The 367,400-nt window shown below is 34.7% G+C and carries 349 protein-coding genes, 6 tRNA genes, 1 rRNA gene, 1 other RNA gene and 1 other annotated feature (1 of these 358 only partly in view); of the genes, 211 read left to right on the top strand and 146 right to left on the bottom strand.

Translation table 11 applies throughout. From position 1 onward, the window contains the following. The first annotated feature begins 89 nt into the window (after nucleotides 1-89). Both NPX36_RS14325 and NPX36_RS14320 read left to right on the top strand, forming a co-directional pair. Nucleotides 90-488 (top strand): acyl-CoA thioesterase, encoded by a 399-nt coding sequence (locus NPX36_RS14325; protein ID WP_257499400.1) that lies wholly within the window; start codon nucleotides 90-92, stop codon nucleotides 486-488. A 72-nt stretch (nucleotides 489-560) separates the two neighbouring features. Beyond that, nucleotides 561-1,265 (top strand): hypothetical protein, encoded by a 705-nt coding sequence (locus tag NPX36_RS14320; protein WP_257499399.1) that lies wholly within the window; start codon nucleotides 561-563, stop codon nucleotides 1,263-1,265. Nucleotides 1,266-1,361: 96 nt separating this feature from the next. On the opposite strand, the gene NPX36_RS14315 is transcribed toward NPX36_RS14320, so the two are convergent. Together NPX36_RS14315 and ribD are read right to left on the bottom strand one after the other, a co-directional pair. Further along, entirely contained in the window at nucleotides 1,362-1,970 is a 609-nt protein-coding gene (locus tag NPX36_RS14315; protein WP_257499398.1) for an IMPACT family protein, read from the bottom strand. Continuing rightward, nucleotides 1,970-3,013 (bottom strand): bifunctional diaminohydroxyphosphoribosylaminopyrimidine deaminase/5-amino-6-(5-phosphoribosylamino)uracil reductase RibD, encoded by a 1,044-nt coding sequence (ribD, locus tag NPX36_RS14310; protein WP_257499397.1) that lies wholly within the window; start codon nucleotides 3,011-3,013, stop codon nucleotides 1,970-1,972. Before ribD ends, NPX36_RS14315 begins: the two co-directional genes overlap by 1 nt. A 28-nt stretch (nucleotides 3,014-3,041) precedes the next feature. On the opposite strand from ribD, the gene prmC reads away from it, so the two are divergent. Together prmC and hisS are read left to right on the top strand one after the other, a co-directional pair. Then, the gene (gene prmC / locus NPX36_RS14305; RefSeq protein WP_257499396.1) at nucleotides 3,042-3,896 is read left to right on the top strand and encodes a peptide chain release factor N(5)-glutamine methyltransferase; all 855 of its coding nucleotides are present in this window, start codon (nucleotides 3,042-3,044) and stop codon (nucleotides 3,894-3,896) included. Between the two features lie 158 nt (nucleotides 3,897-4,054). After that, the gene (hisS, locus tag NPX36_RS14300; RefSeq protein ID WP_257499395.1) at nucleotides 4,055-5,428 is read left to right on the top strand and encodes a histidine--tRNA ligase; all 1,374 of its coding nucleotides are present in this window, start codon (nucleotides 4,055-4,057) and stop codon (nucleotides 5,426-5,428) included. Nucleotides 5,429-5,439: 11 nt separating this feature from the next. Here hisS and NPX36_RS14295 read toward each other — a convergent pair whose 3' ends face one another. From NPX36_RS14295 to recF, 4 genes are read right to left on the bottom strand one after another with little or no spacing between them, the layout of a single operon-like run. Continuing rightward, nucleotides 5,440-5,964, bottom strand: coding sequence for an RNA polymerase sigma factor (locus tag NPX36_RS14295; RefSeq protein ID WP_257500763.1), 525 nt, complete (start codon nucleotides 5,962-5,964; stop codon nucleotides 5,440-5,442). A 52-nt stretch (nucleotides 5,965-6,016) separates the two neighbouring features. Beyond that, nucleotides 6,017-7,111 (bottom strand): glycosyltransferase, encoded by a 1,095-nt coding sequence (locus NPX36_RS14290; protein WP_257499394.1) that lies wholly within the window; start codon nucleotides 7,109-7,111, stop codon nucleotides 6,017-6,019. A gap of 59 nt (nucleotides 7,112-7,170) precedes the next feature. Continuing rightward, nucleotides 7,171-8,181, bottom strand: a complete 1,011-nt coding sequence (gene murB / locus NPX36_RS14285; protein WP_257499393.1) for a UDP-N-acetylmuramate dehydrogenase — start codon at nucleotides 8,179-8,181, stop codon at nucleotides 7,171-7,173. A 39-nt stretch (nucleotides 8,182-8,220) separates the two neighbouring features. After that, nucleotides 8,221-9,306, bottom strand: coding sequence for a DNA replication/repair protein RecF (gene recF, locus NPX36_RS14280; RefSeq protein WP_257499392.1), 1,086 nt, complete (start codon nucleotides 9,304-9,306; stop codon nucleotides 8,221-8,223). Between the two features lie 116 nt (nucleotides 9,307-9,422). Between recF and NPX36_RS14275 the strand changes: the two genes are divergently transcribed. Both NPX36_RS14275 and ribH read left to right on the top strand, forming a co-directional pair. After that, complete coding sequence (locus NPX36_RS14275) at nucleotides 9,423-10,196, top strand: tetratricopeptide repeat protein (RefSeq protein ID WP_257499391.1); 774 nt, start codon at nucleotides 9,423-9,425, stop codon at nucleotides 10,194-10,196. Nucleotides 10,197-10,202: 6 nt separating this feature from the next. Further along, on the top strand, nucleotides 10,203-10,691 hold the full coding sequence (gene ribH, locus NPX36_RS14270; RefSeq protein WP_257499390.1) for a 6,7-dimethyl-8-ribityllumazine synthase: 489 nt from the start codon (nucleotides 10,203-10,205) through the stop codon (nucleotides 10,689-10,691). Nucleotides 10,692-11,019: 328 nt separating this feature from the next. Here ribH and mtaB read toward each other — a convergent pair whose 3' ends face one another. Next, nucleotides 11,020-12,348, bottom strand: coding sequence for a tRNA (N(6)-L-threonylcarbamoyladenosine(37)-C(2))-methylthiotransferase MtaB (gene mtaB / locus NPX36_RS14265; protein WP_257499389.1), 1,329 nt, complete (start codon nucleotides 12,346-12,348; stop codon nucleotides 11,020-11,022). A gap of 98 nt (nucleotides 12,349-12,446) precedes the next feature. Between mtaB and NPX36_RS14260 the strand changes: the two genes are divergently transcribed. Continuing rightward, nucleotides 12,447-14,042: an ABC transporter substrate-binding protein gene (locus NPX36_RS14260; RefSeq protein ID WP_257499388.1), complete on the top strand. Its 1,596-nt coding sequence runs from the start codon at nucleotides 12,447-12,449 to the stop codon at nucleotides 14,040-14,042. Between the two features lie 46 nt (nucleotides 14,043-14,088). Here NPX36_RS14260 and NPX36_RS14255 read toward each other — a convergent pair whose 3' ends face one another. The 4 genes from NPX36_RS14255 to NPX36_RS14240 all read right to left on the bottom strand — a co-directional run bounded on the left by NPX36_RS14255 (nucleotide 14,089) and on the right by NPX36_RS14240 (nucleotide 18,277). Then, nucleotides 14,089-16,233: a M3 family metallopeptidase gene (locus tag NPX36_RS14255; RefSeq protein ID WP_257499387.1), complete on the bottom strand. Its 2,145-nt coding sequence runs from the start codon at nucleotides 16,231-16,233 to the stop codon at nucleotides 14,089-14,091. A 97-nt stretch (nucleotides 16,234-16,330) separates the two neighbouring features. Further along, on the bottom strand, nucleotides 16,331-16,858 hold the full coding sequence (locus NPX36_RS14250) for a YceI family protein (protein ID WP_257500762.1): 528 nt from the start codon (nucleotides 16,856-16,858) through the stop codon (nucleotides 16,331-16,333). An 11-nt stretch (nucleotides 16,859-16,869) separates the two neighbouring features. Beyond that, entirely contained in the window at nucleotides 16,870-17,586 is a 717-nt protein-coding gene (locus NPX36_RS14245) for a pirin family protein (RefSeq protein ID WP_257499386.1), read from the bottom strand. A gap of 109 nt (nucleotides 17,587-17,695) precedes the next feature. Next, entirely contained in the window at nucleotides 17,696-18,277 is a 582-nt protein-coding gene (locus NPX36_RS14240) for a Crp/Fnr family transcriptional regulator (RefSeq protein WP_257499385.1), read from the bottom strand. Between the two features lie 98 nt (nucleotides 18,278-18,375). Between NPX36_RS14240 and NPX36_RS14235 the strand changes: the two genes are divergently transcribed. After that, entirely contained in the window at nucleotides 18,376-18,825 is a 450-nt protein-coding gene (locus tag NPX36_RS14235) for a GNAT family N-acetyltransferase (RefSeq protein ID WP_257499384.1), read from the top strand. Between the two features lie 13 nt (nucleotides 18,826-18,838). Further along, the gene (locus NPX36_RS14230; RefSeq protein WP_257499383.1) at nucleotides 18,839-20,182 is read left to right on the top strand and encodes a L,D-transpeptidase scaffold domain-containing protein; all 1,344 of its coding nucleotides are present in this window, start codon (nucleotides 18,839-18,841) and stop codon (nucleotides 20,180-20,182) included. On the opposite strand, the gene NPX36_RS14225 is transcribed toward NPX36_RS14230, so the two are convergent. Next, entirely contained in the window at nucleotides 20,171-20,992 is an 822-nt protein-coding gene (locus NPX36_RS14225; RefSeq protein ID WP_257499382.1) for a murein L,D-transpeptidase catalytic domain family protein, read from the bottom strand. The genes NPX36_RS14230 and NPX36_RS14225 overlap by 12 nt on opposite strands. 181 nt (nucleotides 20,993-21,173) lie before the next feature. On the opposite strand from NPX36_RS14225, the gene gpmI reads away from it, so the two are divergent. From gpmI to NPX36_RS14210, 3 genes are all read left to right on the top strand, one after another. Continuing rightward, the gene (gene gpmI / locus NPX36_RS14220; RefSeq protein ID WP_257499381.1) at nucleotides 21,174-22,697 is read left to right on the top strand and encodes a 2,3-bisphosphoglycerate-independent phosphoglycerate mutase; all 1,524 of its coding nucleotides are present in this window, start codon (nucleotides 21,174-21,176) and stop codon (nucleotides 22,695-22,697) included. 61 nt (nucleotides 22,698-22,758) lie between these two features. Beyond that, nucleotides 22,759-23,580 (top strand): type I methionyl aminopeptidase, encoded by an 822-nt coding sequence (gene map, locus NPX36_RS14215; RefSeq protein WP_257499380.1) that lies wholly within the window; start codon nucleotides 22,759-22,761, stop codon nucleotides 23,578-23,580. A 3-nt stretch (nucleotides 23,581-23,583) separates the two neighbouring features. Further along, nucleotides 23,584-24,348: a class I SAM-dependent methyltransferase gene (locus tag NPX36_RS14210; RefSeq protein WP_257500761.1), complete on the top strand. Its 765-nt coding sequence runs from the start codon at nucleotides 23,584-23,586 to the stop codon at nucleotides 24,346-24,348. 86 nt (nucleotides 24,349-24,434) lie between these two features. Here the strand turns inward: NPX36_RS14210 and NPX36_RS14205 are convergent, their stop codons facing one another. The 6 genes from NPX36_RS14205 to NPX36_RS14180 form a co-directional block, all read right to left on the bottom strand. Then, entirely contained in the window at nucleotides 24,435-26,753 is a 2,319-nt protein-coding gene (locus tag NPX36_RS14205) for a GumC family protein (protein WP_257499379.1), read from the bottom strand. After that, complete coding sequence (locus tag NPX36_RS14200) at nucleotides 26,753-27,529, bottom strand: polysaccharide biosynthesis/export family protein (protein ID WP_257499378.1); 777 nt, start codon at nucleotides 27,527-27,529, stop codon at nucleotides 26,753-26,755. Before NPX36_RS14200 ends, NPX36_RS14205 begins: the two co-directional genes overlap by 1 nt. A gap of 5 nt (nucleotides 27,530-27,534) precedes the next feature. Further along, a complete protein-coding gene (locus tag NPX36_RS14195) occupies nucleotides 27,535-29,040 on the bottom strand; it encodes a polysaccharide biosynthesis protein (RefSeq protein ID WP_317618265.1) in 1,506 nt (501 codons plus the stop codon). A gap of 480 nt (nucleotides 29,041-29,520) precedes the next feature. Further along, nucleotides 29,521-30,261 (bottom strand): LPS export ABC transporter ATP-binding protein, encoded by a 741-nt coding sequence (gene lptB / locus NPX36_RS14190; RefSeq protein WP_257499376.1) that lies wholly within the window; start codon nucleotides 30,259-30,261, stop codon nucleotides 29,521-29,523. Between the two features lie 10 nt (nucleotides 30,262-30,271). Continuing rightward, nucleotides 30,272-31,072 (bottom strand): twin-arginine translocase subunit TatC, encoded by an 801-nt coding sequence (gene tatC, locus NPX36_RS14185; protein ID WP_257500760.1) that lies wholly within the window; start codon nucleotides 31,070-31,072, stop codon nucleotides 30,272-30,274. A gap of 23 nt (nucleotides 31,073-31,095) precedes the next feature. Then, nucleotides 31,096-32,064 (bottom strand): KpsF/GutQ family sugar-phosphate isomerase, encoded by a 969-nt coding sequence (locus NPX36_RS14180; RefSeq protein WP_257499375.1) that lies wholly within the window; start codon nucleotides 32,062-32,064, stop codon nucleotides 31,096-31,098. A 91-nt stretch (nucleotides 32,065-32,155) separates the two neighbouring features. Between NPX36_RS14180 and NPX36_RS14175 the strand changes: the two genes are divergently transcribed. Together NPX36_RS14175 and NPX36_RS14170 are read left to right on the top strand one after the other, a co-directional pair. Then, entirely contained in the window at nucleotides 32,156-34,351 is a 2,196-nt protein-coding gene (locus tag NPX36_RS14175; protein WP_257499374.1) for a RecQ family ATP-dependent DNA helicase, read from the top strand. Between the two features lie 10 nt (nucleotides 34,352-34,361). After that, nucleotides 34,362-34,922 carry a rhodanese-like domain-containing protein gene (locus NPX36_RS14170; protein WP_257499373.1) on the top strand — a complete coding sequence of 187 codons (561 nt, stop codon included), beginning with the start codon at nucleotides 34,362-34,364 and terminating at the stop codon, nucleotides 34,920-34,922. 14 nt (nucleotides 34,923-34,936) lie between these two features. On the opposite strand, the gene NPX36_RS14165 is transcribed toward NPX36_RS14170, so the two are convergent. Next, nucleotides 34,937-35,182 (bottom strand): hypothetical protein, encoded by a 246-nt coding sequence (locus tag NPX36_RS14165; RefSeq protein WP_257499372.1) that lies wholly within the window; start codon nucleotides 35,180-35,182, stop codon nucleotides 34,937-34,939. 92 nt (nucleotides 35,183-35,274) lie between these two features. Between NPX36_RS14165 and NPX36_RS14160 the strand changes: the two genes are divergently transcribed. The 18 genes from NPX36_RS14160 to NPX36_RS14075 all read left to right on the top strand — a co-directional run bounded on the left by NPX36_RS14160 (nucleotide 35,275) and on the right by NPX36_RS14075 (nucleotide 46,248). Beyond that, the gene (locus tag NPX36_RS14160; protein WP_257499371.1) at nucleotides 35,275-36,846 is read left to right on the top strand and encodes an NAD(P)/FAD-dependent oxidoreductase; all 1,572 of its coding nucleotides are present in this window, start codon (nucleotides 35,275-35,277) and stop codon (nucleotides 36,844-36,846) included. Nucleotides 36,847-36,912: 66 nt separating this feature from the next. After that, nucleotides 36,913-37,686 (top strand): 3'-5' exonuclease, encoded by a 774-nt coding sequence (locus NPX36_RS14155; RefSeq protein ID WP_257499370.1) that lies wholly within the window; start codon nucleotides 36,913-36,915, stop codon nucleotides 37,684-37,686. Nucleotide 37,687: 1 nt separating this feature from the next. Next, on the top strand, nucleotides 37,688-38,299 hold the full coding sequence (locus NPX36_RS14150; RefSeq protein ID WP_257499369.1) for a fumarylacetoacetate hydrolase family protein: 612 nt from the start codon (nucleotides 37,688-37,690) through the stop codon (nucleotides 38,297-38,299). After that, a complete protein-coding gene (locus tag NPX36_RS14145; RefSeq protein ID WP_257499368.1) occupies nucleotides 38,300-39,562 on the top strand; it encodes a CinA family nicotinamide mononucleotide deamidase-related protein in 1,263 nt (420 codons plus the stop codon). Between the two features lie 104 nt (nucleotides 39,563-39,666). Next, the gene (rpmB, locus tag NPX36_RS14140) at nucleotides 39,667-39,903 is read left to right on the top strand and encodes a 50S ribosomal protein L28 (protein WP_257499367.1); all 237 of its coding nucleotides are present in this window, start codon (nucleotides 39,667-39,669) and stop codon (nucleotides 39,901-39,903) included. 28 nt (nucleotides 39,904-39,931) lie between these two features. Continuing rightward, nucleotides 39,932-40,120 (top strand): 50S ribosomal protein L33, encoded by a 189-nt coding sequence (gene rpmG, locus NPX36_RS14135; RefSeq protein WP_091521250.1) that lies wholly within the window; start codon nucleotides 39,932-39,934, stop codon nucleotides 40,118-40,120. Nucleotides 40,121-40,131: 11 nt separating this feature from the next. Then, the gene (locus NPX36_RS14130; RefSeq protein WP_257499366.1) at nucleotides 40,132-40,284 is read left to right on the top strand and encodes a DUF4295 domain-containing protein; all 153 of its coding nucleotides are present in this window, start codon (nucleotides 40,132-40,134) and stop codon (nucleotides 40,282-40,284) included. Between the two features lie 127 nt (nucleotides 40,285-40,411). Next, entirely contained in the window at nucleotides 40,412-41,365 is a 954-nt protein-coding gene (gene ftsY, locus NPX36_RS14125) for a signal recognition particle-docking protein FtsY (protein WP_257499365.1), read from the top strand. After that, nucleotides 41,365-41,787 (top strand): hypothetical protein, encoded by a 423-nt coding sequence (locus NPX36_RS14120; RefSeq protein WP_257499364.1) that lies wholly within the window; start codon nucleotides 41,365-41,367, stop codon nucleotides 41,785-41,787. The genes ftsY and NPX36_RS14120 overlap by 1 nt, the downstream gene beginning before the upstream one ends. Continuing rightward, nucleotides 41,780-42,097 carry a DUF721 domain-containing protein gene (locus tag NPX36_RS14115; RefSeq protein ID WP_257499363.1) on the top strand — a complete coding sequence of 106 codons (318 nt, stop codon included), beginning with the start codon at nucleotides 41,780-41,782 and terminating at the stop codon, nucleotides 42,095-42,097. The genes NPX36_RS14120 and NPX36_RS14115 overlap by 8 nt, the downstream gene beginning before the upstream one ends. A gap of 73 nt (nucleotides 42,098-42,170) precedes the next feature. Continuing rightward, nucleotides 42,171-43,481, top strand: coding sequence for a T9SS type A sorting domain-containing protein (locus NPX36_RS14110; RefSeq protein ID WP_257499362.1), 1,311 nt, complete (start codon nucleotides 42,171-42,173; stop codon nucleotides 43,479-43,481). 97 nt (nucleotides 43,482-43,578) lie between these two features. Beyond that, the gene (gene idi / locus NPX36_RS14105) at nucleotides 43,579-44,109 is read left to right on the top strand and encodes an isopentenyl-diphosphate Delta-isomerase (RefSeq protein ID WP_257500759.1); all 531 of its coding nucleotides are present in this window, start codon (nucleotides 43,579-43,581) and stop codon (nucleotides 44,107-44,109) included. A 3-nt stretch (nucleotides 44,110-44,112) separates the two neighbouring features. Then, nucleotides 44,113-44,523: a 6-pyruvoyl trahydropterin synthase family protein gene (locus NPX36_RS14100; RefSeq protein WP_257499361.1), complete on the top strand. Its 411-nt coding sequence runs from the start codon at nucleotides 44,113-44,115 to the stop codon at nucleotides 44,521-44,523. A 68-nt stretch (nucleotides 44,524-44,591) separates the two neighbouring features. Continuing rightward, nucleotides 44,592-45,605, top strand: coding sequence for a type I phosphomannose isomerase catalytic subunit (locus NPX36_RS14095; RefSeq protein WP_257499360.1), 1,014 nt, complete (start codon nucleotides 44,592-44,594; stop codon nucleotides 45,603-45,605). A gap of 9 nt (nucleotides 45,606-45,614) precedes the next feature. After that, nucleotides 45,615-45,881 (top strand): hypothetical protein, encoded by a 267-nt coding sequence (locus NPX36_RS14090; protein WP_257499359.1) that lies wholly within the window; start codon nucleotides 45,615-45,617, stop codon nucleotides 45,879-45,881. A gap of 79 nt (nucleotides 45,882-45,960) precedes the next feature. Beyond that, a tRNA-Thr gene (locus NPX36_RS14085) sits at nucleotides 45,961-46,034 on the top strand. A 32-nt stretch (nucleotides 46,035-46,066) separates the two neighbouring features. Beyond that, a tRNA-Thr gene (locus NPX36_RS14080) sits at nucleotides 46,067-46,140 on the top strand. Nucleotides 46,141-46,174: 34 nt separating this feature from the next. Next, nucleotides 46,175-46,248, top strand: a tRNA-Thr gene (locus NPX36_RS14075). 44 nt (nucleotides 46,249-46,292) lie between these two features. Here the strand turns inward: NPX36_RS14075 and NPX36_RS14070 are convergent. Both NPX36_RS14070 and NPX36_RS14065 read right to left on the bottom strand, forming a co-directional pair. Continuing rightward, nucleotides 46,293-46,892, bottom strand: a complete 600-nt coding sequence (locus NPX36_RS14070) for a CDP-alcohol phosphatidyltransferase family protein (protein WP_257499358.1) — start codon at nucleotides 46,890-46,892, stop codon at nucleotides 46,293-46,295. Nucleotides 46,893-46,904: 12 nt separating this feature from the next. Then, entirely contained in the window at nucleotides 46,905-47,489 is a 585-nt protein-coding gene (locus NPX36_RS14065; RefSeq protein ID WP_257499357.1) for a hypothetical protein, read from the bottom strand. 68 nt (nucleotides 47,490-47,557) lie between these two features. Here NPX36_RS14065 and NPX36_RS14060 point away from each other — a divergent pair, with 68 nt between their 5' ends. After that, on the top strand, nucleotides 47,558-47,770 hold the full coding sequence (locus tag NPX36_RS14060; RefSeq protein ID WP_257499356.1) for a hypothetical protein: 213 nt from the start codon (nucleotides 47,558-47,560) through the stop codon (nucleotides 47,768-47,770). A gap of 16 nt (nucleotides 47,771-47,786) precedes the next feature. On the opposite strand, the gene NPX36_RS14055 is transcribed toward NPX36_RS14060, so the two are convergent. Next, nucleotides 47,787-49,061: a DEAD/DEAH box helicase gene (locus NPX36_RS14055; RefSeq protein ID WP_257499355.1), complete on the bottom strand. Its 1,275-nt coding sequence runs from the start codon at nucleotides 49,059-49,061 to the stop codon at nucleotides 47,787-47,789. 81 nt (nucleotides 49,062-49,142) lie between these two features. Between NPX36_RS14055 and NPX36_RS14050 the strand changes: the two genes are divergently transcribed. The 6 genes from NPX36_RS14050 (at nucleotide 49,143) to NPX36_RS14025 (ending at nucleotide 55,266) form a co-directional block, all read left to right on the top strand. Continuing rightward, nucleotides 49,143-51,227 (top strand): M1 family metallopeptidase, encoded by a 2,085-nt coding sequence (locus NPX36_RS14050; RefSeq protein ID WP_257499354.1) that lies wholly within the window; start codon nucleotides 49,143-49,145, stop codon nucleotides 51,225-51,227. A gap of 226 nt (nucleotides 51,228-51,453) precedes the next feature. After that, a complete protein-coding gene (gene ychF / locus NPX36_RS14045) occupies nucleotides 51,454-52,548 on the top strand; it encodes a redox-regulated ATPase YchF (RefSeq protein ID WP_257499353.1) in 1,095 nt (364 codons plus the stop codon). Nucleotides 52,549-52,651: 103 nt separating this feature from the next. Further along, nucleotides 52,652-53,185 (top strand): hypothetical protein, encoded by a 534-nt coding sequence (locus NPX36_RS14040; RefSeq protein WP_257499352.1) that lies wholly within the window; start codon nucleotides 52,652-52,654, stop codon nucleotides 53,183-53,185. 51 nt (nucleotides 53,186-53,236) lie between these two features. Then, nucleotides 53,237-53,914 carry a TIGR02117 family protein gene (locus NPX36_RS14035; RefSeq protein WP_257499351.1) on the top strand — a complete coding sequence of 226 codons (678 nt, stop codon included), beginning with the start codon at nucleotides 53,237-53,239 and terminating at the stop codon, nucleotides 53,912-53,914. Between the two features lie 139 nt (nucleotides 53,915-54,053). Continuing rightward, nucleotides 54,054-54,263, top strand: coding sequence for a hypothetical protein (locus NPX36_RS14030; RefSeq protein ID WP_257499350.1), 210 nt, complete (start codon nucleotides 54,054-54,056; stop codon nucleotides 54,261-54,263). 40 nt (nucleotides 54,264-54,303) lie between these two features. Continuing rightward, nucleotides 54,304-55,266: a YihY/virulence factor BrkB family protein gene (locus NPX36_RS14025; RefSeq protein ID WP_397376453.1), complete on the top strand. Its 963-nt coding sequence runs from the start codon at nucleotides 54,304-54,306 to the stop codon at nucleotides 55,264-55,266. A 70-nt stretch (nucleotides 55,267-55,336) separates the two neighbouring features. Here the strand turns inward: NPX36_RS14025 and NPX36_RS14020 are convergent, their stop codons facing one another. Then, nucleotides 55,337-55,693 carry a DUF2200 domain-containing protein gene (locus NPX36_RS14020; RefSeq protein WP_257499349.1) on the bottom strand — a complete coding sequence of 119 codons (357 nt, stop codon included), beginning with the start codon at nucleotides 55,691-55,693 and terminating at the stop codon, nucleotides 55,337-55,339. A gap of 221 nt (nucleotides 55,694-55,914) precedes the next feature. On the opposite strand from NPX36_RS14020, the gene NPX36_RS14015 reads away from it, so the two are divergent. The 13 genes from NPX36_RS14015 to NPX36_RS13955 all read left to right on the top strand — a co-directional run bounded on the left by NPX36_RS14015 (nucleotide 55,915) and on the right by NPX36_RS13955 (nucleotide 70,341). Continuing rightward, on the top strand, nucleotides 55,915-58,743 hold the full coding sequence (locus tag NPX36_RS14015) for a type I restriction endonuclease subunit R (RefSeq protein WP_257499348.1): 2,829 nt from the start codon (nucleotides 55,915-55,917) through the stop codon (nucleotides 58,741-58,743). A 34-nt stretch (nucleotides 58,744-58,777) separates the two neighbouring features. Continuing rightward, nucleotides 58,778-59,449 (top strand): DUF433 domain-containing protein, encoded by a 672-nt coding sequence (locus NPX36_RS14010; RefSeq protein WP_257499347.1) that lies wholly within the window; start codon nucleotides 58,778-58,780, stop codon nucleotides 59,447-59,449. Continuing rightward, complete coding sequence (locus tag NPX36_RS14005) at nucleotides 59,449-59,874, top strand: PIN-like domain-containing protein (protein ID WP_257499346.1); 426 nt, start codon at nucleotides 59,449-59,451, stop codon at nucleotides 59,872-59,874. The genes NPX36_RS14010 and NPX36_RS14005 overlap by 1 nt, the downstream gene beginning before the upstream one ends. Before the next feature lie 2 nt (nucleotides 59,875-59,876). Next, nucleotides 59,877-61,112 carry a restriction endonuclease subunit S gene (locus tag NPX36_RS14000; RefSeq protein ID WP_257499345.1) on the top strand — a complete coding sequence of 412 codons (1,236 nt, stop codon included), beginning with the start codon at nucleotides 59,877-59,879 and terminating at the stop codon, nucleotides 61,110-61,112. Nucleotides 61,113-61,924: 812 nt separating this feature from the next. Further along, nucleotides 61,925-62,386: an IS200/IS605 family transposase gene (gene tnpA, locus NPX36_RS13995; protein WP_257499344.1), complete on the top strand. Its 462-nt coding sequence runs from the start codon at nucleotides 61,925-61,927 to the stop codon at nucleotides 62,384-62,386. Between the two features lie 80 nt (nucleotides 62,387-62,466). Then, nucleotides 62,467-63,945, top strand: coding sequence for a class I SAM-dependent DNA methyltransferase (locus tag NPX36_RS13990; protein WP_257499343.1), 1,479 nt, complete (start codon nucleotides 62,467-62,469; stop codon nucleotides 63,943-63,945). Nucleotides 63,946-64,105: 160 nt separating this feature from the next. Further along, nucleotides 64,106-64,288, top strand: a complete 183-nt coding sequence (gene ccoS / locus NPX36_RS13985; protein ID WP_257499342.1) for a cbb3-type cytochrome oxidase assembly protein CcoS — start codon at nucleotides 64,106-64,108, stop codon at nucleotides 64,286-64,288. A gap of 9 nt (nucleotides 64,289-64,297) precedes the next feature. Beyond that, on the top strand, nucleotides 64,298-66,481 hold the full coding sequence (gene ccoN, locus NPX36_RS13980) for a cytochrome-c oxidase, cbb3-type subunit I (RefSeq protein WP_257499341.1): 2,184 nt from the start codon (nucleotides 64,298-64,300) through the stop codon (nucleotides 66,479-66,481). Between the two features lie 5 nt (nucleotides 66,482-66,486). Further along, nucleotides 66,487-66,696, top strand: a complete 210-nt coding sequence (locus NPX36_RS13975; RefSeq protein WP_257499340.1) for a cbb3-type cytochrome oxidase subunit 3 — start codon at nucleotides 66,487-66,489, stop codon at nucleotides 66,694-66,696. Continuing rightward, complete coding sequence (locus NPX36_RS13970; protein ID WP_257499339.1) at nucleotides 66,693-67,649, top strand: cbb3-type cytochrome c oxidase N-terminal domain-containing protein; 957 nt, start codon at nucleotides 66,693-66,695, stop codon at nucleotides 67,647-67,649. The genes NPX36_RS13975 and NPX36_RS13970 overlap by 4 nt, the downstream gene beginning before the upstream one ends. 102 nt (nucleotides 67,650-67,751) lie before the next feature. Continuing rightward, nucleotides 67,752-69,167, top strand: coding sequence for a cytochrome c oxidase accessory protein CcoG (ccoG, locus tag NPX36_RS13965; protein WP_257499338.1), 1,416 nt, complete (start codon nucleotides 67,752-67,754; stop codon nucleotides 69,165-69,167). Nucleotides 69,168-69,196: 29 nt separating this feature from the next. Next, nucleotides 69,197-69,643, top strand: a complete 447-nt coding sequence (locus NPX36_RS13960; RefSeq protein ID WP_257499337.1) for a FixH family protein — start codon at nucleotides 69,197-69,199, stop codon at nucleotides 69,641-69,643. Further along, on the top strand, nucleotides 69,643-70,341 hold the full coding sequence (locus NPX36_RS13955; RefSeq protein WP_257499336.1) for a sulfite exporter TauE/SafE family protein: 699 nt from the start codon (nucleotides 69,643-69,645) through the stop codon (nucleotides 70,339-70,341). Before NPX36_RS13960 ends, NPX36_RS13955 begins: the two co-directional genes overlap by 1 nt. Before the next feature lie 80 nt (nucleotides 70,342-70,421). Here NPX36_RS13955 and NPX36_RS13950 read toward each other — a convergent pair whose 3' ends face one another. From NPX36_RS13950 to NPX36_RS13925, 6 genes are all read right to left on the bottom strand, one after another. Continuing rightward, nucleotides 70,422-70,994, bottom strand: coding sequence for a hypothetical protein (locus NPX36_RS13950; RefSeq protein ID WP_257499335.1), 573 nt, complete (start codon nucleotides 70,992-70,994; stop codon nucleotides 70,422-70,424). A gap of 60 nt (nucleotides 70,995-71,054) precedes the next feature. Further along, nucleotides 71,055-71,927, bottom strand: coding sequence for an ACP S-malonyltransferase (gene fabD, locus NPX36_RS13945; protein ID WP_257499334.1), 873 nt, complete (start codon nucleotides 71,925-71,927; stop codon nucleotides 71,055-71,057). Between the two features lie 93 nt (nucleotides 71,928-72,020). Continuing rightward, complete coding sequence (locus NPX36_RS13940) at nucleotides 72,021-74,138, bottom strand: peptidylprolyl isomerase (protein ID WP_257499333.1); 2,118 nt, start codon at nucleotides 74,136-74,138, stop codon at nucleotides 72,021-72,023. 399 nt (nucleotides 74,139-74,537) lie between these two features. Further along, nucleotides 74,538-75,089, bottom strand: coding sequence for an LPS export ABC transporter periplasmic protein LptC (gene lptC, locus NPX36_RS13935; protein WP_257499332.1), 552 nt, complete (start codon nucleotides 75,087-75,089; stop codon nucleotides 74,538-74,540). Then, nucleotides 75,090-76,361, bottom strand: coding sequence for a hypothetical protein (locus NPX36_RS13930; protein WP_257499331.1), 1,272 nt, complete (start codon nucleotides 76,359-76,361; stop codon nucleotides 75,090-75,092). Next, the gene (locus tag NPX36_RS13925; protein WP_257499330.1) at nucleotides 76,354-77,088 is read right to left on the bottom strand and encodes a type III pantothenate kinase; all 735 of its coding nucleotides are present in this window, start codon (nucleotides 77,086-77,088) and stop codon (nucleotides 76,354-76,356) included. The genes NPX36_RS13930 and NPX36_RS13925 overlap by 8 nt, the downstream gene beginning before the upstream one ends. A 119-nt stretch (nucleotides 77,089-77,207) precedes the next feature. Between NPX36_RS13925 and NPX36_RS13920 the strand changes: the two genes are divergently transcribed. From NPX36_RS13920 to NPX36_RS13910, 3 genes are all read left to right on the top strand, one after another. Beyond that, nucleotides 77,208-77,280 (top strand) — tRNA-Phe (locus tag NPX36_RS13920). A gap of 23 nt (nucleotides 77,281-77,303) precedes the next feature. Beyond that, a tRNA-Phe gene (locus NPX36_RS13915) sits at nucleotides 77,304-77,376 on the top strand. A 23-nt stretch (nucleotides 77,377-77,399) separates the two neighbouring features. Next, nucleotides 77,400-77,472 (top strand) — tRNA-Phe (locus NPX36_RS13910). A 36-nt stretch (nucleotides 77,473-77,508) separates the two neighbouring features. Here NPX36_RS13910 and NPX36_RS13905 read toward each other — a convergent pair. The 9 genes from NPX36_RS13905 to NPX36_RS13865 form a co-directional block, all read right to left on the bottom strand. Continuing rightward, nucleotides 77,509-78,189: a hypothetical protein gene (locus tag NPX36_RS13905; protein WP_257499329.1), complete on the bottom strand. Its 681-nt coding sequence runs from the start codon at nucleotides 78,187-78,189 to the stop codon at nucleotides 77,509-77,511. A 53-nt stretch (nucleotides 78,190-78,242) separates the two neighbouring features. After that, nucleotides 78,243-79,520, bottom strand: a complete 1,278-nt coding sequence (gene rodA / locus NPX36_RS13900) for a rod shape-determining protein RodA (protein WP_257499328.1) — start codon at nucleotides 79,518-79,520, stop codon at nucleotides 78,243-78,245. After that, a complete protein-coding gene (gene mrdA, locus NPX36_RS13895) occupies nucleotides 79,507-81,423 on the bottom strand; it encodes a penicillin-binding protein 2 (protein ID WP_257499327.1) in 1,917 nt (638 codons plus the stop codon). Before mrdA ends, rodA begins: the two co-directional genes overlap by 14 nt. Continuing rightward, complete coding sequence (locus NPX36_RS13890) at nucleotides 81,420-81,926, bottom strand: rod shape-determining protein MreD (protein WP_257499326.1); 507 nt, start codon at nucleotides 81,924-81,926, stop codon at nucleotides 81,420-81,422. The genes mrdA and NPX36_RS13890 overlap by 4 nt, the downstream gene beginning before the upstream one ends. Continuing rightward, nucleotides 81,919-82,752, bottom strand: coding sequence for a rod shape-determining protein MreC (gene mreC, locus NPX36_RS13885; RefSeq protein WP_257499325.1), 834 nt, complete (start codon nucleotides 82,750-82,752; stop codon nucleotides 81,919-81,921). Before mreC ends, NPX36_RS13890 begins: the two co-directional genes overlap by 8 nt. A gap of 16 nt (nucleotides 82,753-82,768) precedes the next feature. Next, nucleotides 82,769-83,797: a rod shape-determining protein gene (locus NPX36_RS13880; RefSeq protein WP_150011300.1), complete on the bottom strand. Its 1,029-nt coding sequence runs from the start codon at nucleotides 83,795-83,797 to the stop codon at nucleotides 82,769-82,771. A 45-nt stretch (nucleotides 83,798-83,842) separates the two neighbouring features. Beyond that, nucleotides 83,843-85,375, bottom strand: coding sequence for a bifunctional phosphoribosylaminoimidazolecarboxamide formyltransferase/IMP cyclohydrolase (gene purH / locus NPX36_RS13875; RefSeq protein WP_257499324.1), 1,533 nt, complete (start codon nucleotides 85,373-85,375; stop codon nucleotides 83,843-83,845). Nucleotides 85,376-85,581: 206 nt separating this feature from the next. Continuing rightward, a complete protein-coding gene (gene mutS, locus NPX36_RS13870; RefSeq protein ID WP_257499323.1) occupies nucleotides 85,582-88,185 on the bottom strand; it encodes a DNA mismatch repair protein MutS in 2,604 nt (867 codons plus the stop codon). Between the two features lie 322 nt (nucleotides 88,186-88,507). Further along, nucleotides 88,508-88,894 (bottom strand): hypothetical protein, encoded by a 387-nt coding sequence (locus NPX36_RS13865; protein WP_257499322.1) that lies wholly within the window; start codon nucleotides 88,892-88,894, stop codon nucleotides 88,508-88,510. Between the two features lie 483 nt (nucleotides 88,895-89,377). Next, nucleotides 89,378-89,625: a sequence feature (23S ribosomal RNA rRNA prediction is too short), on the top strand. Nucleotides 89,626-89,837: 212 nt separating this feature from the next. Between NPX36_RS13865 and rrf the strand changes: the two genes are divergently transcribed. The 3 genes from rrf (at nucleotide 89,838) to ligA (ending at nucleotide 92,974) form a co-directional block, all read left to right on the top strand. Beyond that, nucleotides 89,838-89,949, top strand: a 5S ribosomal RNA gene (gene rrf / locus NPX36_RS13860). A gap of 533 nt (nucleotides 89,950-90,482) precedes the next feature. Next, on the top strand, nucleotides 90,483-90,956 hold the full coding sequence (locus NPX36_RS13855; protein ID WP_257499321.1) for a DUF6495 family protein: 474 nt from the start codon (nucleotides 90,483-90,485) through the stop codon (nucleotides 90,954-90,956). 8 nt (nucleotides 90,957-90,964) lie between these two features. Continuing rightward, nucleotides 90,965-92,974 carry an NAD-dependent DNA ligase LigA gene (gene ligA, locus NPX36_RS13850; protein WP_257499320.1) on the top strand — a complete coding sequence of 670 codons (2,010 nt, stop codon included), beginning with the start codon at nucleotides 90,965-90,967 and terminating at the stop codon, nucleotides 92,972-92,974. A 278-nt stretch (nucleotides 92,975-93,252) separates the two neighbouring features. Here the strand turns inward: ligA and NPX36_RS13845 are convergent, their stop codons facing one another. Then, the gene (locus tag NPX36_RS13845; protein WP_257499319.1) at nucleotides 93,253-94,164 is read right to left on the bottom strand and encodes a bifunctional metallophosphatase/5'-nucleotidase; all 912 of its coding nucleotides are present in this window, start codon (nucleotides 94,162-94,164) and stop codon (nucleotides 93,253-93,255) included. Continuing rightward, on the bottom strand, nucleotides 94,164-94,943 hold the full coding sequence (locus tag NPX36_RS13840) for a 5'-nucleotidase C-terminal domain-containing protein (protein ID WP_257499318.1): 780 nt from the start codon (nucleotides 94,941-94,943) through the stop codon (nucleotides 94,164-94,166). Before NPX36_RS13840 ends, NPX36_RS13845 begins: the two co-directional genes overlap by 1 nt. A gap of 103 nt (nucleotides 94,944-95,046) precedes the next feature. On the opposite strand from NPX36_RS13840, the gene dapA reads away from it, so the two are divergent. The 8 genes from dapA to NPX36_RS13800 all read left to right on the top strand — a co-directional run bounded on the left by dapA (nucleotide 95,047) and on the right by NPX36_RS13800 (nucleotide 102,121). Beyond that, nucleotides 95,047-95,922, top strand: coding sequence for a 4-hydroxy-tetrahydrodipicolinate synthase (gene dapA, locus NPX36_RS13835; RefSeq protein WP_257499317.1), 876 nt, complete (start codon nucleotides 95,047-95,049; stop codon nucleotides 95,920-95,922). A 17-nt stretch (nucleotides 95,923-95,939) separates the two neighbouring features. Then, entirely contained in the window at nucleotides 95,940-96,449 is a 510-nt protein-coding gene (locus NPX36_RS13830) for a ferritin (protein WP_257499316.1), read from the top strand. 154 nt (nucleotides 96,450-96,603) lie between these two features. Beyond that, entirely contained in the window at nucleotides 96,604-97,413 is an 810-nt protein-coding gene (locus NPX36_RS13825) for an outer membrane protein assembly factor BamD (protein WP_257499315.1), read from the top strand. 4 nt (nucleotides 97,414-97,417) lie between these two features. Then, on the top strand, nucleotides 97,418-97,726 hold the full coding sequence (locus NPX36_RS13820; RefSeq protein WP_257499314.1) for a DNA-directed RNA polymerase subunit omega: 309 nt from the start codon (nucleotides 97,418-97,420) through the stop codon (nucleotides 97,724-97,726). Nucleotides 97,727-97,733: 7 nt separating this feature from the next. Continuing rightward, complete coding sequence (coaBC, locus tag NPX36_RS13815) at nucleotides 97,734-98,942, top strand: bifunctional phosphopantothenoylcysteine decarboxylase/phosphopantothenate--cysteine ligase CoaBC (RefSeq protein WP_257499313.1); 1,209 nt, start codon at nucleotides 97,734-97,736, stop codon at nucleotides 98,940-98,942. Continuing rightward, nucleotides 98,932-99,819 (top strand): type IX secretion system protein PorD, encoded by an 888-nt coding sequence (gene porD / locus NPX36_RS13810; protein WP_257499312.1) that lies wholly within the window; start codon nucleotides 98,932-98,934, stop codon nucleotides 99,817-99,819. Before coaBC ends, porD begins: the two co-directional genes overlap by 11 nt. Before the next feature lie 11 nt (nucleotides 99,820-99,830). Further along, nucleotides 99,831-101,483, top strand: coding sequence for a DNA repair protein RecN (gene recN, locus NPX36_RS13805; RefSeq protein ID WP_257499311.1), 1,653 nt, complete (start codon nucleotides 99,831-99,833; stop codon nucleotides 101,481-101,483). A 5-nt stretch (nucleotides 101,484-101,488) separates the two neighbouring features. Continuing rightward, nucleotides 101,489-102,121 (top strand): matrixin family metalloprotease, encoded by a 633-nt coding sequence (locus NPX36_RS13800; protein ID WP_257499310.1) that lies wholly within the window; start codon nucleotides 101,489-101,491, stop codon nucleotides 102,119-102,121. An 83-nt stretch (nucleotides 102,122-102,204) separates the two neighbouring features. On the opposite strand, the gene NPX36_RS13795 is transcribed toward NPX36_RS13800, so the two are convergent. The 16 genes from NPX36_RS13795 to NPX36_RS13720 all read right to left on the bottom strand — a co-directional run bounded on the left by NPX36_RS13795 (nucleotide 102,205) and on the right by NPX36_RS13720 (nucleotide 119,582). Next, on the bottom strand, nucleotides 102,205-102,954 hold the full coding sequence (locus NPX36_RS13795) for a maleate cis-trans isomerase family protein (RefSeq protein WP_317618264.1): 750 nt from the start codon (nucleotides 102,952-102,954) through the stop codon (nucleotides 102,205-102,207). 135 nt (nucleotides 102,955-103,089) lie between these two features. Then, nucleotides 103,090-104,004 carry a fumarylacetoacetate hydrolase family protein gene (locus NPX36_RS13790; RefSeq protein WP_257499309.1) on the bottom strand — a complete coding sequence of 305 codons (915 nt, stop codon included), beginning with the start codon at nucleotides 104,002-104,004 and terminating at the stop codon, nucleotides 103,090-103,092. Between the two features lie 69 nt (nucleotides 104,005-104,073). Next, complete coding sequence (locus tag NPX36_RS13785; protein ID WP_257499308.1) at nucleotides 104,074-105,186, bottom strand: cupin domain-containing protein; 1,113 nt, start codon at nucleotides 105,184-105,186, stop codon at nucleotides 104,074-104,076. A gap of 427 nt (nucleotides 105,187-105,613) precedes the next feature. Further along, nucleotides 105,614-106,579, bottom strand: coding sequence for a carbon-nitrogen hydrolase family protein (locus NPX36_RS13780; RefSeq protein ID WP_257499307.1), 966 nt, complete (start codon nucleotides 106,577-106,579; stop codon nucleotides 105,614-105,616). A gap of 10 nt (nucleotides 106,580-106,589) precedes the next feature. Further along, nucleotides 106,590-106,958, bottom strand: a complete 369-nt coding sequence (locus tag NPX36_RS13775) for a DUF1304 domain-containing protein (RefSeq protein ID WP_257499306.1) — start codon at nucleotides 106,956-106,958, stop codon at nucleotides 106,590-106,592. Between the two features lie 63 nt (nucleotides 106,959-107,021). After that, on the bottom strand, nucleotides 107,022-107,492 hold the full coding sequence (locus NPX36_RS13770) for a DUF1572 domain-containing protein (protein ID WP_257499305.1): 471 nt from the start codon (nucleotides 107,490-107,492) through the stop codon (nucleotides 107,022-107,024). Nucleotides 107,493-107,495: 3 nt separating this feature from the next. Further along, on the bottom strand, nucleotides 107,496-108,062 hold the full coding sequence (locus NPX36_RS13765; RefSeq protein ID WP_257499304.1) for a hypothetical protein: 567 nt from the start codon (nucleotides 108,060-108,062) through the stop codon (nucleotides 107,496-107,498). 5 nt (nucleotides 108,063-108,067) lie between these two features. Next, complete coding sequence (locus NPX36_RS13760; RefSeq protein WP_257499303.1) at nucleotides 108,068-108,487, bottom strand: acyl-CoA thioesterase; 420 nt, start codon at nucleotides 108,485-108,487, stop codon at nucleotides 108,068-108,070. After that, the gene (locus tag NPX36_RS13755) at nucleotides 108,484-108,981 is read right to left on the bottom strand and encodes a hypothetical protein (protein WP_257499302.1); all 498 of its coding nucleotides are present in this window, start codon (nucleotides 108,979-108,981) and stop codon (nucleotides 108,484-108,486) included. The genes NPX36_RS13760 and NPX36_RS13755 overlap by 4 nt, the downstream gene beginning before the upstream one ends. Nucleotides 108,982-109,013: 32 nt before the next feature. Further along, on the bottom strand, nucleotides 109,014-110,594 hold the full coding sequence (locus NPX36_RS13750) for an AMP-binding protein (RefSeq protein ID WP_257499301.1): 1,581 nt from the start codon (nucleotides 110,592-110,594) through the stop codon (nucleotides 109,014-109,016). A gap of 66 nt (nucleotides 110,595-110,660) precedes the next feature. After that, complete coding sequence (locus NPX36_RS13745; protein WP_257499300.1) at nucleotides 110,661-112,952, bottom strand: oxidoreductase; 2,292 nt, start codon at nucleotides 112,950-112,952, stop codon at nucleotides 110,661-110,663. Continuing rightward, nucleotides 112,949-113,557 carry a flavin reductase family protein gene (locus NPX36_RS13740; protein ID WP_257499299.1) on the bottom strand — a complete coding sequence of 203 codons (609 nt, stop codon included), beginning with the start codon at nucleotides 113,555-113,557 and terminating at the stop codon, nucleotides 112,949-112,951. Before NPX36_RS13740 ends, NPX36_RS13745 begins: the two co-directional genes overlap by 4 nt. 69 nt (nucleotides 113,558-113,626) lie before the next feature. Further along, complete coding sequence (locus NPX36_RS13735) at nucleotides 113,627-114,436, bottom strand: DUF4249 domain-containing protein (RefSeq protein ID WP_257499298.1); 810 nt, start codon at nucleotides 114,434-114,436, stop codon at nucleotides 113,627-113,629. A gap of 2 nt (nucleotides 114,437-114,438) precedes the next feature. Continuing rightward, nucleotides 114,439-116,811, bottom strand: coding sequence for a TonB-dependent receptor (locus tag NPX36_RS13730; protein WP_257499297.1), 2,373 nt, complete (start codon nucleotides 116,809-116,811; stop codon nucleotides 114,439-114,441). 78 nt (nucleotides 116,812-116,889) lie between these two features. After that, the gene (locus tag NPX36_RS13725; protein ID WP_257499296.1) at nucleotides 116,890-117,288 is read right to left on the bottom strand and encodes an NUDIX hydrolase; all 399 of its coding nucleotides are present in this window, start codon (nucleotides 117,286-117,288) and stop codon (nucleotides 116,890-116,892) included. A 71-nt stretch (nucleotides 117,289-117,359) separates the two neighbouring features. Continuing rightward, the gene (locus NPX36_RS13720) at nucleotides 117,360-119,582 is read right to left on the bottom strand and encodes an NADP-dependent isocitrate dehydrogenase (protein WP_257500756.1); all 2,223 of its coding nucleotides are present in this window, start codon (nucleotides 119,580-119,582) and stop codon (nucleotides 117,360-117,362) included. Between the two features lie 210 nt (nucleotides 119,583-119,792). On the opposite strand from NPX36_RS13720, the gene NPX36_RS13715 reads away from it, so the two are divergent. Further along, nucleotides 119,793-120,431 (top strand): peptidylprolyl isomerase, encoded by a 639-nt coding sequence (locus NPX36_RS13715; protein ID WP_257499295.1) that lies wholly within the window; start codon nucleotides 119,793-119,795, stop codon nucleotides 120,429-120,431. A gap of 7 nt (nucleotides 120,432-120,438) precedes the next feature. Here NPX36_RS13715 and NPX36_RS13710 read toward each other — a convergent pair whose 3' ends face one another. Together NPX36_RS13710 and glyA are read right to left on the bottom strand one after the other, a co-directional pair. Further along, nucleotides 120,439-121,605 (bottom strand): carboxypeptidase-like regulatory domain-containing protein, encoded by a 1,167-nt coding sequence (locus NPX36_RS13710; protein WP_257499294.1) that lies wholly within the window; start codon nucleotides 121,603-121,605, stop codon nucleotides 120,439-120,441. 105 nt (nucleotides 121,606-121,710) lie between these two features. Continuing rightward, nucleotides 121,711-122,985 (bottom strand): serine hydroxymethyltransferase, encoded by a 1,275-nt coding sequence (glyA, locus tag NPX36_RS13705; protein ID WP_257499293.1) that lies wholly within the window; start codon nucleotides 122,983-122,985, stop codon nucleotides 121,711-121,713. 92 nt (nucleotides 122,986-123,077) lie between these two features. Here glyA and fahA point away from each other — a divergent pair, with 92 nt between their 5' ends. From fahA to dnaB, 8 genes are all read left to right on the top strand, one after another. After that, nucleotides 123,078-124,367: a fumarylacetoacetase gene (gene fahA, locus NPX36_RS13700; protein ID WP_257499292.1), complete on the top strand. Its 1,290-nt coding sequence runs from the start codon at nucleotides 123,078-123,080 to the stop codon at nucleotides 124,365-124,367. 184 nt (nucleotides 124,368-124,551) lie between these two features. Then, nucleotides 124,552-125,106 carry a DUF6646 family protein gene (locus NPX36_RS13695; protein WP_257499291.1) on the top strand — a complete coding sequence of 185 codons (555 nt, stop codon included), beginning with the start codon at nucleotides 124,552-124,554 and terminating at the stop codon, nucleotides 125,104-125,106. 78 nt (nucleotides 125,107-125,184) lie between these two features. Further along, nucleotides 125,185-125,940 (top strand): hypothetical protein, encoded by a 756-nt coding sequence (locus tag NPX36_RS13690; protein WP_257499290.1) that lies wholly within the window; start codon nucleotides 125,185-125,187, stop codon nucleotides 125,938-125,940. 115 nt (nucleotides 125,941-126,055) lie between these two features. Next, entirely contained in the window at nucleotides 126,056-127,186 is a 1,131-nt protein-coding gene (gene tgt / locus NPX36_RS13685) for a tRNA guanosine(34) transglycosylase Tgt (RefSeq protein WP_257499289.1), read from the top strand. 9 nt (nucleotides 127,187-127,195) lie between these two features. Continuing rightward, complete coding sequence (locus NPX36_RS13680) at nucleotides 127,196-128,269, top strand: LptF/LptG family permease (protein ID WP_257499288.1); 1,074 nt, start codon at nucleotides 127,196-127,198, stop codon at nucleotides 128,267-128,269. After that, nucleotides 128,256-129,140: a DMT family transporter gene (locus tag NPX36_RS13675; protein ID WP_257499287.1), complete on the top strand. Its 885-nt coding sequence runs from the start codon at nucleotides 128,256-128,258 to the stop codon at nucleotides 129,138-129,140. The genes NPX36_RS13680 and NPX36_RS13675 overlap by 14 nt, the downstream gene beginning before the upstream one ends. Before the next feature lie 53 nt (nucleotides 129,141-129,193). Next, nucleotides 129,194-130,147: an acetyl-CoA carboxylase carboxyltransferase subunit alpha gene (locus tag NPX36_RS13670; protein ID WP_257499286.1), complete on the top strand. Its 954-nt coding sequence runs from the start codon at nucleotides 129,194-129,196 to the stop codon at nucleotides 130,145-130,147. A 150-nt stretch (nucleotides 130,148-130,297) separates the two neighbouring features. Continuing rightward, complete coding sequence (dnaB, locus tag NPX36_RS13665) at nucleotides 130,298-131,824, top strand: replicative DNA helicase (RefSeq protein WP_257499285.1); 1,527 nt, start codon at nucleotides 130,298-130,300, stop codon at nucleotides 131,822-131,824. 69 nt (nucleotides 131,825-131,893) lie between these two features. Here the strand turns inward: dnaB and NPX36_RS13660 are convergent, their stop codons facing one another. Next, complete coding sequence (locus NPX36_RS13660) at nucleotides 131,894-132,919, bottom strand: peptide-N-glycosidase F-related protein (RefSeq protein ID WP_257499284.1); 1,026 nt, start codon at nucleotides 132,917-132,919, stop codon at nucleotides 131,894-131,896. A 115-nt stretch (nucleotides 132,920-133,034) separates the two neighbouring features. On the opposite strand from NPX36_RS13660, the gene recG reads away from it, so the two are divergent. The 4 genes from recG to NPX36_RS13640 all read left to right on the top strand — a co-directional run bounded on the left by recG (nucleotide 133,035) and on the right by NPX36_RS13640 (nucleotide 138,409). Then, on the top strand, nucleotides 133,035-135,143 hold the full coding sequence (recG, locus tag NPX36_RS13655) for an ATP-dependent DNA helicase RecG (RefSeq protein WP_257499283.1): 2,109 nt from the start codon (nucleotides 133,035-133,037) through the stop codon (nucleotides 135,141-135,143). 3 nt (nucleotides 135,144-135,146) lie between these two features. Next, entirely contained in the window at nucleotides 135,147-135,728 is a 582-nt protein-coding gene (locus NPX36_RS13650) for a non-canonical purine NTP diphosphatase (protein ID WP_257499282.1), read from the top strand. Nucleotides 135,729-135,799: 71 nt separating this feature from the next. Beyond that, nucleotides 135,800-137,614: a DEAD/DEAH box helicase gene (locus NPX36_RS13645; RefSeq protein ID WP_257499281.1), complete on the top strand. Its 1,815-nt coding sequence runs from the start codon at nucleotides 135,800-135,802 to the stop codon at nucleotides 137,612-137,614. 78 nt (nucleotides 137,615-137,692) lie between these two features. Continuing rightward, a complete protein-coding gene (locus tag NPX36_RS13640) occupies nucleotides 137,693-138,409 on the top strand; it encodes a carboxypeptidase-like regulatory domain-containing protein (protein ID WP_257499280.1) in 717 nt (238 codons plus the stop codon). Between the two features lie 69 nt (nucleotides 138,410-138,478). On the opposite strand, the gene NPX36_RS13635 is transcribed toward NPX36_RS13640, so the two are convergent. The 9 genes from NPX36_RS13635 to NPX36_RS13595 all read right to left on the bottom strand — a co-directional run bounded on the left by NPX36_RS13635 (nucleotide 138,479) and on the right by NPX36_RS13595 (nucleotide 149,077). After that, complete coding sequence (locus NPX36_RS13635; protein ID WP_257499279.1) at nucleotides 138,479-140,275, bottom strand: acyl-CoA dehydrogenase family protein; 1,797 nt, start codon at nucleotides 140,273-140,275, stop codon at nucleotides 138,479-138,481. Between the two features lie 29 nt (nucleotides 140,276-140,304). Next, entirely contained in the window at nucleotides 140,305-141,489 is a 1,185-nt protein-coding gene (locus NPX36_RS13630) for an acetyl-CoA C-acyltransferase (RefSeq protein WP_257499278.1), read from the bottom strand. Between the two features lie 111 nt (nucleotides 141,490-141,600). Next, nucleotides 141,601-141,957, bottom strand: a complete 357-nt coding sequence (locus NPX36_RS13625) for a four helix bundle protein (protein WP_257499277.1) — start codon at nucleotides 141,955-141,957, stop codon at nucleotides 141,601-141,603. A 104-nt stretch (nucleotides 141,958-142,061) separates the two neighbouring features. Then, nucleotides 142,062-144,452 (bottom strand): 3-hydroxyacyl-CoA dehydrogenase/enoyl-CoA hydratase family protein, encoded by a 2,391-nt coding sequence (locus tag NPX36_RS13620; RefSeq protein WP_257499276.1) that lies wholly within the window; start codon nucleotides 144,450-144,452, stop codon nucleotides 142,062-142,064. Between the two features lie 21 nt (nucleotides 144,453-144,473). Then, the gene (locus NPX36_RS13615; protein WP_257499275.1) at nucleotides 144,474-144,902 is read right to left on the bottom strand and encodes a MarR family winged helix-turn-helix transcriptional regulator; all 429 of its coding nucleotides are present in this window, start codon (nucleotides 144,900-144,902) and stop codon (nucleotides 144,474-144,476) included. A gap of 132 nt (nucleotides 144,903-145,034) precedes the next feature. Then, a complete protein-coding gene (locus NPX36_RS13610) occupies nucleotides 145,035-145,751 on the bottom strand; it encodes a carboxypeptidase-like regulatory domain-containing protein (RefSeq protein WP_257499274.1) in 717 nt (238 codons plus the stop codon). 10 nt (nucleotides 145,752-145,761) lie between these two features. Further along, nucleotides 145,762-147,534 carry an AMP-dependent synthetase/ligase gene (locus NPX36_RS13605; RefSeq protein ID WP_257499273.1) on the bottom strand — a complete coding sequence of 591 codons (1,773 nt, stop codon included), beginning with the start codon at nucleotides 147,532-147,534 and terminating at the stop codon, nucleotides 145,762-145,764. A 69-nt stretch (nucleotides 147,535-147,603) separates the two neighbouring features. Continuing rightward, entirely contained in the window at nucleotides 147,604-148,062 is a 459-nt protein-coding gene (locus NPX36_RS13600) for a hypothetical protein (protein WP_257499272.1), read from the bottom strand. A 1-nt stretch (nucleotide 148,063) separates the two neighbouring features. Then, a complete protein-coding gene (locus NPX36_RS13595; RefSeq protein ID WP_257499271.1) occupies nucleotides 148,064-149,077 on the bottom strand; it encodes a M28 family metallopeptidase in 1,014 nt (337 codons plus the stop codon). A gap of 78 nt (nucleotides 149,078-149,155) precedes the next feature. Between NPX36_RS13595 and NPX36_RS13590 the strand changes: the two genes are divergently transcribed. The 3 genes from NPX36_RS13590 to NPX36_RS13580 all read left to right on the top strand — a co-directional run bounded on the left by NPX36_RS13590 (nucleotide 149,156) and on the right by NPX36_RS13580 (nucleotide 155,965). Beyond that, nucleotides 149,156-149,962 (top strand): SDR family oxidoreductase, encoded by an 807-nt coding sequence (locus NPX36_RS13590; protein WP_257499270.1) that lies wholly within the window; start codon nucleotides 149,156-149,158, stop codon nucleotides 149,960-149,962. A gap of 126 nt (nucleotides 149,963-150,088) precedes the next feature. Beyond that, nucleotides 150,089-150,745: a fructose-6-phosphate aldolase gene (gene fsa / locus NPX36_RS13585; RefSeq protein ID WP_257499269.1), complete on the top strand. Its 657-nt coding sequence runs from the start codon at nucleotides 150,089-150,091 to the stop codon at nucleotides 150,743-150,745. A gap of 216 nt (nucleotides 150,746-150,961) precedes the next feature. Continuing rightward, the gene (locus NPX36_RS13580; protein ID WP_257499268.1) at nucleotides 150,962-155,965 is read left to right on the top strand and encodes a choice-of-anchor L domain-containing protein; all 5,004 of its coding nucleotides are present in this window, start codon (nucleotides 150,962-150,964) and stop codon (nucleotides 155,963-155,965) included. 71 nt (nucleotides 155,966-156,036) lie between these two features. On the opposite strand, the gene carB is transcribed toward NPX36_RS13580, so the two are convergent. Both carB and rpmH read right to left on the bottom strand, forming a co-directional pair. Next, nucleotides 156,037-158,886, bottom strand: a complete 2,850-nt coding sequence (gene carB, locus NPX36_RS13575; RefSeq protein WP_257499267.1) for a carbamoyl-phosphate synthase large subunit — start codon at nucleotides 158,884-158,886, stop codon at nucleotides 156,037-156,039. 138 nt (nucleotides 158,887-159,024) lie between these two features. Further along, nucleotides 159,025-159,186 (bottom strand): 50S ribosomal protein L34, encoded by a 162-nt coding sequence (rpmH, locus tag NPX36_RS13570; protein ID WP_008464848.1) that lies wholly within the window; start codon nucleotides 159,184-159,186, stop codon nucleotides 159,025-159,027. Between the two features lie 211 nt (nucleotides 159,187-159,397). On the opposite strand from rpmH, the gene NPX36_RS13565 reads away from it, so the two are divergent. Further along, complete coding sequence (locus NPX36_RS13565) at nucleotides 159,398-159,961, top strand: DUF2892 domain-containing protein (protein WP_257499266.1); 564 nt, start codon at nucleotides 159,398-159,400, stop codon at nucleotides 159,959-159,961. 165 nt (nucleotides 159,962-160,126) lie between these two features. Here NPX36_RS13565 and ssrA read toward each other — a convergent pair. From ssrA to NPX36_RS13535, 6 genes are all read right to left on the bottom strand, one after another. Then, nucleotides 160,127-160,528, bottom strand: a transfer-messenger RNA (tmRNA) gene (gene ssrA, locus NPX36_RS13560). 280 nt (nucleotides 160,529-160,808) lie between these two features. Continuing rightward, entirely contained in the window at nucleotides 160,809-161,453 is a 645-nt protein-coding gene (locus NPX36_RS13555) for a response regulator (RefSeq protein ID WP_257499265.1), read from the bottom strand. Between the two features lie 32 nt (nucleotides 161,454-161,485). Then, nucleotides 161,486-164,131: a DNA gyrase/topoisomerase IV subunit A gene (locus NPX36_RS13550; protein ID WP_257499264.1), complete on the bottom strand. Its 2,646-nt coding sequence runs from the start codon at nucleotides 164,129-164,131 to the stop codon at nucleotides 161,486-161,488. A gap of 49 nt (nucleotides 164,132-164,180) precedes the next feature. Beyond that, nucleotides 164,181-165,155 (bottom strand): virulence protein RhuM/Fic/DOC family protein, encoded by a 975-nt coding sequence (rhuM, locus tag NPX36_RS13545; protein ID WP_257499263.1) that lies wholly within the window; start codon nucleotides 165,153-165,155, stop codon nucleotides 164,181-164,183. A gap of 3 nt (nucleotides 165,156-165,158) precedes the next feature. After that, nucleotides 165,159-165,707 carry a protein adenylyltransferase Fic gene (gene fic, locus NPX36_RS13540; protein ID WP_257499262.1) on the bottom strand — a complete coding sequence of 183 codons (549 nt, stop codon included), beginning with the start codon at nucleotides 165,705-165,707 and terminating at the stop codon, nucleotides 165,159-165,161. A gap of 20 nt (nucleotides 165,708-165,727) precedes the next feature. Continuing rightward, the gene (locus NPX36_RS13535) at nucleotides 165,728-167,578 is read right to left on the bottom strand and encodes a DNA topoisomerase IV subunit B (protein WP_257499261.1); all 1,851 of its coding nucleotides are present in this window, start codon (nucleotides 167,576-167,578) and stop codon (nucleotides 165,728-165,730) included. A 367-nt stretch (nucleotides 167,579-167,945) separates the two neighbouring features. Between NPX36_RS13535 and NPX36_RS13530 the strand changes: the two genes are divergently transcribed. Next, nucleotides 167,946-168,944 carry a cation diffusion facilitator family transporter gene (locus NPX36_RS13530; RefSeq protein WP_257499260.1) on the top strand — a complete coding sequence of 333 codons (999 nt, stop codon included), beginning with the start codon at nucleotides 167,946-167,948 and terminating at the stop codon, nucleotides 168,942-168,944. On the opposite strand, the gene NPX36_RS13525 is transcribed toward NPX36_RS13530, so the two are convergent. Both NPX36_RS13525 and NPX36_RS13520 read right to left on the bottom strand, forming a co-directional pair. After that, nucleotides 168,934-169,695 (bottom strand): ABC transporter ATP-binding protein, encoded by a 762-nt coding sequence (locus tag NPX36_RS13525; protein WP_257499259.1) that lies wholly within the window; start codon nucleotides 169,693-169,695, stop codon nucleotides 168,934-168,936. The genes NPX36_RS13530 and NPX36_RS13525 overlap by 11 nt on opposite strands. Before the next feature lie 3 nt (nucleotides 169,696-169,698). Then, nucleotides 169,699-170,910 carry an MFS transporter gene (locus tag NPX36_RS13520; protein ID WP_257499258.1) on the bottom strand — a complete coding sequence of 404 codons (1,212 nt, stop codon included), beginning with the start codon at nucleotides 170,908-170,910 and terminating at the stop codon, nucleotides 169,699-169,701. Nucleotides 170,911-171,023: 113 nt separating this feature from the next. On the opposite strand from NPX36_RS13520, the gene NPX36_RS13515 reads away from it, so the two are divergent. The 4 genes from NPX36_RS13515 to NPX36_RS13500 all read left to right on the top strand — a co-directional run bounded on the left by NPX36_RS13515 (nucleotide 171,024) and on the right by NPX36_RS13500 (nucleotide 174,952). Continuing rightward, nucleotides 171,024-171,872 carry a transketolase gene (locus NPX36_RS13515; protein ID WP_257499257.1) on the top strand — a complete coding sequence of 283 codons (849 nt, stop codon included), beginning with the start codon at nucleotides 171,024-171,026 and terminating at the stop codon, nucleotides 171,870-171,872. Between the two features lie 16 nt (nucleotides 171,873-171,888). Then, a complete protein-coding gene (locus tag NPX36_RS13510) occupies nucleotides 171,889-173,349 on the top strand; it encodes a hypothetical protein (protein WP_257499256.1) in 1,461 nt (486 codons plus the stop codon). Further along, nucleotides 173,350-174,303 carry a transketolase family protein gene (locus NPX36_RS13505; protein WP_257499255.1) on the top strand — a complete coding sequence of 318 codons (954 nt, stop codon included), beginning with the start codon at nucleotides 173,350-173,352 and terminating at the stop codon, nucleotides 174,301-174,303. Nucleotides 174,304-174,364: 61 nt separating this feature from the next. Further along, nucleotides 174,365-174,952: a hypothetical protein gene (locus NPX36_RS13500; protein WP_257499254.1), complete on the top strand. Its 588-nt coding sequence runs from the start codon at nucleotides 174,365-174,367 to the stop codon at nucleotides 174,950-174,952. Nucleotides 174,953-175,054: 102 nt separating this feature from the next. Here NPX36_RS13500 and NPX36_RS13495 read toward each other — a convergent pair whose 3' ends face one another. Continuing rightward, entirely contained in the window at nucleotides 175,055-176,845 is a 1,791-nt protein-coding gene (locus NPX36_RS13495) for a cytochrome-c peroxidase (protein WP_257499253.1), read from the bottom strand. A gap of 51 nt (nucleotides 176,846-176,896) precedes the next feature. Beyond that, on the bottom strand, nucleotides 176,897-178,402 hold the full coding sequence (locus tag NPX36_RS13490) for a PhoX family protein (protein WP_257499252.1): 1,506 nt from the start codon (nucleotides 178,400-178,402) through the stop codon (nucleotides 176,897-176,899). Nucleotides 178,403-178,691: 289 nt separating this feature from the next. Between NPX36_RS13490 and NPX36_RS13485 the strand changes: the two genes are divergently transcribed. From NPX36_RS13485 to NPX36_RS13460, 6 genes are all read left to right on the top strand, one after another. Further along, the gene (locus NPX36_RS13485) at nucleotides 178,692-181,700 is read left to right on the top strand and encodes a tetratricopeptide repeat protein (RefSeq protein WP_257499251.1); all 3,009 of its coding nucleotides are present in this window, start codon (nucleotides 178,692-178,694) and stop codon (nucleotides 181,698-181,700) included. 6 nt (nucleotides 181,701-181,706) lie between these two features. Then, nucleotides 181,707-183,455, top strand: a complete 1,749-nt coding sequence (locus NPX36_RS13480; protein ID WP_257499250.1) for a TonB-dependent receptor — start codon at nucleotides 181,707-181,709, stop codon at nucleotides 183,453-183,455. 219 nt (nucleotides 183,456-183,674) lie between these two features. Next, entirely contained in the window at nucleotides 183,675-184,121 is a 447-nt protein-coding gene (locus tag NPX36_RS13475) for a hypothetical protein (protein ID WP_257499249.1), read from the top strand. 115 nt (nucleotides 184,122-184,236) lie between these two features. Beyond that, nucleotides 184,237-186,177, top strand: coding sequence for a DNA topoisomerase (ATP-hydrolyzing) subunit B (gyrB, locus tag NPX36_RS13470; RefSeq protein ID WP_257499248.1), 1,941 nt, complete (start codon nucleotides 184,237-184,239; stop codon nucleotides 186,175-186,177). Between the two features lie 202 nt (nucleotides 186,178-186,379). Then, nucleotides 186,380-189,367 carry a protein translocase subunit SecDF gene (gene secDF, locus NPX36_RS13465; RefSeq protein ID WP_257499247.1) on the top strand — a complete coding sequence of 996 codons (2,988 nt, stop codon included), beginning with the start codon at nucleotides 186,380-186,382 and terminating at the stop codon, nucleotides 189,365-189,367. 194 nt (nucleotides 189,368-189,561) lie between these two features. After that, on the top strand, nucleotides 189,562-191,967 hold the full coding sequence (locus NPX36_RS13460; RefSeq protein ID WP_257499246.1) for an alpha-ketoacid dehydrogenase subunit alpha/beta: 2,406 nt from the start codon (nucleotides 189,562-189,564) through the stop codon (nucleotides 191,965-191,967). Nucleotides 191,968-192,028: 61 nt separating this feature from the next. On the opposite strand, the gene NPX36_RS13455 is transcribed toward NPX36_RS13460, so the two are convergent. Both NPX36_RS13455 and msrA read right to left on the bottom strand, forming a co-directional pair. Further along, the gene (locus NPX36_RS13455) at nucleotides 192,029-192,331 is read right to left on the bottom strand and encodes a hypothetical protein (RefSeq protein WP_257499245.1); all 303 of its coding nucleotides are present in this window, start codon (nucleotides 192,329-192,331) and stop codon (nucleotides 192,029-192,031) included. A gap of 48 nt (nucleotides 192,332-192,379) precedes the next feature. After that, nucleotides 192,380-192,925 (bottom strand): peptide-methionine (S)-S-oxide reductase MsrA, encoded by a 546-nt coding sequence (gene msrA, locus NPX36_RS13450; protein WP_257499244.1) that lies wholly within the window; start codon nucleotides 192,923-192,925, stop codon nucleotides 192,380-192,382. A 104-nt stretch (nucleotides 192,926-193,029) separates the two neighbouring features. Between msrA and NPX36_RS13445 the strand changes: the two genes are divergently transcribed. The 5 genes from NPX36_RS13445 (at nucleotide 193,030) to NPX36_RS13425 (ending at nucleotide 197,603) form a co-directional block, all read left to right on the top strand. After that, nucleotides 193,030-193,692: an ABC transporter ATP-binding protein gene (locus NPX36_RS13445; RefSeq protein ID WP_257499243.1), complete on the top strand. Its 663-nt coding sequence runs from the start codon at nucleotides 193,030-193,032 to the stop codon at nucleotides 193,690-193,692. Beyond that, a complete protein-coding gene (locus tag NPX36_RS13440) occupies nucleotides 193,692-194,126 on the top strand; it encodes a DUF2750 domain-containing protein (RefSeq protein WP_257499242.1) in 435 nt (144 codons plus the stop codon). The genes NPX36_RS13445 and NPX36_RS13440 overlap by 1 nt, the downstream gene beginning before the upstream one ends. A gap of 59 nt (nucleotides 194,127-194,185) precedes the next feature. Next, nucleotides 194,186-196,342 carry a S9 family peptidase gene (locus NPX36_RS13435; RefSeq protein ID WP_257499241.1) on the top strand — a complete coding sequence of 719 codons (2,157 nt, stop codon included), beginning with the start codon at nucleotides 194,186-194,188 and terminating at the stop codon, nucleotides 196,340-196,342. 50 nt (nucleotides 196,343-196,392) lie between these two features. Continuing rightward, nucleotides 196,393-196,881: a glutathione peroxidase gene (locus tag NPX36_RS13430; RefSeq protein WP_257499240.1), complete on the top strand. Its 489-nt coding sequence runs from the start codon at nucleotides 196,393-196,395 to the stop codon at nucleotides 196,879-196,881. 110 nt (nucleotides 196,882-196,991) lie between these two features. Then, nucleotides 196,992-197,603 carry a hypothetical protein gene (locus NPX36_RS13425; protein ID WP_257499239.1) on the top strand — a complete coding sequence of 204 codons (612 nt, stop codon included), beginning with the start codon at nucleotides 196,992-196,994 and terminating at the stop codon, nucleotides 197,601-197,603. A 16-nt stretch (nucleotides 197,604-197,619) separates the two neighbouring features. Here the strand turns inward: NPX36_RS13425 and NPX36_RS13420 are convergent, their stop codons facing one another. After that, nucleotides 197,620-198,471, bottom strand: coding sequence for a DUF6929 family protein (locus tag NPX36_RS13420; RefSeq protein ID WP_257499238.1), 852 nt, complete (start codon nucleotides 198,469-198,471; stop codon nucleotides 197,620-197,622). Nucleotides 198,472-198,512: 41 nt separating this feature from the next. Between NPX36_RS13420 and NPX36_RS13415 the strand changes: the two genes are divergently transcribed. Continuing rightward, nucleotides 198,513-199,376 (top strand): PPK2 family polyphosphate kinase, encoded by an 864-nt coding sequence (locus NPX36_RS13415; protein ID WP_257499237.1) that lies wholly within the window; start codon nucleotides 198,513-198,515, stop codon nucleotides 199,374-199,376. A gap of 117 nt (nucleotides 199,377-199,493) precedes the next feature. Here the strand turns inward: NPX36_RS13415 and NPX36_RS13410 are convergent, their stop codons facing one another. Both NPX36_RS13410 and NPX36_RS13405 read right to left on the bottom strand, forming a co-directional pair. Continuing rightward, nucleotides 199,494-200,462: an electron transfer flavoprotein subunit alpha/FixB family protein gene (locus NPX36_RS13410; protein WP_257499236.1), complete on the bottom strand. Its 969-nt coding sequence runs from the start codon at nucleotides 200,460-200,462 to the stop codon at nucleotides 199,494-199,496. Nucleotides 200,463-200,492: 30 nt separating this feature from the next. After that, the gene (locus NPX36_RS13405) at nucleotides 200,493-201,239 is read right to left on the bottom strand and encodes an electron transfer flavoprotein subunit beta/FixA family protein (protein ID WP_257499235.1); all 747 of its coding nucleotides are present in this window, start codon (nucleotides 201,237-201,239) and stop codon (nucleotides 200,493-200,495) included. 187 nt (nucleotides 201,240-201,426) lie between these two features. Between NPX36_RS13405 and NPX36_RS13400 the strand changes: the two genes are divergently transcribed. From NPX36_RS13400 to NPX36_RS13350, 11 genes are all read left to right on the top strand, one after another. Then, nucleotides 201,427-202,257 carry a hypothetical protein gene (locus NPX36_RS13400; RefSeq protein WP_257499234.1) on the top strand — a complete coding sequence of 277 codons (831 nt, stop codon included), beginning with the start codon at nucleotides 201,427-201,429 and terminating at the stop codon, nucleotides 202,255-202,257. A gap of 135 nt (nucleotides 202,258-202,392) precedes the next feature. Then, a complete protein-coding gene (locus NPX36_RS13395; RefSeq protein WP_257499233.1) occupies nucleotides 202,393-203,061 on the top strand; it encodes a bifunctional nuclease family protein in 669 nt (222 codons plus the stop codon). 2 nt (nucleotides 203,062-203,063) lie between these two features. Continuing rightward, a complete protein-coding gene (locus NPX36_RS13390; RefSeq protein WP_257499232.1) occupies nucleotides 203,064-203,888 on the top strand; it encodes a thymidylate synthase in 825 nt (274 codons plus the stop codon). A 34-nt stretch (nucleotides 203,889-203,922) separates the two neighbouring features. Then, complete coding sequence (locus NPX36_RS13385) at nucleotides 203,923-204,414, top strand: dihydrofolate reductase (RefSeq protein WP_257499231.1); 492 nt, start codon at nucleotides 203,923-203,925, stop codon at nucleotides 204,412-204,414. A gap of 12 nt (nucleotides 204,415-204,426) precedes the next feature. After that, nucleotides 204,427-204,966, top strand: a complete 540-nt coding sequence (locus NPX36_RS13380; RefSeq protein ID WP_257499229.1) for a GNAT family N-acetyltransferase — start codon at nucleotides 204,427-204,429, stop codon at nucleotides 204,964-204,966. Between the two features lie 4 nt (nucleotides 204,967-204,970). After that, nucleotides 204,971-205,744, top strand: a complete 774-nt coding sequence (locus NPX36_RS13375; protein WP_257499228.1) for a hypothetical protein — start codon at nucleotides 204,971-204,973, stop codon at nucleotides 205,742-205,744. A gap of 6 nt (nucleotides 205,745-205,750) precedes the next feature. After that, nucleotides 205,751-206,365 (top strand): deoxynucleoside kinase, encoded by a 615-nt coding sequence (locus tag NPX36_RS13370; protein ID WP_257499227.1) that lies wholly within the window; start codon nucleotides 205,751-205,753, stop codon nucleotides 206,363-206,365. Nucleotide 206,366: 1 nt separating this feature from the next. Then, complete coding sequence (locus NPX36_RS13365) at nucleotides 206,367-207,467, top strand: acyloxyacyl hydrolase (RefSeq protein WP_257499226.1); 1,101 nt, start codon at nucleotides 206,367-206,369, stop codon at nucleotides 207,465-207,467. Between the two features lie 100 nt (nucleotides 207,468-207,567). After that, on the top strand, nucleotides 207,568-208,299 hold the full coding sequence (locus NPX36_RS13360) for a DUF2807 domain-containing protein (RefSeq protein WP_257499225.1): 732 nt from the start codon (nucleotides 207,568-207,570) through the stop codon (nucleotides 208,297-208,299). Nucleotides 208,300-208,400: 101 nt separating this feature from the next. Next, nucleotides 208,401-210,668, top strand: a complete 2,268-nt coding sequence (locus NPX36_RS13355) for an inorganic phosphate transporter (protein ID WP_257499224.1) — start codon at nucleotides 208,401-208,403, stop codon at nucleotides 210,666-210,668. 194 nt (nucleotides 210,669-210,862) lie between these two features. After that, nucleotides 210,863-211,702 (top strand): hypothetical protein, encoded by an 840-nt coding sequence (locus tag NPX36_RS13350; protein WP_257499223.1) that lies wholly within the window; start codon nucleotides 210,863-210,865, stop codon nucleotides 211,700-211,702. A 23-nt stretch (nucleotides 211,703-211,725) separates the two neighbouring features. On the opposite strand, the gene gldA is transcribed toward NPX36_RS13350, so the two are convergent. Then, entirely contained in the window at nucleotides 211,726-212,622 is an 897-nt protein-coding gene (gldA, locus tag NPX36_RS13345) for a gliding motility-associated ABC transporter ATP-binding subunit GldA (protein WP_257499222.1), read from the bottom strand. A 146-nt stretch (nucleotides 212,623-212,768) separates the two neighbouring features. Between gldA and NPX36_RS13340 the strand changes: the two genes are divergently transcribed. The 8 genes from NPX36_RS13340 to queA all read left to right on the top strand — a co-directional run bounded on the left by NPX36_RS13340 (nucleotide 212,769) and on the right by queA (nucleotide 220,011). Then, nucleotides 212,769-213,851 (top strand): chorismate mutase, encoded by a 1,083-nt coding sequence (locus tag NPX36_RS13340; RefSeq protein WP_257499221.1) that lies wholly within the window; start codon nucleotides 212,769-212,771, stop codon nucleotides 213,849-213,851. Between the two features lie 54 nt (nucleotides 213,852-213,905). Continuing rightward, nucleotides 213,906-214,427 carry a hypothetical protein gene (locus NPX36_RS13335; protein ID WP_257499220.1) on the top strand — a complete coding sequence of 174 codons (522 nt, stop codon included), beginning with the start codon at nucleotides 213,906-213,908 and terminating at the stop codon, nucleotides 214,425-214,427. Between the two features lie 213 nt (nucleotides 214,428-214,640). After that, the gene (gene rsgA / locus NPX36_RS13330) at nucleotides 214,641-215,606 is read left to right on the top strand and encodes a ribosome small subunit-dependent GTPase A (RefSeq protein WP_257499219.1); all 966 of its coding nucleotides are present in this window, start codon (nucleotides 214,641-214,643) and stop codon (nucleotides 215,604-215,606) included. Beyond that, on the top strand, nucleotides 215,607-216,059 hold the full coding sequence (gene dtd, locus NPX36_RS13325; RefSeq protein WP_257499218.1) for a D-aminoacyl-tRNA deacylase: 453 nt from the start codon (nucleotides 215,607-215,609) through the stop codon (nucleotides 216,057-216,059). A gap of 381 nt (nucleotides 216,060-216,440) precedes the next feature. After that, nucleotides 216,441-216,767 carry a nucleotide pyrophosphohydrolase gene (locus NPX36_RS13320; RefSeq protein ID WP_257499217.1) on the top strand — a complete coding sequence of 109 codons (327 nt, stop codon included), beginning with the start codon at nucleotides 216,441-216,443 and terminating at the stop codon, nucleotides 216,765-216,767. Nucleotides 216,768-216,909: 142 nt separating this feature from the next. Beyond that, nucleotides 216,910-217,506: a porin family protein gene (locus tag NPX36_RS13315; RefSeq protein ID WP_257499216.1), complete on the top strand. Its 597-nt coding sequence runs from the start codon at nucleotides 216,910-216,912 to the stop codon at nucleotides 217,504-217,506. A 104-nt stretch (nucleotides 217,507-217,610) separates the two neighbouring features. Further along, a complete protein-coding gene (locus tag NPX36_RS13310) occupies nucleotides 217,611-218,837 on the top strand; it encodes a 3-phosphoshikimate 1-carboxyvinyltransferase (protein WP_257499215.1) in 1,227 nt (408 codons plus the stop codon). A gap of 124 nt (nucleotides 218,838-218,961) precedes the next feature. Then, complete coding sequence (queA, locus tag NPX36_RS13305; RefSeq protein ID WP_257499214.1) at nucleotides 218,962-220,011, top strand: tRNA preQ1(34) S-adenosylmethionine ribosyltransferase-isomerase QueA; 1,050 nt, start codon at nucleotides 218,962-218,964, stop codon at nucleotides 220,009-220,011. A 378-nt stretch (nucleotides 220,012-220,389) separates the two neighbouring features. Here queA and NPX36_RS13300 read toward each other — a convergent pair whose 3' ends face one another. Then, a complete protein-coding gene (locus NPX36_RS13300; protein ID WP_257499213.1) occupies nucleotides 220,390-221,013 on the bottom strand; it encodes an HD domain-containing protein in 624 nt (207 codons plus the stop codon). Between the two features lie 1,507 nt (nucleotides 221,014-222,520). On the opposite strand from NPX36_RS13300, the gene NPX36_RS13295 reads away from it, so the two are divergent. After that, nucleotides 222,521-223,726, top strand: coding sequence for an ATP-binding protein (locus tag NPX36_RS13295; protein WP_257499212.1), 1,206 nt, complete (start codon nucleotides 222,521-222,523; stop codon nucleotides 223,724-223,726). Nucleotides 223,727-225,860: 2,134 nt separating this feature from the next. On the opposite strand, the gene NPX36_RS13290 is transcribed toward NPX36_RS13295, so the two are convergent. Both NPX36_RS13290 and NPX36_RS13285 read right to left on the bottom strand, forming a co-directional pair. Further along, complete coding sequence (locus tag NPX36_RS13290; RefSeq protein ID WP_257499211.1) at nucleotides 225,861-226,919, bottom strand: AI-2E family transporter; 1,059 nt, start codon at nucleotides 226,917-226,919, stop codon at nucleotides 225,861-225,863. Nucleotides 226,920-227,280: 361 nt separating this feature from the next. Continuing rightward, nucleotides 227,281-227,649, bottom strand: coding sequence for a hypothetical protein (locus tag NPX36_RS13285; protein WP_257499210.1), 369 nt, complete (start codon nucleotides 227,647-227,649; stop codon nucleotides 227,281-227,283). Between the two features lie 957 nt (nucleotides 227,650-228,606). Between NPX36_RS13285 and NPX36_RS13280 the strand changes: the two genes are divergently transcribed. The 18 genes from NPX36_RS13280 to NPX36_RS13195 all read left to right on the top strand — a co-directional run bounded on the left by NPX36_RS13280 (nucleotide 228,607) and on the right by NPX36_RS13195 (nucleotide 244,837). Continuing rightward, complete coding sequence (locus NPX36_RS13280; RefSeq protein WP_397376473.1) at nucleotides 228,607-229,215, top strand: putative polyvalent protein kinase domain-containing protein; 609 nt, start codon at nucleotides 228,607-228,609, stop codon at nucleotides 229,213-229,215. A 548-nt stretch (nucleotides 229,216-229,763) separates the two neighbouring features. Then, the gene (locus NPX36_RS13275) at nucleotides 229,764-230,282 is read left to right on the top strand and encodes an ArsR family transcriptional regulator (RefSeq protein WP_257499208.1); all 519 of its coding nucleotides are present in this window, start codon (nucleotides 229,764-229,766) and stop codon (nucleotides 230,280-230,282) included. A gap of 243 nt (nucleotides 230,283-230,525) precedes the next feature. After that, complete coding sequence (gene rfbA / locus NPX36_RS13270; RefSeq protein ID WP_257499207.1) at nucleotides 230,526-231,383, top strand: glucose-1-phosphate thymidylyltransferase RfbA; 858 nt, start codon at nucleotides 230,526-230,528, stop codon at nucleotides 231,381-231,383. Between the two features lie 39 nt (nucleotides 231,384-231,422). Continuing rightward, entirely contained in the window at nucleotides 231,423-232,433 is a 1,011-nt protein-coding gene (gene pseB, locus NPX36_RS13265) for a UDP-N-acetylglucosamine 4,6-dehydratase (inverting) (protein WP_257499206.1), read from the top strand. A gap of 2 nt (nucleotides 232,434-232,435) precedes the next feature. Next, nucleotides 232,436-233,623: a UDP-4-amino-4,6-dideoxy-N-acetyl-beta-L-altrosamine transaminase gene (gene pseC, locus NPX36_RS13260; protein WP_257499205.1), complete on the top strand. Its 1,188-nt coding sequence runs from the start codon at nucleotides 232,436-232,438 to the stop codon at nucleotides 233,621-233,623. Further along, nucleotides 233,604-234,308, top strand: coding sequence for a pseudaminic acid cytidylyltransferase (gene pseF, locus NPX36_RS13255; protein WP_257499204.1), 705 nt, complete (start codon nucleotides 233,604-233,606; stop codon nucleotides 234,306-234,308). The genes pseC and pseF overlap by 20 nt, the downstream gene beginning before the upstream one ends. Then, nucleotides 234,283-235,284, top strand: a complete 1,002-nt coding sequence (locus NPX36_RS13250) for a GNAT family N-acetyltransferase (RefSeq protein WP_257499203.1) — start codon at nucleotides 234,283-234,285, stop codon at nucleotides 235,282-235,284. The genes pseF and NPX36_RS13250 overlap by 26 nt, the downstream gene beginning before the upstream one ends. Next, the gene (pseI, locus tag NPX36_RS13245) at nucleotides 235,281-236,318 is read left to right on the top strand and encodes a pseudaminic acid synthase (RefSeq protein WP_257499202.1); all 1,038 of its coding nucleotides are present in this window, start codon (nucleotides 235,281-235,283) and stop codon (nucleotides 236,316-236,318) included. The genes NPX36_RS13250 and pseI overlap by 4 nt, the downstream gene beginning before the upstream one ends. Next, a complete protein-coding gene (locus NPX36_RS13240) occupies nucleotides 236,318-237,784 on the top strand; it encodes a lipopolysaccharide biosynthesis protein (protein WP_257499201.1) in 1,467 nt (488 codons plus the stop codon). The genes pseI and NPX36_RS13240 overlap by 1 nt, the downstream gene beginning before the upstream one ends. Nucleotides 237,785-237,787: 3 nt before the next feature. Then, nucleotides 237,788-238,654, top strand: a complete 867-nt coding sequence (locus NPX36_RS13235) for a hypothetical protein (RefSeq protein WP_257499200.1) — start codon at nucleotides 237,788-237,790, stop codon at nucleotides 238,652-238,654. Beyond that, nucleotides 238,655-239,971 carry an O-antigen polymerase gene (locus NPX36_RS13230; protein WP_257499199.1) on the top strand — a complete coding sequence of 439 codons (1,317 nt, stop codon included), beginning with the start codon at nucleotides 238,655-238,657 and terminating at the stop codon, nucleotides 239,969-239,971. Continuing rightward, nucleotides 239,968-241,113, top strand: coding sequence for a glycosyltransferase (locus NPX36_RS13225; RefSeq protein ID WP_257499198.1), 1,146 nt, complete (start codon nucleotides 239,968-239,970; stop codon nucleotides 241,111-241,113). Before NPX36_RS13230 ends, NPX36_RS13225 begins: the two co-directional genes overlap by 4 nt. 1 nt (nucleotide 241,114) lies before the next feature. After that, on the top strand, nucleotides 241,115-241,924 hold the full coding sequence (locus tag NPX36_RS13220) for a glycosyltransferase (protein ID WP_257499197.1): 810 nt from the start codon (nucleotides 241,115-241,117) through the stop codon (nucleotides 241,922-241,924). Further along, entirely contained in the window at nucleotides 241,921-242,820 is a 900-nt protein-coding gene (locus NPX36_RS13215) for an NAD-dependent epimerase/dehydratase family protein (RefSeq protein WP_257499196.1), read from the top strand. Before NPX36_RS13220 ends, NPX36_RS13215 begins: the two co-directional genes overlap by 4 nt. A 35-nt stretch (nucleotides 242,821-242,855) precedes the next feature. After that, complete coding sequence (locus NPX36_RS13210) at nucleotides 242,856-243,392, top strand: hypothetical protein (protein ID WP_257499195.1); 537 nt, start codon at nucleotides 242,856-242,858, stop codon at nucleotides 243,390-243,392. Beyond that, the gene (locus tag NPX36_RS13205) at nucleotides 243,385-243,819 is read left to right on the top strand and encodes a helix-turn-helix transcriptional regulator (RefSeq protein WP_257499194.1); all 435 of its coding nucleotides are present in this window, start codon (nucleotides 243,385-243,387) and stop codon (nucleotides 243,817-243,819) included. Before NPX36_RS13210 ends, NPX36_RS13205 begins: the two co-directional genes overlap by 8 nt. Before the next feature lie 2 nt (nucleotides 243,820-243,821). Further along, nucleotides 243,822-244,265: a hypothetical protein gene (locus NPX36_RS13200; protein WP_257499193.1), complete on the top strand. Its 444-nt coding sequence runs from the start codon at nucleotides 243,822-243,824 to the stop codon at nucleotides 244,263-244,265. Nucleotides 244,266-244,285: 20 nt separating this feature from the next. Continuing rightward, nucleotides 244,286-244,837 carry a sugar transferase gene (locus tag NPX36_RS13195; RefSeq protein WP_257499192.1) on the top strand — a complete coding sequence of 184 codons (552 nt, stop codon included), beginning with the start codon at nucleotides 244,286-244,288 and terminating at the stop codon, nucleotides 244,835-244,837. Between the two features lie 333 nt (nucleotides 244,838-245,170). On the opposite strand, the gene NPX36_RS13190 is transcribed toward NPX36_RS13195, so the two are convergent. After that, nucleotides 245,171-245,440 carry a hypothetical protein gene (locus NPX36_RS13190; RefSeq protein ID WP_257499191.1) on the bottom strand — a complete coding sequence of 90 codons (270 nt, stop codon included), beginning with the start codon at nucleotides 245,438-245,440 and terminating at the stop codon, nucleotides 245,171-245,173. A gap of 793 nt (nucleotides 245,441-246,233) precedes the next feature. Between NPX36_RS13190 and NPX36_RS13185 the strand changes: the two genes are divergently transcribed. After that, nucleotides 246,234-247,403, top strand: a complete 1,170-nt coding sequence (locus NPX36_RS13185; RefSeq protein ID WP_257499189.1) for an ATP-binding protein — start codon at nucleotides 246,234-246,236, stop codon at nucleotides 247,401-247,403. A gap of 519 nt (nucleotides 247,404-247,922) precedes the next feature. Next, nucleotides 247,923-249,116: an ATP-binding protein gene (locus NPX36_RS13180; protein WP_257499188.1), complete on the top strand. Its 1,194-nt coding sequence runs from the start codon at nucleotides 247,923-247,925 to the stop codon at nucleotides 249,114-249,116. A 327-nt stretch (nucleotides 249,117-249,443) separates the two neighbouring features. On the opposite strand, the gene NPX36_RS13175 is transcribed toward NPX36_RS13180, so the two are convergent. Then, nucleotides 249,444-250,616, bottom strand: a complete 1,173-nt coding sequence (locus NPX36_RS13175; RefSeq protein ID WP_257499187.1) for a proline dehydrogenase family protein — start codon at nucleotides 250,614-250,616, stop codon at nucleotides 249,444-249,446. A 75-nt stretch (nucleotides 250,617-250,691) separates the two neighbouring features. Here NPX36_RS13175 and aroB point away from each other — a divergent pair, with 75 nt between their 5' ends. The 9 genes from aroB to pdxH all read left to right on the top strand — a co-directional run bounded on the left by aroB (nucleotide 250,692) and on the right by pdxH (nucleotide 258,677). Next, nucleotides 250,692-251,759, top strand: coding sequence for a 3-dehydroquinate synthase (aroB, locus tag NPX36_RS13170; protein WP_257499186.1), 1,068 nt, complete (start codon nucleotides 250,692-250,694; stop codon nucleotides 251,757-251,759). Between the two features lie 266 nt (nucleotides 251,760-252,025). Beyond that, a complete protein-coding gene (locus tag NPX36_RS13165; protein ID WP_257499185.1) occupies nucleotides 252,026-253,423 on the top strand; it encodes a type III PLP-dependent enzyme domain-containing protein in 1,398 nt (465 codons plus the stop codon). Between the two features lie 110 nt (nucleotides 253,424-253,533). Next, entirely contained in the window at nucleotides 253,534-254,505 is a 972-nt protein-coding gene (locus NPX36_RS13160) for a deoxyhypusine synthase family protein (RefSeq protein WP_257499184.1), read from the top strand. An 81-nt stretch (nucleotides 254,506-254,586) separates the two neighbouring features. After that, nucleotides 254,587-255,018: a DNA primase gene (locus tag NPX36_RS13155; protein ID WP_257499183.1), complete on the top strand. Its 432-nt coding sequence runs from the start codon at nucleotides 254,587-254,589 to the stop codon at nucleotides 255,016-255,018. Nucleotides 255,019-255,150: 132 nt separating this feature from the next. Further along, complete coding sequence (gene pyrR / locus NPX36_RS13150; RefSeq protein WP_257499182.1) at nucleotides 255,151-255,699, top strand: bifunctional pyr operon transcriptional regulator/uracil phosphoribosyltransferase PyrR; 549 nt, start codon at nucleotides 255,151-255,153, stop codon at nucleotides 255,697-255,699. Nucleotides 255,700-255,730: 31 nt separating this feature from the next. After that, the gene (locus NPX36_RS13145; RefSeq protein ID WP_257499181.1) at nucleotides 255,731-256,657 is read left to right on the top strand and encodes an aspartate carbamoyltransferase catalytic subunit; all 927 of its coding nucleotides are present in this window, start codon (nucleotides 255,731-255,733) and stop codon (nucleotides 256,655-256,657) included. Between the two features lie 114 nt (nucleotides 256,658-256,771). Next, on the top strand, nucleotides 256,772-257,098 hold the full coding sequence (locus tag NPX36_RS13140) for a ribonuclease Z (RefSeq protein WP_257499180.1): 327 nt from the start codon (nucleotides 256,772-256,774) through the stop codon (nucleotides 257,096-257,098). A gap of 23 nt (nucleotides 257,099-257,121) precedes the next feature. Continuing rightward, complete coding sequence (locus NPX36_RS13135; RefSeq protein ID WP_257499179.1) at nucleotides 257,122-258,027, top strand: ribonuclease Z; 906 nt, start codon at nucleotides 257,122-257,124, stop codon at nucleotides 258,025-258,027. A 5-nt stretch (nucleotides 258,028-258,032) separates the two neighbouring features. Next, nucleotides 258,033-258,677, top strand: a complete 645-nt coding sequence (pdxH, locus tag NPX36_RS13130) for a pyridoxamine 5'-phosphate oxidase (RefSeq protein ID WP_257499178.1) — start codon at nucleotides 258,033-258,035, stop codon at nucleotides 258,675-258,677. A gap of 10 nt (nucleotides 258,678-258,687) precedes the next feature. Here the strand turns inward: pdxH and NPX36_RS13125 are convergent, their stop codons facing one another. After that, a complete protein-coding gene (locus tag NPX36_RS13125) occupies nucleotides 258,688-259,275 on the bottom strand; it encodes a hypothetical protein (RefSeq protein ID WP_257499177.1) in 588 nt (195 codons plus the stop codon). A 115-nt stretch (nucleotides 259,276-259,390) separates the two neighbouring features. Here NPX36_RS13125 and NPX36_RS13120 point away from each other — a divergent pair, with 115 nt between their 5' ends. The 12 genes from NPX36_RS13120 to NPX36_RS13065 all read left to right on the top strand — a co-directional run bounded on the left by NPX36_RS13120 (nucleotide 259,391) and on the right by NPX36_RS13065 (nucleotide 269,967). Beyond that, nucleotides 259,391-260,086 carry a carboxylesterase family protein gene (locus tag NPX36_RS13120; RefSeq protein ID WP_257499175.1) on the top strand — a complete coding sequence of 232 codons (696 nt, stop codon included), beginning with the start codon at nucleotides 259,391-259,393 and terminating at the stop codon, nucleotides 260,084-260,086. A gap of 221 nt (nucleotides 260,087-260,307) precedes the next feature. After that, a complete protein-coding gene (locus tag NPX36_RS13115) occupies nucleotides 260,308-261,408 on the top strand; it encodes an SMI1/KNR4 family protein (RefSeq protein ID WP_257499174.1) in 1,101 nt (366 codons plus the stop codon). A 21-nt stretch (nucleotides 261,409-261,429) separates the two neighbouring features. Next, on the top strand, nucleotides 261,430-262,029 hold the full coding sequence (locus tag NPX36_RS13110; RefSeq protein ID WP_257499173.1) for a hypothetical protein: 600 nt from the start codon (nucleotides 261,430-261,432) through the stop codon (nucleotides 262,027-262,029). Further along, nucleotides 262,019-262,609: a hypothetical protein gene (locus NPX36_RS13105; RefSeq protein ID WP_257499172.1), complete on the top strand. Its 591-nt coding sequence runs from the start codon at nucleotides 262,019-262,021 to the stop codon at nucleotides 262,607-262,609. Before NPX36_RS13110 ends, NPX36_RS13105 begins: the two co-directional genes overlap by 11 nt. A gap of 340 nt (nucleotides 262,610-262,949) precedes the next feature. Next, nucleotides 262,950-263,360 (top strand): GxxExxY protein, encoded by a 411-nt coding sequence (locus NPX36_RS13100; protein ID WP_257499171.1) that lies wholly within the window; start codon nucleotides 262,950-262,952, stop codon nucleotides 263,358-263,360. 621 nt (nucleotides 263,361-263,981) lie between these two features. Continuing rightward, nucleotides 263,982-264,500, top strand: a complete 519-nt coding sequence (locus NPX36_RS13095) for a hypothetical protein (RefSeq protein ID WP_257499170.1) — start codon at nucleotides 263,982-263,984, stop codon at nucleotides 264,498-264,500. 209 nt (nucleotides 264,501-264,709) lie between these two features. Continuing rightward, a complete protein-coding gene (locus NPX36_RS13090) occupies nucleotides 264,710-266,722 on the top strand; it encodes a BCCT family transporter (protein ID WP_257499169.1) in 2,013 nt (670 codons plus the stop codon). A 501-nt stretch (nucleotides 266,723-267,223) separates the two neighbouring features. Further along, nucleotides 267,224-267,565 (top strand): 30S ribosomal protein S6, encoded by a 342-nt coding sequence (rpsF, locus tag NPX36_RS13085; protein WP_129758677.1) that lies wholly within the window; start codon nucleotides 267,224-267,226, stop codon nucleotides 267,563-267,565. A 5-nt stretch (nucleotides 267,566-267,570) separates the two neighbouring features. Continuing rightward, complete coding sequence (rpsR, locus tag NPX36_RS13080; RefSeq protein WP_002987043.1) at nucleotides 267,571-267,867, top strand: 30S ribosomal protein S18; 297 nt, start codon at nucleotides 267,571-267,573, stop codon at nucleotides 267,865-267,867. A gap of 63 nt (nucleotides 267,868-267,930) precedes the next feature. Further along, nucleotides 267,931-268,371 carry a 50S ribosomal protein L9 gene (rplI, locus tag NPX36_RS13075; RefSeq protein ID WP_257499167.1) on the top strand — a complete coding sequence of 147 codons (441 nt, stop codon included), beginning with the start codon at nucleotides 267,931-267,933 and terminating at the stop codon, nucleotides 268,369-268,371. Between the two features lie 66 nt (nucleotides 268,372-268,437). Next, nucleotides 268,438-269,007, top strand: coding sequence for a methylated-DNA--[protein]-cysteine S-methyltransferase (locus NPX36_RS13070; RefSeq protein ID WP_317618263.1), 570 nt, complete (start codon nucleotides 268,438-268,440; stop codon nucleotides 269,005-269,007). A gap of 3 nt (nucleotides 269,008-269,010) precedes the next feature. After that, nucleotides 269,011-269,967, top strand: a complete 957-nt coding sequence (locus tag NPX36_RS13065; protein ID WP_257499166.1) for a helix-turn-helix transcriptional regulator — start codon at nucleotides 269,011-269,013, stop codon at nucleotides 269,965-269,967. A 26-nt stretch (nucleotides 269,968-269,993) separates the two neighbouring features. Here NPX36_RS13065 and NPX36_RS13060 read toward each other — a convergent pair whose 3' ends face one another. The 5 genes from NPX36_RS13060 to NPX36_RS13040 all read right to left on the bottom strand — a co-directional run bounded on the left by NPX36_RS13060 (nucleotide 269,994) and on the right by NPX36_RS13040 (nucleotide 272,588). Beyond that, nucleotides 269,994-270,464: a DinB family protein gene (locus tag NPX36_RS13060; RefSeq protein ID WP_257499165.1), complete on the bottom strand. Its 471-nt coding sequence runs from the start codon at nucleotides 270,462-270,464 to the stop codon at nucleotides 269,994-269,996. A gap of 376 nt (nucleotides 270,465-270,840) precedes the next feature. Continuing rightward, a complete protein-coding gene (locus NPX36_RS13055; RefSeq protein ID WP_257499164.1) occupies nucleotides 270,841-271,080 on the bottom strand; it encodes a hypothetical protein in 240 nt (79 codons plus the stop codon). 31 nt (nucleotides 271,081-271,111) lie between these two features. Further along, complete coding sequence (locus NPX36_RS13050) at nucleotides 271,112-271,957, bottom strand: hypothetical protein (RefSeq protein WP_257499163.1); 846 nt, start codon at nucleotides 271,955-271,957, stop codon at nucleotides 271,112-271,114. After that, entirely contained in the window at nucleotides 271,957-272,151 is a 195-nt protein-coding gene (locus NPX36_RS13045) for a hypothetical protein (RefSeq protein ID WP_257499162.1), read from the bottom strand. The genes NPX36_RS13050 and NPX36_RS13045 overlap by 1 nt, the downstream gene beginning before the upstream one ends. A gap of 8 nt (nucleotides 272,152-272,159) precedes the next feature. After that, nucleotides 272,160-272,588, bottom strand: coding sequence for a hypothetical protein (locus tag NPX36_RS13040; protein ID WP_257499161.1), 429 nt, complete (start codon nucleotides 272,586-272,588; stop codon nucleotides 272,160-272,162). A 373-nt stretch (nucleotides 272,589-272,961) separates the two neighbouring features. On the opposite strand from NPX36_RS13040, the gene NPX36_RS13035 reads away from it, so the two are divergent. Further along, a complete protein-coding gene (locus tag NPX36_RS13035; protein WP_257499160.1) occupies nucleotides 272,962-273,855 on the top strand; it encodes a lysophospholipid acyltransferase family protein in 894 nt (297 codons plus the stop codon). A 43-nt stretch (nucleotides 273,856-273,898) separates the two neighbouring features. Here NPX36_RS13035 and NPX36_RS13030 read toward each other — a convergent pair whose 3' ends face one another. From NPX36_RS13030 to NPX36_RS13010, 5 genes are all read right to left on the bottom strand, one after another. Then, nucleotides 273,899-274,660, bottom strand: coding sequence for an META domain-containing protein (locus NPX36_RS13030; RefSeq protein ID WP_257499159.1), 762 nt, complete (start codon nucleotides 274,658-274,660; stop codon nucleotides 273,899-273,901). A gap of 87 nt (nucleotides 274,661-274,747) precedes the next feature. Then, nucleotides 274,748-275,494, bottom strand: a complete 747-nt coding sequence (gene fabG / locus NPX36_RS13025) for a 3-oxoacyl-[acyl-carrier-protein] reductase (protein WP_257499158.1) — start codon at nucleotides 275,492-275,494, stop codon at nucleotides 274,748-274,750. 44 nt (nucleotides 275,495-275,538) lie between these two features. Continuing rightward, nucleotides 275,539-276,432, bottom strand: coding sequence for a transporter (locus tag NPX36_RS13020; protein ID WP_257499157.1), 894 nt, complete (start codon nucleotides 276,430-276,432; stop codon nucleotides 275,539-275,541). Further along, nucleotides 276,429-277,097, bottom strand: coding sequence for a spermidine synthase (locus NPX36_RS13015; protein ID WP_257499156.1), 669 nt, complete (start codon nucleotides 277,095-277,097; stop codon nucleotides 276,429-276,431). Before NPX36_RS13015 ends, NPX36_RS13020 begins: the two co-directional genes overlap by 4 nt. Beyond that, the gene (locus NPX36_RS13010; RefSeq protein WP_257499155.1) at nucleotides 277,098-277,616 is read right to left on the bottom strand and encodes a helix-turn-helix domain-containing protein; all 519 of its coding nucleotides are present in this window, start codon (nucleotides 277,614-277,616) and stop codon (nucleotides 277,098-277,100) included. A 209-nt stretch (nucleotides 277,617-277,825) separates the two neighbouring features. Here NPX36_RS13010 and NPX36_RS13005 point away from each other — a divergent pair, with 209 nt between their 5' ends. The 4 genes from NPX36_RS13005 (at nucleotide 277,826) to yaaA (ending at nucleotide 281,417) form a co-directional block, all read left to right on the top strand. After that, a complete protein-coding gene (locus NPX36_RS13005) occupies nucleotides 277,826-278,914 on the top strand; it encodes a M14 family zinc carboxypeptidase (protein WP_257499154.1) in 1,089 nt (362 codons plus the stop codon). 129 nt (nucleotides 278,915-279,043) lie between these two features. Further along, the gene (locus NPX36_RS13000; RefSeq protein WP_257499153.1) at nucleotides 279,044-279,523 is read left to right on the top strand and encodes an Lrp/AsnC family transcriptional regulator; all 480 of its coding nucleotides are present in this window, start codon (nucleotides 279,044-279,046) and stop codon (nucleotides 279,521-279,523) included. Nucleotides 279,524-279,579: 56 nt separating this feature from the next. Then, nucleotides 279,580-280,566, top strand: coding sequence for a metal-dependent hydrolase (locus NPX36_RS12995; protein ID WP_257499152.1), 987 nt, complete (start codon nucleotides 279,580-279,582; stop codon nucleotides 280,564-280,566). 86 nt (nucleotides 280,567-280,652) lie between these two features. Next, entirely contained in the window at nucleotides 280,653-281,417 is a 765-nt protein-coding gene (yaaA, locus tag NPX36_RS12990) for a peroxide stress protein YaaA (protein ID WP_257499151.1), read from the top strand. 40 nt (nucleotides 281,418-281,457) lie between these two features. On the opposite strand, the gene NPX36_RS12985 is transcribed toward yaaA, so the two are convergent. After that, a complete protein-coding gene (locus tag NPX36_RS12985) occupies nucleotides 281,458-281,874 on the bottom strand; it encodes a lipocalin-like domain-containing protein (RefSeq protein ID WP_257499150.1) in 417 nt (138 codons plus the stop codon). 241 nt (nucleotides 281,875-282,115) lie between these two features. On the opposite strand from NPX36_RS12985, the gene hutH reads away from it, so the two are divergent. The 9 genes from hutH (at nucleotide 282,116) to sucD (ending at nucleotide 291,040) form a co-directional block, all read left to right on the top strand. Next, nucleotides 282,116-283,609 carry a histidine ammonia-lyase gene (gene hutH, locus NPX36_RS12980; RefSeq protein ID WP_257499149.1) on the top strand — a complete coding sequence of 498 codons (1,494 nt, stop codon included), beginning with the start codon at nucleotides 282,116-282,118 and terminating at the stop codon, nucleotides 283,607-283,609. Nucleotides 283,610-283,697: 88 nt separating this feature from the next. Further along, nucleotides 283,698-284,936, top strand: a complete 1,239-nt coding sequence (locus tag NPX36_RS12975; RefSeq protein WP_257500754.1) for an HD domain-containing protein — start codon at nucleotides 283,698-283,700, stop codon at nucleotides 284,934-284,936. 21 nt (nucleotides 284,937-284,957) lie between these two features. Continuing rightward, entirely contained in the window at nucleotides 284,958-285,992 is a 1,035-nt protein-coding gene (lpxD, locus tag NPX36_RS12970) for a UDP-3-O-(3-hydroxymyristoyl)glucosamine N-acyltransferase (RefSeq protein WP_257499148.1), read from the top strand. 6 nt (nucleotides 285,993-285,998) lie between these two features. Next, nucleotides 285,999-287,387 (top strand): bifunctional UDP-3-O-[3-hydroxymyristoyl] N-acetylglucosamine deacetylase/3-hydroxyacyl-ACP dehydratase, encoded by a 1,389-nt coding sequence (locus NPX36_RS12965; RefSeq protein WP_257499147.1) that lies wholly within the window; start codon nucleotides 285,999-286,001, stop codon nucleotides 287,385-287,387. An 18-nt stretch (nucleotides 287,388-287,405) separates the two neighbouring features. After that, nucleotides 287,406-288,191, top strand: a complete 786-nt coding sequence (gene lpxA / locus NPX36_RS12960) for an acyl-ACP--UDP-N-acetylglucosamine O-acyltransferase (protein ID WP_257499146.1) — start codon at nucleotides 287,406-287,408, stop codon at nucleotides 288,189-288,191. A 23-nt stretch (nucleotides 288,192-288,214) separates the two neighbouring features. Continuing rightward, entirely contained in the window at nucleotides 288,215-288,781 is a 567-nt protein-coding gene (gene efp / locus NPX36_RS12955; RefSeq protein WP_257499145.1) for an elongation factor P, read from the top strand. Between the two features lie 9 nt (nucleotides 288,782-288,790). Continuing rightward, on the top strand, nucleotides 288,791-289,702 hold the full coding sequence (locus NPX36_RS12950) for a UDP-3-O-(3-hydroxymyristoyl)glucosamine N-acyltransferase (protein ID WP_257499144.1): 912 nt from the start codon (nucleotides 288,791-288,793) through the stop codon (nucleotides 289,700-289,702). A 6-nt stretch (nucleotides 289,703-289,708) separates the two neighbouring features. Further along, nucleotides 289,709-290,080: a nuclear transport factor 2 family protein gene (locus NPX36_RS12945; protein ID WP_257499143.1), complete on the top strand. Its 372-nt coding sequence runs from the start codon at nucleotides 289,709-289,711 to the stop codon at nucleotides 290,078-290,080. Nucleotides 290,081-290,164: 84 nt separating this feature from the next. Further along, a complete protein-coding gene (gene sucD / locus NPX36_RS12940) occupies nucleotides 290,165-291,040 on the top strand; it encodes a succinate--CoA ligase subunit alpha (protein WP_257499142.1) in 876 nt (291 codons plus the stop codon). A 64-nt stretch (nucleotides 291,041-291,104) separates the two neighbouring features. Here sucD and NPX36_RS12935 read toward each other — a convergent pair whose 3' ends face one another. From NPX36_RS12935 to NPX36_RS12925, 3 genes are read right to left on the bottom strand one after another with little or no spacing between them, the layout of a single operon-like run. Beyond that, nucleotides 291,105-291,371 (bottom strand): hypothetical protein, encoded by a 267-nt coding sequence (locus NPX36_RS12935; protein ID WP_257499141.1) that lies wholly within the window; start codon nucleotides 291,369-291,371, stop codon nucleotides 291,105-291,107. Nucleotides 291,372-291,401: 30 nt separating this feature from the next. Then, on the bottom strand, nucleotides 291,402-291,854 hold the full coding sequence (coaD, locus tag NPX36_RS12930) for a pantetheine-phosphate adenylyltransferase (RefSeq protein ID WP_257499140.1): 453 nt from the start codon (nucleotides 291,852-291,854) through the stop codon (nucleotides 291,402-291,404). Beyond that, the gene (locus NPX36_RS12925) at nucleotides 291,854-292,837 is read right to left on the bottom strand and encodes a D-alanine--D-alanine ligase (RefSeq protein ID WP_257499139.1); all 984 of its coding nucleotides are present in this window, start codon (nucleotides 292,835-292,837) and stop codon (nucleotides 291,854-291,856) included. The genes coaD and NPX36_RS12925 overlap by 1 nt, the downstream gene beginning before the upstream one ends. A 113-nt stretch (nucleotides 292,838-292,950) precedes the next feature. Between NPX36_RS12925 and NPX36_RS12920 the strand changes: the two genes are divergently transcribed. The 10 genes from NPX36_RS12920 (at nucleotide 292,951) to NPX36_RS12875 (ending at nucleotide 302,956) form a co-directional block, all read left to right on the top strand. Next, complete coding sequence (locus tag NPX36_RS12920) at nucleotides 292,951-293,574, top strand: PASTA domain-containing protein (RefSeq protein WP_257499138.1); 624 nt, start codon at nucleotides 292,951-292,953, stop codon at nucleotides 293,572-293,574. A gap of 3 nt (nucleotides 293,575-293,577) precedes the next feature. After that, a complete protein-coding gene (locus tag NPX36_RS12915; protein ID WP_257499137.1) occupies nucleotides 293,578-294,618 on the top strand; it encodes an RluA family pseudouridine synthase in 1,041 nt (346 codons plus the stop codon). Next, a complete protein-coding gene (locus NPX36_RS12910; protein ID WP_257499136.1) occupies nucleotides 294,618-295,079 on the top strand; it encodes a hypothetical protein in 462 nt (153 codons plus the stop codon). The genes NPX36_RS12915 and NPX36_RS12910 overlap by 1 nt, the downstream gene beginning before the upstream one ends. Before the next feature lie 11 nt (nucleotides 295,080-295,090). After that, the gene (locus tag NPX36_RS12905) at nucleotides 295,091-295,612 is read left to right on the top strand and encodes an NADPH-dependent FMN reductase (protein WP_257499135.1); all 522 of its coding nucleotides are present in this window, start codon (nucleotides 295,091-295,093) and stop codon (nucleotides 295,610-295,612) included. After that, complete coding sequence (locus NPX36_RS12900; protein WP_257499134.1) at nucleotides 295,612-296,919, top strand: anthranilate synthase component I family protein; 1,308 nt, start codon at nucleotides 295,612-295,614, stop codon at nucleotides 296,917-296,919. The genes NPX36_RS12905 and NPX36_RS12900 overlap by 1 nt, the downstream gene beginning before the upstream one ends. Continuing rightward, the gene (gene tilS, locus NPX36_RS12895; protein WP_257499133.1) at nucleotides 296,913-298,226 is read left to right on the top strand and encodes a tRNA lysidine(34) synthetase TilS; all 1,314 of its coding nucleotides are present in this window, start codon (nucleotides 296,913-296,915) and stop codon (nucleotides 298,224-298,226) included. The genes NPX36_RS12900 and tilS overlap by 7 nt, the downstream gene beginning before the upstream one ends. Beyond that, nucleotides 298,223-300,202, top strand: a complete 1,980-nt coding sequence (locus NPX36_RS12890; RefSeq protein WP_257499132.1) for a protein-disulfide reductase DsbD family protein — start codon at nucleotides 298,223-298,225, stop codon at nucleotides 300,200-300,202. The genes tilS and NPX36_RS12890 overlap by 4 nt, the downstream gene beginning before the upstream one ends. A gap of 7 nt (nucleotides 300,203-300,209) precedes the next feature. After that, nucleotides 300,210-301,058, top strand: a complete 849-nt coding sequence (locus tag NPX36_RS12885; RefSeq protein ID WP_257499131.1) for a DUF2911 domain-containing protein — start codon at nucleotides 300,210-300,212, stop codon at nucleotides 301,056-301,058. Between the two features lie 111 nt (nucleotides 301,059-301,169). Then, nucleotides 301,170-302,516, top strand: a complete 1,347-nt coding sequence (gene purB, locus NPX36_RS12880; protein WP_257499130.1) for an adenylosuccinate lyase — start codon at nucleotides 301,170-301,172, stop codon at nucleotides 302,514-302,516. Between the two features lie 5 nt (nucleotides 302,517-302,521). After that, nucleotides 302,522-302,956: a hypothetical protein gene (locus NPX36_RS12875; RefSeq protein ID WP_257499129.1), complete on the top strand. Its 435-nt coding sequence runs from the start codon at nucleotides 302,522-302,524 to the stop codon at nucleotides 302,954-302,956. A gap of 33 nt (nucleotides 302,957-302,989) precedes the next feature. Here NPX36_RS12875 and NPX36_RS12870 read toward each other — a convergent pair whose 3' ends face one another. Continuing rightward, nucleotides 302,990-303,424, bottom strand: coding sequence for an acyl-CoA thioesterase (locus tag NPX36_RS12870; protein WP_257499128.1), 435 nt, complete (start codon nucleotides 303,422-303,424; stop codon nucleotides 302,990-302,992). Nucleotides 303,425-303,542: 118 nt separating this feature from the next. On the opposite strand from NPX36_RS12870, the gene NPX36_RS12865 reads away from it, so the two are divergent. Both NPX36_RS12865 and NPX36_RS12860 read left to right on the top strand, forming a co-directional pair. Continuing rightward, nucleotides 303,543-304,061: a hypothetical protein gene (locus NPX36_RS12865; RefSeq protein WP_257499127.1), complete on the top strand. Its 519-nt coding sequence runs from the start codon at nucleotides 303,543-303,545 to the stop codon at nucleotides 304,059-304,061. A 103-nt stretch (nucleotides 304,062-304,164) separates the two neighbouring features. Next, nucleotides 304,165-306,354, top strand: a complete 2,190-nt coding sequence (locus NPX36_RS12860) for a glutamine synthetase III family protein (RefSeq protein ID WP_257499126.1) — start codon at nucleotides 304,165-304,167, stop codon at nucleotides 306,352-306,354. An 88-nt stretch (nucleotides 306,355-306,442) separates the two neighbouring features. Here the strand turns inward: NPX36_RS12860 and NPX36_RS12855 are convergent, their stop codons facing one another. The 5 genes from NPX36_RS12855 to lipA all read right to left on the bottom strand — a co-directional run bounded on the left by NPX36_RS12855 (nucleotide 306,443) and on the right by lipA (nucleotide 309,784). Then, a complete protein-coding gene (locus tag NPX36_RS12855; RefSeq protein ID WP_257499125.1) occupies nucleotides 306,443-306,877 on the bottom strand; it encodes a hypothetical protein in 435 nt (144 codons plus the stop codon). Nucleotides 306,878-307,005: 128 nt separating this feature from the next. After that, on the bottom strand, nucleotides 307,006-307,587 hold the full coding sequence (locus NPX36_RS12850; protein WP_257499124.1) for a PhnA domain-containing protein: 582 nt from the start codon (nucleotides 307,585-307,587) through the stop codon (nucleotides 307,006-307,008). 30 nt (nucleotides 307,588-307,617) lie between these two features. Next, nucleotides 307,618-308,637 (bottom strand): type I glyceraldehyde-3-phosphate dehydrogenase, encoded by a 1,020-nt coding sequence (gene gap / locus NPX36_RS12845; RefSeq protein ID WP_257499123.1) that lies wholly within the window; start codon nucleotides 308,635-308,637, stop codon nucleotides 307,618-307,620. A gap of 14 nt (nucleotides 308,638-308,651) precedes the next feature. Next, on the bottom strand, nucleotides 308,652-308,861 hold the full coding sequence (locus NPX36_RS12840) for a GldL-related protein (protein WP_257499122.1): 210 nt from the start codon (nucleotides 308,859-308,861) through the stop codon (nucleotides 308,652-308,654). 50 nt (nucleotides 308,862-308,911) lie between these two features. Continuing rightward, the gene (gene lipA / locus NPX36_RS12835; RefSeq protein ID WP_257500753.1) at nucleotides 308,912-309,784 is read right to left on the bottom strand and encodes a lipoyl synthase; all 873 of its coding nucleotides are present in this window, start codon (nucleotides 309,782-309,784) and stop codon (nucleotides 308,912-308,914) included. Between the two features lie 208 nt (nucleotides 309,785-309,992). Between lipA and NPX36_RS12830 the strand changes: the two genes are divergently transcribed. Continuing rightward, nucleotides 309,993-311,627 carry an ABC-F family ATP-binding cassette domain-containing protein gene (locus tag NPX36_RS12830; protein WP_257499121.1) on the top strand — a complete coding sequence of 545 codons (1,635 nt, stop codon included), beginning with the start codon at nucleotides 309,993-309,995 and terminating at the stop codon, nucleotides 311,625-311,627. Nucleotides 311,628-311,669: 42 nt separating this feature from the next. On the opposite strand, the gene NPX36_RS12825 is transcribed toward NPX36_RS12830, so the two are convergent. The 3 genes from NPX36_RS12825 to NPX36_RS12815 are packed head-to-tail and all read right to left on the bottom strand — an operon-like array spanning nucleotide 311,670 to nucleotide 314,838. Then, a complete protein-coding gene (locus NPX36_RS12825; protein WP_257499120.1) occupies nucleotides 311,670-312,224 on the bottom strand; it encodes a pseudouridine synthase in 555 nt (184 codons plus the stop codon). Next, nucleotides 312,224-313,630 (bottom strand): FAD-binding oxidoreductase, encoded by a 1,407-nt coding sequence (locus tag NPX36_RS12820; protein WP_257499119.1) that lies wholly within the window; start codon nucleotides 313,628-313,630, stop codon nucleotides 312,224-312,226. Before NPX36_RS12820 ends, NPX36_RS12825 begins: the two co-directional genes overlap by 1 nt. Next, nucleotides 313,630-314,838: an MFS transporter gene (locus tag NPX36_RS12815; protein ID WP_257499118.1), complete on the bottom strand. Its 1,209-nt coding sequence runs from the start codon at nucleotides 314,836-314,838 to the stop codon at nucleotides 313,630-313,632. The genes NPX36_RS12820 and NPX36_RS12815 overlap by 1 nt, the downstream gene beginning before the upstream one ends. A 103-nt stretch (nucleotides 314,839-314,941) precedes the next feature. Here NPX36_RS12815 and meaB point away from each other — a divergent pair, with 103 nt between their 5' ends. From meaB to NPX36_RS12790, 5 genes are all read left to right on the top strand, one after another. After that, nucleotides 314,942-316,054: a methylmalonyl Co-A mutase-associated GTPase MeaB gene (gene meaB / locus NPX36_RS12810; RefSeq protein WP_257499117.1), complete on the top strand. Its 1,113-nt coding sequence runs from the start codon at nucleotides 314,942-314,944 to the stop codon at nucleotides 316,052-316,054. A gap of 48 nt (nucleotides 316,055-316,102) precedes the next feature. After that, nucleotides 316,103-316,435, top strand: coding sequence for a hypothetical protein (locus NPX36_RS12805; RefSeq protein WP_257499116.1), 333 nt, complete (start codon nucleotides 316,103-316,105; stop codon nucleotides 316,433-316,435). 161 nt (nucleotides 316,436-316,596) lie between these two features. Next, nucleotides 316,597-317,733: an amidohydrolase gene (locus NPX36_RS12800; protein ID WP_257499115.1), complete on the top strand. Its 1,137-nt coding sequence runs from the start codon at nucleotides 316,597-316,599 to the stop codon at nucleotides 317,731-317,733. Then, a complete protein-coding gene (gene alr / locus NPX36_RS12795; protein WP_257499114.1) occupies nucleotides 317,723-318,883 on the top strand; it encodes an alanine racemase in 1,161 nt (386 codons plus the stop codon). The genes NPX36_RS12800 and alr overlap by 11 nt, the downstream gene beginning before the upstream one ends. Before the next feature lie 65 nt (nucleotides 318,884-318,948). Further along, nucleotides 318,949-319,830 (top strand): hypothetical protein, encoded by an 882-nt coding sequence (locus NPX36_RS12790; protein WP_257499113.1) that lies wholly within the window; start codon nucleotides 318,949-318,951, stop codon nucleotides 319,828-319,830. Between the two features lie 61 nt (nucleotides 319,831-319,891). Here the strand turns inward: NPX36_RS12790 and NPX36_RS12785 are convergent, their stop codons facing one another. The 4 genes from NPX36_RS12785 to NPX36_RS12770 all read right to left on the bottom strand — a co-directional run bounded on the left by NPX36_RS12785 (nucleotide 319,892) and on the right by NPX36_RS12770 (nucleotide 324,548). Beyond that, nucleotides 319,892-321,763 carry a hypothetical protein gene (locus NPX36_RS12785; RefSeq protein WP_257499112.1) on the bottom strand — a complete coding sequence of 624 codons (1,872 nt, stop codon included), beginning with the start codon at nucleotides 321,761-321,763 and terminating at the stop codon, nucleotides 319,892-319,894. Between the two features lie 12 nt (nucleotides 321,764-321,775). Further along, the gene (locus NPX36_RS12780) at nucleotides 321,776-322,927 is read right to left on the bottom strand and encodes an ABC transporter ATP-binding protein (protein WP_257499111.1); all 1,152 of its coding nucleotides are present in this window, start codon (nucleotides 322,925-322,927) and stop codon (nucleotides 321,776-321,778) included. Between the two features lie 75 nt (nucleotides 322,928-323,002). Next, a complete protein-coding gene (locus tag NPX36_RS12775; RefSeq protein ID WP_257499110.1) occupies nucleotides 323,003-323,893 on the bottom strand; it encodes a lytic transglycosylase domain-containing protein in 891 nt (296 codons plus the stop codon). 1 nt (nucleotide 323,894) lies between these two features. Next, the gene (locus tag NPX36_RS12770) at nucleotides 323,895-324,548 is read right to left on the bottom strand and encodes an alpha/beta hydrolase (protein ID WP_257499109.1); all 654 of its coding nucleotides are present in this window, start codon (nucleotides 324,546-324,548) and stop codon (nucleotides 323,895-323,897) included. A gap of 176 nt (nucleotides 324,549-324,724) precedes the next feature. Between NPX36_RS12770 and NPX36_RS12765 the strand changes: the two genes are divergently transcribed. After that, a complete protein-coding gene (locus NPX36_RS12765; protein WP_257499108.1) occupies nucleotides 324,725-325,006 on the top strand; it encodes a GNAT family N-acetyltransferase in 282 nt (93 codons plus the stop codon). A gap of 49 nt (nucleotides 325,007-325,055) precedes the next feature. Here the strand turns inward: NPX36_RS12765 and NPX36_RS12760 are convergent, their stop codons facing one another. The 11 genes from NPX36_RS12760 to NPX36_RS12710 all read right to left on the bottom strand — a co-directional run bounded on the left by NPX36_RS12760 (nucleotide 325,056) and on the right by NPX36_RS12710 (nucleotide 335,641). Further along, a complete protein-coding gene (locus NPX36_RS12760) occupies nucleotides 325,056-325,331 on the bottom strand; it encodes an ATP-dependent Clp protease adaptor ClpS (RefSeq protein ID WP_257499107.1) in 276 nt (91 codons plus the stop codon). Nucleotides 325,332-325,335: 4 nt separating this feature from the next. Beyond that, nucleotides 325,336-326,178, bottom strand: coding sequence for a 50S ribosomal protein L11 methyltransferase (gene prmA / locus NPX36_RS12755; RefSeq protein ID WP_257499106.1), 843 nt, complete (start codon nucleotides 326,176-326,178; stop codon nucleotides 325,336-325,338). 76 nt (nucleotides 326,179-326,254) lie between these two features. Continuing rightward, a complete protein-coding gene (locus NPX36_RS12750; protein ID WP_257499105.1) occupies nucleotides 326,255-327,472 on the bottom strand; it encodes an OprO/OprP family phosphate-selective porin in 1,218 nt (405 codons plus the stop codon). Between the two features lie 122 nt (nucleotides 327,473-327,594). Continuing rightward, complete coding sequence (locus NPX36_RS12745; RefSeq protein ID WP_257499104.1) at nucleotides 327,595-329,301, bottom strand: sodium:solute symporter; 1,707 nt, start codon at nucleotides 329,299-329,301, stop codon at nucleotides 327,595-327,597. A 101-nt stretch (nucleotides 329,302-329,402) separates the two neighbouring features. After that, entirely contained in the window at nucleotides 329,403-331,856 is a 2,454-nt protein-coding gene (locus NPX36_RS12740) for a PIG-L family deacetylase (RefSeq protein ID WP_257499103.1), read from the bottom strand. A gap of 57 nt (nucleotides 331,857-331,913) precedes the next feature. Then, entirely contained in the window at nucleotides 331,914-332,087 is a 174-nt protein-coding gene (locus tag NPX36_RS12735; RefSeq protein ID WP_257499102.1) for a GxxExxY protein, read from the bottom strand. A gap of 84 nt (nucleotides 332,088-332,171) precedes the next feature. Continuing rightward, entirely contained in the window at nucleotides 332,172-332,678 is a 507-nt protein-coding gene (locus NPX36_RS12730) for a mechanosensitive ion channel family protein (protein WP_257499101.1), read from the bottom strand. Further along, the gene (locus tag NPX36_RS12725; protein WP_317618262.1) at nucleotides 332,678-333,259 is read right to left on the bottom strand and encodes a Maf family nucleotide pyrophosphatase; all 582 of its coding nucleotides are present in this window, start codon (nucleotides 333,257-333,259) and stop codon (nucleotides 332,678-332,680) included. Before NPX36_RS12725 ends, NPX36_RS12730 begins: the two co-directional genes overlap by 1 nt. Before the next feature lie 199 nt (nucleotides 333,260-333,458). Beyond that, nucleotides 333,459-334,352 carry a UbiA prenyltransferase family protein gene (locus NPX36_RS12720; RefSeq protein WP_257499100.1) on the bottom strand — a complete coding sequence of 298 codons (894 nt, stop codon included), beginning with the start codon at nucleotides 334,350-334,352 and terminating at the stop codon, nucleotides 333,459-333,461. Nucleotides 334,353-334,371: 19 nt separating this feature from the next. Continuing rightward, nucleotides 334,372-334,899, bottom strand: coding sequence for a KdsC family phosphatase (locus NPX36_RS12715; protein WP_257499099.1), 528 nt, complete (start codon nucleotides 334,897-334,899; stop codon nucleotides 334,372-334,374). Further along, nucleotides 334,892-335,641 carry a Rossmann-like and DUF2520 domain-containing protein gene (locus NPX36_RS12710; RefSeq protein WP_257499098.1) on the bottom strand — a complete coding sequence of 250 codons (750 nt, stop codon included), beginning with the start codon at nucleotides 335,639-335,641 and terminating at the stop codon, nucleotides 334,892-334,894. The genes NPX36_RS12715 and NPX36_RS12710 overlap by 8 nt, the downstream gene beginning before the upstream one ends. A 202-nt stretch (nucleotides 335,642-335,843) precedes the next feature. Between NPX36_RS12710 and NPX36_RS12705 the strand changes: the two genes are divergently transcribed. Further along, nucleotides 335,844-337,460 (top strand): ABC-F family ATP-binding cassette domain-containing protein, encoded by a 1,617-nt coding sequence (locus NPX36_RS12705; RefSeq protein WP_257499096.1) that lies wholly within the window; start codon nucleotides 335,844-335,846, stop codon nucleotides 337,458-337,460. An 89-nt stretch (nucleotides 337,461-337,549) separates the two neighbouring features. Further along, nucleotides 337,550-337,972 carry a (4Fe-4S)-binding protein gene (locus tag NPX36_RS12700; protein WP_257499095.1) on the top strand — a complete coding sequence of 141 codons (423 nt, stop codon included), beginning with the start codon at nucleotides 337,550-337,552 and terminating at the stop codon, nucleotides 337,970-337,972. 19 nt (nucleotides 337,973-337,991) lie between these two features. Here the strand turns inward: NPX36_RS12700 and NPX36_RS12695 are convergent, their stop codons facing one another. Beyond that, nucleotides 337,992-340,190, bottom strand: a complete 2,199-nt coding sequence (locus NPX36_RS12695; protein ID WP_257499094.1) for an FUSC family protein — start codon at nucleotides 340,188-340,190, stop codon at nucleotides 337,992-337,994. Between the two features lie 104 nt (nucleotides 340,191-340,294). Here NPX36_RS12695 and def point away from each other — a divergent pair, with 104 nt between their 5' ends. Genes def through mazG form a run of 3 tightly spaced genes read left to right on the top strand, consistent with a single transcriptional unit; the run spans nucleotide 340,295 to nucleotide 342,285 of the window. Further along, nucleotides 340,295-340,882 carry a peptide deformylase gene (gene def, locus NPX36_RS12690; RefSeq protein WP_257499093.1) on the top strand — a complete coding sequence of 196 codons (588 nt, stop codon included), beginning with the start codon at nucleotides 340,295-340,297 and terminating at the stop codon, nucleotides 340,880-340,882. A 54-nt stretch (nucleotides 340,883-340,936) separates the two neighbouring features. Further along, nucleotides 340,937-341,461, top strand: a complete 525-nt coding sequence (locus tag NPX36_RS12685) for a DUF5606 family protein (protein WP_257499092.1) — start codon at nucleotides 340,937-340,939, stop codon at nucleotides 341,459-341,461. A gap of 47 nt (nucleotides 341,462-341,508) precedes the next feature. Continuing rightward, entirely contained in the window at nucleotides 341,509-342,285 is a 777-nt protein-coding gene (gene mazG / locus NPX36_RS12680) for a nucleoside triphosphate pyrophosphohydrolase (protein WP_257499091.1), read from the top strand. Between the two features lie 196 nt (nucleotides 342,286-342,481). Here mazG and NPX36_RS12675 read toward each other — a convergent pair whose 3' ends face one another. Then, nucleotides 342,482-343,087 carry a hypothetical protein gene (locus NPX36_RS12675; RefSeq protein WP_257499090.1) on the bottom strand — a complete coding sequence of 202 codons (606 nt, stop codon included), beginning with the start codon at nucleotides 343,085-343,087 and terminating at the stop codon, nucleotides 342,482-342,484. A 127-nt stretch (nucleotides 343,088-343,214) separates the two neighbouring features. Here NPX36_RS12675 and NPX36_RS12670 point away from each other — a divergent pair, with 127 nt between their 5' ends. Beyond that, entirely contained in the window at nucleotides 343,215-344,510 is a 1,296-nt protein-coding gene (locus tag NPX36_RS12670; protein WP_257499089.1) for an NAD(P)/FAD-dependent oxidoreductase, read from the top strand. Here the strand turns inward: NPX36_RS12670 and NPX36_RS12665 are convergent. Then, nucleotides 344,507-345,571, bottom strand: coding sequence for a DUF3810 domain-containing protein (locus NPX36_RS12665; RefSeq protein ID WP_257499088.1), 1,065 nt, complete (start codon nucleotides 345,569-345,571; stop codon nucleotides 344,507-344,509). The genes NPX36_RS12670 and NPX36_RS12665 overlap by 4 nt on opposite strands. 66 nt (nucleotides 345,572-345,637) lie before the next feature. On the opposite strand from NPX36_RS12665, the gene NPX36_RS12660 reads away from it, so the two are divergent. Next, nucleotides 345,638-345,901 (top strand): (2Fe-2S) ferredoxin domain-containing protein, encoded by a 264-nt coding sequence (locus tag NPX36_RS12660; RefSeq protein ID WP_257499087.1) that lies wholly within the window; start codon nucleotides 345,638-345,640, stop codon nucleotides 345,899-345,901. Nucleotides 345,902-346,008: 107 nt separating this feature from the next. Next, nucleotides 346,009-347,475: an aminoacyl-histidine dipeptidase gene (locus NPX36_RS12655; RefSeq protein WP_257499086.1), complete on the top strand. Its 1,467-nt coding sequence runs from the start codon at nucleotides 346,009-346,011 to the stop codon at nucleotides 347,473-347,475. Nucleotides 347,476-347,541: 66 nt separating this feature from the next. Here NPX36_RS12655 and kdsA read toward each other — a convergent pair whose 3' ends face one another. Both kdsA and NPX36_RS12645 read right to left on the bottom strand, forming a co-directional pair. Continuing rightward, nucleotides 347,542-348,360 carry a 3-deoxy-8-phosphooctulonate synthase gene (gene kdsA, locus NPX36_RS12650; protein WP_257499085.1) on the bottom strand — a complete coding sequence of 273 codons (819 nt, stop codon included), beginning with the start codon at nucleotides 348,358-348,360 and terminating at the stop codon, nucleotides 347,542-347,544. Continuing rightward, nucleotides 348,360-348,890, bottom strand: coding sequence for a DUF4199 domain-containing protein (locus NPX36_RS12645; RefSeq protein WP_257499084.1), 531 nt, complete (start codon nucleotides 348,888-348,890; stop codon nucleotides 348,360-348,362). The genes kdsA and NPX36_RS12645 overlap by 1 nt, the downstream gene beginning before the upstream one ends. Nucleotides 348,891-349,022: 132 nt before the next feature. Here NPX36_RS12645 and NPX36_RS12640 point away from each other — a divergent pair, with 132 nt between their 5' ends. From NPX36_RS12640 to NPX36_RS12625, 4 genes are read left to right on the top strand one after another with little or no spacing between them, the layout of a single operon-like run. After that, entirely contained in the window at nucleotides 349,023-349,517 is a 495-nt protein-coding gene (locus tag NPX36_RS12640; protein ID WP_257499083.1) for a SixA phosphatase family protein, read from the top strand. Continuing rightward, nucleotides 349,507-351,594: a polyphosphate kinase 1 gene (gene ppk1, locus NPX36_RS12635; protein ID WP_257499082.1), complete on the top strand. Its 2,088-nt coding sequence runs from the start codon at nucleotides 349,507-349,509 to the stop codon at nucleotides 351,592-351,594. The genes NPX36_RS12640 and ppk1 overlap by 11 nt, the downstream gene beginning before the upstream one ends. Then, a complete protein-coding gene (locus tag NPX36_RS12630) occupies nucleotides 351,594-352,511 on the top strand; it encodes a Ppx/GppA phosphatase family protein (RefSeq protein WP_257499081.1) in 918 nt (305 codons plus the stop codon). The genes ppk1 and NPX36_RS12630 overlap by 1 nt, the downstream gene beginning before the upstream one ends. Before the next feature lie 9 nt (nucleotides 352,512-352,520). Beyond that, nucleotides 352,521-353,285 (top strand): TIGR02757 family protein, encoded by a 765-nt coding sequence (locus NPX36_RS12625; RefSeq protein ID WP_257499080.1) that lies wholly within the window; start codon nucleotides 352,521-352,523, stop codon nucleotides 353,283-353,285. Here NPX36_RS12625 and NPX36_RS12620 read toward each other — a convergent pair whose 3' ends face one another. Genes NPX36_RS12620 through NPX36_RS12610 form a run of 3 tightly spaced genes read right to left on the bottom strand, consistent with a single transcriptional unit; the run spans nucleotide 353,286 to nucleotide 355,625 of the window. Continuing rightward, nucleotides 353,286-354,275: a glycosyltransferase family 2 protein gene (locus tag NPX36_RS12620; protein ID WP_257499079.1), complete on the bottom strand. Its 990-nt coding sequence runs from the start codon at nucleotides 354,273-354,275 to the stop codon at nucleotides 353,286-353,288. Continuing rightward, nucleotides 354,276-355,181 (bottom strand): hypothetical protein, encoded by a 906-nt coding sequence (locus NPX36_RS12615; protein ID WP_257499078.1) that lies wholly within the window; start codon nucleotides 355,179-355,181, stop codon nucleotides 354,276-354,278. Between the two features lie 9 nt (nucleotides 355,182-355,190). Continuing rightward, nucleotides 355,191-355,625 carry a type I restriction enzyme HsdR N-terminal domain-containing protein gene (locus NPX36_RS12610; protein WP_257499077.1) on the bottom strand — a complete coding sequence of 145 codons (435 nt, stop codon included), beginning with the start codon at nucleotides 355,623-355,625 and terminating at the stop codon, nucleotides 355,191-355,193. 53 nt (nucleotides 355,626-355,678) lie between these two features. On the opposite strand from NPX36_RS12610, the gene holA reads away from it, so the two are divergent. The 3 genes from holA to serC are packed head-to-tail and all read left to right on the top strand — an operon-like array spanning nucleotide 355,679 to nucleotide 357,977. Then, a complete protein-coding gene (holA, locus tag NPX36_RS12605; protein ID WP_257499076.1) occupies nucleotides 355,679-356,698 on the top strand; it encodes a DNA polymerase III subunit delta in 1,020 nt (339 codons plus the stop codon). 9 nt (nucleotides 356,699-356,707) lie between these two features. After that, a complete protein-coding gene (locus NPX36_RS12600) occupies nucleotides 356,708-356,890 on the top strand; it encodes a CAL67264 family membrane protein (protein ID WP_257499075.1) in 183 nt (60 codons plus the stop codon). Nucleotides 356,891-356,912: 22 nt separating this feature from the next. After that, nucleotides 356,913-357,977 (top strand): 3-phosphoserine/phosphohydroxythreonine transaminase, encoded by a 1,065-nt coding sequence (gene serC / locus NPX36_RS12595; protein WP_257499074.1) that lies wholly within the window; start codon nucleotides 356,913-356,915, stop codon nucleotides 357,975-357,977. Between the two features lie 28 nt (nucleotides 357,978-358,005). On the opposite strand, the gene NPX36_RS12590 is transcribed toward serC, so the two are convergent. Both NPX36_RS12590 and NPX36_RS12585 read right to left on the bottom strand, forming a co-directional pair. Then, complete coding sequence (locus NPX36_RS12590) at nucleotides 358,006-358,452, bottom strand: hypothetical protein (protein WP_257499073.1); 447 nt, start codon at nucleotides 358,450-358,452, stop codon at nucleotides 358,006-358,008. A gap of 176 nt (nucleotides 358,453-358,628) precedes the next feature. After that, entirely contained in the window at nucleotides 358,629-359,396 is a 768-nt protein-coding gene (locus NPX36_RS12585; protein ID WP_257499072.1) for an MBL fold metallo-hydrolase, read from the bottom strand. Between the two features lie 72 nt (nucleotides 359,397-359,468). Between NPX36_RS12585 and NPX36_RS12580 the strand changes: the two genes are divergently transcribed. After that, nucleotides 359,469-360,917 (top strand): TonB-dependent receptor, encoded by a 1,449-nt coding sequence (locus tag NPX36_RS12580; RefSeq protein WP_257499071.1) that lies wholly within the window; start codon nucleotides 359,469-359,471, stop codon nucleotides 360,915-360,917. A 37-nt stretch (nucleotides 360,918-360,954) separates the two neighbouring features. Here the strand turns inward: NPX36_RS12580 and chrA are convergent, their stop codons facing one another. The 6 genes from chrA to NPX36_RS12550 all read right to left on the bottom strand — a co-directional run bounded on the left by chrA (nucleotide 360,955) and on the right by NPX36_RS12550 (nucleotide 366,257). Continuing rightward, nucleotides 360,955-362,085, bottom strand: a complete 1,131-nt coding sequence (gene chrA / locus NPX36_RS12575; protein WP_257499070.1) for a chromate efflux transporter — start codon at nucleotides 362,083-362,085, stop codon at nucleotides 360,955-360,957. A gap of 13 nt (nucleotides 362,086-362,098) precedes the next feature. Continuing rightward, nucleotides 362,099-363,130, bottom strand: a complete 1,032-nt coding sequence (arsB, locus tag NPX36_RS12570; RefSeq protein WP_257499069.1) for an ACR3 family arsenite efflux transporter — start codon at nucleotides 363,128-363,130, stop codon at nucleotides 362,099-362,101. Nucleotide 363,131: 1 nt separating this feature from the next. Then, complete coding sequence (locus NPX36_RS12565; protein WP_257499068.1) at nucleotides 363,132-363,737, bottom strand: arsenate-mycothiol transferase ArsC; 606 nt, start codon at nucleotides 363,735-363,737, stop codon at nucleotides 363,132-363,134. A gap of 17 nt (nucleotides 363,738-363,754) precedes the next feature. Next, complete coding sequence (locus NPX36_RS12560) at nucleotides 363,755-364,228, bottom strand: DUF6428 family protein (protein ID WP_257499067.1); 474 nt, start codon at nucleotides 364,226-364,228, stop codon at nucleotides 363,755-363,757. Between the two features lie 60 nt (nucleotides 364,229-364,288). After that, nucleotides 364,289-364,618: an ArsR/SmtB family transcription factor gene (locus tag NPX36_RS12555; RefSeq protein WP_257499066.1), complete on the bottom strand. Its 330-nt coding sequence runs from the start codon at nucleotides 364,616-364,618 to the stop codon at nucleotides 364,289-364,291. 103 nt (nucleotides 364,619-364,721) lie between these two features. Beyond that, nucleotides 364,722-366,257, bottom strand: a complete 1,536-nt coding sequence (locus NPX36_RS12550) for a SulP family inorganic anion transporter (protein WP_257499065.1) — start codon at nucleotides 366,255-366,257, stop codon at nucleotides 364,722-364,724. A gap of 340 nt (nucleotides 366,258-366,597) precedes the next feature. On the opposite strand from NPX36_RS12550, the gene NPX36_RS12545 reads away from it, so the two are divergent. Continuing rightward, a protein-coding gene (locus tag NPX36_RS12545; protein ID WP_257499064.1) for a sterol desaturase family protein crosses the window boundary here: on the top strand, nucleotides 366,598-367,400 show its 5' portion. 103 nt of this gene lie beyond the right edge of the window; the window shows 803 of its 906 coding nt (coding positions 1-803); the start codon lies at nucleotides 366,598-366,600; its stop codon lies beyond the right edge, outside the window.

Below are 367,400 nucleotides of genomic sequence, written 5' to 3'. Positions count from 1 at the left end.
AAAAAAAATGATTTTACTATTTGATTTTTAGAAATAATATTGTAAGTGGATTTTTTATTTGAATTATAAAATTTTTGAAACATTTTTTTATGCAAGAACACAAAATTAGCATACGTGTGCGATACGCCGAGACCGACCAAATGGGTGTGGTTTACCATGGAAATTACGCCCAATATTTTGAGATGGGGCGCGTGGAATGGCTTAGAAACAAAGGGATTTCATACAAAGAGCTTGAAAAAAGCGGTGTGATGCTACCAGTGGTTTCTTTGAGTATGAATTATAAAAAACCTGCCTTTTACGATGATGATTTAACTGTGGTTACCAAGATGGTGTTTATTGGTGGCGTGAAGATTGAATTTACCTATGAGATTTACAATCAAAACCATGACTTATTAACAACTGCCCACACTGTTTTGGTCTTTGTGGACATGCAGACAAAACGCCCCATTGCTGTACCCGATTTTTTGATGGAGTTGGTGAACAATTAAATTTGTTTTTTACAGAAAAAATATTTTCTACTTTAATTTAAAATTTGTACATTTTATGAAAAATAAATAAGTATGAAAAAATTAATTTTAATTCTGTTTCTTTTTGTGTCGGCAGTGACTTTTGCACAAGTGCCTGTTAAGGTGAAAGCACGTTTGTACAAGCCTACACAAAAAAGCACGATTTCAATTCAGTTGAATAATGAACCAATTGTGCAGATGGGCGAAAATGTATATCAAACCTTTCAATTAAAACAAAGTGATCGCTTAACATTTTATATCAACAAAAATTTAGTTGAAACTATTGAAATATCTCAAAAAATTATTGATAGGCAGTCGCTAAACATTTTATTAACCGAAACTACGGTTTTGGATGAAGTGGAAATTGAATACACCAATATGAATAATAAATTGGGACTTGGAACATCTAAACAACTTACAAAGGCGGAACGAAATGTGAAAATAGACCGACAAATAACCTACAACGACAAAAGCTCGGCTACGGGAAATATTAAAATGGATGGTTTTGTAAATAAGCTTACAGGGAGAGCAAAAACGAATAAAAAAGCGCTATCGGTTGAGCGTGAAATTCAGTCAATGGAACGGTTTTTAAAAGTTTATTCACCTGATTTTTTATATGAAAATTATAGCCTTCCTAAAAATAAAGCTCCTTACTTTGCGCTGCACATGATGGATTTTATGAATGAAAGTACCCGATTAGATTCAGATGGATTTAGAATGTTGGTAGAGGAACAGTTGCTGAATTTTAAATACGATTAATTGAAATTGCCACAGATTCACGGATTATTCACATCAATAGTATGTTGACCTTGTTATATTTTCATCTGTGAATCTGTTGAAAATAGTACAATCGCTTTAATCTTCTTTTTCGGTGATTGATACCTCAAAAAATTGATGAAAAGCATTAAAAATTTCTTCTTTCTGAGTGAGTCTGCATGAAATTTCAATCAAACAATCTAATTCTAAAACTTGACGTTCGATATTTAAGTTTTTTTCTTTAATAACACGCATTACTTTATTCATGTTTTTATAATCAAACCGAATAAAAAAGTGCGTGTTTATTGTTTTTTCAACAATTTCAGACGCTTCTAAAGCCATTTGTGCTCCGGTTTTGTAAGCTGTTATCAAACCGCCCACACCCAATTTTACACCACCAAAATACCGAACCACAACTACTAGCACGTTGGTAACATCAAACGATTGTATTTGTCCGTAAATGGGCATTCCAGCACTATTATTTGGTTCCCCATCGTCATTGGCTCGATAATTTTTTGTTTTTGTACCTATTTGATAAGCATAACACCAATGCCTTGCTGCGTGGTGCTGTTTTTTGAGTTGATCTATAACTTCTTTCACCTCATTTTCAGACCGCACGGGAAAGGCATAACCGAAAAACTTGCTGTTTTTTTCTTTAAATAACACTTCATCGCTTGGTTTTTCTATGGTTTTATAGGTGTCAATCATTATTTTGAAGGGGTGTAAAACGTTAAAAAATCATTCTGAATAGTCGTGACACGTATAGAAACAGCCTTTTTTAATTCAGGTGCTTTTACACCTTCTTTCAAAACTACATCACTTTTAAAGACTCGTGCTTCGTCCCATGATGCTGCATCAATAAATTGTTGTAAAGTGTGTGTTCCACCTTCAATAATGATCGATTGAATGTTTTCTTCCACACAAATGCTATTGACTTCGGCAGGTAAATCCTTAAAATCAATCTTTTTATAAATGATTTTATCTTGTGGATGCAGAGGAAATTCGGCACACAAGCAAATGGTTTTACTAGCAGAATTAGTAATTGCAAACGAAGCATCGATTTTATGGTTGGCATCAATATAAATTCTAACCGGATTCTTTCCAATAAAATCTCGGGTAGTCAATGAAGGATTATCATCTAAAACGGTTCTGGTTCCCACCAAAATAGCCATTTCTTCACTGCGCCATTTGTGCGTTAATTGTCGCGAATAATGGTTCGAAATCCAAATAGGTTTTTGTTCGTTTTTCTCTAACGGAGCAACAAATCCATCGGCTGATGTGGCCCATTTTAAGATAATGTAAGGTCTTTTTTTCTGAATAAATGTAAAAAATCGTTGGTTGCTGTCGATGCATTTCTTTTCTAAAACGCCAACAATAACATGTACACCGGCATTTTTCAGTTTTTCGATGCCTTTACCGGCAACTTCTTTATACGGATCCACACACCCAATCACCACATTTGGAATTTGCATTTTCACGATTAAGTCAGCACAAGGCGGCGTTTTTCCGTAATGACTGCAAGGTTCTAGCGTAACGTAAAGAGTGCTTTCTTTTAACAGCTCTTTATTTTTAACAGAATTAATGGCATTTACTTCGGCATGAGATCCGCCAAAAGCACTCGTTGCACCTTCGCCAATAATTGTATCTTTGTGAACAATTACAGCACCAACCGACGGATTGGGCATGGCAGCGGGCAAACCTTTTTGTGCAATAAACAAAGCACGGTGCATAAACTGTTCGTGTGTGTGCATGGCGATTTTTTTACAAAATTAAGAAAAGATGACAGTAAACGACTATAAAAAACGATTTCTAAACCAACTTCCTGCTTTTTATGATGAAACAGAGCGTTTGAATTTGTTTTATTTATCGATGGAATTTGTGTTGAATTACAACAAAGTTGATGTTGTTTTGAACGGAAATGAATCCGTTTTAGTTGAAAATCAGCAAAAAATAGACGAAGTTTTTAATCGTTTGCAAAATAACGAACCCATACAATATATTACGCAACAGGCTAATTTTTTTGGATACGATTTTAAGGTTTCGCCGGCAACATTGATTCCCCGACCAGAAACCGAAGAATTGGTAGATTGGGTTTTAACCGAAATGAAAAAGCAACCTCAAAAGGCTTGGCGTGTGCTGGATATTGGTACAGGAACAGGTTGTATTCCCATAACCATTAAAAAAGAATTTCCGTTTGCTGAGGTTTTTGCGATCGATGTTTCGGTTGATGCTTTAAAAATTGCGCAGGAAAATGCAATCAATCTAAAAGCTGACGTAACTTTTATTCAACAAGATATTTTGCAAACAGAACAATTGGATGCTTATGATCTCATTATTTCCAATCCGCCTTATGTTCGAAATTTGGAAAAAGCAGAAATAAACGAAAACGTTTTACAGCACGAACCGCATTTGGCTTTGTTTGTAGATGATAACGATCCGTTGGTTTTTTATCGAAAAATTAGCCAATTGGCATACAAAAGTTTAACTGAAAACGGAATGTTGTTTTTTGAAATCAATCAGTATTTAGGAAATGAAATGCTAGAAATGGTTTCGGAATATTTCAAAATCATCGAACTAAAAAAAGATTTTATTCAGAACGATCGAATGATGAAAGCAAGTGCTGCAAATCAATAAACTTTTGACTTTTCATTTTACAACTTTCAGTCTATAACCACTATATTTGCATAAACTAATAATTCTGTAAGATCTTCACGGCTTTGTAGGTATCCATTCAAAAGAAAACCTATAAGGTTTCAAAACCTTGCGGATAATTGATATTAAAAAAAATTAAAATGGCACAAAAACCAAGTATTCCCAAAGGAACAAGAGATTTTTCTCCGATCGAAGTAGCAAAGCGTCAATACATCATGTCGGTTATAAAAAAACATTTTGAACGCAGCGGTTTTCAACCAATAGAAACACCTTCGTTTGAAAATTCTGAGACTTTAATGGGAAAATACGGGGAAGAAGGCGACCGTTTAATTTTTAAAATTTTAAATTCGGGTGATTTTTTGGCTAAAACCAATGAAGAGTTTTTGCAAGCAAAAAACAGCTTGAAAATTACCTCACAAATATCCGAAAAAGCGTTGCGTTATGATTTAACGGTTCCGTTTGCACGTTTTGTGGTACAACACCAAAATGAGTTGGAGTTTCCTTTTAAACGCTATCAAATTCAGCCGGTTTGGCGTGCCGATCGTCCGCAAAAAGGGCGTTATCGCGAGTTTTACCAATGCGATGCCGATGTGGTGGGCTCTACCTCTTTATGGCAAGAAGTGGAATTGGTGCAACTTTACGATGCCGTTTTTACCGATTTAAAAGTAGAAGGTGTTACCATTAAAATCAATAACCGAAAAGTATTATCAGGAATTGCCGAGGTGATTGGTGCAAGCGATAAATTGATTGATTTCACCGTGGCTTTGGATAAATTGGATAAAATTGGCGAAGACGGCGTGAAAGCAGAAATGCTGGCGAAAGGAATTTCTGAAGAAGCTTTGGTTAAAGTACAACCGTTATTTAATTTCAAAGGATCGTTAACGGAAAAACTGAATCAATTACGCGAATTGTTGGCGTCATCGGTTGAAGGAACCAAAGGCGTTGATGAGTTGACATTTATTTGCGAAACCGTGGAAGAATTAGGCTTAAAATCGGCTACATTGAATCTAGATGTTACATTGGCGCGTGGATTGAATTATTACACCGGAGCTATTTTTGAAGTAGCTGCACCAGAAACCGTGAAGTTGGGATCAATTGGAGGCGGTGGTCGTTACGATGATTTAACCGGAATTTTTGGTTTGAAAAACATGAGCGGTGTTGGTATTTCGTTTGGTTTAGATAGGATTTATCTGGTGATCGAAGAATTGAATGCTTTCCCAGAAACGGTTTCCAACGTGACCGATGTGTTGTTCTTGAACTTTGGCGACAACGAAGCTAAATACTGTTTGAAAGTGATTCGTGGTTTGCGCGAAGCAGGAATTAATGCGGAATTGTATCCTGATAAAACCAAAATGGCAAAACAGTTTCAGTTTGCTGAGAAAAAAGGAATTAAATATGCAGTAATTGTAGGCGAAACCGAAATGCAGCAAAACATTTTTGCCTTGAAAAATCTTCATTCAGGCGAACAACAAAATGTTAGTTTAGAGGAATTAAAACAAGTTTTATTGAAATAAAAGAGCAGGGTTTAAAGCCCTGTTTTTTGCTTTTTAATTAATTCGGTCAGCAATTTTTTGGCGCGTAAAATCTTAATTTTTACGTTGTTCAAAGGTTCATGAATGATTTCGGCAATTTCGTTGTAAGTACGTTCCTGAAAATAGCGTAACTGAATAATCTGTTGGTAATGCGGTTTCAATTGTTTGATGCAATGCTTTAAAGTAGCCAAATTTTGTTCGTAAATCAATTGGTCTTCCAAAGAATCATCATCTTCTAAAATATCAAATAAAAACGCTTCTTCTTCATTCAAATTAATAAATTGATTGGATTTTCGCTTTCTTATTAAATCGATATGTACATTTTTGGCAATTGTGATTAGCCATGTATTAAACTGAAATTCAGTTTTATACGAAGTGATTTTATCAAACGCTTTGGCAAAAGTTTCAATGGTAATATCTTCTGCGTCGGTTTCATTTTCCGTTCTTTTCAGTATAAAATGATACACTTCTGTCCAATAAATATCAAGCAAAGTGGTGAAAGCTTTTTGGCTTCCCATTTTTGCGCTTTCGATCAATGTTTCGGTTTCTTGTTTGGGTTTCAATGCCAATTTACGATTTAGATTTACGGAATAAATTCCCTAAAAACAATTGAATTTGTATAAAGATATAAAACATATCGAACAATGGAAAGTAAAATGCCAAATCGGTGTATTTTAATTTTTTAGCTGCTTTTGCGAAAATGATCCATAAAATAAGCATGCGCAGCAATACAATTCCTAGTGTAATGTACCAAAAACTTAGTGTGGCAAAGGAAGCCAAAGCTGTGGCAAAAAACAAAAATTGCAACAAGTTGAAAAGCTTTATTTTAAAAGAAGTACTGCCTTTGAAAGATGCTAAAAGTTTAATTTGTTGATTTTTAAAAATATTGAATACTTTTCGGTTCATGGGTGCCACAGCGATCATTGCATCGGGATGTTCGCACATGATGGTGTTTTTAGAAGTGGCTGCATCGTTTACAAAATGTTCGTTCATAAACAGTGGTTTTTGTATATGCGAAATAAAACCGTTTACACTGTAAAAATCTTCTTTTTTAAAGGCGATTTGTTGCAAATTTAAGCTGTAAGGTGCACTTATTTTGGTATGGGCAGCCGCTTGTAGGTGTTGCATGGTATGAAAAAAACGGAACCATTTGTTGAACAAACCTTTCTTTTTAATGTAAGAAAAAGTTCCTAACACAATGGTTTTGTTTAAGGTGAAATGCGAGGTTAACTGCACCAGCCAATTATTAGAAAGTATTTTTTTATCGGCATCAATACACACTAAATATTCATATTTACTGGCTTTTATGCCCAATGTAGTGGCATATTTTTTATTGCCCCAGAAGGCTTCATTGTTCAAAACATCAACCACCCGAATATTTGGATACATTAAGGCATATTCTTTCATCAAGTGCAAGGTGTCATCGGTAGAAGCGTTGTTTACCAAAACTAATTCAAATTGATGGTAGTTTTGATTGAGGAGCACGGGCAATAAATTCCGCAATTCTTCCGCGTGGTTTTTAGCATATACAATTACCGAAATAGGAATGCGCTTTGCATTATTCTCGTGGGGTTTAGAAAAAACCGAACCAGAAAAAATCCCTAAATAGTAGATCAGTAAAAAAATAAATAAACCTGCTAAAATATAAAGTAATGTTAATGCCATAGGATGTTTTAAATAGCTGCAAAAATACTTTAAATGTGAACTTCCTACAAGTTTAAAAATTAAATAATATTCACTTCAGGACTGATTTCAATACCAAATTTTTCTAAAACAGTTGCTTGCACGTATTTAGCCAGATTAATCAATTCTTCACCTGTTGCATTGCCATAATTCACCAAAACCAAAGCTTGTTTCGCATGTACGCCTGCATCGCCTTTACGATAGCCTTTTAAACCGGCTTGTTCAATAAGCCAACCTGCAGGCACTTTTACCTGAGATTCGTTTACTGGATAATGCGGAATATCCGGATTTTTTTCTACTAAAGATTGATACAAACTTTTGTCAATAATCGGATTTTTAAAGAAACTGCCGCTGTTGCCAATTTCTTTTGGGTCGGGTAATTTTGATTGACGAATGGCAATTACCGCATTGCTCACATCTTTAATGGTTGGGTTTGATACGTTCATAAGCTCCAATTCATGTTGAATGGCTCCATAAGATGTATGCAGCATATGTGGTGCTTTTTTTAGTTTAAACGTAACCGATGTAATGATATATTTATCTTTCAGTTTGTTTTTAAAAACACTTTCGCGGTAACCAAATTCGCAATCGGTAGCAGAAAAAGTTTCTGTTTCCAAAGTTTCCAGATTCAAAGCAGTTAAGCTGTGAAAAGTATCTTTAATTTCCACTCCATACGCACCAATGTTTTGAATAGGAGAGGAGCCTACTTTTCCTGGAATGAGCGATAAATTTTCCAATCCGCCTAAGTTTTCAGCAAGTGTATGCAATACAAATTCGTGCCAAATTTCGCCAGCTTGCGCTTCTATCCAAACAAAACCTGCATCTTCGTTCACCACTTTTATTCCTTTATTATTAATGTTTAAAACCAAAGCATCTACATTTTTGGTAAGCAACATATTGCTGCCGCCACTTAAAATAAATAAAGGCAATTTGTTGTTGTTTTCGCAAATAACTTGTTTTAGTTGATCTACCGATGTAATGTTAACAAACGCAGTGGCTTGCACATCGATACCAAAGGTGTTGTATGTTTTTAAAGATTGATTGAACTGCATAACTGAAAATTTATACAAATAAACGAAAGGCTTTTTGTTTTAAGAAGATATTTTAAAAATTTCGTAATCTAAATCAGTCGATTTTACGATTAATTCCGTGCGTTCTTCGTGGGTATCGGTAATAAACAACTGACCAAAGGTGGCATTGTTTACCATTTGAATAATCTGTTGCACGCGGTCGGCATCTAGTTTATCAAAAATATCATCGAACAATAAAATAGGCAACACACCGCTTTGCTTTTTTATGAAATCAAATTGCGCTAGTTTTAATGCGATTAATAAAGACTTTTGCTGCCCTTGCGAGCCGTATTTTTTAATAGAATGTCCGTTTATTTCAAACAGTAAATCGTCTTTATGAATTCCTACCGATGTGTATTGCAACACCCTATCTTTCTGTAAAGAATCATCAAAAAGCGCTATCAAAGGTTTTTCGTGTAACTGACTTTCGTACTTAATTTCTACCGATTCGCTATTCCCTGTAATCTGTTGGTGGTATTTTTGAAAAATAGGATTAAACTCTTCAATAAATTCACTTCGTTTCTTGTGAATTTCCGTTCCTAAATCATGCAGTTGTTCGTTGTAAATAGTCAAAGTGTCCGTTTCGAAAACACGGTTTAAAGCAAAATATTTCAATAATGCGTTGCGCTGCGAAACAATTTTTTGGTATTGAATCAATTGTTGTAAATAAGGACTGTTTTGTTGCGAAATCACCAAATCAATGAATTTTCTGCGGGTTTCGCTGCCTTCCGAAATCAAGTCTTGGTCACTAGGCGAAATCATCACCATTGGAATCAATCCCACATGATCGGCAAATTTTTCATAGATTTTTCCGTTGCGTTTCAATACCTTCTTCTGACCTTTTTTTAAACTACAAACAATTTGTTCCTGCTTGCCGTTTTTCTTAAAAGTTCCTTCTACCACAAAAAAATCTTCATGGTGCTTAATATTTTGTAGCGCAATTGGGTTAAAATAGCTTTTTCCAAATGCCAAATAATAAATAGCATCGAGCAAGTTGGTTTTCCCCTGACCATTTTTCCCCACGAAACAATTGATTTTCTTGGTGAATTGAAGGGTTTTTTCAGAAATATTTTTAAAATTGAGAATATGTATATGCTCTAAATTCACAAAAGCAGTTTTAGTAATTGAATGAAAAAGCAAATTTCTGAAAAATATCTCACAAATAGACTTTTAAATTTAGATAAAAATCCTATTTTTGCCCAGATTAAAATTCTTACGAAATTATGGCAACATATAATAAAAGAGGTTATAAACCAGAAAAACCAAAGGCTGAGAAAGAAGAAAATGTGCACGAAGCAGTATTGAATGATACCAGTGATACGGCAGAGGTTTTTAATTCGTTAGATTCAACAGCTAATAAAGTAGGTTCTTGGTTTACACTAAACCAATCAAAAATATTTTATGCAATTGGTGGATTGGCATTGCTTGCAGTTGGATATTTGGGTTACCAAAATTTTATTATGGAACCAAATGAAGAAGAAGCAGCCAATGAAATGTTCCAAGCACAACAGTTTTATGAGCAAGCATTGAATGGCCAATCGGCGGATTCATTGTTCAATTTAGCTTTGAATGGCGGTGAAGGAAAAATGGGCTTTTTAAACATTGCTGAAACATACAGCGGAACCAATGCAGCTAACTTGGCACACTATTATGCAGGTACGGCTTATTTGAATATGGGTAAAAATAAAGAAGCAATTGCGCATTTAGAGCAATTCAATTCTAAAGATATGTTTTTAAAAGCAATGTCTTTAGGAGCAATTGGTGACGCATTTGCCGATTTAAACCAACCACAAGACGCTTTTGATTTCTACAAAAAAGCATCAGAACATACAACAAACGATTTTACAACGCCTCGATATGCATACAAAGCAGGTTTAATGGCTTTAGAATTAGGTAAAAAAGACGAAGCTTTGAAATTGTTTACAAACATTAAAGACAATTACAAAAGCTCTGTTGAAGCTGCAAATATTGATGTTTATTTAGGAATGGCACAATAATTAATTATGGCAACAGCAAACAAGAATCTTTCAGAATACAACAAAGCCGATTTAATTGATGCAAAAGAGTTGAAGATTGGTTTGGTGGTTTCGGAATGGAACGATAAAATAACCAACGGTTTGTTTCAAGGTGCATATGATGTATTGATTGATTGTGGCGCAAAACCCGAAAATATTGTGCGTTGGAACGTTCCTGGAAGTTTTGAATTGATTTTTGGAAGCAAAAAAATGCACCAGCTAGAAGAGTTTGATGCTATTATTGCAATTGGTTGCGTGATACAAGGCGAAACAAAACATTTTGACTTTGTTTGCGAAGGCGTAACACAAGGCATTAAAGATTTAAACTTAATGTATGATGTGCCAACGATTTTCTGTGTATTAACAGATAATAATGAGCAACAATCAATCGATAGAAGCGGAGGAATCCACGGAAACAAAGGAACCGAAGCTGCAGTAGCTGCTTTAAAGATGATTGCCCTTAATAACAATATCTAACACAAAATCCGAGTTTTTTTACTCGGATTTTTTTATACACTTTTGGGTGCAATGAAATAAATTGTAAATTGACTGTAAAAAATATTTTAATGAAGCCAAATCTATCATAATCATGCACAATATTGAAGAATGAAAAATAGTTGTTAAAGGTGCTTATAACTTATTAATGGCCATTAAAAGCAAAACAGAGTAGTCTTTATAAAAATTTTGGTTTAGTTTTAAAATGAATTAATTAAACTGCTCACAAAATTACAAATTTGTGCAGTTTTTTACTTTTTCCGCTTTTACTGAAGTAAAAGATTTCATCAAAAAAAACATAAATTACACCCTACACCATCGCTTCCACAAAATCAAATCGAACCAAACCGTCTTCATCAATTTTTGTAAGGGTGATATCGTGAAGAGTATTTACTAATTCAGGGTTCCAAGGTGTTTTTACTTTTACATAATTTTCGGTAAACCCGTGAATGTATCCTTCTTTATTTTCGCTTTCAAAAAGTACGGTTTGATTTGTATGCAGTTGTTTTTCATAGAACGCACGACGTTTTTTAACCGATAGTCCACGTAACATTTTGCTGCGTTTTGCACGAACATTTGCCGGCACAACTCCATCAAAACTAATAGCTTCGGTGTTATCACGTTCAGAATAGGTGAAAACGTGTAAATACGAAATGTCTAAATCGCTTAAAAAATTATAGGTTTCTAAAAACAATGCATCGGTTTCGCCGGGAAATCCAACTATAACATCAACTCCGATACAAGCATTTGGCATCACTTCGCGAATTTTAGCTACACGTTCTGCATACAATTCCCGCAAATATCGGCGTTTCATTTTCTTTAAAATAGTATTAGAACCCGATTGCAACGGAATATGAAAATGCGGTACAAAAGTTTTGCTTTTCGATACAAATTCAATGGTTTCGTTCTTTAAAAGGTTAGGTTCGATAGATGAAATACGCAAACGCTCTATTCCTTCAACTGTATCTAAAGCCTGAACCAAGTCTAAAAAAGTGTGTTCGTGTTTTTTGTTGCCAAATTCGCCTTTACCGTAATCGCCTACATTTACGCCCGTCAGCACAATTTCTTTAATGCCTTTTTGAGAAATTTCATGTGCATTTTTTAGTACATTTTCCATGGTATCAGAACGAGAAATTCCGCGTGCCAATGGAATGGTGCAATACGTGCATTTGTAATCGCAACCGTCTTGAACCTTTAAAAACGCACGGGTTCTATCGCCAATAGAGTAACTTCCCACATAAAAATCGGCTTCTTCAATCTCGCACGAGTGAATTTCGCCCATATCGTTTTTAGAAAGATCGTTTATATAATCGGTAATTTTAAACTTTTCAGTGGCTCCTAAAACCAAATCCACACCATCAACAGCAGCTAATTCTTCTGGTTTTAATTGCGCATAACAACCAACAGCTGCAACAAAGGCTTTGTCATTTACTTTTAATGCTTTTTTTACAATTTGTTTGAATTGTTTATCGGCATTTTCGGTTACAGAACAGGTGTTAATCACATAAATATCGGCAACTTCTTCAAAATCAACCCTGTCAAATCCTTCATCTTTAAAACTTCGGGCAATGGTTGATGTTTCCGAGAAATTCAGTTTACACCCTAACGTATAAAACGCTACTTTTTTTCTGTTTTCCATAATCATATCTACAAGTAGTGTAAAAAATCAATTATCTTTACTAACTATTTAGGAAATGCAGTTAGCAATTTGCAAATTTACAAACAAATTTTGGTTTGATGAAATATCTGGGGAACTACCTTTTTTTAATTTTAAGTGTTTTATTATTAGATAGTTGTGCTAAAAAAAAGCAACTGTTTACAGAGAACGATGTGTTTCGATACAATGAAAGTGCAAACATTCAAACATTAGACCCGGCTTTTGCTAGAAACATGGCAATTATTTGGCCTTGCACACAATTGTTTAACGGATTGGTTCAGTTAGATGATTCTTTGCACGTACAGCCTGATATTGCTAAAAGTTGGAACATTTCGAATGATGGTTTGCATTACGAATTCCTTCTTCGAGACGATGTGTATTTTCACAAGCATAAAAAATTTGGGAAAGACAGTACCAGAGTGGTTACTGCACACGATTTTGAATACAGTTTTAACCGAGTTTTGAGTGAAGATTTGGCATCGCCGGGAACTTGGGTTTTTCAGCATGTAAATAGTTATAAAGCCGTGAATGATTCGGTTTTTACAATTGATTTAAAAAATCCGTTTCCAGCTTTTTTGAGTTTGCTTTCCATGAAATATGCTTCGGTTGTTCCAAAAGAAATTACCGAAGATCAATCGATTGATTTTAGATCGAACCCCATTGGTACCGGGCCTTTTCAGTTTAAAATTTGGGAAGAAAATGTGAAGTTGGTTTTGCGGAAAAATCCAAATTACCACGAAAAAGATGCAACGGGAAAAAGATTACCTTATTTAGAAAGCATCGCTATATCTTTTTTACCTGATAAACAGAGCGGGTTTATGCAATTTCTTCAGGGAAAAATCGATATGATTTCGGGTTTGGATCCATCGTATAAAGATGAATTATTACAGTCAACAGGAAATCTTCAAGAAAAATACAAAGGCAAAATAAAAATGCTTACAGGGCCTTATTTGAACACCGAATATTTAGGTTTTAATATGAATGATCCATTGATGAGCGATATTCGAATTCGTCAGGCGTTGAACCATGGTTTCGATAGAACCAAACTAGTTGCTTATCTGCGAAACGGAATGGGCGATGGGAAGGTAAACGGAATGATTCCAAACGGATTACTAGGATTTCAACCGGCAAAAGACCCTTTATATAATCCAACAAAAGCAAAACAACTGATTGATCATGTTAAAAAAGATAGAAAGTCAACGGTTGAAATTACTTTAAGTACCAACAACACCTATTTGGATATTGCTGAATATTTGCAGCGCGAATGGGAAAAATTAGGTATTAAAGTAAAAATTGATGTAATGCCACCAAGCACGCTTCGCCAATCAATTGCTACGAACAAATTGGCATTTTTTAGAGGAAGTTGGATTGCCGATTATCCCGATGCAGAAAATTATTTGTCGTTGTTTTACAGCAAAAATTTTACCCCGAATGGTCCCAACTACACCCATTTTAAAAATACTACTTTCGATGATTTCTATGAGCAAGCATTAAATACGGTAGATGACGAAAAACGTACTGAATTGTATCAAAAAATGAACGAAATCATTGCAAATGAAGTGCCGGTAATTGTGCTGTTTTATGATAAAGTGGCCAGATTTACGCAGAAAAACGTGCATAATTTACAGCCTAATGCCATGAACGGTTTGAATTTGAAATATGTGAAAAAGTATTGATGGTATAACTCCCGATTATAAATCGTTACAATCGGGAGTTTTCCTATTAATTCAAACCTCGTTTTTTAAGCAGCGGTTCAATGGATGGGTCGGCACCGCGGAATTTTCTGTAAAGCTCCGCCGGATCTTCTGTACCTCCTTTTTCTAAGATATTTTTTCGGAATAGTAATGCCTTTTCCGAATTGAATAAACCGGATGTTTTAAAAGCTTCAAATGCATCGGTGTCTAAAACAGCACTCCAAATATAGCTGTAATATCCTGCAGAGTATCCACCTGAAAAAATATGGCTAAAATAGGTGCTGCGGTAGCGAGGAATAATTGCATCAACAAGTCCTATTTGCTTCATTGCATTTATTTCAAAAGTGTTCACATCGTTTTTAATTTCTTCGGTAGCCGTATGGTATTGCATGTCTAAAAGCGATGCCGCTAGATATTCTGTAGTAGCAAAACCTTGATCAAAAGTGCCGGCTTTTTTCATTTTTTCAATTAATGCATCCGGAATTACTTCGCCTGTTTTATAATGCTTCGCATACATTTTTAGCACTTCGGGTTCTGCAGCCCAGTTTTCCATAATTTGTGAGGGAAGTTCCACAAAATCTCGTGGCACATTGGTTCCTGCTAAACTTTTATAATTTACGTTTGATAACAGTCCGTGCAACGCATGACCAAACTCATGGAAAAAAGTGGTGGTTTCATCAAAAGTCAATAAAGACGGCGTTGTGGCTGTGGGTTTTGTGAAATTACAAACGATAGAAATTACAGGTTTTTTACGTTTACCGTTTTCCATTTGTTGGTCGCGATATGAAGTCATCCAGGCACCACCTCGTTTCGATTCGCGCGGATGCATATCCATATATAAAACACCTAAACTTTCTTTATTGTTGTCAAAAACCTCCCAAACGGTAACGTCTTCATGGTATTTGGGAACATCTTTTAGCTCTTTGTAAGTCAATCCCCAAAGCTTAAAGGTTACGTCGAAAATTCCTTGACGCACATTTTCTAAGCTTAAATAAGGTTTCAGTTCTTGTTCGTCTAAATCAAAACGCTCTTTGCGAATTTTTTCGGCATAATAGCGCCAATCAGCTGGCGACACATCTTCGTTTAAACCTTCTTGGCGCATTAAACTTTGAATATCGGTAGCTTCTTGTTTGGCTTTGTTTAGTGCAGGTTCCCACAATTTCATTAAAAGCTTATTTACTGCATCTGGTGTTTTTGCCATGCTTTCTGCAAGCACATACTCTGCATGGTTTTTGTAGCCAAGCAATTGTGCTTTTTGCATGCGTAAGTTGGCAATTTTTAGTACGTTTTCTTTATTGTCGTTTTCGTTGTTTTGATTTCCGCGCATTTGGTAAGCATTCCAAATGGTTTTGCGTAACTCCCGATTATCGGCATATTGCAAGAAGGGCATCACACTTGAGTTGCTCAACGTGAACACCCATTTACCTTCTTTGCCTTTTGCTTTTGCTTCCTCGGCAGCTGCTTCGATTAATTCATTGGGCAAGCCTGCTAAGTTTTCTTTTTTATCGATAACTAATTCGTAATTATTCGTTTCGTTTAACAAATTATCGCCGTATTTTAAAGATAAAACCGATAGTTCACTGTTCCATTTTTTTAGCTTTTCTTTGTTTTCCGCAGATAGATTGGCACCACTTCGCACAAAACGTTTATAGGTTTCATTCAACAACATTTGCTGTTCTGCAGTTAGTTGCAAAGTTTCAGGTTTTGCAATTTGGTATTGATTGTAAATCGTTTTTACTTTTTGAAACAAGGCATCGTTTAGATAAATATTGTCGGTATGTTCCGAAAGGGCAGGAGCCATTTCTTGTGCCAATTTTTGCAAATCGTCATTTGTATGGGCACTTGTTAGGTTATAAAGTACCGTGGTTACTTTGCTTAATGTTTTGCCTGATTGATCAATAGCCACAATCACATTTTCAAATGTGGGTTGCTCTTTGCTGTTTGCAATGGCTTGAATTTCTTTTTCGTGGTCCTTAATGCCTTCTAAAATAGCGGGTTTAAAATGGCTGTTTTCTATTTTATCAAAAGGAGGCACTTCAAATGGTGTGTTCCATTCGGCAATTAAAGGGTTTTCTTGTCCTGATGTCATTACGGTATTTTGCTTTTTATCACAAGATTGCTGTACTGCTGCACCTGCCAGCAAACACAACAAAATAATTGTTTTACGATTCATTATTATTGTTTTTTGGCAATTTACTAAATCTATCGACATAAAAAAAGTACAATCTGTTGAAAGATTGTACTTTAGATAAAAACAATTAAAATTAACTTTACTTTTGTTCTACTAGCTGAATTTCAGCGTTTAATTTTACTTCTTCACCCACTAAAACGCCACCTGTTTCTAAAGCTGCATTATAGGTTAATCCAAAATCTTTGCGGTTTATTTTTCCTTCCAAGTTTAAACCTACTTTAGTATTTCCCCAAGGATCGGTCATTAAACCACTAAATTCTGCGTTTAGCGTAATGGGGTTTGTCACATCTTTTATTGTTAAATCGCCTGTGATTTTATATTCGCTTCCGTTTCCTTCAATATTTGTTGATTTAAAATGCACTGCAGGGAAATGTTCTGCATCAAAGAAATCGGCGCTTTTTAGATGGTTATCTCTGTCTGTATTATTGGTAAAGATAGAATTTACTTTTGCTGCAAACTGTAAGTTGGCATCTTTTAAATCGTTTTCAAAATCAATTTCGGCAGTATAATCGTTAAAATATCCTTTAACGTTTGTAAACATCATGTGTTTCACTTTAAATCCAATTTCGCTGTGCGTTGGATCAATAGACCATTTTTTCATAGTTATAACATTTTAGATTAGTTGTAATTCATGGGAACTTCTATTATAAGAAATTCACTGGTTGTATTTGTTTTAATCTGGATTTTTTGAGTTTCCGAAATACCAATGGCATCGCGTGTTTCCAAGGAATGACCATCCACTTCAATAGATCCATTTAATAGAAATAAATAAATTCCGTTGTTTGCTGGATCTTCCACAGCTACTTCAATAGATTGGTTTTCATGGAATTTACCCATTTTAAACCATGCATTTTGTTGCAACCTCAAGGTGCCTTCTGCAGTTGTGGGTTGTATCAACGTTTTGAGCTCATTGTGGTTTACCACATATTCCATTTGACCATAACGCGGAGTTATGTTTATTTTGTTTGGAATGATCCAAATTTGGAGAAACTTTACATCTTCGGTTTTGCTGGCGTTCATTTCGCTGTGTGTAACTCCTGTTCCGGCACTCATAAACTGAATTTCGCCTTTTTGAATAACACCTTCCGATCCGGTACTGTCTTTATGGGCTAATTTTCCTTCTAAAGGAATAGAAACAATTTCCATGTTTTCGTGTGGGTGTGCACCAAAACCGTTTCCTGCCGCTACAAAATCGTCGTTTAAAACGCGCAATGCTCCAAAGTTTATCCGCTCTGGATTAAAGTATCCGGCAAATGAAAATGTGTGATACGATTTTAACCATCCATGATCGGCAAAACCTCTTGTATTTGATGGATGTAAAATATATTTTGCCATCTTTTATCCTTTCTTTTTATTGATAATGTAAAGGTATCACGGATAAATTGAATGGCGGTTAACCTATATTAAGAAATGAAAAATGATGGTTTTGTTGCAGTATAGAAATTTATTTTTTTCGCAACATATTGCTTTTCATTTTACTAAAAAATTCTGGGGTAACACCTATAAATGATGCAATATATTTTTGAGGCAAGCAGTTTACAACCGTTGGATATTTTTGTAAAAACTTCTCATAGCGTTCTTCGGCAGTCAAGGCCATTTTATCTAGAACTCGTTGCTGGTTGGCTACTAAATTATTTTCGGTTAAAATTCTAAAAAAGCGTTCTAATTTCGGCACTTTTGAATATAAATTTTCTACATCGGATTTTTGTAAAATTAAAACTTCGCATTCCTCAATCACATCCACATATAAAATCGCAGGTTTATCGGTTAAATAGCTATACATATCTGCCATCCACCAGCCCGGTGTTGCGAAACTTAAAATGTGAATCGTTCCGTTATCGTCGATTGTGTAACTGCGCAAAATGCCTTTCAAAACAAAATAAGTAAAATGAGCTTCATCGCCGGGTTTTATAAGCATTGTTTTGTTTTTGAAAGTGCTGCTACTGCATGCGTTTAAAACAATTTCTTCTTCTTTTTCTGTTAGCGATACGTGTTTTGCGATACTTTGCAATAATAGACTTTTCATAAAAACAATTTAGATTTTATTTTAGCATGATAAAAATAAGGAATAAGTATGAGATATACTTATTAATTTAGTATCTTGTTTTAAAATTTTGATTTCGTATGGTAACATTCAAACAAATAAAAGTGGACGACGTTGTGGAAATGCGTCACCGCGTATTAAAAATAGGGCAACCAGTTGAAACCTGTTATTTTGAAGGCGATTTAGATGAGGGAACCAAACATTTTGGTGCATTTTTAAACAACGAATTGGTGGGAGCTGTAACAATGATGTTAAAAAACACCAACACCTATAAAGTGCATCCAGTGTATCGGTTAACAGGATTATCGGTTTTAGCAGAAAAGCAAAACAACAATATTGGTCGCAGGTTGTTGCATTTTGCCGAAGAATATATTTCTCGAAAAGGAACAGTTATGATTTGGTGTTTTGCCCGCGATTATGCCGTGCCTTTTTACAAAAAAAACGGATATCAATTAAATGTGCAGCAGGTGGTGATTCCGCATATTGGTTCTCACAGAATAATGTTTAAATTTGTATCCAAAGAAGATTAGCCAAAAAAATAAAATGAACTGGAAAAAAATGATTATTGGGGCGTTGGTTTTTTCTGCATGTACCACAAACCAAAATAACTTGGGCTTAACAAATGCAGAAAAAACATATAAAATAGAAAAAACATTATTTTTTGGGAAAGACAACAATATGGTTGATTTCTATACAAAAAATGATTTTGAAACCATTTGGAAAGACAGCTTAAATCGCTCACAGCTTATATCTGCAATTATTGATAGCAGATACGATGCGGTTTTGCCTGAAAAATACCCATTGGCACAACTTATAAAAGCACACAACAATTATAATTATTTATCGATTGCTGAGGTTAAAAAAGCCGATATTCATTTTACAGAAACCTTTTTTAGAATTGCCAAGCAATTATCCACAGGAAAAATTAATCCAAAAAAAATGTATGGCGATTGGGAGCCTTATCATCCTGAAATTGATTACAAAAAGATACTTAAAGAGTCGCTTGAAAACAACAGTATTTATGATGGTCTAGAGGAAATTAAACCTAAAAATAAATTGTATCTTTCTTATAAAAAAGCATTTGCAAAATATGTTCCAATAACCTCTAAAGACACATTGTCAGAAGAAGGGTTGTTGCGAAAAAAAGTGTGGGTGAATTTTGAACGAACCAAATGGATTCAACCCAATTTAGGCGATCATTATGTATGGGTAAATTTACCTGAATACCAACTGCATCTAATTGAAAATGGCGCCATTGTAGATACCCACAAAGTAATAATTGGCAAAAAAAGCCGTAGAACACCTGTTCTTTCTTCTGCCTTTAACAGCATTATTCTGAATCCTAAATGGACGGTTCCACCAACCATTTTAAAGAAAGATTTAGTGCCGAAAGCAAGCGCAAATTTAGGCTATTTTGCTTCGAACCGAATGCGTATTATCGATAAAAAAACGGGCAAGCAAGTTGCTCCTGAGAATTGGAATGCCGGGAACTATAACGCATACCGATATGTGCAAGAATCGGGTAGTTCGAATTCTTTAGGGCAAATTAAATTTAATTTTCCCAACAAACACATGGTTTATATACACGACACCAACAATCGAACCCGCTTTGTAGAAAAATACCGTGCATTAAGTTCGGGTTGTGTGCGCGTAGAAGATCCTTTTCGATTAGCTGAAAAAATTTTTAAGATCGAAGGGAAAAACATATCAAAAGCCGAAATGGATACACTGGCTGTAGAAGCAAAGACCAAAAACTTTTCGTTAAATAAAAAAGTAAACGTCCATCAAGTGTATTTAACTGCGGTAATCAATGATGCAGGCGAAATACAAATCTTAAACGACGTTTACTCTTTAGATAATAAATTGTATAAACAATTAATTCAATAAGGTAGATTTAGTAAGATAATCTTTTTTATCGGCATGAAAGATAAATAAACAACTTTCATCTTTTATAGTATTAATTATTTTAAAAGCCACTTCTTCTGGCAAAGCCGGGCAACCCAAGCTTCTACCTAAATAACCTTGGTTTTTTCCTAAGTTTTCATTGGCATAATCTGCTGCATGAATTACAATATCGCGTGCACGTGCATTGCTGTTAATTCCGGCTTCTAAACCATCTAAGCGCAACGAAAGTCCGTGCTTACCCATGTATGTTTCTGCAGTGGCATAAAAACCTAAACTACTTTTGTATGATTCAGGCGTGTTTGAAAAATCAGTAGCATATTCTTTACCACTGTTTCTGCCATGAGAAACCACTGTTTGATAAAGAATTTCGTGATTTTTCATATCAATCACCCACATTCTGCGTTCGGTTGATGACTTTGTAAAGTCTAAAATTGTAAGAATTTCTTTTTTAATTTTCCCTTGTTCTTTCAGTTTATAGTAGCCTTTAAAAGCTGCTGTAAAGCTTTGCATTTCAGGTTTTTCGAAATTTTTCTCGTTTAAATCTAAATATTCTGATAAAACCATTTTATCGAAAGTACTTAGATTGCTCTCTGAAGAAGTTTTTGAATTCTTTTTTGTTACAGCTGCAAGTTCTTTCGATTTTACTGTGGAAGATTTTGTAACTACTGTAACTTTCTTTTTACCATTTCCGTTTCCATTTCCATTTCCATTGTTGTCTCCATTGGGGTTTGTGGTCATTGGTTTGAACGACAATAACCCCACCATCATTATAGGCAATAGTTTAAAATTCATTGATGATATATTATATTGTTTGTAATTTATGAACGTAAATATAAAAACTTTATTGTTAATCAAACTATTAATTGATGCTATAAACGCAATATTTAACATTTTTTTGGAGTAAAATGTTAAAGAAATACCTTCATTTCTAAATTTCTATAAGTAAATTTGACGAATAATTCGATACATAAAAATGAACAAAAAAGTCCTTTTAATGATATTAGACGGTTGGGGCAATTCACCCGATCCCAAAGTTTCTGCAATTGATCATGCAAATACACCCTTTATAGATAGTTTATACAAAAAATATCCTTGGGCGCAATTGCGAACTGACGGTTTGAATGTTGGTTTACCAGAAGGACAAATGGGAAATTCTGAAGTAGGACACATGAATCTTGGGGCAGGCAGAATTGTATATCAAGATTTAGCAAAGATAAACCTAGCCGTTCAAAACCAAACATTGAGTGCAGAACCCGTTTTGCAGGAAGCTTTTCAATATGCAAAAGTAAACAACAAACCGGTGCATTTTTTAGGATTGGTATCAAACGGAGGGGTGCATTCACATATCGATCACTTAATTGGCTTGCTAGATGCGGCAAATGATTTCGGTTTAAAAGATATTTTCGTTCACGCATTTACTGATGGGCGCGACGTGGATCCAAAATCGGGTGCTGGTCATATTGATCGTTTGGTGAAACACATTAGTAATACTTCTGCGCAATTAGCCTCTGTTGTAGGTAGGTATTATGCAATGGATCGAGATAAACGTTGGGATCGTGTAAAAAAAGCATACGATTTGGTAGTAAAAGGTATTGGAATGCCTTCTCACAATGCTGTTTTAAGCATTTCAGATAGTTATTTGAATGAAATTACCGATGAATTCATTGAGCCAATCATAATGGTTGATGCAGCAAACAAGCCAGTTGCAACCATTCATGAAGATGATGTGGTGATTTTTTTTAATTTTAGAACCGACCGCGGAAGACAGTTAACCGAGGTGCTTTCGCAAAAAAGCTTGCCAGAGATTGGGATGGAAAAATTAAATTTATACTATGTGACTCTTACCAATTATGATGAAAGCTATCAGAATGTCAAAGTGGTTTACAATAAAGACAATGTTACCAACACTTTGGGTGAAGTTTTAGAAAGCGCTGGTAAAAAGCAAATTCGCATGGCCGAAACCGAAAAATATCCCCATGTAACATTTTTCTTTTCAGGTGGGCGTGAAGAACCATTTGTAGGCGAATCCCGTATTTTATGTCCGTCGCCAAAAATAGCCACTTACGATTTAAAACCCGAAATGAGTGCCTATGATTTAAAAGATGCATTGCTTCCAGAATTAAATAAAGGCGATGCAGATTTTATTGTGATTAATTTTGCAAATGGCGATATGGTAGGACATACCGGCAGTATGAGTGCCGCTATAAAAGCTTGTGAAACCGTAGATATTTGCACACAACAAGTGGTAGAAGCAGCTGTTTTGAATAATTACACAGTTATTGTTTTGGCAGATCATGGCAATTGCGAAACCATGTTTAACGAAGACGGAAGTCCAAATACAGCCCACACCACAAATCCTGTTCCTGTAATTTTAATTGATAAAGACATTAAAGAAATTCACAACGGTGTTTTGGCAGATGTTGCCCCAACTGTGCTAAAATTAATGGGTGTTTCACAACCACCCGTAATGACCGGAAATGTTTTGATTGAAGCTTAATTGCTTTTCAAACCAATTTTCAAATGAAATTGAGTAAATTTGCACTACAAATTTTTTTTAAATGATTGTACTGAAAACAAAAGAAGAAATAGAAATTATGCGCCAAGCAGCCTTGTTGGTTTCTAAAGCTTTAGGAATGTTGGCTACAGAAATTAAACCAGGTGTCACCACCTTACATTTAGATAAATTAGCAGAACAATATATTAGAGATCACGGAGGTACACCCGGATTTTTAGGCTTGTATGGATGCCCTTGCACCTTGCTAACAAGTGTGAACGAACAAATTGTTCACGGTTTGCCAACTAATCGGGCTTTAGAAGATGGCGATGTGGTTTCTTGTGATTTAGGAGCTATTGTAAACGAATATTACGGCGACCATTGCTATACGTTTGAGGTGGGCGAAGTGGCACCCGAAACCAAAAAACTATTACAAGTTACAAAAGAATCATTATATGTAGGCATTCGTGAATTCAAATTAGGAAATAGGGTAGAAGACGTAGGTTCTGCCATTCAACGCTATGCTGAGAGTCACGGATATTCTGTAGTTCGGGAATTAGTAGGGCACGGATTGGGTAAAAAAATGCACGAAGCGCCAGAGATGCCAAACTACGGTAAAAAAGGTCGTGGAAAATTGTTTCAAGAAGGAATGACGGTTGCTATTGAACCAATGATCAACATGGGAACCAAAAATATCAAGCAACTAATAGATGGTTGGACTATCGTTACCCGCGACGGAAAACCTTCGGCACACTTTGAACACGATGTGGCTTTGGTTGACGGAAAACCCGAGTTGCTTTCAACATTCGCCTATATTTACAAGGCTCTCGGAATAGTGTCGGACGAAGAAGAAGAGTTTCGTAAACAGCCTTTAGTTTTATCGTAAATGATTAAAAAAGTTTTTAAAACGATATTGAATACCATACCTCGCCCCATTTTAATCAGGGCGAGTTATTTTGTTAGACCCATTTTGGCTGTTGCTTTAAAGGGCGATCGTTTTACAGATCCGATAGATGGCAAATCGTTTCAAACATTTCTGCCTTATGGTTACGGAACCCAACGAAACAATGTGTTATCACCAAGTACACTTTCATTGGAACGCCATCGATTGTTGTGGTTGTATCTTAAAAATGAAACAGAATTTTTTTCAAAGCAATTAAAAGTGTTGCATTTTGCTCCCGAGCAAGCGTTTTACAAACGATTTAGAGCACAAAAAAACTTGGAATATACCACCACCGATTTAGAATCGCCATTAGCAGATGTGAAAGCGGATATTTGTAATTTGCCATTTAGCGATGATTCTTATGATGTGATTTTTTGTAACCACGTTTTAGAGCATATTCCAGATGATACTAAGGCAATGCAAGAACTATTCAGAGTTTTAAAACCAGGCGGAATGGCAATTTTGCAAATTCCGCAAGACTTATCTCGGCAAGAAACTTTTGAAGATCATTCCATAACTGATAAAGCAGAACGCGCAAAAATTTTTGGACAATATGACCATGTACGCATTTACGGACGAGATTATTTTGATAAATTACGAAGCATTGGTTTTAAAGTAAATGCCGTTGATTACACTGCTAAATTATCAAATGAAGAAGTAGAAAAATACTGCTTGGCAAAAGGAGAACTGCTGCCCGTTTGTTTTAAATAAATAGATTAAATATCTTTCCTAATTGAAAAAGGATTCCATTAATTTTTCTGAAATCCTTTTTTTATGAAATAATAAGGTTTTGTACTTTATTTAAGACCTAACATTTTTTTGATGAAAGATGTATTTTCAGCTTTGGCTCCGTATCCATATCCGTACCCATAGCCATATCCTTTGGTAACATCTGAATCATTTAAAACAAATGTGAGTTTGTTTAATTTTTTGTCTTTGTATAATTCGTTCGGAATTCGAAGCATTTCTTTATCAATTTTGTTTGCTCTGACCACATAAATAGTGGCATCGGCATATTTACTAATCAATAAAGTATCGGTTACTAAACTTACAGGTGCTGTATCAACAATGATATAATCGTATTGGGATTTTAACGTATCGAAAACTTCTTTGATTTTTTTACTCATTAAAATCTCTGTGGGATTTGGAGGAATAGAACCTGAAGATAAAACATCAAAATTTTCATATCCTTCCACATTGCTTATGTATTCATTCAATGTTTTATTGTTTGAAGTTACATAATTTGAAATTCCCAAAGGATTTACTTTTAAATATTCGTATAATTTAGGGTTTCGCAAATCTAAACCTATTAATAATACTTTTTTACCCGACAGTGAGAAAGTAGCTGCTAAGTTTGCAGATACAAAAGTTTTACCTTCTCCAGAGATGGTTGAAGTTAAGAAAATAACTTTGCATTCATCTTCTGCTTTTTCAGAAAGTATAAAGTCTAAATTTGTTCGAACAATTCTTATTGCTTCAGCGGCACTCGATCGGCTGCTTATTTCCATTAACTGATCGCTAGTTTCAGACGTTGGAATATCGCCCAAGAAAGGAATATTTGAATTGTCGGTAATATCAAATCTCGTTTTAATTTTGGTGTCTAATAGGTTTCTAACATAGATAACTATAAACGGTATAATGGCACCTAAAACCAAAGCGGCCAATAAGATAATCATTGTTTTTGGTGCCACAGGTTTGTCTGTTACAATAGCTTTGTCAATCACTTTGGCATTCAAATCAGTAGCTGCTAATGTAATATTGGTTTCTTCTCGTTTTTGAAGTAAGAAAAGATACAATGCTTCTTTTACTTTTTGCTGACGATCGATAATTCTGAATTCTTTCTCTTGACGAGGTACTTGTGCAAGTTTTGCTTGCATCTCGTTTTCCTGACGTTTATAGTCGTTTTTAACAATTTGTAAAGAACTTAAATTTCTACGTAAACTTGCCAGTAAGTTTGATTTTAATGTTCTGATTTGCTCTTCTAGAAGAATGTATTTACTATTTTCAGATGTAGCACTAATCGAAATTTTTTGTTTTTCTAGGATTAATTGGTTAATTTCTTGAATAAGGCTTTCAGAACCAGCGTCATCTGTAAGTAAACCTCCAGGTACTAAGTCATCTTTTTTTGCTTTACTTACATGACTTATTAAGCTGTTTACAATATTTATTTTAGTTTCGTTTTCTAATACCGATTTTTCAAAAGTAGATAAATTGTCTAAATACAATTTTACCTCTGTTTCTATATCCGATAAATTGTTGGCGTTTTTATAACCTTCTACTTGCGACTCCACGTCACCTAATTCAGTACCAATTAGTTTTAATCGATCCGAAATGAAATTTGCCGTATTTTCAGAAATAAAACGTTTGTCTTTAATACCTCCTAGATTATAGTTGTGTACTAATGTATTCAAAAAATCAGCAGCTTTTTGTGGAGTTTGATCTACAATTGAAACATCTATAACACTTGAAGTTTTACTTGCTGGCGCCACACTTAATATGTTTCGATAATTTTCTGCTAACTGCATTTTAGGAAATACATTTACCTTAATTTCAGTTAACTTGTTTAAAGATGCCTTTTTCTTTACTACAAAAGCTCCATATTCTGTGCTTATGTTTTTATCAAATGAGGCTGTTCCTAACTTTGTATCATTCACCACAGCTTCAAAATTGTTTCCTTTGATATTATGCAGTTCAATGGTGACAGGCTTAGAAATAGCATCGTTATTCCACAATACTTCAATAGGTGATTTTTTGTATAAATCTTTCTCAATAACTTCAGAAACATCTACATATTGAATGTTTAAGTTTAAAGAGTCTAAGGTGTTGTAAATTAAGGTTCTAGATTTTAGAATCTCTACTTCGTTTTCTATGTTATTTTTTGAATTCCCTAATAAACCAGCTTCTGAAAAAGCACTTAACTGATTGGCTAAATCATTGCTTTTTTCATCTTTTATTAAGATTTTTGTAGCAATGCTATAACTTTTAGGAGTAAATTTTAGATAGGTAAACGCCAAAATAAGTGCTATAAAAACACTTAATACAAACCAACGCCAATGCGCTAAATACTTAAATAACTCTTCTTTTAAGTTAATTACGTTGTCTTTATCTTCTGTCATTATTTGTTAGAATTTGTAAGTATTAAAGCTACAGTTGTTAATAATAGAGAAAATGCCGATAAGTATATCGAAATATTTGGACCAACTGCCGATGAGTTTACGGCTACTTTGTTTGGTTCTACGTAAACTACATCGTTTTGCTTTAAATAATAAAAGTCTGAATTGATGAAATTGGCCTTGGTAAGATCTACTCGGTGTGAAGTAACCTCTCCGTTTTCTTCTCGAAGCACCAAAATATTATCACGTTTTCCATAGTTGGTAAGGTCACCTGAAAGTGCTAAAGCTTCTAATAAAGTGATTCTTTCTGAAGTGATACGATGTGTACCGGGCATTTTTACTTCACCTTGAACTGTGACTTTATAATTCATAATACGTAAATTTATGATAGGGTTTTTTACGTATTTAGAAATTTTAGTTTGTAAATTATTTACAATTTCATCTTTTGTTTTGTTGGCAACTTCTATTTTTCCTAAAGTTGGAAAATCAATATAACCTTTATCATCAACTAAATACAATTGTTGTTGTCTTTGGCCGCCACCTGCTTGATTAGAAGGATCTACCGATAAATTGGTAGTTAAATTGAAAGGTTCTACGGCTATAGGATCTTGTGCAGAAACCAAAATCATTAAAAGGTCGTCTGTTTTAATTTTGGTTTCAAATTTTTTGTTAACTATTTCTGTACCTTCGATATTTTGATAATATGCAATTTTTTCTCTCGAAACACATGATGCTAGTAAAAAACTTGTGATAATAGCTGGTAAAATAATCTTTCTCATAAATATTAATCTAGTTTATCAAATTCTGAATTTAAACTTTTAAATTCAGGAACTATTTTTTTCATCGTAGCAACTGTATCGATAACTAAGAACGAGGCTGCTAACTTCTTTAAATCTTCAATTTGGCTTGATATAAACTCATAATCTTCGTGTATATCTTGCGCAATCATTATTTTTTCATGATGAGTAGGCAAGGTCGTAGAACTGTCATTTAATAATTCTTCATACAGTTTCTCACCCGGACGCAAACCTACAACTTTTATTTCTATATCTTTTTCTGGTTCCAAACCAGCTAATTTAATCATTTTTGTGGCAAGATCTATAATTTTAACGGGTTTTCCCATGTCAAAAATATAAATTTCGCCTCCGTTGCCCATTGAACCTGCTTCAAGCACCAATTGGCACGCTTCGGGAATGGTCATGAAATAGCGAATAATATCCGGGTGGGTGATGGTAATTGGCCCGCCATTTTCGATTTGCTTTGTAAACAAAGGAACCACAGAACCATTTGAGCCTAACACATTTCCAAAACGTGTGGTAATGTATTTTGTGGTGTTGCCTGATTCATTTTTTAATTTTTGGGCTAAAGATTGCACGTATTTCTCTGCGATACGCTTGCTGGCACCCATCACATTGCTCGGGTTTACCGCCTTATCGGTTGAAACCATTACGAAACGCTCTGCTTTGTATTTCAATGACAAATCGGCCATATATTTACTTCCCAATACGTTTGTAAAAATAGCTTGCTGCGGATTCATTTCCATTAAAGGAACGTGCTTGTAAGCGGCAGCGTGATAAACAATATCAGGCGTGTAATCTGAAAATATTTTTTCTAAGCAATCATAGTTTCTCACATCGGCAATAATGCAAATGATTTCTGCGGTGGTATTTGATTTGGTAATCTCCAAGGATATTTGGTGCAAAGGTGTTTCGGCTTGATCTACCAAAATCAATTTTTTGGGATTGAAATTCGCCACTTGCCAAACAATTTCGCTGCCAATAGATCCTGCTGCTCCAGACACCAAAATCACTTTATCTTTTATTTGATGTGAAATCTGTGTGTTGTTGATTTGGATAGGCTTGCGTTCTAACAAATCTTCAATTTTTATTTTTCGAATGTTCGATGCAACTTTTTTCTGATTATTGATATCAGTTATTCCTGGAAGATTATAAACTTTAATATTGTATTTTAAGCAATCTTCAATTAAATCGATTTTTTCATCTTTAGAAAGTGTTTCATCTGCAATAATGACACTATTTGCTCCCAAAACGCGCACCAGTACAGGGATTTTTCTCGACTTTCCAATAACGGGCAGGTTTAAAATACGATTAAACGAATTTTTTGCATTGGGGTTTATAAAACCTTTTAGCTTGTATTTTTTTGGAACTTCTGCAATAATAGCATTAGCAATGGCAATTGCCCGTTCACCACTACCATAGATCACCGTGTTTATAAAATGATTTTGTTGTGAATAGTGTGAAAAAAAATCGAAAGTAGTTTTTACAAACAATCTAAAAAGTAGAAGAAGAAAAAAACTAATAGCAACAGTGATTAGCAAGCGCGTATTTAAAAACAACTTTATATCATAGATAACATAAAATAATGTGTTTATTATATAAAGTGTAACAAAACAAGATAACTCTGAAAAAAAAAGTTTTGTGGCATCATTTAAAGTGGTATGCCGAATAACTCCTGTAAATGTTTTGAATAACCAAAAATAGAAAATGTGAATACCAATAAGAAGTATTAGATTATAAGGTACAAAATGAGTATTTTGTATATTAATTCCAATTCCATCTAAAATGAAATACCCAATTAATGCCGAAAAAATTACTATAAAAATATCTATTGAAAAAATGATCCACCTTGGTAGATACTGTATCGATCGGAGATACGAAAAATTTTTCTGTAAGTTATTTGGTACGGGCATAGTAATTTTCCAAAGGTTCTGCAAAAGTACATTTTTTTAATTTTAAATTGAAATTTTAACTTAAAATTCCAGCTTCTTTTTTCGTAATTCAAAGTTCTGCCCTAAATAAACCTTTCTAACCATTTCGTCTTCAGCTAAATCTTCAGGAATACCCGCTTTCAAGATTCCGCCTTCAAACATTAAATAGGTTTTATCTGTAATGGCCAATGTTTCCTGCACATTGTGGTCGGTAATTAAAATACCAATATTTTTGTTTTTCAATTGTGCCACAATACGTTGAATATCTTCAACCGCCACGGGATCTACTCCGGCAAAAGGCTCATCTAAAAGAATAAATTTTGGATCGGTTGCCAAGGCACGAGCAATTTCAGTTCGGCGGCGTTCACCACCCGAAAGTAAATCTCCACGATTGGTACGAATATGTTGCAAACTAAACTCATCAATCAGCGATTCCATTTTTGCTTCTTGTTCTTTTTTGGAAAGCTTTGTAAGTTGTAAAACCGAAAGAATGTTGTCTTCGATACTTAACTTTCTAAAAACCGATGCTTCTTGTGCCAAATAACCAATTCCGTTTTGCGCACGTTTGTACATGGGGTAGTTTGTGATATTTAGGTTATCTAAATAGATGGTTCCGGAATTGGGTTTTACCAAGCCCACGATCATGTAGAACGAAGTTGTTTTTCCAGCACCATTTGGTCCTAATAAACCTACAATTTCTCCTTGGTTTACCTCAACCGAAATGCCTTTTACAACTTTTCTTCCTTTATATGTTTTAATTAAATTTTCTGCTCTTAATTTCATTTTTGGTTTTTTAAACTTGCTTTACCTGCTTTTGTACATTTTTTTTGGTGATGACTTTTGCTATTACTATACTTCCCTCATACAAAATAATTAAGGGAATAGAAACAATCATTTGACTAATAATGTCAGGCGGGGTAACAATTGCAGCTACAATTAGAATCAAAACGTATGCATAACGGCGGTATTCTCTTAAAAAGCTATCGGTAATAAGTCCCAGATATGCTAAAAAGAAAATGATTATGGGCAATTCAAAAATTAAACCCGTTGCAAGCGATGTGGTTTTCACAAGGCTGATGTACGAATTAATGTCAATTTGATTTTCTACAATAGAACTTATTGTAAAATTAGCTAAAAAATTGATTGATAAAGGTACTAATATGAAATATCCAAAAATCACTCCTAAAAAAAATAAAATACTCGATACAAAAATGAATAGTTTAGCATATTTGCGTTCTTTTTCATAAAGTGCCGGACTTATAAATTTCCAAAATTCCCACAAAATAAAAGGAAAAGCCATGATGAAACCGGCTGTTATACATGTCCAGATTAAAACAGAAAGTTGCCCGTCCATAGTTCGGTTTTGAATAACAAAAGGCAATTCGTTGTTGCAAAACGACTGATCCAAATCAAACTGTTGTGCAATTGTGCAAAAAAATTGATAAGTTAGAAAATCACCCCGTTTAGGACCAAAAATAATTACATCAAATATAAACTCATTAAAAATAACTGCAATTACCGACGTAATTAAAATAGCAATGGTGCTGCGTACTAAAAGCCATCTAAGTTCTTCTAAATGGTTTAAGAACGACATTTCTTTGTTGGTGTTTTTGTTTTTCACGATACAATTCCTTCTTTTAAAATGTCGTGCAAATGAATGATGCCGGCATATTGATTATTGTCTGTAACCACAAGTTGTGTAATTTCAAATGACTCCATAATGTTTAAAGCATCTTCTACTTTGGAGCTTAAATCAATTGATTTTGGATTTTTTGTCATTAAATCAACTGCAGTAATGGCCGAAAGATCGGTTGTTTTTTCTAACATTCTTCTTATATCACCATCGGTAATAATTCCCTTGATTTCATTGTTTTCTAGAACCGCAGTAACTCCCAAACGTTTATTAGATATTTCAAAGATAACCTCTTGTATGGTAGAAGTGGTTTTTACGGCTGGCTTGTTATTAGTATCTAAAATAGCGTTGATACGCAACAAAAGTTTTTTACCTAATGCACCGCCCGGATGAAACTTCGCAAAATCATTTGCTGTAAAATTTCGCATTTCAATTAAAGCTACAGCCAATGCATCGCCCAAGGCTAACTGTACCGTGGTGCTGGTGGTTGGCGCCAAATTGTTGGGGTCTGCTTCTTTTTCCACATAAGCATTAATTACAAAATCGGCGTTTTTTCCTAAAAACGAAGCGCTGTTTCCGGTCATTGCAATTAAAATATTGCCATCGCGCTTTAATAGCGGCACCAAAACTTTAATTTCTGGGCTGTTTCCGCTTTTGGAAATGCATAAAATAATATCATTTTTTGTAATCATTCCCAAATCGCCGTGAACAGCTTCGGCAGCATGCAAGAACATAGATGGTGTTCCTGTAGAGTTCAATGTAGCTACAATTTTTTGACCAATATGTGCACTTTTGCCAATTCCAGTGACAATTAAACGACCTTTTGTGTTAAAAATAGCCGTTACAGCGTTTAAAAAGTCATCATTTAAAAAGTCGATAGCCTTTGTAATTGCATCGCTTTCAGCTTTTAAAGTGCTTTTGGCAGCAGATAATATGTTAAAATTGATATTCAAAACGCAAACGTGTTAGGTAAATTTTGATAAAACTAAAAGATTTGTATATCTTTATAATTGCAAATTTAGATAAAATAGCATAATTAAAAACATGAAATCAATCGAAATTGACTTACATAAAGAATTAAAAAAATATTTTGGATTCAGTCAGTTCAAAGGATTGCAAGAACAAGTTGTAAATAGCATTATTTATGGCAATAATACTTTTGTAATCATGCCAACTGGCGGCGGAAAATCTTTATGTTACCAATTACCTGCGTTAGTGTTAGAAGGAACTGCAATTGTGGTGTCGCCCCTTATTGCTTTAATGAAAAACCAAGTCGATGCCATTCGCGGCTTATCAAACGAAATCGGCGTGGCTCACGTTTTAAATTCTTCGTTAACAAAAACAGAAATCACACAGGTTAAAGACGATATTAAAAAAGGTGTTACCAAACTTTTATATGTTGCTCCAGAATCGCTTACAAAAGAAGAATATGTTTCTTTTTTAAACTCGGTTCCGCTGTCTTTTATCGCCATAGATGAAGCACACTGTATTTCGGAATGGGGGCATGATTTCAGACCTGAATATCGAAATTTACGCAATATCATCCGCAAATTGGGCGATATTCCGATTATTGGGTTAACTGCAACTGCCACACCAAAAGTGCAAGAAGATATTCTTAAAAACCTTGAAATTCCCAATGCAAATGTGTTTAAGGCATCGTTCAACAGACCCAATTTGTATTATGAAGTACGACCAAAAACAAAAAATATCGAATCAGATATCATTAAATTTATCAATCAATTTAAAGGTAAATCGGGCGTTATTTATTGTTTAAGTAGAAAAAAAGTAGAAGAAATTACTCAAGTTTTACAAGTAAATGGTATAACGGCTGTTCCGTATCATGCAGGATTAGATGCCAAAACCCGCGCCAAACATCAAGACATGTTTTTAATGGAAGATGTAAATGTGGTGGTAGCAACGATAGCGTTTGGAATGGGAATCGACAAGCCCGATGTGCGTTTTGTAATTCATCATGATATACCCAAATCGCTTGAAAGTTATTATCAAGAAACAGGACGTGCCGGCCGTGATGGAGGCGAAGGTTATTGCTTGGCCTATTATGCTTATAAAGATATTGAGAAGCTAGAAAAATTTATGACAGGAAAGCCATTGGCTGAACAAGAAATTGGTTTTGCTTTGTTGCAAGAAGTGGTTGCTTATGCCGAAACATCTGTTTCGCGCCGTAAATTTTTACTACATTATTTTGGTGAAGAATTTGATGAAGTAAATGGGGAAGGAGCCGATATGGATGATAATTCGCGCAACCCTAAAACCAAAAAAGAAGCCCAAGACCAAGTGGTACTTCTTTTAAAAACCATAAAAGATACCAAGCAAATCTATAAATCAAAAGAAATTGTATTAACCTTATTAGGAAAAATAAACTCGATTATAAAATCCTATAAAACCGATACCCAAAGCATATTTGGCGCAGGAAAAGACTATACAGATAAATATTGGATGGCCTTGATACGCCAAGTATTAGTCGCAGGTTTTATTTCAAAAGATATTGAAAGCTATGGTGTTATTAAAATGACGCCACAAGGAGAAGATTTCTTAAAAAATCCGTCGTCTTTTATGATGACAGAAGATCATAATTACGAAGAAACAGCAGATGATAGCATTATTGTAAATAATAAATCATCAAATGTAGCCGATGAAGTATTGGTTGGTATGCTGAAAGACCTCCGTAAAAAAGTGGCAAAAAAAATGGGCGTTCCGCCGTTTGTCGTCTTTCAAGACCCCTCATTAGATGATATGGCGTTAAAATATCCAATTAGGATGGATGAATTAGCCAATGTGCATGGTGTGAGCGAAGGAAAAGCTAAAAAATACGGTAAGGAATTCTTAGAGCTAATCAATAGATATGTAGAAGAAAACGATGTAATTCGTCCTGATGACTTGGTGGTAAAATCTACAGGTGCCAATTCTGCTTTGAAATTATTTATTATTCAAAGTGTGGATCGAAAATTATCGTTGGAAGATATTGCCGCTGCAAAAAGTCTAGATATGGATTTGCTTTTGAAAGAAATGGAGCAAATTGTATATTCAGGCACGAAACTGAACATCAACTATTGGATTGATGATATTTTGGACGACGACCAGCAAGATGAAATCAAAGAATATTTTATGGAAGCTGAAAACGACTCTATTAAAGCGGCTTTAAAGGAATTCGACGGTGATTATGATATTGAAGAATTGCGTTTAATGCGTATAAAATTTATTAGTGAAGTAGCCAATTAATTTTTGTTGAATGAAACAGTTAAGCTTTGCAATTGTAGCGTTTTTCAGTGTGTGCAGTATCTTTGCTCAAAGCAACGATGCAAATCAGAATTATGCAAAAGCTTTAGTGAACTATGATGATTACAAAGGATTAATAGCGCAAGTAGAAGATCACAGAACTGAGCGTTTAATTGATTTTAATACATTTTTAAAAATGAGCAAAGAAGAAAATGTAGTTATTTTAGACACTCGTTCCACTTTTCGATACAACTTAAAACACATTGAAGGTGCGGTTCACTTAAGCTTTAGTGATTTTACACAACAAGCATTACAAGCATTAATTCCTGACCCCAAAACCAAAATTTTGATTTATTGTAACAACAATTTTGAAGGCGATCAAGTGAATTTTGCCTCTAAAGTTGCTGGCTCAAACTCTAAAGCACCAGCTGATACGCAACCTTTGACATTGGCGTTAAATATACCAACCTACGTTAATTTATATGGATATGGTTATAGAAACGTTTATGAATTAGACGAACTAGTAAATATAAATGATCCCAGATTAAAATTAGAAGGAGTTGGGGTGAGGTAGGAAAGCGCAAATGCTTATGCAATATCGCTGTACAATTCCCCTCGATGCGGCTTTAGTATATCGCGCAATTTTCGCATTAAATCGTCATTTACTACGATAAAAGCAATAGCATGCATTTCATTTATCTGTTCAAACCCGGTAATAGTAATGGGTAAACCTTCCATTTGTATGAATTGTTTCAAATGAATTTCCTGATGTTCTGCAGTTTTCAATGCATCATATCCTCTAAAATCCCAAATTAACTTGATTTGTCGTTCCATGCTTTTTAAATTTCAGTAAATTTAAAACATCCTTTTTAAATCAAAACCATAATTAATGTACTTTTGTATTTTCAAATTTGCTTTATAAAAAAATGCCTCAAGAAATACAATTACAAGTTCTTCCCCAAATAGCAGTTGACAACCAATTGCTGACAGATTATGTGGCAAAATTAACACATACATCGGTTCATGACATTCAACATATATCCATTTTAAAACGCTCTATCGATGCCCGCCAAAAACAGATAAAAATAAATTTAAAAATTCATGTTTTTTTTCAAGGCGAAGAAGTAGTGCATCGCACCATTCATTTTCCCGAGTATAAAAATATAAAAAACGCACCTGTTGCCATTGTTGTTGGTGCAGGTCCGGCTGGATATTTTGCGGCCTTGCAATTAATTGAATTAGGTGTGAAACCAATCGTTATAGAACGTGGAAAAGACGTACGTGGTCGCAGAAGAGATTTAAAAGCAATTAATGTGGATCATATTGTAAACCCTGATTCCAACTATTGTTTTGGCGAAGGAGGTGCAGGAACCTATTCAGATGGTAAACTATATACCCGCTCTAAAAAAAGAGGCGATGTAAACCGAATTTTAGAGCTTTTGGTAGCTTTTGGCGCATCGCAAGATATTTTGGTAGAAGCGCATCCCCACATTGGCACCAATAAATTGCCCAAAATCATGGAAGATATGCGCCATAAAATTATTGAATTTGGCGGCGAAGTTCTTTTTGATAAACGGGTGATCGATTTTGATATTAAAGGCAATGAAATAAATGGAGTAGTTTTGCATACGGGAGAAAAAATTCCTGCGCGCCAAGTGATTTTGGCTACCGGACATTCGGCACGAGATATTTTTGAATTATTAGATCGAAAAGAAGTGCTCATTGAAGCGAAACCTTTTGCTTTGGGAGTTCGGGCAGAACATCCGCAATCGCTTATTGACAGTATTCAATATTCTTGTGATTTTAGGGGAGAATACTTGCCACCGGCACCGTACTCCATCGTAAAGCAAGTAAACGGTCGTGGAATGTATTCTTTCTGTATGTGTCCAGGAGGAGTTATTGCACCTTGTGCCACCAATGTGGAGGAAGTGGTAACGAACGGATGGTCGCCTTCAAAGCGCGATCAAGCTACGGCGAACTCAGGAATTGTGGTAGAATTGAAATTAGAAGATTTTAAACCATTTCAAAAACATGGTGCTTTGGCAGGAATGTATTTTCAAAAAGAAATTGAAAACACCGCCTGGAAAGTAGCTGGTAAAACACAAAAAGTCCCTGCGCAGCGAATGATTGATTTTTCCAATAAAAAAATATCCGAATCCCTACCCAAAACGTCTTATGTTCCCGGCGTGGTTTCGGCTGAATTGGGGGATGTTTTCCCGAAATTTTTAACAGGTATTATGCGCCAAGGGTTTCAAGAGTTTGGAAAAACAATGAAAGGATATTTTACAAACGAAGCCATTTTGCATGCACCCGAAAGCAGAACATCATCGCCAGTGCGTATTCCAAGAAACGAGGAAACTTTAGAACATCTGCAAATAAAAGGTTTGTATCCTTGCGGAGAAGGTGCTGGATATGCCGGAGGAATTATTTCTGCAGCGATCGATGGCGAAAAATGTGCCATTAAATGTGCCGAACAAATTTTTGGTTATAGAAATTAAATTAATAAAAGTACGTGCTTTAAAGGAAAATATGTGTACTTTAAAACATTAAATCTAAAAAAAAATATGGAATTAAAATTAAATCGTCCGATATGTTTTTTCGATTTAGAAACAACAGGAATTGATGTAGCAAAAGACAGAATTGTAGAAATTTCGATATTAAAAATCTTTCCAAACGGAAACAAAGAAAGCAAAACATGGTTGGTAAACCCAACGGTTCCTATTCCGGCACACGCCACAGCTGTTCATGGAATTACCAATGAAAAAGTTGCCAATGAACCCACTTTTAAAGAATTAGCAGGTCAGGTTTATAATATGATAAAAGACGCCGATTTGGCAGGATATAATTCCGACCGATTCGATATTCCGCTTTTAGCAGAGGAGTTGCTTCGTGCCGATGTAGATTTTGATATGAAAAACCGTGTGTCTATTGACGTGCAAACAATTTTTCATAAGAAAGAAGAGCGTACATTGAGTGCAGCTTTAAAATTTTATTGCAATAAATCGCTTGATAATGCCCATTCTGCAGCAGCTGACACCGAAGCAACTTATGAAATTCTGAAGGCACAATTAGATCGATACGAAGATTTAGAAAACGATATGAAAGCCCTTTCTGTATTCACAACTCGTAAAAAATCAGTAGATTTTGCCGGATTTATCGCTTTAAATGATAAAGGAGAAGAAATTTTTACCTTTGGCAAGCATAAGGGGGCGCTGGTAGATGATGTTTTAGAGCGCGAGCCAGGTTATTTTGGTTGGATACAAAACGCGGATTTTCCTTTATACACCAAAAAAGTTCTAACAGGTATTAAATTGCGAAAACTGACTAATAAATTTTAGTATGAAAATTATTTGTGTAGGAAGAAATTATATCGATCATATCAACGAGCTTTCTAATCAAAAGCCTACTGAGCCTGTGCTTTTTATGAAACCCGATACCAGTGTGTTGAACAATGGAAATCCGTTTGTAATACCTGAATTTTCAGCCGATGTGCATCACGAAGTAGAAATTCTTGTAAAAATCAGTAAAGTGGGCAAATATATTCAGCCAAAATTTGCCGATAAATACTACAATCAAATTGGTTTAGGTATTGATTTCACCGCGCGCGACCTGCAATCGAAGTTAAAAGAAAAAGGTTTGCCTTGGGAAATTGCAAAAGGTTTTGACGGATCGGCCGTTATTGGTGATTTTGTTGATAAAACAAAGTTTGAAGACTTGCAAAATGTGTCTTTTCAGTTAAAGAAAAACAGCGAAACCGTGCAAAGCGGCAATACGAAAGATATGCTTTGGCAAATCAACGAGCTAATTGCTTATATATCGCAATTTTTTACATTGAAAACGGGCGATGTGATTTTTACCGGAACACCAAGCGGCGTTGCAAAAGTGCATCCAAATGATGAATTGGAAGGATTTATAGAAGGTGAAAAAATGTTTAGTTTTAAAGTAATCTAAATGAAAGCAGCAATTATAACCATTGGCGACGAGCTGCTGATAGGGCAGGTGGTTGATACAAACAGTGTTTTTATAGGGCAACAGTTAGAAGCAATTGGCTGTAAAGTGATTGAAAAAATAGCTGTTTCGGATACATTTCATCAAATTATTGAAACATTTGAAAAATACCAAAACAAAGTTGATTTAGTGCTTATTACGGGTGGTTTAGGTCCCACAAAAGACGATATCACAAAAAAAACTTTTGCCCACTATTTTAATGATGAATTGGTAATGAATACGGCTGTTTTAGATCATGTAACCCAACTCATTGCCAACTATTACAACCGACCGTTAAACGAAATGAACCGATTGCAGGCTTTAGTACCTTCAAAATGCGAAGTGCTTTTTAACGATGTGGGCACCGCTCCGGGTATGTTAATGGTTAAAGAACAAACGGTTTTTGTGTCATTGCCTGGCGTTCCATACGAAATGAAATATTTAATTACCGAAAAGTTGTTTCCCTATATAAAAAAGCACTTTCAGTTAGATGCTATCGTGCACAAAACCGTGCTTACAGTAGGTATTGGTGAAAGTATGTTGGCTGAAAAAATAGCGCTTTGGGAAGACAGTTTGCAGCTTCAAAACATTCATTTGGCTTATCTGCCACAGTTTGGTTTGGTGCGCTTGCGATTGAGCAAAACAGGTGATTCTGTGGAAGAAATAACTCAGGAAATTGATGAGAAGATTAAGGAGTTGCAACAATTAATTCCCGCATTTTTCATTGGTGTCACAAATACCGATACTTTGTTTGATGAGGTGGTACAATTGCTGAAAAAGAGCGGTTTAACGCTTGCAACAGCCGAAAGTTGTACCGGAGGAAGTATTGCTCAAAAACTCACTTCTATAGAAGGAGCTTCGGCTTATTTTAAAGGCAGTGCCGTTACTTATGCAACAGAATCGAAGATAGCTGTTTTAGGTGTTCAGCAGCAAACAATTGAAACTTATAGTGTTGTAAGCGAAGAAGTTGCCAAAGAAATGGCGGTTGGTGCAAAAAAAATATTTCAAACAGATCTTGCAATAGCAACTACCGGAAATGCCGGTCCGCTAAAAGGTGATGCCGATGCAGAAGTAGGAACCGTTTGTATTGCATTTGCGTATGAGGATAAAGTAGAAAGCTTTACTTACAATTTTGGAAAACCACGCCACAAAGTAATTCAAGCAGCTGTTGAAAAAACATGGTTGCTTTTGTATCAATATATAAGGTTGCAAATAAAATCGACCTAAAAAATAGAGAGGTGTTATCTATTAAATAAAAAAAAGAAAAAGAACACTTGTTTAAATAAATTTTAATTCGTTATTTTGCACACTGATTTTAAAAGTAAGAAATAATGTCAAGAGTTTGTCAAATTACAGGAAAGCGCGCGATGGTTGGAAACAACGTATCACACGCTATGAACAAAACTAAGAGAAAGTTTTCTGTTAACTTAGTTAAAAAGCGTTTCTACATCGCTGAAGAGGATAGATGGGTTACTTTAAAAGTATCAACATCTGCATTAAAAACAATTAACAAAAAAGGTATTGCTGCGGTTCTTAAAGATGCTAAAGCAAGTGGATTATTAAAATAATTCCATTCACCATTAAAATTTTATCAAGATGGCAAAGAAAGCAAAAGGAAACAGAATCCAAGTAATTTTAGAATGTACAGAGCATAAAGCAACAGGATTACCAGGTACATCGCGTTACATTACTACAAAAAACAAAAAGAATACTCCAGATAGAATGGAAATCAAAAAATTCAATCCTATCTTAAAGAAAGTAACAGTTCATAAAGAAATTAAATAATTTAGTTAGTCATGGCAAAGAAAACCGTAGCAACATTACAAGGAGGTTCAAAAAAATTAACCAAAGCTATTAAAATGGTTAAATCTCCAAAATCAGGCGCTTACACGTTTGTAGAGTCAGTTATGGCTCCTGAATTAGTGGATGAATTTTTAGCAAAAAAATAATCATTCAACAATAAATCATAAAAGCTATCTAAATTATTAGGTAGCTTTTTTTATTTTCTAACAAATGATATTTATCAAAAATTGTTAAATTAATATCTGTATATTTGTTTCATAAAAATTGTAGTATATGAGTTTTTTTAAGCGTTTATTTTCATCAGAAAAGAAAGAAACACTTGATAAAGGGCTTGAGAAATCAAAAACCTCTTTTTTTGATAAATTATCAAAAGCGGTTGCCGGTAAATCAAAAGTAGATGATGATGTTTTAGATGATTTGGAAGATGTGTTAATCACTTCAGATGTTGGTGTGAATACCACTTTAAAAATTATCAATCGAATTGAAAAGCGTGTTGCCGAAGATAAATATTTAGGAACCGATGAGCTGAACAAAATTTTGCGCGAAGAAATTTCCGGATTGCTTTCTGAAACCCAATCGGGCGAAGCTACAGAATTCGAAGTTCCAAAAGATAAAAAGCCATATGTAATAATGGTTGTTGGTGTGAATGGCGTTGGAAAAACCACCACAATTGGCAAATTGGCATATCAGTTCAAAAAAGCAGGACACAAAGTTGTTTTAGGTGCGGCAGATACGTTTCGTGCGGCGGCAATTGACCAATTACAAATTTGGGCAGATCGCGTGCAAGTACCTATCGTAAAACAGCAAATGGGGTCAGATCCGGCTTCGGTTGCTTTTGATACCTTAGAATCGGCAGTGGCGCAAAATGCCGATGTGGTAATTATTGATACCGCTGGGCGTTTGCACAACAAAGTAGGTCTAATGAACGAACTTACAAAGGTGAAACGCGTGATGCAAAAGGTTATTGGCGATGCACCACACGATGTGATGTTGGTTTTAGACGGATCAACCGGACAAAACGCGTTTGAACAAGCAAAACAATTCACGGCAGCAACAGAAGTATCTTCTTTAGCAGTCACAAAATTAGACGGTACAGCAAAAGGCGGTGTGGTGATTGGTATTTCAGATCAATTTCAAATTCCGGTAAAATACATCGGAGTGGGCGAGGGCATCGAAGATTTGCAAGTGTTTAATAAATACGAATTCGTAGATTCATTCTTTAAATAATGAGAAAAATTTTAAGTTTTATTGTATTTGCAACTGTTTTGGTATCGTGTTCAAAACCCATTTCTGCAGAACAGCTCCAACATTTGAATGGTTATTGGGAAATAAGCGAAGCAAAAACAGAAGAAGGCGATTTAAAAACGTTTCAATCAAACAACAATGTAGATTATTTTCAATTGAATGGCGATAAAGGAACGCGAAGCAAAATAGTACCTCAGCTAAATGGAAAAGCGCAATCAAACGGTATTCAAGAGCAATTTGTGGTAATCGATTCTGCCAACGCCACTTATTTGAAATATACTACGCAGTTTACAAAATGGACCGAAAAAATCGATCAATTGTCAAAAGATCAGTTGGTAATCATCAATAACAACAATGTAAAATACACCTATAAACGATATACACCCATCCAGATAAATGAATAACAAAAAATTCAATCCTCACAAAAGATTACACGAAGAATCATCTGTACAAAATGTTTTGGGAAAGATGATCGAAGGATACAATCTAGAGAAAGGTTTTGATAAATTAAACGTTCGCGAAGCATGGATCAATTTGCTAGGACCGGGAATTGCAAACTACACCCAACAGATTGAACTGCGCAAAAACACCTTATTCGTGTCGCTTTCATCCGATGTGCTTAGAGAAGAATTAAGCTACGGAATTGATAAAATAATAAAAATGATCAATGAAAGCTTGGGAAAGGAAATTGTAAAAAAAATAATTTTAAAATAACTCATAATTTTTTATGAGTTATTTTTTTGCCGAAACAAAATAATTTGTATATTCGATTAAAATACAAAACATTATGAATAGAAAAATACTTTTAGCAGCAGTTTTATTAGCGTCAATTTCCGTACATGCACAAAGTTTTAACAATCGTGCATCATTTTGGTTAAAGCCAAATAAAACAAATAACACCGCACAAATGTTCAACAAAAATGCAGCGGTAAATGGCAATAGCAATCAGTCATTAACGACCTCAATTGGTGCTGGAAATTCTAATTTCTATATGGTTTTCAAATCAGAAGACGGTATTGAAAAAGATTTGATGAACTTTACGTTTACGTGTGCACAACACGCCGTTACCACTCATAATATTAATTACCACGATGCATCTACAATCGATCAAAAAAGGCGAACAGGTGCTATTGTTAAATATGGTTTTAACTACCCAAATGCCACAGGTGATAAGAATTATGTAACCATTATTGATACTCCGAATGATTTAACCGATGTGTATGAGGTAATCTATGTAAACGATACGTTTACCGAATTAGATCATCAGCAAATTCAAACGTATCTATCTATTAAATATGGAATTTCATTGATTGATAATGCCAATTATGTAGATGCAAACGGAAAACAAATTTGGAACCACCAATTGAATCCAGCCTATAACAATACCATTACAGGTTTGGGAAGAAGCGATTATTTTGGTTTAAACAAATTGGAAACAGTAAATTCTGTTGATAAGCGCTTAGCAATCAGCAGTGATGGTTTTGCGAATAACGAGTATCTTTTTGTTGGATCAACTAACGAAAAAACAAACTTTGTTAAAGAAAACGATACAGAAATTCTAGATTCTTCATGGTTGGTTCAAACCAATAAAAAACCAGCGGTTGCAAACTTGCGTTTCAATTTAGGAACTTTAAAAACCACTGGAACGTATCAATTGGCAATTAACCCGTCAGCAACTACTTTTGAGAATGATGCGAACGTGTTGCGTGTTGAAGGAAAAGTACAAGGCAATGAATTGGTTTTTGAAAACGTAGTTTTTGATACAGATGGTAATGGTTATGATACTTTTTCAATAGTGCATACCACACAATCTAAACAAACTACAAAACCGGAAATTGTATCTAATTTAGATTCAAAAGTTAACGCGTATCCAAACCCGGCAAGCATCAACGAAACGGTAAATGTAACTTACAATTTTGGAAAACCAACCAATTTGAATATTCATGTGTTCACATTAGATGGCAAATTAGTAAGTAAAAAAGAGGTAAACAACATAGAAAGTTATGTTTTTGATACCACATTCTCGTCAAATGGAGTATATCTGATTGTATCAACCTATAACGGTGAGGTTACCACAAACCGAATCATTGTAAAATAAACAAAACATATTTCACTAAAAGCACCCTTTTGCATAGAAGGGTGTTTTTTTATTCCTATTAAAAATTGTATTTTTGATTTTTGTAATACCCGATATGATAACCGAAGAACAAGTAATTTTAGTAAACGAAAAAGATCAGCCCATTGGTTTAATGCCCAAAATGCAAGCACACCAAGAAGCATTATTGCACCGTGCGTTTTCGGTTTTTATATTGAACGATAAAAACGAAATTATGCTGCAACAACGCGCTGCTCACAAATACCATTCTCCGATGTTGTGGACCAATACTTGTTGTAGTCATCAACGCGATGGCGAAACCAATATTCAAGCCGGAACCCGCCGTTTGCAAGAAGAAATGGGATTTACCACAAGTTTAGAAGAAGTTTTTTCGTTTATCTACAAAGCTCCTTTTGACAATGGATTAACCGAACATGAATTTGATCATGTAATGGTGGGATATTACAATCAAAAACCCGAAATCAACAAAGAAGAAGTAGAAAATTGGAAATGGATGAGCGCCGAAGCAATTAAAAGCGATATGCAAGTGCATCCGGAACATTATACCGAATGGTTCAAAATTATTTTTGATAAATTTTACCATTATATTCAACAAGTTCAGAAAAAGTAAGTTATGAGAGTTACAGTTTGCAGAAAAGCACATTTTAACGCAGCACACCGTTTGTACAGAAAAGATTGGACCGACGAGAAAAACGAATTGGTATTTGGCAAATGCAATAACCCCAATTTTCACGGTCATAATTATGAACTTATAGTAGAGGTAACCGGTACGGTAAATCCAGAAACAGGCTATGTGATTGATATAAAAGAGTTAAGCGATTTGATTTATGAAGAAGTAGAGCTTCCTTTTGATCATAAAAACTTAAATGTAGATGTGCCCGATTTTAAAGATTTGAATCCAACGGCAGAACATATAGCTTATGTGATTTGGAACAAATTGCGAAAACGCCTGCCATTAAAACTAGATTTAGATGTAACGCTGTATGAAACCCCAAGAAATTTTGTAAAGTATTGTGGTTTATGATTATTTTAAAGAAAATCATTTAAGAAAATTTGTAAATTGCACCCTTAATTTATCCGAATAAGTTACAATTGAATTCGACACCCAAACATATAAATAAGCACAACCTTCAATCAAAATTTAAAAGCTATCCGCTTTATTTTCAGCCTATTCTGAAAGAACGAATTTGGGGTGGCGAAAAATTAAAGGCATTAGGCAAAAAACTTCCAAGTAAAAATATAGGAGAAAGTTGGGAAATATCTATGATAGATACCGATGTAAATGTGGTTACAAATGGTATTTACCAAGAAAAAAACCTGGCCGAATTGATTCATTTGTATCCCAATGAAATATTAGGAACAAAAGTATATCAAAAATACGGCACGCAATTTCCTTTGTTGTTTAAGTTTTTAGATGCCAAAACCGATTTATCTATTCAGTTGCATCCAAACGATGAATTGGCAAAAAAACGCCACAATTCATTTGGCAAAACAGAAATGTGGTACATTATGCAAGCCGACGATGATGCACGGATTATTTTAGGATTTAAAAAGGATAGTTCGCCCGAAGAATATATACAACATTTGCAAAACAAAACCTTACCCAATGTTTTGCAGGAATATTACGTTCAAAAAGGAGATGTGTTCTTTATTGAAACCGGAACCATTCATGCCATTGGCGGTGGTATTCTTTTAGCAGAAATCCAGCAAACCTCAGACATCACATACCGCGTTTATGATTGGGATCGGGTAGATGATCAAGGAAATGAGCGGGAATTGCATGTAGATTTGGCTTTAGAAGCAATCAATTATAAAAATAAAGATCCAAAAATTCAATACCAAAAAAAGGAAAATGAAGCAATTAATTTAGTTGATTGTCCTTTTTTTACAACAAAAATAGTTTCATTGACCTCTTTGTATGAAGTAGCCAAAAATAGTGATTGTTTTTTGGTGTATATTTGTACCGAAGGAAGCGCACAGTTAACCGCAAACAATGAAACATTTCAGGTACAGCAAGGCACAACCATTTTAGTACCTGCGCAGTTAACCAATTTTGCATTCACTGGAAATGCAACCTTATTAGAAGTATTTATTAATGAAATATAAGTGATTATTATGGCAAATGTTAGAAATTTAAAGAAAGACATTAATTTTGTTTTAGGCGATATTATAGAAGCAGTTTATATTTGGGAAATGTCCACAGCAGGAAAGCCAACCCAAGAATCAGAAGCGATTATAGATGAAGCAATAGAAAAATTTGATGTTTTAATCGAAAGAGTGAACAATAAAAAGGTAGAAAACAAAAAAGCGCACTTTAAAGCAATTTATTCAGATTTAGAAGAAACTGCAAATCAATTAGTTGAAAAAATCAATAAATTGTAATAAAAAAAAACATTAAAAAATTTACGGTAGCTCTTGCAGAATCAAAAAACAGCAGTATATTTGCAACCGTAAATGAGTCGCCTCTGTAGCTCAGCTGGCTAGAGCAGCTGATTTGTAATCAGCAGGTCGTGGGTTCGAGTCCCTCCAGAGGCTCAAGTTCTTTTAACAATTGAAAATATTATTTTGCCTCTGTAGCTCAGCTGGCTAGAGCAGCTGATTTGTAATCAGCAGGTCGTGGGTTCGAGTCCCTCTAGAGGCTCTAAATTTTCAATAAAAGTACTAATTTACATTTTGCCTCTGTAGCTCAGCTGGCTAGAGCAGCTGATTTGTAATCAGCAGGTCGTGGGTTCGAGTCCCTCCAGAGGCTCTAAAAAAACTCCTAAAGCAATTTAGGAGTTTTTCTTTTTACAATCAGTCGTTCAGCAATTTACTTTTTTTAAACGGAATACCTTTTCTGATTAAGTATGCATGATAGCTGCTTGGAATATCATTTTGCCATTTTGGTAAAATGAAAATGATGAGAATGACATCTGCTTGCGAGATAATTCCCCATATAATAGTAAGATTTAGCAACCAACCTGTATGCTGAAAAGCGAGTATCGCCACAAAAGTTGCAAATAATAACAATCCCCAAATCTTCGATAAAAAAGCATGCGTACATGTTTCTTTGCCAAATTTTATGAAGCTGGTGGCATAACACATTGCTTCCATTACAAAAAGAGAAATAATTCCAGATTTGTGTGTTGTGAAAATCTCGGGTTGCAGAATATAGCAACTATATGCAATGGATAACCAAAATAGTAAATCTACTTGGCTGTCTATTCGGCGTAATTTAACAGTTGATATATTTAGTTTTCGTGCGATGATTCCATCAAAAATATCTGATAAAAGTCCTAAAAACATCAATACAACTAGCAACAATTGCGCTTCATTGCCCAATTTATAGGCAAGTACCAAAATTAGAGGTGCTAAAAGAAACCGAAAAACTATTAATAAATGCGGAATTTTCATTTGATTATAGTTTTATTTCTTTGCCAATTTATCATGGCATTTCTGTACAAATTTTTGCTTTTCGCCCCTTAATTCTTCCGCTTTTTCATCTAAATCAGAAGCCTTTATATTTTCCAATTCTGAGTAGGTATAAAAATTATATTGCATGTTTTCCTTCAAATGATCTAAATGGAATTGGTATTCGTCTAGCAAATAATTGATTTCTTCCTTCAATTCTTTTTTAAACTCTTTCGCAACTTTCAATTCATCAAAAATTTGGTCAATCGCTTCTTCTGTTTCCAAAAAGCTGTAGGGCGTATAAATAGGGGCAAGTGATTTAAAATCAATGCTTTTTTGCAAGGATGCTAACGTTTTTATCGATTCAAAATCAAAATTAGTATATTCTTTTAGGATTGATTCATTTTCAATGATATGATTGATAAATTGCGCATACAATGTTTCGGTAGTTGTGTTAAAATCTTTCAGATCATAAAAATGATGCAACAGCACCAAAGCATCGTTGTAAAAACCAACTACATCATCTTCAATGATTTCTGCCGTGTAATTTTGTATGAATTCTGAAACAAAATCGTTGATATAAGTCGAGTTATTTTCCATAAAAAAAATATTTTGGTAAAGATATTGTTAATATATTTATCTTTAGATATTCTCTTACAAAATTAGTTATGAAAACAGTTTACGAAATAGATTTGCATGAAAGCACGGTGGTAAAAACCATCATACCCGAATACGAAAACAGATTGAAACAAATTATTTATTATCGGGTTACACGTGTTGCTGGTGGTTGGTTGTACAAAAAAATAGGGGTTGATTTTCCGGAAGTTTTTGTGCCTTATACCGATGAATTTAAAAGCAGGAAAGAAACAAACGATTTATAGAAAAAAGAGATGGTGTTTAATACCATCTCTTTTTATTTTTTTTAGAAGCATCCGATTTTCGAGATTTAGAGCTGTTAGCTGGCTTCTTTTTGTTTGTATTTGCAGTGTTTGTTTTTTTGTTGCGAAAATCTTTTTTGGCATTTGGGTTGGCTTCGCGCCACGGAAAAGGATTGTCTTTAACCACTTTTACCTGCAAACGAATTAATTTTTCAATATCGTGCCAATAGTTTTTTTCATCGCGACCAACAAATGATAGAGCCAAACCTTCTTCGCCCGCACGGCCTGTTCTTCCAATTCGGTGTACATAAATTTCGGGTATATTTGGAATATCATAATTGATCACAAACGGCAATTGCTGAATGTCAATTCCACGCGAAGCCACATCGGTAGCCACTAAAACATCTATTTGTTTGTTTTTAAAATCTTCCAAAATCTGCAATCGGGCAGCTTGGGATTTATCGCCGTGAATGGCATTGGCTTTGTATCCCTCTTTTTGTAAAAAATCAACCACATTATCGGCGCCTTGTTTGGTGCGTGTAAACAGCAGAACATTTTTTAAATGTTGCGTTTCAAGAACGTGTTTTAAAAGTTTCTTTTTATCTTCTTTTTCAACCAAATAGGTTTTTTGCGTGATATTGTCGCCTGCACTTGAATCGCGATCCACCGAAACATAAACCGCATTGCTTAGAAATTCATCGGCTAATTCGCGAACACCCATTGGCATAGTGGCCGAAAACATGAGCGTTTGGCGGTTTGGCGGCGTTAGTTTTATAATTTTTCGCACATCGTTTATAAAACCCATATCCAGCATTAAATCGGCTTCGTCAATAACCAATTGGTGCATAGCGTCGGTTTTAATAAAATTTTGTTTGTAGAGGTCAAGAAACCTGCCTGGTGTGGCAACCAACACATCCACGCCTTCTTTAAGAGCGTTAATTTGGGGCTGCATGTTTACACCGCCATAAATCACATACGTTTTAATTTGAGTGTATTTACTCAATGCTTCAAAATTTTCTGCAATTTGTATGGCTAATTCGCGAGTGGGCGATAGAACAATAGTGCGGATTTGTTTGCGCTTTTTGCCCGAGCCCACAATTCTATGAATATGATTGATGATAGGTATGGCAAAAGCAGCCGTTTTTCCGGTTCCGGTTTGCGCACAACCCACCAAATCTTTTCCATCAATTAACACCGGAATGGCTTTTTCTTGGATAGGAGTGGCGGTGGTGTATCCTAAATCGGTAATAGCTTCGGCAATATTGTTATTCAGTGGAAATTCTGTAAAATTCATATCAAAAAATTTAAACAAAATTACGTTTTTAATTTCGTACTTTTATGATTTTCTATATCTTCCTAACAAAATTTCAGATTTATGAAACAAACAATACTTGCTTTAAGCGTATTATTTTCTTTAAATAGTTGGTCGCAAACAACACCCAAAGTTGATTTTACCACAGCAAATGCTTCCATTCGGTTTGATATTGCCGAACACATGGTTATTGGCGATGTAACCTATCAATTTACAGTAAACGAAGCTACCGATACCATTAAAATCGATGCAAAAAACATGATGATTCAAGGTATGAAACTAAATGGGCAAACGCCTAAATATCAATATGATAAAAAGAAAATTGCTTTAACAAAAGGATATACTGTTGGTGAAAATACGCTTACAATTAGTTACAAAACCAATCCTAAACAAGCCTTATATTATGTGGGTTCTGGAACCGATTTACAAATATGGACACAAGGTCAGGGAAAATATACCAGCCATTGGCTGCCAAGTTTCGATGATTACAACGAAAAAGTGATTTTTAATACAAAAGTAACCTTCGAAACAGGTTATGATGTGATCAGTAATGGTGTTTTAGACGGAAAAACCGTTAGTGGAAAACAAACCACATGGAGCTATAAAATGAATCATCCAATGAGTTCGTATTTAATGATGATGGCGATTGGAAAATTTGATAAAAAAACGGAAAAAGCAGCATCGGGCATTACCATTGAGAATTATATTCGACCGGTAGATGCCTCAAAATACGCAACCACTTATCAGCACACCAAAAAGATGTTCGATTTCTTAGAAAAACAAACAAGTTTTTCTTATCCATGGCAAATTTACCGAAACATTCCGGTGCAAGATTTTATGTACGGGGGAATGGAAAACACTACATCAACCATCTTTAACAGCGATTATGTGGTGGATAATATTGGAGTGAACGATCGCGATTTTGTGAATGTAAATGCACACGAAATGGCGCATCAGTGGTTTGGAAATGTAGTTACCGCAAAAACCAATCAAGACCATTGGCTGCAAGAAGGATTTGCTACCTATTATGCACTTTTAGCGGAACGCGAGTTGTATGGAGTGGATGATTTTTATTGGAATCTATACGAAATGGCAGAATTGATTGCTAAAGATGCCAAAGAAAATAAAAACACGGCGGTTTATAGTGAAAAAGCTACCACTACCACTTACTACCAAAAAGGGGCGTGGATGTTGTTCTACTTATCCAGCCAGATTGGCGAAGCAAATTTTAATACGGTTGTTAAAAATTATTTGCACAAATATGCTTTTAAAAACGCATCAACACAAGATTTTTTGAATGAAGTAGTGGCAGTTGCACCCAATTTTAATCTGGATAATTACAAACGAAATTGGTTGGAAAACAAAGAATTCAACACAAAAGAAGCTTTATTTTTAATTCAGAATTCTCCGAAGGTGAAATCGTATTTTGAAGTTTTGGCATTGCAAGAAAAAGGGTTTGAAGTAAAAAAAGAACAATTGCTGAAATTACTGAAAGATCCCAATACCTTTACCAATGTAAAACGCGAGATTGTTTTTCAATTGCACGGAGTTCCGTATAATGATGCAAAAGAATTCTATCAAACCATAATGGCATCCAACGATTTAAAAGTTCGACAAGCATTGGCACAAATTATTAGCGAAATTCCAGCAGAATTTTTAGACGATTACACCAAATTATTAAACGATGAATCTTATATAACTCGTGAAATTGTTTTAAAAAATTTATGGTTACAAAACCAAGCCGGCAGGGCTGAATTATTAGACAAAACGGCCACATGGAAAGGTTTTAACGATTATAATTTACGCATTACCTGGCTTATGTTTGCACTAGCAACCGAAAATTACAAAAATGATAAAAAAGCTCATTGGTATTCAGAATTGGAAAATTTTGCTTACAATAAATACAACAGCAATATTCGCACAAACGCTATAAATGCCTTGTGGTATTTGAATCAGTACGACAGTAACACGTTGCCGCATTTAGTAAACGCATTGGTACATCACAACAGTCGTTTTCAAAAATTTGGTAAAGATGCCATTGTTCGCTTGTGTGAAAAGAAAGAGTTTAAAGACCACTTTATAAAACTGATTCCATATTTGCCACAGGACGAACACGAGGCGCTAAAAAAATTAATGGATAGTTTGTAGCTATTTTAAGATTTAATCAACTACAATTTAAGTAATTGACGGATGTAATAAATAAAAAACGGAGCTTCTATGTAGGCACCGTTTTTTGTAATAATATGAGCAGTAATTTGATAAAAAGCGGTAGTTAAAACAACTGCTCTGCGCATAAATTGAATATCTCTTAAAAATCCAATTAAAAACGATATATTTGCATCGTTTTAAAAATTGATATAAATAGCACAATTATATGAAAGCAGGTATTGTAGGATTACCAAATGTGGGAAAATCAACATTGTTCAACTGTTTGTCTAATGCAAAAGCACAAAGTGCAAACTTTCCCTTTTGTACCATTGAACCCAATATTGGGGTGGTAAATGTACCCGATCCTCGAATTAATAAATTAGAAGAATTGGTAAAACCAGAACGCGTGCAAATGGCAACTGTAGATATTGTTGATATCGCCGGTTTGGTAAAAGGTGCAAGTAAAGGCGAAGGTTTAGGAAACCAATTCTTAGGAAATATCCGAGAGTGTAATGCGATTATTCATGTGTTGCGTTGTTTTGATAATGATAATATAGTACATGTTGATGGCAGTGTAGATCCCATTCGCGATAAAGAAACCATAGATATTGAATTGCAGCTGAAAGATTTAGAAACAGTTGAAAAACGTTTAGAAAAAACTAAAAAAGCTGCCAAAACAGGTAATAAAGATGCACAAGCAGAAACGGCTTTGTTAGAACGTATTCGTGAAGCATTGTTACAGGCAAAATCGGCAAGAACAATTGTTCCGCAAAATCAAGACGAAGAAGCTTTGTTAAATGATTTTCAATTAATCACCTCTAAACCTGTGCTTTATGTGTGCAATGTAAACGAAGAAGCAGCTGTAAATGGCAATCAATATGTTGAAAAGGTAAAAGAGTTGGTAAAAGATGAAAATGCAGAAGTAATTGTTTTATCAGTTGGTGCCGAGGCAGATATTACAGAATTAGAAAGCTATGAAGAGCGTCAGATTTTCTTAGAAGACATGGGATTAACAGAACCAGGTTCAGCAGTATTGATTCGTGCAGCTTACAAATTATTGAATTTGCAAACCTATTTTACCGCAGGTGTGAAAGAAGTACGTGCATGGACTATTAAAGTTGGTGATACCGCTCCAAAGGCAGCAGGTGTTATTCATACCGATTTTGAAAAAGGATTTATTCGTGCCGAAGTAATTGCTTATGATGATTATGTTGCTTACGGTTCAGAAGCAAAAGTAAAAGAAGCCGGAAAACTACGTGTTGAAGGTAAAGAATATATCGTGAAAGACGGCGATGTGATGCATTTCCGTTTTAATGTATAATACGATTTAAAGCCGAATGAAAATTCGGCTTTTTATTTGGTATTTTGCATTGATAATTTTATAAATCGTTTTTAGCTTTTTCCTCCATTTTGAAATTTTAAATATGTACAACCGGTTTAATTTTTTTAAGAACACATTTGCCGTATTTAAAAAGACTGATCAGCCAAAAGATTATTCCAAACCGCACTTTATCAGTAAACACGGTAGTTGTTATTTTTTTACAAATGAAGGCGTTTTTCGCTATTCGAACCATTGGGGTAGAGTAGGGAACTGCCGCTGGCGCTTGGAATATATCGACCATAAGCAGCAAACCAATTATTGGGGGTTTTGTGTTTGGAACCAGTTTTACAGCAATGAAGATGCGCAACCTTTGTATTTTATAGAAGAAGTGTCGCCCAATCAATATACTTACAATCATAAAAGCAATTCCAATACTCAAAGCGCTGTTTATAGATCAGCCAGCGAAACCGCAAAAATTTTAAAAAAAATCAATGAAATAAACCAAAATGATGCTTGGGCAAAGCATCTATCATACAACAACTATCAAGATTTAAAAGCATATTTCATTAATCAACTCATCACCACGCCAAAATCTTTTATGAAAATAAAACAAGAATACATACAAGCAAACAAATAGTGTATATCGTAATCAATTTATTTGTATCTTGTGGTATAAAACATTATACATTTGAAAACACTAAAAAAAATTGTGGCATATTTACTGTTGATTATTGGTTTTTTTGTGATTTATCTGGCATTGGCTACTGCCGTATCTTACATTCCTGTAAATAAAGACCAATCGCAGTACAAAGATCAAAACCTATCGGTTTATATTGTAACAAATGGCGTACACACTGACATAGTTGTACCTTATTTCAATGAAGTGTACGATTGGCGCAGCTACTTGGATCCTTCACTAACACCTGGCAAAAGAACTTCTGCGCAATGGGTGGGTTTTGGATGGGGCGATAAAGGTTTTTATCTGCAAACCCCCGAATGGAAAGATTTAAAAGCATCGGTAGCCTTTAAAGCGGCCTTTTGGTTGAGTGAATCGGCAATGCATGTAACCTATCACGATCAAATGATTGCTGACCAAGATTGTATTGAAATTAAATTAAACAAAGAACAATACAAGCAATTGTGCGCATTTATTTTAAACCGATTTGATCAGGACAACGACAAACTGCAACTGATTGCAACCGATCAAAACTATGGGCAAAACGATGTTTTTTATGAAGCAAAAGGCAGATACAATTTGTTCTATACCTGCAACACTTGGGCAAACAACGCTTTAAAGTCGGCAGGTTTAAAAGCTTCCTTCTTCACCCTTTGGGACACGGGTATTTTTTATCAATACAAGCAATAACTAAAAGATAAGCTGTAGCCCATAAATTCCGCTGTTTTTTCTGAATGAATTATTTGTTTTTTGCAAAAAAAGCACTACATTTAGTATGCTATAAAACATCATATAAACAACTACTCATTAATTTTTATTAAAAAATCGTATGAAAGTAGTTGAATGGAAAAGATATCCGCAATACCAGCCTGAAGAATCGGGTTTGTATCTTGCAAATTGGAAACTAAACAATATTTATTGCATCATTTTATCATTTTTTGACAACAACACCAAAAAATGGTATGATGGAACTGATCGCGAAAAAATAATTGATGCAATAAATGCGTTCAATCCATACAAAATACTTCCTTTCGCCTAACACACTGTTCAATAAATTGCTATAAATACACAAAAAACAAATGATGATAAAAGATAAATTTAAAGGAATATTTAATCTACTAAAAGTTTCTGTAAACGAATTTTTAGAAGATAATTGTATCAAATTTAGTGCTTCGCTTTCCTATTTTACCATTTTTTCAATACCTCCTTTAGCGATATTAATCATCACTTCGGCTGGATATTTCTTTGGTGAAGAAGCTGTTCGCGGAGAGTTTTTCAGTCAAATCGAAAGTTTAGTGGGTGCCAAAGCAGCCTTTCAAATTCAAGAAGCCATAAAAAACATCAAACTATCTACCAATTTGAATGTTACGGCAATAGTGGGAGCCGTTACTTTGTTGTTTTCGGCGTCGGGTATTTTTGCTGAAATTCAAAGTTCCATCAATGAAATTTGGGAACTAAAACCTAAACCCAAAAAGGGAATTATACGGTTTGTTGTGAACCGACTGCTGTCTTTTTCAATGATTGGTGCCTTAGGATTTGTGCTATTGGTGAGTTTAATTGCCAATTCGGTAATCGATTATATGTATGATCAATTAAGCAGTTTGTTTAATAGCGACACAGTTTTTCTGGCATCAGCCATTAATACCACTTTCGTAGCAGTTATCATCACCATAATTTTTGGATTCATATTTAAAACATTGCCCGATGGCAAATTAGGCTGGAAGGAAACATTTGTAGGGTCTGCATTTACCGCTGTTTTATTTATGGTTGGAAAATGGGCGATAGGTTTATATTTAGGAAATTCCGCACAATTGGATTTATACGGAGCAGCAGGCTCGGTTTTAGTGATATTAGTTTGGGTATATTATTCAGCAATTATCTTATATTTTGGAGCTGTTTTCACTAAAAATTACTCAGAGATTTATGGCAAACCCATTCAGCCCAATAAATATTCTGTTCGAATTATTTATAAAGAAGAGGAAGTGTTGTTTGCAAAAACCGATGATGAAATCAATAAAAAATTAGAATCGTCTCAAAAATAAAACAGCAATAATAGACAATATTGTACAATTCCAAGCGAAGCACACTAAGAGGTGCTTGTTCATTTATGCCTTATTTTCTCAAGATTTTTTCCATAGCTCTGCCTTTTGCCAACTCATCAATCAGTTTGTCTAAATACCGAACTTGCTTTATGATAGGGTCTTCAATATCTTCAATACGATAGCCACAAATCACACCCGTTATTTTCGTTGCATTTGCATGAAGTTCGGGTGCATTGTTGAAAAAATCTTCAAAATTCACCTTGCTTTCTAGCACCTTCTGAAGCGCGGTTTCATCATAACCAGTAAGCCAAAAGATAATTGTATCAACTTCAGCCTTTGTTTTTCCTTTCTTTTCAGCTTTTGCAATATAATGTGGATATACCGATGCAAAAGACATTTTATAAACGCGTTCAGCAGTACTTTTCATAGATTCTCTAATCAATTTTATGAATTACACCAACCATTTGAAACAATCAGGTATCATCCTTCTGCATTTTTTAGGATAGTGTGTTTTACAAATGTACAATTAGTTTTAAAAAGAGATGATTGATAGTGTTGAAGATTAACGAAATAAATATTTGAATTTTCATTTTTTTTAATTTTTAACAATTATTATATTTACAGTATCAATAAAAAACACCACTTGTCATGCATAATCAAAACCCAGAACAAATAGCTCGTGATGAAATAGACAAGCAGTTAATTGCTTGCGGTTGGGTGATACAAAATAAGTCGCAAATTAATTTAGCGGCTACTATTGGTGTTGCGGTACGTGAGTATCAGACTAATGTTGGTCCAGCTGATTATGTCTTATTTGTAAATCAAATTCCTGTTGGAGTTATTGAAGCCAAACGTTCTGAATTAGGGCAATCGTTGTCGATGGTGGAGGAGCAGGGAGAAGATTATGCGAATGCCAAACTCAAATATTTAGATAATCAACCTTTACCATTCGTTTATATCAGTACGGGCGACATTACTAAGTTTACCAATTACAAAGATCCAAAACCGAGAGCTAGAGAAGTATTTACGTTTCACCGACCTGAAACTTTAGGATTGTGGTTGAAAAATGAAAAAAGTCTAAGAACTGGTTTATTGGATATTCCTGAATTGCCTACTGACCGTTTGCGTGATTGTCAAATTGATACGATTACCAATCTTGAAAAATCATTTAAGGATTTCAAGCCGAAGTCATTAGTACAAATGGCAACAGGTTCAGGGAAAACCTTTACTGCGATTACCTTTATTTATCGCTTACTGAAATTTGCTAAGGCAAAACGTGTTCTGTTTTTAGTGGATACCAAAAACTTAGGGGAACAAGCCGAACAAGAATTCATGGCGTATTTACCGAATGATTCTAACAGTAAGTTTACCGAATTATATCCTGTAACTCGATTAAAAAGCAGTTTCATTCCACAAGATAATCAGGTGTATATTAGTACGATTCAGCGTATGTATTCGATTTTAAAAGGTACGGAATTAGAAGAAAGTGCCGAAGAATTGAATCCGTATGAGTTTGTACCTAGTAAAGAGCCTGTGCCAGTAGTGTACAATGAAAAAATACCGATTGAGTTTTTCGATTTCATCGTAATTGACGAATGTCACCGCAGTATTTACAATTTGTGGCGACAAGTGTTGGATTACTTTGATGCGTTTCAAGTGGGCTTAACCGCTACGCCTGATAACCGTACGTTTATGTATTTCAATCAGAATGTAGTATCGGATTATGGCTATGAAAAAGCGGTGGTAGATGGTGTTTTGGTGCCGTATAATGTATTTACTATTGAAACTAAAATATCCAAAGAAGGTGCTGCTATTGGTGTAGGCGAGCAAGTAGACAAACGCGAACGCTTAACCCGTAAAAAGTTTTGGGAAACCGTAGATGAAGATATTAGTTACTCGAGCAAACAATTGGATAAAGACATTGTGAATCCTAGTACCATTCGAAGTATTGTTAAAGCCGTTCGTGATAATTTGCCGAATATGTTTCCCGACCGTTTTGACGAACATGGCAATTTCGAAGTACCCAAAATGCTAATTTTTGCCAAAAGCGACAGTCATGCCGAAGATATTATTGACATTGTTCGAGAGGAATTTGGCGAAGAAAATAAGTTTTGTAAAAAGATTACCTATCAATCTACCGAAGACCCCAAAAGCATTTTGAGTCAGTTTCGAAACGAATACTATCCTCGTGTAGCGGTTACGGTAGATATGATTGCAACAGGAACCGACATCAGACCGCTGGAAGTATTGTTGTTTATGCGTGATGTGAAGAGTAAAAGTTACTACGAACAAATGAAAGGTCGTGGTACGCGAACTTGTACGTTAGAAGAATTACGCAAAACAGGAACGCCAACTGCAAAATACAACAAAGACCATTTTGTGATTATTGATGCCATTGGAGTTGAAAAATCACAAAAAACCGATAGCCGACCTTTAGAAAAAGCCCCTGGTGTGGCGTTAAAAGATGTGTTGGGAAATATTGCCATGGGCAACCGCTCGGAAGAAATGTTAACGACTTTAGCCAATCGTTTGATTCGTTTAGACCGCCAAATTAACCCGAAAGAAAAAGAAAAATTTGCCGAGTTAGCCAATGGTTTAGAGATTAAGCAAGTGGTACAAAAGTTATTGCAAGCGTACGACCCAGATGTAATTCAGAATTTAGAATTTAGAATTCAGAATGATTTAAAAGGACAAGCGCCAGCCGTTATAGAACAAGCCATTGAAACGGAGCACCGTGCTATTATAGAACAAGCCGTTGCGGTGTTGCATAATCCTGATTTACGCAATTACATTATAGACGTACGCAAAAAATACGACCAAATAATTGATACCCTCAATATAGACGAAGTAACCAATATGGGTTGGGTAAAAGACGTTACCGAGCAAGCGCAAAGCATCGTAACCGCTTTTGAAACTTGGGTAGCCAATAACCAAGACGAAGCCTTAGCCTTGCAAATCTTTTATGGTGAACCGTACCGAAGAAGGGAATTGACCTATAAAATGATACGCGATTTGTATGAGAAATTGGTTTTGGAACAACCTACCTTGAACGCACCTAAACTTTGGGATGCTTATGCGGAATTGGAAGACAACCAAATCAATGACAAGAACAATGGCAATAACAAGAACAAAAATAGAACTGAGAAACCCAAACAAGATTTGGTACTGTTGGTTTCTGTGATTCGTAAAGCCTTACAAATAGACGAGTATTTAACGGCCTATGACAAAACGGTAGATAGAAACTTTCAAGAGTGGATATTTAAGAAAAATGCAGGGCAACACAATACCTTTACCGAAGAGCAAATGCAATGGTTGCGCATGATTAAAGACTATATTGCCAACTCCTTTCATTTAGACACCGAAGATTTTGAACTGAACCCGTTTAACGCATACGGTGGTTTAGGTAAGTTTTACCAGTTGTTTGGTAACCAGTATATGGAAATTATAGAAGAATTAAACGAAGTATTAGCGGCTTAAAATTTGTATTTTTGTAAAAACTTTAAAACCTACAATGTTCGAAAATAAATTAGAAATAGGAAACGGAATATTTACTACGCAAGAAATTGCTCAAATTCTTCAATTACCTTACAGTAAAGTAAGAACTTGGATAACCAAATATTGGGATGGAGAATTAGGGAAATTTTACGAAAAGAATTACTCTTGGTCTATTGAAAACACAAAGGCTGTGGGATTTCATACATTAATTGAGTTTTATGTAATGATGCAGTTTGCAGAAGCGGGAGTTAAAACAAAAGAAGTTTTAAAAGCGCATAAAGAACTTTCGGATATGTATAAAACAAATTTTCCATTTGCAAAAGAAGAAGTTTTAAGAAATATTAAAACAGATAAACTAAAAGTTTATTTAAAGCAAAATGGAGATACCATTTCATTAGATGGAACTAAACAATTAAACTTAGATTTAATTTCAATGTTTTTCCATAATCTTGATTTTGGAAAAGATAATTTAGCTTCAAGATTTTGGCCACTTGGAAAGAAACGTAGCGTAGTTTGTGACCCTCATCACAAATTTGGACAACCAACAATTTACGGTACAAACATTCAATCTGAAGCGATTTACAGAATGTATAAAGCTAAAGAACCAATTCGTTTTATAGCTTCTATTTACGAAGTCTCTGAAAAAGCAGTTAAAGATGCGATAGAGTTTCACAAAAAAGCTGCATAATGAGGAAATATAAAGTTTACATAGATGAAAATATGCCATCTCAGTTAGCTAGAGGGCTAAACGAATTGCAACAACCTCAAAATGCAAAAGATGGTTTTGAAATAGAAGTTTTATCTATCAAAGAAGTTTTTGGACAAGGTGCACTTGATGAAGATTGGATTCCTAAACTTGGTGAGGAAAAAGGGATTGTCATCACACAAGATTTTAACATACAAAATACTAAACATCAAAGAGAATTATATCAGCAAGCAGGAGTAGGAATATTTTTCTTAAAAACACCTTCAAAGAGTGGTTTTCAATATTGGGATTTTGTAAAGAAAATGATTGGAGAGTGGGAGTCTATTAAAAAAATAATAAAAAAGGAAAATGTTCCTTTTGCTTACAGAGGATCTTCAAATAAACCATTTGAAAAAATGGAATTTTAAATATGGTTAAAAACAACTGGCAAATAAAAAAGTTAAGGGATATTGGTAAAATTATATCTGGAGGAACTCCTTCAACAAGTATTTCAGAATATTGGAATGGAGATATAAATTGGATTTCACCTTCAGACTTAACGGGGTATGTTGAAAAGAAAATTAAGAAAGGAAAAAAGTCAATAACAGAAGAAGGTTTGAAAAAATCTTCTGCCAAATTAATGCCTAAAGGTTCTATTTTATTTTCTTCACGTGCACCTATCGGTTATGTTGTAATTGCAGATACTGAATTATGTACTAATCAAGGATTTAAGAGTATAATTCCAAATGAAAATTTAAGTAGTGACTATATATATTATTTTTTAAAAGCTTCTAAACAAAAAGCTGAAAGTATTGCAAGTGGTACTACATTTAAAGAAATTTCATTAAAAGTATTTTCTGAAATTGAAATCCCCGTTCCCCCACTTGAAACCCAACATGCCATCGTTTCCAAAATAGAAGAACTTTTTAGCGAGTTAGACCAAGGCATAGCCGATTTAAAAACCGCACAAGAACAATTAAAAGTGTACCGCCAAAGTGTTTTAAAACACGCTTTTGAAGGAAAACTAACCAATAAAAATGTAAAAGAGGGTGAGTTGCCTGAGGGGTGGGAAAAATTAAAAATTGGTGATTTCGCAAAAGTTAAAGGAGGTAAAAGATTACCTAAAGGACATTTTTATTCTGAAGAACAAACTCAGTATCCTTATATAAGAGTCACGGATTTTTGCAATCAAACTGTCAATAAATATAAGTTAAAGTATTTACATCCTGAAACACAATTTGCAATTAAAAATTACACGATTTCGAAAAATGATGTATATATATCAATTGCAGGTACAATAGGCGTTGTTGGAACTATTCCTGAACAATTAGATGGAGCAAATTTGACTGAAAATGCAGCAAAAATCACAGAATTTAATAAAGTTTATAATAAGTTTTTATCTCTATTTTTATCAAGCATAGAAGCTCAAATACAAATTAAAAGCAAGACCAAAATAACTACCCAACCAAAGTTATCACTATATAGAATTCTTGATATTGATGTTCCTATTCCATCATTAGAAGAACAACACGTTATCGTTCAAGAAATCGAAAGTCGTTTAAGTGTTGCCGATAAAATGGAGGAAAGTATTCAAGAGAGTTTACAAAAAGCAGAAGCGTTAAGGCAAAGTATATTGAAAAAGGCGTTTAGTGGGCAACTGCTTTAAAAAGCAGCTGTACAAAACAGGTCGAGCCTACGGCTCTAATACGTCAGGTTGTTTGTTATCGACTGGACTGAAGTCCATCCTTATAAAATGGGTTGAGCCGCTGGCTCTAACACGACACAAAAAATCCCGTAGGGATGACACATGTTGTAGAATGGATTTCAATCCGTTGCAAAAGAAATGTTGATAAAAAATCCCGTAGGGATGATCTATTTGTAAAAAAATATCGATATAAAATCCCTTAGGGATGATCTATATTGTAACAATTGATTTCAATCCGTTGTAAAAAAATCCCGTAGGGATGACACATGTTGTAGGAATGGATTTCAATCCGTTGCAAAAGAAATGTTGATAAAAAATCCCGTAGGGATGATCTATATTGTAACAATGGATTTCAATCCGTTGTAAAAAAATCCCGTAGGGATGACACATGTTGTAGGAATGGATTTCAATCCGTTGCAAAAGAAATGTTGATAAAAAATCCCGTAGGGATGATCTATATTGTAACAATGGATTTCAATCCGTTGTAAAAAAATCCCGTAGGGATGACACATGTTGTAGGAATGGATTTCAATCCGTTGTAAAAAAATATCGATAAAAAATCCCGTAAGGATGACACATATTTTAACAATGGATTTCAATCCGTTGTAAAAAAATCCCGTAGGGATGACACATGTTGTAACAATGGATTTCAATCCGTTGTAAAAAAATATCGATAAAAAATCCCGTAAGGATGACACATATTGTAACAATGGATTTCAATCCGATGTAAAAAAATCCCGTAGGGATGAAACATGTAATAATAAAACAAACATATGGCAAACACCTATCATCAAGTTTATATTCAGGCAGTCTTTGCAGTGAAATATAGAGAAGCGGTTCTTCATAATGAATGGAGAAAAGATGTCTTTGCGGTTATTGGTAATCTTATTAATGAAACTGGATGCAAAACCATAATTGTTAATGGTGTTGAAGATCATGTGCATTGCTTTTTTGGATTAAAACCAACGGTATCTATATCTGAATTAATGAAAACGGTTAAAGCAAAATCTTCAAAGTTTATTAATGATAATCGTTTTTTAATAAATCGATTTGAATGGCAAGAAGGATATGGTGCATTTTCATATAGTCATTCTCAAATTAACAATGTTTATAACTACGTAAAGAATCAAGAATCACATCACAAAAAAGAAAATTTTAAAGAAGAGTATCTAAATTTTTTAGAAAAATTTAATATCCCATTTGATGAACGTTATATCTTTGAGGATTTAAAATAATCTAAATCATTGGTGTTAGCACCTGAAAAAAATCCCTTACGGATATTAAAAATTTAACAAAAATCATATGTAAAACAAATATGAGCAACGCAAATTCCACAATAGTAAGCAAAGTATGGGCCTTTTGTCAAACCCTGAGAGATGATGGGGTAGGTTATGGCGATTACCTAGAGCAATTAACGTATTTACTGTTTTTAAAAATGGCACACGAGTACAGTTTGCCACCGCATAATCGTAACTTAAATATTCCAACCAATTTAAACTGGGAAAGTCTTTTGTACAAAAGCGGAGAAGAATTAGAAGTGCATTATACGAAAATGCTGCGTGAGTTGGGGCAAAGCAAAGGTATTTTAGGGCAAATTTTTACTAAAAGTCAAAATAAAATACAAGACCCAGCCAAGCTTTTCAAACTCATCAAAATGATAGATGCTGAAAACTGGGTCATGATGGGCGTAAAAGACAAAGGCGACATTTACGAAGGCTTGTTAGAGAAAAACGCAGAAGATACCAAAAGTGGTGCAGGGCAGTACTTTACCCCTAGACCATTAATCAAAGCGATGGTCACGTGTTTGAATCCGCAACCTATGAAAACCATAGGCGATCCTGCTTGTGGTACAGGAGGTTTCTTTTTAGCGGCTTACGACCATTTAACCGAGCAAAACTTAGACAAAGAGCAAAAGCAGTTTTTAAAATACCACACGTTCAGAGGTAACGAAATTGTGGCTAGTACGCGTCGATTGGCGTTAATGAACTTGTTTTTACACAACATAGGTGATATTGATTCGGATAATTTTATTTCGCCAAACGATTCCCTTGTAGCCGATAATGGCGACCGCTTTGATTATATCTTAGCCAATCCGCCTTTCGGTAAAAAAAGTAGCATGACCATTACCAACGAAGCAGGCGAACAAGAAAAAGACGATTTAACCTATAACCGTCAGGATTTCTGGGTTACTACCAGTAACAAGCAATTAAACTTCGTACAACACATTAAAACCCAATTAAAAGAAAATGGTAAAGCGGCAGTTGTCTTACCTGATAATGTATTGTTTGAAGGTGGTGCTGGGGAATCGGTTCGTAAAAAGTTATTAGAAACCACTAATTTACATACCATTTTACGTTTACCAACGGGTATTTTCTATGCCAATGGTGTAAAAGCGAATGTATTGTTCTTTGATGGTAAACCCGCTAGTAAAGAAGTTTGGACAAAAGAGATTTGGGTGTACGATTACAGAACCAATATTCATCATACCTTAAAGAAAAACCCATTAAAATATAGCGACTTACAAGAGTTCCTTGATTTGTATTTAGATGGTAATACGGCTAAAAGAAAAGAAACGTATTCAGAAACCAATCCAGAAGGCAGATGGCGTAAATTTTCTTACGATGAAGTCATTGCTAGAGACAAAACGAGTTTAGACATAACGTGGTTGAAAGACAAATCTCTAGCCGATTTAGACAACTTACCTGACCCTGATGAATTAGCAGAAGAAATTGTAGAAAACATCGAAGCAGGTTTGGAGAGTTTTAGAGCGATTATTGCGAGTTTGAAAAGTTAAAAATAGAGACTTCCGTTGATATGGAAGTTTTTTTATTTTTCAAATACTGGTATCAAGAACCCAGCTATTCTTTCCTCTCTCAACAAAAAAAAACACCAAACTGACTTTTATCATATTTTAAGAAATACGCCCAGCCTACCTTTGAACAAAGATTTTAGGTATGGGCGTAATTTATATTTTAATATGCATCAGCATATTTGTTGCAGCCGTTTTTCTGACCCTCTTCATTAAATCAGTTAAAAGCGGACAATTCGATGATCAATACACACCATCTGTAAGGATGTTGTTTGACGATGAATTGAAATCAAAAAAAGAAAATAAATCACAAAAACAATCAAATTAATTCGTATTTATGGAAGTACAACAATTTTATTATGACAACAAAATTGTTAAAAAATTCCTCTACGCTGCCATTCTTTTCGGAGTTGTAGGTATGCTGGTAGGTTTGCTTTTGGCAGTTATGTTTATCTTTCCGAATATTACCGATAATATTCCTTGGTTAAGTTTTGGTAGAATACGTCCGTTGCACACCAATGCTGTAATTTTTGCCTTTGTAGGAAACACCATTTTTGGTGGAGTGTATTATTCGCTGCAACGATTACTAAAAACCCGGATGTATAGCGATGTTTTAAGTAATATCAACTTTTGGGGATGGCAATTAATTATTGTAGCTGCGGCAATTACGTTGCCATTAGGATATACTTCTTCTAAAGAATATGCCGAGCTTGAATGGCCAATTGATATTGCAATAGCAATCGTGTGGGTGGTTTTTGGTATTAATATGATTATGACCATTTTAAACCGAAGAGAGCGCCATTTATATGTAGCTATTTGGTTCTATTTGGCAACTTTTGTTACCGTGGCCGTGTTGCATATTTTTAATAATTTAGAGATGCCTGTGAATATGTTAAAATCATATTCGGTATATGCAGGTGTGCAAGATGCGCTGGTGCAATGGTGGTATGGGCACAACGCAGTGGCGTTTTTCTTAACCACTCCTTTTTTAGGATTGATGTATTACTACTTGCCTAAAATTGCCAACCGCCCGGTATATTCGTACCGACTATCGATTATTCACTTTTGGTCGCTCATTTTCTTATATATTTGGGCAGGTCCTCACCATTTGCTATATACTGCTTTGCCAGAATGGGCACAAAATTTAGGTGTAGTATTCTCTGTAATGCTTATTGCGCCGTCATGGGGTGGTATGATCAACGGTTTGCTAACACTTCGTGGTGCTTGGGATAAGGTGCGAACAGAGCCTGTTTTAAAATTCTTTGTAGTGGCAATTACAGGTTATGGTATGGCTACTTTTGAAGGGCCTATGCTTTCTCTTAAAAACGTAAATGCAATTGCCCATTTCACCGATTGGATTATTGCCCACGTACACGTTGGGGCATTGGCTTGGAACGGATTTATGGCTTTTGCAATCATTTATTGGTTGTTGCCAAGAATTGCCAAAACACAATTATACTCTAAAAAATTGGCGAATTTCCATTTTTGGATTGGCACCTTAGGAATCATTTTATATACCATTCCGTTGTATGTGGCAGGCTTTAGCCAACACATGATGTGGAAACAATTCAACCCAGACGGCACCTTAAAATATGGTAACTTTTTAGAAACCGTTACCGCAATTATGCCTATGTATGCAATGCGCGCAATTGGAGGAACTTTATATGTTATTGGTATTTTGGTATTGGTGTATAATGTTTACAAAACAATGACTGCTGCTGCAAAAGTAGAAGATGAATTGGCCGAAGCACCTGCATTGGCTCGCATTGCTCCAAATCGTATAAAAGGGGAACGCTTCCATGCTTGGTTAGAACGCAAACCTATACAGTTAACCATTTTGGCAACTGTGGCGATATTGATTGGTGGAATCATTCAAATTGTACCTACTTTGGTAGTAGATTCAAACATCCAAACAATCGCAAGTGTAAAACCATATACTCCATTAGAATTAGAAGGTCGTGATTTATACATACGCGAAGGCTGTGTGAGCTGTCACTCGCAAATGGTTCGTCCGTTTAGAAGTGAGGTGGAACGCTATGGCGAATATTCAAAATCGGGCGAATATGTTTATGACTATCCTTTTTTATGGGGATCAAAACGCACCGGACCAGATTTGCATCGCTTAGGTGCCAAATATTCAGACAACTGGCATTTTAATCACATGTATGATCCGCAAAGCACTTCGCCAGGGTCTATCATGCCAACTTATAAATGGTTGTTCCAAAACAAACAGATGAATATTTCTGAAATCGAAACCAAAATGCGTGTGCTGCAAAAATTAGGAGTGCCTTATACCGATCAGGAAATTGAAAATGCAAAAGCATCTATGAAAGTACAAGCTGAAAAGATCGAAGAAAATCTGAAAAACGATCCCGATTTTGTGAAATCATACGAAGCTAGTAAAAAAGCAGCTTTGGCAAATGGAGAACAGTTTGTACCAATGAGCGAACGAGAAATCACCGCATTAATAGCTTATTTACAACGTTTAGGAACTGATATTAAGGTAAAAGAACAAAAATAAATCTTATGCTAAAGTTTATAAAACACAATATGGATACCATTTCGGGCATTGAAATTTATCCCATTATAGCGTTACTTATTTTCTTTCTATTTTTTGTAGGATTAATCGTATGGGTGTTCACTTACAAAAAACATACACTCAACGAATTAAGTAACTTGCCTTTGCAAAATACGGGCAATAACGAAAGTTCAATTAACACAAACACTAAATTATGAAACGTTTTTTTCCTGTATATGTTCGTGTTCCAGTACTATTTTTTACCTGCTATGGCATTCTGGAATACTTTATAGATTCGGGTGATAAGCCAATGATTATCGCATATCCGTCGGTCTTAGCACTTTTAGGTTTGATTTTGTTGGTAATAATTGCTTTAGAAATTGTTGCAAAAGCTTCAAACAATGTCATAGAGCAATTAATGACACCCGAAGAACGTGCTCAAAAAGAAGCATTAGACAATTTACCTTTTTCGGAATTGCCGTTTATAAAAAAGCTTATGAAAAAGCTTACCAAATCGCGTGCTATTGAAGAAGAAAAAGAAATTGAAATGGATCATGACTACGATGGTATCAAAGAATTAGACAACGATTTGCCACCGTGGTGGGTGTATTTATTCTATGTTACCATTATTTTCGGAGTGATCTATTTAGGGAAATACCACCTATTTGGCGGCGATAACCAAATACAAGAATTAGAAAAAGACTTGGCAATGGCGCAGAAAGAAATCGAAGAGTACAAAAAAACAGCTCCCGATTTGTTAACAGCCGATCAAGTTGTGTTGTTAACCGATCCAGCCGATTTAGCTGCCGGAAAAGCTATTTTCGATTCCAATTGTGTGGCATGTCACCGTGCCGATGGTGGTGGTGGAATTGGTCCCAACCTTACCGATGAATATTGGATTTTAGGTGGTGATGTGAAAGAAATTTTTACTACCATTATGGAAGGTGGTCGTGATGGCAAAGGAATGGTGGCTTGGAAACAACAAATAAAACCATCAGATATTCAAAAAGTGGCAAGTTATATTTTGTCATTGCAAGGAACAAATCCTGCCGATGCCAAAGCACCCGAAGGTGATAAGGTTGCAGCTGCAAGTGCCGCATCCCAAACAAGCGGAAACGTAGCAAACGACACCTTAGCAAACACAAATAATCAAGCACCTAGTGCACCATAATAACATCCATAACCATTTGGAGCGTTTTAGTTTTATTTTTCTTCCACAGCTCTTCTCATAAGGGCTGTGGTTATTTAAAACAAAATATTATTCAATATTATAATGAGTGAAGATCACAACAACTTTAGAGACCGATTAGGTACGGTTGACGAAGAAGGAAAAAGAGTTTGGGTATATCCAAAAAAACCTGCCGGAAAATTTTATAACAAACGCAAATGGGTCAGCTATTTTTTACTGCTGATTTTGCTGGCATCGCCTTTTGTAAAAATCAACGGCAATCAGTTTTTTTTGTTTAATGTTTTAGAGCGAAAATTTTCGTTTTTTGGATTCACTTTCTGGCCACAAGATTTTTATATCGTTGTGATTGGTATGATCATCGGTATTGTGTTTGTGGCACTGTTCACAGTGGTTTTTGGAAGGATTTTTTGCGGTTGGATTTGCCCGCAAACCATTTTTATGGAAATGGTTTTTAGAAGGATTGAATACTGGATAGAAGGCGACCGCGGAGCACAAATTCGCTTGAATAAACAAGAATGGAATGCTGAAAAAATCCGTAAAAAAGCATTAAAGTGGTTCGTGTTTTTTATAGTTTCTTTTCTTATAGCCAATGTTTTTCTATCGTATATTGTAGGCAGCGACCATGTTTTATCAATGATTATAAACGGGCCAGTAAACAATATTTCCACATTTGTATCACTCATTATTTTCACAGCCGTATTTTATTTTGTATTTGTATGGTTTCGCGAACAAGTGTGTATCATCGCTTGTCCGTATGGCAGGTTGCAAGGGGTTTTGTTAGATGAAAAAACCATTGTGGTTGCTTACGATTACAAACGAGGAGAAGCTGAAAACGGTCGGGCAAAATTTCGAAAAAATGAAGATCGAAACGAAAAAGGCTTAGGCGATTGTATCGATTGTGCACAATGTGTACATGTTTGCCCAACAGGAATTGATATTCGCAACGGCACCCAGTTGGAATGTGTAAACTGCACAGCGTGTATCGATGCTTGTGATTTTATGATGGAATCGGTAAATCTTCCAAAAGGATTAATCAGATACGCCTCTGAAAGCGAAATAGCAAAAAAAGAAAAATTTGTATTCACCACACGCATGAAAGGCTATACGGCTGTTTTGCTAATTCTTATTGGAATTTTAAGCGGATTGCTGTTTATGCGAAGCGATGTAGAAGCAAAAATTCTTCGCTTACCTGGTCAGTTATTTGAACATAAAGGCGATTATATCAGCAATGTATATACCTATAAAATAGCAAACAAATCAACCCGAAATTTTGATAATGTTACCATAAAACTGGCTCATCCAGAAGGGAAAATTGAATTGGTTGGGAAAAAATCAATCCAAATACCAAAAGAAGATATGGCACAAGGAACTTTGTTCATCGAAATTCCACAAGCCGTTTTAAAAAGCGACAAAACAGAAGTGCAAATAGAGGTGTATAACAATGAAGAATTAATCGATCAAACAAAAACAAACTTTATGAGTCCACGAAGTTTTAATTAAAATAGAAAAAAAAACTAAAACAAAATCAAATGAAATTTAATTGGGGAACAGGCATCGTAATTGGTATTGCGGCATTTATGATTTTTATACTGCAATACGTGATTCGTGTGCAAATGGACGCACGTTATGACAATGAATTGGTAACAGAGCAATATTACCAAAAAGAAACCGAGGTGAATAGCAATTATTCCAAACAGCAAAATGCCAACAAATTGGCTGATGCTTTTCAGATAAAAACCACATCACAAGGAATAGCAATTTATTTTCCAAAGGATTTCAATCCGCAAGAAATAAAAGGAACAGTATCCCTTTACAGGCCGTCTAATCAAGCTTTTGATCAAACAATTCCCATAGAATTGTCATCAAACTACTTGCTTATACCTAAATCTCGCTTGATAGATGGCCGTTGGGATATTAGTATTGATTTTTCTTACAAGGGCACCGATTATTTGAAACAACAAACACTCCATTTGTAATGATCATACCATTGTTACTGGGTTTGCTAAGCAGTCTGCATTGTGTGGCCATGTGCGGACCCATTGCTTTGGCATTACCTGTACACCAGTTTTCCACCACAAAAAAAACACTCTTAATTGTGTTGTATCATGTGGGTAGAATATCAGTATATACGTTGCTGGGCGTTGTTTTTGGAACGATAGGAAAAGGATTGTTTATCGCAGGTTTTCAACAACAAACATCGATTATTTTGGGGGTTTGTTTAATAATAAGTGTACTTTTTTTAAATGAAAAAAGGTTGCAACAATCACTCTTAAAATTCAATTCAAAAGGATATATGAAGTTTAAAAGTGTGTTTGGAGCATACCTTAAAAAGCGAACCGCCTTTTCTTTATATGTTTTGGGACTACTAAATGGCTTGTTGCCTTGCGCCATGATTTATATGGCATTGTTTGGAGCAACTGCCACTCAAGGTGGGGTATATGGTGGTTTGTTCATGCTTTGGTATGGTTTGGGAACCATTCCGTTGCTAACCGTTTTAATTTGGATGAGCAGTTGGATTAATAAATACTTTAAAAATAAATTGCAAAAAGCAGTACCTGTATTTTTAACTTTTACAGGAATTTTATTGATTTTAAGAGGATTAGATTTAGCAATTCCGTATGTTTCTCCATCCACCTTACAACTTTTTATAACTGCAAATCCGCAATGCTTTTGATGGTATTTTGGATGGATACAAAGTTTAAATCAAAAAGTGGATGCGTGTTTACCTTTACAATTTTCAATAGCGCTTACTATTTAATCAGTAGTTTGATAATCTTTTTCAAATTGAAACGAAAAAGATTCGATAAACTTTTTAGTATGACTGGATTTGGTGTGTTTTTTAATAATCTTTAAAAGCTCATAAATAGCACGTTGATTGTTGTAATCTATAATCAAAAAATCATCCGTAGAAAATTTAATGGTGTCTTTTGCAAAGCTAACTCTGTATCTTGTTTCTTCACCGTATTGATAACTTAAAGTATCTTTATTTTTACGGAATTCGGTGTTTATTTTTTTAATTTCAGAAGCAAAGATCTTTCCAAACAATACCTTAGCATGATTGAAATCAGAGTCATTCAAATGAATATATTCAAAATCCACAGAAGGGTTTAGGGTGTCAAAGGCACAAGCGCAATCTTCTGGGATAAGGGTCATTTGTGTTAAATCGCTAAATGAAAGAGATCTACTTTTAAAATCAAGCGTTATAGATGCTGGAATATGCTGTTGAATTGCTAAAATATCTATTTTTACAAAATCTAAACTCGTTGTATCTTCCTTAGGCACACAGCTTATAAATAGGAGCAGTGCAAGCAATTTAAAAAACTTCATCTCTATTTTTTATTAAAGATATAAAAAAACGACTTCTTTATCGGAAGTCGTTTGGAGTGTTTATGCTTTTATAGTTTCCACCTCTTTGTTTATTTTATTGATTAAGCCCATTAGCACTTTTCCTGGCCCAACTTCGGTAAAAGATGTAGCACCATCGGCAATCATTTGTTGCACCGATTGCGTCCAACGAACAGGTGCAGTAAGCTGTGTGATTAAGTTTTTCTTGATTGCTGCTGCATCTGAAACGGCACTAGCAGTTACGTTTTGATACACCGGACAGATAGGCGTGTTAAAAGTAGTGGCTTCAATAGCTGCGGCTAATTCCTCACGAGCAGGCTCCATCATTGGTGAGTGAAATGCACCGCCAACCGGTAAAATTAAAGCACGTTTTGCACCGGCTTCTTTCATTTTTACACAAGCTAATTCAACCGCTTTTGTTTCGCCCGAAATAACCAACTGTCCTGGGCAATTGTAATTTGCTGCTACCACAACACCGTCAATAGAAGCGCAAATGTCTTCAACTACTTTGTCGTCTAAATTTAAAACGGCAGCCATTGTTGATGGTGTAATTTCGCATGCTTTCTGCATAGCCATAGCACGTTTTGATACCAATTGCAAGGCATCTTCAAACGAAAGCGTTCCGTTTGCAACCAAGGCAGAAAATTCTCCTAAAGAATGCCCAGCAACCATTTCTGGTTTGAAATTGGTTAAGGTTTTTGCTAAAATCACTGAATGTAAAAACACAGCTGGTTGTGTTACTTTGGTTTGCTTTAATTCTTCATCGGTACCGTTAAACATAATTTCAGTGATATTGAACCCTAAAATTTCATTGGCTTTATCAAATAATTCTTTTGCTATTTCAGAAGATTCATATAAATCTTTTCCCATTCCTACAAATTGAGCTCCTTGCCCTGGAAATACGTATGCTTTCATTTTTAATTAGTTTGTTGGTACAAAAATAGCAAATTTACCCATAAAAAAAAGCCCGTTTTTTAAACGGACTTTTTCAAGAGTTTTTTGCTTTTATTATTGCAACAATACTTTCGCACGGTTGTCTTCTATTTTTGCATTTTGATACATAGCGCTAAACACCATGTTTTCTGCCATTTGGCGGTTGTTTGTACCTACTTTTTGTTTATAGGTTAAGTAGTTTGGCAAATCGGTAGCTTTTGTAATGTTTTTTGTTTTAATCATATAAACACCGTTGCGGCCATCGATTAATGGAGAAGTTTCGGTTGGTTTTCTTCCTAATGCATTCCCCACAACCAAAGGTTCTTGGAAACCGTTTACCATTGGGTTTGCACCTGTAACATCAATTGCATTTACCACACCTATTTTTGCATTTTTAGCAACTTCTTCTAATGTTTTGCCAGTCATTTTTTCACGGATGATTGCTGCTTTTTTCTCGTTGATTAAGATTGGTTCTACCATTTGGCGTGCATCTTCAGCCAACATTAATTCGGTATCGTTGATAGATGCCACTTTAATGATTAAAAAGCCATCTGCTGAATCAAATTTCTTAATATCGCCCACACTGGTGTTTTTGCTCGATGCCCAACGAACAGCTTCTGTTTGCGCTCCTTCAACACCTGTTAATTGATCGTCAAAAGCATCTATTTTTGTAGCTGGGAAAGATACCAAACCTTGTGCAGTTGCTTCTTTAGCAAAGTCTTTTCCATTTTGCACGCTTTCTAAGAATTTATTTGCTTGTGCATAAATAGCATCTTGTGTTTTGTTTGACGATTCAATTTTTTTAGCAATAGTTGCCAATTGAACGCCTTCTTTTTCATTGATTTTATCAACTTTTAAAACATGGTAACCAAAGTCAGATTCTACAATCCCCAATTTCCCTACTGGATTATTAAAGATGTATTGGTCAAAGGTTGGAACCATTTGTCCTTTTTGAATATTTGGATATTTTCCACCTGTAGCTTTTGAGCCTGAATCGTTGGTGTTTTCTGAAGCCAATGCAGCAAAATCAGCACCGCCTTGTACTTGTTTCAGCAAGGCTTCTGCTTTTGTTTTTGCTTCATCTTTTGTTAAAGTAACTGTTGCGTCGGCTCTTTGAGCACCTTTATATGCTATTAAAATATGCGATGCATCAACTGTTTCAGCTGTGTTTTTCTTTGCTACTACTTTAGAAACCGCATAGTAATCATTAAACACATAAGGTCCGTATATAGTACCAACTGGCGTGTTGAATATTTTTTCTGCATGTTCTACCGGCAATTGTTCTTTTGCATAATAAGTAGAATCAAAAGGTACATCCGAATTTTGGTTTACAAAAGCTTTCACATCTGTTGCTTTTGCAAATCCAGAGATGGTATCATTTTTATTGGTATTTTTATTAAACACCACAGACGGCTTCAATAAATCTTCAATGATTTGTTTTGAAGCAGCTTCATCTTCTTTAGATGGTTTGTTGGCAATAAAAACATATTCTACTTTGCGCGACGGCGTAGCTTTGAATTGTTTTGGATATTTTTTAATGTATGCTTCAATCTCCGCATCGGTAACTTTAACTTGCTCGTCGTTTACAGTAGTGTAAGGAAGTGTTACATAGTCAAAAGAAACTTTGGTAGCTTCATTTTTATAAGCCATTTTAGCTTCTGCAGTAGTAGTTACAATTGCACCTTTAATCATGTTTAAGTACATTTGTTCTTTTGCAAAAATGCCCAATTGTTTTTCGTAATCTAACCAAGCGTTCCATTGTTGAGCGCCTGCTGCTTTCATTTGAGCCAAAAAGCTGTTGAATTTGTTCATATCGAATTGACCAGCATCATTTAAAAACTGAGGGTTTTGCGAAAAACTTGGGTGGGTTTTAATTACATTGATCAATTGATCTTTGCCCAAGCGCAATCCTGCTTTTTCTAATTGCTCGGTAAACAAAATGGTGCGCACTTCGTTGGTCCAAACTTGGTTGTATAATTGTGCGCCTTTTCCTTGACCATTTTTTTCAAGGTTTGCAACCTTATTACTATATTCCATTGCAGAAATATCAACTCCGTTAACTTCTCCCACATTGCGAGAATTAAAGCTTAATCCACCTGTTAATAAATCTCCAGCAACGAATGCTAGTAAACAAAATCCGATTACGCCAATAAGCAAACCTGATCTTTCTCTAATTTTCTGTAAAACTGCCATTTTTATGAATGTGTAATTTTTTCAATGAGCGAAAATACAATTATCTGTCTAATAAAAAAAGAGAATAAAAAAAAATGCACTTTTTTTAGTGCATTATTCTATTTTTGATTGTAAAATCGTTGTAATTCGGGTGTTTGTCGGTAACAAAAAAATTTTTAGCTGCTATACTGATGATTTTTTTGCAAAAGGAATCTGCAACTGTCAACAAAATTGCTATACAAAGTGTGTTATTGTTTGTTTTGGGGCAATTTACGCATGCTTCGCAACCTAAATATAAACATAAAAATGGCCATCCCTGCTAAGGCTAATTTTAACCAATAATTTTCGTTTAGAGTATAGGATCTGTATGCATCATAGATAAAAAAAACTCCAAACAACAGATAGATATAGGCAATAAATTTATAAACTTTCATCTTTAACTTCTTTTAATTCTGCACGATTTTGCTGTGCGTTTACAATTTTAAAATTTTGATCGAAATCTACACCAATTCCTTCAAAAAAGCTTTTGTTTTGATCGGTGACTTTAAAGTAATGTTCGGTAAAAAACCAATTATTTTTTTGGTCGTAATACATTTGTTGCGTTTGCATTACTTTGCCATCGTGTGAGGTTATTTTCACATCGCCCACCAAATTAATCATTCCTGTTTTGTTGTAAACCGTGGCTTGTTTGGCGGTGATGTAGTTTTTGTTTCGATTTTTGTCGTAAACAGTCACCTTAACACCTTTAGGAAAATGATTAAAAGGGTATTTCGCTTTGCTATAATCAAGCATTTTCACGGCATACATTTCGGCTTTAATTTTGGCTGAGTCGGTATATTTCACATTGATAGAATCGGCCTCGCCCGTTGCATACAATTGTTTTTTATTTAGGTTTTGAATGTCTTTTAAATCGTTATTACATGCAACCAAAACAAAAGAAAAAGCGGCAATATGTGCAAAATATTTTTTCAATTAATCGAATTTTCTGCGTTTAAACCAAACATCGTTAAAAGAAAGCCCAATATTTACGCCGTAATAATTTTCTTTTATCAAGCCCATGTTGGTATTTCCTTTTTGACCGTATTCAAATCCTAAGTTGATATTAGAATTGTATCTTCCCACAGGAAAACCTATACCGATATTTGCATTAATACCTTTAATTTCTTCCTGATTAATAACTAACCCAGTGTTTTCGTAATTAAATCCTGCACGATAGGTCATTCGTTCTAAATAACTGGTAAACGAATTGTATTTTGGCGTGTAAAATCCACCAACACCAATTTTCATATAATCGTTATACGTGGCGTTTTCATACTTGTAAAAGGTGTTGTATTTTGAGGTTTGGTTAGCTGTATATTCTGCTCCCACAAACCATTTTAAATGATTTCCAATACCTGCACCAAAGGAATAGTTCATTGGCAAAAGCATTTCTTCATTGCTATTTTGTGTGGTGGTAGCATTAATTTCTTGTAAGCCGGTTTGTGTGCTTAATCGAACAGTTGCTAGTGTTTTGGTTTGGTCGTTTTTTAATTGCATTTCCGGGCTAAACGTGGCACTTGCATACAATTTAAGTTTGTTCTTTAAAGGTTGTTCAAAATTGAATCCTCCGGTTATCGAAAACCCACTGTAATTGTTTAAGTTTCTAATACGGCTGCCGCGGTCAAACGCTACACCTTCGCCATTGTCTGCAATAAATTTGGTAAGGCTGGTTTCGGTATCTCCAAAAATATACGCTCCATTAACACCTATACTAAAGTTTTTGCTAATTTTATAACTAAGACCTAAAAATGTACGGTTTAAGCCCCCTTCACCCACATATTGGCGCGAAATGGTCATTCCATTATCGTTAATATTTGTATTTTGTATATTGTATCCTACAAAAGAATACGGCATAATCCCCACAGCAACATTAAAATCACCAGCTGGAAAAGCAAGTGCTAAATAATCGAAAGATCCACTAGTGGTTTTTTCTTTGCTGTTTGCGTTTTGTAAGTTGTTTCCTTTGTATGAAGCACCCAATGAAAAAGTGGTGGTTTGCAATTTGGCATACGAAGCGGGGTTTAAAGTATTTATGTGCAAGCTATCGCTATAAACCGCTAAGCTACCCATTGATTTTATTTCGTTTGCCCCTTTAAATTGTTGGTCACCAAAACCATAATAAGAATAAGGAGAAGCAGTACCTTGCTGCGCAAAAGTGTGGCATGTGCTTGCCAAAGCAACTCCTAATACAATTTTTCTAATCATTTGATACAATGTGTTGATATAACAAAAATAAACTTTCTAGCAGAAAGTTTGGATTGGCAAAGATGCTATTTTTTAAACGGTTTACCAAAAATTCAGAATTTCCGCCTGTTAAAATTACTGTTAAATTCTCATCCTGATGTTTGAAGTGTTCGATAAACGCCTCAATTTCAGCCACAACGCCGTTCAAAACACCTGAATGAATAGCAGTTGCTGTTGAATTTCCTACAAACGGGTGCAGTTCCGAAATTTTTTCCAAAGGAAGATGGGCGGTATGATCGTTTAAACTTTTATAGCGAAGTCCTATACCTGGTGAAATGGCGCCTCCGTGGTATTGATCCAAACTATTAACAAAATCGTATGTGATGCAAGTTCCGGCATCAATCACCAAACGGTTTTGCTTAGGATATTTCAAAACCGCTCCGGCTGTTAGAACAATTCGGTCTATTCCCAAGGTGTTAGGAGTGGTATAAAAATTTTTAAAAGGAATAGGTGAATTATGGGTAACTGTGATTAAATTGCCTATTTTTTTTAATCCTTCAATGGTTGTTGAGGGTAAATTACCTACCGATGAAAGAATAATATCTACGCAATTTTCGATTCCTTGAATTTGTTTTGAAATATTTTTTAGCAATTTTTCATTGTTGGTAATAAGCAATTGCTGCAACGTACTGTTTTCATACACAGCTACTTTAGTTCGGGTGTTACCAACATCGATACAAATAATCATAATTTATTGGGCATATATCAACAAAGGTAGTTAAATTTTTTTTTGAAAAGATTAGGAAATGTTTAAAAAAAGCTACTATATTTGCAATCGCTTTTGAAAGGTAATACACCTTGCAAAACGGTACCTTAGCTCAGTTGGTAGAGCAACGGACTGAAAATCCGTGTGTCCCTGGTTCGATTCCTGGAGGTACCACAAATTATTGAGTTTAATTACTCGGTACCTTAGCTCAGTTGGTAGAGCAACGGACTGAAAATCCGTGTGTCCCTGGTTCGATTCCTGGAGGTACCACAAATTATTGAGTTTAATTACTCGGTACCTTAGCTCAGTTGGTAGAGCAACGGACTGAAAATCCGTGTGTCCCTGGTTCGATTCCTGGAGGTACCACAAAAAAACGACCTGAATTTCAGGTCGTTTTTTTTGTTATTTTAACTGTGCTTTTTTAAGATCTAATTCTTCTTGGTTTACTTTTAATTTCAACTCTGAAATTTTGGTTTCCATTTTAACTAATTTAGACTTCTCTTTGATTTCTTTTTCAGCGTCTAATTTGTTTTTTAGTTTTTTACGCTCAAAAGAATTTGTGGCTTCTTCATATTTCATTTCCGCCTTTCTAAGGTCGTTTTGTGCTTTCTTAAGCTTGTCTTCGGCCTTTGCAATTGCTTTAGCTTTTTTCGCTTCTTTTTTTTCTGCTTTAGCAATAGCTTTTTGTTCTTTTTCGTGTGCTTTCTGCTTTTTCTGAGCTGCTTTTGCTTCAGCTTCGGCTTTTTTCTTTGCTCTTTTTGCAGCTTGTGCTTCTTGTTTGGCTAATTTTTCTTCAGCTTTTTGTCTGGCTTTTTCTGCTTTTAAAATCTCCTCTTCGTATGATGCTTTTGCCGCTTCAGCAGTTCCGATTGCAGTTGCAGTAGCAGTAGCTACATTGGTGTTGTTTTGAACCGTATTGGTAGTGGTTGTATGAACGCTATTGGTGGTGGTGTTTAAGCTGTCGTTTGCTACTTGTGTGGCAATTGGTTGACCAGCTGGTGTTGGCTTAGGTTCGTTCACTTGAGCATTCATTGACAAACCTGCGCCCAAGATCAAAGAAGATAATAATACAATTTTTTTCATTATAATAGATTTTTATTAATAATTCAGTAAAAATAATCAAATTTTATGCCATATTACCATTCATTTACTTTATTGGCATCTAATTTTAAAAAGATAAAAAGCAGTAAAGTAAAGGCAATTAAGCTCGATCCTCCGTAAGAGAAAAACGGCAATGGCACACCGATTGTTGGGAAAATTCCAATAAGCATGGAAACATTTACAAAAAAGTGCATAAATAAAATAGCTGCCACGCAATATCCGTAGATTCGTGCAAAATTATTTTTTTGCTTTTCCGATAAGTAAACAATGCGTAGTACCAACGTAATAAAGCAAGCTACCACAAGAAGAGAACCGGCAAAACCCCATTCTTCTCCCACAGTTGTGAAAATATAATCGGTGTGTTGTTCAGGAACAAACCCCCCTTTTGTTTGTGTACCTTCTAAAAATCCTTTGCCAATCCAACCACCTGATCCAATAGCAATCATGGCTTGGTTGAGGTTGTAACCTTCTTTCTTCATGTTCACATCATCGCCACCGAGCAACACATTAATACGGTCTTTTTGATGCGATTCTAAAACATTTTCAAATACATAATCTACCGAAAAAACAAACGCGCTCATTGCAACTGCCAAGAGAACATATACAATCGGGTTTCTATGAATGCTTTTGTTGTAGAAATAGTGAATAATGCATCCTAAAAGAATAAAAATGATTAAAATAACTGGTTGCATAGTTAAAGCTAGAATAAACAGAAGTATGGCTATAAAACCAGTCCATAAGTACCAAGCGGGAAATCCTTCGCGGTATAAAACTAAAAAAAGTACAGCAAATATCATGGCTGATCCTGTATCGGGTTGCAACATAATGAAGGCAACGGGCAACAGTATGATTCCCAACGGAATGGCTTGCTCTTTTAAGGTTTCGTATAATGTTTGATTTTCGCTAATGTATTTTGATAAAAACAAAGCTGTTCCAATCTTTGCAAACTCTGATGGTTGCATACTAATACCTCCAAACTGATACCAGTTGGTTTGTCCTTTTATGGTTTTTCCAAACACAAACAACCCCATTAAGAGCAATATGCCTATGAAATAATATATGATGGAATATTTTTCATAAACTTTTGCATCTAGCGATAGAATAACAATGATTACTGGTATGGTAATTCCAATAAACAATAATTGTTTTCCGAAAATTTGGCTAAAATCGAAAACAGAGGTGGGTTCAAGCGGCAATGAGGCAGAATATATATTCATCCATCCAAAAATCACAAGCACTGCGTACAGAAATATACTCAACCAATCTACATTGGCTATTACGCTTTGATTTGCTAAGTGTTTAGTTTTTACCATTTTGCTTGGCTTTTAGTTTTAATAAGCGTTCTTTTTCTAAACGTCTTAAACGTTCTTTTTCTTCTTGCTGTTTATCTGAAATATCTTTTAGGATATAATTTGCAGATAAATCACCTTCTAACATGCGTTTTTCTAAATCGGTACGTGTAATTTCTTTTTTTATATATTTTTCGATCATTAACGATGCGATTGGTCCTGCCCACGTTGCTCCAAAACCACCATTTTCTATAAAAACGGCTATAACAATTCTGGGATTTTCTTTGGGGGCAAAAGCTAAGAAAACCGAATGATCTTGTAGTTTTACTTTTTCGCCGTCAACCGTTGCAAAGTTTTCGACCGTTCCGGTTTTACCACAAATAGTAATATCTGGAATTCGCAATCTGCTTGCTGTTCCTGACAAGTAAACCTCTTCTAAACCATCAATAACCGGACGGAAATGTTGCCTATCGATTGTGGTTTGCTTTTTCTGAATGAACGATTTGTCAATTTGTTTATTTTCTATTTTTTTGATGATATGCGGCGTGTAATAATACCCTTCGTTTGCAACGGCACACATCACATTTGCCAATTGAATAGGGGTCATCACGACTTCTCCCTGACCAATAGCATTTGAAACGATGGTTGTGCTTTTCCAGTTCCAGCCTTTATATTGCCTGTTGTAATAGTCTGATGTGGGTATGCGACCCTTTTGCCCAGAAGGTAAATCATATCCCATATAATCGTCTAAACCAAAGCTTTTTAAATGGTTATACCATGCATCAACACCTTGCGACGATGTAGGATATTTGTTAATAATTCGCATATAAGTTTGTGCAAAATAGGTGTTGCACGATTTGGCAATAGCAGGGTGAAGATTCCATGTACCGGCATCGTGACATTTCATAAAACGCCCGCCTACATAAAACCCGTGACTACATGAAAATCCCGTTTGTGTATCAATCACTTCTTCTTGCAAACCAATTAATCCGGTTAAAATTTTAAAAGGTGATCCCGGAGGAAACTGTCCTTGCAACACTTTATCGAAAAATGGTTTACCCGGAATGCTGTCTATTCGTACATAATTTTTGGAACGGTCGCGACCTACTAACAAACTAGGGTCATAAGACGGAGCTGTGACCAATGCCAGAATTTCACCGGTTTTGGGTTCAATTGCTACAATACCACCGCGTTTGCGTATCATTAATTCTTCGCCGTATTTTTGCAACTCTTTATCAATTGTGATGGTCACATCGTTTCCTTTCACGGCAACCGTATCGTAAATCCCTTCTTTAAAAGAGCCTATTTCTTTGTTGAATTTATCTTTTTGGATGTAATATACCCCACGAACACCTCGCAGATCTTCTTCATATGCTTGTTCCACACCGCGCATACCGATTAATTCACCCGATTTGTAATAAGGTCTTTTTTTCAGTTCCATTTCATTGATTTGGCGGATGTATCCAAACACATTGGCACCAAAGTCCACCTGATAATCGCGTAAGTTTCGCTTCTGTATATAAAATCCTTTAAAATGACGGATTTTTTCTTGAAAAGCAGCAAATTCGGTTTTGGTTAATTGTGCCAAAAATACCGATGGTAGGCGAGGGGAATATACTTTTGCTTTTTCTAATTTTTTAATATAATCTTCTTTGGTGATTTCTAAAATGTTGCAAATTTCTAAAGTATCAATATTTTTAGCTTCATTTGGAATCACCATGATATCATAACTGGGCTGATTGGCTACTAAAAGTTGTCCATTTCTATCATAAATATAACCGCGCTCTGGATAATCGTAAACAATCTTTAAAGCATTTATATCTGCTTTTTTTAAGAAAGAATCATCTATTACCTGTAAATAAAAAAGCCTTGCCACAATAACAATTGCAGCCAAAATGATGATGATGGGAAATAACAGTTTTCTCATTTTCGTGGCGATTTAATTAATCCTATTATAAGAAAAATTAAAAGGATTGTAAAAGCAGCTGAAGTTACAATTCGCAATAAAATCTCCAAAATAAAGCTAAAGTTAAAAACTTCTAGTGAAATAAGTACGGTATGATGTATTAAAACCGAGGTGATAACGTAAGTAACCAATTCAGAAGAAAACTTATCGGTGATATGCATCATATGGAATTCATAACTATAACCAAATGCCATTTTTAACAAATTTTCACGAACAAACGCCAATGTTATGCAGGCTGTGGTATGCACACCGCCCGAGTTGTTGAAAATGTCGAGAATTAATCCCAAAACAAAACTTAAAATCAAGAATAAATGTCGGTTGGTGTTTAAAGGATATAATAAAATAAATAAAATATAAGGGTATGGGGTTACAAATCCAAAAAAATGAATATTGTTGAATACTGTTACCTGAAAAAATACAAGAACAATAAAACGAAAAGTATTGAGAAGTGTGGTGTTATTCATCGCTTACTGTTTCTTCTTCGAGTTGTGAAATTTCTTTTATGTGCACGTGCTCGATTAAATAAACCGAACTAATATTGGTCATATCGTTAAACAAACGCACGTTGATAGTGTAAAAATTTGAATTTTTAGACGTAAACACTTTATCAACCACTCCCACAGGAATATTTTCCGGAAAAATTGTAGAAATACCGCCGGTTACAATAGAATCGCCTTTGCGCAGTGCTGCCAATTTAGGAATATCGGTAAGTTGAACAAATCCGGTGTTTTTTCCGTCCCAGGTAATGGTTCCAAAGTGGTTGGTGTTGCTCACCTTTGCACCAATTTTAGTGTGTCTGTTTAAAATGCTTTGCACGGTGGCATAATTTTTTGATACATTTTCCACAATGCCAATTACGCCTTTAGCGTTTATAACGCCCATGTCTTTTTTAATCCCGTTTAATTTTCCGCCTTTTATAGTGAGGTAATTTTCTTTTTTAAAAAAAGAATTTTTAATGATTTTTGCCTTAAACATTTTATAGTCTTGGGCAATACGCATTTCTGGATTCACCGCAAAAGTACTGTCAACAATCAATTGGCTGTTGTACAGAATTTGTTTCATTTTCACGTTTTCTTCTGCCAAACGTTCATTTTCTTCTTTTAAATGCAAATATTCGGTGATGCTATTTGTTTTTTCATAAATAGTTCCCGAAACAACATTTGCACTGTGAAGCACTTGGCTTTGGTGGTACGAATGGCTTTGTACGGTTAAGTATAATGAAACTACTAAAAGCAGCAAAAACAGTAACTTTGTACTGTTTTTTGTTATAAAATAAATGATTTGCTGCATACTAAATTGGCGTTTTTTATTTTATAAGAATGCTTTTAAACTTCTCTATGTTTTTAATAACGATTCCTGTTCCGCGAACCACAGCTCGTAAAGGATCTTCTGCAATATAAACGGGTAAATCGGTTTTTTGAGAGATGCGTTTATCCAAACCTCTTAACATTGATCCACCACCTGCTAAATAGATACCAGTATTGTAAATATCGGCAGCCAATTCTGGAGGTGTTTGTGACAAGGTTTCCATTACAGCATCTTCAATACGCTGAATAGATTTGTCTAATGCTTTGGCAATTTCTCTATATGATACATTTACTTGTTTTGGTTTCCCTGTTAACAAGTCACGCCCTTGCACCATTAAATCTTCTGGTCCTTGGTCTAAATCTTCAATAGCTGCGCCAATTTCAATTTTAATTTTTTCTGCTGTTCCTTCACCCACAAATAGATTGTGTTGGGTACGCATGTAATAAATGATGTCGTTTGTAAACACATCACCGGCAATTTTTACCGATTTGTCGCAAACAATACCGCCCAATGCCAGAACGGCAATTTCGGTAGTACCACCACCAATATCAACAATCATGTTTCCTTTGGGCTGCATAATATCCACCCCAATACCAATAGCTGCTGCCATTGGTTCGTGTATTAAATAAACTTCTTTACCGTTCACACGTTCGCATGATTCTTTCACCGCACGCATTTCCACCTCTGTAATTCCCGAAGGAATACAAACCACCATGCGCAATGCTGGTGTAAATAAGCGTTTTTTTAATGCGGGAATGCTTTTAATGAACAAACTGATCATTTTTTCAGAAGCATCAAAATCTGCAATAACACCATCTTTTAACGGACGAATAGTTTTAATGTTGTCGTGGGTTTTTCCTTGCATTAAGCTGGCTTCTTTACCCACAGCAATTATTTTTCCAGAAACACGGTCGCGGGCAACAATCGAAGGACTGTCAACCACAACTTTTCCGTTGTGTATTATTAACGTATTTGCAGTACCAAGGTCCATAGCGATTTCCTCGGTCATGAAATCAAAAAATCCCATATAATTTTTAAAATGGTGTTAAGTTAAACTATTCCGTTCTATTTTTTAATGTTTAAAGTGACGGATACCTGTGGTTACCATAACCATTTGGTTTTCGTTACAATAATCAATGCTTAAATTGTCTTTAATTGATCCGCCTGGTTGAATAACTGCTGCAATACCGGCTTTTTTTGCAATTTCCACGCAATCTGGGAATGGGAAAAATGCATCGCTTGCCATTACTGCATCGGTTAAATCAATACCAAACGCATTTGCTTTGTCAATTGCTTGTTTTAATGCATCTACGCGAGATGTTTGCCCGGTTCCCGAAGCACACAACTCTTTGTTTTTTGCTAAAACAATTGTGTTTGATTTGGTGTGTTTGCAAATTTTAGAAGCAAACAATAAATCTTCAATCTGTTTTGTATCAGCCACTAAAGTTGTAACGTTGGTTAAATGTTCTTTAGTATCTGTTACATTGTCTTTATCTTGAAACAAAATTCCGTTTAAACACGTTCTAACTTGTGTTTTTGGCAATTCAATATCTTTGATAATTAATATAATTCTATTTTTCTTTTCTTGTAAAATTGCCACTGCGTCTGCGTCATAACTAGGAGCGATTACAATTTCACAGAACAAGTTGTTAATTTCTGTTGCTGTTTCTTTATCAATATTGCCATTTGCAATTAAAACACCGCCAAAAGCAGATGTGGGATCGCCAGCCAAAGCAGCCAAATAAGCTTCTTTCATAGTTGGTTTTTGTGCCACACCACACGCATTGTTGTGTTTCAATATAGCAAAAGTAGGAGCATCGCCTTTAAATTCGTTCATTAAGTTAACGGCAGCATCCACATCTAATAAATTGTTGTAAGATAACTCTTTTCCGTGTAACTTTTCAAACATTTCATCAAAATTTCCAAAGAAAATTCCTTTTTGATGTGGGTTTTCTCCATAACGCAATGTTTGTGCTTCGCCTTGGCTTATTTTTAACACAGGTTCGTTTATTTCTTGGTTGAAATAATTGAAAATAGCACCGTCGTAATGCGATGATACATGGAATGCTTTTGCCGCCAAATATTTGCGTTGAGCCAGCGTTGTAGCTCCATTCTCTGAAGTGTAAAAATTTAAAAAGGTTTCATATTCATCAACCGATGCAACAATCACTGTGTCTTTAAAATTTTTAGCACCTGCACGAATTAACGAAATACCCCCAATATCAATCTTTTCGATAATTGCTGCTTCATCAGCACCCGATGCAACTGTTTTTTCAAACGGATACAAGTCAACAATAACTAAATCAATCTGTGGAATGGCATAATCGATCATTTGTTGCACGTCGGTTTCATTGTCCTGACGGTTCAAAATTCCACCAAAAATCTTAGGGTGCAATGTTTTTACACGTCCGCCTAAAATCGATGGATACGATGTAACGTCTTCAACCGGAACAACAGGAATGCCCAAATCTTTGATAAACGTTTCGGTACCGCCTGTTGAGTAAATAGTTACGTTGTTTTTATGCAATTCTTTTACAATCGGTTCTAATCCATTTTTGTCAAATACTGAAATTAACGCCGATTGAATTTGTTTAGATGTACTCATTATTGTTGTATGTTGTTTTTAAGGTGCAAAAATAGTATATGTAATTGATTTAATGAAAATTATTTAGTAGGTTTTTTATGCTATTTTTCAAATTGCTTTTTGCCAAATATTTTGTGTTCAACTACAACTCGTTTTATTTTGTAAAAAGATGCAGAGTTGTTGAAACTAAATTGTTTGCAAGCAGTAATTAAATAATCGATAGAATCCTATTTTTTGGAAACCATTTTTTTGATTTCGTTTAATTTCATCAAGGCTTCAACCGGAGTAAGGGTATTGATGTCTAGATGAGTTATTTCATCGCGAATTTCTTCTAAAATTGGATCATCTAATTTAAAAATTGATAATTGCAAGTCGTCTTGTTTCAACGCTTTAGTCGTATTTTCGGTTTTGTGACTTGCTTCTAATTTTTTTAATATTTTTTGTGCTTTTTGAACCACTAAATTGGGCATTCCGGCCATTTTTGCTACGTGAATACCAAAACTGTGTGCGCTACCCCCTGGGATTAACTTTCTTAAAAACAGCACGTTGTCTTTGAGTTCTTTAACCGATACATTAAAGTTTTTAATTCGGTGGAATTGCTCCTGCATATCATTTAATTCATGATAATGCGTTGCAAACAATGTTTTTGCTTTTTGCGGATGTTCGTGGATGTATTCTGCAATTGCCCAAGCAATAGAAATTCCGTCGTAGGTTGATGTTCCGCGGCCAATTTCATCTAACAAAACCAAACTGCGATTGGTTAAATTATTAAGAATTGATGCGGTTTCGTTCATTTCCACCATAAAGGTAGATTCACCCATTGAAATATTGTCTGAAGCACCCACACGCGTGAATATTTTATCAACAATCCCCATTGTTACCGCACTTGCCGGAACAAAACTTCCCATTTGCGCCAACAAAACAATGAGTGCAGTTTGTCGCAAAATAGCCGATTTACCCGACATATTGGGTCCTGTAATCATGATGATTTGCTGCGAATGCGTATCTAAATACACATCGTTTGAAATATAGGGCGTGCCCACAGGTAATTGTTTTTCAATAACTGGGTGGCGTCCTTCTTTGATATCCAACACATGATTTTCTTCAATAATTGGGCGTACATACTGATTTTCGGTAGCCAATTGAGTATATGATTGCAAGCAATCTAATTGCGCCACTAGGTGGGCATTCATTTGCACCGGCTGAATATACTGCGCACACCACATGATGAATTTTTCGTAAATTTCGGCTTCGATTTTAGAAATGCGCTCTTCGGCACCCAAAATTTTTGCTTCGTATTCTTTTAATTCTTCGGTGATGTATCTTTCGGCACTTACAAGAGTTTGTTTGCGAATCCAAGTTTCGGGAACTTTATCTTTGTGTGTGTTTCGCACTTCGATATAGTATCCAAAAACATTATTAAAAGCCACTTTTAGAGAAGGAATTCCAGTTGTCTCGATTTCGCGCTGTTCCAATGCTTCTAAAAACGACTTACCCGATTGGGAGATATTTCGCAATTCGTCGAGCTCTTCATTTACGCCATTTGCAATGGCATTTCCTTTGTTTAAAGCAACTGGGGCATCGGGAGAAATGGTTGTAGCAATTTTTTCACGAAGCAGTTCGCAGGCATGTAAATTATCGCCAATCACTTTCAACGCATCGTTTTTAGACTTCAAGGCGGTTTCTTTTAAAGGAATAATCGCATCTAAACTTTCTTTTAAAATAACGAATTCACGAGGTGAGATTTTTCCGGTAGCCAGTTTTGAAATCAATCGTTCCAAATCGGAAATCTGTTTGATTTGGTATTGAAAATTTTGTAAAATATCGGCATTTGATTTAAAATAATCCACCACATCAAAGCGTTTGTTAATGGCATCAATATCCTTTAAAGGCAGAGCCAGCCAACGTTTCAATAAACGACCGCCCATTGGCGACAAGGTTTTGTCGATTACATCTAAAAGGGTAGTGGCATTTTCGTTTGCAGAACCGTATAATTCTAAATTTCGAATGGTAAATCGATCCATCCACACATATGCATCTTCGGCAATTCGCTGAATATTAGTAATGTGTTGAATTTTATTGTGCTGTGTTTCAGATAAATAGTATAAGATAGCTCCACAAGAAATAATGCCTTCTTGCAATTCATCAATTCCAAAACCTTTCAACGAATTGGTTTTAAAGTGATTGGTTAAGCTTTCGTTGGCATAATCGTCTTTAAAAATCCAATCTTCTAAATAGAACAAGTTAAAATCGCTTCCAAAATGATGCAAAAAATGATTTTTATTCCCTTTTTGAACCAAAACTTCGCTGGGTTTAAAGTTTTGCAGTAATTTATCAATGTATTCTTCGTTTCCTTGTGAAGTTAGAAATTCGCCAGTTGAAACATCTAAAAAAGCAATTCCAATGTTTTTCTTTCCAAAATGCAAAGCCGCCAAAAAGTTGTTGCTTTTAGATTGCAACACTTCATCATTAATCGCAACGCCGGGTGTAACCAATTCTGTAACGCCACGTTTCACAATGGTTTTAGCCATTTTGGGATCTTCTAACTGATCGCAAATAGCCACCCGCAATCCCGCTTTGACCAACTTGGGCAAATATACATTTAAGGAATGATGCGGAAAACCAGCCAGTTCGGTTTCGCTCGTAGAACCAGCGCCACGTTTGGTTAAGGTAATACCCAAAACTTTTGCCGTTCGCACCGCATCTTCGCCAAAGGTTTCGTAAAAATCGCCCACTCGAAAAAGCAAACAAGCATCTGGATATTTTGCTTTTATCTGATTGTATTGTTGCATTAATGGGGTTTCTTTTTTTACTTTTTCCTTTGCTGACATGTTTTTGTATTTAATAATTTACAAATATATCATTTCTACCACAGAAAAAATAAATCTAGCAGAATGTTGTTTTGTTTTTTGGAAAGATACCTTGCTAAATCAATAATAAAAATGGATTGCACACACGTATTTACCCGATTGAACGAATAAAATAAAAGTGTTGGATTTTTTAAATCACAGTTTTTTAATTGATGAACCCGCAATAATTTAAAGACAAATTTTTTATTGCTTTAAAAGATTCAGTAAGAAAAAAAGTTGCGTAACGGTTCCTGTTGTTGCGTTTTTCAATTTCTTTGTGAAAGTAAATCAATAAGTATTTCGATTATATTTTTACCTTTTTTACGATTAATGAAGACAAGAAAACTTCTAAAATACTCAAAGGAATTGCAAAGGGTAAAATTTTAAACGGTAAAACATTCATATTGCCAATTACCAACCACATACAAACGAATCCAACAAACCACGAAATAAAAGTAGTCTGCGCCAATGTAAACTTTTGTGAAAAGATATAAATACTGATAGCAAAACATAGCGACCACAATCCCCATATTGCTCCGTTTATTGGTTCGGAGGGAAAAACCAATCCCATACTTTCATAATGTTCTATCCAATATGATTTTAGTAAAAATTCATTTCTAACAAATTCAGATATGCTTATCCAAACTGTTGCAATCAAAATTGGTAAAATGGCTTTCTTAATGGTTTTCATTATGCTACTTTATTGTAATCTTGGTAGATTGCTAATTACACAAGGTGTTTCTACACCAACCAAATATAAATTAAAAAAATGTATTTTGTGATACACAAAGAAGTAAAAATTCTACATTTTAATTCAGTTAAATTTCAAAAATTAAACACTTAAATTGTTAAATGGGGATTGTATTCTATAAAAGTTGTAAAGTATCAAACATAATATTTGTTTCGACTTCTACATTTTTTACCCCGATGTCGCGGATTTGCAATCCGTGACTTTATCTATACAATTCTACTGTTGTTATGGTTATAAAATAGGCACTGCTACTATCGGTTGCTTAATATTTTGTTGACATACTGCACTTTTATTTCAATGAACTTCTTTATTCTTTATATTTAGCGCACGGATTGCAAATCCGCGCGATCGGGTTGTTAAATCCGCGCGATCGGGGCTGGGTTCAGAACGTCGTGAGACAGTTCGGTCTCTATCTACTGTGGGCGTTAGAAATTTGAGTGGATCTGATTCTAGTACGAGAGGACCGAATTGGACCAACCTCTGGTGTATCAGTTGTGCCGCCAGGTGCATCGCTGAGTAGCTACGTTGGGAAGGGATAAGCGCTGAAAGCATATAAGCGCGAAACCCACCACAAGATGAGATTTCTTTAAAGGGTCGTTGGAGATGACAACGTTGATAGGCTATAGATGTAAAGGCAGTAATGTCATAGTCGAGTAGTACTAATAGCCCGTATGCTTATGTGCTCTGGAAGTTGCTTTGTAAAGAATAGTATTAGTATTAAGACAAAAGTATTAAGTATTAAGACTAGCATATCTACAAAAAAAGAAAAGTATCGAAAATATGTTAACAATATTGCAGCAAAGCTGCGTTTAAAGTTCGAAGTTTAACACGTTCAAGGTTAAAAACCTGAAACAAAAGAAACTTTAAACCTTAAACAAAGATTTAAGGTGGTTATAGCATCGGGGCTCACCTCTTCCCATTCCGAACAGAGAAGTTAAGCCCGATAGCGCAGATGGTACTGCATCTTCATGTGGGAGAGTATGTCGCCGCCTTTTTTTAGTAAAGCCTGTCTTTTTCAAGATAGGCTTTCTTTTTTTATTTACTACGTACCGTTCGCTTCGCTCGGGTGGTGCGGCGCAATTCGCAAGCTCGGGTCGTCGCCTTTTTTTCTACAATATACAGTAATACAATTTACATTATACATGAAGTGTGGCTAAGGCCTATTGTAAATTTACATCATAACTATCGAACTAAGGTTCGAGGCAAGTTCATCTAAAAGAACTTGAAACTTTAAATCTTAAGCAAACCACAGATCACAAAATTTGCACTTATTTTCTTCAATATACAGCAGTACAATTTACATTATACAACCATATAATCTACATAACAGACCAATCATCAGCTAACAGCAATAGGGATTGCAGCCTTGTTGGAGCTCTTTGTTTTTTGCAAAAAAACAAAAGCGACGGCGGAAAGCCCGACCTGAAACGTTAGTGGAAGGGATTGCCCAAGAAAAACATCTGGCAATAATCTTAAAAAATCTGTTTGAGTATGATTTTATACTTGTATTTTTGTAAAAATGTTTTAAATGAAATACGCACGTTTAACTAAGGAACAACTGGAAGAATTACATGTGGAATTTACTAATTTTTTGGCATCGCAACAAATTGATAAATCGGAATGGGACTTACTAAAGACTCATAAACCGGAGGTAGCGGAACAGGAAATTGATATTTTTTCGGATTTGGTTTGGGAAGGTGTTTTAAAATCGGCTCGTTATATTGAGCATTTTTCGGCTACACATATTTTTTTGTTTCAGTTTGATAATGAACAAATTGATACAATTGTTTTAAAAACTACGAATGAAACGGTTAATTTTTTAACGAAAAGTGGTCTAGAGTGGTTGGGTGAAAATATGCATTCCAACGAAGTGGAGATTCGCTACGGAGCTAAAAAATTTGGGGGCGACCGAAACGGTGAAATTTTTGAAATTATTCAGCAAGGTGGTATTTTAAGTCAGGGTGAACTGTACGAGCAAATTAAGAATATTTTAGGGAAATAATTGAAGTTATGGAAAATGCGAATGTTTTGGCACAAATCACTTTGTTGCGAGAGGAATTGAACGAACATAATTATAACTATTATGTACTGGATCAACCGGTGATTTCGGATTTAGAGTTTGATCAGAAGTTAAAGAAGTTGCAGGAACTAGAGCAGCTGTATCCTGAATTTTTTGACGAGGATTCGCCAACGCAGCGGGTGGGTGGTGCTGTTACTAAAAATTTTCCTACAATTGTTCATGAAAACCGTATGTATTCTTTGGAAAATTCGTATTCTAAGGAGGATCTTATTGATTGGGAAAATCGCATTCAGCGTGTTTTGGGCAATGTGCCTGTTGAATATGTTTGTGAGCTGAAATATGACGGTGCTTCGATATCGATTACTTATGAAAATGGTAGATTGGTTCGAGCGGTGACAAGGGGAGATGGTTTTCAGGGCGATGATGTAACCAATAATATCAAAACAATAAAATCGGTTCCTTTAAAATTAAAAGGCGACTTTCCTGAAAAATTTGATATTCGTGGGGAGATTATACTGCCTTTGGCTGGTTTTGAAAAGATGAATATGGAATTGATTGATATTGGCGAAACACCTTATTCTAATCCAAGAAACACGGCTTCGGGTAGTTTGAAATTGCAAGACAGTGCCGAAGTTGCCAAGCGCCCGTTAGAGTGTTTGCTTTATAATATTGTTGGGGCAAATAATTTTTTTAATACCCATGCACATTCGTTGGAAGCAGCGCGTTCGTATGGTTTTAAAGTTCCCAATCATTCTAAACTGGTTAAAAACTTAGACGAAGTTTTTGATTTTATTTCCTATTGGGATACGCATCGCCATGATTTACCTTATGAAACCGATGGTGTGGTTATTAAGGTTAACGATTTGTTTCAGCAGGAAGAATTGGGCTATACGGCAAAAAATCCGCGTTGGGCAATTGCTTATAAATTTAAGGCCGAACAAGCCAGCACTGTTTTGGATATGATTTCGTATCAAGTGGGACGTACAGGAGCTATTACGCCTGTAGCTAATTTGCAACCGGTGCAGTTAGCAGGAACAATTGTTAAAAGAGCTTCTTTGCACAATGCCGACCAAATTGAAAAGTTGGATGTGCGCGAAGGCGATACCGTTTTTGTGGAAAAAGGCGGAGAGATTATTCCAAAAATTGTGGGGGTTGACTTTAATCAGCGACAACCAGATAGCCAGCCTACGGAATATATTACCCACTGCCCGGAATGCCACACCGAATTGGTGCGAAAACCAGGTGAAGCTCAGCATTATTGTCCGAATTTTTACGAATGTCCGCCACAGATTATTGGTAGAATTGAACATTTTATCAGTAGAAAAGCCATGAATATTGATGGGCTAGGAGGGGAAACCGTTGCTTTGCTCTACAAAAATGGATTGGTTAAAAATTATGCTGATTTGTATGAATTGACAAAAGAACAAATTGTTCCACTAGAGCGTATGGCTGATAAATCGGCTGATAACTTACTGAAAGGTATTCAAGAGTCAAAAAAAATACCTTTTGAGCGCGTGCTTTTTGCGTTGGGAATTCGATTTGTTGGTGAAACCGTTGCTAAAAAACTGGCGAAACATTATCAATCTATCGATGCTTTAATGCAGGCAGATTATGATGCATTGGTTCATGTAGATGAAATTGGCGATAAGATTGCCTTAAGTATTCGGTCTTTTTTCAAAAATGAATCCAATTTAGAATTGATAAACCGATTGAAAAATTATGGATTGCAATTTGAAATAGAAACTAAAGAAAATACGCAAGTTTCCACAAAATTTGAAGGGATGACAATGGTTGTTTCAGGTAAGTTTGAAACATTTTCTCGTGACGAAATCAAGCAAAAAATTGAAGATTACGGCGGAAAAAATGGAAGTTCTATTACCGGGAAGACATCGGTTGTGGTGGCAGGTGCAGATATGGGACCTGCAAAACTTGAAAAAGCAACCAAGTTGGGAATTCCGATTTGGACAGAAGAGGAGTTCATTAATCAACTCGAAAATTAAATAATTCGCAAAAAAGAACATAATAATTACTTAATATTTAGAAAATACTCAAATAACTCGGTGTTTAGATCTTTGTATTGTAAAAAATAAACAATATGAAATCTATCGAAATGAAATGCGTTTTTAAAGGAATTTTAAGTTTGTGTGCTTATGTGGCTTTGATGCTGTTGGTGTGTTCTAACTTGTAAAAGCAATTAAAAAGTGTAAGAGTATTATTTGAATTAGTAAAAAAAAACACAAAACGTTCGAATTTCCGAACGTTTTTTTGTTTTGTGAAATCACACCTTTATAACCCTTGCGGTGGTTGACTTGTTTTTTAATTCATCAAAGTAAAAATCGATTTGCCCCACGCGAACGCCATAACAGCCAACTTGGTTTACAATTACTTCTTTTCCTTCGGCATTAATTACAACAGTAGGCTTTTCGAGAAAAGTGTGGGTGTGTCCGCCAATAATTAAATCGATATTTTTGGTTTGTGCGGCTAAATCCAAATCAGAAATCATTTGAGATTTACTGCTGTATTGATAGCCTAAATGCGACAAACAAATGATTAAATCGCACTTTAAATCATCTTTTAAAATTCGGGATACATCTTGCGCAATTTCTATGGGATTGTTCCAAACAGTTTCCCCATATTCGCTTTTATTCACCAAACCTTCCAATTTAATTCCCAAACCAAACACACCAATTTTAATTCCATCTTTCATGAAAATTTTGTAAGGTTTTGTAAATCCATTCATTAGTGTGTTAGTGAAGTCGTAATTGGCGTTTAAAACCGTGAAATCAGCTTTCGAAATTTGCTCGGCTAAACTGTTCACACCGTTGTCAAACTCATGATTGCCAATAGTTGCGGCATCATATTGCAACATATTCATGATTTTTATTTCCAATTCACCACCATAATAATTAAAATAGGGCGTTCCCTGAAACATATCGCCTGCATCAAAAATAAGTGTGTTGGGATTTTCGGCCTTTATCTTGTTAAAAATCGTTGCCCGCTTTGCTGCGCCACCCTGATTGGCAAATTTGGCATCGCTAGCTGGGAAAACATCCAAATGGCTGTGGGTATCGTTGGTATGCAAAATGGTGATACGTTTGGTTTTTGCCAATGAAAAGCTTCTCAATCCAAAACCGGTAAGGGTTAAAGTTGTTGCAGCTGCTGTTTGTATGATAAAATCGCGACGTTTCATTATTCAAAAATTATTCTTGGTTTTACAGAAGGATTCAATGTGTCAATCTTTGTGAAATACGCAATAAACATGTTGCGCAATTTATAATCTAATGAATGATTTTCGGTTGCTTTTAAAAGAAAATCCATTTTATCGCCGCCTTTTGCCAGATAATCATTGGTTACCACAAAATAGCTTTTGTTTTTGTCGATTGATTCATTGTTGATTTTTAGATCTTTAACCAACTGATTTTGATCAACAACGATTTCAATTCCGCTTAAAGGATGTGCTGTTTTATTGGCAATAATGAATTGTGCCATTTCAAAAACCACATCGCCTTTTAAAGCTAAAACCACTGCGCTGTTTTCAAAAGGCATAATGTCATAAGCTGTTCGAGTGGTGATATTTCCTTTGGCAATAGTTGCTCTAATTCCACCATAATTCAGTAAGCAAAAGTCGATTTTTTTATTCCATTTTTTTTCAAAAACAGGTTGTGCAATTTCAAAAATGGCATCGGCATAAAAATTAGTCATTGGGTTTTGCCATTTTCCAGCAGCTTTATCTAAATCATTTGGATTATATGCCAAAACTTTCGATAAATCATTTTGGATATGATTTCGATACGGTTTTAGAAAATTTTCAACGGTAATGTTTCCCTCAACAGTATCGTTCAATTCAATATATTTCGTAGCAATATTTGTATTTACATATTTTTTTGATGCACAGTTTGTAGCTAAAAGTGCAGCAATACTTACAAAAAACAGATAAAAATATTGTTTGGGTAAGTTTCTATATTTCATGTTTATTTTAATGAAAATGGTTAACTTTGTTGGTAAACAAAATTACAACGAATAATTTGTAACTTGTTTCATTTAGTTTATATTTAATTACTAATTTATAAAAATGAAAGCATTCATAGGTACAGGTGTTGCTTTAATTACGCCTTTTAAACAAGATTTATCGGTTGATGTTGAAGCACTAAAAAAAATTGTACAATACAATATTGATGGTGGTGTGGAGTATTTAGTGGTGTTGGGAACAACTGCCGAAACCGCTACATTAACCAAAGAAGAAAAAGCGTTGGTAAAACAAACCATTATCGATGCAAATAACGGAAAATTGCCTTTGGTTTTGGGTGTTGGTGGCAACAATACTGCAGACATTGTAAACCAATTAAATGCGGATAACTTAAAAGGATTTGATGCCATTTTATCGGTTTCGCCTTATTACAACAAACCAACGCAGGAAGGTATTTACCAGCACTTTAAAATGATTGCCGAAAAATCACCGCTACCCATCATTGTTTACAATGTACCCGGAAGAACCGGTAGCAATATGCTTCCAGCAACGGTGGTTCGCTTGGCAACCGATTTTAAAAACATTATTGGAATAAAAGAAGCAGCAGGCGATATGGTGCAAGCCATGGAATTAATCCGCAACACACCGAATGACTTTCTTGTAATTTCGGGCGATGATATCATTACCTTACCTATGGTTTTAGCAGGTGGCGCAGGTGTGATTTCTGTAATTGGCGAAGCTTTTCCAAAAGAATTTTCACAAATGGTGCGTTTAGGTTTAAATCGAAACGTGGACGAAGCTTACAAAACGCACTACAAGTTAACCGATGCCATCAATATGATTTTTGAACAAGGAAACCCAGGTGGTGTAAAAGAATTGTTCAAACATTTGAATTTATGTGAAAACTATGTACGTTTACCTTTGGTAAATGTAAACCAAGATTTATCAAATCGTTTGGCAGATTATCTTAAAAAATTTTAACCTAAAAAGTAAAAACTATGTTATCCAAAGATTTACAAACAGCTTTAAACAATCAAGTAAAAATCGAAGGCGATTCTTCGCAAATATATCTAGCAATGGCATCTTGGGCAGAAATTCAAGGTTTTGAAGGTATTGCCACTTTTATGTATGCACAGTCTGATGAAGAACGCTTACATATGCTTAAATTGATTAAATACATTAATCAACGAGGCGGCGAGGCTTTAATACCAAGGGTGGAACAACCAAGTTTAGATCATTCTTCGTTTAGAACTCTTTTTAAACAATTATTTGAACACGAAGTTTTTGTTTCAAAAAGCATCAATGAATTAGTGCACATATCTCTTCAAGAACGGGATTATGCCACGCATAATTTCTTGCAATGGTATGTGGCAGAACAAATAGAAGAAGAAGCAACCGCACGCACTATTTTAGATAAAATCAACCTAATTGGTGATGATAAAGGAGGTTTATATCTATTTGATAATGATATAAAAAACTTTCCGCAACAAAATGACCAAACGGTTTAATAATTTAACGAATCGTTAAGTTTAAATACCAAAAAAGATGCCTTATTTTAGGGTGTCTTTTTTTATTTAAAAAAGATATTGTTCATTAACAAGATAAGTAGTAACTTTGCGTTTGCTATAAAACATATAGCTTTTGTATAAACAACACCAATTTATGAGAAAAATTTCGTATATCATTTTCACAGCATTAGTATTTGCAAGCTGTTCACCGCTTCAGAAAGCTTTAAAGGTTGATGATACCGCTTATAAAAACGAAGTTGCCGACCAGTTATACGAAAAAGGAAAATACAAACAAGCTATTCGATTATACGAACAAATCGAAGCAAAAGAAAGTTGGGCTCCTAATTTTCAATCAATGTATTATAAATTTAGTAAGTCGTTTTACAATGCAAGAAAATGGGAAGCCGCTAAACCCATGTTTCAAAAGTTTAATTTGGTTTATATCACCAGTCCCAACCGTGAAGAAACAATGTACTTAGAAGCCATGTCGGCCTATCAATTGTCAGAAGTATATTCATTGGATCAACACGCAACCTATGAAGGAATAAAGAAATTTGAAACCTTTTTAGCAGCATATCCAGAATCTTCGTATAAAGAAGATGCCAATACTAAAATGCGCGAGTTGAACGAAAAAATAGAGCGTAAGGCATTTGAATCGGCACGTTTGTACAATAAAATTGGCGATTACACACGCGATTACAATGCTGCAATAGTTGCTTTAGACAACTTTTTGCTAGATTATCCCGGAACTGTGTACAAAACCGATGCATTATTTTATAAATTCGACTCGGCTTATAAATTAGCACTAAACAGTGTGTACTCTAAAATGGAAGAGCGTTTAAAAAATGCAATCAGTTTGCACGATGATTTAATTTCATACGCACCTGATACAAAATATAAAGAAGAAGCAGACCAAATGCTTGTTCGTCTAAAAAAAGAATTAAAACAATTTTCAACAAAATAAGAAAATGGACTTGAAGAAAACAAATGCTGCGGTAAATACCATTACCTATAACAAAGCCGAAATTGAAAAACCAACTGGTAATATTTACGAGGCGATTACAATTATTGCAAAAAGAGCCAACCAAATCAATACCGAAATTAAGAAAGAACTGATTGATAAGTTAGATGAATTTGCTACTTACAATGATAGTTTAGACGAAGTTTTTGAAAACAAAGAACAAATCGAAGTTTCTAAATACTACGAAAAGCTACCAAAACCACATGCATTAGCAGTAGAAGAGTGGTTAAAAGGCGATATAACTTTTAAAGAGTAAGCAAAAAATGCAACACATAAGCGGTAAAAAAATTATTCTGGGAATTTCAGGTGGTATTGCCGCTTATAAAACGGCAAGTTTTGTACGATTATTAATAAAAGCAGGTGCAGAGGTTCAAGTAATCATGTCACCTGCTTCTTGTGCTTTTATTACACCATTAACCTTAGCTACATTATCTAAACGCCCCGTATATTCTGAATTTGAAAAAGATTTTGGTGAATGGACCAACCATGTAGAATTGGGGTTATGGGCCGATTTAATGATTATAGCGCCCGCCACAGCAAATACTTTGGCGAAAATGGCAAACGGTTTGTGCGATAATTTATTGTTAGCCACTTATTTATCTGCAAAATGTCCGGTGTTTTTTGCTCCGGCGATGGATTTAGATATGTTTCAACATCCAGCTAATCAGCAAAATATCCATATATTAAAAAGTTACGGAAACATAGAGATTGAAGCCGGATTTGGCGAATTAGCCTCGGGATTGGTAGGAAAAGGAAGAATGGCCGAGCCCGAAGAAATGCTGCAAAAAATTTCCGACTTCTTTTTGAAAGATACTACTCCAGATTTAAAAGGAAAAAAAGTTTTAATTACAGCAGGTCCCACATACGAACCAATAGACCCGGTACGTTTTATAGGAAATCATTCCACTGGAAAAATGGGGTTTGATATAGCCAATGAAGCTGCCAAACGCGGAGCAGAAGTGTTATTAATCACTGGACCCACTTCGCTAAAAACTAACAATCCGGCTGTTCAAGTGAAGCACGTTGTTTCTGCAAACGATATGTATCAAGCGTGTCATGAAGCATTTCAAACTGCTGATATTGTGATTGGTGCAGCAGCAATTGCAGATTATCGTCCTAAAACCATAGCATCGCAAAAAATTAAAAAAAGCGATGAAGAAATCACCATTGTTTTAGAAAAAAACCCAGATATTTTAGCTTCGTTAGGTGCTGTAAAGAAACAGCAATTTTTAGTTGGTTTTGCATTGGAAACCGAAAACGAAATAGAATATGCAAAAGGCAAACTAAAAAAGAAAAATTTAGATTTAATTGTATTAAATTCGTTAAATGATCACGGCGCAGGCTTTGGAAAACCAACAAATAAAGTTACCTTTATAGACAAAGATTTTAATATCTTTCCTCAGGAATTAAAATCCAAAGAAGCGGTGGCAAAAGATATTATAGACCAAATTGTTAAAAATTATGCTGAATAAAATTGTTCTTTTTCTTGTATTGCTTGTTGGTACAAATGCAGCTGCACAAGAGTTAAATGCAAATGTGGTGGTAAATGCTGATCGAATTCAACAATCGAATAAGCAGGTTTTTAGTACCTTACAAAATGCTATCCGCGATTTTTTTAACAATAATAAATTCACCAATTACAACGTAAAGAGATCGGAATTAATTGATTGCAACGTGCTTTTGGTTGTAAATAGTTATGACCCCAATACCAATGCTTTCACAGGCACTTTACAAATTCAGTCATCGCGACCAGTTTATAATTCAGGCTACGGAACCACTCTTTTTAATTTTAGCGATAAATTCATCACTTTTAATTATTTAGAATTTGAACCATTGGTATATTCAGAAAATGCCATCAGTTCCAATTTGGTTGGTTTGCTAACCTATTATGCCAATTTAATCATCGGATTAGATGCTGATTCGTTTTCCTTATACGGCGGAACAGCTAATTATCAAAAGGCTTCAAATGTAGTGGCAATGCTGCAACAAACCGAAGACAAAGGCTGGACAATGGGCGAACAAAACAATCGCTATGCTTTAATAAACGATTTGCTTTCAAACTTATATGCACCTTACCGAGAAGCCTTATACGAATACCATATTAAAGGGTTGGATATCATGGCAGAAAATCCAGAACAAGGTAAAAAAGGTATTGCAAACGCTATAAATATTTTAGCAAATACGCACAAAACCCGTCCAAATGCTTTAACAACCCGAATTTTCTTTGATGCAAAAGCCGACGAGATTACAAAAGTTTTTGGCGCTGGACCTACTTTTGATACCACCCAATTAATTGAAACTTTAACACGCATAAATTCTACAAACGGAACCAAGTGGAACCGCATGTAAACCAACTATAAATGTTAACACACTTATCAATTAGAAACTACGCGTTAATCACACACGCATCGGTTCAATTTGCAAACAATCTTACCATCATCACAGGAGAAACAGGTGCCGGAAAATCTATTTTGCTTGATGCATTGGGTTTGGTGCTTGGAAAACGTGCCGATTTAAACGTTTTAAGAAATGCAGATGAAAAATGCGTCATCGAAGCACATTTTAATATCGCATCGTATCAGTTGCAAAGTTTGTTTTCAGAATTGGATTTAGATTACGAAAAAGATACTATTGTAAGACGGGAAATTCTTCCGTCGGGTAAATCAAGAGCTTTTGTAAACGATGTTCCTACCACATTACAAAACTTACAGCAATTGGGAAATGTGTTAATTGATATTCATACACAACACCAAACACAAGATCTTTTCAGTGAAAAATATCAGTTAAATTTAATTGATGTTTATGCCAATAATGGAAATCTACTAAAAGATTACCAACATCATTTGCAACATTTTAAAAAGCAACAACAACAATTACATCTTTTAAAAGAACAGCAGTCGCAGGTTACCAAAGAGCAAGATTATAATGCATTTTTACTTGATGAATTAACCCAAGCAAATTTAAAAAGTGGGGAACAAGAAGAATTAGAAAGTCAGTTTGAAGTATTGGCGAATGTAGAAAAAGTCGGCGGATTTTTAGAACAAGGTTACGCGGTTTTATCAAACGAAGAATTTGGAGTAACCAAACAGTTGTACGAAGTAAAATCGCACATACAGAAGTTGGCACAAATCAGTACCAAATACGAAAATCTGTATCAGCGTTTAGAAAGCAGTTTTATTGAGTTGGAAGATATTTCTGATGAATTACAAACGGAATTGCAACAACTTATTGCCGATCCACAACAATTAGAATTAATCAATCAAAAATTACAATTGATTTATCAATTGCAAAAAAAGCACAATGTTTCAACAATTGAAGATTTACTTAATATTCAAGACGAACTTTCACAAAAAGTAGCCGGTTTAGAAGCAATAGATGAGCAAATAAACACCTTAGAAAAATTGTTACAAGAAACCGAAATTAAGCTAAATAATTTAGCAGAACAGCTGCACCAAAACCGAACAGCCGTTTTGCCGCAATTAAGTAGCGAAATAAGTAATCTTATTGCACCATTGGGTATGCCAAATGCGCAGTTTAACATTCAATTAACGCCTGGTGAAGCTTTTCTAAGCAACGGAAAAGACGATGTGAATTGGTTGTTTTCTGCAAACAAAGGCATGCAATTTGGTTTGTTGAAAAAAACAGCATCGGGCGGTGAGCTTTCTAGAATTATGCTTGCCGTAAAATCGATATTAGCCGTAAAAAGTAACTTACCAACGATTATTTTCGATGAAATTGATACCGGAGTTTCGGGAGATGTTGCCGATAAAATGGGAAATATCATGAAGGATATGGGCAAACACATGCAAATTTTTGCCATAACGCATTTACCGCAAGTTGCATCAAAAGGAAACCAGCATTTTAAAGTTGCCAAATTCGATGAAGACCAACAAACCACGTCAACCATAAAATTGTTGAGTACCGAAGAACGTATTCATGAAATTGCACAGATGCTTTCTGGGAACACTATTACCGATGCAGCTTTGCAACACGCAAAACAATTGCTTAACTAATAGCTATGAAGTTTTGCCTTTTCGTTTTAAGCTTCTTGTTGCTTATAAGTTGTAAGAAAACTACCACTGTTACACCTGAAACAACCGTTTTACTTAAACAATATGAAGCATTTCCAAAAAGTCAAGTAGATACAGTAGCGTCGATTTTACAAAAGTTTTACGGAGTTAAAACAGTAATTTCTCATAAACAAAAATTATATCCGGAAGCATTTATAAATATAAAATCACCCCGATACCGAGCCGACAGTATTATTAAATTTCAACAGAAAGAAATTAGCAGTAATATTGATTATGTTTTAGGATTGACTTCAAAAGATATTTCAGTTACTAAAAAAGATGTATCAGGAAACATCAAAAAGCCAGAATACAAATATAAAGATTGGGGCATAATGGGTTTGGCATATTGCCCCGGAAAAAGCTGCGTTGTTTCTACATTTCGAATAAAGAGTACAAACAAAACTGTTTATTTTAACAGATTAAAAAAAGTTACAGTTCACGAATTTGGACATAACCTTGGGTTGCCACATTGCCCGAACAAAAAGTGTGTGATGACCGATGCCGTGGAAAGTGTAAAAACCATTGATAACGCAGAATTAAAACTTTGTACTGATTGCGCAAGGAAAATAAACTTTCATTAAATACCTGCAAGGTTTTAAAAACCTTGTAGGTATCAAAAAATATTGCAAACCCACAAAGTCGTTAAGACCTTGCAGGCCTAACCTTAATAATTTCCTTTCAATAAAGCACCACCAATAGTCGATTTCGCTTCAATCCCCAACTTTTTCATCATTTCATAAGTTGTGCAAACAGCAGCCGATGTTACTGGAATACCAATTTCTTGTTCAATTTGGTCAATTGCTTCTAACGACGGCATCTGCACACAAGCCGATGCTACCAAAACATCCACTCCGGTTAAATCCAATTGTTTGTAAATATCCAACAAATTCAACGGATTTTGAGCCGCAACTTCTAAATTATCAGGGATTTCCAAAGCAATGCTTTCTTTCACTTTAAACCCTTGATGTTCAATATAATCAACCACCATATCGGTCAACGGACGCATATACGGCGTAATCACCGAAACCGTTTTGGCACCCAAAACATTCAAGCCGTTAATCAATGCACCCGCAGAAGTAACAATAGGCGTAGGAAAACCATTAGCAACAGTTTCCTGATGCAGATTTACTTCAGAAACGCAATGATACCCGCGGCCCATACTCATAATCGCCACCAAACACGCATAACCCATCACATCAACTTGTGCATCCGAAAGTTCCAACGCACATTTTAAACTCATCGCATCCATAGCTTCCAACTCTTCTTTGGTCACTTTTTTCATGCGCATGCGGCTGCTGTGAAACGTAAAACGTTCAGGTAAAATAGTTTCGCGCGCCTTGAATATTGCCGGAATTTCGGTTTCCATGGTAATGTTACTTGATGGAACTATTTGTCCGATTCTATATTTTTTCATTTTTACTTTCTATATTTTGGGCGTTCCCCGCTAAGGCGGGTCGGGCTTTTCGTTTCAATCTTTAAAACGTTTGCTTTTTTACAAAAGCTAACGTTTTAAAGGATTTCCACTGCAATCCCTAACGCGGTTGACTGTTTATTTTGAAATTTCTTTAACCGTATTCACAATCGTTCCAATGCCTTCCACAGTTGCTTCAACCACATCGCCATCGTGCAACCATTCTTGTGGATTTCTACCGGCACCAACGCCTGCTGGAGTTCCTGTGGCAATGATATCGCCAGGTTCTAAAGTGAAAACAGTACTTAAATCTTCAATCAAATCGTTGATGTTGAATAACATGAATTTCGTATTTGAATTTTGTTTTTCAATGCCGTTTACTTTCAACGATAAATTCAAGTTGTGTGGATTTTCAATTTCGTCTTTTGTAACCAAAAATGGTCCCATTGGTGCAAACGTATCTTGTCCTTTTGAAACAATCCATTGTCCTTCTCGGCGACAATCGCGTGCCGAAATATCATTAATTACCGTATATCCAAAAACATAATCCAGAGCATCAGCTTTTGAAACATATTTTCCTTTTTTAGAAATAATTACACCCAATTCACATTCCCAGTCTAATTGCGAAGTCAACTTGGTGTTTTTGATGATTTCGGTATTAGTAGCTGTAACCGTGGTTGGTGGTTTAGAAAATATAATTGGTTTTGCAGGTAATTTTCCTGTAGTATCAAGGCTTCGGGCACTTTCTGCAACATGTTCGGTATAGTTTAAACCAATCCCGATAATATTTTTACGAGGTTTTTCAATCGGAGCTAATATTTGGACTTCGTTTAAGGTCAATGAAATATTTTCAAAATCAACCAATCGTGTATCCTCGATTAAATTGGAGATTTCTTCGATCACTTCGTATCCCATATCAATTAATTCCAACATATCATTTGGTAGCGGAAAATTCGAAATTCCACCAAAATCTTCCATATCAACAACCATATTGTTGTGAATAAATCCTAATCGCGATTCGCTGTCTTGTGTTTTGTATGTAAGTAGTTTCATTTTTTTATAAATTTAAACCATTAAGAAATTAAGGTTCATTAAGTTTTTTGAAATTGATTTTTGATTTTGTTATTGAATTTTTTGATGCCCATTATTTTCCTCTAATTCTCTTGATTGATACAAACCTAAACTTTCAATAACAGGTAAATCGTTAAACGAAAACAAACAAGCATCTTCGGTATCTGATAAATTATGGTGTTCATGCCATGCCCAACTTGGTACGCAGAAAATATCGCGTTCTTTCCAATCGAAACGTTTACCGTTGATAATGGTGAAGCCTTTTCCTTTGGCACATTGATAAACGAATGACCCCGTGTGTTTGTGCGCTTTTCCCTTAAAACCTTTTGGCAGCAATTGGATAGAAGCTCCCATGGTTTGCATAACGTGGCCACCTGTAAGCGGATTGCTGTATTGCATAATAATTCCATCGAAACTATTTACATTGTTTACTTTTTCTGCTTCTAAAAGTGCCGGATAAACGGTTTTCCATGAATATTTGAATAAAGGCGAATAGGATTTGTTCCATTCTTTATCGGGAGGAATTAACCCAGAACCGCTATAAGTCATTGGCGATTGATTAATTGGTGCTGTGAGTGGTTGGGTGCCGTCATAAACCGCGTAATCATTGGCTTCCAAAGCATTTACAAGAGGAATATCCAACCCATCTTGCCAAATACAGGTTTTTCCACCTTCTTCAACGCCGTGCTCGTGCCAAGTGGAATTGGGTGTAATCACAAAATCATTGACTTCTAGCATGATTTTATTTCCGTCAACAACCGTATAACCGCCTTCGCCTTCCATAATAAATCTTAATGCCGAAGCTTTGTGACGATGTGCTGAGGTAAATTCCCCGGGGCGTGTGACTTGAATTCCTGTGTAGAGCCAACCAACCGCCGCACTTACATCACGGCGTTTGTCGTTTACTAAATATACAACACGCCTTCCTGCTTGTTCTGGAGTAACTAATTCGGAAGATTTTAAAACTAAATGCCTTAAATCTTCATATTTCCAGAGCATAGGCACCGACGAACTTCGTGGTTCCCAAGGTTCAATATCATTGGCTACTGTCCATAGCGCACCAGCACCTAATGTTTCTAATTCTTTATAATAGGCTTTTAATTCGGGCGTGTCTTCCACTCGTGCTCTTCCATATTGATCGTCTGAATAGTTGTTTGTTTCCATTTTTTATATTTTAGTTGGTTTTATCATTAAATTCTTTAAATTCAAATTTTTCAATTAGCTCGATATTCTTCTTGAAAAGATTTTTTTGAATGATGAACCTCTTAATTTTTTATATAATTTCTTATTTTATCAACATTTAAGAAAAAGATTTATGTTTTTAGTACTCTAAACAAAATGTATGTAAACTTTTATAAATGGTCTTTTAACTTGGCTAAAGCCATTAATATTATATTATTTTCGTAAACCACAGGTTGAAACCTGTGTCAATTCAAAACTTGTGTTAATTTAAGCTTTGAAAATTGAAATCTATTTGTTATATCAAAAATACACATGATATTTAAAGATTAAAATTTTTAATCAGTTTTAAATTGCCTCCAGATTTATTTGGAGGAATTAAATGACTTTTAAATATAGACTTTAGTCAAAATTAGTCTTTTTTATCTACAAATGTAATCTTCCTAGTTGGAGCAATATTCACTCGTAAATCAAAAATATCAAAGCGGTTGTAATGCCCTAAAATATCGTGCATTTGTTTTGGTTGGATACATTTAGAAAGGTCAATATCTGCATAAATAATTCCTTCTTCATCAATTAAAGGATTCCCGATTACTGCTCCGTTGGGTCCAATAAAACCAGAAAAAGCCGAACTTTTTCTATCTAACAATTCATCAACATTTGGCACATCTGTTCGCAATGCGTCTTTAATTTCCTGTGAAATAGTAGAACATGAAACAATGGTAAACAATTTTCCTTCAAACGAATGCGCTGCAGCACGAATTTTAATGGCTTCTGCCATATCGTAATCAGGTGGGGCAACTGGCAATGAAATATAATTGGCTATGTGGATCAATTCGCCTTGAGAAAGCAATGTAAACCGCGCCAAAGTGTTGGTGTTTTCGCCACAAGCCAATGTTCCGATTGGTCCTACTTCGGTAGGATATACTTTTAACGAAGAGCCATCGCCCGATGTCCATGTTAATTTTTCTGCCCATGTAGGAACCAGTTTTCTGTGTCTGCCAATGAGCAATCCGTTATTATCAATAATTAAATTGGTGTTGTAAATTTCGCCAAAACTGTCTCCGCGTTCATTGATTCCGATGACAATATTCATGTCGAAATCTTTTGCTGCCTTATACAACTTCTGCATAGATGCATCGTTCACAGCAACTGAATTTTTATACAATTCTTCATACCATTTACTGCCTTGTACCGGCGTCATGATCCAATTCCAATAAGGGTATCCGGCAATAAAAACTTCGGGAAAAGCAATTAATTTCGCTCCGTTTTCATGTGCTTCTTTTACAAATGAAATGGCTTTATCAATTGTTTTATCTACATTAAGAAAAACAGGTGCGGTTTGAACCGTTGCTGCTTTAAATTTTTTAAATTCCATAATTATTGTTTTAATGTTTTTGAAAAAGTACAGCAATCAGTGCTAAAATAGCCGGTAATGCTTGTACAAAAAATATTCTTTTTGATGCAGTAATTGCTCCGTAAACCCCAGCAATAATAACGCAACACAAAAAGAAAATACTAATATTAACAGACCATTCTTTGTTGCAAATAAGCAAAGACCAAATTAACCCAGCAGCTAAAAAACCGTTGTATAAACCTTGGTTTGCCGCTAAACCTTTTGTTGGTTTAAAAAGGTTTTCGGGTATTGATTTAAAGGTTCGTTTGCCAATTGTTTCCCAAGCAAACATTTCGAAATACATAATGTATAAATGTTCTAAGGCCACCAAAGCAATGAGTATTTTTGATACTATTTCCATAATGATATTGTATTAAGATTCAAGTATTAAGAATTAAGACATCTGTAGAAGACTTCAACTTAATTAATCTTTTAATTGCATTTTCTTGATAAGGACAATTTGTCCTAAATGGTAATAACTGTGTTCAATCATGGCTTCGATGTTTCTTCGATAGCTTCCGTATTTTTCATCAACAAAAACCGAATCTAATTTTTCATCGCTCATTTTTTCTACTTTAAGAGCAAAAATTTCAGCATCATTCCAGAATTTATTCAAGAAATGATTCCACTGTTCTTGAGCAGTTATTTCAGGAAAATCAAAACTAAATTGATCTTTTATATCTAATGTTCCTCCATTAAAAACATTCAGCACGCCAGAAATATAATAATGAATATGCTGCGCCAAATCGGCAATGGTGTTTAACGAATCTACTTTTTTTGTTGCCATTTGCCAGTCTAAACCAGCCAACTGATTTTTAAAATTGGTATTCGCAATCCAAGTTCCATTGAGAATTACTTCTCGAAAACGATTGGCTATTTGAATAGAAATATTCATAATTTATTTACTTTTTATGATTAATTCATCAATCAATTCATTTTCAAAAGTCAATATTTCTTTTCTTTTATCATTAATAAAAGCAGTTGATTGGCTTTTAGGAAATCCCTTAAAGTAATAATCAAGGTAGTTAATATTGAAGCCATCTTCATTCGTAACATATTTCGTACTAAATATAATATTAATTCGCTCTAATATACTTTTTGATTGCGTGATACTTTCTATGCCTTTTATGTACTTTTCTGATTGGGAAATGTATTCTTTACCATACTTAGAATATTTATCACCATCGAAAAAAACTTCAAAGCCTTTTTGATTTACTTCGTTTTCAACAGTTTGTAAATAATTGAAATATTCTTTAGATAAACTATCACATTTTTTTATTTGATTATGATGGATTAAATCAATTGAATTTTTAATTTTATCATCTAAATTTTCGTTTAAACTTTTTATTAGTTGATTATTTTCAGTTAGTTGAAGTTTAGATAATTCAATAATTTGATCTTCTGTATTCAAATTCGAATTACAGCTTAAAAATAGTATTGGAATTATTAAAAATATTTTTTTCATTATTATTACAACTTGTATTTTTCAATTTTCGCTTTCACTTCTTCATTAAAAGCTTCGGCTTTAATCGTTTTTCTGTCTTCGGCAATAGCAACGTTTACCAAGGTTACTTCGCCTTCTAAAACCGTTTTATCTTGCTGATTGATAAATTGAAAACCGCAAACTACCGATGAACTTTTTAATTCTTTCACCCACAATTTTTTGGTTAGTATTTCGCCAATTCGGGCTGCATTTTTAAACTGAATCTTTAAATCAACCGTCGGAATTCCATTGGTTTCATGTATTTTAGAAAAAGGTCGGTCTAAAGCTTCATCAAACCAATCTTCCACTAAATCGTTCAACATTTCCAGAAATCGTGGATAAAAAACAATTCCTGCAAAATCAGTATGTCTAAAACGTATTTGTTCTTCTTTTATAAAATAGTTCATTTTATTTTATCTTTTAAATCTTTTAGTCTAATTTTATTTTTATTTATAAAACCAAGCGCTTTTTGTTTTTTTAAATCTGCTTTTAACCAATATTCACCACAAATTGAAATAGCATAATCAGTTATTTTTTCATCTTTGTGACCAAATTTTCCCGAGCCTTCTGAGCCTTTTTCAAAAGCAATTACATAGTATTTTCCTTCTTCAAAAAGTGAAAGATATGGTCTGCATAAATATCCTATATCTCCCCAAACTATGACTTTTTTTCTTTTTTCATTACCTTTATAAATGTCAATAATCTCAACTTCCATAGACATTGCTGTTTTTTTGTTGTAAATATCTTTAAAGGACAGGTATTTTTCAACTTTTACTAATGCAACAAAATCTGATTTTGGTACAACCTCTAAAAAACTTTTTTGCGAATAACAATCACACGCAAAAGCGTTATCAGAAATCATTAAAATAAAAAAGAACAATATATTTATTAAATGTTTCATTATCTTAATACTTTAATCTAAAATCTTAATTCTTACTTCAACTTAAAACGCTGAATTTTACCTGTTTCGGTTTTAGGCAAATATTCCACGAAGTTAATAATCCGCGGATATTTATAAGGTGCGGCATTTTCTTTAAACCAGTTTTGAATGCTTTTTGCTAGTTCTGTTGAAGCATTTGCCTGATTTTTTAAAACGATATTCGCGCAAACCAACATGCCACGCTCTTCATCGGGTAAGCCCACAACGGCACATTCTAAAATTTCATGGTGCATCAAAAGCACACTTTCCACTTCAATCGCTGCAATGTTGTAGCCCGATGAAATAATCATATCGTCGCCACGAGCCACAAACCAAAAATAACCATCTTCATCTTGCTTAAAAATATCGCCGGTAATATTCCAACCGTTTTCAACATATTGTTGTTGTTTTTCAAGTCGATTCAAATATTTACAGCCGGTAATTCCTCGAACAGCCAATTTGCCGGGCATATTATGCGGCACATCATTTCCGTTTTCATCGATGATTTTCGCTTCGTAACCTGTAATTGCAATTCCGGTTGCTCCGGGTTTCATATTTTCTTGATTCGATGAGATAAAGATATGAAGCATTTCGGTAGCACCAATGCCATCGATGATTTTTAAACCGGTTGTATTGTACCAATCTTCCCAAATTTTTAAAGGAAGTGTTTCACCAGCAGACACACATCTACGCAAACTGGACAAATCGTAATCTTTTGATTTTTCAGTTAAAATACGCCAAGCAGTTGGAGCCGTAAAACAAATGGTGATTTTCTCGTTTTGAATGGCCTCTAAAAGTGCATCCGGACTTGGTTTTTCGATTAAAAAAGAACTTGCACCAAAATACATCGGAAACAAAACCAAACCGCCCAAACCAAAGGTGAAACCAATGGGCGGACTTCCCGTGAAGATATCTTTTTCGGTTGGTTGCAGTGAATAATTTGGAAAAGCCTCGCAAATATTCAATAAATCTTTATGGAAATGCGCCGTCATCTTTGGATTTCCGGTTGTTCCAGATGTAAATCCGATGATAGCCACATCTTCTGCTTTGGTATTATAGTTTTGAAATGTTTTTGGTTTCGATTGCATCAATTCATCAATCGAACCATTTCTGTAAAAAGCAACCGATTTTAAAAAAGCAGATTCCACTAAATTCATTTCATCTGCCAGCGAACTGTCACAAATAGCGTGCGAAATTTCGGCACAGTCAATCAAGGTTTTTAGTTCTTTTGATCGCAATAAAGGCATGGTGGCAACTACAATTCCGCCCGCTTTTAAAATGGCAAACCAACACGCAACCATCATGGGGTTGTTACACGAACGAAGCAACACCCGATTGCCAGGTTGCAATCCTAAATCATCAACCAAAACATGCGCAATTTGGTTTGCTTTTTCAAACAAATCATTATACGTCCATGTTTCTTCAAATGTTTTTAAACATACGTTTGAACCTTTTCCGTTTGCAATGTGATCGTCTAAAAGCCTTTGAACACAATTCAACATTTGCGGTCGTTTGAATTGTGGTAAATCCAAAAACAAATAATCGGGTTGAAAATTTGGTTCAGGTAAATTATTTTGAGCAAAATTGTCTTTCATGTTTTATAATTTCTTAACTCTAACTTTGACAGAGTTTTAAACTCTGTCAAAGTTAAATATGAAATGTTACTTTTTATTACTCTTAGGCTTCAAAGCCTTCTTCATGCGTTCGGTTTGTTTTCTATCGGAAACTGTTGAACTGTATAAATTTTCTATTCCTTTTTGATATGGATTTGGAATATCGGTGACATGTATTTGCTCGTAAGCCTCTGCTTTTCTAACAAAATAAGGATCTAATAGTAAGGGTTTTCCAAGAGCAACCAAATCGGCTTTTCCATTTAAAATAATGGTGTTGATTTGATCGATATCGGTAATACTTCCAGCTGTAATTGTAGCAATTTCTGCTTCATTTCTAATCATATCAGAGAAAGGAACTTGCCACATTCTGCCTGTTTTTGGGTTCTGATTTTCAACCGTATTTCCTGTAGATACATTTATGATATCGGCACCTACTTTCTTAAATTCCGAAGCGATGCAAAGAACATCTTCTTGCGAAATGCCGTTTGCAGCCAAATCAGTTGCTGAAATACGGACAGATATTGGTTTTTCTGTAGGAAAATTCTCTCGAACAGCATTAAAAACCTGTAATGGAAATTTTAATCGATTTTCAACAGATCCGCCAAATTCATCGGTTCTGTTATTGGTTAAGGGCGATAAAAAGGATGCCAATAAAAAGCCGTGATGTGCTTGCAATTCAATCATATCAAAACCTGCTTTTTCTGCATTTTTAGCCGCATTTGCAAATTGATTGATTACGTTTTGCATATCTGTTGCATTCATTTCTTTTGGAACCGGCATTTTATCGTTAAAAGCAATTGCCGATGCCGAAAGTAATTCCCACGCATTATCAATTGGCTTGTTTGTACCTTCCCAAGGTTTTTTCACAGCACCTTTTCTGCCGGAATGCCCCAATTGAATCCCGATTTTTGTTGCTGTATGTTCATGAATAAAATCGGTTGTTTTTTTCCATGCTGCAACTTGTTCTTCATTATAAATTCCGGCACAACCGAGTGTAATTCTTCCATTTGCATCAACAGCCGTCATTTCGGTAATAATCAAACCTAAACCGCCAATTGCTCGAGAAGTGTAGTGCTGAAAATGCCAGTTATTTACTAAACCGTGGTTTGCTGAATATTGCCCCATAGAACTCATAGCAATTCTGTTTGAAAGCTCTAAACCACGCAATTCAAAAGTAGAAAATGCGGCAGCGTAGGTGTTGTTTTTATTGATTTGATTGAATTCCTGAAGAACTTTATCGGTGTATGATTGATCTCTTAATCGCAGGTTTTCATAAGTTACTTTCTTAGAACGCGTCATGCATCCGAAAGAGAATTGATAGAACGGATATTTTTTGTATCGATTCATATTTTCAAACCAATCTAAAGAAACCAATGCAGCATATTGAATCATTTCTACAGGATTTCTGCGCGTTTTCTCGTATTGCAGAAACGTATTTTGAACATTATCTGGATTTGCCATCAACGCATCAAACAAACCAATCGCACAGTCCATTGCCAATTTGGTACCCGAACCGATGGAGAAATGCGCCGTTGCTTTTGCATCACCTAACAAAACAATGTTATTGTGGTGCCAATTTTTATTGGTGACGTGCGGAAATTGTCGCCAATGCGATTTGTTGGTTATCAGCGGATGACCGTCTAACTCCTCCTTAAAAATTTCAGAAAGCTTGGAAACGGTATCCGCTTCATTTTCCACTTCGAACTGAAGCTTTTCCCACGTTTCATTAGTACATTCAAAAATCCAAGTGCTCATTCCTTCTTCGTATTGATAGGTATGGGCAACGATCATTCCATAAGGAGTTGATTTAAAAAAGTATGTAAAAGCATCAAGCGGTTTGGTGGAACCCATCCAAACAAATCGATTGGATTTTAATTGAATATTTGTTCCAAATTCATTTTGAAACTGGGTGCGAATTCCGCTGCCAATTCCGTCTGAAGCCACAATGATGTCTGAATCTTTGAACTGAGAAAGATCATCAACGTTTTGTTCAAAATGCAGTTTCACGCCTTCTTCTTCACAGCGTTGATGCAATAATTTAAGCAACGTTTTGCGCGAACAGCCACAAAATCCGTTGCCGGCAATGCTTACCTCTTTTCCGTCGCGCGCCACAATAATATCGTCCCAATAAGCAAATTTGCTGCGAATTAGTTCGTATGACTCCATATCGCGTTTCAAAAATTCGCCCAACGTTTCATCGGAAAAAACCACTCCAAAACCAAAACTGTCATCGGGTTTGTTGCGTTCATAAACATTAATTTCCCAATTGGGCATTGCCTTTTTGGTTAAAATTGAAAAGTAGAGTCCGCCTGGACCACCGCCTATAACCGTTATTTTCATAGATTTCGTTTTATAGAGAAAGTTTCGCCCAGTTTGCTGTAATTTGATCCGGCTAAACGGGCAACAGGTTGGTATTTATCTAAATTAATTCGGTAATTTTCAAGCAGAATTTCATCGGCAATGTGCATCATCAACACTTTACCAATCACTACGCATGCACCGCCATTTTTGTGATCTTCCAAAAAATAATGATGTACCATTTCGCATTCAAAATGCGCTTTGGCTTCGGCAACACGCTTTGGTTCAATCAACTCGCTCGAAATGGGTGTAAGGTTTGCTAACTGAAATTCATCAATTGTGCGATCAACTGCGTTTGAAGTAGTATTCATTTGTTCCACCAAATCTTCGGTAACTAAATTCACCACAAACTGCTTGTTTTTCAAAACATTGTTTAATGTGTCTTTGTTTTTGTTACCTGTGCGAACGGTTGAAAACATTACATGCGGCGGATCTTCACCCACTACATTAAAAAAAGAAAAAGGCGCAAGATTATTTACACCGTTTTGATCAACAGTAGAAATCCAGCCAATAGGGCGCGGAATAACCAAACCTGTGAGTAATTTGTAAAGTATTCCTGAATCGGTTTCTTTTATTGAAATTTGCATAAAATTATCGTTTACACAAATTAAACAAAAAATAATTAAAAAGTTTGTATCTTTTAGTCAGGAATTGAATTATTTTACGATATAATTATATTGATTTCTTTTAGCGATATGGAAATAACCTAGTGCAAAATTTGCTTCATCGGTTTGGTTGATAATGTTTCCTTTAATTGTTCCAACGGGGCTTGCAAATGGGTTGCCGGTTTCGCCCGAAATAGAAAACAATTTTGCTAAATAATTGTAATATTGTTTATTGATTGCTGCAATATAATGCGTTAAATCATCGCCCGGTTTAATATCTTCTTTTTCATAAAAATACAAATCACCCATGATGTTTCCGTTTGAAAACTGGTCATTAATCACACCAAAACCTTCATCTGCCGGAGAAATAATTTGCACTAAATAATAGTTTTCTTCGTTGGGATTGTCTTGAAAATTAAAGGTAATTTCATAAGAATCGCCTGTAAAACCGCCATCGTTTTTTTGATCCACGTTTAGTACTTCGGGCGAATCAATCACAGTTGATGTAGCTTTGTAGGTTTCATTGTTGTAAATCACGGTTAGCTCATAAGTTCCGCCTATTTCAGGTAAAAAAGTAGTGTTTAAAAAATCACCATTATTATTGTTTACAAATTCATACACCGTGTTATTTGACAAATCTGTAATAGAAACTTGTGCATTGTTTACTGACGGTTTAATGCTTGAATAAAAATCGGTAGTAGTAGATAGTGTAATTTTATTAAAGGCAGGTTCTCCCATAAAAATATTACCTTCTATCACCAATCTTGGAATGGTTTCATCAAAATCTAATACGATTTCTTCTTCGCAACTTATCAATAAAAAACTAAAGAGCAGACTGAATAGGTACAAATATTTTTTCATAACTAAAATTTAAAATTGTAGGTTACACTTGGCACAATACCAAAAATAGAAAGCTTGGTGGTTTCGGTTAAATTGTTTGAACCTTCCACAGTACGGAAACTGATTGATGCTGCATTTTTGCGATTATACACATTATAAATACCAAAAACCCATTCGCTTTGCCATTTGCGGTTTTCGTTTTTGGAAGGTGTATAGGTGGCCGAAAGATCCAAATGATGAAAAGCCGGCATGCTGTAATTGTTTCGTTTGTTGTAGTTTGGAACTTGAAAACCTAAGAACTCATATTTACCATCGGGATAAGTTACAGGGCGGCCAGATTGCAAAACAAAAGCTGCACTGAAACTCCATTTTTTGCTGTATTCATAATTTGCCACCACCGATAAATCATGCAAGCGGTCGTGCGGTGTGCGGTACCATTCGCCATTGTTAATTCCGGTTTCTTCGGGAGTTCTACCTACGGTTTGCTGCAAACTACGGGCAATGGTATATGCCACCCAACCGGTTAATTTTCCTGTGTTTTTTCGCAATAAAAACTCTAAACCATACGATTCGGTTTTTCCATTGAGAAGCACTTGTTCAATAGCCCGATTGCCTATTAAATCGGCTCCATCAATATAATCCAACCTGTTTTTCCCTAATTTAAAATACGATTCTATCTCTAATGAATACTCGTTCTCTTTAAAATTTTGAAAATATCCCACAGCATATTGATCCACGATTTGCGGTTTAATATACGGACCGCTTGGTTCCCAAATATCTAAAGGTGTTGCTGCGGTAGTGTTTGATATTAAGTGCACGTATTGCGACATGCGGTTGTAACTCATTTTTACCGATTGGTCTTCGGTGAGTTTTACCGAAACAGCCAAACGCGGTTCTAAATTATCAAACGTACTGATTACTTTATTTTTTCCATAAAATTGTGTTCCAATTGGAACTGCTTTTTCATATGTATCGGTCTGTGGATCATAAGCCACCGGATTATTGTCTGCGTATAAATTAATGGTTTCTGCTCCTAATCTGTGGAACATGCTGTATCGCAAACCGTAATTAATGGATAAAAACTTATTGATATCGTTTTCTGCTTCTAGGAAAACAGCATTTTCCCAAGCAAATTTATGGGGAATTTGATAGCGGTTTATTTCCGAATCGATACTGGTTGGTTCGATTAATCCAGGGTTGAAATCGTAATACAAGCTGTTTATACCATATTTCAGCGAAAGTTTTTGGTTGATGTTATGATTGAATTTATAATTAAACTCAAAATTTTTAATGCCCGAATCCCAATTAAATCCAACAAAATTCAGCGTTAAACCATAATAATAATCGGAATATCGAACCGAAGCTTCGCTGTTGATTTTATTGGATAGCACACTGTTCCATGTTAAATTGGCAACCGTATTTCCAAATTTATTGTCGAAATTATCGTTGAATTTAAAAATATCTCTACCAAAATATCCGGTAAAATAAAACTGATTTTTATCGTTCAATAAATAACTCCATTTGGTGTTTAAGTCGTAAAAATAAGCGGCACTTTCAATATCGGTCAATTTTAAAAATAAATGGGCATAAGATGCTCTCCCGGCAAACAAATACGACAATTTATCTTTAATAACAGGGCCTTCTGCCAGCAATCTGCTTGATAAAATTCCAATTCCGCCGGTGGTTTTAAAATCTTCAAAATCACCACTTTTCTGATTGATTTCTAAAACCGATGAAGCACGACCACCATAACGCGCAGGAATTCCGCCTTTGTACAATTTAATATTGCTCACTGCATCGTTATTAAAAACCGAGAAAAAACCATATAAATGCGATGAACCGTAAACCGAAGTTTGATCGAGCAACAATAAATTCTGATCAGATCCGCCCCCGCGAACGTTAAAACCAGATGTTCCTTCCCCGGAATTTACAACACCCGGCAACAACAAAATGGTTTTTAAAATATCAGTTTCGCCCAAAACAACTGGTGCTTTTTTAATTTCTGCAGCCGTGAGTTTATTAACGCTCATTTCGGGTTTGCGAATATTGATTTTGTTGGTGGCATTGATTACGATTTCGTCTAATGCTTCGGTATCTGGCGCCACATAAAAGTTGATTTTCGTGTCTTTTTTAACATTCACTTTTTGTGTGCTGTACCCATATCCATCCACATAGACAGATATTTGATAGGTTCCGCTTTCTGCTATTATCGAATAATCACCGTTTTCGTTTGTTGTGGTTGTAGTTTCTATATTGTTAACCAAAAAACTTACGTTAGTAGTAGGTATTGGTTGGCTGGTGCTTTTCTGAAAAATAGTACCTGAAATGGTATGTTTAGTTTGCGAAAAAGCCGCAACCGACATAAGAAATGATACAAGTAATAACGTTTTTTTCATAGCGGTTTTTTGTTGCAAGGGTTTGTGCTTTAGTGCAAATTTAAAAATAATTTATTCATTAAAGTTAGAAATAACAAACTATAACGCCAACCATTTGGGCTGAACCAATTCTTTAGCTAAATGTGCCCAGCTGTATTGCTGATAATTATTTTTGTTCATCCATACAAACTCCTGAATCTCGTTGGCAATTATTGGTTCAAAAAAGGGTACGTGCAACCAATAAACGCTGCCATGAACCACTGTATTGTGTTCGTTTACGGCTTTTGTTTGGTGCGATCCTAAAAATGTTAGTTGATGAGGTTCGATTTTTAAACCAATTTCTTCTTTAGCTTCGCGAATGATGGCTTCGATATCTTGCTCGCCATTTTGCATTTTACCACCGGTTAACTGATAAAATTCGGAATTTTTTTTACGAACCAAAAGCAGTTCTTTGTTTGGATTGATAATTGCAACCGATGCTATATGTAAGGTTTTCATGGGGATAAAATTAATTGATTTCATAAAAAAAACCGCCGAGAACCGACGGTTTTAGTATCTATAAATATAAATTATCCTAATTTAGAAACAATTGCATTTAACGTTGCAGACGGACGCATAGCTTTTGATGTTAACTCAAAATTGGGTTGGTAATAACCTTTAATTTCTTGCGGTTTACCTTGCGATGCGATCAATTCTTCGTTGATTTTAGCTTCGTTTGCTGTCATTTCTTGTGCAATTGGCGCGAATGAAGCTGCTAAATCAGCATCTTTAGTTTGTGCTGCCAAAGCTTCTGCCCAATACATTGCTAAATAAAAATGAGAACCACGGTTGTCTATTGTTCCTAATTTTCTACCCGGCGATTTATCGTTTGCCAAGAATTTTTCTGTTGCCACATCTAAAGCGTCTGCTAAAATCATTGCTTTCGGGTTGTTTTGTGTTTGCGATAAATGTTCTAACGAAGCACCTAATGCTAAAAATTCACCTAACGAATCCCAACGTAAATAGCCTTCTTCTATAAATTGTTCGATGTGTTTTGGAGCCGATCCACCTGCACCGGTTTCAAACAAACCACCTCCGTTCATCAAAGGCACAATTGACAACATTTTTGCCGATGTTCCTACTTCTAAAATTGGAAATAAATCGGTTAAATAATCACGCAAAACGTTTCCTGAAACCGAAATGGTATCTTGACCTTTACGAATTCTTTCTAAAGAAAATTTACACGCATCAACCGGAGCCAAAATGCGGATGTCTAATCCTGTGGTATCAAAATTGGCTAAATATTTGTTTACTTTTTTAATGATTTCACGGTCATGTGCACGGTTTTCATCTAACCAAAAAACAGCCGGCGTTTCCGACAAACGCGCACGGTTTACCGCTAATTTAACCCAGTCTTGAATAGGCGCATCTTTTGTTTGGCACATACGGAAAATATCGCCAGTTTCCACTTTTTGCTCCATAAACACGTTTCCTTCTGCATCAACCACACGAATTGTTCCTTCTGCATCAGCTTGGAATGTTTTATCGTGCGAACCGTATTCTTCTGCTTTTTGAGCCATTAAACCAACGTTTGGAACAGAACCCATTGTTTTTGGATCTAATGCGCCATTTGCTTTGCAATCTTCTATAACAGCTGTGTAAATACCTGCATATGAGCGATCTGGAATCAATGCAAAAGTATCTTGTTGCTTACCTTCTTTGTTCCACATTTGTCCAGATGTTCGAATCATTGCTGGCATTGAAGCATCAACAATTACATCAGATGGTACGTGTAAATTGGTAATTCCTTTGTCGGAATTTACCATTGCCAAATCAGGACCGTTTGCAATAGCCGCGTCAATAGCCGCTTTTACTTCAGCTTCTTGTGGCTTGCCTGCTATTTTACTGTATAGTTCGCCTAAACCATTATTTGGATTGATGTTTAATTCTGCAAATAAATCTGCAAATTGCGTGAAAACATCTTTAAAATATACTTCAACGATAGCTCCGAAAATAATAGGATCCGAAACCTTCATCATTGTCGCTTTTAAGTGTGCAGACAATAAAACGCCTGCTGCTTTTGCTTCTGCAATGGTGTTTGCAACAAAAGCTTTTAAAGCAGTAAGATTCATTACCGAACTATCGATGATTTCGCCTGCTTTTAATGGTGATAAACCTTTTAATTCTTTAACAGAACCGTTGGTTGCCACAAATTCTATTTTAAATTGAGAAGCATTTTCAACAGTCACCGATTTTTCTGTACCGTAGAAATCTCCACTTTCCATGTGAGCCACTTTTGTTTTAGAATCTGCAGACCAAGCACCCATTGAGTGAGGATTTGCTTTTGCATAATTCTTAACAGCTTTTGGTGCACGACGGTCCGAATTTCCTTCGCGAAGTACGGGGTTTACTGCCGAACCTAATACTTTTGAATAGGCTGCTTTTATTGCTTTTTCTTCATCGTTTGTTGGATCTGAAGGATAATTTGGCACTGCATATCCATGAGCTTGCAACTCAGCAATAGCTTCCGTTAACTGTGGAATCGATGCAGAAATATTTGGTAATTTAATGATGTTTGCCTCAGGAGTTTTTGCTAATTCACCCAATTCTGCCAATGCATCACCGATTTTTTGATCTTCTTTTAAAAATTCAGGGAAATTTGCTAAAATTCTTCCCGCCAAGGAAATATCGCGTGTTTCCATTTCGATACCAGCCGGTGCAGTGAACGATTTAACAATTGGTAAAAAAGAATAAGTAGCCAACATAGGCGCCTCATCTGTTAATGTGTAGATAATCTTAGATTTTGACATTATGATAAGATTTGTTTAAAGTCTGTTTTTTTGTTTACAAATATACTAAATACGGTTTTATTTTTAAGGAAGAATTTTAGAATGATTTAAGAATTAGCAATTTAATGATTTGTAGGTCTATATTTTATGCTTTTGATTATATTGTTGTTTAAAATTTGCAATTTGGTAATTGGGATTATAAATACTACTTTTAGATGCATGAATACTTTTCAAATGAAAAAAATAGTAGCGCTTTTATTTGTCACCTTTTTTTATGGTTCGTTATCGGCTCAGTCGCATAAATTGTTGTTCAAAACTTCTCAGGGAAATTTTAAAGTGTTGCTTTATGATTTCACGCCAAAACATCAAGAGTTAATTATAAATGCGGTCAGAAAGGGTGTTTACAAAGAATCTTTTTTCAATAGAATTATCGAAAATTTTGTTGTTCAAGGAGGAGAGCATGACAATAGTATTGCCGAAAGAGAAGCGTTTTTACCCGACGACCAACACAAAAGGTTGCTCCCTGAATTCAATGATCGTGCGTTTCACAAATTGGGTGCAATTGGTGCCGGCAGGGACGAAAATATTGAAAAAGCATCTTTTTTAAACCAGATTTATTTTGTTGTTGGCAAAAATGTTTCTGAAGAAGAACTGAATGCTTTAGAAATTAAAAAACAAATAAAATTCACCAAAGCACAGCGCGAAACCTATTTATCAATTGGCGGGCAACCTCGATTAGATCACGATTATACGGTTTTTGGCGAAGTGTATGAAGGCTTAGAAGTTTTGTTGGCAATTAGCAAAATGCCAACCAATGAGAACGATTTTCCGCTTCAAGATATTTCGTTTGAAATTATAGAGATTTTTGAATAAGTTACAATTATTTATTAATCAACCGAAGCACTTGCTCTTCTTTGTAGGTTAAAGGAACCACATTAAATTTTTCCCAATAGCGAGTTTTATAGTTCTTGCCAAGCGGAGTTAACTTTTCACGAGTATAAAAGGCATCAGCTGCTGGGAGAATAGGGTTTTGCTCGGTAGAATCAATCAAGAGTTCCATAAAACCGCCCACTTTTGTGAGTTGGTTTAATACTTCTGAAACTCCAAAAATACGGTAGGAAGTATATGCTAATGAATAATTTGAATTGAAAATTTTAAAAATAGTAGTTCGGTTATAAAAACTGCGCTTAAAACGATGGTTGTTTTGCTGCATGAATTCGTTGTTATTCATAAATTTGTCAGCCAAGTTGGCCTTAATCTCTCGGATTAAATAATCGTTTGAACCATAAATCATCGTTCCGGAAAGGGTGGCTTTTTTTGCATTTTCAATCGGACTAAAGTTTAAAACGTACAATTCAGTGCCGTCGCCTGCGGTTTTAGAGGTAAGGTATAAATTGTATTCTTTGTCTGAAATGATGTTTTTTAACAATTTAAAATCAAATTCATGCGAAATAATTTCTTTAAAATCGCGCCAGTAATAATGTACCCGAGATAAGGAATCAAACTTTTTGGCTTCTTCATTATTAAATTTCACACTTCTGCTTTCTTTTACAATTACGTTGCTTTCATTGATCGATTGCTGGTAATAATCGGCTTCGGCATCTTCATATTGATACATGGTTCCGTTTATATACAACAATTCCCGATAAAAAGTATTCAATTTTAAGTTTTTAGAGAAACTTTGTTGGGATGTTTTTATGGCTTTTTCTATTTCAGATTTAATGGATGTTTTTAAGATGACAATTTCTTCTAAGGATTCGGTGGAAGATTGCATTTGCACTTGAAATGATTTTTTGTTTTTTGCCGAAATTTCTTGTGTGAAATAATCTAAATGTTTAATAATTAATTTAGAATCTTCTTTTGGCAAATGAAACTGAAAGCGGCCTTCGCTGTTGGTCACCGTGCTTTTTCCTGAGATATTTCCAATAATCAGTGCGTGCTGAATGGGTTGTTGGGTTTCAGTGTCTTTAATAATTCCTTGAATCAATTGCTGTGCCTGAACAGAGATGCTTAGAAAAAGGAGAAGTGCAAGTAAAATGTTTTTCATAAAATGATTTAAATTGTTTGTTGCGAAAAGTACTATTTTGTTACAGCACCACCAAAAAAAGAGCCACATTTAGTGACTCTTTAACTTTTTTATAAAAATAACTTGTTAAAAAACAAACATAGCGCGTTCGCTCATCATTTCGTTTACTTCATCGGCAATTTGTTCAATAACTTCTTCGTTGGTATGATTCATAATTACACGGTCGATTAAATCTACAATCGTTTCCATATCGCTTTCAACCAAACCTCGTGTTGTTATTGCTGCAGTTCCCACGCGAATTCCAGAGGTAACAAACGGTGATTTATCATCAAAAGGAACCATGTTTTTGTTAACGGTGATTTCGGCTTTAACCAAAGCATTTTCAGCTTCTTTGCCCGAAATGTTTTTGTTTCGTAAATCAATCAGCATCATGTGGTTATCGGTTCCGCCCGAAATAATTTTATAATCGCGTTTTACAAATGCGCTTGCCATTGCCTGAGCATTTTTCTGAACTTGCAAAGCATAATGCATAAATTCGTCTTGTAATGCTTCGCCAAAAGCTACCGCCTTTGCAGCAATGATGTGCATTAACGGGCCACCTTGATTACCAGGAAAAACAGCAGCATCTAACAAAGCAGACATCATACGAGTTTCTCCTTTAGGTGTTTTTAAACCAAACGGATTTTCAAAATCTTGACCCATCATAATCATTCCTCCACGAGGTCCACGCAATGTTTTGTGGGTGGTGGTGGTTACGATATGGCAATGCGGAAGCGGATCAGACAATAATCCTTTTGCTATTAAACCAGCCGGATGCGAAATATCTGCCAAAAGCAAAGCACCAACTGCATCTGCAATTTCACGAAAACGTTTAAAATCCATATCTCGCGAGTAAGCCGATGCGCCTGCAATAATTAATTGCGGTTTTTCACGTTTTGCAATCTCTTCAATAGTATCATAATTAATCACTCCGGTTGCTTCATCAACTCCATAAAAAACAGGGTTGTATAATTTACCCGAAAAGTTAACAGGTGAGCCGTGCGTTAAATGACCACCGTGCGATAAATCGAAACCTAGAATTTTGTCGCCCGGTTTTAAAACTGCTGCATAAACCGCTGTATTCGCTTGCGAACCCGAGTGTGGCTGTACGTTTACATAAGCTGCATTAAACAAAGCTTTGGCTCTGTCAATGGCAATTTGTTCCACAATATCAACAACTTCACAGCCGCCGTAATATCTTTTTCCGGGATATCCTTCTGCGTATTTATTGGTTAAAACGGATCCGGCAGCTTCCATTACTTGGTCGCTTACAAAATTTTCCGAGGCAATTAATTCCAAACCATTTATTTGGCGGTCTTGCTCGTCTAATATCAAGTCAAATATTTGTTCGTCGCGTTGCATTTCTATTAATTCTTTAAAATGAAACCAAATTTATGAAAAATCATTGTTATATTCGCATAAGAAAATAAATTCAAACAAAAATAATTAAACGTATGAATATACCTGCTAACAATCCCAATCTAAAAACGTGGTTAAACGTTGCTGAAAACAGTGATTTTCCTATACAAAATATACCTTTTGGCGTTTTTTCGGTTGATGAAGATGAATTAGTAATTGGAACAAGAATTGGCGATTACGCTATAAGTATAACTGCTTTAAACGATTTAGGTTTTTTTAAAGATATTGATTTTGATGATAGTGTGCTTTATGATGAAACATTGAATGCCTTTATTAGCGAAGGACGAGAAGTTTGGCGTGCTGTACGCAATAGAATCTCAGAAATTTTTGAAGCAAACAATTCAAAATTGCGTGATGATGCAAAAGCCCGCGAATTGGTAATTTTTAATGTGAACGAAGTTACGGTAGAATTACCCGTTTTTATTGGTGATTATACCGATTTTTATTCAAGTCGTGAACACGCAACCAACGTAGGGATGATGTTTCGCGATCCAGAAAATGCTTTATTGCCAAACTGGTTGCATTTACCAGTAGGTTATCATGGTAGAAGTTCAACAATTGTTCCTTCGGGAGTGCCTGTAAATCGTCCGTTAGGCCAATCAATGCCTAAAGGAGCAGCGGAACCTGTTTTTGGTCCATCGAAACGAGTTGATTTTGAATTAGAAACCGCTTTTATCACCGGTGATGCAAATATTATGGGAGATAGAGTTTCTGTTGAAGACGCGGAAAACCACATGTTTGGAATGGTATTGTTAAACGATTGGTCTGCACGCGATTTGCAAGCATGGGAATATGTTCCATTGGGACCATTCTTAGCGAAAAACTTTGGTTCATCAATCTCGTGTTGGGTAGTAACAATGGATGCTTTAGAGCCTTTCCGTTGTGCAAGTCCTTCGCAAGAAGATCCAAAACCGTTACCATACTTGCAACAAAAAACAGATCATTCGTTTGATATTAATTTAGAAGTGATTATTCAACCAGAAGATAAAGAAGCAAAAACAGTTTGTAAATCAAACTTTAAGTATATGTACTGGACTATGGCGCAACAGTTGGCGCATCACACCGTAAATGGTTGTATGGTAACATCTGGCGATTTAATGGGATCGGGAACGATTTCAGGACCAACAAAAGACAGTTTTGGCTCTATGTTAGAACTCACATGGGGCGGACAAAATCCTATTGAAATGCCCGATGGTTCTACGCGTGCTTTCATTGAAGACTATGACACAGTAATCATGAAAGGTTATTGTGAAAAAGATGGTGTACGTATCGGATTTGGTGAAGTTTCTTCTCAATTATTACCTGCAGTTCCGTTTAAGAATTAAGAGTCTGATAATTAAAATGTTAAAAATCCATTCATTTGAATGGATTTTTTTTTGTTAAACAAATCTAAAAAAATGTTAAATAAAAATTTTGATTTTAATAGGATTAAGGTATATTTGCGTAATTATATTGATATTTTTTAAAATTATTAACGAAAATTAATTTCATCTTTTCAAAAATACATTTGTGAGAAAAATAATTACTTTAACAATTGCTTTATTAGGCGCACAATTTTCATCATATTCACAGGCATACGATGGATATAACGATTTTAAAATATTTTTAGGCTATGTCAACGTTGGTGGAAATTCTGGAATTGAGTATCAGAATGACTATGGAAGAAGCGACTTTTTTTCTTGGGGTACACAAGTAACCTATTTAATTAATACCAAAATTGATAATGATGGTGAAGGTTTCGAAAAAGGATTAAAATTTTTAGATAGTTTTGATGGTGGTGGATTTGCTAGGTTTCACTTTAGAGAAGCTTTAAATTTACGTGAAGATGTAGATACTTATTTAGGAGTCGATTTTACTGTACGTTCATTAGGTGCACATGCAGGTTTTAAATACAATATTAGTGATGTTATTGGTTTTTATGCAATGTACAAACAAAGTTTTGCGCCATTGTTGAAAGGAGACATTTCACTTTCTGAAGATAGAAATGGTGACCCAATTGAAAGTTTCTTTGCTAAAAAAGCAGCTTTATCTGTGGGTATTACTTTTAATCTTAACAGAAGATAGTAATTTTCAATTAAAATGTTAAAATCCATTCTATTGAATGGATTTTTTTTGTTATATTTAACAAAAAAATATCATCTTATGAAAAATTTAGTACTCTTATTATTTATTTTTATTATCATAGCATGTTCAAATGATGATTTTTTAAGAAGTGATTTAGACAGACAACGTACAAATGAAGTTGTTGAAACACCACCACTTGGAAAGAAAATCAAAAAAATGACGGATAGATTCGGTGAGCATCATTATTATTACAATTCTTCAGGATTTATAGATTCGATATATAGTAGATATAGAGGGCAAAATAGTTCTGGTTTTGATAGCTTTTCAATACATAAGTTTAATTATAATAAAGGCAATAAACTTATTTCAATAGTGAATATACATGCTGAAGGTAGTATTGAAAGTCCAATAAATGAATATGAGAGTAACAATCATTTTACTTATAATAAATCAAATCAAATTATTCAAGAGCATCTATATATTAAAGCCACTGGCTCAACTCAAACTACTAAATATGAATATAATAATGATGGCAGTGTAAAAAGCAATAATAAATATTATCTAAATGAGAATTTAATCGTAGAAAAAAGTAATAATGAAATTTATACTTATAGCTATAATGATAGAACAAATCCATTTTATAATATATATACAAAAGCCTATAAAGCGATAAAAAGCATTGATAAAAATGATAGAATCTTAATAGAAAGAACAGCTGATGGCGGAACTTCGTATGCTGAATACTTCATTACATATGATAACGACAACTATAAAGTTAACGAGCATTTAAAATACCCGGTTGTAGATTTCTACAGTACCTATGAATACTATTAAAGAATTATTTTATTCCCTGTTTCTAAATGCAACGTATTTTGCATAAAATTCTCTTAAACATAACCAAAAAACTATCCACCAAAAAACGTATATTTGCAGCTTGTAAACAACAAGTATGAAATTCGATTTACTGCACACAGATATCAACTCAAAAGCTAGGGCAGGGGTTATTACAACTGACCATGGCGTTATTGAAACCCCAATTTTTATGCCCGTTGGAACAGCAGCCACCGTGAAAGGTGTGCACCAACGCGAATTAAAAGAAGATATAAATCCGGATATTATTTTAGGAAATACCTATCATTTATACTTGCGTCCAAAAACTGAAATTTTAGAAAAAGCCGGTGGATTGCATAAGTTTATGAATTGGGACCGCAATATTTTGACCGACTCAGGTGGTTTTCAGGTATATTCTTTATCAGGCAGAAGAAAAATTAAAGAAGAAGGCGTGAAGTTCAAATCGCACATCGATGGATCTTACCACTTTTTTTCTCCTGAAAATGTAATGGAAATTCAGCGTACTATCGGGGCAGATATTATTATGGCGTTCGATGAATGCACCCCTTATCCGTGTGATTACCGCTATGCGCAACGCTCTATGCACATGACGCATCGCTGGTTAGACCGCTGCATCAACCATTTAGAAAAAGTTCCTACAAAGTACGGCTACGATCAGGCGTTTTTCCCAATTGTTCAAGGGTCAACTTTTAAAGACTTGCGCGCGCAATCGGCAGAATACATTGCCAATGCTGGTGCGGTGGGCAATGCAATCGGCGGACTATCAGTTGGCGAACCTGCCGAAGAAATGTATGAAATGTGCGAAATCGTTACCGATATTCTTCCAAAAGACAAACCACGTTATTTAATGGGGGTTGGTACGCCAATTAACATCCTAGAAAATATTGCCTTGGGAATTGATATGTTCGATTGTGTAATGCCCACACGAAATGCGCGAAATGGTATGCTGTTTACAAGCGAAGGTTTCATCAATATAAAGAATAAAAAATGGGCCGATGATTACAGCCCAATCGATCCAATGGGAAACACTTGGGTTGATACCGATTATTCTAAAGCTTATTTACGCCATTTATTTGTATCCGATGAATATTTAGGAAAACAAATAGCAACTATTCATAATCTTGGTTTTTATATGTGGTTGGTGCGCGAAGCCCGTCGCCAAATCATTGCAGGAACATTTTATGCATGGAAAGAAAAAATGGTAAAACAAATGGCCACCCGTTTATAATTAGGCAAAATGAAAATCATTGACTGGTACATATTAAAAAGATATTTGGGAACATTCTTTGTAATGATCTTGCTTTTTATTCCTATTGGAATTGCGGTTGATGTAGCCGATCGAATCAATAAAATTCTAGAAAACAATATTCCATTGGTTGATGTATTAGAGTATTATGGCAATTTCACCATTTATTTTGCCAACATGCTTTTTCCAATTTTTTTGTTTATATCAATCATTTGGTTCACTTCCAAATTGGCATCAAACACCGAAATTGTAGCTATTTTAAGCTCTGGAATTTCATACATCCGATTTTTGCGTCCTTACATTATTGGTGCAACATTCATCTCGATTTTTGCCTTATTAATGGGTTTTTTTATTGTTCCAAAAGCCAGTTTGGGATACAACGATTTTAGGTATAAATATCTGAAACGAAAAGAAATACGCGAAACCCAAAATGTTTTTAAGCAAATTAGTAAAGACGAGTTTATTTATGTGAGCAATTTTAGCTATACCAACAAAACCGGATATAATTTTACCTTAGAAAAATTTAAAGGATATAATTTGGTTTCAAAAATAGAAGCCGGACGTATTGTTTATAACGACAGCACAAAAGATTACACCCTGTATAATTACCAAAAAAGAACAGTAGGAGCCCTTGACGATCAAATTGAAAAAGAACGTGAAAAGAGAATGAAATTCCATTTTGAAGTTGATGAACTTACACCAGCTATATATGCGGCAGAAACCATGACACTTTCAGAATTAAATCAATTCATAGAAAAAGAAAAAATGCGTGGTTCTTCTAACATTAGCGCCTATATGGTCGTAAAATATAAAAAATACAGTGTTCCGGTTTCGGCATTTATACTGACTATTATTGCAGTGGCAGTTTCATCAATGAAGCGTCGCGGTGGAATGGGGGTAAACCTCGCCATGGGAATTGGATTGGCATTTACCTATATTTTCTTTGATAAAATTTTTGGAACACTGGCCGAAGCATCAAGCATCAACCCTCTATTTGCTGTTTGGTTTCCAAACGTAATTTTCGGAATATTAGCTGTTTATCTCTTAAACAATGCAAAACGTTAATTTAAAAAATCATCTGCATCTTCATTTAATTGTTTTTATTTGGGGATTCACCGCCTTATTGGGACAATTAATATCATTACAAGCGTTGCCGCTGGTTTTTACGCGTATAGCAATTGGTGTTGCCGTAATTTTGTTTTATTTAGTAATCAAACGAAAAAAATTAGCCATTAGCCCAAAAGATATGTTGCGTTTTTTTCTCTTTGGTTTTGTAATAGCCATTCATTGGCTCACCTTTTTTCATGCCATTAAAATAGCAAACATATCCATTACCTTAGCATGTTTGTCAACCGGCGCTTTTTTTACATCGATTCTAGAGCCTATTTTTTACAAACGCAAATTCATACTGTATGAAGTGCTGTTGGGTTGTTTGGTAGTTGCCGGTTTATTGTTGATTTTTAGATTTGAAACACAATACAAAATAGGAATTTTAGTTGCATTATTATCTGCATTTTTGTCGGCTTCGTTTTCAATTATCAACGGAAAACTTGCACATTCGTATGACAGTGTGGTGATTAGTTTTTATGAACTTTTGGGAGGATTATTTATTTTGGGATGTTTTTTAATCTATCAAAATGGTTTCACCGCTGTTAATTTTAACTTTCAACCCAATGATTATATTTGGTTAGGAATTTTAGGTTCTATTTGCACTGCCTATCCTTTTATTGCTACAATTGATATTATGAAATATTTGTCGCCTTACACGGTGATGCTTACCATTAATTTAGAACCCGTTTACGGAATTGTTCTGGCCGTATTGTTTTTTAAAGACCAAGAAAAAATGACCGCCGCTTTCTATGTAGGTGCTGTGATCATATTGTTTACTGTGTTGATGAACGCATATTTTAAAAATCGCAAAAAAGCCATCGCTTAATTAATAAAAACGCTATATTTGTAGCTACAAAAACAGACAAAATAACAAGGTTTATGGAGTATTTAGATTTCGAGTTACCTATAAAAGAGTTAAACGACCAGTTAGATAAATGCCAGATTATTGGGCAAGAGTCCGATGTGGATGTTACTGAAACTTGTAAAAATATCGAAAAAAAATTAGAAGAAACCAAAAAAGAAATATATGGCAACCTAAATGCGTGGCAACGTGTACAATTATCGCGCCATCCCAACCGCCCCTATACACTCGATTATATCAAAGCCATTTGTGGCGACACGTTTTTAGAGTTGTTTGGCGACAGAGGCGTGAAAGACGACAAAGCTATGATTGGTGGTTTGGGTAAAATTGGTGATCAATCATTTATGTTTATCGGTCAGCAAAAAGGAACCAATACCAAAACCCGTCAATACCGCAACTTTGGTATGGCAAATCCAGAAGGTTACCGCAAAGCCTTGCGTTTAATGCGTATGGCAGAAAAATTCAATATTCCAATTGTAACTTTTGTTGATACACCAGGGGCTTACCCAGGTTTGGAAGCAGAAGAACGCGGACAAGGAGAAGCCATTGCACGCAATATTTTTGAAATGTTCCGTATAAAAGTGCCCATCATCGTAATCATTGTGGGTGAAGGAGCATCAGGCGGAGCGTTGGGGATAGGAGTAGGCGACAAAGTTTTTATGCTAGAAAACACTTGGTACTCTGTGATTTCTCCTGAATCATGTTCTTCCATTCTATTCCGCAGTTGGGAATACAAAGAAATAGCTGCCGATGCTTTAAAGCTAACATCGGTTGATATGAAAAAGAACAAATTGATAGACGATGTGATACCTGAACCATTAGGCGGCGCTCATTACGACCGTGAAGCTACTTTTGAAACGGTGAAGAAAACCATTGTTAAAACCTATGCAGAATTAGCAAAGAAAAACATTGATAAACTTATTAACGAACGTATAGACAAATATTCAAACATGGGAGAATTCTCTGAATAGGTTGTAATTATATACTGTATAAAGAAGCTGAGCAATAAAGTTCAGCTTTTTTTGGCTGATAACTTATCAACAATTATTATTAAAAAACTTTAACCAAATAGTTAATAAATTTATTTAGTAAAATAGGTTTAAAAAAACTAAATTCGCTGAATGGAACAAGAGAAAGTATTAAATCCTAATTTTAAAATTAATCAGAACATTATTACCTTAGAAAAAGGTAAACTGCCACCGCAAGCCGTTGATTTAGAAGAAGCTGTGTTGGGCGCAATGATGATTGATAAAAAAGGAGTTGATGACGCAATTGACATTTTAAAACCCGACGCATTTTACAAAGAAGCTCATAAACATATTTATGAAGCTATTGAAATGCTGTTCAAAGCCAGTCAACCTATTGATATTTTAACGGTTTCCACACAGCTGCGCAAAAATGGCAAATTAGAGCTAATTGGAGGAGATTTTTATTTAATCAATCTCACACAGAAAATTGCTTCTTCTGCACATATTGAGTTTCACTCGCGCATCATTCTTCAAAAATTCATTCAACGGAGTTTAATCAAAATTTCGTCTGAAATTATTGAAGATGCATACGATGAATCGTCAGATATTTTTGAGTTATTGGATCAAGCCGAATCAAAATTATACGATGTAACCCAAGGAAACATTAAGAAAAGTACCGAAACGGCGCAATCTTTGGTTGCACAAGCAAAAAAACGTATTGAAGAAATTGGCAAACGAGAAGGACTTTCCGGATTGCCAACCGGTTTTCATAAACTAGACGGATTAACATCAGGATGGCAACCTTCCGATTTAATCATCATTGCAGCTCGTCCCGGTATGGGTAAAACGGCTTTTGTACTTTCAATGGCTCGAAACATTGCTATTGATGCCAACAAAGGTGTGGCGTTTTTTTCACTAGAAATGTCGAGTGTTCAGCTAATTACCCGTTTGATTTCATCAGAAACAGGATTATCGTCTGAAAAATTGCGTACCGGAAAATTAGAACAACACGAATGGGAGCAACTCAACGTAAAAGTAAAAGACCTTGAAAAAGCGCCTTTGTATATTGACGATACCCCATCTTTGTCTATTTTTGATTTGCGTGCAAAAGCCCGACGTTTAAAGTCGCAATACGATATTCAATTGATTATTATTGACTATTTACAATTAATGACAGCTGGCGGAAACGGAAAAGGAGGAGGAAACAGAGAGCAAGAAATTTCAACCATTTCGAGAAACTTGAAAGGTTTGGCAAAAGAATTGGATATTCCGGTTATTGCGCTTTCACAATTATCACGTGCAGTAGAAACACGTGGCTCATCAAAGCGACCATTGCTTTCAGATTTGCGTGAATCGGGAGCGATTGAGCAAGATGCCGATATCGTTTCCTTTATCTACAGACCCGAATACTATAAAATTGATGTTTGGGACGATGAAGAACAAAGCCCAACGGAAGGACAAGCAGAATTTATTGTTGCAAAGCACCGTAACGGTGGTTTAGATAACATTCGATTGAAATTCTTAGGTAAGTTTGGTAAATTCGACAATTTAGATGATGCTTTTATGCCATTTGATGAGTTTCCATCAAGTATGAACGACCGAAACTTAGCAAATGATTTGCCACCGAGCGATCAAATTTTTGGAAGCAGTTTTAGTGATGATAATGATGTTCCGTTTTAAGAACTATAAAAAAGGTGCTTTTTCTTAATAGGAAAGCACCTTTTTTTAGATTAGCAATATTCGTTGCACTTAATTGACAATAGGTTTTTCAATTGGTGCGTTACTTTTTACAACCACAAAGGTAGAAACCGCATAAAAAGCGTTACCATTACCATTGTTATTTGTCCAATCTTCAAAATCATATTCAAAGTTAAAGGCAGTGCCAAACATATTTTTTTCGATATTGTTAAAACGTACAGGAACAACCATACCCGGACACCAACCCGCACGCTCTGGTTTCCAGTTGCCTGGCGCCTGATTATTAACTGGGTTTTGTGCGCAACCAATCGCTTTTAATTCATGTGAAAAAGTGGGGTTACCATTTATGAGGATATGATGCGTACGAAAACACCATTCTGCACAGCCTCTACCGCCTGCATCGTTTGGCGTAGCGTGCCCCCAACCAGAAATAATGGTTCTAAAATAAGCAATTTCTGTATTAGTGGGTATCGTAATTTGTTTTGTTAAATCGAATACATTTGTGTCAAAATTAGTTCCATAAGGCACCCCATCAATAGATGATTTATTGTATTGAATCACAGGAACAACAGCAGAATATTTATAATCGGGTGTACCTGGTTCAAAATCAAATTCTACACTATATGTACGGCCTTTGGCGTTCCATGTTTCTGTATAAATCTTTAACTCGGTTGTTCCTGATAAAATAGATCTAAAATCAGTTACATCAACTTCATATCCGCGTTCTAACTTTTCATTTCCTACCCAATATGGATTGATAAATCTCCCCAATTCATACCATGTGCCCGTAGCTTTATCTTTTGCGTAGATATTAGCATACCTGTCCCATTCATCGCAATCTTTGTTTGGACAAATATCTTTGATATACATTTTAATGGTCTTAACATTGTCTAAATTGTCAGGAAAAGTAAAGGTTCCTTCTGCACTTTGCGATAAATTGTCACCGAAAGCAACTTTTACTTTGTCAAAAGTTTTAACGTTAATGGTTCTTGCTGGGTCATCGTTTGTTTTTTCATCATCTTTACATGCAATCAATGTAAACGCTGAAAAGAATAATAAGGTAATGATTTTTTTCATTTGAAATGTTGTTAATTATTTGTAAATATAACATAAAGATCGCTTAAACAATAATCTATTTCTACATTTTGAAAAATTCATGAAATACATTTAACTTTACAAAAAAAATTAGAAAATGCAGCAAAATGTTTTAGACACGCCCGTAGAATACTTGAAAGGAGTTGGTCCTCAACGTGCTGCTGTTTTAAAAAAAGAACTGCAAATTTTTACCTATAAAGATTTAATAAATTTTTATCCGTATAAATATTTAGATCGAACAAAATATTATAAAATCAACGAGCTGCATGCAGGTTTAAATGCAGAAGTGCAATTGGTTGGAAAGATTATCAAAATTAAAACCGTAGAACAGAAACGTGGCAGTCGCTTGGTTGCTATTTTTACTGATGGTTTGGGCGAAATGGAATTGATATGGTTTCAAGGGCATAAATGGATTAAGGAAAATTTACAGTTAAATACACCTTATGTGATTTTTGGGAAAATCAATCATTTTAACGGATTGTTTTCTATGCCACATCCAGAAATGGAAACCGTTGAAGAACATAAAAAAAGCCTACAATCTGCTTTGCAACCTGTGTATCCATCTACAGAAAAACTCCATCAGAAAAATATTTCTAACCGAAGCATTACCAAAATGATGCAGCAGGTTTTCCTGGAAACGCATCATTTGTTTAAAGAGGTTTTTCCTGAAAAAATAATTCATGAATTACGGCTGTTGCCAAAAAATGAAGCTTTTTTTAACGTTCATTTTCCCAAAAACACCGATTTATTAAACCGATCCCAATTTCGATTAAAATTTGAGGAGTTGTTTTTTATCCAATTACAATTATTGTCGAAAAATTTGGTTCGAAAACAGAAAATTAAAGGTTTTGCGTTTCAAAATGTAGGGCTTTATTTCAATACTTTTTATCATGACCATTTGCCTTTTCCTTTAACAAATGCTCAGAAACGGGTGTTGAAAGAAATCCGGCTTGATATGGCACACGAAGCACAAATGAATCGTTTGCTCCAGGGCGATGTGGGTGCTGGTAAAACCATTGTTGGTTTTATGAGTATGTTGCTTGCTTTAGATAACGGTTTTCAGGCATGTTTAATGGCACCGACTGAGATTCTTGCCAATCAACATTTTACAGGAATTAAAGAATTGGCTGATAAAATAAATGTTAAAGTGGCGCTGCTAACTGGATCCACCAAAACCAAAGAACGCAATCAAATTCACGAAGAACTAGAAAATGGAACCATTCATATTTTAATAGGAACGCACGCTTTGTTAGAAGATAAAGTACAATTTAAAAACTTGGGTTTATCAATTATTGATGAACAACATCGCTTTGGAGTGGAACAGCGTTCTAAAATGTGGAAAAAGAACATATTGCCACCGCACGTTTTGGTAATGACCGCAACCCCAATTCCGCGTACGTTGGCTATGAGTTTGTATGGCGATTTAGATGTTTCGGTGATAGATGAATTACCGCCTGGAAGAAAACCCATAAAAACACTGCATTTTTTTGAAAGCAAGCGTTTGCAAGTTTGGCATTTTATTAAGGAAGAAATTGCAAAAGGCCGACAAATTTATATTGTATATCCGTTGATTCAAGAAAGTGAAAAGTTAGATTATAAGAATTTAATGGAAGGATATGATGCCATTGCCCGCGATTTTCCTTTTCCACAATATCGGGTGAGTGTGGTGCACGGACAAATGCCCTCTAAAGATAAAGATGCCGAAATGGAGCGCTTTGTAAAAGGCGAAACCCAAATTATGATTGCTACCACAGTGATTGAAGTAGGGGTTAATGTGCCCAACGCATCGGTAATGATTATTGAAAGTGCCGAACGTTTTGGGTTGAGTCAATTGCATCAATTACGAGGCCGCGTTGGTCGTGGTGCCGAACAAAGTTTCTGCGTTTTAATGACCGGAAACAAGCTAAGTGCCGATACAAAAGTACGAATGGATGCCATGTGCCGAACAAATGATGGTTTTGAAATATCAGAAATCGATTTAAAACTTCGGGGTCCGGGCGATATTATGGGAACACAGCAAAGCGGTGTGCTGAATTTGCAAATTGCCGATTTGGTGAAAGATCAAGATATATTAAAATTGGCACGAACAAAGGCAATTGAACTTTTAAAAGAAGATATCAATCTAGAAAAACCAGAACATCAGCCACTTAAATATGTGTTTGAAACACTCGCTAAGAAAAACAATATTTGGAATTATATAAGTTAACCTATGAAAATCATATTTGCATCAAACAATAAAAACAAAGTACAAGAAATTCAAAATCAAGTACCAAAATCTATTGAAATTGTCACATTAGAAGAAATTGGCTGTACCGATGACATTGCCGAAACCGGCTCAACGTTAGAAGAAAACGCCATTATTAAAGCCAATTACATCACCGAAAAATACGGATTGCCTTGTTTTGCCGATGATACCGGTTTAGAAATTAATGCTTTAAATGGCGAACCAGGGGTTTATTCTGCCAGATATGCTGGCGAAGATAAAAATGCTGAAAAAAATATGGAATTAGTTTTACAAAAATTACAGAATATAACCAATCGAAAAGCACAGTTTAAAACGGTTATTGCTTTAAATATTAATAACGAACAACATTTGTTCACTGGTATTGTGGAAGGCGAAATTAGAAATGAAAAAAGAGGATTAAACGGTTTTGGTTACGATCCTATTTTTGAACCTGAAAACTTAGGCAGCACTTTTGCCGAAATGTCTTTAGAAGAAAAAAATAAATTAAGCCACCGTGGAAGAGCTTTTGAAAAGTTAGTGGAGTTTTTGAATGACTTTCAAAAATAAATAATTTAACCTATAATTAATACAAATATCTGCATAAAAAACACTACCTTTGCAGCTATTTTAAAAATTATATGAATAAATTCCAAGAATTAGGATTAAACGAATTGCTATTAAAAGCAATTCAAGACTTAGGTTTTGAAAACCCTTCAGAGGTTCAGGAAAAAGCTATTCCCTTATTGTTGCAACAAGATACTGATATCGTTGCACTGGCGCAAACGGGTACTGGGAAAACAGCTGCTTTCGGGTTTCCTCTGATTCAAAAAATTGATCCAGAGAACAGAAGCACACAGGCATTGATCCTATCGCCTACCAGAGAATTGTGTTTACAAATCACCAACGAAATTAAGCAATATTCAAAATATGTAAAGGGTTTACATACAGTTGCTGTTTATGGTGGAGCCAGCATTACAGAGCAGGCAAAAGAAGTGAAGCGTGGTGCACAAATTATTGTGGCAACACCAGGTCGTATGCAGGATATGATTAACAGAAACTATGTTAACATTAAAAATATCCAAACATGTATATTAGATGAAGCAGATGAAATGTTGAACATGGGATTCTATGAAGACATCACATCCATCTTATCGGATACGCCAGACGAGAAAAATACTTGGCTTTTCTCTGCAACCATGCCACAAGAGGTTGCACGAATTGCTAAAGAATTTATGAAACGTCCGCAAGAAATTACGGTGGGGCATAAAAATCAAGGTTCGGTAAACGTATCGCACGAATATTATTTAGTGGGTGCACGTGATCGTTACCCGGTTTTAAAGCGTTTGGCAGATATGAATCCGGATATTTTTTCAGTGGTTTTCTGTAGAACAAAGCGCGATACACAAGCAGTTGCAGAAAAGTTGATTGAAGACGGATACAACGCAGCAGCACTGCACGGCGATTTATCGCAAGCACAGCGCGATGGCGTGATGAAAGCTTTCCGTGGCCGCCAAATTCAAATGTTGGTCGCTACCGATGTAGCCGCTCGCGGAATTGATGTGGACGATATTACACACGTTATCAACTACCAATTACCCGATGAAATTGAAACCTATAACCACCGCTCAGGCCGTACAGGTCGTGCCGGGAAAACAGGTACATCAATCGTTATCGTAACCAAATCTGAATTCAAAAAAATTCAGATGATTGAACGAATCATTAAAACAAAGTTTGTTCAAAAGCCAATTCCAACCGGAATGGAAATTTGCGAAGTACAATTAATTCACTTAGCAAATAAAGTTAAAGGAGTTGAAGTTGATCCGGAAATTGATAAATATCTTCCAAAAATCGAAGAATTATTAGGCGATTTAACGAAAGAAGAATTAATCAAAAAAATGTTTTCTGTAGAATTTAATCGTTTTATCGAATATTACAAAAAACAAAATACAATCGATTCTCCAAAATCTCGTGAAAAAGGTGAAGCCAAAGTAAATGCAGATGGTTCTGTACGTTATTTCTTAAACCTTGGTGCGCGCGATAATTTTGATTGGATGAGTTTGAAAGATTTCTTGCGTGATACTTTAGATTTAGGCAGAGATGATTTGTTTAAAGTTGATGTGAAAGAAGGATTTTCATTCTTTAACACCGATGCTTCACACAGCGAACGCATTATGGGTATATTAAACAATATGCACCACGAAGGTCGTCAAGTAAACGTAGAAATTTCTACAAGTGGTGGTTCTTCTTCTTCATCACGAAGAGATCACAACGGACGTGGTAGAAGTGGTGGTTTCCGTGGCGAACGAGGTGGCGGTTTCCGTGGCGATCGTTCCTCATCAGAAAGAAGATCGAGTGGAGGTGAGCGTCGATTTGGTCGCAATCGGGAAGACGATAGACCGGCTCGCAATGAACGAAGATCGGTTCGTGGTGATCGTCCGCGTAGATCAAACTAAGATTTGTTGTTAATATTTACAAAATAAATAACACAAACTGCGAAATATCTTTTATTTTTGGTGCATACTAAAAACAATATGAGATATTTCGCAGTTTTATTTTTTCTACTTTTATCAATTACAATTGTTGCACAAGAAAAAAACATTCAAGGAATCGTTTTTAGCGAACTTAGCTATCAACCAGAATCCCACGCAAGCATTGTAAACCTAAACTCTTTAAAAGTAGCCCAAACCAATCCCGACGGCAGTTTTTCTATATTAGCTCAAGTAAACGATACATTGCATGTTTCATCAGAAGGATTCCGCTCGCTAAAAATAAAAGTTACGAATGATTGGTACAAAGAGGGTAAAATGAATATTTACATTAAAGATCTTTCTACTGTGTTGGATGAGGTGGTGATCAATACGCTGAAACTAACCGGAATTTTAGCTGTAGATGCCAAGCTGATCGCATTAGCTGATTATCCGTACTATCGTGATTTTGGTCCCACTGGCTTTGCAGCCAATTACAACCGGGGGTTAAATCCTATTAACGGAATTTACAATGCTATTAAACGAAATTCTAGCGAAACCAAGAAAATTAATCAAATTCGCAAAGAAGTGGAATTGATTGAATTAATGAAAAAGAAATACGATCGCGAAATGGTTTCTGCTTTGTTGAATATTTCTAAGGAAGATATCGTAAAGGTTTTACAACGTTGCAATCAATCGGAACGCTTTATTTATACTGCAAACGACTATCAAATCTTTAATGCCGTAAACGAGTGTTATGAAAATTATAAATTAGGGAAATAATACACTTTTAAAAATAATAAAAGCCGTTTCAAAATCTTGAAACGGCTTTTTAATAAACTTAACTAACTATTAAAAACTATACTTATTTTCTGCAATTACATGGCTGGCAATGGTTTCTTTCAACTGTACCACATTGGGTTGATTGGTGTATTTTGTGAAACGGCGCAAGCCCATTAGCATCATACGTTGTTCATCTTCTTCTGCAAACGAAACAATTCCTTCTTTTCCTTTGGTATAAATGATATCAACAGCTTGGTATAAATACAATTTTGCCATGGCAATTTGTACACTTGCTGCCTCTTCGCCACTATTTTTAGCTAACTTTTCGGTACGCAAAATACCTGATTCTGCCATATAAATTTCAATCAACATATCAGCCGCAGCCATTAATAATTGTTGGTGTTGATCTAATTCTGTGCCGTATTTTTGTACTGCCGAACCGGCTACCATTAAAAAGGCTTTTTTCAGTTTTGCAATTAATGCTTTTTCTTCTGCAAATAATTCGGAATAATCTGGAGTTTCAAAATCGGGTATTCCCAATAATTCTTCGCCCACTTTCATCGCCGGACCTAATAAATCAACATGACCTTTCATTGCTTTTTTAATGAGCATACCAACGGTTAACATTCGGTTGATTTCGTTAGTTCCTTCATAAATTCGAGAAATACGGGCGTCTCTCCAAGCGCTTTCCATTGGTGTATCTTCTGAAAAGCCCATTCCACCGAAAATTTGAATACCTTCATCGGCACAATGTTGTACATCTTCCGAAACGGCAACTTTTAGAATAGAACATTCAATTGCAAATTCTTCTACACCTTTTAATTCAGCTTCCTGATGCGAATTTCCATCGGCCAAACGCGCATTGATTCTGTTTTCGATGTCACCTGCAGCTCTGTACGAAGCCGATTCACCAATATAAGCATTGGTAGCTAAATCGGCAATTTTTGAACGAATGGCACCAAAGTTGGCAATAGGTGTTTTAAACTGTACGCGTTCGTTGGCGTAGTTTACCGATTGTGTAATTAAACGACGTTGCGAATCTAAACACGCAGCAGCTAATTTAATTCTACCCACATTTAAAGCGTTCATGGCAATTTTAAAGCCTTCACCACGACCTCCCAACATATTTTCTATAGGAACAATCGTATCGTTAAAAAACACTTGACGTGTTGAACTGGCGCGGATTCCCAATTTGTGTTCTTCTTCGCCCAATGTGATTCCATTTGGATTCTCTACGTCGTATTCCACAATGAAACCAGTGATATTTTTATCGTCTTCAATTCGTGCAAAAACAATCATTAAATGACAAAAACCGGCATTTGAAATCCACATTTTTTGTCCGTTTATTTTGTACGATTTTCCGTCGGCACTCAATTCCGCTTTTGTTTTCCCTGAATTTGCATCAGATCCTGCGCCAGGTTCGGTTAAGCAATACGATCCAAACCATTCGCCCGAAGCCAATTTAGGAACGTATTTTTGCTTTTGTTCTTCGGTTCCGTACAAGGTAATAGGCATGGTTCCAATACCGGTATGTGCGCCAAATGCTGTTGAAAATGAACCTGTTGCGCCTGAAATGTAATCGCAGGTAAGCATGGTTGATATAAAGCCCATTCCCAAACCGCCATAAGCTTCTGGAACTGCCACGCCTAAAAAGCCCAATTCACCAGCTTCGCGCATGCATTCTTCGGTAAATTGATAATCTTTTTTCTCGAATCGATCTTTATTAGGCCAAATTTTGCGATCAATAAATTCCTTTACTGAATCGCGCATCATTTTTTGTTCTTCCGAAAAATCTTCGGGTGTAAAAATGTTTTCTGCTAAGGTCTCTTTTACTAAAAATTGACCACCTCTTGTTATATCGCTCATATCGTTTGTATTTTAAATTTGATTAGTTATTAAAGCAATTCATAAATCCCGGCTGTTCCTTGTCCGGTTCCCACACACATGGTAACCATACCGTATTTATTGCCACGGCGTTTCATTTCATCGAACAATTGTACAGATAATTTGGCACCCGTACAGCCTAGCGGGTGACCTAATGCGATGGCTCCACCGTTTACGTTGATGATTTCGGGGTTTAGATCTAACTCGCGAATCACCGCTAATGATTGTGCGGCAAAAGCTTCATTTAGTTCAATTAATTCGATATCATTTTGTTGTAAACCTCCTTGTTTTAATGCTTTTGGAATAGCTTTTACCGGACCAATTCCCATGATTCTTGGTTCAACTCCAGCCGATGCAAAGGTTACCAGGCGGGCAATTGGTTCTAAGTTTAATTCTTTTACCATTTCTTCAGACATTACCAATACAAAGGCAGCACCATCAGACATTTGAGAGGAATTTCCTGCGGTAACAGAACCGTCGGCAGCAAAAACTGGTTTTAGTTTTGCTAGTGCTTCAATGCTTGTACCAGCGCGTGGTCCTTCATCCTTTGTAACTGTATAGGATTTTGTTTCTTTTTTACCATTATCGTTAATAAACGTATCTTCTACGGTAATAGGTACGATTTGATTGTCAAATTTGCCTTCTGCTTGTGCTTTTAAAGCTTTCATGTGCGATTCAAACGAAAATTGATCCTGATCTTCGCGCGACACATTAAATTGTTTTGCAACTGCTTCCGCTGTTAAGCCCATTCCCCAGTAATAATCTTCGTTACCGGCAGCGGTTACTTTATAATCGGGTGTGGCACGGTAGCCGCCCATGGGTATAAAACTCATTGATTCGGCACCACCTGCAATGATGCAATCAGCCATTCCCGATTGAATTTTTGCTGTTGCCATACCAATAGTTTCGATTCCCGATGCACAATAACGGTTTACTGTTACGCCAGGAACATCGGTGATTTTTAATCCCATTAACGAGATTAATCGCGCCATGTTTAAACCTTGTTCGGCCTCGGGCATGGCATTTCCAACCATCACGTCGTCAATGCGTTTTTTGTCTAATTGCGGCACTTCGTTCATCATAAACTCAATGGTTTCTGCCGCTAATTCATCGGGTCTTTTAAATCGGAACAATCCTTTTGGAGCTTTCCCAACGGCTGTTCGGTATGCTTTTACTATATATGCTGTTTTGCTCATTGTAAAATGTATTTTTATTGTATAATGTATATTGTTATTTGCTGTATAAAGTATTATTGTATGTTGTATATCGTAATTACATTATACAACTATACGATATACATTTTCTATTTACTTGTTTTCTAGAGATGATTGGAGCTTAATAATCATGTTTTGAATGTGTTGAATTTCAGACTCTAATAATATGAATTGTTCATTAGTTAAATAGCCAATATTTTTAGAAATGATAATTTGTGTTTCAAACTCAAAAGAAGAACCAAGAGCAACCCCTAAAAAGTTACTAAAATCTTTATTAGTTTTTCTTCCACAACCTTCAGCAATATTTGAAGGAATAGAAATAACACATCTTCTGATTTGAGAAACCAAACCAAAAAGCTCATCTTTTGGAAATTCTTTAGTTACTAAATAAGTTTCAGTAACTAATTCAATTGCCTTTTGCCAAACTTTTAATTCTTTAAAATAATTCATGTTTTTTGTTGTAAATTGTATTCTTGTATAATGTATATTATAAAATGTTATACTCATAGTACTTTATTATACAATATACAACACTACACTATACAGTTAACTCTCTAGTTTCTCAACGGTTTTCCCTTAGTTAACATAAACTGAATACGTTCTAACGTTTTTCGTTCGGTACATAAACTTAAGAATGCTTCGCGTTCCAGATCTAACAAATATTGTTCGGATACGAATGTAGGTTCTGATAAATCGCCACCTGCCATTACATAGGCTAACTTGTTGGCGATTTTTCTATCGTGTTCAGAAATGTATTTACCAGCCATCATGCCGTCTGTTCCTACCAAAAAAGCACCCAATGCTTGTTTACCCAAAACCAAAACATCTTTGCGAGGAACAGGTTGGGTGTAACCAGCTTCAGCCATTAGTAGCGCATGTTTTTTCGCTTCGGCAATTTGTCGGTCTTTGTTTACCACCACCACATCTTTTGTTGGTAAAAGAACACCGTTCTCAAACCCTTCGTATGCCGATGTAGCAACTTTTGCCGTACCAACTGTTAGGAAATATTCTTGCAGAATATTCAGCTTCACATCGTTCTTTTTGAATTGATCTGCTGCACGTAAGGTCATTTCTTTCGATCCGCCACCGCCAGGAATTACACCTACACCAAATTCAACCAAACCAATATAGGTTTCTGCTGCTGCAACGGCTTTGTCTGCATGCATCACCAATTCGCAACCGCCACCCAATGTCATTCCATGCGGAGCTGCAATTACAGGAATGCCTGAATAACGAACGCGCATCATGGTATCTTGGAACGATTTTATGGCGAAATTCAATTCATCGTATTCTTGCTCAACCGCCATCATGAAAATCATGCCTAAATTGGCACCGACCGAGAAGTTTGCTGCTTGATTTCCGATAACCAAACCGCTGTATTCTTTTTCGGCTACATCAATCGCTTTGTTGATTCCGCTGATCACACCGCCACCAATCGAGTTCATTTTGGAGTGAAATTCCAGATTTAAAATGCCATCGCCTAAATCAAACAATGTAGTATCGGCATTACCCCAAACTTTCTTGGTATCGCGAATGTTGTTTAAGATAATAAACGCATCTTGCCCCGGAATTTTTTGTTGCGATTTTGAATCGATATCATAATAATAAGTAGCACCTTCTTTAACTGTGTAAAATGATGTATTGCCCGATGCCAACATTTCGTTTACCCAATTGGCAACGTTTTCACCGCTTTCTTTGATCAATTCGATACCTTTCTCCACACCAATAGCATCCCAAATTTGGAAAGGTCCGTGTTCCCAACCAAAACCAGCTTTCATGGCATCGTCTATCTTATATAAATCATCGGTAATTTCGGGAACTCGGTTAGAAACATACGCAAACAAGCCCGCAAAAGATTTTCGGTAAAATGCACCGGCTTTATCTTTTCCGTTTACTAAAACTTTGAAACGATCAATAACATTGTCAATAGTTTTGGTTAATTCTAATGTTTGAAAAGATGCCTTTTTGTTGGGGCGATATTCCAATGTATTCAAATCGAGTGACAAAATATCTTTATCAACTTTTTTATAGAAACCTTGCTTGGTTTTGCTTCCCAACCATTTATTTTCCATCATGTGATTGATGAAATCGGGCAGTTTGAATAGTTCGTGTGCTTCATCGTTCGGACAATTTTCATACAAACCGTTGGCAACATGCACCAAAGTATCCAAACCAACCACATCAACCGTACGGAATGTTGCCGATTTTGGTCTGCCGATTACCGGTCCGGTTAATTTATCTACTTCTTCAATGGTTAGATCCATTTCTTTTACCAAATGAAAAAGACTCATAATGCCGTAAATACCAATTCGGTTACCAATAAACGCAGGTGTATCCTTAGCTACAACCGATGTCTTCCCTAAGAATTTTTCACCGTAATTATTTAAGAATGATAATATTTCGGGTTTGGTTTTAGGTCCGGGAATAATTTCGAATAATTTTAAGTATCGAACCGGATTAAAAAAGTGGGTTCCACAGAAATGTTCTTGAAAATCTTCGCTTCTTCCTTCGCTCATAAAATGAATCGGAATTCCGGAAGTGTTTGATGTGATTAAAGTACCAGGCTTGCGGTATTTTTCAATTTGCTCGTAAACTGCTTTTTTAATATCCAAACGTTCCACAACCACTTCAATAATCCAGTCAACATCCTTAATTTTCGGAAGATCGTCTGTTGTGTTTCCAGTTGAGATTCTGTCGGCAAATTTTTTGTCGTAAATAGGTGAGGGGCTCGATTTTAAAGCTGTTGCTAAATTTTCGTTCACGATTCGGTTTCTTACCAGTTTATCGTTAAGTGTAAGCCCTTTTTTTTCTTCGGCTTCAGTAAGCTGGTTGGGAACAATATCCAAAAGCAACACTTGAGCGCCAATGTTTGCAAAGTGACATGCAATGCCTGACCCCATGATTCCGGAACCAATAACAGCCACTTTTTTTATTAATCTATTCATATTTATATAAGGTTTGGTTTCTTAAAATTTCTTTCTCTCGATGATGATGTTTTGAATTTTTTCTGACATTTCAATAAAGCTATCAATTTCTTGTTGCGAAAAGGTTTCTAAAAGTTTATTATTAAAATTTAGAACTGTTTGTTTGGATAATCCCCGTTTTTCAACACCAAGTGGCGTTAAATAAATGTTTACACCCCGACCGTCTTTTGGGTTTTTTTTCTTAATGATTAACCCTTTTTCTTCCATTGTTTTTAAGGTGCGCGTTAAACTTGTAGGTTCCATGCCCAAGCGTGGCGCCAAAGCAGTTGACGGCGTTCCTTCTTTATCGATATTTAGCAACGCATACCCCAATGCCATTGAGGCACCGTATTTTGATGCTTCTTCGTTGTACATGCGGGCAATAGCCTGCCATGTATTTTTTATTACGGAATCAATTGTAGTGTTTTTCATTCTTGTTTTGCTTAACCTTACCAAATATAATAAAAAAATAGTATGCACGCATACTATTTTGAATTTAATTTTTCGTTAAAAGAATTGTTATAGTTAATTTTTAAGGTATATTAACGTAAATATTTAATGTATTTAGAATCTTTTCCAGAATTGCCACCATTTAGGTTTATAAGTAATCATAATGTCTCCCATTAAAACTACTTCTTCATTTAAATAGAATTTTCTTTCAATAGGTAAATCTTTTTTAAAAACTCTTATAGAATAAGTTACATAATATTCATGTTCAATATTGAGTGTAATATAATCTAAAGAAAAATTATCTGGTAGAACAATTGAAAAATTCCCTTCTTCATCACTCTTAACAGATAGGTATAATTCTTCTACATTTATAATAGCATCAGGAATAGGCTCTTCAAATTCAGTTAAAACTTGTCCTTTTATTATATCTTTTAAACTATCTTTTTTAATTTGCTTTAAATTAATTCTCTTGTAATTAGATTCATCTTTAGAAATATTAAAATTGTTTGTTGTTAACGGCAGATTTGTTGCAAACAAACTTCCTGTTGATCCAATTAAAAAGATTGCTGTTAATGCTTTGTATACTTTTGACCAGCTTTTTTTAGATGGAATTTCTATTGGATTATTTAACTGTGATATTGACATTCTACCACAAATTCTACCATTTGATTCTTTAATAATCTGAATGATTTCTTTATTATCTAACTTTGTAAAATCAATAACCTCTTTCGAACATTGCATACAAAATTTCCCTCTATCATGAGGTTGCATCTTATTCCATTTTTCATCACATGGATTTTGAATGTTTACTATGATTACATTGTTTGACATTCCAAATCAATTAAGAATACATCTTTTCATACAAATCTTTATACTTCTCTAGAATCACTTTACGTTTTAGTTTGAGCGTTGGGGTTAATTCGCCGGTATCAATGCTCCAAACATTTGGGGTGAGTGCAAACTTTTTAATTTGTTCCCATTTACCAAATTGCGGGTTGATAGTTTCAATTTCTTTTTGAATACGTTCTATAACCAATTCATTTTTCACTACTTCATCAAGTGTAAAACCAAGGTTTACTTTGTTGCGGTTGGCCCACTCTTTAATAAAATCAAAATTTGGCTGAATCAACGCTGCGGGCATTTTTTGACCTTCGCCCACCACCATAATCTGCTCAATGAAACGCGATTGTTTCATGGCATTTTCAATCATTTGTGGGGCCACGTATTTACCGCCGCTGGTTTTAAACATTTCCTTTTTACGGTCGGTAATAAATAAAAAGCCGTCGGCATCAATTACACCGATATCTCCTGTATGAAACCAACCATCAATAAAAGCTTCGTTCGTTTTTTCTTGGTCTTTATAATATCCTTCTGCAACTGATGGTGCTTGACACAAAATTTCGCCGTCTTCTGCAATTTTAACGGTCACATTGCTCAAAACTCTACCCACAGAGCCAATTTTCCAGCCATTATTTCGTTGGTCGTTTACCGAAATTACCGGAGAAGTTTCGGTTAAACCGTATCCTTCCATCACCGGAATAGCTGCTCCTCCAAAAATACGCGCCAAGCGTGGCGAAAGTGGGGCGGATCCGGATACTAACAATTCTAAGTTTCCACCCAACGCGGCCTGCCATTTAGAGAAGATCAATTTGCGGGCAATTTTCAACTTAAATTCATAAAAACCACCGTTTGCTTGGTAAGGTTTAAAGTCTTCTGCCAAGCGCAATGCCCAGAAAAACAATGCTTTTTTAATACCTGAAAGTTCAGATCCTTTGGCATAAATTTTATCGAACACTTTTTCTAAAACCCTTGGCACAACTGTCATTACTTGTGGTTTTACTTCTTGTAGGTTGTCAGATATTTTTTCAATTGATTCGGCAAAGTAAATTGATACACCCATATATTGAAATAAATACAAAATCATTCGCTCAAAAATATGACAGCACGGCAAGAAACTCAGCGCAGTGTAACTTCCTCTTTCAAAAGGAACGCGTTCAGACGAACCTAAAACGTTGCTGATGATATTGTTATGCGTAAGCATCACGCCCTTTGGAGTGCCTGTGGTGCCTGATGTATAAATGATTGAAGCTAAATCATCTGGAGTTACATTGGCTTTCGCAGCTTCTAATTCGGCATCGTTCATTGCTTCTTTTCCTGCTGTAACAACTTGTTGCCAATTGGCGCAGCCCGGAATTTCATCAAACGAATAAATACCGCGCAGTTTAGGAATGTTGAACTTTACCCGGTCTAATTTTTCTAAAATGGTTTTATCGGAAACAAACACATACACACTTTCGGAATGCTTTATAATATACTCGTAATCGTGTTCAGAAATAGTTGGATATATAGGAACGGTTGCGGCACCGGTTTGCAAAATCCCAATGTCCATAATGTTCCATTCGGTACGGTTTGTTGAGGTTATTAGTGCAATTTTATCGCCTTTTTTAACTCCCATTGCAAGCAACGCTTTGGAAACATAATTTGCTTGTTCTATATATTCTTGAATGCTTGTTGCTTTCCAAACGCCATTTTGCTTTGTTGAAAAAGCTTTTTCTAACGGATAGTGTTGCAACTGATAATAAGGAATATCGAATAATCTACCTATTTGAGACATATATTTTCTGTGTTTTAATTATTGCAATTGAAAAGTATAGTTTTTTTATGAAAAAAGCAAGTGAAAATTTTAATTAACCGGAACATTTTGCAATTTCTCCATTCCTTCTGTATAAAGTGCAGCAGCAGGAAATGCCTGTTTTTCGTCTCCAGTGTTTAAAAGTGCCCCGTCTTTAAAAAAATAATCGGCATATTGCAACAATCTATTGGCGTTGTTTGCATCGGTTTCTTCGACAATACAAGCTATTAACGCCCCTTCTTTATAATAAAAAACTTTCTGCAAGGTATGTTTTTCATAAACAGTATGAATAATGGAAAATACCGAATCGTTCGAAAGCAAATAATAAGCGGTGTCATAAGTTGCATCGTTAGAAAGACTTCCTTTTTTGTTGATGGGATCAAACCATTCGTTTTGAGAGGTTTTTTGGATATAGTTTTGAATTGTTTGAATGTCTTCGTGGCTGTTTTGTGCAAAAGTGGCTGCAATTGCAAAAAGTAAAAGGAAAGTTGTTATGATTTTTTTCATCATTTTATTTTAGTTTAATTCGTTCGTTTCTATTTGCTAGTTCCCAAGCTGTTACAAAAATAAGCTGTGTGCGTTTCAGCATTTCGTCAAAATCAATTTTATCAACTGTATCTGTGGGTTTATGATAATCGGCATGTTCCCCGCTGTAATAAAAAATTACGGGAATGTTGTATTTTGCAAAATTGTAATGATCAGAACGGTAATAAATCATTTCGGGATGCTTATCATCATTATAGGTGTAATCTAAAACCAGATTGGTATATTTTTTATTCATGGCTTCAGAAATATCGTGCAATTCGGTGCTTAATTTATCGCTTCCCACCAAATAGATGTATTCTTTTTTATTTTTTTGATACGTAAAATCTCTTCTTCCGATCATATCCACATTCAAATCTGCAACAATTTGTTCTAAAGGAATTATTTTAGAATTCACAAAAAAGCGAGAACCGTGCAAACCATATTCTTCTCCGGTGCAATGCAGAAATACCATCGAACGTTTTGGTCCGTTACCGTTTTTCTCAGCAATTTTAAACATACGTGCTAGTTCTAACAAAGCCGTTGTTCCTGTTCCATTATCATCAGCGCCATTGTATATTTCGCCATTTGCAATTCCCACATGGTCGTAATGTGCAGAAATCACCAAATATTCATCGGGTTTTTCGCTGCCTTTTATATAAGCCACCACATTTTCGCTGTCGTTCAGTTTGGGGCTAAACATCCGCTTCATGGCATCCGAAGGCACCATCTGAAAATAATCATCTGTTCCTGGCAAGGCTTCTATTTCTAAACTTTTATAAATATTCCTTATATAATTTGCCGCCATTTTCTGCCCGGCTTCGCCTGTTTTTCTACCTTCCATTTCATCGCCCGCAATTATAGAAAGATGTTTTATTAGTTCGTCTTTCGATAAGTTTTCCATCATTTCTTTTACCCGATCTTTTTGTTTTTGAGCATAAATGGTGTTTGAATTTAAAAATCCGGCAGCGATAAAAAGACAAATAATAGGTTTAAAATTCATTTTTGTGATTTTAGTTTACAGATACTAAAAATACTAATTTTACAAATAGCTATTGTATATTTGTTGAAAATATTAAAAATGAACAAAGTTGTATTGATAACTGGCGGATCTTCAGGTATTGGCAAAACAGTTGGCAATTTTTTGCAAACCCAAGGATATACCGTATATGGCAGCAGTAGAAATCCTGAAAACGTGACAGATAGTCGTTTTCCGCTGGTTGCCATTGATGTGCGAAACAAGGAATCGATACAAAGTGCGGTTGCTGAAATTATTGCAAAAGAAAGCAGAATTGATGTGTTGATTAACAATGCAGGAGTAGGAATTACCGGACCTATTGAGGAAATTCCTTTGGAAGAAATTCAAAATAATTTTCATACCAACGTGTTTGGTCCCATTGAAGTGATGAAAGCAGTTTTGCCCCAAATGCGCCAGCAAAAATCGGGATTAATTATCAACGTAACATCTATTGCAGGATATATGGGCTTGCCTTACCGCGGCATTTATTCGGCTTCGAAAGGAGCTTTGGAACTGCTAACCGAATCGATACGAATGGAAGTGAAACCCTTTAATATCCGAGTTACCAATGTGGCTCCAGGCGATTTTGCTACCGATATTGCTGCACGCCGTTTTCATGCACCGGTTTTAGAAAATTCCCCTTATAAAGCCATTTATAGTCAACAATTGGCTACAATCAACGAGCATGTCAATGATGGCGGAGATCCCATAGAAATGGCAAAAGCAATTAACGCAATTATTCAAACAAAAAAACCAAAAGTTCATTACAGAGTAGGGGCTTTCATGCAAAAGTTTTCTATCTTTCTAAAAAAGATTTTACCAGATACGGTGTATGAAAAAATGCTAATGAATCATTATAAAATAAAATAATTTATTTGCCTCAAATTCGCAGATTTTTAGTAACTTTTAATGGTTAAAAATCTTAATCAAAGAATTCCTATAAATTGAAATAATCTCCAATAAAAAGAACAAATAATAATTAAACACATCAAAACCATGAAATTTTTTATAGATACAGCAAACCTAGACCAAATTAAAGAAGCACAAGCTTTAGGCGTTTTAGACGGCGTTACGACCAATCCGTCGTTAATGGCAAAAGAAGGCATTACAGGCAAAAACAATATTTTAAAACATTATGTGGATATATGCGCTATTGTTGATGGCGATGTTTCGGCTGAAGTAATTGCTACCGATTTTGAGGGAATGATTAAAGAAGGCGAGGAGCTTGCAGAATTAAACGAGCAGATTGTTGTAAAAATCCCCATGACGAAAGACGGTATTAAAGCGTGTAAATACTTTTTTGAAAAAGGCATTAAAACCAATGTAACTTTAGTATTTTCGGCAGGTCAGGCATTGTTGGCTGCAAAGGCAGGAGCCACGTATGTGTCGCCATTTATTGGTAGATTAGATGATATTTCTACCGATGGATTAAATTTAATCGATGAAATTAGAATGATTTATGACAATTATGCCTTTGAAACGCAGATTTTAGCAGCATCGGTGCGTCATACCATGCATATTGTGAATTGTGCAAAAATTGGTGCCGATGTGATGACGGGTCCTTTAAGTTCGATTTTAGGATTGCTGAAGCATCCACTCACCGATTTAGGTTTGGAACAATTCTTAGCCGATCACGCAAAAGGGAATAAATAGAAAAAGAAAGACTGCCTAAAAAAGACAGTCTTTTTTTTGATGAATAAAAAGTTAATTTTTCAATTTGATTAAAAATTTGATGCAAAATCAATTACATTTACGGTTATTTTTAAAATGTATATTAAAAAGTTGCATTATTAGAATATAATCCATTTGGAGAAGTACTTTTAAAAATAGGAGTATCTTTTTATTAAATAACCATTTTTCTGGTAAACTATGAATCTGAAAAAAGTGAAGTTGCTTAATGATTCCACAAAAAAACGAATCAATGTTCAAAACCTTTTTTGGCTGTTTTTGTTTTCATTTGTGATTAACTATCTTAGTTTAGGACAATCCTTACCCACTCGAATCAACATTCCAAATAGCACCCCACCCGTTGTGCCTTTAGGTATTGGTGATTTTATAGAGGTTAACAATGCCTCCAGTGCGCAAAGTGCATTTACCGTTTCGCAATTGATAAATAATGTGCTCATATCTGGTGGTGGTAACTGTACAAGTGCCAATGCTACGAATGTTGTGGTTTCGCCCAATTTGCCGGCAACAAACTTAAACAGATCATGGGGGTATTTTAATAAGGCAAATGCTAACTTTCCTTTTCAATCGGGTATTGTTCTCAGCACAGGTTTTGCTCGAAAAGCAGGTAATAACTTTATTAACCCTGTGCTTTCTGATAACCTCAATTCAGGAGGTGATGTTGATTTAGCCAATGTGCTAAACATTTCACCTATGGTATTATATGATGCCACTTATATTGAATTTGATTTTGTGCCTATAACCAATCAAATTACTTTTAATTATATACTCGCATCAGAGGAGTATGGCGATGGATATGAATGCAGTTTTACTGATGCATTTGCTTTGTTGTTAAAGAAAGTAGGAGATCCTACATATACCAACTTGGCTGTTTTGCCCAATTCAGGAGGAGTTGTAAGTACATCTAATATTCATCCGGCTGTGACAGGATCAGCAGGCTCTTGCGGAGCTGTAAACCAACAATATTTTGGAGGATACAATACCACAAATTCGGATATTAATTTTCAAGGAAGAACCATTCCATTGACTGCAACAGCAACTGTTATTCCTGGAGAAACCTATCATTTTAAAATGGTAATTGCAGATTATGCAGACGATAAGTACGATACAGCTGTTTTTTTAGAAGCAGGCTCTTTTGATATTGGTGTAAAGATTACAGATACAGCAGGGAATATTTTGCCATCAAACATAAAAAAATGTGAAGCTACGCAAGTAATTAAAGCTAGTGTTTTAGCTACAAATGCAACCTATAAATGGTTTCTTAATAATGTGCAAATTCCTGGTGCAATTTCAGATTCATACACAGTAACACAAACAGGTACTTACTCAGTAGAAGTGACAGTACCTTCTAGCACCTGTGTGAGCACAGCAAGCATTACGGTTGATAACGGTACTGTACCGCCACTTGATCTTACTGATATTAATGGAACCATTTTGCCAAGTAATTTGTTGCTTTGTGAAACTGTAAACACCACATTAAAAGTTACAACTTCTGCGGCGAACCCAACTTATCAATGGTATTTTAACAATACAATTATTTCAGGAGCTACACAAAGCACCTATACTGCCACTCAAATTGGAAATTATTCCGTAAAAGTAGCATCTAGCAATTTTGATTGCCCAGCAACAGCTGCGGTAGATGTAAATATAACTACACTTGTACTAAATACGCCAGTAACTTTACAAGGCTGTTCTCCAACAAATACAGCTGTTTATAATCTTACAAATGCAGAAACATCCATCTCAACCCTTTCGGGAGTTACTTATTCTTACTACGAAAATTTAGCTGATGCACAGGCTATAAATGCCAATACTATTGCGGTACCAACAGCTTATAGCTCTGTTTCAAAAACAATATACGCCGTAGCAAGTTGGGGACCATGTTCGAAAATAGCTGCTATAGATTTACAAACGGTACTTTCACCAACAATTATTAATCAACCCGTTAATCAAATAGTTTGTTTAAATAATAATGCAACAATAAATGTAAATGCAGTAAATGGAGTAGGTTATCAATGGCAGGTAGATACTGGTAGTGGTTTTACTAATTTATCAAATAATACTGTATATTCTGGGGTTACCACAAATAGTCTTACTATTTCAAACGTTACCAATAGTTTAAATGGCTATACATATAAAGTAATAGTAAAAAGTAATTGTTTAAATGATTTGGCATCAAACGCAGTTACGCTAACAGTATCCCAAGTTAAAGGAAGTTTAACACAAACCAATGTGTTGTGCTTTGGTGAGAGCAATGGAAGTGCAACTGTTTCTGGTAATGGAGGATTAGCACCATACAGTTACTTATGGTCAAACAATGCTACAACAGCAGCAATATCTGGGTTAAGTGCCGGAACATATAGTGTTGTTATCACAGATGCAAATGGTTGTTTTGGAACAGAAACAGTTGTTATTTCGCAACCTACAGCACTTACCAATGTTGTAAACGTTAAAAACTTAAGTTGCAACAACGCCAATGATGGAACAATTGAGGTAATTCCAAGTGGTGGTACTCTACCATACACCTATACATGGTCGCACAATACCGCTACAACACCTAAAGTTACGGGTTTATCAGCAGGAACTTATACAGTCACCGTAAAGGATGCTTATAATTGTATAAAAACTGAAAACATCACCATCACTGAACCAAATGCCCTATCTGCAAGTATAACATCTAAGAATGTGGGTTGTTTTGCAACAGCAACTGGTGAAGCTGCTATTACTGTTATTGGCGGCACTGAACCATATACCTACTTGTGGAGTAATGGAGGTAACACAGCAAACATTTCTAATATAAGTAAAGGCAATTATACCGTTTTAGTTACAGATGCAAATGGCTGTTCTTTAACAAAGGCTGTGACCATAACAGAGCCTAATGTTTTAAAAGTAGCTACTACCCAAACGAAAGCTGGTTGTAACGGATCCCTAACCAACTCCGTAATAGCTATGCCAACAGGTGGTACACAACCATATACCTATTCTTGGTCAAATGGTGCAACCACTTCGACTGTTGATGATTTAGTGCCCGGCAATTATACTTTAACGGTATCAGATGCAAATGGTTGTACAGTAACCGAAAGTGTAACCGTGGTGCCAAACGTAGGATTATCTTTAAATTTTAGTAAGAAAAATGTTTCGTGTAATGGACTTGCTGATGGAAATATTACTGCAACTATCGTTGGTGGTAGAGCACCTTATACCTATAATTGGTCAAATGGAGCAACAACAGCATCAATTAGTAATCTATCGGCCGGAACCTATTCTTTAACCATAACAGATGATTATGGTTGTACGTTTAGTGAGAGCGTTACGATTGACCAACCAGATGTTTTAAATATCGCTTATCAGCAGAATAACGTACTTTGTTACGCAACTACTACAGGAAGTATTAGTTTAAATGTAACGGGCGGAACACCACCTTATACCTACCAATGGTCTAATGGCAATACATCGCAAAATATAAATCAATTACCTGCGGGTTTATACAATGTGTTAGTAATCGATAGTAAAAATTGTACCGCATCACAAAATATTTATATTACCCAACCAATAGATATTCCACAACCTGTAACCACAAATCAAGTTTTTTGTATCAATGAGAATGCAACTGTAAGTGATTTAGTCGTTACTGGAACCGATGTGAAATGGTACACAACTCCTTTTGGTGGAATACCTTTAAGCGAAACCCAACAGCTAGCTACTGGTAGTTATTACGCTTCACAAACCATTAATGGTTGCGAAAATTATACACGAGCAGCGATAAATGTAACGATAAATACAACCAATATACCAACAGGTTTAAGTGTTCAAGAATTTTGTGAACCTTATACACCTACTGTTGGGGATTTGAATGTAAACGGTCAAAATATCAAATGGTATGATAAAGCAACAAATGGTATACCTTTATCTGCAACCACAAGTTTAGTTAATGGAACAACTTATTATGCCACCCAAACAGTTAATGGTTGTGAAAGTACCAACCGCTTTGCGGTGGTAGTAAACATTTACCCGAGTAATCCTATCACAACAACAAGCCTTGTCATTTGCAACACCGCATTGATTCAAAATATCTCAATCGATAATTTCAGTAGCTTGCAATTAAAATGGTACAGCAGTTTAACAAGTACACAAGCATTACCAAGTACACATTTGCTCACAAACGGTGTGTATTATGTAAGCACATTTAATTATAACTTGTGCGAATCGGTTAGAAAACCTCTACAAATTATAACCACTGCAGGTGTAACAGTGCCAATTGTTTCTACACAACAAGTATTTTGCAACACTGCTTACGTTTCCGATTTAGTTGCAAACGGAATGCCGGGAGCAACTATTAATTGGTACAGTTCAGCACAAAGTGTTACACCTTTAGCAGCAAATACACCTTTATTAACAGGAACTTATTATATAGAGCAAGAAATATTGCCATGTAAATCACCAAGAATTGCTGTAGCTGTTCGTGTTTATCCTACTACAGCACCTATTATGACTGATTTTGTTTTGTGTGCAGGCGCAACAGTTGGCGATTTATATTTAAAAGCTTCTACTTCAACTAAATATGTATGGTATGTTGATAATTCTTCCACAACACCTTTACCCGATACGTATAGCTTAACAACGGGTTATTATTATGTAGCAATAGATTATTCTGGATGCACATCAAGCAGAAGACAAGTTCATGTAAAAGTGAATACACGCCCCAATTCACCTACAGGATTTTTAACGCAAAATTTTACGCATCAAGCCAAAGTGGCCGATTTGATAATGAATCAGCCTTATGTTACATGGTATTTAAGCTATAATGATGCAATAAATAGAATGAATCCTCTAGACGTTTCTGATTTTCTAGAAGATGGTGTCACTTATTATGGCGTAATAATTGATGAAAATGGCTGTCCAAGCTATCCAACCGCTGTAAAAGTAGGTATTACGCTTTCAGTAAATAACTTTGATTTAGCTGGTTTAAAATATTATCCAAACCCGGTAGAAAACGATTTAATAGTTAGTTACAAACACACCATTGAAAGTGTAGAAGTGTACAACATTATTGGGCAACGAGTTTTAAAACAGTCAAATGATAATGAAACCGTTAAAATCAACTTTTCGCAATTCAGTTCTGGTACCTATATGGTTAAATTGTTTTCAGAAGAACACACACAGTTTATTAAGATTATAAAAAAGTAAACCTTTAGAATCTAAAAAAAATCCGTTTCTAAAATATTAGAAACGGATTTTTTTGTGCTTTAAAAAAGCTGCTATTTACTTAAATACATTTTTCTGCGGGTGTATAAATCGTAAAAAGCGTCGTCTTTTAAACTATCGATAAACAGAATGCTTTCTCCCGTTGATTTCATTTCAGGTCCTAAAGCTTTGTTTACTTTCGGAAACTTGTTGAAAGAGAAAACAGGTTGCTTAATAGCATATCCGTTTAGTTGTGGGTTAAATTTAAAATCGGTTACTTTAGCGCCCAACATTACCTTTGTAGCATAGTTCACATAAGGTTCGCCATAAGCTTTTGCAATAAACGGAACCGTACGGGAAGCACGTGGATTGGCTTCAATGATATATACCGTATCGTCTTTCACTGCAAACTGAATGTTGATTAATCCTTTTGTTTTCAAGGCAACCGCAATCTTTTTAGTGTGATCTTTAATCTGTTGCAATACAAACTCACCTAAATTGAATGGGGGCAGTGTAGCGTTTGAATCTCCTGAATGCACACCACAAGGTTCAATATGCTCCATAATTCCAATAATGTACACATTTTCGCCATCGCAAATCGCATCAGCTTCTGCTTCCACAGCTCCAGCTAAATAATGATCTAGAAGCAATTTGTTGCCTGGAATCGATTTTAATAAATCAATTACATGCTCTTCTAATTCTTTTTTATTAATAACGATTTTCATTCCTTGACCACCCAAAACATACGATGGGCGTACTAATAAAGGAAAATCTAATTCGTCTGCCAATTTCGCTGCTTCTTCGGCAGTAGTGGCTACTCCAAATTTAGGAAAAGGAATATGTAAATCGGTTAGTAATTCAGAGAAACGTCCGCGATCTTCAGCTAAATCTAAAGCTTCAAAACTTGTTCCAATGATTTTAATTCCGTATTTATCTAATTTTTCGGCCAACTTTAAAGCGGTTTGTCCGCCTAATTGTACAATTACCCCCTCTGGTTTTTCATGACGAATAATATCGTATATATGTTCCCAATAAACGGGTTCGAAATACAATTTATCGGCCGTATCAAAATCGGTTGAAACCGTTTCCGGATTACAGTTGATCATGATGGTTTCATAACCACATTCTGATGCAGCCAAAACACCGTGCACGCAAGAATAATCAAACTCAATTCCTTGACCTATTCGGTTGGGACCTGAGCCAAGTACCACAACTTTCTTTTTATCGGTTCGAACCGATTCGTTGGCTGTGTAAACTGTGCCGTCTGCTTTTTCAATACCGGCTTCAAAAGTAGAGTAGTAGTAAGGTGTTTGTGCCACAAATTCTGCCGCACAAGTATCCACCAATTTGTACACACGGTTAATGTTCATTTTTTCGCGTAAAGTGTAAATTTCACTTTCTAAACAGCGCAACATGTGAGCAATTTGGCGGTCTGCAAACCCTTTTTGTTTGGCTTCTAACAATAAATCTTTTGGAAGAGTTGCCAAAGTGTGTTTTGATATTTCTTGCTCTAAAGCATACATTTCTTCGTATTGCTTTAAGAACCACATGTCTATTTTAGTAATTTGTTGAATGGTGCTTAGCGGAATCCCCAATGCGATGGCATCGTAAATCACAAAAACACGATCCCATGATGCATGCTCTAATTTATCTAAAATTTGATCGTAATTCGTGTATCCTTTTCCGTCTGCACCAATTCCGTTTCGTTTTATTTCTAATGATTGGGTGGCTTTTTGTAAGGCTTCTTGAAATGAACGACCAATTCCCATAACTTCACCAACCGATTTCATTTGAAGACCAAGTGTTCTGTCGGCACCTTCAAATTTATCAAAATTCCAACGAGGTATTTTTACAATAACATAATCTAAAGTTGGTTCAAACAATGCCGATGTTAATTTGGTGATTTGGTTCTGCAGCTCATCAAGAGTGTAGCCTAATGCCAATTTTGTAGCTACTTTTGCAATAGGGTAGCCAGTTGCTTTTGATGCTAATGCAGATGAACGCGACACACGAGGGTTGATTTCAATAGCGACGATATCTTCTTTTTCATCGGGTGATACTGCAAACTGCACATTACATCCACCTGCAAAATTTCCGATAGAGCGCATCATTTTTATAGCCATATCGCGCATGCGTTGAAACGTGCGGTCCGATAAGGTCATTGCTGGTGCTACGGTAATTGAATCACCGGTGTGAATGCCCATAGCATCCATGTTTTCAATAGTACAGATAATTACAACATTGTCGTTTTTATCTCTTAATAACTCTAATTCGTATTCTTTCCAGCCCAATAATGCTTTGTCAATCAAAACCTCGTGTATAGGCGATGATTCTAAGCCGTGTGTAAGAAGTTCGTCGAAATCTTCTTCTTTATGCACAAAAGCAGCTCCTGTTCCACCCAAGGTAAACGATGGACGAATTACCAACGGGAAACCAAATTCTTGGGCAACTTCTTTTCCTTCCAAAAACGATGTGGCAGTTTTTGCAGGTGCAAAAGGAATATCGATTTTTGCTAAAAGTTGTTTAAATTGTTCGCGGTCTTCAGTGACATTAATGGCGTTGATATCAACCCCAATCAATTTTACATCAAAATCTTGCCAAATACCTTTTTCATCGGCTTCTAAACACAAATTCAAGGCTGTTTGTCCGCCCATTGTTGGCAAAACAGCATCGATTTCTGGATGCGCCTTTAAAATTTCGATGATTGATTTGGTGTTTAATGGTTTTAAATACACATGATCCGCCATTGATGGATCGGTCATAATGGTTGCTGGGTTCGAATTGATCAAAATAACTTTAATTCCTTCTTCGCGCAACGAACGTGCCGATTGCGAACCAGAGTAATCGAATTCACAAGCCTGACCAATAATGATTGGACCAGAACCAATGATTAAAACTGTTTTAATTGAATGATCTTTAGGCATTATTTATAGGGTGTTGTTATAATTGTTGTATTCAAATGTACTTATTCTTAATTAAAAAGAAGAATGAAGTGTTTAAAAATAAAAGATATAAAAAAAGGCGACACTTAAAGTAACGCCTTTATTTATGATGATCCATCATTATTTTTTGTGTCTTGGTTCGCTAGAAACCGTTAACTTATGTCTTCCTTTAGCTCTTCTACGTGCCAATACTTTTCTTCCGTTAGCACTTGCCATTCTATCCATGAAACCGTGTTTGTTTCTTCTTTTTCTTTTTGATGGTTGAAACGTTCTCTTACTCATTGCTTCTTATCTTTAAATATATATTTTATAAATGTTCAGCTTTGAAATCAGTGCTTCAAAACCGAGTGCAAATATACAAATCCTTTTAATACCTACAAATTGTTTTTAAAATTTATTTTAAATTTCTGCTACTTATTGCAGGATTCTTGCCAGGTATTTTTTGTGGCTTGCAGTATTTTACTACATTTGCAAAATTAAAACAAAAACGATTATGATTCACAAGAATATAAAAATTGTTGCAGCAGCAGCGTTATTGGCAACTGCTGTTTGGCAATTTACCGAGAAAAATATTGGAAATGGTATTTTTTTATTGATACTAACACTATTAGTGGTTTTAGTTTATTTTAAAAATGAAATGCTTATTATGACCTTGTTTAAGTTTAGAAAACAAGATATGGAGGGAGCCAAACGCATTTTGTCGAAAATTAATCCAGAAACCGCTTTAATAAAAAACCAACAAGGATATTATTTTTATTTGAATGGAATTATCAACGCGCAAAATAACTTAAACCAAGCCGAAAAAGATTTTCGTAAAGCAGTTGATTTAGGACTTAATCAAAAGGAAGATTTAGCAGTGGCAAAATTGCAGTTGGCAGGTATCACGATGAGTAAAAACCGTGCTGCTGAAGCTCAAAAATTAATTGCAGAGGCTAAAAAGCTTGATACGAAAGGTATGCTGAAAGAGCAAATTAGCATGATGGAAGGGCAAATGAAACAAGCGCGCGGACAAAAAGTGCCAATGTGGTACAACCAAAGTAAAAAACGTGGGTTTTAATAATAGGTACAGAAGCTCTAATCCAATTAGGGCTTTTTTATTCTTTAGGTTTAATAAACTACGGAATATTTTGTAGTTAAAATGGAATATTTCAAACAATACCAAATTATGGTAATAATTAAAATAAAAATGCATTGACTTAAAAATCAATGCATTTTTTTATTTCAGTGGAGCCGCAGGGAATCGAACCCTGGTCCAAACAAGCAATCAAAGAGCTTTCTACACGTTTAGTTTTTGTTTAAATTTTCGTTGTATAGCTTTGCCAAAAACAACCACTACACACTTAACCTCTTTAGATTTCGAGTAACTTCCGAGGTGCTATTTACTCTAGATTTATATTTACGGTTCCTTATTACAAAACGCCATAAATCAAGGCTTTTTTAAGGAATTTAGCTTTCCTATCTTATAGGACAAGGCTTGATCTTACTATAATTCAGAATTAAGCAGCTAAAGCGTAGTTTTCTTCGCCGTGTAAAAAAAAGTTCATTCATGATATTTACGAGCTGTAAATGAGCGCTCGACGTGCTTACTTTTCAATTCCACCTGCTGTCAAAACCGATCGGCCCCCAAAAAGTGGTACAAAAATAATAAAAAAAATCCTGCTATACAAGCAGGATTGGTTTCATTTGAACTTTAAGTAATCAACAAAACAACATATACGTTCTAAACCTAATCTAACCTTATTAAAACGTGAAAACCTTAATACTCCCTAATTATTTGCCCAATAATTTTTCATATTATGTTCAAATGTTTTACAAATGTAAGGGCGTTGGTTTTATATTTACAACTATGGATTTAAAAGTTAACAAAATGTGAGCAAAACACTCATTTCATGTAGTATTTTATTCTACAAATATCCATTTTCTATGGCTGCTTTCACCAAACCTTTGTCATCTTGTGCTTTCATCACTTGCTTCATTTTGGCAATTCGCTTTTGAATGGCGCTGTATGATATCGGAATTATTTTGTCTAATTCCACGATTTTATATCCTTTTGAAAGTAAATATAATATTTGACGGTTGTAGTCGTCTATCAGTGATTTATCATTTAAAGATTCATTGAATGTTTTTTGAATAAAATCGCTGTAAAACTTACCCTGATCTAAAACAATTTGTATTAATTCTAACAAATATTCGGGTGTGAGTTCGCCTTTGGTAACGAAACCATCGGGTTTTGCGTTTTTAATAATATCTAGAATGTAGATTTTTTCGGTGTGTGCGGTTAGTAATATTACTTTGCAATATGGAATGATTTGGCGAATGAAATTAGCTGCATCAATCCCGTTTTTTAATTGTTCTTCTTCAAAACTTGGTATGTTGAAATCAACCAAAACCATGTCCGTTCGTTTTGCTTCGGCATTGTTCGAAAAATAGTCAAAAACAGCTTCGCACGAAGCCAATTTAACAATTGTGCTTTGCGGATAATTTTGCTTTATAACATTGGCATATCCTTCTAAAATAAAAGGATGATCGTCAATTATGACAAAATTCATATATTTTTTATTTGTGTTTAAAATGTATTCGTTTATTCTAGGTTAAAGCCAATTTGACCGTCTTCTTCAATCGTTAGAGAGCTTTCATCAACCGTGTCGGTAAAATTATTTTTTTCGGATGTTTCTTCTTCCAAAACCTCTTCATAGGGCAACGATTCTAAAAGATTCATCATTTTTACCTTATCGCTTGTTACTTGATTTCCTTGTGCTTTAATACCTTTTACTGCGATAAATTCTTCAAAATTTATAATTAAAGGCTCTTTTTCAACACCTTTACTTTTTGCGAATATTATTTCTGCCATTGGTCGGTAATCTGTAGAAACAATTTCTAAACGGGCATACGGATGTTCGGAAATAAAGAGTTCTTCTTTATTTACAGATTCCACTATAAATCTTTTCCCGAAATACTTATCTTTTTCTGGATCAAAATATATGCATGAAATGGGTTTTGTGGGAATCCATTTTTCCAATACAATAATATCATCGTCAAAGTGTGTGGTTAATTCAGGAATAATTGTTTTTAATTTTCCGCTTTGAGTAATAATCAACAAACGATCTTCGGGTTTAAATTCGCCTAAAAGCTCGCCTCTGCCATCCACATTTAAACGGTGAACGGTATCATCGAACCAAATTTTTCGAGGACGAAGGGTAGAAATTCCTTTCTCTTTTAGTTCAATTTTCTTTATTGGATATTTTGTGACGATGTTTCCTTTTGATGTGCGACCTTTTATAAGCAAATCGGCAAAATCTAAATCGAATTTTAGTTTTTTTACGTTGCTTAATTGTCTTAATAAAATAGTTACTACCTCTGCTTCACCATTTGGATTACTTGAAAAATAAAGTACTTGAGAACCTGGTTTTTCTTGAGTTAGATCATAGACTTTATCTCGGGTGATACTTGAAACACTGAAACGCTTCACAAACGATGAGCCTGTTTTTCCATCGCGGTATATCATGTTATAAATAGTGCGTTTATCGTTTTTGTTGAAAACCGCTGCATGAATAATATCTTTACCCACAAATTTTTTCTCTTCGATTTTTGATACCGTCATACTGCCGTCTCGCAGAAACACAATCACATCGTCAATATCTGAACAGTCTGCAATGTACTCGTCTTTGCGCAAAGCAGTTCCAATAAATCCTTCTTCTCGGTTTACATACAGTTTTTGGTTGCGCAATACCACTTTTGTTGCTTCGATATTATCAAAGTTGCGCAATTCGGTTTTGCGTTCGCGTCCTTTGCCGTATTTTTCTTTTAAGTTGGTGAAGAATGAAATGGTAAAATCAATGATATGCTCAATATTGTATTTCACTTTTTCAATATCGCCTTCCAAAGCATCTAGTTTTTCTTGCGCTTTATCTAAATCGAAACGAGAAATACGTTTAATTCGTATTTCGGTCAATCGCACTATATCTTCTGTGGTAACAGCTCGTTTTAAATGTGAGGTGAATGGTTTTAATCCTTCATCAATAGCAGCAATTACACCTTCCCAAGTTTCTTCTTCTTCAATATTTCGATAAATTCTGTTTTCGATAAAAATACGTTCCAGCGATGAAAAATGCCATTGTTCTTCCAACTCGCCCAATTCGATAATCAGTTCTTGTTTTAGCAAATCAACCGTTCGCTCGGTAGATTGTTTTAACATTTCTGAAACGCCTGTGAAAAGGGGTTTGTTGTTTTGTATCACACAGCCTAATGGCGCTATTGAAACTTCACAACTTGTAAATGCATACAACGCATCGATGGTTTTATCAGGCGACACACCCGGCGGTAAATGAATTGCAATTTCAACTTCAGAAGAGGTATTGTCTTCTACCTTTTTTATCTTGATTTTTCCTTTTTCGTTTGCTTTTAAAATGCTATCAATCAATGAAGTGGTGGTGGTTGAAAAAGGAATTTCTTTAATAACAAGTGTGATTTTATCTACTTGCGAAATACGTGCACGAACCCTTACTCTTCCTCCGCGTGCGCCATCGTTATAATTAGATACATCGGCAATACCCGCAGTTGGAAAATCGGGATACAGTACAAACGGTTTCTTTTTTAATATTTTGATGGAAGCATCTATTAACTCAATAAAATTGTGTGGAAGAATTTTGGTTGATAAACCAACTGCAATACCTTCGCCACCTTGCGCTAATAAAATTGGGAATTTTGCCGGTAGATTGATTGGTTCGTTTCTACGGCCATCATAGGAAAGTTGCCACGGCGTGATTTTTGGCGAATACAAAACATCTAACGCAAATTTACTTAAACGTGCTTCGATATAACGCGAAGCTGCCGCATCATCTCCCGTTAAAATATTTCCCCAGTTTCCTTGTGTATCTATTAATAAATCTTTCTGACCGATTTGCACCATGGCATCGCCAATACTTGCATCGCCATGCGGATGGTATTGCATGGTGTGCCCCACGATGTTTGCTACTTTATTGTAACGGCCATCGTCTAATTCTTTCATTGAGTGCATAATGCGGCGCTGAACTGGCTTAAAACCATCTTCAATTGCGGGCACAGCACGCTCTAAAATCACATACGAAGCATAATCTAAAAACCATTCTTCATACATACCCGAAACTTTCTTTATGGTCTCGGCTTCGGTGCTTTCCAAACTATTATGATCCAATTCGGGATCGTAATTGTTTAGTTCGGCATCTTCGTTATATTCTTCGTTATTCATTTGAATAATTATGTTTTATGTAATATTCTCAAAAAAAACTTAAATTGAGTTAAAAATTTAAAATTGATTTCACTATTCCTATCATTTTTTCTTTATCTGCGGGATTTGATTCTGCAATTAATATTGTAATAACAGTTAGTGTTTCGGGAGATATTTTATTATGAAACGGATACTCCGCTTTTTGCAAAAACCAAATAAAACTAAAAGCCCCACTCCGCTTATTTCCATCATTAAAAGGATGATTTTTAACAACAAAATATAATAAATGTGCTGCTTTTTCTTCTATTGTTGGATAAGCATCTTCACCAAAAACAGTTTGAAATACGTTTCCAAAAATTCCTTCTAAATTTCCTTTCTTTTTTTCTTGCGCAAACAAAACAGTTGCCTCACCTTTATTAATTAATTCTTGTTTTAACTTTTGTAGATCTTTTGATAAATCTTTTGCCGATGTTTCTATCTCTTTTTTAGTACCTTGCGTTGGAAAATTATTTCTATCATAACTATCTAATGCAAAAAAAGTTCCCGAAAACGATTCTATAAGTGTTAAAACATCTGTTGCTTTTAATTGACTATTTTCTTTTGTTAGAATCTTTAAATCTTCAAGCGTTTTAATAAATTGTGCTTTATTCCGTTTTAAAAATTCTTCATTGATTGTGTATCCTTTTGTAATATGTTGGTTAAGCAATTTTGTTGCCCACTGCCGAAATTTTGTTGCTATTTTTGAATTTACTCTATAGCCAACGGATAGTAACATATCTAAATTGTAATAAGCCACTTGTTTTGTCTGGGTTTTATTTTTAATTGCTCCGTGCTGAGTGGTAGTTGCAAAAAATGCAACAACCACATCTTTTTGTAGCTCTTCTTCTTTAAAAATGTTATTTATATGTCTGGAAATAACTGATTTATCTCTTCCGAAAAGGGTTGCTATTTGGTCAAGGCTTGCCCAAACAGTATCTTTTTCTCCATTTATGCGAAGTTCTAAGGCTCCGTTTTCGGACTGAAATATAATCAATTCGTTTTCCATAATTTAATCTTTTTTTTCGTAACCTTCGTAGTAATAAGACTGCTCAATTCCTTTGAAAATAATTTCACGGTTATCTATATCATTGGTTAAATTTTCGGCGAGCAAAGTTCTTAACTCCAAATCGTTAATCGGGCTTCGTTCCATTGCTTGTAAATAAAGCGTTTTATCTACAAACTGCCAATTAACTATTTTTTTTAACCCATTTTTTAAAATTAAATCAAGCCAAATACGCATGGTTCTTCCGTTGCCTTCCATAAAAGGGTGTGCGATATTCATTTCTACATATTTTGCAATAATTTCTTCAAAAGTGTTTTCGGGCATTGCTTCTATTTTTACAAGAATTTCATTTAGATACAACGCCGTTGCAAATCGAAATCTGCCTTTTGAGATATTCAACGTACTGATTTTTCCCACAAAATCGAAAAGATTATTAAAAAGATATTTGTGAATTTGTTGTAAACCTTTTGTAGTACCAATTTCTATTTCATTAATAAATCCGCTATCAAATAAGCGAAACGCATTTTCTAAACTTGTTTTATCAATGTTTTTCATTCCTAAATAACAGGTTTTATTTACTCCACTTTATCCAACTCCACTTTTAAATTATCAATGATAAACTCTTGTCTATCAGGCGTGTTTTTGCCCATGTAAAACTCCAATAATTTTTCGATAGATGATGATTTATCTAACATTACCGGTTCTAAACGAATGTCTTGGCCAATAAAATTCACAAACTCATCGGGCGAAATTTCACCCAAACCTTTAAATCGGGTAATTTCGGGTTTTGGTTTTAATTCTTCAATGGCATCGATACGCTCTTGTTCCGAATAACAATAGATGGTTTTCTTTTTATTGCGAACCCTAAAAAGCGGTGTTTGCAGTATGTATAAATGTCCTTCTTTTATCAATTCTGGAAAAAATTGCAAGAAAAATGTAATCATTAACAATCGAATGTGCATACCATCCACATCGGCATCGGTTGCAAGCACAATATTGTTGTATCGCAAATTTTCATAATCTTCTTCAATGTTCAAAGCGGCTTGCAATAAATTAAACTCTTCGTTTTCATACACAATTTTTTTTGTCATTCCGTAGGTGTTCAAAGGTTTTCCTCGCAAACTAAAAACGGCTTGTGTGTTTACATCGCGCGATTTTGTGATGGAACCAGATGCTGAGTTTCCTTCTGTAATAAAAAGGGTACTTTCTAAACTTCTTGGGTTTTTGGCATCGGTTAAATGTACGCGGCAATCGCGCAATTTTTTATTGTGTAGCGATGCTTTTTTTGCACGATCTTTTGCCAATTTACGAATACCCGAAAGTTCTTTGCGCTCGCGTTCTGCTTGAAGAATTTTCCGGAGCAATGCATCGGCGGTTTCTGGATTTTTATGCAAAAAATTATCCAGGTTTGTTTTTATAAAATCGTTTATAAAGGTACGAACAGTGGGCAAATCAGGTCCCATGTCGGTTGAACCCAATTTGGTTTTGGTTTGCGATTCAAAAACAGGTTCTTCTACCTTTACTGAAATAGCCGAAACAATGGATTTGCGAATATCAGACGCTTCAAAGTTTTTGTTGTAAAACTCTTTTATGGTGCGAACAATTGCTTCTTTAAATGCGGATAAGTGCGTGCCGCCTTGGGTGGTGTTTTGACCATTTACAAATGAATAGTATTCTTCGGAATACTGCGTTTTACTGTGGGTTAAAGCAATTTCGATATCATTTCCGGTTAAATGAATAATCGGATAAATCATATCTTCTTCGGTGATTGTTTCTTGCAATAAATCTTTTAAACCATTTTCAGAAACAAATTTTTCGCCATTGTAAATAATCGTTAAACCCTTATTCAGGTAACAATAATTTTTAAGCATTCGCACAATGTAATCATTGCGGAATTTATAGTTTTTAAAGATGGTGTCATCTGCTGTAAAAGTAACTTTTGTTCCTTTGCGTTTGGTGGTTTCAACCAAATCTTCTTCTAAAGTTAAATTTCCGGCACTAAATTCAGCCGCTTTTTGTTGGTTATCGCGCACCGATTCTACACGAAAGTAAGACGACAAAGCGTTTACAGCTTTAGTACCTACACCATTTAAACCGACTGATTTTTTAAAAGCCTTAGAGTCATATTTTCCACCTGTATTCATTCGCGAAACCACTTCCACAACTTTTCCAAGCGGAATACCCCGACCGTAATCGCGTACCGAAACTGTGCGGTCTTTAATGGTGACTTCGATTGTTTTTCCGGCACCCATTACAAATTCATCGATACAGTTGTCTAACACTTCTTTAATGAGAATATAAATACCATCATCAGGCGAAGAACCATCGCCTAATTTACCAATGTACATTCCTGGGCGTGTACGAATGTGTTCTTTCCAATCTAACGAGCGGATGTTATCTTCAGTATACTGAGATTCTTGTTGCATAAATTGTAGTGAATTTGGGTAAAAATACATAATTTTATGCAGATTTGAAAGTGTTTTTTATTGGTATTTTATTTAAAGATATATTCATTAGAGTGGTTGAGCATTATATGTTTTTTATTCGATTGCGGCACTTTTTATAGATATATGGGTACCACTCGATTTAACATCAGGTAAAATTACTACCCATTTTTTTTAGGAGATTGCTTGCGGTGTTGCAAAAGTGTAAAATCTCGTAGGAATTGTGCGCACTCAACCAACTTGTCAGTCAATTCATAAGTAAGCATAGCTTTATAATAATAAATAGGTAGTAGGCTGCTTTTTTAGAATGGAATCACTAACTTTGAATGAGTAAAAAACGAATGTGTTAATGAGCAATTCCGCCACCGAAAACTTTAAATTCCAACGGATAATTACCATTGTTGGAATACTTCTTTTTATTGTTAAAATATATGCTTGGTATGTTACCAATTCGGTTGCAATTCTTACCGATGCTTTAGAGAGTACTATTAATGTTTTGGCTGGATTTATTGGTTTGTATAGCCTGTATTTGTCGGCATTACCAAAAGATCACAACCATCCGTATGGCCATGGAAAAGTAGAATTTATCTCGGCAGCTATCGAAGGTTCATTGATAAGTATTGCAGGTGTGGTCATTATTTATGAAGCCATTGGGGAATTGCAAAACCCTAAAGTCATTGAAAAATTAGATGTTGGTTTAATTCTAGTGGCAATAACAGCTGCTATTAATTATATTTTGGGTTTTTATGCCATTCAAAAAGGGAAAAAAAATAATTCATTGGCACTGATTGCAAGTGGAAAGCATTTGCAAACCGATACTTTTTCTACTATTGGAATTGTGATTGGATTGGTGGTTTTGTATTTCACAAAAATAGCTTGGATTGACAGCGTAACGGCATTGATTTTTGCAGCATTTATCATTTTTACTGGATACAAAATTTTACGGGAATCGATTTCTGGGATTATGGATGAAACAGATAAATTACTATTGAAAGAAGTGGTAGCTTTTTTAAATGAAAAACGACGAGAAAACTGGATTGATTTGCATAATTTACGCATTATTAAGTATGGAAGCACCTTGCATTTTGATTGTCACATGACCGTTCCTTGGTATTTTAATATCGAAGAAGGACATAAAGAAGTGGATGCTTTAGAAGAAACCGTAATAAATCATTTTGGTGATAGAATTGAACTTTTTGTACACTTGGATGCTTGTAAAGAATATTCGTGTAACATTTGCAGTAAAACTGATTGTCCTGTGAGAAAACATCCGTTTCAAGAAAAAATTAACTGGACAATAGAGAATGTTTCAACAAATCAAAAACATCATTTAGATTTTAAAGAATAACAAACTGCTTTCGCTCTTTATCAAAAACAATATCATCCGTATTAAAAAAACGATCAAAAACGCCTTGGTTAATCAAGTTGTTAGTAGTGTTGTGATAAAATTTTTCGTCTTTCAGCAACATAATTTCATCGCTTAACTGCAAAGCTAAATCTAAATCGTGCGTAGAAAATAAAATGCATTTAGTGTGATTCGCACACAGTTTTCTTAACAATTTTAGCAGCCGCACTTTGTGGTATAAATCTAAATGTGTTGAGGGTTCATCTAAGAAAATAAATGGTGTGTCTTGTACCACGGCTCGGGCAATAAGGCTACGTTGCAACTGTCCGTCGCTTAGTTGTGCAAGTTTTCTATTTTTTAAATCGATGATTTCGCAATCGTTCAAAGCGTTTTCAATAAGCAATTCATCTTGTTCCGAAAGCTTATCAAACCAATTTGTATAGGGTTGCCTGCCCAATTTTACCAATTCATACACGCTGAGTTCTTTGTTCACATTTTCATTTGTAAGCACCACACTCACCATTTGGGCAAATTCGTGAACAGAAAAAGCATCCACATTTTGTTCGTTAATCAAAAGTTTTCCCTGCTGTTTATCAAGCAATCCCGAAATGGTTTTTAGCAAAGTAGATTTTCCAATACCGTTGCTTCCTAACAAAGCAGTGAGAGTGCCTGTTTTCAATTCAAAATTCAAATCGGTAAACAGTGTTTTGCCTTTATAACCAATTGATAAATCTACTGCTTTGAACACGTTCATTTCCTAAATCTTTTTCATTATAAAATAAAAACCAATACTGGTAATTGCAATCATTGTGCAATTTACAATCCATAAGTTGGTAAAACCAAAATTTTCTGCAATATATGTTCCCAGCAAGGGCGATGTAATAAAGGCAATTGAAAACGAAATGCCGTTTAATCCCATATATGATCCACGGTTTGCAGGTAAAGATCTATTTACGGCTACGGTTGATGCAAACGGCATGATTAAAATTTCGGAGATAGAAATTAAAAAAATCGAACTAAAAAGTATCAATTGGCTATGCGACGGTATCAATACCAAAAATGCCGCACCGCAAAACAAACTGCCAATAATCATGTTGGCAGAAAGGGTGAATTTTTTCTCGGCAAAATGTACCAATGCCATTTCCAGCACAAAAACAACAATTCCGTTAAAACCCATAAGCAATCCCACTTCTTTTTCATTCATAAAAGCCACATTCTTGTAAAAAAGAGGTAGTGTGTTTAAAATTTGAAAGAAACAAAAGGCATAAATAGCAATAAAAAAGCTGAAAATTAAAAAAACACCATCAGTATATGCCGATTTTACTTTTGCAACAGTTGCTGCTTTTTCAGCTATTACTTTCTTGGGTGCATTTCCTGCCCTATTTTTAAAATAAATAATAAACAGTGTTCCAGCAATAAAAGACATACACGCATTGGCATAGAACAAAAAGTTATACGAGACCGCCGCCAAAAAACCACCAATTGCCGGACCAATAGAATATCCCAAGTTTAAGGCCATTCGGTTTAATGAAAAAGCGCGAGTGATATTCTCGGGTTTGGCATAAAATGAAACCGAAGCGCTGTTTGCCGGTCGAAACAATTCTTTAATTAAACTTAAAAAAAAGATGGCAACACAAAGGTTTTCAAAAGTGTTGAAAAGCGGTACAATCAAAAAAAACGGAATACTGCCAAACAAACTGCAAACCTGAATTTTAAACGAGCCAAATTGATCGGTGAGCCAACCACCAATAAAAGAGCCCAAAATAGAACCCACGCCAAACATACTTAAAACGATGCCGGCATTTTGCAAAGAAAAATCTAAAACAGTAGCCATATATACGCCCAAAAAAGGCAATACCATTGAACCGCTTTGGTTTATAAACATCACCAAAGCCAACAACCAAGTAGCCTTTGAAAGTCCTTTGTAGGCACTAATGTAGTTTTGCCAATACTGTTTTAAAATATTCATTGTAAAAAAAGAAAACACAAGTGTTTATTAAATGTGAACAAAAATAGGAAGTTTTTGCGTGCAATCTTTTAAAAAACTTATCTTTGTGTACTATAAATTTTATACGTTTATAAATGAAACCAAACACACAACAATTACAAGACTTGGTAACACAAGTTCGAAGAGATGTTTTACGAATGGTGCATGCTGTAAATTCGGGTCATCCGGGTGGATCTTTAGGCTGTGCCGAATATTTTGTAGCATTGTATCAAATACTTATGGATCGCAAAGATTCATTTGATATGGATGGCAAAAACGAAGACCTTTTCTTTTTATCAAACGGACATATTTCGCCTGTATTTTACAGCGTTTTGGCGCGCAGCGGATACTTTCCGGTAAGCGAATTGGCTACTTTTAGAAAAATCGATTCGCGTTTACAAGGGCATCCAACCACTCACAGTCATTTACCGGGTGTTCGTATGGCATCGGGCTCGTTGGGGCAAGGTTTATCAGTGGCTTTGGGAGCTGCACAAGCCAAAAAGTTAAACAACGACGATAAATTGGTTTATGTGCTTATGGGTGATGGCGAATTGCAAGAAGGTCAAAATTGGGAGGCGCTTATGTATGCTGCTGCTAATAAAGTAGATAACATCATTGCAACCATAGATTTAAACGGAAAACAAATCGACGGAGCTACCGATGAGGTATTGCACATGGGCAGTTTGCAAGCAAAGTTTGAAGCTTTTGGATGGGAAGTTTTAACCATTGAAAAAGGCAACGATATAGAAGCAGTTATCAACGGATTGCAACAAGCAAAACAAAAAACGGGTAATAAAAAACCAATTATGGTTTTGTTACACACCGAAATGGGCAACGGTGTAGATTTTATGATGAACACACATGCATGGCATGGCAAAGCACCCAATAACGAACAGTTAGAAAATGCTTTAAATCAAAATCTAGTTACCTTAGGAGATTATTAATTTTAATTAAGCATTTATGAAAAAAATTGTTTGTTTAGCAGTAAGTTTAGTTGGCTTTGCAGGTTTAGCTCAAAGCAATCAACCGGTAGAATTTACCAAAAGATTAAATTATAAAATTGAAGTTTCTAATAAAGAACAATACAGCCAAGAAGACTTCAATAACATAAATTATGATCATTATTTAAGCAAAAACAATTCGGAAAGCTTATTGTCTTTTTATTACAACAATTCTGATACAGCAATGTATGGCGGTAGCGAATCTAATTATTTCGTTAGTGAAAACTGGATGATTCCTCTAACGGTTAGCGGCGTTTCAAAAGTGGTAAACTATTCGCCGTATTCGGCTTTTCAAATTGTGAAAGACAGCCAAGTTGTTTCAAAATTAAACCGCTCAGGCAGCATTAATGGAACAAATTGTGAATATTACGCCATTTTAGAAGACATCAACAATAAAGAAACGTATGATTTTTGTTTTTGTGTCGATGCAACCAATAAAATCAACAATACAGAAGCTCTTTTTCCAAATGCAAATTTAAAAGGATTAATTTTATCGATAGAATATAATAATGAAGCTTCGTACAAATTGGTATTTCAATCTGCTGAAAATGTCAATTTGAAATTAAATATAGATGCTGCTAAAGTTTCGAAAGATATTTCTGAATACCAAGAAAGTATTTTAAACGAAGTGGCTGAAGAAACGGCTTACGCACCAACCGAAGCAAATCCCGAAGCATATTATGGAGCCTATAAAGATCCGCTTTATACCTATAGTTTTGATGGCGATGACTTAACGAATTACGATTTATACAATTATATTTCGCCTCTTTATTCGGTAACAACAAATGTTTTGTACAATACAAAAGAGTATGGTTCGGAAGAAGCACCCCTCACAAGGGATCAAGTAGTTGCATTCTACAAAAAAGAATCTAAATCTTTGGTTAAAAACTTAAAGGCATCTCAATTGATTACTTCTGATCAAGCAAAAGAATTAAAGAAATTTTTTAAAGATCAAAACGAAAAAATCAAACAATACGTGCCAAATACAGAAGTTGCCACAGATTATGCAGAAACAGAAATGGTTGAAGAAGTCGTTCTAGACGATGCTGCTTATGCAGATGCTTACTATGATTACACCAAATACCAATCAAATTACAACGACATCAACATTGACCAAATTTCATTGGCTTATGAAATTGATACAACAAACGATGATCAAGTTAAACAATACGCCCCAAATTATTGCGATAATTTAAAAAACAGAATCCCTAATTTCCAGAATAATGATTTAAAAAAACACGTTCACAATTTAACAGGACAAATTTGTGATTTATACCTATATAATAATGGTGGAAGTGTGGATTATTTTGGAACGATCAATAGTATGCGAAAAAGCTTGTTAGAAATAGAAAAATTACGAAGTAGTTTATCGCAAAAAGATCAAAAATTACTTTTAGAATTTATAAAGATTTTAGATTAAATGAAAAAATACACCAACTTAGGAAGTAAAGATACACGCTCTGGTTTCGGAGCCGGATTAACAGAATTAGGCCAAAAGAACGAAAACGTTGTGGCGTTGTGTGCTGATTTAATTGGTTCATTAAAAATGGACGATTTTAAGAAGAATCATCCGGAACGCTTCTTTCAGGTAGGAATTGCCGAAGCCAACATGATTGGTTTAGCTGCCGGAATGACCATTGGCGGCAAAATTCCGTTTACTGGAACATTTGCCAACTTTTCAACAGGCCGGGTTTATGATCAAATTCGTCAATCGGTTGCCTACTCAGAGAAAAACGTAAAAATTTGTGCATCGCATGCCGGATTAACTTTGGGAGAAGACGGTGCAACACATCAAATTTTAGAAGACATTGGCTTAATGAAAATGTTGCCTGGAATGACCGTGATCAACACTTGCGATTACAACCAAACCAAAGCTGCAACATTGGCAATTGCCGATCACCAAGGACCGGTTTATTTGCGTTTTGGTCGCCCAGTTGTGCCAAATTTCATTCCAGAAGATATGCCGTTTGAAATTGGTAAAGCTGTACTTTTATCAGAAGGAACCGATGTTACCATTGTAGCAACTGGTCATTTAGTTTGGGAAGCTTTGCAGGCTGCTGAAGAATTAGAAAAAGACGGAATTGCAGCAGAGGTTATCAACATACACACCATTAAACCCTTAGATGAAGAAACGATTTTAAAATCGGTAGCAAAAACCGGTTGTATCGTAACTGCAGAAGAGCACAACTATTTAGGCGGTTTAGGCGAAAGTGTTGCAGGTGTTTTAGCTTTAAACAAACCAACACCGCAAGAATTTGTAGCAGTAAACGATGTTTTTGGAGAATCGGGAACACCCGAAGCTTTAATGGAAAAATACGGTTTAAATGCAAAATCAATCGTAGAAAAAGCAAAAAAAGTAATCAACAGAAAATAGTTTATTCAACTAACAACCTTGCCAAAGTATTAAACTTTGACAAATTTTTATTAGAAAAATCATGAAAAAAATAGTTTTTTTTATGTTCTTGTGTATAAACTTATATACATTAAATGCACAAGAATTAGATAGTAAATTAGAAAAAATTTCGGGTAAATATGTGGGCGAATTTACCGCTTTTAAGTACAACAATGGACAAACAGAAGAAACCGTTTCTTGGAAAGATACTGTTACAACTTCTGCGCCTATTGCCACCGAAACATCTGCATATATGAATGTTACTAGTGAAATGGTGTTTAATAACCCTCATATTCCACCTTATAAGATGCAGTTTAAAGAAGGTTTTGAACAATTGAAAAATGAAGAAATAAAACACTTTATTGAAGTGATGGGAACAAAGTTTTATCAAATAGAAGTTCCTAATAATACCTTTATAATTAGTCAGCCTATTTCTAAATTCGAACTTTCCCAACTAGGTTTTACGAATGCCAAGGAAGCTTACCATACAACTGTAAAAGTTGTTGTAAACAAAGAAGGGCAGGAGGTACACAATATTTCAAGAATATCAACTATTAAAATAGATAATGACGGGAAAGAGGAAATTGTTCAATTTTTGAGTATGAAAGGGCACCATACTAAGATCGAATAACAACTTCTACTAAAATTGTATAAGCACAATACTTGCTTTCTGATAATTTTAATTACAAAAAACCTTGCCAAAGTATTAAATTTTGGCAAGGTTTTGTTGTTTTTATTGATCGTTTAAGGCTTTCATAAACGCAATGAGTGCTTTTTGTTCGTGTTCCGATAAATCTAAAGCATCTGCCGGAAGCGTTTGGTTTTCTACTGATAAACCAAAACCCAAACCGCCACCTTTGTTGTAAAAGTTTACTACCTCTTCTAAAGACTTAAAAACACCGTTGTGCATATATGGAGCAGTTTTTTCAATATTGCGAACAGTCACCGTTTTAAATGCATTTTTCAATTGATACAAATCGGTATTGTATATATATCTTCCCAAATCGTTGTCTAAAATAGTAACTTCCACATCAGCAGGAACCCCCAAAACTTCTTGTTCTGAAGAGGAAAACCGTGGCGGAACGGTTCCGTTAAAAATTGGTAAAAAATGACAGGTTGCACATTTTGCCTTACCAACAAAAACATTAAATCCTTCTTTTTCTAAGGAAGTTAAAGCTGTTTTTTCACCACGCATATAATCGTCAAATCTCGAAGAAAACGTACTTAGCGATCTCACATAGCTTGCCAATGCATTTTGAACATGCCAACCTTCAATTTTATTGTCTTTATAAATCTTTTTAAATGAAGTTGCATAGTACTCATCGGTTTGTACCATTTTTAAAATATCTGCCATATTGCCGTGCATCTCCTCTTGGTTTTCAATCACATTTGTAGTAAGCGATTCTATATCTGCTTGCCGCATATCCCAAAATTGTCCGTGATAAAAACCTGCGTAATTTAAAGAAGGTGTGTTGCGAAGCAACGGACTACCTGCCAAATCGGAAGCCACTTTTAATCCGTCGGTAAATGCCTTCTCGGGATCATGACAACTTGCGCAGCTGCGGGTATTATTTTTGGATAAGTGCGTGTCGTAAAATAATTTCTTTCCTAATTCAATTTTTTCTGGATTCGATTTTAAGTTTTGATCTGCCGAAACAGCATTCAAATCAAAAGCATCTCGTGCAAAAAGTGAAGCAGCATCTGGCTTTAACATACTCACACGTTTAACAAACGGAATTTGGGCATCAAGCTGCAATTGATGTATTTTTTGTGCAATTGGATCTAAATAATTGATAATATATCCCAAATAATCAAAAGTATTTTTATTGGATGATTGGTTGATGGTTGTTTGTGCGGTTCTCAATAATTCCATCGAATTTTGGAATGATTCAAACCTTTGTAATTCATTTTTATAAATATTTAAAACATCTTCAATACCTTTTAAAGCGGCTTGCGATTCTGGAAAAAGCAAACTGCTTACAGGGGTATCAAAACCGGTGATGCCTAAAGTAGTAATTTTAAATATACCCAATCGCAGGGCATCAAAAACTTGCTCTTTTGAAGGTTTTGTAGCTTCAAAATTTGTAATGCCTGCTCTGATTAAATTATCAATAATGCGAATTTGTTTAATAATTTCGGTTTGTTGCTCTTTTTGATAATGAGGATATAAATATTCTTCTAAAACTTGAAAACCTTCAGCATCTAAAAATTTATTTTCTTCTAAATCTAAATGATCCAAAGCCGGACCGTTTAACAATTTAGACGATTTGGGCAAGAAATATTCCGTTGCCCACTCGGTGTTTTTAAAAAGCAATCTGCATTTTAAAAAGTGCTGTTGCAATTCGCTTTCTGAAGCATTTGACTGTGCCAAGCGTTCAAAATTTTGAAGAGCTTCCGATAGATTTTGTAGGTTTTTGATGATGTGCTGTTGCACGGTTTGCTCGTGATTAATTTGGTAATCGTTGTTTTTTTTACATTGGAAGAACAACAGCGAAATACATAAAAAAAGAACTATTTTTTTCATTTTACAAGAAAAACAGAAAACACTGGCACTAAAGCCAGTGTTTGTTTGTTATTAACGTTCAACATTTTTAATTAAAACTACTTGTCCGCCTTCTTTATTGCTTTGTGTACCAGAGCCATCGGCATTCAAAAATTCAGGTTTCTGCCAAGTGTGTGGATGAATATTCACGGCAAATGTTCCAGGAATACCCACTAAATCAGACACATCGATCATCGCACCATATTCCCATGAACCAAATTTGTCTAATTTACCAGATTGGTCAAATAAATTGAACCATTCCGCATTGCCGCGGTTGTGTTTCATATTTAACCAAGGCTTATACGATTTTTTTGCCATACTGTATTGCCAAATATACGAGTCATGATTGGCACCAGCGTAAAAAGAATCACCATCTTCTTGTATATACACATAGTTTTCGGTAACACAAATATTATCAGGGTTTATTAAATCATTTCCAGGGTTTGAATCACCTTCTGCAATAATTTCTAATGTTCCTTTAAACATATTGTTTTTATCTAAAACCAATTTATACACACGTCCCCACATGGTATATCCAGGCACTGGTTGTCCGCCACTTGCTTGTCCGGTAGCAGTAAAATAAATTTCGTTTCCATTGCCTTTTCCTTTGCGGTAATCCACATCTTCAACTCTTGAAAAACGCAAGGCATTATTGGTGATGTTCGCAGCGTTTATTTCGGCACCTGTTAAATTTTTAGCATTAGGAATTTCCACAAACTCCACAGCATACGATTGATTTTTTGTCATGCTACCTTCGGTAATGGTATTGTCAATTCTTTTTAAAGCATACAGCTTACCGTTATCCAAATCACCACGTGTGTTGGAATGATACATGATTAATTGACCAGCACTTTGATGATTGGTTGAATAACTTTGGTCTTCACCGATTAAAATAAAAGTACCACTTCCCGATACATCTGAAGGTAAAGGAACAGCGTTTTCCATACTTGCTCTTCCCAATGCGGGCTTCACACGGTCTGTTCTAGAACGGTCGTTAACAAAACCCAATGGGTCAATGGCATGCACTAAGCTTTCTTCACCCGATTCACCCGCAGTTAAAAAAACCGGTCCAAATCCATGAACTGCCGGCTCTGCAAGGGTAGCCGAACACAACCGTGTCATTCCACCAACTGCATCAACAATGTATTCACCACGAACCGGCTTAAAGTTTTTGTCTAAAAACACACGCGATACCGATTGTAAAATTTCGTGGTTAGTAATCATCATAAAACCTTCACCGCTTGGGTTTTTCATGAAACCGGCTCCGTCTGGCTGTGCACCAAATACAAAATTAGGAGATTGTTCTAACTTGTCCGAAGATGAAATAAGCGTTAAAATTTCTAAATCTTCAAATCCGGGCATTCCATAAACCAATGCTGGTATATTGGAATGATTCACTAGGTTAATAGTTGTTTCTGGAACTTCGGTTTCAGGGTTGGTTTCTTCTTCTTGTGAAGGAATCGCTTCATCCTGGCATGAAGTGACGAATAAAGAAGCAAAAGCTAAAAAAGCTATTTTTCCTACATAAATTTTTTTCATTGTTTATTTGTATTTTGTTCGATACAAACATAGAACAAGGTGTGTAAGCAAATCTTTAGCAGAAAATTATGTTAAAGCAGATTCTTAGTTAAAAATTTGTAAAATTTGTAAAGTTTTTATTGCGTAAGTTTAATTCGGCTTAACATTAGGTTGTGTTTCATTGTATCTCCCACTTAAAACAAGGTACATGATCGAATAAAAAACGCTTATTTAAACAATTAATAATCACATAATCCGTTTCAATTATATATATATTTTAATATATTTGATTTTTAAAAAAATAGTTGAAATGCGAAAAGCGAATCATTTTCTATACCTATCCTTTTTGTTGGGCGGAATTTCTATGAATGCCCAACAATCTTACAACTACACGCAAGAAAACAAAGATTTTTACAACGCAGTAAGTTTATACAATGAACAACAATATGCCGTTGCTCAAATTTTGTTTGATCAAGTAAAAATAAAAAATACAAACGACGAAATACAAGCAGAAAGTGCATATTACAGTGCCAATTGCGCCATTCGTTTAGGGCAGGCAGGAGCCGAACAAAAAATCAGTCAGTTTATTTATGATTATCCCACCAGCAGTAAACAAGCACAAGCTTATGTTGATGTAAGCAATTTTTACTTCTCGCAAGGTGATTACGATCAATCTTTGCGTTATGCTGAAAAAATAAACGAAGCCATTTTAAGTCCGGCAGATAAGGATCGTATCAATTTTCAAAAAGGATATGCTTATTTCAGCAAAAAGCAAAATGCCAAAGCAAAAACATATCTCGATCAAGTGGATTTGGAAGGAGCGTATGGCAATCAAGCAAAATATTATTTAGGATACATTTCGTATGCCAACAACGATTACGATCAAGCAAATGAATACTTTGCCAATGTGGAATCTGTTGAAAAGTATCAAGAACGCATGGGCTACTACAAAGCCGATATGCAGTTTAAAAGCGGAAACTTTCAAAAAGCGATTGAAGAAGGTTTGGCACAAATGCCAAAATCTACCGAAACCGAAAAATCAGAGCTTTCAAAAATTATCGGCGAAAGCTATTTCAACTTGAAACAATACGATAAAGCATTACCCTATTTATTGGCTTATGAAGGTAAAAACGGAAAGCTAAGCAATGTGGATTTTTATCAATTGGGCTATTCGTATTACCAACAAAAAGACTACGAAAAAGCCGTTTCTGAGTTCAATAAAATTATCAGCGGAAAAGATGCTGTGGCTCAAAACGCCTATTATCACTTGGGTGAAAGTTATTTAAAATTAAATCAACGCACACAAGCTTTAAACGCATTTAAAAATGCTTCTGAAATGGATTTTTCTGCAAAAATTCAAGAAGATGCGTATGCAAATTATGCCAAATTAAGCTACGATATTGGAAATCCTTACAAAAGTGTTCCGGAAGTAATAACTGATTTTTTGGTGAAATATCCCGAAACGCCTTACAAACAAGAATTGAGTGACTTGTTGGTAGATTCTTATATATCAACCAAAAACTATAAAGCGGCTTTAGAAGTTTTAGAATCAAACCGCACGCCACTGAATAAAGCAGCTTATCAAAAAGTTACTTTTTATAGGGGAGTGGAACTGTTCAATGAAGGTAAATTCAGCCAGGCAAACAGTATGTTCAATAAATCAATTGCGGAACGCCAAGACAATAAATATGTGGCAAGGGCTACTTATTGGCGAGGCGAAAGCGAATATGCATTGAACCGTTTTGGCGATGCCTACCAAACATTTACCACTTTTAAACAATTGCCCCAAGCGCAAAACACGCCAGAATTTAAAAGCGCAGAATACAATTTGGGATATGCTGCCTACAAGTTGAAAAACTACAGCAATGCCAATACGCACTTTAAAAATTATTTGGCGGCGGTGAAAGACGATGCTAAAAAATCCGATGCCACTTTGCGTTTGGCAGATGGATACTTTGTAACCAAGCAATACGGAGCGGCAATGGAAATGTATAACTCCATTTTAAACAGCAATTCGCCTTATAAAGATTATGCGGCATATCAAAAAGCTATATCGTATGGTTTTATCGATAAAACGCCCACAAAAATTGAAGAATTACAAAAATTTATCGCTAATTATAAGTCGTCTAGTTTAATAGATGACGCCATTTATGAATTGGGAAGCACCTATGCCAACACCAATCAAACCAACAAATCTATTGAAACATTTAATCAATTAATTAGCAATTATCCGCAGTCTAATTTAATTTCAAAAACAATTCTGCGTCAAGGATTGGTTTATGTGAATGCAAACCAAGAAGACAAGGCAATTGAACGATTTAAAAAAGTGGTGGCCGATTATCCGGGTTCGCAAGATACCATGGAAGCGGTTCAAAATGCACGAATTGTTTATTTAGATTCAGGAAGATCTAATGAATTTGCCGCTTGGGTTAAAAATCTGGATTTTGTGGATATTTCTACCGCCGAATTAGAAAACGATGTGTTCACGTCGGCAGAAAGTCAAATGGCACAAAATAATAACGAAGGTGCGTTGAAAAGCTTAAACGATTATGTGAGCAATTATCCCAACGGATTACATGCTACAAAAGCTTATTTTAACATGGCAGAAATTTATTTTGGAAATAATAAAGTAGCCGAGGCGAAAGCCAATTATGAGCAGGTGGTAAAACGAGGAAAATCGGAATATACAGAGCAATCTTTAATTCGACTTTCTAATATGTATCTCAATGAAAAAGACAAAACAAACGCTCAACGTGTCTTGAATTTGTTAGAAATCAATGCTAGTAATGACAATAATAAGCTTTTTGCACAAGCAAACCTTATGAAAATTGCTTATGAAGAAAACGATATGAACACTGCTGCAAAATATGCCAATATTTTGGCTGCCAACAGCAAAGTGGACAAGCGCATTAAAGCAGATGCTATTGCGATTAGCGCCCGAATGGCGTTTAAAAACAGCGATACTGCCAATGCGCGTAAATTATACGAGCAGTTAAATAGTATTGCATCGGGTGATTTAAAAGCCGAAGCTTTGTATTATGATGCTTATTTTAAAAATGCTGATAAAAAATACGATGCATCAAACAAAATCATAGAAAAATTGGTAAAAGAATATTCGGCAAATAAATATTACAATGCCAAAGGCTTGGTTTTGCTGGCTAAAAACTTCTATCAATTGAAAGACAGTTACCAGGCAACTTATATTTTGGAGAGTGTAATTTCTAATGCCACAGAATATGCAGATGTGGTAACTGAAGCCAAGACAGAGTTGAATCGCATTAAAACAGAAGAATCGAAACGAAATTCATCGGTTAAATAATTTTTTATGAAAAAGTACGCATTAAGCATCACTATAGCAGCGGCATTTTTTGCTCATCAGGCAAATGCACAAGAAGATAAAGATAAAAAGAATAAGGGAGTAGGAACCGAAGTTGTAAACGTAACATCGGAATATCAAGCTACTTTGAACGACGCTTTTAAAATTAACGATAACCCGTTAATTGAAGACGAAGACATAAACCAGAAAAAAGAAGTAAAATACACTATTTTTTCGGTTCCGGTTGCATCTACCTTTTCACCAGCAAAAGGCGAAGCTGCAAAGGTTGACAATGATTCGTTGGCAAAATTTTACAGCAATTATGCATTGTTTGGTTTTGGAAATTACAACACCATTCGTGGTGAATTGGGTATTGTAGAAACCATTGGAAGTAAAAATATGTATGTGGGCGGTTTGCTTAAGCACATATCGTCGGGCGGTGGTATCGAAAATGTGCAATTAGATGATTCGTTCAGCAAAAGTAATTTAGATTTCACGCTGGGTCAACGCAACGAAAACAATCAATGGAACACCCAATTTGGAGCAATGACATCTAAATACAATTGGTATGGAACACCTGCCGATTTTTTCGTGTCGAATTTTAATTTTGATTTGGTTGATCCTTTGCAAAAATACAACGATGTGCATATTGGTGCTTCTTATGAAAGTTATATCGGTGCTTTCGAAAAAATAGATGCTCGATACAAATATTTTTGGGACGATTACAGCAGTAAAGAAAGCCGCTTTGTGGTTGCGCCAAAATTTAGTGTGGAACTACCCAATAATACCGTATATATAAATTTAGAAGCAGATTATGTAAACACACAATTTGCAAACAATGGTATTGATAATTTGGTAGATACATACAGTCACTTAAACTTATCTGCGAACCCAAGTATCAAGTTTTTTGATGCCGATTATTCATTGGAATTAGGTGCTGGTTTAACGTATATTTTAGGCAAAGAACAAGGAATTGAAAACAATTCGTTAGTAATTTATCCAATGGTGAAAGCCAATTTTAATCTTGTTCCAAACATCGTGCAGGCCTATTTAGGAGCAGTAGGAGGAGTGCAACAAAATTCGTATGCCGACTTAGCAGATCAAAATCCGTTTTTGGCACCGTCTTTCGTTTTAAGACCAACCAGAACCAATTATGATGTGTATGCTGGTATGAAAGGAAAATTGTATCATAATTTATCATATAATGTTCGTGCAAATTACAAGAACGAAGACGATAAAGCCATGTTTACCATTAATCCATACAACATCAATCTACAAAATAAACAAGGCTATCAATACGGAAACTCTTTTGGTTTGATTTATGATAAAGTAACCACATTTACCTTATTTGGTGAGTTGAATTTTGATTTTTCTGGAAAAGCTCAAATTGGTTTATCAGGGGAATACAATAGTTTCAATTTAGACCAATATCAAAATGTGTTTCATATACCTCAAGGAAAAATTAATGTAAACGTATTGTATAACTTTACTAATCAATGGTTTGCCGACGCGAATTTAGGATATGTTGGGCAACGCTACGAGTTCAGCGGTGCTCCGATATCTAGTATGAACGATGATATAAAACTGGGCGATTTCTATGATTTGAATGTTACTGTGGGGTATAGACCAACTGCTCAGTGGACTATTTTTGCCAAAGGATTAAATTTAGCAAACGAAAATTATTTGCGTTTTAACCAATACCAAGTGCAAGGTTTGCAAGTGTTGGGTGGAGCCATATATAAATTCGATTTTAAATAAAAGCAATAATTAAAATGCTACAAGGTTTTAAAAACCTTGTAGCTATTATATTGCTTCAAAGCTTTTTAAGCCTTGAAGCCCTTTTTTTAAGATAGAATAAACAAACGGTTTCAATAAGAACTTTCACAGAATCAGCATCTTCATTTAGATCGTTTGGTTCACAACTAATCACAATCGAACAGAAGTTGACTACAAAAGCTCCAAAAGGGCTTTATTTTTATGGATAGAAAAGAACTAAAACAACTGGTTTTAAATACGCTAAGCAATCAGCTAGCAATTATACAAAACCAAATAACCGATTTGGCAACCGATTCTTTAAACGATGCCAAGAGTTCAGCTGGTGATAAACACGAAACCGGCTTGGCAATGATGCACTTAGAACAAGAAAAATTGACTGCAAAATTACAGCAGTTGCAGGAAATGCATCAAATTGCACGCACATTGCCAACAGAAAAAAAGGTGCAAAAAGTGACCTTTGGCTCTGTTGTAAAAATCAATCAATCTATATTATATATCAGTGTTCCATTACAAGCTGTTCTGTATCAAAACCAAAAAATATTTTGTGTTTCAGAAAAAGCACCATTAGTGCAACAATTATTACATAAAGAAATTGGTAGTGAAATAACATTCAACACCATTTTGTATCAAATATTAAATATATATTAGTTTTAACGATTTGTAGTGTTGATAACTTCAAAAACAATAAATGCTTTTAGAGGGCAAAAATTCGGTAAAATTTAGTATATTTGTAGTTTAGTATATTTTAGTACACCTTAAAATTATGAGTGAAGAAGTAAAGAAAAATTCGTATTCAGCCGACAGTATTCAGGCTTTAGAGGGAATGGAACACGTGCGCATGCGTCCGTCAATGTATATTGGTGATGTGGGTGTTCGCGGGTTGCACCATTTAGTTTACGAAGTTGTTGATAACTCTATAGATGAAGCATTGGCAGGTTACTGTGATTCCATCCAAGTTATCATCAATCAAGACAATTCAATTTCAGTTCAAGATAACGGTCGTGGAATCCCTGTGGATATGCACAAAAAAGAAGGCGTATCTGCATTAGAAGTGGTTATGACCAAAATTGGTGCTGGTGGAAAATTCGATAAAGATTCATATAAAGTTTCTGGTGGATTGCACGGGGTAGGTGTATCGTGTGTAAACGCCTTATCAGATCATTTGCGTGCAGAAGTGCACCGCGATGGTAAAATTTGGGAACAAGAATACGAACGCGGAAAAGCAGTTTATCCGGCACGCCCAATTGGTGAAACCAATAAAACTGGTACAAAGGTTACTTTTAAACCAGATGCTACCATTTTTACACAAACCTTAGAGTATTCTTACGATACTTTAGCAGCACGTTTGCGCGAATTATCCTTTTTAAATAAAGGAATAACCATTACATTGACCGATTTACGCAATGTAAACGACAAGGGCGAAGCACACAGCGAAACATTCCATTCAAAAGAAGGGTTAAAAGAATATGTACGCTTTTTAGACGGGAACCGCACCCCAATCATCAGCCATGTAATTAATATGGAAAATGAAAAAGGCGAGATTCCTGTAGAAGTGGCTTTGATTTATAACGACAGTTATTCAGAAAATATTTATTCGTATGTAAACAATATCAATACACACGAAGGAGGAACACATTTGCAAGGTTTCCGTATGGGGTTAACCCGCACGTTGAAAAAATATGCAGATACATCCGGATTATTAGATAAATTAAAGTTTGAAATTTCGGGCGATGATTTCCGTGAAGGTTTAACAGCCATTATTTCTGTTAAAGTAATGGAACCACAGTTTGAAGGACAAACCAAAACCAAACTTGGAAACCGTGAAGTGGTTTCTCCGGTATCACAAGCGGTTGCCGATATGCTTGAAGCTTATTTGGAAGAAAACCCGCAAGATGCCAAAACCATCATTCAAAAAGTAATTTTAGCCGCACAAGCACGCCACGCAGCTAAAAAAGCACGCGAAATGGTGCAACGTAAAACAGTAATGAGCGGAGGTGGTTTACCAGGAAAACTATCAGATTGTTCAGAGCAAAATCCAGAAAAATGTGAAATTTTCTTCGTAGAGGGAGATTCCGCAGGTGGAACTGCAAAACAAGGACGCGATCGAAATTTTCAAGCCATTATGCCTTTGCGAGGAAAAATTTTGAACGTTGAAAAAGCAATGGGACACAAGGTTTTTGAAAATGAAGAAATTCGTAATATTTTCACGGCATTAGGTGTAACCATTGGTACCGAAGAGGATAGTAAAGCATTGAATCTTTCGAAATTGCGTTACCATAAAGTAGTTATTATGTGTGATGCCGATGTGGATGGAAGCCACATTGCCACATTGATACTTACATTTTTCTTTAGATATATGCGCGATCTAATTGAAAGGGGATATGTTTATATTGCTACACCACCGCTTTATATGGTGAAAAAAGGAACAAAAAAACAATATGCATGGAACGATGAAGAACGCATTGCACTAATGGAACAAATGGGTCAAGGCGCATCGGTACAACGCTATAAAGGTTTAGGAGAGATGAATGCAGAACAATTATGGGAAACCACCATGAATCCTGAATTTAGAACCCTTCGCCAAATTACAGTGGACAATTTAGCCGAAGCAGACCGTGTTTTTTCCATGTTAATGGGCGATGAAGTGCCACCTCGAAGAGAGTTTATAGAGAAAAACGCTGTTTATGCAAACATTGATGCTTAAAACAATATAAAAACCGACGGAAGTCGGTTTTTTTTTTATACGTCAAATTGTTAATAACCTCCTAAAAAGATATTCAAATTAACCTCTTTTTTTATTGTTAAATCTTTTGTGAAGTTATATATTTGTCCGTTTTATAAGATTTTTTCGTTTTAAAGCGAAATCATTCAAACAAAATCATTTAAAAACTATTAATTTTTAAAAAATGCAGAATAAAGGACTCGTTAAGTTTATTGCGATTGTTTTTGCGTTGGTAAGTATTTACCAATTGTCCTTTACGTTTGTAACGAATCATTATGAAAGTAAAGCAAAAGAGTTTTCTAAAGGTGATTTAACCAAAGAAGCTCGTTACTTAGATTCAATTTCAAACGAAAAGGTTTATTTAGGAAAAACTTTTGCTCAAGTACGTTCAGAACAAATTCAAAAAGGTTTAGATTTAGAAGGAGGTATCAACGTGATGCTTCAAATTTCTGTTAAAGACATTTTAAAAGGATTGTCAAACGACTCAAAAAACGCCGTTTTCAATCAAGCATTGTCTGAAGCAGAGAAAAACCGCGATGGAAATCAAACCTATTTGGAATCGTTTTATGAATCGTTTGAAAAAGTTTCAGCAGGAAAAGTAAAATTATCTTCATCTGAAATTTTTGCAAACAGAAACTTGCAAGAAGTAAACCCTTCCATGAGCGATGCGCAGGTGAAAACCATCATCAACGCTAAAGTAAAAGAAGCAATAGAAAGTGCCTACCGTGTTTTTGGTGAGCGTATTGATAAATTTGGTGTGGTTTCTCCAACTATTCAAATGGTGGGTGAATCTGGACGAATCTTGGTAGAATTACCCGGAGCAAAAGATATTGATCGTATTAAAAACCTGTTGCAATCTACGGCACAATTAGAGTTCTGGGAAACTTATAAATCAGAACAATTGGGTGATTTTGTATTTGCAGCCAATGCCGTTCTAAAAGAGAAAAATACGGAAAAACTAGCGGCTGTTGTCGCAAACGATAGCACCGCAAAACCTAAAACCGATGTTGATAAATTATTAACGGGTGTTTCTAAAGATACAACAGCAAATACACAACAAGATTTAGGACCAATCCTTTCATTGATTCAAGCGCCAGGTTATCAAGGTTCTCCAATCATTGCGTTTTTTGCTACAAAAGATACTGCACAAATCAATACATATTTAAAAGATCCACAAGTTCGTGGACTATTAAATGGCGAATTGCGGTATGTGAAATTTGCATGGGGAAAACCTAAAAAAGAAGCTAATATTGTAGAATTATATGCTTTAAAAGGAAATGCACAAAATGCAGCTCCTTTATCAGGTTCGGTTATCACAGATGCAAGACAAGATTATGATCAAATAAAAAATGAACCGAATGTATCAATGCAGATGAATGCAAATGGTGCAAAAGTTTGGGAGGAATTAACTGCAAAAGCTTACTCGCAACAATCAAGTATCGCAATTACATTAGACAATGTAGTGTATTCAGCTCCAGGTGTTACTCAGCAAGGTGGAATATCGGGTGGTAACTCAAGTATATCTGGTAGCTTTACTGTTGACGAAGCAAAAGATTTAGCAAATATTCTAAAAGCAGGTAAATTGCCAGCCTCTGTAGATATTGTTTCGTCAGAAATTGTAGGTCCTTCATTAGGGCAAGCAGCTATCGATGCAGGTATGACCTCTTCAGTAGTAGGTTTAATCATCATTGCTTTATGGATGATTTTCTTCTATGGCAAAGCAGGTTGGTTCGCAAACATTGCATTGGCAGTAAACTTATTATTTATATTTGGTATTTTGGCTAGTATCGGAGCTGTTTTAACTTTACCAGGAATTGCAGGTATTGTTTTAACAATTGGAACGGCAGTAGATGCAAACATACTTATTTACGAGCGGGCAAAAGAATCACTTCGAGCAGGACAAACTTCGAAAGAAGCGATAAAGCATGCCTTTTCGTGGAGTGGTGCCATGTCTGCAATTACCGATGCAAACGTTACAACTGCTTTGACCGGTTTAGTGTTGTTGATTTTTGGTTCTGGACCAATCAAAGGGTTTGCAACTACTTTATTAATCGGTATTGGAACATCCGTATTCACGGCAATTGTTATTACAAGAGTTTTAGTAGATTGGGCAGAAGCAAAAGATTCGAAATTGTCATTTAGTACAAAAATCACTAAAAATTGGTTTACAAATATCAATTTTGATTTCTTAGGAAAAAAGAAAATCGCTTATGTGTTCACCACAATCACTATGTTGTTATGTGTTGGAACCTTATTCATAAACGGATTAAATTATGGAATTGACTTTACAGGAGGTAGAACATTCCAAGTGCAGTTTGATAATGATGTGGATGCATCATCTGTTTCAAACAAATTATCAAAAGTTTTTGATAGCAACGTAGAAGCTAAAATTTTTGGAAAAGATTCAAAACTAAAAATTACTACCAAATATAAGGTCGATGAGGAAAGTGCACAAGTAGATCAAGAAGTAAACAAAATACTTTATGATAACTTAAAGCCTTACTTTAAAACCGATTTAAGTTATGATCAATTCACACATCCAGCAGGAAGTGGTTTAGGAATTGTACAAGCATCAAAAGTAGGGCCAACTGTGGCAAAAGATGTAAAAACCGATGCTTACTGGGCTGTAGGTGGTGCATTGTTAGTAGTGTTTGTTTACTTAGCAATTTCATTCCGCAGATGGCAATATTCACTAGGTGCGGTAGTAGCTGTGGCACACGATGTGTTGTTTGTATTAGGTGTTTACTCATTCTTTTATAAATTCGCACCGTTTAACATGGAAGTAGATCAATCACTAGTAGCAGCTTTACTTACTGTAATTGGTTATTCATTGAACGATACCGTAATTGTATTCGATCGTGTTCGTGATTTTATTAGAGGTGATGTGGAAGGATCTTTTGAAGAAGTGGTAAACAAATCAATTAACACCACACTTTCAAGAACATTCAACACTTCTGCAACCGTGATTTTAATATTGTTAATCATGTTTATCTTTGGTGGGGAATCAATCCGTGGATTTGTGTTCGCAATGCTATTGGGAATTGGAGTAGGAACCTATTCATCACTATTTATTTCAACACCTATTTTGGTTGATACCATTAAAGGATCAGCAGAACGCGAACGTGCAGAAGCACTTAAAGCAAAACAAGAAGCAGAAAATTCAGAAGAATAAACGCTTTCATCATACAAATGATCCAAATAATAAAACCGCTTTAAACTTTTTGTTTAAGGCGGTTTTGGTTTTTACAAATACAACAATAAAACAAGTAATTCGTTTCGATAATTTTTTATAAAATTAGTTTTTTAGTGATTGATTGTTTAATTTCGTAAATTAAATAAATTTGTTTCAAACAGTTCCTATATATTATGACGCAAGCAGCTACAAAAGAAGCTTTAACTTTTGAAGATTTTAAAAAAGAAGTTTTAAACGATTACAAAACAGCACGCATATCGCGTGAATGTAGTTTGTTAGGCCGAAAAGAAGTTTTAACCGGAAAAGCAAAATTCGGGATTTTTGGCGATGGAAAAGAAGTGCCCCAACTTGCAATGGCAAAAGCATTTAAAAATGGCGATTTTCGTTCAGGTTATTACCGCGATCAAACTTTTATGATGGCAATTGGTGCTTTAAACATTCAGCAGTTTTTTGCCGGATTATATGGTCATGCAGATGTGGTACATGATCCCATGTCTGGTGGTCGCCAAATGGGCGGACATTTTGCCACACACAGCTTAGATGAAAACGGGGAGTGGAAAAACCTTACCCAACAAAAAAATTCAAGTGCCGATATATCTCCCACAGCAGGGCAAATGCCTCGTTTGCTAGGTCTGGCACAAGCATCAAAAATATACCGTGAATTTCCTAATGCCGATAAAGAACAAAAATTTTCTGTAGAAGGAAATGAAGTAGCTTGGGGAACCATAGGAAATGCATCGACTTCTGAAGGCTTGTTTTTTGAAACAATCAATGCTGCCGGAGTTTTGCAAGTGCCAATGGTTATGAGTGTTTGGGACGATATGTATGGTATTTCTGTACATGCACGCCACCAAACAACCAAAGAAAGTATTTCTGAAATTTTAAAAGGATTCCAAAAAGAAGAAAACACAAATGGATATGAAGTATTAACCGTTTCAGGATGGGATTATCCCGCCTTGGTTGACACTTATGCAAAAGCAGCACAGATAGCCCGCACCAACCACATACCGGTATTAATTCACGTAAAAGAATTAACCCAGCCTCAAGGACACTCTACTTCTGGATCGCACGAACGTTATAAATCAACAGACCGTTTGCAATGGGAAAGCGATTTTGACTGTATCGTTAAAATGCGCTCGTGGATGATTGATAACAATATCGCAACTAATGAAGAATTAGACACTTTAGATGCCGAATTAAAGAAAGAAGTTTTAGCAGGCAAAAGAACAGCTTGGGAAGCTTATCTAAACCCTATTAAAGAAGAGAGAACTGCCTTAGTACAAGTTTTGAATGCAGTAGCAGCTTCTTCGGCAAACAAAGTGTTTATTGAAAAAATGATTGCCGATTTAAACAGTATAAAAGAACCTATTCGCAAAGAACTTTTAGCAACTGCACGCAAAATTTTGCGTATGGTTATTGGTGAAGCGGGCCAACACACATTAGCCGCTTGGATCAAAAACTATACAGATGAAATTCAGCCAAAGTTTAGTTCGCATTTAATGTCGCATTCAGCCAAAAAAGCCGAAAATATCGAAGAAGTAACGCCTGTTTATGACGATCATTCTGAACTGGTTGATGCGCGTTTAATCATTAGAAATAATTTTGATAAAATATTTGAAAATCATCCCGAAACATTAATTTTTGGTGAAGATTCAGGTAATATTGGCGATGTAAATCAAGGATTAGAAGGTTTACAAGAAAAATACGGCGAAACACGTGTTTCAGATGCAGGTATTCGCGAAGCCACTATTTTGGGACAAGGAATAGGCATGGCTATGCGTGGTTTACGACCAATTGCAGAAATTCAGTATTTAGATTATCTGCTGTATGCTTTGCAAATCATGAGCGATGATTTAGCTACCGTACAATACCGCACCGCTGGTAAACAAAAAGCGCCACTAATTGTGCGTACACGCGGCCATCGATTAGAAGGAATTTGGCATTCGGGTTCCCCAATGGGAATGATTATTAATGCAATTCGTGGTATGCATGTTTTAGTACCGAGAAATATGACCAAAGCTGCTGGTTTTTACAATACCTTGTTGCAATCCGATGAGCCAGCATTGGTTATTGAATGTTTAAACGGTTACCGCTTAAAAGAAAAAATGCCTACCAATTTAGGTGCTTTTAGAACCCCTATTGGCGTGGTTGAAACCATTAAAGAAGGAAAAGATTTAACCATAGTTTCATACGGATCCACCTTGCGAATTGTGGAGCAAGCTGCAAAAGAATTGTTAGAAATGGGTATTGATGTAGAAATCATTGATGCACAGTCATTACTGCCATTTGACAGAAACCACGATTGCGTAAAATCGCTTCAGAAAACAAATCGATTATTAGTGGTTGATGAAGATGTTCCGGGTGGAGCTTCGGCTTATATCTTACAGCAAATTGTTGATGAGCAAGAAGGCTACAAGTTTTTAGACAGTAAGCCGGAAACTTTGTCAGCAAAAGCGCATCGCCCTGCTTATGGAACCGATGGCGATTATTTTTCGAAGCCATCAGCGGAAGATGTATTTGAAAAAGTATATGCCATTATGAACGAGGCTAATCCTGAACAATATCCAAGTTTATATTAAAAATTAAAAGAGCCCTTTTTGCGGCTCTTTTTTTATATCAATAAACAAAATAAAACTTCAATTACTGTTTTTTAAACACATAAGTGTACAACCAAGTGAGTGTAAAGGTAGGTACGAAATCAAGACCGGGTAAAATCTCTTCTACGAAAGAAACCATACCGCCAATAGTACCTATGGTTCCTTTGTACAAGGTTTTTAGTAAAATAGCCGATATGGGCGCCCAAATCACATCTGTAAACTCGCCTAAAAAAGGAATCGTAAACGATAAAGTTCCAATAAAATCAAACAACAATCCCAAAAATAGCAAACGATATTTTTGCTTATCAGTTGTGATTGCTTCAGGTTTAATTACAATTTCATTCATTTCAAATTTTTATTTAATTTACTGATATTAAACAAACAATATGCCAAATTATTTAGTAATATGTTCTTGAAAAAATTTCTCGAATTTTTTTACCTTTGGTGACACAACCATTGCACAATAACTTTTTTCGGGATTGTTGTTAAAATAATTTTGGTGGTAATTTTCAGCCAAATAAAACGTGTCGGCTTTGGAAACTTTTGTCACTACTTTCTTTTCGAATATATTTTCCTCGTTTAAAATTTTTACGAACAACATTGCCTGTTCTTTTTGACTTCCATTGGTGTAAAAAATTTCACTTCGGTATTGGGTTCCTATATCATTTCCTTGTCTGTTCAGCGTAGTAGGGTCGTGGGTAGCAAAAAAAACTTCTAATAACTCTTGATAAGATACCAATTCTTCATTAAAAACAATCTTAATAGCTTCGGCGTGATTGGTTTGGCCTGTGCAAACTTCTTCATAAGTTGGGTTTTCAGTTGTTCCACCAATATAACCGGGCAGCACTTCTTTAACTCCGTTAATTTTCTGAAAAATGGCCTCAGAACACCAAAAACATCCATTTGCAAAAATTGCTGTTTGTTCTTTTACTACTGTCATAATCAATAAAATTTACAATTTAATTTTAAAGTTACGATTAAAAAAATGGTTAATAATATTATTTAACTAAAAGTTTAATTAATTTCGTTGGTAAATACATGAATATGATTAAAGCTGAAAATATCAGTAAACAATTTAATGGTTTACAAGTTTTAAAAAATGTTTCAATCGAAATAAATAAAGGCGAGGTTGTGGCTATTGTTGGAGCTTCGGGTGCCGGAAAAACTACTTTGTTGCAAATTTTGGGCGTTTTAGATTTTCCTGAGAAAGACACAAATGCCAAACTTATGATTAACAACACCAATGTTTTAAAGTTAAGAAACCAACAATTGGCTGCATTTAGAAATAAAAATTTGGGTTTTATTTTTCAGTTTCATCAATTACTGCCTGAATTTACAGCAATAGAAAATGTGTGTATTCCGGCGTTTATTGCTGGTAAATCGAAAGAAGAAGCAGTGCACGAGGCTAAAAAATTGCTTGATTATCTAGGTTTAAGTCACAGAATAAATCATTTCCCCTCTGAATTGTCGGGTGGTGAGCAGCAACGAGTAGCTGTGGCACGTGCATTAATCAATCAACCGGCAGTGATTTTTGCAGATGAACCATCGGGTAATTTAGACACTACTTCAGCTGAAAATTTACATGAACTTTTTTTTAAACTGCGCGATAATTTCGGACAAACATTTGTAATTGTTACCCACAATGAAGAATTGGCAAATTTAGCCGATAGAAAATTGGTTATGAGCGATGGTAAATTTGTAATTTAATGGAAGCGAAAATGATTGAAGATTTTTTAAACCAAATTGTTCAAAATAATAAGGTTTTTATTATTGAGCATAAAAACGAAATAGCTATTTCACAATCGCTGTTATTCAAAAATAATGCAAATGAACCTGTGAATGTGGTTTGTTTTTGGGATAACGAAGATTTGGCTAAAGCTTGTTGTGTTGATATTTGGCGAGATTATACGCTCCAAGAAATATGTCTTACCACTTTTATTGAAGATTATTTAGTAAATATTTATAATGAAAGTTTTATTGTTGGGATTAATTTTAATGACCAAATGGAAGGTGTAGAAGCCGATCCGTTGGATATCATATCGAATATCATACAATTGCTGAAAAAGCAAAAGATGGAATTAGATTTTGAATATTTTAAAAACTTAGCCGACTTAGAACGCCAATTGCAAAAATTACTTTAATAAAACATTTTTTTGCCCAATTTTAATAGAAATACTACATTAGCACAAATACTTTTTTTATGAAGAAAATTTCCCTTTTTGCTTTTATGCTTGCAGGTTTTTTTGCCCAAGCACAAAATAATTTAACGATAGAAGACGCTACAATGCCGTTTCAAAGAGGTTTAGCAACCCAATCGATCTACGGTGCTCAATGGCGAACAAATAATGAAATAACCTTTATCGATGCTTCTTTTAAAGCTTTGACTGCAAAATCTACGAATGATAAAGTGGTTGAAAATTTTATTACAACGTCCGATTTAGAAACGGCAGTGGGCCGAGCAATTAACGAAAAAGTGAGTTTGCGAACCATTCCTTTTGATTATCATTGGGAAAATGAAAACCAACTGTCGTTTACTTATCAAGGCGAAAATGATAAATATTATGTGGTGTACAATATTCATACTAAAAATATTGATAAAACCATAAAAATTAATGCAGAAGCAACAGAAGAAATCATCTCTCCTAATAAAAACTATATCGCTTATTTGAATAAAAATAATATTGAATTGGTTTTTGACAATGGTGCCGTGGTTAAAGTTACAAACGACCCCGAGCATGTGGTAAACGGAAGCAGCAATACACATAGAAACGAATTTGGAATTGACAGAGGGATGTGGATCAGTCCAGATGGAAAAAAAATAATGTTCTATAAAAAAGATGAACGTATGGTGAAAGATTATCCACTCATCGATTTTGGAACCCGCATAGCCGAAGAAAATCCCATTAAATATCCAATGGCCGGAATGAAATCTGAAGAGGTTTCTTTGCACATTTATAACATCGATACAAAAACCACCAAAAAAATAAATATCGAGGGCGATAAAGAACAGTTCTTAACAATGCCTACTTGGTCACCAAACAGCGAAATGGTCTATGTGGGTGTTTTAAATCGCGGTCAAGATCATTTAAAATTACAAAGATACAACGCTGCTTCTGGTAATTTTGATAAATTATTGTTTGAAGAAAAGAGCAAAACGTATGTGGAACCCAACACACCACTGAAATTTTTAAACGATAAAGAATTTATCTACATTTCTGAAAAAGACGGTTACCGCCACATGTTTAGATATGATATCAACGGTAAGCAATTGAACAGCTATGTGTATAACGATGTGGTTTTTAAAGACTTTGTGAATGTGTCGCCTAAAGAAATTTATTATATGGGAACGGCAAATAAAGGAATGGATAAATTGCTTTATAAAGTTGATTTAAAATCAGGAAAAACACAAGCTGTTACCAAAACATCTGCTACCTATACAGTGGAAATGAACCCTGAAAAAACCTGGTATTATTCGCAATATACCAATTTAACCACTCCAAATCATGTGTCGTTGAAGCATATAAATGGAAAGAAAACTATAGAATTGTTAAACGCTAGCAATCCGTATGAAGGAAAAACCGTTTTGCCGAAAGTAGAAATGGTTACTATAAAAGCAGCAGACGGAAAAACCGATTTGAACGGAAGGTTGTTATATCCGGTAAATTTCAATGAAAACGAAAAATATCCTGTGATGGTATATGTTTACGGCGGACCACATGCGCAATTGGTTACCAATCGTTTTGGTGGCGGTGCAGGCGGATTTGATTACTATATGGCACAACAAGGTTTTGTAGTGTTTACGTTGGATAATAGAGGAAGCGAAAACCGCGGACGTGATTTTGAACATGTAATTCACCGACAATTGGGTCAGAATGAGATGGCAGATCAAATGGAAGGTGTGAAATTTTTGAAATCGAAAAAGTTTGTGGATGCTGACCGAATTGGGGTTTATGGCTGGTCGTTCGGTGGTTTTATGACCACAAGTTTAATGTTGAACTATCCCGATACATTTAAAGTGGGAGTTGCCGGCGGTCCCGTAATCGATTGGAAATGGTACGAAGTAATGTATGGCGAACGCTATATGGATATGCCGGAAGAAAACCCAGAAGGCTACGAAAAAACATCAACCTTGAACAAAGTAAAAAATTTAAAGGGCAGGCTGTTGATGATTCATGGAGCGCAAGATCCGGTGGTGGTGCAACAACACAGTATGGAGTTTATTGAAAAGTGTATCAAGGAAGGCAAACAAGTGGATTATTTCTTGTATCCAACCCATGAACACAATGTTTCTGGAAGAGACCGTATTCATTTGAATGCAAAAATTGCCGATTATTTTATGACACATTTAAAAAAATAACCACAAAAGTGCATCAGCAATGATGCATTTTTTTATTAATTAAACCATCAATGAGTATCTATCAATACAAAGCAAAAACGCTTCAGGGCAAAGAAATCGATTTTAGTGATTTTCAAAACAAAACGCTGTTAATTGTTAATACAGCCAGCAAATGTGGTTTCACACCTCAGTACGAAGGTTTAGAAAAGTTGTATCAAAAATATAAAGATCAAGGACTGGTTGTATTGGCTTTTCCGTGCAATCAGTTTAATAATCAAGAACCAGGCGATGCATCTTCTATAAAAAATAACTGTTTGATAAATTATGGTGTATCGTTTCCCGTTTTTGAAAAAGTTCTGGTAAACGGAAAAAATGCACATCCAATTTTTAAGTATCTCAAGAAAGTTTTGCCAGGGTTTATAACCAATGCTGTAAAATGGAATTTTACTAAGTTTTTAATCGATGCAAACGGAAAACCCTTAAAGCGCTTTGCACCCTTCACATCGCCCGAAAAAATTAACACTTATTTAGTTAAAAATAATATTGTAAAAGAAAGCTAGAAATAAAATAATAACATATATTTGCTATACCTTTAAAAATAAGAACACTTACATTTTAGCCAAAAAATTATCTTTTCACATATACTTAAAATATAGATAATTAAATTATTATGTTAGTTTTATACCCTGGTGAAGTTTTTACGCAATTAGATTTGGGAGTAGAGAAGCGCTTGCGATATGCGGTTTCAAACTTTGGTAGATTAATAAGTTACAAAGAAACGTTTAAAGACGGCAATCTATTAAAACCTAATGTAACCAATAACCTCCGCATTTTTAGATACAAAGTGCGCAAAGAAGACAAAACCTATGCACATAAACATGTGATGCTTTCGCGCGCAGTTGCAGAGGCTTTTGTACACAAACCTTCAGAAAAGCATTCGCATGTTATTCATTTAGATTTTGACAATGCAAACGATCATTATACCAATTTAAAATGGGTAACCGAAAAAGAGAAATATGCCCATCAGCGCATAAATCCCAATGTGAAAGAAGGGCATGTGAAGCGTATTGAAACCAAACGTTTAACGCAAAAAGGGATGAAGCTAGATACCACCCAAGTAATGCGTATTAAAAGAATGATTCACGACCCACAACGCAAAACCCGCATGCGCATTATTGCGAAGCAATTTGGAATAAGCGAAATGCAGTTATATCGTATTAAAACAGGTGAAAATTGGGCGAGTGTTCCCACTCCCACGTTTAAAACCATTAAAGAAAAATAAGCAGTTGAAAGACTGCTTATTTTATTTTTCTTTTTAAAGAAACTTGTAACTTGTAAACAATTGCTTCTTTATTTTTAGCATCGTCGGCATCTTCGCACAAAGCAAAAACAACTTCTTTTTTATTGTGTTCTAAAACAGTAATACCTTCAAATTTGTTAATATCACTGATTTTTTCTGTAAAAAGCAATTGCATTTTTTTCAAATCAATCGCGCCAAAAATACTTCCTTGTATCGCACCGTCTTCATAAGTCGATTTTTTGTCTTCTGCAGTGGCAGTGAAATAAAGCGTGTTATTGATAACGGTACCGCCCGAAAAGCCTGTCTGCACATTGTTTACCTTTGGCAAATCAAATTCAAAATAGTAAATATTATACTCATCGGTTAAATTTTTTCCTTGTACCACAAAAATATAGTTGGCATTTTTTGGTCCATTTCCGCGGTTCAAAAAAAGCCAATCTTCTTTGTAAGTAACCACCGCTTCTATATTAAAATCAGCTGTAGTCAATTCAGAAAAACTTTTCATTTCATCATACAGTCCAGTTAAATCTATCGGTGTGGAAAACTTAGAAAATTTGTTAAACATAAAACCATTTGTTCTGTTTTCTTTTGAGCCCGAACCAAACGCATACCATGAATTATCAACAATTGTAAACGCTTCTAAATCATATTTTTCAGATTTAGGCATTTGATGAACCGCTGTTTGTGCATCTAAACTGTAAGTCGCCAGCGAATCATTTTCTATAAAATAATGATACAAGGCATTACTGTTGTCAGAAACTAAGAGTAATTGGTTATTTTCATACCCGATTGCAGACGCAGCCACAATTCCAGAAATTTTTAACCAAGTGGAAAGCAAATATTTTTTCATTTCTACTAAATATTTCTCTAAATTAGATAAAAAGTATCAATATGAAGCGAAATTATTTTAAAGTTCCAGAAAATTTAAAGTTAGACGATATTTCAACCAATTATGTGACAGGCTTAGACCCACTTGCGATAAAAAAAGAGCTAAAAAAGTATCGAAAAAAGATTGCCGAAATACAAGATATGATGTATGCACACGATCAATATGCGGTATTGATTTGTTTTCAAGGTATGGACACTGCCGGAAAAGACAGCATGATTCGAGAAGTTTTTAAAGGATTCAATGCGCGTGGGGTAGTGGTAGAAAGTTTTAAAACACCATCTTACAGAGAATTGCAGCATGATTTTATGTGGCGGCATTATATAAAATTACCAGAAAAAGGAAAATTTACAGTTTTTAACCGCACGCAATACGAGAATGTTTTGGTAACAAGGGTGCATCCTGAATATTTATTGAACGAACGCAATCCAAAGATTAAATTAGATGAATTATCTGATGATTTTTGGAACAATCGCATGAAACAAATGGTTCAATTTGAAAAATTTTGGGCCGATAATGGAACCATTATCTTGAAGTTTTTCTTGCATTTAAGCAAAGAGGAACAAAAGAATCGATTGTTAAAGCGAATAGAAAAACCCCATCATCAATGGAAGTTTTCACCAGTCGATTTAAAAGAGCGCGAACAATGGCAAAAATATCAATTCTGTTATGAAGAAGTTTTGAAAAATACCAGTCATAAAAAAGCACCGTGGTATATCATTCCAAGCGACAACAAAGATGTGAGTAGGTTACTAGTTGCTAAAATTATTTATGAAACCTTAAAAAATTATAAAGACATTTCGTACCCCAAACCAGAACCTGAAATATTAGAACACATTAATAAATATAAAAAGCAGTTGATGGAGTAATAAGGTTTTTACAAACTTTGCAAAAGCTTGCGTTGTTATAAAAATTAGTATGTGTTTTTCAACACAAAAAAACAGCCGTAAAAAACGGCTGTTTGAATATGATATTTAAAGCAAATGTTAGTTGTTATTCGCTTTAAATTCTTTTAATTTTTTAGTCAATTCTGGTACGATTTGAAACGCATCGCCAACAATTCCGTAGTCAGCTACTTTAAAGAAAGGTGCTTCTGGATCTGAATTGATTACTACTTTTACTTTTGAAGCGTTGATACCTGCAATGTGCTGAATGGCACCAGAAATACCAACTGCAATGTATAAGTTTGATGCTACCGGTTTTCCAGTTTGCCCCACGTGTTCAGAGTGCGGTCTCCAATCTAAATCTGAAACAGGTTTTGAACAAGCGGTTGCTGCACCTAAAACACCTGCCAATTCTTCAATCATTCCCCAGTTTTCTGGACCTTTTAAACCACGACCACCAGAAACAACGATTTCTGCATCGGCAATAGAAACTTGTCCGGATGCTTTTTCTTGGTTTTGAATGTGGATATTAAAGTCGGCATCGTTCAATGTTACAGCAAAATCTTCTGTAGCTGCTGCACCCGAAGCTTCTGCTAAACCAAATGAGTTTTTAGCCAATGCCAATACTTTTACGTCTGATGTGAGTTCTGTAACGTTAAATCCTTTGCTAGAAAAAGCATTGCGCTTAACTTGGAATGGACTTGTTGAAACAGGTAATGCTACCACATTTGATGCATATCCAGCGTCTAAACCAACTGCAACGATTGGTGCTAAATATAAAGAATCGGTTGTAGATGATAAAAGCACTACTTTTGACCCTTCTTTTTGTGCAGCTTGTTTTACCACATCGGCATACGCCTTTGCATTGAACTTGTCTAATTTGCTATCGGTTACTTTTAAAACTTTATCTACACCGTATTTTCCTAATTCGGAAACATCACCTGCGTTAACAGTTACTGCCGTAACGGTTGTTCCTAATGATTCTGCTACTTTTTTTGCATAAGAAGCTAATTCTAAAGCTACTTTTTTAAATTTTCCTTCTGCAAACTCTGTATATATTAAAACTGACATACTTTTTAAATTTTAATTGGATTTTTAGAATTAGATTACTTTTGCTTCGTTGTGTAATAAGTTAATCAACTCATCTAAATTATCAGGGCTAATTAATTTTACTGCCGATTTAGGAGCTGGTTTTTCAAACTTCACCGCTTTTGTTTTTGCATCTGCAGCAACTGGTTCCATAACGTTTAAAGCTTTAGTACGAGCCGTCATGATTCCGCGCATGTTTGGAATTCGTAAATCTTTTTCTTCCACAATCCCTTTTTGTCCGCCAATTACCAATGGTAAGTTTGTGGTTAAGGTTTCTTTTCCACCATCAATTTCGCGAATCAACGTGGCATTAGATCCTTCAACTTCTACACCAACGCATGAGTTCACAAAATTGTATCCCAACATAGACGCCAACATTCCCGGAACCATTCCTCCGTTGTAATCTAACGATTCTTTTCCACAAATAACTACATCGTAATTACCCGCTTTTACAACCTCTGCTAGCTGTTTTGCAACTGCAAAGCCATCGGTTGGAACTGCGTTTACACGAATTGCTTCATCGGCACCAATAGCCAATGCTTTGCGAATAGTAGCCTCTGTTTCAGCGCCACCCACATTTACAACGGTTACATGAGCACCTTGTTTTTCTTTAAACCAAATGGCACGCGTTAAACCAAATTCATCGTTTGGGTTAATTACAAATTGAACACCGTTTGTATCAAATTCTGTATCACCGTTTGTGAAATTAATCTTTGCAGTAGTATCAGGCACATGGCTGATGCAAACTAATATTTTCATTTATTTTTTGTTTTATGAGATTTATTCTTAATGAGCTACGAAGATAAAAAAAATTAGAATAAAAATACTATGCATGCATATAAATTATTTCTTAAATTTTTAATGTTACTTCCTTGTTTACTTTTTGAATAAGTTATCTTTACTATATACGAAAATGACTTTTATATTAGAGAATTTAGATTTAACTATGAAAAAGACCTATTATTTATTACTGACTTTATTAATTTTTGCTTGTAACAAAAAAACAGGCGAAACTAAAACCACAACAATTTCTTCGACAGAAGACAACAAAACAGTTGGGAAAACTAACGACATTGATTTATCTGGAGAAGAAGGTAAACTATTAAAAATTCATAATGATATTTCCAATGCAATGGGCAATGTTCGCAACGACAGCTTACTTGCAATTAGCAGTAAAAAGTTTACCGATTCGCTAATCTATTTAATCAAAAACAATAAAAACACATTGTATTATCCTTTTAAAAAATTGCAGAAAGAAAATGCTTTGAAAATGGCAACATCTACCGATAATAATCTTAAAGTTTACAGTTGGGATAACAATTTAGGTGGAACTATGCGGTTTTACAATCAAATTTATCAATTTAGTACAAACGGAACGATCATTGCAAAAGAACATTTGGCTTCAAACGATCCGCAAGCATTCTTTTCAAAGATTTACACGGTTCAAAACAGCGCTAAAGAACCAATTTATTTAATTATTTCAAAAAGTGTACTTTCCAGTAAATATTCCGTGCAACATATAAATGCGTATAAAATAAATTCAGAAAATCTAGAGCCTGCTGCTGTCTTTAAAACTAAGACCGATACATTAGAACACATTCATGTAGAATTTGATTTTTTTAGTGTAGTGGATAGACCTGAACGTCCGGTTGAATTAATTACGTTGGAAAATAACATGCTAAAAATTGCTTTAGTCGATGAACAACAAAATGTAACCAACAAAAATTTAATTTATGAATGGAATGGTGATGTGTTTGTTTACAAGGGCATACGGTAGCTATATTGTTCATTTAAAAAAATCAGTTAGATAAGGCGGATGGTTGTTCATACATAAAAAAGAGCAAAACCAAACCCCATTAAAATTTAAAATGTATCTTTGCGAAACAGCATTTTTTTGGCTATTTTTATCAACATGAGTTTAGTACAATTAACAATAAAAGGAATTTCATACAGTCACACCCAAAACGGAGCTTATGCTTTGATTTTGAATGAAGTAAATGGCGCGCGTAAACTTCCCATCGTAATCGGTGCGTTTGAAGCGCAGGCGATAGCAATTGCCATTGAAGAAGATTTGAAACCTCCACGCCCTTTAACACACGATTTGTTTAAAACCTTTTGCGACCGATTTGATATCGTTGTAAAGCAGGTAATTATTCACAAATTGGTAGATGGTGTTTTCTTCTCAAGCATTATTTGCGAACGCGACGGTATCGAAGAAATCATTGATGCGCGCACCTCTGACGCTATTTCACTGGCATTGCGTTTTGATGCGCCTATTTTCACCTATCAAAATATATTAGACAAAGCAGGAATTTATCTGCGTGAACAAGAAGAAGCAGATCATAATGAAGAGGAAGATTTTGATGATGAAGACGATGATTTCGATAACGATGATTCGAACGACGAATCGTTAAACGATGCGATTGATGAATTTCTAAATTTGGTACCCAACGAAAAAGCAAGTGAATTTGCCTCTTTGTCGGTGCAAGAATTAAACGATTTGTTAGAAATGGCTGTTTTGAACGAAGATTACGAAAAAGCCGCTCGCTTGCGCGATGAATTATCAAAAAGAAACCTGTAATTATGCAACAATATTTAGATTTAATAAAATACGTTTTAGAGAACGGCGTTCAAAAAGGCGATAGAACAGGCACCGGAACAAAAAGCGTTTTTGGATACCAAATGCGTTTCAATTTAGAAGAAGGCTTTCCATTGGTTACCACCAAAAAAGTACATTTAAAATCAATCATTCATGAATTGCTTTGGTTTTTAAATGGCGACACCAATATTGGTTATTTAAAAGAAAATGGCGTGCGTATTTGGGATGAATGGGCCAATGAAAACGGCGATTTAGGACCTATTTATGGCTATCAATGGCGCAATTGGAACGGCGAAGAAATAGATCAAATTAAAGAATTAATTCACACCTTAAAAACCAATCCAAACAGCCGCAGAATGTTGATTTCGGCATGGAATCCGTCGGTTTTGCCTGATACATCTGTATCTTTTGAAGAAAATGTTGCCAACGGAAAAGCAGCTTTGCCTCCGTGTCATGCTTTTTTTCAGTTTTATGTTGCCGATGGAAAATTGTCGTGCCAATTGTATCAGCGTTCGGCAGATATTTTCTTAGGGGTTCCGTTTAATATTGCATCTTATGCGTTGTTTACCATGATGGTGGCTCAAGTTTGTGGGTTGGGTTATGGCGATTTTATTCACACCTTTGGCGATGCGCACATCTACAATAATCATTTTGAACAAGTTGAATTACAATTGTCAAGAGCACCACGTCCGTTGCCAAAAATGATCTTAAATCCAGAAATAAAAGATATTTTCGACTTTAAATTTGAAGATTTCACTTTGGTTGATTACGACCCGCATCCGGCAATTAAAGGACAAGTTTCTGTATAAACTTGTGCAAAATCATTCCATAAAAAATAAAAAAATGAAAATAAGTTTAATTGCTGCCATTGCCCAAAACCATGCAATTGGAAAAAACAACCAACTGCTTTGGCATTTACCGGCCGATTTTAAGCATTTTAAGGAAACCACAAGCGATCATTTTATTTTAATGGGAAGAAAAACCTTTGAATCGTTTCCTAAACCTTTGCCTAACCGCACGCATTTAATCGTTACCAGACAGAAAAATTATACTGTTCCGGATCATTGTTTTGCCTTTGCTTCTGTTAAAGACGCTTTGGTTTTTGCACAACAGCAAAATCAAAAAATGGTGTATGTAATTGGCGGGGGCGAAATTTATAAAGAAACAATTGGTATCGCTAATGAATTGGTAATTACCCACGTAGATGCCGAGTTTAAAGATGCTGATGCGTTTTTTCCCGAAATAACATCTGATTGGGAAATTATCTCTGAAAAAAGACATCAAGCCGATGAAAAAAACGAGTTTGATTTTACGATAATTGTTTATCAAAGGTAAATTTTGTTGAAGATGGATGGAGTAGTAACGTATTTATTTACATCAGATCGCCTTGGTTTTAGAAATTGGAAAAGCAATGATATTGACAAATTGTTTAAAATAAATTCTGATAGAGAGGTAATGGAATTTTTTCCTAGTTTACCTACAAAAGCAGAAACAATTTTATTCATCGAAAGAATGAAGGATCAATTTCAAGAAAAGGGGTTTTGCTATTTTGCTGTTGATAAACTTGCAAATAATGAATTTATTGGTTTTATAGGTATTTCTGAACAAACTTACAAGGCAGATTTTACACCATGTGTTGATATTGGATGGAGAATTGATCGCAAAGAATGGAATAAAGGTTTTGCTACTGAAGGTGCTAAAAAGTGTCTTGATTATGCATTGAACAACCTAAAAATAAGCAAAATATATGCTGTTGCACCGAAAATAAATGTAAAGTCTGAACATATAATGGAAAAAATTGGATTGAAGAAACAATATGAATTTGAACATCCATTATTGATTGATAATAATTTACTTAAAACGTGTGTATTATACAGAAACGAATAAAAAAATGAAAAAAATACTCACTGCTTTTTTTGTTTTTCTCCACGCCTATGTGCTTCATGCACAAATGGCTACGTTTAAGGTTGCCTTGCCCAAGCCACCTAATTTAACGTATTATGCTTTGAACCATTTGGGTGATACATCATCCATTGTATCCGATGAAATTGCCAAAGAAACACCCTTACAAACATTTACTTTTAAAGATCCTTTTTTAGGACAAATAGCACAATATGATGAACGAAATCCGTTGCAGCAATTGGTTTTTTATAAAAACACTCAGCAAGTGATTTTGTTAGACAATCAATTAAGCGTTAAAGACAAAATTGTTTTAAACGAGCGTTTTCCTGAAATCGATGCCGTTTATGCTGCCTTAACCGCTCAAACAGCAATTTGGATTTTTGATGGAATCTCCAAACGCTGGTGCATGATATCAAACCAACAAGAACAGCCGCAGTTTGTGAGTAACCCCATCACCAACTATTCATTTCTAACTACTTCGGGCAATTTTGCTTATTGGCAAATAGATGATGTGGTTTACGGAATTGATATTTATGGAAAATTGATTAAAGAACAAAAATTACCTAAAAAAGCCCAATTGTTAGCAATTAATGGCGATTTATTGGTCTATGTATTAAACAATAAATTATTTTTGTTCCACACAAAGAAGAACGAAACCGAACATTTATCAAATGTAGAAACAGCCGCTGAATGGGCGATTTTCAATACCAAAAGTTTAAGCGTTTTTACTGCTGATACATTGTATTTATACCAAATAAATTAAGAAAATATGCAAGTTGCAATTGCCGGAAATATTGGTGCCGGAAAAACAACTTTAACCAAGTTGTTGGCCAAACATTACAAATGGGAACCGCATTATGAAGATGTGGTTGATAATCCTTACTTAGACGATTTTTATCATTCAATGGATCGTTGGTCGTTCAATTTGCAGATTTATTTCTTAAACAGTCGATTTCGTCAGGTTTTGGCAATGAAATCTAGTGGAAAAAATACCATTCAAGACAGAACCATCTACGAAGATGCGCATATTTTTGCTCCGAATTTACATGCCATGGGCTTAATGTCGAACCGCGATTTTGATAATTACAAACAATTATTTGAATTGATGGAAGGCTTGGTTGGCGCACCTGATTTATTGATTTACCTGCGCAGCTCCATTCCTAATTTGGTGGGACAAATTCACAAACGTGGCCGCGAATACGAAAATTCCATCTCGATTGATTATTTAAATAAACTCAACGAGCGCTACGAAGATTGGATTAAAAGTTATACCAAAGGTAAATTGTTGATTATTGATGTAGATCCGATAAATTTTGTAGATAATCCGGAAGATTTGGGAGCAATCATTAATAGAATCGATGCCGAAATTAATGGTTTGTTTTAAGATGAAAATACTGCTGAGGTTGCAATTTACCATTTGTGTGCTGGTTTTCTTATCGACTTTTTTTTCAGCAAATGGTCAAGAAAATTGGAGCGTATCGTTACAAACCTACAAAGGTGCTATTTTGCCACACAGCAACAATATTCAACATTTAATTACCAATAAACCAACCGGTTACTTGTTTTCATTGAATCATCGGGTAAATGGCTCTAAAGAGTGGCATCACACCTATCGTTTTCCAGAAGTGGGTTTTTCGTTTCACACTCAAAACAATCACAACGAAACTTTGGGCGATTTGTATGGCTTCTACGGGCATTATAATTTCTACTTTTTTCAACGAAGATTACAGTTTCGCGTAGGGCAGGGTGTGGCTTATGCTACCAATCCTTACAACAAGGAAACCAATTTTCGCAATGTGGCTTATGGTTCCAAATTCATGCCCTCGACCTATTTTATGTTGAGTTATGACCAACCTCGCATTTGGAACAATATAGGTATCAATGCTGGTTTTTTGTTTGTGCATCATTCAAACGCCACCATTAAATCACCCAACACAAGCACCAATACTTTGGGGTTGAATGTGGGCTTAACCTATCACTTTTCGGCTGAAGACGAGATCACCAAGCCCAACAATTTTGTAAATCATCCACAAAATTTTAGATACAATTTACTTTTTAGAACGGGTGTAAACGAAAGCCACATAATTGGCATGGGACAAAAGCCTTTTTATCATATTGCAGCCATTTTTGAAAAACCGTTGAATAATTATGGAGCTGCACAGTTAGGTGTAGATGTTTTTTTGTCGCAGTCAATGAAAGAATTGATTCCGTTTTTGGCCACATCTTTTCCTGAAGAAGGAATGGATAAAAACACCGATTGGAAACGTGTGGGGCTTTTTGTGGGCTATGAATGGTATTTGAACAAACTAACCGCCGAAGGAAACATTGGTTATTACGTGCACGATGAATACAAGAAGAATACTGCATTTTATCAACGTTTGGGATTGCGCTATTATGTCACTCCAAACGTTTTTGGCATCATGTCGTTAAAAACCCATTTTGCGAAAGCCGAAGCTTTTGAAGTTGGAGTGGGGTATAAGTTGTAATTTGATGTTTAAAGTTTAAGGTTTAAAGTTTAAGGTTTAAAGTTTCTTAAATCTGTGGTTAAAAGAAAATCTGTGCATCTGTGGAAATAAAAGTAGAATTATGAAAAAAAGTATCGTTTTATTATTGTTGATAGTGACTGCCTGTGCCGGTGAGGATGCGTGTTTTTCAAAAAAAGGAAATGCCGTTTCTCAAGAACATCAGTTGTCAGGATTTCATACGCTTGATATTCCCATGAATGTTTCGGTGGAAATTATTCCAGACAGCAGTTTTAAAATGCAAATTGAATCCTTTGAAAATAGAATAGATGCGCTTTCTTTTTCTGTAAATGATTCTGTTCTTACTATAAAAAACGAAGTTTCGTGCCAAATGCTTAAAAGTTATGAAACCGCAGTTTTAAAAATTTACACGCCCATTTTGAAGAGAATCAATTCGCGTACGCAGTTCCATGTGGTTTCAAAAGATACCTTGCGCTATCCAAATTTGTATTTGCTAACAAGTATTCCAAACGAAGAAAGTGCATCAACCAACTTTGATTTAAAAGTAAATAACAATTCAGTAACGGTAGAAGATAATCAGGTTGGTAATTTTATTTTAAAAGGCAAAACCAATGTTTTGGATGTGAAATTATACGGTGCAAACGGCTCAGTTGACGCTAAATTGTTGTATGCCAAAACCGTTCAAACCTATCACCGCAGCAACCAAAATATTCATGTTGTTGCAAAAAATAAATTAGAAGGAACCATTGCATCTGTTGGAAATATTTATGTGTACAACAAGCCCGATACCGTAAAAATAGAACGTTTATACACAGGAAATGTATATTACAAATAATAGTGAAAATTTACGATTATTTATTTAATTGATAATGTTTACTTAACATACGGTATTAAAAATAATAAGAAGTTTGCATCAAAATTAGCAATCCAAAATAAATGGAACAGATTTATATTATTATGTTGGTTGCTCTTGCAGTTTTAGCAGTTATAGATATTGCGGTAGGAGTAAGTAATGACGCTGTTAACTTTTTAAATTCTGCTTTAGGATCTAAAGCGGTATCTTTTAAAACAGCCATGATTGTAGCATCGATAGGAATATTGTTTGGTGCAATTTTTTCAAGTGGAATGATGGAAATCGCCAGAAGCGGTATTTACAATCCTTCCATGTTTTCTTTTCATGAGGTGATGATTATATTTCTCGCCGTCATGGTTTCAGACATCTTGCTGTTAGATGTATTCAATTCATTAGGTTTACCCACTTCCACAACGGTATCTATTGTGTTTGAATTGCTGGGTGCGGCTGTATGTTTAGGGGTAATTAAGATTTTGGCGATAGATGATTCGTTAAGCACCTTAGGCTCCTATATAAATACAGATAAAGCATCAGAAATTGTCATAAGTATTTTACTCTCGGTTTTGCTTTCTTTTTTGTTGGGAAGTATTGTGCAGTATTTCTCACGACTTATTTTTACCTTTCAATCGGCAGATCGCATCCGAAAATTTGGAGCGCTGTTTGGTGGATTCGCCATTTCGTTTATTTCCTTCTTTATCCTTATAAAAGGTTTAAAAGGTGTTTCGTTTATCGATAAAGAAACGCTTAGTTTTATTAAAGGAAATCAACTATTGATTTTAGGAATTTGTTTTGTAGGCTGGACGATAATTTCTCAATTTTTAATGACAGTTTTCAAAGTAAATATACTTAAAGTCATTATTATTATTGGAACATTTGCCTTAGCATTAGCGTTTGCTGGTAACGATTTAGTAAACTTTATTGGTGTGCCTATTGCTGCTATTCAATCTTACGAATTTTTCTCTGCATCGGCAGGTGCCGATCCTAATTCGTACATGATGAGCGAGTTGGCAAACAACAAAATCGTGGCACCGTTTTACTATTTGTTATTTGCAGGAATAGTGATGGTTTTCACCTTGTGGACTTCTAAAAAAGCTCGAAAGGTAATAGAAACCGAAATGAGTCTTTCTAGACAAGGCGAAGGACAAGAAAAATTTGCTCCAAATGGCATTGCACGCGTTATTGTTCGTGGAACAGTACTATTTGGAAACGTGATTAACTATGTGCTTCCTAAATCGTTTCAATTGAAATTAGACCAGCGTTTTATTAAAGAAGAAGTGAAAAAATCTAAAAAAGAACGCATGGAAGAACCAGCTTTCGATATGATTCGCGCTTCGGTTAACTTAATGGTTGCTAGTATTTTAATTGCTTTAGGAACTTCTTTAAAATTACCTTTATCAACCACATACGTTACCTTCATGGTAGCAATGGGTACATCGTTCGCAGACAGAGCGTGGGATAGAGAAAGTGCTGTTTACAGGGTTTCAGGTGTTTTTAATGTAATTGGCGGATGGTTTGCAACTGCAATCGTGGCTTTTATCACATCGGTTATCATTGCAACACTTTTATATTATGGAGAAACATTTGCTTTTGTTGGTGTTTTAGTAGTATTAGGAATTAGCTTGTACAGAAGCCATAGAGCGCACAAAACAAAACAGAAAGAAAAATTAGAAGAAGATAAACTTCTAAGCAAAGAAGATATTGTTACCATTCAAGAAGTGATAACAGAAAGTTCTCATCAAATATCAAGGGTAATTAACCATACAAATTCTATCTATTCAGAAGTTATTGAAGGTTTAGTACACCAAGATTTGGTTGCGTTAAAGCGCAATAAGAAAAAGGTTAAAAAGTTAGAAAAAGAGATTGAAAAACTTAAAGACAATGTTTATTATTTTATCAAGCATCTAGACGATACATCTGTTGAAGCAAGTAAATTCTATGTTCATACCTTGGGATACTTACAAGATATTATTCAATCTTTAGGATATATTTCTCAAAGCTGTATGACACATGTGGATAACAACCACAAAAAATTGAAATTTAATCAAATCAAAGATATTAAGTTCATCGAACAAGAATTAAACAAAGTGCTTATAGAAGTACATACGTTATTTCAAACAAAAGATTTTACTAAAATAGAAATTACGTTAGCACACAAAAATACTCTAAGTACCAATGTAGAAGAATCTATTCAAAAACAAATTGAGCGTATTCGAACCACCGAAACAAGTCCAAAGAATAGTCAATTGTATTTTTCATTTTTATTAGAAACAAACGATTTGGTTTCGGCTACAATGAAATTATTAGAATTGTTTCAGGAATTCAATCGTTATGATCAAATAACGAAAAACTAAAATCTAAGTAATAAAATATAGTAATAAAAATCCCCATTTGGGGATTTTTTGTTGCTTATATCACAGGCGTTTGAATGGCAGAAATAACAAATCATAGTATCTATTTATACTTGCAAAATAAAAATGAAGTGTTTCAGTATTGAAAATCTGGTGTTTAAATAAAATTTGTATATTTAGCAAAAAAAAATATCAATATGGGCTACGATGTAAGTTATCATCCAATATCCGAAGACCAAATAAAAGAATGGTATTGGGATATTGACTTTACTAAAATTTTAGAAAATGATTTTAGCGAAGTGGAAGAAGTTGCTAAAAAATATCAATTAGACGATTTTTACAAAGAAAAATACCTTGATACTATAAAACATGCAACCAATGTTAAACCAGAAGAAATGTTTGAAGTTTCGCATGGATATTTCATAGCAGTAATTCAAGGATTTTTTAGCAAGTATTTTTATACCCGGGGGTCGGCATTTTCATTTTTAATAGATGATGATGCTTTTTTTGAACAATACATCAAGTCTTGGCAAGAGTTTAGTCCGTTTACTTTCGACAATCCAATTGCCAATAGAATTGTTCAAAATTATTCTTCAGGGGTTTACATTCCTAAAGAAAATGTGGTTGCACTTTTAAATGATTATCATACAAATGAAGAAGTAAAAAGTAAATTAGATGCTTTTTTTTCGCATAATAGAATTGCTATTTTTCTAAAAGCTTTAGAAGCTGCTAAAGAGTTGAATGTAGGATTGTTAGAAGCAACAGAAGTTGTTGAACCCAATCCAATGAATTTAAACGATTCGGTTTGTTATTCCAATCTGTTTAATTGCGACCCTGAAGGTGCTTTGTTGTATCAAGAAGCAGTGATGGAGCAGTTTAAAGAAATTGAAAAACGAGAAAATTTAGCGCCAAATACCATTATCAATAATGCAGAACGCAAGGTGATTCATCAAGAACCGATTACAACCAATAAAAATAATGAGAGCGAAACTTCAAAGGCAAAGCCAAGCTTTTGGAAGCGTTTGTTTGGCTCATAAAAAAAATCCCGAAAGGGATTTTTTTACATCGTTTTTTCTCTAAAAATAGTTTCCAGATTTTTATTTTTAAGCTGCATAGACAAAATTTTCACATCTAGCTCTTTAGCAAAATCAAATAATTGTGCACGCATGTCTGCATCTGCATTAAAAACTAGCTCCCACTGCATATCGTGAATATTTTTATAAGACTTTAAATGAGGCAAACGTTTGATAAATTCCTCTTCAATCTTTAAATCGAATTCAATTTCAATTACTTGATCATTATCTGTGGTAAAAATTTGTTGCAGTTTGTTATCGGCCACAAGCACCCCTTTTTTAATAATAAGCACACGGTCACAAATCGCTTCCACCTCCTGCATAATATGGGTTGATAGAAAAACCGTTTTGTTTTTGCCGATGTTTTTAATCAACTCACGAATTTCTGTCAATTGGTTTGGATCCAATCCAGTCGTGGGTTCATCTAAAATCAACACTTCAGGGTCGTGTAGCAAAGCCGTTGCCAAGCCCACGCGTTGGCGGTATCCTTTTGATAATTGTCCTATTTTTTTGTGAGCTTCAGGCGATAGTCCGGTAAGCGCAATTACTTCTTCAATACGTTTTTTATCCACTTTGTAAACATCTGCATTAAAAGCCAAATATTCACGCACATACAAATCTAAATAAAGCGGATTGTGTTCAGGTAAATAACCAATCGATTTTTGAACCTCTTTTTGTTGCGTACGCACATTAAATCCGTTTACCACAGCCGTTCCGTTATCGGCATCGATATAGGTGGTTAAAATTTTCATTAAAGTAGATTTTCCGGCACCGTTTGGACCTAAAAAACCTACAATTTCGCCTTTATTTACTGTAAAAGAAAGCGCATCCAACGCCTTTTGCGTTCCGTAGTTTTTAGAGATATTTTGTACTTCGATTGACATGCACGTACTGTTTTTCACAAATGTAATTATTTTTCAAAAACAAAGCATGAATTTTTTTTAGATACATTTCTTTTTAAAAATAGAAATAAGAACAACTTCGTATAGAGAATTCTAAAAAGTAACCGAAATATCTGTAAATTTGTAATATGACAAAAGTGAACGAAAAAGCTTTGTGGTTTAAAGAATTATCGGGCAATAACCCTTTATTAATCGCAGGTCCATGCAGTGCAGAAACACCCGATCAGGTGCTTCAAATTGCGCATGAAATAAAAAACACCGCAACTGTTTTCCGTGCCGGTATCTGGAAACCGAGAACGCGTCCGGGCGGTTTTGAAGGGGTTGGTGCTATTGGTTTAAAATGGCTGCAGCAAGTAAAGGCAGAAACTGGAATGCTTTTGGCTACCGAAGTTGCCACTGCAGAGCATGTAGAATTGGCTTTAACACACGGTATCGATGTGCTGTGGATTGGTGCAAGAACCACTGTGAATCCTTTTGCGGTGCAAGAAATTGCCGATGCATTGCAGGGAACCGACAAAATCGTTTTTATAAAAAATCCGGTAAATCCCGATTTAAGCCTTTGGATTGGTGGTTTTGAGCGTTTACACAATGCCGGAATTCAAAAATTAGGGTTTATCCACCGCGGATTTTCAAGCTATGAAAAAGTAAAATACCGCAATACACCCGAATGGCAAATTCCTATTGATTTGCAGATTCGCTTTCCGGAAATTCCATTGATAAATGATCCATCACACATCACAGGAAATCGCGATTTGATTGAACAAGTGGCTCAAAAAGCCTTGGATTTGAATTTTGACGGATTGATGATTGAAACGCATTGCACACCCGATTTAGCATGGAGTGATGCCGCACAACAAGTAACACCGGCGCAATTAATTGCCATTGTTTCAAATTTAGTGCAGCGCGATTTAGTGAACGAAGAAGATTCGTATGTTCACGAAATGCAACTTTTTAGAACCCGAATCGATGAAATTGACACTCAAATTTTACGTTTATTAAAAGATCGCATGCAAATTGCCGATGAAATAGGAATGCTTAAAAAAGCCAAAAACGTAGCCGTTTTGCAACCAGAACGCTGGCAAGAAGTATTAATAAAAATGCGCCGCGAAGGCAAGGAAAATAAATTGGGCGAAGCATTCATCACCTCATTGTTCAAGGCGATACACGATGAAAGCATCACCAGACAAGACCATATAATCAATAGAAAATAGCAGTTTTAAAAATCAAAAAAAAGTTGTAATATAACCAACTAAAATTTTTAAACAATGAAAAAAATCTTGTTGCTTGTTGTTTTATTGGTAACAACAATTGTTAATGCGCAAACAGATGCGGTTAAGAAACATAATGGAGAAACACTTCAAGGAAAAGTGCTTAGAAATGAAGAGTACACAATTACCTTTGTTTACGATGGTGAAGAAGCAGAAAACGTGATTAGTAAATATGCAATTGAAAAGATTGTATATGGGAAAAGCGGAAGAGTAGAAGAGATGACAGATAAAATTGTAGTATCTTCCGAAGACGATTGGGAAAAAGTAGTGATACTAGAAGACAAAGCTTACATTGCAGGATTGAAGAAAGTAGATGAACTTAGAGGTAAAACAAGCTTAATTAATTATCACAGCGGAAACACAGGTGATAGAAAAGCCGAAAAAAAATTAAAAATGGCGGCTGCTAAAGAAGGTTGCCCTTTTGTATTAATGACTTCAGACAAATCTACTGTTGGTGCCAATTCAAATGCTTTAGGAGGTTCTCAAAACATTAAAAAAGGAATTGGTTACAAATACTAATATACGATTTCAATAATTATATAAAGACTGCATGGCAGTCTTTTTTTGTTGCCAAATTTCTTTCGATTCCAACAAAATATATATGAAAAAGGTACATTAATCAATCTAAAATGGCTGCTTATTTGTATCAGGATTGATTTAAATAGAAACAGAATAAGTGTTGTTTATTTAGAAATAGTATATTTGTGAAAATTCTAAATTGTATCTTAAAAAATGACCGGAATTGTTTATAAATCTACAGGCAGTTGGTACACCGTAAAAGCGGATACCAATGTTTTTTATGAATGTAGAATTAAAGGAAAATTTAGAATGCAAGGTATTAAAAGTACCAACCCAATTGCTGTTGGCGACAAGGTAGATTTTGAGTTAGACAATACCGCCGATATCGTTACAGGCATCATCACCACAATTCACGAGCGCAAAAACTACTTAATTCGCAAATCGGTAAACTTGTCTAAGCAGGTTCATATCATTGCATCAAACATAGATTTGCTTTTTATTTTGGTTACGATTGATAATCCCGTTACCACCACCAGTTTTATCGACCGTTTATTGGTAACAGCCGAAGCGTATGATATTGAAGCGGTTTTGGTCTTTAATAAAGTAGATACTTTTTCAGAAGAAACCCTGAATGATCAATTGTATTTGCAATATATATATGAAAGTATTGGCTATAGATGCTTGCGGGTTTCGGCTGCAGAGGGCAAAGGTTTAGAAAAGTTAAAGGCAGAAATGACTGATAAAGTTTCCATGTTTACAGGTCATTCGGGTGTTGGGAAATCTACATTGGTTAATGCGTTAGAGCCGGGTTTGAATTTAAAAACAAAAGAAATTTCCGAACAGCACCAACAAGGACAGCACACCACCACTTTTGCCGAAATGTATGATTTAAGTTTTAATGCAAAAATTATCGATACACCCGGAATTCGCGGTTTTGGAATCGTAGATATGGAACCACAAGAAGTGGGCGATTATTTTCCAGAGTTTTTTAAATTAAAAGATCAATGCAAGTTCAACAATTGTTTGCATAGAGAAGAACCACATTGTGCGGTGAAAGACGCATTAGATAACGATGAAATTTCATGGTCGCGTTATAAAAGCTACATCCAAATTTTAGAGGGCGATGAAGACAATTACCGAACCGATGTGTATGGAAACGGAAAAAAAACCGACGAATAAATGAGGGCAGTAATTCAAAGAGTTACGCAAGCTTCGGTAACCATAAACAGCGAGAAAGTGGCCAATATTGGTTTGGGATTATTGGTTTTAGTAGGTATAGAAGACAGCGATTCTGCAGAAGATATTGATTGGTTGACTGCAAAAATTGCTCAACTACGCATTTTTAACGATGAAAATGAAGTGATGAATCAATCGGTTCAAGATGTAAAGGGCGATGTAATCGTTGTTAGTCAGTTTACCTTGCATGCATCCACCAAAAAAGGCAACCGACCTTCTTATCTAAAAGCATCAAAACCAGCTATTGCCATTCCGCTATATGAAGCTTTTGTAGCAGCCATGGAACAATCAATAGGAAAAAAAGTGCAAACCGGACAATTTGGAGCCGATATGAAAGTAAGCCTGATAAACGATGGTCCTGTTACCATAATTATAGATACAAAGAATAAAGAATAATGCTAAAAAAATTGCTTTTATATACCTTTATATATGTTGTGGTTTCATTTATAATGAGTTACGATGAAATTCAATGCGCCATAAACGGCGAAGAAATGTGCTGGTATAATTTAATTGGTAAGTATTTTATCTTTATAATACTAATCATGTTGTTTGATCAGTTCATCAAACCTAAAATTTTTAAAAGATGAAAGAACGTATAATTTATATAGTTAGCGCTTTAATAATCTATTTTTTAGCAGGTATTTTGGTTAGCTACTTTGGTAATTCGTTTGTCGATTGGAAATTTGTTGTTGTATGGGCATTGGGAATGTCCGTTTTTGATTATTTTCTAATCAGAAACATGAGAAAATGGTTTTCAAAAAGAAATAAAGCTTAAAAATGAATATAAAAAACGCACAACTAGAAGTTGACAATTGGATAAAAGAACACGGTGTTCGTTATTTCAACGAACTAACAAATATGGCACAACTTACAGAAGAAGTAGGTGAAGTAGCCCGAATTATTGCCCGCAGATATGGCGAACAGTCTGAAAAAGAAAGCGATAAAAACAAAGATTTAGGCGAAGAATTGGCAGATGTGGTTTTTGTGGTGTTGTGTTTGGCAAACCAAACGGGTGTAAACTTACAGGAAGCTTTCGATAAAAAAATGCATCTAAAAACCAACCGCGATCACGACCGTCATCACAACAACCAAAAGTTAAAATAAAATTTTCTTTCTTAAAAAAAAGGAGCAATTGTTACTACAAAACGTGTACTATAAATATGTTATTTTGCGCCCATATAGCAAAAAAATAACAATTTATTTAAAAAACAGAATACATTTGCACCAAATTTAAAAAAAGAAAAAAATGAAAAAAATCATGTTAATGTTGGCAATTGCTGTAACAGGTATGGCAAATGCACAAGAAGGAACTATTTTAGTGGGCGGTAACGTTGGAATTTCTTCAGACAAAATGGGAGATAATAAATATTCAACATTTGAATTTTCTCCTACAGTTGGTTACCAATTCAACGAAAACATGACGGTTGGTTTACAAGCGTCTATTGCAAATTCAAAAGACGAAACATCTACGATGGTTGGTACAACTACTTCAGTTTCAGAATACACAGAAAACATGTTCAAAATCGGTGCATTTTATCGTTACACACAACCGTTAAGCGATTTATTTGCTGTTTTTGCTGATGTTTCTGCTGGTTACCAAACAGCTAAAGCAGAAAACACCGTTACTGGAATGCCTGCAACATCTTTAAAATCTAATGGTTTTTACGCGGGGATTACTCCAGCTTTGTTTATCAACATGAAAAACAGCTTTGGTTTAAACTTCTCAATCGGTGGTCTTCAATACAATTCAATGACAACGGATACTACACCATCTGTAAAATCATCTAGTTTTGATTTCAACTTTGGAAAAACGGTAAACATTGGTATTTCTAAAAACTTTTAATACCTATGTATTGCAATTAATAAAAACAGAAAATCGGGCTATTTGCCCGATTTTTTTTGTAAATAGTTTAGTACTTTTGGTTAAAATTACGCCACACAAAAGCTATGAATAACCTCTTGCTCCATAAAAGTGAATTAATAAGTAATCGGGAAATCATCATTTCGGGTTCTAAATCCGAAACCAATCGTTTGTTTTTGCTTCAAGCATTGTATCCAAATCTAAAAATTGAAAACGCATCCAATTCAGACGATTCAGAAGTAATGAAAAATGCTTTGCAGGCAGTTGGAACATCAAACGAAATCAATGTGCATCATGCCGGCACAGCCATGCGCTTTTTAACAGCCTATTTTGCAATTCAAGAAGGGGCAGAAGTAGTGCTTTCAGGATCAAGCAGAATGCACCAACGGCCAATTAAAATTTTGGTCGATGCCCTTAAACAGTTAGGATGCGATATCTCCTATTTAAAAGAAGAAGGTTTTCCGCCCTTACAAATCATCGGCAGAAAAATTCCAGGCAATAAAGTTTTAATTGATGCCAATGTAAGCAGCCAATACATTACCTCGCTAATGCTGATTGGGGCAAGTTTGCCAAACGGACTCGAAATAGCATTAAAAGGCACAGTTACGTCGATTCCGTATATAAAAATGACACTTTCGGTGTTGCAAGCATTAGGAATTAAAGCATCGTTTCACGATAACATCATAAAAATTCCATTTACCGAAAAACTTACAAAAGATACTTTTACGGTAGAATCAGATTGGTCTTCGGCATCGTATTTTTATAGTTTCATTGCCTTATCAAAAATCGATACGCAAATTACTTTGGGATATTTCAAGCAGCACAGTTTGCAAGGCGATGCCATTTTGGCTGAAATTTATCAAAAATTTGGAGTTCAAACGATATGTGAAGACCAAAAGATGATCCTTACAAAAATTGAAAATCCATCCATAAAACATATAAAACTGCATTTGAATGATGCGCCCGATATTGCACAAACCATCATTGTAACTTGTTTAGGATTAGGTGTTACCTGCGATTTAACAGGATTACACACCCTAAAAATCAAAGAAACCGATCGATTGCAAGCGTTGAAAAACGAGCTAACGAAATTCGGCGCAAAAGTTTCCATTTCAGCTGATGCCATTCAGTTAATGAATTCGATAACTTTTCAAAATGATCGTATCGCTATAGAAACCTATCAAGACCACCGAATGGCAATGGCATTTGCACCATTAGTTTTAAAACAATCTTTAGAAATTAAAAATGCCGATGTAGTTTCCAAATCATATGTGCATTTTTGGAACGATATACAGCATTGTTTAAAAGATTGATAATCAATAATTTGTTTTTGTTTTTTAAAATATATCGGTATTTACTTGACAAAGGCTATCTGCAAGTCGTATATTTGCACACTTAATTTTTTTGATTAAGTGCAACTAAAACGGACTTTTTTGTATGAAGTTATCAAATTTTAATTTTAATTTACCAACCGAATTATTAGCAGAATTTCCTGCTGAAAACCGCGATGAATCTCGCTTAATGGTAGTAAACCGCAAAACAGGTACCATAGAACACAAATTGTTCAAAGATTTAATTGATTATTTCGATGAAGGCGATGTAATGGTTCTAAACAACACCAAAGTTTTTCCGGCACGTTTGTATGGTAATAAAGAAAAAACCGGTGCACGTATCGAAGTGTTCTTGTTGCGCGAATTAAATTCGGAGCAACGCCTTTGGGATGTTTTAGTAGATCCAGCCCGAAAAATTCGTATTGGAAATAAATTATATTTTGGCGATGATGATTCACTAGTAGCCGAAGTTATCGATAACACCACATCGCGCGGACGCACCCTACGCTTTTTGTACGATGGTTCGTATGAAGAATTTCGTTTAAAGTTACGCGAATTAGGAGAAACACCCATACCAAAATACATCAACCGCGATGTAACCCCAGAAGACGAAGACCGTTACCAAACCATATATGCAACCGAAGAAGGCGCCGTAGCAGCACCCACAGCAGGTTTGCACTTTTCAAAGCATTTATTAAAAAGATTAGAAATAAAAGGCATTGATTTTGCAAAAATCACGCTGCATATAGGTTTAGGAACCTTTAACCCGGTGGAAGTAGAAGATTTATCAAAACACAAAATGGATTCAGAGGAATTAATCATTACCCAAGAAGCCTGTGATGTGGTAAACAACGCAAAAGCCAAAAAAAGTAAAGTTTGTGCCGTAGGTACCACCTCCATGCGTGCCTTAGAAAGCTCTGTTTCATCGAGCCACACATTAAATCCATACCAAGGTTGGACCAACAAGTTCATTTTTCCACCATACGATTTCAGCATAGCCGATTGTATGATAACCAATTTCCACATGCCCAAATCAACCTTATTAATGATGATTTCTGCATTTACAGGTCACGATTTAATGATGAAGGCATACGACGAAGCCGTAAAAGAAGGATATAAATTTTATTCGTATGGTGATGCCATGCTAATTTTATAGTTTTTTTATTTAGTTATATAGTTAAAAGAGAACTCATCTGGCAATCAGGTGAGTTTTTTTGATTTTGTTCAGGGCGTTCCCCTCCCTTATCGTTTCACAAGCAAAATGCAAGTTCATTACACTATGTGCAAAACAAACCATCCTTTCAAATAGTCGGGGCGGGCTGTTTGTTCCAAGTCCTCGCTCGTCGTGCCTCCTCGCTGTGGGCTATCCACTTCCATCCCTAACGCAAAAGACAACTTAAATCCTCTGCTCTTAAAGTAAGGTGAGTGGCTAGATTAATTTACATTAAAAAAGATGGGAAGTACAAAAACTTATCAGCTGTTGCAGTAAATAAGTGCATACTTCTTTTGGTAAGTCTTGGTACATCTCAATTTATTATAATTGCTTCAACTCTCGTTGCATATTTTCTCTTGCTTGTAATTCGTACTTATTGTAAAAAAAGTCTGTTTTGTATATAGTTTTAAAAGCTAAAAAATGTTTCAAAACGTTTTTTCTACCCGGCTTGTATATGAAATCAGGATATGCAGCATATTCCTTTCTAATGTTTTTAATATATACTTCATAGTCTGTCCAACTTTTTCCAAGAATAGCTAAATCTGCGTCTAATAAATAGTTAGTGTCTTTGTCATTAGAAAACAGATGCTTTTTGGTAGCTAAAATTTGGTTGTATATGGTGTCTATTTTATCAATAGGCACACTTATTTTTTGTAACCGATTTTTTGCTATTTCCGCACTTTTTTCTTCATTATTTTTAGCAGTACTTTTATAAATAATATCGTGATAGAAAATAGAAAAGCACATAGCGTTCCAATCCTGAAATTCAGATTTCACGCCTTCTAGCTCATTAATCATAAAATCTAGATGATGTAAATTATGATAGTATCTTTTTGTACTGGAATATTGCTTTAAAATTTCTGACCAATATTCTTCTAAAAGAATTTTATCATCAGAATATATCGAAAAAAGAAGCTTAAATTTTTGATATAAACGCTCTTCCATTATAAATTAAGTTTAGTAAACGACCAAAATTTTAAGTAATTAAAAAATCAATAAATAACCGCGATTAAAATTTATTAAAAAACTAATTTTCAGTATATTAAGATATTGTTTCCTAAGTAATGCGTACATATAAGAAATCCAACTCAAAAAACAAAGATAAACAATTATTAGACCTATTTAAAGCTTATTTTACAGGTCTTCTCAAAATAGCAAGAATACATTTTATTTGTTATAAAATTGCAAACTATATAACAGTCAGGGAGGTAAGAAGTCAAAGTCTAAAAATAAGGAAATAAATCGTTGACTGTTTTCAGGTATAGATTAGGTTACTTTACAAGGCTTTTAATTATTAGTATCAATAAATTAAATATGAACCCGTTTATTTTTTTTATAATCCCAAACTAAAAACAAAACTGTAAATATTCCCCCTTTGAAGGGGGCAGGGGGGATGTTGAAATATTTATAATACACAAATGTATATTGTAAATTGTATTGTTGTATAGTGTAAAAAAATATAAGTAAACAGTTAAATCAGCTTTTTCACTAAACTTTAAACCTTAAACGAGTAAACAAATAAGCCACTGAACCACAGATTAAATGATTCCCAAGAATGGCGCTATCAACCATATCATCCAGAGATACAATATACATTTTACATTATACAGCAACCAAAACTTTAAACTTTAAACCAATCAGCCCGAGATTAAAAAGGTTACCACAAATTGCGCTATCAACCTTATCATCCAAACATACAATATACATTCCTACGCTATACAGCAAAAACAACCTCTTCATTTATATGTATATTGTAAATTGTATTGTTGTATAGTGTAAAAAAAGTATAAGTAAACAGTTAAATCAGCTTTTTCACTGCATCCTTAAACTAATAACCTGGATTAAAGCGCCATTGGTTAAAAGACGAAGAGCTTGTCCCGATATAGCGGGATTATCTCATTGAAAAAAACGTAATCAAATCGGGTAGCTTGCTACGTTTCGATTTGATCGTTTTTGAGATGTAAGGTAACCGTTTTTTAACCGAGGCAAGATAAAAAAGAAAGACTTTTGCTTCTTTTAGTCATAAATCGAAGATTCACGACTTCCAAGCTGTAAAATAATACATGGACGTAAAAGAAGAAGAATGAAGATAAAATTTGTTAATTTAAGTCCGAATGATATTAAAGCACCTCCAACCTTAAACTTTAACCCTTAAACCAATATACTCCCAGATTAAAAATTACCACAAATTCCGCTATCAACCTCATCATCCAGACATACAATATACATTTATACAATATACAGCAACCGAAACCTTAAACTAGTAAACAAGTGAGCCAGTAAACGAGTGAACAAGTGAACCACAAATTAAAAGATTTCCAAGTATTGCTCAATAAACTTTACTGCGCTATATGTTTTAAGTATGATTTAAATTAAATTTTATTTATAAAAAAGTTTTAATCATAATTAAAACTTTTTTATATTAGCATGTGTATATAAAGTATAATTAAAATTGGAAACAAACGCTATATTAAGACCGTTATATATAAATCGTGTGAAACCTTTTATTGGAAAAAATCTCATAAAATGTTTTACCGGACAACGCAGAGTGGGTAAAAGTTACCTTTTACTTCAATTGATGACTATTATTAAAAAAGATGATCCTGACGCAACAATTATTTATATAAACAAAGAAGATTTAGCATTTTCGCATTTGAAAAACGCCCAAGATCTTAATGATTATATTTTAAAAAATAAGTCGAAAACATTTAAAACTTATGTTTTTATAGATGAGATACAAGATATCATTGAATTTGAAACAGCGCTTCGTTCTTTATTGCTTCACAATGATTTAGATTTGTACTGCACAGGTAGCAACGCCAACCTTTTATCTGGAGATATTTCAGGCTTTTTAAGTGGCAGAGCAATTGAAATAACTGTTTACAGTTTATCATACAAAGAGTTTTTAACATTTCATGACTTAGAAAACAATTCGGTTTCATTAGAAAAATTCCTGAAATACGGCGGTTTGCCTTATTTAAAACATTTACCATTTGAAGATGCCATCATTTTTGAATATTTAAAGAATATTTACTCCACCATTGTATTCCGAGATGTAATCAATCGATATGCGGTACGAAACACTGTTTTTTTAGAACAATTGATTTTCTTTTTGGCTTCTAACACAGGAAGTGTTTTTTCAGCAAAAAAAATCAGTGATTTTTTGAAATCTCAAAAAGTAAATATAGCATCCAATCAAGTTCAACTTTATATACAGCACTTAACCAACGCGTTTTTAATTCATCAGGTAAAGAGGTATGATATAGAAGGAAAAAAAATATTTGAGATTGGAGAGAAGTACTATTTTGAAAATATGGGTATAAGAAATGCAATGTGGGGATATAAACTGCAAGACCGTGGAAAAATAATCGAAAATGTGGTATATAATCATTTATTGATTGAAGGCTATTCGGTTACTATTGGAATAATAGGTGCAAATGAAATTGACTTTATAGCAGAAAAAAATGGAGAAAAAGTGTATGTTCAAGTTGCTTTGGCGTTATTAGAAGAAAAAACGATAGAACGTGAATTTGGCAATCTAAAAAAGATAAAAGATAATTATCCCAAAATGGTAGTAACTCTTGATCATTTTTCAGGTAACACTATTGAAGGAATATTAGTGGTGGAATTACAAAACTTTTTATTGAATAATTGGTGAAAAAGTAACTCCTTATGATTGTTGTATATTGTATTGCTGTAGATTGTATAGTGTTTAATGTGAAAAAAAGTATAAGTAAAAAGTTAAATCAGCTTTTTCACTCAACTTTAAACCTTAAACTTTAAATGAGTAAACAGGTGAGCCAGTAAACGAGTGAACAAGTGAACCACAGATTAAATGATTTCCAAGAATGGCGCTATCAACCATATCACCCGGACATACACTATACATTTATACAATATACAACAAACAAAACCTTAAACTTTAAACAAATCAACCACAGATTAAAAATTACCACAAATTCCTCTACTTACCACATCACCCGATCATACAATATACATTTTACATTATACAGAAAAAAAATTACATCCCCCTTAATCCCCCTTCAAAGGGGGAGTTTTACGGTTTCAAAATAAGAATTAATGTTTCACTCAACTTTAAACCTTAAACTTTAAACTAGTAAACAGGTGAGCCAGTAAACGAGTGAACAAGTGAACCACAGATTAAATGATTTCCAAGAATGGCGCTACCAACCTCATCATACAGATATACAATATACATTTTTACATTATACAGCAACCAAAACTTTAAACTAGTAAACAGGTGAGCCAATAAACGAATGAACAAGTGAACCACAGATTAAATGATTTCCAAGAAAGGCGCTATAAACCTGATCATCCAGACATACACTATACATTTATACAATATACAGCAAACAAAACCTTAAACTTTAAACAAATCAGCCCGAGATTAAAAAGGTTACCACAAATTCCTCTACTTACCACATCACCCGATCATACAATATACATTTTACATTATACAGAAAAAAAATTACATCCCCCTTAATCCCCCTTCAAAGGGGGAGTTTTACGGTTTCAAAATAAGAATAATGTTTCACTCAACTTTAAACCAGTCAACCCGAGATTAAAAAGGTTACCACGAAATCCGCTATCAACCTGATCATCCAAACATACAATATACATTCATACGCTATACAGCAAAAACACCCTCTTTATTAATATGTATATTGTAAATTGTATTGTTGTATAGTGTAAAAAAATGAAAGTAAACAGTCGAATCCGCTTTTTCACTCAAATTTAAACTAATAACCTGGATTAAAGCATCATTGGTTAAAAGACGAAGAGCTTGTCCCGATATAGCGGGATTATCTCATTGAAAAAAACGTAATCAAATCGGGTAGCTTGCTACGTTTCGATTTGATCGTTTTTGAGATGTAAGGTAACCGTTTTTTTAACCGAGGAAAGATAAAAAAGAAAGACTTTTGCTTCTTTTAGTCATAAATCGAAGATTCACGACTTCCAAGCTGTAAAATAATACATGGACGTAAAAGAAGAAGAAGAAGAAGAAGAATGAAGATAGGATTTGTTAATTTAAGTCCGAATGATATTAAAACACCTCCAACCTTAAACTTTAAACCTTAAACTAATATACTCCCAGATTAAAAATTACCACAAATTCCGCTATGAACCATATCACCCGGACATACACTATACATTTTACATTATACAGTAACCAAAACTTTAAACTAGTAAACAGGTGAGCCAGTAAACGAGTGAACAAGTGAACCACAGATTAAATGATTTCCAAGAATGGCGCTATCAACCTCATCACCCGGACATACACTATACATTTATACAATATACAGCAAACAAAACCTTAAACTTTAAACAAATCAGCCCGAGATTAAAAAGGTTACCACAAATTCCTCTACTTACCACATCACCCGATCATACAATATACATTTTACATTATACAGAAAAAAAATTACATCCCCCTTAATCCCCCTTCAAAGGGGGAGTTTTACGGTTTCAAAATAAGAATTAATGTTTCACTCAACTTTAAACCTTAAACTTTAAACTAGTAAACAGGTGAGCCAGTAAACGAGTGAACAAGTGAACCACAGATTAAAAATTACCACAAATTCCGCTATGAACCACATCATACAGATATACAATATACATTTATACGCTATACATCAAACAAAACCTTAAACCAATTCGCGACAGATTAATGGTTTTCTACAAATCGCACTCTGAATCACACCACCCAGACATACGCTATACATCAAACAAAACCTTAAGCCTTAAACAAATCAACCACAAATAAAGCAGTTTCAACTTTTTTCATTGCCATCTGTAGAGTTCTTTAAAGGGGTGTGGCGTTTATTAATATATAATTCTTTTACAATTACTAGAAGTACCACTGTGATGGGAGTTGCCAGAACAAGTCCCCAACCGCCTGTCAATGCTCCCATAATTAATTGAGCAATAAGGATAAGAGCCGGAGGAAGGTTGACCATTTTTTGCTGAATTGTAGTGGTTATAAAATTACTCTCTATAAACTGTATGAGTACAAAAATACCTACCACATACAGTGCTGTGTCAATTCCACTCATTAAGCCTACCAAAACGGCTGGGGTCATACCAATGATAGGACCAAAATTCGGAATAAAACTAACCAATCCGGCAAAAAGTGCCAACACCAACCATAACGGAATTCCTAATATAGCCAAACCAATAGCAGTCATGGCTGCAACTATAAGCATTGAGAGCAGTTTTCCCTTAAGCCATTTGCGCAATTGCGTTCCCAACTTATTCAAAAGTTTTACAAACTCATCTTGTGCCTTCCCCGGAATCAATTGCACCATACCTTTCAAATACAGACCTGGTGAAATAGTAAAGAAAAATCCCATAAAAAGCACAGCATACAAATCACCAAAAACACCAAAAGTTGATTTAAAAAACGTACTTGCAAAATTGGTGAGCTTTGCTGTGTGGTCTTCATCCGAAATTGTGTGCATCGCTTCCTTTCCCGCTTCACTGGCGTTGAGTGTTTCCCGCACTTTATCAATAGTTTTTGGTAGCGTTTCAGATAATTCTTCTACCTGCATCTGAATTTTGGCACCCATAAGCCAAAAAAATCCTACGAGCACAATTATCGATAATACGATTGAAACTCCTACGCTTGTCATTTCCTTTAAGCCCGTTTTGCGCTGTATAAAACCACTCAATCCCCTAAAGAAAACCGACAGAAGAACACCTGCAAAAACAAGTAATAAAACGTTAAACGATGTTTTAATGATTAAAAGTAAAGAAACCGAAAAAGCTACAATTCCTACAATTATCCAAATTTTTTCAATGAATTGTTTATTGTTTTCACTAGTATGGCTCATAAATAGATTAGATTTTTTCTTTTTGTATAGATTTAATAAAATGCAGGTTCATTTAAGTGATATGATTTTTGCTAAACTCTAATATACAACAAACTTATCGGGAAACAATTTAATACCGCATCAAAACGTCATAATAAACATTATTAGATGCACAAGATTTATAGAAATCATTGCGAGGCAATCATCAAAATGATGCAACAAATGGAACACAACAGATTAAAATCCGTATAAATTTAATAGACCATACCTTATTATCTATGAAAGGATATCAACAGATTTGAAAAAAAATAAATCGATAAATAGTGTGTGAGTGTTCGTTAGCTGTTTAGAATCTTTTGTGGATGCAGCACCTCATAAAGTATCAACAAGCAATAAAATTCCATTCCGCTAGCGAACAGCCGTATTTTAATCCATGCTCCGTCATCTCTATAATCCGCTGTTTAGCAATGTCAGCATCTACTTTTATAAGTTCAGTGGTTCCAGTAATAACATATCCTTTGCCTACAATTTTTCGATAGCTTATCTCGTCACCAGCTTCAGCTAACTTACTGGCAAAATGATCTCCCTTGCGCCCTTCAGTGCATAAAAAAACATAATTTATTTGAAGCATTCCCAAAGGTTGCGGAAGGCTTTTTTCAATTTCAGCAGAAAGTGATGTTTGTAACTTTTCTGTTTGTGTTTCAGGTTGGTTTTTGGTAGTATTTTTCTTTGAAAAAAATGGCAGTTTCATTAGGCGGAATTGTTAAATAAGTACATGTTGTTTCTTTATAAGTGGCCCAATTTCCTCCTGGTTATTTATGACGTAAATGTATAAGAAAAAATCAAGTAAACACATCTTCTTTTAAGAAAATTTTATTATTTTTTCTTTTTCTAAATAAATAGTTCAATGGTGCGTATTCATTTATAGGTATATTGTAGTTTGTATTGTTGTATAGTGTAAAATAGTATAAGTAAACAGTCGAATCCGCTTTTCACTGCAACCTTAAATAATAAACTTTAAAACAATTCGCGACAGATTAATGGTTTTCCACGAATTGCGCTGTTTATAACATCACCCACACATACGATATACATTTTACATTATACAAAAAAAATTACATCCCCCTTAATCCCCCTTCAAAGGGGGAGTTTTGTGGTTTCAAAATAAGATAGTAGTTCCTATTAAAACTTCCAGTTTAAAAGTAACTTTTTTTATAATCCCAAATTAAAAACAAAACTGCAAATATTCCCCCTTTGAAGGGGGGCAGGGGGGATGTTGGAATATTTATAATACACAAATGTATATTGTAAATTGTATTGTTGTATAGTGTAAAAAAAGTATAAGTAAACAGTTGAATCCGCTTTTCATTGCAACCTTAAACCTTAAACTCTAAACCAATTCGCGACAAATTAATGGTTTTCCACAAATTGCGCTATTTACAACATCACCCGATCATACAATATACATTCATACGCTATACATCAAACAAAACCTTAAACTAGTAAACAGGTGAGCCAGTAAACGAGTGAACAAGTGAACCACAGATTAAATAATTTCCAAGAATTCCACTCTCAACTAGATTTATTTCAGCGAATCATTTGTTTATCAGCAAATTCACATTTATCCATTGAATCATCTCTTTTAGTGAAATAAAAATATTCTTTACATTTGTAGATGCAAAATAGTTTGAAACATGAATTATAGCATATCCTTTCAGGAAAGAGCCAAGTTAGGTTTGGAACAGTTATCCAAGCAATTACCAGTTACCTTAGCAATGGCACGCAAGCAAGCACAACAACTGAAGTTGAAAAGTCTTTCAAAGAACAAGAAACAAAGGTCTTAGAAAGTTATATAACCGCAAATCATTTGTGGATTAATAACATTGATTTTTCGCAGTATGTAAGTGAGGGAGCTGAACAAAAGGTTTATCTGAAAGATAGCGAATATGTATTAAAATTAAACGACGCTATTTATTATAGTTCTTGGCGAGATTATTTATTTAATTTACTTCTTCATAATTTCTTTTTCGCCGATACAGCTTATGAATTAAAAGGATTTACTAAAGATAATAATGTTTTATATGCGGTTGTGCAGCAAAACTATGTTTCTGTTACATCTGTGACCGATTTAAATAAGGTAAAAAGTTTTTTGACTGCAAATGGTTTTTATAATAACCGTAACAATGATTATATCAATAAGGAAATAGGAATCATATTGGAAGATTTACATGATGAAAATGTGCTAACACAAAATGATATTTTATACTTCATTGATACCGTTTTTTATTTAACTGATGAATTTTGGAAAGGTATATAAAACCTTCTGCATTCTCATTTTCCTAATTTGATAAGGACAAATTTTAAAGCAACCTACAAACCTACAACCATAGATTAAAAGATTTGCAAGAATGGCACTATCAACCACATCACCCATATATACATTTTACATTATACCAAAAAAAATTACATCCCCCTTAATCCCCCTTCAAAGGGGGAGTTTTACGGTTTCAAAATAAGAATTACTGTTTCACTCAATTTTAAACTTTAAACGAGTAAACAGGTGAGCCATTAAACGAGTGAACCACAGATTAAAATATTCCCACAAATTGCACTCTGAACCACATCACCCAAACATACAATATACATTCATACAATATACAGCAACCAAAACCTTAAACTTTAAACCAATCAACAACATATTAAATCATTTCCAAGAATGGCGCTATCAACCTCATCACCCAAACATACAATATACATTCCTACGCTATACAGTAAAAGAACCAGATTACCAAATCGTAAAATTTTTAGCAAAAATTTGTTCGTTAACAAAAAACGAGTACCTTTACTGCTCGTTTTAATAACAAAATGTTAGAATCATTAATCACCTCAAAAACCCGTGTAAAGCTATTGGTAAAGTTTTTTGTAACTTCCGCCAATTCAGGACATTTGCGAGGTTTGGCATCCGAGTTTAACGAGTCAACCAATGCCATTCGGAAAGAGTTGAACCATTTATCGGAAGCCGGGTATTTGCAAAAAAAAGAAGTAAGCAACAAAATTGCCTACAAAGCCAATACCAAACACCCCATGTTTCAATTATTGCAACAAGTGGTGCACAAATATTTAGGGTTAGATGCCATTGTGGAACAAGTGGTAGAGCGCATGGGCAATGTGCAAACCATTGAGTTAATAGGCGATTACGCCAAGGGAATTGATAGCGGCACCATTGAAATAAACATTGTGGGCACCGACATCAATACGGAATACACCGAAAACATCATCCCTAAAATAAAAGATATTGCCCACCGCAGTATTTGTTTGTATTACAACAAACCACTCACAAAAGACGGCATTGTGCTGTTTGGGGGTGAAGAAAGAGGTATATAGTATAAAAATATAGATCGTTAGAAAGTTAAAAATGAAATTAGAAATAGAAGATTTTATTTCAAAAGTAAATGCTATATGATACACAGATGTATTGAGTTTCGGTTATGTTTTTAAAAGAAATTTTATTATATCTAAAAGATAGGGATAATTCAATTAAAGAAGACTTATTTTATTAATGTATAATTATTTAAAAGATAAAATAGCAGATTTACCATTTAACAAATTTTACTGAAAATAAATAGTATGAAAGGAATCATTTTAGCCGGCGGATCCGGAACCCGTTTACATCCTTTAACCCTTGCAGTTAGCAAACAGTTAATGCCGGTGTATGATAAACCCATGATATATTACCCCTTATCAACATTAATGTTGGCGGGTATCAATGAAATATTAATCATATCCACGCCGCATGATTTACCACATTTCAAAAAATTATTAGGCGATGGCTCTCAAATCGGTTGTCGTTTTGAATATGCCGAGCAACCTGAACCAAATGGTTTGGCACAGGCATTCGTGATTGGGGAACATTTTATTGGTACGGATAAAGTAGCCTTGGTATTGGGCGATAATATTTTCTATGGCAGTGGTATGAGCAAGTTGCTGCAAGACTGTACCAAAGAAGAAGGCGGAGTGGTATTTGCTTATCCGGTACACGATCCGGAACGTTACGGAGTAGTAGAGTTTGATGCGGATAATAATGTATTGTCAATAGAAGAAAAACCAACGCAGCCCAAATCAAATTATGCTGTACCAGGCCTGTATTTTTACGACAATTCGGTGGTGGAAATTGCTAAAAACATTCAACCATCAGCTCGTGGCGAATACGAAATTACCGATGTAAACAAAGAGTATTTAAAACGCGGGAAGTTGCGTGTAGGCGTTTTCGATCGTGGCACCGCTTGGTTAGATACTGGTACGTTTGCTTCCTTAATGCAGGCGGGGCAGTTTGTACAAGTAATCGAAGAACGTCAAGGTATGAAGATTGGTGCTATTGAAGAAGTGGCTTATCGTATGGGCTACATCAATAAAGAACAATTATTTCAAGTTGCTAATCCACTGAAAAAAAGTGGTTATGGTAAATACCTTCAAAATCTAAAATAGACAATAAATATATTATTTTGTAAAATTAATGACATTAAAATGGTGGAAAATAAATCAATTTTAATTACTGGTGGTACAGGTTCGTTAGGAAAAGCATTAACAGCACATATATTAAAAAACTATCCTAATATAAAGAGATTAGTTATTTTTTCAAGGGATGAGCAAAAGCAATTTCAGATGGCTCAGGAATATCCCGCGAATGAATTTCCTCAAATTAGATTCTTCATTGGTGATGTGCGTGATAAAGAACGTTTGATAAGAGCTATGAAAGGAGTAGATTATGTAATTCATGCTGCGGCAATGAAACATGTGCCAATTGCAGAGTACAACCCTGATGAATGTGTGAAAACTAATATTCATGGTGCTCAAAATGTAATCGATGCTTGTTTTGATACAGAAGTGGAGAGAGTTGTTGCCTTATCAACAGATAAAGCATGTGCCCCAATTAATCTATATGGTGCTACGAAGTTAGCTTCTGATAAGTTGTTTGTAGCTGCAAATAATATTCGAGGCAATAATCCTATTCGTTTTTCCGTGGTTCGTTACGGAAATGTAATGGGTTCAAATGGTTCTGTAATACCATTTTTTATCAATAAAAAGAAAGAAGGAGTATTGCCAATTACTGATGTAAACATGACTCGTTTTAATATTAGTTTACAAGGAGGTGTTGATATGGTAATGCATGCACTATTTAATGCTTGGGGTGGAGAAATATTTATTCCAAAAATTCCATCTTATAAAATTTTAGATGTAGCAATGGCTGTTGCGCCAGAATGTGAACATAAGGTGGTAGGTATTCGTCCCGGTGAAAAAGTACATGAAGAAATGATTACACCGTCAGACTCTTTTTATACTTATGATTTGGGTAAATATTATACTATTTTACCATCAGTTCCAAAATGGAATTTACAGGATTTTCTTAATGAGTTTAATGGTTCTAAAGTGGAAGAAGGATTTGCTTATAACTCGGGTGATAATACAGAATGGGAAACTGTTGAGGGTTTAAGAGTATTGATTAAGGAACACGTTGATTCCACATTTGAAGTATAATTATGGAAAATAAAGTAATACCATACGGAAAGCAAAATATTACCGAAGAGGATATTAAGGTAGTAATTGAAGCGCTAAAATCTGATTATCTTACTCAAGGGCCAAAAATTAAAGAGTTCGAAGATAATTTTGCAAATTATGTAGGAGCTAAGTATGCTGTGGCATTATCTAATGGTACGGCGGCTTTGCATCTTTGTGCAATGGCATTAGATGTCCAAAAAGGAGACAAAGTAATTACAACTCCCATTACATTTGCAGCATCAGCGAATTGTGTAAGATATTGTGGAGGTGAAGTCGTTTTTGGAGATATCAATCCGGAAACGTATTTATTGGATATTAATTCTGTAAAAAAGTTATTAGAAGCAGCACCAAAAGGTACATATAAAGGTATTATTCCCGTTGATTTTGCAGGACGTGCAGTAAACCTTGAAGAGTATAGAAAATTAGCAGATGAATACGAGCTTTGGATTATTGAAGATGCTTGTCACGCACCAGGCGGTTATTTTGTTGACAGCAAAAATAATAAACAATTTTGTGGAAACGGAAATTTTGCTGAATTAGCTATTTTTTCTTTTCACCCGGTAAAACACATTGCTTCTGGTGAAGGAGGAATGATTACAACCAACGACAAAAATTTGTATAATAAATTGTTACAATTGCGTACACATGGTATTGTAAAAAATAATGATTTATATACTAATACTATTGAATTTGCAGGCGGAAAAGAGAATTATCCGCTATGGTATATGGAAATGCAGGAATTGGGATACAATTATCGGATTACCGATTTTCAGGCAGCGCTCGGAAACAGTCAATTGAATCGAGCTGACGAAGGTCTCCAAAGAAGAAGAGAAATCGCATCAACCTACAACCAAGCTTTCAAAAACCAAGCTTTTATCAAAGGACAGTCAGGAGCAATAGAAGGACATGCTTATCATTTGTATGTCATCGAAGTAGAAGACCGCTTAGGGTTATATAATTTTTTAAGAACAAAAAATATTTTTGCCCAAATACATTATATACCTTGTCATTTAATGCCTTATTATAGACAATTTGGCTGGAAAGAAGGGGATAGAGTAAATGCAGAAATGTATTATAAGCATTGCATCAGTTTACCTATGTACCCTACATTGACAGAAGAAGAACAACAATTTGTAATCGATACAATTGATGAGTACTACACAAAATAACTTATGTATTATTCCTGCTAGAGGTGGTAGCAAACGGATTCCCCGAAAAAACATCAAAGATTTTTTGGGAAAGCCGATTATCGCTTATTCTATAGAAGTAGCCCTTGACTCCGGTTTATTTTCGGAAGTGATGGTTTCAACAGATGATGAGGAAATTGCAGAGGTGGCAAAAAAATACGGTGCAAAGGTTCCTTTTATGCGAACCGAAAAAACGGCGGATGATTTTGCGACTACTATGGATGTTTTAGTAGAGGTAGTAGATAAATACAAAAAGGAAGGAAAGTACTTTAAAAACGTTTGCTGTATATATGCAACATCTCCTTTGGTATCTCCAGAAATATTGAAAAAGTCCTTCGATGTTTATAATGAAAAAAAATTTGATTCATTATTTTCTGTAATCAAGTATAGTTTTCCTATTCAGCGTTCACTAAGTGTAAATGATGATAAAATAACATTTAACTATCCTGAGAATGCTAATAAACGTAGTCAAGATTTAAATGATTCTTTTCATGATGCCGGACAGTTTTATTGGATGAAAGAAAATTTGATTTGCAAAGGAGCGGTTTTAGTAACTAAGAACACTGGTGCTTACGAGATTAGTGAGCTTCAAGGACAAGATATAGATAACGAGTTGGATTGGAAATTAGCAGAATTAAAATATGAACTCTTACAAAGTATTAAATAAGCAGTCTTATTCTATTGGTGATTATAGTATTGTGCCTATTAGGTTTGAAGATAGATATGATATAATGAAATGGCGTAATGAGCAGATTTATCATTTACGACAAAGCAAACCATTAACAGAATCTGATCAAGAGCGTTATTTTAGTAATGTAGTTTCTAAATTATTTGAAGAAGAAACACCTAATCAATTATTATTTTCATATTTAAAAAATGGAGAATGTATTGGATATGGCGGTTTAGTACATATTAATTGGTTAGACAAGAATGCTGAAATATCTTTTATAATGAATACCGAATTGGAAAAGAATTTTTTCGGATTACATTGGCAAACTTTTTTAAGACTTATTCAAAAAATAGCTTTTGAAGATTTAAGTCTGCATAAGATATATACCTTTGCATTTGATTTGAGACCACACCTTTATGAGGTTATTGAAAAATGTGGATTTATAAAAGAAGCTGTTTTAAAAGAACATTGTATTTTTAATTATGAATTCAAAGATGTGGTGATTCACTCAATAATAAATAAGTTAAGATTGCGCATAGCAACTACAAAAGATAATGACAAAACATTTGAATGGGCAACAGATCCACAAATTAGAAAATATTCTTTTAACCAGTCTCAAATTAGGAAAGAAGAGCATGGTAAGTGGTTTAAAAGTAAAATAGAAGATCATGATTGCCATTATTACATTCTTGAAAATATTTTAGGTACTCCCTTAGGTTCAATAAGATTAGATCTAAATGAAAATGAAGCTATGATAAGTTATTTAATTGATAGTAGTTTCTTTGGAAAAGGACTCGGAACAGAAATACTTATATTAATAGAAGATGAGATCGTAAGTTCTAATTTAAAACCTTTACGATTGGTGGGCTTAGTTCAAAAGGAAAATGCGGCTTCAATACGAATATTCAATAAGCTAGGGTATAATACCACAACCGAAAATGGTGTATTAAAGTTCACAAAAATAATACAATGAAAATAGCAAATTTTAATATAGGAAATAATAGCCCAGTGTTCATAATTGCAGAATTATCGGCTAATCACAATGGCAGTTTGGAGACTGCATTAGAGACAGTAAGAGCTGCAAAACGTGCAGGAGCTGACTGTATAAAATTACAAACCTATACAGCAGACACCATAACTATCAATTCTCGCAAAGAGGATTTTATGATAAAAGGCACTATTTGGGAAGGAAAAAATTTATATGATTTGTACCAAGAAGCCTATACGCCTTGGGAATGGCATACTGAGATTATGAGAGTTGCAGAAGAGGAAGGATTAATTTGTTTTTCTTCTCCTTTCGATCCAACTAGTGTAGATTTTTTAGAAGAACTAAATGTGTCGGCTTATAAAATTGCTTCTTTTGAAATTACAGATATTCCTTTAATAGAATATGTTGCCTCAAAAGGGAAGCCTGTTATTATATCTACAGGTATTGCTACAGTAGAAGATATTGAATTGGCTATAGATGCGTGCCATCGCATGGGAAATTATGATATTGCTTTGTTAAAGTGTACGTCTAGTTATCCTGCACCAATAGAGGAAGCTAATATGTTAATGGTTAAAGATTTAGCTGAGCGTTTTAATGTAATTAGTGGTTTGTCTGACCATACAATGGGTAGTACAGTACCAGTTGTTGCAACTTGTTTTGGAGCAAAAATTATAGAAAAACATTTTATCTTAGATCGTTCTATTGGAGGACCTGATGCTTCTTTTTCTATGAATGAGCAGGAGTTTACTACAATGGTAAAAGAAGTTCGTGAAGCAGAAAAAGCAATTGGAGTAGTAGATTATACGTTGACCGAGAAGCAAATCAAAGGACGTGATTTTTCCAGATCACTTTATGTTGTAGAAGATATTAAAGCAGGAGATGTGATTAACGAAAAAAATGTACGTTCTATAAGACCGGGCTTTGGATTGCACCCAAAACATTATAAAGATGTTTTAGGTAAAATCTCAAAGAGAGATATTAGCAAAGGAAGTACTATTTCATTTACAGACATATACTAATGTTTAAATTCTTTAATAAAACTGTAAGTATTCTTAAAAACAAGAATGTAATATATCTGTTGACCAGATATTTAACCTACGGTATACAGTTTTTTGTTTCAATATTTATAGCAGTCGCTTTAGGGCCCTATTATTTTGGTATTTGGGGGTTTATTTTGTTAATTATTAATTATTTTGGAGTTCTTGATTTTGGCTTTGCCAATGCAGTCAATATTCTAATTATTAAAAATAAAGAGAATCTTCCATTAGTGAGGCGATATTTTTCTACAGGATTTATATTAGTTTCTTTTTTAAATATTTTAGTTTTAATTTTTTTTCTTTACAATTATTTTTTTTTACCAATTAAAATTTTTAGTAAGTATAACCTTAATAATGAAATTTGGTTATTAGGTCTTATAGCTCTAAATGTAAATTATAATAATTTATTAATGCATTTGTATAGAATTAATAATAAGTTATCTCAAATATCATTTTATCAATCGATAGTTCCTATATTTATGTTAGTTGTTGTAATGATTTTTCATGGGGAGAAACTTTTAAAAAATCTTATTTTATGTTATGTGATCGGAAATTTATCCTCAACGTTGTATTTTCTTAAAGGAAAGGTATTGCCTAGTTTACAATTACCACCTACAAGTGATTTCAAAGAAGTAATGAAAAGAGGCTTTTTTCTGTTTCTTTACAATGTATCTTTTTATTTAATTGTTTTATCGCTGAGGTCTTTTATTAGTGCTTATTATTCAGTAGAAGAATTTGGCTTATTTGCATTTGCTTTTACATTAGGAAATTCAATATTATTATTTTTACAGGCTATTTCATTTCTTATATACCCTAAAGTTGTTTCAATTCTAAATACTTTAAATGAAAATAAAGTTCTAGAATCATTGCAGGATATACGAAGAGTATATTTAACTTTGACTTATTTAATGCTTTATATAGGTTTAGCTATTATATCTTATGGTATTGTTTTGATTCCCGAATATACAAATTCTTTTAAATTAATTGGACTTTGTTCACTTACAATTGTTTTGTATTCTAATTCTTTTGGTTATGGTACATTTCTTATAGCAAACGGATATGAAAAACTTAATGCTTTGATATCTATATCTTGTTTACTGCTAAATATATTTCTATGTTATATATTCATTGTAATTTTAAAATTTTCTTATGAATTAGTAATTTTTGCAACCATGATTTCTTATTTTGTTTACACATATTTAACTGTATCATTTACAAAGAAAAAAATAAATTGTAGTTCAAGAAAATTTTTAAATAATTTAAAAGATTGTTTCGGTTTTAATATTCTTATTCCTTATGTGTTTTCTCTATTCTTAATTGTTTTTAATTTAGATTATCTTATAATATTACCATTATGTATTTTTCTTGTTTTAAGTGTTAACGATATTAAGTTTTTGGTCGAAAAAATGATAAATATTATTAAAAATAATAAAATCTTAGAAATCTAACTTATGAATTACTATATAGCTACTAAACCTTTGCAATATTATAATTGTCTTAATATAGCATCCAATAAAACTAATAACACTATCATTATTGTTAACTCATTTTATAATGCGATAGAATTTAGTAGAAAGGTTGGTAAAGCTAACTTTTGGGATAGAAGCGTTTTTTTTAATAATCTAAAAGAAGCATATGATTTTCTCAGTAAATCAATAAAAAAAAATGATTTAATATTTGTAGATTCTGATTATGGATTACAGAATTTTATTTTTCAATTAAAGGTTGTGATAAAAGGGGGGGTAATTTTTGTATATGAAGAAGGAATAGGTAGTTATAGAGATAATCTTTATACTTTACATAAAAATTTATTTGCGAGAAATATAATGAAATTTTTTTTTAGAAAATTTAATCACTATGGGAGTAGTATTTTATGCTCAGGAATATATTTATACAGAATTAATTATCATAAAGAAATATTTCCTAATTACAGAAAAAAAAGATTTGCATTCCCAAATAATCTGATAGAGAATTTGATAGATTATAGATATCATTTGAGTGAGTATAGCAATATTCAAATAGATAATAAAATCAATAAAATAATAATTTATTTGAGTAGTTGGAAATTTAATAAAAGTGCATTAAAGTACATTTCTAAATCTGAAAATACTATAAATATTATAAAACCACACCCTCACATGTTAGAAATCGATGAAGAATTTATAGAAAATTTTGATATTTTATTAAGTCCAGATATTTTATTTGAGTTATTTATAATTAATTTATTTGACTCCAAACGTAAAATCATAATTTATCATGAAGGTTCAAGTTCAGTAGAAAACTTAGAAGTTTTAAATTTAAATTTTAAAAAATTGTAAATGAATATTATTTTTATTATATCGACTATCCTATGTTTTTTATTATTCTATAATCCGGAAGTTCCTCATTTTTCAACGAGGGTTTTTTTAAGCAGCTATGGTATTCAAATATTTACACTCTATCATATTTTTCATAAAAAAAACAAATATGTTTCCTTGAATTTAATGATTAATTTGTTTTTTTTCTTTTTCTTTGGCATAGCCCCTTTACTCCAATTTTATCAAAAGACTGTTATTTTTGGTGGAAGAATATTAAATGAATATGAGTATTTCAATATGAATATTTTAATTATTGCTATTATTCTTTTATATTCTCTAATGTATAATTTTTTTACTAAAACTTCTAAAAAGAGTTATGATTTTAGTAAAGTTAGCAATTTATCTCAATACTTAGCTTTTACTCATTTAATCAAATTATCAGTTATATCTACTTTATGTTTTATATTAGTTTTTTATTTAAATAATTTTAATGTATTTAGTTTACTTGTAAGAGGAGGTGAATCATCTATAGATAGAGTGGATATTGGTAGTACCTCATCATTAATTGTAAGTCAATTTATTAGACCGATTCCAATAATATCTTTTTGTATAGCGATTAGTACTAGAAAAAACAAAAACTGGTTTTTAAAATTTTATTTATTTATAATAGCTATATTAACTACTTTTCCCTTAGGAGTTCCAAGATTTTATGCCGCCGCGGTCTATATACCTGTTTTATGTATTGTCTTTAAAAAATTTAGAGATTCTAAAAATTTTGCATTGTTTTTTATAATATCATTTTTAATAATTTTTCCATTTTTAGAAAATTTTAGACACTTGAATAAATATACAAAATTAGAATTAAAATTAGATTATTCTATGTTTGGTACAGGTAACTTTGATAGCTACTATAATTTTGCAATAATTGTATTAGAAAATTATATAACCTATGGAAAGCAGCTACTTGGCGTAATCTTTTTTTGGGTTCCTCGAAGCTATTGGTCTGATAAACCTGTTGGATCAGGATACTATATTGCGTATTATGAAGGTTATTCTTTTAACAATGTTAGTGCTAATTTTTTTGCAGAAGGATATATAAATTTTGGATATTTAGGAATAGTATTATTTATTTTTATTTTAGCATATTTATCTGCAAAATTAGATGTATTAAGCAATTATGTTTTAGGTACTAGTAGTACCAATATCATTATTATTCCTTATTTTATTTTATTGGGGATGATATTTTTTATGTTGAGAGGTGACTTGTTGAGTTCATTTTCCTTTACTGTAGGTTATATTTTGTCATTTTATTTTATTTATAAATTTATTCTAAAATGAAAATAATAATAAATACAACCACTCTTAGTGGGACAGGTGTAACTCAAGTTGCTGTGTCATTCATTAACGAATGCATTGATTTCCCTGAAAACTATTATCATGTCTTTTTAAGTAAAACGGTTGCTAGAGAACTGCATATCAATCAGTTTCCTAATAATTTTTGTTTTTATTATTTTGACAGTCACCCTCTGTATGGTATTAAAGGTTTTGCAATCAGGAAACAATTGCACGAAATGGAGAACAAAATTAATCCTGATATTGTCTTTACAGTTTTTGGCCCTGCTTGTTGGACACCGACATCAAAACATGTGTGTGGTTTTGCAAATTCATATTATGTATATCCAGATTCTCCTTTTTTTGATGTTATTTCGAAAATTGACTATTTGCGAATTAATATAATGAAATTTGCGCATAAGTTTTTCTTGAAAAGAAATGGCAAATATTTCATTTGTGAAACGGAAGATATGACTGAGCGTTTGCACAAATATCTCGAAATATCTCGATCCGAAGTATTCACTGTAAGTAATACTTATAATAATTATTTTGTTAATTTTAAACTTTTGGATAATAAATCAATACTTCCTCCACGAACTAATAATGAGTTTAGATTTATTACATTGGCATCATTTGAGGTACACAAAAACCTTACAATTTTAAATAAAGTAATTCCGACGTTGATTAGTAAATATCCCGAATTAAATGTTCGATTCGTACTAACCATAGATCACCAAATGTACGAAAATGCATTTTCTATAGATGCGAAATCACGAATTATCAATTTAGGAAGGGTTGATGTGAAAAAATGTCCACAGCTCTATCATGAATGTGATGCGCTTTTCCTTCCAACTTTGATTGAATCATTTTCTGCTAATTACCCTGAAGCTATGATTATGGAAAGACCAATTTTAACATCAAACTATTCTTTTGCAAAATCGATTTGTCGAGATGCGGCGATGTATTTTGACCCTCGAAATCCAGAGGCTGTTGTCGAAACGATAGTAGAGATTGTTCAAAATATTGAATTGCGTAGAAATTTAGTGCTTAAAGGTAAAAAGCGGGTGCTTGACTTCGGCGATGCAAAGACTAGAGCTTCTAGATATCTCGAAGTGTTAAAAATTATTCATTTTAACAAAATTAGATAAAATGCTAACAGGTAGTATTGTTCTTTATAAAAGTAATTCTGAGGTATTATTAAAGGCTATTAATAGCTTTCTATTTTCTGAATTAGTTAAAAAATTATATTTAATAGATAATTCACCAACAGATGAACTTAAAAATATTTGTGATGATATTCGTATAGAATATATCCATAATCCGTCAAACCCTGGTTTCGGTGCGGCACATAATATTGCAATACAAGAATCCATCAATGAAGGATCAAAATATCATTTTATAGTAAATCCTGATATCTATTTTTCAGAAGATGTAATTAGTCCTATGGTTAAATTTATGGAAGAGGATGCTAAAATTGGTATGATGATGCCTCAAATATTGAATGATGATGCTACAGTGCAAAATCTCCCCAAGTTATTACCTTCACCTTTTAGTATCTTGCTACGAAAATTTAAAAGACCTAGTTTTATATATAAGCCTTTTATTAATAATTATGAACTACGTACTGTTCCTCAAAATATAATTTATGAGGCACCTATATTGTCTGGTTGTTTTACGTTATTAAATCTCGACGCAATAAAAGAAGTTGGAGAGTATGATGACCGTTTTTTTATGTATTTTGAAGATTGGGACTTATCTAGGAGAATGAACCAAAAATATAAAACAATATATTTTCCAAAAGTATCGGTCTATCACGGTTATGAATCAGGTGCTAATAAAAGCAAAAAATTGTTTAAAATTTTCTTACAATCGGCAGTTCACTATTTTAATAAATGGGGTTGGTTTTTCGATTCAGAAAGAAGAAAAATTAATGAGAAAACATTAGCTCAATTCAAATGAAAACAATCATCACAGGTTCATCGGGCTTCGTAGGCAAAAATCTAACCGCATATCTTAATAAACAAAATATTGAAGTACAAGATTTGTCGTTGCGAGCAACCGATTGGAAAAACCATATCGATAAACATGCAACCGCCATTATTCATTTGGCAGGCAAAGCCCATGATACTGCCAATACATCATCTGCTGATGAGTATTTTAAAGTAAACCGGGATTTAACGATTGAATTGTTTAATGAGTTTTTAAAATCAAATATTCAGGATTTTTTCTTTTTCAGCTCGGTAAAAGCGGTTGCAGATACGGTTGATGGCGTTTTGTATGAAGATATTATGCCTAAAGCGGTTACACCTTACGGACAATCTAAGTTAGAAGCTGAAACCTATCTATTGAACCAACAACTGCCAGCAGGCAAGCGCTTGTTTATTATTCGTCCGTGTATGATTCATGGTGCTGGTAATAAGGGCAATCTTAATTTATTATATAAAGTTGTTGAAAAAGGGATTCCTTGGCCATTGGCAGCTTTTGAAAATCAACGTTCTTTCTTAAGTATTGATAACCTTTCGTTTCTAATTGTAGAAATGTTGCGAAACATAGAAGTTGCGTCGGGTATTTACAATTTTGCAGATGACGAAACCATTTCAACTAATCAACTGATTGAAATTATTGGAAAAGCATCAGGTAGAAATGCAAAATTGTTGAATATTTCTAGCAGCCTTATAACTGGGGTAGCTAAAATAGGAGACAAGATAAAATTACCCTTAAATTCTGAGCGGTTAAAAAAACTGACGGAAAGTTATGTGGTTTCTAACAAAAAAATAAAAACAGCCTTACATATAAATAAATTACCTTTGTCTGTTGAAGAGGGATTGGTGAAGACCATCGAGAGTTTTAAATAGTTTAGTAAAAAAAAATAAACTTGCAGGTTGATTTTATGAGAATAGTTAATATCTTTGCATATAGATTATTTGCTTTTCACGATGCGGGAGAAGTAGATAATGAATATGATAGATTGTTAGATTTATGGACAGATACGGAGTATGTGCGTGAATTTCTATTGGCTAATAAACAAGATATACCTAAACACGAATCAATTGAGCAATATATAAGGTATATTCGAGAGGATGCCATTGCCATTGATGAGCAATTAATAACGATTACTGAAGAGGAAAACGAGAAATTATCATATTTTTTTCAACCATTACACAATAGTGAATACCAAGTAAAGATATTATCCTTGCAAAAAGGTAGGCAAAATTGTTTACGGCTATATGCCATAAAAATAGATGATGATACATTTGTAATTACTGGTGGAGCTATAAAATTACCCTTACATCATTTAATGATCGAGAGAGCGCATACTTTAAAAGAACTGCAAAAAATAAAAAAAGCTCAAGATTATCTGAGAGCAAACGAAATCATAGATGAGGACTCTTTTTTTGAATTTTTAAATAACAAATCCCATGACTAACAAAGAAAAGTTTTTGGCTTTAGTTTCTAAAGAAGAAACAAAGACCGTTGAAAGAGCAAAAGCACGTTTAGGAAATAAGAAGTATTCGAAGTTGTCGAACAAGATTGCGTTTGAAATATTAGAACGTTTAGATGTATTGAACTGGAAACAAGTTCGGCTTGCAGAAGAAATGAAAGTTTCTCCGCAGCAGGTAAATAAATGGGTAAAAGGAAATGAAAATTTTACCTTAGAAACTTTAGTAAAATTAAGTGCCGTTTTAGGGATAGAATTAATTCAAGTAGCATCCAAACAAAGTGCAAATAAAGTGGAAGGGGTAACGATTATTTCTTCAGAAGAATACACACCTGCGGTATCTATAAAAATGCCAAAACCACATATTATATTAAGAGATACAACAATGTATGAAAATCAATACGCAACTGCATAAAGATGAGTGAAAAAGAATTACCTATTCCTTTCAAAATAGTAAAAGTAGAAGAAAACCAATTTTCGGTTTTTGAAGAAACACTCGCTATTGAAGAAAGAATTCAACAAGAAATTGGTTTTGGTTTTGGAGCAGATGCTGAAAACAATATAATTGCGGTGTCAATGAAGTTTGTTTTATTCAAACAAAATCAACCATTGCTAAAATTAGAAATTACTTGTTACTTTGAAATCGAACAGCAAGCGTTTCAAGATAAATTGGTACAAGCTGATGAAATAGTATTACCTTGTAGTATTGTAAAACATTTAGCAATGATTACTATAGGAACTGCAAGAGGCATTTTATTTGCCAACACAAAAAATACTGATTTTAGCAAGTACATTGTTGGTCTTATTAATGTAGATAAGATTTTTAGTGAAGATATTATAATAACAAGTAATAATAAATAAGTCTCAAACCTCAGTATTTTATGATACGCTTTTTCGATTTTCTATTTTCATTCTTCGGAATATTGTTTTTACTGCCAATAATGTTGGTATTATACATCATTGGCTTGTTTGATACGGGTTCGCCTGTTTTTAAACAAGAGCGTGTAGGTAAAAATAAAAAGCCATTTACTTTGTATAAGTTCCGCACCATGAATGTGAAGGCACAATCGGTGGCTACGCACTTGGCGAATACCGCAGAAATCACAAAATTTGGCAGTTTTTTGCGAAAATCTAAGCTAGACGAATTACCGCAATTGTTCAACGTGCTTTTTGGCGATATGAGTTTGGTGGGACCGCGCCCAAATTTATTCAACCAAACCGAATTAATCGAAGAACGTGACAGCCGTGGTGTTTACAACGTAGTTCCTGGTATCACTGGGTTGGCACAAATCAATGAAATTGATATGTCAACTCCTAAAGAGTTGGCAATCAAAGATGCCGAAATGATTAAAAGCTTAACGATTGTAGATTATTTTAAATACATCTTCGCTACCGTTGGTGGTAAAGGTCAGGGAGATCGAGTGGTGAAGTAACTAAGAACTAAGTAACGAAGTAACCAAGTCGCTAAGTAATGTGGTGATCGAGACTAAAGGATATAGGTGTTTAGGCGATGAGGTTAAAGGGATAGTGTCTAACTTTTATGCTTATAACCCTAAAAACTAATAATAAATCACTGTTTTTGTGGTTATAACCTAAAATAATGATTTTAAGTCCAAATTAAATTAGGATATCCAAACTTTAAAAGGGTATATTGTATTGCTGTATTTTGTATACTGTATAGTGTATTGTTGTGTATTGTATATCGTAAAGCTGAGATAACATCACTCCACAAAATTCCCCCCTTTGGAGGGGGATTTGTTTAAAGTTTAAGGTTTTGTTTGCTGTATAGCGTATGAATGTATATTGTATTGTTGTATAATGTACTGCTGTAATAATGTATTGCTGTAATAATGTATTGCTGTAATAATGTATTGCTGTAATAATGTATTGCTGTAATAATGTAGTTCATAAAGCAATTTTGAGAAACCTTTTAATCTGTGGTTGATTTGTTTAAAGTTTAAGGTTTTGTTTGCTGTATAGCGTATGAATGTATATTGTATTGTTGTATAATGTATTGCTGTAATAATGTAGTTCATAAAGCAATTTGAGAAAAACTTTTAATCTGTGGTTGATTTGTTTAAAGTTTAAGGTTTTGTTTGCTGTATAGTGTATAAATGTATATTGTAATGCTGTAAAATGTATTACTGTATAATGTATTACTGTATAATGTATATCGTAAAACAGAGATAACATCCCTCCACAAAACTACCCTCTTTGAAGGGGGACTAAAGGGGGATGTGTTTTTAAATGTATATTGTAATGTTGTATATTGTATTTCTGTAATAATGAAGCTCATAAAGCAATTTGTGGCAATGAATTATTCTGTGGTTGATTTGTTTAAAGTTTAAGGTTTTGTTTGCTGTATAGCGTATGAATGTATATTGTAATGCTGTAAAATGTATTACGGTATAATGTATTACGGTATAATGTATTACTGTAAAATGTATTTTGTATAACAGAGATAACATCCCTTCACAAAACTCCCCCTTTGAAGGGGGACTAAGGGGGATGTGTTTTTTAAATGTATATTGTATGTTCAGGTGATGTGGTAAATTGATTAATTCGTGTGAATTTTTTAACCTGGTGTTCACTCGTTTACTGCCTCACTTGCTTACTAGTTTAAAGTTTAAAGTTGGAGTGAAAAGCGGATTCAACTGTTTACTTACACTTTTTTACATTATACAACAATACAATTTACAATATACATATACAATGAGTGCAGGGGGTACGTAATGTATAATGTATTTTCGCACTATCGCAGTGCAAAAAACGATAAAAATTGCACGCACTTAGTGCAAAATAATGTATATTTGTGAAAACAATCTACAAATGGATGCTTTATTAGAATATTCTAGTCGGTTGATTGCTGAAGCAAATACCGATTTTAGGCGTTATTTATATGAGCAGATTAACTGGCAAAACAGATTGGTTGGGCTGATTGGTCCTCGGGGTGTTGGCAAAACTACCTTGGTTTTGCAGCACATCAAAAATAATCTCAACATTCATCAGACATTGTATGTTACTGCTGAAGACTTTTATTTTGCCAAAAATCGCTTAACAGATCTGGCGAATAATTTTGTTAAATTGGGCGGTAAAAATTTATTCATAGACGAAATACACAAATATCCCGATTGGTCTAAAGAGCTTAAATTAATTTATGATTACCATAAAGACTTAAAAGTAGTTTTTACGGGTTCTTCTGTGCTTGATATAAAAAAAGGCAGTGCTGATCTTAGCCGTAGAGCAGTAGTTTACAACATGCAAGGATTGTCTTTTCGGGAGTATTTAGCGCTATTTCATCAAATAAAAGTTCCAAAATTTACTTTGGATGAAATCGTAAATCATCAAGTTGATGTGCCACAAATACCACATCCGTTGCCTTTGTTCGCTGATTATTTGAAAAAGGGGTATTACCCTTTTGCTATCGAAGACGACTATGATTTGAAATTACAGCAAGTTGTCAATCAAAGCCTAGAAATAGACATTCCGGTATATGCCGATATGAATATTTCAACAGGTAGAAAATTGAAACAACTCTTGGCAATTGTAGCAGAAAGTGTTCCGTTTAAACCTAACATGAGTAAAATTGCTGCGATGCTAAACATTAGCCGAAACAATATTGCCGACTACCTTCTTTATATGGAAGAAGCCGGAATGGTAGCGCAGTTGAGAGATGAAACAAGCGGAATTCGTAGTTTAGGAAAGTTAAACAAAGTCTATTTAGACAATACCAATTTGGTTTATAGTTTAGCCAAAGAAAACCAAAATATCGGAAACGTTAGAGAAACATTTTTTCTTAATCAAACAAAAATAAATCACCCAATAGTTTCTTCCACATTAGCAGACTTTAAAATTGATACAATGGATTTTGAAGTCGGCGGAAAAAACAAAGGTTTAAAACAAATTAAAAATGCCGAAAAAGGTTTTATCGTCAAAGACGGCATCGAAAGAGGTTTTTTAAACACCATTCCCTTATGGCACTTTGGGCTGATGTATTGAGTCGAAAGTCGAACAAGTAACGAATTGTTGAACTGATGAATTGTTGAACTGATGAATTGACGAACTGATGAATTGACGAACTGTTGAACAGTTGAACTGACAAACTGTTGAATTGATGAGGTTTAAAGTTGCTATCACCTTAATCAGTCTTTTTTTCAAATTTCCCCCTTTGAAGGAAGACTAAGGGGATGTGTTTTTTAAATGTATATTGTAATGCTGTAATAATGTATTGCTGCAATAATGCAATTCGTAAAGCAATTTTTGAAAACCTTTTAATCTGTGGTTGATTTGTTTAAAGTTTAATATCTAAAGTTCTTATAACCAAATCAACATTTAACCATCTAACAAGTATCGTAGTCATTTATGTATCGAGATAAAAAAGTAATACAATTTTGTACATAAAATGTTCTTTTAAAAACACACTTTTTATCAAAAAACGTTCTTTTAAAAATACACTTTTATGGTAAAAACGTTCTTTTTAAAGAACTTTTTGTGTATTTTTGTTAAAAGTAAATTGCTATGGAAGCACTATTTCAAAGTTATACACGTTTGCTGAATTCGGTAGAAACGAAGCACTACCGCTATTTGTATCATCAAATTGATTGGAGCAATCGTTTGATTGGTATCAAAGGCGCAAGAGGAACAGGTAAAACAACTTTATTGTTACAGCATATTGTCGAGAATTTTTCGGATAAAAGTAAAGCGCTTTATGTTAGTTTGGATAATATTTGGTTTGCTCAAAACACGCTTTTAGATTTGGTAGATTATTTTCAGGCACACGGAGGCACGCATTTGTTTTTGGATGAAGTGCACCGCTATCCCAACTGGTCTGTTGAACTCAAAAATATTTATGACAGTTATCCCGATTTGTATGTGGTTTTTACCGGTTCGTCTATATTGGAAATCTACCGTTCTAATGCCGACCTTTCCCGAAGAGCCGTGACGTATCATTTGCAAGGATTATCGTTTCGAGAGTTTCTAAATTTTGAAAACAACCTCAATTTAAAACCATTTGCATTGGAAGATATTTTGCAAAACCATCAAAATATTGCAGGAGAGATAATCGCTAAAATCAAAGTGTTGCCCGAGTTTAAAAAATACCTCGAATATGGTTATTATCCGTTTTACAAAGAGGGGATAAAAGTATATCCGTTACGATTGCAAAATGTGGTCAATACCATTTTGGAAAATGATTTGCCAGCAGTAGAAAATATTGAATATGTTACCGTGCACAAAATAAAAAAAATGCTGATGATTGTGGCTTCGTTAGTGCCTTTTTCTCCGAATGTTGCCAAGCTCAGTGCTGAGATAGAAACCAACAGAGCCAATGCGGTTCGCTACCTGGATTATTTACAAAAGGCAGGACTAACGATCAATTTGATGTCTTCTAAAAAGGGAATGAGTTTGATGAATAAACCTGATAAAATGTACCTTGATAATACCAATTTGCAATATGCGTTAGCTATTTCTGGTGTAAATGAAGGCAATTTGAGAGAAACATTTTTTGCAAATCAAATGAATGGATTGCATCAAATGAGTGCTTCAAAACAAGGCGATTTTTTGGTGAATGATAAATACCTATTTGAAGTGGGAGGAGCAGGGAAAAGCTTTAAACAGATAAAAAATATTAAAAACAGTTTTATTGTAGTGGATAAGACAGAAACGGGATTTGGAAACAAGATCCCACTTTGGCTTTTCGGATTGATGTATTGATGTGTTTTGTATTGCTGTAATAATGCAATTCGTAAAGCAATTTGAGAAAACCTTTTAATCTGTGGTTGATTTGTTTAAATTTTAAGGTTTTGTTTGCTGTATAGCGTATGAATGTATATTGTAATGCTGTAAAATGTATTACTGTAAATGTTTATCGTAAAACAGAGATAACATCACTCCACAAAACTCCCCCTTTGAAGGGGGACTAAGGGGGATGTGTTTTTTAAATGTATTTTGTATTTATGTTTATCGTAAAACAGAGATAACATCACTCCACAAAATTCCCCCTTTGAAGGGGGACTAAGGGGGATGTCAGCATTTATCTATTTACTTCGATCTTCTTCGTTTCAGTTCTTTATCCAGCAAATCCAACTCGCGATTGGTTTGTCCGGCTACCGATGTGTTTTCGTTGGCACGGCGAATTAAATACGGCACCACATCATATACTGGTCCAAAAGGCAAGTATTTCGCCACATTGTAATTGTGATTGGAAAGATTATAGCTGATATTGTCACTCATGCCGTACAACTGTCCAAACCATACACGTTTGTCTGTATGTGGAATGTTGTTTTGGGTCATTAAATCCATCAATAAATAGCTGCTTTCTTCATTGTGAGTACCAGCAAACAATGCCATTTTATTCTCTAAATTCTCAGCAATATAAGTCATGGTTTTGTTAAAAGTAGCATCGGTTTGTGCTTTGGTAGCACAAATAGGCGATGGATATCCCTTTTCTTCTGCACGTGCACGTTCTTTTTCCATATACGCACCACGAACTACTTTAAAACCCACATGAAAACCTTCACGAAGACCAACAGCATGTGTGTTTTTAACAAAATCAAAACGGTCCCAACGATAGGTTTGTGCCGTGTTAAAAACAATGCATTTTTCTTTGTTGTATGTGCGCATCATATCCAAAACCAAATCATCGGCAGCGTCTTGCATCCAGCTTTCTTCCGCATCTATCAGCAACAAAACATCTTTTTCATAAGCTGTTCGGCAAATCAAGTCAAAACGTTCAACCACTCGGTTCCATTCTTGCTGTTCGGCATCGGTAAAAGCTTTGTTTTCGCCCTTTTTTTCAAATAGAAAAAAACGACCCACACCAGTTGGTTTAAAAACCGCAAATGGAATGGCTGCTCGTTCTTTGGCAAATTCAATGGTTTTCAGAGTCATTTGCAATGCATGGTCAAACTGCTGTTCGGTTTCTTTTCCTTCCACAGAATAATCTAAAACCGACGATACGCCTTTGGTGTACATTTTATCAACCACCTTTAAACAATCTTCTTCGGTAACACCGCCACAAAAATGATCAAAAACAGTAGATTTTATCAACCCTTTCACAGGCAGATTGGTAGAAATGGCGAAATTGGTCAACGAAGTACCCAATTTTACCAAGGTGTTGCTGCTGATTAATTTGAATAAATAATAGGCCTTATTTAATTCGGTATTGTTTTTTAATGCAAAAGCAACCGCGGTATTATCAAATATCTTTTCCATTTTGGTTTAAAGTTGTGCTGCAAAGATACAATAGTTCTAAAAATTGATTTATTTTTACAGCAAATTTTTTTAAGCATGCACATACAAGCATCTAATTATCCTGTTTTTTTTGGAACCGACTACTACGCAAGGCTGTCGCAGTTTATTGGCGAAAAAAAATACAGTAAAGTGGTACTGTTAGTTGATGAAAACACGGCGAAATATTGTTTGAATACCGTATTGCAATGGTTGGCGATTGATGTATCCTTTGAAATTATTGAGATAGAAGCAGGCGAAGAGAACAAAACCATTGAAACCTGTAATGCTGTTTGGGAAACTCTGGTGGAGATGAACATAGACAGAAAAGCACTTCTTATAAATGTTGGCGGCGGAATGGTGTGTGATTTGGGCGGATTTGTTGCGGCAACCTATAAAAGAGGAATCGATTTTGTGAACATACCAACAAGTTTACTGGCAATGGTTGATGCTTCGGTTGGTACAAAAACCGGGGTGAATTTAGGCGGATTAAAAAACATGGTGGGCAGTTTTTCACAACCGCAAATGGTTTTGATTGATGCCGCTTTTTTGGAAACGTTGCCGGGAAACCAAATGCGTTCGGGTTTGGCAGAAATGTATAAGCATGGATTAATTGCCGATGCATCTTATTGGAACCAACTGAAAAATTTGAGTGAATTAACCACCGAAGATTTGTTATTGCTAATCTACCATTCGGTTTCGATTAAAAATGAGATTGTTTTGCAAGATCCTTTTGAAAAAAACGTTCGGAAACTGCTTAATTTTGGGCACACTTTAGGTCATGTAATTGAAACTTATAGTCATTCCGGAAAAGGAATTGCTCCTTTGCTACACGGCGAAGCAATTGCTGTGGGAATGATTTTAGAGGCTTTTATTTCGTATAAAAAGAACTTGTTAACAAAAAAAATATACGCAGAAATAAAAGAAACTTTAACTTTGATGTTTGAAAGTGTTGTTTTTACCAAAAATGATATAGAAATTTGCTGCAATTTACTGATACACGACAAGAAGAACGAAAACGGCAATATACAGTTTACGCTCTTAAACGAAATTGGGAGCGGCGTTATTAATGAAACGGTTGAAACTGCTATGATTTATGATGCTTTCAACGATTATTTAACAAATTAGTTTAAACGTTATTACATTTTTTTAGTGAACAAAACTTGTAACATTTACAGCAAAAAAATAATTAAACCATTCCTAAAAATCTCGAATTGGGTTCAAAATCAATGGGGAGCATCTAGCATGGGATACAAACCTTTAAAGGCAGTAACCAAGAATCAGATGTATCACGAAAAACTCTCGATTGCTTTTGCCAATATCCGGGTTTGAAAAATGTATTCATAAACAAATACACACCACCCATTATTAATTTTTAACGCAGGATTTTTTTTATGAATACTAAATATTTCGACTTAATAAACCAAACTTTTTATTTTCCGCAAGAAGAGTTTACATTAAATAAAGACCATTTAATGTTCCACAATATCGATTTAATGAAATTGGTAGAACAATACGGAACACCTTTAAAATTCACATACCTTCCGCAAATTTCAAACAACATCAACAAAGCAAAAGGTTGGTTTAGAAAAGCAATGGAAAAACACAAGTACGAAGGCAATTACTACTATTGCTATTGTACTAAAAGTTCGCATTTTGAATATGTAATGAACGAAGCTTTTAAAAATGATATCCATGTGGAAACATCATCGGCTTTTGACATTAATATTGTAGAGAATTTATTGGCAAATGGCAAAATCAACAAAAAAACGATTGTAATTTGCAACGGTTTCAAGCGCGACCAATACGTGGAGAATATTGCACGATTGATAAACGGCGGCCACAAAAACACCATTCCGATTATTGATAATTACGAAGAATTGGATTTGTTGCAAGAACGCATAAAAGGAAAATTTCAAATCGGAATCCGCATTGCATCAGAAGAAGAGCCTAAATTCGAGTTTTACACCTCGCGTTTGGGAATTGGTTACAAAAATATTCTTCCTTTCTACAGAAAAACCGTAGCCGAGAATACGAATGTAGAGCTTAAAATGCTGCATTTTTTTATCAATACCGGCATTCGCGACACCGCCTATTATTGGAACGAATTAGGAAAATGTTTAAAAGTGTACACCAGCCTTAAAAAAGAATGTCCATCGTTAACAGGATTAAACATTGGCGGCGGTTTCCCGATTAAAAACTCGTTGAATTTTGATTACGATTATGCTTATATGGTTGATGAAATCATTAATCAAATAAAAATGGCGTGTGAGGAAGCCGATGTGGACATGCCGAATATTTTTACCGAATTTGGTTCGTTTACAGTAGGTGAATCGGGTGGAGCCATTTATAAAGTGTTGTATCAAAAACAACAAAACGACCGAGAGAAGTGGAACATGATCGATTCGTCTTTCATCACTACTTTACCCGACACTTGGGCAATTAACAAACGCTTCATCATGTTGGCTGTTAACCGCTGGAATGATTCTTATGAACGCGTTCTTTTAGGTGGATTAACCTGTGATTCAGATGATTATTACAATTCAGAACAAAACTGGAATGCGATATATCTGCCTAAATTCAACAAAGAAAAACCTTTATACATTGGCTTTTTCAATACGGGTGCCTATCAAGAAACCATTGGCGGGCAAGGAGGCATTCACCACTGTTTGATTCCGCAACCCAAACACATATTGATAGACCGCGATGAAAACGGCATTCTGGCAACCGAAGTTTTTTCGGAACAGCAAACCGCAGACGATGTTTTAAAAATATTAGGTTATAATAAATAATAATTTCCCGATTTATAAAGAAGATAATTTGCAGATTAGGTAATTAGCAAATAAACAATTTTAAAAATCAACAAACTTTAAACAAAGAAAACTTAAACAAGAATAAAAATATGAAAGGACCCATTTCGCAATTTATCGAACATAATTACCGTCATTTCAATGCTGCAGCTTTGGTTGATGCCGCAAAAGGTTATGAACAACATTTATTAGAAGGCGGTAAAATGCTTATTTCTTTAGGCGGTGCCATGTCAACAGCTGAATTAGGCGTTTCGTTGGCAGAAATGATTCGTCAGGATAAAGTACATATTATTTCGTGTACAGGTGCCAATTTAGAAGAAGATGTGATGAATTTGGTGGCACATTCGCACTATAAAAGAATACCTAATTGGAGAGATTTAACACCGGAACAAGAACGCGAATTGTTAGACACGCATTTTAACCGTGTTACAGATACCTGTATTCCTGAAGAAGAAGCTTTTCGCCGTTTGCAACAACATTTAGAAGATGTTTGGCATGCTGCAGAAGCAAAAGGAGAACGCTATTTACCACATGAATTTTTGTATCAAGTTGTGAATTCTGGCGTGTTGGAACAATATTATGAGATCGATCCAAAAGATTCATGGATTGTTGCAGCAGCAGAGAAAAATTTACCAATTGTTTGTCCGGGTTGGGAAGATTCTACCACAGGAAACATCTTTGCAGCAAACGTGATCAAAGGAAATTTACAAGCATCGACTGTAAAATCGGGTATTGAATACATGATTTATTTAACAGAGTGGTACCGTGCCAATTCAGCAGGAAAAGGCGTTGGGTTTTTCCAAATTGCAGGCGGAATTTCAGGTGACTTCCCAATTTGTGTGGTTCCAATGATGTATCAAGATTTAGAATGGGAAGATGTACCTTTCTGGTCGTATTTCTGTCAGATTTCCGATTCTACCACTTCTTACGGTTCTTATTCAGGTGCCGTTCCAAATGAGAAAATTACTTGGGGTAAACTAGACATTGATACACCAAAATTTATGATCGAATCAGATGCAACAATCGTGGCACCACTTGTATTTGCTTATATATTAGGACAATAAAAAAAATCAAAAAAAAGCTTCAAAACATTTGCATAATTCCGTGTAGCTATAGTATTTTTGAAGCACCTAATTACTACAATAATGAAACGAATAATTGTTGATTACGCAAAATTAACAAACGAAATTTTAACCCTGTTAGTTGATAAATTTCCTGACGGATACGACGATGCAGACGTTATTCAGTTTACCAATGCAAAAGGCGAATTAATTGAAGCTGTTGAGGTGCGTACAGAAGATACCATATACTTAGTGAAAGTAAGTACAAAACTGCAAGACCGAATTGAAAACTTTGAAGAAGAAGAGGAGTTGCCAGCCGTTGATTCTATCAATGTGAAAGATTTAGACATAGACGAAGACGAAGAAGAGAGTAAGCCTAAAAAAGCATCAAAGAAAAAAGCCGACAAGCGCAAAAACGACGACGACGAGGACGAAGATTATGACTCAGACGATGATGATTTTGACGATGACGACGACTTCGATGACGACGACGATTTTGACGATGAAGAAGAGTAATAAAAAAATCTAACTTTTTTAAGTTAGATTTTTTTGCGTTAAAACATTTGTAAAGACTTGCTTAAAATCAATAATTAAAATGTAGTAAATAGCCATAAAAATTGTAAATTTACACCCAAACAACACATCGCTATGAGTTCAAAAATACTGTTAACTTCGCAAGAGGTTGATATCATCTTACATCGTTTAGCGTGCCAATTAATTGAAAAACACAACGATTTTTCGAATACCGTTTTAATAGGCATTCAACCGCGTGGAAAATTTTTAGCACAGCGTATTGCGCATATTCTTTCGGCTCATTACGGAATTGCAGCTATTCAGTTAGGGTTTTTAGATATTACTTTTTTTAGAGATGATTTCCGCCGAAGCAACAAACCATTAGAAGCCAACAAAACACAAATCGACTTTTTGGTGGAAAATAAAAACGTAGTTTTTATAGATGATGTGCTTTACACTGGCAGAAGTATTCGTGCGGCTTTAACAGCCATTCAATCGTTTGGAAGACCAAGTGAAATTGAGCTTTTGGTATTGATAGACCGTCGTTTCAGCAGGCATTTACCCATTCAACCCGATTACCGAGGCAGACAAGTAGATGCTTTTAACAATGAAAAAGTGAAAGTGCAATGGAAAGACGAAGATGCCACTGCCGATGAAGTATATCTTTTATCAAATCCCGTATAAATAATCAAAACGATTCAACAGCAAATTCAAAATGAAAGAATTAAGCGTTAACCATTTATTAGGTATAAAATACATCAATAAAAATGATATTGAATTAATCTTTGAAACTGCCGATCAGTTCAAAGAAGTTATCAACCGTCCCATAAAAAAAGTACCTTCGTTACGCGATATCACCATTGCCAATATTTTCTTTGAAAACAGCACGCGAACCAAATTGTCATTTGAACTGGCACAAAAGCGTTTGTCTGCAGATGTGATTAGTTTTTCGGCAGCACAATCTTCTGTAAAAAAAGGCGAAACTTTGATTGATACCGTAAACAATATCCTTTCCATGAAAGTAGATATGGTGGTGATGCGCCACAGCAATCCGGGAGCAGCCCACTTTTTGTCGCGCAATGTAAAAGCCAGTATCGTAAACGCAGGCGATGGTGCACACGAGCATCCCACACAAGCTTTGCTAGATAGTTTTTCAATTAGAGAACGTTTGGGAGAAGTAGGCGGAAAAAAAGTAGTTATTGTGGGCGATATATTGCACTCTCGCGTAGCCTTATCAAACATTTTTGCACTCCAAATGCAGGGAGCAGAAGTAATGGTATGCGGCCCGAAAACATTGATGCCGCGATACATTACCGATTTGGGAGTGAAATACGAACCTAACTTGCGAAAAGCATTGGAATGGTGCGATGTTGCCAATATGCTCCGTGTACAAAACGAGCGTTTGGATGTGAATTATTTTCCATCAACCCGCGAATATGCACAGCAATATGGTGTGGACAAAGTATTGTTGGATTCTTTGGATAAAGAAATTGTAATTATGCACCCCGGCCCGATCAACAGAGGCGTTGAAATTACTTCTGATGTAGCCGATTCGCAACAGTCTGTAATTTTGGATCAAGTGGAAAATGGTGTAGCAATTCGTATGGCAGTGATTTATTTACTTGCATCTAAAATAAAATAATTGTATTTTTAGAAGAAAAAGGAAAATCGCCTTACCCAAATTATTTGTTGCAAACATAAACATATAAATATATAGCGATTCCATGAGCTCCAATAAAAACATAACTGTATAAATATGAAAGTAAAAGAGAAAAATAACATTGTTGTATTTAAAAAAAGCAGCGAAGATTTTGCTGATTTTGCTGAAAAAATCATGGATCAACCCAATGTTTTCAAAGGCAAAAACATCATTATCGATTTAGAAGAAATAGCATTGCGACCGTCTGAAATTATTCCTTTTGAACCATTGGCAGTACTTCAAAAAAAACAAAAAAAATCGTTTGTAATTGTAGCCGATATTGATTTTGATGAAGTTTCAGAAGAGATAATTGTTGTTCCAACACTTCAGGAAGGTTTCGATATCATCGAAATGGAAGAAATTGAAAGAGATTTGGGGTTCTAAATCCTTTTCAGAAAAAAACATTCATGAAAGTAAGTATTTTAGGTTGCTATTCGGCAACACCGCGCACCATCACAAATCCCACATCACAAGTATTGGAAATCAACAACCAAATGTATTTAATTGATTGCGGAGAAGGAACACAAGTGCAGTTGCGCAAGCACAAAATTAAATTTTCGCGTATCAATCATATCTTTATATCGCATTTGCACGGCGATCATTTTTTTGGATTGATTGGATTAATTTCTACATTTTCACTTCTAAACCGCCCGAACGATTTGCATATTTATGGCCCAAAAGGCATTAAAGAAATTATTTTGTTGCAAATTAAATTAAGCAAATCATACACCAAATACAATCTGTTTTTTCATGAGTTGGAATCCGACAAATCGGAACTGATTTTTGAAGATGATAAGGTCGCAGTACACACGCTTCCTTTAAAACACCGCGTATATGCTAATGGATTTTTGTTTAAAGAAAAACCAGGTTTGCGCCGTATAAATATCGATGCCGCTACTGAGCAAAAAATTGATGTTTGCTATTTTAACAAGCTAAAACAAGGCAGTGATTTAAAAAAAGAAGACGGTACAATTATTAAAAATGAAACTGTAACTTTTGATCCACTGCCCACCCAAACCTACGCATTTTGCTCGGATACTATTTATAATGAAGCACTGATTTCGTTGATTGAAAATGTGGATGTGCTGTATCACGAAAGTACTTTTTTAGAAAAAGATATCGACAAGTGTTTGCCAACGGGGCATTCCACCGCCATTCAGGCAGCCACTATTGCAAAAAAAGCGGGTGTTAAAAACTTGATTTTAGGACATTATTCCACACGATATGCCGATATTAATTTGTTTAAACAAGAAGCCGAAACGGTTTTTCAACCCGTGCTACTAGCAGATGATGGATTGGTTTTTAAATTTTAAGAAAAATGACAGATTTAAGTAATTATAGAAAATCATACGAAAAAAGTGAATTGTTGGAGTCGATGATCGACGAAAATCCGCTCATGCAATTTAAAAAATGGTTCCATGAAACCGAAGAATTTGGTGGAGTAGAAGAGGTGAATGCCATGACGCTTTCAACACTTGGTTTAGACGGATTTCCAAAATCGCGCATTGTTTTGCTTAAAAAGTACGATGAAAACGGTTTTACATTCGTAACCAATTATGATTCTGAAAAAGGCAAAGCATTGTTGCAAAATCCGCAGGTTTGCTTGTCGTTTTTTTGGCATTCTTTAGAGCGTCAGGTTATCATTAAAGGTATAGCTGAAAAGCAAAGCGAAGCATATTCCGATGGATATTTTCATTCGCGCCCCAAAGGAAGTCAGTTAGGTGCTGTGGTTTCACCTCAAAGCGAAGTGATTCCAAACCGTGAATTTTTAGACACAAAACTAAAAGAATTAGAAAAGAAATTTGCAAATACCGAAGTGAATCGACCACCAAATTGGGGCGGTATTTTAGTAAAACCGGTTTCAATTGAATTTTGGCAAGGCAGACCCAATAGGCTGCACGACCGCATTAAATATACGCTAAAACCTGATGGCGATTGGTTTATAGAACGTTTAGCGCCTTAAAAGTCATAAACTATTCAAATTGAATTTGAACGATTCGCAATTCATCGGCATCAATTACTTTATTGCTGTTAAAATCATTTAAAAAAATAAATGTCAATTGGTTTTCGTTCCATTTTTCAATAGGAAATTGTTTTCCTTCAAAATTAAAACGGTTTATGTTCCACTGAAACAAACCTATCTCCTTTTTTTTAGCCATTAATTCTACGTTTTTATGCGATTCGTTTTCATAAAATAGATAATGGTGGGCATACTTGCTAATTTCTGCAGTTGTATAGTACCCATTGTTATCAGGCAATACTACAGCAACTTCTTCTAAAAACGGAATCAAATTTATGAGATTGCCTTCTTCAATCACTGGCATATTATTATTTTCTTTAACGATGGTAACCTTTAATCCATTAAAAATTTCTCTTGAAGAATTATGCAATCTACTTTGAAATTGTATAACAAAAGGCTGCTTTTTTAAATGAATTTTTATGTTTTCTGATGTAATTTTTTCCTCTACACCATTTTGCACAATAGTTATTTCATTTGTGAAGTGTTGTGCATACATGCAATGCGAAGCAAAAAGCAACAAGGTTATTAAAATTTTACTCATTTGGAGTGCAATAAGAATTATATAGGTACTATTTTAAACGAAATTAGCAATTTAGTTCAAAAAACACCTTCTTTTTTTAAAACAAATAATGGTATATTTGTGGCAAAAATTGTTGATGAAAATCTTTTATAAAGTCGTTTTTTTGTTTTTAACCATAAGCGCTTTTGGACAACCGACTGCAATTGTAAACAAAACAGCCTATAATTTTTGGATGAATGAACCCCAAAATACAACTGATAAAGCACCATTAATTGTATTCTTACATGGAAAAAGTTTATCGGGCACAAATATAGAACGCGTGAAACGTTACGGTGCTTTAAAAGGTATTGAGAAAGGATTAGATATTCCGGCTTATATAGTTGCACCGCAACTTCCATCAGGACCATGGAACGCAGATAAAGTGGATGAAATTGTGCAATATATGATTAATAATTATTCCATTGATGAAGCCCGCATTTATGTCACAGGAATGAGTTTAGGTTCGTATGGAACCATGAAGTATATAGGTGAATACCCAAATAGAGTAGCTGCAGCGGTATCAATTTGTGGTGGTGGTGATGTGAATGATGCATGTAATTTAGCTCAAGTTCCCATAAAGGTTATTCACGGCGATAAAGATTTTATTGTTCCGCTTTCGGAGTCGCAAAAAATTGTGAAGGCAGTAAAAAAATGTGACAAAAATGCACCAATTGAGTTAGAAATTGTCAAAGGAGGAAATCATGGCAGTGTAGAAGATTTGTACCGCCACATGGAATTGTACGAATGGTTGCTAAAACATACAAAAGCCAATAAAGCATTGAAAGAATATTAAACCTTTTTTTTTGATTTCTTAAGAAGAAATATTTACATCAAAAATACAAACACTCCAAAAAGCTCCAATAAACAAATAGGGTAGGTCGCAATTTCTTTTTAAAGAATTTCAGAATAACATAGATTGTTTAAAATACAAATATATATTTCTATAATTAACTTGTAAAATGAAAATTATAAAAATAATATTGTAAATTTATGACATTAATTAAAAAAATATTTATGTCCATCAAATCTATTCCCTACAACGCCCAACTTCAGCAATTACAACTTACTGACATTCCATTCAACCCCATCACACTTGATGACATTACAGAGCCATTCTATAGATATGAAGGAAGCGACGAGTATGACAAAAAAGCATTTAGAACAATACTTTTAGCAAAATTCACCGATTTGCTAGGCAGCAACGTGCTCAAGTTGATGATCATTACACCCAAAGACCAGCAATCGCCCTTTGATGGCTTTGCCTTTTTGGCCAATCAAAATATTGTAGCCATACACATTCCTAATTCCGGGAACTTTAAACGATGGATGGACGACATTTTTAAAGAAAGCTACGAAGATCTTGAAGAAGACCGTGCTGATGGCATTTTTGAACGCCAACCCGAACTCAATCCTAATCCACAATTTTTATTAGAGTTAGGCAGAGGCAGTTTTTCTATAAAAATGGCCAATTCAGGAATGTTATTTGACGAAAAACCGTATGAAAATACCGGTGCTTATTTGCACAAAAAAGCACCTGCAGAATATAACCAAGCCGCATTGACCAATGAAAAAGACCACTTTATTAAGATTTACACTAAACCAAATGCGGAAATCGTAAATGCTGAAAACTTGGAGCCATTATTTCAAGAGCTTTTGCAAGCTAAAAATCTACTGCCAAATGAACCCGAAGACAATCAAAAAGTATTTGTCGAATTTGAATCCTTGGCAAATTATAAATTCCCAGAAGCACTAAAAACCTTGCTGAAATGGCACAATGGCATCGAAAATACTGGGTTTCTTTCCGCTGCAAAAATACTCGCAGAATGGAAAATTTGGAAAGGAATTTATGATGACCCCAATTGGACCTTGCAAGACCTGACTGGTAACAACCAAGCCGATGGACTTAAAACCATTGGCGTTTATACCAACCCTTTTTGGGTACCATTTTACAGCACAGGTGGCGGCAATTTTTACGCCATCGACTATGCCCCTGGCGTGCAAGGAACACCCGGACAAATTATCGCTTTTGGAGCCGATGAAGTTAAAATCCGATGGATTGCACCGAATCTGGAAGACTTTTTACGGCAACTCATTTCCGGCAGTTTGCCACTTTAATCCATTGAAAATAATTGTTTTATGATAAATAAATTACAAATAATGCCCGTTCTGATCTGGAGTTTACTTCTGGTAAGTTGCTCGGGTTGCACGGCACAACAAACCGGAAAATCGTCTATTCATCAACAACAAAAATCCAATACGACTATGAAAATCAAATCAATGGCAACAGGCTATGTGAAGTCTGGAAATTATGGTGGTTCTGTTCAAAAAGAGCAGTTTCCATCGGTTTACAAGTACAGCTTTTTTGACGGAAACAATTCAAGTAAAAACGCTGAATTTCAGGTTATTATTAATGAATATCTTCAAAGTATAAAAGTAAACAACACGGTAAGCCTGCAAGAATACTTGGAGCATTTGTACAACCAAAACACAGCCAAACTCACCGAAATCCACAACCAACCGCTCGATAAAAAACCTGTTGGAAACAGCCTTCAGGAGCTTCCTACACTGTTTTTTGTCGATGACCAAGCCGCCACCGTACTTCGCATTGATCCTAATCAGGTACAATTGAGTTGGAATGCACACACCACCAAACTCAACACATTTTTACAGGAAAACGCTACCCATTTCAGCAGCGAAACACCCGACGAATTTTATATGAAATATTATGGAAAATAAACATTTGGGCGTGTCCCGCCAAGGCGGGGCGGGCTATCCGCTGTATCTTTTGTTCCGCTACGCTCCACAAAAGGATGCCGCTTCTATCCCTCACGCAAACCTACGCTTCAGCAAGATAGTCCTGTTGCTTCTTGCATTGATCACGTTCAACGCCTGTGCACAACACACCGAAAAAGACAATAACTCGACAATGAATTCAAAAAAAGACCAACTCATTTTAGAAGTAACGCTTTCGCCCGGAGCTCCCGAAAGCCACAGTTATGCCTATGCAGTTTATGCCGATGGGCACATTTCACTGCCGGGAAACACCTACAGTTCCGCAGCCTATCAACTGTCCACCGAACAATTGGAAAACTTGCATCGACAGCTTAAATCCATCCCGATGGAAACACTCGCGGAGCAAAAAAACAAGGAAGCAGGCAGTCCGCCCGTTCATGATGGGCAAACAAAAGGTTTAAAAGTGTACCGAAACAATCGGTTTTATCAAGTTAGCTATCAAATCGGTTCAGAAACAATTCCGAAAGAAATCAACGATTTCCATAGCTATTTTCTTGAATTGATGGCTCAAACGGAAGAATAAACCACATAGTCACATAGAAAACATAGAAAATGAACGCAAAAACTATTTGCAACTATGTGTCTTATGTGGTAGAAAAAACTAAAACCACATAGTAACATAGAAAACATAGTAAATGAAAACAGAAACTATGTGCAACTATGTGTCTATGTGATAGAAATATAAAACCACATAGTATGATAGAAAACATAGCTAATAAACACAGAAAACTATGTGCAACTATGTGTCTATGTGGTAGAAAAATAAAACCACATAGTATCATAGAAAACATAGCAAATGAACACAGAAACTATGTGCAGCTATGTGTCTATGTGGTAGAAAAAAGCGCCTAAAACAAATCGATATGACCAAGAAATATTTAGACGAATTAACTTACAAAGTGATTGGATGTTGTATCACCGTACACAATGCATTAGGACCGGGATTACTTGAAAGCGTTTATCACAAATGTTTACTTGAAGAATTTAAGTATCAAGGCATCCGTTTTAGTTCAGAACTTATCGTTCCTATTGAGTACCGCAATGTGCAATTAGATGCGTTATTGCGAGCTGACTTTTTAGTTGAAGATTGTTTAGTAATTGAATTAAAAGCCGTGGAAGCGGTGCTGCCGATACACGAAGCCCAATTGATAACTTATTTGAAATTGCTTGACGCACCTAAAGGAATTTTAGTAAATTTCAATTGTACCAATATTTTTCATAACGGACAAAAGACATACGTTACAGAAAAGTACAAATATTTAGATGAGAAATAAAACCGCATTTCGCACGAAAACTATGTGCAACTATGTGTTAAAAATAATAAACCACATAGTCACATAGAAAACATAGCTAATTAATACAGAAAAATATGTGCAACTATGTGTCTATGTGGTAAAAAAAAATAAACTACATAGTATCATAGAAAACATAGAAAATGAACGCAAAAACTATGTGCAACTATGTGCCTATGTGGTAGAAAAAACTAAAACCACATAGTATGATAGAAAACATAGCTAATAAACACAGAAAACTATGCGCAACTATGTGTCTATGTGATAGAAATATAAAACCACATAGTATGATAGAAAACATAGCTAATAAACACAGAAAACTATGTGCAACTATGTGTCTATGTGGTAGAAAAATAAAACCACATAGTATGATAGAAAACATAGCTAATAAACACAGAAAACTATGCGCAACTATGTGTCTATGTGGTAGAAAAATAAAACCACATAGTATGATAGAAAACATAGTAAATGAAAACAGAAACTATGTGCAACTATGTGTCTATGTGGTAGAAAAATAAAACCACATAGTATGATAGAAAACATAGCTAATATACACAGAAAACTATGCGCAACTATGTGTCTATGTGGTAGATATAAATGAATATGAATAAAGAAGAAAAACAAAAAAACAGCTACCTAAACCAATTAAAAGCAGAATTTCCTGAATTTGACACGGAGGACAAAAAGATATTTGAACTCACGGAAACAGATTTCCCCTTTTCTTGGAAAGACCCTTTAAAGGCTGCCGACAATGTCCTGAAAATGCTTGCCCGGCACATGAGCTTAAATCACAAACGTATTGAGCTTATGTTTTATGAGCAATATCCAGAAGACGATGTTGAAAACCCAAGCTCCATTTTTTTACGGTTTAAAAATGAGAAAAAATCCACGCTGACAGACTATCAAAGTCCTGTCAAACGCTATAGTCTAAATTTCAACGCTTCCGTTTTTGAATATGCCGACTGGGTAATTGCTGCGATTGCCCACGAACTTTGCTACCTCAAACTTCTTGAAAATGGTAATTTTGATTTGACAGATGAAAAACTGATTGAAGTAGCCACAATTTATTTTGGGTTTGGAAAAATTCAGCTCGTTAGCTACGAAAATTATAAAAAAAAATGAGAAATTTTTAGATACTATACCTTCAAAACCTAGTTCATTTCATTTTTTTATCTTTGCAGTGTCAAGATTTCAATATATTTTTCGTAAACAAATATTCATTAAAACTGCGCTATCAACCTTTTTTGAGATTTTATTGATTCTAATCAAAGATAGTCATTAGTATGAGTTTGATTAAACTATTTGTCAATTCATAAAGCAAACCATTAATTATGATTAAAAAGCCTACCCTCAAAACCACACTAAATAAAGGAATTATTGTTCCAAGCTTGATTTTTATCGTAGGTGTTTGCTTGCTTTCGGCGATTTATCCTAAACTAACCAACGACGTTTTAACCGTAGTGAAAAACTTCATTTTCGTAAATCTAAATTGGGTTTATGTTTGGTCGGTAACGATTTTTGTTTTGTTTTTAATTTATCTGATGACCAGTAAATATGGAAATATCCGTTTGGGACGAAACGACAGCCGACCGGATTATTCGTTTTTCTCTTGGATATCAATGCTATTCGCAGCCGGAATGGGAATTGGTTTGATGTATTTTAGCGTGGCAGAACCCATGCAGCATTATTCCAATGAAGTTTTTGCCGGAAAATCAGTTGTTCAGAGAGCGCAAAACGCGCAACTTTACACCTTTTTCCATTGGGGAATTCACGCTTGGGCAATTTACGGCGTGGTAGGTTTGTCTTTGGCATATTTCACGTATCGTTATCGTTTGCCATTGTCGCTCAGAAGCTGTTTCTATCCTTTACTGAAAGATAAAATTAAAGGAAGATGGGGCAATTTAATCGATGTTTTTGCTCTATGCAGCACTTTTTTTGGAATTACAACAACTTTAGGATTTGGGGTCGTTCAGATCAATTCTGGGTTGCAGACACTTAATATTTTGCCGGAAAGCAGTTTTGTGTACCAGGTAATTATCGTGGCGGTTTTGGTTTCATTATCTATATTTTCAGCAGTGAGCGGTTTGGATAAAGGTGTTAAAATTCTCAGCAGTATCAATATTGTAAGTGTATTGACTTTGCTTCTGTTTGTTTTAATTTTAGGACCAACCGTTTATTTAATTGGAAGTTTTACCGAAGGCATCGGAACATACATCAACAGTTTTTTCAGTCTTACTTTTAATACACACGTTTACGAAGAAAATACACAGCCGTGGTTTTATGATTGGACAATTTTGTACTGGGCTTGGTGGATTTCTTGGTCGCCTTATGTGGGACTTTTTATTGCGAAAATTTCTAAAGGAAGAACAATTAGAGAGTTTATTGCAGCTGTTTTGATTTTGCCGACTTTGTTCAATTTTGTATGGATGTCGGTGTTTGGAAACAGTGCCATTTGGTTTGATTTGAATAGTGCCAATGGAGTTCTGAGTCAATTAGCAGATAATCCAGATGCATTAATGTTTCGTTTCTTGGAATATCTTCCTTTGACTAAAATCGTGAGTTTTCTGGTGATTTCTATTATCATTATTTTCTTTGTGACTTCGGCAGACAGCGGAATTTTTGTAATGAACAGTATTGCAACCAAAAACGCCAAGGTTTCTCCAAAGTGGCAGACCATCGGATGGGGAATTTTGCTGGCAGTGCTGGCTTTGATGCTCCTCAATGCAGGTGGTTTGGCTGCCTTGCAAAGTATGACGCTTATTACGGCACTTCCGTTCTCTCTAATTATGCTGTTGTTTATTGTAAGTCTTGTGAAAGCACTTTCGATTGACCGAAATTATTACGAAAAAGATTTTTCAAGCACTACAGTACCTTGGTCAGGTGCTTCTTGGAAAGCACGATTGAAACAGGTGGTTTCCTTTTATGATGATGCTTCTGTGGATGTTTTTATCCAAGAAAGAGTAAAAATAGCTTTTGAAGAGCTGCGGACTGAATTTGCAAAAAATAATATTGAAGCTACAATTAATTCTTACGAAAGCCCTTTAAAAATGGAAATTGAGATCAAGCACGATATAGTTAATAATTTTCTTTATGGCGTAAAAAATGAATCCAGAATTATCTCAGATTATTTATTGACAGAAGACAATCTTCCTGAAGTAAAAAACAATATTGCCCATTTTCCGAAATCTTATTTTGGAGATAACAGAGATGGTTATGATGTACAATTATTTACCAAAAACGAATTGATTTCTGATGTTTTAAAACACTACGAGCGCTTTTTAGAGATCATTTCCGAAGAAAATAATGAAATGTTTGTGAGTAGTAATGCTAATAAAAGGTTATAGCAATTTTGAAGAAAGATTTTTCTTTAATATTATGCTATTTGAATTTGCTATTTGAATTTGCTATTTGAATTTGCTATTGATATTTGAATTTGCTATTGATATTTGAATTTGCTATTGATATTTGAATTTGCTATTGATATTTGAATTTGCTATTGATATTTGAATTTGCTATTGCTATTTGAATTTGCTATTGCTATTTGAATTTGCTATTGATATTTGAATTTGCTATTGCTATTTGAATTTGCTATTGCTATTTGAATTTGCTATTGCTATTTGAATTTGCTATTGCTATTTGAATTTGCTATTGCTATTTGAATTTGCTATTGCTATTTGAATTTGCTATTGCTATTTGAATTTGCTATTGCTATTTGAATTTGCTATTGATATTTGAATTTGCTTTACATCATTAATCATAGTAAAAAAATCTCAAAACCATTTGTTTTCAACAAAAAACTGTTATATATTTGCACCCAATTTTATAACAAATTAAATAGAATTATTATGAATCATTATGAAACTGTTTTCATTTTGAATCCCGTTTTATCTGAAACTCAGGTAAAGGAAACAGTACAGAAATTCGAAGATTTTCTTGCTTCAAAAGGGGCTAAAATGATCTCTAAAGAAGATTGGGGCTTAAAAAAATTAGCTTACGAAATTCAAAACAAAAAAAGTGGTTTTTACCATTTATTCGAGTACACTGTACCAGGTGATGCAATTATTGGTTTAGAAACAGAATTCCGTCGCGATGAGCGTGTAATGCGTTTCTTAACAGTAGCTTTAGACAAGCATGCAATTTCTTGGGCAGAGAGAAGAAGAGAAAAATTAAAAACTAAAAAAGCGTAATTATCATGTCAACAATTGAGCAATCTGCAAAAGGAAAAAAAGACGGAGATATCAGATATTTAACGCCTTTAAACATTGAAACAAACAAAACTAAAAAATATTGTCGTTTCAAAAAATCTGGAATCAAATACATCGATTATAAAGATGCTGATTTCTTATTGAAATTCGTTAACGAGCAAGGTAAAATTTTACCACGTCGTTTAACAGGAACTTCTTTAAAATACCAAAGAAAAGTATCTGTAGCTGTAAAACGTGCGCGTCACTTAGCTTTAATGCCTTACGTTGCAGATTTATTAAAATAATAACAAATTAAAGTTGTTGCCTCGTCATTGGCGGGCTAACTTCTCTTTAAAAAGGACAACAACATGGAAATTATCTTAAAACAAGATGTTCAAAAATTAGGATTTAAAGATGATGTGGTAACTGTAAAACCTGGTTACGGTCGTAATTTCTTAATTCCTCAAGGTATGGCTGTTTTAGCTACACCGTCTGCTAAAAAAGTTTTAGCTGAAAATTTAAGACAAAGAGCTCACAAAGAAGCTAAATTAATCGCTGATGCAAACACTACTGCAGAAGCATTAAAAGCTTTAGAGATCAAGATTGCTGTTAAAGCTGGTGGTGAAAAATTATTTGGTTCTGTAACGAATGCTGATATTGCTGCTGCTTTAGAATCAAACGGTCAATCAATCGACAAAAAATTCATCACTTCTGGTACTATCAAACGTTTAGGTAAATATACTGCAAACGTTCGTTTACACCGCGATGTAATCGTTGAATTACCATACGAAGTTGTTGCTGCTGAGTAATTTGCTGCAAGATAGTATAATGAAAGCCTTCTTTTTTAAGAAGGTTTTTTTTATTAAATTTATCGAATGAATTTTTTAGATTTAAACCAGAAACTTACCAGTAATTCCAACCATATTGCTGTATCAACCTATCAATCTCCGTTGGGTTTGATGTTTTTAGGTGCTACTGAAAATGGAATTTGTCTGGTGGAATTTCACGATCGTATTCATTTAGAAAAAACGCTTTTAAAGTTAGCTGAAAGCTTGAATGCGCAGTTTGTTGAGCAAGAAAATCAACATTTAAGTCAATTAAAAGACGAACTTGCTTTATATTTCGATAAAAAACTACAGAATTTTAAGGTTCCATTGGTATTTACAGGAACCGATTTTCAACAAAAAGTGTTTCAATCGTTGCTACAAATTCCGTATGGAAATACATCAACCTACAAAAAACAAGCAATTTTTTTGGGCGATGAAAAAGCGATTCGTGCAGTTGCAACCGCGAATGGTTTGAACAAAATAGCCGTTTTAATTCCGTGTCATAGAATTATTGGAAGCGATGGCTCAATGGTTGGTTACGCAGGAGGAATTCATAGAAAAGAAGCTTTATTGCAGCTAGAAGGTGCTTTGCAAAATACGCAATTACGTTTATTGTAGCTTATGAGTGAACTTGATATAAAGAAATTCAACCGAATCTTAAGTATTTATGTACAGTTGCAATCGCGAAACTGGATCACAGCACAGCAATTTGCAAATCGCTATCAAGTGAGTACGAGAACCATCTACCGTGATTTAAAAGCGCTAGAAAATGCGGGTGTGCCATTGTATAACGAACCCGGAAAAGGTTTTGCGTTAGTAGAAGGATACAAAATTCCGCCGACTATTTTTACTAAAGAAGAGGCTTTAAGCTTTGCAATTGCTGAAAAGCTGATGGCAAAATATGCCGATAAACAATTGAGTTTTCAATTTTCATCAGCAATGCATAAGATGAAAGCCGTTTTGCGAACCACCGAAAAAGAAAATGTAGCTTTGATCGAAGATCGCTATTTAATTTTTGATACCACTTCGTCTGAGCCAAGCACTGAACTGCTTTCGGTTCTGTTAGACAGTATGGTTTCAAAAATCCAGATAGAAATTTTATACCAAAAACCAGGAAATAATAAAGCAGATAAACGGCTTTTAGAGCCCATCGGCATTTTTTACGAGCATAATTATTGGTATTTTATGGCGTTTTGCTTTTTGCGAAATGATTACCGCCAGTTTAGAATTGACCGAGTAAAAGGTATTTCGAAAACAGTAAATCACTTTGAAACCGAACACCAATCATTAGAATGTTTTTTAAATAAGAGGAAAATAGAAACTCAAAAAACAACTCTTGTGCGGATTCGTGCACCCAAAAAAATGGCACATTATTTTAATTGGGATCGATCTTCCTACGGTTTTGTGTCAGAAAAAGTACTAAAAAGGGAAGTAGAGCTCACTTTTGAAACTACTATTCCCTTAAAGTATTTTGCACGTTGGTTTTTAATGTTTAGCGATGATGCAACGATTGTTGAACCTTTAGAATTAAAACATATTGTTGCCGATATATTGCAAAAAGCAGTTGAAAAAATATAAAAAGAGAGCAAATTTGCTCTCTTTTTTTAAGAACGTTCCCAGAAAAAGGGAGGTTCAATGCCTAAACTTCTCAAATACACATACCCTTGTCCGCGGTGATGTACTTCGTTATCAATAAAATACAGAATATTATGAAGCACCGGAAATTTGTATGCACCAAACAAATTGAATTCTTCCTGAAAGCGTTCTTCAGAAATCTGCATAAACAATGCGTTGATTTTCGGCGTAGCTTCGTCCCAAGCGTTTAATAAATCTGCCTTTGTTGCAAGAGGTAAATTATGGTTATGGGCTTCTGTGGTATTGTTTACTATGCCTTCTAAGCCCGGAACAGCGATAGACAACAGCTCTTTTACCAAATCGGCAAACGTACGCATGCCACCAATACTGTATTCAAAAAGTTCTTTTTCGGGGAAAGCCTCTATTACTTTTCGCGTTAAGGTTCGGTGACCTTGCCAATGGTTTAATAACTCTTCGTTTGTTACAATGTTTGCTTTCATACTAATTGATTTTAATGTTATTTTCAGTTCAAAAGTATGAAGCGGGTTTGACAACTGTGTGTCGCATATTTTCTTTTTTTACACACTCTGCAATTAAATGCTATATATTAAAAAACACTCACCAGATTTAATTGATGAGTGTAAGTTAGAAGAGAACCAAAAACTACTTGTGAGCGTTTTAGATTACATTGTAGATAATAATATGTTACCACAGCTAGAAACATTTGTTCATCCAAGTCAAAAATGGTCAGATATTTCTCAACATTTTGCTCAAATTTATCACCAATCTTAGCATCTTTAAAGGATGCACAAGAAAAGGGTCAAATTGAGTTGGAAGAAACTTTAAAAGATATGATAAATAAATTAATTTTTAATTTCATTTCCTATCGGAAAATTTAAAATCTCTTTTTGTTGATATTTCACCTGTTTCTTGGTCTACAGACATTGTAATAGTTATATGTCTACCATCTTTAGGGTCTAATTTCAACATAGGAGAATTTCGGAGTGATTCAGCCATCGTTACAACAGAGTTATTTGAAACTTCTAAATTAATTTTCTGTTGAGGACTCATTGAGTCATCAATTTTAGCAAGGTTTGTAATTACAGTGAATCCCATAGTTTAAGTTTTTAATTATTAAATATATAAATTAATTTGATTCTGGTTTAAGTAGTTCTTGTCTTTTTATACTTGCTTCGGTGTAAGTAGTGAAAGTTAGATAATACCTTTTAGTGATTTTTGTTTTGTTAAGTAAAAGTCTATCTCTTTCTGTATATCGAGATATTTTTGCATTAACTTCGTGGCTGAAATGTTCTGGCACTATTGTTGCGAATTTTTCAATTTCATCCATTAACATGTAACCGTCATCAATTGTAAAAGAGTCAAATTCTAAAACCTTAGAAACAGTTAAGTTTGGTTTCCAAGAGACTGTGTAAAATTCAGCCATATCTTCAATACCAGGAACAACACTTCTAATAGGTTCTTGGTAAAACAATGTTGGTTCTTCTGTTTCAAACACTACAAGTACAAATTGTGTATTGTTTATAGGTTCAGGCACATAATTATCAATTGTCTCAGTTGTTGAGGGAGTAGTTTCATCGACTACAGTTTGTGTTGATAAAGTTTCTGTATTAGATGTACCTAAATCAATCGCTCCTAATTCTGACAAATTTCTATCAGTGTTATTAATAGACAGCCCAATGTGAAATATTACAAAGAATAATATACCGAGTGTAATCACTGAATAAAAAGGTAAATTTCTTTTTATATTGAAAGCAAGCAATATGATAGAACTTGGTATTAAGGAAAGCGATAAGAAAAATAGTTGAATAAAAAACTTGTCTGTTGAGTAGTCGTGAATGTATATCTCATTAAGATAATCTGTACCCCAATAATTTATAAGTTCGGGTGTTCTTGAATTGATGTAAGAAAATGCAGATAAACCTACTATTACAAAAAACACAAGTGATATAAAATATATTTTTCTATTTCTCATTAAGTACAAGCTTTAAAGATTAATATTACGAAGAAGATGAGTAACGCTATCGGAAGAAGTTCTAAAATTACACTTCCACCAATAATAGCACCTAATTTAGCCCCGTCTTCACGTTTACCATCCTTACTGAAAATGAAACCTAATACAGCAAATGCAATAATAATTATTACAACCCATTTAATAAATTCAAACATAATCTCTTTTAATTAATTTTAGTATAAATGCCTCCATTGTCAATATTTTTTATTGTATTAGAGCTAATTTTTTGAAAATTATAATATATGGTCTGGGAAGCTAATGTTATAGAGCACTTATACTCCGTGTCGGAAATACTCTCGTTCACTATTGCTTTAGGTGAATTTGGAACATTGTTATGTAAATTAATTGATTCCTTCCAACAAGTTTCATGAGATATATTCAACATGCATATATCATCAGCCCTAAAAATATAGCCGACTTTGTAATTAGTTAAATCATAGGTATCTTTATCAACCCATGTCCCTTGAATCCAAGCAGGCGGTGTAATTTTTGAAGAAGAGTTGCTGTTAGAATTGTTAGATGAAGAATCATCAGAAGAGGAGCAAGATAGTGTGAACACCATTGCACTTGCCATAAGTAGTAATTTTTTCATGTTAAGTTTTTATTACATTTCATTCAGCCCCAAAACGAAAAGTTTATAAAACAACAAAGCGTGGGACTTAACCTTATTTATTCTTACAGAGGCTCTGGTAAGCCGTTGAGATATAAATAGGTAAGCCCACGCCGAAGCGTGAGCGTTCACCTATCTATTCTACATCTCTTTTTTGAATTTACCAGATTCCTGTAAGGTAGAAATAGAAGCTAACGCTTAATTTTTTCCGATATGTTTATAAAGCAAATATTAGCTAAAAAAAATTAAAAATCCAAATTTTATTTTAATAAATTTTATAATGCAATCTGATAAAACAATTCAAATAAATTCTTGTGTATAAACAGATAGCTTTATCTTTGCAAAAATTTCATTAATGAAATATCTTTTATTTATCGTTATATATGCGTTGTTGTGGTGTGTTTCAAAGTTGCCATTTAAAGTATTGTATCTACTTTCGAACGTTTTTTATTTTTTAATATATAAAGTAGTAAAGTATCGCGTTAAAACGGTTCGATACAATTTAGAACTAACATTTCCACATTTATCGGTAATTGAAAGAAAAGCAATCGAACGAAAATTTTACATTCATCTGTGCGATTTGTTTCTTGAAATGATTAAAACCATTACCATTTCTCCAAAAGAGTTAGATAAACGCTTTGTTTTTACAAATGTGGAACTAATGAAAGCCTACGAACAAAAACAAAAAAGCATTATTTTAATGTTGCCGCATTACGGAAATTGGGAGTGGGTGATTGGTTTGGGGCAACATTTAGATTTTAAAGGTTTTGGAATTTATAAAGCGTTAAAAAATAAACATTTCGATAAGCTTTTTAGAGATATTCGCTCGCGTTTTAATGCTGAATTGATTGATACACATCACACAACAGGAACTATTCGTGAAAATCAAACAAAGGGATTATATGGAACGTACTTGTTTTTAAGCGATCAAACGCCGTTATTACGAGAAAACTTGCATTGGGAACCGTTTATGGGAGTAGAAGTGCCGGTTCACATGGGTGCTGAAGCTTTGGCAAGAAAATTAAATATGAATATTTTGTATTTAAAGGTGGAAAAAACGAAACGCGGACATTATCAAGCTACTTTTTCTGAAATTACCGACGATATTAAGAACGAGCCTAAATATAAACCCACCCGAATGTTTTTGGATAAAGTGGAAGAACAAATAAAAGCGGCTCCTGCATATTATTTTTGGACGCACAAACGCTGGAAACACAAAGGTCAAAAGCAACAGTTTAAAACGCGATAAGAGTATATCAACAAAAAAGAAGACCAAATGTCTTCTTTTTTTGTTAGTTTTTCTTTAGTATCATTTGCAAATCAGTTCCAGAGAATAAATGCAATTCATCATTCTCAAGTTCGTAATGGGTTATGGTTTCTAAAACTTTCAAAAAATCAGTTTCCATATTTTCGTGAACACACATCATGCGTGTTACCCCTAATTTGGAAAAGCGAATGTTTTCGTTATCAAAAAAAACAGCACCACTAAAACCATTACAACTCGCATTGCCGCTCACATGATTTTCTTCATTTTCAAATTGTAAATAGGGTGTTTTTAAAAATTTATTAGCAGGAATTTCATTTCCTTTAAACGAAATAAGCTCCCATTTTCCTTGCATTTTTGCAGGAATTACATAATTTCCACAACCGTTTAATCGCAACTCTTTATCTTTTGAAATGATCGAAACATCGGTTTTGTAATCAAAAGATTGATCCGACATGCCATCAGAGCATGGTTTTTGAGCAATCGTGATTTCTAACTGTTTGTTGTTGTTTTCCGACCTAATCAATCGCACATTTGCATCTTGGGCTTGGTGGGTGTTTTGAATGGCAAATACTTCTAGTTTTCCGTTAATATCTTTATAAACAACAAAATTGTCGTTTATTTCAATATTCCAAAAAGGTTCCGTACCTAATCCTTTAAAATAAGGATCAAATGTTTTTTCATCGAAGTTAACTGTAGTTTTGCTGTTATCGGTTGCAGTTTGTTTGCTTTTACACGAAAAAATCGCTGTTAACAGAGCAAAAATGAGTAATAAATAGATTTTTTTCATAGCTAGATAATTTTCTATTAAAGATACAAAAAAAACCGCTGGTACTTAAAAAATCCAACGGTTTATATTTTTAGATGATTGTTTATTTTATGTAAGCATTCCGCCATCAACATTTATAACCTGACCCGTAATGTAGGTAGCCAAATCTGATGATAAAAACACACAAGCGTTTGCAATATCTTCTGGTGTACCACCGCGTTTCAAAGGAATAGCGTCTGTCCAGCCTTTTACTGTTTCTTCGCCCAATTTTGCAGTCATTTCGGTTTCGATAAACCCTGGCGCCACCACGTTGCAACGAATGTTTCTAGAACCTAATTCCAATGCTACCGACTTAGAAAAACCAATAATTCCGGCTTTTGATGCCGCATAGTTTGCCTGACCTGCATTTCCTTTTACACCCACCACAGAACTCATGTTAATAATCACACCGTTTCTGTTTTTAAGCATGGTTTTTTGCACGGCTTTGGTCATGTTAAAAACCGATTTTAAGTTTACATCCATTACATTGTCAAAATCTTCTTCGCTCATACGCATCAACAAATTGTCTTTGGTGATTCCTGCATTGTTGATTAAAACATCAACAGTTCCAAAACTAGCCAATACACTATCCACCAAACTTTGCGCCTCATTAAAGTCTGCTGCGTTTGATTTGTACGATTTTGCTTGAACGCCCATAGCTGTTAATTCATTTTCTAAAGAAATAGCAGCTTCTTCAGACGAGCTGTATGTAAATGCCACGTTTGCACCTTGTTTTGCAAATGTTAAAGCAATTCCTCTACCAATTCCGCGGGTTGCACCTGTTATGATTGCAGTTTTTCCTTCTAATAATTTCATGTAATACGTTTTTTAACACATTTAGGCAAATATAAAATAAAAAATTATAATTCGGTAGGATCTTTAAACTGGAATTTTTTGTGATTGCGCCATGAAACACCCATTCCAGCCTGAATTTTATGCGGACTGTTTTCAAGGCTTGTTCCACCGAACGCATCAATCTGTAAATTTTTATGAATTTTATAAGTTAATCCACCTTTCAACGAAGCTTCGTTCATAAAAGGAACTGAAATGTTTTCATATTTGCGGTCAATAATTCCTTGGTGTTCGCCAAAAATACTCCATCTGTCGCTTAATCCCAACGACGCTGTTACAATGTAACTAATGTTTCTGTATGCATCTTCGGTAACATTTTCGCCAATAAAATTGTAGGTCATGCTAAAGCGTTTGCTTATGTGTTGCTGTGCAATCAACATGGTTTTTAAGCCAATTTCGGGTAAATTAGGGTAGTACAAATTGTGCTTAAAATTAAACTGCCCACCAACGTAAAGTGCTAGTGCCGGAATCAATCTGCCCCATTTAAAACGTTGATTGGCTTTCCAGCTGTACACATTTCGTTTTTCTACATAATATTTATAGTGATCATAAATCAGGTATTTTATACCAAAGTTCAACTGTCTAAACCCGCTGTTTGTTATATCAATTCCATAATCTGTTTGGTTGTAATTTGTGAAATAAAAATCGCCAACAAACTCTAAGTTTTCCAACATATCTCCATAGCGCAATTGCACCTGAAAATTATTAAAAGTATTGGTTTTATCACTATGAAATTCATCGTTTTGATAAGTGTATCCACCTTCTATCTGAAAAATTCCTTTGCTCACACTATAAGCGCCCATTGAAGAACTGGGGCGATTGGTGTTGATATCCTTTGTATATTGTGCATTTGCGGTTATAAAACCCAACAAAGCAATTGCTATGTAACTGTATTTTTTCATTTTATTTTTTGAGTAACCATTAAATGATTGTGTCCGTATAAATTTTTAAACGATTGCACTTCAAAATGCTTTTTTAGCAGTGCAAGCAATTTTTCATTTCGCAAATTGTGTACTTCATTGAGTATAAAAGTATTAAAAATTGCCGTTCCATTTGTGTAAAGCACCTTGTAAATTTGCTCTACAAAGCTGTTTTGAAAAACAAATTCAGGAATTTCGGTATCGTTAAACAAATCAACAATTACTACATGGTATCTTTTTGAAGTATATTTTATGAATTGAAATGCGTCATTATTTACAATTTCAAGCGAGTGATTGGGAATAATTCCAAATTCATTCATAGCCACTTGAATCACCATTGGATCGATTTCAACTGCGGTAATTACAGCATTTGATTGAAAATTTTTCCGCAATTGTTGCACCACATCACCGCCACCCAAACCCAAAACAAGTATTGATGCTTCATTGCTGCGAAAATCGGTTTTGGTAGCTTGCAGCGCTTTTTTTAGCACTTTTCCTAAGTTTCCATAAGAATAATTGGTGTTTTGTGTGTCTAAAACTTTTTTGCCGTTTAGCCAATTAATTTCTAAAATACCGCTGTATGCCGAAGAATAGGTTTTTTCGGGAATTACATTCAAATAACTTAGGTATTTTTTAAAGAAATTCATTCAGGGTTGGTATTGCTTAAAACTGCCATCATTGTAAAAAATCACAATACTGTCAATTTTTTTAGAGCCGAAAGATAAAATGTTTTCTTCATTTGTAATTAATTTTTCAGAACTATTTTCATTATTAGTGGTCAAATTTTCATCTGCGATTGCTATTTCGGGTTCCGATTTTTTTTCTAAATCATAAGTAGGGGATGGATGCAAAACATTATTTTCTGAAGTTTTTTCAGCCATCAAAAAAGGTTCTTTTGCATATATCAGCCACTCCAAATTGATCGATGGAAAGGTAGTATGCACCTTCGTGATAAATTCTAAACTGGGTTTGTTTCGCTCTGAAATTAGGTGCGAAATGGTGGCTTTTGGCACATTAATTTTATCTGCCATTTCGGTGGTAGAAAGTTTAAAATGATGCATTATTTTTTGAAGTTGCAAACTGAATTTCATTGCTAAAAAAGATTGATAAATGCTTAAAAATGCTGTTACAATTGTAAACTTACGAATTTTTACAAATGTAAACAATAAAATATTTACAATTGTAATGTGAGTATTTTACATAAACTAAATGTTTAATTTATAATGTTTATTTATTTGATTTTAAATATTTTGAACTTAATATTTATTTTATTATATGTTATAGTCTTACTGACTTGTTTACAAAAATAAACACCGCTTCGCGTGCAAACTGTTGGATAAATGCTCTTATATTTGATAAAAATTTAAAGTGCCATATGCAATTCCTAAAACAAGCCGAAATCAATCAGCGATATTTTACAAATTTTCACTTAGAAAAAGTCTTTCAGCAATTGGATGCATTCATTTTCAAAATTTCAATTTCAGGGAAAAGTGTGCAACAAAAAAATATTTACAGAGTTGATTTTGGTACGGGTGATTTTAAGATTTTGCTTTGGTCTCAAATGCATGGAAACGAAACAACGACTACTCGGGCAATTGTTGATTTTTTGCACTATGTGAGTGAAGGAAAAAATACGCATTGGTTAGAAAATTTTTCTTTTACATTTATCCCGATTTTAAATCCTGATGGAGCAGAAGCCTTTACTCGTGTAAATGCCAATGCGGTTGATTTAAATAGAGATTCGGTAAACCTTTCACAGCCAGAGTCGCAATTGTTGCGTGCTGTTTTTAATGAAACGCAACCAAATTTAGCATTGAATATGCATGATCAACGCACTATTTTTTCTGCGGGAAACACTTCAAATGCTGCTACGCTTTCTTTTTTAGCTCCTGCATACAACGAAGAGCGCAGCATCAACCATACCCGAAAATTTGCTATGCAGTTAATCGCTGCTATGCATCAATCATTAAAAAAGTCGGTTCCGGAACATATTGGCCGGTTCGATGATGGCTTCAATATTAATTGTATTGGTGATTTATTTACCCATTTAAACACACCTACTATTTTGTTTGAAGCTGGGTTTTATCCCAATGATTACCAACGTTTGGTTGCCAAAAAAATGGTGTTTGATAGCTTAATTACCTTATTGAATTCCTTATTGTCTGAAGATTATAAGAATTTTTCGATCGAACAATATATGGAAATACCTGAAAATCAGAAGAATTTTGTCGATCTATTGATTGAAAATTTTGCTACCGAAAACCCCGATTATGCTGCCTTTTCAAAGCTTCCTATTGTTTTTAAAGAACATATAGAGAAGGGTGAATTGTTGTTAAAACCCGAAGTAGATTTTGAGTCGGCGCCTGCCTATCAATTTGCACACAACATTGTAAATGTTACTAACAAAGTAGTAAATAGTTCAAAAGACCTTGAAAATGCTCTAAAAAATGTGATGATTTCTTAGTAATTTAGTATATAGATGTTAATGCTTTGCTAAAATCTAAAAAATAATTACTATAAAATATATTTTTTATAATAATTCATTGTACTTTTGCACTCACAAATAAAAAAAATAATTGATAAAAATTGTTATATGAGTAAGTTTCGATTAGATGAAATTGATCACCAGATATTAGATATGTTGATTGATAACACAAGGGTGCCTTTTACAGACATTGCAAAAAAATTGTTAATATCTGCAGGAACAGTCCATGTGCGCGTTAAAAAAATGGAAGATGCAGGTATTATCCAAGGTTCTTCTTTAACGTTAGATTACGAAAAATTAGGATATTCATTTATAGCTTATGTAGGAATTTTCTTACACAATACCTCACAAACAAAATTTGTTTTAGAGCGTATCAATGAAATTCCATTTGTAACGGTAGCACACGTTACTACAGGTAAATTCAACATTTTCTGTAAAATTCGTGCAAAAAACACTCGTCATGCGAAAGAAGTAATTTTTATGATCGACGATATTGAAGGGGTTTACAGAACCGAGTCGATGATTTCTTTAGAAGAAAGCATTAACGATAAAAAACGCTTAATGCACACGATTTTTAAAGATATGTAATTAAGAAATATATTGTATTTTTGAACTGCTCATTCCTATAAATGAGCAGTTTTTTTATGGATTCATTTACCCAGATTGTTTTAGGAGTAAGCGTTGCACATGTAGCTTTAAATAAAAGTGTAAGCACCAAAAAGATATTTTTATTGGGTGCAATCGTTGCTACTTTGCCTGATTTGGACATTTACATTGCTAAGATTTTTAATGATCCGCTTACCGAAATCGAAATCCATCGGGGATTTTCCCATTCCATTTTGTTCTTTTTAATGTTAAGCGTGCTCCTAACTTTTCTAATTAAACGCTGGTTTCAAGAAACTTCGGTAAAACAACTATATTCAACCGTATTTTTAATTTTGCTTACGCATTCATTATTGGATGTTTTTACCACTTGGGGCACTCAACTTTTTTGGCCTGTTTCAAATAAAATAGCCTTAAAATCAGTTTTTGTAGTCGATTTGTTTTACACCCTACCATTATTAATAGCTGTTTCTTTTGGTTTGAAGAAGAAGAAAACAGCAATAACATACGCAGGTTTAGGTTTAAGCACCTTGTATTTAATTTGGGGATTGAGTGTTCAACAAATGGTAAAAAGTAGGGTGGAAGGTCAGTTTTATAAACAATTTCCCTCTAAAACCGTTCAAACAACCATAAAACCCACTTTTTCAAACAGTTTTTTGTGGAATGTAATTATTCAAGATACCAATGGTTTTTATATTTCAGATTATGCTATTTTTGATTCAAAAGAAATGAAATTTCAATATTTTCCTCAAAACAAAAAATTAATCAATCATTTGAATGATAAGAACATCAATCGATTAAAAGAACTATCCGAAAATCAATACATTATAACAGAAAATAAAAACGGATTGGTTTTCAACGATTTGCGTTTTGGATTATTGAAGAATACCAATAGCGAAACACAATTTGCTTTTTCCTATCAGTTAATTCCTACAAAAAATGGATATGCTGTGAAAGAACTTCCAAAAGATAAACGCGACGGCATGCAACTTTTAAAAAATATATGGAATCGAATTTTTAATAGGTGAAGTGTTGCTTTTTAAAAGTTTAATCTGTGTAAATTTGTGAAATATGGGGTTCATCACGATAAAATATTAGAAAATTAAACAGAAAAATGAAAATAATCATATCACCAGCAAAATCTTTAGACTTTGAAACCGAATTACCTACGCAAAACTTTACTAAGCCTGCATTTATCAAGCAAAGTAAAGAGGTGCATAAAGTTTTAAAAACCTTAAAACCGGCAGAATTAAGCAATTTGATGGCTATTTCTGCTGCGTTGGCAGATTTAAATTGGCAACGAAATAAAGCAAGAAAATATAAGTTGACGGAACTAAACCATACAGTTCGCCAGGCAGTTTTTGCTTTCAACGGCGATGTTTATACAGGGTTGAATGCTTACACATTAAAGGAAGACGAAATAGACTATTTGCAAAAACACCTTAACATACTTTCAGGTTTGTATGGTTTGCTCAAACCTTTAGATTTAATAGAAGCTTATCGATTGGAAATGGGGATAAAACTGCCAATTGCCGATAAAAAAGATTTACACGATTTTTGGAAAGATACCGTTACAACAGCTTTAAACAAAGGGTATAAAAAAGGCGATGTGTTGGTAAACTTAGCCAGTAATGAATATTTCGGTGCAGTTGATAAAAAAACACTGAAAGCAAAAATCATTACGCCCGAATTTAAAGATTACAAAGACGGAAAACTAAAAATGATTAGCTTTTTCGCTAAAAAAGCACGTGGGTTGATGGTGCGATACATGGCAGAAAATAATATTACGAATGTTGAAGATATCAAACAGTTCAATGAAGAAGGTTATGTTTTCGATGCAAATTTATCCACCGATACCAAATGGGTTTTTACGAGGTAAAACAAAATGAGCACCTTTTTTTGGTGCTCATTTCGATTTTTTATTTTCTTACTAAAATACTAGTATATTCGATGCCATCAGTACCTTCACTAACAATTGTTAACTGATTGTTAGAAATAGAATAATTTGCTGAATAGGTTTCTAAATCATCAGTAATTGTAAGAGTATTTCCTGAAATTGTATAACTCGCCATTGAGTCGTACTCTTCACAGCCCGAATTAGGAGGTATTTCATAGTAAACCTCGGTTAAATTACCGCTTGCCTCAAAAACCATATAATCTCTACCACATTCTTCAGTATGCTCGTAATCAACTAAAATAGGATTACCGTCATTGTAAATAGTTTCTTTAGACCATTCCCATTTTCCTACAATAGAATTGGCGTTTGAAGGGGTTGCTTCATCATCTTTGTTACAAGAAGAAAGCCCAAGTAAAAGTGCCATTGCGGCAAACGACATAAAAACATTTTTTTTCATTTGATAAAATTTTTCTAATTAATTCGGTGCGAAAATAATCAATTTTAATTCATTTTGTAGTGAAAAATAAATTTTTTTTATTGAGGCAAATATTTATCTGTTTCATAATGAGAATTTTGTACCCTCTAATGCGAGGTTTTTGTTAGATGCTTCTAATATTACCATAAAACATTTTGATTTATAGATTACTTTTAGCAATTTTGACAATCAATTTAAAAAATCCATGTCTGCAACATATTATATCAGCAACAACACATTAAGTTTAGAAGAATTACACTTAATTATTAGTCAAAATCAAAAGTTGGCTTTATCCGAAGAAGCAATAGCCAATATTAATAAATGCCGCGAATATTTAGACCATAAAATGCAAACCGAAACCAACCCCATTTACGGTATCAATACGGGTTTTGGATCATTGTACAGCGTTAAAATATCTTCGGAAGATTTAACTACACTACAAGAAAATTTAATGAAATCGCACGCTTGCGGAACCGGAGACGAAGTGCCTCACGAAATTGTAAAAATCATGCTTTTGCTTAAAATTAAGTCGTTAAGTTATGGTAATTCGGGCGTTCAATTGGTTACGGTGGAACGTTTGATCGATTTTTATAATAATGATATTTTACCAGTTGTTTATACACAAGGTTCATTGGGTGCATCGGGCGATTTGTCTCCGTTGGCGCATTTGTGTTTGCCTTTAATTGGCGAAGGAGAGGTTTTTGTTGATGGCAAACGCATTGCTGCAAAACAAATGCTTGCTGAAAAAGGCTGGGAAACGATTACTTTGAAATCGAAAGAAGGTTTAGCATTGCTAAACGGTACGCAGTTTATGAGTGCCTATGGAGCTTATATTTTGATAAAAACCGAAAAACTCACTCAATTGGCGGATGTGATTGGAGCCGTTTCTTTAGAAGGTTTTGATGGAAGAATCGATCCTTTTAACAATTTAATTCATATTGTTCGCCCACACAAAGGTCAGGTGAATACGGCCAATTATATGCGTTCGATTTTAGAAGGAAGCGAATTGATTAATCAACCAAAAAAACACGTTCAAGACCCGTATTCGTTCCGTTGTATTCCTCAGGTACACGGTGCTTCGAAAGATGCCATTGAATATGTAGAAAGAGTTTTTAAAACCGAAATCAATTCCGTAACCGATAATCCAAATATTTTTGTAGAGGAAGATGTAATTGTTTCGGGCGGAAATTTCCACGGACAACCATTAGCTTTGGCGTTAGACTTTTTAGGCATTGCCTTATCAGAATTAGGAAGTATTTCAGAACGCAGAACCTATCAGCTCATTTCGGGCTTGCGCAATTTACCTCCGTTTTTAGTAAACAATCCCGGGTTAAATTCAGGTTTTATGATACCACAATACACCGCCGCAAGCATTGTGAGCCAAAACAAGCAATTGGCAACTCCGGCAAGTATCGACAGTATTGTGTCGAGCAACGGACAAGAAGATCACGTGAGTATGGGTGCCAATGCTGCCACTAAAACCCTGAAAATTGTTGAAAATTTAGAACGAATTTTAGCAATCGAGTTGTTCAATGCCACACAAGCACTGGAATTTAGAAGACCAAGAAAATCGAGCGATTTTATAGAAAATTTTGTTTCAGAATACCGAAAAGTGGTTCCAACGGTTCAAAATGACCGCATTTTGCACTACGATATTCAAAAAAGCATACAGTTTTTAAACAATTATAACTTCAACTAAAACATATAAATGCACTTTTTGTTAAAGAAAAGTGCATTTTTCTTTTCTGAAAATCGTTATATTTGCCTGATATTTGAAAGAAATTGTTTTGACATCCGAAAATAAACTAAAAATTTTAAACGACCCTATTTATGGCTTTATAACCATACCATCAACTTTGTTGTACGATTTAATGCAGCATCCATATTTTCAACGTTTGCGTAGAATTAAACAAATGGGGTTGTCGTCTTTAGTTTATCCGGGAGCCGAGCACACCCGTTTTCACCATGCATTGGGTTGTATGCACATGATGCAAAAAGCCGTTCAGGTATTGCGTTTTAAAAATGTAGAAATATCAAAAGAAGAAGAAGAAGCGCTATATATTGCCATTTTATTGCACGATATTGGGCACGGACCCTTTTCCCACGCAATGGAACACAGCATTGTAGAAAATATTCATCACGAAGAAATTTCTTTGCTTTTTATGGAAGCTTTAAATAAAGAATTTGAAGGAATGCTTTCATTGGCAATTCAGATTTTTAAAGGAAATTATCCGCGCAAATTCCTCATTCAGCTCATATCTTCACAGATGGATATGGACCGAATGGATTATCTTAAACGCGATAGTTTTTACAGCGGTGTTGCCGAAGGAAATATCAACTCCGAACGATTGATACAAATGATTAATGTGCATAATGATGTGTTGGTAGTTGAAGAAAAAGGCGTATATTCAGTAGAAAAATTTTTGGTAGCACGCCGTTTAATGTATTGGCAATGCTATTTGCACAAAACAAGCGTTGGTGCAGAACTGTTATTGTCAAAAATACTAAAACGTGCCAAACAACTCACTTTGCAAGGAATTGATTTACAGGCAAGCAATGCACTCACTTTTTTCTTAAAAAATTCCGTTTCAAAAAATAATTTTAACACCAATATTTTAAACAATTTTGCGTTATTAGACGATGCAGACATATACACCGCATTAAAAAACTGGCAATTTCATGAAGATAGGGTTTTGTCGTATTTAAGCAGTGCCATTGTAAACCGAAAATTGTTTCAAGTAAAATTGGTTGCTAAAGAAGAAATGTATTCAAAATTAAACACCTATCAACATTTATGTAAAGAAAAACTTCAAGTAGAAACTGATGAATTAGACTACTTTGTTTTTGGTGATAAATTAAAAAATCAGGCGTATGATTTAGCAGCTGATCCCATAAGAATCTATAAGAAGAATAACGAAATTGTTGATGTTTTAGAAGCATCAGACCAGTATAATTTAAGGGCTTTATCAGAGCCAGTTTATAAATACTTTATATGCTATCCAAAAGGAATACATAAAGTTGATTAAAAATTAATATTTTTGTACTCGATGAAGATTACAGCAGAACAAATTGCCGAAGTTTTAAACGGAACCGTTGTGGGCGATTCTACGGTTGAGGTTTTTAAGTTGGCCAAAATCGAAGAAGGCGAACAAGGGGCTATTACCTTTTTGTCAAATGCTAAGTATAACAATTATCTCTATACCACCAAAGCGTCTATCGTAATTGTAAACAAAACATTTCAGCCGTTGCAACCCGTAAAGGCTACAATGATTCAGGTAGAAGATTCATACAAAGCATTCACAAAGATTTTAGAATATGCCAATCAAATAAAATTGATGAAATCGGGTATTGAACAACCTTCTGTGATTTCCGAAGGTGTATCTTATGGAACCGATTTGTATTTGGGCAGTTTTTCGTATATTGGCAAAAACACGAAAATAGGTGACAATGTTAAAATTTATCCCAATTCATTCGTAGGAGACAATGTAGTAATTGGTGATGATACGATACTTTTTGCCGGAGCACGCATTTATTCGGAAACAATTATCGGTAAAAAATGTGTCATCCATTCAGGAACAATTATTGGTTCAGATGGTTTTGGTTTCGCACCAAACACCGATGGAACTTATGATAAAATTCCGCAAATAGGAAATGTGGTGATTGAAGATCATGTAGAGATAGGTTCATGTACCACCATAGACCGTGCTACATTAGGATCAACCATTATAAGAAAAGGTGTGAAATTAGATAATCAAATTCAAATAGCACACAATGTAGAAGTAGGCGAGCACACCGTGATTGCATCGCAAACAGGCGTGGCAGGTTCTACAAAAATTGGTAAAAATTGCATTATTGGCGGTCAAGTGGGAATCGTTGGGCACATTACCATTGGCGATAATGTTCGAATTCAGGCACAATCTGGCGTAGGAAAAAGCATCAAAGACGGCGAAATTATTCAAGGATCTCCCGCAATGGCTTATAACGATTTTTCTAAATCGTATGTATATTTCAGAAAACTGCCGAATATAGTGAAAGATGTAGAAGAATTAAAAAAAATAAAAGATAAAGAAAATTTAAGTTAAATAGTTATGGTTAAACAAAAAACCATCGCCCACGAAGTAACCATTAACGGAGTAGGCTTGCATACCGGACAACAAGTTGTAATGACTTTAAAACCAGCACCTGTGAACAATGGCTTTACTTTTGTTCGAGTAGATTTACCAGGCAATCCGGTGATCGAAGCAGATGCTAATTTTGTGGTTTCTACAGAACGCGGTACTAATTTAGAGCACAAAGGCGTTCAATTGCACACCACAGAGCATGTTTTAGCAGCCTTTATTGGTTGCGATTTAGACAATGTTATTATCGAGCTAAACGCTTCAGAACCACCAATAATGGACGGTTCTTCTAAATTTTTTGTTGAAGCTGTAGAAAAAGCCGGAATTGTAGAACAAGATGCAGAACGCAACGAATACATTGTTAAAGAAGTGATTTCGTATGTGGACGAACGCACTGGTAGTGAAATCATCGTAATGCCTGCAGATGAGTATCAAGTCACCGCTATGGTTGATTTTGGAACCAAAGTATTAGGTACACAAAATGCCACATTAAAAAGTATGAGCGATTTTAAGGAAGAAATTTCAGAAGCAAGAACATTCAGTTTTTTACATGAAATTGAAACCTTGTTGGCTCACGGATTGATAAAAGGGGGCGATTTGAACAATGCCATTGTATATGTAGATAAAGAAATTTCAAACGAAACCTTAGAGCGTTTAAAAGTGGCTTTTGGCAAAGAGGATATCGCTGTTAAACCAAACGGAATTTTAGACAACCTAACGCTTCATTATCCAAACGAAGCCGCACGGCATAAGTTGTTAGACGTGGTTGGTGATTTAGCTTTGATAGGCACCCGTATCCGCGGAAAAGTTATTGCAAACAAACCCGGACATTTCGTAAACACGCAATTTGCCAAAAAAATGGCAAAAATCATTAAAACCGAACGCAGAAATCAAGTACCCGTTTTTGATTTGAACAAAGAACCATTAATGGATATTACGAAAATCATGGCAATGTTGCCTCACAGATTTCCAATGCTTTTGGTAGATCGTATTCTAGAATTGTCTGATTCGCACGTTGTGGGAATGAAAAACGTAACCATGAACGAAGAATTCTTTCAAGGACATTTTCCCGGAGCACCCGTAATGCCAGGTGTTTTAATTATCGAAGCAATGGCGCAAACAGGCGGAATTTTAGCCTTAAGCACCGTAGAAGATCCTGAAAATTATTTAACCTATTTCATGAAGATAGACAATGTTCGCTTTAAACAACAAGTGTTGCCAGGCGATACATTAATCTTTAAGTTAGATTTAATAAGCCCTATTCGCAGAGGTATTTGCCACATGCAAGCAGTTGCTTACGCAAACGGTAAAATTGTAACCGAAGCCGAATTAATGGCACAAATAGTAAAAGCAAAGTAGTAATTAATATTTTATAGAATGAATCAACCATTAGCATACGTTCATCCCGGAGCAAAAATTGCTAAAAATGTGGTAATAGAACCCTTTACAACCATTCACAATAATGTGGAAATAGGCGAGGGGACTTGGATAGGGTCGAATGTTACCATTATGGAAGGCGCACGAATCGGAAAAAACTGTCGTATTTTTCCAGGCGCTGTAATATCGGCTGAACCACAAGATTTAAAATTTGACGGAGAAGACACTACTGCCGAAATTGGTGATAACACAACCATACGCGAATGCGTTACCATTAACCGCGGAACAAAAGACCGTTACCGAACCGTTATTGGTAAAAACTGCTTAATTCAGGCATACAGCCACGTGGCACATGATTGCATTGTGGGCGATAATTGCATCTTTTCAAACTCAAGCACATTAGCGGGGCATGTTACTGTTGGCGATTATGTGGTTCTTGCAGGAATGGTTGCCGTGCATCAATTTTGTACGATAGGTTCGCATTCTTTTATAACCGGTGGTACCTTGGTTCGCAAAGATGTTCCGCCGTATATCAAAGCAGCTCGTGAACCCATTTCATATGTTGGAATCAATTCCGTGGGCTTGCGCCGCAGAGGGTTCGATTCAGATAAAATAAGAGAAATACAAAACATTTACCGAGTGTTGTATCAAAAGAATTATAACAATTCACAGGCAATAGAGCTTATTGAAACAGAAATGGAAGCAACACCAGAACGCGATGAAATCATACAATTTGTTCGAAATTCATCTCGCGGAATTATGAAAGGTTACACAGGAGTATATTAAAAAAATAAAATTAAAATCATATTATGGCAAGTACATCAGATATAAGAAATGGTTTATGTATTAAGTACAACAACGATATTTTTAAAATTGTAGAATTTCTACATGTAAAACCAGGAAAAGGACCTGCATTTGTTCGTACCAAAATGAAAAGTTTAACATCGGGAAAAACATTAGACAACACTTTTTCTGCAGGTCACAAAATTGATGTGGTACGCGTGGAAACACACACTTTTCAGTATTTATACAATGAAGGAAATGATTACCATTTCATGAACAATGAAACATTTGAGCAAATTACATTAGAAAAAAACATTCTAGATGCACCTGAATTGTTAAAAGAAGGAACAAATGTAATGGTTCAAATCAATACCGAAACCGAAGCACCTTTGTCTGTTGATATGCCTGCTTCTATTGTTTTAGAAGTAACCTACACCGAACCAGGCGTAAAAGGAAACACAGCAACAAACGCAACAAAACCTGCAACGGTTGAAACAGGTGCACAAGTAAATGTGCCGTTGTTTATTAATGAAGGTGATAAAATTAAAATCGATACTGCTTCTGGAAGTTATATCGAACGTATTAAAGAATAAATTGTTTAGATGAGATTTCCTAAAACATATCGTTTAGAAAATATTGCAGAAATAATGGGGTGTACTTTTGTGGGTGCACCCGATTTTCCTGTTTTAGGAATGAACGAAATTCATGTGGTGCAACCCGGTGAAATCGTTTTTGTAGATCATCCAAAATATTATGATAAAGCTTTACAATCAAATGCAACCATCATTTTAATAAATAAGGATGTAGAATGCCCAGAAGGTAAAGCGCTCTTAATTTCAGATGATCCGTTCCGCGATTTTAACAAACTGTCGGTTTATTTTCGTCCGTTTCAAGCTTCATCAACAGCAATAGCATCAACAGCCGAAATAGGTGAGGGAACCGTTATTCAGCCCAATGCTTTTGTTGGAAATCATGTAAAAATTGGTAAAAACTGTATCATTCATGCAAATGTAGTTATAAATGATCATACCATAATAGGTGATAACGTAGTGGTTCATGCAGGAACCGTTTTAGGAGCCGATGCTTTTTATTACAAAAAGCGAACCGATTTTTTCGATCCGTTGGTATCCTGTGGTTCGGTAGTAATCGAAAATGATGTAACACTTGGCGCATTATGCACCATAGACCGCGGTGTAACAGGTGAAACGCGCATAAAAAAAGGTACCAAAATTGACAACCAAGTGCATATAGGTCACGATACCATAATTGGCGAAATGTGTTTAATTGCAGCGCAATGTGGTATTGCAGGTTGTGTAGTAATTGAAAATCATGTAACTTTATGGGGTCAAGTTGGAACCACGAGTGGCATCACAATTGGTGCACACACGGTGGTTTTAGCAAAATCGGGCGTTTCAAAAAGTTTAGAAGGCAATAAAGTATATTTTGGTGCACCAGCAGAAGAAGCGCGCGAATATTATAAACACATTGCCAAGGTGAAAAAATTAGTAAAATAGCAACGTATGAGTAACGCATTACAAATTGTAAGAAAGTTTTACGAATCGGCAGGAATCTTAAGCAAAACCTATTGTTTAGACGTTTTTCATGAAGATATTCAGCTGGAATGGCACAGTTCTAAAGGACATTTGTTTTTAGAATTGCCTGATCTTTTGGCATTGTCTAAAGATTTAAAACACTCTTACTTTGATTTGCGTGCCAATGTTCATGATATAATGAGTCAAGGAAATAAAGTAATGATTCGTTATACATATTACGTGCGAACTTTCGAAAATCCTGAAGAAGAAATGGTGCTTGCAACCTTTTTCACGCTTTGGGAAGTAAAAGAAGACAAATTATACAAAGGTGTTCAAATGAGTCAGTTGGCAAATTTGTAAAAAATTAAACCAAAAAATTTTAATATTATTCAGTAACCCTTATTTTTGTAAAATAATTCAAAAAACGATAATTAAAAATAAATTATGAGTGTATTAGTAAACAAAGATTCTAAAATAATAGTTCAAGGTTTTACAGGAAGCGAAGGAACATTCCACGCCTCACAAATGATTGAATACGGAACAAACGTAGTAGGTGGTGTTACTCCTGGTAAAGGTGGAACTATGCATTTAGATCGTCCTGTATTTAATACAGTAAAAGATGCTGTTGAAAAAGCAGGTGCAGATACATCTATTATCTTTGTACCGCCAGCATTTGCTGCCGATGCAATTATGGAAGCAGCCGAAGCAGGAATAAAAGTAATTATTTGTATTACAGAAGGTATTCCGGTTGCCGATATGGTAACGGCATATAACTATGTAAAAACAAGAGAAAATTGTCGTTTGGTAGGTCCTAACTGTCCAGGTGTAATCACGCCAGGTGAAGCAAAAGTTGGTATTATGCCAGGTTTTGTATTCAAAAAAGGAACAGTAGGCATTGTTTCTAAATCGGGAACATTAACTTATGAAGCAGCAGACCAAGTAGTGAAACAAGGTTTAGGAATTACAACTGCAATTGGTATTGGTGGAGATCCAATTATTGGAACAACAACCAAAGAAGCGGTTGAGTTATTAATGAATGATTCAGAGACCGAAGCAATCATTATGATTGGTGAAATTGGAGGACAATTAGAAGCAGATGCAGCACGTTGGATCAAAGAAAACGGAAACAAAAAACCAGTTATCGGATTCATCGCAGGTGAAACAGCACCTAAAGGACGTACAATGGGACATGCAGGTGCAATTGTTGGTGGAGCTGATGACACAGCAGAAGCTAAAAAACGCATCATGAGAGAATGTGGTATCCATGTTGTAGATTCTCCAGCAGAAATCGGTAAAAAAGTAAAAGAAGTTTTAGGATAATTTTTTTTTAACATACAAAAAAAGCGATGATTAATAGTCATCGCTTTTTTGTTTAAAGATTTTTCTAATTTTGATTTCTCTTTTTTATTTCAGTATTTAACTGACCGATGTGAATAAGCATCGGTAAAAAAAATACGGGCAACATCATTACAGGAATAAACACAGCAAATGGAATATCTCCAAACCCAAACCCATTAGTTGTAAATATATACATTAAAATACCAATGGCTACTATTGCAACAATTCCTAAACCAATTGATGCTCCTTTAAGTACATCCCTTCTTTTAATGAGTTGGTCGGTTGATAAATGTTCGAAAATATCTTTTTTCATATCTGTGAATATCTTTTTTGGATTAATAATTTACTTTTTCACTGCCTTTGGAACCAACAAACTGTAATCACCATTGTTGCGGATAAAATCACGCACGATACTTGAACTGATAAACGAAGTATCAACAGCAGTTAGCAAGAAAACAGTTTCAATCCCCGAAACCAATCGGTTGGCATGTGCAATAGCTTTTTCAAACTCAAAATCGGCTGGGTTGCGCAAACCTCTCAGTAAAAAATCAGCATTTTGTTTTTTGCAGTAATCAATAGTTAAGCCTTCGTATAAATCTACTTTAACCTTCGGTTCGTTGGCAAAAGTCTCTTCAATAAAGCGTTTGCGATCATTTAAGCTAAACATATACTTTTTTTCGGCATTTGTTCCAATGGCAATAATAATTTCATCGAACAAAGGCAAAGCGCGTGTTATAACATCTACGTGTCCGTTTGTTATTGGGTCAAACGAACCTGGAAAAACAGCTTTTTTCATTAAAATGGGTTGCGGTTTAGGGCTAATTCAATAGCGTTATCAAATAGTTCGTTTAAAGAAATTCCTGCTTCTCGTGCTTGTTGGGGCAAAATACTTTCGGCAGTTAAACCCGGAACGGTATTCATTTCCAACAAAAAAGGTTCACCACTCACCAAAATAAATTCTGATCGAGAGAAACCATCCATTTTTAAAATCGTATAAATGCGTTTGGCCACATCTTCCACCTTTGCTTTTTCTTCTTCAGAAATTCTTGCAGGTGTAATCTCGCTCGATTTTCCTTCATATTTCGCTTCATAATCAAAAAAATCATTTTCCGAAACAATTTCTGTAATGGGTAAAACTACTGTTTCGCCTTGGTATTTAATAACGCCTACCGAAACTTCTGTTCCTTTTAAATAACTTTCAATAATGATTTCATCATCTTCTGCATAGGCTTTTTCAATAGCCGGAAGCAGTTCTGCGCTTTCTTTCACCATCGAAATTCCAAAACTTGATCCGGATTTATTGGGTTTCACAAAACACGGTAGCCCAACACGTTGAATAATTTGGTCTTCATCTACAAAATCCCCATTGTTCAAGTAATACGAAATGGCTGTTTTAATTCCGTAAGGTTTCAAAACAGAAAGCATGTCGCGTTTGTTAAAAGTGAGTGCTGCTTGATAGTAATTACAAGAAGTTTGCGGAATATTCAATAATTTAAAATAAGCTTGTATCAATCCGTCTTCTCCAGGTGTGCCGTGAATCGCATTAAAAACTACATCAAACCTGATTTTGTTTCCATCTATAATTACAGAAAAATCATTTTTATCGACAGGAAATTGGTTTTCTTGTGCATCAACATAATACCAACCTTCCGTTAAAACGTGAATTTTATATAAATTATATTTGGAACTATCTAAATGATTATAAACAACTTCGCCGCTTTTTAAGGATATTTTATACTCGCTAGAATATCCTCCCATAATAATTGCTACATTTTTCATTTAATAATGTATTTTTATATTTTATTTTTGTGAGAAGCAATTTATGCTACTTTGAACAAATTTATGAAAATACACGAAACATAATTGATAACTTTGCTAAAATTAATAACTCTATGGGTTTTACATCATTTATAAAAAGTAAACAGTTTTTTTTCTCGCTAATCACCGCAGTAATCATCATGGGTTTGCTGGTTTTTGGGGCTTTACAATTTTTAAATATTTATACACGCCACGGCAAAGAAATTGCGATTCCCGATTTAAGAAAAATGAAGGTTGAAAATGCAATGGGTGCCGTTGCTGAAAATGGTTTTGAAATTATTATCATTGATACGGTTGATTTTAATCCGAAATATCCACCATTAACTATTTCAGATCAAGATCCAAAACCGAACGACGCAGTGAAACAAGGGCGAAAAATTTATGTAAAAATCAATGCCAAAGGATATTCTTCGATACGATTGCCAAATCTAGACGGACGCACCTTGCGACATGCAACTGCAATCATTGAATCGCTCGGTTTGAAAAAAGGCGAAGTTATTTATGAACCCGATTTTGCAAAAGATGTGGTTATGCGTATTGAACAAGATGGTAGAATTTTACGAGCAGGTGATAAAGTACTTAAAAATTCTAAAATCAATTTGGTTTTGGGCGATGGAATGCTTGGGTACAAACCCGAAGTGGACACATTAGGCGAAATGTATGAAGATGTGGCACCCGAAATCGATTCAATTTTTTAATGAATGACAGAAGATAATAATTTAATAGAAGACGAACTATACGAACATTACCGTTTTGAAGCTGGTAAAGGACAAGCGCCCTTACGTGTTGATAAATTCTTGATGAATTTGGTAGAAAATGCTACTCGAAACAAAATTCAGAAGGCAGCCGAAAATGGAAATATTTTTGTGAATGATGTGCCTGTGAAGTCCAATCACAAAGTAAAAGCAAATGATGTGGTGCGCGTTTTAATGGAACAACCACCGTTTGAAAATATCATTATCCCCGAAAATATTCCTTTGGATATTGTTTATGAAGACGATGATTTGTTAGTGATTAATAAACCCGCAGGTTTGGTAGTGCATCCCGGTCATGGAAATTATACCGGAACTCTAGTTAATGCATTGGCGTATCATTTTGAAAATTTACCGTTAAACAGTTCCGAACGCCCTGGATTGGTGCACAGAATTGATAAAGATACCACGGGTTTATTGGTTATTGCCAAAACCGATTGGACCATGAGCGAATTGCAAAAACAGTTTGCCGAAAAATCAACCGAACGTGAATATGTTGCTATTGTTTGGGGAAATGTACAAGACGATGAAGGAACCATCGAAAGTTATATTGGTCGTCATAAAGTAGATCGTATGCAAATGGCTTCATTTCCCGATGATTCCACCGGAGCAAAATATGCAGTTACGCATTATAAGGTTTTAGAGCGTTTGGGCTATGTTACGTTGGTTTCATGCAGATTAGAAACAGGCAGAACACACCAAATTCGCGTGCACATGAAGGCAATTGGGCATACCTTGTTTAACGACGAACGTTATGGTGGCGAGAAAATTTTAAAAGGAACCACATTTACAAAATACAAACAATTTGTAGAAAACACTTTTAAAGTGTTGCCCCGACAAGCATTGCATGCCAAAACACTTGGTTTTATGCACCCTGTGAAAAAAGAATTTATGCGTTTTGAAACTGATTTGCCAACCGATATGGTTCAGGCGATTGAACGTTGGCGCAACTATTCCAACAATCATGAAGTAGTTGAAGAAGAAGATTAATGAAGACGATAAATAAATTACGAGGCGTAAAAAATTTAGATAGCGATATCCGATTAAATCAGCTTTACACTCAGTTTGATACGCTTTTAAGCGAGTTAAGAAATAGGCAGTTGCCAGATGCCATTGTTGAAACAATCAACAGTGAAGTGGAAGAAATTAACACGTCTAATTCGTTAACTACTAACGATTTAAGAAAAGTGATCAAGAAAAAGCAAACCGCAATTTTAAAGTTGATAGAGAACGAGTTAAAGTTAGTTCCTAAGAATTATCACAGAAATCTTTGGTTAGCACTAGGAATGACTGTTTTTGGCATACCGTTAGGTGTTCTTGCAGGTGTACTCCTAAAAAAGCCTGGTTTGTTTGCAATTGGTTTACCTTTTGGTGTGGCTATTGGAGTAACAGTTGGTACCGCAATGGACAAAAAAGCAGCCAAAGAAAATAAACAATTAAACATAAATTAAATATTAAAAAAATGCTGGTATTTGTAGGAAGCAATTCATCACAATCAATCAACGAACAATTAACAAAAGCAGTTTTAAAGCAACTGAATATAACACACACCTTTGTTGATCTAAAAACATTAGATATTCCTTTATTTAGTGAAGATTTAGAGCGAGAAATTAAATCGCCCCAAGGAATTGTTTCTTTGTTAGAACAAATAAATGCCTTTGAACACATTTTCATTACTACTAATGAGCACAACGGCAATTTGTCGGCATTTTTCAAAAATATATTGGATTGGTTGTCGCGCGCTGATAGAAGTTTTTTAAAAGCAAAAAAGGTTTTTATTTTAAGTACATCAAACGGCATGCGCGGAGGTTTAAGTGCAAATGAATTGCTGCAAAAAATGGTGCATCGTTTTGGTTGTGAAGTTTCAGAAGCATACACCTTTCCAGCTTTTTCGGAACATTTTAATAAAGAAACACAAGAAATCACCAACAAAGAATTCTTAGAAGAAATCAATCATAAACTCAACATTATTTTAGAAAGTTAATGCAACGGTTTTCAAAAACGTATCCGGTAGAAAATATTCCTTATTTTAAAAAGCAAATGCTTCAATGGGCACAGCAGTTCCGCGAAGTTGTTTTTTTAGAATCAAACAATCACAAAGCCAAGTACAGCACACACCAAGCTGTTTTGGCTTTTGATGCTTTTACGCTGCTGCAAACCGATTATTTCAATGCTTTTGAACAATTAAAAGAGTACCAACAAAATACCAACGATTGGCTTTTTGGCTATTTAACATACGATTTAAAAAACGATGTGGAACGATTGGAATCAAACAATTTTGATGGATTACATTTCCCTGATTTATTGTTTTTTCAACCAAAAAAACTCATTTTTTTTGAGAATGATTCAGTTCGATTGGAATATTTAGGAATGTGTGATGACGAAATGGATGATGATTTCCAACAGATAAATTCAACTGAAATTCAACAAGAAAATCAACAAGAAAATCAACAAGAAAAACTAAATGTAGAAAGTAAATTAACGTTTAATGAATACGAAACCGGGTTTAACAAAGTAATCAGTCATATTCAGCGGGGCGATATTTACGAAGCCAATTATTGCATGGAATTTTTTGCAGAAAAGGTACAGTTAAATTCCAATGATTTGTTTTGGAAACTCAATGAAATTTCCGAGCCGCCTTTTGCATGTTTTGCAAAATTCAACCAACACTTTGTGCTGAGTGCTTCGCCAGAACGTTATCTTAAAAAATCAGATTTAAAAATCATTTCGCAACCAATTAAAGGAACGGCGAAGCGAGGTGTTACAGAACCCGAAGATGTGCTTTTGAAACAAAATTTAGCATCAAACAAAAAAGAACAAGCCGAAAATGTGATGATTGTTGATTTGGTTCGAAACGATTTATCTAAAACGGCTACAAAAGCATCGGTTCAAGTAGAAGAATTGTTTGGAATTTATACGTTTAAACAAGTGCATCAAATGATTTCCACGGTTGTTTCAGAAGTTTCGCCCAACGAAAATGTGGTTGATATTATTAAATCTACCTTTCCAATGGGCAGTATGACCGGCGCACCGAAATTATCGGCAATGAAAATTATCGAAGAGGTTGAACAAACAAAGCGCGGTTTATACAGCGGTGCCATTGGGTATTTCACACCGCAAAATGATTTCGATTTTAATGTGGTTATCCGCAGTATTTTGTATAGTCAAGAATATAAATATGCATCGTTTAGCGTGGGAAGTGCCATTACCATTAACGCAAATGCAGCCGATGAATACAACGAATGCTTGTTGAAAGCACAAGCCATGCAAAAAGTTTTAGAACAATGTTAAAAGCGTTTAAGCAACATATCGAGCAACATTTTCAGGAATCAGTAAATCAAAAAACCTTGCTGGCTGTGAGCGGTGGGGTAGATAGTATGGTTTTGTTGCATTTGTATGTGGTTTTAAAATTAGAGATTGCTGTTGCACATTGCAATTTTCAACTGCGCGGTACAGAAAGTGATTTAGACGAAAAGTTGGTTGCGGATTTTTGTACAAAAAATAACATTCCTTTTTTTGTAAAGCATTTTAATACAATTGATTACGCAACCAATCAAAAAAAATCAATTCAAATTGCAGCGCGCGAATTGCGTTACGGTTGGTTTAAGCAGCTTTGTACCGAAAACGATTGTCAGTTTATTGCAACTGCGCATCATTTAGACGATCAGGCGGAAACGTTTTTAATCAATTTTACACGCGGAACCGGAATTGACGGTTTAGTGGGTATTCCTGAAAAAAACGAAAACATCATTCGGCCGCTTTTAAATTTTTCACGTGAGGAAATTCTCGCTTATGCTGCAAAAAATAAGGTAGTGTGGAGAGAAGATCAATCAAATGCTACCACTAAATACTTACGAAACAAAATGCGCCACTTGGTATTGCCTGTTTTGAAAGAAGAAAACCATCAGTTTTTAAAATCATTTCAAAACACGCTTCATCATTTAAAGCAAACCCAACTTTTAGCAGATGATGCATTCCTTTTTTTTAAAGAAAAATGTGTGATTTGCGAACAAGATATGGTGCGGATTGATTTGGAACAAGCAGCAAAATTTCAAAATGAAACACACTATTTAGTGCAAGTTTTAATGCCTTATGGATTTCATTCTTTCACAGAAATTCAAAAAATTTGCAAAGCCCATTCCGGAAAAATACTTCAAAACAATAGCCATACCATTTTAAAAAACCGAAATGAATTGATAGTTTTTCAACAACGTGAAAGCAATTCAGGCGTTTTTATTATTAAAGATAAAGAAGATGTTTTGCATTTGCCTATTTTTATGAATATTTTAAAGATAGAAAATGACGAAATTAACACAGATAAACATACAATTTTTGTAAATTCGGAGCTTTTAAAATGGCCATTGGTTTTGCGGAAAAAAAAGGCAACAGATGTGTTTCAGCCTTTTGGCATGAACGGCATGAAAAAAGTGTCGAAATTTTTTAAAGATGAAAAGCTGTCTCAAATAGAAAAAGACCAAGTTTGGATTTTGCAAAACGGCGATGGAAAAATCATTTGGGTGGTAGGTATGCGTGCCGATGACCGATTTAAAATTACGAATAACATTCAACAAAACTATAAAATAACTTTAAACCAATGAGAAATTTACTCACTTTTCTGGTGCTGTTTGTAACCAGTTTAGGTTTTTCGCAGGTGCAAGATCCTGTAAAATGGAAATCGAGTATCGAAAAAATTTCCGATACAGAATATCAAATAAAACTAGATGCTGTCATTGAAGAACCTTGGCACATGTATTCGCAATTTACGCCAGAAGGCGGACCACTACCATTAGATTTTATCTACAACAATGCCCAAGGAAACTACGAACCCCAAGGAAACGCGAATGAAAGTGAATATACCAAAAAATTTAATGATATTTTCGAAGTTGATGAATATTATTTTGCTAAAGAAGCGCATTTTACACACAACATAAAAATTACAAACCCTGAAGTTAAAAATATTCAATTAGAACTTTCTTATCAAGCGTGTATTGATATGTGTATTCAGCAGAATAAATTTTTTGTGTTTGATTTAGCAACGGTCACTTCAAAGGAAGTTTTAAATTTTGAAGATTTATCTACAGTTACACCTACTTCAAACGATACAACAAAGACAAAACCATTAGCAGATAATCCGGCGACAGATAAGTCAGAAAAGAAAGGGTTAATGACTATTTTTATACTTTCTTTTTTAGGTGGATTTGCTGCACTATTTACTCCGTGTGTTTTTCCAATGATTCCCATGACGGTTAGTTTTTTCACCAAACAAAGCAAGTCGCGCGCAAAAGGAATCAAAAACGCACTTATTTATGGTTTTTCAATCATCTTTATATATGTGGTTTTAGGTTTTGCAGTTGCTAAAATATTTGGAGCCGATGCTTTAAACGAATTATCTACAAGCGTTTCATTCAATATAATTTTCTTTGTATTGTTAGTGGTTTTTGCTGCATCTTTTTTAGGAGCGTTTGAAATTATGTTACCCAATTCATGGGCAAATAAAGTAGATCGCCAAGCAGATCGTGGTGGTATGATTGGTATTTTCTTCATGGCATTGGCATTGGCAATAGTTTCTTTTTCATGTACAGGACCTATTGTTGGAGGTTTACTAGTTGAAGCCGCCTCGATGGGTGGGATAGCTCCCCTTGTAGGAATGTTCGGTTTTTCATTAGCATTGGCATTGCCTTTTATGTTATTCGCTATGTTCCCGGGTTGGTTGAATTCTATGCCCCGTTCTGGCGGATGGATGAACACCGTAAAGGTTTCGTTAGGGTTTTTAGAATTAGCTTTTGCTTTCAAATTTTTATCGAATGCCGATTTGGTTTTGCAAAAGCATTGGTTAGAACGCGAAGTGTTTTTAGCAATTTGGATTGCCATATTTGCAGCCTGGGCAATTTATTTGTTTGGGAAAATTCAATTACCACACGATTCTAAGGTCGAAAAGATTTCTGTAGGTAGATTGTTTATGGCCTTGTTGGTATCAACATTTACTATTTATTTAATTCCTGGGTTATGGGGTGCACCTTTGAAATTGATTTCAGGTTTTCCACCACCAATGACCTATTCTGAAAGTCCGTATGGTGTAGGAAATTCTAAAGGAGGAGTAGGATCTTTAAACGAAATTCCAGATGGCGCTAAAGAAGGGCCGCACGGAATCGTTGCTTTTACAGATTACGATAAAGGTATGGCTTATGCAAAAGAGGTCAACAAGCCGGTTTTGTTAGATTTTACAGGTCATGCATGTGTCAATTGTCGTAAGATGGAAGAAAACGTTTGGTCTGAAACTAATGTGTTAAAAATTTTAAATGACGAGGTGGTTTTAATATCTTTATACGTTGATGAAAAGAAGCCATTGCCAGAAGCAGAACAATACGTTTCTAAAACAACAGGTAAGAAAATTAAAACGATAGGTAATAAATGGAGTGATTTCCAGATTGAAAAATATCAGGCAAATGCACAACCTTATTATATTGTTTTAGATAATGAAGGCAATTCGCTGAACACACCAGTTGGTTACACACCAGAAGTTACTGAATACGAAAGTTGGCTACAAGAAGGAATTACAAATTATTCTAAATAAATAAAAAATGAAAAAGTTATTAATAGCAGCAGCATTGATAGTAGCGATACAAACAAATGCACAAATAAAAACACCACAAGCAAGTCTAAAAGCAGAAGTAGAGCAAATGGTAGGCTTAACAGATGTAGAGGTTGACTATTTTCGTCCGGCAAAAAAAGGGCGTTTGGTTTTTGGTGATTTAGTTCCTTACGGAAAAACATGGAGAACAGGTGCCAACCAAAATACAACCATTGAATTTGATACAGATGTTGAAATCAACGGAAATGCTTTACAAGCTGGTAAATATGCATTGTACACAGTGCCAAAAGCACAAATGTGGGATGTGATTTTCTATAAAACAACAGACAATTGGGGATTGCCTCAAAAATGGAACGAAGAAGATGTGGTTTTAAAAACATCGGTTAAACCAGAAACATTAACAAAAGATGTAGAATATTTTACCATTAGCATTACACCAGAAAGCAATGAAAAAGGCTCAATAGATATGGCTTGGGAAAAAACCATTGTACATATACCTTTCACAGTGCCTACTCACAAAATCGCAATGGAAAGCATTCAAACAAGCATCAATGAAAATTCAAAAGCCACAGATTACTATGCAGCAGGTGTGTATCTGTTTACATCAAATACCGATGTGAAAAAAGCATTAGACTATGTGAACAAAGCAATCAGTATGCAAAACGGTGAAGCACCATTCTATATGTTGCGTCAGAAATCGTTGATACAAGCAGCAAACGGCGATAAAAAAGGCGCTATTGAAACCGCTAAAAAGTCTTTAGAACTTTCTGAAAAAGCAGGAAATGAAGACTATGTAAAAATGAACCGAAATTCTATTTTAGAATGGAGTAGATCATAAAGAAGGAAGAAGCAGAAATGCTTCTTTTTTTTTGAGATTCCATTTAAAATAAGTTTTTTTTAACTGTAAAACCTCAGTATATTTGTTCCTTTAAAAATATTGGAAATATTTATGTTAACAGAATTAAATGCTATTTCTCCGATCGATGGAAGATATAGAACAAAAACAGCTCCATTAGCAGATTATTTTTCGGAAGAAGCTCTTATAAAATATCGCGTTTTAGTAGAAATTGAATATTTTATTGCGCTGTGCGAATTGCCAATTCCACAAGTAGCCAATGTATCCAAAGATTTATTCTCGGAATTAAGAAAAATATACACCAATTTCACTACTGAAGATGCACTGTGGATAAAAAATACCGAAAAAACAACCAATCACGATGTAAAAGCTGTTGAGTATTTTATTAAACATAAATTTGACCAATTAGGTTTGCAAGAGTATAAAGAGTTTATTCACTTTGGGTTAACCTCTCAAGATATCAACAACACTGCAATACCTTTATCAACCAAGCATGCTTTTGAAAAAGTATATATGCCCACTTTTATTCAATTAATTAATAAATTAAAAGAATTAAGCATAGAGTGGAAAGATATTCCAATGCTAGCACGTACGCACGGACAACCTGCATCGCCAACGCGTTTAGGAAAAGAAATTTTGGTTTTTGTGGTTCGTTTAGAAGAACAATTACGTTTGTTGAACAACATTCCGTTTGCTGCTAAGTTTGGTGGCGCAACCGGAAACTTCAACGCACATAAAGTGGCTTATCCTGATAAAGACTGGCAATTTTTTGGTGAGAATTTTGTTGAAAGAGTGTTAGGTTTAAAACATTCTTTTCCAACTACACAAATAGAACATTACGACCATTTTGCGGCTTTTTGCGATGCTTTAAAACGCATAAATAACATTATTATTGATTTAGATCGCGATATTTGGACGTATGTTTCCATGGACTATTTCAAGCAAAAAATCAAAGCTGGCGAAGTGGGATCATCTGCAATGCCTCACAAAGTAAACCCAATTGATTTTGAAAATTCAGAAGGAAATTTAGGAATTGCCAATGCTGTTTTTGAACATTTAGCAGCAAAATTACCAATTTCTCGTTTGCAACGCGATTTAACCGATAGCACCGTGTTAAGAAATATCGGAGTACCTTTTGGTCATACTATTATTGCGTTTGAAGCAACTTTAAAAGGATTGAATAAATTATTGCTCAACGAATCAAAATTTGCGAGCGATTTAGAAAACAATTGGGCAGTTGTTGCCGAAGCAATTCAAACCATATTGCGTCGTGAAGCGTATCCAAATCCTTACGAAGCTTTGAAAGATTTAACCCGAACAAACGAGGTGATCAATGCACAATCAATTCACGCATTTATTGACACATTGAATGTTTCAACGGAGGTGAAAAATGAATTAAAACAAATAACTCCACAAAATTATTTAGGAGTTTCAATTTAAAATTTATGAAAAAAATTATTGTAACATTAGTAGTAGCTTTGTCGTTTGTAGCATGTAATGACGATGATCAAGCGGTTGATGTTTTAGTAGGAAAATGGTTTCCTGAGGCAGTAATCATTAATGGAGAAAGCCAACCATATCAAGGTAATGCAAACTGTGGAAAAGACTATTTACAGTTAAATGAATTTAATTCTTTTGAAATTGGCGATTACACCCAAAGTGATGCGGAACCTCCAACAACACCAGTAGATCCATGTCCCATACAAAAATTTTATGGTTCGTACACGGTTGTTGACAATGAATTGAAATTAAACGGCTCTAACTTTTTCCAGGGAGGAACAATTATTGAAAAGTCGGCAAGCAAGCTGCAACTAAAACGAATGATTGATGTGGATGGTGATGGAACCGATGACGAAGTAATAGAAGTATTTGTAAAATAAACTCAAAAAAATCGAACATACGTTCGATTTTTTTTATTCTTCAACAAAACTACTGCTTTTAGGAATTTTATTTACAATCGCCACCACTTCGGGCGGCAAAGCAGTTAGTTTACGGTTTTTTAAATCAAACCACGCACCGTCCACGTGTACAGTTGCACTTTTAGTTCCATCTGCCTTATAAACTGTATGAGCAATTGAAAAACGATTGTTTAGTTTATTGTGTTTGGTCATTTCAACTGCAACTTCAATTTCTTCATCCATCTTAATTTCTCGGTGGAAAATAGTTTCTTCTCTAAATAATATCGGTGCAATACCAAATTTTGCACATTCGTTAACTGATAAACCTATATGAACCATTAAATTGTTGCGGGCTTGAGTACAAAAATCGCTGTATGCCGAATGTCGAAGGTGTCGGTTGGCATCAATCATACTCCATAAAACCTGGCCTTTGAAAAAGATGTGTTCCATAATTTTTAAAAATAAATTTACTCAAATTTACAAAATACTTACTTAAAATTGCATTTTTGGCACGATTAATGAAATTAGGTATTATGTAATTAATTAAGATTTTTAAACAACATATATTATGAAAAAGATAACATTACTTTTAGCAGCATTTATAGGATTAACAGCACTGCAAAGCTGTACAATCGAAGAATATTACGATGAAAACTATGTTGATGGATATTCACAAGTTTTTGAACTAACCAATGAAACAATCAGCACACAAGAAGATGCCTATACCTATTCAGCAACTTGGAATTTTACAACTGCGATTTTTGATAGCGATAACGTATTGGTTTACAGATGGCAAGGAAATTCTTGGACATTAGTTCCTGTTTCTTATAATTTAGGAGGGAACGATATGGTGAAATACGATTATGATTTTACGCGATTTGATGTAAAAGTATATTTTTCAGCTAATTTTCCTGTTAATGAACTATCAAATGCAGAATACAATGAATTTGTGTACCGTCAAACTTTTCGAGTTGTTGTGGTTCCTGGTGGATTTGCTCAGAAAATAAACTATAATGATTATAACGCCACTATTTCGGCATTAGGATTGGAAAACGCACCAATAAAAACCTTGAAATTGAAAAAATAAATTAAATGTTTTGTGAAGCACCCCCTAAATTTTAGGGGGTGTTTTTATTTTTGTTTAATTTTTTTATTATTTTTGTTCCTTCAAACAACACATATAAAGAATTATGGCAACTTTTCGTTTTGAAGCTTTAAAAGCAGCAAGCAATCGACCGGCAGTTCCGGTATCAGAAATTGGTAAGAAATCAGAAATTTTTGGAAGCAATGTTTTCAATGACAAAGCAATGCGCCAGCACCTTACCCCCGAAGCGTACAAAGCAGTTCGTTCTGCAGTTGATCATGGAATAAAAATCGACCGTAAAATGGCAGATTATATTGCATTGGGTATGAAAGAATGGGCTATGAGCAAAGGTGTAACACACTACACACACTGGTTTCAGCCATTAACAGGAACTACTGCAGAGAAACACGATGCTTTTTTTGAAACTTCATTCGATGGGTCTGATCCCGTAGAAAAATTTGGTGGATCGCAATTGGTTCAACAAGAGCCCGATGCATCTTCTTTTCCAAACGGAGGTATTAGAAACACATTCGAAGCACGTGGATATACTGCTTGGGACCCTACATCGCCCGCGTTTATTTTTGGAACAACGCTATGTATTCCAACTGTATTTGTATCCTACACGGGAGAGGCATTAGACAATAAAGCGCCTTTGTTAAGAGCATTATCTGCTATTGATGAAGCTGCTACCGAAGTTGCAAAATTTTTCGATAAAAATGTTAAAAAAGTAACACCAACATTAGGTTGGGAACAAGAATATTTCTTAATTGATGATGCATTGGCGGCGTCGCGTCCGGATATTTTGCAAACGGGTAGAACCTTGTTGGGTCACGTTTCGGCTAAAGGACAGCAATTAGAAGATCATTATTTTGGATCGATTCCTACAAGAGTTTTAAACTATATGCGCGATTTAGAAAACGAGTGTATGTTGTTGGGAATTCCGGTAAAAACACGCCATAATGAAGTTGCACCAAATCAGTTTGAGTTGGCACCGATTTTTGAAGAAACCAATTTAGCAGTAGATCATAATTCTTTATTGATGGATGTAATGCAAAAAGTAGCAGAGCGTCATCACTTTAAAGTGCTGTTTCACGAAAAACCATTCAAAGGCGTAAACGGATCAGGTAAACACAACAACTGGTCATTAGCAACCGATACTGGTATCAATTTATTATCACCAGGAAAAACACCAACAAGCAATTTACAATTCTTAACGTTTTTCATTAATACTATAAAAGCGGTTTCAAATTATGAAGAATTGTTGCGTGCGTCGATCGCATCGGCTTCCAATGATCACCGTTTGGGTGCAAATGAAGCGCCCCCAGCAATTATTTCGATTTTTATCGGGCAACAATTGACAAAAGTTTTAGAATATTTAGAAGGTGTATCTACAGGAAAATTATCACCAGCTGAAAAAACCGATTTAAAGTTGAATGTTGTGGGCAAAATTCCTGATGTTTTGCTTGATAACACCGATCGTAACAGAACTTCACCTTTTGCGTTTACAGGGAATAAATTTGAATTTCGTGCCGTTGGATCAACAGCAAACTGTGCTACTTCTATGACCACTTTGAACACCATTGTGGCAAAACAGTTGAACGATTTTAGAAAAGAAGTGGAAGCTTTGGTTGAAAAAGACGGATTGAAAAAAGACGAAGCTATTTTTAATGTGTTGCGCGAATACATTAAAGAAACCAAACATATTTTGTTTGAAGGCGACGGTTATAGCAAAGAATGGGAAGAAGAAGCTGCGCGTAGAGGTTTATCAAATCACAAAACGACTCCGGCTGCTCTTAAAGCAAAGGTTTCTAAAAAAGCATTGGATTTGTTTGCTGAATTGAACGTAATGAACCACACCGAAGTGGAAGCGCGTTACGAGATTGAATTGGAAGAATATGTGAAGAAAGTGCAAATTGAAGGCAGAGTTTTGGGTGATATTGTTCGCAACCACATCATTCCTACTACTTTTAAATATCAAAACTTATTGATTGAAAACATCAAAGGTTTAAAAGAAATTTTTGGTAAAGATTATGAAGAATATGCAACAGAACAAATTTTGATTTTAAAGAAAATTTCGATGCATATTAACGAGCTAAATGCCAAATTACACGCGATGATGGATGCTCGTAAAGACGCAAATAATTTAACAACTATTGAAGAAATGGCACATGCATATTGCGACAACGTGAAACCGTATTTTGATGAAATTCGCTACCATGCTGATAAATTAGAATTGATGGTTGATAATGAATTATGGACGTTGACCAAATACCGCGAATTATTGTTTACTAGATAATAAATAGTTTAGTTTAATAAATAGAAAACCTCCGTTTTGAATCATCAATTCGGAGGTTTTCGTTTTTATTGGATGTATTTTAGTGAAATTATCGGTTAAAATTAAATACAAATGTATTGCCGCCGCCTCTGTATGCATTCCGTTGCCACATTCTGTATTGGTTGCGTGTTAAAATATTTCTTAAATCGGCACGTAGTCTTCTTTCGTAAGCTGTTGGACCATAATTATTAACAATCATATAATTTAAAGAAACTTGTAATTTAGCTCTTTGGGCACGAGATAATCTCAAAAAGTCATAACGACTCATTTCTCGATTAACGTAATAATGCGCATCTCTTTGATGGTCATATCGTACCACTCTTCTTTGATTGTGGCGATAATGGCGGTCATCATCTCTGTGATGTTTATGTGTATAATGTTTTGTGTGGTGTTTTTTATGTTTGTGGTTCCCTCTGTGGTGTCCCGGTTGCGCACTAGCAATTGTTGTAACGGCTAAGAGTGCTAAGGTGAATAATGCTTTCATAATACAATTTGTTTTAAAATTATTGTTTGATATGAATAGCTTTTCAAATGATGTGCCAGAAAATGTTAAACATAAAAAAAGATGCTGTTTTAACAACAACATCTTTAAAATGATAATTTATTTACTATTTATGCTTGCTTTTTTACATATTTTGTAAGAATAACAATCTGTTGACCATCAATTTTACCTTCAATTTGTTCGGTATTATCATGAACCAAGCGGATATTTCTAACCGCAGTACCAATTTTTGCATTTAAAGTTGATCCTTTAACATCTAAATCTTTAATAAGTGTTACCGTATCGCCACCTACTAAAATATTTCCGTTGCAGTCTTTGTGTAAATCAATACTTCCGTCGCCTTCATGATCACCGGTTTGTTTTGCCCAAATTAAAGTGTCATCGTCTAAATACATCATATCCAGTAAATCGGCAGCCCAGCTTTCGTTTCTAAAGCGGTTCAACATGCGCCAGCTTACAACCTGCACCGGAATATTTTCGTTCCACATGGAAGTGGACAAACATTGCCAATGGTTTGCATTTAATTCTTCTTTCTTTTCGATTTGATTTAAACACGTCTCGCAAACTAAAATTTCTCTGTCAGGTAAATTGCTTGCTGTTGGTGGCACATCGTAAATTGATAAGTGTGCTGTTGCAGTACATAATTCGCATTGCTTATCGCTGCGTTGCATTAATTGCTCTAATGTTTTCATGGAGTATAAGTTATAAATTTTGCAAATATATCAATTCTGTTTCTTATTTTGCATAAACAGAATTAAATCAATCAATCGGGAAGAATATCCAATTTCGTTATCATACCAACCAACAATTTTTACCATTCGTCCTAAAACAGCTGTTAATTGTGCATCAAATAAGCAAGAATGAGTGTTTCCTAAAACGTCAACCGACACTATTGGATCTTCGGTATATTCCATAATTCCTTTCAATTGATTTTCGGCTGCTTTTTTAAATGCTTCGTTGATTTCTTCCACCGAAACATCGCGGTTTACATAGCAGGTAATATCGGTTAAAGAACCATCGGGAACAGGAACGCGAATACCGCCACCGCCGATTTTCCCTTCAAATTCAGGAAAAATTTTGGTTAATGCCTTTGCTGCACCTGTTGTTGTTGGAATGATCGATTGTGCTGCTCCACGCGCTCGGCGCAAATCTTTATGAGGCTGATCGTGCAAACTTTGATCAGTGGTATAGGAGTGAACCGTGGTGATGAAAGCTTTTTCTAATCCACATAATTCATCAATTACTTTAACCATTGGCGCTGCGTTGTTGGTAGTACAACTTGCGTTTGAAACAATTAATTCCGAACCATTCAAAATAGCTTCGTTCACACCCAAAACAACAGTTTTAATTTCGTTGTCATCAGGCGGAACCGAAAGAATGACTCTTTTTGCTCCGTTTCTTATATGATGCTGCAATAAATCTGCGGTTTTGTGTTTCCCGGTAGCTTCAATTACAAAATCAACATTAAGAGGTTTCCAGTTTAATTTTGCAATATCTTTTTCGTGCAGAAACGCAATTTTGGTGTCATTTACAATTAAATGATCTTCATTATGCGATACGTTTTCAGATAATTTTCCATGCACACTGTCGTACTTTAACAAATGCGCCATTGTAGCGGTATCGGCTAAATCGTTAATAGCAACCACTTCTATCAGCGGATGATGAATCAGTAAACGGAAAAGGTTTCGACCAATGCGACCAAATCCGTTAATAGCAATTTTTATTTTTTGTTCAGGTTTCAAGTTTCCTGTTCTTTTTATGAGTTTAAAAAATCATATGACTTTTTAGCTGTTATCAGTTTATATATGAGTAAAATTCCACCGATTATTTCAACCAACATACCTACTGTTAAAACACTATTGCCATTTAAAGGACCAATTTCCATATGGGTGATTTTTAAAAGAGCTCCAAATAATGTCATTAAAAAGCCTATTGCTAGAATAATTAAGGTATTTTTTGTATTCATTAGTGATTAGGTGTAAAGTTTCAAGTTTCAATCTGTAATACGAAACAAACTTATAAAATATGCTTTTGTGCTTTATAAGAAGATCGAACCAAAGCACCACTTTCAACATGGCGGAAACCAAGGTTTAAACCAATTTCTTCGTATTTTTTAAACTGATCCGGCGTAATAAATTCTTTCACAGGTAAATGTTTTTTACTAGGCTGTAAATATTGCCCAATTGTTAAAACATCTAAACCAACATTTCGCAAATCGTGCATGGTTTGAATTACTTCTTCTTCGGTTTCGCCCAAGCCAAGCATAATACCCGATTTGGTTCTTTTAGCTCCGTTTGCTTTCAAGTAACGTAAAACCTCTAAACTACGATCATATTTTGCTTGGATACGCACTTCGCGGGTCAATCGGCGAACGGTTTCCATATTGTGCGAAATCACTTCAGGAGCCACTTCCAAAATACGGTCGATATTTCTTTCGATACCTTGAAAATCAGGAATCAATGTTTCCATAGTAGTTCCCGGACTCATTCTGCGAACGGCCTTAACGGTTTCCGCCCAAATAATGGAACCGCCATCTTTTAAATCGTCGCGGTCAACAGAGGTTAATACGGCATGTTTGATATTCATTAGCTTAATAGAACGGGCAACTTTCTCAGGTTCGTCCCAATCTACCGTTTCCGGACGTCCGGTTTTCACACCGCAAAATCCACAAGAACGTGTACAAATGTTTCCTAAAATCATAAACGTAGCCGTACCTTCGCCCCAACATTCGCCCATGTTTGGACAACTCCCTGAGGTGCAAATAGTGTTTAGCTTGTATTTATCAACTAAACCTCTTAATTCTGTATATTTTTTTCCGGTTGGTAATTTTACGCGTAACCATTTTGGTTTACCAGTAGCCGGTTTGTTTGTGTCTAAAACCGATTCCATCATTTTGTTCAATTCTAATAAGCAAAGTTAATGAAATTTGATGGTATATACTTGTAAAATGTGCAATTTGTGAAAGCTTGGTTTTGTATTATTTTAAAAGTTAATTGAATAATCTAATTTTTTTAATTTCTTCAATTATCTTTGCAACTTCAAAAATTTCGGTAAAAAGGCTTTTTTACTTTTTTACTTCTAACTTTTTACATAAAAAATGATTACAGTAAACGATATTGCCGTAGAATTTGGCGGAACAACACTTTTCAGCGAAGTAACTTTCGCCATTAACGTAACCGATAAAATTGCCCTTATGGGTAAAAATGGTGCGGGAAAATCTACCTTATTGAAAATTGTGGCGGGTGTAAACAAACCTACTCGCGGCAATATTTCGGCACCAAGTGATGCCGTAATTGCCTATTTGCCGCAGCATTTATTGACCGAAGACAATTGTACGGTGATGGAGGAAACTTCAAAAGCGTTTGCCGGTGTTTTGAATATGAAAAAGGAAATCGACGATATCAATGAACAATTGACTATTCGCACCGATTACGAAAGCGATGAATACATGAAATTGATTGAAAAAGTTTCAGAATTGTCCGAGAAATATTATTCCATCGAAGAAGTAAATTACGAAGCCGAAGTTGAAAAGATTTTAAAAGGTTTGGGTTTTGAAAGAGAAGATTTCAATCGTCCAACCAAAGAATTTTCCGGCGGATGGAGAATGCGCATTGAATTAGCAAAAATTCTATTAACCAAACCCGATTTGATTCTTCTGGATGAGCCAACCAACCACTTGGATATGGACAGTATTGAATGGTTGGAAGATTTCTTAATTAATCAAGCCAAAGCCGTAATGGTAATTTCGCACGATAGAGCGTTTGTTGATAACATTACCAACAGAACTATTGAAGTTACCATGGGAAGAATTTACGATTACAAAGCGAAATATTCTCACTATTTGGAATTGCGAAAAGAAAGACGCATTCATCAACAAAAAGCTTATGAAGAACAACAAAAATTCATTGCTGATAATCAAGCGTTTATTGAGCGTTTTCGTGGTACTTTTTCCAAAACAGAGCAGGTGCAATCGCGCGTTCGTATGTTAGAAAAAATTGTTCCGATTGAAGTAGATGAAATCGATAATTCGGCATTGAAATTGAAGTTTCCTCCATCGGTTCGTTCAGGTCAATATCCAGTGATTGTGAAAGATTTAGAAAAATCGTATGACGATAAATTGATTTTTAAAGATGCCAATTTAGTGATCGAACGGGGACAAAAAGTAGCTTTCGTAGGTAAAAACGGTGAAGGAAAATCAACCATGATTAAAGCCATTATGAAAGAAATCGAAATTAATGGCGGTTCGGTAGAAATTGGACATAACGCACAAATTGGTTATTTTGCCCAAAATCAAGCAGCGTTGTTAGACGAAAATGCGACAATATTTGAAACGATTGATCGAATTGCTGTTGGTGATGTTCGTACACAAATCAAAAATATTTTGGGTGCATTTATGTTCCAAGGTGATGACATTCAAAAGAAAGTAAAAGTTCTTTCGGGTGGCGAAAAAACACGATTGGCAATGATAAAATTATTGTTGGAACCAGTAAATTTATTGATTTTAGATGAGCCATCGAACCATTTGGATATGAAAACCAAAGACATCATCAAAGATGCGTTGCGCGATTTTGACGGAACGTTGATTTTAGTTTCCCACGACCGTGATTTTCTAGATGGTTTGGCAGAAAAAGTTTTTGAATTTGGAAACAAGCGCGTGAAAGAACATTTTGAAGATATTAAAGGTTTCTTGGCAAACAAAAAAATGGAAAGCTTAAAAGAAATTGAAAGATAGCCTAATTGATCCCATCATTATTGGTGGGATTTTTTGTTGCATTTATAGTTGGATTTGCACAACTTCACCTACATTCATTCCTTCCAAAGTCCAATTACCAATACGAATGCGAATTAATCGTAACGTGGGAAAACCAACAGCCGCAGTCATTTTGCGAACCTGACGGAATTTTCCTTGTGTTAATGTAATGGTCAGCCAACTAGTGGGACCGTGACGATCGCTGCGAATGCGGTAACCTTCACCCACATAATCGGGTTTTTTAATAGCAGCTGCATCACATTCTTTAGTAGTTACTCGAACTCCTTTAACTCCAATTTCCACGCCTTTTTTCAATTTTTCAATTGCGGTTGCATCAATCAACCCATCAACTTGAACAATATATTGTTTTTCATAATGCGCACTGCGTATAGCTTCACTAATTTTTCCATTGGTTGTGAGCATTAGCAAACCTTCAGAGTTTTCGTCTAATCTACCAATTGCCATTGTTCCTTCAGGAAAATTGTACAAATCACCTAATTTCTTTTTGTAGCGTTTTTTTTCATACACAAACTGCGAGATATAGCCGGGTGGTTTATATAGCAAAAAATGTTTATGCATTAATGATCATATTTTGAGGGAAATATTTTTCCAGGATTCATGATGTTTTTTGGATCGAATATTTTTTTGATTTGATACATTAATTGTAATTCTACATCAGTAAAAACAATCGGCATAAATTCTTTTTGCACAAAACCAATACCGTGTTCGCCCGAAAGGGTTCCGTTTAACGATTTTGTTAATTCAAAAATTTCCATAATTCCTTTTGGAACTTCCGTTTGCCACAGTGCGTCAGTCATATCTAACTTTACAATGTTTACGTGTAAATTTCCATCGCCGGCGTGTCCGTAACAAATGCTTTTAAAGCCATATTTCTCGCCAATAGCCTTAATTCCCATCAATAATTTTGGCAATTCATAGCGAGGAACCACGGTATCTTCTTCCTTATAAACAGTGTTTTGTTTCACAGCTTCGGCAATGTTTCTGCGCAATTTCCAAAGTGTGTTTTTTTGATCGGTTGTGTCTGCGAAAAGCACTTCGTCCACTTCATATTGTTCAACTACAGCAAGTATTTTTTCCGCTTCATTCATCAATATTTCAGGATAATTACCATCTACTTCAACCAACAGATGTGCTTCGTTTTCATGTTTTAAGTAAACATCGGGAACTTCAACAAATTTACTGGTCCACAAAATAGCATCGCGCTCCATAAATTCTAACGCACTTGGAACAATTCCTGCCTTAAAAATAGCCGAAACTGCCGACGCTGCTTGTTCCATCTTAAAAAATGGAATCCATAGCAATACGTTGTGCTGAACAGCTGGTATCAATTTTAAAACTATTTTTGTAACAATGCCCAAAGTGCCTTCGCTGCCCACCATTAACTGCGTTAAATTGTATCCGGTTGAATTTTTAAGCGTGTTTGCACCTGTCCAAATAATTTCTCCATTCGGTAAAACCACTTCTAAATTCAACACATAATCTTTCGTAACGCCGTATTTCACAGCACGTGCACCGCCTGCATTTTCAGCAATATTCCCACCTATAAAACAACTACCTTTACTACTAGGATCCACCGGGTAGAAAAACCCTTTTTCGGCAACGGTTTGTTGCAAAACTTCGGTAATAACAGCAGGTTGTGTAATTACTTGCAGATTTTCTTCATCGATTTTTTCTATTTGATTCAAGCGTTCCAATGAAAGACCAATCCCTTTATGTATGGCTAAAATACCACCACTCAAACCCGTTCGAGCTCCGATTGGAACTACGGGAATCGCATATTCAAAAGCGATTTTCATTACCGCACTGACTTCTTTTGTTGAAGCCGGTTTTACAAGAATTGAAGGCGGATAAACCAAATCTTCGGTATAATCTTTTCCGTATTCATTTAAGGTTTCATCATCGGTAAAAACGTATGATGCGCCAACAATTTCTATTATTTTATTTTTGATTTCAGTTGTAATCATTACTCAGCATCTTTATATTTTATTTTTTTCATATTCGGAAGAAAATAAGCAATAACGCCTATTAATGGAAGATACGAACAAATGTTATAAATGTGTTCAATAGAAGTAGCATCTGCCCAAAGTCCTAAAACTGCTGAGCCAACACCGCCCATTCCAAAAGCAAATCCATAAAACAAACCCGAAACCATTCCTAATTTTTTAGGAAGCAATTCTTGTGCATACACCAATATCGATGGAAAAGCCGATGAAATAATCAAACCAATAATCACGATTAAAATTCCAGTTAACTGTAAATCTACATAAGGCAGTGCCAGTGTAAACGGAGCAGCGCCTAACACCGAAAACCAAATCACGTATTTCCGACCGAAGCGATCGCCAAAAATTCCACCTAACAAGGTGCCAACTGCCACCGAAATCAAGAAATAAAACAAATAAACTTGTGCTTGAACTTCGTTCAATCCAAATTTATCCATGGTATAAAACTGAAAATAACTGGTAATACTTGCCACATAAAAATATTTCGAGAAGATCAAAACCAATAAAATAGTAATTGCAGCATTTATTTTAAAAGCAGACAAATCGGGCACTTGAATGATTTTTTTGGTTGATCTTGAAGCAATTTTTAATTTGTTTTGATACCACTTGGCAATGTAGCTTAAAATAAATTGAGCCAAAATAGCAAATCCCACAAACCAAAGGATATACAATTGTCCGTTGGGCAATACAATCCATGCAATTAATAACGGAGCCAGAGCTGTTCCGGTGTTTCCGCCGATTTGAAAAACCGACTGCGCAAAACTTCTTCTTCCATTTGATGCCATAAACGCCACGCGCGATGATTCGGGATGAAAAATTGAAGAACCAATACCTACTAAAAATACCGAAACTAAAATCACTTCATAATTCGGTGCAAAAGCAAGCAAAGCAATTCCTGCCATGGTAAAAAACATTCCAAAAATCTGCGAATAGGGTTTAGGATTTTTATCGGTATATGCACCCACAACTGGCTGAAAAATCGAAGCTGCCAATTGGTAACAAAGTGTAATCATACCCACTTGTGCAAATGACAAATCGTATGCAGCTTCTAACTTTGGATAAATAGCCGGAATCACTGCTTGCAGTAAATCGTTGAGCAAATGGGCTGCACTGATGGCAAGCAAAATAGCATAAACTGGTTTTTGATTTCCAGCTTTGTTTATTACAGACATTTTTTGTGAATTGAAATTACAAATTTACCCAAACACAAACAATCAATTGGCTATTTCAAGAATTTTTTAGAACAATTTTGTAAGTTTGTTAAAACGATTCATCATGCCAAACGAAAAGTTTCCCCAAAAAAAATCTTTACATGAAAAGGATGGAATTACACAACCCAATCATGTGAATCAAAATTCCATAAAAAACATTCAAAATTTCCGTAAAAAGAAAATAGATGTTGATGCTTTGATTCAAAGATTGATACAAGGCGATATTCCTTCACTAAGTAAGGCAATTACATTGATTGAAAGCACCAATATAGCTCACAAAGAACAAGCAAACCTCATAGTTCAAGCATGTTTGCCCTATGCTAATAATTCCGTTAGAATAGGCATTACTGGTGTTCCAGGAGTTGGCAAAAGTACCTTTATTGAGGCATTTGGAACCTATTTAACATCGATAGGGAAAAAAGTGGCGGTATTAGCAGTGGACCCCAGCAGTAGTATTAGTAAAGGAAGTATTTTGGGCGATAAAACCCGAATGGAAGATTTGGTGAAAAATAAAAACGCATTTATTCGCCCATCAGCTTCGGGGGAAAGTTTAGGAGGTGTTTCTAGAAAAACCCGCGAAAGCATTATTTTGTGCGAGGCTGCCGGATTTGATATCATTCTTATAGAAACCGTTGGCGTGGGACAAAGTGAAACAGCCGTACACAGCATGACCGATTTCTTTTTACTTTTAAACCTTGCGGGAGCAGGCGATGAATTACAAGGAATAAAGCGTGGTATTATGGAAATGGCCGATGCCGTAATAATTAACAAAGCCGATGGCGACAACTTAAAACATGCGCAAAATGCAAAACTCGATATGAATCGTGCGTTGCATTTATTTCCCTTAAAAGACTCTAAATGGCAACCAAAAGTATTACTCGTTAGCGCCTTTTACAATAAAGGAATTGAAGAGGTTTGGCAACTTTTAGAAGCTTATTTTAAGTTGGTAAAAGCAAATAATTTTTTTGAAGAAAACCGAAATAATCAAAATGCTTATTGGTTAAAAGAAACAATCAATGAGCAATTGCTTTCAAATTTTTATCAAAATACAGAGGTTAATCGATATTTACAAAGCGCAGAGCGTGCCGTACAAAACAATGAAAAATCGCCGTTTACTGCTGCAAATGAACTGTTGGCTTTATACAAAGAACACCATACATTTAATAAGAACGAGTAGAACCACTTATTCAATAAAATTAGTTTTGTGCAAAAGTATTTAATGACTATGAAAAAGTACAATTATATGTTTTTTTTGGCAGTTTTGCTATCTTTTTTTGTATTCCAAGCTTGCGATTTTAGAGCAGAAAGAGAAAGTAAGTTAATAAAAGAAGGAAATTTACTTGTAAAAAAGATAGAGATGTTTAAAAAACAAAATCAAAGATTACCATTGTCATTGGAAGAAATTAGAGTGCCAGAAGAAGATGGTTTTGACGTGTTGTATTACTACAAGAGAGATAGCTTACACTATACTGTTTCATTTCCAATTTCATCAGAAGAACATAAATTCTATTATTCAGATACGAAGCAATGGGAAAAAGGGTATAGGGAAATGAAATGAGACAATACCATAAAAGTCTGCTGCGCAAAGTCTCTCGACTTTGAGCGATAATTAATAAAGCATAAACGACTAATTGATTAAACTTGTAGGCTGTGCCTAAAAAAAAGATTGAACAGTGTTTTTTTTGACAATATAATAAATTTTTCTTATCTTGAATGGATATGGAAAAATTAGCAGAAAGACTACAAAAAATCCGTCGGGATTTTCATCAAAATTATGCAGAACGTTCTACGCAGGAATTCAAAACCTGTAAACGCATCCAAGAAATTCTCAAAGACTATCCGGCTGCAAATGTTTTTCCCATCGGAAAAACAGGCGTGATGGCGGTTTTTGAAGGTAAAGGAAGAGGAAAAACCATCATGTTGCGAGCCGATACCGATGCTTTGCCGATTCAGGAAACCAACGATTTTGCACATAAATCCATTGACCCAAATGTTTCACACAAATGCGGCCATGACGGCCACACCACCATCCTGATCGGTGTGGCAGAAATGCTTCAGGAAAATCCCATCGAGAAAGGAAAAATCGTATTGCTTTGGCAACCTGCCGAGGAAAACGGAATGGGTGCACGAGCAGTTTTGGAAGACGATAAATTTGCTGAGATAAAACCCGATCAGGTTTTTGCTTTGCACAATTTACCCGGATTTCCTTTGCACAAAATTGTCTATAAAAAAGGGGCATTTACGGCCAATGTGAAAAGTTTGATTTTTGATTTCAACGGAAAAACAGCGCACGCAGCCGAACCGGAACATGGTTTCAATCCGGCTTTTGCTATGGCTGAAATACTGGAAAAATGCAAAAAAATGACGCACAACGAACCCAAAGACGAAAACTTTTTTCTCATCACGCCGGTTTATGCAGATCTGGGTACAAAAGATTATGGAATTTCGGCCGGAAAAGCTTCGTTGCATCTCACAATTCGGTCTTGGTCACCCGAACTTTTTGATCAATTGACCGATGAATTAATTCGCGAAGCAGAAAAAATTTGTCAACGTGAAAATTTAAAGTTGGAAATTTCGTGGACACAAGAATTTTTCTCCAATCAAAACGATGAAAAAGCAGTCGAAATCATTCAAAATTCTGCAGAAGAATTAGAATTAAATCATCAAAAAATAAACGAACCATTTAAATGGGGCGAAGATTTTGGATTGTTTACCCAATTGATTCCGGGTGCGATGTTTGGCATTGGTTCGGGCGAAAATTGTCCGGCGCTTCACAATCCCGACTATGATTTTCCCGATGAAATTACATTAACCGCTTCAAAATTATTTTACAAAATATTAGAAAATGCAGTATAAACCGGAACCGACTTCCTGGATCGAAATTTCAAAATCAGCCTTAGAACAAAACATCCGTTTCATACAAAAGACACTTCCCGAAAAAACGACTTTTTCCGCCGTGGTAAAGGGCGATGCTTACGGTCACGGCATAGAAACCTATGGTCCGCTGGCGTATGAATGCGGCATCCGCCATTTCAGTGTTTACAGTGCGCAAGAAGCCTATCAACTTTTGCAATCGGTGCGTGGTGAATTTGTTTTGATGATCATGGGAACCCTGAACCACCACGAAATGATGTGGGCAATTGAACACAATATTGAATTTTACGTTCCCAATTTCCATTCGTTGGAGAATGTGTTGAAATGTGTAAAAAAATCCAATTTGAATGCAAAAATCCATTTGGAATTTGAAACGGGAATGAACCGAACCGGATTTTCGCCGAAAGATTTCAAACAAATTATGTCAAAAATTAACGAAACGGATTTAATCGAAATAAAAGGTGTTTGCACACATTTGGCGGGTTCGGAAAGCATCGCAAATTACAAACGAATCAAAGACCAGATCCAACAATTTCAAAAAGTCAAAAAGAAATTTGAATTGCTGGAAAATCATGCCCCAAAATTTCACATTGCCTGTTCGGCAGCGGTTTTGCGCTATCCAAAATATCTATTTGATATGGTGCGAATCGGAATTTTGCAATATGGATTTTTCCCGAACAATGAAACCTACATCCACCACTATCTCAAACAGCCCGAAGAACCCAATCCGCTCAAAAGAGTGATTTCATGGAAGAGTAAAATCATCGAAATCAAAACCGTAAAAGCAGGAGAATTCATCGGTTACGGTACTTCGTATTACACCAATATCCCTACGAAAATCGCCATACTTCCGGTTGGTTATGCCTATGGTTACAGCCGAAAACTGAGCAATCAGGGAAAAGCATTGGTCAACGGATTTCGGGTAGATGTAATCGGAAGTGTGAACATGAATATGCTAACGCTGGACGTGACCAACCTGCCCGATGTGCAAATCGGTGATGAAGTGGTGCTGATTGGAAGTCAAGGCGAACAGACGATTTCGGTGGCTTCGTTTAGCGAAAACAGCAACCAGTTGAATTATGAATTGTTGGCACGTTTGCCCAAAGACATCAAACGAATCGTGGTGGATTAATTTTCTACATTTTATGATTCATTTTTTCACCGCCTTTTTATATTTGCATTTTTAAATTTGTTTCTATGTATCAAAAAATCACTTTATTTTTCTTGTGCTTTGTTTTTATTGCCTGCAGCAAATGGAATACTAACTTACAAACGATCGACTTTTCTAAAGATCAAGATTTCAGAATTATCAATGTTTTTAATGAACAGCGATTCAATGAATATTCGGAAAGACTTCCTGACAAGGTATTGCCCAATGCAGAAAGTACGGAACCTTATGCATTTTATTCCTATTTGTCGTTGAAACCAAATAAAGATTTCACGTTTCTTATAGGCAATCATTTCATGCATGGCACTTATAAATTGGTGAATAAAAACGAAATCGTTTTGCAATCGGCTCTATATGGTGATTTACCTTTAAAAATTTTGAAAGAAGAGGAGGGATGCATTCAAATTCATGGAGATTTTAAAGGGTATAAAAGCGATTTTATGCTTGAATTGGAAGGCAATACCAACTATTACCTTAATTTAAGTACCGATTTTGAAAAGCTTGATAAAAAAAATGATATTCGCTCGTTGGCTTTTAACCAATGGCGCTTTCCGGCTACACAAAAAGAAACCAATCAGCAAATAAAAGAACGACTTATTGCCAACTTAAAATACATTGCTGCTTACATGCGTGTGCACATGTATGGGGGCTATGATCTTATTCATACCGATGGTATTCATTCGCCTTTTCTCTATGCCCGAAACGGTTTGTTTTTATATGAATGGCAACGCGTCCCTTATTTTTGGAAACATGTTTTTTATGATGAAAAAGATGCTGAAAAAGCATATAAAATGGTGCGAAATACATTTAAAGTTGCTGAGGCTCCTGAATTTATCGACAATTGGTTGTTTTATAACGAAAGTTGTTTACGTGCTGTAATTGCAGAATTAGAAAAGCAAGAAGTTAAATAGTATTTTAAAATCAATTTATAGAAAAAAAGTGAAGCTTTATGGCTTCACTTTTATTTTGAAATTATTCAGACACAGCACGCCACTTTTTAATTACAGCAGTGTATAAAAATATAAAAATTAATCCGGCTGCTAACAGTATGTAACTGGTATTCATGTCTAAATCTTCTAACAAAGTAGTACAAGTTCGGGAAGCATAACTATCGTAATAACCAGGCATGTCGCGACAAGCATCGTTTTGGTGCATACTGATAATGCCTAAAATCAACAACACATACAAAACAAACCCATTAATACTTATATTCATAAAAATAGCAGTAAATAATTTGTGTCTGGAGTTTACGAAGAGTAATGGAATTAATAAAACAATGGTTGAAATGCTTAACACCAAATATGCTACAAAATATTCTTGATCATTTGAAACGCCCATTGCATACATCAGCGAAATGAGTCCAACCACCAAAGATAACACACCAGCAGTAACTCCTGAAAACAGCACTGCACGCAAATTGGTAACTCTAAAACAAAAAATTAAAGTAGATAAAAAGAAAGTCATCCATATATATATATGAATGCTTCTTGAAACAAAATCTACCGTTTTCACAAGTTCTACGCTTCGCAATAAATAGTTAAGATGGTCAATTTCGTAATAATTTTTGCTGAGTTTTTTATAGTAGTAATTGCTTAACAAATTTTCATTTTCTGTGGCAACGGTAGCTGAAACAGTAGCTGCTGCATCTTGTGCAACTTCCACTTCTTCATAGGCAGCATTGCTTACAACTGTGGCAGAATCAGCAGTGGCAGCGTAATACGTTGTTGGACTTGGTTTTTCTGATGCGATAAAATGTTTTACTTCAAAATCGGTGGGATGATACACCATTTTAAACCAAGTATCTGTTGATAAATCGGTTTTAATTTGATATTTTTTTGAAACTTCTAAAAAATCGTTTAAAATCTTTTTGATTTCCTGTGGATTTTTTCGATCTAAAATACCGGCAAAATCCTTACTAAAATTGTAGTTTTTGTTTGCATTCAGGTTTATTCCGTACATTCCGTTGTAAGTAGGCTCGGGATAATTGTACGAGTTATTGTATCGATCAAAATAATCAACAGTGTTAAAATCAACCGTATAAAATGCTCTCGAAAAATTATAATAGCTGAATTCTGCGCTTTTTACATGAGAAGATACATCAACCACTTCTTTCTTAAAATAATAAAAACAAGTATCTGCCACAATATTTTTGTAGGCCAATTCCGTACCTTTTTTATATTCAGCAGCAGGGTATTTAAAATCTCTGTTTACATCACGTTCAGTAACGGCTACTTCATATAACCGAAAAAATTGATAATATTTTTCTTTTAATGTATAAAAAGGTTCGTTGTAATGAATATAATTGCTATTGGTTTCGCAATACAAATCCATAAACATTTTTGGATAGGCTTTTTTATCCAACTCAAAATCTTGATACTCGAGCGATAAAAAGGGATAAGCTTTGTTTATTATTGCAACATCTTTTACGAATTCATTATTTGGATAAGCCTGATTGATATATGTTCTGAAACCAAACATATACGAAAAATAAAAGGTAATCGAAGCAAAAATAATTACTAAATAGCAAACAAATTGACCGAAAAGTTTCCAATTGCTGGTTGGATAAAAATTCTTGAAGCCGTTGTTTTTAAACATATACACCAACCACCCCACAAGCAAGAGTACTGAAATAATAATGTTTACTAGAATGAATCCGCTGGAAAAAAAGTCATCAATTACTCCGCTATTTTGCAAAGAAACGGGATTGTTGTGCGAAACGTATCCAATAAAGAAAAACAGTATGTGTAGCAATATACTTAGTGCAAGCATCCAAACAATGCGTGTGTTCCAAATAGTTGGATAGCGGTCTATAAGGTATTTATTTATTTTATTGATAAAATTCATAAGAGTGATTTATTAGTTTACAAAAAATCTGCGGGTTGATGCCGATATATCACGGATGTATGTAAGTTGAATGTTTGCTGTACCCAATGCCACGATTGCATTTGAAAATAGTGTTTCTGCGTTGAAATAAGCAGTATAAACCCCTCCGTTAAAAGTAAGTTTTGTTAAAGCAAAATTTTCAAAAATAGATAATAACTCTTCACGACTTGCCGAAGTGTCAATTTCAATGATTAATGGTTTTTCGGAGTCGTTTTCAGCAGTTGTCAATGGATTGTATTGTCCGTTTTTAAGGAAAATTACTTTGTCAGAAATTTTTTCAACCTCGAACAATTGTTGAGAACTTAGAATCAGTGCAATGGGGTTGTTTACCGAATTACAAATAGCTTTTAAATCTTCCAAAATAATTTGTTGGGCCAACACATCAAGATTTGCCAAAGGCTCGTCTAGCAACAAAATTTCGGGCTTTCTCAATAAAGTACGTGCTAATTCAAAACGCATTTTATAGCCCGATGAAAGTTCGCTCCACTTTAAGTGTTTGTAATTCCATAAACCTAAACGAGCAACCATCAATAAAACCCGGGTTTCAATTTCCTCGGGACGCTCGCCGTAATTAGCCAACACAAAGCGCAAGTTGTCCAGCAAGCTGCCATACCATTTATCGGTTCGTTGTGGAATGTAAATCAATTTAGTCCGCAAGTCGTAATCGCTCTGAATTTTGGTGCTAAATTGATAGCGCAATGTTCCGTTTGTAGGAGCAATTTCTTTCGCCAAAATGCGCAAAAGAGTGGTTTTTCCGTTTCCGTTTTCACCCACTAAGCCAAATACCTGACCTTTTGAAAGGGTTAATGAAATCGGGCCCAATGAAAATTTCTGCGAACCATAGCTTTTCGTAAGGTCGTTAGCTTGCAATACCAAGTCGTTTGCTTTATGCGGCTCTACATGAATTTGCGCTATTTTTTCTAGTAATTCTTTTGCTTTAGCACTAAAAGTTTCGATTTCCTTTGGGTTTTTCTCTTTCCAATCAGTGAGCGCAATTGCATCTTGATAAATATGCATATTTTGAGTATCCATCGCACAATCTAACAATTTTCTGAAGCCTAAAAAAGTGTCGTTATTGTCAAAAAAGTGTACTGCCTCTTGTACACGTTGTTGGTGACTAGTCATTTATGTATTTTTTTGTAAATGTATAAATATCTTTTAGATAGCGGTGAAATTATTGAAATTCAATACTCCCCCTTATTATTTTCTCTTAAAACCCTCAGTAGGTATTAGTATATTATAGGTTTTGTTGATTGAAACTATTAGAGAGGTGTCAATTAGCCAGGGATTATACCACTTTAAAAGCTTGTAGTTGATACCTTGATCCAATGCCCATCTTTGTAAATCATCTATGTTTGCATTTACAGCAACCGTTTTCGTTTTTACAGGCTGGTACAATTCATCTTTAGAAAAAACATAACCGTATTTATCAGTATTGTTCATAATTTCTTTTAAAGCCAAAATCCTGAAAACATAGCGCGATGTTTCTTCGTTTAAATACAAATCGTAATAATCGGTTACGCCTTGTGCGGTTAATTGACGTTCCACACCTGCCATTCCACGATTGTAAGACGCTGCAACCAACGTCCAATTGCCAAATTTTGCATAGGCTCTCTTTAAATACACGCAAGCCGCTTCTGTGGCCTTTATCACATCATATCGCTCGTCAACCGTGCTGCTAATTTCCAAATTGTATTCCCGCGCGGTTTCGGGCATAAATTGCCAAAAACCTTTCGCACCTGCACTAGATGTGGCGTTAGTCAATGCACTTTCAATCACACATAAATATTTAAAGTCGCTCGGAATGCCATTGCGCTTTAAAATGGGTTCTATTTCTGGGAAATATCTATTTGCTCTTTTAATTATTAATGTTGTTGCCGAATGCAGATTCATATTCACAACCAATTCACGATCTAAACGCTCTTTAACATCCACTATTTCTACAGGAACACGCTCGCCACAAAAGTCGATATTTTTGATATGATAACCGGTTTCGGTAGAAACCTTTTCAATAGTTGTAAACTGATAAAACAAACCACTTAAACCTAAAAGAGCAACTACAATTGCAGCATTCTTATAACTTTTTTTCATATTATTTTTCTAAAATTTCTTCTAATTTTTTATTGATCCATCGGGCGTTTACCAATACCATCACATGTGTTCCATTTTCAAGAAAGTGTGCATTTTTAATACGTTTATGCGGAAATATATGGTCTTTTGTGCCATGCAAGTGATAAACGTTTGAAACCGGATTTTTATTTTCCCACAAAATAACATTTTTAAATGCCCAATCTAAATAATTGACCGATCGCACCGAAAGATATTTTTGATACATATCAATGCGTTGTTGGATTTTTTTGGAAGATACTAATTTTTTTGTAAGATGTTCGAATAAATTAAAATAGGATGTGGGAAAAAAACGATACAATTTCCATTTTTTAGCCCAATTGATTCGTATCGGAAATTCAGAGGGATCTTTAACACTTGAAATGATAATTACTTTTTCTGTGGGGATAATCTTTGCAATTTCTTGTGCAATAATTCCTCCGAAAGAAACACCTACTAAAATAGGGTTTTCTGAAACGATTTGTTCTGAAAGACGTTTGCAATATCCCTGAAGCGGTTCGTTTTTTGAAGGTTCAAGCCATTCCACAAAGTGCATCTTAAATTTAGAATCATTTAATTTTATATGTTCAAAAATTCCGCAATTAGCCGCCATACCTGGAATAAAATAAATGTTTTTCATCTAAATGGTGTTTCTGTTTTTATAACTTTTTTGCATTATTAAAAACTATTTCATTAATTTGTAGATAAATGAAATAAGAATTTAAGGTAAAATTTTTAATAATACTTTTATTTAGGTAATTTAAAAAGCACTTCAAATTCCTTGAAAAGCACTATAAATATAGAAAAAAATGTTATATGGAATTTAAAAACAATGAATTGTTAAGACAATTTGAATGTAGATGTGGCGATCGACATATTATTATTGAATATTCAATACAAGAACGAAAATTATTTTTAACCAAACTAAACCCTAACGGTTGTGATGATGAAGATTTAATAAACGATTTCATTAAAGCTATTTTAGATCAAGCCGAAGAAAAACGCTTGCGAATTGTACCTGTTAATTCAGGTATTGTAGCATTTTTTAAGAAAAACCCAAGCTATAGAGCGTTATTGGCAGCTGGGATTAAGATATAGCATATCGTTTTTTTGAAAAAATAAATAAAACCGCAGAAATGCGGTTTTATTAATGTATTTCAGCACTTAAACCTGCGTCTAATAAGGCGGTGCACATAGGAACCAATTCATGAAAAGTCCCACTTTTCACATCGCATTTTCCTTTGTAATGTACAATTAAAGCACATTGTTCGGCTTGTAAAGGCTCGTGTTTGCAAACTTTTACTAGGGTTTCAATAACGTGGTCGAAGGTGTTTACGTCATCGTTAAAAAGAACAATTACATTTTCAGAGTGAAGTAATTCTTCTATTTTAACATCTTCTAATACGCGTTCTTTTGTACTCATTTCTTTATTTTTTAATAAATTTTAATGATGCCCAATTGTTTCTTTCTAATTGGTGTTCTAAATGCAAATTATACTGGTTTGCTGCTTCTTCAATTGCAGTAATATCTTCCATATAAAAACCGCTAAATAGAATAATACCGCCTTTTTTCAATGTTTTGGCGTAGGCTTCCATATCATTTAATAGAATATTGCGGTTAATATTTGCAATTACTAAATCATATTTATTTGCTTTGTTTGCAAGTAGTTGCGCATCGCCTTCATACACACTTATATTGGAAACATCGTTGCGCTCTGCATTTTCAATCGAATTCAAATAACACCAATTGTCTATATCAATAGCATCGGCATGTTTTGCTCCTTTCATTAATGCTAAAATAGCTAAAATGGCAGTTCCGCACCCCATATCTAATACTTCCATATTGGTAACATCTATGTTTAATAAATGTTTCATCATCATAAATGTGGTTTCATGGTGACCTGTTCCAAAACTCATCTTTGGTTCTATCACAATTTCATAAGGCACATTTTTGGCTTCATGAAACGGCGCACGCACATAGCACAAATCATCTACATTAATTGGTTCAAAGTTTTTTTCCCATTCTTCGTTCCAATTCACTTGTTCAATTTCTTCGATGTGATAGGTTATTTTAAATTCAGGATTATTTAAAATGTATATATCATTTAACAAATCGGTAGTATGAAACTGATTTTGAATGTATGCCGATAAACCTTCTTCGGTTTCAACAAAACTATCAAACGCCAATTCGCCCAATTCAGCTAATAAAATTTCTGCACCCGGATCTTTTGGTTCTATTTTAAAATGATAAGCAATATAGGTATTTAACATAAAAAATATTTTTGCAAAGGTATAATTAAAAAAGTTCGAAGTGAAATAATCGCTCCGAACTTCTTTAAAAATGTTTTTAGAAATTTACTTGTGCTTGCAGGCGCAACAGATTTCCTTTTTGATGATTGTCTCTCAAAACAAAGTCTTCGTATCTTCGGTTTGATATGGTGTACATAGCTACTAATTCAAAATTTTTATTTAATTGCCATTCCAAACCTAATTCTACTTCGTTTACTTTATAGCTTCTTGCATCTAATTCATGCTTTTTTCCACCTTTGTAATATTGGTAGCGTGCAAACGGAAAGAAGAATTGTTCGTTGTGCTGAATTCTATATGAAAGTGTTGCGTATCCACCTTCTAAACTTTTGGTTTCGATGGTATTGGTTTCTTTGTTAAATTCTGGACCTTTACCAATGTTATATTCTGCTTGAATTCCGAATGGTTTTGGATATAAGATAAAAGAGGCAGCTGCACGTTGGTCGGTATAATTGGCATCGTGGGTGGTTGTAACCCCATCGCTCACTTGCGAAGAAGGCATTACCCAACGTCCTGAATATGCTTGAATTCCGGGTTCGATAATTTGGTCGCCAATTGTGAAGGGATAGGAAACACGTGCAACAACGTGTAAATTGTTATTCAATTCTGGTCTGTTTGCAGTTTGTCCATTGAAAGCACCAATTGCAAATACACCGTAATCGCCAGAACCTTTAAAGTTATTTTTAACTACATCAGCATAAATTTTGCGAATGCGATCAGGTGCCCACATAAAGAATCCTCCTAAATCACGCTCGTTTGCAAAAGCACTGTTAATACCATCGTTACGGTCTAAAGGCAAACGGTTTTGACTTGATTGCATGTTTTCAAATCCATACGGAATTTTACTTTGTCCAAGTCTTACTCGGAATTCATTTTTACTGTCAAAACCAATATCAAAATAGGCATCGCGTAATTGTCCAAAATGCAACCCAGAACTACTTGCCGAGCTAGCAAAATCGGGCTGAATATAAAAGAATAAGTTTTTATAAATTTGTCCTGAAAAAACAACACGGGCACGTCTTAAGAAAAAACCACCGTTTTCACCCCAAGATTTATCACATTGATCACAGCCCAAATCGGGATTGGTTTCTAAGAGGCGGTTGTATCGCACTTGGGCGTATCCTCTAATCTTAAACGAGTTGAACCATTCTTTGCTTTTTTTGGTTTCGGGTTGTGCCATAGAATCTTTTGTTGATTCTTGTGCATTCACTTGGTTGCATGTAATAATAGCAAGTAATAATACTTTTAAAATTTTCATTGCCTTAAACGTTGTTATTTATCTGCGGCAAATCTATTAACATTAGTGCTTTTGTGTGTTAAGTTAATGTTACTAAGAAGTGTTCTTAACATTAAATTTAAGTTTTAGAAATAATTTATTTTTTATTTGTTAACATGAGTCGTTGGAGCATTCTTATTTTTACTAAAAACCATCTGCAAAACCAAACCAATGAGTATCACTGAAAACACACCAATAGGGTTAAGCCACAGATAGCTTACCACTTCCAAAGAATAAATGTATATAACCAATATTTGGGCTAAAAGTGCACCCCAAAAAGTAGCTTTTGCTTTAATGTATTTTATAAAGAATGCAATTAAGAAGATGCCTAGAACAGTTCCGTAGAAAATAGACCCGATAATGTTTACCAATTGAATCAAATTTTCAAAAAGGGTAATGACACACGCGGCCAAAATGCAAATAATTCCCCAAAAAACCACTAAATATTTCGTTACTTTCAGATAATGTTGTTCCGATAAATTGGGTTTATAGGTTTTGTAAATATCAATTGCCGAACTCGACGCCACAGCATATAAACCCGAAGCAGAGCTAGACATGGCAGCAGAAAAAATCATCGCTAATAAAAAACCGATAATTCCGTGTGGCAAATAATTCAATATAAAATAAATGAATACGTAATCTTTATCATTTGTTTCGGCGCCGCTGTCCACTTTTTTAATCATATCGCGTGCTTCCTGTCGCAGTTGCACTTCATTCTCATTCAAAGCAACCAGTTTTTCTTCCAACATTTCATTTTCATAACCTTGGTTCAATTGCCCGGTATAAATTTGAGTGATTTCTTTCTTTTCGTTTAATAAACCTTTTAGTTCAATTTCTAAATCTCGATATGCTTCCTGATATTCTGAATTTAAAACTTTTTCCGTATTTACCGGATTAAAGTGCAAAGGGGCTTGATAAAAATGAAAAAAGATAAATACCATGACACCCACCAACAAAATGAAGAATTGCATGGGCACCTTTAACACGCCGTTCATTAACAATCCCACTTGTGTTTCTTTGATGCTTTTGCCCGATAAATACCTACCCACTTGCGATTGATCGGTTCCGAAATAGGCCAACATTAAAAAGAACCCGGCTGTTAAACCATTCCACAAGGTGTAGGTTTCAGAAAAATCTGTCGAAAAATTCAGCAGGTTTAATTTATCTTCAATTTTGGCAACATTAAATACATTTACAAAAGTTACTTCTTCAGGCAATCTGAATAAAATAATAAAGAATGTAAGAAACATTCCGGCCATTATCACAAATGCTTGTTGTTTTTGAGTGATATTCAACGCTTTTGTTCCGCCAAAATAGGTATAAAAAATAATGACGATACCAATGGAAACAATAATAAAAGTTAAATCCCAATTAAGGATTGATGATAGGATAATTGCGGGTGCATAAATCGTTATTCCTGTTCCAATACTGCGTTGCACTAGAAAAATTACCGATGCCAATGTTCGGGTTTTTAAATCAAAACGAGTTTCCAGAAATTCATATGCTGTGTACACTTTTAGCCTGTGAAATACCGGAATGAAAACCATACAAATTACCACCATTGCAAGCGGTAACCCAAAATAAAATTGCACAAATCCCATACCGTCGTGATAAGCCTGACCAGGTGTTGACAAAAACGTAATAGCACTTGCCTGCGTGGCCATGACCGATAAACCTACGGTAAACCAATTGGTGCTTTGGTTTGCTAAAATATATTCTTGTATATTTTTGCTGCCTTTTGTTCGATAGGTACCATACAACACAATAAACAAAAGTGTACTTAAAAGAATAATCCAGTCTAATAGTTCCATGTTAATTGGTTAAGTGCATGATAAAATAAAAAAGTACAATATAAAACAAATTGATTAACAACACAATGCTGTAAGCTTTTCGCCATTTAATCCATTTAAAATCACTCATTTTTTAGTTCAATTAGGTTGATAAATAATTCCAAAGCACCGGTGTTTCCTATTGGTAATTGTCTAAAAAAGCTTAAACCTGTATAAATATAATGTCCTTTGCCGTATTTTGCAATAAGTAAAGCACCATTTGTATCTTTTTCATCAAAATCATGTGATGTAAAGACTGGTTGAAACGCCTCATCAAATTCGTCTGCATAATACAACCCTTGTTCTTGTATCCAATTTTTGAAATTTTCCTGCGTAATTTTAAACGGCTTGTTTAGAACCGTTTCGTTTGGATTAATGAATCGCACCACTGCATTTTCATCGGTAATGCGTGTTCTACCAATTTTTAATTTATAAGGAGCGATTTCATTGGTTTGTAAATTGCCATTGGTTTGATATTGTACAATAACCGTTCCACCATTTTTTGTGTAATCAAACAGTAATTTATTTTTGGTTTTTAACGAATTTTCGGTGTTAAATGCTCGAATACCTACAATTATTGTTTCGTATTTTGATAATTCTTCGGCTTTAACAGATTCTAAATGAATCAAATCTACGTTGTAACCCACTTCTTTTAAAACCTGCGGAATTTCATCGCCTGCACCAACAATATAGCCTATTTTTGATTTCTTTAAAACACTTTTATTGAAAGATACCACTTTTGTTTCAACAGGTTTCAAATAATAATTTACCGGAATATGATTGTAATCAACCCATTTTGTTTCGGTTGCATTTATAGCCTTTTTATTTTCAAATAAATCTAAAGTATATGTGTCTTCGATAACATCATCGGTAATAACAATTTCTTTATTTTTTTCATTTTTATTCAAATTAAAAGCGATTGTCTTATTGAAAGTCAATTTTTCAGATTTATCTGATTTTCTTTTTAGAACTAATGAATCTTTAATTTCCTCATCAGAATAATTACTTAAAACAACAGATACGTTTTGATTTTTATTGGAATTGGATATGTAAACCGGTTGTTTAAACTGCACAGAAACGGCTGGAACCACATGAAAAGGTTTGTAAATTTCGCCTTTCACCACATCTTTATAATGATATTGAATGGGTAAGCTGTATGATAAATACACACCGTTCACCTCTAAACCAATTTCATTTTTTTGGGTAGAATTGAATTGATTTTTAAAATCTTCAAACGTATTAATAAATTTAAAGTTGGTATAATCTTGATTGGTGAATTGTGTTTGATAATATTCATAAAAAACTTCTTGATTGGCTAATTTTTTGTCAACAACTGTTTTGTTATTATTAATTGTAACATCTTTTAGCACAATGTTTTGGTTGGATCTATTTGCAACTTCAACCTTAATATCAACGTTTTCATTTGGCGTGCTGTAAGGTTCGTTTGTAGTGATATCCAAAAACAATCCGGCGCAATTTTTAATCAGTTCTTTTACTTCGTTTTGCTTGCGGGTTTTCCAAATTGTTTCGGGCAATTTATCTATTTCAGTATAAATTTTTGTCAATAAATTTATTGATTTTGATGGATCTTTAAAATCATATTCATTGAGCAATTGCGTAATCAAAGGTTGAATTTTATTGCCATCTTTAATACGGTTCCAGCTTGTATCAATTCCTTCAAACAAATTGCTCGATTGCAATCCATTACCGTCAACCAGTTCCACATATTCTATTTCTTCGCCCCGAGACGACATGTCACCAAAACCTTGTGATTGGTGCTGACTGCGACTCAGCGATGCAATTTCTTGATTGTTTTTCCCTAATTGATTGTAAAAAATACCAATATTCAACGGAACGTATTTTGATTTATCTGCTTTTTCAAACGCTTGTTTGCTTCCAAAAAAGAACCATGAAACATTGAAAAACAATCGTTTGGGTTGCCACGTTTGGCTATTTTCTTGCGATAAATCTTTATAATTTTTATCGTTTGCTAAGTTAAAAGCCAATTTTGATAGTTGAGCCGATGCAGTATGATGCCCATGCGTGGTTCCTTCGGTTCGGTGATCAAAGCGATTTACAATCACATCGGGTTGTTCCTTTCGAATCATATAAACCACTTGTTTCAATAGCAACTCTTTGTTCCATTTTTCAAAAGCTTCTTTCGGATGTTTTGAAAAACCAAAATCATCGGCCGTTGAAAAAAATTGTTTGCCACCATCTATATTTCTTGCGTTCCATAATTCATTGGTTCGAATCACGCCCAAATCGGTTCCCAGCTCGTTACTGATTAAATTTTGCCCGCCATTGCCCCGTGTTAACGATAAATAATTGGTATATGCTTTATCGTGATGTGTTAAATAGGTAATTAATCGTGTGTTTTCGTCATCGGGATGCGCTGCAATATAAAGTGCACTCGCCAACACATTGAGTTTCTCCATTTGAAAATAAATTTCAGACGGAGTAAGCGTTTGTGGTTTTTGTGCAATGATGTTTTGCATAAATAACACACAAAAAAGGTATATAATTTTGTTCTTCATTTTTTTTATATTTCTAGTAACTAGTGATTGTTCTTTTCTACATAGAAAAATAGTTTATTATTTGGGCAATGAACTAAAATATTCATTTAAATAGGTCTTTTGACCATGCTGAAAAATATTTGAACAATTAAAGTTTATAAGAATGCCCTTTGGACATTTCAATAGTTTCATATACGTTAGAATTTGAGCATCATAAATGGGAATTATTTCTTTGACAGATTTCAATTCCACAACCAATTATTTCGTATGTTAATTCATCTAAATATTTTTCGTCTTCATATCTAATAATTTCTATGTATCTATGTTGTTAAAATACTATAAAATAACTACAGCTTTTTGTAAAAATAGATTATTTGGATACGAAATGCGCTCGCCTTCTTCTGTGATCAATATGGTATGAAATGCTTGAATATCGTCTATCTCTGCTTCAATAGGAAAATCTTTGTCTTGAATTCGTATGCGATCGCCCATTTTATAAGGAAAAGCAAAAAACATAATCACACCTGCCGTAAAATTGCTCAAAACAGACCATTGTGCAAAAAGCGCCACGCCAATAAACGTAATCGCAGCACCCACAAAACCAAAAAGCTGGCCGGTATCAACACCCCATAAAAGAATGATAAAAATTACAAACAAAATATGCAGCAACGAATTAAAATACTTAATAATCAATTTGCTGCGATTGTCTGATTTTAAAGATATTTCAGAGAATTTTAAAACTACTTTCCGAAGAATGAATCGCAAAATATAGATAACGATGATTAAAATAACCGTTGTGATTATTTTTCCATAATAATCCTGTATATGAAAATTTTCAAGCATTACCATTTCATTAGTTCTTTATAAAGTTTTTCCATTGGCATTCCCACCACATTGGTGTATGAACCATTTATTTTTTCAATACCAACCAAGCCAATCCACTCTTGAATTCCGTAAGATCCTGCTTTGTCAAATGGTTGAAATGTCTCCACATAATAAGCAATGTCTGAAGGGTTTAATGTGTTGAATGAAACTTTGGTTACATCATAAAAAAGTTGTTCTTTTTGATTCGATTTAATGCAAACGGCACTGATCACTTCATGTGTTTTTCCTGAAAGTTGTTGCAACATTTGTTTTGCATCTGCACTGTTTTCGGGTTTTCCCAACGCAACACCATCAATCCAAACAATGGTATCACAAGTTATGACCAGTTCATTTGCTTGCAAATTATTAAAAACCGATGCCTTTTGCTGGGCGATATATAAAGCAATATCCTTGCCCTTTAAGTGGGAAGGATATGCTTCGTTTACGTTGGCAGGATTAATGGTAAAAGTTAATCCTAAATCGGTTAGAAATTGTTTTCTTCTTGGGGAGTTTGATGCTAATATTATTTGATAATCGTTGTATTTTTCTTGTAAAATCATTTTAAAACGGTTAATGATAATCCATCAAAATAATTAAATAACCAAATAGACACAACAGTTTTTTCTATAAATTTAAAGTTTTAAATAGCTTTTATTTTTGATAAAAAACATAGTAAATCGAAACTACGTGTACTAATTGTAAAACTTATAAAGCGTTAAAATATATGTGTCTATATCGTTTAAAAAATTAAATGGACGTCTATTTTAAATTAAAAAATAAAACTACGATAGAAAATATAGTTAACCAAATGATTATGTTTAAAAAATTGTTGATGCCGTTAAAATCTTCGGTAGTTTTTGCTTTCCATAATTTTCCTAGATAAATCAAATAAGGCAAAATTACCAGCACACCAATGTATCCAATTAAAAGTGTGAGATTAAAATGAATGACACAAAAAATTGCAATTAATGTAAGCGGCAACAATGACAAAAAAGTGGTTCTTTTAGCACCAATTTCTCTGCCGTGAATGGTTGCCAGCGATCTGCGTTTGTGTTTGATGTCTAATTCCATAAACTTTAAGTCCATTAAAATGGTTTTAATAAAATATAAAAACCAAAGCAACACACATATTTGTAGGGAAATGTTCAATAACTGCTGTTTTTCTGGATTTTGCTCTGCATTCATTTGCAACGAAGGCATTAAATCCATCAGAATCAGAATAAAAAACGGAAATGAAATGATTAATGAATAAACAATATTATCAAAAACCAAAATTTTTCGCCATTGGGTAATATATAGATACAAAATAGCTGCCAAACCCAAAAAGAAACCAAAGTAATAGGTTCTATCTATATCGCTGGCTGCAAAAAAGGCGATACCAATCCCCACGGCGTTTACACCCAAATATTTATAATATGATTTCTCAATGCTTTTTTCGATGTTTCTATCGGGAAATTCTTCTTGTAATACAATTTTGTAAAGCAAAACACCACCGTACAAAATAAAGCCTATGGCAATTAAAAAGGCAAAATAATGAAGCTTTGAAAGTCCTAAATCAGTAATGAGCGATTCAAATAAAACAAATCTAAAGAGTAAAACAGCTACAATAACTTGTAACATCATTTGTGCTTGGTCTTTTTTTAGAACATTCATAAGCTATATTATTTAATTGTTAGTCAAATTTTGCTTCGAAGTGCTCAAGCCATTTTCCTTGAACCTTCATCACTTGTTCAATTACATCTCGCACAGCACCTTTGCCACCTTTCACATGCGAAATATATTTGCTAAGTTGCTTAATTTCGGGCACTGCATCTTGCGGACAAGCGGGTAGTCCTACTTTTTGCATCACCCAATAATCGGGCAAATCATCGCCCATATACAAAACATTTTCGGGTTTAATATTGTTCACATCAATGTATTCTTGATAAATTTCCACTTTATCGTGAACCCCCAAATGAATATCGTAAATGCCTAAATTTCGTAATCGTATTCTCACACCTTCGCTTGATCCGCCTGAAATTACGCACACATTGTATCCTTTTTCAATCGCGGCTTTCATAGCGTAGCCGTCGCGTATGTTCATTTCTCTTAATAATTCTCCTGTTTGTGTTACGTGAATGGTTCCATTTGTTAAAACCCCGTCCACGTCAAATATAAATGTGTTTATTTGGTTTAAATATTCTTTGTAGCTTTTAGACATTTGTTTGTATGCTTTGTGTAATTAATTTGTAAATTTCTTTAAAAATTGGGTTTGTTAAAAATTGTTCATGTGCATCGATTGTTTTTTGGTCACCTCTTATTGCCGGTCCTGTTTGTGCATCTTTCGGACTTAAACATCTAATTTTATCGGCTGTTTCTTTGATTAAAGGCTTTAAAATAGCAAAGGAAATATTGTTTGCTGCACAGATTTCATTGCCAATGGCGTATAAATGATTTGTGAAATTACTCACAAAAACTGCCGCAACATGTAAACTTTTTCGCTGTTCCGAAGTAATTTCAAACACATTGTTCGATAATTCGCTTGCCAATAATTTTAATTCGTTTAAATCATTTGGCTCTGCAGCTTCTAAACAAAGCGGAACTTCTTCAAAAAGCACCTCTTTTTGCTTAGAAAAAGTTTGCAACGGATAAAAAACACCTTTTCTGTTTTTATCATTTAAAACATCCATCGCAGTTGTTCCAGATGTGTGCACTACCAACGAATCAGTATAAGGAATTTTTTCTGAAACTGCTGCAATGGCGCTATCTGTAACCGAAATCAAAGTAATGGCAGCAGGTTTTAAATCTTCCAACAAAACCATTAAATCAGCAGCAATAAAATCCACTGGTTTTTCCAAAGAACGCACCGCCACATTTTGAATTTTATAATTGGTTGATTTTTCAATAGCACGCAACAGGTGATATGCCACATTGCCCGAACCTATTATGTTAATTGTTTTCATGAAACCAAAGTTAAACCAACCCTTTTTGCTTTTCATTTCAAATTACGTTAAATTTAATATAATTTTAAGAAAAAAGCCATATTAAAGTTAAATTTAAGAAAATGTGAGCAAAATACTCACCCAGTAAGTGTTTAAGTACTTCGTGTTTAGGCTAAAATCGGATATATTTTTGTAAATTTGCAACTTATAAAAAAATATAAGTATGTTAACAGTTTCAAATTTATCTGTACAATTTGGAAAACGTATATTGTTTGATGAAGTAAATGCTACTTTCACTCAAGGAAATTGCTATGGAATTATTGGTGCTAACGGTGCCGGAAAATCTACTTTTTTAAAAATTATTGCTGGTGATATTGACCCCACATCGGGGCATGTGATTTTAGAACCAGGCAAAAGGATGTCGGTTTTGAATCAGAACCACAATATGTTTGATGAGCATACCGTTCTTGAAACCGTTTTAATGGGAAATAAAGTATTATTCGCTGTTAAAAAGGAAATGGACGAGTTGTATGCCGATTATTCAGATGAAAATGCCGACCGAATTGGTGAGTTGCAATTGCAATTTGATGAAATGAATGGATGGAATGCCGATTCGGATGCTGCTTCGATGCTATCGAATTTGGGAATATCTGAAGATTTCCATTACACTTTAATGAGCGAAATGGAACCAAAATTAAAGGTACGTGTGTTATTGGCACAAGCTTTATTTGGAAACCCAGATGTTTTGGTAATGGATGAGCCTACCAACGACCTAGATTTTGAAACAATTGGTTGGTTGGAAAACTTTTTGGCAAATTATGAAAACACCGTTTTAGTGGTATCGCACGACCGTCACTTTTTAGATGCGGTTTGTACACATATTTCAGATATCGATTTTGGAAAAATCAATCATTTTTCCGGAAATTATACTTTTTGGTACGAATCTTCACAATTAGCAGCTAAGCAACGTGCGCAGCAAAACAAAAAAGCCGAAGAGAAAAAAGCCGAGTTAGAAGAGTTTATTCGCAGATTCTCTGCCAACGTTGCAAAATCAAAGCAGGCAACTTCTCGTAAAAAAATGATCGAAAAGTTAAATGTAAATGAAATCAAACCATCTAGCCGTAGATACCCTGCCATTATTTTTGAACAAGAACGCGAAGCAGGCGATCAAATTTTAAACATTAAAGAATTAGCTGCGTCGGTTGAAGGGGAAGTGCTGTTCAAAGATGTAGATTTTAACATGGCAAAAGGCGATAAAGTAGTTGTTTTCTCTAAAGATTCACGTGCAACTACTGCTTTTTATGAAATTTTAAACAACAATTTAAAAGCTGATAAAGGTACATTTGAATGGGGAATCACCACCACGCAATCATATTTACCGGCAGATAACCACGATTTTTTCACAGAAGATTTAACCTTAGTTGATTGGTTGCGCCAATGGGCAAAAACCGAAGAAGAACGCGATGAAGTATATGTGCGCGGCTTTTTGGGAAAAATGATTTTCTCTGGTGAAGAAGCTTTGAAAAAAGGTTCGGTTTTATCGGGTGGAGAAAAAGTACGCTGTATGATTTCTCGTATGATGATGATTCGTGCAAATGTATTGATGTTAGACGAACCTACCAATCACTTAGATTTGGAATCGATTACCGCATTCAACAACTCCTTGAAAAACTTTAAAGGATCAGTATTGTTCACCACCCACGACCACGAGTTTGCGCAAACAGTTGGTAACCGTATTTTGGAATTAACACCAAACGGAGTAATCGACCGTTACATGACATTCGACGAATATTTAGAAGATGAAAAAATTAAAGAATTACGCACAAAAATGTATTCTTAATTACATCTTATGATATTATTTAAAAGCAGTTCCGAAATGGGGCTGTTTTTTTGTTATATTTATGGATCTTGAATCTAAGACATTAAACCATGAAAAAATATAAAAAAGATACACTAACAATTAATTGGGAACCTGAAAAATGCATACATTCTACGAAGTGTTGGCGTGGCGAAACAGGTTTGCCAACTGTGTTTAATCCTAAAGAAAAACCGTGGATTAATCCCGAAAAGGAGTCCATCGAAACTATTATTGCGCATATAAAACAATGCCCAAGTGGCGCTTTATCATATAGTTTAGAAGATGAAAAGGTGGAAGTGAACCTTGAAAATCAAGTAACTAATGTTACAATATTGAAAAATGGTCCGTTGCTTTGTAGTGGGAAGATTACAATTGTTTACCCAGACGGACGCACAGAGGAAAAACAAAACAACACAGCTCTTTGTCGTTGTGGGGCATCGGCAAATAAACCATTTTGTGATGGAAACCACAACAAAATTGGTTTTAAAGGCTGACTAAAAAGCTTTTAAATGCTTATTTCATTTTCAATGTAAGTTTTTCGATTTTTTCGGACAGGTTGCTCATGAAGATTAATTGGTCAATAATCAGCTGTGCTTCTTCTAATTTTTGAATTTTCGATTGCTCATCAATATCTAGTTTATCAACTTCTTGTCGGCGGATTGTTTTCAACTGGCTGATACTTATTTGATAATCCTCTTGGCTATCTGTTGTAAGTTCTGCATCAAAATCAAGGTTGTGAAGCGCCTGACTTAAATTATTGTTGATATAATCCATCACCATTTTAAATGCTTTTGAAGCCTCGGTGGTTTTGTGAAATTGAATGTATGTTCCAATACTTGCTGCTGATGAAACCAATGTTTGATTTAAAACCGTGAGTTCATAAAGCTCTACGCGATTGGCTTGTTTGCGTTTGGGCTCTTGAATCATTCGCTGAAAACTGGCCATTAAATTTCCAACTTCGATAAATGCATTTTTTCGTGCGATTTTGTAGGATGTGGTAGGTTCTCCTTTTTTTATATAGTAATATTTCACTTCAATAATATAGAATTTAATGGCGCGTAACGACTTTTCTAAATAGGTATTCACCGATTGTAATTCCCATGTGGGCCATACAAATCTTGTAGCCAAAAAAGCCAACAACGCACCAATTACCGTATCAAGAATGCGATAAATTAGGTGCGATTCGGCATTGTCTGTAAGTAAACCATAAATTAAAATCACATAAAAGGTTACAAAACTAACGCCTATTTTATAATCGGTAGCCGAAAGCCAATATCCAAAAAGCATCGACAAAATAGCCAACACAGTAAGCACGATATTATTGTCAATTAAAATCAAAGCTACAATTCCTAAAACACCTCCAATTATGGTTCCAATGACTCTTTGCGATGAGCGTTGTTTCGTTAAACCATAGCCCGGACGCATAATCACTACAATAGTAAGTAAAATCCAATAAGCGTTTTCAAACTTAAAAATTGTTCCAATAAGCAGACCAATAAACATGGTAATGGTAATGCGAAGCGCATATCTAAATGTAGCCGATTTAAAGTTTAAATGGTCAATTAATGTTTTTAAACGATAGTGTTCAGGTGTAAAAAATTTCTCTAAATCGCGGTATTTTCCTCGCAGTTCATCGGCATTTACACGTTCTTTATAGATACGTTCTAAACCTTTAATTTTTTCAATTTGTTTATCAGCATAAAAAAGCAAGTTGTTGATATTTACAGCATTTTCATCATAAATAGAAATATTTTGACGCTTCACAAATGCATCCATTTTGCTTTTTAATTGTTTAAAATCGTTTGCTAAACTTCCCTGGGAATGGTGTTTTTTATTAGTTTTGATATGAAAAGCCAACCTTTTTAATGTAAAAGCAAATTGTTCTGCCAACGATTTATATGCTTTTAAAACAGAAAGATCTTCCTTAAAAAAATCGATAAATTCTTCATGATTAAAAGTGTTTGCCATAGCCAATTCCAAAATTTCAACCACAGAGGTCAGTGCCACTAAAAGCTTCCTGTTGTTGTTTGAATTTAAGGTGCGTGCTTTGTTATAAACCAAATATTCACGAATATGCTCGTGCAGTTCATTAATCCGAATTTGTTTTTCAAGCATTTGCCGGTTAATTTTCTCCCGATCAGCATCTGTGGTCCACAAATCGGCTCTTAATTGCAAGTATTCTCCGGTTATTTCAATACATTCAGCAACTTCTAAATTAATATATCGGTTGGGTTTAATAAAGTAAAAAAGCACCGAAATTGAGGTGTAAAACAAGCCACCCAGCAATAAATACAAACAATTATTTACCAATATTTCGGGTTTGTCGTGGTGAATAAACGATAAACTAATAGTAAGCAATAAGGTAAAAGAAAGCAAATTGGCACGGTGTCCAAAAAGCGATATTATTGCCGATAAAAAGATAAGTCCGCAAAAAAGTGGTGCAAAAATAAAAAAATAGGAATAGGTGTATGTTAATAAAAATGAGATAATTGGTATTAAAAAAGCCACCAAAAGCAAACCAATAATCTTATGTTTAAAATTGCTCGAAATATCAATTGGCGCACACAGCAATGCACCTAAAGTCACGGTGAATGCAGCAGTAAAATCGGCGGTATCATAAAAGATAAAAAATGCCAAAATAGCCGTAAAAGTAATTTTTATTGCGTTGTAAAACTGATTGTCACCAAACTTAATAATTAATTTATCAAACATTACAAAAAAATTGATTTACCTAAAACACGCATTAAAGTTATTAATTATAACTGCAATTTTTACTATAATTCGTAACTTTGCACAGATATTTTAAAAACAATAAAATGATTTTACCTATTGTAGGTTACGGCGATCCGGTTTTACGCAAAGAATGTGAGGAAATTAGCAAAGATTATCCGCAGTTAAATGAACTTATATCCAATATGTACGAAACAATGGATAATGCTTACGGAGTTGGTTTGGCAGCACCGCAGATAGGTTTGCCTATACGTTTGTTTATTGTTGATACCAAACCGTTTAGCGAAGACGAAGATTTATCAAAAGAAGAGCGTAATTTTCTGGCCGATTTTAATTGCACGTTTATCAATCCAAAAATTTTGAGCGAAGAAGGCGAGGAGTGGTCTTTTAACGAAGGTTGTTTAAGTATTCCCGGTGTGCGTGAAGATGTGTATCGCAAGCCAAATATTACAATTGAATATTTTGATGAAAATTTTGAAAAACATACAAAATCGTTTTCAGGCTATGCAGCTCGGGTAATTCAGCACGAATATGATCATATAGAAGGCGTGTTGTTTACCGATAAAATTTCTACCTTAAAAAAGAAATTAAACGCCAAACGATTACAAAACATCATGGAAGGAAAAGTTTTTCCAGACTATAAAATGAAATTTATAAACAAAAAAGGTAGATAATTTTGGATATTAAATTCAAATTAGGATATTTGTGACCTTGAAAAAAATAATAGAATGAGCGTAGAGAAAGTTTTAGCTATATCTGGAAAACCAGGATTATACGAATTAAAAATCCAAACAAGATCAGGATTTATTGCAGAGTCATTAATTGATGGTAAAAAGTTAACAGTTGGTTTGCGTAGCAATGTAAGCTTATTATCAGAAATTTCTATTTACACAGAAACAAGCGAATTAAAGCTGTTTGAAGTTTTTGCTCGTATTGCAAAAAAAGAAAATAACGGTCCCGCTTTAGACCACAAAGCAAACAATGATGAATTGCTTGCCTATTTTGGTGAAGTGGTTCCAGATTTTGATCGCGACCGCGTATATGTATCAGACATTAAAAAAGTTTTAAACTGGTACAATATTTTGCAAGCAGCGAACTATGTAGCAACTATGAACCAACCAACTGTATCAACAACTGGTTCGGTAACAATTAACAATACTACTGAAGAAAGTGAAACAGTAGCAGCAGAAGTTGTGGAAGAAAAGCCAAAAGCAAAACGCACCACAAAAAAGAAAACAGAAGAAAAAGAATAATAACTTGAAATCCGGCAATTGCCGGATTTTTTATACCAGCCCATTAAATGAACAACCGCACACAACAGTTGCAAGCTTTTGAACGCTTGTTAGATATAATGGATGATTTGCGCGAAAAATGTCCGTGGGATCAAAAACAAACCCTGCAATCGTTAAAACACCTCACCATTGAAGAAGTTTATGAACTGAATGATGCCATTTCGGCAAACGATTCCAATGAAATAAAAAAAGAATTGGGCGATATTTTACTGCACATTGTTTTTTATTCTAAAATTGGCAGTGAAACCAATTTGTTTGATATAGCCGATGTATGCAATGGAATTTGTGATAAACTCATTGCAAGGCATCCGCATATTTACGGAGATGTAGTTGCCGAAGACGAGAAAGCAGTGCTGGAGAATTGGGAAAAATTAAAGTTAAAAGAAGGGAATAAATCAGTGTTAAGTGGTGTTCCTAATTCGTTGCCCGCCATTGTTAAAGCATATCGCATTCAAGACAAGGTGAAAGGTGTAGGTTTTGATTGGGACAACAAAGACGATGTTTGGGCTAAGGTAGAAGAAGAATTGAACGAGTTTAAAGTAGAAGTGGCTCAAAACAATATCGAAAAGCAAGAACAAGAATTTGGCGATGTATTATTTGCATTGATCAATTATGCGCGTTTTTGTAACATCAATCCAGAAGAAGCTTTGAACAAAACCAATAAAAAGTTCATAAACCGCTTCACTAAAATGGAAGAGTTGATAAAAAATGATCAAAAAGTTTTAGGCGACCTGCCTTTAAAAGAGTTAGATGTTTATTGGAATAAAGTTAAAAAATCAGAATAGCAATGTTTATTTTTATTATATTTAAGTAAAATTAAATGTTATGAAAGATTTGTTAAGAGCATTATTGGCAGGTTGGGGAGCAAAAAAGGCCGGTTTTGGTTGCTTTGGAACCGTTGTTGTATTCATAATCCTGTACTGGATTTTGGGTAAATTTTTGTAAAATAAAGAAAGCACAATCATTTGATTGTGTTTTTTGTTAAACGGCATCTTTCAAAAGGTTGTAAAATATATTTAAACGCTTTAAAAATCGGCTGTACAAAAGTTTATAAACACCCCAAAGTATCAATAAAATAAGAATTGTTGAAACCACACAAGTCAAAATCAGCGAAGCATAAAATGAAAAACGATCATACAATGCCGAATCGTTGGTGCTTGAAACAATAGTCCAATAAATCGTGATGTAGATGATACATAAATAGGCTACTAAAATCAACGAAATATATAATTTTAAGTAATTCCTTGCCCTTTTTATGCTTTTTAATAAGGCTTCAAAAGTGTTTTTAGATGTTATTCTAAATATTAAGATTCCATTTATAATCGAAAAAATTGCAGGTAAAATCAAAAGGCTTAAATCAAGGGCATGCAAAGTATTTGTGAGCCATGGGCTTATTGTTAGTTGGGTACTTTCTTCAAGTATAATTCCGGAAACAATAAAAAAAGCAAGTTTCAATAGGGTTACACCAATAATCCACCATAAAGTTTGTACAGATTTTTTTTTAATATTGATGTACAATTCCGATCGACTCGAAAATTTTTCGCCCAATTTTTTGCTATAATTATCTTTAAAAAAGCTTAAATTCATTACTGTCTCCTTGTATTTCATCGCAAAATAACAACATATTTTACAATAATCCACCAGAACACGAAAAACAAAATTATAATGTTTTTATTGCCAATTTGTTTGTAATTTTGTGTAAAAGTAAAGTAGTATGTTGAATATTCCAGATTCTAGTAATCCAAGAGTTGTTATCATTGGTGGCGGTTTTGCGGGTGTATCGCTTGCAAGAAAACTAAAAAATAAAAATTTTCAGGTGGTTTTGTTAGATAAACACAATTACCATAATTTTCAACCGCTTATGTACCAAGTGGCAACGGGTGGATTAGAATCCGGATCGATTGCTTATCCGCTTCGCAAAATTGTTAAAGAACATAAAGAGGCATTTTTCCGAATGGCTTTAGTAGAAAAAATTGATACCGAAAATAAAAAAATCACAACAGATATTGGTACTATTTACTATGATTATGTGGTGATTGCTACCGGATCTACGAATAATTATTTCGGAAATACACAGATTGAAAAAAACAGTATGGTAATGAAAACCATACCCGAAGCATTGAATATTCGCAGTTTAATTCTTGAAAATTTTGAATTGGCATTGCAAACCAATGACATGCAACAGCGAAAAGCACTGATGAATTTTGTAATTGTTGGTGCAGGACCAACCGGTGTGGAATTAGCCGGAGCTTTGGCGGAAATGAAGAATGCAGTTTTTCCTAAAGATTATCCCGATTTGGATATTTCGATGATGGAAATTAATTTGGTCCAAGGTTCTGAAAATATTTTAGATGCTATGTCTAGAAAATCTTCAAAAGCTGCAGAAAAATTCCTTAAAAATTTGGGTGTAAAAATCCATTTAAAAACCATTGTTACCAATTACGATGGCACAAAAGTTGAAACCAAAAATGGCTTAACCTTCGAAACGCAAGCCGTGATTTGGTCAGCAGGGGTAAAGGGTGCACCTGTAAATGGGGTCGATGCTTCGTTGGATCGGGCGGCACGTATCAAAGTAAACGAATTTAATCAAGTGGAAGGTTTTACAGATATTTTTGCAATTGGCGATGTAGCGGCGATGTATGGCGATAAATACCAATACGGTCATCCCATGATGGCACAACCAGCCATTCAGCAAGGCACTCTATTGGCCGAAAATTTAGAACGTTTAACCAAAAAACAATCGTTAAAAAAGTTTGTTTACAACGACAAAGGCTCCATGGCAACAATTGGTAGAAACAAAGCGGTTGTTGACTTACCAAAATTACATTTCAACGGTGTTTTTGCTTGGTTTGTTTGGATGTTTGTACATCTTTTTTCTCTTATTGGTTTCAAAAATAAAACATTGGTTTTTTGGAGTTGGGTGTATAATTATTTTGTGTTCGACAGAGAATCGCGCGTTATTATTCGTCCGTTTCGTAAAAACAGAGATGCAAAACCGACCGAAAATTAAAATTGATGGAATTTTTTGTCATAATTGATCAATAAATCAACAAATTTATTATAGGATTTGATACCGTCTTTTTGATTGTTCATTTTTAAAAATCCACCGTAGAGATACTTAAAAAAATACGAAGAAACATTTCTTTTATTGCTCCAAAACAGTTCGCTTTCTAAAATGTTCTCTTGAACGCCTTTGTTTAATTGATCAAACAGTAAAAGATAGGTTTCTTCGTTTTCATATCTATATTCTTTTAAACAATATTTTAAGGCATACAAATTTGCGGCATATTTAAACGTTTCATTGCTGCTTGATTGCATCACTTGGAAACCAAAAAAATTGGCTTCGGCTTCGCTCGAAACTCCCAACTGATGCGCCATTTCATGAGCTACTGTTACTGGCATTCCAATCGATGGTATCTCTATGTTTACATGGTTTTCATGCGTAAACGGATTAAAATATCCACTAAATCCGGTATATGATAAAGCATAGGAATAGAACGATGATTTTACAGGATTGATGGCGTTTTTAATCAGCAATTTTTGTAAATGGTCAGGCAATTTGGAATAATTCAGCGCAGCAGTTTCATTGAAAACCTCTAGATCCTTTGCAATAACAACTTTTTTAGACACATCGTTTGTAAGCGCTATTTGTTGATTGTTTACCAGCTTGATTAATTTTTGAGTCAGCGTATCTAAATCAGGTTGGGTATAATTTCGTTCTAATTTTAATTGATGTGCAACACCATATTTATAATTATTAAATCCCCAAAAAAGCTGAAAAATGGCTAAGAAAAGTAAAAAACAAGTTGATAAAAACAGAACCAATTGTTGATATGTTTTCTTTTTTAAGCCTACAACTATTTTATAGATGATGAACACAACTACGAAAGCATACAACACATCGCCAACAGAAAACGGGATTTTAGAAAAAACATGCATTAATCGATCTAATATGGAATAGATTTTTTGGTTGTAAATTTCAGTGAAAAACAAAGGAAAATCAGATGCTAAATAATAGCTTGCAACAACAAATCCAAGCAACAAAAACTTCCAAAAAAAATTTTTCTTCATTTTAATGTTTTATTTAGAATAAATAAAAATTATTATTTATATTTGTACTCGTTAAAGATAGTAATAATGGGTAAATGTAAATCTTTTAGTGAAGTAATTTATTTTTGCGACGGAAAAAAATGCTGCAGATACAACGAAGAAGCAAAGTCGTGCTTAAAAGAATTATTATGTGAAACGGGTTTAAGCAACAGTGTTTCGCTTCAAAAAATGAAGTGTCAAGGCATGTGTAAAAGTGCTCCCGTTTTTTATATCGACTCTGAAAAGAAATATAAAAAAGAAGTAACCAAGAAAAAAGCCCAGAAATTATTCACCAAATATATTGTTGCGTAATTTTCTAAGATAATTATTGTTTTATTTTGTATGTAAGCCATTTTAAACCCCGTTTAAAGTGGCTTTTTTGCTTTATTATAAGTAACTTTGATTAAAATTTTAAAAATATGAGTCAAGATATTCGCAATTTAGAGCCACTGCCATTGTGGAATCATTTTGCAGATTTAAACGCAGTGCCGCGTCCGTCTAAAAAAGAAGAGCGTGTGATTGCTTTTATGAAACAATTTGGTGAAAATTTAGGTTTAGAAACCCTTGTAGATGAAGTAGGAAATGTAATTATAAAAAAGCCGGCAACTGCTGGCATGGAGAACCGTAAAACAATCGTTTTACAGTCACATTTAGACATGGTGCACCAAAAAAATAACGATACCGTTTTCGATTTTGATAACCAAGGAATTGATATGTATATCGATGGTGATTGGGTGCGTGCAAAAGGCACCACTTTAGGAGCAGATAACGGTATTGGTGTTGCAACCATAATGGCTGTTTTAGCATCAAAAGAAATAGAGCATCCGGCAATTGAAGCGTTGTTTACCATTGATGAAGAAACCGGAATGACAGGAGCAATGGGACTAAAAGGTGGATTGCTAACAGGCGAAATCTTATTAAATTTAGATACTGAAGAAGATGATGAAATTGATATTGGTTGTGCAGGTGGGGTTGATGTAACCGCAACGGCTGAATATGAAGAAGAAGAAGTTCCCGATGGATCTGTTGCTTATAAAATCACTGTAAAAGGTTTAAAAGGCGGACATTCGGGTATGGATATTCACAAAGGTTTAGGCAATGCCAACAAATTCATGAACCGTTTGCTTTTTAATGGTTTTGATAATTTTGGTTTGCAAATTGCAAGTATCAATGGAGGTAGTCTTCGCAATGCCATTCCTCGCGAAAGTGTTGCACAAGTAATTATCGCTAAAATGTACGATGAATCGTTTGTGTTTGATATGCAAACTGTTGTAAATGAAATTAAAGCGGAATATGCAACCACCGAGCCAAACTTGGAAGTTATTTTTGAAAAGCAAGATACATTGCCCGAAAAAGTGATGCCTGCAATGGCTCAGTTTTATTTGGTACGCGCTTTATATACTGCACACAACGGTGTTTATAAAATGAGTGCCGATTTTGAGGATTTAGTAGAAACATCCAACAATATTGCAAAAGTTACGGTTGGTGATGGAAAATTGCAAATTCAATGCTTAACGCGTTCGTCGGTTGAAACTTCAAAGTTTGATTTGGCGAATAGTTTGCGTGCTGCATTTGAATTAATGGGCTGTGAAGTAAATTTCTCAGGAACATATCCGGGATGGACACCGAACCCCAATTCATCTATCTTAAAAGTTTTAGATGAATTGTATGAAAAACAAAACGGACAAAAAGCCAATGTTGTGGCTTGCCACGCCGGATTGGAATGTGGTATTTTAGGAACCAATTACCCCGATATGGAAATGATTTCTTTTGGACCAACCATTCGCGGTGCGCATTCACCAGAAGAGCGTGTTTCTATCGCATCTGTCCAAAAATATTGGAAATTTGTGGTAGAAATTCTAAAGAATATACCTGTTAAACAATAACTTTATCAAAAAACCTCTAAATTATTGATTTAGAGGTTTTTTTTATTTTTAAAGTATTCTTTATCATTAAAAATTTCTAACCGTTTGTCGGATAGCTACTAGCTTTTCCATTAAAGCTTCAAAGTAATCTAAATGCAACATGTTTGCGCCATCACTCTTTGCATTCGCAGGGTCGAAATGTGTTTCAATAAAAATTCCGTCCACGCCCACAGCAATACCAGCTTTTGCCACTGTTTCAATTAAATCGGGTCTTCCGCCTGTTACACCACTTGCTTGGTTGGGTTGTTGCAAAGAATGTGTAATGTCTAAAACTGTGGTAGCATATTGTTGCATGGTAGGAATACCGCGGTAATCCACAATCATATCTTGGTATCCAAACATCGTACCTCGATCGGTCACCATCACGTTTTCATTTTGGCAATCCAACACTTTTTGAACGGCGTGTTTCATACTTTCCGGGCTCATGAATTGTCCTTTCTTTAAATTCACCGTTTTGCCTGTTTTGGCTGCTGCAACCACTAAATCGGTTTGGCGTACCAAAAAAGCAGGTATTTGTAGCACATCTACATAAGCTGCCGCCATTTCTGCATCGCTGCTTTCATGAATATCAGTAACCGTTGGCACATGGAATTCATTGGAAACCTTTTGCAGTATTTTCAATGCTTTTTCATCACCAATTCCTGTAAAAGAATCAATTCGTGAACGGTTTGCTTTTTTAAACGAGCCTTTAAAAACCAACGGAATTTGCAAGCGATCGGTAATAGCAATCAATCGTTCAGCAATTTTCAATGCCATTTCTTCGCTTTCAATCGCACAAGGACCTGCTAATACAAAAAAGTTGCCGCTGTTTAAATGTTTAATTTGGGGTATGTTTGCTAAATTCATTATTTTTTCTTTTTATTGAAGTTGGTTTGGGTTGGCGGGGTGTTGATTACTTGTTTTTTAGTTTTAAAAACCCACGCATACAAAGCAGAGTAAATCACGCCTAAAGATAAAGCGTTCATCACACCTTGCCTAATCGTAAAATTCATATTGTGGATTAATTCTAAACTTTCACGCGTTTGTTTTCCTTTAGAAAGTTGATAATTAATGATGTTTTCAAAATAATCGGGCGAAATATTTTCATAAATGATATATTGCGAAATAGGACTTAGAAGGGTTAACAATCCGGTAAGGAATAAACCAAACTTAAAAGCACTTTTAAATTCCCAAACGGCGTTTTTTCCTAATGATTTTTTCTTGTCGATAAAAGCAATTGCCCACAAAAAAGTCAAAATCACATAATAAATAAAGGCCGTTACAATAATATTGCTAAAATCTTTATGATAACCCAAAGCACTCTCTAAAGCCGCCCAACCGCAAGTAAATGCAGTAATTAAAGCCGCCCATTTCAGCTCGATTCCTATTTTGTTCATTGTACGTTTTATGTTTTAACAAAATTAATCAAACTTTTATCACAAAAAAAATGTGTCATCTTAAAAATTACTAAATGATTTTTTCTATATTTAGTAAAAAATAAACGATTGTTTAAAATAAAAGTGTTGGGTATGAAAAAATTAATATTAATAAGGCACGGAAAATCATCATGGGATATGCCAATTGAAGACCATGAACGCCCGTTGACAAATAAAGGCATTAAAAACTCCAATGCAGTTTTTGAAACTATTCAAGATAAATTACCCGAACGCTTTTTAATATGGTCTAGTACTGCGAAGAGAGCGCATGACACGGCTAAAATCTTCAATGAAGTCTTAAATATTCCGCAAGAATTAACGGTATTAAAGCAAGATTTATACACTTTTGATGCCACACATTTAACCAAAATAATAAGAAATTGTAAAGATTCGGTTCCAAGTCTTATTATTTTTGGGCATAACAATGCAATTACCGATTTTGTTAATACATTTGGCGATAAATTTATAGATAATGTTCCCACGTCGGGTATCGTGATTTTAGAATTCAACGATGAGAATTGGAACACTATAAAAAAAGGTACTGTTACCGAAACTTTATTTCCAAAAGATTTAATAAATGCAAGTTAATCAACCAAAATATATTGACCGCGAAAAAAGCTGGTTAGCGTTCAACGAGCGCGTGTTGCAGGAAGCCGCAGACCACACGGTGCCCCTTTTGGACCGTTTGCGGTTCTTAGGAATTTTTTCAAATAATTTAGATGAATTTTTTAGGGTTCGATATGCATCAATTCGCAGAATATCCATTTCGAAAGACCAACAAAAAAAGTTGATAAGCGGTATTTCTGCCAAAGAATTATTGCAAGACATCACCGAGATTGTGATTAATCAGCAATCAAAAAGCTTGGCAATTTTAAACGAAATTGAAGAAGAACTTCAAAAAGAAGGGATTTTTATTGTAGATGAAACACAAATCAACCACGAACAACAACAATTTATCCGCGAATTTTTTATTCACAATGTGAGTCCGGTTTTGGTAACCATTATTTTGAATGATTTAGCCGAATTTCCGTTGATCAGAGATGCATACGGATATTTAGCTGTAAAATTGGTAAAAAAGTCCAGCGAAGATTCTGTAAAATCAATCAAAAAACGCACCCGTTATGCTTTAATAGAAATACCTACACACATCAATAGATTTGTAGAACTGCCTAAAATCGACGGAAAGCAGTATATTATTTTGCTTGATGACGTGATTCGATTTAATTTAGATTATATCTTTTCGATTTTCGATTACGAGAGTATTTCTGCACACATGATAAAAATTACCCGCGATGCCGAGTTGGATTTCGATTCAGATTTACATAAATCTTTTTTAGAGAAAATTTCCAATTCAGTGCGTGAACGCAGGCTGGGCGAGGTGGTTCGATTTGTGTACGACAGCACTATTGACAAAGACACCCTTGATTTCTTCTTAGATAAAATGGATATCGAAGCAGTAGATAGCATCATTCCGGGAGGGCGTTATCACAACCGCCGCGATTATATGAATTTTCCCAATTTAGGCAGAAACGATCTTACTTTGGGGAAAATAAAGCCAATGCCTGTAAGCGGATTGAATTTGCAAGGGATGATTCAGCAGATAAAAAGCAAAGATTTTTTGGTGCATACGCCTTTTCAATCGTTTAATTATGTAGTGAAATTCTTGCGCGAAGCGGCATTAGATCCAAAAGTAACAAGCATAAAAATTACCTTGTATCGTTTGGCAAAAAATTCGCAAATCATTTCATCGCTTATAAATGCTGCGAAAAACGGCAAACAAGTTACCGTACAAATTGAATTGCAAGCGCGTTTTGATGAAACCAGCAACATTAATTATGCCGAAATAATGCAAGCAGAAGGCATTAAATTGATTTTTGGTGTGAAAGGATTAAAAGTGCACAGCAAAATTTGTGTAATTGAACGCTTAGAAGGCAAAAAAGTAAAGAGATATGGCTTTATATCTACCGGAAATTTCAATGAAAGCACTTCTAATATTTATACCGATGTCACTTTGTTAACTGCCCATTCACGCATCATGAAGGAAGTAAATAAAGTGTTTGAATTTTTTGAAGTGAATTATAAAATCTATCGTTATAAAGAATTAATTGTTTCCCCGCATTACACCCGCTCTAAATTTACCAAATTAATAGATGATGAAATTCAGAAAGCTTTGAATGAGCAACCTGCAATGATTCGATTAAAAATGAACAGTTTATCAGACTATAAAATGATTGATAAATTGTATGATGCCAGTCGGGCAGGAGTTAAGATTCAATTAATCGTAAGGGGAATTTGCTGTTTAATACCCGGCGTTCCCGGATTAAGCGAAAATATTGAAGCAATTAGTATTGTGGATAATTTGTTAGAACATTCCCGAATTTACATTTTCGGAACAGATGATCAAGCAAAAGTTTTTATATCATCTGCCGATTTTATGACTAGAAATATTGACGAACGGGTAGAGGTTACTTGCCCAATTTATGATACGCACATTCAAAAAGAATTAATCGATACATTTGGAATTTACTGGAAAGGCAATGTGAAAGTGCGACTGCATTCCGAGCGATTAGAAAACCGCTACCGTCGTTTGGGAGAATCGCGATTTAAAGCCCAAGAAGAACTTTTCAATTATTACCGAAATAAAATAGAAGTTATTTTAGATTAATGATAAAAATTAAGAAATACGCAGCAATTGATATTGGCTCTAATGCCATGAGATTGCTTATTGCCAATGTGGTAGAAGAGCAAAATAAACCCACACAATTCAACAAAAGTCATTTAATCCGCGTACCTATCCGATTGGGACAAGATGCGTTTACAGTAGGCGAAATTTCAGAAGAAAGCGCTGGCAGAATGATAAAGGCGATGCAAGCTTTTAAATTGTTAATGGACGTTTATAAAGTAGAAAAATATGCTGCTTGCGCCACTTCAGCCATGCGCGAAGCTTATAATGGAAAAGAGTTGGTAGAAGAAATTGCTCAAAAAGCCAACATACATATTGATATTATTGAAGGAAAAACCGAAGCAGCTATTATTGCAAATTCAGATTTACAGGCTTTTATAAAAAGCAATGGACACTATTTATATGTGGATGTGGGTGGTGGTAGTACCGAATTCACTTTGTTTTCAAACGGCAAACAAATGGTTTCCAAATCTTTTAAAAACGGTACTGTTCGCTTGTTGAACAATATGGTTACAGAAAGTGTTTGGACCGAAATTGAAAAATGGATCAAGACACATACTGCCCATTTATCCAATCTAGAAATTATAGGTTCTGGTGGAAATATCAACAAAATTTTTAAAATGTCTGGGAAAACCAATGACAAACCACTTACGCAGAGCTATTTAATGCAACGCTACAAATATTTGAATTCGTTAACCTACGAAGAACGTATTTATACATTGGGACTTAATACCGATCGCGCAGATGTGATTATTCCAGCTATCCGCATTTATGCAAATGCAATGAAATGGAGCAATGCCAAACACATTTATGTACCAAAAATTGGACTCTCTGATGGAATTGTAAAAGCAATGTATTATAAAAACACACAGATTGCGATTCATGAGATTCTTCCGTAAATTTGCAATATGAATTTTAACGAGTTAAAAGACTATCTAGATTTTAAGGCAAATCAATACAACAGCCCTCGGTTTATTGAATCAGATCCTATACAAATTCCGCACAGGTACCAGTTAAAGGAAGATATTGAAATAAGCGGATTTTTAGCAGCTACAATCGCTTGGGGAAACAGAAAAATGATTATCAATAGTGCCGATAAGATGATGCAGGCAATGGGCAATAATCCTTTTGATTTTGTGATGAATGCTTCAAGTAATCAAATCAATGCGATTGATTATATTGTACACCGAACGTTTAATTCAGAAGATTTTAGATATTTTGTGCATTCTCTACGAAATATTTATGCACATCAAGGCGGTTTAGAAGGTGTTTTTTCAACTACTAAACAGATTGATTTACAGAATAGAATTTCGGCATTTAAAAAAGTATTTTTCGAGCTGAGTCATCAGCCAAGAACCACAAAGCATGTCTCAGACCCTTTAAAAGGTTCTTCTTCAAAACGTTTGAATATGTTTTTAAGATGGATGGTCCGCAATGACAACAAGGGCGTAGATTTTGGTATATGGAAATCGGTATCGCCTGCGGAATTATCTTGTCCGTTAGATGTGCATTCGGGCAATGTGGCCCGGACATTAGGAATCTTAAAACGCAAGCAAAACGATGCCAAAGCCTTGCAAGAACTCGATGCGTCATTACGCAAATTAGACCCAACAGATCCTGTAAAATACGATTTTGCTTTGTTTGGATTAGGTGTTTTTGAAGGTGTTAAATGACTATAATTCGTTGAACTTCTTTTTTCCCTTTAAGAAATAAGCAGTTACGATATTATCCGTATAAAAATAATTGGTTTTAGGGTTTTGTTCTGCTTTGTTTTTCAGTTTTGAAAGCATCCCGTAATAAGCAAAATGTGCCTTGATAATGGCAAAAGTGTGCAATGGTTTCAAACTGATAAAAAATTTAATACCCGCTAAACCATCTAAGCACAATCTTTTAAAAATAATTGAAAAACGCTTGTCTTTTGGTACATTTTTATACAGCATACACAGCGAATTTCTGAAGTTTAAAAACGTTTTTTTAGGGTTCGATTTTTTTAAAGTGGCACCACCAATATGGTACACCGTACTTTCATTACAATAATAAGTTTTTATGTTTTGGTTAAAAGCTCGCCAGCATAAGTCAATTTCTTCTTGATGGGCAAAAAAAGCTGCATCAAAGCCATTTAATTGTTTAAACACACGGTTTCTAATGAAAAAACAGGCGCCAGATGCCCAAAAAATGGGTTTGGTTTGGTACTGATTTTTATTTTCTTCTAGGGTATCAAATATTCTACCTCTGCAAAATGGAAAACCGTATTTATCGATAAATCCGCCGGCTGCACCTGCATATTCAAAATAATTTTTGTTTTTAAAATCTAAAATCTTGGGCTGAATAATTCCAATGGAAGCATCGCTTTGAAATAAACTCAACACAGGTTGCAACCAATTTTCAGAAACTTCAATATCAGTATTTAGCAGGCAAATATATTCTTCATTTATCTGTTCTAAAGCCAAATTATATCCTTTTGCATAACCAAAATTATCAGCAAGTTGAATCCATTGAACCGATTTAAAATGTTGTTGCACATATTCTTTCGAAGAATCGGTAGAGGCATTATCTGCAATATAAATAGCGGCTTGGGCAGAAAATTTTTCTACAATTGGTAAAAATTGCTTTAAAAGATTCAGTCCGTTCCAGTTTAAAAGAACAACGGCAATTTGCTTCATTTATTTAATTCTTTCGGCTATTTCTGCTTTTGTAAACTCTTTTAAATCTATATAAAATTCTTCAGCAGTAAAGTTTTTATCGTTTACATAAAAATGTTTTAAGAATTTCTTGGTAATTTCTGCTGAAATCAATTTTGGGTTATTCTTTACAAACGAAATATACTCTTGCTCGTTTTCCATATATAGTTTTTTGGCTGAAATTTCAAAAGTAGGTTTTTCAGGAGTTCCAAAAAGATACATGGTTAAATTATCTGTATATGATTTTTTGGCGAGATCAATAAACTTGAAATCTTTATGCTTTAAAATAAATTTTTCCCAATTTATGATTAATTCGCGTTGGTCTTGCAAGGTGATTTTTTCATTTTTGAACTGCAAGTCATACAAAAGTTTGTGCTCTTTGAATCGCAGTTTTAGATATTGCTCGTATTCAGACGATATTTTTTTGTGAAAAAGATTATAGAAATAACCGGGCTTTATCTTAAAATCATATTTTGTTGAATCTAATTTTCTAAAGTACAGTCCCAATTTTTCATAGAGTTTTTCTTTTCTAAGAATGCTGTCTGGCTTGGTGTTTCCTAATGAATGATAGGTGTTTAAAGTGTTGGTTTCAGCCACGCTAATAGAGTCAACAATCACACTTAGTTTTTTGTAATAATCAATAAACAGCGCCTCTGCTTCTTTTTTATTGGCTTTTTTTAATTTTTTTTGAAGATTTTTTTGCTCATTTTCAAAATGAACTACTAATTCTTGAGCATTTTTATTGGCCAATGCGTAATCCGGATCCGATGCATAGTGCACCTCTGTAATGGTATCATTTGAAGTGTTTGCAGGTGTCATTTTTTCTTTTTCGCACGAAGCAAACGTCAACAATGATAGCAAACTTATATATATGCAGTTTTTACTCATATTTTTTAATTAAGGTAAATCAGCTAAAAACTGATACTTACTGTTTTTATAATCTAATTTGCAATAATAGTGATTTAAACCATTAGTCACCATTAAAAATGCTGCGTTTAAACTTAAATTATACCTTGCAATTTGATCAAAAACCGTTTGATTGATCTTTACATTTGGTTCTTTACATTCCACCAGCAAAAAAATACTTCCGTTGGGTGCAAATACAACAACGTCGTAACGCTTATTCATATTGTTGATTTTCACTACTTTTTCAACATTTATATACGATTTTGGATAATTTTTAACATCAATTAAAAACCGCACCACATGCTGCCGTACCCATTCTTCTGGGGTTAATAAAACGTATTTTTTCCTGATTTCATCAAAAATGAACCGTTTATTTTCATTAATTTTGAAACGGAATTCAAACTTGGGAAAATTTAAATCACGCATAATGCAAATTTATTCATTCTCTTTAAAAAACCTTTATAAATCTACGAAAGTTTATGAGTGAACTAAAAAAAATGCTGACTTCGTTTAAAAAAGAAGGATACAAACCGGTTTATTTTTTAATGGGAGAAGAACCCTATTTTATAGATTTTTTGTGTGATTATTTTACCGAAAATGTCATTTCTGAAGAAGAAAAATCATTCAACCAAGTTATTTTGTATGGCAAAGATGTAACCGTGAATGATGTGATTTCGCAAGCACGGCAATATCCTTTTATGGGCGATAAAATGCTTGTTGTGGTAAAAGAAGCTCAAGATTTAGGGAAAACAATAGATCAATTGGTGGATTATTTTAAAGCTATTCAGCCCACAACCATTTTGGTTTTTTGCTATAAATACAAAAATTTAGACAAGCGAAAAGAACTGTACAAAACGCTTTCAAAAAACGAAAATGCAGTACTTTTTGAAAGTGCCAAGGTAAAAGATTATCAATTAGAAGCTTGGATTAAATCTTTCGTAAACGATAATGGTTTAGAAATTGAACCAAAAGCTGTTGCCATGCTTGCTGAATTTTTAGGAAACGATTTAAGCAAAATTGCAAATGAAATTGGGAAAATAAAGATTATCTTGAATCAAAATAAACTAATTACAGCCGATTTAATTGAGCAAAACATTGGAATCAGTAAAGAATACAACAATTTTGAATTGATCAATGCAGTGGCATATAACAATGAGGCAAAAGCCTTTCAAATTGCTAAATATTTTGCACTGAATACTAAAAACAACCCGTTGGTGGTTACAACTGCTTTACTGTATAATTTTTTTTCGCGATTGCTTCAATACCATGGCATCACTTACAAGAATGCCGGAGCCAATCCTGCAGAAATTGCAAAACAATTAGGGATTAATCCTTACGGGCTGAAAGATTATCAGGCAGCAAGCAAAGTGTATCCAATGAAAAAAGTAAGTCAAAATATTGCAGTGATTCGTGAAATAGATTTAAAAGGTAAAGGAGTAAACGGTAGTTTATCGCACGACGATTTACTAAAAGAATTGATTATTAAATTATTTAGATAATAGAAAGTAATGGGATTAAACAAAAATAAAATACTTGGTTGGGCCACGCTCATTATGGTTTTGATGGGCGGCTTGTTGGTAGGTTTAGCAATTTATAGATATGCCGATGTTGCCGGTTGGGGATTTGGTGCAGTTGGCGTTGGCTTTTTTGCAATAGCATGGGTTTTTAATGCGTTGAAGGGTAGGGTGTAGCCTGAAAATTTTTTTGAAATTTATGAAGATACATAATTTTAGTTCCGGTCCCAGCATTTTACCAAAAGAAGTACTTCAAAAAGCGTCTGAAGCCGTAGTTAATTTTAACAATTCAGGACTTTCTTTGATTGAAATTTCACATCGCGATCCAGCATTTGTTGAAGTATTAAACGCAGCCAGAAGTTTAACCTTAGAGCTTCTAGATTTAAAAGACAAAGGCTATTCGGTGCTTTTTTTGCAAGGAGGTGCTAGTATGGAGTTTGTGCGAATTGCTACTAACTTACTCAATAAAAAAGCGGGCTATATTAATACAGGAAACTGGGCAAACAACGCTCAAATGGAAGCTTCTTTTATTGGTGAAGTTCAAGAGATAGCTTCTTCAAAAGATAGAAACTATTCGTACATCCCAAAATCTATTCATATTCCCCAAGATTTAGATTATGTACACATTACATCAAACAATACAATTTACGGAACACAATACAGCGAATTTCCAACCGTTGATGTGCCCTTGGTTTGCGATATGAGTTCGGATTTGTTTTCACGCGTTTTAGATTTTTCTAAATTTGATTTAATATATGCTTGTGCACAGAAAAATGCCGGCACTTCTGGGGTTAATCTAGTGGTTATAAAAAATGATATTTTAGGGAAGATAGAACGTGAAATTCCAAATATCATGAATTATAGCAAACATATCGAAAAAGAAAGTATGTACAATACTCCTGCTGTTTTTTCGGTATATGTGAGCTATTTAACGCTCAACTGGATAAAAGATAAAGGCGGAATTGCAGCAATGGAACGCAGAAATCGAGCAAAAGCACATTTAATGTATTCAGAAATAGACCGCAATAGTTTATTTTATGGAACAGCACAGCAACAAGATCGGTCTATAATGAATGCCGTTTTTTATTTGAACGAACCACGTTTAACAACACTTTTTGATGATTGGTGCATTAAAAATAGCATCTACGGTATAAAAGGTCACCGCACAGTTGGCGGTTACCGTGCTTCTATGTATAATGCGTTGCCAATTGAAAGTGTGCAACATTTGGTGGGAGTAATGCAGCATTTTGAAGAAAGTATTTAGAAAAAAAAACGTTTCAGTTGAAACGCTTTTAGTACAAAACAGTATCAAGTACTGTAAATTGTGTAGTAGTATCTGGACTGTAATTATACTTAATGATTAATTCTCCCACGACACCTTCTCCAAAAAAATCGATTATTAGCCATTTGTGATTTATAACCGACATTTTATTCACTCTTGTTGGTTTCCCTGAGGCATCTATAGGCAATAGAGGATTGCCACCTTCTTGTTTGTTTAAAGCACTGAAATCTTGCACCACTTTGCTCATAACTACTTCTAAAGGTTGGGGAGCAAATTGCTTTTGGGCATTTTCATTCTTATCAATAGAAAAGTAAGCCGCTTCGTCATAAAGTTTTTTATAAATTTCTAAAGAATCCTTTACCATCGCATTGTTTAAGGCATTGGAAACTTCTTTTTCTTTGTTGCATGAGAAAAGCAAAACGCTACTAATTGCAAATGTTATTATTTTGAATTTCATAATATTACGATTTTTGATTTTGTGTATTATTTAAAGAGTCTTGCACTTTTTTTAATTTAATTTCTAATCGCTCAATGTGCTGTTCTTTTGCTTTTAATACTTTTGAATCATTCACTATCAAAAAAATATTGATAATTAGTGAAAACAAAAACAAATATAAATAAATACGTTTCATTTTAAATATCTAAAATTAGTTGGTCATACGCTAAAAAAACATTTTCGGGCAATGTTTTCTGTACCTCTTCATGAAAACCCATTTGAAAACCAATGTGTGTGAGGTATGCTTTTTTTGGATTTATTTTTTGAATATGTATCAAAGCTTCTTCTAAATTATTATGTGTTGGATGCTCTTGAATACGCAATGCATTAATTACCAAAACATCCAAATTTTTTAATTGATCATAAGTGTCTTCGTCTAATGTTTTTACATCGGTTAAATATGCAAATGCATCCATACGATAGCCCAAAATGGGCAATGAACCATGGTGAACGTTAATAGGAGTGATTTTATTACCTTCCACATAAAAATCTTTTGAAGCTTCAACCTCATGAATGGTTACCGATGGAGCTCCTGGATACCTGTTTTCTGTTTCAAAAATGTAATCGAACCGCTTCTTTAAACTTTCAATCACTCTTTTTTGTGCATATATAGGCATTGATTTACTTTCCATAAAGCAATAAGGGCGGATATCATCTAAACCAGCTGTGTGATCGGCGTGTTCGTGTGTAAATAAAAGAGCGTCTAAACGATCGTTATCAATACGAAGCATTTGTTGCCGAAAATCAGGTCCGCAATCAATCGCTATTTTAGTGTGATTCCATTCAATTAAAACAGAAGAACGTAAGCGCTTGTCCTTTTCATTTTTACTTAGACAAACAGGGTGTTTATTACCTATTACAGGAATACCTTGCGAGGTGCCAGTACCTAAAAAATAAACTTTCACTACATTCTTTTTTACAAAAATAGCACATTAAAAATGATTTTAGTAATTTTATGCCTAAACAATAATAGAAATATGAACAATTTTTTTGCAGAAGATTTAACACTACAAGGAGATCGAGTAACGGAACAAAAACAAGCACTTTCTGACAAAACATTAAAAATAAACCTGAATAAAAATATATACGGATCTTTTGCTGAAATTGGAGCAGGTCAAGAAACTGCACGTCACTTTTTTAGAGCCGGCGCAGCTTCGCGAACCATTGCCAAAGCCATGTCAGCATACGACAAGCAATTTAGCGACGCCATCTATACCGTAGAACCAGACGGACGCTATGTGACAGAAAACCGGTTACACAAAATGCTGAACCATGAAGTGCGGCTTTTGGAAGAACGCTTAGACGAAGCCGATAATCCCAACCGAATCTATTTCAGTTATGCCAACACCGTAGCAACGATTGATTTTGCTAAAAAATTCAAAGGTCATGGCTGGGTAGGAATTCGTTTTCAAAATGAGCCAAAGGGTGCGTTTAACGAAATCATCTTGCACATTCAATTCAAAGAAAACGATGTGCTGTTGCAGCAACGAACTCTAGGAACATTAGGCGTAAATTTAATTTATGGCGCATTTTATCAATACCACGATCCCAAAAAATTAATTTATCATTTGTACGACCATTTAGATAAAGACCAATTAGAAATTGATACCATTAACTTTTCAGGTCCGGCGTTTAAAGAGGTGGACAATCGTTTAATGAGTTTGTTTTTGGTGAAAAATGGAATGGCCGATGCGGTAATGTTTGCACCAAACGGAAAAAACATCCTACCAGCAAATACCTTGTTTAGAAAAAACGTATTATTGCTTCGCGGTAGTTTTCGTCCGGTGACTGTTGTAAACATTAATATGTATCAAAAATCATTGAATCAATTTTTAGCAAAGAACAATTTATTGTTAGAAAACACCGCTGTTATTTTTGAAATTACCTTAAACAACCTTTTAGCTTTGGGTGGTGTAGATGAACAAGATTTTTTAGACAGAGCCGATTTGCTTTGCGCAATGGGGCACACGGTAATGATTTCTAACTTCAAGGAATATTTCAAGGCGGTGGATTATATTTGGAATTACTCCCAAGAAAAAATAGCACTAACAATAGGCATTCCAAGTTTAATTGAAATTTTTGATGCAAAACATTATGCCAATTTAAGTGGTGGTTTGTTTGAAGGTTTAGGCAGATTGTTCAAACACGGTTTAGAAATTTATGTGTATCCATTTTTGAATGAAGAGGAACAAATAATTACAAGCGAAAATATGGATCTTCATGACGATGCCTTAAAACCAATTTATAATTATTTTAAAGATCAAAAGCAAATTATTGATATTCATAATTTTGAAGAAAAAAACTTAAAAATATTTTCGCACAAAGTGTTACAAAAAATGAAAGAGAACGATGAAACTTGGAAAGCGGATGTACCACAAATTGTTGCTGAAATGATTGAAGAACGAAAATTATTTGATCATATTTAAATAGAGAAAAAGAGTTCAAAAATAGAACTCTTTTTTTTTATAAAACTGTTAACAAATATCCCAAAACGGAACCACCCAAAACTATAAATGCATTGTTTATTTTTTTGAAGCTAAATACAGTTGCAATGCTTAAAAAAGCAATTAAAATGGTGCGCCAGTCGGTAATGGTATCTTTACCCATTTCAAAACAAACGGCTACAATCAGGGCAACAGAAGCTACATTCACGGCATCTAAAAAGACTGATAGCAGCTTAGAATTTCTCATTTTCCTAACAATAGGGTTGAGCAACGCCACGAACACAAATGAGGATAAAAATATCGCTATTGTTGAAACGATTGCGCCTGAAAAACCATTAATTTGATAACCTATAAAAGTTACAGATGAAAAAACTGGTCCGGGAGTGAATTGCCCCACTGCAATGGCGTCAATCAATTGTTGTTTTGTTAAAAGCCCGGTTGCCACTAACTCTGTGTCGAGAAATGCAAATAAAACGTAACCGCTTCCATAAAGTATTGCGCCAATTTTTAGAAAAATCCAAAACAAGTTGGTATTGGTTGCAGAAAGTACAGCTGCATTTGAAATTTGTAAGAGGGTTATTGGAAAAAAGCTGGTGAGAGCATGTGGCTTTTTGTTTTTAAAATAGGCTAAAATCAATGCCAGAAACCCTGCACCAAACATCAAGTATATTTCATTTATTCCTAATAAAGAACCCACTAAAACCCCGATTCCGATAAGAATAAGCAATGTTGATTTTAAAGATTTTTTTGCCAGTGGAAAAATGGCTCCAATAATAATGGCAATAATGGCTGGTTTTATCCCGTAAATAAATGGTTGCACTTCTGGAAGTTGCCCGTATTGTTTGTAGAGATAAGCAAAAAATCCTGTAATAAAAACAGCAGGTAAAATAAAACAAAGACCTGCAACAATCAAACCTTTCCAACCGCCTTTTTCGTGCCCAATATGAATCGCCATTTCGGTACTATTGGGCCCCGGAATTAAATGGGTGGCACCTATCAAGTCTAAAAAGTGTTGTTCGGTAAGCCATTTTCTTTTTTCAACAACTTCTTTTTGCATCATAGCAATATGAGCAGCAGGACCTCCAAAACCAATAACGCCCAATTTTAAAAATAGTTGAGCAATATCTTTTAAAGAAGCATCTTTTTCCATTTTCTACTAAATTCTAGCTGTAAAACCTCTTTTGCAACCACAAACTGGCTTTTACCAGTAATATCAACACTGGAACTTCTACCAATGGTCCAATTACCCCCACGAATGCTTGCGGCGAATGAATGCCGAAAACCGCTATTGAAACCGCAATTGCCAATTCAAAGTTATTGCCTGTGGCCGTAAATGCAATCGAAGCATTTTTATCATAAGGAACTTTTAAAGCTTTGTTGACAAAGAAGCTCACAAAAAACATGAACACAAAATAAATGATTAATGGTATGGCCACTTTAAGCACATCCAATGGTAATTCAATTATTTTATCGCCTTTTAAACTAAACATTAACACAATTGTAAACAACAACGCATATAAAGTAAGTGGCGAAATAGCTGGAATAAATTTTCTGTTGAACCATTCAACACCTTTTAATTTTATCAAAAGGTATCGACTCAAAAAGCCTGCTGCAAACGGAATACCCAAATAAATCAATACACTTTCTGTAACATCTTTCATCGACACACTTACGTTGAATTGTGCCAATCCTAATTGAGCAGGCAAAACGTTGATAAACAACCACACCAAAAAACTGTATGAAAGTATCTGAAAAACACTGTTTAAAGCCACCAACATTGCTGTATATTCTCGGTTTGCCTTTGCTAAATCGCTCCACACAATCACCATTGCAATGCATCTTGCCAAACCAATTAAAATTAAACCGGTCATATAATCAGGATCGTTTCGTAGAAATAAAACAGCTAAACCAAACATTAATAGCGTACCAACCACCCAATTCAACAATAATGAAATGCCAATTATTTTTTTATCTTTGAATGCTTTTGGTAGTAAGTTATAATCTACTTTTGCCAATGGCGGATACATCATCAAAATCAATCCAATTGCCAATGGAATATTGGTAGTGCCTGTTGATAAATTGTCGAAAATTTTGGAGATGTCTGGAAACAGATTGCCCAACAACACGCCAACCGCCATTGCCAAAAATATCCATAATGTGAGGTATCGATCTAAAAATTTAAGTTTCGGTAGCATTTTATAAATTGATTTTTGAAAAAATATAAAACATTTCAGCTGCAATTTGCAAACTGCGTTCAGCGTAAACTTTTGATTGCTCTGGCGTATTGTCAGCTATTTTTGGATCTTCAAATGTAATTGGTATTCTTTTTTCAGCTCCGGAAATAAAAGGGCAACCACCATCTGCTTGTGAACAAGTCATCACTGCTGCAAATGCTGATTTTGGGGTAAAATCATCGTCGTATTTTTTTGAAAAACCAATAATCGAATTGCTGTTTTCATTGTATTTTATTGCATAAACGGGATTATTTCCTTCGGATAATTTAAGAATATTAAAACCTTGATTTTGCAAAGTATCTACTATCGTTGGATACACTGCAGTTGTTTCTGTTCCACCGGAATAACATTGAACATGAGGAATATGGAAATGCGCCGCAGCTACTTGTGCCCAAATTTGTGCCAAATGACTTCTGCGCGAATTGTGTGTGCAAATAAAGTTTATATTTATTTCTTGTTTATCTGCTATTTTTTGCTGCACAAAATCGATAAGCGGTTGTAAAATAATTTTCCGTTCTGTGGGAATAGGAGGTAAGCTTTTAACGGTTTTTGATAAGGTTGGATACATATATCAAACGGTTTAAATTAACAACATCCGCCGCCCGGAGTGCATGAATTACTGGTGTTCATTGATAAAGTGGCTAAATTCTTTTTTTGTTTTTCAGATGGAATTCCGCAAGCATCTTCTGCCAAACAAGCCGTAGTTTTATTTTTCAATACAAATGTTTTTCCATTGAAATCTAAATCATATTTGCCGATGGTTTCCGCTTGATATTCCACTTCAATTGCAGCATCTTCGATACCTAATTTTTCTTCTGAAAGTTTAATAATGTTTAAAAGTTTGGCAGGCTTTAATCGATGGTTGTAATCATCGGCATTCCATAATTGAAAATTTACTACTTTTTCGGTGCGAACCACCCCTCCGCAATCAATAAATTTTTTGGTGATTTGTCCTACTTCTGTTATGTGAAAATGTTCAGGGACAAACGCTCCATTTTCTAATTGAAATGCAACATTTTCCAACGTTGGTAAAATTTCTTTAATGGTTGATAATTTCATGTTATTGAATTTTAAATTGTTTTATTGCAATATTACGATTAATAGAATTAAAAAAATGCTCTAGCAACATTTCTTAACACTTACATCATCTTTAAAAAACACAAGCAATTCGTTTTTTAGCGAAAGCCACACGGTTTCATCTATGCAATAGCATACGCTGGTTCCTTCAATGGTTCCTTTAATAATGCCCATGCTTTTTAATTCTCTTAGATGTTGCGAAATAGTAGCTTGTGCCAATCCCAATTCTTCTACCAAATCATTGCATATGCAAGCATTTTGCTTCATAATGTGCTGAATAATAGCAATGCGGGCAGGATGTGCCAAGGCTTTAAAAATAGAAGCCAATCGGTTTTGGTGTTCGTTGAATATTTCGGTTTTTGTAACGCCCATTTCTTTTAATTATTACATTGCAATATTACGATAAATAATGTTTGCGAAAAAATTTAAGTAGATTTTTTTTGAATTATCTATGTTTAGTCAACGTGTTCATCGTTTATTTGTTGGTCATCACCTTGTATGTGGGATCTTCTATAATGTTTATTGCAATGACGCTGTCGGCATTTTTTAATAAACGTCTGCAATCTTCGCTTAAATGTTTTAATTGTACTTTTTTTCCTTGTTTATGGTACTTTTCGGTAATTTTATTTAGTGCTTCAATAGCCGACATATCCACAATTCTACTCTCTTTAAAGTCGATAATTACTTCATCGGGGTCATTTATTAAATCGAATTTTTCTAAAAAAGCAGTTGTTGAACCAAAGAAAAGCGGTCCATAAATCTCGTAATGTTTCACTCCGTTTTCATCGATATATTTTCGGGCTCTTATTCGTTTGGCACTTTCCCAAGCAAAAACCAGCGCCGATACCACAACACCCACTAAAACCGCCAAAGCTAAATTGTGAAGCGTGATGGTTATTAAAGCTACTAAAATTCCCACAAAAATATCGTGGCGCGGCATTTTATTAATGATTCTAAAACTCACCCATTCAAAAGTGCCAATAGCAACCATCATCATTACACCAACCAATGCCGCCATGGGAATTTGCTCAATCACAGGACCTGCAACTAAAATAATCAGCAAAATAGCTATTGATGCAACAATTGAAGAAAGTCTGGCTCTGCCACCTGCGCCCACATTCACTAATGTTTGGGCAACCATGGCACAACCGCCCATTCCACCGAAAAAACCGTTTGTTATATTTGCTAATCCCTGAGCTGCTGCTTCACGATTCGATTGCCCTTTGGTATTGGTAATTTCGTCAACCATATTAAGTGTAAGCAAAGTTTCGATTAATCCCACACCTGCCATAACCAACGCATACGGAAAAATAATTTGGAGTGCTTCCCATGTAAAAGGTATTTGAGGGATGTGAAACGATGGAAGCGATCCGCTGACCGATGCTATGTCAATTACTTTTTTAGTATCAATTCCAAAAAAATAAACAATGCCAAACACCACCAATATAGCTACTAAAGATGCCGGAACGGCTTTGGTAAACTTAGGTAAAACAAACACAATTGCTATGGTTAGCAGTGTTAATCCACCCATGATATAAAGTGCCGAACCACTCATCCAACTTTCCACACCATTTTCCACAATTTTAAATTGAGCAACTTGTGCCATGAAAATAATTACTGCAAGTCCGTTTAAAAAACCAAACATTACAGGCTGCGGAATTAAGCGCACAAATTTACCCAACTTAAAAATTCCTACCAACATTTGCATGATGCCTGCCAAAACAATTGCCGCAAATAAATATTCCACTCCATGCGAAGCAGCCAACGCAATAAGCACCACAACAGTTGCACCGGCACCTCCGGAAACCATTCCTGGTCTGCCTCCAAAAACGGCGGTAACAATTCCCATTAAAAAGGCTGCGTATAAACCAGTTAATGGTGATAAACCGGCTAATATTGCAAAGGATAAAGACTCTGGCACCATAGTCATGGCTACTGCTAGTCCTGCTAAAATTTCGTTTTTATAATCGATTTTTTGTTTGAAATCAAATAAATTGATGATTTTTTGCATAAAGGTATATTTTGATAGATAGGGGAAGGAAGGACGCTTTTTGAAAACAATCTCCTTTTTTTAGAATCTATTATTAAAAATAAGCAAAATGATTCCGTTTAAAGACAGAACTATTTAAACTGATGATGTGTTTTAATTGTAAAATCGAGCAAAATTACTGAAATGTGAACATCCATCAAAAATTATTAAAATTTAATTAGTGCTTTTGGTTCGCTTTTTGAAAGGCTATTTGTTAAATATCTTGAGCCATTTTGTGTGTGGAGGTATTTATTTGTAAATTGTAGATTGTGAATAACTGAATCACTACTAAAAGTATAAATTTCTTAATTAAAATCAATATATGAGTAATTTTTTTGGAGCATCACCAATTTCTTATGATGACATCAAGAATTTAGAAGCCCAATCGGGCGATTTAATCATCTATGCTATTCCTTTAATGGCTTTTTTTACAGGTTTGGAAATTTGGTATTCGTGGTATTCTAAAAGAAATAATTATTCCACTAAAGAAAGCTTGGGTTCTTTGTTTGTTGGTTTGGGTAATGTGGTAATAAATTTAGCTTTTAAAGTAGGATTTATCTATGGAGCTGTTTACATATACAATACCGTTCCGTGGCGTATGGAATTCAATTGGTGGACATTAATTCCTTGTTTATTAATTTACGATTTTTGCAGTTATATGGCACATCGTGTGTCGCATTTCAATCGGTTTTTTTGGGCTACGCATGTGGTGCATCACAGTGCCGACCATTATAATTTAACGGTTTCTTTTCGTTTAAGTTGGGTGCAACACTTCAAGTTGTTGTTCTTTTTGCCAGTAGCTTTTTTGGGTTTTCATCCCGTAATCTTCTTTATTGTAAATCAAATTTCGGTATTGTTCCAATTCTGGCAACACACGGAATATATTGGTAAATTGCCGCGTTTTTTCGAAAATATCTTTGTAACGCCTTCCAATCACAGGGTTCATCATGGGTCAGACGAAAAATACATTGATAAAAACTTTGGGGCTGTTTTTATTTTTTGGGATAAATTATTTGGTACCTATCAACCCGAAGAAGAACGACCAACGTATGGTATCACCACCAAAATTGATAATAAATGGAATCCATTGTATTTAAACTTTCATGAATACGAAAGTATCGCCAG

The organism is Paenimyroides aestuarii (assembly GCF_024628805.1).
Classification (GTDB): Bacteria; Bacteroidota; Bacteroidia; order Flavobacteriales; family Flavobacteriaceae; genus Flavobacterium; species Flavobacterium aestuarii_A.
The sequence above is the reverse complement of the archived record's forward strand: the minus strand, read 5'-3'. Positions and strand labels throughout refer to the sequence as shown.

Coding starts and splice junctions, on each gene's coding strand:
- NPX36_RS13210 (WP_257499195.1), top strand. CDS start 242,856: ATGAGAATAGTTAATATCTTTGCATATAGATTATTTGCTTTTCACGAT.
- NPX36_RS12600 (WP_257499075.1), top strand. CDS start 356,708: ATGGGATTAAACAAAAATAAAATACTTGGTTGGGCCACGCTCATTATG.
- NPX36_RS13320 (WP_257499217.1), top strand. CDS start 216,441: ATGAATATAAAAAACGCACAACTAGAAGTTGACAATTGGATAAAAGAA.
- NPX36_RS13185 (WP_257499189.1), top strand. CDS start 246,234: ATGGATGCTTTATTAGAATATTCTAGTCGGTTGATTGCTGAAGCAAAT.
- NPX36_RS14065 (WP_257499357.1), bottom strand. CDS start 47,489: ATGGAAAATAACTCGACTTATATCAACGATTTTGTTTCAGAATTCATA.
- NPX36_RS12775 (WP_257499110.1), bottom strand. CDS start 323,893: ATGAAAAAAAGTTATAAGAATGCTGCAATTGTAGTTGCTCTTTTAGGT.
- NPX36_RS14230 (WP_257499383.1), top strand. CDS start 18,839: ATGAACTGGAAAAAAATGATTATTGGGGCGTTGGTTTTTTCTGCATGT.
- NPX36_RS14000 (WP_257499345.1), top strand. CDS start 59,877: ATGGTTAAAAACAACTGGCAAATAAAAAAGTTAAGGGATATTGGTAAA.
- NPX36_RS12685 (WP_257499092.1), top strand. CDS start 340,937: ATGAGCGTAGAGAAAGTTTTAGCTATATCTGGAAAACCAGGATTATAC.
- NPX36_RS12640 (WP_257499083.1), top strand. CDS start 349,023: ATGAAAAAATTAATATTAATAAGGCACGGAAAATCATCATGGGATATG.
- NPX36_RS14060 (WP_257499356.1), top strand. CDS start 47,558: ATGAAAACAGTTTACGAAATAGATTTGCATGAAAGCACGGTGGTAAAA.
- NPX36_RS13225 (WP_257499198.1), top strand. CDS start 239,968: ATGAAAATAATAATAAATACAACCACTCTTAGTGGGACAGGTGTAACT.
- NPX36_RS14200 (WP_257499378.1), bottom strand. CDS start 27,529: ATGAGAAAGATTATTTTACCAGCTATTATCACAAGTTTTTTACTAGCA.
- NPX36_RS12935 (WP_257499141.1), bottom strand. CDS start 291,371: ATGAAAAAAGATATTTTCGAACATTTATCAACCGACCAACTCATTAAA.
- NPX36_RS14050 (WP_257499354.1), top strand. CDS start 49,143: ATGAAACAAACAATACTTGCTTTAAGCGTATTATTTTCTTTAAATAGT.
- NPX36_RS13100 (WP_257499171.1), top strand. CDS start 262,950: ATGACCAAGAAATATTTAGACGAATTAACTTACAAAGTGATTGGATGT.
- NPX36_RS13830 (WP_257499316.1), top strand. CDS start 95,940: ATGTTATCCAAAGATTTACAAACAGCTTTAAACAATCAAGTAAAAATC.
- NPX36_RS14120 (WP_257499364.1), top strand. CDS start 41,365: ATGAGAAAAATTTTAAGTTTTATTGTATTTGCAACTGTTTTGGTATCG.
- carB (WP_257499267.1), bottom strand. CDS start 158,886: ATGCCTAAAGATCATTCAATTAAAACAGTTTTAATCATTGGTTCTGGT.
- NPX36_RS13660 (WP_257499284.1), bottom strand. CDS start 132,919: ATGAAAAAAATCATTACCTTATTATTCTTTTCAGCGTTTACATTGATT.
- fsa (WP_257499269.1), top strand. CDS start 150,089: ATGAAATTTTTTATAGATACAGCAAACCTAGACCAAATTAAAGAAGCA.
- NPX36_RS13715 (WP_257499295.1), top strand. CDS start 119,793: ATGAAAAAAATAGTAGCGCTTTTATTTGTCACCTTTTTTTATGGTTCG.
- NPX36_RS13035 (WP_257499160.1), top strand. CDS start 272,962: ATGAAATATCTTTTATTTATCGTTATATATGCGTTGTTGTGGTGTGTT.
- NPX36_RS13690 (WP_257499290.1), top strand. CDS start 125,185: ATGAAAAATTTAGTACTCTTATTATTTATTTTTATTATCATAGCATGT.
- NPX36_RS13990 (WP_257499343.1), top strand. CDS start 62,467: ATGAGCAACGCAAATTCCACAATAGTAAGCAAAGTATGGGCCTTTTGT.
- NPX36_RS13750 (WP_257499301.1), bottom strand. CDS start 110,594: ATGAAAGACAATTTTGCTCAAAATAATTTACCTGAACCAAATTTTCAA.
- yaaA (WP_257499151.1), top strand. CDS start 280,653: ATGAAAATAATCATATCACCAGCAAAATCTTTAGACTTTGAAACCGAA.
- NPX36_RS14015 (WP_257499348.1), top strand. CDS start 55,915: ATGCATAATCAAAACCCAGAACAAATAGCTCGTGATGAAATAGACAAG.
- lipA (WP_257500753.1), bottom strand. CDS start 309,784: ATGGAATCGGTTTTAGACACAAACAAACCGGCTACTGGTAAACCAAAA.
- NPX36_RS13135 (WP_257499179.1), top strand. CDS start 257,122: ATGAAAGTAAGTATTTTAGGTTGCTATTCGGCAACACCGCGCACCATC.
- mtaB (WP_257499389.1), bottom strand. CDS start 12,348: ATGGAAAACAGAAAAAAAGTAGCGTTTTATACGTTAGGGTGTAAACTG.
- coaD (WP_257499140.1), bottom strand. CDS start 291,854: ATGAAAAAAGCTGTTTTTCCAGGTTCGTTTGACCCAATAACAAACGGA.
- NPX36_RS13855 (WP_257499321.1), top strand. CDS start 90,483: ATGAAATACGCACGTTTAACTAAGGAACAACTGGAAGAATTACATGTG.
- alr (WP_257499114.1), top strand. CDS start 317,723: ATGCAGTATAAACCGGAACCGACTTCCTGGATCGAAATTTCAAAATCA.
- gldA (WP_257499222.1), bottom strand. CDS start 212,622: ATGTCAATCGAAGTACAAAATATCTCTAAAAACTACGGAACGCAAAAG.
- NPX36_RS13105 (WP_257499172.1), top strand. CDS start 262,019: ATGGAAAATAAACATTTGGGCGTGTCCCGCCAAGGCGGGGCGGGCTAT.
- NPX36_RS13480 (WP_257499250.1), top strand. CDS start 181,707: ATGAAAAAGTACGCATTAAGCATCACTATAGCAGCGGCATTTTTTGCT.
- ccoG (WP_257499338.1), top strand. CDS start 67,752: ATGAGTGAAGATCACAACAACTTTAGAGACCGATTAGGTACGGTTGAC.
- NPX36_RS12565 (WP_257499068.1), bottom strand. CDS start 363,737: ATGTATCCAACCTTATCAAAAACCGTTAAAAGCTTACCTCCTATTCCC.
- ribH (WP_257499390.1), top strand. CDS start 10,203: ATGGCAACAGCAAACAAGAATCTTTCAGAATACAACAAAGCCGATTTA.
- NPX36_RS12900 (WP_257499134.1), top strand. CDS start 295,612: ATGCAACGGTTTTCAAAAACGTATCCGGTAGAAAATATTCCTTATTTT.
- NPX36_RS13145 (WP_257499181.1), top strand. CDS start 255,731: ATGAAAGAATTAAGCGTTAACCATTTATTAGGTATAAAATACATCAAT.
- NPX36_RS13925 (WP_257499330.1), bottom strand. CDS start 77,088: ATGATTATTTGTATCGATGTTGGTAACACCCGAACTAAAGTAGCTGTG.
- dapA (WP_257499317.1), top strand. CDS start 95,047: ATGAAAGCATTCATAGGTACAGGTGTTGCTTTAATTACGCCTTTTAAA.
- NPX36_RS13770 (WP_257499305.1), bottom strand. CDS start 107,492: ATGAATATTTCTATTCAAATAGCCAATCGTTTTCGAGAAGTAATTCTC.
- NPX36_RS13765 (WP_257499304.1), bottom strand. CDS start 108,062: ATGAAAAAAATATTTTTAATAATTCCAATACTATTTTTAAGCTGTAAT.
- NPX36_RS13565 (WP_257499266.1), top strand. CDS start 159,398: ATGATTCACAAGAATATAAAAATTGTTGCAGCAGCAGCGTTATTGGCA.
- NPX36_RS12630 (WP_257499081.1), top strand. CDS start 351,594: ATGATAAAAATTAAGAAATACGCAGCAATTGATATTGGCTCTAATGCC.
- NPX36_RS13620 (WP_257499276.1), bottom strand. CDS start 144,452: ATGAATAGATTAATAAAAAAAGTGGCTGTTATTGGTTCCGGAATCATG.
- NPX36_RS12715 (WP_257499099.1), bottom strand. CDS start 334,899: ATGTCTAAAAGCTACAAAGAATATTTAAACCAAATAAACACATTTATA.
- NPX36_RS13595 (WP_257499271.1), bottom strand. CDS start 149,077: ATGAATTTTAAACCTATTATTTGTCTTTTTATCGCTGCCGGATTTTTA.
- NPX36_RS14205 (WP_257499379.1), bottom strand. CDS start 26,753: ATGACAGAAGATAAAGACAACGTAATTAACTTAAAAGAAGAGTTATTT.
- fahA (WP_257499292.1), top strand. CDS start 123,078: ATGAATATACCTGCTAACAATCCCAATCTAAAAACGTGGTTAAACGTT.
- NPX36_RS13615 (WP_257499275.1), bottom strand. CDS start 144,902: ATGAAAAACACTACAATTGATTCCGTAATAAAAAATACATGGCAGGCT.
- ftsY (WP_257499365.1), top strand. CDS start 40,412: ATGAGTTTTTTTAAGCGTTTATTTTCATCAGAAAAGAAAGAAACACTT.
- NPX36_RS12590 (WP_257499073.1), bottom strand. CDS start 358,452: ATGAAATTCAAAATAATAACATTTGCAATTAGTAGCGTTTTGCTTTTC.
- NPX36_RS12805 (WP_257499116.1), top strand. CDS start 316,103: ATGAAAAAGTACAATTATATGTTTTTTTTGGCAGTTTTGCTATCTTTT.
- tnpA (WP_257499344.1), top strand. CDS start 61,925: ATGGCAAACACCTATCATCAAGTTTATATTCAGGCAGTCTTTGCAGTG.
- NPX36_RS12950 (WP_257499144.1), top strand. CDS start 288,791: ATGAGATTTCCTAAAACATATCGTTTAGAAAATATTGCAGAAATAATG.
- kdsA (WP_257499085.1), bottom strand. CDS start 348,360: ATGAATTTAGCAAACATACCCCAAATTAAACATTTAAACAGCGGCAAC.
- NPX36_RS13525 (WP_257499259.1), bottom strand. CDS start 169,695: ATGAACGTGTTCAAAGCAGTAGATTTATCAATTGGTTATAAAGGCAAA.
- NPX36_RS13020 (WP_257499157.1), bottom strand. CDS start 276,432: ATGAAAAAATACAGTTACATAGCAATTGCTTTGTTGGGTTTTATAACC.
- serC (WP_257499074.1), top strand. CDS start 356,913: ATGAAGATACATAATTTTAGTTCCGGTCCCAGCATTTTACCAAAAGAA.
- def (WP_257499093.1), top strand. CDS start 340,295: ATGATTTTACCTATTGTAGGTTACGGCGATCCGGTTTTACGCAAAGAA.
- NPX36_RS14150 (WP_257499369.1), top strand. CDS start 37,688: ATGAAAATTATTTGTGTAGGAAGAAATTATATCGATCATATCAACGAG.
- NPX36_RS13890 (WP_257499326.1), bottom strand. CDS start 81,926: ATGAATAACACCACACTTCTCAATACTTTTCGTTTTATTGTTCTTGTA.
- NPX36_RS13490 (WP_257499252.1), bottom strand. CDS start 178,402: ATGAAAAAAATTTATGTAGGAAAAATAGCTTTTTTAGCTTTTGCTTCT.
- NPX36_RS13120 (WP_257499175.1), top strand. CDS start 259,391: ATGAAAATCTTTTATAAAGTCGTTTTTTTGTTTTTAACCATAAGCGCT.
- NPX36_RS13445 (WP_257499243.1), top strand. CDS start 193,030: ATGATTAAAGCTGAAAATATCAGTAAACAATTTAATGGTTTACAAGTT.
- NPX36_RS12705 (WP_257499096.1), top strand. CDS start 335,844: ATGTTAACAGTTTCAAATTTATCTGTACAATTTGGAAAACGTATATTG.
- purH (WP_257499324.1), bottom strand. CDS start 85,375: ATGAGTACATCTAAACAAATTCAATCGGCGTTAATTTCAGTATTTGAC.
- NPX36_RS12885 (WP_257499131.1), top strand. CDS start 300,210: ATGAAAAAGTTATTAATAGCAGCAGCATTGATAGTAGCGATACAAACA.
- NPX36_RS12620 (WP_257499079.1), bottom strand. CDS start 354,275: ATGAAGCAAATTGCCGTTGTTCTTTTAAACTGGAACGGACTGAATCTT.
- NPX36_RS12910 (WP_257499136.1), top strand. CDS start 294,618: ATGAAGACGATAAATAAATTACGAGGCGTAAAAAATTTAGATAGCGAT.
- NPX36_RS13970 (WP_257499339.1), top strand. CDS start 66,693: ATGAAACGTTTTTTTCCTGTATATGTTCGTGTTCCAGTACTATTTTTT.
- holA (WP_257499076.1), top strand. CDS start 355,679: ATGAGTGAACTAAAAAAAATGCTGACTTCGTTTAAAAAAGAAGGATAC.
- NPX36_RS12945 (WP_257499143.1), top strand. CDS start 289,709: ATGAGTAACGCATTACAAATTGTAAGAAAGTTTTACGAATCGGCAGGA.
- hutH (WP_257499149.1), top strand. CDS start 282,116: ATGTCTGCAACATATTATATCAGCAACAACACATTAAGTTTAGAAGAA.
- NPX36_RS13160 (WP_257499184.1), top strand. CDS start 253,534: ATGAAAGGACCCATTTCGCAATTTATCGAACATAATTACCGTCATTTC.
- NPX36_RS13310 (WP_257499215.1), top strand. CDS start 217,611: ATGAATAACCTCTTGCTCCATAAAAGTGAATTAATAAGTAATCGGGAA.
- NPX36_RS13930 (WP_257499331.1), bottom strand. CDS start 76,361: ATGATTAGAAAAATTGTATTAGGAGTTGCTTTGGCAAGCACATGCCAC.
- NPX36_RS13755 (WP_257499302.1), bottom strand. CDS start 108,981: ATGAAACATTTAATAAATATATTGTTCTTTTTTATTTTAATGATTTCT.
- NPX36_RS13115 (WP_257499174.1), top strand. CDS start 260,308: ATGTCCATCAAATCTATTCCCTACAACGCCCAACTTCAGCAATTACAA.
- NPX36_RS13555 (WP_257499265.1), bottom strand. CDS start 161,453: ATGAATTTTGTCATAATTGACGATCATCCTTTTATTTTAGAAGGATAT.
- NPX36_RS13045 (WP_257499162.1), bottom strand. CDS start 272,151: ATGTTTGAATTTATTAAATGGGTTGTAATAATTATTATTGCATTTGCT.
- NPX36_RS13395 (WP_257499233.1), top strand. CDS start 202,393: ATGAGTTTAGTACAATTAACAATAAAAGGAATTTCATACAGTCACACC.
- ribD (WP_257499397.1), bottom strand. CDS start 3,013: ATGCACACACACGAACAGTTTATGCACCGTGCTTTGTTTATTGCACAA.
- NPX36_RS13845 (WP_257499319.1), bottom strand. CDS start 94,164: ATGAAACGTCGCGATTTTATCATACAAACAGCAGCTGCAACAACTTTA.
- NPX36_RS14275 (WP_257499391.1), top strand. CDS start 9,423: ATGGCAACATATAATAAAAGAGGTTATAAACCAGAAAAACCAAAGGCT.
- secDF (WP_257499247.1), top strand. CDS start 186,380: ATGCAGAATAAAGGACTCGTTAAGTTTATTGCGATTGTTTTTGCGTTG.
- NPX36_RS13250 (WP_257499203.1), top strand. CDS start 234,283: ATGAACTCTTACAAAGTATTAAATAAGCAGTCTTATTCTATTGGTGAT.
- NPX36_RS14130 (WP_257499366.1), top strand. CDS start 40,132: ATGGCAAAGAAAACCGTAGCAACATTACAAGGAGGTTCAAAAAAATTA.
- NPX36_RS13175 (WP_257499187.1), bottom strand. CDS start 250,616: ATGGAAAAGATATTTGATAATACCGCGGTTGCTTTTGCATTAAAAAAC.
- NPX36_RS12660 (WP_257499087.1), top strand. CDS start 345,638: ATGGGTAAATGTAAATCTTTTAGTGAAGTAATTTATTTTTGCGACGGA.
- pseC (WP_257499205.1), top strand. CDS start 232,436: ATGGAAAATAAAGTAATACCATACGGAAAGCAAAATATTACCGAAGAG.
- NPX36_RS13485 (WP_257499251.1), top strand. CDS start 178,692: ATGCGAAAAGCGAATCATTTTCTATACCTATCCTTTTTGTTGGGCGGA.
- NPX36_RS13220 (WP_257499197.1), top strand. CDS start 241,115: ATGCTAACAGGTAGTATTGTTCTTTATAAAAGTAATTCTGAGGTATTA.
- NPX36_RS13795 (WP_317618264.1), bottom strand. CDS start 102,954: ATGAAAAAATATAGAATCGGACAAATAGTTCCATCAAGTAACATTACC.
- NPX36_RS12695 (WP_257499094.1), bottom strand. CDS start 340,190: ATGTTTGATAAATTAATTATTAAGTTTGGTGACAATCAGTTTTACAAC.
- mutS (WP_257499323.1), bottom strand. CDS start 88,185: ATGTCAGCAAAGGAAAAAGTAAAAAAAGAAACCCCATTAATGCAACAA.
- NPX36_RS13230 (WP_257499199.1), top strand. CDS start 238,655: ATGAATATTATTTTTATTATATCGACTATCCTATGTTTTTTATTATTC.
- NPX36_RS14100 (WP_257499361.1), top strand. CDS start 44,113: ATGAGAGTTACAGTTTGCAGAAAAGCACATTTTAACGCAGCACACCGT.
- sucD (WP_257499142.1), top strand. CDS start 290,165: ATGAGTGTATTAGTAAACAAAGATTCTAAAATAATAGTTCAAGGTTTT.
- ychF (WP_257499353.1), top strand. CDS start 51,454: ATGAAAGCAGGTATTGTAGGATTACCAAATGTGGGAAAATCAACATTG.
- NPX36_RS14175 (WP_257499374.1), top strand. CDS start 32,156: ATGAAATCAATCGAAATTGACTTACATAAAGAATTAAAAAAATATTTT.
- NPX36_RS13350 (WP_257499223.1), top strand. CDS start 210,863: ATGGGCTACGATGTAAGTTATCATCCAATATCCGAAGACCAAATAAAA.
- NPX36_RS13140 (WP_257499180.1), top strand. CDS start 256,772: ATGAAAGTAAAAGAGAAAAATAACATTGTTGTATTTAAAAAAAGCAGC.
- meaB (WP_257499117.1), top strand. CDS start 314,942: ATGCCAAACGAAAAGTTTCCCCAAAAAAAATCTTTACATGAAAAGGAT.
- NPX36_RS13905 (WP_257499329.1), bottom strand. CDS start 78,189: ATGAAAAAAATTGTATTATTATCTTCTTTGATCTTGGGCGCAGGTTTG.
- NPX36_RS13430 (WP_257499240.1), top strand. CDS start 196,393: ATGAGTATCTATCAATACAAAGCAAAAACGCTTCAGGGCAAAGAAATC.
- NPX36_RS13880 (WP_150011300.1), bottom strand. CDS start 83,797: ATGGGATTTTTTGATTTCATGACCGAGGAAATCGCTATGGACCTTGGT.
- rodA (WP_257499328.1), bottom strand. CDS start 79,520: ATGGTAAAAACTAAACACTTAGCAAATCAAAGCGTAATAGCCAATGTA.
- NPX36_RS14020 (WP_257499349.1), bottom strand. CDS start 55,693: ATGAAAAGTACTGCTGAACGCGTTTATAAAATGTCTTTTGCATCGGTA.
- NPX36_RS13190 (WP_257499191.1), bottom strand. CDS start 245,440: ATGAACTACATTATTACAGCAATACATTATACAACAATACAATATACA.
- NPX36_RS13460 (WP_257499246.1), top strand. CDS start 189,562: ATGACGCAAGCAGCTACAAAAGAAGCTTTAACTTTTGAAGATTTTAAA.
- NPX36_RS13070 (WP_317618263.1), top strand. CDS start 268,438: ATGAATTTTTTAGATTTAAACCAGAAACTTACCAGTAATTCCAACCAT.
- NPX36_RS13955 (WP_257499336.1), top strand. CDS start 69,643: ATGATCATACCATTGTTACTGGGTTTGCTAAGCAGTCTGCATTGTGTG.
- NPX36_RS13290 (WP_257499211.1), bottom strand. CDS start 226,919: ATGAGCCATACTAGTGAAAACAATAAACAATTCATTGAAAAAATTTGG.
- NPX36_RS13530 (WP_257499260.1), top strand. CDS start 167,946: ATGAGCAATTCCGCCACCGAAAACTTTAAATTCCAACGGATAATTACC.
- rpsF (WP_129758677.1), top strand. CDS start 267,224: ATGAATCATTATGAAACTGTTTTCATTTTGAATCCCGTTTTATCTGAA.
- NPX36_RS13275 (WP_257499208.1), top strand. CDS start 229,764: ATGTTAGAATCATTAATCACCTCAAAAACCCGTGTAAAGCTATTGGTA.
- NPX36_RS13625 (WP_257499277.1), bottom strand. CDS start 141,957: ATGAATTATTTTAAAGAATTAAAAGTTTGGCAAAAGGCAATTGAATTA.
- NPX36_RS12655 (WP_257499086.1), top strand. CDS start 346,009: ATGAGTCAAGATATTCGCAATTTAGAGCCACTGCCATTGTGGAATCAT.
- NPX36_RS14320 (WP_257499399.1), top strand. CDS start 561: ATGAAAAAATTAATTTTAATTCTGTTTCTTTTTGTGTCGGCAGTGACT.
- aroB (WP_257499186.1), top strand. CDS start 250,692: ATGCACATACAAGCATCTAATTATCCTGTTTTTTTTGGAACCGACTAC.
- NPX36_RS13360 (WP_257499225.1), top strand. CDS start 207,568: ATGAAAAAAAGTATCGTTTTATTATTGTTGATAGTGACTGCCTGTGCC.
- NPX36_RS13410 (WP_257499236.1), bottom strand. CDS start 200,462: ATGTCAGTTTTAATATATACAGAGTTTGCAGAAGGAAAATTTAAAAAA.
- coaBC (WP_257499313.1), top strand. CDS start 97,734: ATGCAACACATAAGCGGTAAAAAAATTATTCTGGGAATTTCAGGTGGT.
- NPX36_RS13200 (WP_257499193.1), top strand. CDS start 243,822: ATGAGTGAAAAAGAATTACCTATTCCTTTCAAAATAGTAAAAGTAGAA.
- NPX36_RS14170 (WP_257499373.1), top strand. CDS start 34,362: ATGAAACAGTTAAGCTTTGCAATTGTAGCGTTTTTCAGTGTGTGCAGT.
- NPX36_RS13400 (WP_257499234.1), top strand. CDS start 201,427: ATGAAAAAGACCTATTATTTATTACTGACTTTATTAATTTTTGCTTGT.
- dtd (WP_257499218.1), top strand. CDS start 215,607: ATGAGGGCAGTAATTCAAAGAGTTACGCAAGCTTCGGTAACCATAAAC.
- NPX36_RS13240 (WP_257499201.1), top strand. CDS start 236,318: ATGTTTAAATTCTTTAATAAAACTGTAAGTATTCTTAAAAACAAGAAT.
- NPX36_RS13475 (WP_257499249.1), top strand. CDS start 183,675: ATGGATAGAAAAGAACTAAAACAACTGGTTTTAAATACGCTAAGCAAT.
- NPX36_RS13040 (WP_257499161.1), bottom strand. CDS start 272,588: ATGAAAAAATTACTACTTATGGCAAGTGCAATGGTGTTCACACTATCT.
- NPX36_RS13680 (WP_257499288.1), top strand. CDS start 127,196: ATGAAAATCATTGACTGGTACATATTAAAAAGATATTTGGGAACATTC.
- NPX36_RS13380 (WP_257499229.1), top strand. CDS start 204,427: ATGGATGGAGTAGTAACGTATTTATTTACATCAGATCGCCTTGGTTTT.
- NPX36_RS13165 (WP_257499185.1), top strand. CDS start 252,026: ATGAATACTAAATATTTCGACTTAATAAACCAAACTTTTTATTTTCCG.
- NPX36_RS12985 (WP_257499150.1), bottom strand. CDS start 281,874: ATGTCGTTTGCCGCAATGGCACTTTTACTTGGGCTTTCTTCTTGTAAC.
- recG (WP_257499283.1), top strand. CDS start 133,035: ATGCAGCAAAATGTTTTAGACACGCCCGTAGAATACTTGAAAGGAGTT.
- NPX36_RS14110 (WP_257499362.1), top strand. CDS start 42,171: ATGAATAGAAAAATACTTTTAGCAGCAGTTTTATTAGCGTCAATTTCC.
- NPX36_RS13515 (WP_257499257.1), top strand. CDS start 171,024: ATGAAACCAAACACACAACAATTACAAGACTTGGTAACACAAGTTCGA.
- NPX36_RS12670 (WP_257499089.1), top strand. CDS start 343,215: ATGTTGAATATTCCAGATTCTAGTAATCCAAGAGTTGTTATCATTGGT.
- NPX36_RS13950 (WP_257499335.1), bottom strand. CDS start 70,994: ATGAAGTTTTTTAAATTGCTTGCACTGCTCCTATTTATAAGCTGTGTG.
- NPX36_RS13455 (WP_257499245.1), bottom strand. CDS start 192,331: ATGAATGAAATTGTAATTAAACCTGAAGCAATCACAACTGATAAGCAA.
- fabG (WP_257499158.1), bottom strand. CDS start 275,494: ATGAAATTATTAGAAGGAAAAACTGCAATCATAACAGGTGCAACCCGC.
- fabD (WP_257499334.1), bottom strand. CDS start 71,927: ATGAAAGCATACGTATTTCCAGGGCAAGGAGCTCAATTTGTAGGAATG.
- rpmG (WP_091521250.1), top strand. CDS start 39,932: ATGGCAAAGAAAGCAAAAGGAAACAGAATCCAAGTAATTTTAGAATGT.
- NPX36_RS13405 (WP_257499235.1), bottom strand. CDS start 201,239: ATGAAAATATTAGTTTGCATCAGCCATGTGCCTGATACTACTGCAAAG.
- pseI (WP_257499202.1), top strand. CDS start 235,281: ATGAAAATAGCAAATTTTAATATAGGAAATAATAGCCCAGTGTTCATA.
- porD (WP_257499312.1), top strand. CDS start 98,932: ATGCTGAATAAAATTGTTCTTTTTCTTGTATTGCTTGTTGGTACAAAT.
- NPX36_RS13610 (WP_257499274.1), bottom strand. CDS start 145,751: ATGTCAAACAATGTAATCATAGTAAACATTCAAAATCCATGTGATGAA.
- NPX36_RS13725 (WP_257499296.1), bottom strand. CDS start 117,288: ATGAAAACCTTACATATAGCATCGGTTGCAATTATCAATCCAAACAAA.
- NPX36_RS13110 (WP_257499173.1), top strand. CDS start 261,430: ATGATAAATAAATTACAAATAATGCCCGTTCTGATCTGGAGTTTACTT.
- NPX36_RS13355 (WP_257499224.1), top strand. CDS start 208,401: ATGGAACAGATTTATATTATTATGTTGGTTGCTCTTGCAGTTTTAGCA.
- NPX36_RS12915 (WP_257499137.1), top strand. CDS start 293,578: ATGACAGAAGATAATAATTTAATAGAAGACGAACTATACGAACATTAC.
- mreC (WP_257499325.1), bottom strand. CDS start 82,752: ATGCAGCAAATCATTTATTTTATAACAAAAAACAGTACAAAGTTACTG.
- NPX36_RS13505 (WP_257499255.1), top strand. CDS start 173,350: ATGAAAAAATACACCAACTTAGGAAGTAAAGATACACGCTCTGGTTTC.
- ligA (WP_257499320.1), top strand. CDS start 90,965: ATGGAAAATGCGAATGTTTTGGCACAAATCACTTTGTTGCGAGAGGAA.
- NPX36_RS13090 (WP_257499169.1), top strand. CDS start 264,710: ATGATTAAAAAGCCTACCCTCAAAACCACACTAAATAAAGGAATTATT.
- NPX36_RS13500 (WP_257499254.1), top strand. CDS start 174,365: ATGAAAAAAATAGTTTTTTTTATGTTCTTGTGTATAAACTTATATACA.
- NPX36_RS13335 (WP_257499220.1), top strand. CDS start 213,906: ATGAAAAAAATCTTGTTGCTTGTTGTTTTATTGGTAACAACAATTGTT.
- NPX36_RS12740 (WP_257499103.1), bottom strand. CDS start 331,856: ATGAAGAACAAAATTATATACCTTTTTTGTGTGTTATTTATGCAAAAC.
- NPX36_RS14090 (WP_257499359.1), top strand. CDS start 45,615: ATGGCAAATGTTAGAAATTTAAAGAAAGACATTAATTTTGTTTTAGGC.
- NPX36_RS14165 (WP_257499372.1), bottom strand. CDS start 35,182: ATGGAACGACAAATCAAGTTAATTTGGGATTTTAGAGGATATGATGCA.
- NPX36_RS12645 (WP_257499084.1), bottom strand. CDS start 348,890: ATGAACAAAATAGGAATCGAGCTGAAATGGGCGGCTTTAATTACTGCA.
- NPX36_RS12800 (WP_257499115.1), top strand. CDS start 316,597: ATGGAAAAATTAGCAGAAAGACTACAAAAAATCCGTCGGGATTTTCAT.
- pdxH (WP_257499178.1), top strand. CDS start 258,033: ATGACAGATTTAAGTAATTATAGAAAATCATACGAAAAAAGTGAATTG.
- rsgA (WP_257499219.1), top strand. CDS start 214,641: ATGACCGGAATTGTTTATAAATCTACAGGCAGTTGGTACACCGTAAAA.
- NPX36_RS13065 (WP_257499166.1), top strand. CDS start 269,011: ATGAGTGAACTTGATATAAAGAAATTCAACCGAATCTTAAGTATTTAT.
- NPX36_RS13820 (WP_257499314.1), top strand. CDS start 97,418: ATGGACTTGAAGAAAACAAATGCTGCGGTAAATACCATTACCTATAAC.
- NPX36_RS13495 (WP_257499253.1), bottom strand. CDS start 176,845: ATGAAAAAAATAGTTCTTTTTTTATGTATTTCGCTGTTGTTCTTCCAA.
- NPX36_RS12625 (WP_257499080.1), top strand. CDS start 352,521: ATGAATTTTAACGAGTTAAAAGACTATCTAGATTTTAAGGCAAATCAA.
- NPX36_RS14295 (WP_257500763.1), bottom strand. CDS start 5,964: ATGGGAAGCCAAAAAGCTTTCACCACTTTGCTTGATATTTATTGGACA.
- NPX36_RS13710 (WP_257499294.1), bottom strand. CDS start 121,605: ATGAAAAACATTTTACTTGCACTTCTCCTTTTTCTAAGCATCTCTGTT.
- rfbA (WP_257499207.1), top strand. CDS start 230,526: ATGAAAGGAATCATTTTAGCCGGCGGATCCGGAACCCGTTTACATCCT.
- fic (WP_257499262.1), bottom strand. CDS start 165,707: ATGAAAAACATTGATAAAACAAGTTTAGAAAATGCGTTTCGCTTATTT.
- NPX36_RS13735 (WP_257499298.1), bottom strand. CDS start 114,436: ATGAAAAAATATTTGTACCTATTCAGTCTGCTCTTTAGTTTTTTATTG.
- lpxD (WP_257499148.1), top strand. CDS start 284,958: ATGAAGATTACAGCAGAACAAATTGCCGAAGTTTTAAACGGAACCGTT.
- NPX36_RS12770 (WP_257499109.1), bottom strand. CDS start 324,548: ATGAAAAACATTTATTTTATTCCAGGTATGGCGGCTAATTGCGGAATT.
- NPX36_RS14240 (WP_257499385.1), bottom strand. CDS start 18,277: ATGAAAAGTCTATTATTGCAAAGTATCGCAAAACACGTATCGCTAACA.
- NPX36_RS12700 (WP_257499095.1), top strand. CDS start 337,550: ATGAAAAAATATAAAAAAGATACACTAACAATTAATTGGGAACCTGAA.
- NPX36_RS12550 (WP_257499065.1), bottom strand. CDS start 366,257: ATGCAAAAAATCATCAATTTATTTGATTTCAAACAAAAAATCGATTAT.
- NPX36_RS13195 (WP_257499192.1), top strand. CDS start 244,286: ATGATACGCTTTTTCGATTTTCTATTTTCATTCTTCGGAATATTGTTT.
- NPX36_RS14290 (WP_257499394.1), bottom strand. CDS start 7,111: ATGGCATTAACATTACTTTATATTTTAGCAGGTTTATTTATTTTTTTA.
- NPX36_RS12790 (WP_257499113.1), top strand. CDS start 318,949: ATGTATCAAAAAATCACTTTATTTTTCTTGTGCTTTGTTTTTATTGCC.
- prmC (WP_257499396.1), top strand. CDS start 3,042: ATGACAGTAAACGACTATAAAAAACGATTTCTAAACCAACTTCCTGCT.
- NPX36_RS12815 (WP_257499118.1), bottom strand. CDS start 314,838: ATGTCTGTAATAAACAAAGCTGGAAATCAAAAACCAGTTTATGCTATT.
- ppk1 (WP_257499082.1), top strand. CDS start 349,507: ATGCAAGTTAATCAACCAAAATATATTGACCGCGAAAAAAGCTGGTTA.
- NPX36_RS13155 (WP_257499183.1), top strand. CDS start 254,587: ATGAAACGAATAATTGTTGATTACGCAAAATTAACAAACGAAATTTTA.
- NPX36_RS13535 (WP_257499261.1), bottom strand. CDS start 167,578: ATGCAACAAGAATCTCAGTATACTGAAGATAACATCCGCTCGTTAGAT.
- NPX36_RS13730 (WP_257499297.1), bottom strand. CDS start 116,811: ATGAAAAAAACGTTATTACTTGTATCATTTCTTATGTCGGTTGCGGCT.
- chrA (WP_257499070.1), bottom strand. CDS start 362,085: ATGGAAAAAGATGCTTCTTTAAAAGATATTGCTCAACTATTTTTAAAA.
- NPX36_RS13435 (WP_257499241.1), top strand. CDS start 194,186: ATGAAGAAAATTTCCCTTTTTGCTTTTATGCTTGCAGGTTTTTTTGCC.
- NPX36_RS13055 (WP_257499164.1), bottom strand. CDS start 271,080: ATGGGATTCACTGTAATTACAAACCTTGCTAAAATTGATGACTCAATG.
- efp (WP_257499145.1), top strand. CDS start 288,215: ATGGCAAGTACATCAGATATAAGAAATGGTTTATGTATTAAGTACAAC.
- NPX36_RS13675 (WP_257499287.1), top strand. CDS start 128,256: ATGCAAAACGTTAATTTAAAAAATCATCTGCATCTTCATTTAATTGTT.
- NPX36_RS12760 (WP_257499107.1), bottom strand. CDS start 325,331: ATGAGTACAAAAGAACGCGTATTAGAAGATGTTAAAATAGAAGAATTA.
- NPX36_RS13590 (WP_257499270.1), top strand. CDS start 149,156: ATGAACAAAGTTGTATTGATAACTGGCGGATCTTCAGGTATTGGCAAA.
- NPX36_RS12730 (WP_257499101.1), bottom strand. CDS start 332,678: ATGCTTGAAAATTTTCATATACAGGATTATTATGGAAAAATAATCACA.
- NPX36_RS14260 (WP_257499388.1), top strand. CDS start 12,447: ATGAAATATCTGGGGAACTACCTTTTTTTAATTTTAAGTGTTTTATTA.
- NPX36_RS13840 (WP_257499318.1), bottom strand. CDS start 94,943: ATGAAATATAGAAACTTACCCAAACAATATTTTTATCTGTTTTTTGTA.
- NPX36_RS13785 (WP_257499308.1), bottom strand. CDS start 105,186: ATGGAAACAAACAACTATTCAGACGATCAATATGGAAGAGCACGAGTG.
- NPX36_RS13005 (WP_257499154.1), top strand. CDS start 277,826: ATGCAATTCCTAAAACAAGCCGAAATCAATCAGCGATATTTTACAAAT.
- NPX36_RS12825 (WP_257499120.1), bottom strand. CDS start 312,224: ATGCATAAACATTTTTTGCTATATAAACCACCCGGCTATATCTCGCAG.
- NPX36_RS13760 (WP_257499303.1), bottom strand. CDS start 108,487: ATGAACTATTTTATAAAAGAAGAACAAATACGTTTTAGACATACTGAT.
- NPX36_RS12725 (WP_317618262.1), bottom strand. CDS start 333,259: ATGATTTTACAAGAAAAATACAACGATTATCAAATAATATTAGCATCA.
- map (WP_257499380.1), top strand. CDS start 22,759: ATGATTGTACTGAAAACAAAAGAAGAAATAGAAATTATGCGCCAAGCA.
- lpxA (WP_257499146.1), top strand. CDS start 287,406: ATGAATCAACCATTAGCATACGTTCATCCCGGAGCAAAAATTGCTAAA.
- NPX36_RS12995 (WP_257499152.1), top strand. CDS start 279,580: ATGGATTCATTTACCCAGATTGTTTTAGGAGTAAGCGTTGCACATGTA.
- NPX36_RS13370 (WP_257499227.1), top strand. CDS start 205,751: ATGCAAGTTGCAATTGCCGGAAATATTGGTGCCGGAAAAACAACTTTA.
- NPX36_RS13635 (WP_257499279.1), bottom strand. CDS start 140,275: ATGAGCGATATAACAAGAGGTGGTCAATTTTTAGTAAAAGAGACCTTA.
- NPX36_RS13315 (WP_257499216.1), top strand. CDS start 216,910: ATGAAAAAAATCATGTTAATGTTGGCAATTGCTGTAACAGGTATGGCA.
- NPX36_RS12750 (WP_257499105.1), bottom strand. CDS start 327,472: ATGAAAATTTTAAAAGTATTATTACTTGCTATTATTACATGCAACCAA.
- NPX36_RS13385 (WP_257499231.1), top strand. CDS start 203,923: ATGAAAATAAGTTTAATTGCTGCCATTGCCCAAAACCATGCAATTGGA.
- NPX36_RS13670 (WP_257499286.1), top strand. CDS start 129,194: ATGGAGTATTTAGATTTCGAGTTACCTATAAAAGAGTTAAACGACCAG.
- NPX36_RS13060 (WP_257499165.1), bottom strand. CDS start 270,464: ATGAAAGCAAACATTGTAACAAACGAAGAGTTATTAAACCATTGGCAA.
- purB (WP_257499130.1), top strand. CDS start 301,170: ATGTTAACAGAATTAAATGCTATTTCTCCGATCGATGGAAGATATAGA.
- NPX36_RS12875 (WP_257499129.1), top strand. CDS start 302,522: ATGAAAAAAATTATTGTAACATTAGTAGTAGCTTTGTCGTTTGTAGCA.
- NPX36_RS13030 (WP_257499159.1), bottom strand. CDS start 274,660: ATGAAAAAAATCTATTTATTACTCATTTTTGCTCTGTTAACAGCGATT.
- NPX36_RS12840 (WP_257499122.1), bottom strand. CDS start 308,861: ATGAATACAAAAAATACCTTAATTATTCTAGCAATAGGCTTTTTAATG.
- NPX36_RS12965 (WP_257499147.1), top strand. CDS start 285,999: ATGGTTAAACAAAAAACCATCGCCCACGAAGTAACCATTAACGGAGTA.
- NPX36_RS14115 (WP_257499363.1), top strand. CDS start 41,780: ATGAATAACAAAAAATTCAATCCTCACAAAAGATTACACGAAGAATCA.
- NPX36_RS13205 (WP_257499194.1), top strand. CDS start 243,385: ATGACTAACAAAGAAAAGTTTTTGGCTTTAGTTTCTAAAGAAGAAACA.
- NPX36_RS12615 (WP_257499078.1), bottom strand. CDS start 355,181: ATGAGTAAAAACTGCATATATATAAGTTTGCTATCATTGTTGACGTTT.
- pyrR (WP_257499182.1), top strand. CDS start 255,151: ATGAGTTCAAAAATACTGTTAACTTCGCAAGAGGTTGATATCATCTTA.
- NPX36_RS13215 (WP_257499196.1), top strand. CDS start 241,921: ATGAAAACAATCATCACAGGTTCATCGGGCTTCGTAGGCAAAAATCTA.
- NPX36_RS14145 (WP_257499368.1), top strand. CDS start 38,300: ATGAAAGCAGCAATTATAACCATTGGCGACGAGCTGCTGATAGGGCAG.
- NPX36_RS12675 (WP_257499090.1), bottom strand. CDS start 343,087: ATGAATTTAAGCTTTTTTAAAGATAATTATAGCAAAAAATTGGGCGAA.
- NPX36_RS13580 (WP_257499268.1), top strand. CDS start 150,962: ATGAATCTGAAAAAAGTGAAGTTGCTTAATGATTCCACAAAAAAACGA.
- NPX36_RS13390 (WP_257499232.1), top strand. CDS start 203,064: ATGCAACAATATTTAGATTTAATAAAATACGTTTTAGAGAACGGCGTT.
- NPX36_RS12925 (WP_257499139.1), bottom strand. CDS start 292,837: ATGAAAAATGTAGCAATTATTATGGGAGGATATTCTAGCGAGTATAAA.
- NPX36_RS12890 (WP_257499132.1), top strand. CDS start 298,223: ATGAGAAATTTACTCACTTTTCTGGTGCTGTTTGTAACCAGTTTAGGT.
- NPX36_RS13650 (WP_257499282.1), top strand. CDS start 135,147: ATGAAAATCATATTTGCATCAAACAATAAAAACAAAGTACAAGAAATT.
- NPX36_RS13300 (WP_257499213.1), bottom strand. CDS start 221,013: ATGGAAGAGCGTTTATATCAAAAATTTAAGCTTCTTTTTTCGATATAT.
- NPX36_RS13775 (WP_257499306.1), bottom strand. CDS start 106,958: ATGGAAATAGTATCAAAAATACTCATTGCTTTGGTGGCCTTAGAACAT.
- NPX36_RS13960 (WP_257499337.1), top strand. CDS start 69,197: ATGAAATTTAATTGGGGAACAGGCATCGTAATTGGTATTGCGGCATTT.
- NPX36_RS12720 (WP_257499100.1), bottom strand. CDS start 334,352: ATGAATGTTCTAAAAAAAGACCAAGCACAAATGATGTTACAAGTTATT.
- lptB (WP_257499376.1), bottom strand. CDS start 30,261: ATGAAATTAAGAGCAGAAAATTTAATTAAAACATATAAAGGAAGAAAA.
- NPX36_RS14235 (WP_257499384.1), top strand. CDS start 18,376: ATGGTAACATTCAAACAAATAAAAGTGGACGACGTTGTGGAAATGCGT.
- NPX36_RS14255 (WP_257499387.1), bottom strand. CDS start 16,233: ATGAATCGTAAAACAATTATTTTGTTGTGTTTGCTGGCAGGTGCAGCA.
- ccoS (WP_257499342.1), top strand. CDS start 64,106: ATGGGCGTAATTTATATTTTAATATGCATCAGCATATTTGTTGCAGCC.
- NPX36_RS13745 (WP_257499300.1), bottom strand. CDS start 112,952: ATGAAAATAACGGTTATAGGCGGTGGTCCAGGCGGACTCTACTTTTCA.
- NPX36_RS13050 (WP_257499163.1), bottom strand. CDS start 271,957: ATGAGAAATAGAAAAATATATTTTATATCACTTGTGTTTTTTGTAATA.
- arsB (WP_257499069.1), bottom strand. CDS start 363,130: ATGCTACCGAAACTTAAATTTTTAGATCGATACCTCACATTATGGATA.
- NPX36_RS13550 (WP_257499264.1), bottom strand. CDS start 164,131: ATGAATAACGAAGAATATAACGAAGATGCCGAACTAAACAATTACGAT.
- rplI (WP_257499167.1), top strand. CDS start 267,931: ATGGAAATTATCTTAAAACAAGATGTTCAAAAATTAGGATTTAAAGAT.
- NPX36_RS13605 (WP_257499273.1), bottom strand. CDS start 147,534: ATGTCTCAAATAGGTAGATTATTCGATATTCCTTATTATCAGTTGCAA.
- NPX36_RS12560 (WP_257499067.1), bottom strand. CDS start 364,228: ATGAAATTATCAACCATTAAAGAAATTTTACCAACGTTGGAAAATGTT.
- NPX36_RS13780 (WP_257499307.1), bottom strand. CDS start 106,579: ATGGAATTTAAAAAATTTAAAGCAGCAACGGTTCAAACCGCACCTGTT.
- msrA (WP_257499244.1), bottom strand. CDS start 192,925: ATGACAGTAGTAAAAGAACAAACAGCAATTTTTGCAAATGGATGTTTT.
- pseF (WP_257499204.1), top strand. CDS start 233,604: ATGAGTACTACACAAAATAACTTATGTATTATTCCTGCTAGAGGTGGT.
- NPX36_RS13600 (WP_257499272.1), bottom strand. CDS start 148,062: ATGATGAAAAAAATCATAACAACTTTCCTTTTACTTTTTGCAATTGCA.
- NPX36_RS13825 (WP_257499315.1), top strand. CDS start 96,604: ATGAGAAAAATTTCGTATATCATTTTCACAGCATTAGTATTTGCAAGC.
- NPX36_RS13520 (WP_257499258.1), bottom strand. CDS start 170,910: ATGAATATTTTAAAACAGTATTGGCAAAACTACATTAGTGCCTACAAA.
- NPX36_RS12710 (WP_257499098.1), bottom strand. CDS start 335,641: ATGAAAACAATTAACATAATAGGTTCGGGCAATGTGGCATATCACCTG.
- NPX36_RS12785 (WP_257499112.1), bottom strand. CDS start 321,763: ATGAATTTTATCAATAAAATAAATAAATACCTTATAGACCGCTATCCA.
- NPX36_RS13640 (WP_257499280.1), top strand. CDS start 137,693: ATGAGATATTTCGCAGTTTTATTTTTTCTACTTTTATCAATTACAATT.
- NPX36_RS12870 (WP_257499128.1), bottom strand. CDS start 303,424: ATGGAACACATCTTTTTCAAAGGCCAGGTTTTATGGAGTATGATTGAT.
- NPX36_RS13375 (WP_257499228.1), top strand. CDS start 204,971: ATGAAAAAAATACTCACTGCTTTTTTTGTTTTTCTCCACGCCTATGTG.
- NPX36_RS13180 (WP_257499188.1), top strand. CDS start 247,923: ATGGAAGCACTATTTCAAAGTTATACACGTTTGCTGAATTCGGTAGAA.
- NPX36_RS12905 (WP_257499135.1), top strand. CDS start 295,091: ATGCTGGTATTTGTAGGAAGCAATTCATCACAATCAATCAACGAACAA.
- NPX36_RS13740 (WP_257499299.1), bottom strand. CDS start 113,557: ATGCAAATTTCAATAAAAGAAACCGATTCAGGAATACTTTACAAATTA.
- NPX36_RS12855 (WP_257499125.1), bottom strand. CDS start 306,877: ATGAAAGCATTATTCACCTTAGCACTCTTAGCCGTTACAACAATTGCT.
- NPX36_RS12850 (WP_257499124.1), bottom strand. CDS start 307,587: ATGAAAACATTAGAGCAATTAATGCAACGCAGCGATAAGCAATGCGAA.
- NPX36_RS12665 (WP_257499088.1), bottom strand. CDS start 345,571: ATGAAGAAAAATTTTTTTTGGAAGTTTTTGTTGCTTGGATTTGTTGTT.
- NPX36_RS12745 (WP_257499104.1), bottom strand. CDS start 329,301: ATGGAACTATTAGACTGGATTATTCTTTTAAGTACACTTTTGTTTATT.
- NPX36_RS13125 (WP_257499177.1), bottom strand. CDS start 259,275: ATGAGTAAAATTTTAATAACCTTGTTGCTTTTTGCTTCGCATTGCATG.
- NPX36_RS13940 (WP_257499333.1), bottom strand. CDS start 74,138: ATGGCAGTTTTACAGAAAATTAGAGAAAGATCAGGTTTGCTTATTGGC.
- NPX36_RS14325 (WP_257499400.1), top strand. CDS start 90: ATGCAAGAACACAAAATTAGCATACGTGTGCGATACGCCGAGACCGAC.
- prmA (WP_257499106.1), bottom strand. CDS start 326,178: ATGTTAAATACCTATATTGCTTATCATTTTAAAATAGAACCAAAAGAT.
- pseB (WP_257499206.1), top strand. CDS start 231,423: ATGGTGGAAAATAAATCAATTTTAATTACTGGTGGTACAGGTTCGTTA.
- NPX36_RS13095 (WP_257499170.1), top strand. CDS start 263,982: ATGAATAAAGAAGAAAAACAAAAAAACAGCTACCTAAACCAATTAAAA.
- NPX36_RS12820 (WP_257499119.1), bottom strand. CDS start 313,630: ATGATTACAACTGAAATCAAAAATAAAATAATAGAAATTGTTGGCGCA.
- NPX36_RS14040 (WP_257499352.1), top strand. CDS start 52,652: ATGTACAACCGGTTTAATTTTTTTAAGAACACATTTGCCGTATTTAAA.
- NPX36_RS13365 (WP_257499226.1), top strand. CDS start 206,367: ATGAAAATACTGCTGAGGTTGCAATTTACCATTTGTGTGCTGGTTTTC.
- mrdA (WP_257499327.1), bottom strand. CDS start 81,423: ATGAGAAAACTGTTATTTCCCATCATCATCATTTTGGCTGCAATTGTT.
- rpsR (WP_002987043.1), top strand. CDS start 267,571: ATGTCAACAATTGAGCAATCTGCAAAAGGAAAAAAAGACGGAGATATC.
- NPX36_RS14025 (WP_397376453.1), top strand. CDS start 54,304: ATGATGATAAAAGATAAATTTAAAGGAATATTTAATCTACTAAAAGTT.
- NPX36_RS12780 (WP_257499111.1), bottom strand. CDS start 322,927: ATGACTAGTCACCAACAACGTGTACAAGAGGCAGTACACTTTTTTGAC.
- rhuM (WP_257499263.1), bottom strand. CDS start 165,155: ATGGAAAACGAATTGATTATATTTCAGTCCGAAAACGGAGCCTTAGAA.
- NPX36_RS14030 (WP_257499350.1), top strand. CDS start 54,054: ATGAAAGTAGTTGAATGGAAAAGATATCCGCAATACCAGCCTGAAGAA.
- NPX36_RS14315 (WP_257499398.1), bottom strand. CDS start 1,970: ATGATTGACACCTATAAAACCATAGAAAAACCAAGCGATGAAGTGTTA.
- NPX36_RS13630 (WP_257499278.1), bottom strand. CDS start 141,489: ATGAGCAAAACAGCATATATAGTAAAAGCATACCGAACAGCCGTTGGG.
- NPX36_RS13285 (WP_257499210.1), bottom strand. CDS start 227,649: ATGAAACTGCCATTTTTTTCAAAGAAAAATACTACCAAAAACCAACCT.
- NPX36_RS12830 (WP_257499121.1), top strand. CDS start 309,993: ATGATTACAGTAAACGATATTGCCGTAGAATTTGGCGGAACAACACTT.
- tatC (WP_257500760.1), bottom strand. CDS start 31,072: ATGTCGTTCTTAAACCATTTAGAAGAACTTAGATGGCTTTTAGTACGC.
- rpmH (WP_008464848.1), bottom strand. CDS start 159,186: ATGAGTAAGAGAACGTTTCAACCATCAAAAAGAAAAAGAAGAAACAAA.
- NPX36_RS13340 (WP_257499221.1), top strand. CDS start 212,769: ATGACAAAAGTGAACGAAAAAGCTTTGTGGTTTAAAGAATTATCGGGC.
- glyA (WP_257499293.1), bottom strand. CDS start 122,985: ATGCAACGCGACGAACAAATATTTGACTTGATATTAGACGAGCAAGAC.
- NPX36_RS14155 (WP_257499370.1), top strand. CDS start 36,913: ATGGAATTAAAATTAAATCGTCCGATATGTTTTTTCGATTTAGAAACA.
- NPX36_RS13440 (WP_257499242.1), top strand. CDS start 193,692: ATGGAAGCGAAAATGATTGAAGATTTTTTAAACCAAATTGTTCAAAAT.
- NPX36_RS13425 (WP_257499239.1), top strand. CDS start 196,992: ATGTTAGTTTTATACCCTGGTGAAGTTTTTACGCAATTAGATTTGGGA.
- NPX36_RS13000 (WP_257499153.1), top strand. CDS start 279,044: ATGAGTAAGTTTCGATTAGATGAAATTGATCACCAGATATTAGATATG.
- tgt (WP_257499289.1), top strand. CDS start 126,056: ATGAAATTCGATTTACTGCACACAGATATCAACTCAAAAGCTAGGGCA.
- tilS (WP_257499133.1), top strand. CDS start 296,913: ATGTTAAAAGCGTTTAAGCAACATATCGAGCAACATTTTCAGGAATCA.
- NPX36_RS12865 (WP_257499127.1), top strand. CDS start 303,543: ATGAAAAAGATAACATTACTTTTAGCAGCATTTATAGGATTAACAGCA.
- ccoN (WP_257499341.1), top strand. CDS start 64,298: ATGGAAGTACAACAATTTTATTATGACAACAAAATTGTTAAAAAATTC.
- NPX36_RS13510 (WP_257499256.1), top strand. CDS start 171,889: ATGAAAAAAATTGTTTGTTTAGCAGTAAGTTTAGTTGGCTTTGCAGGT.
- mazG (WP_257499091.1), top strand. CDS start 341,509: ATGAACAACCGCACACAACAGTTGCAAGCTTTTGAACGCTTGTTAGAT.
- gpmI (WP_257499381.1), top strand. CDS start 21,174: ATGAACAAAAAAGTCCTTTTAATGATATTAGACGGTTGGGGCAATTCA.
- NPX36_RS14225 (WP_257499382.1), bottom strand. CDS start 20,992: ATGAATTTTAAACTATTGCCTATAATGATGGTGGGGTTATTGTCGTTC.
- NPX36_RS12555 (WP_257499066.1), bottom strand. CDS start 364,618: ATGGGCGTTACAAAAACCGAAATATTCAACGAACACCAAAACCGATTG.
- rpmB (WP_257499367.1), top strand. CDS start 39,667: ATGTCAAGAGTTTGTCAAATTACAGGAAAGCGCGCGATGGTTGGAAAC.
- NPX36_RS12920 (WP_257499138.1), top strand. CDS start 292,951: ATGGGTTTTACATCATTTATAAAAAGTAAACAGTTTTTTTTCTCGCTA.
- NPX36_RS14055 (WP_257499355.1), bottom strand. CDS start 49,061: ATGAATTTTACAGAATTTCCACTGAATAACAATATTGCCGAAGCTATT.
- NPX36_RS13865 (WP_257499322.1), bottom strand. CDS start 88,894: ATGAAAACCATTAAGAAAGCCATTTTACCAATTTTGATTGCAACAGTT.
- gyrB (WP_257499248.1), top strand. CDS start 184,237: ATGAGTGAAGAAGTAAAGAAAAATTCGTATTCAGCCGACAGTATTCAG.
- NPX36_RS14245 (WP_257499386.1), bottom strand. CDS start 17,586: ATGGCAAAATATATTTTACATCCATCAAATACAAGAGGTTTTGCCGAT.
- NPX36_RS14160 (WP_257499371.1), top strand. CDS start 35,275: ATGCCTCAAGAAATACAATTACAAGTTCTTCCCCAAATAGCAGTTGAC.
- NPX36_RS13645 (WP_257499281.1), top strand. CDS start 135,800: ATGAATAAATTCCAAGAATTAGGATTAAACGAATTGCTATTAAAAGCA.
- murB (WP_257499393.1), bottom strand. CDS start 8,181: ATGCAGTTCAATCAATCTTTAAAAACATACAACACCTTTGGTATCGAT.
- NPX36_RS13235 (WP_257499200.1), top strand. CDS start 237,788: ATGAATTACTATATAGCTACTAAACCTTTGCAATATTATAATTGTCTT.
- NPX36_RS12580 (WP_257499071.1), top strand. CDS start 359,469: ATGAACAATTTTTTTGCAGAAGATTTAACACTACAAGGAGATCGAGTA.
- queA (WP_257499214.1), top strand. CDS start 218,962: ATGAAGTTATCAAATTTTAATTTTAATTTACCAACCGAATTATTAGCA.
- NPX36_RS13790 (WP_257499309.1), bottom strand. CDS start 104,004: ATGAAACTACTTACATACAAAACACAAGACAGCGAATCGCGATTAGGA.
- NPX36_RS13800 (WP_257499310.1), top strand. CDS start 101,489: ATGAAGTTTTGCCTTTTCGTTTTAAGCTTCTTGTTGCTTATAAGTTGT.
- recN (WP_257499311.1), top strand. CDS start 99,831: ATGTTAACACACTTATCAATTAGAAACTACGCGTTAATCACACACGCA.
- NPX36_RS13420 (WP_257499238.1), bottom strand. CDS start 198,471: ATGAAAAAATATTTGCTTTCCACTTGGTTAAAAATTTCTGGAATTGTG.
- dnaB (WP_257499285.1), top strand. CDS start 130,298: ATGGAACAAGAGAAAGTATTAAATCCTAATTTTAAAATTAATCAGAAC.
- NPX36_RS14070 (WP_257499358.1), bottom strand. CDS start 46,892: ATGAAAATTCCGCATTTATTAATAGTTTTTCGGTTTCTTTTAGCACCT.
- NPX36_RS12610 (WP_257499077.1), bottom strand. CDS start 355,625: ATGCGTGATTTAAATTTTCCCAAGTTTGAATTCCGTTTCAAAATTAAT.
- NPX36_RS14005 (WP_257499346.1), top strand. CDS start 59,449: ATGAGGAAATATAAAGTTTACATAGATGAAAATATGCCATCTCAGTTA.
- NPX36_RS13415 (WP_257499237.1), top strand. CDS start 198,513: ATGAAGCGAAATTATTTTAAAGTTCCAGAAAATTTAAAGTTAGACGAT.
- NPX36_RS12860 (WP_257499126.1), top strand. CDS start 304,165: ATGGCAACTTTTCGTTTTGAAGCTTTAAAAGCAGCAAGCAATCGACCG.
- hisS (WP_257499395.1), top strand. CDS start 4,055: ATGGCACAAAAACCAAGTATTCCCAAAGGAACAAGAGATTTTTCTCCG.
- NPX36_RS13975 (WP_257499340.1), top strand. CDS start 66,487: ATGCTAAAGTTTATAAAACACAATATGGATACCATTTCGGGCATTGAA.
- NPX36_RS12765 (WP_257499108.1), top strand. CDS start 324,725: ATGGAATTTAAAAACAATGAATTGTTAAGACAATTTGAATGTAGATGT.
- NPX36_RS14010 (WP_257499347.1), top strand. CDS start 58,778: ATGTTCGAAAATAAATTAGAAATAGGAAACGGAATATTTACTACGCAA.
- NPX36_RS13015 (WP_257499156.1), bottom strand. CDS start 277,097: ATGAATTTCTTTAAAAAATACCTAAGTTATTTGAATGTAATTCCCGAA.